Genomic DNA, 447,715 nt, shown 5'->3' with positions numbered 1-447,715 from the left:
CAGCGGCCGCCGGGCCGCGCGCTGTCCGGGTTCGACGCGGACACCGCCCACCTGACCGCCCCGCTCGCGGCCAACCAGGGGCTCTACAACGGCTTCCTCGCCGCCGGCCTGGTCTGGAGCCTGGTCATCGACTCCCTGGCCACGCAGGTCTTCTTCCTGATCTGCGTGATCGTCGCGGGGCTGTACGGCGCCGCCACCGCCAACCGTCGAATCCTCCTCGCCCAGGCCCTGCCCGGCGCGCTCGCCCTGGGCGCCGCGCTCCTCGCCGCGTGACCCCGCCGGACCCGCGCCCCGAACGGGGCCGCGCCGAGGACCCCCGGACCGCGCGGACCAAGGCGCGGCTGCGCGAGAGCCTGCTCGCCGAGTGCGCGGCCGGCCGCGAGCCGACCGAGGTGAGCGTCTCCGCGGTGGTGCGCCGGGCCGGCGTCGGTCGCGCCACCTTCTACCTGCACTACGAGGACCTGCCCGCGCTCGCGGTGGACGCCTGCGCCGAGGTGGCACACGCGGCGGTCGACGCCCTGCACGCCTGGCAGACCGGCCCGGGCTCGCTCGCCCCGCTCCGCCCGCCGGCCGCGCTGGCGGAGTACCTCGCCGAGGTCGCCGATCGCGCGGCCCTGTACCGGAGCCTGCTCCTGCCGGGCGGCGGCGGCCCGCTCGGCGAGCGCCTGCACCGGGAGCTACGGGCCCGCGCGCGGGCCGAGCGGTCGGCCGTCGGCGCCCCGCACGCGGACCTCGTCGCCTCGGCGGTGGCGGCGGCCTTCACCGGCGTCCTCGCGGACTGGCTGCACGGGCTGGTTCCGGACACCGGACCGCCCGTACTCGCCGACCGGGTCTGGGCCCTGCTGCTGGCCCTGCACCGGGCCCTGCCCCCGACCGGTTGATCCCGCCGGACACCGGCGGGGGCTCCCGCACGTGCGGGAGCCCCCGCCGGTGTCCGGCGGGGGCTCCTCGTCACGGGCTGGGCTCGCGAAGCGGTGTTACAGCGCCACCACTTGCTCGGCCTGGGGCCCCTTGGGGCCCTGCGTGACGTCGTACTCGACCTTCGCGCCCTCGGCCAGCTCCTTGAAGCCGGTCGTCTGGATCGCGGAGAAGTGCACGAACACGTCGGGGCCGCCGTCGTCCTGTTGGATGAAACCGAACCCCTTCTCCGAGTTGAACCACTTCACGGTGCCAGTTGCCATGGGTACTGATCCTTCTCAACGTTCCACGCGGGCCGCACGTGCAGCCGTCTCGATAGTGCCCACCCGCCGCTCGCGGCACACGCCGAACGCGGCCAACCGTGGCACTTCGAACACATGACCGCATCGCGCGGGGCTCACATCGCGCCGTCCCCGACGGGCAGCTGCGCTGCCGGTCGGGGGACGCGCGCGACGGCGGCCCGGCGGGGACCCCCGACCCGACAGCCCAGGCAGTGCGCGTGCCCGGCGCGGGCCGTGGTGTCCCGGGTGCGCCAATCCCACTCGGCGCGCGACCTGGGGCCGCTCGGCTTGCCCCAGCCGGCGAGGTGGAGCAGCCAGGTGACGATCCCCGCCACCGGGATCAGGCCGAGGCCGAGCCGGATGCCGGGCGTCCAGGCCGCGCAAAGGGCCACGCCCGCTCCCGCGCAGCCCAGCAGGGCCAAGGTCGTTCCGGTCCAGCCGGCCACGGTGTGGCCGAGGTCGACATCGCCGTGCGCGCTCATGATTCTCCCTGGGGGTACGGGCGCCAGTACGCTCGGAGCAGGATCTTTTATCTCACGAGCTAAGTAACTTAGATACTAAGGAGTATGTGGGTGCACGGCAAGTCCCGCCCCCCGGCGACGGCCGGCGAGGCCATCGCGCGCATGGACCAGTACGTGGCCCTCGGCCTCATAGGCCAGCAGGAAGTGGCCCAGTTGCTCGGCCTGAACGTCACCGACCTCACCTGCCTGGGCCACGTACTGGGCGCCGGGGACGCCCCGCTCTCCGCCGGTGACCTCGCCGAACTGACCCACCTGACGACCGGCGCCGTCACCGGGGTGATCAACCGGTTGGAACGCGCCGGGTACGCGCACCGCCGGCCGGACCCCACCGACCGGCGCCGGGTACGGGTGGTGGCCGACCCGGCGGCGGCAGTGCGGGTCGTCGCGGTGTACGAGCCGTTCTACGCCCGGCTCGGGGCGTTGTTCGCCGACTACTCCCCTGCCGAGGTCGCCGTCATCGCCGACTGGTTCGGGCGGGCCACGGCCGAGATGCAGGCCCACCTGACCCGCGTACGGGCCGGGGAGATCGGCCCCCCGCCCGCGGAGTGACCGGCTGGTAAAATGGCCGGGAAACTTGAGGCGCGGGGTGTTTCCACCCGATGCGGACGCGTACGACGAGCCGGGACCCGTACCGAAGGGGTACGGACCCCGGCTCGTCGCCGTTCCCCGTCCCGTTCGACCGCCGCGCTCGCTCACCTCACGGAAGGTTCTGCATGAAGAACCCGTCAGCTCACGGGCGTTTCGGCATCAAGGCCGGAGCGAAGGCCGGCTCCAAGCCCGGAGCCAAGGGCGGCGGCAAGACTCCCCGCACCCTCGGCCCCCAGGGCGAGTTCACCATGCCCCGGACCGTCACCCCGGCGCTGCCCCCGGTGACCTCGTTCGAGGAGCTCGACCTGCCCGCCGAGCTGCTGAGCACCCTGGCCGAGCAGCAGGTGCGCGAGCCGTTCCCGATCCAGGCCGCGACCCTGCCGAACTCCCTCACGGGCCGCGACATCCTCGGCCGCGGCCGTACCGGCTCGGGTAAGACCCTGGCCTTCGGCCTGTCCCTGCTGGCCCGCACCGCGGGGCAGCAGGCCGACCCGAAGCGGCCGCTGGCCCTGATCCTCGTACCGACGCGCGAGCTGGCGCAGCAGGTCACCGAGGCACTGTCCCCCTACGCGCAGGCCCTGAAGCTGCGCATGGCCACCGTCGTCGGCGGGCTGTCGATCGGCCGCCAGACCGGCGCGCTGCGCACCGGCGCGGAGGTCGTCGTGGCCACCCCCGGGCGGCTGAGCGACCTGGTCGGGCGGCGGGACGTGCACCTGGAACGCGTGAAGATCACGGTGCTGGACGAGGCGGACCAGATGTGCGACCTGGGCTTCATGCCGCAGGTCACCGAAATCCTGGACCAGTGCCACCACGCCGGGCAGCGGATGCTGTTCTCGGCCACCTTGGACCGCAACGTCGACCAGTTGGTGCGGCGGTACCTGAAGGACCCCGTCTCGCACTCCGTGGACCCGCAGTCGGCGTCCGTCGGCACGATGGACCACCACGTGCTGCACATCCACGCCGCCGACAAGATCTCGGCGGCGACCGAGATCGCGGCGCGCGAGGGCCGGGTGCTGATGTTCCTCGACACCAAGCACGGCGTCGACCAGTTCGTGAAGCACCTGCGGGCCATGGGCGTCCGGGCGGAGGGGCTGCACAGCGGCAAGTCCCAGCCGCAGCGCACCCGCACCCTCGGGCAGTTCAAGGACAGCTTGATCACCGTCCTGGTCGCGACGAACGTCGCCGCCCGGGGCATCCACATCGACGACCTGGACCTGGTGGTCAACGTGGACCCGCCGGCCGACAGCAAGGACTACCTGCACCGGGGCGGCCGGACCGCCCGCGCGGGCGAGTCCGGCAAGGTCGTCACCCTGGTCACGCCCAACCAGCGGCGGGACATCGTCCGGCTGATGGCCGACGCCAAGATTCGGCCGACGATCACCCAGGTGCGCTCCGGTGAGGCCGCGCTGAGCCGGATCACCGGCGCGAAGGCGCCGTCCGGGGTTCCGCTCTCGGGGGCCGCGCCGACCGACGCGAAGGGTCGGCCGAGCGGCTCCGACCTGGGGTTCCGCGGGATCGGCACCCGCCCGGGCCGCCCCGGCAAGGGCAAGGAGTCCCGCAGGACCATCGAGGCGCGACAGGCCGCCGAGGCCCGCCGCGCGGCCCGGGTCCGCAAGGGACTGTGACGCGCGGGCGCCGGACCCGCGGGGCGGGACCGGCGTCGTACCGCGCCGCCGTCAGGCCCGGCGGCGCCGTCGGGCGACGATGGCGCGGGTGACGATCGGCGGCAGCAGGTCCTTGACCAGCTTGCGCCGGCGGGCGCCCGGTCGCGGCGCGGGCCGGGCGACCGGCGGCGCGGCGACGACGACGGGTTCCACCGGCTCGGGCTCCTTCAACGGCTTCGGCTCGGGGGGCGCCGTCGCGGTGTCGCCGCCGATCCGCACCAGCGGCTCGCCGTGCACGATGTCGACGCCGTGCCACAGGTCGGTGCGGCCCTCCAGCCAGGACAGCATGGCCTTCCGGTGGGGCTCGGGGTCGCCCCAGGTCGCGTACAGCTTCAGGGCCGACACGGCTATCACCCGCAGCTCGCCGGTGGCGACCGCGGCCCAGACGGCGGCGGCGACGCCCGGGCAGTGCTCGGAACGGTAGTCGTCGAAGACGACCACGGCACCCTCGCCGGCGACCAGCCGCGAGGAGTCGATGTCCTGGACGACGTGCTCGTGCAGGTGCGAGGCGTCGATGTGGACGAAGCGGCAACTCCCGGGCCGTACGCGGTCGGAGACCACGGAGGTCGGCGCCTGGATGACCGTGGGCAGCGCCTCGTGGAAGGCCAGGTAGTTCGTCTCGAACCCGCGCCGGGTGAGCGTCGGGTAGGAGTCACGCGTCTCGGCGAGGTTGAAGTCGTCGGGCGCGGGGGAATCGAAGAGGTCGCAGACGGTGAACTCCTCACCGTCGCGCAGGTATCCGCCCAGGAAGATGGCGCTCTTACCCATGAAGGCGCCCAGTTCGAGGATGTCGCCCGGGGTTTCGGCGTCCTCGTTCTGACGGGTGAGGAACCAGTCGAACAGGACCTGGTCATGGGCCGAGAACCAGCCCTTGACCTCTCCGAACGTTCGGGGGACGGGCGGTGCAGGCTCGCCGTCGGGGGTGGTGACGGGGGCCTGTGAAACGTGCGACACGGAGAGTCATCCTCCAGTGGAGTGGCATCGGTTCAACGCTGATACCTGGCCAGGTATGGAGGACCATAAGCCCTCGTACTGGCGTCTGACGAGACTTCGCGGCAGGCACTGCCTCCACTTCGCCGGCGGCGCCGCGCCGCGCACACTGTTCGCAGGCCTCAGAAGCCGCCCCCGCAGCCGCCGCAACCCGCGCAGCCGGCTCCGAGGGACGGGGGGGTCCGCGACGTTGTCCGCGGCTACCTCACGCGGGGGTCGGTCGGCAGGGCCAGGCGGCGCAGGCGCTGAGCGGCGACGTTGCGTGCGCGACCGGTCCGTGCGGAGGTCGCGAGGACGGCCAGCGCCTCGTACGGGGCCGGTGAGAGGGCGGCGGCGTGCTGGCACCAGTCGGAGGCGGCGACCAGGTCGTCGGCCGACCACGGGCCACCGGCCTCCATCGCCTTCAGCAGGGTCCACTCCCGCAGTCGGCGGGCCGGGAAGGGCCGGCCGGCGACGGCGGGTCGCAGGGCGCCCGCCCAGTCGGCGAACGTGGCGTCGGCGGGGAGCCGCACGGCCCGCCGGTCCAGGTGGGTGACGACGGCGCTGTCGGCCATGACGGGGTCGGGGTCGCTCAGCACGGCGGCCACCGCGTCGGGCTCGGCCCGGGTGCCCGAGGCGGCGGCGAGGCGGTCGAGGTGCCCGGCGTAGCCCGAGCGGCCGGGCGCGGGCCGCGGCGGGACGGGCGGCGCGGCGCCGGCCCGGAGCGGTCGCCCGGCCTGGTCCGCCGGGTCGCCGCCCTGCTCCCGGATCGTCTCGTGCTCGCGTGTCCCCATACGGCCATTCCACACGACCGGGGTGAACGGATCGCGCGCAGGGTCCCCGGGGGCCGCCCGGCACCCCGGCGGTTCACCCGCCGCGGGCCTCGTGGCCGCCGGAGCCCTGTTCCTCGTCGTGACCGGTCTCCGGCAGCGGGGCGCCCGTCTCCAGCAGGGTCTTGAGGCTGGACGCGAGCAGCGGCCAGGCCCGACCGCACATGCCGATCAGGGTGCCGCCCGGCAGGAACCCCTCGTGGTGGACCGTGAGACGGGCGAGGGTGTCGCCGACCGGTTCGATCTCGTACGTCACCCGGGTGCGCGGCTGCTCCGCCAGTTCGGCGCGCAGTTCCTCCTCGATGCCCACGGTGGCGGCCCACTGCGGGGTGAAGGTGTGCCAGGTGTAGGAGAGCCGGCGGTCCGGTACGCAGTCCAGGACCACCTGTTCGGGGTCACTGGTGCGCGCCCCGCGCTCGACCCAGGTCATGGGTGAGCCCACCGCCCAGTCCGTCTCGAAGCTCAGGCCCCAGTAGCGGCGGGTGAGGGCGGGCTCGGTGAGGGCCTGCCAGACCCGGGCGGGGTCGGCCTGGATGTACAGGGTGTAGTTGATGTCACTGTCGGTCATGGGCCCATGCTGCGGGACCGGTCGCCCGCGCCGGCGGATTGGTCGGGTCACGGCGGCGCCGTCACCAGCGGACGCCGCGCTCGGGGAGTTCCGTCGGCGGGGTGCGGGGCGGGGCGGGCAGGGCGAGCCGGGCGCGGGCCGCGTGGACGGCCGCGAGTTCGTGGTGGCCCGCGGGGCCCCAGTCGTTGAGCTCCCGTACCTGTTCCGGGGTGGCCAGCAGGCGCGCGTACGCCGCGTCGGCTGTCGGGCTCACCGCGGTGAGCCGGGCCGCGGTGCGGGTGAGGGCGCCCCGGTCGGTGTGGCGGTAGCCCAGGGTGAGGGGAGCGACGGCGGGTTCGGCGGTGGGTGACGGCAGGTGTACGGCGCCGGTGGCGCGGGCGACGAGGAGCAGGACGCGGCCGTCGGGGGCGAAGAGCCACCCGGAGCGTTCCCGCACCGGCAGGTGCGCCGGGACGGGGGCGGGGATCCAGGCCCCGTGCTGCGGGGTGCGGCGGGTGCGCAGGACGCCGAGCCGGTCGAGGGCGGTGGGGGTCGTGGGGCGTCCCGCCTCCAGGAGGGCCGGTCCGCCGCCGCCGATCCGGGCGCGCAGGGCGGACAGGGCGCGGCGGGCGTCGACCGGCTCCATCAGGGCGGTCAGGTCGGCGGGCTCGGCGAAGTCGATGCCGGTGACCTCCTGGGCGGGGAGCCGGACGGACCGGATCCGCTCCGGGGTCCAGGTACCGCCGTCGTAGACGTGGAGGATCTCGCCGGGGAAGCCCATCTCGGGCGGGAAGCCGGGGGTGTCCGCCGGGATCCAGTCCACGGCGAGGCCGTGCGGGTAGTGGCCGTCGACTCCGAGTTCCTCGCGCACCTCGCGGGCGGCCGCGGCGGCGGGTGACTCCCCCGCGTCCACGGCGCCGCCCGGCAGCAGCCGGTCGGGGCGGTAGTCGACGCTCTGGACGAGGACCCGGCCGTCGGGGTCGGTGACGAGGACGACCGCCGCGGTCCAGAGCGTGGCGCGCGAGGCGCCGTACTCCTGCGGGGTCATCCGGGTGCCCGCCCGTCCGGGATCGTCGGTCAGCTGCGGCATCGGAACTCCGTTCACCGTGGGTGGGCCCGCCGGGTTGTGCAACAGCGGGTGCGGCCTGCGGGTTACGGCGCACACCGGGCGGACCACCCGGATCGGCTTTACCCTCGCTATACCTCCTTATGACCTGGTTATGTCGATCTTGATACCGTCCGCGGTGCGGGCTGGCGGTGTGAAAACCGCCGGTCCGACCACGTACCCGGACCGAAGGAGACAGCACCGCCATGCGACGCGCACCCCGTACGGAGACCGGCGCGGCCACCGGAAAGCGGTGGACCGCGCCGATGGTCGTCGGGGTCGCGGGAGGCGCCGCGGTGCTCGCCTTCGGCGGGTTGTACGCGGCCGGGCTGCTCCTCGCCGGGGAAGAGGTCGCGCCGGGCACGAAGGTGCGTGGCGTCGACATCGGCGGGATGTCCCGCGCCGAGGCCCGTCAAGCCCTGGCCCGGAACCTCGGGCCGTCGGCGACGGCCCCGCTGGGGTTGCGGGTCGGCGAGCGCACCGAGCAGGCGGCGCCGGCGAGCCTCGGCCTGTCGCTGGACACCGCCGGGACCGTCGACCGCGCCGCGCGCGCCGGCTCCGACCCGTTCACGGTGATCGGTCGGCTCTTCGCCTCCGGTGACCCGGACGTGCGGCCGGTGGTCCGCTTCGACGAGAGGGCGGCCCGCGCCGCGCTCGACGGCATCGGCGAGAAGACCGGCCAGGGGGCTCGCGAGGGCGCGGTGACCTTCGAGAAGGGCAAGGCGAAGGCCACGGCACCGGCCGCCGGGATCGCCCTCGACGTGGACCGCTCGCTCGACGCGCTGCGGGCCGCGTATCCGCGCGCCGCGGGCTCGGCGGCCGACGTGGAGCTGCCCGTGCGGCGCACGGAGCCGCGCGTCGGGCAGCAGGAGACGGACCGGGCCCTGAAGGAGTTCGGCGAGCCCGCCATGTCGGCGCCGGTCACCCTCACCGTGGCCGGCAAGCGCGTACCCGTCGCCCCGGCGGCGCTGGGCAAGCACCTGTCGATGAAGGACGACGGCACGGGCCGGCTGGCGCCGGTCCTGGACGAGAAGGCCCTGCTGGCCGATCCCGCCGTCGGCGGTCCGCTGCGCCAGGCCTCCCCCGGGCCGGTCGAGGCGAAGCTGCGGGTCGACGCCGCCGGGCAGGTCACCGTCGCCGAGGACGGCCGGCCGGGCCGGCAGGTCACCGCCGGGACCCTGGGCAAGGCCGTGCTGCCGCTGCTGACGCGCAGCGGGGCGGCGGCCCGTACGGGCGAGATCGCCACCGAGGAGGTCCAGCCCCGGCTGACCCGGGAGAGCGTGGCGCGGCTCGGGCTCAAGGAGCAGGTGTCCTCGTTCACGGTGCCGTTCGAGCGGGCCGCGTACCGGACGACGAACATAGGCAGGGCCGCCGAGCTGATCAACGGCTCGGTGGTCATGCCCGACGAGACGTGGAGCTTCAACCAGCGGGTCGGCGAACGCACGAAGGAGAACGGCTTCGTCGACGGCATCATGATCAACAATGGCGTGTACGAGAAGGCCGCGGGCGGCGGCGTCTCCGCCGTCGCGACGACCGTCTTCAACGCGATGTTCTTCGCGGGCGTCAAACCCGTGGAGCACGGGGCGCACTCCTTCTACATCGAGCGCTACCCGGAGGGCCGTGAGGCCACGGTGGCCTGGGGCAGCCTGGACCTGAGGTTCGCCAACGACTCGGGCAAGGCCCTGTACATCCAGGCCGAAGCCACCGACTCCTCCGTCACCATCACCTTCTTCGGGACGAAGAAGTACGACGAGGTGAAGGCGGAGAAGGGGCCGCGCACGAACGTCAAGCCGCCGGCGACCCGCACCGGTACGGGCCCCAAGTGCGAGCCCCAGTCCCCGCTGGAGGGCTTCGACGTGGCCGTGGACCGGATATTCGTGAAGGGCGGGCAAGAGGTCAAGCGCGAGACGCTGAAGACCCGTTACACACCCCGTGACACCGTCACGTGCGGTACCTGAGTCCTTCGGGTCGGGGGGCGCTCGCGCCGCTTGAGCCGAGGGTGCGTCGTCCGTTCTGGATCTCACCCATCAGTGTGACGGGAAAGGTCCCGGCGTGTGCCGGTGCGGCAGGCTGGGCGGATGCAGCCGCGCCGAGTCCCGCCCCTGTCCCCGATCGCACCCCTGCCCCTGTTGCGGGCCCGGCCCCGGTCCCTGATGCCGCTGCTCCTCGGGGTGGTGCTGCCGGCCGCGTTGATGCTGGCGACGGGATGCGTGACCGTACGGCCGCCCGCTCCGAGCGGGGTGCCGGGGACTGCCGCGTCCAGCCCGGCGGTGCGGCAACCAGCTCCCGTCGGTTGGCCGTTGGGGCCGCTGCCCGAGGTCGGGGCGACGCCGACGCCGGCTCCCGACGGGGCGGCGGGGACGGCGGCCCCCGCCGGGCGCGCCGTCCCCGCCGCCGCACCGGAGCGGCCCGCACCGCGCCGAGCCGTGGACCGTCCGCCGCGCCGGGCCGCCCCCGAACGGCCGGTCCGACCCCCGAAGGCCGTACGCCGGGCGCCCGCTCCCGCCCCGAAGGCGCGTCAGCGCCAACTGCCGCCCCGCCAGGGGCCGGTCCCGCAGCGCACGTTCGCCATGGCTCCGCTGTGCGCGGCGGCCCGCGGCCGGGTGGACCCGAGCATCGTCGCCCTGTGCCGCTAGTGCTGTGGCCGGAAAGGTTTGCCGGTGGACCTTTCCGGTCACAGCACTAGACCACCCGGGCCGGCCGGCGGGTGGGCCACGCGGTGCGGACTCCGCGCCGGTCGAGGCCTCCGCTTCCCCCGCCCGCGGCGCGGAACGCGCTGATCACCGTCGGCGGTGGATGGGCTGCTGCTGGAGTACCTCCGGCCGGCCCGACGGGCGGTGGCCGGACCGGACTTCGCCGGTCAGGTGCGCCACGACCCCGCGCGGCGCCGGGCATCCCTGGCCGCGGCCCCGCCCCGTGGCGCGGTGGTCCGGAGCCGCCGGTCCGCTGCTCGCGGCGGCCGCCGCGGAGCTGCCGGAGGGGGCGTACGCGGCGGATCTGCGGGCGACTCCGATCCCGAGCGAGGTGCGCTTCCCCCCGGGCGCCGGAGCGGGGGTACGGGGCCCGTCCCGACCCGGCTGCTGTTCCCGGCGGGCGGCCGACTGGCGGTGGCCGTCCCGGTGGTCCTCCCGGTCGCTGTCCCGGTCGCCGTCCCGGTCGCCGCCCCGGGTGCGAGTCGCGAGGGAGTCGACCCCCGTAGGCACCCCGGGGGCGGTTATTCGGGTGGATTCACCCGATCCGGATACCTAGAGTGACCGCAGGACGTCGTCGAGCAGGAGCCCAACATGCGCACCCACTACCCCCGTACGGCGCACCTGCCCTGGTCCCCCGGTGCGACCTCGGACGACGTACGGGCCCGCGGGACCGCCGCGCTCGCCGGGCGCGAGGTGGTGGTCACCGAGAAGCTCGACGGGGAGAACACCACCCTGTACCCGGACGGCCTGCACGCCCGCTCCCTCGACTCGGCGCACCACCCCTCGCGGGCCTGGGTCAAGGGCCTCCAGAGCCGCGTCGGCGCCGGGATCCCGGCCGGTTGGCGGGTGTGCGGGGAGAACGTGTACGCCCGTCACTCGCTGGCCTACGAGGACCTCGACAGCTGGTTCTACGGGTTCTCGGTGTGGGACGGCGACCGCTGCCTGGACTGGGACCGGACCGTACGCTTCCTGCGCCGGCTCGGCGTCCCCACCCCGCGCGTCCTGTGGCGCGGCGTCCACGACGAACGCGCCCTGCGCAGGCTCCGCGTCGACACCACCCGCCAGGAGGGCTGGGTCGTCCGTACCGTCGCGGGTTTCGAACGCGAGGACTTCGGACGGTACGTGGCCAAGTGGGTGCGCGGCGGCCACGTGCGCACCGACACCCACTGGATGTACGCGCCCGTGGTGCCGAACGGACTCGGCCCGGCGGCTCCGCTGTGGGCGGCCGCTTCGGGGTCCGAGCCGGACGTACCGGGCCTGCTGGCCGCCCTGGGCGAAGGACCGGAGCCCGCGCCCGGGGCCCGGGAGGCCGCCGCCGAGGTGGCGACGCGGCTCGACGGGGCCGGACGGACCGGGGAGACCCGGCTGACGGGGGTGTTGGCCGCCGTACTGCACCGGGAACCGCGCGGGGCCCTCGCTGCGCGGCTGGCCGCGGGGCCGCTCGGCATGGCCGGGGCGCGCCGGGTCGCGGACCTGGTGGGGCTGTACCCGGCGGTGCGGCAGCCGTTCCCGGACGAGCGACGGCGGGCCGGGTTGGTGCGCATGGCGACGGCCGCCGACCTCGGGGTGTTGCACGCGCTGGCGCTCTCGGTGCCCGGCGGTGCGGACGGGGCGGCGGGGCGGGACTGCGCGCAGTGGTCCGCGCTGCACGCCGAGGAGGCCGGGTTGCTCGGCGCGGACCCCTTGGGCGACCTCCGGACCGGTCTGCGCCGAGCCCTGGGGGGCCTTGACGGGGACGCGGCGGACCGCTGCTGGGCCGAAGCCCGGGAGGCCTTCGGGCGGGGCGGGATCTCCACCGCGGCGGAGGCGGTGGCGGCGACCTGGCGCTGGCGGGACGCGGCGTCCGGGCCGCGGTTGGTGCAGCTGTGCGGGCCGTCGGGCAGTGGCAAGAGCACCTTCGCCCGGGGCCTGCCGGGGGTGTCCGCGTACGTCGGCCTGGACGATCTGCGCGCCGAGCGGGGTGCGCGCGCCGACCAGCGGGCCAACGCCGAGGTGCTGCGCGAGGGTCTGGACCGGTTGGACCGGGCCTTGGCCGCCGGCGGGACGGTGGTGTGGGACGCCACTTCGCTGACCGAGCAACAGCGCGGCCTGGCGGGCGCCGTCGCGCGGCGGCGGGACGCGCTGGTCACGCACGCGGTGGTGCTCGTCGGGGAGGCCGAGTTGCGGCGCCGCAACGGCGTACGGGCGCATCCCGTACCGGATGCCGTTCTGGTCGGGCAGGTGCGCCGGTACAGCCCGCCCTATCCGGGTCAGGCGCACCGGACCTGGTACGTCGGCGCGGGCGGCACCGTCGAGGACACGGCGGGCGGATTGGGCGGCCCGGGGGACGGACCGTACGGGAGCGGGGTCACGGCCTCGGGAAGCGGCGGCGCCGGCACGGTCCCGGCGGGCAACGACACGGGAGAGTACGTCTGATGCGGACCAGTGAGCAGCTCTACCACCAGGTCCGCTGGGACCCGCGGTTCGATCCGGCGCGGTTCACGCTCGGGCTGCACCAGCGCGGGGCCGCGCCGAAGCGGGTGCCGTTGCCGTCGTTCGTGCCGGGGGGTGACATCCCCTGGCACCGGGTCCTGTTCGTCGAGGCGGACGGCGAGCTGGTGTGGGACCGGGCCGGCGGCGTGGACCTGATCGACACGAGTCCGGCCGGGCGGGTGCGCGAACGGCGCCTGCTGGAGGCCCCCTTCTTCGGCGCCCGGACCCCGCACGCCTGGGACCCGGCGGACGGGGGTGCCTGGCGGCCGGTGCGGTCGAGCCCCGTCGATGCCGCCCCGCGGCGGGTCCGGCTGCTGACCTGGAACACCCTGTGGGACCGCTACGACGCCCCCCTCATCTCCACCGCGCTGCGCAGGCCGCTGCTGCTGGCCGACCTGGCGGCGGCCGACGCCGATGTGATAGCCCTCCAGGAGGTCGAACCCGCCCTGCTGAAACTGGTGTTGGCCGCGCCCTGGGTCCGGGACGGGTACGTCCTGGGCACCGATCCGTACGGCGGCGACGTGTCCGGGTGCGGGCTGCTCCTGCTGAGTCGGCTTCCGGTGCGCGAGGCCGGGCTGCACATGCTGCGGCGGCACAAGGGGGTCGCCGCCGTCACGGTCGACACCGCGGCCGGGCCGCTCGTCGTCGCCGCGACCCACCTGACCAGTGACCACACCGAGAACGGCGCCGGCCGGCGCGCGGAGGAACTGGCCCGGATCGCCGAGGGAACGGCCGGCCTCGACGCGGACCTGGCGCTGCTCGGAGACTTCAACGACGGCCGGTCCGGGGCGGGTCCGGCGACGACGCTGGGCCTGCGGGACGCGTGGAGCGAGGTGCACGGCGCGGACGACGACACCCCGACCTTCGATCCGGTGGGCAACCCCTTGGCCGCGGTGGGTTCCCTGACGGGCCGGCCGGGTCGGCTGGACCGGATCCTGTTGCGGTCGTCGGCCGCGCGGGTACCGGCGGCGGCCCTGCGCGGTGACGCGCCGGCGGCGGAGGGACTGTTCATCTCGGACCACTACGGGGTGGAGGCCACCCTGGAGTACCCCGCCGCGGGCGCGGGCGAGCGGCTCGACGTGACGGCGACGGCCCGGACCGCGGTGGCCTGGTTGCCGCCGGAGGATCCCGCGGTGGCGGAGCTGCGGCGGCGGCACGATCCGGCGTACGGGAGGTGGCCCGCGCACGTGAACCTGCTCTTCGGCTTCGTGCCGGAGTCCTCCTTCGACGCGGCGCTGCCGCTGCTGTCGCAGGTGGCGGCCGCGACGGAGCCGTTCACCGCCCGGCTGGAGGGCGTGCACTCCTTCGGGTACCGGGAGGACGCCACCCTGTGGCTGGACCCGGCGGCGGCCGGCGGGGCCCCGTGGCAGGAGCTGCGGCGGGCGCTGGTGGAACGCTTCCCGGGATGCGCGGGACGGGCCCGGGGCTCCGACTGGACCCCCCACCTGACGCTGGGCCGCAGCCGTGATCCGCGGCGGGCGGAGCGGGAGTTCGAGGCGCGCCTGACCGGCGGACGCGGTGCGACGGTCGGGCGGCTCGCGGTGCTGTCGCGGCGCGGCGACGGGCCGATGGTGGTACGGGCGACCGTGGAACTCGGCACGGGCGAGGTCTGCCCGCTGCCCGAGCCGTCGCCCCTGGCCGCGTACCGGACGGACCTGCGGACCGGGGCGCGGCCGGAGCGGGCCGGGGCACGGTCGGGGCGGGCGGGCTCGCCGCCGGATCGGGACACGCCGTCGCCGGACCGGGACAGGCCCTCGCCGGATCGGGACACGGCGTCGTGGCCGGATGGGGACATGCCGTCGCCGGATCGGGCCGCGCCGTCGCCGGACCGGGCCGCGCCGTTGCCCGAGCCGGCCACGTCGCGGGAGCCGGCCGCGCCGCGGTTGCCGAAGCGGCCGCCCCGGGGAGAACGGCCGTGGTCCGTGGCGGCGATCGTGGTACGGGTGACCGCGGCGCTCGGCGAGGGGGCGGTGGTGCGGGTCGCCGGGTCGCGGCGGATGGCGTGCGCGCCGCCGTGGGCGGACCTGGACCTGGTGGCGACGGTGCCGGGCGCCCCCGGCACCGCCGGGCTGCGGGAGCGGGTCGCGGCCGCGTTGCCGGAGGCCGAGCGGTTGCGGGAGGTCACCGGTGCGCGGGTGCCGGGGCTGCGGTTGCGCCTCGGGCAGCGGGACGTGGACCTGGTGGTGGTCGCCACCGGCGGGACGGACCCCGACACGGCCGTCGCGCGGCGGGCGGAGCTCGGCGGGGCGGCCGCGGTGGCGCTCAGCGCGCTGAGCGACGCGGACGCCGTACGGGAGTCCGTGGGCACGCGGCGGGCCGCGTTCTCCGGACTGGCGCTGGAGGTGAAGTCCTGGGCACGGGTCCGCGGCCTGGACTCGGCGCCCTTCGGCGGGCTGCCGGGGCTGGCCTGGGCGGTGCTGGCCGCCAGGACCGTACGTACGGCCCGCGACCTGGAACCGGCGGCGCTGCTGCGGGAGTTCTTCGCGACGTGGGCCGCCTGGGACTGGAACGAGCCGGTGGCGCTGCGGCCCTCCGGGGCGTCCGGTCCGCTGCCCGCGCGGGCGGGGCCCGGACGCGCCTACGCCGTAGCGCCAGGCGGTGCTGCCGCCGGGGGCGAAAGCGGCCCCGTGCCGGATCCCGACGGCCGGTGCGGTGAGGGGCCCGCGCCGGTCACCGTGCTGACCCCGTCGGAACCGGTGCGCAGCTGCACCGCCCAGGTGGGGGCCGGGATGCGGGACCTGCTCGTGCGGGAGCTGTACCGGGCGTGGGAGGTCCTCGACGCGGACCCGGGCGGCTTCGAGCGGCTGCTGTCCGGCCCGCCGCTGCACCGTCGACACGCGGCGTGGGCCGTGGTGACCGTACGGGGCGACGGGCCGCGGGAGTTCGAGGAGAACCTGGGCCGGGCCCGGGGCCGGGTGCGCGCCCTGCTCGGCGCGTTGGAGGGGGCCGGGGTGGCCGACGTACACGCGTGGCCGCGCCCCTTCGAGCGGGCCGCGACGCGGGCCCGCTACGCGGTGGGGCTGGGGCTGGGGGTCGGGGCGGGCGACGCGGGCCGCCGGGAAGCGCTGACGGTCGCGTGGGCGGCCGGCCTGCCCGGTGTCGAGGTCGCCCTGGTCGCCGGCGGCGAGGTGCCGGATCTCACCTGACGGGCTCGGCGGATGGCGACGAGTAGCGAACGCATGACGCCGTCCGCCTCCTCCGTACGAACACTTCCCGAAACCGGACCGGGTCCGGACCGGGTCCGGACCGGGCCGGACCGACGCCGGCACGAACCGGGGACGAACCCGGGACGAACGCGGCCGAAGCCTGCCCGAAGCCCCGTCCCGCCGTCGCGGGCGCGGCGGAACGGAGCGGTCAGGAGCCTCAGTAGAGCCTTGCCGGGATTTTTCGTCAACACTTTTCACAAGGATTGAAGAAACCCCAAGTTCACAGGCCTGCAGGCCAATTGACATGCCGATGGGTCTTCGGTTCATGAACGCTGAACCCCTTGACGGCCTCCCTGTCGGGCAGTTCACTCACGCTTCGATCCCCCCGGATCCACGACGTCAGGAGTGCCCCCATGCCACGCCTCTCCGATCATCCGCCCCGACTGACGGTCGCGGCCCTCGCCGCCGCCCTGGTCGCGGCCCTCCTCGTGCTGCTCCCCGGCACCGCCGCCACCGCGGCGCCCACGCTCCTCTCCCAGGGCAAGCCCGCCACCGCCTCCTCGGTCGAGAACGCCGGCACCCCGGCCGGCGCGGCCGTGGACGGCGACAACGGCACCCGCTGGTCCAGTCAGTTCGCCGACCCGCAGTGGATACAGGTCGACCTCGGCGCACCCGCCCAAATCGGCCAGGTGGTGCTGCGCTGGGAGACCGCCGCCGCCAAGGCCTACCGGGTCGAGCTGTCCAACGACGGCAGCACCTGGTCCACCGCGTACTCGACCTCCGCCGGCGTCGGCGGAACGGTCACCCACGACATCACCGGAACGGCCCGGTACGTGCGCGTGCACGGCACGGAGCGCACCACCGGGTACGGCTACTCCCTCTGGGAGTTCCAGGTCTACGGCACCGACGGCACCGGACCGGTCATACCCGGCGGCGGCGACCTCGGCCCCAACGTGATCGTCTTCGACCCGTCGACGCCGAACATCCAGGGCAGGCTGGACCAGGTCTTCGCCCAGCAGGAGTCCGCCCAGTTCGGCTCCGGCCGCTACCAGTTCCTCTTCAAGCCGGGTACCTACAACGGGCTCAACGCGCAGATCGGCTTCTACACCTCCATCTCGGGCCTCGGCCTGAGCCCCGACGACACCACCATCAACGGGGACGTCACCGTCGACGCGGGTTGGTTCGGCGGCAACGCCACCCAGAACTTCTGGCGTTCGGCCGAGAACCTCGCGCTCAACCCGGTGAACGGCACCAACCGCTGGGCCGTGTCGCAGGCCGCGCCCTTCCGCCGCATGCACGTGAAGGGCGGCCTCAACCTGGCCCCGAACGGCTACGGTTGGGCCTCCGGCGGCTACATCGCCGACTCGAAGATCGACGGGCAGGTCGGCAACTACTCGCAGCAGCAGTGGTACACCCGCGACAGCTCCATCGGCGGCTGGTCCAACGCGGTGTGGAACCAGGTGTTCTCGGGGACCCAGGGGGCGCCGGCGCAGTCGTACCCGAACCCGCCGTACACCACCCTCGACACCACCCCGGTCTCCCGGGAGAAGCCGTTCCTGTACCTGGACGGCAACGAGTACAAGGTCTTCGTCCCCGCCAAGCGGACCAACGCCCGCGGCACCTCGTGGGGCAACGGGGCGCCGCAGGGCACCTCGGTCCCGCTGAACCGGTTCTACGTGGTCAAGCCGGGCGCGAGCGCGGCGACGATCAACCAGGCGCTGGCCCAGGGCCTGCACCTGCTGTTCACACCCGGCGTCTACCACGTCGACCGGACCATCCAGGTGAACCGTCCGGACACCGTGGTCCTCGGTCTCGGCCTGGCCACGATCATCCCGGACAACGGGGTGACCGCGATGAGGGTCGCCGACGTGGACGGGGTGCGGCTCGCCGGCTTCCTCATCGACGCGGGTCCGGTCAACTCCCCGACGTTGCTGGAGGTCGGCCCGGCCGGCTCCGCCGCCGACCACGCCGCGAACCCGACGACCGTGCAGGACGTCTTCATCCGGGTCGGCGGGGCCGGCGCGGGCAAGGCCACCTTGGGCATGGCGGTCAACAGCCACGACACCATCGTCGACCACACCTGGATCTGGCGGGCCGACCACGGGGACGGGGTGGGCTGGGAGACCAACCGCTCCGACTACGGCTTCCGCGTCAACGGTGACGACGTCCTGGCCACGGGGCTGTTCGTCGAGCACTTCAACAAGTACGACGTGGAGTGGAACGGCGAACGCGGCCGCACGATCTTCTTCCAGAACGAGAAGGCGTACGACGCACCCAACCAGGCCGCCGTCCAGAACGGCGCCACCAAGGGCTACGCCGGCTACAAGGTGGCCGACTCGGTGAACACCCACGAGGGGTGGGGCCTGGGCAGCTACTGCTACTACAACGTGGACCCGACTATCCGTCAGGACCACGGTTTCCAGGCACCGGTGAAGCCGGGCGTGCGCTTCCACGACCTTCTGGTGGTCTCGCTCGGCGGCAACGGCCAGTACGAGCACGTCATCAACGGCGTCGGCGCCCCCACCTCCGGCACCTCGACCGTCCCGTCCACGGTGGTGTCGTTCCCCTGATCCACCCGCACCACCCCTGACCCCCATCCCCTCCCCCCGCCCCCCGGAAGGCGCGGGGCGGCCCGGCGGCCGCCCCGCGTTTTCCGGGCCATTCGACAGGCCGCGGCGACGGACTCCGAGGGCGACCCGCTCGCGTACGAGGTGCCGTGGGGCGGCACGCACGTGGACGGTGGCGGCGGGCTGGTCTCCGTACCGTCCACCCACCTCGGCGGCGGCACGCCGAAGGCCACGGCTCCGGCGCGGACCGGGGTGTGGAAGCCGTACGTCAGGGTGACGGACGGGCGGGGCAACGTGGGCGTCGAGCAGCGGTCGGTTCGGGTGGTGCCGCCGCCGGCGGCGGGCCCGGACGGGGCCCGCGGCCGGCCGACGACCGCCTCGACCCATCAGAACGACGGGTGGGGCGGCTGCCCTGCACCCCGCAGTTGGCCACGGACCGCCGTACGGACACCCGGTGGGCCGGCACCCGGGCCGATCCGCAGTGGCTCCAGGTGGACCTGGGCTCGGTGCGGCGGCTGCGTCACGCGCGGTTGGTGTGGGGGTCCGCGTACGGGAAGCGCTGGGTGCGGCTGGAGCTGACCGAACGCGGCTCGGGCTACGGGTACTCGCTGTTCCACTTCGGCGTCCACGCCTGACCGCCGCCCCGCCCACCCTGCGCGTCGCCCGATCCCTGCCGGGCGGCGCGCGGTCGTGCGTCGGGACGGTGCGTGGGGCGGTTGGTGGGGCGGCAGCCGCGGGTGGGCGACGGGGCTCAGACTTCGATGACGATCTTCCCGGCGGTGTGGCCGTCCTGGCTGAGGGCGAAGGCGGCCGCGAGTTCGGAGAGCGGGAAGGTCTGGGCGACGGTGACCGTGAGGCGGCCCTCGTCGGCGAGCCGGCCGAGGGCGGCGAGGTCGGAGCCGACTGGGCGCACCCACATCCACTGGCCGCCGGCGCCGACGACCGTCTGGTCGGCGATGGAGGCGTGCCGGCCGTCGTCGGCGAGGACGACGCGGGTGACGTCGAGGACGCCGCCGACGAAGTCCGCGACGACGTCGACCCCGTCGGGGGCGAGGCCGCGGACCCGGTCGGCGAGGCCGTCCCCGTACGCGACGGGCTCGCAGCCCAGCTCGCGCAGTCGGTCGTGGTTGCGGGGGGAGGCGGTGCCGATGACGCGGGCGCCGAGCGCGCGGGCGATCTGCACGCCGAGGGAGCCGACGCCGCCGGCGGCTCCGTGGATGAGGACGGTGTCGCCCTCGCGAGTGCCGAGGCGGGTCAGCAGTTGGAAGGCGGTGAGCCCGGCCAGCGGCAGGCCCGCGGCCTGCTGCCAGGTCAGGGAGGTGGGCTTCGACGCGAGGGCGCGTACGGGCACGGTGACGAACTCGGCGAAGGTACCGCCGTGCACCCAGTCCTTGCGGGCGTAGGCCATGACCTCGTCGCCCGCCGCGAACTCGGGGGTGTCGATGCCGACGCGCTCGACGGTGCCGGCGACGTCCCAGCCGGGGACGACGGGGTGGACGACGTCCATCAGGGCGTCGAGGCCGCCTGACATGATCTTCCAGTCGACCGGGTTGACCGACGCGCAGCGGACCCGGACGAGGACCTCGCCGGGGCCGACCTTGGGGACCGGCAGCCGGGTCTCGGTGAGCACCTCCGTGCCGCCGTACGTCTCGTACGTCATCGCCCGCATGGTGTCCTGGCCGTGGTCGGACATGCGCCTCGCCTCTCCGCTTACCGGTGTGGGGGTCCCTTCCGCATCCCACCACGAAAGGCCGTACCCGCCCCGGCAGGCGGGGCGGGCGCGGCGCGGCGCGGCGCGGCGCGGCGCGGAAGCACGGGGGTCACAGGGCCCGGTGGGCCGCTCCGCGCAGCGGCGGCCGCTGGACTTCACGGTGCGCCGCTGGGTCGGGCAGTCGACGTGGACCAGGCCGAAGCGCTCGTCGTAGCCGTAGGCCCATTCGAAGTTGGGCGGGTCGCGGCCGGTGCGGAGGCGGGGGCGGGGGCGGGCTGGATCGCTGCTGCCGGCGGGTGGGCTCCAGGCATCGGATTTCCTCCGGCCGCGCGAAGTGACCAGCGGGTACACGGCGGTGCCCAGCAGCAGGAAGAGCAGCAGGAGGACGGACATGGCCGAGCCGGTGCCGAAGTTCCAGGTGAGGAAGCTGGACTGGTGGTTGTGGAGGGAGATCAGGTCGGCGGCCTCGGGGGCGGACTTTGCGTGACGGATCGGCCTGCTTCGGCAGGGTCGTGGGGGGCCGGTGAGCGGGGCTCGGGTGTCGTCCGCCCGGCACCCCGCCGGCACCTGTTGCGTCCAGGCTTTTATTTAAGTCGTGAGTTAAGCCTCGGGGAGCGGTCGCGTCAAGGGGTCGCGCAGAGGTATGTTGCGAACCATGTCACGGCGGAAGGGGCCAGATGACCACGGGGCGTAGCGGACGTACGGTGCGGGACCTGCGGCGCGGCAACCGCAGCGCCGTGTTGCAGCGGTTGTACTTCGGCGGGCCGATGAGCCGGCAGGAACTGGGGCCCGCGACCGGGCTGAGTTCCGGATCGGTCAGCAACGTCGTCGGTGAACTCGTCGCGGACGGGCTGCTGGAGGAGGCCGGGATCGTCGATTCCGACGGCGGCCGGCCGCGCACCCTGTTGCGGGTGGCCCCCGGCAGCGCGCACATGATCGGGGTGGACGTCGGCGAAACCCGGGTCCGGGTCGAGCTGTTCGACCTCACCCTCACCGAACTCGCGCGCACGGAGCTGCCGTTGCTGCCGCGCGGATGTTACGACGTCGGCCCGATCGTGGACCACGTAAGGACCGGCATCGCCACCGTCCTCGCCGAGGCCGGGGTGGGCACCGAGCGACTGCTGGGCGTCGGCGTCGGCGTCCCCGGGATCGTCGACCGCGAGGCACCCGGTGGGACGGTGGTCCACGGCCAGACCATCGGCTGGGACGCGGTGCCCTTGGAGGCGCTGCTCCGCGCGACGAAGGCCGTGCCGGAGGAGGTCCCGTACCTCATCGACAACGGTGCGCGGACGCTCGGCCAGGCGGAGATGTGGTTCGGGGCGGGTCGGGGCGCGCGGGAGGCCGTCGTGGTCCTCTTCGGGTCGGGCGTCGGCGCGAGCCTGATCACGGACGGCTCGGGCACAGCCCTGGAGTGGGGCCACCTGACGGTGTCGGTGGGCGGCCGACGCTGCCGCTGCGGGGCGCGGGGCTGCCTGGAGGCGTACGCCGGGGCGGAATCGGTCCTGGCCCGCTGGACGGAACGCGGCGGCGGGGTGGTCGGGGTCGGTGGGATCGGCGGGGGCGGTGGGGCAGCTCGGGACGGCGGTGCCGACGGGACCACGGTGACCGGGACCGGCCGCTTCGGCGAGGTGGACGAGGCCGACGAGGCCGACGAGGAAGAGGCGCTGTCGGCGCTGCTCGACGCTGCGGTCGCGGGGGACGCGCTCGCCCTGGCCGTGTTGGAGGAGACGGCGGAGTACCTCGGCGCCGGCCTGTCGGACGTGATCAACCTGTTCCGGCCGGAGCGGATCCTGATCGGTGGCTGGGCCGGCCTGCTGCTGGGCCCGCACATCCTGCCGGCGGTCCGGGAACACGCCACGCGCTACTCGCTGCGGCACCCCGCCGCACGGGTCTCGATCGACCTGGGTTCCCTGGGCCCGGACGCGGTCACGGTGGGCGCGGCGACGCTCCCGCTGTCGGCGTTCTTCGCGGCGGGCGGCCGCCGCGCCCTTCCGGAACCCCCGGCCGAACAGCCGGGCTGGCAGACCGCCCTGGAAGTCCGCGGCGGAACGCACCGGGCCCGGGGTTGACACGTCGCGGCCGGGCGCGCACGCGACGAAGCGGCGCGACGGGCACCCCGGGACCCGGCACCGGCGGAACGGCCCCGCCCGCGCGGCCGGCGCATCCGTACGAGGTCGGCCGCGGTGCGGGCCGTCGGGGATGCGGCGAGGGGCGCAGGGGTGGGGGCGCTCGGGTCAGGTGGAGGCGCGGATCACCAGGGTCGGGGTGAAGAGGACTCCGGTCGGTTCCGGGGGCCGTCACCCGTGACGCGGTCGAGGAGCAGACGAACCATTTCCGCCGCCATGTCCTCCACCGGCTGGCGCACCGTCGTCAGCCGCGGCCGGCCCGCCGCGGCCGCGCTCGAATCGTCGAAGCCGACCAGGGCCACGTCCTGCGGGACCCGCCGCCCGTGCTCGCGCAGCACCAGGCAGGCGCCCCGGGCCATCAGGTCGCTCGCCGCGAACACCCCGTCCAGGTCGGGCCGTCCGGCCAGCAGGCGGCGCATCGCCCGCTCGCCCCCGCCGTCCGCGCCGCCCTCCCCCAGGTACGACACGACCTGCGCGCGGTCCCGCGCCGAGTCGGCGAACATCAGTACCGGGTACACCCCGCCCGGCCGCAGGGCGCGTACCACTCCGGTGACCACCCGTCCGAAGAACGGATCCTGGAAGAACCCGGGCGCCGCGTCCTCGGCCGCGCCGTCCGGGTCCGCCTCCATGTCCAGTTGCGCGTCCGCGTCCGTCGCGGCGTCCGTGCCCGACTCGGAGACCACCGGGGCGACCGCGCCCGAGCGTCGCGTGACGAGTGAGCGGGTCGCCCGGTTCGGGACGTACCCCGTTTCGGTGACGGCCCGTCGGACCGCCTCCCGGATGCCCGGGTCGACGTTGCGGACGCCGTTGACCACGCGGGACACCGTCGCCCGGGAGACGCCCGCCGCGCGGGCCACGTCCTCCAGCGTGGGGGCCGTCCCGGTTCCCGCTCCCCTGCGACCCCCCTGTGTCCATGGCCGCACTGTAGCCGTCCGGGGTCAGGCGTCGAGCCCCGCCCGCAGCGGGAGGTCGCCGGCGCTGCGCCCGGCCAGGAGGCCGCGTGCACCCCGACCACTGCCAGGCTGCCGAGCGCGGCGGCGTCGAGCGGCCACCCGCCGGCCCGGTTCTCCAGCAGCACGAAGCTCGCGGCGGCACTCTCCCGCAACAGGCGGCGGCGCCGCTCGGGGTCGCCGCAGGTGGCAGGGCGCTCTCCCAGATGATCCCGACCACCCGGTTCCGCTGCCAACGGGCAGGAGGGCAAGAGGTGTTCGACGAACACCACCCGCCCGAGCCGCGAACCCGCCGAGAACCGGCCGAACGCCGACCGGGGCGCCGACCGGGGCGCCGAGCGCCGACCACCGCTCATCGATCACCGATCACCGGTGATTCCAAGCCTGTCGCTTTTGGGTGCTTTCGACCGACCCCGACCCACGAGTTCACATAGCTGACCACCTTCTGCGAGAAGCGGTATCGCATCGAACCCAAACCACCCGTCAGGGTGATAACCAGTTGATTCCGGAACCATCGGGTATGTCCAGTTAAGTGCTGCCGGAGCACCCTTCCGCGCTGGAACGATGCGGACCACCGGATCGCCGGACCACCACACCGCCGAGCCACCACACCGCCGGACCACCCCGGCGCCGGCCCGGCACGACGAGAGGACGTTTTCGTGAGCCATCCGCAGGAGGACGGCGCGCTCAGCGCGGTTACCGCAGCACACGTGCACCGCGTCGTCCAGGACGGCGTCTACGCCTCCCCCACCGCGCTCAACCCGGCCGCCGCCAACCTGGCCGAGGCGCTGGTCGCCACGCTCAACGGCTCCGCCCGGACAGCCCTGTTGCCTCCCGACCTCCAGCAACTGACCGAACGGGTGCGGCAAAGGGCGACCATCGGTTTCCCCCGGATCACGTCCGCCCTGGACGGAGTGCGGCTCTCCGCCCACACCATCAAGCTCCACACCACGGAGCCCCGGCCCGTGGTGATCGTGCCCGCGGGCTGGACCCCCTTGGGCTGGGCCCTGTTCGAGTACGCACATCTCCAACTGGCGCTCCGCGGCTACCACGTGCTGGCCTACACCCCGCGCGGCATCGGCACGACGGTGGCCCTTCCGGGCGGCGGCTACGTCGACGGTCCGTTCACCTCCGAAGGCACGATCGACGTCGCCGGCCCGGCGGACTGGGCGGACGGGTCCAGCGTCATCGACTACGCCGAGCGGTACTTCGAACCGAGCACGATCGCGTTCCTCGGCGAGTCGTACGGCTCCGGCATCAGTCAGCTCGTCGCGGCGCACGACCCGGCCGGACGCGTCGGGGCGGTCGTCGCGCTCAGCACCTGGGGCAACCTCGCGAGCAGCCTCTACCAGAACGACACCCGGCACCTGGCAGCGGTGAAGGCCCTGGTCGGCTTCACCGGCGGCCCGGTGGAGCGCAAGTTCGACGCGGCGACGCAGCAGATCCTCGCGGACTTCGACAACGGGCACCACCTCGACGAAGTGGCCGCATGGGGCACGGAGCGGGCCCCGGCGACGTACGTCGGGGCGACCAACGCGCGCGGCGTCCCCACGTTCTTCTCCAACACCTGGCACGAGACGCTCTTCCCCGCCAACCAGGTCATCGAGCACTTCGACCGCCTGACCGTGCCCAAGCGGCTGAACCTGTGGATCGGCGACCACGCCGCCCCCGAGGGCGCCGGTCTGACCGCCCCGTTCAGCGGCCCGAACGTACCCGTCGAGGAGGCGTTCGCCTGGCTCGACCACCACCTGCTGGGAGCGGACAACGGGGTACCCGACTGGTCCGCGGTCAGCACCCAGATCATGTTCACGTACGGCACCCGGGCCGACCCGGAGACCGGCAAGGACGTGATCACCGAGCCCGCCGTCCGCGAGACGAAGCCTTCCTGGGCGGATGTCACCCTCTCGACCGAACGCTGGTACCTGACCGCCGCCGCCCCGGGCGGTCGCGACGGCGGACTCGGCCCGGAGCCGGAGAGCGGCTGGCAGCGGGAGTTCGCCGCGGGACAGCTCACCGAGGCCGTGGCGGTCGACGCCCCCATCACCACCGGTCAGGCCGAGTGGAAGGGCAACCCGAAGACGTACCCCACCGGCAAGTTCGACCGTCGCCACCTCGCCGCCTGGACCAGCGCGCCCCTCGAATCCGCCCGTCGGATCCGCGGCGTTCCCGAACTCTCCCTGACCGTCCGCAGCTCGGCCGGTTCCGCGACCTTGGTCGCCCTCCTCTTCGACCTCGCCCCCGACGACACCGCCCGCATCATCACGCACGAACCACTCAGCCTGCTGGACCTGACGGCCGACCAGGAGCGGGACGTCTCCTGGCGGCTCCAGGCCGCGGGCTACGACGTGGCGGCGGACCACCGACTCATGCTCGTCATCACCGGCAAGGACCCCCTCTACTCCGACGCCGGCGTCGACGGCAGCACCACCACGATCACCTCCGGCGGGGGCGACCCCGCCCACCTGGTCCTGCCCCTGGGCTGACACCGGGGGCCCGGGGCCGGGGCACCGCGACCGGTCACCTTGCCGCAGCGCCGACCCGGTCGGCGTTGCGGCGTCGCCGGCATTTCGGCGTTTCAGCCCGTGCGCAGCCAGTCCTCGTAGCGGGTCGGGGCCGGGCGGGCGTGGGGACCGGCGGTGAGCACGTCGCCCTCGACGACGGCGAACGTGCCTGCCTGCGCGTCGGTGACGACCGTACGGTCGTCCTGTCGGGCCGCGAGGGTGAGGCGGCCGAGTTCGTCGAGGGCGAAGACGTCGGGGCCGGCGACGTCGAGGACACCGTTCAGCGGCGGGGCCGTGGTGACCTCGGCGAGGGCCGTGACCACGTCGGCCGTCGCGACGGGCTGCACGGGGGTGGCGGGCAACCGTACGTACGCCGCCCGCCTACCCCGCGTCCGCCTCCTTCCCCGTCCCCGCCCCCGCCCCCGTCGCCGGCGCCGTTTCCGCGCGCCGGAGCAGCAGCAGGGCGATGTCGTCGGTGCGCGGGGCCGTGTGTTGGGCGTGGGCGACGAGCGCTTCGGCCAGCGCGCCGACCGAGTGATCCTGGGTGAGATGGGCCGCGGCTTCGCGGACGCAGACGTCGAGGTCGCGTCCCGGGGTTTCGACCAGGCCGTCCGTGTAGAGCGCCAGGAGCGTGCCGGGCGGGAACGGGATCTCGGTGCTGTCGTAGACCGCGTCGGGATCGATGCCGAGGAGGAGGCCCGGGCGCAGGTCCAGGGTCCGGGCGGGCCCGGTGGGGTGTTGGAGGAGCGGCGGCGGGTGGCCGGCGGTGGCGAGGCAGGCCGTGTGGCGGGCGAGGTCGATCTGGACGTACAGGCAGCTCGTGAACAGTCCGGGGTCGAGGTCGGTGAGGAGCCGGTTGGTGCGGGCGAGGACCTCCCCGGGGGGCGCCCCGGCGGTCGCGTGGACGGCGGTGCGGACCTGTCCCATCAGCGCGGCGGCGTTCACGTTGTGCCCCTGGACGTCCCCGATGGTGGCGGCCACGGTGGTGCCGTCGATGCGGATCAGGTCGTAGAAGTCCCCGCCGACGTCGAGGCCGTGGGCGGCGGGCAGGTAGCGGGCGGCCACGTCCAACCCGGGGACGCGGGGCAGGGTGTGCGGCAGCAGGTTGGTCTGCAGGCTGCGGGCGAGCCGGCGCGTGGAGTCGTAGAGCCGCGCCCGGTCCAGGGCTTGGGCGATCAGGCCGGCGAGCGCGGTGAGGACGGCGCGTTCCCCCGGGACGAAGGGGTGCGGGTGCTGGTAGGCGAGGACGAGCGAGCCCACGGGGCGGCCCGAGGCGATCAGCGGGAGGAAGGCCCAGGCGGACATGCCGTCCTCGATGGGCGCGGCCGGGTACGCGGCCAGCAGTTCGTCGGGGGTGGCGTAGAAGAGGGCGCTGCCGGTGTGCAGGACGCGGGTGGTCGCCCTACCGGAGGCCATGGGTTCGCCGTCGAAGCGAGCCATCAGTTCGGCGGTGTAGCCGCGGTGGCCGACGATGCGCAGCCGCTGCTCGTCGACGACGAGCAGCGCCATGGCCTCGGCTCCGAGGGCGGGAACGAGCTGGTCGGCGGCTTGGTCGACGACGTCCTGGGCGTGCGCCGCCTCGGTGAGGGTGGCGGCCAGGTGCATCAATTGGTAGAGGGCCGTGGCGCGGCTCGGCAGGTGCGGTCCCCCGTCGGCGGCGGCGTCCGGGGCGTGCGCCCCCTCGGCGTCGGCGGCGGTGATGCGGACGCTGATGCCCGAGCCGTCCGGGTACAGCTCGAAGCGCAGGGTCCGGCCGGGTGGGCGTACGGCGAGGAAGGTACGGGGCATGCGGCTGATGACGGCGGCCCGGTAGTGGTCCTCGATCACCGGGGTGTCCATCCAGGGCAGCGCCTCCCAGGGCAGGGCTCCGATGAGGTCGGCAGCCGGAGCGCCGAGCAGGGCGGCGGCCTCGGTGGTGAGGAAGGTGATCTTCCCGTTGAGGTCGAGGGCGCAGCTGCCGCCGGGGAGGCGGCGTACGAAGGCCAGTCCGGCCGCCGCCTCCACGGGCCCGGGGGTGGGCGGGGGCGGCGGCTTCATGATCACGGGCTGGGCGGCGGCGGTGATCGGACGCCCGGCTTCGGCGGCCTCCCGCAGTACCCGCGCGATGCTCCGGCAACCGGCGTCGATGGCGTCCCGCTCGGCGGGGGCGAGGAGGGGCGGGTGCGAACCGGGCCACAGCAGCACCAGGCCGGCCGGGGCGGGCGCCTCCACGGTCGGTGGCGGCTCGGGCGGGCCCGGCTCCGGCGGGCCCGGCTCGGGTGCGGCCTGTCCCGGCGTCTGGGCGACCGGGAGCGGCCCGGACCGGATCGGCGCCGTCGGGATCGGCGCCGTCGGGATCGGGGCCGCCGCGAGGGTGAAGGCGTACGGCAGGACGAGGGCGAGGCGGGGGTAGCGGCGGGCCGTTTCCTCGCGTCCGCCGAGCCATACGAGGCGCCCGTCGCGGGCCGCGTCGGCGACGGGGATCCGGTCGTCGAGCCATACCCGTGACCAGGGGGCCGCGAAGTCGCGGGCGACTCCGCAGGTCAGGGCGAGGTGGAGGACCCGTCCGGTGGGTTCGGCCAGGTAGAGCATGCCGGTGGACGCGCGCGTGGCGCGGACCACGGCGTCCAGGGCCGTCTCCAGTGGTCGCCCGGCCGCCGGATCGTCGCGGCCGGCAGGCTTTTCCGGCACCCTTCCATGGTCTCCCACGATCTCCGGGTCGGTGTGCCGGAAGCGCTCGGGCCGCTCCCCACGCGGGCGGGACCGGGCCCCTGGGCCCGGACCGGCAGCCCTTCGGCCGGTTTCCCCGGCTCAGGCCTTCAGGGCGCGTCCCGCGACCGTCAGGGCGAGGCGGCGGGGCGCGAGCCCGGAGGCCAGGGCGGACAGCCGGTTGCCGAGGCCCGCGACCACGCTCGGCGGGGTCGTGCCGCGCTCCAGGGCGCGGCGGGCGGTGGTGACGACCTGCTCGGCCGTGGCGACCTTGCCCACCATGGCGTCCCGGCTGCCGACGACGTCGAAGAACTCGGTGCTCGTCGGCCCCGGGGACACGGCGAGGACGCGCAGGGGGGACCGGCGGGTCTCGTACGCGACGGCTTCGGTGAAGCTGAGCACGAACGCCTTCGTCGCTCCGTAGACCGCCATCGCCGGGGTCGGCTGGTAGGCCGCGACGCTGGCGAGGGTGATCAGGGCGCCCCGGCCGTCGGCGACCAGATCGGGCAGGAAGGCGCGGGTCAGGCCGGCCACCGCGGCGACGTTCAGTTGGATCATGCGGTCGACCTGCGCCGGGTCCTGTTCCAGGAGGGCGCCGTGACTGCCGAAGCCGGCGTTGTTTATCAGCGTGTGGACCCGGATGCCGCGGCCTTCGAGCTCCGCGTGCAGGGCAGCGCCCGCGCCGGGCAGGGCCAGGTCCGCGGCGATGGGCGTGGCCCGGATGCCGTAACGCTTCTCCAGGTCCCGCGCGAGTTCTTCCAGCCGGTCCAGGCGCCGGGCGACCAGTACCAGGTCCGCGCCGCGCTCCGCCCATTGGCGCGCGAACTCGACACCGAGTCCCGCGCTCGCCCCGGTGACGAGGGCCACCGTTCCCCTGTAGGTCATCGACATGTCGGTTTCTCCGGTTCCGGTGCGTGGAAGAGGTGCGCCATAATCAATGTAGGCATCGCCACCATTGTAGTCAATGACAACATTGGCTCATCGGGGCGCACACCCCACCGGGAGAGGAGACCGTCTTGGCCGTCGACGGGTCGTACCACCACGGCAACCTCAGGGCCGCCCTGCTGGAGCGGGCGGAGGTCGTCCTCACCGAGTCCGGAGCGGAGGGCCTCAGCCTGCGCGGTCTGGCCCGCGACCTCGGCGTGAGCCATGCGGCGCCCTCCCGGCACTTCCGCGACCGCCAGGCCCTCATGGACGCGCTCGCCGTCAGCGGTTTCACCACCCTCAACGCGCGGATGAACTCGGCCGCCGACTCCGGCACACCCCGCCCGATCGGTGCGCGCATGGCCGAACTGGGCCGCGCCTACGTGGACTTCGCCGTCGGGCACACGGCGCTGCTGGACCTGATGTTCACCGTCAAGCACGCCGACGGCTCCAGTGCGGAACTCCGGGAGCTGGGCCGGGAGAGCCTGCTGATCGTCGCCCGGCTCCTGGAGGAGGGGCAGCGGACGGGAGCGGTCCGTACCGGAGATCCCGTCCGGCTCGCCCAGGTCGCGTTCTCGACCGTGCACGGGCTGGCGACGCTCGCCGTCGCCGCCCTCCTGGACGACACCCCGCTGTCCGAGGCGACGGACCTGGCCCTGGACGTCCTCCTGACGGGCTTGCGGCCGCCCGCCTGAGCGGGAGCGCGCACGCGTTACCCCCCGGACGGATCGTCGCAGAGGTGATGAATCCGGCACTGCGGGGAAGTCGGTACGGGAGTGCGGCACCGAAAACCGCACACCGGCAGGCCCCACCGCGCGCGCGATCGCGCACCACCGCAGGCAAGGCAAGGCAGGTACAGGCGTGCTCATCGACCTCTCCGGCAGGACCGCACTGGTCACCGGATCGACGCAGGGAATCGGCGCGGCCATCGCGTCCGGACTGGCCGGCGCGGGCGCCCGGGTGGCGGTCAACGGCCGCAGCCGGAAGTCCGTGGACGAGGCGGTGGCACGCCTTGCCGAGCGGGGCGGGGAGTTCGTCGCCGCCCCGGGTGACATCTCGACGGAGGAGGGGGCCCGGGCCGTCTTCGAAGCGGCGCCGGACGTCGACATCCTCGTCAACAACCTCGGGATCTTCGGCGCGCGGCCCGCGCTGGAGATCCCTGACGAGGAGTGGCGGCGCTACTTCGACGTGAACGTCCTGACGGCCGTCCGCATGACCCGCCACTACCTGCCGGGCATGATCGAACGGGGTTGGGGGCGCGTCCAGAACATCGCCAGCGACTCGGCCGTGGTCATCCCGGCCGAGATGATCCACTACGGGATGTCCAAGACGGCCCTGCTCGCCGTGGCGCGCGGATTCGCCAAGGAGGCCGCCGGCACGGGGGTGACCGTCAACTCCGTCATCGCGGGCCCGACGCACACCGGCGGCGTCGAGGACTTCGTGTACGAGCTGGTCGACCGGGACCTCCCCTGGGAGGAGGCCCAGCGCGCGTTCATGCGCCTGCACCGGCCGCAGTCGCTGATCCAGCGCCTGATCGAGCCGGAGGAGATCGCCCACATGGTGGTCTACCTCGCCTCCCCGTACGCGTCGGCCACCACGGGCGGCGCACTGCGGGTCGACGGTGGGTACGTGGACTCGATCCTGCCGTAGCGGCGGCCCGGCACGGGAACCCGTACGGGCGGGGCACCTCGGGACGGGCGGGCTCGCCCGCCCCGAGGACCCCCCGAACCCCGGCCGGCTACCGGTCCTGGGAGAGGCGTACGAGCTCCGCGAAGGAGCCGTCCCGGCGTACGAGTTCCTCATAGGTGCCCTGCTCCGCGATCCGACCGGCGTCCAGGACGACGATCCGGTCGGCGAGCCGACAGTTCTCCATGCGGTGGGTGACGATCACGGTGATCCGGTCGTCCTTCATGTCGCGCAGGCCCGAGAAGACCATGTGCTCACCGCGCGGGTCCATCGCCGAGGTCGGCTCGTCCATGACCAGCAGACCGGGCCTGCGGTGGAACGCCCGGCCGCAGGCGAGGCGTTGCCACTGCCCGCCGGAGGGTTCGTGGCCGCCCCACAGCGAGCGGGCCAGCAGGGTGTCGAGGCCGTCGGGGAACTCCTCGACGTGGGCGCGCATGCCGACGGCGTCCAGGGCGTCCCAGACGGCTTCCTCGCCGCGCGGGTCGGGGCGGCCGAGCGTGATGTTCTCCCGGGCGGAGAAGGGCCAGTGCCCGTACGACTGGGTGACGAGACCGACGTGCTGCCAGGCGGTGCGCTGGTCGGCCTCCGAGGTCGGGACGCCGTCCCAGGCGACCCGACCGGACGTCGGCGCCGTCAGCGAGGTCAGCAGCCGGATCAGGGTGGACTTCCCGGCGCCGTTCTCCCCGATGACGGCGACGACCTCACCGCGCGACAGGGTGAGGCTGACCGGGCCGAGTGCGGGCCTGTCCTTGCCCGGATAGGTGTAGGTGGCCTCTTCGAGCCGGATCTCCTCCGGGGCGTTCGCCATGACCCGCGGTCCGCGCGGGCCGGACTTCTCGGCGGCCTCCTTCACGAAGGAGGTGTAGTCGCCCAGGTAGAGGGCGTGCTGGAACATGGCCGCCCCGTAGACGACGAGTTGGGAGAGCGCCGCGGTGGAGGTGCGCATGGCGACGATCGCCGTGCCGGCCGCCGCGATCGCCATGTACCCGCCGACGACGAGCCCGGCGAGGGCCCCGTACGTGGCGACGACGAACACCCCGGACGCGGCGGCGGCGACCAGGTACACCGTGAGGTAGCGGGGCGCGGAGGCGACCATCCTGGAGTCGATGCGTTCGCAGACGGCCGCGTACCAGTGGTGGGCGTACGGCCGCATGCCGTTGCCGCGCAGCTCGTCGGCGAGCTTCGGGGTGGTCAGGTGCCAGCGCATCATGTGCTTGATGTTGCGGGAGGCGATGGTCTGGTTGTGGAGGCGGTAGTCGAGCCGGGCGGCGTGCACCGAGCCGAGACCGCGGGGCACCACGGACAGCAGGAGCAGCGGCAACAGCACGGGATGGACGACGGCGAGGACGGACGCGACGGCGACCATGTCGATCAGGCCCCCGGTGAAGCCGAGCGCGTCCTGGAGCAGCATGGCGGAGCGGGCGGATCCGGTCTCGGCGGCCTCGGAGCGCTCGGTGAAGTCGGGGGCGTCGTAGGCGGCGAGTTCGACGTCCATGTGGGCGTCGACCATGGCGAGGTCGGCGAGGGTGGCCATGCCGGGGTTGAGGCGGCGGGCGGCGCTGCCGGCGGTGATGGAGGCCAGGGCGCCGAGCGCGGTCATCGCGGCCGCGACGACCAGCGGCCAGGCGGCGGCCGAGATCCGTTCCTGGACGCCGGCGCCGGTCAGGAGCGGGACCATCGCCCGGGAGATCGCGGCGAGGGCCGCCGCCGTACAGATCCCGCCGAGGATCTGGGCGGCGACGAGGACGTGGAACGCGGTGCGGTTGACGGCGAGCGCGAGCCGCGCGGTCTGTCGCAGGGCGGACGGCACGCGGCGGGCCATCTGCCCGAGCGACAGCGCCTCCATGGTGCCGCTGTGCCGGCCCCAGGTGTACGTGAACTCCGGCGGGGCGGGGGCGACGGGCGCGGCGGTCTCGGGCGCCGGGGGTGCGGGGGCGGGCGCCGGGGGTGCGGGGGCGGGTGGTACCGGCTGGGGTGGTACGGCGGAATTCGCTTGCGCGGCCTGCTGCTCGGACATGCCCGATCTCCTTCAACTGGCGTGCGATGGAGCCCGGTTCGGGCGGCCGCGGGCATGCGGGGAAAGCCCGGGTCCACGGTGGCGTGGAAGGGCGGCTGCGCGGTCGCGGGAACTGGAGGAGTGAGTACAGCGCAGGCCGGCGGCCGGAGCAGCGGGATCTGGCCGACCTCGCCGCGACGACCCCCTTGGCGCCGCCGCTGATCACGTCCGGACCCCGCCGTGCTGCCGGGCCGCCCGACTCGGGAGGTTGGCCGGAACCGACCGCTACGGGGGTCCGCCTTCCGGAAACCACTTGCGACGCGGCGCCGGGGCGCCGGCCGTCGGCGGATCGGATGCGACCGACCACCCCCCGGCGGGGTTTCGCGTTGGCTACCGTGTCGGCCCATGACGGTTCTGATCCTGGGCGGCAGTGGTTTTCTGGGCACCGAACTCGTCCGCCAGGCCGTCGGGGCCGGGCACGAGACGGCCGCGACCTTCACGTCGCGTCCCCGCACGGCCGCGGGGGTCGCCTGGCACCCTCTCGACCTGCGCGACCCGTCGCGGGTCGCCTCGGTCATCGCGGACATCGCTCCGTCCGTCGCGATCAACGCGTCGAGCGGTCAAGCCGATTGGGCGGTCACCGCCGACGGCGCGGTGCGCGTGGCACTCGCCGCCGCCGACGCGGGGTGTCGTCTGCTGCACGTCTCCAGCGACGCCGTGTTCTCCGGCGCGCGCGTCCACTACGACGAAACCTGCCGGCCCTCTCCCCTCACCCCGTACGGGGCGGCGAAGGCCGCAGCCGAGACGGCGGTCCGGGTGCTGTCCCCGGAGGCCGCGGTCGTCCGTACCTCGCTGATCATCGGGCACGGCCGTTCGGAGCACGAACGGACCGTCCGCGCCCTGGTGGCCGGCGCCCGCGACGGGGTCCTGTTCACCGACGACGTCCGTTGTCCGGTGCACGTCGAAGACCTGGCCGGGGCCCTGTGGGAGATCGCCCTGTCCGACCTGACGGGCACGTTCCACGTCGCCGGGCCGGACGCGCTGAGTCGCCACGACCTCGGCGTGCTCATTGCCCGGCGTGACGGGCTCGACGTGGCCCGGGTGCCCGCTGGTCGACGGGCGGACACGTCACTGCCGGGGGCCCTCGACGTCCGCCTCGACAGCCGCGCGACCCAGGCCCTGCTGCGCACCCGCATCCGTGGCGCCCGCGACTTCCTCCACGCGGACCCGGGCGAGAGGAGCCCGGCGCCCTCGGGAACGACCTGACGCACCCGCCGCGTCGCGGCGGCGGGTGACCGCGCCGCCGCGGCTCACTCGAACTCCGTGCCGCCCTTACGGGTCAGGTAGGCGGGGCTGATCGCCTTCGCCATGGCTCGGCCGCCGACCACCGGGCTGTAGCGCTCCGGGACCGGGCGGACGACGACTCCCTCGCGCAGGTGCAGGTCGCGGCCCGAGACCGTCTCCCGGCCGGAGGCAAACGCGAGCACGGTCTCCGGGGCGTAGGGGCCTTCGAAGAGCCGTGGGACCAGCGGTAGTTCACCCTCCTCCAGTACCCGGGCCGGATCCAGCCAGCGCACCTGCCCGTCGATCTCCGCCGACACGTCGTACACGGCGTAGCCGGGCGGCGCGTCCGCGGCGTTGCCCCGGGCCCCGTACGGCAGGTCCTGTACGCCGGTGCCGTAGACCTCCGCGAAGACGCCGACCCGGCTCGCACCCAACCGTTCGGCCAGCCGGGCCGCGACCTCCGGCACGCCGTGGCCGCGTACGGCACGCCAGTACAGGTTGCGCTCGTCCTCCCTCAGCGCGAGCCCCTTCGAGCCGAAGCCCTTGGAGGACACGATGACCCGCTCCCCCTCGACGACGTACGTCAACAGGCAGGCCGTGCCGTGGAGTTTCTCGGTCAGGACCACGGTCTCGCCCGGCTCGAAGAGCTGCGGGTAGCGCTGGAGGTTCTCGATGTCCACCCACGGGAGCAGGTCGGGGGCCGCGTCCACGTCGCCGTCCATCGTCGTGGGGACGGGCGGCGACCATTTGACGATGCCCAGCAGCTCGGCGAAGTCGGTGCCCTCCTTCGCGGCCGCCGGGAGGTCCACGCCGGCCAGCACCCGGGGCCGGCACACCAGCCCCTGCGAGAGTTCGCCGCGCAACCGCACCGCCTTGACCCGGTCGGCGGAGCTCCCGGCGAGCCGCCCGGTCAAGCCCAGCTCTTCTATCAACTCGGCCGGGAGCACCGCCTGTTCGGGTATGTAGAGCGCGAAGTCACCTGTGCGGTAGGCGCCCTTGGCGACGACGGCACGGTAGAGGCCCACTTGGGCCAGTTCCAGCGCATCGGCGTTCGGATGGTCGTGGACGGTCAGCTCTTCGACGGTGACGCGCAGCGTGGACATGGGACGACTCCTCGGTTCCGGGTCGGATCGGGTCGGGGCGGGGCGAGGCGGGTCGGGATGGTGCGCGCGGGCGGCCCGGTGCAAGCGCGTCGGGATCGTGCTCCGCCCGCCCCGCCGCACCACTCTCCACGCCGCCATTCCCGCTGGTCCAGCGGATATCCGGGTGTTAGCCTGCGCCGCGCGCCCGGGCTCGTGGCTCCGCACGGTTCACTCAGGAGGTTCGCATGACACGTCGTCCCGTCACGGTCGTCACCGGAGGCAGCCGCGGCATCGGTGCGGCGACCTGCCTACGGCTCGCGGGCGAGGGCCACGATCTGGTGCTCGGGTACGCCCGCGACGAGGCCGCGGCGCAGGCCACGGCCGAGCGCGTACGAGCGGTGGGGGCGCGGTGCGTGACGGTGCGCGGGGACGTCTCCGAGGAGTGCGCCGTGGAGCGGCTCTTCGACATCGCGGGTGCCGAACTGGGTTCGGTCACCGGCCTGGTGAACAACGCCGGGGTGACCGGGCCGTTGGGTCGTCTCGTGGACGCCCGGACGCAGGACCTGCGGCGCGTGGTGGAGGTCAACCTCCTCGGGTACCTGCTCTGCTGCCGCCGGGCCGCCCGGGACATGGCGGAGAGCGGCGGCGGGGCCATCGTGAACGTGTCCTCGGCGGCGGCGACCTTGGGCGGCCCCGGCGACTACGTCCACTACGCGGCGACCAAGGCCGCCGTCGACACCCTCACCATCGGCCTGTCCAAGGAACTGGGCCCGGACGGGATCCGGGTCAACGCGGTGTCGCCGGGCATCATCGAGACCGACATGCACGCGGCCATGGGCGACCCCGACCGTCCCGCCCGGGCCGCCGCCGGGATCCCGTTGGGCCGGGCCGGGCGGCCCGACGAGATCGCCGGGGCCGTCGCCTGGCTGCTGTCCGCGGACGCCTCGTACACGACGGGCGCCGTCCTGCGGGTGGCCGGCGGCAGATGACCGGCGGGCTATGACCGGCCGCCCGGGGCCCCGGTGCGGGGCCCCCGGTTCGGGGTGATCGGGCCGCCCTATGCTGCGGGAATGATCAAGCCCATTGAACTCGTGATATTCGACTGCGACGGCGTTCTGGTGGACAGCGAACGCATCGCCGTACGCGTCCAGGTCGCTCTCGGAGCGGAGCTCGGCTGGCCGCTGACCGAGGACGAGGTCATCGACCGGTTCATCGGCCGTTCCGGTGTGTCCATCCGCGAGCAGGTCGCCGCACGGCTCGGTGAGGAGACCTCCGTCCTGTGGTGGGACCGGTTCGAACAGCTCCACCGGGAGGCCGTGGACACGGCGTTGTCCCCCGTCGAGGGGTTGCCCGAGGCGCTCGACGCGATCACCCTGCCGATGTGCGTCGCCTCCAGCGGCTCCCACGAGAAGATGCGCCACACGTTGGGCCGCACCGGCCTCCACGACCGGTTCGCGGGGCGCATCCACAGCGCCTCGGAGGTGTCCCGCGGCAAGCCGGCCCCGGACCTGTTCCTCTACGCGGCGCAGCGGATGGGCGTCGACCCCGCCGCGTGCGTGGTCGTCGAGGACAGCCGGCCAGGCGTCCTGGCGGCCCGCGCCGCGGGCATGCGCTCCTTCGGCTACGCCGGCGGGCTGACCCCGCCCGAGCAGCTCGAAGGCCCCGACACCATTGTCTTCGACGACATGCGCGACCTGCCGGGCCTCCTCGCCGGGCGGTGACCACCGCGTGGCCGGGCGACCGCCGGTCACCGCGCCGGTCGGGCGCCCGTCGGGGGCGGCGGCGCTCGGCGCGTGAGCGGGGGGCGATGCACCGGGAGCGGTGGAACGAGCGGGACCCTGGGGGCGTCCCGCAGCCCCACCCCATCGCCGGCGCCCTGTCGACGCCGCACCACCACGCCCCGTGCGGCACCGGAGCGCCCGCACCGACCGCGTAGGACCGGCGGCCGGCGGCGGTCAGCCGAAGGCCGCGCGGGTCGCCGGGCCGTAGACGCCGTACGGGTCGCCCTTGATGCTGCGGTCCCGCTGCAACTGGGCCACGCCGCGTTCGGTCCGGGCGTCGTAGACGCCGGTCGTCGAGACGTACGTGAACCCCTGCCCGTGGAGCCGTTCCTGAAGGTTCCGCACCTCGGCCCCGCAGTCGCCCGGGCGCAGGGTGCCCTGGGTCGCGGGCGTCGGCTTCACGGCGGGGAGGGGCGCCGTCGGGGGCGCCGTGGGGGCGGGGGTGGGCGGCGGCGCGGGGGGCGTCGGCGTCGGGGATCCGGCCGGGGTGGTGGCGGGTGCGGGGGCGGGGGTTCCGGACGCGGAGCCGGAGGGGGCGGTCCCGGCGGGGGTGTGCGGCGCGGGGGTGTCGTCGGTACCCGGGCTGCGGGCCGGCAGTACGGGTACGGACAGCTCCGGCGGCGGGACGGCCCGCGCGGGCTCCGGTTCGGGGGAACGGAGCAGCACGACCAGGGTGCCCGCGGCGGCCAGCGCGAGCAGCGCCAGCACCATCAGCGGTCGCCGGCTCCCGCGCCGCCCCTCGACGGGGGACGCCTGCGCCACCGGAGCGCCCGCCGGGGCCGGCGCCCGTACCGGAGCCGCCGACGGGCCGAGCGGCCAGGCGGGGGTCGTGAAGGGGGCCGGGTGCGCGGGCGGGGTGACGTACGGGCGGACGAGGAGACGGTCGTCGGGAACGATCCCGCTCTCCTCGGTGTGGTGCGACACGCTGGTCTCCGGACTAGGGGGCGTCTTGCCGACGTGCCGACGGGGGCCGGCCGCGGGCGTGGCCCGGGCGGCTGCCCCGGCGGCGGGGGAAAGGGGAACGAAGGAGAAGGAGGACGGGGGTCGGCGCGGCGGTGCGGTACCGACCCCCGTCCGGCCGGTCAGGCCCTGCGCCGCCGGGCGACCAGGACCATGGCCGCACCGGCGGCCAGTACCGCGGCTCCGCCGATGGCGAGGGGCACCGCCTTGCCCGCGCCGGTCAGCGCGAGACCACCGTCGGCGCCGCCCGGGCCGGCGGCTCCGGTCGCCGGGACCGCGGAGGGGCCCCGGTCCCGGGTGCCGGTCGGGGCCGCGGGAGCGTGGCCCGTCGGCGCGTCGGAGGCGGCGACCGTGGCGCGGGGCGCGGGGACGGGCGCGGCGGTGGGCGTGGATGTGGGCGTGGGTGTGGGTGTGGGCGTGCCGGTCGGCGGGCGCGGCTGGCCGGACTCCACCCGGCCGCGGTTTCCGCCGCCGTCGGGGGCGGGGCCGGGGGCGGTGGGCAGGCAGCCCGTGAAGGGGTGGTGGCGCGTCTCGGCGGAACCGTTGCCGCTGAGCGAGCGGGCGATGAGGCCGCCTTCGAGCGGGCCGCCCTTGCCCAGGTCGACGGCGGCAAGGGGGGCGAGGACGGTACCCGGCCAGGGGTTGGCACCGCGCTTGACGATCTTCGTGGCAGCGGGGAAGTTCCACAGCAACCTCGACCGGACCGGATCCGTCCCGCGGTCGGCCCCGGCGTCGGTGTCGGCTTCCGCTTCCCCCGCCGCGTCCGCGCTCTCGTCCAGGAAGAGGAAGCCGCCGGTGCCCGTCGCGCCCTGGTCGTACGTCGCCCCGGTGACGTTGACCACCGTGACCGCACCCACCGGGACGTCGAGGTGGACCTTCCGGGTCTTCTCCAACTCGGCGGTTGGGAGCGAGAAGACGTTGTACCGCGCGTCCGTTCCGGTCAGCCACAGGTGTCCGCCGTGCGGGCTCGGACCGACCGCGTCGGAGCGCACCGCGGCCAGCGCTGCCGAGGTCTTCCGCAGGGCGGTGAACTCGGCGGGCGAGGGGCCTCGGGCCGGACCGATGGCGTGGCCCTCGATCAACTCGGCGTGGAATCGGGCCGCTCCGAGCACATCGGGGCACGGGGCGCCCGCCCGGACCGCCCGACCGGTCCCGTCCGAGGGGGTGGCCGCCCGCGCACCGGTCGGAGCGAGGACGAGGGAGCCGCCGAGGAGGGTGGAGGTGAGTGTGGCACGGACGGATATCGACATCTGGAGTATCTCCGGGTCAGCCCTTACGGCGGTTCTTGATCGGACTCTTTCCCTCCGGGACCACTCCGGTCAAGCCGGATGCCCGATCCACCCGTTTCATCCGTTGTGTGGGGGACGGGCCCGACTCCGCCACCTGCCGTCAGCGCCCCGATTCGGCCCCCCGGACGCGCAGTTGCCCGCGGCCGACGGGGTTCCTCGACGGTCGGCCGGCGAGGCCTTGCCGGGCCGCTCGCGCACCGTATCGGCCGCTGCCCCGAGCCGGTGGTCGGGGACCTCGGCCACGGGGGCCGCCGGGTAGCGGCAGGCCGCCGCCACGGTGAGGGCCGCGAGCAACATGAGGGCCGCCCCTGTCAGCGGGGCGGCGGCGACGGAGACGCCGTCCACCGCGAGGCCGCCGGCGAGCGCGCCCGCCGCGATGGCGAAGTTGAACATGGCCACCATCAGGGAGGAGGCCGCCTCGGACGCTTGTGGCGCGGCCTTGGTCATCCAGCCCTGGAGGCTCACGGAGACCCCGCCGTACACGAGGCCCCAGACGAGCAACAGGCCCGTTCCGACGGCGGCTCCGGGCAGCAGGGCGATCAGCGTGAGGACGACGGTCAGGGTGGCGCTGACGACGAGCAGGGTACGACGTGGATCGCGCGGACCGACCAGGAAGTTCCCGGCGACCCCCGCGACCCCGTAACCGAGGAGCAGGGTACTGACGGAGCCCGACGCGACGCCGGAGATGTCCCGCAGCACCGGGGTGACGAAGGTGTAGGCGGCGAACTGCCCGGTGACCAGGAGGAAGGTGACGACGACCCCGGCGCGGACGCCGCGGTTGCGGCGGAGCAGGGCGGGCAGTTCGGCCAGGGCGACGGGCCGGGTCGGCGGCAGCGCGGGCAGCAGGAGGAGCAGGGCGGTGAGGGTGACGACGCCGAGTGCCCCGACGGACGCGAAGGCCGTGCGCCAGCCGCCGAGTTCGCCGAGCAGGGTCCCGGCGGGCACCCCGAGCACCGAGGCGGTGGGGACGCCGCCGAAGATCACGGCCATGGCCCGGCCGACGTGACGGGCGGGAACCAGCCGGACGGCGAGTCCGCCCGCCACGGCCCAGAATCCGCCGACGCTGACGCCGACGAGCACCCGGGCGGCCAGCACCGCGGCGAAGTTCGGCGCGACGGCGGCGACCAGGTTGGCGACGGCCATCAGGGCGATGAGCAGGCACAGTACGTGCCGTCGGTCGACGCGGGCGGCGCCGACGGTGACGAGCGGGGCGCAGAAGCCGGCGACGAGTCCGGGGACGGTGACCATCAGTCCGGCGGTCCCGTCGGACACCCCGAGCGCGTCCCCGACGGGGGTGAGGAGGCCGACGGGCAGCAACTCGGAAGTGATCAGTCCGAAGATCCCTAGGGAAACGGCCGCCACGGCCGCCCACCCCTTCGCTCCCCCGACCCCGCCGGCACCCACGCCGGCGCCGCGATCAGGGCCGGAGCCCGCATCCGGACCAGTGCGGCAGCCGGGGCCACGGTCGCTGTCACGGTCGGCGTCGGCGTCACGGTCGGCGTCGGCGTCCAGGCGGGAACCGGAGTCGGCCTCACCAGCAAGGAGGCCCGCATCCGGGCCGGGGCGGACGCCTGAATCGGGGTCCACGCCGGGGCCAGGATCGGCGTCAGGGCCGGAACCGGAATCGGACCCGGAATCAGGGCTGTTGGGCGCGGCGGCAGCGAAGGGCATGGGCGGGGCTCCGTACGGGTGGGCGGTCCGGCGGGGTGAACGCGGTACGGCGGCACCGGGCTCGGGGGGTCGCGCCTCCCCCGTCGCCCGCGCTGCCCTGCCGTACCGCTCGCGTTCGGGGCCATTCTGCGATGACCGCCACCGATTCGGGCAACACGGTGCGGAATCGATTCAGCAACGCCTCTCCGCCGGAGCCCCGTCACCCCGTCCTGCACCCCGCGTCACCCGGACGCGTGAGGTTCGGCTTCGGCGGCCCGCCGACTACGGCATGGTGGTCGGATGCAGTTACGCCGGGCCGCCCTGCCCCTCTCCCTACTGGCCCTCCTCGCGAGCGCCGGCTGCGTCTCCGTCGGCCCGGAGTCCGGCGCCGCCGACCCCGTACGCGGCTCCACGCCGCCGCTCGGTCGGCAGGACGCCGCCGAGGGGAGGCTCTCCGACGGCGGGCCCCCGGAGCGGCCCCTGCCCCTGAGCGTGCTGCCCGACCCGGAGTCCGAGACCCCGCCACCCGGTACCGGGCCGGGCGACCGGCAGCAGCGGGACGCGTCGGACGACGGGCCCGACCACACCCGCGACGCCCCGGCGGCCGCCCCGCGCGCCCGCAAGGCGGACCCGCCCGCCCGCCGGCACGCGAAGCCGCCCGCGCCCCGGCGGGTGCGGCCCGCGAAACCCACCCCGCCGCGCGTTCCCCGCCCGGCGGCGCCGCGGCTGCCCCGGGGCGAGGAACTGTGCGCGGCCGCGGAGGGCACCGTCCCGCCGTCGGTCGTGGACCTGTGCGTCCGCCAGTACGGCCACTGACCGACCGCACCCCGCCCGGCCCACGCGTCCGCCATCACGCCCGCCCCGCAGACTTGACCCTCACACCGTGTCAGGCCGTGCAGTGGGAGACGTCATGTTCACCATCGGAGACTTCGCCAAACACGGCCGGGTATCGGTCCGCATGCTGCGTCATTACGACGCCCTCGGACTGCTGCGCCCGGCACGTGTCGACCCGTCCAGCGGCTACCGCTACTACGAGGCGGGCCAGCTGGCGCGCCTCAACCGCGTCATCGCGCTGAAGGACCTCGGCTTCACCCTGGAACAGGTGGCGGCGGTCCTCGACGAGAAGGTGACCCCGGAGCAGTTGCGCGGCATGTTGCGGCTGCGCCGGGCGGAGCTGGAGAGCGCCGTGGCCGAGGCGACCGCCCGGCTGAACCGGGTCGGGACGAGGCTCCGGACCATCGAGAGCGAGGGAACCATGCCCACCGACGAAATCGTCGTCAAGAGCCTGCCGCCCGTCCGGCTGGCCGAGCTGACCGGGGTGTCGGCGAGCTACGCCCCCCAGGACATCGGGCCGGTCATCGGCCCCCTGTACGGGGAACTGTGCCGCCGCTTCGAAGGCGCCGGCATCACCCCGACGGGCCCGGGCCTGGCCCGCTACGAGGACGCCCCGGACGCCGAGCCCGGCTCGGTCCTGGTGCGCGCCGGGCTGCCCGTGGCGGCGGGCGTCCGCCGTGAGGACCTCGGGGACGGGGTGCTGATCGTGGAGCTGCCCGGGGTCGAGCGGGCGGCGACGGTCGTGCACCGGGGCGCGATGGACGGCGTACTGCCGACCGCACAGGCCCTGGCGCGGTGGATCGACGCGCACGGCCACCGCTCGGCCGGGTACGCCCGCGAGCTGACCCTGGCCTGCCCGGACGACCCGGAGCAGTGGGTCACCGAGCTGCAGGAACCGCTGGCCTCCTGACGGGACGGCGGCGGTCGCGGACGGAGGCGCAGCGCCGGGCCGTCCCTTCGCGGGCGGTCCGCAGCCGGCGCAGCGCCCCGTGCCCGCGCCGCCGCCACTCGGTGACCGGCAGCCCCGCGCGCTGCCCGCCTCCGCTGATCAGCGCGTTGACGGGGGCGTGCGGATCGGCGGCGACCCCCTTGGCGACGAGCACGCCCACCACGAGTGGTACCAGTGCCACGGCGAGCGCCGAGCCGGCGGTGGTCACGTGCCGCATGCGGGGACGCCAAACGGCGATCGCGGCGTCCGAAGGGGGTGCTGAGGTCATGCCGTCATTCCATCAACGGCGGCGCTGCGGGGAATCGGGGCGGATACTCAGGCCGTTGCGCGTGAGGTACTCATTCGGATGCCGGCGGAAAGACGCGGCGGGAAAGGGGGGTTCGATGGCGGGTCCGCACGGGGCGGGCTTCGAACCGGCGAACGGTGACGGTCCGCCGACGGATCCACGGGCGCGGGCGGGCGAGCTGCGCACCGCGTACGAGGGGTTGTTGCAGATCCGCCGCCTGCTGGGCGACGGCCCGCACTCCCCCGCCCCCTGGGAGGTGCGGGCCGTGCCGCGTGCGGTGGCCCTGGTGCTGGAGGCGGCGGGTTTCCCGCCGTCGGCGGTGGACGCCGAGGGTCGGCGCAGCCGCACGGGCTACCGGGTCGCCGACGGCACGGACGCCGCCGGCGCCGGCGGCCGGGCCTCCGCCCCGATGACGGTGACGGTGACCTGGACCGGTCCCCCGGGTTCGGGCGCCGCCGAGGAGGAACGGGAGCGGCTGACGGCCTGCGCGGCGGAGCTGGAGCGGCACGGCTGGGAGTGCCTGCTCTACCGGGGGCCGCGCGGCCGGCGCTTCCTGGAGGTCGAGCCACCCCGCTGACCGGCGGCCCGCGGTCTCCAGGACCACCGCGGGCCGTGCGGCGCAGCCTGGTCACCCTTCGTGACCTTGGCCTGCGGCGAGAACGCGAAGGGGCGGGAACGCGAGGGGGCGGGGACGGGCGCGGACCGGATGGGTCCGCGCCCCTCCCCTCACCGCGGGGCGGCTACGGCGCGCCGAAGGTCAGCGTCAGCTGCGGCGTCCCTTCGTTCGCCGCCGCCTCCGAGGACCACAGCCACAGCGCGTCACTGCCGGCGGCGGTCAGCGCCAGGTCGTAGCCGCCGCCGAGCGCGCCCGCGACGGTGGCCGTGTCCAGCCCGGTGGTGTGCACGGCCGAACCGTCCGGGATCCCGGCGAAGGAGCCGAGCGCGGGGGAGCCGAGCGCCGGACGGTTGGTGTACGTGGTCCCGCCCTCCGTCCACGCCCCCGTGATCGGGACGATCGCGACGGCGTCCGCGGTGCCCGCGCCGGCCATGGTGCTGGTCTTCACGCTGAGCGTGGCCGCCTTGAGCACCGTGCCCGCGGGTGCGGCCGGAAGGTCGAAGCGCAGGTAGCTCGCGTACGCCGAGGACCCGCGCACCGCGAGGGAGCCCGAGGCGCCGTAGTTCGTGCCCGGGGCGCCCGCGTTGGCGTACGTGTCCTCGGCGGCGGTCACCCGGACCGTCGAGTCCGCCGGGGCGGATGCGAGGGCGTGGTGGTTCTGCACCTGCGCCGCGCTCAGGACCGTCGGGTACACGGCGGTCTCGTCCAGCCGGCCCGCCCAGTGGTCGCTGGTGGGACGGTCCGGCCAGCCGCCGAGCGAGTCCCCTCCGACGCGCCAGAAGCCCGAGAAGTTCTCGTGCGTCGTGACGTTGAGGGTGCCGCGCTGGACGCCGTCGACGTACAGGGTCATGCCGCCCGGCCCCTGGGTGGCGACGACGTGGTGCCACTGGTCGTCGTTGTAGGCGCCGGGGGTGGTGATGGTGCGGGTGGCACCCGTGTACACGCCGAAGACCAGCCGGCCGTCATTGGTCATGTAGACGTGCTTGTCGTACTGGCCGCTGCCGTTGGTCTGTTGGTTGCCGAAGCCCACGACCTTGCCGCCGCGGGTGGTGTTCGTCCTGAACCAGGTCTCCACGCTGTACGTGCTGCCCACCGACTGCCGCTGCTCACCGTGCACCTGGGCGTTCGTGCCGTTGAAGCCGATCGCCGTGCTCGCGCCGGTCACCGCGGCCGGCGTCTGGCGCAGGGCCGGCCCGTTCAGGTGCACGCCGGCCTGGTTGCCGCCGTCCGAGGAGTCCGCCACGTAGGGCGCGGCCGATTCGTCGTAGCGCCAGTACAGCTGGGCGCCGTCCGCGCGGACCCGGCTCGGGTACGCCTCCGCCGACGTCGGGACCGTCACCGCCGCCGTCGCCGACAGGGCGCTGGTGTTGCCCGCCGCGTCGGTGGCGGTGACCCGGTAGGTGTACGACTGGCCGGCCTGGGCGGTGGTGTCCGTCCAGGAGGCCTGGGGCCGCCGGAAGAACAGCGAATCGGCGTTCACCGTCGCGATCGGCGACGCGGAACCGTTGCGGTGTATCCGGTAGGTCAGGGCGCTGTCGTCCAGGTCGAGGCTGGTGCGCCAGCGCACCTGGACCCCGCCCGGCCCGAAGGCCGAGGCGCTCGCGACGGGCACCGTCGGAGCGCCGGTGTCGCCGGTTGAGGAGAAGCGCGTCAGGCTCTGCTGCGCCGCCCCGTTGACGGTGGTGAACTCACCGCCGACCCACAGGTACTGCGCGCCGCCCTTGGAGCCGACCGTCAGCACGCGCGGGCCGATGCCCTCGCCGATGCCGTCGTTGGTGTCCGGCGCCCAGCCCAGTTTGCCGACGGAGGTGGTGGGCTGCGCCAGCAGGTGGTGGCGTTGGCCGTCGGGGAACTCCCCGACGGTGGCGCAGTCGTGGGCGTGCGAGGCGCTGTAGAGCACGCCCTGGTACGGCAGCACGGCCTGGGTGGCGCCCAGGCAGGTGTCGCGCCAGCGCTGGCCGAAGCCCGCGAGGTCCAGGGCGATGCGGCCGTCGAAGACGCCGCCGCCGGTGCCCTCGTTGGCGGTGTAGAAGCCGGTCCCGTCGGTGGCGATGTCCTTGACGACCGAGTTGGTCTCGATGAAGCCCGCGTAGGACCTGGTGAGGGCGCCGCTGTCGGCGTCGACGACGGCCAGCGCGTGGGTGTTCGTCCCGTTGACGGTGAAGAAGTCACCGCCCAGCAGGACGTTCTGGCCGTCCGGGGTGACCTCGACGGCCCGACCCGGCTCGTCGGCGTCGGCCGTGAAGGGGCGCAGGGCGCCGTCGGCGGCGGCGACGGCCGCGAAGCGCTGCCGGGACTGGCCGGCGACGGTGAGGAAGTCGCCGCCCGCGTAGACCGTGTCGGCGGTGACGGCGATGGCCCGTACGGTGGCCGCGAACGCGGGGCGGAAGGACTGCTTCACCGTGCAGGTGGCCACGTCGATCGCGGCCATGCTGGAGACCGGCGTGCCGTTGACGGCGCCGAAGTAGCCGCCCGCGTAGAGGGTCTTCCGGTCCGGCGAGACGGTGAGCGCGCGGACGGTGGCGGTGCCCGAGCCGACCGTGAACGACAGGTTGCAGGCCGTCGGGGCGCCGGTCGCGGCGTCCAGGGCGGCGAAGTTCACCACCGGTTTCTCGCTGCCCCCGGCGCCGGCGGGCGGGCGTACGGCGGAGAAGGTGCCGCCGACGAACACCGTGCCGCCGGCCTCCGCGAGGGCCCAGACCACACCGTTGGGCTGCCAGGTGGGCAGCGCGTCGGCGGTGAAGGCCACGGGCGGGGTGACGGCCGCGGCCGGCGGGGCGAGCCCGAGACCGACGAACGCCCCGGCACCGGCCAGGGACAGGGCGAGAGCGGCCGCGGGTCCTCTGGATCTGCGCATGAACCCCCCAGTTCGTTGTGCGTGGCACTGCCCGTGCGCCGCGCGGGGTGCCCGGCGGACGGCCGTACGCCCGCGTGACCGCGTACGGGTGGGCGGACGTACGTACGGGCGCACCCTAGGGCGAATCCGCGAGCCGGTCACCAGGATTGACCCATCACGCGCAGAACCGGTCGAAAATCCTCAGCCGCGACCCGCCCCGGACGCCTTCCCGGCCCGGACGGGGTCACCCCACGGAGAACGACCGGCCCGGCGGCGGACCCCGCCGATCCCCGGGCGGGCGCGCCCTGTGGTGCTCGCCGGCGGGCTGTGGGACGCGTCAACCGCGCGAATCGCGGGCCACCCCTTCGCACACGGTCACCCGCCGAAAACAGCCCCGCGCCGCGCGCCGCCCCTCTACGGTGCCTCAAGGCGGGGGACGGGCCATGGCACCGAAGGGCGGGGCGGATGGACGAAGAAGAAGACATGCGGCTGGCGAGGATGACTCCGGAGATCTCCCGGCGCACCCTCACGATGCTGCGCGGCCTCGCCGGGCTGGAGCCGCCGGAGCAGGTGCCGGAGGACGCCATGATCGTCGCGGACGGCATCCTCGCCGATCACGGCACCGACGGCCTGCGGGTGCTGGCGATGACCCTGGCCGCCTGGGCGACGGCACAGATCGAGAACGTCGCCGAGCTGAGCCGGCGCAGCCACGAGGCGGTGCTCGACGCCATGGAGCTGGCCTGCCTGGAGGCCGCCGCCGAGGAGTAGCCGAGGGTGACGGCCCGCCGCCCGCGGTGGCCGCGGCCCCGCCCGGGCGGCGGCCGGCGCGGGCCCGCGCACACCCGCCGCGCCGCGTCGGCGCCATCCTGGCCCGCTTCGGCGACACTGGGATGAGCAGCAGGCTCTGGGGGGTCGTGATCGGAGGCCGTCGTGAGCACACCTTCCCCTATCCGAATCGCCGCCGTCCTGTCCACCGAGTACCGGGGACGGTTGATGTCCCACGCCCGGGAGGTCAATTTCCGCGAGGGTGCGCGGATCTTCGACGAGGGCGGCCGGGCCGATTCCTTCTGGATCGTGCGCTCGGGCACGGTGACCCTCGAGATACCGATGCCGGGTCAACGCGCCGCTTCCGTGGAAAGCCTGGGACCCGGCGAACTCGTCGGCTGGTCCTGGCTGTTCCCGCCGTACGTGTGGCAGTTGAGCGCGGAGGCGATGACCCCGGTACGGGCGTACGAGTTCGACGGACCGACCGTACGCCTGCTCATGGACGCCGATCCCGCCTTCGGCTCCGCGGTCGGGCACTGGGTCGGACGCGTCCTCGCCGTCCGTCTCCAACAGACCCGCACCCGGCTCCTGGACCTCTACGCACCGCGCACCGGTGCGACCCGATGAGCCTCCGAAACCCGTAGAAGAAAGGTTTCAGGGTGGGTGTTCGGGCCGATTCGGCGAACCGCTCCCCCACAGGTCACGCGCACCCGCACCGCTGCGGAGTGCACACACACACTTACGATCAGTGACGAGAAATGGGGGTACGCACGGGCGTTCCGGTCGCGGATGGGCAAGACTCCCGTCCGTTATCCGAAACGCCGACCCGAGGAGTGTTCGAAATGCGGTCCACCACCAGGAGTCTGGGGCTGGCCTCCGGCGCCATGGCGCTCACCGCCGTCACCGCGCTCGCCGGAACGGGCGCCGCGGGCGCCGCGCCCGCCGGCACGCAGAGCCTGTTCGCCCCGTCCGCGCTCGTGGTCAGCCTGACGGCCGGCGAGGACGTGGACAGCGGTACGGTGCTGCGCGCGGCGACGCTGACGTGCTCGCCGAGGCCCGGCGGCACGCACCCCGACCCGGCTGCCGCATGTGCCGAACTGCTGGCGAACGGACCCGTGTTGGACGCGCTCGCCGAGCCCCGGCCGGACGTGGCGTGCACCCGGGAGTGGAACCCGATGACGGTCACCGCGGTCGGGGTGTGGCAGGGCCGCAAGCTGAACTACACCTACACCTTCGGCAACCCGTGCAACCTGCGCGCCAGCAACGGCGTGCTGTTCGGGATCTGAGCCCGGCCGGGGATGCGGACCGGGGCCGACGGGGCCTGCTCCGGCCCGACCCCGGCCCTCAGCCCAGTTCGAGGCTGGTGATCCCGTACAGGTGGGCCAGGTCCAGCTCCGGTACCGGGCCCGTGTACATGCGGGCGGTCTCGAACACCGGGGTCAGGGCCAGTCCGGCCGCCAGGGCGGTCGCCGCCGGGTTCACGTCGGGTACGTCCAGGACGACCTCCCCGTCCGGGGCGTACCCGGCCAGCCGCCGCACCAGGGCGGCGGCGACCTCCGGGGTCTGCGCGTAGAGCGGTCCGATCCGCGGGGCGCCGGAGCCGCACGGACGGATCACGCCGAGGCCCTCGATCCGCCCGTCGCGGACGGCGGCGCGGGCGGTGTGGCCGGGTAGTCCCGTCCATAGCGCGAGGAAGGCGTCGCGGGGCTCGGGGAAGAACCGGCGGTCGTAGTCGGCGAGCCGGGCGAAGGGCAGGGTCGCCGCGTCGATGATCTCGATGTCACCGCCACCGCCCGCGACCCGCTCGTCACCGCCGCCCGGCACCCCCTGGTGGCGCAGGTTGGTCCATGCCGAACGGAAGCCGGACGTCCGGTAGTTGTCCTGCTGTTCGACGACGCCGTCCAGGCCGACCAGCCGCCCGGCGAGCCGGGCCGTCGCTGCCCGCCACAGCTGGATCCCGTAGCCCTGCCCGCGCAGGTCGGGGCGGGCGATGTAGAAGCCGATGAAGCCGAAGCCGGTGCCGTAGCGGACGGCCGAGACGCAGGCGGCCGGCTCTCCGTCGAGCCGCCCCACGAGGAAGCCCTCCGGGTCCGCCGCCGCGAAGGCGAACCGGTCGTGGTCCCCCGGGTTCCAGCCCTCGGCGTCGGCCCAGGAGCGCATCAGTTCCATGTCGGCGGCGCCGGCGCCGGCGATCTCGAATCCCGTCATGCCCGGTGTTGTACCAGAGCGGCCCGACCCCGAAGCGGGAACCGGCCGGCCCCCGGCCGCACCCGGCGGGACCGGGCCGCGCCAAATGGGGTCGCGACGACGGGCGGGCGCTGCGTAGGGTCGCGGCATGGGAAAGCCGCTCGTCGCAGTGTTCAGTGGGGCCGGAATGTCCACGGATTCCGGGATTCCGGACTACCGGGGGCCGCAGGGGCTGTGGCGGCGCGACCCCGACGCCGAGAAGCTGGTGACGTACTCGTCCTACATGGCCGATCCGGAGATCCGCCGCCGGTCCTGGCTGATGCGCGCCGAGGTGTGGGCCGCCGCCCCGCGGCCCAACGCGGCGCACCTGGCCGTGGCCGAACTGGAGCGCGGCGGCACTCCGGTCCGGGTGATCACGCAGAACGTCGACGGGTTGCACCAGCTGGCCGGGATGCCCGCCCGCAAGGTGTTCGAGCTGCACGGGACGGCCCGGTCGGTGGTGTGCACCGGCTGCGCCGCCCGGTCGGAGGCGTCCGAGGTGCTGGCCCGGGTGGCCGCCGGGGAGCCCGACCCGGCCTGTCCGGCATGCGGCGGGATCCTGAAGACGGCCACCGTCATGTTCGGGCAGCGGCTCGACCCGGAGGTGCTCGGTCGGGCGGTGGCCGTGGCCAAGGGCAGCCAGGTCTTCATCGCCGTCGGCACCAGCCTCCAGGTCCAGCCCGCCGCCTCGCTGACCGGGATGGCCGCCGAGGCCGGGGCCCGGCTGATCATCGTGAACGCGGAGGAGACCCCGTACGACGCGCTGGCGGACGAGGTCGTCCGCGAGCCGATCGGCACCGCGCTGCCGGCACTGCTGGCCCGGATCGGCGCCGAGAGCGCCTGAGCCCGCCGGCCCCGGCCTGGGGCGCCGCCGGCCGCGGACGGCGGCGCGCGCCGTCAGCCGGCGTCGGCGGCCCGGCGCATCTCGGCGACGTCGAGCTTCTTCATCCCGTACATGGCCTCCATGGCCCGCGCGGCCCGCTTGGGGTCCGGGTCGGAGACCAGGTCCAGGGCCTCGGTCGGCGTGACCTGCCAGGACAGGCCGAACTTGTCCTTGAGCCAGCCGCAGGGCCCCTCCTCGCCGCCGTCCTTGGTCAGCTCCGCCCAGTAGTGGTCCGTCTCGTCCTGGTCGGCGCAGTGGATCTGGAAGGAGACGGCCTCGCTGAAGGTGAACTGCGGGCCGCCGTTGAGCCCGATGAACTTCTGTCCGTTGATCTCGAACTCGACGACCATCACCTCACCGGCCGTGCCGGGACCCGCGTCGGTGTAGCGGCCGATCCGGCCGAGCTTGCCGTCCTCGAAGACGGACAGGTAGAAGTCGGCGGCCTCCTCGGCCCTGCCGTCGAACCACAGGCACGTGGTGAAACCCTTGGTGACCATGACTGTCTCCCGTCGCGGTGGGCGGGACCTCGCGTCCCACACCAAGAGACCGGCCCCGCGCCCGAAACTCATCGGTGGGCGCGGGGCCGGTCTCTTGGTTCACTCCTGTGGGTTACTTCCCGAGGGCGGGTCGTCCCCTGACGGCTACTTCCCGAGCATGCGGTCGACGACCTGCTCGGCCGCCCGCCCCTTGTCCAGGTCGCAGAACTCCTCGCGGAAGGCCTTCCGCGCCGGGGCGTACTCGGCGCCCACCGCGTCGGCGTTCCGAACGGCCGCGATCAGGCTCGCGGAATCCCGGAGCAGCGGACCCGGCGCCTTCTTCTCCAGGTCGAAGGTGAAGCCGCGCAGGGTGTCGCGGTAGTGCTCCAGGTCGTAGGCGAACAGCAGGATCGGGCGGTCCGTGAGCGCGAAGTCGCAGATCGCGGAGGAGTAGTCCGAGATCAGCACGTCGGCGACGAGCAGCAGGTCCGTGGTGTCCGGCCAGTTGGCCACATCGACGACGAAGCCGTCACGGACGCCGTCGCGGACCTGTTCCGTCACCCGGTAGTGGCCCCGGACGAGCAGGACGTGGTCCTCGCCGAGCTCGCGCCGGGCCTCGTCGAGGTCGATCCGCAGGTCGAGCTTGTAGCCACCGCTCCAAGCCTCCTGGTTCTCGCGCCAGGTGGGGAGGTAGAGGACGACCTTCTTGCCCTCGGGCAGGCCCAGTCGGCTCCGGACGGCGGCCGCCCGCTCCGCGTCGGGCCGCACGAGGGCGTCGGTACGGGGGCTGCCGACCTCGATGATCTCGCCGTCGTAGCCGAGGGCGCGCTTGAGGACGGTGGTGCCGTAGGAGCTCGGGGAGGCGAGCAGCGTCCACTGGTCGCTGTCGTGCCGCAGGCCGTCCAGCACGTCCGGGCTGGTGTAGTAGTCGTGGACGAAGTCGTAGCCGATCTTCTTCAGCGGGGTTCCGTGCCAGGTCTGGACGACGGTCTGGCCGGGACGACGCCGGAAGTGCTTCGGGACGCTGTCGTTGACGACGTAGTAGCGGGCGCGGGCCAGGACGTCCCAGGCCTCCAGGCTCTCGTGCTGGACGGCGCGCGCCGTCGACGGGACCTCGACGCGACCGTCACGGACCAGCCAGACGTGCTCCAACTTCTCGCCGCGGCGCACCAGTTCCTCGTGGATGGCGCGGGGCGCGTCGCCGGCGCCGTGGCCCTGGAAGACGTCGTAGACGACCATGTCCTTGACCGGCAGGTTCCGCTGCGCCGGGTAGGTCACGTCGCGGGCGATGCGCTGCGCGTAGCGGGAGCGGTCGTGCGGGCTGAGCAGCTGGTCCACGACGAGCGCCATGCGGTCGTGGAAGCGCGCCTCGACGCGCATCCGGCGGCCCTCGACGGTGATCGGGTGCGGTCCGGAGCCCAGCGCGGGCGCTACCAGCTGGACGGGGGCGCCGCGCTCGACGCCGAGGAGCCCGGCGGTGGCGCCGCCCTCGCTCACCGGACGCAACGTCGGCCACCAGCGGCCGTGCGGGATGGTGGTGCGGCCCGCGTACGGGACGGGCAGGACGGGTTCGAAGGAGGCTTCGAAGCGGTCGCCGTCGCGGGTGACGGGGTAGCTGAACTCCACGCCGTTGTGGTTGTGCAGGACCAGCTCGTACGGCTCGTCGGCGGCGGACGCGGGCAGCCGGTAGGTGCCGCCCAGCGTCAGGATGCCGTCCTTGGCGGTGACGGAGTCGACGAGCGGCGGCGAGACCTGGACGGAGAGGATGAGGTGTCCGCTCACCGCGCGCTTGGCGAACACGGCGCGTCCGGCGGTGTCCCCGGGCAGCGTGGCGACCAGGGCGGTGAAGCCGCCGCGCTCGTCGTGCGCCAGGGGGTGGCTGGTTCCGTCGGCGCGGACCACGGTCAGGGTCCAGGGCTCCGGGGTCCATTCGCCGGGCAGCCGGTCGGGGGCCGGTACGGCGCTCAGCCGGTCCAGCGGGATGGCCGCGGTGAACGGGATCCGGCCGCCGGGACGGGCCGTGCCGCCCTCGGGGCTGGTCAGCGGGACGGTGAGGACGGTGCCGCTGATGGCGTGCTCGGCGTGCAGCGTGGCACCGGCGCCGACCTCGGCGGCCAGTTCGCCGGCCACTTCCAGGGTCGCGTCGTCGAGGAGGCGTACGTCCAGGGCGCGGGCCCGGACCACCTCGACCTGGACGGTCAGCGAGCGGGAGATGATCGGCAGGATGCGCACGTCGGGGGTGACCCAGTGCGCGGGCGGGGTGTGACCGCTGTCGTGGTCGCCACCCTTGAGGCGCGCCCGGTGGAGGCCTCCGGCGCCGGTGACGGCGATGGAGGTGGACCATATGCCGTCACGCCAGGTGCCGCCCGACTGGAAGACCGTGGGGTCGACGACGGCGGTGAAGCCGGCCCAGTCGGCGTGGCGCAGGGCCAGGTGCGGGGCGTTGACGGAGGCCATCGGGGAGGCGACCGTGCGGGTGCTGACGACGTTGCGGCGGCGCTTGCCGCTCTCGCGGAAGACCAGCACCTTGCGGGTGCCCAGGCGGCTCTCGGCGCCCAGGTGGCCGGGCAGCGCGTAGCCGCGCAGCAGGAGCTTGCCGTCGGCCCAGGAGGCGTGCTCCAGCCGGCTGACGACGCGGCGCTCGCGCGGGCCGAGCGTGAGCAGCTTCGGCGGGACGGGTGCCTTGAGGAAGGGGTAGTCGGCCTGCGGGCGGGCCAGTCCCTTGACGGGCACGCTGTGGCCGTAGTCCCGCTGGTGGTGGAGGAGACCGATGAACTCCTCGACGCGACCCTCGCGGGCCAGGTACGCCTTGAGCCGGTCGGCGACGGTGAGGTCGCGCCAGGGGCCGGTGCCGATTTCCCGGACGAGGCCGCCGACCTCCTTGACGAAGGCCGCGCGGAAGTCGGGGCCGCCCTCGTCGACGTACTTGTAGATGAGGGGGAGTTCCTCGGCCAGTACGTTGTGGTCGTAGTCGCGCAGGTAACGGGCGTACTTCTCGCCGGACTTGCCGAGGAGCGCCTCGCGGACCAGACGGACGGAGGTCACGCGGTCGATGACGGACACCGGGTCGGTGGAGCGCTGGGTGATGGAGCGCTCGCCGGTCTCGCGGACCCGCCAGTGGTAGACCACGTCGCTCAGGACGTCGACGCTGGTGGCGAAGTAGTGGGCGGGGATGCTGACGGGAGCGTCCTCGTAGAGGATGCCCTCCGGGTACTGGAAGCCGTGCTCGTCCCAGAAGGTGCGCCGGTAGACCTTGTTCCACGCGGTGCGGTCGGTGACCAGCGCCGGGAACTTGGAGATGTGGGTCTTCAACCTGTTCTTCGAGAACGCGGCGCGGTGGCCCCAGGACTGCTGCTTGCCGACGGAGCGGAAACGCTCGACGTTGCCCGCAGCGAAGTCCGACCCGGTCTCGTCGAGGGTGTCGATCATCCGCTGGTAGGCGTCCGGGGGCATGGTGTCGTCACTGTCGACGAAGGCCAGGTACTCGGTGCCGTCCGACGCGTGCCGGGCTCCCACGTTGCGGGCGGCGCCCAGCCCCGCGTTCTTCTGGAGGACCAATCGGAAGCGCGCGTCGCGAGCCGCGAAGGCCTCGGCGATCGCCGCACTGGAGTCCGTGGATCCGTCGTCGACGAGGACGACCTCGAAGTCGTCGAACGTCTGAGCGGCGATGGATTCGAGGCACTCGTCGAGATAGAGCTCGACGTTGTAGACGGGGACGACGATGCTCAGGCGCGGGGGCATGGGTGGCGGGTTCTCCAGCGTTTTTTGCTCTGTTGATGAGTTGTTGATCAGCCGATTACAGCATCTTACTCTGTAACGGGATGATAAATTCAGCCCATTCCGGACATAACCCGGTCTCCGCCGGGGCGGACGGCAAAGAATTCAACCGCCCGCCTCCGCAACGTCGCGGCCCTCCCGGGCCGCCGTCACACTTCCAGTTCGAGTTCGATCTTCTTGAGTTGGTGCCGGGCCATGGCGAGGTTGGCCCGCAGGCGGTCCAGGGCGAGGTAGAGGAAGAAGCCCTCCGAGTTCCGTCCCTTCATCAGTCGGATGAGGTGGTACTGGCCGCCGAGCGTGATCAGGATGTCCTCGATCTCGTCCTTCAGGCCGAGCATCTCCATGGTGCGCACCTTGGCCCGCACCACGTCCGTGTTGCCGGCGGCCGCGACGGCGAGGTCGAGGTCCTTGCCGCCGCCGACGGTGCCGAGGGCCATGCCGCTGCCGTAGTCGACGAGGGCCGCGCCGAGCGCGCCGTCGATGGTGGTGAGGGCTTCCTTGAGTGCGGTCTCCACGTTGGCCATGACTGTTCCTCTTTCTTCTGTGACGTCGGCCGGTGCCGGTCGCTCGTGTGCTTTTGCTTACTGCTGGGGGGAAGGCGGGGGCCGGACTGCGCCGGTCACGGCCCGGGGGCGCCGGAGGACGGCGCCGCGGGGCCCCGGCGGCCGAGGCTGTGTTCTATGAGTGCGGTGATGTGCAGGCTGGACCGGCGGGCCTCCAGATGGAGGCGGCCGACGTTGACGCGGGTCTCGGCGATCAGGGTGAGGACGGCGGCCTCGCCGGCGGCGTACGTGGCCACGTACCCGTGCTCACCGCGGACGAGGAGTTCCCGGAACGCGCCCTGACCGGTGCTGTCGCTGAGCCGCTGGGCGACACCGAGCGCGGCCGCGGTCAGGGCGGCGACGGATTCGGTCTCGGTGGCGGCGCTGTCCTGGGCCAGGACCAGACCGTCGGAGCTGGCGGCGAGGGCTCCGGTGAGTTGGGGGAGGCGCGCCCGCAGGCGACGGAGTTCGGCGAGTATCTCGGCCTCGGCCTCGGCCGTCACCATCGACGGGATCATGTCGCCCTTCCTCCCTTCGGGCTGCCTTCGGTCGGGGCGGTCGGTGCGCAGGACCGGCCGCAGCGGGAGCCTCACAGGCTTGCCTCCAGTGCGTCGCGTAGCCGGCGGAGCAGTGCCACGTCCGGGGATTGGGCCTGGGTCATCCAGTCGGGCAGGGTCGGGGCCGGTTCCGGGACCGGCGCCGCGTGGGGGGTCTCGACGAGCCCCGCGGCGGCGAGTCTTCGTACGTCGAGCAGGGTGTGGAAGGCGGGCCGGCCCAGTACCCAGGCCAGGTCCGCAGGGGTCCGTATGCCGTCCGCCCGCTGGAGGAGGAGGCGCTGGCGGGCGGTGACCGTCTGTCCGGGGGCCGCGGCCCGGGGCACGACCGGTGCGGTGTCCAGCAGCGGGTAGGGCCAGACGGCGTCGAGCAGTTCCCGGCGGCGGCGGGTCTCGCGCTCGACGGCGGCGGCCGCCACCGAGCGGACCGAGCCGATCCAGTGGGTGGCGCCCCGGCGGAACCGGGAGGGGCCGCTGCCCGGGGAGAGCGCGAAGAACGCGGCGTCGAAGATGGCGGCGAGGTGGCATATCTCCAGTTCGCCGCCCGCCATGCCCCCGCTGTCCACCAGGAAGCGGGCGACCTGGCGGCGGGCGCCGGCCGCCGTGATGGCCTCGTTCCAGCGTTCGGGCGCGAGGCCGCCGCCCGTGGTGAGGAGTACGTCCAGCCCGGGGGTGGAGGGACTCTCGGCGTGCACGATCCTGCCGTCCTCCAGGAAGAGGGTCCCCCGGTCGCGCAGGAGGGCGCCGGTGGCACGTTCGGCCGCGAGCCGGGTGAGCAGGGGGGATACCGCGGTGGTCATCTGAGCACCAGTCCTTCGGCCAGTGCGCGGAGCCTGAGCCGTGCCAGGGCGAGATTGCCGTCGGCCCTGTCGAGCCACAGGTGGAGGAATACGCTGCTGTCGAAGCTGGTCTCGACGAAGCGCAGGACGTGATATCCGGTACGGGTGGTGACGATGAGGTCTTCCACGGGCGGGCCGGAGCCCGGTCCGCCGCTGTCTCCCGGCATACCGTCGGCGGGGGCGAACGACTCGTACTCGGCCGCCGCCCGGGCCAGTTCGGCGGTCTCGGCGGCGGTGGTCTCGTGATCGCCGACCGGCGAGTCCCCGGCGGTGCCGAGGGCCAGTCCGCTGCTCCAGTCGACCAGCGCGGCCCCACGCGCACCAGGCAGGGCCATGGCTTCGAGCAGGCATTCGTCGATCCCGGGCACGCGGGCTCCCCTCCCGGCCGGACGTGCTGAGTGCACGGTCGTGCGGCGCGACAGGAGGGAACTTACTCAAGTTCCACAGTGCGAAAGGGCGTTCTGGCATTTTCCGCTGGAACATGCGCGGTCCCGGGTGACAGCTTGGCTGGAACCTGTTCGTTTCTGATCAAGCGTGTATGCAGTGGTCGCTGGATTCGATCGTGAAGGGCAACTCGCCGCGACCGGTCCGCTACCGGGTGCGCGTCACGCCCGCCGGGGACGGCGCGCCGGCGACCAGGTGACGGAGGCCCGGGGCCGTCGGTCAGTCGGCCGGGCGCTCCGGGAGCAGCCGGTCCACCATCAGCCCGAGGAGCCGGTCCGTCCCGGCCTCGTCCAGCATCGCCGGAGCGGTCAGGTCGTCCACGATCAGGCCCAGCATCGCCAGGTAGAGCAGGACCACGCCCTCACGGTCCCCGGGCAGACCGGCGTCCAGGTGCCAGGTGACGTTCGCCGCCAGCTCCAGTTTCTGGAAGCCGACGAGCTCCGCCTGGAGTTCGGGGCGGCGGGTGCCCTCCAGCCGCAGTTCCAGCATCGCGACGTGCACGCTGCGCTCGCGCCGCATCCGCTCCAGCAGCAGCCGCATGAGCATCTTGGTGTCGAGCGGTCCGGCCAGGTCGGCCGGGTCTGGGACCAGCCGCTCGCGGGTGCGGTGCAGGATCTGTACGAGCAACTGACCGCGGTTGGCGAAGTAGTTGGAGGCGGTGCCGGTCGGGACACCGGCCTCCGCGTCCACCGCGCGCAGCGTCAGACCGCGCGAGCCGTCGCGGGCCAGCACTTCGATCGCGGCGTCGAGCAGCGCGGCGCGGCGTTGCGGGTTCTGGCGCATGGGGTCCCCGGAGTGTGGGCGGCGGTCTTCCGTGAGCACTGCACCTGCAGTGCTCAGCACACGCTAGCCGACCTGCCGGCTCCGGCCCCTCCCCAGCGCCCCCTCCCCCGTGTCACGCTGCGGTTCATGGAGCGGATCATCGAGGAGATACGTGAGGACCTGGACCGCCGGATCGCCGTCGCGGCCGACCGGCTCGCCGACCGGACCGTGACCGAGGACCCCGCCTACGCCGCCCTGCTCGGCCGCGGCGAACTGCGCGAGCGCATCCACCACACCCTCCGTCAGGCCGTCGACGGTCTGGTCCGCGGCGCGCGGGGGTTGCCACCGGACCTCTCCGACGCCCGGACCACCGGCGCCCTGCGCGCCGAGCAAGGAATTCCGCTCGCCTCGTTGCACCGGGTCTACCGCGGCTGCGGCCGGGTGTTGTGGCAGAGCCTGACCGAGGCGGTGGCCGCGCACGACCGGGCCGCGCTGCCCCGGCTGCTGCCCGGGGCGCCGGCCCTGTGGGAGGTGGTCGACCGGATGACGGACGCCGCTTCGGAGGGGTACCACCGGGCCGAGGGGGCGCGGGGCGAGCGCGAACGGGAGCGCCGCGCGGCCCTGCTGGACGCACTGCTCGACGGTACGGGGACGGCGGCGGAGGCCGCCGCCCACCTCGGGCTGCCGGCGCGGGGCCGGTTCGCCGTGATCGTGCTCGGCGAGGGCGCGGCCGAGCCGGGCGGACCGGGCAGACCCGGCAGACCCGGCGGGCCCGGCGGCCCCGACGGGCCCGGCGGGCTGCCCGCCGCCCCGCGCGTCCTGTGGCGGCTGCGCGCCGACGGGGAGACGGGCCTGGCGGAGCTGGGTCACCATCCGCTGGAGTCGCTGCGCGAACTCCTCGGCCCGCTCGCGGTGCGCGCCGGGGTGAGCCCGGTGGTGACCGACCTCCACGAGGTGGCCGGGGCCCGCCGGCTGGCCGGGCTCGCCCTGCGCACGGCGCCCCGCTCCGGCGGGCCGGGTACCGCCCTGCTCGACGAGCGGCTGCCGGGGGCGCTGGTCGCTGCCGACGCGGAACTCGCGGCCCGGCTGCGCCGGGTGGTGCTGGGGCCGGTGCTGGCCCTGCCCCCGGAGGACTGCCGGATCCTGCTGACCACCCTGGGCACCTGGCTGTCCTGCCAGGGCTCGACGACGTACGCCGCGCAGCGGCTCTACTGCCACCGCAACACGGTCTCCAACCGGCTGCGCCGCCTGGAGCAGCTCACCGGACGCGCCCTGTCGGATCCGGCGCACGTGGTGGAGCTGGCCCTGGCGCACGCCGCGGTGACCCAGCGGCCTACCGCCCCGGTCCCGCCGGCTCCCGGGGTGAGCCCGGATCCCGGGGTGAGCCCGGATCCCGGGGATCCCGCGGGGACCGCGGCGGCCGCGGTCCCTCCGGCCCGACATGCCGGGCCGACTCCAGCAGGTACGGCACGTCGATCACCGCGACCCCCGGGGTGAACAGCAGCCGCGCCTTGAGCCGCAGCGCGTTCTGGTTGTGCAGGGGTTGCTCCCACCAGTGCCCGACCACGTACTCCGGGATGACCACCGACAGCATGTCCGTCCCCTCGGCCGCCGCCTCCGCCTCCAGGTACACCAGCACCGGCCCGACGACGTCGCGGTACGGGGAGTGCAGCACCTTCAGCGGCATGCCCGGGTCGTGTTCCGCCCAGGCCCGGCGCAGCCGCTCGGCGTCCTCCTCGTCGGCGGCGACGGAGAGTGCGGTCAGGGTGTCGGGCCGCAGGCCCTGCGCGTAGCCGAGGGCCTTGAGGGTGGGGGCGTGGACGTTCGCGACGAGGACGACCACGTGGTGGCGGGCCATCCGGCGGGGTGTGACGCCGGGGGCGACGGCGACCTGTCGGGCGACCTGGTCGTAGTGGCGGCGCACCCCCTTCATGCCCAGGAACAGCGCGGGCATGGCGATGACGACGAGCCAGGCGCCGTGGGTGAACTTGGTGAGCAGGACGATGACCAGGACCACGGCGGTCATCACCGCGCCGACCGCGTTGATGGCGAGCCTGCGGTGGATGTGGATCCGCTCCTCCTTCGGGGTCGCCGGCGAGGCGAGTTCCCTGCGCCAGTGCCGGACCATGCCGGACTGGGAGAGGGTGAAGGAGACGAAGACGCCGATGATGTACAGCTGGATGAGGCGGGTCAGCTCGGCGTCGAAGGCGACGATGAGGGCGATGGCGGCGAGGGCGAGCAGTACGACGCCGTTGGAGTAGACGAGGCGGTCGCCGCGGTTGAAGAGCTGGCGGGGTGCGTAGCGGTCCCGGGCGAGGATCGAGGCGAGCATCGGGAAGCCGTTGAAGGCCGTGTTCGCGGCGAGGATCAGCACGCCCGCGGTGGCGGCCTGGAGCAGGTAGAAGAGGAAGTGCCAGCTGCCGAAGGTGGCCCGGCCGATCTGGGCGAGGGCGGTGGACATCGGGGTGCCGGGGGGCAGGCCCAGTTCCGTGGGGTCGGCCGCGACGTGCACCTTGTAGGACATCGCGAGGACGGTGATGCCGACGAACATCGTCACAGAGAGCACGCCCATCACGGCGAGGGTGTTCGCCGCGTTCTTCGCCTTGGGCTTCTGGAAGGCGGGTACGCCGTTGCTGATCGCCTCGACCCCGGTGAGGGCGGTGCAGCCGGAGGCGAAGGCGCGCATCGCGAGGAAGACCAGGGCGAGGCCGGTGTAGGTGCCGGTGGCAGTGATCGGCAGGTCGGCCGACTCGGCCCGGATGGTGTCCCCGGTCGCGACGCGGACGGCGGCGAAGGCGAACATGACGTAGATGACGAGGACGAAGCCGTAGGTGGGGATGGCGAAGACGCGCCCCGACTCCCGTACGCCGCGCAGGTTCATCAGGGTCAGCAGGACCACGAAGGCCACGGACAGGCCGACTTCGTGGTCGTTGAGGGCGGGCACCGCCGAGGTGATGGCGGCGACCCCGGAGACGACGGAGACGGCGACGGTCATCACGTAGTCGACGAGGAGGGCGCTGGCGGCGGTCAGCGCCGCGGTCGGCCCCAGGTTCTCGGAACTGACGACGTACGCGCCGCCGCCGCCCGGGTAGGCGTGGCATGTCTGCCGGTAGGAGGCGATGACGACCACGAGGAGGAAGACGATGGCGGCGGCCGCGTACCACGTGAGGTGGAGGAGCGCGACTCCGCCGAGGGCGAGGATCAGCAGGATCTCCTCGGTGGCGTAGGCCACGGAGGAGAGCGGGTCACTGCAGAAGATCGGCAGGGCGAGCCGTTTCGGCAGGAGGGTCTCGCCCAGGCGTGCGGTGTCGAGGGGCTCACCGACCAGCACGCGTTTCGCATTGATACGCCTCATTCCGGCATGATCAGCCATTTTGACCCGTTTTTCGGGGAAGCTGCCCGATCGTCCGTTCCGGTGGCGATCTTGAAGGGCCGCTGCGATGGTGATCACGTCGACCGCCGCGGGCAACGGACGCGAGCGGTCGCCCGAACGGAAGGAGGACGGCCGTGGACGGATCCGTCTATCTCGCCTACGACTACCCGGTGCTGGGCGCGTTCTGGACCGTGATGTGGATCTTCCTCTGGGTGATGTGGATCGTCCTGCTCTTCCGCATCGTCGTGGACCTCTTCCGCGACCACGAGATGAGCGGCTGGGTGAAGGCGGCCTGGCTGCTGTTCCTGATCATCATCCCGTTCCTCGGCGTCCTGGTGTACGTGATCGCCCGGGGCCGGAACATGGGCAGGCGCGAGATCAAGCACGCGCAGGAACAGCAGGAGGCCTTCAACGCCTACATCCGGGACGCGGCCGGCACCACCGGCAAGAACACCACGGACGAACTGGCGAGGCTGTCCGAACTCAAGGCCAAGGGTGACCTGAGCGAGGCCGAGTTCCAACAGGCCAAACAGAGGCTACTGGCCTGACGCCGGCCCCACGGAGCCGTCGTGAGGGGGCCGGCCCCGACGGGCCGGCCCCGCGGTCGTTCCTCACATCCTGGCGGCGGCCCTCACATCCTCGCGGCGGCGCTGCGGATGGCCTCACGGATGCGGAAGTACGTACCGCAGCGGCAGATGTTGGCGATGGCGTCGATGTCCTCGTCCGTCGGCTCCGCCGTCCGCCGCAGCAGGGCGACGGCCGCCATGATCTGGCCGGGCTGACAGAACCCGCACTGGGCGACGTCCTGTTCGAGCCAGGCCTCCTGCACGGGGTGCAGTACGTCCCCCTCGGCCAACCCCTCGATGGTGGTCACCGTCCGGCCCGCGCAGGCGGAGACCGGCACCACGCAGGGGCGCACGTCCACCCCGTCGAGGTGGCTCGTGCAGGCCTTGCAGACGTCCACCCCGCAGCCGTACTTGGGCCCTTGGACGCCGAGCAGGTCGCGGAGCACCCACAGCAGGGGCAGGTTGTCGGGCGCGTCGACGGTGACGTTGCGCCCGTTGACGATGAAGGTGTGCGAGGGCACGGCGTACTCCAGCGGTCAGCGCGGGTAGGGGGTGAAGTCGACGTCGAAGTCGAGCGGGAAGCTGCGCGGCTTCGAACCGGTGGCGCGGGCCCAGGCGTTGGCGATGGCACCGACCGCGGCCGGCACCCCGAGCTCACCGGCGCCGCCCGGCTCCGCGCCGGTCGCCCGGAACACGAAGACCCGGACGTCCCGCGGGGTGTCGCGCTGCCGCGCCCAGTGGAACTGGCTGTAACTGCCTTCCAACGGCAGCCCCTTGTCCAGGTGCAGCCCGGCCCGCAGGGTGGTGGAGATGGCGTCGGTGAGACCGCCGATCATCTGGGCCTCCAGCCCGCGCGGGTTGACGGGCAGGCCGACGTCGACGGCGATGACCGCCTTGGTGACGCGGACCCGCTCCCGGTCCCGGGCGTCGATCTCCACCAGGCACGCCGTACGGGACTTGTACTCCTCGTGGAAGGCGATGCCCTGCGCGCAGCCGGCCGGCAGGGCGCGGCCCCACTCCCCCTCGGCGGCCACCTTGTCGAGGACGGCACGCTGGGCGTCGGTCTTCAGGAAGGTCCGGCGGAAGCGGTACGGGTCCTTGCCGGTGGCCGCCGCGAGTTCGTCGACGACGATCTCCTCGGCGCCCCTGGTGTTGGCCGAGTAGACGGAGCGCCAGGAGGCGGTGGGGATGCCGGTCGGCACCTCGGTGAGGGCCTGGGTGGTGAGCCCGAAGTGGTAGGGGCTCTTGACCGTGGTGTGGAACAGGGTCTGGGCGAGGGTGGCGTTGCCGAGGCCCGTCGGCAGGCTCGCCGCCGTCGCGGTGATGATCTCGCCGAGGCCGTGCCGGAAGTCGGTCTCGGCGGCGGCGACCCGGTGCTCGAAGCTCAGCACCTCGCCCAGCAGGTGGGTGGCCCGGATCCGGTGGTGGGTGGCGGGCCGCATCCGGCCGTGCCGGGTGTCGTCCACCCTGGTCCACATCAGCTTCACCGGTCGGCGGCAGGCCTTGGAGATCCGGGCGGCCTCCAGCGCCGCGTCGAAGAACAGCCGGCGGCCGAAGGACCCGCCCGCCTGGACCACGTGCACCGTCACCTTGTCCAGCGGCAGCCCGAGGTCCGCGGCGATGGACTGGCGCGCGACGATGGGCGACTTGAGTCCCGACCAGATCTCCGCCCGGTCGTCCCGCACGTCGGCGATCGCGGAGTTGGTCTCCATCGGGGCGTGGCTGACGAAGGCGAAGTCGAACGTGGCGTCCACGTACGGGGTGAGCAGGGGCGGCACCAGCAGCGGTGGGACGGCGGCGCGCAGCTTCGTCCGGATCTGCGGGTCCGAGAGGTGGTCGGCCGGTCCGGGTCCCCAGGTGACCTGGAGGACGGACTTGGCGTCGATGGCCTGGCCGAAGGTCTCGGCGATGACGGCGACACCGGTGGGGACGGTCACCACGTCCAGCACCCCCGGCATGGCCAGGACGGCCGCGCGGTTGCCGACGGCGCGCACGCCGCCACCGAGGGTGGGCGGGCGGCGCACCACGCAGGGCTTGGCGCCGGGCACGTCGAGGTCGAGAGTGTAGCGCTGGGCCCCGGTGACCATGGCGCGGGCGTCGACGCGGCTGGTCGGGGTACCGACCAGGGTGTGTTCAGCGGCGGGTTTCGGGGCGGCCCCGAGGACGATCAGCGCGGGTGAGGCGGCCGCGACGGTGAGGCTGCCGTAGCTCGCGGTGCGGCCGTCGGGCGCGCGGACGGCTCCGTGCGCGGTGCTCAGTCGGGAGGCGGGCAGGCCCCAGCCGGCGGCGGCCGCCGCGACGAGGCGGGCCCGGGCGGTGGCCGCGGCCTGCCGCACCGGCCCGTAGAGGGAGCGGACGGAGTTGGAGGAGCCGGTCAGCTGGTTGAAGAGCAGCTCGGGGCGCGCGTCGTCGAGTTCGACGCGGACGCGGGCGAGCGGGGTGTCGAGTTCCTCCGCGACGAGCATGGCGACGGCGGTGGTGAGCCCTTGCCCGACCTCCTCGCGCGGCAGGCGGAAACGGACGGTGCCGTCCGGGTCCACGGCCAGGGCGAGGAGGGCCGACGTGGGAGCGCCGGCCAGGATGAACAGGTCTCCGAGGTCCACCAGGTCGGCGAGGGCGGGCAGGCTCGGGATCACGGCGTGGGCGGATTGCGGCGCGAGGACGTCGGCGCCCGCCCGGGTGACCAGGGCCAGCGTGGGCGCGGCGACGAGGTGGGTGAGGAAGGAGCGTCGGGTCCGACCGGCGGAGTCCGGCGCGCGGGCGCCCTCGTCCGCACGGTTCTGCGCTGTCATGTCGTGCTGTCCCCCGCCCTGCCCCGGGTCCGCCGGTGCGGACCGCCCCCGGCTCGTTACCGACGCGTAGCGTAGCGATCACCGAGGGGGGTGGGAAGCGCCGCGACCGGCGAGCCCCGTCATCCCCGGGCAGGGGGGTCCTTCGTTCGGGGGGTGACCCGGAGGTGCGTCCGACACTTCGGGCGGGGCGCGCCCGTCCGCATGCGGCTCGCACAACTCGACCGCACGATCGAACCCTCCCGTCCCGAAGGCCGCTTTCCGGCCGGTCCGCCGACGCCCCGACCGGTTTCGTTCGCACACGGCACGGGGTCCCGGATCGCCGCTGGCATATGCCCGTCGCAAGACCGCTACGGATGTTGCCAAACGCCTTACAGCCCAACTCGCCCTGTGCAACAGTCGTAACCGGTCCTTCTTTCAGACCTGGCCGCGCCGCGCCTGTATCGGAGTTCTCATGCCGTCCCACCTGTACGCGGACCTTCCCGCGCAGCCGCCCGAGCCGGGATCGGTGGACGCGCTGATCTCGCAGACGCGCCGACTGCGGGGCGAAGTGGACGCGGTGCGTCGTGACACCGTCGTGGACGACGACGACGCCCAGGGGCGGTGGCAGCGCGCGCTGTGCGACCTCGCGGTACACCACCTCGACGACCTCCGTCAGCACCTCGGCCAGCTCAAGGAGGGCCTCCCGCCGGCGCCCGAGCCCGTAGCAGCGCCGCAGGCGGCCCCCGAGACCACCGCCGAGGACCGTCCGACGCGCGTCGGCAGCGCCGAATGGAACCTGCTGACCGACGAGGTGACCTGGTCCGAGGAGCTCTTCCAGATCTTCGGCCGGTCCCCCGAGGCGGGCGCGCTCACCCTCGACGAACTGGGCTCCACCCTGTTCTCCGAGGACCAACCGACGTTGACCGCGATGGTCACCGACTGTCTGGTGGACGGCAAACCGATAGACGGCGAATTCCGCATCGTCCGGGCCGACGGCCGGGTACGGACGCTGCACATGAGGGGCGAGCCGGTACTCGACTCCGACGGCTGCACCGCCTCCATGTGGGCCGTGCTGCGGGACGTGAGTGAACTGCGCCGGAGCCAGCGGGCGGTACGCGAGTCGCACGACTCGCTCCAACGCCGGCGGGAGATCGCGCAGACCGAGCACCGGTTGGCGGTCGAGCTGCAGGAAGCCGTGCTCCCCCCGTGGCGCGGCTCCCTGCGGTTCCCGCACGACAACGCGGGCACGCTGGACGTCGCCGCCCACTACCTGCCCTCCGCGACCAGCGCGCTGATCGGCGGCGACTGGTACGACGCCCTGGAACTCCCCGACGGACGCTCCCTCCTGACGGTCGGTGACCTGACGGGCCACGGGGTCAGCGCGACCTCCGGCATGGCGATGATGCTCGGCGCCCTGCGCGGCATGGCCATGGCCGGCATCGAGCCGGGACCCCTGATGGGCTGGCTCAACCAACTGCTGGAGACCTCCGTCCAACCCGCGCTCGGCTCGGCCGTCTGCTGCCGCTACGACCCGGTCCGGCGCGTCCTGTCCTGGGCGCAGGCCGGCCACCCCGCCCCCCTGTTGTTCCGCCGGGGCCAGGGCCGCCCGTTGCTCCCGCCGGAGGGCGTCCTGCTGGGCGCGACATCCGGCGCGGTCTACGGGCAGGCCGAGGAACGTCTGGAAGCGGGCGACGTACTCGTCCTGCACACCGACGGACTGACCCCGCGCAGCATCGGGTTCAGCCGGGCCGACGGGACCGAGCGGCTGCTGGCCCTCGCGCCCCGGTTCTCCGCCGCCCGGTCCGCGCGCGACTGCGTGCGGATGGTGACGGAGGAGTTCGGCGAGAACGAGCGCGAGGACGACGCCTGCATCCTGGTCGCCCGGATCGGCGACTGACCGACACGGTCGGTCCGGATCGGCGACCGGCCGACTGCGCCGGTCGTGTGATCGGGCGTGTGAGGAGCCCGCCGCGCCACGGGTACGTGGGGCATCAGGGGCCGCGCCGAACGGCGCGGCCCTTCTCGTCCCCGGGGTCCGACACCGGCGTCCCCCTCAGACTCCGGTGCCGCGCGGGGCGCGCGGCGCCGGGCTGTCGGGGAGGGCCAGCTCGATCTCCTCGCGCAGGTCCTCGATCCGCGCGTACCCGGCGTACTGGCCGGTGAGCCGGTACATCTCGCGCAGCCGGTCCCAGGTCCGGTGCGAGGAGGTCTCGTTCATCGAGACCAGGGCGAGGCGGGCGTAGCGGTCGGCCTGCTCCGGATCGTCGGCGATGAAGCAGGCCGACGCCAGGGAGATGTAGTCGAAGGTCTGCGAGCGCTGGTAGCCGTCTCCGCGCAACCGCAACGCCGCCTTGGCGTGGCGCGCGGCGACCGGAGCCGCCGTGGCGTCGTGGTCGGCCAGCGTCCGGTAGGCCAGGGCCTGCATGCCGTGCAGGTCCGCCTCGTCGAAGTGCTGCATCCAGGAGGGCGGCGGAACGTCGCCCTTGTCGGAGACGAAGAGGTCCTCGGCCTCGCCCAACGTGCGGCGCATGGCCTGGCCCTTGCCCATGGCGGCCTGCGCCCAGGCCTCGATGGTGTGCAGCATGGCCCGGGTGCGCGGCAGGGTCTGCTCGCCGGAGCCGGACTTCGCCAACTTCATCAGGTCCAGGGCCTCGTGGGGCTTGCCCAGGTGCACCATCTGACGGGCGGCCCGGGACAGGGCCTCGCCGGCGCGCGGCCGGTCGCCGCCCTCGCGCGCCGCGTGCGCGGCGATGACGAAGTACTTCTGGGCGGTGGGCTCCAGGCCGACGTCGTGCGACATCCAACCCGCGAGCACCGCCAGGTTCGCCGCCACCCCCCACAGCCTGCGCTGGAGGTGGTCCGGGTGGTGGTAGGCGAGCATGCCGCCCACCTCGTTGAGCTGCCCCACCACGGCCTTGCGCTGGAGTCCGCCGCCCCTGGAGGCGTCCCAGGCCCGGAAGACCTCGACCGACCGTTCCAGGGCCTCGATCTCCTGGGAGCCGATCGGCGCGGCCTCGTAGCGGTCGTAGCCCGCCGGATCGGCGTGGTGGGCCTCACCGCCGAAGCTCCGCGCTTCCTTCGCGGCGGCGGGGTCGGTGTGCAGCCAGTCGTACATGGCGTTGCTGAGGGCTGAGCCGGCGGTGAGCGCGGCTCCCGCGCCCATCAGACCGCGACGGTTGAGCATGAGGTCCATTCCCGTGAATTCGGTGAGGACCGCGGCTGTGCGTTCGGGCGCCCAGGGCACTCCGTCGGGGTTCTCCTTCGCCCCGTCCGGCTGCCGTTTCGTGGCGCGCCGTTGCCGTACGAACCCGAGGTCCTCGATGGTCACGACACGACCGAGCCGCTCGGTGAACAGGGCTGCCAGTACCGTGGGAACCGGTTCGCGCGGGGTCTCCCCCATGTCGATCCAGCGCCGCACCCGCGAGGTGTCGGTCGCCAACTGGTGGTGGCCCATGGAGGCCGCCTGCCTGTTGACCATCCTCGCGAGTTCGCCCTTCGACCAGCCGGCCAGGCCGAACAGGTCGTTCAGACGGGTGTTTGGTCCCTTGCTCACGTCAAGCCCCCAGGTTCTCGGCTGAGTTGACAGTAGCCCCCCGTCAGATGCCCAGCGACTATTCGCCAGGCTTCGCCAGGGCACGCCCGATGGTTCGCCATGGGCCACCCGGTGTCAGGTAGGAATGCGCCTCCCCGACCCGGTCACCGGCGGAACTCCCCAGGGTGAAGCCGGGATCGGCGGGGTGGCGTACGCAACTCGTCGGCGCACGAAGGGAACCGTAAACGCCATGTACGCAGCCACGTCCTCCGTGTCCGCCCCGGTCCGGCCGCACCGCACGCTCCAGGCGGGCGGCGGCCCCTACCTCGATCCCGCTCGTCCCACGGCCCCGGCGCAGGGCGCCCTGCGGGCCCGGCGGATGCCGGGGGCCGGGTCACAGCCGCTCAGCGGACGGATCGACCTGTCGGGGCCGCAGGGCGCGCAGTTGCGCACCGCGCTCGCGTCGGTGCAGCGGATCTGTCCGGAGTTCACTCCCGTCCAGGTGCTGCGGCGCAGCGGACGGTCGGTCCTGCTGGTCGGGACGACCGGACGGATGACCGCGGTGGCGAAGGTATTACTGGATCACTCGCCCGAGTGGCGCGAGCGGTACCGGCACGAAATAGCGACGTACCGGACGTTCGTCCGGCACCGCCCGCCGGTCCGGGTGCCCCGGCTGATCGCCGCGGATCCCGAGAACTGCGTCCTGGTGGTCGAGCGGATGGCGGGCCGGGTGGCGGCGCTCCAGCGGCACCCCGTGGAGGCCCCGCCGCGGGCCGATGTACGGGCCGCGTTGGGCGCGGTGTGCCGGGTGAACCAGTGGCGGCCGCCGACGGAGCTGTTCGGGCAGCCGGTGGACTACGCGCGGCGCATCGCGCGGGACCACCAGTTGGGTCTGCTGACCGACCGGGACTTCGGGGACCTGCAGAAGCTGCTGCACGGGCTCCGGCCGGCGAGCACCCCCTGGCAGTTCAACCACGGTGACGCCCTGCTCTCGAACCTGTTGCTGTCCCCGGCCGGGCCGGTGCTGCTCGACTGGGAGCACGCGGGCTGGTACCTGCCGGGCTACGACCTGGCCACCCTGTGGACCGTACTGGGCGACGCCCCCGCGGCGCGCAGCCAGATCAGTCGGCTGGCCCAGTCGGCCGGCCCGGCGTCCCGGGACGCCTTCCTGGTCAACCTGATGCTGGTGCTGACCCGGGAGATCCGGATGTCGGAGACGGCGGTGCAGCGCTCGATGGTGGCGACGGCCCCGAGCCGGCCGCTGCCGGTGGGGGCCCTGTCCTCGGGCGAGGAGCAGCGCCTGTTGCTGCGCCGACTGCACGACGACGCCGGCATGGCCCGCAGGGCCGTCCGCGCGGCGGTCGGCACGCGCTGACCCGGCGCCCCGGATCCAGCCGCGATCCCGTGTCCCGCACCCCGTGTGCGGGCACGGGATCGCGTGCGTGCGCGCGGGCCCGGTCGGCGACCTCGCCTCAGTCGGTGACCTTGGCGAGGAACGCGGCGAGGTTCGCCTCGGTCCGGGCGATCTTCTCCTCCCGCGTGAGCGACTCCTGGAGCCGGCCGCCGACGCCCGCGTCCTTGCGGCCCCGCAGGTAGAGCGAGCAGGCGAGGTCGTCGCACATGTAGACGCCCACCGAGTTGCCCTGCTGGCCGGCCTTGCCCGCCTTGGGCGCCACGAGCAGGGACACGCCGCCGGTGTGGGTGGTCAGGCAGAGCGTGCACATGCTGCGCCGCGCCTGCCCCGCGCCGCCGCCCGTCGAGGCGCGCAGCTGGACACCGACGGGCCGGTCGTCGAGCAGCGTGACGAGGTAGGCGCGGTCGGGGGCCTGGGGGTCGCGCCATCCCAGGAAGTCGAGGTCCTCCCAAGGCCGCTCGGCCAGGTCACGGGGGATCGACAGGCGCTTCGCCTCACCCTTGGTGCAGTTCACGAAGGCGGTGCGGATCTCTTGCTCGGTCAGCGGCTTCATGACCGACACGCTAAGTTGCCTAAACGAATTAGGCAAACACATAATGTCGATAGGCGCTGTCGGCGAGCGGTGGCGCGGAAGCGGAGGTCGGACATGGCGGCGCGGGCGGAACGGGTGGGACTGACCACGGAACGCCTGGTCCGGGCGGGAGCCGAGCTGGCCGACGAGATCGGCTTCGAGCAGGCGACCCCCGCGGAACTCGCCCGCCGCTTCGGGGTCAGGACCGCGAGCCTGTACTCGCACGTGCGCAACGCCCACGACCTGAGGACCCGGATCGCCGGGCTCGCCCTGGAGGAGCTCGCCGACCGGGCCGCGGACGCCGTGGCCGGCCGGGCCGGCAAGGACGCCCTGACCGCCTTCGCCCACGCCTACCGCGACTACGCCCTCGCCCACCCCGGCCGCTTCGTGGCTGCCCGTTGCCCGCTCGACCCGGACTCCGCCGCGGCCGGCGCCGCCGTCCGGCACGCGCGACTGATCCGCTCGGTGCTGCGCGGGTACGGTCTGGCCGAGCCGTACGAGACGCACGCGGTGCGCCTGCTGGGCAGCGTGTTCAGCGGCTTCGTGACCTTGGAAGGCGCCGGCGGCTTCGACCACAGCGCGCCGGAATCCCGGGAGAGCTGGACGGAGATCCTCGACGCGCTCGACGTACTGCTGCGCCACTGGCCCACCACCCCCCTGACCGAAGTGAGCGGGACATGAACGGACGAGCCGGCTGGACCACCACCCCCGTCACCGCTGAACTGCTGCGCGGCGCAATCGACTTGGAACACACCGAACGCGGCGTGCTCCCGCACCGGCTGCCCCCGCGGGCCCGGCTGCAGATCCCGGTCGGCGGGCCCGCCCTCGCGGAGGCGCAGCCGTCCGGTGTGCGGATCGTCTTCCGCACCCGGGCCACGACCGTCGAACTGGACGTGGTCGCCACCAAACGCGTCCACCCGGGCATCGCACCCGCTCCCGACGGCGTGTACGAGCTGCTCGTGAACGGCCGGCTCGCGGGCACGGCCCGCGCACCCCACGGCGACGTCCTCACCATCGACATGGCCGCCGGGACCGCGGTGACCCGACCCGGCCTGATGGCGACCCTGCGGTTCGACGGGTTGAGCGGCGCCGACAAGGACGTGGAGATCTGGCTGCCGTACGACGAGAGCACCCGCCTCGTCGCCCTGCGCACCGACGCCCCCGTCCGGACCCCGCCCCCGACCGGCCGCAGGGTGTGGCTGCACCACGGAAGCTCGATCGCACCCCTCGACCCCGCTGCTCGTCGTGTCGCCGCTCCATTGCGCCCTCCACGAGCGCACTCCGGGTCCCAGCGCCATGAACGTCGAGGGGGCGACCGAGGGGCGCCTTCGGTTCACGGCCGCGGGTGATCCCGCCGAGGTCGCCGCCGGAAAGTTGACGCTGCGGGTCGTCCGGGAGGAACTCGCCCGGATCGTCCGGCAACGGGCCTCCGAGGACCCGCACCTGCACCACCTCGACGGGCTCGCCCTCTACGGCGAGGCCGACGAGGCCGCGCTGCCGATGCCCGACGACCTCCATCCCGACGCCGCCACGCACCGCCTCATCGGGGAGCGCTTCGCCCGCGCCGTCTTCGGCGCCGGCGGGCCGTTCACCGCCGACTCCCGCTGAGCGGGGCCGCGTTCACTCGTACCACTCCCCCGATTTCCGACGGTCGGGGGCGCCGGCGGCGGCGCATCCCTTGACATCACATGATCCCCCTAACACCTTTTCTGACTCAGCATCAGAAATGCTGGAGCCGCCCTCCTCCCCTCCCGCTGGAGCCCGCCCATGACCGAAAGCCCCGCCCCTTCCCTGCCCTCCCGCACCGCCTCGCCCTCCCTGCCGTCCCCGCCCTCCCTGCCCTCCCGCCGGACCGTCCTCGCCGGGACGGGCGCGGGGGTGCTCGCCGCCACCGTCCTGCCGGGGACCGCGCGGGCCGACGGGGCGCCGCTCGGCGAGTACGACGTCGTCGTGGTCGGGTCGGGGGCCGCCGGGATGACGGCCGCCCTGACCGCCGCGAAGCGGGGCCTGAGCGTCCTGGTCGTCGAGAAGGCGCCGACCTTCGGCGGTTCGGCGGCCCGCTCCGGCGCCGGGATATGGCTGCCGAACAACTCGGTGATCCTGGGCGCCGGGGTGCCGGACACCCCGCAGAAGGCGGCGACGTACCTCGCGGCGGTGGTGGGCCCCGACGTGCCGGCCGACCGGCAGCAGGCGTTCCTCGCGAACGGGCCCCGGATGCTGGACTTCGTCATGGCCAACAGTCCGCTGCGGTTCCGCTTCATGGACGGCTACAGCGACTACTACCCCAACCTGCCGGGCGGTTTGCCGAACGGCCGCTCCATCGAGCCCGACCAGATCGACGGGAACGTCCTGGGCTCCGAGCTGGCGCACCTGAACCCGGCGTACATGCCGGTGCCCGCCGGGATGGTCGTGTTCAGCCAGGACTACAAGTGGCTCAACCTCGCGGCGGTCAGCGCGAGGGGGCTCGCGGTGTCCGCCGAGTGCCTGGCGCGCGGCACGGCGGCGGCCCTGCGCGGGGAGAAGCCGCTCACGATGGGGCAGGCGCTTGCCGCCGGGCTGCGCGCCGGGCTGCAGCGGGCGGGGGTTCCGGTGTGGCTGAACAGCCCGCTGGTGGACCTCGTCCAGGAGGGCGACGCGGTCACGGGCGTGGTGGTGGAGAAGGCGGGCGCACGGGGCGTGGTGCGCGCCCGCAAGGGGGTGGTGATCGGCTCCGGCGGCTTCGAACACAACGCGCAGATGCGGGAGCAGTACCAGCAGCAGCCGATCGGCTCCCAGTGGTCCGTCGGCGCCAAGGAGAACACCGGCGACGGCATCCGCGCGGGCCAACGGGCCGGGGCCGGGCTGGCGTTGATGGAGGACGCCTGGTGGGGACCGTCGATCCCGCTGCCCGGGGAACCGTACTTCTGTCTGGCGGAGCGGACGCTGCCCGGCGGCTTGATCGTCAACCGGGCGGGGGCCCGGTTCGTGAACGAGGCGGCCCCGTACAGCGACGTGGTGCACGTCATGTACGACAAGGACCGCGGCGCGGCCGGTTCGCACATCCCCGCCTGGCTGATCGTGGACCAGCACTACCGCAACAAGTACCTGTTCAAGGACATCCTGCCGACCCTGCCCTTCCCGGACTCCTGGTACGAGGCGGGAGCGGCGAAGAAGGCGTGGACCTGGGACGCCCTCGCCGGCCAGATCGGGGTGCCGGCCGGCGCGCTGCGGGCGACGCTGAACCGGTTCAACGCCCAGGCGTGGAACGGCACCGACGCCGACCACCACCGGGGTGACACGGCGTACGACCACTACTACACGGACCCGAACGTGCACCCGAACTCGTGCCTGGCGCCGGTCTGGGTGCCGCCGTTCTACGCGTTCAGGATCGTGCCCGGTGACCTGGGGACGAAGGGCGGCATCGTGACGGACGCACGGGCCCGGGCGCTGCGCCCGGACGGCTCGGTGATCCGCGGTCTGTGGGCGGCGGGCAACGCGAGCGCGGCGGTCATGGGCCACAGCTACGCGGGCGCCGGATCGACGATCGGGCCCGCGATGACGTTCGGCTGGGTGGCGGCGAACGACATCGCGGACGCCTGACGCGGACCGGGCCGCCGCGACCCTCGCACCGTGCGGTTCCGGCGGGCTCAGCCCTGCTGGAACAGCTCGGCGGGGAGCGGCTTGAGCAGCGCGTACAGGTCGTCGGTGATCGGCCGGTCCCAGCTGGCGATGGTCACGAGGACGTTGTCGCTGCGGTCGAACTGCACGCAGGAGATCCGACTCTCGGAGAGCTTGACCTTGCGGACGATGAGGAGGTTGTCGCCCTGCATGACGGGGCAGTCCTCCGAGCCGGTGACCTCCACCTCCTCCTCGTTCTCGAGGGCGTCGAGGAGCTGGGCCACCTCGAAGGGGACCTCGCCCTCGGCGAGGTCCCGGGCCGGGGACCCCTCGGGGAGGTTGCCGATGATCATCGCGGGGCCGCGGCCGCCGAACAGGTCGTAGCGCAGGAAGACGCCCTGGCAGCTGCCGTCGGGGGCGGGGAGCAGCCCGGCCCCGAGGTTGCCCGGCCAGTCCCCCGGGTCCATGGCCAGGACGTCGAAGTCCGGGCCGGCGGGTGTGGCGGCGCGGTGGCGGCGGAGGAAGGACATGCCGCCATGGTACGTGGCCGCGCGCGTTTTCCGGCGCGGGGGCCCCGGGGCCCGGCCGGGCCCCGGGGGTCGCGGATCTGCGGGTACGGACCTTCGGAGGAATCCGCTCCTTACCGGAGACGGGCGCTCGCGCCGCCGGGCCCGGCGGCGGCCCGGACCTGCGGGGACCGGTGTGCACGGGTGGGGCGGGAATGGCGTTCCCGGGGCCGGTCGGGCGCCCTCCTCGGGTGCCGGCCGCGCGACGGAGGGTGCGGTCCGGGTGGGCGGCCCCCGTCAGCGCCGGGGTGGCTCACCCCGCGCCGCGGGCGAAGGAGGCGAGCGCGTCCGCGAGGCCGGCCGGGTCGGTGCCCAGCTTGCGGCAGACGGCGGAGAGTTCGGGGCCGGCCTGGGAGGGGACGCCCTCGATCACGGCTTCGGCGGCGCTCAGTTCCTCCGGGGTCGGCTCGTCCTCCCAGGAGGAACCGCAGGGCAGCTCCCCACCGAGGGTGAGCAGCCGGCTCGCGAGGGTGGCGGTGAGGGCGTCCGCGCCGCATTCGCGGCTGGTGAGGAGCGCGCGGGTGAGGACGGCCCGGTCCTGGAGTTCGGTGCCGAGCGCGGCCAACGCGAGGGCCAGTTCGTAGCCGGCCGGGGAGGCCGCCAGCAGGGTGACCGCCTCCCGCAGCAGCGGCAACCGGTCCTGCGGGGCGGCGACCTCGGCCGAGACCCGCAGGGCCTGCCCGATGCCGGAGGGGGCCCCGAAGGCGCGGGCCCGGCGCAGGGCCTCGGCGGCCAGCGCCCGGGCCCCGGCCGGGTCCTCGGGTGCGACCGCCCGGGCCAGGTGCAGCTGCCAGGGGCACCAGGACGGGTTCTGGATGCCGCGCGGGGTGAGCCGTCGGTCCACGGCTTCGAGTTCGGCGGCGGCGGCCTTGCGGTCGCCGCGGGCGAGCAGCAGTTCGGCGTACACGGTCTGGGAGTCGGGGAAGACCACGGCGGCCGGGAAGGGTTCCCCGTAGTCGTGGTCGTGGGCCAGTTCCCAGGCTTCGTCGGTCCGGCCGCGGGCGATGAGGGTGGTGACGAGGATGGCGATGGCGTACCAGTGCACGGGCGTACGACGGCCCACGCGTTCGGCGAGCCGCAGGCCGGTGCGGGCCAGTTCCTCGGCCTCTTCGAGCCGGCCGCGGCGGTAGCGGACGTAGCCGCGCAGGCTGTGCGCGAAGGAGAGGTGGGCGCCGTACCAGCCCTGGCGTTCGAACTCGGCGGTGCCCGCTTCGAAGAGTTCCTCGGTGCGGCCGGGCCGGTCGGCGTACATGTGGACCATGGCGGTCAGGACGGGGACCTCGAAGCCGCGGTCCTCGTAGGCCCAGCTGAAGTGCTCCTCCAGCACGCGGTCCGCGTGGTGCAGGACCACCTCGACGGGTTCGCCGCGCAGGCAGGCGTCCCAGGCGCGCAGCCCGATGATGTAGCGCTCGGTGAGGTCGCGGCCGGTGAGGTGCTCGGCGAGTTTGGTGAGCCGGCGGGAGCGGGCCGGGGAGTCGGGTTCGGCGGCGTTGAAGGCGTCCCACATGAACTGTTCGGACTGCAGGCGCAGTCGGGCGCGGGCGTCCTGGGTGTGCGGGATCTCCCGGGCGAGGAGTTCGGAGGCCTCGGACAGCAGGTCGCTGTGGGAGAGGACCTGGGCGAGGCGGATGACGATGCCCTGCCGCAGGGCGGGGTCGTCGAAGGGCTCGGCGAGGGCCGCCCGCAGGTGGTTGACGGTGTTCGCGGGTTCGGTCAGCAGGGAGGCGCAGCCCAGTTCGTAGAGCACGGCGGCGCGTTCGTCGAAGTCCGGGGGTTCCTGGAGGGCGCGGGCGAGTTGGCGACGGGCGGCCTCGGGGGCGCCGGCCCGGAGGTTGTCGGCGGCGGCCTCGCGCAGGGTGCGCACCACCCAGGGGTCGTTCTCCGGCTGGGTTTCCAGCAGGTGGCGGGCGGCGGCGGAGGAGCCGAGCCCGGCGTCGACGACGGCGGAGGCGGTCTTGCCGTGGAGGGCGACGCGCAGGGCGTCGGGTATGCCGCGGTAGATGGCGGTGGCGATGAGGGGGTGGACGAACTCCAGTCCGACGTGCTCGCCTTCGGGGGCCGCGGACAGGATGCGGGCGTCGCGCAGTCGTTGGGTGGCGTCGGCGGCCTCTTCGGCGCCGAGGCCCGCGACGCGGGCGGCGATGCGTTGCGGGATGGCGGTGCCGAGGACGGAGCAGGCCCAGGCGAAGCGCACGGTGGAGGGCCCGAGGTTGTGCAGGCGGGCGACGAGGCCGCTGCCGCGCTGTGCGGCGACGAGGTCGCGCAGCAGCGGGGCGCTGGCCTCGACCGGGGCGAGGCCCTTGTCGCGGACCTTGGCCGTGAGTTCGACGGCTTCGAAGGGGTTGCCGGTGGTGACGGTCCAGGCCTCCTGGCAGAAGGCGTCGTCGGCGTGCTCCCCGACGGCCTCGCGGACGAGGGTGGTGACGGCGGCGGCGCTGAGCGGGGCCAGGGTCAGGGGGCGCTGTCCGGCCCGGCCGGGGAGGGTCCGGAAGGACTCGGCGTGCGCGGGCAGTTCGTCGGGGCGGTAGGCGACGACGAGGAGCAGCGAAAGGTGCTCGGCGCGCGGGGCGAAGGCGGCGAGCCAGCTCAGGGATTCGGCGTCGGCCCAGTGGGCGTCGTCGAGGACGAGGACGACGGGGGCGCGCTGGACGGTGAGGTGGGTCAGGACCCAGTCGAGTCCGTCGCGCAGGCCCTGGGGGTCGGGCGGGGCGCCCTCGGGGGCGCACAGGCCGAGGGCGGGGCCGACGATGGCGTACCAGCTGCCGAGGGCGTCGCGCAGGGCGGCTTCGGAGCGGCCGGCCAACTGGGGCTGGATGAGCTGGCGGGCGACGTGGAAGGGCTGGCTCTGCTCCTGTTCCCCGCCGCGGGCGGCGAGCAGGGTGCAGTCACGGGCGAGCGCGCGGCGGCGCACTTCGGCGAGCAGGGTCGTCTTGCCGAGGCCGGCCGGGCCGGAGAGGGCGAGCAGGGCGCCGCCCGCGTCCGGTCCGGAGTCGGTGAGCCGGTCGAGGGCCTCGTCGACGGCGACAAGTTCCGCTTCGCGTTCGAAGATGGTGCGCCGCGTCCGGGTCCGGCGGTCCGTCATGGCTGGTACCCCCCAGGCCTGTTCGGAGGATCAGCGTACGCCCGCGCGTGCGCCGGGGGAGGGCCTGAGCTCGGGAAAGATCGGAATGTTTTCCGGATTTCACCATCGCGCCGAACGCGTGGCGAGTTCCTCCAGTACGGCGACCGCTTCGGCGGCCCGGTCGGCGGCCACGAACAGGTGGTCGTGGTGGTGGCCGGCGATCACGTTGCAGCTGAGTCCGTGGGCGGCCAGTTCGGCGGCGAAGGCTCCGGTCAGGCCGACGGCGTCCAGGGCGGAATGGATCCGCAGGGTGATCCAGCCGGCCGTCCAGTCGTAGGCGAGTCCGGCCGCGTCGGCGTCCTCCTGGCGCAGGACCAGGGTGAGGCCCTCGGGCTCCAGGACGGTGGCGACGGGAGTGAGGCCCTCGGGTGCGCGCGTGGAGGTGGGCAGGGTGCAGAAGACGTACCGCCCGTCGTTCAGTTCGGGTCGCATGCCGCTCAACAGTCTGCGCAGGTCGCTCTCTCCGCTCATCCGACCACCCTACCTATCATCCCGATATGACCGAATCCGTCGCCCCGGTGGCGAACGAGCCGGGGGAACGGCACGCCGATGTTCGGCATGGCGGTGACGGCGGCCTCGGTGCACGGGGTGCGCGAGGACAAGGCGTGGGCCTTCGCGCTCGCCTACATCCAGAAGCACGCGGCCGGCTGATGTGGACGCTGGTGCCGGCCGTGGGGTGGCCGCTCCTGGTGGAACGGCTGCGCCCGTCGCCGCCCCCGGCCCGGGTGTCCTCGTAGAGGAAGACCGCGCCGCGCCGGGCTCGGGCGGGCCCCGGGAGCGGCGGATTCCGCTCGCGGGGCCACGGCCGTGCTCCGGATCAGGTCGGGCCGAAGCGGCCGACGCCCGCCTGGACGACGAACTTGCGCCACTCGTCCGGCGCGAAGATCACCGAGCGGGCTTCGGGGCGCTCCCTGTCGCGCATCGCGATGAACCCCTCGACGAAGGCGATCTGTACGTCGCCCACCCCTCGGCCGCCCGGCCGCCAGTCCGCGCCGCTGAGATCGAGATCGGGCCTGCCCCAGCCTGCGAGGGGTCGCGAAGTCATGCTCTCGGCCACGTGCGTGCTCCTCCCGGTACGTCGTCCGGCCGCCCAGGGTAGCGACCGCCGCGGGTGCCGCACAGGCCGCCCGCGGAACCCGGTGACCGGGCCGCGGTCCGCCGTCGCGCGGCCACCGGGAGGCGACCCGCCGGCCATCACCGACCGCCGACAGGCCCGCTCCGCCGGTGCGGTCAGGAGTTCGGGGGCTCGGACCCCACCAGCCACATCGCGAAGAACTGCGCGCCGCCGCCGTACGCGTGGCCCATCGCCCGGCGGGCGTCGGGCACTTGGTGCTCCCCGGCCCGGCCGCGGACCTGGAGCGCCGCCTCCGCGAAGCGGATCATGCCGGAGGCGCCGATCGGATTGGTGGACAGGACCCCGCCCGACGGGTTCACGGGGAGGTCCCCGTCGAGTTCGGTGACCCCGGCCTCGGTGAGCTTCCAGCCCTCGCCCTCCTGCGCGAAGCCGAGGTTCTCCAGCCACATCGGCTCGTACCAGGAGAACGGGACGTACATCTCCACCGCGTCGATCTCCCGCCGCGGGTCGGTGATCCCGGCCTGCCGGTAGACGTCGGCCGCGCAGTCCTTGCCGGCCTGCGGGGAGACGAAGTCCTTGCCCGCGAACAGGGTCGGCTCGCTGCGCATGGCGCCGCCGTGCAGCCAGGCCGGCGGGTGCGGCGAACGGGCCGCGCCCGCCCGGTCGGTGAGGATCATCGCGCAGGCTCCGTCGGAGGACGGGCAGGTCTCCGAGTAGCGGATCGGGTCCCACAGCATCGGCGAGGCCCGGACCTTCTCCAGGGTGATGTCGTGCTCGTGCAGGTGGGCGTACGGGTTCTTCAGCGCGTTGCGCCGGTCCTTGTAGGCGACGAGCGAGCCGACCGCGTCGGGCGCGCCGGTGCGCCGCATGTACGCGCGCACGTGGGGGGCGAAGAACCCGCCCGCGCCGGCCAGCAGCGGTTGCTGGAAGGGGACGGGCAGGGACAGGCCCCACATGGCGTTGGACTCGGACTGCTTCTCGAAGGCGAGGGTGAGGACGGTCCGGTGGACGCGGGCGGCGACCAGGTTGGAGGCGACGAGGGCGGTCGAGCCGCCGACGGAGCCCGCCGTGTGCACGCGGAGCATCGGTTTGCCGACCGCGCCGAGGGCGTCCGCGAGGTACAGCTCGGGCATCATCACCCCCTCGAAGAAGTCGGGGGCCTTGCCGATGACGACCGCGTCGATGTCGGACCAGGTCAGTTCGGCGTCCGCGAGGGCGCGGGTCGCGGCCTCGCGGACCAGTCCGGCGATGGAGACGTCGTGGCGGGCGGCCACGTGCTTGGTCTGGCCGATGCCGACGACGGCCACCGGCTCCTTGCCCGTCGTGCGCGTCGTACTCAACGGGGGTCTCCTTCCAGGACCGCGACCAGGTTCTGCTGGAGGCAGGGTCCGGAGGTGGCGTGGGCGACGGCCCGGTCGGACGCGCCGCGGTGGATCCGGGCGGCGGCCTCGCCGATCCGGATCAGGCCGGCGGCCATGACCGGGTTGGCGGCGAGCGGGCCGCCCGAGGGGTTGACGTCGACGGAGTCGCCGAGCCCGAGGGCCTTGCGGAGCACGACTTCCTGGGAGGAGAACGGCGCGTGGAGTTCCGCCGTGTCGACGGGAGCCTCGAAGACCCCGGCGCGTTCGGCGGCGAGCCGGGTGGACGGGGAGTCGGTGAGGTCGCGCAGGCCGAGTCCGTGGGCCTCGATGCGGTGGTCGATGCCGGTGATCCAGGCGGGGCGTTCGCAGAGCCGCCGGGCCACGTCGCCCGCCGCCAGGATCACGGCGGCGGCGCCGTCGCCGATGGGCGGGCAGTCGCCGGTGCGCAGCGGCGCCACCTGGTAGTCGCCCGGCGGGACCTCGCCGGTGAGCTGGGCGTGCGGGTTGGCCGCGGCGGCGGTCCGGCTGCGGGCGGCGATGGCGGCCAGGGCGGCCTCGTCGGTCTCGCCCGCGTCGATCAGCGCCCGGGCCTGGAGGGCGGCCAGGGCCACGGAGTCGGGCCAGAGCGGGGCGAGGTAGTAGGGGTCGAGCTGGCGGGTGAGGACGTCGCGCAGCGGGCCCGGGGAGGACTTCCCGTACGAGTACACGAGCGCGGTGTCCGCCTCGCCGGTCTGGATCTTGACCCAGGCCTCGTAGAGGGCCCAGGCGCCGTCCATCTCGACGTGCGACTCGGAGATCGGGGGCCAGGCGCCGACCCCGTCGAGGGTCATGGTGAAGGAGAAGGCCCGGCCGGCGAGGTAGTCACTGGAGCCGGAGCAGGTGAAGCCGATCTCGCCGGCCTTGAGGCCGGTGGCGGCGAGCACCTGGTGGAGGACCGGCATGACCATCTCGACTTCGCTGAGCTCGTCGGTGCGGCGGCGGTGGTCGCTCTGCGCGAAGGCGACGACGGCCACCTCGCGGGCGTACCGCTGCGCCCGCCGGGGCCCCTGCGTGCTGGGCGTGCTCGGCTTGCTCGGCGTGCTCGGTGTGCTCGGTGTGCTCGGCTGGGCGGGCATCAGATGAGCTCCTTGTACGCGTCGTAGTCCGCGTCCGGCTCACCCGTGGGGCGGTAGTGGTCGGGGTGACCGCCGTCTTCCCTCCACACCGGTTCGACGCGCAGGCCCATGCGGACCCGGTCGTACGGGATGCCGCCGATCCGGCCGTGGAGGGCGAGGTCGGCGCCGTCGAGGGCGATGTGGGCGTAGACGTAGGGGACTTCGATGTCGAGATTCTTGGCTTTGATGTTGACGATGCAGTACGTGGTGACCGTGCCGGCCGGGCCGACCTCGACCCGGTCGGTGGTCGCGACCCCGCAGGTGGGGCAGGCGCCGCGCGGCGGGACGTACACCTTGCGGCAGGAGGGGCAGCGCTCGCCGACGGTCCTGCGCTCGGAGAGGGCGGCGATGTAGGCGGTCTGGGCGCGGCCGGGGCTGTACGTGTAGTCCAGGCGGGCCTCGGCGACGATGCCGGTGACGGCGTCGTCGAAGAGCCCGTCGTGGGGGGTGGCGCGGCGGCCTTCGGTGGGGGCGCCGTCCGGAAGCTCGGCCGGGCCCTCGGCGGGTTCGAAGCAGGCGATGTCGGTGATGGCGCCGGTCCGCCGCTCCGCCCAACGGACGCGGACGCGCATGCCGGTGGTGACGGCGTCGGGACCGGGGGCGTCGAGGGCGTGCAGGATCGCCGTGTCGGCGCCGTCGAGCCGGACGAGGACCCAGGCGAACGGGGTGGCCAGGGGCTGCTGCGGGCGGGGTTCGCCGTTCCAGGCCCAGGTGGTGACGGTGCCGGTGGCGCCGACCTCGACCAGTTCGCGGATCTCCTCGGCGGTGACGGGGTCGTACTCGGTCGGCGGCACCATCACCCTGCCGTCCGAGGTCCGCACCCCGAGGACGACGCCCTCGCGCAGCCCGGTGAGGAAGGCGCTCTGGACGGGGCCGAGGGACCGGGTGAAGGGGAACTCTACGACGAGGGGCGCGCGCAGCACCTCGGGTGGGGACGCGGCGGCTGTCATGGGGGTCTCCGATTCTCCGGAACGGGTCGGGCGGGGAGGGAAGGGCGCGGGGGAAGCGCGGGTCGGACGGTCAGGCGCGGCGGTACACCGGCGGGCGCTTCTCGGCGAAGGCCCGGGCCCCTTCCTTCGCGTCGGCCGTGTCGAAGACCGGCCAGCCCCGGACGAGTTCGGCCGCGAGGCCCTCCGTCTCCGTCAGTTCGGCGCTCTCGTAGACGGATGCCTTGACGGCCTCGACGGCGAGGGGCCCGCACGCGTTGATCCGTTCGGCGATCTCCAGGGCCGCCTCCAGGGCGGTCCCGTCGGGCACGACCCGTCCGATCAGCCCGATCCGAGCGGCTTCCTCCGCCGGGTAGGGGCGGCCGGTCAGCAACATCTCCAGGGCGTGGGTGCGCGGGATCTGCCGGGGCAGCCGCACCGTCGAGCCGCCGATCGGGAACAGGCCGCGCTTGACCTCGAAGAGTCCGAAGGTGGCCCCGGCGCCGGCGACCCTGATGTCGGTGCCCTGGAGGATCTCGGTGCCGCCGGCGACGCAGTACCCCTCGACGGCCGCGATCACCGGTTTGCGCGGCCGGTGGTGGCGGAGCATCGCCTTCCAGTGCAGGTCCGGATCGGCTTTGAGCCGGTCGCGGTACTGGTCGCCGTCCATGCCCTTGCCGGCCAGGGCCTTGAGGTCCATGCCGGCGCAGAAGTCCCCGCCCGCCCCGGTCAGCACCACCGAGCGGATCGTGTCGTCCGCGTCCGCCTCCAACCAGCCGTCGTACAGCCCCACCAGCAGCGGCAGCGAGAGCGCGTTCTTCGCTTCCGGTCTGTTCATGGTGAGCACCAGTGTGGCGCCGTGGCGTTCCACTGTGAGGTGTTCCGTCCCACCCATTGCCGTCCTCCCGTCTCAAGACCTAGAACAGGTTGCAGTAGGGGCGGGTGCAGTTCAATAGTTTTCTGACACTCAGTCAGTTTTCTTGGGCGACTCCCTTCCCACTTCCGTGCGGCGGCGCTGTAATGACCGCCGAAGCGGACCGGCACGGGCCCGGGAACGGGCCCGGCACCAGATGTCACCAGGGTCAGGAGGAACGGTGGAGTACAACCTTGCCGACCTGTTCGAGTCGGTCGTGGACGTGGTCCCGGACCGCGAGGCCCTCGTGTACGTGGACCACCCGGGGACCGGCGCGGAGCGTCGGCTCACCTACGCCGAACTGGACGCGGCGGCCAACCGCGTCGCCCACCACCTGCTGGACAGCGGGCTGGAGGCCGGCGAGCACCTGGGCCTGCACATGTACAACGGCGTCGAGTACCTGCAGACCGTCCTGGCCTGCCTCAAGGCCCGCCTGGTGCCGGTGAACGTCAACTACCGGTACGTGGAGGAGGAACTGGTCTACCTCTACAACGACGCGGACCTCGCCGCCCTCGTCTTCGAGGGCGAGTTCACGGAGCGGGTCGCCGCCGCCCTGCCGCAGACGCCGAAGCTGCGCCACCTGGTCCGGGTCGGGGAGGCGCCCGCGGGGGCCCCGCGGCCGACGATCGAGCCCGTCGCGTACCGGGACGCGGAGGCGGCCGGCTCCCCTGACCGCGGATTCCCGGCGCGCAGCGCCGACGACCTGTTCATCATCTACACCGGCGGTACGACCGGGATGCCCAAGGGCGTCATGTGGCGGGCCGAGGACCTGTTCTTCGCCGGGCTGTTCGGTGGCGAGCCGACCGGGGAACCCGTGAAGCGGCCGGAGGAATTGGCCGAGCGGGTCGCCTCGCGCGGCGCCGGCCTCACCTTCTTCCCTGCCCCTCCGTTGATGCACGGCACCTCGACGTTGACCTCGTTCATCGCCTTCAACTACGGGCAGCGGGTGGTCATCCACCGCAAGTACGTCCCGGAGGAGGTGCTGCGCACCATCGAGAAGGAGAAGGTGTCGAGCGTGTCGCTGGTGGGCGACGCGATGTTGCGGCCGCTCATCGACGCCCTCAACGGGCCCTTGGCGGGGACTGACCTGTCCTCGCTGTTCAGCGTCTCCTCGTCCGGGGCGATCATGTCGGAGACGGTGCGCGCCGAGTTCCAGCGCCTGGTGCCGAACGCGATGCTGCTGAACAACTTCGGGTCGTCGGAGTCCGGTTCCAACGGCAAGGCGACGAACGACTCCGGACCCGAGCGGGGCTTCCGGCTGGAGGTCAACGACCGTACGCGGGTGGTGGATCCGGTGACGTACGAGCGGGTGGCCGTGGGGGTTCCGGGCCGGCTCGCGCAGCGCGGACACGTCCCGCTCGGCTACTACAACGACCCGGCGAAGACCGCCGAGACCTTCTTCCGCAAGGGGGACGAGCGGTGGGTGCTGCTCGGCGACATGGCGACGGTCGACGAGGCGGGCATCGTCACGGTCCTGGGCCGTGGTTCGCAGTGCATCAACACGGGCGGCGAAAAGGTGTACCCGGAGGAGGTCGAGCAGGCGCTGAAGTCGCATCCGGACGTGTACGACGCGCTCGTCGCGGGCGTCCCGGACCCGACCTGGGGCAGTCACGTCGCCGCGGTGGTGCAGGTACGGGCCGGGGCGGCGGAGCCGACACTGGACGCGATCCAGAGCCACTGCCGGACCCGGCTGGCGGGGTACAAGATCCCGCGCCAGTTGGTCATCGCCGACGCGATCCAGCGTTCGCCGAGCGGCAAGGCGGACTACCGCTGGGCGAAGACGGTGGCGACGGAGGCGGACGCGGCGGGCTGAGCGGCCCGCCGGCGCGCCGAACCGACGGCGGCTCCACGCACGACACGGGCCCGGGGGCGATCCCGCCCTGCGGGCCCCCCGGTGTGCGCGAAGTGGCGCGTGGGCGGGCGGCGGGTGACCGGCCCCGGCGCCCACCCGACCGGCGTCCGTGGCCGCGGCGCGCGCATCGGACGTCGGCGATCGGAAACCGCGGGCGGAGTTCAGACCTGCGCGCGGAGTTCGGCCGCGACGCCGCGGGCCCAGCCGGCGAGTTCGGGGCGGCCCGCGCCCCGGCCCAGCGTCTCGACCTGGGCGTCGGCGAACCGCTGCGGACCGGAGTCCTCCAGCAGGTGCGCCACCTCGGCCAGCAATCCGGCGAGCCGGCGCGCTTCGGACGCGCTGAGCCGCACCGATACCGCGGGGTCGATGACGGACATGCCCGTCGCCTCCCTTCGCGCCTCCTCCGGCGGGGGCACCTCCTTCGACCGTACGCCGACGCCCGAACGGGCGCCGCCCAGGGGCCGGTCGGGTGCCGGTCTGGAGCAGGTCTGGAGCAAGTCGTAACGATCACTCGTTCGAGTCATTGATTTACCCCGCCGGGTCCGGCACTCTACCGAATGAACGTTCGGTTGGTTCTCGGTGAGGTGACGACATGACGGCGTACGCGGATCTCCACGACGAAGGCGAGCGGCTGGGCGCCGACGAGCTGGCGGCGCTCCAGCTGAAGCGGTTGCGCGCGACCCTGCACCGCGCGTACGAGCGGGTGCCCTTCTACCGGAAGGCCTTCGAGACGGCGGGGCTGCATCCCGACGACTGCCGCTCCCTCGCCGACCTGGCCCTCTTCCCGATGACCACGAAGGCCGACCTGCGCGGGCAGTACCCGTTCGGGATGTTCGCCGTACCCCGCTCCGAGGTCCGCCGCATCCACGCCTCCAGCGGCACCACCGGCCGCCCCACCGTGGTCGGCTACACCGACGGGGACCTGTCCACCTGGGCCGATGTCGTCGCCCGCTCGCTGCGCGCGGCGGGCGCCCGACCCGGCCACCTGGTCCACGTCGCCTACGGGTACGGCCTCTTCACCGGCGGCCTCGGCGCCCACTACGGCGCGGAGCGCCTCGGCTGCACGGTCGTCCCCGCCTCCGGCGGCATGACGGACCGCCAGGTCAGGCTCATCCAGGACTTCCACCCGGAGGTGATCATGGTGACCCCCTCGTACATGCTCACGCTGCTGGACGAGATGGAGCGCCAGGGCATCGACCCGCGCTCGACCTCCCTGCGGACGGGCGTCTTCGGCGCCGAACCGTGGACGGAGGAGATGCGCCGTGAGATCGAGGAACGGCTCGGCATCGACGCGGTGGACATCTACGGCCTCTCGGAGGTGATGGGGCCGGGGGTGGCGCAGGAGTTCGCCTCCCACAAGGACGGCCTGCACATCTGGGAGGACCACTTCTACCCGGAGGTCGTGGACCCCCTGACCGGGGCGGTGCTGCCCGACGGCGAAACCGGCGAGCTGGTGTTCACTTCCCTCACCAAGGAGGCCATGCCGATCATCCGCTACCGCACCCGGGACCTGACGCGGCTACTGCCCGGGACGGCCCGACCGGCCTTCCGACGCATGGAGAAGGTGACGGGCCGCAGCGACGACATGATCATCCTTCGCGGGGTGAACCTCTACCCGACCCAGATCGAGGAGATCCTGCTGCGCTCCCCCGCCCTCGCCCCGCACTTCCAGCTGCGGCTGACCCGTGAGGGCCGGATGGACGCCCTGACCGTACGGGTGGAGGCACGCCGCGAAGCCGGTGCCGGGCAGCGTGAGGCGGCGGCAGCGGAGGTGGTCCGGGCGGTGAAGGAGTCCGTCGGGGTGTCCGTCGCCGTGGAGGTGGTGGATCCGGAGACCCTGGAGCGCTCGGTCGGCAAGATCAAGCGGTTGAAGGACCTCCGCGAGGTCGGTGATCAGGGAGGGGAGGCCGCCGCGCCGCGCTGACGCGCATCCGAAACCACCCCTTCGGGCCCATTTCGGTGCCGCTGCCGGGAGCGGGCGGGCCGACCCGGGTAGTGCATGAGGCGTGACCTCGATCCTGCGGCGGCTCTACGACCGGCTCCAGGGCTCCCCCGCCGGGCTGGCCTGGAGCCGCGGCCGGGAGATCGAGCTGATGCACCGCGCCATGGGCTTCGCGGCGCTCGGGTTCCTGACCCTGGTGCCGCTGCTGGTGGTCGTGTCGGCTGCGGCGCCCGGCAGCGGCTCGGGCTTCGGCCGCTGGCTGGGGCAGGCCCTCGGGGTGACCGCGTCCTCCCGCGCCCGCGTGGAGGCGCTGTTCGGGGCCGCCGACCTGGCCCTGGAGCGGACCACCGCCTTCGGTCTGGCCGCCCTCGCGGTGTTCGGCCTGACGTTCGGCTCCGCCGTGCAGACCGGGTACGAGAAGGTCTGGGACGTGCCGACCGCCCGCTGGCACACCATGTGGCGGCACGTCGTCTGGCTCGCCCTGCTCGTCTGCTACCTCGCGCTGCTCGTCGGCATCCCGGCCCCCTCCGACGACGCCGTCGGCGCGGCGCTCGGAACCGTCGGCGACGTGGTCGGCACCTGCCTGTTCTTCTGGACCTCGGGGCGGCTCCTGCTGGGCGGTCGGGTCCGCTGGCGGGCGCTGTTGCCGGGCGCGGTGGCCACCAGCCTCGGCCTGCTCGGCCTGCGGGTCTTCTCGCAGCTGGTGTTCTCCCCGCTGATCGCCTCCAACGCCGTCACGTACGGGCCGTTCGGGACGCTGCTCGTCGTCCAGTCCTGGCTGGTCGGCGTCGGCTTCGTCGTCTACGGCGGAGCCCTCGTGGGCCGCCTCGTCCACGAACACCTCACCCGGCGCCGGCTGTTCCACAGCGGGGTCCTGACCACCGATAACGCGCCGCCGCCGGATCCCGGAGAACCCGCTCACTGACCGTCCCGACGCGAGGGGAGTTCAGTCGGTCGGCGGCGTGGGGCGGTCGCGGAGTTCACGCTTGAGGATCTTGCCACTGGCGTTGCGCGGCAGGGTCTCGGCGAACACCACCCGCTTCGGGGCCTTGAAGTGGGCCAGCCGCTCGCGGGCGTGGGCCATCAGCTCGGCCTCGGCCACCTCCCCGCGCGGCACCATACGTAGCGGCCGGGAGGCCGTTGGTGGCCCGAAGGAATCCGCTCGCTTCCGCATTCGAGAAAGTCACGCCAACTGCGCCTGCCCTTGCGTCACCCCGCCAAACGACGCGAGCATAGCGCTGCCGAGTCAGTGACCCGCGCGCTCCGAGAGAGCCGAATGCCCGAACTGCAGGGCGTCCGAGAGAGTGAGAGCGGTCAGGGCGCCGGTCACCGTGCGGGTGGCTTCGGGCCAGATGGCGCGGGCCCCGGTAAAGGTGGTGACGATCCACACGCTCAGGCAGAACGGGCAACTGATCAGCTCGCCCACCGTCCTGCGACCGGGATCCTCGCGCGGGGTCTCATTCAGCTCCGCCGGAGCACCGGCGCCGTCCACCTGCGTGAACGGGGCACGAACGGGCCGAGTCACCGTGGCCTTGCCGATCAGCCGACTCAGCCGGAACGTGGCAGTGGCAAGGAGAGCGAGGTCCCAGGGTCCGGGTGAGGGGGGCCGGGGCCGGCCGCTCCGGCGCTGCAGCACCGTCCAGCCGGCCGCATACCCGGCGAACCCGGCCATCGCACACAGATGTCCGCCGTGAGATCGCAACCCCTGGAGCATGCCCATGTACCTACCTCGTTCCGCCCGCTCGGCGACCGTCGCGGCGCCGTCGCCGTGATCGCAGCCAGTGGGCTGTCAAGGCAGCGCCTACCCGGCTCCCGCCAGGGAACGCCCCCCGCCCGCACTCTTGAGTTCCAGCGCGGGAGGCACTCCTCGAGGAGCCCGAGCCCACGGGAAGCTTCGAGGGGAGCGAGCGGGGATCGAGGAGGTTTCGCCCGTCGGCCATATCCCGGTAAGCGGGAGGCAGGGTCGGCTGCGCACTGGATCCACTGCGCAGCCGGCTGACGGGGGGGGTGTCCTGAAGCGTCCGGGTCGGTGTCCTTGTCCATCCCCTTGTCCATCCCCTTGTCCATCCCCTTGTCCATCCCCTTGCGGATGGCGTCGCGTGTCCGGTCCACCACGGCGGCCGTCGGGCCGAGCGGCACGTTGGCTGCAACGCTCTCCACGCCCGGATGAGGACGAGTCGGAGCCACCTTCTCCGGCGCTCGAACCGCCTTGGCCATGGTCATGAGGTGGGCCGGGAGAACTGTTGCGGCGTAGCAGGGCGAATTCGCACCGTTCCTCGGCGCGGGCGTGCAACAGGACGGCGTCACGCAGGGAAAGCAGCACTGGCACGAACCTCGGATCTCCGGTGTCCATCCCTTCCAGGTTCGCCGGCATCTCCTTGACGGCGTTCTCCTCGGCGAGGCGTTCCTGCACGACGTCGTCGCCACCTTCGAACGTTCCGCGGGCGGGGGGTGCACGACGCACGAGGAGAGCCAGCACGTCCTCGCCGGCCGCGGCGTCCCAGACCTGCTTCTCGTCATCCTGTCGTCTTTCACGACATCCTCCTGGGGATAGGGGTGCGCTTCCGCGTCACGTTGGATGACGGCCGGTCTCGGCCCGCTGTGCGGAAGGTCCGGTTCACGCGCGTTGCGCGGGGTCGGGGTGGGGGCTCTCGGTTTCTACGCGGTAGTCCCGCCCGAACATCTCCTGGTGCTGCTGCATGACCCGGTCGCTGGGCGCTGCTTCCCCGCCGTGGATCGTTGCCTGCATCTCCTCGAAGTGCTCGTGCGTCTCCCGGACATAGCCGGCGCCCAGGGTGGTCAGGTCGATCTGGTGGCGAGCAGTTCCCGCAGGTAGGCCTCCTTGGGTTCGAACGCGAGGACGTTCGGTAGCTCGGGGGCGAGGTTCTCCCGCGGCTCGCGCCCGTCATGGCGACATATCAGGTCGCCATGCGATCCGCAGGTTCTCCAGCGCCATGTTTAGGTGCAGCTCCCATACGCGGGCCCCGACTGTCCTCACAACGCAGAGAGCCCTGCGGCGCGGTGTGAAATGCGGACCGGAAGTGACCATGAGACGGATAAGCGGACACGCTGGTCCGGATCGGCGCCGCGCCGCCGACAGCGGCAAAGCGGTGCCTGCGGCCTGGCCCACAAGGCCTGGAAATACAGCATCGCTGAAGAATCAGCTGGATCAACTCCCGCCGTCCGCCCGGTGATGCCGACGACTCGGTACCTGCTGGAGCATTGCCGCGCACGGCCTCCCCCCGGGGCGGTTCAGAAGCGGCAGAGGAGGATCAGGACGGCCGTCCACAGAGCCAGAACTCCTACCGCCAGGCCGGTCGCGCGCCGGCACAGCCGGCCGTACCGGTATGCGTACTCGCCTCGGAGTTCCGCCGCCCGAGCCACGGTCGCGGCCAGTATCTCCCGGCGCAGGCGCAAGTGGTGCTGGGCGAATCGTTCGCTGATCTCGGCCTGTTCTCCGGGTCCGAGCCAGGTCAGGGCGCGGACGAATGCCTGACTTTCCGTATGAGCCTCCTGAAGGGCCGCCTGGCTCATCAGGTACCCCTCGATCCGGGCGAGCCCGGCCGCTGTTTCCTCGGAACGTTCACTCATCAGCCGTGGCCCCGGTCTGCTACTTGGGCGGGGTCGGGCCTGACCCGGGAAGGGATCCGCGGGGACCGGAAGCCCCGTCCTGGTCGACGACGTCGCGTTTGTGGTCGCCGACGTAGTCGAGGGCCGCGATGTCCGGGTGGTGGAGGTCGAAAGCCGGCGATTCGGAGCGCACCCGGGGCAGGGTGACGAAGTTGTGCCGAGGTGGGGGGCAGGAGGTGGCCCATTCCAGGGAGCGGCCGTAGCCCCAGGGGTCGTCGACCTCGACGCGGGGTGCGAACTTCGCGGTCTTCCACACGTTGTAGAAGAACGGGAGGGTGGAGGCGCCGAGGAGAAACGCGCCGATGGAGGAGAAGGTGTTCAGCGCGGTGAATCCGTCGGCCGCGAGGTAGTCGGCGTAGCGGCGCGGCATGCCCTCGGCGCCGAGCCAGTGCTGGACGAGGAAGGTCATGTGAAAGCCGATGAACAATGTCCAGAAGTGAATTTTCCCGAGGCGTTCGTCGAGCATCGTCCCAGTCATCTTCGGCCACCAGAAATAGAATCCGGCGAACATCGCGAAAACAACCGTCCCGAAAACCACGTAATGGAAGTGCGCTACCACGAAGTACGAGTCCGTGACGTGGAAGTCCATCGGGGGCGAGGCCAGAATGATGCCGGTCAGGCCACCGAAAAGGAAGGTGACAAGAAACCCGATCGCCCACAGCATGGGAGTCTCAAACGAAATCGAGCCCTTCCACATGGTGCCGATCCAGTTGAAGAACTTGACCCCGGTCGGTACCGCGATCAGGAACGTCATAAAGGAGAAGAACGGCAGAAGGACAGCTCCGGTGGCGAACATGTGGTGCGCCCACACCGTCAGCGAGAGGCCGGCGATCGCGATGGTGGCACCGACCAGGCCGAGATATCCGAAGACCGGTTTGCGTGAGAACACGGGAAAAATCTCGGTGACGATCCCGAAGAACGGTAGCGCGATGATGTAAACCTCGGGATGCCCGAAGAACCAGAACAAGTGCTGCCAGAGAAGGGCTCCGCCGTTCTCCGGGTCGAAGACCTGCGCGTTGAAACGCCGATCCGCCTCCAGCACCAGCAGAGCGGCGGCCAGGACGGGAAACGCGAAAAGCACCAGGACCGAGGTCAGCAGAATGTTCCAGGTGAAGATCGGCATCCGGAACATCGTCATGCCCGGCATCCGCATGCAGATGATCGTCGTGACGAAGTTGACCGAACCGAGGATCGTGCCGAACCCGGAGAGCGCCAGGCCCATGATCCACATGTCACCGCCCACGTAGGGGGTGCGCTCGCCGCCGCTGAGCGGAGTGTAGGCGGTCCAGCCGAAGTCGGCCGCTCCCTGCGTGGTGAACAGGCTGGCCACCACGATCAGCCCGCCGAAGAGGAACAGCCAGAAGGCGAGCATGTTCAACCGCGGGAACGCCACGTCCGGCGCGCCGATCTGCAGGGGCATGATCGCGTTGGCGAAGCCGGCGAAGGTCGGCGTCGCGAAGAACAGCAGCATGATCGTGCCGTGCAGGGTGAAGACCTGGTTGTACTGCTCGTTGGAGATGATCTGGAGGCCCGGCCGGGCCAACTCGGCCCTCAGCAGCAGTGCCATCACTCCGCCGATGACGAAGAAGCCGAACGACGCGATCAGGTACAGGTGCCCGATCTTCTTGTGATCCGTGGTCGTCAGCCAGGAGATCACCACGGATCCCCCTGAGCGGCCCCGTACCGGGATCGGCGTGACGGGCTCGGTCGAGGTCGCCATGGGCGATTCCTTTGCGTCGGACACGGTGATCACAGATGGACGTGCGGCTACCCGTCATAGCGAGTCTTACGCACGGTTCACACATCTACTACGGAACGTGACGGCAGGCCATATTCGCAGTCGTACGGCAACCCGATTGGCCCCCAGTCGGTCCAGGGTTCTGCCCGAGCTGTCCGTTCCTCGTCGGGGCACCGCACGGCATGCGGCCACGCCACGGGGTGCCTCGCACTCACCGGTCGGTCCGGGCATTCCAAACGGGGTGCTCAGCGAGCGACGGGGTAGGCGACGGTCAGGAGGATGTCATGGCCGTCTACCACTCACACCACACCGCAGTCCCACCGCCTCAGGCACACGCATTCCGCCGGGGCATTCACGACCAAGTTCTCGGGATCGTCATGTTCGCCGCCTCCGCGGCCCTGTGGATATTTCCGATGGCGACGCACGACGGAGCGAAGGACGCGCAGGTCAACGAAGCGGTGGTCGGGACCTTTCTGATGTTCGTCGTAGGCCTGCGGCTCTACCGCGGCAGCAGTTGGCGCTCCGATGCGATCGTTGGTCTGGCCGGCGTGTGGATGATCGTGTCGCCGTTCGTCCTGGGACTGCAGGACGCCGCAGTCGACAGCGGCAGCACGGTCCTCGACATCGCCGTCGGCTCCGTGCTCGTGACCGCCTCGCTGATCTCGTTGCTGATTCTGCGCGCCGACCGCCGCGCGGAGGCCGTCGAGTCGGCCCCCCGCCCCTGAGCGTTTTCACGGGTGCTGTCACGCCCGGCACTGCCCACTGCGGCCGGCGCGATCGGCCAAGAACACCCGCCATCGATATCACCCAGGTCCCGGTCTACCCGGCCTGACCTCGTCGCGAGATCAGCGCCGATACGGGTCCGTCCACGGTTGTGTCTACGGGGATCCGGTCCGGTAGGTGCGCCGGGGCGGGACCGACGATGACATGCCCGGGTTCGGCGGGCAGGCCGCGAGCGCGGGGTCACAGCCACGGCAACCGAGGCTCAGGTCGTGGCCGTGCGCCCGCTATGTGGAACACGGGCCGGTGAGGCAGTTCGCGTCCTGAGCGCGTTGTGCGCGTTGCTCGATGAGACGACGGAACCCGGCTACGCCGTAACGCTCGCCGGTGGAGGAGCCGGGGCCGGGAATGCCGGCGACTTGGGCCATGAGCTGCTGGGGCTGGGCCTGCCAGCCGATGGCCAGGACGCGCAGGCCGAGGCATTCCGCACGCCGGTGCAGGTCCAGGAGGTGGAGCAGGCCGCAGGCATCCATGGCCACCACGCCGTGAAGGTCGAGCACGAGGTCCCGTGCGTCGACGGAGACGTCGTCCAGCGCCTTCTGCAGCACCGCCCCCGCGTACTCGTCGAGTTTTCCCTCGGCACCGATCAGGACCGAGCTGCCACCGTGCCGAACGTCCGTGGTGATCATGCGATCTCCTTCCCCCGGAGGCGTCAAGGCCAGCGGGGCCCCCATCCTGGCCCGCCGCGCCCCCGCGCCGGCGTCAGGCGCGCTGAACCGTGGCCGTGGACCGTGCGTCCCGCTCGCCTTCATCTTGGGACGAGCGTTCCGAGCGCGGGTTCCGGCCACCTGCAGGCCGTCGGCCCGGAACGGGGGGGGCGCTGCCGGTGGCGCGGACCCTGCTGACGTACGGCCGGTCGGCGAACGCGAACTCGGCGTCTTCGCCGACCACGACCGCCTGTTCTCCCAGGAGCGCCGGGTGACCTCGCGGTTCTGCGAGCGGTTCTGCGAGCGGGACATCCTGAGCTCGCCGAAGCGCAGGGTGGTGTGGCCGGCGAGTGGCGCTGACCGCCGGCGCGGTCCGTCCGGTGGGGCCGGGACTCCCGGCCCCACCGGGGCGCGTACGAGGCGGTCGGCTACGGGCTGACGGCCAGGAACAGGTAGGCGGCCAGCAGGACGAGGTGCACGCCGCCCTGGAGCAGCGTGGCGCGGCCCGGCACGATCGTGAGGGCGCTGACGACCACGGTGAGGGCGAGCAGCACCATGTGGATGGGGCCGAGGCCGAGCATCAGCGGTCCGGAGAGCCAGATCGAGGCGAGGGCGATGGCCGGAATGGTCAGGCCGATGCTGGCGATGGCCGAGCCGTAGGCGAGGTTGAGGCTGGTCTGGACCCGGTCACGGCGGGCGGCGCGGACGGCCGCCAGGGTCTCGGGCAGCAGTACGAGCAGGGCGATGATCACACCGACGACGGCGTTGGGCAGTCCCGCGTCGGCGACGCCCTTCTCGATGGTCGGGGAGACGGCCTTGGCGTCGCCGACGACGGCGATGAGCGCGACGAGCAGCAGGCCGAGGCTGATCAGGGCGGCCTTGGAGCTGGGCGGTTCGGCGTGCTCGTCCTCCTCGCCCGCGGCGGCCGCGGCGGCGGCGCGGGCGGCCTCCTTGCGGATGCGGTGGGTGTCGACGGGCAGGAAGTAGTCCCGGTGACGGACCGTCTGGACGGCGATGAACAGTCCGTACAGGGCGAGCGAGGCGACGGCCGCGAAGGTCAGCTGGGCGGTGGAGAACTCGGGGCCGGGCTTGCTGGTGGTGAAGGTCGGCAGGACGAGGCTGAGCGTGGCGAGGGTCGCGACGGTCGCCAGGGCGGCCCCGGAGCCCTCGGCGTGGAACACGGCGACCCGGTTGCGCAGGGCGCCGACGAGCAGGGACAGGCCGACGATGCCGTTGCAGGTGATCATGACGGCGGCGAAGACGGTGTCCCGGGCGAGGGAGGAGGTCTTGGGGCCGCCGTCGGCCATCAGGGTGACGATGAGCGCCACTTCGATGACGGTGACGGCCACGGCGAGGACGAGGGAGCCGAAGGGTTCGCCGACGCGGTGGGCAACGACCTCGGCGTGGTGGACGGCGGCAAGGACCGCGCCCGCCAGGCAGAGGGAGACGAGGAGCACCGCGAGTCCGGGCAGGTCACGTCCCCAGCTGAAGACGAGCGCGACCAGCGCCACCACGGGGACCACGACGGTCCAGTCGGTCAGGGGGGATCTGTGGGTTGCCGTACTCATATGTGCCAAGTTGCCAGAACTGTTCCCCCGGTGCGGTGTGCGGCGCGGATCACGGGCCCCCACGTGGCCCTTCTCACGAAATGTTTGGTCGTGGCGGGCGACGAGGGCGCCCGGGGCTTTCGCGCGGGCACCGGTCCGGTCCATGATCCGGGGATGGAGAGCGTACGCAGGAGAGCGGGACTGTTCACCGGCGCCGAGGACGATCCCAGGTTCACCGCCCCCGCGACCGGGGCGGAACGGCTGGTGCTGGCCGGTGTCCTGGCCGCGCAGCGGGCGACGCTGGAGTTGAAGTGCGCCGGGGTGGCGGAGCTGTCCCGGCGTTCCGTGGAGCCGTCGACGCTGTCGCTGCTCGGGCTGGTGCGTCACCTCGCCGATGTGGAGCGCCGCTGGTTCCGCCAGGTGCTGGCCGGTCGGGACGCGCCGCCCCGCTTCTCCTCGCCGGCGGATCCGGACGGGGACTTCGAGGGCGCGCGGGAGGAACCCGGGGCGGCGGAAGAGGCGTGGGCGGCCTGGCGCGAGGAGGTGGCCTTCGCCGACCGGTTCACCGAGGAGGCCCCCGACCTGGACGTCGAGGGGTACGACGGCTGGCGGGGGACGGTGTCGCTGCGCTGGGTGCTGATCCACCTGGTGGAGGAGTACGCCCGGCACAACGGCCACGCCGATCTGCTGCGGGAGCGGATCGACGGGGCCGTCGGCGTCTGAGCCCTCCCGGACGCGACCGGAGCGCCGGCGCACCCGTCCGGCCCGTCACAGCGCCCGGTCGCGGCCCTCCCAGTAGGGGTCGCGCAGTCGGCGCTTGTAGAGCTTGCCGTTGGGGTCGCGGGGCATCGTCTCGATGAAGTCGACCGACTTGGGGCGCTTGTAGCCGGCCAGCTGCCGTTCGCAGTGGTGCAGGATCTCGGCGGCCAGCGCGTCGCCCACCTCGAACCCCTCGGCGGGCTCGATGACGGCCTTGACCTCCTCGCCCCAGGCGTCGTGCGGGATGCCGAAGGCGGCGGCGTCGGCGACGGCCGGGTGGGTGAGGAGGGCGGACTCGATCTCGGCGGGGTAGATGTTCACGCCGCCCGAGATGATCATGTCGATCTTGCGGTCGCGGAGGAACAGGTAGCCCTCCGCGTCGAGCACGCCGAGGTCGCCGACGGTGAAGAAGTCCCCGATGCGGTTCTTCTTCGTCTTGCCCTCGTCCTTGTGGTAGCTGAAGCCACCGGTGTTCATCTTGATGTAGACGGTGCCCAGTTCGCCGGGCGGCAGCCGGTTGCCGTCATCGTCGAAGACGGCGAGTTCGCTGATCGGCCAGGCCTTGCCGACGGTTCCCGGCCGCTTGAGCCATTCCTCGGCCGTCGCGAAGGCGCCGCCGCCCTCGCTCGCCGCGTAGTACTCCTCCACGCAGTGGCCCCACCAGTCGATCATCGCCCGCTTCACGTGGTCGGGACAGGGCGCGGCGCCGTGGATGGCGTGCCGCATCGAGGAGACGTCGTAGGCGTCCTTGGTCTCCTGCGGGAGGGCCAGCAGGCGGTGGAACTGGGTGGGGACCATGTGGGTGTGCGTGCAGGCGTGCGCGTCGATCAGGCGCAGCATCTCCCGCGGCGTCCACTTGTCCATCAGCACGAGCGGGTGCCCGATGTGCAGGGACGCGCCCGCGAACTGGAGCACGGCGGTGTGGTAGAGCGGCGAGCAGACGAGGTGGACGTCGTCGCCGAAGGGGCGGATCCCGAAGATGCCGAGGAACCCGCCGAGGTACGTCTCCTCCGGGAGCTTGCCGGGCAGCGGCCGGCGGATGCCGCGGGGGCGGCCGGTGGTGCCGGAGGTGTAGTTCATCACCCACCCGAGGGTGCGGGCGTCGGGCGCCGAGGCGGGTTGTCCGTCGAGGAGTTCGGCGTACGGGCGGAAGCCGGGGACGGAGCCGACGCCGTAACGGCGCTCGGCGGGCAGTCCGGCCTCGTCGGCGGCCGCGCAGGCCGCGTCGGCGAACCGCTCGTGGGCGACGAGGACCTTCGCGCCGGAGTCGGACACGATCCAGGCGATCTCGGGGCCGACGAGGTGGTGGTTGACCGGGACGAGGTAGAAGCCGGCCTGGGAGGCGGCGAGGTACGCGGTGAGGAACTCGACGCCGTTGGGCAGGACGACGGCGAAGACGTCGCCCCGTTCCAGCCCGGCGGCGCGCAGGCCGTGGACGAGGCGGTTGACGTCGGCGTGCAGCCGGCCGGCGCTCCACTCCTCGCCGTCGGGGGCGACGAGGACGACGCGGTCGGGATCGGCGGCCGCCTGGGCCCAGAAGCCGTTCGGGGGCTGGCCCTGCTGCTGGTCGGTCATGCTGCTGCTCGCTCCTCTGCTCGCTCCGGTGGGTGCTGTCCTGCCCTGCCCTGTCCCGTTCCGTCGTGTCCTGTCCGGGCGCCGAGGGAAGGGGGTGCCCGGCCGTCGGCGCCGAACGGTCAGGGGTGGCCGGCGATCCGGTTCATGCGGGTGATGGCGCGTTCGAAGCCGGCGGTGAGTTCGTCGAAGACGACCTGCACGCCGCGTTCGCTGTTCATCCGGCCGACGATCTGGCCCACCGGGGTGCCGAGCAGCGGCCGGACCTCGTGCTTCTGGATCCGGGAGACGGCTTCGGCGACCAGCAGGCCCTGGAGCGGCATGGGGAGCGCCCCGGGGCCGTCCGGGTCGTCCCAGGCGTCGGTCCACTCGGTGCGCAGTTGGCGGGCCGGTTTGCCGGTGAGGGCGCGGGAGCGGACGGTGTCGCCGGAGCCGGCGGCGAGGAGCTTCTCGGTAAGGGCGCGGGAGTGCAGGTCGGCCTCGGTGGTGGTGAGCCAGAGGGAGCCCAGCCAGGCGCCCTGGGCGCCGAGGGCGAGTCCGGCGGCGATCTGTTCGCCGCTGCCGATGCCACCGGCGGCGAGGACCGGGAGCGGGGCGACGGCCTCGACGATCTCGGGCACCAGGACCATGGTGGCGATGTCGCCGGTGTGGCCACCGGCCTCGTAGCCCTGGGCGACGACGATGTCGATGCCCGCCTCGGCGTGCCGGCGGGCGTGCTTGGCGCTGCCGGCGAGGGCCGCGACGAGGACGTCGTGGTCGTGGGCGCGCGCGATGACGTCGGCGGGCGGGGAACCGAGGGCGTTCGCCAGGAGTTTGATGGGGTAGTCGAAGGCGACGTCGAGCTGGTTGCGGGCGACCTGCTCCATCCAGCCGGTGATCCGCCAGCCGGAGGCCTCGCCCTCGGCCAGTTCGGGTACGTGGTGCTTGGCGAGGGTGTCGCGGACGAACTCCCGGTGTGCCGCCGGGATCATCGCCTCGATGTCGGCCTCGGAGATGCCGTCGACGGCCTTCTTGGCGGGCATGACCACGTCGAGGCCGTAGGGCTTGCCGTCGGTGTGCGCCTGCATCCAGTCGAGGTCCCGCTTCAGCTCGTCGGGGGCGGTGTAACGGACCGCGCCGAGCACGCCGAGGCCGCCCGCGCGGGTGATGGCCGCGGCGACCGCGGGGAAGGGCGTGAAGCCGAAGATGGCGTGCTCGATTCCCAGTTTCTTGCTCAGCTCCGTCTCCATGGGCGTGAGGATGCCGCAGGGCGGCGAGCGAGGGAAGGGGTTTTCTGATGCAGCGTCAGATTCTTTGCGGGCCGGTCGGTGCGGAGGGTGCGGGGTGGGCGGGCAGATACCCAGTAGCGTGCGCGGGCAGGAACAGGAGGGCCGGACATGGGCGGTACGGCGACGGGTGACGGGGTGGCTCGTGGCACGGTTCCACGGGGCACGGTTCCACGGGGCACGGATCGCGACGACGGTGCGCGGCAGGTACCGACGCCCGCGGGCCCGTCAAGTGGAGTCGGGGCGCGACCTCTTGGGAGGCGGGCGGCGTACGCGGTGGGGCCGGCCGCAGGCCCTGACGGTGGTGGCGCCGGCGGCTTGAGTCGGCGGCGGCTCGGGGCGCGACTGCTGGCGCTCGGCGGGGTCCTCGTCCTGCACGCCGCACTGCCCGGCGCGGGGGCCGGGGCCGCGGGGAACCCGTCCGAGCGGCGGGCCCTGCAAGGGCTGCGGCTGCGGTACGGGTCCGCCCGGCAGGCCGGGTTGCTGGAGAAGCACCTGGAGGGCGTCGCCGACGAGGCCCGGCGTTTCCTCGGCCCCTCCCCCGAACACCCCTACTACGCCGGGGCGGTGGTCCTCGCCGGGCGGGGTCGGACGATCGCGCTGCACCGGGCGATGGGCGACGCTGTCCGGTACGCGGACTACGACGGGCGGACCGACCGGCCCCGCGAGTTCCCGGCCGCCGAACGGATCGCGATGGCCGAGGACACCGTCTTCGACCTGGCCTCCCTGAGCAAGCTGTTCACCTCCATCCTGGCCGTGCAGCAGATGGAGCGCGGCCGCCTGGACCTGGAGGCGACCGTGGACCGCTACCTGCCGGAGTTCACCGGCGGCGGCAAGGAGGCCGTCACCGTCCGGCAGCTCCTGACGCACACCTCGGGGCTGCGCTCGTGGGCGCCGTTCTACCAGGAGCCCACCCATGCGGGGCAGTTGAGGCTGCTGTGGTCGGTGCGTCCCCAGGAGACGCCGGGGACGGTGTACCGGTACTCGGACCTCAACCTCATCGCGCTCCAACTGCTCCTGGAACGCATCACCGCTCGCACTTTGGACGTCCTGCTCCACGACGAGATCACCGCTCCGCTCGGGATGCACCGCACGCGCTACAACCCCCCGCTGTCCTGGCGCCGGGTCACCGCCGCGACCGAGGTGCAGCGCCCGCCCTGGTCGGGACTGGACCGGGGCCTGGTGTGGGGCGAGGTGCACGACGAGAACGCCCACGCCCTCGGCGGCGTCGCCGGCCACGCCGGCGTGTTCGGCACCGCCTGGGACCTGGCCGTCCTCGCCCGCGCCCTGCTCGACGGCGGGGTCTACGCGGGCAAGCGGATCCTGCGCCCCGCCTCCGTGGAACTGCTCTTCACCGACTACAACACCGCCTTCCCCGGCGACGACCACGGCTTGGGCTTCGAGCTGTACCAGCACTGGTACATGGGCGCGATGGCCACCCCGCACTCCGCCGGGCACACCGGCTTCACCGGCACCTCCCTCGTGCTCGACCCGACCACCGACTCCTTCCTGATCCTGCTCGGCAACTCCGTGCACCCCGTGCGGACCTGGCGGGCCGGCAGCGCGCCCCGGGTCGCCGTCGGCAACCGCTTCGCCCGGGCCGTGCCGGTCCGTACGAAGCACGGCGGTCCCGCCTGGTACTCGGGCATGGAGACCGGCGGCGCCGGCACCCTCACGCTGCCGCCGCTGACCCCGACCACCGGCAACGCCCGGCTGCGCTGCGCCGTGTGGTGGGACACCGTTCCGGGCGCGGGCGCGTTCCACTTGGAGGTGTCCGCCGACGGGGCGACCTGGGAGCCGCTGCCCTTCACCACCGTACGGACCACGGGCGGCGCCCCCGAGCAGTGGCCGTCGGGCTCCGCCGGCGGCTGGTCGGGCCGCATGTGGCACCGATTGGAAGCGCCCCTGCCCGGCCGCCCGGGCCAGGAGGTCCGGCTCCGGTTCCGCCACGGGGCGACCGGACGCTACGTCGGGCGGGGGGTGTACGTGGACGTCCTGCGCGTGGCCGAGCCGGCCCGTCTGCTGTTCGCCGAGGACCGCCCCGCCGACGCGGCCCGCCTCGAAGCCGCCGGCTGGACCCGATCGGCGGACTAGGCCGTCCCTTCCGGATCGCGTGCTCGCCGGCTCGGAGCGCGACGTGACCGGTGGCCGGGCCGGTCGGACTCGGCTGCCGGAGAACCGTCGTGGTTGCCGACAGTCGGCAGCCACGCCCCCTCCAGGGTTGCGACATCAGGGCATGAACGCCGGGACGTGGACGTCATACCGTTCGTGGGGTACGGAGGTCGACGCGGTCCACGCCCAAGACGGGGCGTGCCACCTCGGCTCCAACCGAGGCGGGGGCGATGAACGTGAACGACGCGGCCGACACGACGGATGCGGCGGACGCAGCCGCATCCGGCACGACCGGAATCCGCGTGCCCTCCCGTAGGACCCGCATCCTGGTGATGGCCTTCGCGCTGCTCCTGGGCGCGCTGTCATGGTGGGTGCTGCTGCCGCAGGCCCAGCACCTCCGCTCGCTCCGTGACGGTGTGCGGGCCGAAGCGACACTGAGTACGAGCGGTTCGTGCGTGCTGGGCTACTGCGAAGTCGAGTTCGAGGTCGACGGGCGGACGGTCGTGGCGGACCTCCCGGCAGGCAGCGGTGGCGGCAAGTCCGCTGCCGGCACCCCGCTGACCGTCCGGTACCGGGCGGACGATCCACAGGTGGTCGCAGCTGAAAACGACGTCGATGGCGGCTTCCCAGTCGTGTCGGCGGCGATGACGGGTGGTTCCGCCGTACTCTTCCTGACGCTCTCGGCCCTGTCCACGATCTCGCAGGCACGGCGGCGCCGGCGCTCCGCGTCCGGCAAGGCTTCTGGCGCCGAGCAGTGACGCGCCGGTGCCCGGGCCGCTTCGGGGACGTCGCCGGGGCGACCGCTCCGGGGGACGAGCCGGGACGTCAGGCGGGAGCTGCGTCGAGGAGGTCCAGGTAGGGGCTGAGGCGGCTCGCCGCGTCGAGCATGGCGCGGCCCCGGGCGGTGAGGCGGCGTTGCCAGTCGGCGAGTGCGTCGGACAGCGCTTCGGTGCTTCCCGCGCCCCTGACCTGCTGGACCACGGTGGCGATGTGGTCCAGCGGGTAGCCCCCGCGCCGCAGCAGGTGGGCGAGTTCGGCGTCGCGGACGTCGTCGGCCCGGTAGGCGCGGTACCCGGTGGCGGGGTCCCGCGCCGGGGTGAGGATGCCGAGGCCCTCCCAGGTGCGCAGGGTGGCCGGGGTGACGCCGAGCCGGTGCGCGAGTTCGCCGATGGTGCGGGGGCCGGGGCCCGTCGCCGGGTCGCCCGGCACGCCGTCGGGGTCCGCGGCCAGGTGGTCCACCGCCCGTTTCACCGCGTCGAGCGTGTCCCGGTCGCGGAGCAGCCCGCCGTGGCCGCGGTCGATGAGGCTCAGCGCCTCGTCGGGGCCGGCGGGGCCGCCGCGGTGGAGCGCGTTCATGATCCGGCCCGCGTCCTGGTGCCCGTACGCGGGGACGAGCGCGAGGTAGGCGCGGAGCGCGGCCGCGTGGCGCGCGGTGTAGATCCGGTAGCCGCCGGGTGTGCGCGCGGCGGGCGGGAGGAACCCGTCGCGCTCGTAGTTGCGGACGGCCTGGGTCGAGATGCCGTGCTCGCGCGCGAGGTCGACCGGTCGCATGCGGGTGAGCCCCTGTTTGAAGGTTTCGGAACCGGATGCGCCCCGGTTCCCGGGAGGTCAGGTGAAAGTCTCCATCGGGCTTTCAAGGATACGCTTGTGGCACATGACTCAGGACATCCGAGATTTCGTGGCCCCGTCGTGTGAGCTCCTGGCCCTGGGCGAACCCACCCACCGGGCGACGTCCTTCGCGCGGGCCCGCAACACCCTCTTCGCCCGGCTGGTGGGCCTCGGCTTCCGGTCGATCGCCCTGGAGACCGACCGGGTGACCGCGTTCGCCGTCGACGACTTCGTCCGGGACGGCGTCGGAACCCTCGACGCGGTGATGGACGAGGGCTTCACGCACGGCTTCGGCGCATTGGAGGCGAACAGACGACTGGTCGCCTGGATGCGCGCGTACAACGAGGACCGGCCCGCGCCGGAGCGACTGGCCTTCCACGGCTTCGACATCCCGACGGAGATGACCGGCGCACCGAGCCCCCGCCCCCATCTCGCCCGCGCACGAGCGTACTTGGGCCTCGGCCACGGACAGCGGAACCTCGATCCGCACGCCCCCGATCCGCACGCCCCCGATCCGAGCGGCCTCGCTCCGGACGCCCTCGACCTGGACCACCTCGCCGGCCCCGACGAACGGTGGAGCGCTCCCGAGACGGCCCCGGAGGCGGCCGCACCCGTCGGGGCGGGCGCGGAGGCACGGGAGTTGCGGGCGTTCGCCGACGACCTGCTCCTCGCGCTGCACGCCCGCGCACCGGAACTGATCGCGAGCACCTCGCGCGCCGCCTGGTTCCGGGCCGAGGCACACCTCACCACCGGGATCGGCCTGCTGCGCTATCACAGGACGTCGGCGCTGCCCGGCGGCGGCAACGCCCGGTTCACCCGCCAACTGGCCGCCCGGGACGCCCTCATGGCGCAGAACCTGCTGGCCATCCGCACCATCGAGGCGGGGCGGGGTCAGACCCTGGTCTTCTCACACAACCTCCACCTCCAGCGGAACCCGAGCCGCTGGCACCTGCCCACCGGGGACCTGGTCTGGTCGGGGGCCGGCGCCATCGTGGGTTCCCTGCTGAGCGAGCGGTACGCCTACGTCGCCGGCAGCCTCGGCCTCAGCGAGGAACTCGGCCTGCCCGAGCCGCAATCGGACACCTACGAAGGCCTCCTGCAATCCCGCGTCGACAGCTGGGGCCTGGCTCCGACCTCCGCTCTCGGCGCCGCGCACACCCGCACCGACACCCTCCCGGAGCAGGGCTACTCCCCGCTCGACCGGGCGACCGTCGACGCGTCGGACGCCGTCCTGCACATCGGCGCCGACACGCCCCGGCTCGCCTTCCCCTTCCCGTAACGGGGGCCGCCCGCCCGGGGTTCGGAGCCCTCAGTCGCTGATCAGGCAGAAGGGGTGCCCGGCCGGGTCGGCGTAGACGCGCCAACCCTCCTTGTCACGGCTCGCGTCGAGGAGGGTCGCGCCGAGGGCGAGCACCTGCTCCTCGGCACGGTCGAGGTCGGCGACGGCGAGGTCCAGGTGGACCTGTTGGGGGCGGGAAGGGTCGGGCCAGGCGGGCGGCTGGTGGTCCAGGGCCTGCTGGAACGCGAGGACGGCCCCGGTCGGGGTGTGGAGGGTGGCCCACCGCTCGTCCACGGTCCACCGCCGGTCGGGCTGGTTGACGGCGCCGCCCAGCAACGCCGCGTAGAACTCGGCGAGTCGCAGCGGATCGGGACAGTCGAGCACCACGCACTGCAGTTCAGCGATCATGCCGGGATCCTAGTGCTGTGGCCGGAAAGGTTTGCCGGGTCGCGGTGTTCGGTGCGGTGCGTCGCAAGGCGGAGGACCGCGGCTCGTACTGGACGTACTTCCGTGGTCCGACAACGCGGCGAGGTGCCGCGCCGGGCGCCGCGACCCGGTGGACCTCTCCGGTCACAGCACTGGACGGCCGGCCGGTGGCCCGGCCCGCTCACGGTGCCAGGACCGCGTCGAGCATCCGCCGTACGGTGGAGGTCAGTTCGGCCTGGTCCGGTGCGGGGCGGGAGCGGGCCAGGGAGCCCGCGAGGCGGTCGTAGAGCAGGCCGTCCGTCCAGGCCGCCAGCAGTTCGGCTGACTCCTGCGGCCGGGCCGCGCCCAGGGCCGTGAGGACACCGGCCGCGCGGGACCGCGCGTGCAGGCCGGCCCGGTGGAGCTCGGGCTCCAGTCCGGGGTTCCGGGCGGCTTCCAGACTGAGTTCGAAGCGCGCCAGTTGGCGTGCGCGGCCCTCGGTGAGCCACCGGTGCAGCAGGGCGCCGAGGGCCCGTGCGGCGGCGTCCCGGTCGAGCGGGCCGGTCGGAGCGCCCCCGCCACGCCCCTCGCGACCTTCGCGGCGACCTTCGCGGCCTCCGACGTCGCTGCGGCCTTCGATGTCGCCGCGGGCTCCGAGGTCTCCACGGCCTTCAAGGCCTTCGAGGCCTTCGAAATCTTCGAGGTCCAGCTCGGCGAGCCGCCCGTAGCAGGCGCCGATGAGCGCCGTTCGCGTACGGAAGTAGTACGAGGTGCTGCCCGCCGGGAGCCGCGCGGCCCCGTCGACGGCGCGGTGCGTGAGGCTTCTCAGCCCTCCGGCGGCGACCAGGGCGATCGCGGTGTCCGCGATGAGGGTCCTGCGGTCGGAGGCGGGCGGCCGGGTGGCGGGGGTCGGCATGGTCTCACTCTACAGGTGTAGAGTGAGACCATGCCCTCTACGGATGTAGAGGGCCGAAGCGCTTCGCCGCGTGGTCATCGAGCAACCGGAGGCCGTCCATGCCCGAACACCAACGCCGGGCCGTCATCGCGGGTGGCGGAATCGGCGGGCTCACCGCCGCCCTGGCCCTGCACCGCAAGGGCTGGCACGTCACCGTCTGCGAACGGGCCGACGGGCCGTCCGCGGTCGGCGCGGGCATCGTCCTCGCCCCCAACGCCCTGCGCGCCTTCGACGCCGTCGGCTTCGACGCCGGCCGGGCCGGCGGCGGGGCCGCGCCGGCCGCGATGGGGCTGCGCCGGCCGTCGGGCGTCCGGCTCAGCCGCGCCGACACCGCGACCATGACCGTCCGCTACGGCAGTCCGCCGCTCGCGGTGCACCGCGGCGACCTCGTCGCCGCCCTGACCGCGGCCCTCCCCGCCGACGCCCTGCGGTACGGCGCCGCCGTCACCGACGTCGCCGCCGCGGACGGGAACCGGCCGGTGGTCCGTACTTCCCGCGGGGAGTTCCCCGCCGACGTGGTGATCGCCGCCGACGGCATCCACAGCCCGCTGCGCCGACGGTACTTCCCCGCCCATCCCGGCCTGCGCTACAGCGGGGAGACCGCGTGGCGCACCGTGCTCCCTGCCGGCGGCGCCGTCACCGAGGCCACCGAGACCTGGGGGCGCGGCCGACGCTTCGGGGCGGTCCCCCTCGCCGACGGTCGGACCTACCTCTACGCCACCGCCGTCGTGCCGGCCGGGTACCGGCCCGAGGACGTGCGTACCGAACTGCTGCGCCACCACGGCACGTGGCACCACCCGATCCCCGCCCTGCTGGAGCGCGTCGATCCCGCGGCCGTGCTCCAGCACGACCTGTACGACCTGGCCGGCCCGCTCCCCCGGCTGCACGACGGCCGCATCGCCTGGATCGGCGACGCCGCGCACGCCATGACCCCCAACCTGGGTCAGGGCGGCTGCCAGGCCGTCGAGGACGCCGTCGTCCTGGCCCACCTGCTGGACGCGCTGCCCCCTCCGGCGGCGCTCGCCGCGTACTCCCGGGCCCGTCTCGCCCGCACCGACGCCATCCGCGTCCGCGCCCGTCGCGCCGGCCGGATCGCGGCCCTCACCCACCCCGTGGCCGTCGCCGCCCGCGACCTCGCCCTCCGGGCGGTACCCGCCCGCGCGGCACTGCGGGCCCTGGACGACCTCTTCGACGGATTCACCCTCCCGGGCGGCCCTGCGGAGCACCCGGCACAACCGGCGTGCCCCGGGGCGCCGGCCGTCGTTGTCGAGCGCGTTGACCGTCGCGCACGAAGGCAGGCGAACCCATGACCACGGACATCGACTGGGACCACCCGAGCGACCCCCGGGAAGGTACCTGGCAGTCGGACCACGTGAAGCTGTACGTGGGCTCGGGCGGAGCGGAGGGCCAGTACTGGAACGGCACCCGGACCCTCCTGCTGACCACCCTCGGCCGGGTCTCCGGCAAGCCCGTCCGCACCCCGCTCATCTACGGTGAGGACGGCGGCCGTTACCTGGTGGTCGCCTCGAAGGGCGGTGACGACGCGCACCCGCTGTGGTACCGGAACCTCACCGAGCACCCCGAGGTTCGCGTGCAGGTCGGCCCGAAGGTCGTGCAGGGCACGTCCCGCACCGCGACCCCGGAGGAGCGCGCCGTGTTCTGGCCGATCATGGTCGGGCACTGGCCCGCGTACGAGGAGTACCAGGCCAGGACGGACCGCGAAATCCCCATCGTGGTCATCGAACCGTCCGCCTGACCCGCGCACGGCACCCGTCGCCCGGCACCCGGCCGCCGCCCGCCCGCACGACCGCGCGTGTCAGCGGCCCAGGGCCGCCATCGCCGCATTGTGGCCCGGGATGCCGCTGACGCCGCCGCCGCGGGCGGCGCCCGCCCCGCACAGCAGGACGTTGGGGTGGGCGGTCTCCACACCCCAACGGCCCGACGCCCCGACGCCGGCGTCAACGTCCGCGTACGGCCAGGACAGGTCGCGGTGGAAGATGTGCCCGCCGGGCAGGCGCAGTTCCCGCTCCAGGTCGATCGGGGTCTTGGCCTCGATGCAGGGCCGGCCGTCGGCGTCGAAGGCCAGGCAGTCGGTGATCGGCTCGGCCAGGTGCGCGTCCAACTGGGCCAGGGTCGCGGTCAGCAGGACCTCACGCGTCTGCCGGTTGTCCTTCTCGAACAGCCGGGCCGGGGTGTGCAGTCCGAAGAGGGTGAGCGTCTGGTAGCCCTGCTCCACGAGGTCCGGGCCGAGGATCGACGGGTCGGTCAGCGAGTGGCAGTAGATCTCCGAGGGCGGTACGGAGGGCAGTTCGCCCGCCGCCGCCTCCGCGTGGGCCCGCCGCAGTTGCTCGTACCCCTCGGCGATGTGGAAGGTGCCGCCGAAGGCCTCGCGGGGGTCGACGGCGGTGTCCCGGAGCCGGGGCAGCCGGCTCAGCAGCATGTTGACCTTGAGCTGGGCGCCCTCGGGGGCCGGCCCGGCGCCGGGGTCCTCGCCGAGCAGGTCGGCGAGGGCCCGGGGCGAGGCGTTCACCAGGACGGTACGGGCGGCGACGCTGCCCTCCCCCGCCTCCGTGCGGAAGGTGACCTCGGCGGGGGCGGAGCCGTCCGGGTGGACGCGCAGCACCTCGTGCCCGGTGACGATCTCCGCGCCGGCGGTCCGCGCGGCGTCGGCCAGCGCGTCGGTGAGCGCGCCCATGCCGCCGACGGGCACGTCCCAGTCTCCGGTGCCGCCGCCGATGACGTGGTAGAGGAAGCAGCGGTTCTGGGCGAGGGAGGGGTCGTGGGCGTCGGCGAAGGTGCCGATGAGGCCGTCGGTCAGGACCACCCCGCGCACCAGGTCGTCCTCGAAGTGGCGCTCCACGGCCCGGCCCAGCGGCTCCTCGAAGAGCATCCGCCAGGCTTCGTCGTCGCCGATCCGGGTCCGTAGTTCCGCGCGGGTCGGGAGGGGTTCGGTGAGGGTCGGGAACACCTTGCGGGCGACCTCGGCGGTGGTCCCGTAGAAGGCGCGCCAGCGCTCGTACTCCTGGCCCGAGCCGGTGAGCCGGGCGAAGGACTCCCGGGTGCGTGTCTCCCCGCCGCCGACGAGGAGGCCCCCCGGACGACCGGCGCGCTCGACGGGCGTGTACGAGGACACGGTGCGCCGGCGGACCGCGAACCGCAGGCCGAGATCGCGGACGATCTTCGCGGGGAGCAGGGAGACGAGGTACGAGTACCGTGACAGCCGGGCGTCGAGTCCGACGAAGGGGCGGGTGGAGACGGCGGCCCCGCCGGGGTGTCCCAGTCTTTCCAGGACCAGCACCGAACGGCCGGCCCGGGCCAGGTAGGCGGCGGCGACCAGGCCGTTGTGGCCCCCTCCGACGATGACCGCGTCGTACACGTCGTGCGCGAAACCGGTGGAGCCCGTGGTGGCTGTCATGGCTCTTGGTAACACACCTGGCCCAGTCGCTCCAGACAGTGTGCCTCGTCGGCGTGGGCGAGGGCGGTGTCGGGATGTTCGTCGCCGAGGGAGCGTTCGCGGATGCCCGAGAGGTCCCGGTAGATGGGCAGCGCCTCGTCCCAGCGGCCCAACCGGCCGAGGCCCACGGCGAGTTCCCGACGGCTGATCAGGGTGTCGGCGTGTTCCGCGCCCAGGGCGGAGGCCCGGGCCGCGCCCACCTCGCGGGCCTCGGCGACGGCCTCCTCCCAGCGTTCGAGGCGGCCCAGGTTGACGCCGAGGACGTGGCGGGCGCGCAGGGTCTCCGGGTCGGCGGCGCCGTAGGCCCGCGTGCGGTCGGCGACCAGGGCCCGGAACACGTCGAGGGCTTCGGCGGGACGGCCGGTGCGGCCCAGCGCGATGCCGGTCTCGTAGCGGGCGGCCAGGGCGTCGGGGTGGTCGCGGCCGAGGACGCGTTCGCGGGCGGCGGCCACCTGCCGGAAGCCGGTCAGCGCCTCCTCCCAGCGGCCGAGGCGGCCGAGGGCGTAGGCGGCTTCGTAGCGGGTCAGCAGGGTGTCCGGGTGCTCGGCGCCGAGTACGGTCGCCCGGTCGGCGGCCACCTCGACGGCGGCGGCGTGTGCGTCGGCGTGCCGACCGAGGGCGCCCAGGGCGCAGGCGAGGTTGTGCCGGCAGCGCAGGGTGTCGGGGTGGCGGGGGCCCATGCCGCGGGTGCGGGCGGCGAGGACGGCGCCGTAGATCTCGTACGCCTCCCGGTGGCGTTGCAGCCGCGACAGCTCGTACGCCTCCTCCTGATGGGCGGCGAGGGTGTCGGGGTGGTCCGGACCCAGCACCTCGGCCCGGCCGCGGGCCACGGCCGCGTAGACGGCGAGGGCCTCCTCGTTGCGGCCGGCCCGGCTGAGGGCGAACGCGCGGGTGTGCCCGGCGGCCAGCGCGTCGGGGTGCCCGGGGTCGCCGGCGGCGGGCAGCGGCGCGCGCGGCAGCCCGTACACGTTGGTCAGCCGGGGGTCCTCGGCGGGCGCGGGCCGCGTGATGCGCTGCTCGCCGGAGATGTGCGCGGTCCGACCGGCGGGGCGGGCGGCCGTCCAGGATCCGGTGAGGACGGCCCATGCGCCGCTGGCCGGCCGGGCTTCGATGCCGGCCTTGCGGCCGGCCGTCATGCCCTCGGCCCACGCGGGCAGCGGGGCCCGGACGGCCGCCGGGCCGACGGTCCCGTACCGCGCCTCGACCAGCCGGCGGTGCAGGTGCCGGGCATCGCCGGGGCGGTCCTCGGGGCGCTTGGCGAGGAGTTCCAGGACGAGTCCCTCGAAGTGGGCGGGCAGCTCGGGGCGGTGTTCGCGCAGCGGTACCGGCGTGTTGTCGCGGTGGCCGACGAGCACGGACCAGGAATCGCCGAGGTCGAAGGGCGGGGCGCCGGTGGCGATCTCGTAGAGGACGCAGCCGAGGGAGTACAGGTCGCTGCGGTGGTCGACCTCGCCGCCGGCGATCTGTTCGGGCGACATGTAGTGCGGGGTGCCCATGGCCATGCCGCCGCCGGTGAGCTTCGCGGTGAAGCCGATGTCGTGGGCGAGCCGGGCGATGCCGAAGTCGCAGATCTTCACCGTTCCGTCGGTGAGCCGCATGATGTTGGCGGGCTTGAGGTCGCGGTGGACGACGCCCTGGTCGTGGGTGTAGCCGAGGGCGGCGGCCATCTGCTCGGCGACGTCGAGGACCACGTCGACGGGGAGCGGGCGCGCCTCGTTGTCCTCCATCAGCTGGCTGAGGTTGCGGCCCTCCAGCAGTTCCATGACCAGGTAGAGGGGTCCGCCGGCCGCGCTGTCGTCGCCGAAGTCGTGGACCACGGTGACGCCGCGGTGCTGGAGGGAGGCGGCGACCCGGGCTTCGCGGCGGAAGCGCTCGCGCAGGACCTGGGTGAAGTGGGCGTCCTGGTCGTGCCCGACCGGCTTGAGGCACTTGACGGCGACCTGCCGGCCCAGCGATTCGTCACGGGCGCGCCACACCTCGCCCATGCCACCGCGCCCGATCAGATCGAGCGACCGGTACCGGCCCTGGATCAGTCTGGACTCCGCCATGTCTTGAAGTCGCCCCCGTCGTCGTCCCACGCCCTCCCCGGCCGGTCCAGTATGGCCGCTGATGTACGCAGTGTGTACGCGGAAGGGCGGCTCCCGGGGCCCAGTCGTCGCATCGCCTTCAAGATGTGACCTGGCGGCAGCCGCCAGCGCAGACCTGCGGGAATGCTGCGCAGCATGCGACCCGTGCGACGCAGGCGTCGGGTGGTGCTGCGCGGGGGCGGCGCGGGTCTGCCGTAGAGCGCGTGCGCCCAGGGCGGTAGCGAACCGTAGGCGATCGCGGCGAGGGGGCCCCACAGCAGGTTTCGGCCAGGCACCAGAAGGGGATGGACGGGCGGCGCGCGCAGGAAGTCGTCGACGGCGCGGGCATCGGCGCCGGCGGCGAGTTGGGGGCGGATCGTCTCGAAGTACGCGGCCAGCTCCGCCCTGTCGGCGGGTACGTCGGCCGGGTCGAGGCCGACGAGGCGGGCGTTCACCCGGTTCTCGTCCACGTACCGGTCGGCCTGGGCGGGGGTCAGCGGGACGCCGGAGCGGAGCAGGACGTGGAGGAAGCTGTCGATCTGGGCGCAGTGCACCCAGAGCAGCAGGGCGGGGTCGTCCACGGGGAGGCGTTCGCCGCCGGCGGGATCGGTGAAGGAGAGCTTGCGGTGGATGGCGCGGACCCTGTCTCCCGCCGCTTCGGCGGCCTCGGTGGTGCCGTAGGTGAGGGTGCCGACGAAGTCGGCGGTGCGCAGCAGCCTCCCCCAGGCGTCCGCGCGGCCGCCCGGACTGTCGAAGGCGGCGCTGTTGGCCATCACGCCGCGTACGGCGCGGGGGTGCAGGGCCTGGAGGTAGAGCGCCCGGACCCCGGCGATCCACATGACCGGGTCGCCGTGGCACTGCCAGGTGACGGACTCCGGACCGTAGAGGCCGGGGTCGGCGTCCCCGTACGGATCTGCGTCCATGGCCCGCCTCCCGCTGCGCCCACCCGGCCCGTTCCGGGGCTGGGAGCCTACCCGGCGGGGGCCGGGCTCAGGCGTGGGGCGCGGCGGATGCGGGCGGGCGGGGTGGGCGGGCCCCGCGGTGATCGCCTCGGGCATCACGGCGCCACACCGGGGGCGCCGCGGCCCGCCCCGGTACGCCGTCGCGCGGTCGCGGCCGGGGCAGGTCGGATCAGGTCAGGTCAGGTCAGCGGCGGACTCGGGGCATGCCCAGGCCGATCCAGGAGATGATCTCGCGCTGGATCTCGTTGTTGCCGCCGCCGAAGGTGAAGATCACGGCGCTGCGGTAGCCGCGTTCGAGTTCGCCGTGCAGGACCGCTCCGGCGGAGCCGTCCTTGAGGGAGCCGGCCGCGCCGACCACCTCCATCAGCCAGGCGTACGCGTCCCTGCGCGCCTCGGAGCCGTAGACCTTGACGGCGGAGGCGTCCTGCGGGGTGAGGGCGCCGGACTGCACGGCGTTCACCATCTGCCAGTTGAGCAGCTTCATGGCGTCGAGACGGGCGTGGGTGCGGGCCAACCGGCCCCGCACCCAGGACAGGTCGATGACCCGTCGGCCGTCGGCGAGTTTGGTATCCGCCGCCCAGCGCTGTACGTCGTGCAGGGCGCGGATGGCCATGGTGCCGTGGGCCGCGAGGGTGACCCGTTCGTGGTTGAGCTGGTTGGTGATCAGCCGCCAGCCCTTGTTCTCCTGGCCCACGCGGCGGCTCGCGGGGACCCGGATGTCCTCGTAGTAGCTGGCGGTGGTGTCGTGCGAGGCGAGGGTGTTGATCAGGGTGCAGGAGTATCCGGGGTCGGCGGTCGGTACGAGGAGCATGGTGATGCCCTTGTGCGCGGGGGCGTCCGGGTCGGTGCGGACGGCGAGCCAGACCCAGTCCGCGGTGTCGCCGTTGGTGGTCCAGATCTTCTGTCCGTTGACGACGTAGGTGCCGCTCTCCTCGTCCCCCTCGCGCACGGCCTTGCACTTGAGCGCGGCGAGGTCGGTGCCGGCGTCCGGCTCGCTGTACCCGATGGCGAAGTCGATCTCGCCGGACAGGATCCGGGGCAGGAAGTACGCCTTCTGCTCCTCGCTGCCGAACTGCATGATCGTGGGGCCGACGGTGTTGAGGGCCATCAGCGGTAGCGGGACGACCGCCTGCGCGGCCTCGTCGAAGAAGATGAACTGGTCCATGGGCGACATGCCGCGCCCGCCGTACTCCTCGGGCCAGCCGACGCCGAGCCAGCCGTCCGCTCCGAGCCGGCGGATGGTTTCCCGGTAGAAGCGCTTCTGGGCGGCCGGGTCCTCGTAGCGGGCGTAGACGTCCTGCGGCACGAGCTCGGCGAAGTAGGCGCGCAGCTCGGTGCGCAACTGCTGCTGCTCAGGCGTGTATTCGAGGTGCACGGCCCCTCCGGGAGTCTCGCGGTCCAACCGGTCGCTGTGATGGCGGCGGTCAGACTAGAACCCGTTACAAGAATTCGGAAGGGGGAGGCGGAGGTGGCGTCCGGGCCCCCGACCCCCGCCTCTCCGGTGACCAGTGCCGCGGCGTCGAGGCGGCCGTCGGCGAGGCGGGCCGGGGTGGCGCCGAACTCCAGGGGCGGGTACCCCGGAGGAAGCCGCCCGGATGTGCCGCTCCGGCGCGCCACTCAGGTGTGGCGCTCAGGTGTGCCGCTCAGGTGTGGCGCTCAGGTGTGCAGGAGGACGACGTCGAACCAGACGAGGTCGCGGCCCGCGTCGAGGCGGTAGGTGCCCGACGGTGCGACCGAGGGCCCGGGTCGGTTCGCGGCCGCGTCGAACCCCGGGCTGCCCTGCCACCGCGCGCCGGCCGGGACGTGGGCCCGCAAACGGGCGGGCGGGTCCGGGAGTTCGGCCGGCCCGAAGGCGTGGCCGGAGCCTTCGACGATCCGCGCGGCGGCTCCGGGCCGCATCCGGGCGATGCCGACGAGCCGGATCCGGGAGTCCGGGCCGGGAAGGAAGCGGTCGGCGGAGGAGGCGTCGATGTCGTAGCCGAGCCAGTGCGGGTCGGCGAGCGGTCCGAGGGCCGGCTCGAAGCGGCTGTTCAGGGGTGCGGGGTCGGTCCGCACGCGCTGCCGGTCGGGCTCCGACCCCGACTCCGACCCCGGGTGCGGGTCCTGCTGCGGGCCGGGCCACAGGGCGGCCGCGCCGGCGGCGGTGAACAGCAGCGCGGCCCCACCGGTGAGGGCGAGGAACCGGCGGCGGTCGCCCCGGCCGGGGGCGCGGCCCCGTTGGTCGTCCATGGTCCCCGCCCCCGCTCCCCCGCCGCCGGCCGCAGGTCCGGGGCGGCCGGGCCCGCCCGGTGCCCCGTCCCGTCAGTTCAGGGCGCTGATCATAGCCTCGGCCGTGTCCGCCATGGCGGTGCGGGCGGCCGTGAGGTAGGGCCGGGGGTCGGCCGGGGTCAGGTGGGCGCGGATCGCCCCGGTCATGGCGACGTTCAGGGCGGTGCCGATGTTGACCTTGCGGATGCCGCCGGCCACCGCGGCGGCGAGTTCGGTGTCCGGCAGGCCGGAGGAGCCGTGCAGGACCAGGGGTACGTCGACCGTCTTGGCGAGTCGGGCGAGGAGTGCGTGGTCCAGGGCGGCGGTGCGGCTGGTCATGGCGTGGCTGCTGCCGATGGCGACGGCCAGGGCGTCCACGCCGGAGTCGGCGACGAACCTGCGCGCCTCGTCCGGGTCGGTACGGGCGCCGGGCGCGTGCGGGTCCAGCGGGGCGGCGCCGTCCTTCCCGCCGACCTCGCCCAGTTCGGCCTCGATCCACAACCCGTTGACGTGGGCCCAGTCGGCGGCGGAGCGGGTGGCCTCCAGGTTCTCGGCGTACGGCAGGTGCGCGGCGTCGTACATCACCGACCCGAACCCGGCGTCCACGGCGCGGCGCAGCAGGTCGGGGCTCTTGACGTGGTCGAGGTGCAGGCCGACGGGCACCCGGGCGGCCTCGGCGCAGGCCGCGGCGGCGCGTGCGATGGGCAGCAGGGCGCCGCCCCGGAACTTCACGGCGTTCTCGCTGAGTTGGAGGATGACGGGGAGCCCGGCGCGTTCGGCGCCCTCGACCACGGCTTCTGCGTGCTCCAGGGTGATGATGTTGAAGGCGGCCACGGCGCGGCCGCCGGCGGCGGCCTCCGCGACGAGGGTCCCGGTGGTGGTGAGGGTCATCGGACGGCTCCCTCGGCGTGGGTGAGGACGACCGAGCGGGTCAGGTTGCGGGGCGCGTCGGGGTCCAGGCCGCGGTGCGCGGCGACGGCGACGGCCAGCCGGTGGACGCGGACCAGTTCGGCGAGCGGGTCGAGTGTGCCGGCCACCCAGGCGGCGCCGGTACCGAGGACCTGCTCGGCGATGCCGTCGGGGGCGTCGCCCAGTGACCAGGTGACGGAGCCGGGGCCGGTGACGCTGACGGGGCCGTGCCGGTACTCCATGGCCGGGTAGGCCTCGGCCCAGGACAGGGCGGCCTCGCGCATCTTGAGGGCGGCCTCGTGGGCCAGTCCGACGCTCCAGCCGCGGCCGAGGAAGGTGAACTGGCCCCGGGTTTCGGCGCCCGCCGGCAGCGGGGCGCCGAGCGCGGTACGGGCGTCGGCGACGGCGGCCGGGGTGTGCGCGCCGACGTGGGCCCGGAGCAGGGTGAGGGCGGTGGTGGCGAACCGGGTCTGGACGACGGAGCGTTCGTCGGCGAAGTCGAGGACGACCAGTTCGTCCGCGAGGGCGATCACCGGGGTGTCGGGGTCCCCGATGACGGCGGTGGTGGGCACCCCGGCCTCCTTCAGCCCGGCGAGGAGGTCCAGTACCTCGGTGGTGGTCCCGGAGCGGGTCAGTGCCACCACCCGGTCGTAGCGCCGGTGGCGGGGGAACTCGGAGGCGGGGAAGGCGTCGGTCTCACCCTGTCCGGCGTCCTCGCGCAGTGCGGCGGCCGCCTGCGCCATGTAGTACGAGGTTCCGCACCCGACGATAGCGGTGCGTTCTCCGGGCTTCGGCAGTACGGCCCGCCGGGACGGGGCCAGTTCGGCGGCCCGTTCCCAGCAATCGGGCTGCGTGGCCAACTCGTTCGCGACGTGACTCATGCGGGCTCCCTGCGCCGTGGGTGCGTGTTCCTGCAAGGTAGCGGGCCCTTTCGCGCAACTTCAAGCATCTTCGGGGTGGCGGCCTGGGTTAATCTCGACGACGGGGCCGAAGCGGCGGCCAGGGGAGAACTCGGGAGGGCGCCATGACCCGCAAGGAACGCTGGCAGAGACTGCTGGACCTGCTGGTGGAGCGGGGCGGGCTGGAGGTGGAGCCGGCCGCCGAGCTGCTCGGCGTGTCCGCCGCGACGATCCGGCGCGACCTGGACCAGCTCGCGGAGCAGCAGCTCCTGGTCCGCACGCGCGGCGGGGCGGTGCCGCACGGGGTGTCGTACGAACTGCCCCTGCGCTACCGGACGTCCCGCCGGGCCGCCGAGAAGCAGCGGATCAGCGAGGCGGTCGCCGCGCTGATCGCGCCGGGCGAGGTGATCGGCCTGACCGGCGGCACCACGACCACGGAGGTCGCCCGCGCGCTGGCGGCCCGCCCGGACCTGGCCACGGGCTCCCCCGCGCTCACCGTGGTCACCAACGCGCTGAACATCGCGAGCGAGCTGGTCATCCGGCCCCAGTTCAAGATCGTGCTGTCGGGCGGGGTGGCCCGGCCCCAGTCGTACGAACTCACGGGCCCGCTGGCCCAGGAGACGCTCGGCCGGCTCACCGTGGACACGGCGGTCCTCGGGGTCGACGCCTTCGACCCGGCGGACGGGGCGGCCACCCGGCACGAGGACGAGGCGGCGGTGAACAGCCTGCTGTGCGAGCGGGCGCGCCGGGTGGTGGTCGCGGCGGACTCCTCGAAGCTCGGCGTCCGCGCGTTCGCCCGCATCTGCCCGACCGCCGCCGTGGACGTCCTGGTCACCGACACCGGCCTCCCGCCCGAGGTCGCGGCGGAGTTCGAGGCGGCGGGAGTGCAAGTGGTCCGCGTCTGACACCGGGACGCGGGGCAGGCCCCGCCCGGGCGCCGAGCACGCCCCAGCACGCCCGGGCGCCCACCGAACGCGCCCCCGCCGGACGCCGGGCACGCCCGCGCGGACGCCGACCGCATCCCACCGGACGCCGAACACGCCGCCGGGGAGGGCGAGTCCGCCCGCGCCGACGCCGCCCCCTCCCCCGGGAGCGCGGCGGGGCAGCCGTCGCCCGCTGCGGAACGCGCGGACCTGCTGCGCTCCCGGGTCGACCTCTGGGGCGAACCGGAGAAACTCGCGCGCCGCACGGACGACCTCGCCGCGGCCCTGGAGGACGCAGGCGTGGTCGTCGCGGGGAGGTGGCGGGGGGGGTTGCGGCCCCACGGGGGACACCGCGCACTGCCGCGGCACGCCGCGACCCTGCTGGCGGTGGCCGACCGGCCGGCCCGGGACGGCCGGGTCGGCGCCGGCCTGCCGGCCGCCGCCCTCGTGGCCGGGACGGGCACCGTGCTGAGCCGGCCCGAGGAGTGTGGGGTACTGCTGCGCGCGCTGCGCAGGCATCCGCGACCCGACGTACGGCACGAGGCGTTCCGCGTCCTGACGGAGGCGGAGTGAGGACGGCAGCCGGCTGAGGCCGCGACCGGCGGCGCCGGCCGATCCGCGCGGGCGGCCGGGCGACGGCTCCGCCCCCCTCCGGCCCGCCCCCGCCTCAGTGCGCCGGCAGCCGCTCCGCCTCGCGGACCAGGGCCGCGAGGACCGGGGCGATCAGCGGATGGGACGCGGCGCCGCGTCGGGTGGCGGCGAAGACGCGGCGGGTCGCGGCGGGCCCGGCGACGGGCAGGACCCGGGCCTCCTTGAGGTCCATGCCGCGCAGCGCCGAACGCGGGACGAGGGCCACGCCGGCCCCGGCGCCGACCAGGGCGGTGACGGCGCGGAAGTCGTCGGAGGAGTGCGCGAACCGGGGCTGGAAGCCCGCCAGTTCGCAGGCCAGCAGGGTCACGTCGTAGCAGGGGTTGCCCGGGTGCTGCCCCACCCAGTCGGCGTCGGAGAGGTCCGCCAGCGCCACGGTGGGCAGGTCGGCGAGCGGGTGCCCGGCGGGCAGGACCGCGTCGAAGGGTTCGGCGTACAGCGGGACGAGCGACAGCCGGGCGTCGTCGGCGCCGGGTCCGCCCCGGTACTCGACGGCCAGGGCGACGTCCGCCTCCCCGTCGAGCAGCATCGGCAGGCTCTGGTCGCCCTCCGCGTCCCGGACGCGGAGCCGGATGCCCGGGTGTTCCCGGCCCAGCCGGGCGAGGGCGGGTGCCAGCACCTCGGCGATGCCCGTCGCGAACGCGGCGACGGTGACCTCGCCCGCCGCGCCGCCCGCGTACGCGGCGAGTTCGGCCTCGGCGCGCTCCAGCTGGGCCAGCACCTCGTGGGCGTGGCCCAACAGGATCTCCCCGGCGGCGGTGAGCCGCACGCCCCGGCCGCTGCGGGTGAGCAGGGTGTGGCCGGTCTCCTGTTCCAGCGCGGCGAGCTGCTGGGAGACGGCGGACGGGGTGAGGTACAGGGCTGCGGCCGCGGCGGTCACCGTACGGTGGTCCGCCACGGCCCGCAGGATGCGCAGCCGGCGGGGGTCGATCACGCCCCCATGATGTCAGCCCCGAGCAGCGGCGAGAGCCGCGCGGGCGTCCACGAACGCGGCCACCGCGCGCTCCACGTCGGCCGTCGAGTGGGCCGCCGAGAGCTGCACGCGGATGCGGGCCGCGCCCAGCGGGACGACCGGGTACGAGAAGCCGATCACGTACACGCCGCGCTCCAGGAGCAGCTCCGACATCCTCGCCGCCTCGGCCGCGTCGCCGATCATGACGGGGGCGATGGCGTGGTCGCCGGGCAGGATCTCGAAGCCCGCCTCCGTCATCTTCGAGCGGAACAGCGCGGTGTTGGCCGCGAGGTGCTCGCGCAGGTCACCGGCCGACTCCAGCAGGTCGAGGACCTTGAGGGAGGCCGCCGCGATGACCGGGGCGAGGGAGTTGGAGAAGAGGTACGGGCGCGAGCGCTGGCGCAGCAGCGCGACGATCTCGGCGCGGGCGGCCACGTAGCCGCCGGAGGCGCCGCCGAGGGCCTTGCCGAGGGTGCCGGTGATGATGTCGACGCGGTCCATGACCCCGTGGAGTTCGGGGGTGCCGCGGCCGCCGGGGCCGACGAAGCCGACGGCGTGCGAGTCGTCGACCATGACCATGGCGTCGTAGCGCTCGGCGAGGTCGCAGATCTCGGCGAGGGGGGCGACGTAGCCGTCCATGGAGAAGACGCCGTCGGTGACGACGAGCTTGCGGCGGGCGCCGCCCTCGGTGGCTTCCTTCAGGCGGGCTTCGAGCTCGCCGAGGTCGCGGTTGGCGTAGCGGAAGCGGCGGGCCTTGGACAGGCGGATGCCGTCGATGATGGAGGCGTGGTTGAGGGCGTCGGAGATGACCGCGTCCTCGGCGCCGAGGAGGGTCTCGAAGACGCCGCCGTTGGCGTCGAAGCAGGAGGAGTAGAGGATCGTGTCCTCCTGGCCGAGGAAGGAGGACAGCCGCGCCTCCAGCTCCTTGTGCACCTCCTGCGTGCCGCAGATGAAGCGGACCGAGGCCATGCCGTAGCCCCAGCGGTCCAGCGCGTCCTTCGCGGCCGCGACGACCTCGGGGTGGTCCGCGAGGCCGAGGTAGTTGTTGGCGCAGAAGTTGAGGACCTCGCCCGGGGCGCCGCCCGCGGTCACCGCGACGGCGGCGTTCTGCGGGGTGCCGATGACGCGCTCGGGCTTGTGCAGGCCCGCGGCGCGGATCTCGTCGAGGGTGGTGCGCAGGTCGTCGCGGACGGACTCGAACATGTGCGGTGCTCCTTGTGCGGCGAAGGGGGGCCGGGCCCCGCGGAGGGGGGAGGGTGTGCGGGGCCCGGCCGGAGGGAGATGGTCGGGGGGACCGGTCCGGCGTTACGCCGTCCAGTCCAGGATGATCTTGCCGCTGCGGGCGGTGGCGGCCTCGTCGAAGGCGGCCTCGAAGTCGCGGTGCGAGTAGCGGCCGGTGATGACCGGGGACAGGTCGAGCCCGCCCTCCAGCAGCACGGTCATCGCGTACCAGGTCTCGAACATCTCGCGGCCGTAGATCCCCTTGATGGTGATCATCGAGGTGACGACCTTCGCCCAGTCGACGGCGAACTCCTGCGCCGGCAGGCCCAGCATGGCGATGCGGCCGCCGTGCGTCATGTTGTCGATCATGTCGCGCATGGCCTCGGCGCGGCCCGACATCTCCAGGCCGATGTCGAAGCCCTCGCGCAGGCCGAGCTGCGCCTGCGCGTCGGCGATGGAGGAGTCGGCGACGTTCACCGCGAGGGTGGCGCCCGCCTTGCGGGCGATCTCCAGCCGCTCCGGGCTGACGTCGGTGATGACCACGTTGCGCGCGCCGGCGTGCCGGGCCACGGCCGCCGCCATGATGCCGATCGGGCCCGCGCCGGTGATCAGGACGTCCTCGCCGACCAGCGGGAAGGACAGCGCGGTGTGCACGGCGTTGCCGAACGGGTCGAAGATCGCCGCCACGTCCAGGTCCACGGACGTCCGGTGGACCCACACGTTCTGCGCGGGCAGGACGACGTACTCCGCGAAGGCGCCGTCGCGCCCGACGCCCAGGCCGACCGTGCTGCGGCACAGGTGGCGGCGGCCGGCCAGACAGTTGCGGCACCGTCCGCACACCAGGTGGCCCTCGCCGCTGACCAGGGCGCCCAGCTCGATGTCGCGGACGTCCGCGCCGAGCGCCGCGACTTCGCCGACGAACTCGTGGCCGAGGACCAGGGGCGTCTTGACCGCGCCCTGCGCCCAGCCGTCCCACGAGCGGATGTGCAGGTCCGTCCCGCAGATGCCGGTCCGCAGCACCTTGATCAGCACGTCGCCGGGGCCGTACTCGGGCTCGGGAACGTCCATGAGCCACAGCCCGGGCTCGGCCTTGTGCTTGACGAGTGCCTTCATGGGGTGGCTCCAGGCATGCGGGAGGGGGCGCCGGGGCCGGTGGGGCCCGGGTGGCGTCGTTGACGTGCACCAATGTGCCGATTCGGACGGTGATCAGTCCATCGAGACTTTCTTAAGCGGGTCGACAGCGCAGCTTCACGCCTATGCTCCTCGGGTGACGGGGCAGGGGCCCGGGACCGGGGTCCGGGGCAGGGGAAAAGGGGAGGTGAGGGGCGTGCCGAGTCTGCGCAGCAGGGCGCTTTCGGCCGCGCTGATCGCGACGGGGCGGCGAAGACGGTTCGCCAGTGCGGAAGCGGTGCGGGCCCGGGTGGCGGAATCCGCCCGCCGGCCGTCTTCGCACCTGCCGCCGCGGTCGCTGGGCCGGGTCGCCGAGGTCTCGCGGACCTTCGTCGGAGCCTGGCCCGTGTACGACGTCTCCCCGCGCGGGGAGGAGCCCGTGACGCAGGTGTTGTTCGTGCACGGCGGCGCGTACATCAACGAGTTGGTCCGGCCCCACTGGTCGATGATCCGCACCCTGGTCACCCGGGCGGGGGCCCGGGTCGTCGTACCGGCGTACATCCTTGCCCCGCGCGGCACCGCCGACCGGACGGTCCCGGTGGCCGCCGACCTGCTGAGCGGTCTGATCGAGGGCGGTGGCGCCGGCGGGACGGTGCTGATCGGGGACTCCGCGGGCGCCGGACTGGCGTTGGCCGCCGCGCAGCGGCTGCGGGAGCGCACCGGCGCGCAGCCGTCCCGGATCGTGCTGATCTCCCCCTGGCTGGACCTGACCATGAGCCACCCGGGCCAGGCCGCGATCGAGCCGGGCGACCCGATGCTGGCCCGGCCGGGCCTGGTGGAGGCGGGCCGGCTGTACGCGGGCGTCCTCGCCCCCGACGATCCCCGGGTCAGCCCGCTGCACGGCTCCTTCGCGGGACTCGCGCCGATGACGGTGTTCACCGGCACCCGGGACGTGCTGACGACCGACAGCCGGGAGCTGCTGCGCCGCGCCCGGGGGGCCGGGGTGGAGGTCGAGTGGCACGAGGAGGCGGGCCTGCCGCACGGCTACCCCCTCATGCCCATCCCGGAGGGCCGGACGGCCCGGGACCGGATCGTGGAACTGGTACGGGCCTCGGCCACGGACGGCTCTCCTTGACCCGGTGCCGCCGGGACGCGGCCGGCGGACGGTCGTCGCGTCAGGCCGTGCAGGTCATCAGGGAGCTGACCGGCCAGGCGCGGTAGGCCGTCCAGTAGGCCTCGTCGCGGGAGGAGTCGGCGGGCGGGGTGCGGCTGGGCTGCCAGCCCACCGTGGTGAAGCCCGCGTCGACGGCGGCTTCGGCGAAATCGGCGTGCGCCCATTCCCGGTACTCGAAGTGCAGCGGCGGTTCGGTGAGGAACTGCGCCTTCAGCAGCGCCGGCGCCTTCCCGTCCGGCACCCGGTCCAGGATGCGCATCCCGTACGGGGACCAATCGACGCGCGGGAAGGCGCCGGGGTTGCGGACGAGGGAGAGCAGCCGACCGCCGGGTCGCAGGTTGGCCCGGATCCCGCGGAACATGGCGTGCAGGGCGGTCCGGTCGGGGGCGTGGCTGAACAGGTAGACGGCGGTCGCGAGGTCGAACGGGCCCAGGTGCGGCATGGCGGCGGCGTCGGCGACGACGTACTCCACCGGGCCCGGGGCGCCCGCGCCGTGCCGCTCCCGGGCCAGCCGGACGCGGTCGGGGCAGTTGTCGACTCCCACGGTCCGCCGGGCCCCGCCGCTCGCCAGCAGTCCGGCGGAGCCGCCGTGGCCGCAGCCGACGTCGAGGGTGTCGAGGTCACGGACCCCGCCGAGGGCGTCAAGGGCGGTGCGGAGCGTGAAGGCGTCGGCCGCGGAGAAGGCCGTGCCGGGTGCGGGGTGCGCGAGGGTGTCGTACGGCTGGTGCATGCGGGCATGCCTCCCCGCCGCCGGCCCGGGTGACGGCCGGGGTACCGGGTGCGTCCCTCGGACGGGGGAGGCGTTCGGGTCAGTCGGTACGGCGTACGGGGCGGGGTGCGCGCGGCCGGGGCTGTACCCGGTGTCCGGTCGGCCGGTGTCCGGGCGGGGCGGCGTGGGGTCGCCCGTCGGGGTGCGGGTCGCGGCGGCGGGGGCGCATGCTGACTGTGTGACGGCGAGACCGGACAGCGGCGGCCCACCCCCCGGCGCCACGGCCGGGGTGCTGGCGCGTGCCACCGTCGGGGCCGTGGCGGACCTGGGCGGGTTCGCGGGCGGGGTGTACCTGCGTACGGACAGTGAGGGCCTGCTGCGGATGGCCGTGCTCGCCGGACTGCCCGGACAGCTGTTCCGGCCCTGGTGGCGGATGCAGGTGAACCGGCCGTACCCGGTCGCCGAGTCCTACCGCTCCGGCCAGTCGGTGCACCTGCACGACGGCGAGGCGTCCATGCGGCGCTTCCCCCAGCTGATGGCCGGCCTGCCGTTCACCTTCGCCTCCCTGTACGAGCCCGTCACCGCGGGGCCGGAGCGGTTCGGGGTGCTGATGGTGCTGCGCCCGGCGACCCCGGGGGTACCGGTCGGGACCGAGGACCGGGAGCGGCTGCGCAGGGCCGCGGACCGGCTGGCCAGGGACCTGGCCGCGCTGGCCGCCGACGGCGAGCGGGTGTCCTGGAACGCCGACCCGATCTGCCTGCCGTCGCCGCCGGCGCCGGGTGACGCCCGGGAAGCCGTGGACCGGCTCCCGCAGGCGGTGCTGTCCGTGGACCGGCAGGGCAGGATCGGCTTCGCCAACACCGCCGCCCGGCAGTTGCTCGGGCCGGGCGAGACACCGCTGCGGGGGCGCGTCCTGTGGGAGGCACTGCCGTGGCTCGGCCACCCCGGGTACGAGGACCACTTCCGGGGCGTGTTCCTGTCCGCCGACCCGGTCCACTTCGCCGCCCGGCGCGGCACCGACCCCGAGCAGGAGTGGCTGTCGGTGAGCCTGCTCCCCGGTCCGGGCGGGCTGACGGTGACGATCGGCTCCGCCGAGAAACCCGCCTACGCGCCCGCATCGGTGGCCAACCCCGGCTCCGGGTTGGGTTCGCCGGCCGACAGCGCCTCGGCCCTGTACCGCCCGGTGGCCCTCGCCATCGCCCTGACCGAGGCGGTCACCGCGCGCCAGGTGTCGGCCGTCGTCACCGACGAGCTGCTGCCCGCCTTCGGGGGCCGCCAGCTGGCCATCTACCTCCTCGACGAACGGCACCTGTACCTCGCTTGGGAGACCGGGTTCCCCGCCGGCTTCCTCGACCGCTTCGACGGGGTCTCCCTCGGCGTCCGGCTCCCCGGGGTGGAGACCCTCACCTCCGGCCGGCCGCTGTTCTTCGAGTCGATGCAACACCTGGCCGCCGCCTACCCGGGCATCCCTATGGACGCGGACGTGGGGGCCCGCGCGTTCCTCCCGCTGATCGCCTCCGGCCGACCGGTGGGCTCCTGCATCCTCGGCTTCGACGCCCCGCGCGGCTTCAGCCCGGAGGAGCGTACGGTCCTCACCGCGCTGGCCGGACTGATCGCCCAGGCCCTGGCGCGGGCGCGGCGCTACGACAACGAGGCGGCGCTGGCACGCGGGCTCCAGGCCGCCCTGCTGCCGCACCGGCTGCCGGTGCTGGCGAACGTCGCGACCGTGGGCCGCTACCTGCCCGGCACCGACGGCATGGACGTGGGCGGCGACTGGTACGACGTCATCGCCACCAGGGCGGGGCCGCTGGCCCTGGTCATCGGGGACGTCCAGGGCCACGGGGTGTCCGCCGCCGCGACCATGGGCCAGCTGCGCAGCGCGGTACGGGCCTTCGCGCTCAGCGGCAACGCGCCGGAGGAGGTCATGCGGGGCACGAACCAGCTGCTGATCGATCTGGACCCCGGCCAGTTCGCCAGCTGCTGCTACGTCCTGCTCGACCCGGAATCCGGCCGCGCCCTGGCCGTCCGCGCCGGCCACCCCCAGCCCCTGCTGCGCCACGCCGACGGCCGCACCGAGGTGCTGGACCTGCCGGGCGGGGTCGTCCTCGGCATCGACGCGGGCGGGGAGTACCCCGTGACCGAACTGCGCCTGGAGCCGGGCGCGGTGCTCGCGCTGTACACGGACGGGTTGGTGGAAACGCCGGGTACGGACATCGACGCGGGCGTGGAGCGGTTGCGGGCCGCCCTGGCGGCCGCCCGGCCGTCCCCGCTGACGGAGATGGCCGACCGGCTGGTCGGCGAGGCGGGCGACACCGCGGACCGGCCCGACGACATCGCCCTCCTCCTCGCGTCCCGTACGCGGGCTCCGTAGGGCGGCGGTTACGGTCGCTGTACCGAGGTCGTCGGCCCGGCCGCCGGGGCCCTCAGCGTGTCGGGCGGGCTCGGGACGGTCCGGGGGGCGTCGGCGCGGGCCGTGGGCTGCGCGGCGCCGCACAGGGCCCGGTCGAACAGGGCGGTGCGGGCCGCGTCCACGGGGTGCGGCACGGAGTTGCCGTCGGGGTCGGTGCGCTGGTAGCCCGTCAGGTTGAAGCCGGCCGCGAACTGCCGTTCGCCGTCGGCGGTGGACATCGCCGTGGTCTCGGCTCCGAAGACGCCTCCGTCGTGTCCCCAGACCGGGCCGCAGGGGGTGTCCACGGAGTAGATGCCGAGTCCGTAGCGCAGCAGGACCGTGCCGTTCTCGTCGCGGTAGGGCACGGTCGTGCGCATCTCGCGCAGTTGCGCCTCAGGCAGCAACCCGCCCTGGAGCAGGGTCCGGTAGAAGGTGTTGAGGTCCTGCGGGGTCGAGATGAGCGCGCCCGCCGTGCCCGCCATGGTCATGTTGTACTCGCTGAAGTCGCGCGGCGGGGTGAGGGCGCCGCCGAAGCTCTCGTACATGCGGGAGTGCGGACCCCTGATCCGCGGGTCGGTCCCGGGGAACCAGGTGTCGCGCAGGCCGGCGCGGCGGATGACGTCGCGGGTGATGACGCGTTCCGGGTCCTGGCCGGTGACCTTGCGGAGCACTTCGCCGAGCAGGATGTAGTTGGTGTTCGAGTACGACCAGGAGGTTCCCGGTTCGAACAGCGGCGGGAGGTTCACCCCGTACCCGGTCAGGGTGGCCGGGGAGACGGTGCGGTGACGGAACTCCTCCAGGCTGCTCGGCGATCCCTCCTTCACCGACGGGAAGGCCTCCGCGATGTAGTCCGCGATGCCGCTGGTGTGGTTGAGCAGCATCCGTACGGTGATCTTCCGGCCGCGCTCGCCGGGCACGAGTTCGGGTACGTAGTCGCCGACGGGCGCGTCGAGCCGGACGCGGCCGGCCGCGCTCTGTTGGAGTACGGCGACGGCGGTGAAGGTCTTGGTGACGCTGCCGACCCGGTGCCGCAGGTCGGGGGCCGTGCGGCGGCCCGTGTCGATGTCGGCGAGGCCGGTGGCGCCGTTCCAGCGGGCCCGGCCGTCGCGCACCGACGCGTACGCGCCGAACATGCCGGCCGCGTGCACCGCGTCGAGGCGCTGGGCGAGCGCCCGGCGGTCGAGGCCGGTGGGCCGGGAGGCGGCGGCGGGGTCGTCGGTCCCCGCGGCGGGAGCCGCGGAGGCCGTCCCGGCCGCCCCGGCCAGGAGGGTCAGCACGATGGCGCCGGCGGCCGCGCCGACGCCTAAGCGGCCGCGCGGGCCGTGGTGTGAGTGCACAGGATCTCCCCGAGTACGGGCGGCCCGTAGCGGGGCCGCCGTTCGACCTTGTGCCTCGATTCTTCCGGGCCGGCGGGGTCCGCCCATCGTCCCGGTGGACGATCCGGGGGCCCGTCGCATGGGCCCTCGGTACCAGGGCCGGCTCCCCCTTCCGGGGCACTTGACGTCGGGTGGATCCGCCCGAAGGCGACGCCGCCGGACGTCAGCGGGGCGGGATCACTGGGCCACGTCCCGCCCGGCCAGGGTCAGGGCGCTGTTCACCAGGCCGACGTGGCTGAACGCCTGCGGGAAGTTGCCGAGTTGGCGTCCGGCGACGGGGTCGTACTCCTCGGCCAGCAGGCCGACGTCATTGCACACGCCCAGCAGCCGTTCGAACAGTTCGCGCGCCTCCTCGCCGCGGCCCGTCATGTGCAGGGCGTCCACCAGCCAGAACGAGCAGGCCAGGAAGGCCCCTTCGTCCCCGGGCAGCCCGTCCACGGACGGACCCTCGGTGCTGTAGCGGCGGACCAGGCCGTTGCGGCCCAGCTCCTCGCGGACCGCGTCGACGGTGCCGATCACGCGCGGGTCGTCGGGCGGCAGGAACCCGACACGGGGAATAAGCAGGGTCGCCGCGTCGAGCTCGCGGGAGCCGTAGTACTGGGTGAAGGTGCCCCGTTCGGCGTCGAAGCCGTGCTCGCAGACGTCGGCGTGGACCTCGTCCCTTATGGCCCGCCAGCGCTCCACGTCACCCGGGATCCCGGGGTCCCCTTCCATGGTGCGGACGGCCCGGTCGGCGGCTACCCAGGCCATCACCTTGGAGTGCACGAAGTGCCGGCGGGGTCCGCGCACCTCCCACAGGCCCTCGTCGGGCCGGCGCCAGTTCTTCTCCAGGAAGTCGAGGAGGGCGAGCTGGATCCGCCAGGCGTGCCGCTCCGCGGGGAGTCCGGAGGACCGGGCGAGGTGGAGGGAGTCGATGACCTCCCCGTACACGTCGAGCTGGAGTTGGTCCACGGCGGCGTTGCCGACGCGCACCGGCGCGGAGGAGGCGTAGCCGCGCAGCCACGGCAGGTCGGTCTCCGGGATCCGTCGCTCGCCGCCGATCCCGTACATGATCTGGAGCTCGGACGGATCACCCGCCGCCGCCCGCAGCAGCCAGGACCGCCAGGCGCGGGCCTCGTCGAGGAACCCGGTGGCGAGGAGCGCGCCGAGGGTGAGGGTGGAGTCGCGGAGCCAGCAGTAACGGTAATCCCAGTTGCGGACCCCGCCGAGCTCCTCCGGCAGGGAGGTCGTGGCGGCGGCGACGATGCCGCCCGTCGGCGCGTACGTCAGTCCCTTGAGGGTGATCAGGGAGCGGGTGACGGCCTCCTTGTAGGGGCCCTCGTAGTGGCATTGGGCAGCCCACTGCCGCCAGTCGGCGAGGCTCTGTTCCAGCGCCGTGTACGGGTCCACGGGCTCGGGGCGCGGCTCGTGCGAGGGATGCCAGGTCAGCACGAAGGCGACCTTCTCCCCCGCGCCGACGGTGAACTCCGAGCGGGTGCTGTTCTCCTCGCCCCAGGTCCGGACGGGGGGTTCGCTGCGGAACCAGGCCGAGTCGGGTCCGGCGACGGCGACCCGGTCACCCTCGCTGCGCCGCACCCAGGGGACGACGTGTCCGTAGTCGAACCGCAGGCGCAGCGTGCTGTGGAGGGTGACCCGGCCGGACACGCCTTCGACGATCCGCATCACGTCGGGTGCGGTGTCGCGCTGCGGCATGAAGTCGATGACCTTGACCGTGCCGTCCGGGGTCTCCCAGTAGGACTCCAGGATGAGGGAACCGTCGACGTAGGCGCGGCGCGTGCACGGTTCTCCGTCGGCGACGCCGCTCGGGGCGAGCCGCCAGTGGCCGTTCTCCTGGTCACCGAGGAGGGCGGCGAAGCAGGCGGCCGAGTCGAAGCGGGGCAGGCACAGCCAGTCGATGGACCCGTCCCGGCCGACCAGTGCGCTGGTCATGAGGTCGCCGATGAGTGCGTAGTCTTCGATCGCCTGTGTGGGGTGCGTCATTCATCCGCTGTTCCCCCAATATCCCGGGGTCAATCAGTCCGCGCGATCAGTTGCGGATCAAGAGCGTCACGGCCGCGAGGACGACGCCCAGGGCGAGGGCCAACGCCCCCTGCTTCAGGCCGTGGGAGCGCAGGGCGGCCACGGGCAGGAAGCGGTCGACGGCGAGGCGGCCGGGTCCGGTGAGGGTGAGGGCGGCGGCCGCCGCGGTCAGCAGCAGTTCGTACTCCATGCCCTCGGGCGCGAAGAAGGATCCGGTGCCGTGAACGGCGATGGCGTTGATCATCGTGCCGGTGACGGCCGCGCCGGCCAGCGGGGTGAGCAGACCGGCGGCGAGGCCGAGGCCGCCGAGGGTCTCGGTGAGGCCGGCGACGACGGCCATGGCGTCGCCCGCCGGGTAGCCGACGGAGGTGAAGAACTGGCCGGTGCCGTCGATCCCGCCGCCGCCGAACCAGCCGAAGAGCTTCTGGGTGCCGTGGGCGGCGACGGTCAGGCCGAGGACGACGCGCAGCAGCAGGAGGCCCGCGTCGTAGGGCGCGGTGGCGGTCGCCGGGAGTGCGGCGGCCCGCCGCTCGGCCGATGCGGTGGCCGGGGCCTTCGTCGAAGTGGCGGAGGCGCTGGTCATGGGGGTTCCTTCCGGTCGGGCCGGCTCGGCAGGAGTAGTTCAAATTCGAACCGGCAGTCCCGACCCTAGCCACTGATTCAAATTGGAACAACCCGTGTAGGCTGGGGCCGTGGACGGGACGAGATGGCTGGACGAGCGGGAGATGCGGGCCTGGAACGGCTTCCTGGCCGCGTCCGCCCTGGTGAATCGACGTCTCGACCAGCAGCTCAAGGACGACTCGGGGCTCTCGCACCCGCAGTACGAGATCCTCGTGCGGCTCGCCGCGGCGCCCGACCGCGAACTGCGCATGACCGAACTCGCCAACGGGCTGATCAACTCGAAAAGCGGGCTGACCTACCAGGTGACTCAGATGGAGAAGGCCGGACTGGTCCGTCGCCGCAGCTGCCCCTCCGACGTCCGCGGGGTCTTCGCCGTCCTCACGGACGCGGGCCTTACCCGGCTGGAGGAAGCGGCCCCCGGGCACGTGAGCACGGTCCGCGAGATCCTCGTCGACGTCCTCACCCCCGAGCAGCTCGACGCGCTCTCGGCCGGACTGGGGGAAGTCGGCCGCCGATTGCGGGAGCAGGGCGCCTGAGCGGGTAAGGGGATCCCATGGACGGAAAAGTCTGGCTGGTCATCGCGGCGGTCCTCGCCGCCGCCCTCGCGATCGTGGCCGCGGTACTGCTGGTACGGGTGTTCGCGGCCCGGAAGCTGCTGCTGGACGCCGGGATCCCGCTGCGCGACAAGGCCCTGTTCTGGGTCGCCGTCGTCTACACCATCTCGCCGGTGGACCTGATCCCCGACCCGGTCTACCTCGACGACGTGGGCGTGCTCCTGCTCGCCCTGCGCTCCCTGCACGCGGCGGCCCGGGCCGCCGGACGACCCGCCGACCGGATCGCCTGACGGCCCGGGACCGCACCCTCGCCCGGCTCGGAGCCGGACGGAGGACGCTGCGCGGCCCATTCCCCGGGACCGCGCAGCGTCCGTTCAGGTGCGCCCCTCGGGGCGCGTACGCGCAGGCCGTACTACTTCGGCATCAGAACGGTGTCGACGATGTAGACGGTCGCGTTGGCCGTGGGCACGTTGCCGCAGACGACGGACGAGGTGCCGTTGACCTTGTAGGCCTCACCGGAACCGGCCGTGGTGATCTTGCCGGTCTCCAGGGTGTCGAAGGAGCCGTTCTCCAGCTGGCGCGGAGCCAGCTTCTGGCCCACGACGTGGTAGGTGAGGATCTTGGTCAGCATGGCCTTGTCCGCGAGGACCTTGTCGAGGTCGGCCTTCGGGATCTTGGCGAACGCGTCGTTGGTCGGGGCGAAGACGGTGATGTCCTTCGCGTTGTTGAGGGTGTCGACGAGGCCGGCCTGCTTGACGGCCGCGACCAGCGTGGACAGCGCCGGGTTGTTCGAGGCGGCGGTGGCGACCGGGTCCTTCGCCATGCCGTCGAAGCTGCCCGCGCCGTCCTTCGGGACGCCGGCACAGGCCGGGCCGAAGGGACCGTCCGCCGCGGCGGACGCCTCGGGGGTGGCCGCCTGGGAGGCGGTGGTGTCCGCCGCCGGGCCGGAAGCGGAGTCCTTGCCGGACTCCGAGCAGGCGGCGAGGGCGAAGGGAAGGACGACGGCCGCGGTGACGGCGACGGCGGTACGACGGAACTGACGGGTGTTCATCACGGTTCTCCTATGGACTTTCTCGATCGGAAAGGAATGGTCTGGAAGGGAAGGAAGGGAAGGAAGGGAAGGAATCGGGAGAGGGAGCGGGACAGGTGGTTCGGAGGGCCGGTCGGTCCCGGCGTTCAGGCGACGCTCACCACGACCGAGTGCCATCCGCTGGCGCCGTCGGGTATGGTCCGGGCCCGTTCCTCGGTCTGGACCGCGCCCGTGCCGTCCGTGGCGCGGACGGTGACCGTGTGGCCGCCGGGCGTCGCCTGCCAGGGGTGGGACCACTGGCGCCAGGTGTCGGTACCGGCCGCCGCGGCGAGATCGGCGTACTGCCAGGGGCCGTCGTCGATCCGGACTTCCACGTGCCGGATGCCGCGGTGTTGCGCCCACGCGACGCCGGCGATGGTGACGGTGCCGGGGGCGGGCCGGGCGAAGGGCTTGGGGGTGTCGATGCGGGTCTGGGTCTTGATCGGCGCCTTGCGGGCCCACTTGCGCTTGACCCAGTAGGGGTCGTAGGCGTCGAACGTGGTCAGTTCGAGGTCCGTGATCCACTTGCAGGCGGACACGTACCCGTACAGACCCGGGACGAGCATCCGGACGGGGAACCCGTGGGTGAAGGGCAGCGGTTCGCCGTTCATGCCGACGGCGAGCATCGCGTCCCGACCGTCCATGACGTCCTCGACGGGTGAGCCGAGGGTCATGCCGTCGACGGAGCGGGCGACGAGTTGGTCGGCGGGCCCCTTGCCCGAGGGGGGCCGGACCCCGCATTCGCGGAGCAACTCGCCGAGGGGGACGCCGAGCCAGCGGGCGCTTCCCGCGTACGGGCCCCCGACCTCATTGGACACGCAGGTCAAGGTGATGTCCCGTTCGATCAGGTCACGGGCCAGCAGGTCGGCGTAGGTGTAGGTACGAGGACGTGTCACGCCCTTTCCGTGGACGCGCAGGCGCCACGTGTCGGCGTCGACCTTCGGGACCACCAGCGCGGTGTCGACGCGGTAGAAGTCGGCGTTGGGGGTGGTGAAGGGGGTGATGCCCGGGACGCGCAGGGATACCGCGCGGGGCAGTGGGGTGGCCGGCGAGGCGGGGGCGGGCAGCCGGACAGCGGCCCGGGACGCCTCGGCGCCCCGGCCCCGCGAGGAGTTCAGCTGTCGACCGAGGGCGCCCGCCGCCGTCGAGGCCAGCGCAGCGGCCCCGGCGGCGACGAGGAAGCCGCGGCGGCTCCAGCCGTCCGCCCCGACGCTCTCCTCCCGTACGGCGATCAGCCGCCCGACCAGGAAGTACAGCAACCCGGCGCCGACCAGCGCGCCCACCACCGAGGGCAGGGCGTCGGACGGGCCGGCGGAGTCCGGTCGGTTCAGGGCGGCAGCACCACCGACGAGCCCGAACAGCAGGACCCCGGCCGCCCCGGTGCGCCGGTGGCGCAGGGCCAGCAAACCGAGTCCGACCGCGAGCAGGCCCAGGGTGGCCAGGATTCCGAGCTGGAGGACCAGTTTGTCCGCGGTCCCGAACTGGCGGATCGCCCAGTCCTTGACCGCGGCCGGGGTCCGGTCGATGGCCGCGCCGCCCACCGCCGTCACCGGACCGGCCTCGGGGCGCACGGCGGCCGAGACCAGCTCGGCGACCGCCAGGGCCGCGTAGCCGGACAGCAGACCGCTCAGCGCCGCCGAAGCGGTGCGGGCGAGGGTGTCGCGGTTGATGCTCACACCCGGTCTTCGGTGCCGGCCGGTCGGCGGATTGGCCATTCAGCCGCCCGAGTGACATCCGACCCACCGTTGACGCGTGAAACACCTGCTCAGCGGGGTTGATCGACCCCTGAACGGATGGTCGCCCGGGGCGAGGAGCTCGAAGCCGGACGGGCCGGTGGGACGGAATCCGAGCCCGCCGTACGCGCCGGAACTCCCACCGGGGCCTGGTAGGAGGACCCCGGTGGGAGGTTCGGGTGCGCCCCGCGGCCGGACGGGCTCAGGGGGCGGCGGGCTCCGCCGGGGCGGAGCCGGGACCGTGGCCGCCGGCGTCGTGGCCCTGGGGGGCGGGGGCTACGGGGGTGGGGGCCTCGGGGGCGGGGGCCTTGGCGGTGGGGGCTTCGGCGGCGGGCGTCTGCGCCTCGGCGCCCGCGGCGTGGCCCTCGGCTCCGTGGCCTCCGGCGGCTTGCTCCCCCGGCCGGGCTTCCGTCGGCCCGGCGGGCGCGGCGTGCGAGGTGCCGTTCGTGACGGTGCCGCCGAGGCGTTCGCGCAGGGGAGCCAGGGCCTCGGCGGTGGCGGCGGTGACGACCCAGCGGTTGCCGACGAGGTAGGTGCCGCCGTACATCGCGGATTCGGCGAGCCACGCGCGCTGGCCCTGGTCGGCGGTGAAGGTGGTCATGCGGTAGGAATCCGGCCCGGCCCCGCAGGCCGCCTCCTTGAGCTCCTCCGCGTCGACGGTGACCTCGGCCGTGCAGCCGAGGACGGCGGCGATCTCCTGGAGGGTGGCGGTGCGGGCGGTGGACACCGGGCCGAGGTCCGCGGGTGCGTCCTGGCGGGTGGCCGCGGCGCCCCGGTCCGTCTTCTCCTGTTGTCCGGCGCAGCCGCCGCACAACAGGGAGGCGAGCAGGACGACGGCACACGGCAGGAGGTGGCGGGCGGTGATGCGGGGTGAGTCGGACACGTCTGCCTCACTGGGGTCCGGCGCGGACTGGTGGACACCTCCGGCGGGGCCTACTGGACCGGCGCGACCTTCTTGCCGGCGTCGTTGACCGCGAACCAGAGGTTCTGCTTGCCGTGGCCGTTCGTCTGCCCGGGAGCGGTGTCACCGGTGAACGTGTAGACCGGCCAGCAGTCGATCGTCAATTGCATGCTGCCGTCAGGTCGTTTCACCGATCCGATCCATTCCTGGGGAATTCCCGACACCTTCGTCTTGTCCACGACCGGTGCGGGCTTCCAGGTGTCGAGGCAGGCCCCGAGGCAGCCGAGCTTCATCGGCCACGCGCTGTCCTTGTCGAACCGGTAGAGGGTGTTTCCCTTTCCGTCGACGAGGATCCTGCCGAGCTTTTCGTTGGACGCGACGGCGAGTTCGGCGGCCGCCGCGGGCTTCGCCTCTTCCGCGCCGCCGGCCTCCGGCTTCGCCGCCTCGCCCGTCGTCCCGCCCTCGGCGTTGCCGGCCGCGTCGTCCGCCCCTTCGCCCGCGGCGCCGCCCTTCGCGTCGCCCTTCGCGTCGCCCTTCGCGTCGATGGCCTTCTTCCCGTCCGGCGCCAGCGCGTGCCACGTGCCGCCGACGCCCTCGCCCTTCGCCTCGCCCGGCTTGGTGTCCTTGGCGTAGCGGTAGACGGGCCAGCCCGCGAGGGTCAGCTGGCGACTGCCGTCGGTACGGGTGACCTCGCCGAGGAGGCCGGCCTCGATGCCCTCGGCGGCGGTGGCGTCGTCCGCCGGGACCGGCGGCCACACCGTGGCGCAGTCCCCGTCGCAGGAGGACTTGGGCGGCTTGGGCGTGTCCTTGTCGAAGCGGTAGAGGGTGGCGCCGGCGCTGTCGGTGACCACGCTGCCCACCGAGGCGATGGCCCGGACCGCGAGCTTCCCGGCGGCGCCCGCCTTCTCCGCGGCGGAGCCCCCGGCCGCCGATCCGGACCCGGAGCCCGAGCCGGCCGCGGCGTCCGATCCGTATCCGCCCGATCCGTATCCGGAGTCTTTCCCGATGGCTTTTCCGTCTCCGACCGGCTGTACGGAATTCACGTTTCCGGTGGCGTTCGTGCCACCCCCGCAGCCTGCCGCGAACATCAGTACCGCGGCCACCGATCCGACAGCTATCGCACGACGCTTGCTGATCACGATCACTCCTTCGGTTTCCTGCCCGGCGCTTTTGCGTCCTCGGTCATTCATAGGGCCTGCGGTGTCCGTCGAATTCGAATGGCCGCGAATTTGTCAGATCGCGCTAACGCCTGAACTCCGTAACGCGGAGCACGTTCACAGCGGGCTCATTCCTGAATGCGCAGGGCGAGGGCCGGGCAGCGGCGCACGGCGCGCAGGGCCTTCGGGCGCAGCCTTCCGGGGACCGGCATGACGGCTTGTGACGGGTAGCCGTCGGCGTCGAGCCGTACGACCTCGGGCAGCAGGTCGACGCACAGGCCGTGCCCCTTGCAGAGCGTCCAGTCCACGACGAGGCGTTCGGGGTTCTCGTCGGCGGGCAGCGGCAAGGCTCCCAGGACGCGGCGCCCGCAGCCGCTGCCGAGGGCGTGGTCGCGCAACTCCTCGGGGAAGGTGGCGAGCGCGGACGCAACGAAGGAGGAGGTGCCGTCGGGGTGGCTGCACGCGCCGCGACCGCGTACGGCACGCATGCGGGCCTCCACGGCTTCCAGGGCGCCCCGGCCGCCGCCACCCACGAGGGTGTCCACCGCGTCGGCGAGTGTGGGCAGCCCGCGGACGCAGGGTCCGCACTGGCCCGCGGATTCGTCCGCCATCCAGCGGGTGACCCGGGCGATCTCGCCCGCCGGGCAGGTGTCCTCGGGCAGCGGGAGGACCGCGCCGGCCCCCAGTACGGCGTCGTACGCGGCGAGGGACTGGCGGGACAGCGCCACCGAACGGGCGGCCGCCGGGGGCAGCCAGCGGCCGTGGTAGCCGCCGACGAGGACTCCTTGGCCGGGATCCGACCCGCACAGTTCCAGTACGTAGGCCAGGGAGGTTCCGGTCGGCACCTCGACGGCGGTCGCGCCGCCGACGGTGAGCATGATGGTGCCCGGTTCGGCGGGTGTGCCGACTTCGCGGTAGACGTCGGCGCCGAGCCGGGCGGCGACGGCGAGTTGGGCGTAGGTCTCGGTGTTGGAGAGCAGGGTGGGCAGGCCGCCGAGGCCCCGGTCGCTGGTGCGCACCTTGCGCCCGGACGGGAGCGCGGGGCCGCCTTCGATGCCGTTGATGAGGGAGGTCCCCTCGCCCGTCACGAAGCGTTCGGGGAGGCGGGCGACGCGGACCCGGCTGCCGACCGGGCCGCGTTCGGCGACGGCGGCGCGCAGCGACTGCTCGACGTCGTCCCGGGTGACGCCGACGACGACGTCCTCCGCGCCCAGGGCGGCGGCGGCCAGCAGCGCCCCGTCGAGCACCAGGTGCGGGACGTGCAGCAGCAGGGCGGTGTCCTTGAGGCAACTGGGCTCCCCCTCACTGCCGTTGACGACGACGGCGGTACGTCCCTCGCGGCCGGCGGCGGTCCGGGTGACGGCCCGGAGCTTGCGGGCGAAGGGGAATCCCGCTCCGCCGCGGCCCCGCAGGTCGATGCGCTCCGCCAGGTCCGTGAGCTCGTCGGGACGGTAGGGGGGAAGCGGGCCGTGGACGCTCAGGTGGGCCTCGCGGTCCAGGCGGGTGGCGGTGTCGAGTCCGGCGAGCAGGCGGGGCTGTCCGACGCAGCCGAGGGCCGGCCGGGTGACGCCGGTCATGCGCGTCCCCGTCCGCCGTCGAACGGGGTACCGGGGCGGTCGTTCGCGGTGGTGGTGGGGCCGCCCGGGATGAACATCATGGCGTAGGGGGCCGCTTCGGGCCCGGCCGGCGGAGCCGCCCGGGCGGCCACCACGGGGCCGACGGCCCCCGTCGGTATCAGCAGGGTGTCGGCGAGCGGGTCCGCACCCTGGGAGAGGATGCCGGGCAGCGGGATGACCGGGGGCACGGCGAACTGCTCCCGCCCGACGGGCTGTCCGGCGAACGAGGGGGGCATGCCCGGAGCGCCGGCGGGCGGCGGCACGGACCCGGCGGACGCGAACCCCGGCTGGGGGAAGCCGAACGGCCCGAAGTCGCCTTGGCCCTGGCCCTGCTGACCGAAGCCGGGTTGCCCGAGACCGGGTTGACCCGCGTCGGAAGGCCCGAAGTCGGGTTGCGCGGAGGCGGACTGGCCGAACGCGGACTGGCCGAACACGCTCTGCCCGAAGGCGTTCTGGGCGAAGGCGCCTTGACCGAACGCGTTCGGCACGAAGGTGTTCGGCACGAAGGCCGGCGGGACGGATCCGGCCGGCGCGAAGGCGGGTTCGACGGGTGGGGGTGATTGCGGGAAGGCCGTTTGCGCGAACAGCGGTTGGGGGACCTCGGGTTGGCTGAACGGGACCTGTGGAGGGGTGCCCGTCCCGGTGGCGGCCTCGGCGTACGCGGGTCGGATCGAGGGCATCTGGGCGGTGGCCGCTTCGGCGAACGCGGCGAGCACGGCTTCCTGTTCGGCGGCGGGCGACCCGGAGCGGCGGTCCGACTGCCGCGCGAGGCGGGCCGTGAGGCGTTCCCCGGACTGCTCCGCCGGCTGGCGCACGAAGGGCTTCGGGTTGCGTGGCGGCGCCTGCCCCGGTGCCGGGGCGGCGGTGGGCTGCGCGGCGGGGCGCGCGGGGGTCGCGCGCAGCCGTGCCCGCATCCGCAGGAAGAGCACGGCCGCGACGCCGGCCAGGCACAGCCCGTAGGCGACGGTCACCCAGGCACTGGCGGGGCGTCCCGCCTTCAACCCGTGCAACAGCGAGGCCCCCCAGGCCGGGTACGCGCCCATGTGCAGGGCCCGCCACCACATGGACCGGCCCTTGGTGGCGAAGGCGCTGCGCACCGCACCGGAGACCGCGACGGAAACGAAGAGGTAGCCGGCGAGGGTGCCGAACCCGATGAGGACGGGCTGTTCCGGGTCCGTGAACGGGACGAACGCGGCGGTGGCTTCGGTCTGCGACTCCGCGATCTTGACCCACACGTGCAGGGCGAGGAAGCCGAGGCCCGAGACGGCGAGACCGCGGTGGGCCCCCTGGGCGAGGATCCGGTGACCGGAGGTCAGCAACGTACGGTCCGTGGCCGCGAGGCCCCACAGCACGGCGGAGGTGAGCGATACGAGGGAGAGGACGCCGGCGCCGTAGTCGAGGAAGTCGAACAGGCGCGTCAGCGCGCCCGCCCTGGCCGCGACGGCCAGTACGAGCAGGGCGGCGAGGGCCGCGGCGCAGACGGCCGCGGGGTGCGGACCTCCGGCAGCGGACAACAGGGGCGGGCGCCGGAAGGCCCTTCGGCCACCGGCCTCCGCGGGGGCCGCACCGGCATGCCGTCTGGTGCGTCGGGCCCGGTGAGAACGTGGCATACGGGTCTGGGACAGGGGCATCGGGTTCTCCCATACGCCCGGGCCCGAGCACTCCACCTCGCACTCGGCGCCCGGGGGTAGTCGTCGGAACTGCTCCGCGGCGGGCGGGAGATGGATGCCTCGCCGGCCGGGAGCGGGGGCCGGAGTGCAGAAGCATCGTGGAGGTTCGCAATCCCTCCACAGTATTTATCTAATCGTGACAACTTCTCGCGGCCACGGCATCATCAGCTCGAACACCCCCGGAAGATTCCCTTCCAACGGTGCGGTGCCGACCGGGCTCACGTCTTGTCGGCCGCCACACCTACCCGTCGGCAAAATCGAGGCAAAGCCGCGGGACTGCAAGTGGATGGCAGTCTCCTGGAGGGAGTAGAGGTGCTGGACTCCCCTTTCGGCACTGGCGCCGAGGGGGAGGGAGGCAGCTTCCACGAAGCTGGTCACCCTCCACGGGACAGGCCGTACCCCGGCATGAACGAGGTAACAAATGTGCGAACTTCTGAACCGCATCTGGTCCCGCCCTCGCGGCGAATGGACCCGCGTCCTACGAAGGGAACTACCCGCGCTGGCCGCCGGGATAGTGGAGGAACTCCGGGAAGGCATCCCCGGATTCGCCGAGCTGGTCGACGAGGTCGGCGAGGAGGTGGTCAGACGGCAGGTGGAAGCGGGCCTGCTCACCACCCTCGGCTACCGCGAGTCCACGGTGCCCGCTCACGACCGACCGGCGGAAGGGGGCGGAGCGCAGAACGCGTGCCCCGGCCCGGAGTCCGACCTCGCGGCGGCCACGGACTGCGGACCACCCGTGCCCGTGCGCACCCGCTCCGGCGGCGGGCCCGGCGAGGCCCCCGGACCGGACTCCGACCCGGACGAGGCGGGGACGCCGCACGGGCGCGGCCGGTCCGCCCCGCTGACCGTCGTCCCCACGAGCGGGCCCGGTCCCGCCATCGAACGGGCCCGGCGCGAGCTCTTCGCCGCTCTCACGGGTGACATGTCCATGTCTGACCTGGCTTTGGCCGAACTGGCCACGGCCGCCAACTGGCCCCTCCCCCCGGCCGTCCGGGCCATCGCCATGACCACCATCGGCGAGGTGCAGCAGTTGGCCGCCGCGTTGGACGACGGGCTCCCCGGGCTGGCCGGCGCCCAGCCCTGCCTGCTCGTCCCCAGCCCCGACCCCGAGGCGCGCACCGCCCTGGAGGCCGTGCTGCGCGGCCGGGTCGCCGCCGTCGGGCACCCCGTCGCCGTACGGGACACCGCGTCCTCACTGCGCTGGGCCCTGCGGCTCCTCACCCTCACCCCCGCCCGGGCCGGCCTGGAGGCACGCGCGGTGTTCGTCGACGACCACCTCTCGACCCTGCTGCTCCTGCAGGACGAACCACTGGCGCACGCCCTGGCCGCCCGCTGGCTGCGACCGCTGGCCAGCCTGACCCCCCGCCAGAGCGAGCGCCTCGAAGTGACCCTCCTCGCCTGGTTGGAGGGCGGCGGGGCCCCGGAGGCGGCCAAGGCCCTGAGCGTGCACCCCCAGACGGTCCGCTACCGCATGCGTCAGCTGGAGAAGCTGTTCGGGCCCGGACTGCGCGACCCCCGTACCCGCTTCGAACTGGAACTGGCCCTGCGCAGCCGCCGCCTCATGGCCCAGGTCCGCCGCCAGCACTCCCGGGTCGGCCGCCGGGCACGCGCCGTCGCCACCGATTTCGGACCGCTCGGCGTGGGCCGCATGGCCCGCGTGAACGGCCTGTAACCTCCCCCACACCGCTCCCCCCTCCCCTCCCCCCACAGACTTCCCGGCGCCCGGCCCCTCCCCCGAGGGACCGGGCGCCGACGCGTTCCCGCTCCGCGGGGGAACCCGAGGTGGGACGTACGGGGCCGGTGGGGCGCGTGCGCCCGGCAGGAACGGGACGGAGGACGTACGGGGTCGCCAGGGGCGCAGCGGCACGGCCGGGGCCGTGGCAGCGGTACGGAGACTCCGCTCGACCGGCGCCCGCCGGTCCGGCGCACCGGATCCCCGGGAGAGCGCGGCGGCCCGGACGGCCGACGGCACCGGAGCGGCCCGGACGGGACGCAGCCCGGCAGCCCACCCGGCGGAGCCACGACCCCGGCCCCGCGGCCCGGGCGCGCCCACGCCCCCTCCCCCGCGCGGACGCGCAAACGCGCGGTGCCGGTCCGAAGTCGGCTTCGGACCGGCACCGCTCTCGGGGTGACGCGGGGGAGGGGAGGCGTGCACCCCGAGGTTCTCAGCGGCAGGTGCGCCCGCCGTTGATGCAGCGCACCGCGCCCGCCATCAGACCGTCGGACATGACGTTGATGAAGTCACCGTGGTCGGTCACCGGCTTGTGCAGTTGCTCGGGGAAGCTGTCCACGGCGAACTTCGCGCCGGGCTGCACCCCGTACACGATCCGCTGCACGAGTTGCGGGATGGCCTTGAAGCCGTTCGGGCAGGAGCCGTTCTTGTCCGCGAACGCCACGTGCGTACGGTGGTTGGCGCTGTCGGTGTTGCGTCCGTCCCAGCAGCTCTGGAAGTTGAAGGTGCGCACGACGTCGCTGCCCTTGGGGCAGATCGGGTACTTGTCCTTCAACTGCCGGTTCTCGAAACCGGTGCAGCTCCACGAAGCGTTGGCGTTGGCCGTCCCGTTGGTGAACGCCTTGGCGTCCCCGGTGATGATCCGCAGGAACCGCGGCATGGCGGTGACCTTGCTCGCGGGGCTGCCCTTGAAGTCGATCGTCACCTGCTTCGGCTGGAGGATCGTGCCGACGTTCCCGTCCTGACCGCCGCCCGGCGCGGCGGCGTCCCGTTCCTTCTGTCCGTTGCGCAGCCGCAGCACCGGCCAGTAGTAGGTGGACTGGTCGCCGTTCGTGCAGGTCGTTCCGGACGCGGCGAGGCTGTTGTTGGTGGAGAACGCGTCCGTGGTCCTGTTGCCGACGTAGTCGTGCATGTGGTGCGCGCCGTTGCTGACGCCCGGCGCGACGATGACGTTGTCCGGGTTGAAGTGGCCGTTCTCGTTGCGCCCGCACTGCACGGAGAAGGTGCCGGTGGACGCGCCCCCGCGGGCGGCGGGCTTGCGCACGTTGGGTCGTACGGTGCCGATGGCGACGAAGTCGCTGCGCGCGGGCCCGCCGCCGCCCTTGTTCGCGGCCGGCGCGGCGCCGGCGGCCTGGGCGTTCTTCACGTCCGCGGCGTCGGCGGCCGGGGCCTCCTGCATCGAGCAGGCGCTCAGCCCGTCCAAGCCCTGGGGGCGGGAGCCCGACCTCGCCATCGCGTCGGAGAGGCGGCCGATGGTGCCGCCGCGCTGGTTCTTCAGTTCGCCGAGCAGGGCGTTGCCCTTGGCCCGGCCGGAGGAGAGCTTGGCGTAGGCGTCGGCGACCTGGGTGTCGAGCTGGGCGAGGTTCTCGTCGACCTCCTTGCGCGCCTGCTCGGGGACGTCGCGGAGCTTGTCGCCGACGTCGGGGCAGTCGATGGTGGCGGTCACCGCCGCCTTGTCGTCCTGCCCGGCGGAAGCGCCCTGGGCGAGGAGACCGACCCCGCCGCCGCCCATGACGAGGGCGGCCACCACGGCGAGGGCCTTGTGGGCGGGTCGGAGACGGCGTTTGTGGCCCTTTTGACTCATGCGATCACTTCACTTCGTCGATCGGGGAACGGTGGAGGGAGCCGGTGAGGCGTCCGCGAGGCCGTCGAAATCGACCAGCCCGGTGTCCTCCAGGACCGAGATGTGGTCCAGAACGGTGGCGTTGGCATCGGTGGCCAGGGCGCGGACCATGGAATTGCGGGTCTGGGACCTGATCTGCGCCACGAGGGCGAAGACCTTGCCGTGGGCCCGGCGCAACAGTTGCGCGAACAGTCGTTCGTACTGGGCGCCCTGGGCCTGGTCGAGCTGGTCGAGCCAGTCCTGCTGCTGCGGGCTGGGGCGGTCCGGCAGTTCGACGCCGAGGGCCTGCCCCACCTCCAGTACCCGGCGGTCCAGCTCGGTGTGGCCCTCGACGAGGTGCTCACCGGCGGTCTTCACCGTGGGGCGGGTGGGGCGTTGCTGGGCCTGCCGGCCGGCGGGGAGTTCCCACAGGCCGGCGAGCCGGACCTTGCGGACGAAGTCCCGGTCCGCGGGGGTCAGCGGCCCGAAGGCCGTGCTCAGGGTTCCGGCGCCGTCATCGTCCGCCGCGGCCGTGGCGGCGGAGGCGGACGTGCCGCCGAACTTGTCCACGGGGATCAGCAGGGCGATCAGGGTGAAGGCGAGGGCACCGATGACGATGGCCGTCCCGATCACGTGCCTCGAAGCGAGCGACATGCTGCCGACGGACGACCGACGCAGTGACGGCACAGTACCTCCTTGCTCTGGGGGCCAGGAGGGCTGCGGGCCGCACCGGCGGCCGTGTCGGGCCGGCCGGACGCATCCGCACTCCCGGGTGCCAAGGGACGCTAGTGCCGCTCGTGGTGACGGAACATCAAGGCAATCACCATCGGATAGACATCCGGGCAACCCCTCGAAAGGCTGGTACCGTGCCCCGGCCGCACCCGGGTCACCGCCGGCTCCGCCCGTGCGCGCCCTCCCCCGCCCTGCCCGCTCCCCCGCCCGTACCCGCGTCCCCGAGCCCGGCGCTGCGTCGCGGTCGCCGGACGGGGCCCCGGTCGTAGGGTGGAGGGGACGGGCCCAGGCGGGTACGAGGCGAGGCGAGGAGACCCGGTGCGAGACGCAGACTTCTTCCGGCGCTGGATGGACGCCACCGCCGACGCGGTGGAACGCGAGGCGGACCGACTGACCGAACTCGACTCCCCCATCGGGGACGCCGACCACGGGAGCAACCTGCTGCGCGGGTTCGTGGCCGTACGGGGCGCCCTGGCCGGCGCCGATCCGGCGGCCCCGCCCGGCGCGCTCCTCCAGCTCGCCGGACGGACCCTGATCTCCACGGTCGGCGGCGCGTCCGGGCCGCTGTACGGGACGCTGCTGCGCCGCACCGGCAAGGAGCTCGGCGAGGCCGCCGAGGTCTCCGACGAGGAGCTGCATGAGGCCCTGTCGGCGGGGGTGGCCGCGGTGGCCGGGCTGGGCGGCGCGGCGCCGGGCGACAAGACGATGCTGGACGCGCTGCTGCCGGGGGTGGCGGCGCTGGGCACCTCGTACCGGGCCGCCGCGGATGCCGCGGAGAACGGCGCCCGGGCGACGGTGCCGTTGATCGCCCGCAAGGGCCGGGCCAGCTACCTGGGCGAGCGCAGCGTCGGGCACCAGGATCCGGGGGCCACCTCGTCCGCCCTGCTGCTGGACGCGCTGGCCGACGCCGCGGAGGGCGCCGCGTGAGCGCCGGGCCGCTGGTCGGCATCGTGCTGGTGTCGCACAGCGCCGCCGTCGCGCAGTCCGTGGCGGAGCTGGCGCGGGGGCTGGCCGGGGGCGGGACGGTGGCACCGATCGCCCCGGCGGGCGGTACGCCCGACGGCGGGCTGGGCACGAGCGCGGACCTGGTCCTGGCGGCCGCGTCGGCGGTCGACGGGGGCGCGGGGGTGGCGCTGCTGGTGGACCTCGGCAGTTCGGTGCTGACGGTGAAGTCGCTGCTGGAGGAGGACGAGCTGCCGGCCGGGTGCCGGCTGGTGGACGCGCCCTTCGTGGAGGGCGCGGTGGCGGCGGTCGTCGCCGCCTCGGCCGGGGCGGACCTGGAGGCGGTCGTGGCCGCCGCCGGGGAGGCGTACGCGTACCGCAAGGCCTGACCGGCCGGAGGCCGGAGGAGCCGAGGCCCGGCCTGACCGGCCGGAGGCCCGGCCGGTCGTGGCGGATCGCGGCGGACCGGGGTCGGCCGGGGGGCGGCCTCGGCGGACCGTGCCGGACCGGCCCCGCCCGGGGGCGGTCGGCGGGTGCGGTGGGCGCGTCAGCGGCCGCGCAGGTTCACGATCTCGCGGCGGTCGCGCTTCGTCGGTCGGCCGGTCCCCCGGTCTCGGATGCCGACCACGGCGGCCTCGACGGGGGTGGGCGGCGGGGGGCTGTTGTCGATGAAGCACTCGGCGGCGACGGGGGCGCCGACCCGCTTCGCCACGGGTCGCCGGACGACCACGATGCGTTCGCGGCCCGCGTGGAAGAGCCGTACCTCGTCGCCCGCGCGCACCGTCTGCGCGGGCTTCGCCCGCTCTCCGTTGACCTTCACGTGGCCCGCCCGGCAGGCGGTCGCCGCGACGGAACGGGTCTTCGTCAGCCGGACCGACCAGATCCAGGCGTCCACGCGGGCGCTGCCCGCGTCGGCCGGCCCCGCCGGGACCGGGACCGCGACCGCTGCCGTTGTGGACGGCTCCTGCGTCTTTTCCTCAGCCATGCCCCGACTTTACCGAGCGCGCCGGCCGGCAACGGAATGGATTTTGGCGGATGACACAACAGGCATGGCATCTGCGATGGGGATCATCCCAAATGAATTGCAAATGCGCGAGCAATGCCCCTACCTTGTCGCTCATGCAGTCCTACACGATCGGACAGGCGGCGCGCCTGCTGGGCGTCAGCCCGGACACGGCACGTCGTTGGGCCGACGCCGGCCGGGTGGCGACCCATCGCGACGAGGGCGGCCGTCGCCTGATCAACGGCCGGGATCTGGCGGCCTTCTCCGTGGAGATGGGCCAGGGCGCGCACGTCGAGGACGAAGAGCCCTACACCTCGGTGCGCAATTCCTTTTCCGGCATCGTCACGGCGGTCAAGCTCGGTGACGTGTCCGCCCAGGTCGAGATCCAGGCGGGTCCCCACCGGCTGGTCTCCCTGTTGACCCGCGAGGCCGTCGAGGAACTGGGGCTGGAGGTCGGCATGCGGGCCACCGCCCGCGTGAAGTCCACCAGCGTGCACGTGGACCGCGCCTGATCCGGCACGGCCCGTTCCGCGTTCCGCTCCAGTCTCCGCTCTGCCCGTTCTTGTCCTCCGCCCGTGTTCTCCGTTCTTCCTCCCGCTCTCCCCAGACCTCCCCACCCGCTCCGCCCGTCACCGGCGCGGGTCACCACCACGCGGTCCCGGCATCCGGCCGACCGCCGACCCGCCCGAGGAGCACCCACCATGTCCGCGATACTGAACCGTCGCACCGCGGCCGCCGCGCTCACCGCCGCCCTTCTCGTACCGCTGTCCGCCTGTGGCGGCAGCGACGACGAGAAGACCGACACCGGCGCGTCCGCCTCCGCCTCCACTTCGGCTTCCGCCCCGGCCGGGGCCGCGAACCTGACCGTCCTCGCCGCGTCCTCGCTCACCGACGCCTTCAAGACCGCGGGCGCCGCCTACGAGAAGGCCCACCCCGGCACGAAGGTCACGTTCTCCTTCGCCGGCTCGCAGGAACTGGCCGCCCAGGTCAAGCAGGGCGCCCCGGCCGACGCGCTGGTCACCGCCGACACCAAGACCATGGACGGCCTCAAGGCCGAGACGAACGACGCCTCGGTGATCGCGAAGAACCGTCTCGTCATCGCGACGGGCAAAGGCAACCCGTTCAAGATCGACGACCTGAAGGACCTGGCCGACACCAAGCTCAAGGTCGTCCTCGCGGCGCCCGAGGTCCCCGTCGGCCGCTACAGCAAGCAGATCCTGGACGCCCGGAAGGTCGAGGTGAAGCCGGTCTCCCAGGAGCCCAACGTCCGCGCCGTGCTGAGCAAGGTCGAGCTCGGTGAGGCCGACGCCGGTCTCGTCTACAAGACCGACTCCGCGAAGTCCGGCGACAAGGTCGTCACGGTCGACATCCCGGACGACCAGAACGCCGTCGCCTCCTACCCGGCCGCGACCCTCAAGCAGTCGAAGAACGCCGAGGCCGCTGCCGCGTTCGTGACCTGGCTGAACAGCCCCGAGGCGCAGAAGATCCTCCAGGACGCCGGTTTCCAGCAGCCGTAACCACCGACGCCGTACGGCGCCGAGGGGGCTGCCCGGTCCGGGGGGACGGGCAGCCCCCTCGGCGTCGCACGGCCGCGGGCGCGTCCGCGCCGCGACCACCGTTCCCGTGGCCGGCGGACCCGCCGCCCGGGGCCGCCGTCCCCGGGGTGCGTGTCCGCGTGGCCCGTACTTCGTACGCTCGTCCCCGGCACCTTCCGGTACCGGTCCCAGCAGCTCCAGCCAGGAACCCCATGAGCAGACTCCGCACCCGCAACCGGCCGCCCGTGACGCTGGCGCTTCCCGCGCTGCTCGCCATCGGGTTCCTGTTGCTGCCCCTGATCGGCATCCTCACCCGGACCCAGTGGGGCGAACTCGGTACCCACCTCACCAGCCCCGGCGTCGTCGAGGCCCTCAAGCTGTCGCTGGTGGTGTCCCTCTGGGCGCTCGGGCTGTCGCTGGTCCTCGGCGTGCCCCTCGCCTGGCTGCTGGCCCGCGTCGAGTTCAAGGGCAAGGCCCTCGTCCGCTCGCTGGTCCTGCTGCCGATGGTGCTGCCGCCGACCGTCGGCGGTGTCGCCCTGCTGCTCGGCTTCGGGCGGCGCGGACTGCTCGGGCCGTGGCTGGAGGAGACCTTCGACATCACGCTGCCCTTCCACACCTCGGGCGCCGTCGTCGCGGCCACCTTCGTCGCGATGCCCTTCCTCGTCATCAGCCTGGAGGGCGCCCTCGGTGGCCTGAAGCAGAGCTACGAGGAGACCGCCGCCTCCCTCGGCGCCTCGCCGGTCCGGGTGTTCTTCACCGTGACGCTGCCGATGGTGGCGCCCGGGCTGATCGCCGGCGCGGCCCTCACCTGGGCCCGCGCGCTCGGCGAGTTCGGAGCCACCATCACCTTCGCGGGCAACCTGCCGGGCACCACGCAGACCCTGCCCCTCCAGGTCTACCTGCTGCTCCAGGACCAGCCCGAGGCCGCCACCTCGGTGTCGCTGCTGCTGCTCGCCATCGCCATGGGTGTCCTGATCGCCCTGCGCGGCCGCTGGACCGGCGCCCCCGTCGCCCGCAGCGCGGCGGACGTGCCGCCCGTGGCGGAGGAACCCGCCGCGCCGAACCCCGACGTGCCGGGGACCGCTGCCGGATCCGACGGGGCGAAGGCCGCCGGCGGGGCCGAGGATCCGACCGGGGGACGCTGGCCGCTGCACGCCGAGGTCACCGGCTTCAACGAACTCACCCTGGACGCCGCGCCGGGCACCACCATCGCGGTCGTCGGCGAGAACGGCGCGGGCAAGACCACCCTGCTGCGCGCCCTGCTCGGCCTGACGCCCCGCGCCCACGCCACGCTCAACCTCGGCGGCACGGACGTCACCGCACTGCCCCCGCACCGCCGGCAGGTGGCGTGGGTCCCCCAGGACGGCGCCCTGTTCCCGCACCTGACCGCCCTCGCGAACACGGCGTACGGACTCCGCGCGCGCGGCACCGACCGGGCCGCGGCCCGCCGCGAGGCGCAGGCCTGGCTGGACCGGCTCGGCGTCGGTCACCTCGCCCGGCGCAAGCCCGCCCAGCTGTCGGGCGGGCAGGCACAACGCGTCGCCCTGGCCCGGGCGTTGGCCGCCCGCCCCCGACTGCTGCTGCTCGACGAGCCGCTCGCCGCCCTCGACCAGACGACCCGGGCCCGCGTGCGCCACACCCTGCGCACCCACCTGGCCGGCTTCGGCGGGGTCTGCCTCATCGTCACCCACGACCCGGTCGAGGCGGTGTCGCTGGCCGACCGGGTCCTCGTACTCGCCGACGGCCGGACCCTCCAGGACGCGGCGCCCGCCGAGGTCACCCGGCATCCCCGCTCCCCCTGGGTGGCGCGGATGCTCGGCCGCAACGCCTGGCCCGGGACCGCGTCCGCCGACGGCCTCGCCCTCGCGGGCGGCGGCCGGTTGGTGGTCGCGGATGGCCTGCCCGAGGGGGCGCAGGCCCTCGCGATCATCGCCCCCGAGGCGGTGTCGGTGCACCGCGACCGCCCGAGCGGCAGCCCGCGCAACGTGTGGCCCGGCACGGTCCGGGAGATCACCGCGGTGGGCAGTCGGCTGCGCGTGCTGATCGCCTCGGGCGAGGCACCCGACCTGGTCGCGGAGATCACCCCGGAGGCGGCCGCCGAACTCGGCGTGATCGACGGAGCGTCCGTCTGGACGAGCGTGAAGGCGACCGAGGTCACCCTCGTCCGGCTGTAGGCCTCAGCACCCGGGGGGGCAGCGGCGTTTCACAGGCCTGCGCGGGACAGGAGTTCCTCCACCTCCGCGAGGGAGGGCCGCGGAGCGTCCGGGACGGGCGGCGTGCGCGGCGGACAACCGTGCAGCCCGAAGGACGCCGCGTAGCGGGCCAAGTCCTCTTCGGTCGCCGCTGCCGGGTCCGCCAGGAAGCGGTCGGCGCCTGCGCGCAGATCTGCCTCGATGGACCGTCGTACCGTCGGCGTGGTCTCCCGTCGCCGGGCGATCACGGCGCGGACGTTCGGTTCCGGGTCGGCGGCGAGGAGGTCGATCAGGGAACGGGGCAGCTCCGGGTGCAACCGGGCCAACTCGGCGCGTACCCCCACGTCCGGGTCCCGGGCCAGACAGGCCGTGAGGTCCGGGTCGAGTTCCAGGTGGCGGAGGACGTCCCGCCGCGTCCGCGGGTCCGCGAGCAGGTCGGGGACGAGAGCGGCGGGCGGCACGTACGACCGGCAGGCCACGGAGCGTACGACGGGCTCCGGATCGCTCAGCAAGGCGACGCGGATTTCCTCAGGGGCATCGCGCTGCCACGTGGCGAGCTCCGAACGGACCTGGGGATCGGGGTCCTCGACGAGCCGTACGAGGACGGGCCCGGGCAGGGAACCGTTCATGGCGAGGAAGCGCCTGACGAACGCGGACGGGTCGGCGACCAGACCCGCGAGCAATCCCGGCGGGTCGTCCGGAGCGGACGCGGCGAGCGCGGCACGCACCACTTCCTGCGGGTCGGCGGCGAGCCGGCGGCGGACCGCGGCCGGCAGGCTCGCGTTGAAGGCGAGCGGCCGCGCCGATCCCAGCGCGATGATCTCCCCCGCCAGTTCCTCCGTCAGGTCCCGCCGGACGCGGGCCGCCTCCCGCCGGGCCTGCGGATGCCGCAGGAGCCGCCGGAGCAGCGGTGGTGGCAGCTCCGACGCCCCCGCCAAGGCCACCAGTCGCCGGTCCACGTCCTCCGGGTCCAGCTTCACGTCAACGTCCACCCGAGCATGCTAGGTCGCCGTGGTACGAGGGACCAGGGAGGCAACAGGGTTTCCCGCGCCGCGGGTTCCGGACACGATCTACGGGCGTTCCTGACGTACCGACAGCCACTCGTGGCCGGGCGGCGGGAAGGCGTCGACGCCGAACAGGGTTCGGGCCGTGCCGGTCGTGGCGACGGTCGGGACGCCCTCGCTGCGGCCGACGGCGAAACGGGGCGCTCCGGGGGTGATGAGCACCGCGTTCTTACCGGTGCCGCGCCGGAACTCCGCGAGGCGCCCGGCCAGCAGGGCCGCTTCCTTGCGGTCGACGGTGTGGGGGGCGTACGGCGCCACGACGACCAGCGCCCCCGTCCAGGTCTCCCGGGCGGCGGCCGTGAGCGCCGCGGTCAGGGCGCGCGTCCGGGCGAGGCCGCCGCCGTCGAGGGTCCGGCGGGTGGTGTCGAGCGGCAGGAACCGTACGCCGCGGTGGACGAACGGCCGCTGCTCGGCGCCGGTCAGCACGAGGTCCGCCGTCCCGGCCGGTACGGCGGTCCCCGGGGCGGCGGCAGAGGCGACGGCGAACCGCCAGGACCGGGCCCGCACCTCGGCGGCGGAGGCCAGGGCGGGGTCCGGACGGACCGGGCCGGGCACGGCGGGCCCGGTGGGCGGGGTCGGGGCGGTCAGGGAGTCCAGGACCAGCCGGCCGGGGCGGGGCCCGTCGGCCGAGAGCCGGGTGAGGGCCAGGGGTCGCTCGGCGTCGGCGGGCAGCGGCAGGGTCAGCTCGCGCCAGCCGTTCCAGTCCACGGCGGGCCCGCGCAGGGTCACCAGGGCCCCTTCCGCGTCGACCAGTTCGAGGGCGGGCCGGGATCCCGAGGCGTCCCCGTGGACCCACAACGCCACCGACCGGGCGAGTTCCGGCACGGGCACCGACCGCGGCGGCGCCGCGCCGGCCGCCCGGCCGGGGCCGGGCTCCAGGGCGAGCCCCCGACCCGAGCGCCCCGCGGCCGGCGCCGCCCCGGTACCGCGCCACGCGGCAGCGTCCTCCAACCCGGCGAGCGGCCGACCCACGACCCCGACACCGAGCGGCACGTCGACGGTGACGGCACGGACGGGGGCGGAGCCCGAGCCGAAATCGGAACCGGAACCGGAGGGGGAACCAGAGGCCAGGGTCACGAACGAAGTCGAGGGGGAGGCGGGACCGAAGGACGGCGCGGAACCTGATCCCGGGCCAAAGGCGGTAGGGGAAGCGAGGGCGGGCGCCACCCCGGAGCCGAACGCCGAGCCGGGGCCGGAACCGAGCGTCGGCTCAAGGACGGAGCCGAGAGCAGTGCCCGAGCCGACGGCCAAGGCCGAGGTCGGGTAGGAGGCGGGGCGGCCGGGGGCCGGGGCGGAAATCGAGCCCGAGCCAAAAGCGGAAGCGGATGCGGAGGCAGAGGCAGAGGCAGAGGCGGAGGCGGAGGCAAGGGCGGGGCCCGCTCCGGCGCCGAGGGCCGAGGAGGGGGCGAAGGTTGAGTCAGAGCCGAAAGTGGTCGCGGGGGCAGGGGCGGGGTGCGGGACCGGCGGGCGGATGGTGGCGCGGACGTGGCCCGTGGCGTGGGGGGTGAGGGCCTTGACGGTCCAGCCGCCGAGTCCGTTCTCGGTGACGTGCCAGTGGTTGCGGTCGTAGTGCAGGGCGACATCGCGGGGTTCGACGGGGGCCGCCGCGCCTTGGTCGTCGTAGCCCGTGAGGGTGAACGTGGCGCTCTCGTCGCGGGTCAGGAGGCCGATCCGGTCCGGGGTGGACCGGAGCCGGGCCGGCGGGCCGAGGACGTCGAGGCGGAGCGTGCCGAGGGCGGTGCCGTGTCGGGCTTCGACCGCGACGGGACCCGGCCGGCCGGCGCGGAGCACGGCGTCCGGGCCGATCCGGCCGCCGGTGGTGGTCCAGCGCGGGGTTCCGGCGGCGGGGCCGTACGCGGTGTCGTGGCCGGTGGCGGTGAGGGTGCGGGTCAGGCCGGGGAACAGCCGGACGGCGCCGCCGCGCGCTTCGACCCGGTAGCCGGCGAGCCGTCCGGATCCGGCCGGAGCGGTGAGGACGATCCCGTTGGGGACGGGCCGGGGCCGGCCGTCGGACGGGGAGTTCTCCGTGGTGAGCACCGACTCGCCCCGGCCCGCCGCGAGGAGGGTCGAAGAACCTCCACCGTCGAGGTTGAGGGCCTCGTGGGCACCGAGACGGTGCAGGAGCCGGCCGAGGCCGGTGAGGGTGAGGCCACCGCTGTCGCGCTGCCGGCCGTCCACCGTGACGAGCCGCAGCCGGCGGCCGTCCTGCGAGAACGCGGCGGCGGTGCGCGGGGCGGCGGTGTCGTTCGGCCGGCCGGTGTGGTCCAGCGGCTTCCCGTCGACGACCAGGGCCTCGCGGCCCCCGACGGCGACGACGGGATCCGGCCCGGACGCGGGTACGGGCCGCGCCCTGACGCTCACCCGGTCGCCCGGGCGCAGGGCGGCGAGGGCGGCCGTCTGCCGCTCACCGCTCGCGAACAGCAGGGTGGTGCCGGGTGCGGGGCGCTGCGGCCGGGCGGAGCGCAGCGGGCTCCGGGCGGGCGCCGCGACGACGCCGTCGCGGAGTTCGACCAGCGCGCCGGGTCCGGGGGCCGGGGCGGGCAGGGTCGTACCCGACCAGTCGGCGGTGTAGGCGGCGAAGCCCTCCGCCGGGGGCCGGGCGGCGTTGAACCCCGCCAGGGGCCGGGCCGGACCGCCGGGCAGGGTGACGTCGCCGGCCGCCACGAGGCGCAGCACCCGGCCCGTGCCGTCCGCGCCGAACCCGACGGCGGCGCCGCCTCCGGGTCCGGGCGAGGCGGAATGCAGCAGCCGGCCCCCGCGAACGCCCGGGCCGAGGGGGGCTCCGGTGGCCCCGATGTCGAAGAAGTCCCCGTTGACGGCGGCGACGACGCGCCGTCCGGGCCCCGCGTCATGCCGGGCGGCGGCCTCGGCCAGGGTGAGCGGGCCGGCGCCGCCCAGGTACTCGGCCCGCACCCCGCTCCCCGCCCCGAGGTCCGCCACCAACTCGTCGATCCGCAGCCACCGGTCCCCCTCCAGCCGGTCGTACGACTCCAACCGCACCCCCGGCGCCACGGCCCGCCCGACCCGAGCGGTCTCCACCCCGTCGCCGGGGACCGGGGGCTCCACGGGGCGCGCGGGGGCCGCCAAGTGGGCGGGAGCCGCCGGGAACGCGACAGCCGCGGAGTACGGGGGCCGTCCCGGGACGGCCCGGAACGCGGAACCACCGGTCAGCGCCGCAAACGCCGAGGGCGCCCGCGACGCGGCAACCGCCGGGTACCCGAGGAACCCCGGGACGGGCCGGTACGCATGAACACCGGGCAACCCCGGAACCTCCGGGTACCCGAAGAGCCCCGGGGCGGCACGGTAAGCACCGGGCGCCGCCGAGAACGCCGGCGGCAGCGGGAGCACCGGTCCCATGGGAATCGGCGGCTGTCCCGGGAGCTGTGGGTGCAGGAACAGCCCGTGGGCCGCCGCGTGCGGGAGCCGGTCGGGATCCGTCGTGGCAAGCGGAGCCGCGAGACGCGCCGGATCCGACGCCCGTGCTTCGGAGCCCGCCGCGTGGGCGGGAGCCGCGAGGGCCATGGCGAGCAGGGCGGGCAGCAGAGGGCGGAGGCTCGGCATCCAGGCAGCATCGATCACTTCGTAGGACGATCGGGTCGTCCGGCCGCCCCGTGGTGGCGTGTTCAGCCATTTGCCGTCGAACCGGCGCGGCCACCCGAAGCCAGGACACACTCACTCCACGCAGCCCACCCCCGGCACGCCTGACCGCCCCACCGAACCGGCCAACCGGCCAACCGGCCAACCGGAGCCAGGACACCCCCAGCACGACCAACGCCGCACGCCGCACGCCGCAGCGAACCGGCCCTGAGCGGAACGGGGTTCAGTCCCCCCACGCCACCCGCGATGTCCCCGTCGGCCCGAGCGAGGGCTCCGGTTCGGGTCGCGCGAGCCCCGGACCCGCCACCCCCGCATGCGGGCCCCGCCCCGAACCCGGCACGGGCCCCGCCTCCGGCTCCGTCCGCGCCGGTGTCGGGGACGGCGCCGGGCCCGGTGGCGGGACGTCGAACTCGCACCACACGCTCTTGCCGCTGCCGCGCGGCTCCACGCCCCAGTCGTCCGCGAGCCGGTCCACCAGCATCAGGCCGCGGCCCGACACCGCCCAGTCACCCGCCTCCCGGCGCCTCGGCAGGGCGCTGCTCGTGTCCTCCACCTCGATGCGGATGCGGCCCCCCACGGTCAGCCACATGCCGACGTGCCCGCCGCCGTCGGTGTGGACCAGGGCGTTGGTCATCAGCTCGTCCGCCGCCAGCTCGATCTCGTCGGCCCGCTCCCGGGCCCCCCACGCGGCGACCGCGGCCCGGATCAGGTGGCGGGCCATCGCCGGCCCGTCGGGATCGCCTGGCGCGAGCCGCTGGTGCAGCGGGCCGCCACCGCGCGGGGCGGCGGCGCCCCGCCGACGCAGCAGGAGCAGGGCCATGTCGTCCCCGCCGCCCGCGTCCCCGACGAGGTCGCACAGCACGTCGGCGAGTTCCTCGACGTCGGCGGGGCCCGCGCCGGCGGTGTCCATGAGCTGCCGCATGCCGGCCTCGGGATCGCGGCCGGGCCGCTCGACCAGGCCGTCCGTGCAGAGCAACAGGGTGTCCCCGGGGTGCAGTTCGAGGGAGGTCACCGGGTAGCCGGACCCCGTGCCGTGCCGCTCGCGCGGGGGCAGGCCCAGCGGGAGGCCGCCCGCGACCTGGACGCGGTGGCAGCTGCCGTCGCCGCGCCGTACGACGGGGTCGAGGTGGCCGGCCCGGACCATGCGCATCATGCCGGTGTTGAGGTCGACCTCGGCGTAGGTGCAGGTGGCGAAGCGGTCGGTGGCCAGTTCGCGCAGGAACGCGGAGGCGCGGGCCATCGCCGTACCGGGGGTGTGGCCTTCCAGCACGTACGCGCGGAGCACGATCCTCAGCTGGCCCATGACGGCGGCCGCGTCCGTGTCGTGGCCCTCGACGTCGCCGATCATCACGCCGACGCGGCCCGCGCCGAGCGGGATGACGTCGTACCAGTCCCCGCCGATGTCCCGGCCCATCCGGGCGGCCCGGTAGCGCACGGCGATCCGCGCGCCCGGCACCTCCGGGATGCGGCGCGGCAGCATGGCCCGCTGGAGTCCCTCGGCGAGGTCGTGCTCCTGTTCGAACAGCATCGCCCGCTGGAGGCTCTGCCCGATGCCGCCGGCGAGGGCGACGAGGAGGTTGCGTTCCTCGGCGGTGAAGTCACCGTCCCGGGTGTACAGCAGCCCGAGCGCGCCGACCGGGCGTCCTTGGGCGATCAGCGGCAGGTAGACGCCGCTGCGCACGGAGAGCGGTTCGGTGTACGGCCACAGTTGCGGGTAGCTCCGCTGGAACTCCTCGCGGGAGGAGATGTAGACGGGCTGCAGGGTGCGTACGGCCTCGCTCATGGGGAGCTGGGCGTCGATGCGCGTGTACTCGATCTCCGGTACGTACGTGCCCAACTGGCCTTCCGCGACCAAGTGGATCCGGCCGCCGTCGACGACCCCGAGCATGACGCTGACGGCGCCGAGGTGGCCGAGGGCCTCGCGGTCCTTGAGGACGTCGGTCACGTCGTTGACGGTGCGCGCGTGGGCGAGGATCGCGGTGGTCCGTTCGACGACGCCGGTCATCCGGCGCCGGCCCTCGTCCCGCTCGCCTGCGGCGCCCGGCTCACCGGGGTCGCGCGCGGCGTCGCGGAGGATGCCGATGATCCGGTACGGGCGGTCGTCGGGGTCCCGAAGGATGTGGCCCTGGAGGTGGATCCAAGCGGTGTCGCCGTCCGCGCGGAGGGTGCGGAAGTAGACCCCGTAGTGGCTGCGGCCGTCCTGGAGGGCCTGCACGACGCGGCTGTCGTAGCGCTCTTCCTCGCCCGGGGCGACGCGGCCGCGCAGCCCGGCCGGAGTTCCGTCGAACTCCTCCGGACACAGGTCGAGCACCTCCAGCGCGGTGGCGTCCAGGTGCATGCGCCCGTTGTCGAGATCCCAGTCGAAGGTACCCATGCGGTTGAGCGCGAGGCTCAGATCAGGCCGCGCGGGCCAATCGACCTCGGGGTTTCGTCCCCGTTGGTCCATGCGACAAGGGTCTCACTGTTACCCCGCCCCCGGCATGCGCAGCAGGAGCCGGCCCACCCCCCTGCACGAGCCTTACGAGGTGCGCGAGCCGCCGACCTGCCCGAACCCGGCACCCCGCACGCGCCCTCCCACCCGGGCGCCGCCGAGCGGGTCAGTCCCGGGAGGGCGGGAGGGTCGCGGTACCGCTGCCGGTCGGGGTGCCGCTACCGGGGGCGGTGGCGGTGCCGCTGCCGGGGGCGGTGGCGGTGCCGCTGCGGGTCGCGGTGCCGGTGACCGTCGGGGTGCCCGCCCGCTCCTGCTGCGGACGGTCCGGCGACTGCGACTGCGGCGTTCCCGTCGGGGTGCCGGAGTCGTCGGTGAGCCCGGGTGCCCGGGACCGCGTCGACGGCCCGTCGGGGGTGTCCGGGGAGGATCCGTCGGGCGAATCCGCCGGGGAGCCCTCGGGCGAGGCCGGGGACTCCTCCGAGGGCGTGTCCCCGGGGCTGTCGGAGGGCGTGTCCCCCGGACGGTCCGAGGGCGAGCCGTCGGGGCCGTCCGAATCGGTGACGGGCGGGGACGTCACGGGCGGGGACGTGACCGGCGGGGAACTGTCCGACGCGGGCGGCGTGACCGGCGGACTCACCGGCGGAGTCGTGTACTTCGGGGTGGGGATGACCGGCGGTGGGACGGGCCTGTCGGGTCGCGGGTCGGCGCCCCGTTCGCGCTCGAACCAGCGGCGCTCCTCGTGGTCGTAGATGACGATCTTGTTGACGACGGTCACCGACGGGGCGATGACCACCACGTCCTGCGGCTGGTACGACTTCCACGGCTGTCCCTGCCGCTTCGCGTCGGCCGACAGCGCGACGGCCGCCCCGAGCGGGTTCCCGCACGCGCAACGCACCCGGGGCACGCCCCGGTCGTTCACGAGGACAGCCGTCCCGGACTGGAGCACCGCCTGGTACGGGGTGGCCCGGCCGTCGCGGAAGCCGTGGTTGGTGACGCGGGTGTCCAGGGCGAGCCGTACGGGGGTCAGCGAGCGCAGGTAGGCCGGTACGGCGGCCGGCCGCAGGCCGAGCGCGGAGGCGAAGGCGGCGTTCTTGGCGGGCTCCGCCGACAGCACCGCGACCTGCTTCTCGACGTCGCAGCTGGCCACGTTCTCGGTGCCGCCGTACAGGCCCGGGGTGGACCCGGTGACGCTGCGGATGCCGACGGGAGCGCCAGTACTCCGTGTGGGTGACGTGGACGGCTCCGGCGGTCGACTCGGGGGCGGCACACCGCCCCCCGCAGCGGCCGTCGACTCGGTGAACGGGTCGGGTCCGGTGGCGGCGGCCGGCTGGAGGAAGACCTCGGCGCCCGCCCGGTCGGGGGTGGGCGTGCCCCCGCCGCCCGGCCGGGTCAGCACGACGACCAGGGCCGCGACGGCGGCCAGCGCGACGGCCGCCGCGACGGCCCCGCGCCGGGACCGCCACCAGGGCTTCCCGGAAGGACCGCCGCCGGCCGGCGGGCCCTGCGGGGGCGGCGCCCCCTGCCCGCCGCCCGAAAGCGGCCCGGACGGAGGTCCCGACGGGGAGCCCGGACCGCCCGGGGAAGCAGCCCCCGACGTCGGCGACGCCCCGGACGGCTGCTGGTTCGGCTGCTGGTTCGGCTGCGGCGGACGTTCGCCGGAGGGTTGCGTGGTCACAGGCTCTCTTCCCAAGCGAACAGGCCGCCGACGAGCGGGAGGTATCCGGACTTTTCGCACTTCTGTCCACCATTGTCTGCGTCGTTCGGGTGGTGGCCGCAAGCCGGGGGTGCCTACCGTTGCAGGGTGATCCGTACCTCTCCGAGGGTCTGGCGGGACGCCCTCGTCGCCGTCGTGGTGGGCTTCGTGGTGATGGCGACGGTGGCCGCGGCCGGCCTCGCCTGCGCCGGCGCGGGCGGCCTGCCGGACGGGGCGTTCCCCCGGGTGGTGGCCGCGGTGGTGGTGATGGCGGCCGGTGGCGCGGTGGAGGTGTCCGGCGGGGCCGGGTTCCTGGCCGAGGCGGACGCGAGCCTGTCCGTGCTGCCGCTGTCGGTCGCCCTCGCGGGCGCGCTCACGACGGGCGCCGTGTTCCTGCGCCCCCTGCACAACCGGGCGGTCGCCGGCCCGACCGAACTCCTCCTCCGCGCGGCCCGTCTGACGGTCCTGTGGCTGCTCGCGCTGCTCGGCCTCGCCCTCCTCGCCCGCAAGGACTTCGGCCTGACCACGGGCGACTCCGCACCGGGCGAAATCGGTGAGGTCGGCGACCTCGGTGAGATCGGCGACCTCCTCGACTCCGCGCCCACGGTGGGGTTCCGCGCCGACCTGCCCGCGACCCTCTGCTTCGGACTCCTCTGGATCCTGGGCCTGCTGCTGGTCTCCCTGCTCGTCTCACGCCGCGCACCGCTGCCGGCCGGGCTGGTCCGTTTCCACGCGGCCGTGCGCCCGGCCGCGTTCGCCACGACCCTGTTGCTCCTCGCGTACGTGGTCCTCGGCCTCGGCGTCGGCGTGGTGGTCGCCCTCACCCAGGGGCACGCCGACCGGACCCTGGCCGTGCTCCTGCTGGGCCTCCCGAACCTCGTCTGGCCCGCGCTGACCCTAGGCTTCGGCGGGGCTTGGCGGGGTCGGGCCGAGGGACCCTTCGGGCTGCCGATGCCGCGCCTCCTGGACGAGGCACTGCGCGGGCCGGAGCTGTCCACGGTGGACGTGGCCTCCCTCGCCGAGCGGGACGCCCGGGCCTGGTGGCTGGTGCCGGTGGCGGCCGTGCTGCTGCTCGGCGCGGGCGTGCTGGCCGCCGTCCGCTCCCCCGTCCACGTACGTCCCCGGCAGCACGCCCTCCACCTGGCCATGGCGCTGGCCCTGGGCACCCTGACCGTGTGCCTGCTGGCCCGCGTCCAGGCGCAGTTCGGGCTCTCACTGCTGGGCATCGGCGCGGGCGACGCCCTGGGCGGCACGGTCGCGTTCACGCCGGTGCTGCTGCGCACCGTCGGCCTGGCCCTCCTCTGGGGTGCGGTGGCCGGGTTCCTCGGCGCCCTGTCGGCCCGCCCGCTGCGACGCCGGGCCCCGGCCGGGGCGCCCGACGCCTCATGAGGGTCGGGCGGGCCGATCCCCGGACTTGCCGAACACCGGCAGCGCCCAGGACGGCGGCGCGGCGGGGGCGTCCCGAGCGGCATCCCCGGCGACGTCTCCGCCGGGCTCCGGCCGCCGCCCGCTCCCCGCTCCTCCGGCTCCGGCGGCGCGCAGGGCCGTGATGAACTCCAGACAGCCGTCCCAACGGTCCTCGGGCGCCTTCGCGAGCGCCTTCGCCAGCACGGCGTCGACCTCCGGGGACAGCTCCGGGCGCTCCGCCGACGGGGGCGGTGGCGGGTCGTACTGATGGGCCCACAGCAGGGCGAGGTCGTCGTCGCGCCGGAAGGGCGGCCCGCCCGTCAGCATCTCGTGGACCACGCAGCCCAGGCCGTAGACGTCGCAGCGGCCGTCCACCGGCTTGCCGGAGATCTGCTCCGGGGCCACGTAGTCGAGGGTTCCGACGAACTGTCCGACGGTCGTGAACCCCGTGAGCGACAGCGACTTCTTCGTCAGTCCGAAGTCCGTGAGGTAGACGTGCTCGGGGTGATCGCCGTCCGTGCCCTCCGCGACGAGGATGTTGCCGGGTTTCACGTCCCGGTGGACCAGGTCGTGGGCGTGCGCCGCGTCCAACGCCGACGCGACCTGGCCCGCGATCCGCACCACCGTCGGCACGGGCAGCGGGCCCGTCCGGTCGAGCAGGGCGCGCAGGTCCTGTCCGGCGACGTACCGCATCGCGATGTACAGGAGCCCCTCCGCCTCGCCGGCCTCGTAGACCGGCACGATGTGCGGATGGTCGATGGCCGCCGCGGCCTTCGACTCGTGGGCGAAGCGCCGCCGGAAGGTGTCGTTGCGGGCCAACTCGGGTGCCAGCACCTTCAGCGCGACCGTCCGGTCCAGGCGCAGGTCCCGCGCCCGGTGGACGACGGCCATGCCGCCCCGGCCGATCTCGTCCTCGACGAGGTACCCGGCGATCCGCCGACCCGGCAGCCCGGGGGGCCCGCCGCGCGCGGCGTCGGCGGCGCCCGTCACGGCCCCGCCCCGTCAGGCGTCCCGGTGACCCGGGTCGGCGGGTGCGGCACGTCGCGTACGTCGGCTCCCGCGCCGGGGTCCGGTCCGGGCGGCGGGGGCTCCGGAGCGGGCGGGGTGCCCGGTTCCGCGTCGACCGCGTACGTCGTCGGGCGGCTCCCGTCCGCGTACAGCCACCGCCCCGCCGCCTCGTCGTAGACCCACAGCCGGTCCCCGTCGAGGACGACGCCGGCCCGCAGCCCGAGCGTGGCGCGGCGGACGCCGTCGGCGTCGAGGCGACCCGCCGCGAGGTCGGCGGCGGCCCGGCGGACACGCTCCAGCGCCTCGGCGGTACGGGCGAGCAGCGGCGCGGGGTCCTCGGCCCGTTCGAGGGGCCGGCCCGCCGTCGGGGGCGGCCGCGGCACCGCCACCAGGAGCCGTCCGTCGACCCAGGCGGACCAACCGTTGGAGCACAGCACCTGCCCCCACTCCCCGTGCCGGGACAGCAGTTGCACGGGGAGGAAGGCGTCGAGGGCGGCGGTCGGCCGGCTGGGGTCGGGGGCCTCCCAGGCGGGCAGTCCGTCGCCCGGGACGACGTGCGTGGGCCGGAATCCGGCGCCGGGGGTGTCCGGTGCGCTGTTCACCGGCGCCTACTTCCGCATGATCGCGGGCTCGTGCCGGCGCAGCAGCCGGGAGACCAGGACCCCGAACAGTACGGACAGGGCCAACAGCATGCCGACGTCGAGCAGCCAGACGCCGGCGGAGTGGGCGAACAGGGGGTCGTCGGTGAGCGGGCCGGGCACGATCCGGGCGAGGTCGAGGGTGGCGGCCATCGCGCCGAGCGCCCAGCGGGAGGGGACGAGCCAGGCGAGCTGTTCGATGACGGGGACCCCGTCGAGTTGCAGGAGCGCCCCGCAGAAGACCACCTGCACGATGGCGAGGAGGACCAGCAGGGGCATGGTGACCTCCTCCTTCTTCACGAGGGCGGAGACGAGCAGTCCGAGCATCATCGCGGTGAACGACAGCAGGGCGACGGCCACGGTGATTTCCAGGAGGGGCGGCAGGAACACCCCACGGCCGCCGGGTGCGCCGAGTTCCACGCCGAAGAGGCCGACGAGGGTGAGGACGACGGCCTGCGCGACGGTGATGGCACCGAGCACCACGACCTTGGACATCAGGTAGGCCGATCTGGAGAGGCCGACGGCGCGTTCGCGCTGGTAGATGACCCGTTCCTTGACGAGTTCCCGGACCGCGTTGGCGGCGCCCGTCAGGACGCCGCCGACGCACAGGATGAGCAGGGCGTTGATCGCCGAATCCCTGGTCAGGGTGGAGCCGGCGAGGGCGCGGGCCATGGCGCCCATCACGAACGGCAGCGCGATCATGATGGCGAGGAAGGTGCGGTCGGCGCCGAGGGCGGCGGCGTAGCGCCGGATGAGCGTGGAGAGCTGGGACCCCCAACTCTGCGCGGTGGGCGGCGGTGCGACGGAGGCGGCGGGCCGGGTTCCGTCGGGCAGCAGGGGGCGGACGGTGCCGGCGACGTACCTGCGGTGCTCGGGGGAGGCCGCGTACTGGCCGGCCCAGTCGCGATCGCGGTCGTTCTCGAACGCTTCGAAGGCCTCGGGCCACTGGGTGAAGCCGAAGAAGTCCAGGGTCCGCCCGGGCGGCCCGTAGTAGGCGGTGCGCCCGCCCGGCGCGAGGACCAGGAGCCGGTCGCAGACGTCGAGGCTGAGCACGCTGTGGGTGACGACGATGACGGTGCGGCCGTCGTCGGCGAGGTCGCGCAGCATGTGCATCACGGAGCGGTCCATGCCGGGGTCGAGGCCGGAGGTGGGTTCGTCGAGGAAGAGCAGGGAGGGCTTCGTCAGCAGTTCGAGGGCGACGGAGACGCGTTTGCGCTGGCCGCCGGAGAGGCTGTGGATGGGCTGGTCGGCGCGCTGTCGGAGACCGAGTTCGCCGATCACCTCGTCCACCCGGGCCCGCCGTTCGGCCTTGGCGGTGTCCTGGGGGAAGCGGAGTTCGGCGGCGTAGGTGAGGGCCCGCCGGACGGTGAGTTGGGCGTGCAGGATGTCGTCCTGGGGGACGAGGCCGATGCGGCTGCGCAGTTCGGCGTAGTCGCGGTAGAGGTCGCGGCCGTCGTAGAGGACGCTGCCGTGGTCGGCGGGGCGCAGGCCGGTGAGGGCGCCGAGCAGGGTGGACTTGCCGGCGCCGCTGGGGCCGATGACGGCGAGCAGGCACTTCGCGCCGACGGGGAAGGAGACGTGGTCGAGGAGGGTCTTACGGCCGTGGTCGACGGTGACGGCGAGGTCCTGGACGTCGAGGGAGACCTCGCCGGTGTCGACGTACTCCTGGAGCCGGTCGCCGACGAGGCAGAACGCGGAGTGCCCGATGCCGACGATGTCGCCTTCGGTGACGGGCGCCCGTTCGACGGGGGCCCCGTTGAGGTAGGTGCCGTTGTGGCTGCCGAGGTCGACGATCTCGTAGCCGCCGTCGACGAGGGCGCGCAGTTCGGCGTGTCGGCGGGAGACGACGAGGTCGTCGAGGACGAGGTCGTTGGCGGGGTCCCGGCCGATGGTCACCGCGGTCCGCGCGGGTACCGGCCGGACGCTGGTGGGCCGGCGGAAGGTGCCGGTCAGGGCGGGGGCGAAGACGCCCGAGGGCTGGGCGGGGGCGGGCTCGGGGGGCGTGCGCCCGGTGAGGACCGCGCGCGGGCCGTCCTGGGGGCTGCCGAAGCGCAGTTCGCTGCCGGGGCCGATGTGCCGGGCGTGGACGCGGTGGCCGTCGGCCCAGGTGCCGTTGGTGCTGCCCTCGTCCTCGACGGTCCAGTGGTCGCCGTCGGGGCGCAGAACCGCGTGGTGCCAGGAGACGCGGGCGTCGTCGAGGCAGATCTCGCAGAGGGGGTCGCGGCCGACGTGGTAGGTCCGCTCCGGGCTCATCTCGGTGGAGCCGCGGGCGGTTTCCAGAACGAGTTCGGGTGGGGTCGGCACACCGGGGCGCTGGACCATGGACAGATTTTCCCATGATCCTGCGCTGCTGGCATAAGGGCAGGTCAGGGGCGCGTTAAAGGGAATGACAACGGTCCCCGTTGCAGCCTTTGCCGATCTCGTCGCGGTGCGCTTCACTTCACGCGTCGGAACCGAACAAACTCGGAACCGAACGAATGGCGAACCGAACAAACGGCGAACGAAGACGGGGGAAGCGATGAGCGCGCACGAGCACGCGCACGAGCACGGGCACCCGGGGCGCGGCGGCCGGGAGGGCCGCGGCCCCGCCGGGCGTGAGCACGCCGAGCACGGTCAGGGCGCCCACGCGCACGGCCCGGGCGGGCACTCCCACGGGGTCGACCCGGACGCCGACCGGCGTTGGTTGGGCATCGCCCTGGCGCTGATCTGCGGGTTCATGGCGATCGAGGTGGTCATCGGCGTCATGGCGCATTCGCTGGCGCTGATCTCCGATGCCGCGCACATGCTGACGGACGCCGTCTCGCTCGTGCTGGCGCTGATCGCGATGCGGCTCGCGGCCCGTCCGGCCCGCGGCGGATTCACGTTCGGCCTCAAGCGTGCCGAGATACTTTCGGCGCAGGCCAACGGGTTGACGCTGCTGCTGCTGGCGGTCTGGTTGGCGTACGAGGCGGTACGGCGTCTGTTCGATCCGCCGCCGGTCGAGGGCGGGCTGGTGCTGGTGACGGCGCTGGCGGGCATCCTCGTCAACGTCGCGGCGGCCTGGTGCATCTCCCGGGCCAACCGGTCCTCGCTGGCCGTGGAGGGCGCCTACCAGCACATCCTGAACGACCTGTTCGCGTTCATCGGGACGGCCGTGGCCGGTCTGATCGTGCTGACCACAGGTTTCCGGCAGGCCGACTCCATCGCCTCGCTCGTGGTGGTCGTCCTGATGGTCAAGGCGGGCTACGGGCTGGTCCGCGAGTCCGGGCGGATCTTCCTGGAGGCGGCGCCGGCCCATCTGGACCCGGACGCGGTGGGTGACCGGCTCGCCGGGCAGCCGCCGGTGACGGAGGTCCACGACCTGCACATCTGGACGATCACCTCGGGACAGGCGGCGCTGTCCGCGCACGTGCTGGTGGAGCCGGCGGGTGACTGCCACGCGGTGCGCCGGGACCTGGAGGCGCTGCTGGACAAGGAGTACGGGATCACCCACACCACCCTCCAGGTGGACCACGTCCAGGAAGCACTGCTCTCGGTCGGCCGGGCGGGCGAGGATCCGGCGGGCGACGGGCACTGCGCCGACGCCCACGGCCCGGTGCACCGGCAGGGCCCGCACCCGCACTGACGCTCACCCCGCCCCGATCACTGAGCGCGGCCGGGGCGGGGCATGGATGGGTCCATGACGGAACCGAAACGCCACAAGCGCAGTGCCGGACTGCTCCTCTTCCGGCGGACCACCGGCGGCGCCGAGCGCGCCGCGACGGATCCCGGGGACGGGATCGAGGTGTTGTTGGGCCACATGGGCGGTCCGCTGTGGTCGGGGCGCGACGCCGGGGGCTGGGCCATCCCGAAGGGCGAGTACGGGCCGCAGGAGACGCCGCGGGACGCGGCCCGCCGGGAGTTCACCGAGGAGATCGGGCTGCCGCCGCCGGAGGGCGAGTACCTGCCACTGGGTGACGTACGACTGACGAGCGGCAAGCTGGTGACCATCTGGGCGGTGGAGGCGGACCTCGACCCCGCGCTGATGGTGCCCGGGACCTTCACGATGGAGTGGCCGCCGCACTCGGGTCGCGAGGAGGAGTTCCCCGAACTGGACCGGGTGGCCTGGTTCACTCCCCCGGTGGCCGAAAAGAAGCTGATGGCCTCTCAAATCCCGTTCCTGGAGCGACTGTTGATGCTCCTGAAGGGTTGACCCTACCTTTACTTGCCAACAAACCCCACCTGCATGGACATTGCACATATGACGAACGTCGTGCTGGTGGGAACCCTGGACACCAAGGGTGTCGAGTACGGCTGGCTGCGCGAGAGGCTGTCGCGCGCCGGCGTCGAGGTGATCCTGGTCGACACCGGGATCATGGGAGAACCGAAAGTGCCCGCGGACGTGCCGCGCGAAGCGGTCGCCCGGGCAGCGGGTACGGAACTGTCGCGACTGCGCGCGGCCGCCGACCGGGGTGCGGCCGTGACCACGATGGCCGAGGGGGCCGAGGCGACCTTGTTGCGCCTGCACGCCGAGGGTCGGCTGCACGGGGTCCTCGCGATCGGGGGCAGCGGCGGCACCTCCATCGCGAGCCGCGCGATGCGGGCCCTGCCGTTGGGCGTGCCGAAGGTGATGGTCTCGTCGATGGCGTCCGGGGACGTGTCCCCGTACGTCGGATCCTCGGACCTCACGATGATGTACAGCATCGTGGACATCGCGGGGATCAACAGCGTGTCCGCCCCGGTACTGGCCAACGCGGTGGAGGCCGTCGCGGGGATGGCGAAGGGGTACGCCCGCGGCAGCCGTGACCCGGCCCGGCGGGGCCGGCTCGGGTCGGGTCCCCGGCCGCTCGTCGCGGCCAGCATGGCGGGCGTGACCACCATCGGGGTGGACGCGGCCCGGGAGCGGCTGACGGAGCTGGGCTACGAGGTGCTCGTCTTCCACGTCAGCGGCTCCGGCGGCCGCACCCTGGAGACCCTGGCCGGTCAGGGCGTGTTCGCGGGCGTGCTGGACCTCACCCTCAGCGAACTCGCCGACGACCTGTGCGGCGGCATCCTGACCGCCGGACCCGACCGGCTCACCGCGGCCGGGCGGGCGGGGGTTCCGCAGGTGGTGAGCCTGGGGGCGTTGGACATGGTGAAGTTCGGGCCGCTGGAGAGCCTGCCGGAACGGGCCCGCTACCGCCGCGTCCGCGTCCACAACCCCTCGATCACGGTGATCCGCACGAACGAGTCCGAGTGCGCGGAGCTCGGCCGTCGGGTCGCCGCCAAACTACGGGGCTCGACGGGGCCGACGGAGATCTGCGTCCCACTGCGCGGACTGTCGACGCTCGGCGCGCCGGGCGGGCCCTACCATGACCCCGGCGCGGACCGGGCCCTGTTCTCGGCGCTGCGCGAGGGATTGCGGGGCAGCGCCGCCCGGATCCACGATTACGACACCCACATCAACGACCCGTCCTTCGGCCGGGCCGCCGCCGACCGGTTGCACGCCATGATCGGCGCGCTCGCGGCCGCGGCCTGAGCGGACAGCACTTCGAGACGCCCCTCCCGGTGGGGAACCAGCCGTGGCGGAAACGTGTCCCTGGTGGTGGCCGGTCGGGTACGACGGGCGGGGATGCGGCGATGCCACGGACGGGGGGCGAACGATGAGCGGTGAGTGGACGGTACCGGGATACAGCGAGGTACGGGAGCTCGGGGCGGGCGGCAGCGGGCGGGTGGTGCTCGCCGTCCACGACGCGACGGGCACCGCGGTCGCCGTGAAGTACCTGAGCGACAGGCTGCGCGAGGACCCCGCCTTCGTCCGGGAGTTCCGGGCGGAGGCGCGGCTCCTGGGCGGCCTCGGCTCGCCGTACGTCGTGGGGCTGTACGAGTACGTCGAGGCGCCGGGCGGCGCCGCGATCGTGATGGAACTGGTCGACGGGATCTCCCTGCGCGCGGTCCTCAAGCAGTCCGGACGCGCCGAGCCGGAGGCCGCGCTGGTGGTGCTGAAGGGCTCCCTGCTGGGGCTGGCGGCCGCGCACCGGGCCGGTGTCGTCCACCGCGACTACAAGCCGGAGAACGTGCTGGTCTCGGCGGACGGCTCCTCCAAGCTCGTGGACTTCGGGATCGCCGCGGGGCGCGGCACGACGCCCGGCGTCGCGGGCACGCCCGCGTACATGGCCCCCGAGCAGTGGCAGGGTCGACCGGCATCGCCGACGGCGGACGTGTACGCGGCGACGGCGACATTCTTCGAGTGCCTGACCGGGCGCAAGCCGTACGACGGGGAGAACTTCGCGGAACTCGCCGTCCAGCACATCGAGGCGCCGGTGCCGGAGACCGAGGCCCCGGAGCCGGTGCGCCCGCTGATCCGGCGGGGTCTGGCCAAACTGCCGGAACAGCGTCCGGAGAACGCGGAGGCCTTCGTCGCCGAGTTGGAGGACGTCGCGCTGGCCGCCTACGGGCCGCAGTGGGAGGAGCGCGGGCAGCGCAAGCTGGCCGCGCTGGCCGCCCTGTTGCCGTTGCTGTTCCCGTCGGCGGGGGCCGCGGCGGCGGGCACCACCGCGGTGGCGGGCACCACGTTCGCCGGCCGGTCGGGGTGGGCTCCGGGGCGAGCCGGCTGGCTGGCGACGGGGTTGGCCCTGGTGCTGGGCGCGCTGCTGGTGCTCACCACCGACGCGATCGGCGGCACCCCGCCGAACACCTCCGCGCTCAGCGACTTCGCCACCACGAGCCCGGCCCCGCCGGGCGGCGCCCCGCCGCTTCCGGCCCCGTCGGCGACGGTGTCGGCCGGCCCGAGCCCGTCGATGTCCCCGAGTACCTCCCCGTCGGCCTCGGCCTCGCCGTCGCCGTCGCCTTCCGCGACCCCGTCGCCCTCGTACTCGGCGCCGCATCCGCCGAGTCCGAGCGTTTCGGTGACCCCGAAGCCGACGGTGACCTCGTCGCCGACGCCGACGCCGACCCCCACCCCGACGCTGCGGGTGACCAAGGTCGACGTGTCGCTGGCGCCGGGCATCTACCGCGGCGACGCCACGGTGTCGGTCGCGGCGCAGGGCACCGGCCCGGTCACCGTGGTGGTGGAGTGGTTCCTCGGCACCGCGCCGGGCGCCCTCAGCACGGCCGACGGCAGCGAGACGTTCGTCGTGCAGGCCGGATCCCTCGCCCCGGTGGTCCGCTCCCACGCCTTCAGCCGCGGCAGCGGCTGCTACGGCGGGGTGCGGGTGACCACCAAGCCCGCCGCCGGGAACTCCTCGGCGTCCGATTCACAGTTGCTGCGCCGCTGCCAGCAGCCGGAGCCGCCGCGATGAGTGAGCCCCGCGCACCGCACGCCGATGACGAGGAGTACAGCGCCACCGTCCTCGGCAGTCACTGGTTCACCGGTCCCCCGGCGCCCGCCGACGCGGCCCCCGACCGGGTCGAGGGCTCCGTACTGCGGTTCGGACCCGGGGTGACGGCCGCCATACCGGCCCCGTTCCCGCTGGTCGCGGCGCCGGTCGCGCGGCCCGCGCGCGGGGGCGGCGGCCTGCGCCGGTACACGCTCGCCCTCGTGGTCCTGGCGCTCGTCCTCGGCTACCTGGGTTGGCAGCGATTCGGGCCGTCCATCGAGGTGCGGGACGTGAGGGTCAGCACCGACCCACAGGGCCCCGGCTGCGACGCCGCAGCCGACGTGGTGGCCTTCGTCTCGACGAACGGCCGGCCCGGCACCCTCGTCTACCGCTGGGTCCGCAGCGACGGGACCAGCTCCCAGGAGCTCACGGAGCGGGTGCCCAGCGGTCGCGATCAGGCCGCGCTGCACTTGCTGTGGACGTTCCACGGCACGGGGAGCCACCCGGCGAAGGCCGAACTCCAGCTGATCGAGCCCGTACGGCGCACCACGTCGGTGGAGTTCACCTACCGCTGCCGCCCGTGACGGCGGGCCCGACGGGCGACCGTCCGGGCAGTCCGTTCCCGAAGCCGGCCGGCCGGAAGGGACGGCCCCGGGTCCGTGGCCCGGGGCCGTCCTTCCGGCCGGCCGGACGTGGCCGTCCGGCCGAAGCGGCGCCACTCCCCGCGCTGGTTGACTCGGAGGTGTGGACGAGGGCGTGCAGGACGCCCTCGGGCACCCTGCGTGCCACGTTCCAGCCGGCGACACACCCCCAACCGGAACGTGGCCGTCCCGCGCGGATGCCGAGTCCGTGCGGGGAGGCCCGCAGCCGCTTTGGGGAGTGGCTGCGGGCCGCTTCGTTTCCGTCCCCCCGCCGCAACCGGGCGGACGGGGTTCAGAACCGGGCGTGGGCGGTGATGTCCGCCTCGAACTCGCCCGTCATCGCCGGCGTCACCGTCGGCCGGCACTGGGCGATCGCCGCCAGGTGGTCCGCCGTGGTCGCGCCGAGCTGCGCGGCCGCCGCGCCCCGCGCGCCCACCGCTTCCAGGTCCCGCTCGAAGGACACCTGCGCCGCGATCCGCGCCGCGTGCTCGATGTCGGCGGGGGTGAACAGTTCGGTCGCCGCCACCAGCGCCGCCACGTCGACGTCGGCGCGTCCGGCCGTGTACCGGGACCAGATCGCGGCGCGCGCCCCGGCGTCCGGGGTGCCGATCGGGATCAGGTAGTCGAAGCGGCCGGGCCGCAGGAACGCCGGGTCGAGCGAGCGGACCGAGTTCGTCGCGCAGACCAGCAGCCGTTCGTCGCCCTCCCGGAAGCCGGGTATCAGCTTGAGGAGTTCGTTCGTGACGCCGTGGATCCCGCCCGGCTGGGCGGGCTCGGTGCGCACCGGCGCGATCTCCTCCACCTCGTCGATGAAGACGAGCACCCGTTCCAGCTCGCCGATCCGGGCGAAGGCGTCGCGCAGCGCCGCCGCCAGATTGCCCTCGTCCGCCAGACGGGAGGGCAGCAGTTCCACGAACGGCCAGCCGAGCCGGGAGGCGATGGCCCGCGCGAAGGTGGTCTTGCCGGTTCCGGGCGGTCCGAAGAGGGTGATGGCGCGCGGCGGGCGCACGCCGTGGGAGGCGGCCCGTTCGGGTTCGGCGAGCGGCAGCACCACGCGCCGCTCGATGAGGTCCTTCTCCTTCTCCATGCCGGCGACCTTGTCCCACAGGTCGCTCGGCAGGAACCGGCCGCCGAGGTCGTCGAGGAGGCCGGCGGCCGGTCCGTGCAGCGGCTCGGTCTTCTCGAAGTAGGCGACGGCGGGCTGCCGGGTGTAGCCGGCGTTCAGGAGGCCTTCGCCGAGCATGTCCTCCTCGGGCAGGACGTACGCGATCCGGCCGACGCGGGCGGCGATGAGCCGGCGTTCGAGCTCGACGAGCAGGGCGCTGGCCAGTCCCCGGCCGCGCCAGCCGGCGGCGATCGCGAGGCGCATCACCCAGGCCCGCTCCCCCGTCACGCAGGCGAGGGCCGCGCCGATCGGGACGCCCTGGTGGACGGCGACCACGCAGGGCTGCCGGTCGGTGAGGGCGCTGATGCACTCGGCCAGGGAGAAGACGGACTCCTGGCCGAGTTCGGCCGTGGTGTCGATCAGGTGGACCACCGCTGCGAGATCGCTCTCGCGGTAGTCGTGGATGAGCCAGTTCACCGGGTACCGCCCCTCGTTCGTGCTCCTGCGGCGAGGCTAGGGGCCAGGGGGCCGGGCGATCACGCTCCGTCGTGCACAACACCGCCTCCGGAAACCCTCCGTGTCGTCCATAGACTGGTGTCTTCCACCGACGACCCGTACCGAGGATCCGCGCGCCTTCATGACATCCCACATACCCGGCGCCGCGCCGGCCCGCCACCGTCCGTTCCTCGTCCGGGTGGTGCCGGTCCTGTGGACCCTGGCGCTCGGTCTGTGGGGGCTGTCCCGGCAGGACAGCGTGTGGCGGGACGAGGCGGCGACCTGGCAGGTCGCCGGGCGGTCGGTGGGCGAGATCTGGGCGATGCTCGGCAACGTGGACGCGGTGCACGGCCTGTACTACCTGTTCATGCACGGCCTCTTCGAGGTGTTCGGCGCCGGTACGACGACGCTGCGGCTGCCGTCCGTCCTCGCGGTCGCGGCGGCCGCCGCCTGCGTTGCCCTGATCGGGAACCGGCTGTCCGGGCCCGCGGTCGGGCTGGGCGCCGGACTGGCCCTCGGACTGCTGCCCGCCGTGCAGTTCTACCTCCAGGAGGGCCGGCCCTACGCGCTGGTCGCCGCCGGGGCCGCGCTGTCGGCGCTGCTCCTCGTCGCCCTCCTCCGGGAGGCCCCCGGGCGGCGGACGTGGCCGCGCTGGACGGCGTACGGGCTGCTCGTGCTGGTCTGCGCCCTGCTGAACTGGCTGTCGCTCCTGGCGCTGCCCGCACACGCGGTGACCCTGTGGTGGGTGCGGGCCGGGCGCGGGGTGTGGCTGCGCTGGGCGGCCGCCGGGGCGGGCGCGGTGACGGGGGCCCTGCCGCTGATCCTGTTCAGCCGGGGCCAGTCCGACCAGGTGTCCTGGATACCGCCGCTGACCTGGCACATGATGATCGGGCCGGGCATCCTGCTGGCCGTCGGGGCGTTCGGGGCCTGGGCGGACCGACCGGCCCGGGGCCGGCTCACGGTGGCCGCCGTGGGGCTGCCGCTGCTGGTGGTGCCGCAGCTCGCCCTGATCGGACTGTCCCTCGTGCAGCCCCTGTTCCTGGACCGCTACGTCCTGTTCAGCATGCTCGGGCTGGCCCTGCTGATCGGCGCCGCGCTGGGCGCGGGCGTCCGGGCCCTGACGCCCCGCCTCCCCGGGGCCCGGGCGCTGTTCGTCCCGGCGGTGGCGGGGGTGGCGGTGCTCGCGCTGCTGCCCGTGGAACTCGGCAAGCGGGCCCCGGCCAGCCGGGTCGACGACGTGCTGGCCGTGGCCGGGGAGGTGGCCCGGCTGGGACGTCCCGGGGACGCGGTGCTCTTCGTACCGGCGGCCCGGCGCGACACCGCCCTCGTCTCCCCCGGCCCGTTCCGGGACCTCGCGGACGTGGCCCTGGCCGAGAGCCCGACGGCCTCCGCCACCCTGAAGGGCGAGGAGGCCGACCCGTCCCGGATCCGCGCGGCCCTGCTGGAGCGGCGCCGCGTCCTGCTGGTCACGGACGCGGACGCGGTGGCCCGCCCGCCGAGCGCGGAGCGCGACAAGGCCAAGGCGGCGGCCTTGCGCGAGCACTTCACGGTGGTCGAGGACCAACAGCTCCGCGGCCGCCGCGTCACCGTCTGGGAACGCCGCGGCTGACCCGGCGTTGTCCCGCGCGGGTTCAGCGGGTGCTCGCAGGGGGCGGGCGCTGGTTCAGCGGGCGCTCGCCAGGGGGCGGGCGTGGGTGCCGAGCCAGGTCAGGGAGGCGGTCGCCAACTCGGGCCAACCGGGGTCGACGACCAGGGAGTGACCCCGGTCCTCGAAGCACTGGTACTCGGTGACGGCCGGGGAGTGCCGGTACTGCTTGTACGTGGACCGGGTCAGCACGTCGGGGATCATGTGGTCGAGCCGGCCGGACATCAGGAGCAGCGGGCCGCGCGAGGCGTTGTCGGTGTTCACCCGGGCCGGGGAGTGCGGGGTGAAGTTGCCGAGGGCGAGCTGGAACAGCGGCCGGGCGGGGCTCGGAATGGTCCAGGCGTCGAAGAGCGCCTCCGCGTCCGCCTCGGAGACGGCGTTCGCGAAGGCGTAACGGAACTGCTCCCGGCTGAGCGAGACCGAACGGTGGATGTTGCCGGGGTCCCGCAGGACGGCGAACGCGGACTTCGCCTGGGCCGGGGCCGGCGTCTTCACCCCCTTGATCTGGCCCGGGGCGATCGCCACGGCCGCCGAGGCCAGCCCCTCGCCGAGCAGGTGCTGCGCGACGAACCCGCCGACGCAATGCCCGACGAGCACCGGCGGGGCGGAGAGCGTACGGATCACCCGGGTGTACGCCTCGGCTATGTCCGCCAGACCCACGCCGCCCTGCGGCTCGGGCAACCGGCGGGCCCCGGTGACGGTATCGGGCACCCCGGGCCACTCCGGTATCAAGGGCTCATATCCGGCGTCGTGGAAGCGGTCGGCCCAGCCGTGCCAGCTCGTCGAGTGCAGCCACATGCCGTGGATGAAGATCACCGGTGTGCGCCGTGTGGTCATGACGGGACCTCCCGAAGGCCTGGGCCCCCCTGAACAGCACCTCTGCCAGTCTCGCCCCGCGGGCCGGGTCCCGCCTGTGCGACCGCCTGCCGGGCCGGCCCTCGACCGGTTCCGCCTCCGCCCGGGCCCTCCTCCCGGATTCACAGCTGATTCATATGGAATTTCTGGCTCCGCACACGGTTTCGACGGGGAGGCTCGGAACATGATCCAAGGCATGTTCCCCCGACAGGCCGGCCGCCCCCGCACCCGGCGAGCGTCCCGGCTCCTGCTCGCCCTGAGCGCGATGGCCGCCCTGCTGGGCGTGGACGTCCCCGACCCGCCGGCCGCGCCGCCCCCGGGCTTCACCGTCGCGGCCCGCGCCGGGGCGGTGGCGGACCGGGTGGGCGCGCTGTTCGCGGGCGGGCTGGACGGCGGCCACTTCTGCACAGCGGCCGTGGTGCGCAGCGAGGGCCACGACCTGATCGCGACGGCGGCGCACTGCCTGGACGACCCCGACACGGCGGTCTTCGTCCCGGGCTACCGGGACGGTGGGGCCCCGTACGGGGTGTGGCGGCTGACCGGCGTGTACGTCGCCCCGGGCTGGCAGGACGGGAAGGACGCGGACGCCGACATCGCCTTCGCGACGCTCGCCCCGCTGGACGGCGCCCGCGTCGAGGACGTCGTCGGTGGCTTCGCCGTGGCCGGGCAGCAGCCGGACGACGTCCCCGTCACGATCCTCGGCTACCCCAGCACCCGGGAGACCCCACTGAGCTGCACCAATTCCACCGAGCTGTTCTCCCCGACGCAGCGCCGCGTCGACTGCCCGGACCTCAGCGGCGGCACCAGCGGCAGTCCCTGGCTCGTGGACGGGGAACTGGCCGGCGTGCTCGGCGGGTACGAGGGCGGCGGCACGGTCCCGGAGGTCTCGTACAGCGCGGTGATGGGCGAGCGGGCACTGGCGCTGTACCGGGAGGCGTCCGCGCCGGGAGCCTTCGCGACGGCCCCGCGGTCCGCCGGCTGAGCGTCACCGGGGGTGCGCGTCATCGGTGGCCGCGGTGGGCGCCGGTCGATATGGGCGTGGGCCGGTGTGGGCGTCGGTCGATGTGGGCGCCGTCGGTGTGGGGGTCAGTCGCCGTCGGTCGCGGCCGGCGCGAACCAGGTCGGTTCGTCGAGGAGGGCGCGCCGGACGCGTTCCAGGGCGAACCGCTCCAGCGGCGGCAGCTCCGCCGCTTCGAACCAGGCGACCTCCAGCAGCTCCCCGTCGTGGGCGCGGGCCTCGCCGCCGGTGAAGCGGCAGCGGAAGGTGATGTCCTGGAACTGACAGACGTCCCCGTTGGGATACACGACGGGCGCCAGCATCTCAACGAGGACGACCCGCTCGGGGACGCACCGCACGGCCGTCTCCTCGTACACCTCACGGACGGCCGTCGTCGCGGGCTGCTCCCCCGGTTCGGCGATCCCGCCGATGACCGACCATCGCCCGGTGTCGGCACGGCGGCCGAGCAGGACGCGGTCCGCGTCGTCGACGATCACGGCCGTGACTCCGGGCAGCAGGAGGAGTTGCTGTCCGGCGCCGGCCCGGATCGCCCGGATGAACTCGGGTGTGGTCATCCGACGACCCTACGGGGCCCGGCGGGCGGCGTCGTCACGCGGCCCGCCCGGCGCGGATCCGACGGACCAGGACGCCGGCGAGCCCACCGGCGGCGATCAGCAGCAGCACGTACTCGGGCAGCGGACCGAAACGGGTGGCGGGGGTCTCGGTGGAGCGCAGCGGGATCTCGGTGACCAGCGCGTCCGCGGTGAACAGCTCGGTCCGCTCGCTGATCGACCCGTCGGGCCGGATGACGGCGCTGACCCCGCTGGTGACGGGGACGAGTACCGTCCGGCTGTGCTCGACCGCGCGGATCTGGTCCATGGCGAGCTGCTGGTAGGTCATCTGGCTCCGGCCGAAGGTGGCGTTGTTGCTGGGCACGGCGATGACCTGGGCGCCGGCCCGGACGGTGGAGCGGACGGCGTCGTCGAAGGCGGCCTCGTAGCAGGTGACCATGCCGACCCCGCTGCCGTTCATGTCGAACACCCCGGGGTCCTTGCCCGGGCCGAAGTCGCGGCGGACGCGGTCCACGTCGGCGCTGAAGAGCCGGACGAAGGACCGCATGGGGATGCGCTCGCCGAACGGCTGGATCTTGCGCTTGTCGTAGGTGTCCACGGGGCCCTTGACCGGGTCCCACAGGATCATCGTGTTGCGCAGCGGGCCCGTTTCGGGGGCCAGTACGGAGCCGATCGCGACGGGCACGCCGATGGCCTTCACGGCCCGGTCGATGACCGCGTAGGCGTCGGGCTGGGTGAAGGGGTCGATGTCGGAGGAGTTCTCCGGCCACAGCACGAAGTCGGGCTTGGGGGCCCGGCCCGCCTTGACCTCCTCGGCGAGCTGGATCGTACGCTTCGCGTGGTTGTCCAGGACCTGGCGGCGCTGGGCGTTGAAGTCGAAGCCGAGGCGCGGGACGTTGCCCTGGATGACGGCGGCCACCGCCTTGCCGTCCTCGGCCGCGTCGGAGACCAGGGGACGGGCGGCGAGGGCCGCCCCGACGGGCGCGGCGACGGCGAGCGCGGCGAGCGCGGCGGTGGCCTGCCGGGGGTGCTCGCGGGTGGTGCGCAGGACCTCGTAGAGGCCGAAGCCGCACAGCGCGACGCCGAAGGAGAGCAGCGGGGTACCGCCGAGGGCCGCGAGCGGGACGAGGATCCCGTCGGCCTGACCGAAGGCGAGCTTGCCCCAGGGGAATCCGCCGAAGGGGGCGCGGGCGCGCAGCGCCTCGTCCGCGACCCAGACGGCGGCGGCCCACAACGGCCACCCGGGCAACCTGCTCACGAGGGCGATGCCGAGGCCGGCGAGTCCGATGAAGAGGGCTTCGAGGGTGACCAGGGCGATCCACGGCACCGGGCCGACGCCCTCGCTGGTCCAGACGAGGAGCGGCAGCAGGTAGCCCAGTCCGAAGAGGAACCCGAGTCCGAAGCCGGCCCGGGCGCGGCGGCCGCGCAGGCACCCGGCCAACAGGGCGAGGGCCAGGGGCGCCAGCCACCACAGCGGGCGGGGCGGGAAGCTGAGGTAGAGCAGCACCCCGGCGAGGACGGCGAGTACGGGCCGCACCAGCCGGGCGGCCCACCGCGACAGTGCGCCGGATCCGGGCGCGTCGGCGCCGGCGGTCCTCGCTTCGGCTGTTCCGGGGGTGGTGGGGGGCGACGGGGAGGGGTCGTTCCCGGCGTCGCGGGTGACACTGCTGCTCATCTGGCGGAGTGTACGTCCCCGCACGCCAAAGGCGGGCAAGGCCCGGGGGCGGGGGCCCCTGACGGGCGGCGGGCCGCGGGGCCCGGGCGGGGGTGAGGGGCTCAGCCGGCCAGGGCGCGCAGGTGGGCGCGGATGACGCGGACGGCGTTCTCGGCGTCGTCGACGGTGACCGTGAACAGCTTGCCGTCCCCGAGCCGCAGTTCCACGCCCTCGCCGCGGCGGACGATGACGCCGGTGCCCTGCTCCGGACGCCAGCGGTATCCCCAGCCGCCCCACTGCTGCGGGGTGATGCGGGGCACGAACTCGGCGGAGGTGACCTCGGAGAGCGGGATCTTCCGGCGCGGCAGGCCCAGGTGGCCGCAGCGGACCTCCAGGACCTGGGAGTCGACGGTGACGGCGACGTGCACGAAGGCCAGGGTGCCGAAGAGGATCAGCAGGCCAGCGGCGAGGCAGCCGACCACGGACATCAGCAGCGGGGCGATACCGGAGGTCCAGGAGCCGTCGACGGCGAGCTCGATGCCGAGCGCCAGGCACGCGGCTCCGGCGGCGGCGAGGACCCACTGCACGCGGTTCGAGGCTCGGCCCGTCCAGAGCGGCCCCGGTGGATGACCGGTCATGGGTGCCAGCGTACTCACGTTCCGCATGGACGCCACCGCCTCTCGCCCGGTCGGCCGACGGGGCCGGTGGCTCGTCCGCGCCCGCCCGGCGCGTGGAGCGTCTGCCCTCCCGCCCGTTCGGGAAACCCGACCCGGCCGGCCGCACAACCGGGCACCTGGATACCTCATGTGTGGTACCGCATCCGTGGTACCACGTGCGTGGTTATCCTGACGGGGTGAATCAGGACCGGCGGGACCGGCTGCGCGACGCCGCCGTGGACGTACTGGGCGGGGCGGGTGGGCGCGGGCTGACGCACCGGGCCGTCGACGCCGCCGCCGACGTGCCGGCGGGGACGACCAAGAACTACTTCCCGACCCGCGAAGCCCTGCTGCGGGCCGTCGCGGAGCGTTGCCTGGAGCAGTACCGGGCCGTGGCCGCGGCGCTCGGCCCGACAACGGTCGCCGGAGCGGCCGACACCACGACGGCGTCGGGCGCCGGGGTGGAAGCCGTGGCGGGATCGGGCGCCGGAGCCGCACCCGGGCCGTCCGGGCGGGCGGAGTTGGCGGCGTTTCTGGCGGGACGGCTGCGGGACCTCGCCGGGCCCGGCCGGTCGCGGATGCTCGCCTACCTGGAACTGCGGGCCGAGGCGGCCCGGCGGCCGTGGCCGGCCGCGCTGATCGACCCGATCGGCGCCGGCGACTTCACCGCGCACCGGCGGCTGTGGGAGGCGGCCGGGCTGCCCGAGGGGTCCGACGGGGCGCGCGCCCTGACCCTCGCGCTGCACGGCGCGATCCCGCACCTGCTGGCCGGCGCCCCCGCCACCCTGGCGGCGGCCGGCCTCGACGACCTGGACGCCTTCACGCTCCGCCTGCTGAACACCGTGTGCCCCGAGGAGACCCCGTGACCACCCGACTCGACCGCGCCGTGGGCGCCGTACTCGGCTCGGCGGCGGGCGACGCCCTCGGCGCGCCCTACGAGTTCGGCCCGGCGGGCCAATTGACCGCGCGGGGGCTGGAGATGCGGGGCGGTGGCGGCTGGGATCCCGGCGAGGCGACCGACGACACGCAGATGGCGGTGCTGGTCGGGGAGTCCTTGCTGGAGCACGGCGGGCTCGACCTGCCCGACGTCTTCGCCCGCTTCCAACGGTGGGCCGCCGGCCACCCCAAGGACATCGGCCTCCAGACCGAGGACGTCCTGACCAACGGCGAGGCCTGGGACCTGGCCGCCGCCCTGCACTTCCAGATCAACGCGCGGGCCGCGGGCAACGGTTCCCTGATGCGCGCCTCCACCTCGGCCGTGTGGTTCGCCGCTGCCGGACGCGAGGCCACCATGGACGCCGCCCGCCGGATCGCGGCCCTCACCCACGGCGACCGGGCCGCCTGGGAGGGCACGGCCGTACTGCACGAGCTGGTACGCGTGGCCCTGGACGGGGACGACCCGCTGGCCGCCCTGCCCGACGCCCTCGACGCGGTGCACCCCGATCACCGCGAGCGCTACGCCCGGGTGCTCGACCCGGCCTGGCACCCGGGCCTCGCCACCGAGTTCAACGGAGCGGTGTGGCCCTGCCTCGGCTCGGCTGTGTGGGCCCTGCGGACCACCACCGACTTCGCGTCGGCCGTACGGGCCGCGGTGGACCTGGGCGGCGACACCGACACCGTCGCCGCCGTCACCGGGATCCTGGCCGGCGCGGTCCACGGCCGGGACGCCGTCCCTGCCGAGTGGACGGAGCCGCTGCACGTGCCGCTACCCGGCCACGGAGACCGGGTGCTGGACGCGCGGGCCCTGTGCGCCCTGGCCGAACGCCTCGCGGCGCCGACCGGCTGAGCGCCGACCGGGGCCGCCGGGACGGTCGGGGTGATCGGGACGGTCGGTCATGGGGCTGACGGGACGCTCCCGGTCAGCCGCACCCGCATCCGCCGCAACCTCCGTCGCCCCCGCAGCCGGACCCGCCCGAGCTGCCTCCGCAGCCGCCCGCGGTCTCGTTGGTGCGCCCGTCGCGGCGCTCCCGGTCCTTCTCCGCCCGCGACCGGGCCTGCTCCCGGCGGCGTTCCTCCGCACGGGCCCTGATCCGCGCCGTGCTCTCCCGGTACGAAACGCCCGCCGGGACCCACGCGTCGAGCCCGTGCCGGCGGCGTGGCAACAGCACGGCCGCCGTGAGGCAGGAGCTGATCGCGTAGCCGCGGTCGCCGTGGACCGCGTACTCCAGGACGACCTCGGCGCCCTCGCGCGGCACCCCGTACAGCACCGCCTCGAAGGGTTCGCCGCGGGCGTCGACGTCGTGCGTCGCGCGCCCAGCCCCCGCCGTCGGCCCGCCGGCCAACATCCGTACCTCGGGCCGGGTGTCGACACCGCGCGCCCGGAAGGCTATCAGGGGGCGCCCCGCCATCTCGTCGGCGTCCGGGTACAGCCAGTGATGCCCGGACCGGGAGCTCCGGACGCCGACGACCACGGCCGGCACGAAGGCGTCGCGCAACCGCCGCGCCGCCCGGCCGGCGCTCGCGCCGCGACCGAGCAGGGTGGCGCCGAGCACCAGGAACGGCGCGGCGAACCACTGCTGGCCCACGGCGTCGTACCCGAGCGCCGCACCGTGCGCGCCGACGTCCCGTACCAGGCCGTCGAGCAGGATCCCGCCGCCCACGAAGCAGAGCAGCGCGCCGAACAGAACCGCCGGGAGGCCGCGGCGACGGTGCCCGTCGGGCAGCGGTCCCGGTACGGGGAACCGGGCCGTCCCGGCGGCCGCGAGGGCCCGTTCCCCCTGCCGGCGGCGGGCCCGCAGCCGCAGCAGCGCCCCGGCCAGCGTCCACAGCGCGGCGAGGCAGACGAGGCCGAGGCCGAACCGGGTCCGTACGGCGCCGGTCCCCCGGCCGGCGAGGGCGGCGGCGGACTCCAGGGCGATCAGCGTGGCCGAGACGGCGGCCGCGCCCGGCAGGTACCGGAACCACAGGGGCAGGGCCGCGAGGAGGAGGGTCGACGGGTAGGCCCGCCACGCCGTGCCGACCGCACCGTCCGGTGCCCCGGTCCAGAGCACCGGCAGGAAGGACACGATGACGAGGGCGCCGAGCGCCAGGCTCCCGCCGCCCGGGGTGAAGAAGAGCGGCACGCGCTCCTTGAGCCAGCTCTCGGCACCCGGAACACCCCACGTACGTACGCCGGTTGCGGGTATCACCCCGCTCGGCACGTGCTTGGCGTAGGCAGTCACGGCTTCAGTATGCGAGCGCTCCCGGCGCCGCGGAACGGGCGGTGAGGAAACGATCGGTGACGGGAACGAGGCCTGGCGGGGCGTCCCGCGCCGGACGGTTCCACCGGGCCCCGCCGGACGCGCGGGGCCGCCCCGCCGGGCTCAGACGGACGCGTTCCGCGCCGGCTCGGCGAGCAGTCGGCCCTCGGCGTAGCCGAACGCGGCGCGCGGAAGGGCGCCGGGCCGGCCGCTGAGCATGACGGTCAGCCCGCCGGTGCGCGCGAGCCCGGGCCGGGGTTCGACACCGACGCGGCGCAGGGCCTGCAGGGCGACGGCCTCGGCGGACCCGTGGAAGGCGAACGGGGTGCCGCCGGTGCGCGCGTCGACGGCGGCCCGGATCAGCTCCTCGACGAGTTCGTAGTGGGTGCAGCCGAGGACGACGTCCGTGACGTCGGTCGGGGTCAGCGCGGCGGCCGCGGCGACGGCCCGTACGACGGCGGCCTCGTCGGCCGCTTCGACGGCGTCGGCAAGCCCCGGGCAGGGCACCTCGGTCACCTCCGCGCCGGCGGCGAAGTCACGGATCAGGCCCCGCTGGTAGGGGCTCCCGGTGGTCGCGGGGGTCGCCCAGATCGCGACGCGCCCCCCGGCCGCCGCGGCGGGCTTGATCGCCGGGACGGTGCCGATGACGGGGATGGCGGGCTCCAGTTCGCCCCGCAGGGTGTCCAGACTGTGCACGGAAGCGGTGTTGCAGGCCACGATCAGCGCGTCCGGACGGTGCGCGGCGGCGGCCCGGGCGACGGCGCGGGCCCGCTCGGTGAGGTCGGCGGGGGTGCGCGGCCCCCACGGCATTCCGTCGGGGTCGCAGGACAGCACCAGATCGGCGTCCGGTCGCAGCCGACGCGTTGCCGCGGCCGCCGCCAGGAGGCCGATTCCCGAGTCCATGAGAGCGATCTTCACCTGGCCACCTTAGTCGACCCCCCGTCCCGGACCCCTCCCGACCGCCCCCGCCGGGCCCGTCGAGCGGCCCCCTCGCAACCCGCGTCCGCGCGGCCCGGACGCGGGACATCGGGATCGCGTTTCGGCAGACTGCGGGGCATGGGCCTCCTCCTGATCGCCGCCTACGCCTCACTCGCCGCCTGGCTCTGGCTCACCCTGGCCCAGGGCATGTTCTGGCGCACCGACGTCCGGCTCCCGCCGCGCACCGCCCCCGCCCGCTGGCCGTCCGTGGCGATCGTCGTTCCCGCCCGGGACGAGGCCGAGGTCCTCCCCCGGAGCCTGCCGTCGCTGCTGGCGCAGGACTATCCCGGCGCGGCCGAGGTCGTACTGGTCGACGACGGCAGCACGGACGGCACCGCGGCCCTGGCCCGGAAGCTGGCCGCCGAGCATCCGGGGCTCCCGCTGACGGTGGTGTCGCCCGGCGAGCCCGCACCGGGGTGGACCGGCAAGCTGTGGGCGCTGCGGCACGGCATCGACCACGCCCGGACCTGCCGCGCCGCCGAACCCGAATACCTGCTGCTGACCGACGCCGACATCGCGCACGCGCCCGACAGCCTGCGCGAACTGGTCTGCGCCGCGACCAGCGCCCGGCTCGACCTGGTGTCCCAGATGGCCCGACTGCGCGTGGCGAGCGGATGGGAACGGCTCGTCGTGCCGGCCTTCGTGTACTTCTTCGCGCAGCTGTACCCCTTCCGCCGGATCAACCGGCCCGGCGGCCGGACCGCCGCCGCGGCCGGCGGCTGCGTACTGCTGCGCACCGAGGTGGCGGTGCGCGCCGGGGTGCCGGACTCCATCCGGCAGGCGGTGATCGACGACGTCTCGCTGGCCCGCGCGGTCCGCGCGTCGGGCGGCCGGATCTGGCTCGGGCTGGCGGAGCGGGCGGAGAGCGTGCGCCCGTACCCGGCGCTCGGGGACCTGTGGCGGATGGTCTCGCGCAGCGCGTACGCCCAACTTCGCCACCGGCCCCTGCTGCTGGCCGGCACGGTGGCGGGGCTCGTGCTCGTCTACCTGGTCCCGCCGATCGCGTGCGTCGCGGGGCTCGCGGGCGGTCGGCCGGCCGTCGCCCGGGCGGGCGGGCTCGCCTGGCTGCTGATGGCCGGGACCTACATGCCGATGCTGCGCCACTACCGGCAGCCGGCCGTCCTCGCGCCGTCACTGCCGTTCACCGCGCTGCTGTACCTCCTGATGACCGTCGACTCGGCCGTCCAGCACTACCGGGGTCGCGGGGCCGCCTGGAAGGGCCGGACCTATGCCCGCCCCGGCGACGCCTGAACACGTCCGGTGAACCCGTCCGGCGAGCCCGTCCGGCACTCGGTGAAGGGGCGTCATCCGAGGTCATCGCGTTGTGACGCTGCGTCAGCACCACATAGGTGCAAGGGTCAACCAGTGAGTACGAGTACGAACAAGGCGGGGCGGAAGTGGTGAAACGGGGCACGTGAACGAGAAGTGAAAGCTGTGGCCCTGACCTGCGAATATGCAGGTCAGAGCGGGGTTGACGGCACCTCGCTATGGACCCCGTGAAGTCGTGGGCTTAACTTAGGTCCCATGACCTCCCCCCGCTCCACTTATGGCGGCGGTTACTACTCCGCGCCCTCCTTCACGGACACCCCCATCTACGACTCCCTCGTCGCCGAGCGCGGCACTCCGCAGATCGCCCCGATCCGCGTTCCGGCCGCCTACGAGTCGCCCAGTGCCGGTTACTCGAGCGGTGGTTACCTGCCGGCCCTCGCCTCCTCCATGCCCGCGCTGCCGCCGGCCATGCCCCAGCAGCAGCACTCGCAGGGCTACGGGTACCCGTACCAGCAGCAGGCGGCGCCCGTACAGCAGATGCCCGTGCCGCTCCAGCACGCGCCCGCGCCGTACATCCCGCAGCAGCAGCCGGTCGCGGCCTTCGCGGGCTACGTCCCGCAGCACCAGCCGCAGCAGCCCCGTCCGATGGCCGCGGCCACCGGGTACGAGGCCATGCGCCCGGCCGCACCCCGCCCGGTGCAGGGCCCCGCGCAGGTCCCCTCGTACGAGGACCCGTACGGCCGCCCCTACCAGGGGCGCGGCTACTGACGGGCGGCCGTCCGTAGGGCGTCGCGCGCACGGTAATCGCGGTGCCCGGCCGGGGGGAGGCCGGCAAAATGCCCCCATGCCGAACTTGTACGTCCAGTCGCTCCACGTCCACCCCGTCAAATCCGCGGCGGGGACCTCTCCCGACGAGGTGGCCGTGGAGCCGTGGGGCCTGGTCGGGGACCGGCGCTGGGCCGTGATCGACGCCGAGGGCACGGTCATCAGCCAGCGCCAGGAGGCGCGCATGGCCCTGGCCTCCTCGCGCCCGCTGGCGGGAGGGCGGGTGGCGCTGTCGGCCCCGGGCATGCCGGAGCTGGTCGTGGAAGTCCCCGATCCGGGCCCGCGGGAGCCGGCCCTGCACTTCGGGACCAAGATCGACACCGTGGTCGCGGCACGGTCCGCGGCCGACTGGTTCACCGCTTTCCTCGGCCGTGACGCGCGGCTCGTGCACATGGACGATCCGGAGGTCCGCCGGCCCGTCGACCCGCACTACGCGCTGCCCGGCGAAACGGTGAGCCTCGCCGACGCCTACCCGCTGCTGGCCGTCACCACGGCTTCCCTCGACGCCCTCAACGAGCTGATCGCCGGGGGCGACCATCCGCAGGAGGGCCCGCTGCCGATGGACCGGTTCCGGCCGAACCTGGTGGTCGCGGGCGCCGACGCCTGGGCCGAGGACGAGTGGCGGCGCGTCGCGGTGGGCGGGGCGGTCTTCCGCGGGGTGCGCGAGTGCGGCCGCTGCGTCGTGACGACCACCGACCAGCGGACGGCGGAGCGCGGCCGGGAGCCGCTGAAGACCCTGGCCCGGCACCGACGGATCGGGAAGTCCCTGGCCTTCGGACGGCACATGGTGCCGGTGGTCCTCGGCACGGTGCGCGTGGGCGACGAGGTACGGGTCCTGGAGTGAGGCGCGGCCCGCGGGGTCCTCACCCCGATGGGGTCCGGGGCCGGATGCCGCCGTGGGCCCGGCCAAGGCCGTCGGCCGCGGCGAACCGCCCCGGCCGGGCGATGGAATGACACCTTCGAGGGGCTCGGGCCCTTCTCCGGAACCAACGGGCCACGCGGCGCCGTTGGTGATTTCGGGACGTGTGACAGCCCTCCGGAATCGACCACCGGATCGGTGCCACGGGTCTCGCGCGTCCCGGAATGCGCGTCCGCGGGACGTGCGCCAGGCTGGGACGCGCAAGCAGTCGAAAGCCGGCGAAAACGGGGGGAGCCGAACCGTGCGGACAGCAATGGGTGTGTGGCGCTGGCGGCGCAATCCGCTGCGCCGGCGGACCGACCTCTTCGAGGCGTGGGTGGCCTTCGCCGCGCTGGTGTGCGTCCTGTTGGTGGCTCCGGCCGTGGGCACGGTCGCGGGGCTCCGGGTGGACGGGACGCTCCAGCGGGCCGCCCAGGCGCAGCGCCACGAGCGCTACCTGGTCCCGGCCGTGGTGGTCCGGCCGGCGGCGCAGCCGCCCCCGGGTGCTTCGACGGATCCGTCGGCGCGGCGCCAGTCACCGGAGCGCAGTCGGATCGTGGCCGCGTGGACCGCTCCCGACGGCAGCAGCCACGAGGGGACGGTCCCGGCCGCCGAGGAACCGCCGGTCCCCGGCGAACGGTTCCGGATATGGACCGACATCCGGGGGCGGTTGGTGGGGCAGCCGCTCGATCCGTCCGCCGCCTCCTTCCACGCCGGTCTGGCCGGGCTCGCGGCCGCGCTCGCGGCGGGCGCCCTGGTGGAGACGGTCCGGCGCCTGGTCGTACGTCGGCTCATGCATCGGCGGTACCTCCGTCTGGACCGCGCGTGGGCGGCGGCCGGGCCGGACTGGGGCCGGGCGGGGGCGGGCAACTGACCTGGCAACTCGCCGGCCCCGCGCGCGCTACGGTGGGGCAAAGCCGGCTCGGATCGCTTCAGCCGCTTCGAACGACTTGATTCACTTCGGCCGCTCCGGCGGCGCGAATACGAGGGTGGGGGCACGACAGCACCATGGCTCAGGGCACGGTCCAGGTGACGCACGGCGGAGCTTCGCGGTGGCGGCGCCGCTCGGGTGAGTATCCGACGCTGAGCGCCGCCCTCGCCGTCGCGGGCGACGGCGACGTGCTGTCGATCGCTCCCGGCACCTACCGGGAGAACCTGGTCCTGCACCATGCCGTCACGCTGCGCGGGCCCGAGGGGAGCGCGATCGGCTCGGTGCGGATCGCCCCGCTCGACGGGGTCGCGCTGACGGTGCGCGCCTCGGCCGTGATCCAGGACCTGTACGTGGAGGGGGCGGACCGGGCGGCGCCCGCGGTCCTCGTCGAGGACGGCTCCCCCGAGTTGACCGACCTGCGCGTGAGCACCCGCTCGGCCGCCGGCATCGAGGTGCGCGGCGGCGCCCGCCCGCTGGTGCGCAGGTGCACTGTGGAGAACCCGGCCGGCGTCGGCATCTCCGTGCTGGACGGCGGCGGCGGGGTGTTCGAGGAGTGCGAGGTCGTCGCCGCCGGGCAGGCCGGGGTTTCGGTGCGCGGCGGCGGGCACCCCCGCCTGGAGCGGTGCCGGATCCACCACGCCACGGGCGCGGGCATCGGCGTCACGGGTGAGGGTTCGGGCCTGGAGGCGTTGGGCTGCGAGGTGTACGAGATCAAGGGCGCCGGGGTGCGGATCGCGGCCCGGGCCGCGGCCCGGCTCACCGACTGCTCCGTGCACCGCACCTCGGCCGACGGGGTCACCCTGGACACCGATGCCGTCCTCACCCTGACCGGCTGCGACATCCACGACATCCCGGAGAACGCCGTCGACCTGCGGTCCCGTTCGGTGCTGACGCTCAGCCGCACCACGGTCCGCCGGTTCGGGCGCAACGGCCTGTCGGTGTGGGACCCGGGTACCCGGGTCGATGCCGAGTCCTGCGAGATCCACGACAGCACGGGCGACTACCCGGCGGTGTGGGTCAGCGACGGCGCCTCCGCCTCGCTGGATTCCTGCCGGGTCCACGACGTGCCGGACGCGCTGTTCGTCCTCGACCGGGGTTCGCGCGTCGACGTCGTCGACAGTGATCTCTCGCAGGTGCGCAACACGGCGGTCTCGGTGAGCGACGGCGCCACCGCGCAGGTCGACGACTGCCGGATCCGCGAGGCGGGCACCGGGGCGTGGTTCCGCGACCACGGCAGCGGCGGCACCCTCGCCAACTGCACGATCGACGGGGTGCAGACGGGCGTGATCGTCACGAAGGGCGCCGACCCGTCGCTGGAGCGGTGCACGGTCGCCAACGCGACCGAGGCGGGCTTCTACGTTTCGGCGGGCGGCCGGGGCACGTTCCGGTCGTGCCGGGTGACGGGCAGTTCCGGTTTCGGATTCCACGTCATCGACGGGTGCCGCACGACGCTCACGACCTGCCACACCGAGCGCTGCGAGCGCGGGGGCTACGAGTTCGCGGAGGACGGCCCGCAGGCCGAGGGGTGCACCAGTGACGAGTCCGGGCCGCGACTGGCCGCCCGGTCCGGGGCCGGCAGCGCGCCCTCGGGGGCGCAGGCGGGAATCCGTACGGTGACGGCGGCGCAGGACACGACGACACCGGTGGCCGTGGTGCCCGCGGCGCGGGGGGGGGGGGGGGGCGGCGGCGGCGGGGGGGGGGGGGGGCACCGCGGGGGGGGGGGGGGGCGCCGCCCCCCCCCCCCGGGGGGGCCGCGCCGCGCGAGTCGGGCGAGGTGCTGGGGCAGCTCGACGCGTTGGTCGGGCTGGACAGCGTCAAGCGGGAGGTCCGCGCCCTCACCGACATGATCGAGGTCGGGCGCAGACGGCAGCAGGCGGGTCTGAAGGCGGCCTCGGTCCGTCGACACCTGGTCTTCACGGGCTCCCCGGGCACCGGCAAGACCACCGTCGCCCGGCTGTACGGGGAGATCCTCGCCTCCCTGGGCGTGCTGGAGCGGGGCCACCTCGTGGAGGTGTCGCGGGTGGACCTGGTCGGCGAGCACATCGGATCGACGGCGATCCGCACCCAGGAGGCCTTCGACCGGGCGCGCGGCGGGGTGCTGTTCATCGACGAGGCGTACGCACTGGCCCCGGAGGATTCGGGGCGGGACTTCGGCCGTGAGGCGATCGACACCCTCGTGAAGCTGATGGAGGACCACCGGGACGCGGTGGTGGTGATCGTCGCCGGATACACCGCCGAGATGGACCGGTTCCTGACCGTCAACCCCGGTGTCGCCTCCCGGTTCTCCCGCACCATCACCTTCGGCGACTACGGGCCCGAGGAGCTGCTGCGGATCGTCGAACAGCAGGCGGAGGAGCACGAGTACCGGCTCGGCGAGGGCACCACGAAGGCGTTGCTCACCTACTTCACGGAGTTGCCCAAGGGGCCGGCCTTCGGCAACGGCCGGACCGCGCGCCAGACCTTCGAGTCGATGGTGGAGCGGCACGCGGGGCGGGTCGCGCAGCTGGCCGAGCCCAGCACCGACGACCTCACCCTGCTGTTCCCGGAGGACCTCCCGACCCTGGCCGCGCCCTGCTGAACCGCGCGCCGTGCGGGCGGACTTCCGGGGGGGGTGCGGTCGGACGCCCCGGTTTCGCCGTACCGGTGCACCGGTACGGACATCCGGCGGGCCGCCGGTTAGGGTGACGCGCGGCAGGCACCGTCCGGAGCGTGCCGACCGGACTTCGTCGCGTCGCGCTGTAGGGGGTGTAAACGCCATGGCCCGTCGACTCCGCCCCGTGGGGCTGGACTTCACCGAGACCGCCCCGGTACGCCTGGTCTTCGTCGCACGGGCCGCCGCCCCGCCCGAGGCCGTGTACCGGGCGCTGGCGCAGGAGGTGACCGGCTGGCCGCAGTGGTTCGGGGCGGTCACGCTGGCCCGGCCGACGCGCGACGGCGCGGGTCGGGAGATCGGGCTGGTCGGCGGGATCCGCTTCCAGGAGACGGTGATGGCGGCGGACCCGGACCGGCGCTACGCCTACCGGGTCGACGAGACCAACGCACCGGTCGTCAGCGCCCTGCTGGAGGAATGGCACCTCACCGCCGTCGACCCCGGTCCCGCCAACGCCACCGGCGCCGGTGCCGGTGCCGGTGCCGGTGCCGGTGCCGGTGCCGGTGCCGGTGCCGGTGCGGCCGGCGGGACGCTGGTCCGCTGGACCTTCGCCGCCGACGGCCCGGCGCCCTTCCGCCTGGCCCTGTCCGCCGCCCGCCCCGGCCTCGGCCACTCCTTCCGCAGGGCGGTCCGCGCCCTGGACGCCCGCCTCACGTCCGCATCCCGCTGACGGCCTCGCGGCCACCGGGTTCGGGCGGCCGGTCGACGGCTTCGCGGGGCCACCGGGGTCAGGCGGCCGGTTCCCGCCATTCCCCGGTGTCCAGCAGGGTGTCGATGGTCTTCGCGTACGGGCTGATGTCCATGCCCTGCATCGCCAGCCAGTCGTCCGAGTAGTACTTGTCGAGGTAGCGGTCGCCCGGGTCGCACAGCAGGGTCACGACGCTGCCGGTGCGGCCCTCGGCCACCATCTCCGAGATGATCTTCAGCGCGCTCCAGAGGCCGGTACCCGTCGAGCCGCCCGCCTTGCGCCCTATGGCCTGTTCCAGGGCCCGGCACGCGGCGACGCTCGCGGCGTCCGGAACGCGCATCATGCGGTCGATGGCGCCGGGTACGAAGCTCGGCTCCATGCGCGGCCGGCCGATGCCCTCGATGCGCGAGCCGCAGTCGCTGGTGGCGTGCGGGTCGTTGGTGGTCCAGCCGTCGAAGAAGCAGGAGTTCTCCGGGTCGGGGACGCAGATGCGGGTGTCGTGCTGCATGTAGTGCACGTAGCGCGCGATGGTCGCGGAGGTACCGCCGGTGCCGGCCGTCGCCACGATCCAGGTCGGCTCCGGGTAGCGCTCCAGGCGCAGTTGTTGGTACATCGACTCGGCGATGTTGTTGTTGCCGCGCCAGTCCGTCGCGCGCTCGGCGTAGGTGAACTGGTCCATGTAGTGGCCGCCGGTGCGGGCCGCGAGTTCGGCCGATTCCTCGTACATCTTCATCGAGTCGTCGACGAAGTGGCATTCCCCGCCGTGGAATTCGATGAGCCGACACTTCTCCGGGCTGGTCGTGCGCGGCATGACGGCGATGAACGGGACGCCGATCAGCTTCGCGAAGTACGCCTCGGAGACGGCCGTCGAGCCGCTGGAGGCCTCGATGACCGGGCGGCCGGGGCGGATCCAGCCGTTGCACAGGGCGTAGAGGAAGAGCGAGCGGGCGAGGCGGTGCTTCAAGGAGCCCGTCGGGTGCGTGGACTCGTCCTTGAGGTAGAGATCGATGCCCCAGGCCTCGGGGAGCGGGAAGAGCAGCAGGTGCGTGTCCGCGGAGCGGTTCGCGTCGGCCTGGACCTTGCGGACGGCCTCCTTGAGCCAGGCCCGGTAGTCCGCGTCGCTGCGGTCGACGTCGACGGTCGTCCGCACGGGCGTCGCCCCGGTGGTACCGGTGGTACTCATGCGCCTTGCTCCTTTGTCCGTTCCGTGGCCCCCGCTTTCGAAATGTACCCCCCTCACCTGCACAAATGGTTACTTTGGGTTTCCATGCCGATCGCTTTCGGTCGCATTCAGTTGCAGAGCGCGGCACGGTAGGTGACGCTGGTGGTGTTTCACCGAGGCACCGATGGACCGCCACACCGAGGTACCGAGGGCGCAGCACCCGTAACTCACTTGTCGGGGAGTCGCAGCCGTGATCAGTCATTCCCGCAGGCACTGCGTCGTCGAACTGCAGGCCCTGCCCGCCCGGATCGGTCAGGTCCGCCGCATCGTTTCCGCTCAACTGCGCCATTGGCAGCTCGATCCGCTCATAGACCGGGCCGCGCTCGGTGTGACGGAGCTGCTCAGCAACGTCCACCGGCACGCGCAGCCCGACCATACGTGCTCCGTCGAGATCGAGTTCCGGCTCGGCCGGCTCACCGTCGCCGTCTACGACAGCGATCCGCGGCTGCCCGTGCTGCGGGCGGCCGGATCGTCGGAGACCTGCGGTCGGGGGCTCGCGCTCGTCGCGGCCGTCAGCGAGGCCTGGGGGGCGCGGCAGCGGCCGGACGGCCCCGGCAAGATGGTCTGGTTCTCGCTGCGGGCCGCCCCCGAGCCGGTGGGTCGGCGGGCGACGGTCGTCATCGGCACCGAGAGCGTACGAGAACTCACCCGGCCGGTGTTCGTCGCCGTCGACGCGCAGGCCCTCACGAGCGGCCTGTCGGCAGCGGTCCCGGCCGGTACCGGGCCCGGCTGACCCCCGCGGCCGCGCCCACCGGATCCGTACCGCCCCGAACGGCGGCGCCCCGTCGGCGGGGGTCGCGGGGGCGGGCGTCGCGGAGGCGGAGGTCGCGGGGGCGGGCTGCGGGCCGGCCGGGATCAGGCCGCGGCGCCCAGAGTGCCGAGCGGGTCGTCCAGCACCGGTTGCCAGGCCAGCTCCGCCGCCCCGACCAGGCTGTTGTGGTCGAGGGTGCACGGCAGGATCGGCACGCCACCGCTGCGCCCCCACAGGCTGCGGTCCGCGACCACCGCGCGCAGCCGCTCCGGGTCGGCGTGAAGCAGCTCCCGGTGCAGGCCGCCCAGGATGATCCGGTCCGGGTTCAGGATGTTGACCAGGCCCGCGAGTCCCAGCCCGAGCCGGTCGATCAGTTCCTCGGAGGCCGCCCGGACCATCGGGTCGGCGTACTCGCCGCGGAGCAGGTCGCGGGCCTGCTGGAGCAGGGACACCTCAGGGCCCGGCGTGCGGCCGGCCGTGGTGAGGAAGGCCAGCGGGTCGGCCTCCACGTCCAGACAGCCCCGGCTGCCGCAGTGGCAGGCCCGCCCCTCCGGGTTCACCGTCAGGTGGCCGACCTCCAGGGCCAGGCCGGCGCTGCCGCTGTGCAGTCGGCCGTCGAGGACCAGCGCCCCGCCCACGCCCCGGTGCCCGGTGGCGACGCACAGCAGGTGCTGGGCGCTGCGGCCCGCGCCGTGTCGGTGCTCGGCGAGCGCGGCGAGGTTGACGTCGTTGCCGGTCAGGGCCGGTCCGTCGATCCCGGCCGCCTTCACGCACCGGGCGAAGATGGCCCGTACGGGAGAACCCGCCGGCCAGGCCAGGTGCAGCGGGTTGAGCGCGGTGCCGTCGGGTTCGGCGACCGCCGAGGGCACCGCGAGGCCCGCGCCGATGCAGCGGCGCCCGGATGCGGCGAGCAGTGCGGCGCCCGCCTCGACGACCGCGCCGAGGACCTGCGCCGGGTCGGCGGAGACGGTGACCTTGCCGGGGGCGGTGGCCACGATCCGACCGCCGAGTCCCACCAGCGCGGCCCGGAACCCGTCCGGGTGGACCTGCGCGGCCAGCGCCACGGGGCCGTTCTCGTCGACCGCGAGCCGGTGCGAGGGCCGGCCCTGCCCGCCGCCGGCGCCGCCGGGGCGCGAGTCGACCCGGATCAGGCCGAGGGCTTCGAGTTCGGCGGCGACCGCGCCGGCGGTGGCCCGCGTGACCCCGAGTTCGGCCGTCAGGACGGCCCGGGTCGGGGCGCGACCGGTGTGGACGAGTTCCAAGGCCGGGCCCAGGGCGCCGCGGCCCCGCTCCAGCTTGGTCCTCGTGGACGCCGTGGCGGCCGTGGCGGCCGTGGTGGTCGTGGAGGTTTCGGACGCCGTGGACACCGTGGTCCCGTCCCCCACCCGCGGCGGGGCCCCGTTGCCGTTCATGACATGGATCCTCGCATGATCGGGAGGTACCGGACGCCCGTCTACGGTCCCAGGCCGCCGACCCGCAGTGTGATGTTCAGCCGCCCGTCGAGCCCGAGGTCCGGCGGCGCGGTGCCGGGCAGGACCTTCGGCACCCCGTGGTAGGCCCGTCGGCTCGGGCCGCCGAAGACGAACAGGTCCCCGCTGCGCAGCGGAACGTCCCGGAACGGACGTCCGCGCGAGGCGGTGGTGCCGAAGCGGAAGAGGCAGGAATCACCCAGGCTGAGGGAGACGACCGGGGCGGGCGACCGTTCCTCGGCGTCGCGGTGCATGCCCATCCGGGAGTCACCGGCGTAGAAGTTGATCAGGGCGATGTCGTACTCCTCCGCCTGCTCGGGGGGCGTTCCGTACGCGTCGGACACCGCGCGCCGTCCGAGTGCGGCCAGCCATCGGGGCATCGGCTTCACCGGCGCCCCGTCCCCGTCGACGGCGGTGGGCGCGTAGCCGTACGGGTACCAGTGCAGCCCCAGGCACACCTGTCGGGCGCTCATCGTCCCGCCGCCGGGGGTGTGCACGGTCCGTAGGCCCGCGGGCGGCCGGGCCCACTCCCGGCAGGCGGCGAGCAGTTCCCGCTGGCCCCGCGGGTCGAGCCAGTCCGGCAGGTGGACGGCGCCCGGGGCGATCTCGGCGCGCTCGCGCGGGAAGAGTTCTGCGTCCATGTACCCCATGGTGCGGCCTGCCGGCAGACTCCGGGGCATGAAGATCAGCGAGTACGTGGACACGCTGGCCCTGGAGGGCGAGCTCCTCGCCGGGGCGGCCGAGCAAGCGGGTACGGACGCACCGGTGCCCACCTGTCCGCCGTGGCGGGTGACCGATCTGCTGCGGCACGTGGGGGCGGTGCACCGCTGGGCGACCGGGTACGTGGCCGACGCACAGGTGGAGCCGCGACCCTTCCCGGAGGCACCCGAACTGTCCGGGCCCGAGCTCCTCGACTGGTTCCGCGCGGGGCACGGGACGTTGGTGGACGCCCTGACCCGGGCTCCGGACGACGTCCTGTGCTGGACGTTCCTGCCGACGGCACCGCCGTCACCGCTGGCGTTCTGGGCGCGCCGGCAGGCGCACGAGACGACCGTGCACCGCTTCGACGCGCAGGCCGCGCAGGGAATCGCCTGCTCCCCGGTGACGCCGGAGTTCGCGGAGGACGGCGTCGACGAACTGCTGACCGGCTTCCATGCCCGACCGCGCAGCCGGGTGCGTACGGAGGAGCCGCGGGTGCTGCGGGTCCGGGCGATCGACACCGGCGCGGCGTGGACGGTCCACCTGTCGCGGGAGCCGGCCCGCACGGTGCGCGGCGACACCGCGGACCGGGTGGACTGCGAGGTGAGCGGCGAGGCGGCGTGGTTGTACGCGGCCCTGTGGAACCGGCACCCGCTGACGGGCCCCGGGGTGACGGGTGACGTGTCGCTGGCCCGGCTGTGGAGCGACACGGCGGGCATCTGAGCCTCCGGTTCGGGCGGCCGGGTGCGGGCGCGCGCTCGTACCCGGGTCCGAGCGCGTGCCCGCCCGCAGGTTCGGCGGAGACACTCTTGAGGAGCTCTTGTCACCCGCGGTGCCCGCTGTGAGACTGCGCGTATGGGGCAACGGACACAGGCGGAACGGGACGCGGTCACCGTCGAGATCGGCTACGCCTTCGTCAGCGCGTGCTTCGTCGCCGCCCTGGTCTTCGGGCTGGTCTACGGCGCGGCACCGGTTTTGGACCTGTCCCCCGCCGCGCACCGGACGGCGGCGGTGACGGCCGGCGCGCTGGCCTCGGTGGCGTTCCTGGCGCGCGTCACCCACGTGCTGTGGCGCTTCGGCCACCGCCGGCGGCAGGACGTACGGGATCCGTCCGAAACCTGAGCCCCGGCCCGGCCGGGGCCGCTCAGCCCACGCCGGCCGCGTATGCGGTCTGGCTGCGGTAGCGCCAAGCGGGTCCGGTGTTCCAGGGGTTGGGCATGACGGTGTCCGTCGCGTAGGCGTAGCCGGCGCCCCGTTCGAAGGCCGTGCGCAGGGTGTCCCGCATGGTCGCCTCGTCCGGGACGTCGTGGACGAGGTGCCAGAACGCGGTGCCGCTCGGGTCGTACTCGGATCCGCCCCGGTAGCCGGTGCGGGCGTTGAACACGTTGCCGCCGGGCCAGCCGTCGGCCGTGTACTCCGCGTAGGTGTCCTCGTAGGTCACGTACGTGTCGGCGGTGCGGTGGCCGGGCTCCAGGTAGCAGTCGGCGATGGCCGTGCCCGGATTGTTGACGACCAGGTCCGGGGCGTTCGGGTCGACGGCGTGCATCGCCTCCTGGACGTAGCGGCGCAGTTCGGCGTAGTAGTCGCGGGTGGCGTTGCCCGGGCCGCAGTCGCGGCTGACGACGTCGAAGAAGATCCCGTCGACGTGGAGCCGGCCGTCGCCACCGTCGGCCGGTCTGAGGTAGTTGTCGACGGAGGCCTTCGCGGCGGCGATGTCCCGGCTGCCGTGGTCGGTGTGGACGTACCCGAGGACCCTCGTGCGCTCGCCGGTGGCGGTGACCCCCGTGCGCAGGGCGTCGGCGCGGGCCCGCCAGGGCGCGTCGAAGGGGGAATCGCCGTTGCCGGGGTTGAGGACGACGACGGAGGCGGCCGGCCCGGTCGTGGTGAGGTCGGTCAGCATACGGTCGTCGGACCAGACGTAGGCGGGGACGGCGATGTCCAGGCCCCGCACCCCGGGCGGTCGGGGCGTGGGGGTGACCGTCGGGGCGGGCGGCGGGATCGGGCTCGCCGGCGGGGAGGACGCCGGACCCGAGGGCGGCGCGGTTCCCGCCGGGCGCCGGGCGTGGGATCCGTCGGCCGCGGCCTTCACGACGGCTGCCGCCACGGCGAGCAGGACCGCCAACAGGACGGCGTACAGGGCCTGCGCGGCTCGGGCGGGGGCCATCACTGTTTCCTCCGGCTACAGGGGTACGACCCGAGGAACACTAGGCGTGCGGCAAGTCGATGAAAGCCGAACCACCCACTTTGATGTGAGGAACAGAAAAGCTATCTGTCACTCCATCATGTGAATTACCATCAGATTTCGGCCAGGGCGGTCCGGTTCACGGCCCGACAGTCCGGTGCGCGGCCCGGGTGGCTCGGTTCACGGCGCGACAGTCCGGTTCGCGGCCCGGGTGGTTCGGTCCCACGGTGCGGCAGTCCAGTTCGCGGCCCGGGTGGCTCGGCTCACGGCGCGGCAGTCCGGTTCGGGCCCGGGTGGTTCGGTCCCACGGTGCGGCAGTCCGGTTCGCGGCCCGGGTGGCTCGGTTCACGGCGCGGGCGGTCCGGGCTACAGCGCGTGGTTCGGTCCCACGGCGCGGGCGGTCCGGGCTACAGCGCGCGGCCCCCTTCGCGCCGCGGGGAATCCCCTTCGGGCCGCGGGCGTCCGCCTCACGCCGCCGGCAGTCCGACGCCGTGGGCGAGTTGCCCGGTGGCATGCGCGAAGAAGGCGGCCCGTTCCTCGACGACGCGCTCGTACTGACCGAACAGCTCGAAGGAGACCAGTCCGACGAGCTGCGCCCAGGCGGCGACCAGGGCGGCCGTCACCTCGGGCGGCAGGCCCTCGGCGAAGTCCGAGGTCATCCGGCCGGCTTCGTGGCGCAGGCCGGCGGGCAGCGGCGGCAGGGCGAGCCCCTGGCCCGCGTACGCGGAACGGAGGATCCCGATGAGGGAGTTGGCGACGCGGGAGGCGGGGCCGATGGTGTCCTGCGGGGCGCTGTAGCCGGGGACCGGGGAGCCGTACACGAGGGCGTACTCGTGCGGGTGCGCGAGCGCCCAGGCGCGGACCGCCTCGCAGACGGCGATCCAGCGGGCGCGGGGCGGGGCTCCGGCGGCGAGGGCGGTCCGGTCGGCGTCCTCGGCGGCGGCGCCCAGGCTGTCGTAGGCGTCGATGATCAGCGCGGTGAGGAGGTCGTCGCGGCTGGGGAAGTAGCGGTAGAGCGCGGAGGAGACCATGCCGAGTTCGCGGGCGACGGCGCGCAGCGAGAGTTTGGCGGCGCCCTCGGCCGCGAGACTGCGGCGCGCCTCGTCCTTGATGGCGGCGGTGACCTCGACGCGGGCCCGTTCCCGGGCTCCTCGAACGGTACTCATGCGGTTCAGTGTGCCATGCGACCGGAGCAGTGCCCACAAAACAGAGCACCGCACCTTTTCAAGAGCAGTGCTCTTGCTTTGGTGCACCGCTCCGGCGCAGACTGGTGGCGAGCGAGAGCACCGCTCTCCAACTCCGCCGGAGGCCATCGTGAACGCGCCCGCCCCCTACTACGCCCAAGGCGGCCCGTTCGCCATCCGCGTCAACGCCCTCTTCGGAAAGCTCGCCCGACTCGGCATCAGCCTCGCCGGCACGGCCGAACTCTCGGTCCGCGGCCGCACCTCGGGCAAGATGCAGCGCATCCCGGTCAACCCGCACCGCTACGAGGGCTCCCAGTACCTGGTCTCCGCCCGGGGCCACTCCCAGTGGGTCCGCAACATGCGCGTCGCGGGCGGCGGGGAACTCCGCGTCGGCCGCAAGGTGCGCCCGTTCACGGTCACGGAGCTCACGGACCCCGCGGAGAAGGCGGCGGTACTGCGCGCGTACCTGGAGAAGTGGGGCTGGGAGGTCAACCGGTTCTTCCAGGGCGTCACCGCCAAGTCCTCGGACGCCACCCTCCAGGCCGCCGCCGCCGACCACCCGGTCTTCCGCATCACCGTCACGAGGTGACGAACCGCCCGCCCCGCCCGGGCGGGACGGGGCGGGGCATCGGCGGCCGGTGCGTCAGGTGCGGTTGCTTCGGGCCTGGCGGGCGTCCACGAGGTGCAGGGCCCTGCGGGCCAAGGGGTACGTACGCACCATGTCGGCCAGCGTCATCGAACCACGGGTGATGCGGGCGAAGGCGAGCCACGCGGGCCGCAGCCCCGTGATCGCCGCGTGGAGGAAACCCGGTCGGGTCTCGAACACGTTCAGCATGCGCTTGCCGACGCCCATCTCGACACCAAGGCCGGCCTTGATCGCGAAGGCGTAGTTCAGCGCCTGGCGCCGCGCGTCCACCGCGTCCTGGGCCTCGGAGATCTTGACGGCCCACTCCCCCGCGAGCCGGCCCGAGCGCAGGGCGAACGAGATGCCCTCCCGGGTCCACGGCTCCAGCAGTCCGGCGGCGTCTCCCGCGACGAGCACCCGGCCCCGCGACAGCGGGGAGTCGGGCTTGCGGCAGCGCGTCAGGTGCCCCGAGGAAATGGTCGGCTCGAAGCCCGCCAGGCCCAGCCGGGCGATGAAGTCGTCCAGGTAGCGCTTGGTGGCGGCGCCCTCGCCCTTCGCCGAGATCACGCCCACGGTGAGGGTGTCGCCCTTGGGGAAGACCCAGCCGTAACTGCCGGGCAGCGGGCCCCAGTCGATGAGCACCCGCCCCTTCCAGTCCTCGGCCACCGTCTCCGGAACCGGGATCTCCGCCTCCAGGCCGAGGTCGACCTGGTCCATCTCCACCCCGACGTGCGCGCCGATCCGGCTCGCGCTGCCGTCGGCGCCGACCACGGCGCGGGCCAGCACGGTCTCGCCGTCGGCCAGCACCACGGCGACGGTGCGCCGGTCGGGAACCGCCGCGCCGTGTTGCTCGACCCGGGTCACGGCCGTACCCGTACGGAGGGTCGCGCCGGCCTTCTCGGCCTCCGCGACCAGGGCGGCGTCGAACTCGGGCCGGTTGATGAGTCCGAAGAGCATCCTCTTCGAGCGGCGGGTCCGCGTCAGCTTCCCGTTCATCGAGAAGGTGACCGCGTGGATCCGGTCCTTGAACGGCAGTACGAAGCCCGGCGGCAGGGCGTCGCGCGAGGGGCCGATGATGCCGCCGCCGCAGGTCTTGTACCGGGGGAGTTCGGCCTTCTCCAGCAGGAGGACGCTGCGACCGGCGGTCGCCGCGGCGTACGCCGCCGAGGCCCCGGCGGGGCCGGCGCCGACCACGATGACGTCCCAGACCTCGCCCGTCCCGGCCGCCGCGGCAGCGGGCTCCCGCACCGCCACCGCCTCGGACGCGCCGTCGGACGCGGTGTCGGACGCGGTGTCGGACGCGGTGTCCGCGTCGACTCCCGCCTCGACGCCCGGCTCCACGCCCTCCTCCGCCCGCTCGGCGCCCCGACCCGCGTCGGCGGCCTTCGCCGCCGCGCCCGCCGCGTTCGCCCCGCCCGTCACGCCCTCCGCCCGCCCGCCGGTCGGCTCGTCCGCCGACCCGCCTGTCGGCTCGTGCGTCGTTCCTTCGCCCGCCCCCTGAGCGGCGGCCTGCCCTGCGCTTGCGCCGTGTACGTCGTCGTCGCTGCTCACGATGTGCTGCTGCTCCTGATCACGCTGTTGCTCGGATGCCGTGGAAATCCTACGGCGCGAGTCCGCCCGGCCCTTTGTGCGAGGATCGGAACTGTCTTTCGCCTTGCGTTCGCCGTACCCCGGCACTTGTCCAACGTCGCACCCACGAGGAGCGTGCCCATGTCCCAGAATCCGATCGCCGAGACCATCGCCTCGCTGATGCCCCGCGCCAAGACGGAGCTCACGGAGTTGGTGGCCTTCCAGTCGGTGGCGGACTGGGCGCAGTTCCCCCGGAGCGAGAGCGAGGCCGCCGCGAACTGGGTGGCCGACGCCCTGCGCGTCGAGGGCTTCCAGGACGTGGCCCTCCTCGACACCCCCGACGGCACCCAGTCGGTGTACGGGTACCTGCCCGGCCCCGAGGGCGCCCCGACCGTCCTGCTCTACGCGCACTACGACGTGCAGCCGCCGCTGGACGAGGCGGCCTGGGTCTCCCCCGCCTTCGAGCTCACCGAGCGCGACGGCCGCTGGTACGGGCGCGGCGCCGCGGACTGCAAGGGCGGGTTCATCATGCACCTGCTCGCGCTGCGGGCGCTGAAGGCGAACGGCGGGGTGCCGGTCGGCGTCAAGGTCATCGTCGAGGGTTCCGAGGAGCAGGGCACCGGCGGCCTCCAGCAGTACGCCGAGGCGAACCCGGAGCTGCTGGCCGCCGACACGATCGTGATCGGTGACGCGGGCAACTTCCGTACGGGCCTGCCGACGGTGACCGCCACCCTGCGCGGGATGACCCTCCTCAAGGTCAGGATCGACACCCTGGGCGGCAACCTGCACTCCGGGATGTTCGGCGGCGTCGCCCCCGACGCCCTGGCCGCACTCATCCAGACGCTGGCCTCGCTGCGCGCGGCGGACGGTTCGACGACCGTGGACGGGCTCGCCTCCGACGCGGTGTGGGAGGGCCTGCAGTACCCGGAGGCCGACTTCCGTTCCGACGCGAAGGTGCTGGACGGGGTCGAGCTGATCGGCGAGGGCACGATCGCGGACCGCCTGTGGGCCCGCCCGGCCGTCACCGTGCTCGGCATCGACTGCCCGCCGGTGATCGGCGCGACCCCCTCGGTGCACGCGAGCGCGGGCGCCCTGATCAGCCTGCGCGTGCCGCCGGGTGTGGACACCACCGAGGCCATCAAGCTGCTGGAGGCGCACCTGGTGGCGCACACGCCGTGGAGCGCCCGCCTGGAGATCGAGGTCGTCGGCCAGGGGCAGCCCTTCCAGGCCGACCCGAGCAGCCCGGCGTACGCGTCGATGGCGGCGGCCATGCGGGTGGCGTACCCCGGCCAGGAGATGCAGATCAGCGGCATGGGCGGGTCCATCCCGCTGTGCAACACGCTGACCTCCCTGTACCCGCGGGCGGAGATGCTCCTGATCGGCCTGAGCGAGCCGGAGGCGCAGATCCACGCCGTGAACGAGAGCGTCTCGCCGGAGGAGTTGGAACGCCTCTCGGTGGCGGAGGCACTGTTCCTGGTGAACTACGCCGAGTCGAAGCGCGGCTGAGCACCGGGGCGCGGGCGGGGCGTCGGGGCCGTGAGGCCGCCCGCCGACCCCGACTCCAGTACGCCCGGAGCGCAGTGCGCTGCGGGCGTACTGCGCTGCGGGCGTACTGCGCTGCGGGCGAAATTCGCGTGCCGGACGCGGCGTCCGGTCCTTACGTTCGACGCATGGATCTCGTAGAAGTGCTCCCGGCCCGGCTCCACATGCTCCGCTTCCCGATCGGCCAGGCCTACCTCTGGCAGGACGGTGAAGCCCTCACCCTGATCGACGCCGGTCACGTCGATTCGGCCTCCGCGATCGAGGGGGCGATACGGGCCCTGGGCCTGCGGCCCGAGGGTCTGGAGCGGATCGTGCTGACCCACTGTCACCGGGACCACGTCGGCGCGGCCGGTGAACTCGCCGCCCGCTGGGGGGCTGAGGTACTGGCGCACCGGCTGGACGCCCCCGTGGTCCGCGGCGAGCGGCCGGTCCCGGAACCGGTCCTGCTGGACTGGGAGTTGCCGCTGTACGCGCACGGACTGACCGTTCCCGAGGCCCCGCCGACCCCGGTGGACCGGGAGTTGGAGGACGGCGAGGTCCTGCCCTTCGGCGGCGGGGCGGTCGTCGTCCACTCCCCCGGCCACACGCCGGGCAGCATCGGCGTCCACCTCCCCGAGTACGGGGTGCTGTTCACGGGTGATTGCGTCGCGGCGGTGGGGCAGGTGATGCTCGGCGTCTTCAACGTCGACCGGGAGCAGGCCGTCTCCTCGTTCCGGCGGTTGGCCGCGCTGGACCCGGCCGTGGCCTGCTTCGGTCACGGCGACCCCTGGCTGACGGACACGGCGGCGACGCTGCGGAGCGCCGCCGAAGCCGTGCCCGTCGCGGGCTGAAAGCCAGCGGGACACCTCTCACGGCGTCGGGCGGCCCGCCTCCAGGTACAGGGGGCGGGCGCCTTCGCGGGCCCGCAGCGCCCACCGCAGCCGCTCGTAGCGCTGCGGCGGCAGCAGCCCGGCGGCCTCCGCCTCGGTGACGAAGCGCCAGGCCCGCAGTTCGGGGCCGGGCAGACGCAACGCCTTGATCTGCGGCGGGGTCAGCGCTCCGCCGTCGAACAGCAGCCGCATTCCCCCGTACGCCGGCCGCTGCGGCGGTTCCCAGTCGACGACCAGCAGGGGCGGGGCTTCGTGGAGTTCCAGGCCGAGTTCCTCGGCGACCTCCCGGACGCCCGCGCGGCCGGGCGCCTCGCCGGCTTCGACGACTCCGCCGGGAAACTCCCAGCCCGGCTTGTACGTCGGGTCGACCAGGAGGACCCGGTCCTGGTCGTCGAAGAGCAGGACCCCGGCCGCCACGGTCTCGCGCGTCGGCTCCGGCGTCTGCACGATGTCGCAGAGACCGGCCCTGTCCGTCCGCACGGCCTCGGCGATCCGCTCGGCCGTCTCCCGTACGGTCAGCCGCCCGTTGTCGATGACGTGGGCGTCGGCCGTCAGCCAGCCCAGCGCTTCCTGGTAGGCGGGGATGTGGTCGTACGCCCACTGCCGGACCCGGACGTCCACCACCTCGGGGTCGCCCGGTTCCCGACGGGTCGCGATGCGCTCGCGCAGGATCGTTTCCTCTGGGGCGAGCAGGATGTGCCGTACGGGAATGCGCCGGGCCGCCAGGGCCCCGAAGATCTCGTCGCGGTAGTCCTGCCGGAGCAGGGTCATCGGCACCACCAGCACGCCCCCGAGCTCCGCGAGCATCGCGGCGGCCGTGTCGACGACCAGCCGCCGCCAACTGGGTAGGTCCTGGTAATCGGTCACCTCCGCGAGGCGTTCGCGCGGCAGCAGCAGCCGCAGCGCGTCACCGATGAGCTCCGGGTCGAACAGGGCGCTGTCCGGCAGCAGTCCGGCCAGTTCGCGGCCCGTGCTGGTCTTCCCGGCACTGAACGTGCCGTTGATCCAGACAATCACGTCTACCCCTCTCCCGATGGCTCGCCTCCGTAGCCCCCAGTGGCTTGCCCGCCCCACCCTGCCATGGAAACCCGCTCGTCGCCGGAGTGCTTATCCTCAAGGTCAGAGCCCTGTCAGACCGCCCCGCAACCGGAGGTTCCCCCACCGTGCCCCACACCCGTCAACCGTCCGACCTCCGCTACGGCAACCGGCCGACCATGAAGGACGTGGCGGCCCGGGCGGGCGTGGGCCTGAAGACGGTCTCACGGGTCGTCAACGGTGAGCCCGGGGTGACGCCCGACACCGAGAGGCGGGTCCAGGAGGCCATCGAGGCGCTGGGCTTTCGCCGCAACGACAGTGCGCGCGTGCTCCGCAAGGGCCGTACGGCGACCGTGGGTCTGGTTCTCGAAGACCTCGCGGACCCGTTCTACGGCCCCCTCAACCGGGCAGTCGAAGAGGTGGCCCGCACGCACGGCGCGCTGCTCATCAACGGTTCCAGTGCCGAGGACCCGGACCGGGAACGGGAGTTGGCGCTCGCGTTGTGCGCCCGCCGGGTCGACGGCCTGATCGTGATCCCGGCCGGGGACGACCACCGGTACCTGGAGCCGGAGATCCGGGCGGGCGTCGCGACCGTGTTCGTGGACCGGCCGGCCGGCCGGATCGACGCCGACGTCGTGCTGTCGGACAGCTTCGGCGGCGCCCGCGACGGCGTGGCCCACCTGATCGCGGGCGGGCACCGCCGGATCGGCTTCATCGGCGACCACCCCCGCATCCACACGGCCACGGAGCGGTTGCGCGGCTACCACGAGGCCATGGACCGGGCCGGTCTGCCGGTGCCGGCGTCCTGGGTCTCCCTGGGTTCCACCTCCCCGGAGCGGGTGTCGGCGGCGGCCGGGGCGATGCTGAGCGGCCCCGACGCGGTGACCGCCCTGTTCGCCGGGAACAACCGGGTGACCGTCACCCTGGTACGGGTCCTCGCGGCGCGGCCCGGCAAGGTGGCGCTGGTCGGCTTCGACGACTTCGAGCTGGCCGACCTGCTGGATCCCGGCGTCACGGTCGTCGCCCAGGACGCCGCCGCTCTGGGCCGGGTGGCGACGGACCGGCTGTTCCAGCGGCTTGCGGGCGCGGGCCTGGCGCCGGCCCGCATCGAGCTGCCGACCCGCCTGATCCCCCGCGGCTCGGGCGAGCTGCCCCCCGCGACCGGCTGACGCCCGGCACGCGCGGGTACGGCCCGCTCGGGGATCCCCGAGCGGGCCGTACGTCGTCGCGGGTGCGGATCAGGCGGTCGCCGTGAGCGTCGCCGATCGGCGCGGGATGGCGAAGGCGTCCAGTTCGGCGCGGGTCAGGCCGGTCAGGGCCGTGACCTCCTCGGCGCCGACGGCGCCGCAGTCGAGACCGCGGACGAGGTAGCCGGCCAGGGCCTTGGCGGTGGCGGGCTCGTCCATGACGTCGCCCTCGATCTTGGCGACGTACGCCTTCAGGCGGGCCGCGGCGGTCTCCAGGCCCTCCCGGTAGAAGGTGAACACGGCCGCGTAGCGGGTCGGCAGGTGCGCCGGGTGCATGTCCCAGCCCTGGTAGTAGGCGCGGGCCAGGGCGCGGCGGGTGAGGCCGTAGTGCAGCTTCCAGGCCTCGTGGACGTGCTCGGTGGTGCCGATGGGCAGGACGTTCGTCGAGCCGTCCGAGACGCGTACGCCGGTACCGGCGGCCGCGACCTGCATGATCGCCTTGGCGTGGTCGGCGGCCGGGTGGTCGCTGGACTGGTACGCGGCGGAGACGCCGACGCAGGCGCTGTAGTCGAAGGTGCCGTAGTGCAGGCCGGTGGCGCGGCCCTTGGCGGCCTCGATCATCCGGGCGACGGTGGCGGTGCCGTCGGAGGCGACGATCGACTGGCTGGTCTCGATCTGGATCTCGAAGCCGATCCGGCCCGGGCGCAGGCCGCGGGTGATCTCGAAGGCCTCCAGCAGCTTGACGAAGGCGCTGACCTGCTCGGCGTAGGTGACCTTGGGCAGGGTCAGGACGAGGCCCTCGGGCAGGCCGCCGTGCGCGAGCAGCCCGGACAGGAAGATGTCCGTGGTGCGGATGCCGCGGTCGCGGACGTTGGACTCCATGCACTTCATGCGGACGCCCATGTACGGGGCGTTCGTGCCGTTGGCGAAGGCTTCGGAGACGAGGCGGGCGGCGCGGGCCGCGGCCTGGTCCTCCTCCTCGTCGGAGCGGACGCCGAAGCCGTCCTCGAAGTCGACGCGGAGGTCCTCGATGGGCTCGCTCGCCAGCTTGGCGCGGACGCGGTCGTAGACCGGTACGGCCAGCTCGTCGGAGATGCCGAGCACCTTGGCGAAGGTCGCGGCGTCCGGGGCGTGCTCGTCGAGGGCGGCGAGGGCCTGGTCGCCCCAGGAGCGGATGGTGTCGGCGGCGAAGACGTCACCGGGTACGTAGACGGTGTGGATGGGCTGACGGGTGCCGGGGTCGCCCGGGTAGTGCCGCGCGAGTTCCGCGTCCACCGGCGCGAGGGAAGCGCTGATGCCCTCGCTGACCGCGCCTGCGAGGCTCGTCGCCACCTTCTCCTGCTGACCCATCGTGCACTCTCCTCTTTTCCGCTTCACGGAATCTTAGATCCGCATAGCAGAATTTAATCACGGGGTTCCGCTCCGTCAATGGTCCCTCCGCCCGGAGCGGGAAACGACTCGGGGCCGTGCGGTGACAAACACCACACGGCCCCGGAGGCGACTTGCCCCGCAGGTCAGCCCTTACGGGCCTGGATCTGCTCGGTCAGCTGGGGGACGACCGCGAAGAGGTCGCCGACGACGCCGTAGTCGACGAGGTCGAAGATCGGGGCCTCGGCGTCCTTGTTGATGGCGACGATGGTCTTCGAGGTTTGCATGCCCGCGCGGTGCTGGATCGCGCCGGAGATTCCGGAGGCGATGTACAGCTGCGGCGAGACCGACTTGCCGGTCTGGCCGACCTGGTTGGTGTGCGGGTACCAGCCCGCGTCCACGGCGGCGCGCGAGGCACCGACGGCCGCACCGAGGGAGTCCGCGAGGGCCTCGATGATGCCGAAGTTCTCGGCGCCGTTGACGCCGCGACCGCCGGAGACGACGATCGCGGCCTCGGTCAGCTCGGGGCGACCGGTGGACTCGCGCGGGGTGCGCGAGGTGATCTTGGTGCCGGTGGCCAGGGCGCCGAAGGTGACGGCGAGCGCCTCGACGGCGCCGGCGGCCGGGGCGGCCTCGACCGGGGCCGAGTTCGGCTTCACGGTGATGACCGGGGTGCCCTTGGACACGCGGGACTTGGTGGTGAACGACGCGGCGAAGGCGGCCTGCGTCGCGACCGGACCCTCGTCACCGGCCTCAAGGTCGACGGCGTCGGTGATGATGCCGGAGCCGATGCGCACGGCGAGGCGCGCGGCGATCTCCTTGCCCTCGGCGGAGGACGGGATGAGCACGGCGGCCAGGGAGCCCGCGGCGGACACCGACTCGTAGGCGGCCTGCAGCGCGTCCACCTTCGGCACCACGAGGTACTCGGTGAACTCGGGGGCGTCGGCGGTGAGGACCTTGACGGCGCCGTGCTCGGCGAGCACCGCGGCGGTGTCGGCGGCGCCGGCACCCAGCGCGACGGCGACGGGCTCGCCGATGCGGCGGGCCAGCGTCAGCAGCTCGAGGGTGGGCTTGCGGACGGCACCGTCCGCGTGGTCGACGAAGACGAGAACTTCAGCCATGGGACTGCTCTCCTGCGATTGCGAAGTGTCTGGGGGCTAAGAGGGGATGGCCGGAGTTCTTAGATGAACTTCTGGCCGGCCAGGAACTCGGCCAGCTGCTTGCCGCCCTCGCCCTCGTCCTTGACGACCGTGCCGGCGGTGCGGGCGGGACGCTGGGTCGCGGAGTCGACCGCGGTCCAGGCGCCTTCCAGACCGACCTCTTCGGCCTCCAGGTCCAGGTCCGACAGGTCCCAGGACTCCACCGGCTTCTTCTTGGCGGCCATGATGCCCTTGAAGGACGGGTAGCGGGCCTCGCCCGACTGGTCCGTCACCGAGACGAGCGCGGGGAGGGAGGCCTCCAGCTGCTCGCTCGCGGAGTCACCGTCGCGACGGCCGGTCACGACACCGTCCGCGACCTTGACCTCGGAGAGCAGGGTGACCTGCGGGATGCCCAGGCGCTCGGCCAGGATGGCCGGCAGGACGCCCATGACGCCGTCGGTCGAGGCCATGCCCGTGATGACCAGGTCGTAGCCGGCCTTCTCGACGGCCTTGGCCAGCACGAGCGAGGTGCCCATGATGTCGGAGCCGTGCAGGTCGTCGTCCTCGACGTGGATCGCCTTGTCGGCGCCCATCGACAGCGCCTTGCGCAGCGCGTCCTTGGCGTCCTCGGGACCCACGGTCAGAACGGTGATCTCCGCGTCGTCCGCCTCGTCGGCGATCTGCAGCGCCTGCTCGACGGCGTACTCGTCGAGCTCCGACAGCAGGCCGTCGACGTCGTCACGGTTGACGGTCAGGTCCTCGGTGAACTGCCGGTCGCCGGTGGCGTCGGGCACGTACTTCACACAGACAACGATCCTCAGGCTCACGCCGGCTCTCCTACCGCATCGTCATTTTTGGTACCGCCTTGTGCAGGCAGCATAGGCGCCATGTCGGGCGGATCCCGGTCGGGGCGGCCCGCGCTCCGATGGGGATGTTACTCGCCAGTACACCCCGGGTCCCGGCCAGGTGCAAGGCCACCGAACTGTGACCTTGACAACGCCGCCCCGACCCGCCCCAACAGGGACGATTCAGTCCCGCAACGCGTTGAAGCTTCCTTGGTGGTAGAGCAGCGGACGGCCCTCCCCGGCCGGATCCCCGGCCACCGCTTCCGCGATGATCACACGGTGGGCGCCCGCGGGCACCCTCGCCACCACCCGGCACACCAGCCAGGCCAGCACCCCGTCCAGCAACGGGACCCCGTGCGGGCCCTCGACCCAGCCGGTGCCCCGGCCGAAGCGGTCGGCGCCGCTCGTCGCGAAGAGGCCGGCCAACTCCCGCTGGTGCTCGCCGAGTATGTGCACACCGAGGTGGTCGGAGTCCCTCACGGCGGGCCAGCTGGAGGAGCCGGTGCCGATCGTGAAGGAGAGCAGCGGCGGATCGGCGGACACCGAGTTGAGGGAGGTGGCGGTGAATCCGGCGGGCCGGCCGTCGAGGTCCGCGGTGATCACCGCGACACCTGCGGCGTGGCGGCGGAAGACGGAACGCAGCAGTTCGGGCGAGCCGGGCAGGCCGGAGCGGTCGGGGCCGAGGGGCGCGGACGAGGACACGGGAGCCGTCGGGGCGGTCGGGGCCGTCATCGGAATACTTCCTTCTGCCGCGGGAATCGCGGGCGCAGTCGGGGATCGGGGGGCCGGAGTCGTCAGTGATCCCAACAGCGCGCGCTCGCGTGGCGGACGAGGTCCACGTGGACCCGCCCGTAAAGCAGGAGTTCATACCGCATGTCGTCAGCCTGACGATCTCACGTGTACACAGTCAAGCCGGATCGGTCAGATGTCAGGCGCGTCACGCTCCGTACGGGCGCACGCACCGGCGCACCCGTCAGACCGCCGCACCGAGGGCGGCGATCACGTCGGCCTTGCGGGGCATCCCCTCGGCGCGGCGGACCACGCGCCCGGATGCGTCCAGCACGAGCACGGTCGGGGTCTTCACGATGCCGAGGGCGCGGACCAGGTCCAGGTTCCGCTCGGCGTCGATCTCGATGTGGGCGACCCCCGGAACCAGGGCGGCGACCTCGGCGAGGATCCGCCGGGTGGCCCGGCAGGGCTGGCAGAACGCGGTGGAGAACTGGACCAGGCTGGCCCGCTCCCCCGGTTGCCGGCCCAGTTCGGCCACGCCCAGGGGTCCTCCCGGCCCCCGACCGGCGGGCGGCCGTCCGTCGCCGTCCCGGTCGTCCACTCCGTGCCCGTGCACGCGTACTCCTGTCCACCCTGTCCGTATGTTCGTACCGCCCGGCCGGAGCCGGGCGAATCCCTTGTCCCAGCACCCGGCCCGCATGCGGCATTCCCCGCGTGACGAGAATCTCTCCGGGCGGGGCCGTCTGGGCTGGCCAGCGGGCCGCGTTTCGGGCACGATCCCCCCAAGGTCGCGTACCTACGCTTCCGTAACTTCCGGCCGGGAGCACCTCCCCAGGCAGAAAGCGGGGTCTCCCCACCATGGCTGAGCTCGTCTATCCCCCAGTGATCGGCGCCGCGCACACCCTCTTCCGTGCGCTGGACATCCGCATCGACATGAAGGGCACCGAGAACATCCCGCGCCAGGGCGGGGCGGTCCTGGTGTCGAACCACATCGGCTACCTCGACTTCATCTTCGCGGGCCTCACGGCGCGGCCGCAGAAGCGCCTGGTGCGGTTCATGGCCAAGGAGTCGGTGTTCCGGCACAAGGTGTCCGGTCCGCTGATGCGCGCCATGAAGCACATCCCGGTGGACCGCGCCCAGGGTGAGTCCGCGTACCAGCACGCCCTGGACTCCCTGCGGGCCGGCGAGATCATCGGGGTGTTCCCGGAGGCGACGATCTCCCAGTCGTTCACGCTCAAGAGCTTCAAGTCGGGTGCGGCGCGGATGGCCCAGGAGGCCGGCGTCCCGCTGATCCCGGTGGCGCTGTGGGGCACGCAGCGGCTGTGGACCAAGGGCCGCCCGAAGAACCTCAAGCGCAGCCACATCCCGGTGACGATGCGGATCGGCGAGCCCATCGAGGCCCCGGCCGACCAGTACGCCGGGGCGATCACGCGCCGGGTGCGCGAGCGGGTGCAGGAGCTGCTGGACGCCGCGCAGCGCGCCTACCCGGCCAAGCCGGCCGGTACCGAGGACTCCTGGTGGCTGCCGGCCCACCTGGGCGGCACCGCCCCGACGGCGGCGCAGGTGAAGGAAGCCGGCTGAGCCTGTCCCCGCTCGGGAGGTCGGACCCGCCCCGAGGTTCTCGGGCGTGGCCCTCCCCGGCCGCGTGCCGCCCTTGATCGCCGATGAGCGGGCAGATATTTGACCTCAAGGTCAACAACCCTGCTACGGTCATGCCATGGGCAGGCCGAAGCAGTTCGATCCGGACGTGGCGGTGGAGCGCGCGATGGACGTGTTCTGGCGCAAGGGGTACGCGGCGACGACGCCGCAGGATCTCGTGGACGAGATCGGCATCGGCAAGGGCAGTCTCTACCACGCCTTCGGAAGCAAGCAGGCCCTGTTCGAGCGGGCCCTGACCCGCTACCGGGACGCGCAGGCCGCGTGGCTGACGGAGCTCCTCGACCACCCGGGTCCGGCGAAGGACCGCCTGCGGGGCGCGCTGGAGGCGTTGGTCGCGCTCGATCTGGGCGGCCCCGACCGGCGCGGCTGCATGGCGGTCAACACCGCTGCCGAGTCGACCCCCTCGGACCCCTGGACGACCGACACGGTGCGCGGGATGTTCGCCCGCACCGAGGGCGCCTTCCGGGCGACCGTCGAGGAGGGTCAGCGCGCGGGCGAGATCGACGCCGGTCGCGACGCCGCCGCGGTGGCCTCCTGGCTGCTCGCGACGGTGATCGGCATGCGCGTGCTGGCGAAGACCGCGCAGGACGCCTCGCAGCTGACCCGGGTCGTGGACGCGGCGGTGGCCGCCCTGTAGGACGCTCGGCAAGGGGCTGCCCCCGGGAGCCCCGTTTTTTATGACCTTGTTCTGTACCTGTAGTTCAAGAATCCTGAAGGAGTCCGTCGTGGAACTCGCTCTCGCGGGGAAGACCGCCGTCGTCACCGGGGCCGGCCGGGGCGTCGGCCTCGCCATTACTCGGCGACTGGTCGCCGAAGGGGTCCGGGTGGTCGGCGCGGCCCGTACCATCACCGCCGAGCTGAAGGAGACCGGCACCCATCCCGTCTCGGTCGACCTGAGCACGCCGGACGGCGCGCGGGAGTTGGGAGCGCGGGCCCTCACGGAGCTCGGCGGCGTGGACATCCTGATCAACAACCTGGGTGGCGGTGACCGCTTCAACCTCGACGGGTTCCTCGCGACCGACGACGCCCTGTGGGCGCACAGCTTCGAGGTCAACCTGTTCGGCACGGTCCGGGTCACCCGGGAGCTGCTGCCGAGCCTCCTTGAGCGGCGCGGGTCGATCGTGAACATCTCGTCGATGTGCGCGCGCCTGCCCGCCACCGGACCGATCGAGTACGGCGCGGCGAAGGCCGGCCTCAACGCGTTCACGAAGTCGCTGTCCGAGGAGTTCGGCCCCCGGGGCGTCCGCGTGAACACCGTCTCCCCCGGTCCGACGCGCACCGCCATCTGGGAGGGCGCGGACGGCTTCGGCGCCCTCCTCGCCGAGTCGAACGGGGTCGAGCACGGCGCGTTCCTGAGGGGGGTGCCCGCCGCGATGGGCATGACCACCGGCCGCATGGTCGAGCCCGACGAGGTCGCGTCCGTCGTCGTCTTCCTCGCCTCGGACCGCGCGGGCAGCGTGACGGGCGCCGACTACGTCGTCGAGGGCGGCGGCATCAAGACGGTGTGAGGCGCGCACGGCGGGGTGCGCCGGGCTCCCTCAGCCCGCGCTCTCCGCCCGCCTGCGGCGCCGGTGCGCCGCGACCCGGGCGCGGGTGGAGCAGGTGGTGGAGCAGTAGCGGCGGACGCTGCCGGGGCCGGCGCCGAGGAAGAGCCGCCCGCAGCCCGTGGCGGCGCAGGCGCCCCAGACGACGCGGCCGTGTTCGGTGAGCAGTTGGGCGAGGGCGAGGGCTCCGGAGGCCAGGAACCAGTCGCCCCAGTGGGCCCCGGCGCCCCGATCGACGTGGAGGTGCCACGGGTGGCCGTCGTGCCGGGTCAGCCGGGGCCGGGTGCCGCACTCGTCCAGCAGGGCGTTGATCGCCTCCGCGGCACGGTCCTCGTCGGTCTCGGCTAGGACGGCGGCCATCCGGTGCGCGGCGGCCCGCAGTTCGGCCGCGTCCGCCGCGCCGAAGGCCTCCGGAGTGAGGTCGGCCGGGTGCTCCCCGTGCCGGGCGAGCAGGGCGGCGAGGTCGTCGCGCGACAGGGCGGGGGCCGCGCGGACCGCTTCGGCGCAGTCGATCAGCCGTCGGGCCGCCGAGAAGCCCTCGCCCGCCGGACCGCCCCCGTTCCGTGCGCCCGCCATCGCCGGATCCTTTCGCCGTACACCCACGTGACGTAACGTCTTGCTGCGGCAACACGTTACACGCGGCGCGGTTCGGTACGGGAGGGGGTCCGGGATCATGGGCGGGTTCGGCAGGTACCTGGGGGCGGCGCTGGCTGCGCGGTTCGCCTCGGAGGGCATGGGCATGGCGGTGGTGCTGCTGGCCCTGGAACGTACGGGGAGCGCGGCGCACGGGGCGTTCGTCCTGACCGCCTGGTTGGCCCCGCACGTACTGGCGGCTCCCCTCGCGGGCGCCGCCGCCGCGCGGACCCGGCGGCCTCGGCTGTTCCACGCGGGCGCGCTGGCCGGGTTCACCGTCGCGACGGCCGCGCTCGCCGCGCTGCTGGGGCGGGCCCCCTGGCCGGCGGTGCTGGCCGTCGCGGTGCTCGGGGGAACCTGCGGGCCGATGGTGACGGGCGGGCTCTCCAGCCTGGTCGCGGGGCTGGTGGCGGAGGGGCCGGGGCGCGATCGGGCGTACGCCTGGGACGCGTCCACGTACAACGCGGCGGCGGTCACGGCCCCCGCCGCCGTCGGCACGATCACGGCGCTGGCCTCGGCCGGGCCCGCGATGGCCCTGTTGACCACCTCCGGCGCCCTCGCGGTGGTGCTGGCCGCGACCCTGCCGTACGAGGACTCCGGCGCGGCCCGGCCGCAGGCCGGCCCCCGGGCCGGGCTCGGCGCGGGCCTCTCCGCACTGTGGCGGGTCCGGGAGCTGCGCGCCGTCACCTCGGCGACGACCCTGGCCTTCGTCGGCATCGGCGCGCTGACCACGGGCTCGGTGCTGCTGGCCACCGAACTCGGCAGCCCGGGCGCGGGCGGGGTCCTGATGACGGCCTTCGCGGTGGGGGCGCTGACCGGTTCGCTGACGCTGGGCCGGATCACCTCCGTGGCGCCGGGCCGGTTGGCCCGCTGGGCGATGGCGGGGACCGGGGCGGCCCTGACGGCGGCCGCGTTCAGCCCGTCGGTGGCGGTGACGGCCGCCCTGTTCGCGGTGGCCGGGGTGTGCGACGGACCGCTGCTGACGGCGACGCTGCGGATCCGTGCGCGGTACGCCCCGGACGGGGTGCGGGCGCAGGTGTTCACCCTGGGTGCGGGGTTGAAGCTGACGGCGGCCTCGGCGGGCGCCGCCCTCGTGGGGCTCGCGGCCGCCGCGCCGGCCTGGACGCTGCTACTGGGGATCGCGGCGCTCCAGCTCGTGGCCGCCGCCCTCCACCTGCTGGTGGCGGCTCGGGGACCCGTACCGGAATGCGCTACAGGGCAGTGGGCAGGTTCCGCCACAGCTGCGTCCGGTCGGCGGACTCCCGGAGCGCCTTGAGGGCGGCGGGGTGGGGGGCGGCGTACAGCTCGGGGTGGTCGATCTCGCCGAGTTCGGGGCGCACGGGGAAGGCGAGCCGCTCCCGCTCCAGGTCGAAGCGGGCGTCGACGCCGGGCTTGTTGCCGCGGGCGTCGAGCCGGGACCACCGGGCGCTGCCGGGCAGCCGCAGGGCGATCAGGCCGTGGACCACGTGCGCGGAGCCGTCGTCGGTGAGGAGGCGCTGGTAGCACAGGGCGGCCGGGATGCCCCGGGCGCGCAGGAGCGCGGCGAGGGCGTGGGACTTGGCCAGGCAGATGCCGTTGCGCGTGCGCAAGGTGTCGGAGGCCCGCCAGGTGACGCGCTGGTCACCGGTGTCGGCGGAATGCCCGACGGTGTCGCGGACGAACCCGAAGGCCACTTCGGCATAGGTCCGGTCGTCACCGGTGGCCGTCCAGAGGGCGTCGGCGGTCTCCCGGACGAAGGGGTGGTCGTGGTCTACGGCCTCGTCGGCCGCCAGGTAGGCGTCGAGGTCGGAGTGCTCCTGGATCATTTCCATGATCCAGGAGCATACCTATGCGCTTTTTCGCATGCCTATCGATTTATCGGCCGGGGCCGGTTCAGCGCGCGAGCTCTTCCTTCAGCGCCTGGAGGAAGCCGTCCACGTCCTCTTCCTGGGTGTCGAAACCGCACATCCAGCGGACGTCGCCGGCGGCCTCGTCCCAGAAGTAGAAGCGGTAGCGCTCCTGGAGCCGCCGGGTGACCTCGTGCGGAAGCCGGGCGAACACCGCGTTCGCCTGCACCGGGTAGAGGATCTCCACCCCGTCGGTCTCCCGCACACCGGCCGCGAGCCGCTGCGCCATGGCGTTGCCGTGGCGGGCGTTGCGCAGCCACAGGTCCTTGGCCAGCAGCGCCTCCAGCTGAACGGAGACGAAGCGCATCTTCGACGCCAGCTGCATCGACATCTTGCGGATGTGCTTCATCTTGCGGACGGCGTCCGGGTTCAGCACGACCACGGCCTCGCCGAACATCATGCCGTTCTTGGTGCCGCCGTACGACAGCACGTCCACGCCGACCGTGTTCGTGAAGGTGCGCATCGGGACGTCGAGCGAGGCCGCGGCGTTGGCTATCCGGGCGCCGTCGAGGTGCACCTTCATGCCCAGGCCGTGGGCGTGGTCGCAGATCGCCTTGATCTCGTCCGGCGTGTAGACCGTGCCGAGCTCGGTGTTCTGGGTGATCGAGACGACCTGGGGCATGGCCCGGTGCTCGTCGTCGAAGCCCCAGGCCTCCTGGTCGATCAGCTCGGGGGTGAGCTTGCCGTCGGGCGTGGGGACGGCCAGCAGCTTGAGGCCGGCCATGCGCTCCGGGGCGCCGCCCTCGTCCACGTTGATGTGGGCGGACTTGGCGCAGATCACGGCGCCCCACCGGTCGGTCATGGCCTGGAGGGCGACGACGTTGGCGCCCGTGCCGTTGAAGACCGGGAAGGTCTCCGCGTACGGCCCGAAGTGGCTGCGGAAGATCTTCTGCAGGTTCTCGGTGTACTCGTCCTCGCCGTACGAGACCTGGTGGCCGCCGTTGGCGAGGGCGAGGGCCGCGAGGACCTCCGGGTGCACCCCGGCGTAGTTGTCGCTCGCGAACCCGCGCACCGCGGGGTCGTGGTGGCGCCGCGCATCGGTCTTCACGGCATCGGTCCTCACGGTTGCGGAGTGAGCCACAGACGCTGTCCGTTCACCTCGGAGGCGGGCCGTTCCCACACGCCGGCGATGGCCTCGGCCAGCTCCGCGACGTCGGTGAAGCCCGCGAACTTCGCATTGGGGCGCTCCGCGCGCATCGCGTCGTGCACCAGTGCCTTGATGACCAGGATCGCAGCCGCGGCCTGCGGGCCGTCCTCGCCCCCCGCCTTGCGGAAGGAGTCCGCCATGGCGAGGGTCCAGGCCTCGGCGGCCGCCTTGCCGGCGTTGTAGGCGGCGTTGTTGGCGACCGGCTTGTGCGCGCCGGACTGGCTGATCAGCACGTAGCGCCCGAGGGCGCTGCGCAGCAGGCCGTCGTGGAAGGCGAGCGAGGTGTGCTGGACGGTGCGGATGAGGAGCTTCTCCAGGAAGTCCCAGTCGGCGAGGTCCACATCGGTGAACGTCTTGCTGCCGCGCCAGCCGCCGACCAGGTGGACGACGCCGTCGAGGCGGCCGAACTCCTTCTCGGTGTGCTCGGCCCACGCCTTGGTGGCGGCCAGGTCCAGCAGGTCGACGGTGTCACCGGTGATGGTGGCGCCGCCGTGGGCGTAGCGGGCCGCGTCGACGGCCTCGGCGAGGCGCGCCGGGTCGGCGTCGGAGGCGACGACCACGGCGCCGGCCTCGGCCAGGCGCATCAGCGTGGCGCGTCCGGCGGGGCCGCCGGCTCCCGCCACCGCGATCACCGCTCCGTGGAGCGTGCCGTTGCCGTTCACGGAGCCGTTCATCTGTGCAGCCTCCTGCGGGGCGGTGCTCATGCGGCGGCCCGGTCGGCCGTCTCGGCGTTCAGGGCGGTGATGCCCTTGGTCGAGGCGATCACGCCCTTGAGCTTCTTGGCGAGGGCCTCGTAGAACATGCTGAGCGGAAACTCGTCCGGCAGCACGTCGTCCACGAGCTTGCGCGGCGGCTGCGTCGTGTCCAGGGCGTCGGGGCCCTTGGCCCACTTGGATCCCGGGTGCGGGGCCAGGTAGGTGGAGACGAGCTCGTACGCCTTGAACCAGTGGACGAGCTTCGGGCGGTCGATGCCGGCCCGGTAGAGGTCCTCGATCTCGGCGCACAGCTGGTTGGTGACCTGCGGGGCGCGCATCCAGTCGATCTTCAGCTTGTTGTCCGTCCAGCGCACGACGTCGTGCTTGTGGAGGTACGCGAAGAGCAGCTGGCCGCCGAGACCGTCGTAGTTGCGGTTGCGGTCGCCGGACACCGGGAAGCGGAACATCCGGTCGAAGAGGACGGCGTACTGCACGTCACGGCCGTGCTCGTTGCCCTCGGACTCCAGCTTCACGGCCTCCTTGAAGGCGGTGAGGTCGCAGCGCAGCTCTTCCAGGCCGTACATCCAGAACGGCTGGCGCTGCTTGATCATGAAAGGGTCGAACGGCAGATCGCCATGGCTGTGGGTGCGGTCGTGGACCATGTCCCACAGCACGAAGGCCTTCTCGCAGCGCTCCTGGTCCTCGACCATCGCGGCGATGTCCTCGGGCAGCTCGATGCCGAGGATGTCCACGGCGGCGGCGGTCACCTTGCGGTAGCGCGCGGCCTCGCGGTCACAGAAGATGCCGCCCCAGGTGAAGCGCTCGGGGGCCTCGCGGACGGCGATGGTCTCCGGGAAGAGGACGGCGGAGTTGGTGTCGTAACCCGGGGTGAAGTCCTCGAAGGTGATGCCGAGGAAGAGCGGGTTGTCGTAGCGCGTGCGCTCCAGCTCGGCGAGCCACTCGGGCCACACCATCTTGAGCGCGACGGCCTCCAGGTTGCGGTCCGGGTTGCCGTTCTGCGTGTACATCGGGAAGACGACGAGGTGCTGGAGCCCGTCGGCGCGCTCGGCGGCCGGCTGGAAGGCCAGCAGGGAGTCGAGGAAGTCCGGCACGCGGAAGTCGTCGGCGGCCCACTTGCGCAGGTCGGCCACGAGGGCCTCGTGGTACGCGGTGGCGTGCGGGAGCAGCGGCGACAGCGTCTCGACGGCGGTGATCACGCGCTCGACGGCGGCCAGGACGGTGGCGCGGGCGTGCGCGCCCTCCGCCTCGAAGTCGATGGAGCCGTCCGCGCTCTGCCACGGGCGGATCTCCTCCACGGCGGCCTTGAGCTCGGGCCACGCCGGGTGGTCGACCACCCGCGCGCCAGCGGTTATCACGGCACCGCCGGCACCCGGCACAAGAGTTTCCGTCATGTCACTTCCTCCACAGGAGAACCTCACGTCGGCACAGGGTAGGCATGGGAGGCTCTCTCGCTCAAGAGGAATCTCAGGAAATTATCCTGCGTCACCCCCTTCCCTACCGGAAGTCTTCCCGTCCCTGGCCATGGAGGCCACCACTCCGCATCCCCCGAGCCCGATTCGGTCAGCGGTGCGTGCACCTCCGCTCGCGCTCCGCGACCGGAGTAGTGCGGAATGACCCTTTCGCCCCACTGTCAGATGGTTTCCCGGCAGGCTTCCTGCGGCACGGTGCCCATCCGGATGAGACACATCACCTCATCGGCCCCGGCCACCACCGCCTCGTCCGGGACGCCGGCGCCGCCGGGTCGAGTCGACCGCCGGACGGCTGGTCGAGCATGGCCGCCCGTTCGGCGACCCGGACCGGGTGGTTGAAGTTGAACGGCATGCACACGACACCGTGCCCGATGCGTATGGTGTGCGTCCGGGCCGCGACCCACGTCAAGAAGATCTTCGGCGCGCCAATTGCGCGTACCACTTCAAGGAGTGGTGCTCGACGGCCCGGATCCGGTCGAACCCCATGCGTTCGGCCAGTACTGCCTGCTCGACGCAGTCGCGGATGACCTGGTGCTCCCGCTCCACGGTCGGGTCGGCCAGTTGAGCTTCGAAGATCACGGAGAATTTCACGATGCCTCCAGGGTTGCGTCCCGTGCCCGGTCTCACTTCGATTCGGAAGATGACTAGTAGTCAGGAACCGAAGAAGAAAGACCTTCCGCCCACCGCCTGGGCCGTGCTCGGCCTCCTGTCGTTCCCCGGCGAGCGCACCGGGTACGAACTGAAGAAGTGGGCCGACTCCTCCCTCCGCTTCTTCTACTGGTCGCCCGCGATCAGCCAGATCTACGCGGAACTGCGGCGGCTGGAGGAACTGGGGTACGCGGTCTCCGTCCGCTCGGGGCCCGAGGAGGCGCGCGCCAAGCGCCGGTACGCGATCACCGACACGGGCCGCGAGGCGCTCACCGGATGGGCCGGCGACGCCGCGCAGGCCGGCCCCCCGGTCCTCAAGCACGGACTGCTGCTGCGGATCTGGCTGGGACACCTGGCCGAGCCCGAGCGGCTGCGCGCCATGGTGACCGAGCACATGGACCGGACCCGGGCCGAGCTGGCCGCCGTACGGGAGGCCATGGAGCACGCGGCGGAGGTGCGGGAGTGGGCCTTCCCCACGCTGGTGCTGCGCTGGAGCGAACGGCAGCACCTGGCCGAGCTGGAGCTGGCCGCGGCCCTGCTCGCCGACCTCGCGCGGGCGGCGCCGCAGGAAGCACCGGCGGCGCGGGAAGCGCAGGATCCGCAGGACACTCCCTAGGCACCCCGGGGCGACGGCGAGGCGCGTGGCCCCCGTACGGCGTCCGTCAAGCCGGTGGGGACGCGCCCACGCCCGGGTGACGCGGTGGCCGCCCGGCCGTCCGCCCCGGCGCGCACGACCCCGGCGGGAAGCGGCCGGACGGCCGATCCGGGCCCCCGCACGCCCGGTCCCTTCGCGGGCGCGGCGCACTAGCATGCGCCTCACCGCGCGCGGCCGGTCGGGACACCGCGACCGCGCGGGGAGCCGCCGTCGACGGAAGCGAGAGAACCTTGACTTTCCTCACCATCGGTCACCGCGGGGTCATGGGTGTCGAACCGGAGAACACCCTTCGGTCGTTCGTCCGCGCGGAACGCTGCGGGATGGACGTCATCGCGCTGGACCTGCGCCTCAGCAAGGACGGCGCCCTCGTCGTCCTGCACGACGCCGAAGTGGACCGCACCACCGACGGCTCGGGCGCCGCCGCCGACCTGACCCTGGCCGAGCTGCGCGCCCTGGACGCCGGTCGGGGCGAGCGCCCGCCCCTGCCCGAGGAGGTGCTGGACGCCGTCGCCGTCCCGCTACGGGTGTCGGTGCCCGACCAGCGGACCGGGGCCGCGCTCGCGGAACTCCTCGTGCGCCGGGACCTGACCGCGCGGGTGGAGGTGGCCTCGCGCGACGGCGCCGTGCTCACCACCGTGGCCCATCTCGCGCCGGGCGTGCGGACGGTGCTGCACGCGGAGCGGCACGGGGCGGACATCGTCGAGCGGGCCAGGGCCGCGGGGGCGCGCACGCTCGACCTCGACCTCCGCCGCATCACCCTGGAGACGGTCGACGCGGCGCACGCGGCCGGACTGCGGGTGACGGGCTGGACGGTCGACACGCTGGACCAACTCCGTTTGGCCCGGGCCCTCCAGCTCGACGGCGCCGTCACCGGCCTCCCGGAGATCCGCAGCACGGGCCGTTTCACCGCCTGAGCGAACGGCCTTGACGACGGGGCGAGTTGTCCCGTGAGCGTACCGCCTCGGGGCGCAGCGGCCCCGGGGCGGCTTGCCTCAGAGCGACTTGACGAGCAGCTCGAAGGCCAGGTCGTCGCGGCGCGGCTCGCCGAAGCGCGCGTCGCCGTAGGGGAAGGGGCTCAGCTCGCCGGTGCGCGCGTACCCGCGGCGCACGTAGTAGGCGATGAGATCCTCCCGCACGTTGATCACCGCCATCCGCATCTCCTTGGCCCCCCACGTCTCGCGGGCGCGGCGCTCCGCCTCGGCCAGGATCTCCTTGCCGAGGCCGGCGCCCTGGAGACCCGGGCGGACCGCGAACATGCCGAAGTAGACGTAGTCACCGCGGTGTTCGAGCTGGCAGCAGGCGACGATCGCGCCCGCGCGCTCGACGACGAGCAACACGCCGTCCTCGTTCGTGATGACCGAGCGGACCCCGTCCGGGTCGGTGCGCTGTCCGTCCAGGTAGTCGGCCTCGGTGGTCCAGCCCGCCCGGCTGGCGTCCCCGCGGTAGGCGGATTCGACGAGTACCACCAATTCCGGTACGTCCGTCTCCACGGCGGCACGGAAGCTGAGGGCGGCGGGCTGGGCGGTGGACATCGGCGCTCCGTTCGATGCGGTGGCATATGACATGCCTGGTGCGGCAGGGAGAGCGTAACGCGGGGCGGCGTGAGCGCGGTGGCGGGCGGGCATTCCTTCCCGTGACGCCGACGAACCGGGAGGTTCCGCCGTGCACGGTCCCGCCATGCTGTTCTCCTCCGCCTCCGCCGTGCCCGCCTGGCTGCTCGTGCTGCTGTGCGCGGTGAGCGGTGCGTACTGTCTGGCGCGGGCGCGCAGAGCGGGCCGCCCCGAGCGGGGGGCGGCGGCGGGCGAGGCCGTGATGGGCTTCGGGATGGCGGCGATGGCCGTGCCCTCGGGGACCGGCCCGTGGGGGCCGGGGATCCTCCTGGCGGTGTTCTGCGGGGCGGCGGTGCACGCGCTGTGGCTGCTGCGCGGCGGAGCCCACCACGCGCACCACCTGGTCGGCTCGCTGGCGATGGCGTACATGGCGCTGTCGATGACCGCCGGGCACGGGCACGGTCGGGCCGGGCTGCCGGTGGTGACGGGCGCGCTGCTCCTCTACTACGCGGGCTACGTGCTGCTCGGCGGGGCCCGGCTGCTGACGACGGCCGGCGGGGGCGCCGTAGGGGGGCTGGGGCTGCGGGCCGCCGGGCCGGTGGGCGGCGGCCCCGGGGACCTGATCCGCGCGTGCCGACTCGCCATGGGGACGGGGATGTTGGCGATGCTGCTGACGATGTGAGGGCCGCGCCGCGGTGGGGCCGGGGGCGGCGGGGTCCGGCCGGGTCGCGGGACGTGTCCTGCGTCACCAATACCCCAGGACCGTACCGGTGGGCCGGGGTGCGCTCATAGGCTGGCGACCATGATGGTCCCCGCCGTTCTCCTCCTGCTCGGCGCACTGACCGCGGTGCTCGCCCCCCGTCTCCTGGCCCGGGCCCAGTGGCCCGATCGCGAACCCGTCGTCGCCCTGTGGGCGTGGCAGTGCGTGGTGGGCGCGACGCTCCTGTGCCTGGCGCTGTCCATGCTGCTGAGCGCGGCCGCCGCCTGGCAGGCGGTCCGGGGCGGGCTCTTCGCGGCGGCCCCGCACGGCGTGGTCGACGCGTACGCGCTGGGGGCGGCGGGCGGCCCGTGGGCCACCGGTACCGCGCTGGCGCTGGCCGGCGGCGGTCTGTGGACCGGCGCGATGCTGACGCGGGAGGTGCTGCGGGCGCGGGCCCGGCGGCGCACCCGGGACGCCGAACTGCTGGTCCGCGCGCCGCTGCTGCCCGGCGAGGAGCCCCAGGCCGGACGGCTCGTCGTACTGGAGGGGCCGCGGCCGGAAGCCTGGTGGCAGCCGGGGGCGGTCCCGCAACTGGTGGTGACCACGGCGGCGCTCGGCCGGCTCAAGGGCAGCCAGCTGGACGCGGTACTCGCGCACGAGCAGGGGCACGCGGCCGCCCGGCACGACTGGCTGCTGCACTGCTCGCGGGCGCTGTCGCGGGGATTCCCGCAGGTGCCGGTGTTCGCCGCGTTCGAGGCGGAGATGCACCGGCTGGTCGAGCTGGCCGCCGACGACGTGGCCTCCCGCCGCTACGGGCGCCTGACGATCGCGCTGGCCCTGGTCGGGCTGAACGAGGACCGCGGGGTCTTCGGCCCCTCCCCCACCGCGCAGGCCCACGTGCCGCAGCGGGTGCGGCGGCTGCTGTCGGCCTCGCCTCGGCTCTCCCCGAGCCGCCGGCTGCGGCTGACGGCGCTGGCCACCCTGGTGCCGGCGGTGCCGCTGCTGGTCGCCTTCGTACCGGGACTCAGCGCGCTGCGATGACGGACGCGTTCCGCTTGCTGCGAGGATCGGGGCATGCGGAACAACCAGCTGATGACAGCGGGGTCGGCCTGCGCGGCCGCCGCGGCCGCACTGACCGTCCTGGTGGTGGTCCGGTGGCAGCCGCTCATCGGCTTCGACGAACGGGTCGCGGGGACGCTGCACCCGTACGCCGTCTCCCACCCCGCGGTCACCCACCTGATGCGGGTGCTGAGCGACTGGGTCTGGGACCCCTGGACGATGCGCGCGCTGGCCGCGGCGGCCTGCGGCCTGCTCTGGTGGCGCGGGGACCGCGTCCGCGCCGCCTGGGTGGCGGCGGCGACGCTGACGGCGTCGGCAGTGCAGCAGGGGTTGAAGGCCGCCGTCGGTCGGGAGCGCCCGCAGTGGCCGGATCCCGTCGACTCCGCGCACTACGCGGCCTATCCGTCGGGGCACGCGATGACGGCCACGGTGGTGTGCGGACTGCTGCTGTGGTTGATGCCGCCGACGGTGCCGCGGCGCCTGGCGTACGGCGCGTGGACGGTGGCCGCGGTGTCGGTGCTCGGGGTCGGCTTCACCCGGCTCCACCTCGGCGTCCATTGGTTCTCGGACGTTCTCGCGGGCTGGCTCCTGGGGGCCGGCCTGGTGTCCTTGGTGGCGCTCGCGGCGTGCCGGTGTGCCTGCCCGGGGCGATCCCCCGCGTCGCCCCGAACAGACGACACCGTGCGCTGAGTATATTGGCCCGGAGCCAGTCAACGCAGGAGTAAGCATGTCCCCGCGCAGCGCATCGGTCAATGAAGAATTGCGCAGACGTTCCCGGGAGCGGCTGCTGGAGGCCACGGTCGAGCTGGTGTCCGAACGCGGCTTCGAGGCCACGACCCTGGGCGACATCGCCGACCGGGCGGGCGCGGCCCGCGGCCTGGTGTCGTACTACTTCCCCGGCAAGCGCCAGCTCCTGCAGTCCGCCGTGCACCGGCTGATGCACCTGACCCTGGAAGCGGCGCTGGAACGGGAGCCGCGGAGCGCGGACGGCCGCGAGCGGCTGGCCCGGGCGATCGACGCGGTCCTCGGGCTGGCCCGGGACCGGCCGCGGCTGATGCGCACGCACATGGCGGGCATCCTCGCGAACGAGGGCTTCATCCAGTGCCCGGAGCAGCAGCGCCTGGCGGAGCTGCTCCGGGACACCGTCGTCCGGTACGGCTCGGCCGACCCGGACACCGACTATCCGCTGCTGCGCGCCCTGCTGATGGGCGCGGTGGTGGCGGTCCTGCTGCCGGGCGCCCCGATGCCCGGACCCCGGCTGCGCGCCGAGCTCTTCCAGCGGTACGGGCTGGACTGGGCGCTCGGTGTCCCGCCGGACGGCGGACCGCCCGGCGGGAGCTTCGCGTGACGGGGCCCCGCCCGGGGCCCGCGCGCCGGCGTCAGCGGTAGTCGGGCTGGGTCTGCACGTTGAGCCGGTCCATCCGCACCCACTTGGCGCTGTCGGTGCGCCAGTCGTCGAGCCGCAGCACGTCGAGGCCCTTGACGATGTCGTTCGAGTAGATGTGCCCGTTGTAGTAGTACGCCGACCAGGAGCCGCCGAGGCCGAGCGCGTCGGTGGTCAGCGGGCCGCGTTCGAAGTAGCCGATCTCCTTGGGACGGGTGGAGTCGGTGAAGTCCCAGACGGAGACGCCGCCCTGGTACCAGGCCTGGACCATGATGTCGCGGCCGCCGCCGACCGGGACGAGCGAGCCGTTGTGGGCGACGCAGTTCTCGGTGTCGGCCTGGTGGCGCGGGATCTTGAAGTAGCTCTTGAAGACGAGACTGCGCTGGTCGCCGCGGCCGGTGATGTCGTAGATGCCGTCGGCGCCGCGGTTCGGGCCGGTCGCCTCGTTGCAGGTGGCGCCGCCCCCGCCGCCGAGCTCGTCGGTGAACACCACCTTGTTCGCGCGCTCGTTGAAGGTGGCCGAGTGCCAGAACGCGAAGTTCACGTTGTCCTGGACCCGATCGATGACCCTCGGCTGTTCGGGCCTGGTGATGTCGAAGAGGATGCCGTCGCCCATGCAGGCGCCGGCGGCCAGGTTCTTGGAGGGCAGCACCGTGATGTCGTGGCAGCCGGTGGTCTTGGAGACACCGGGATTGGCGGGTGCGCCCGGGTTGCCGCCGTCCGGGAAGAGGACGGGGAAGCCGACGACGGCGGCCTTGGTCGGGGCCTTCTTGGGCACCTTCACCACGGAGATGCCGTCGTGCGGCGGCTTGCAGTCCGGGAAGGCCTCGTTCGGGGAGTACGAGGCGACGTAGAGGTAGAGGTCACGGCCGCCCGGCACCAGCGTGTGGGTGTGGGAGCCGCAGGCCGTCTCGACGGACTTGATGTACTTCGGGTTCTTCTTGTCCTTGATGTCGAAGATCTTGATGCCCTCCCAGGAGGACTTCTCCGTCGCCGGCTGCGAGACGCTGTTGCAGGAGTCGTCGCTGCGCGAGGAGTCCGTGGACAGGAAGAGCAGGTCGCCGGAGACCGAGATGTCGTTCTGGCCGCCCGGGCACAGGACCTGGCTGACCACCTTCGGGGACTTGGGATTGCCGATGTCGTAGACGGTGAAGCCGTCGTAGTTGCCCGCGTAGGCGTACCGACCCTCGAAGGCCAGGTCGGTGTTGATGCCGTTGGGGTTGGCACTGGGGATGTTGGCCAGCGGCTTGATGTTGCGGCTGTGGACGATCTCGTCCCGGCCGGGTATCTCGCCCGGGGCGAGTTCGCGGTCCGGGACGGAGGCGGCGCTCCCTCCGGAGCCGACGCCCGGCCGTAAGTCGCCGGGGTCGGGGGTGGCGGCCGCCGGTCCGGCGGTGGCCAGGAGCGTGGTGAGGAGTCCGGCGGCGGCCAAGGCCACCCCCAGGCTCCGGTGGCGCGCTCTGACGGTGTGCAGCGAGGTCACTGTGCCTCCTGTGGGGGCCCGAACGTCCCGTTTCCTCGGGGGAACGGAACCTGGACCCCGGCAGTATCGTCGTTTCCATGGACATGGCAAATGCATCGGTCGGCCGATTCCTGGGGACGGCGCTGGCCGCCGCGCTCCTCCTCCTTCTCACCGGTTGCGAGGACGACGGCGCCGCGGACGCGGCCGAGGGCGGGGCGACGGTGGTGGTCGCGCCCGGCAGACCGGGCGAGAAGGCCCGCACCCTCACCCCCGAACAGGCGGCGAGGGAACGACCCGACGACAGTCCCAACGCGGCGGACCACGCCTACGTGCGGAACATGACCGAACACCACCGCCAGGCCCTCGCGATGAGCGCGCTGGCCCCGGACCGGGCCGCCGCCGACGGGGTGAAGCGGGTCGCCGAGCGGATCGCCGCCGCGCAGGCCCCCGAGATCGGCGCCATGGACAAGTGGCTCACCCGCCATCCGGCGCCCGCGCCCGCCCCCGGCGGCCACGACCACGCGGCCATGCCCGGGATGGCGACGCCCCAGCAGTTGGAGGAGTTGCGCGGCGCCGAGGGCGCCGACTTCGACCGGCTCTTCCTGAAGCTGATGACCGCCCACCACGAGGGCGCGCTGAAGATGGCGGGCGAGGCCCTCGCGCAGGGCAACAACGTGGCCGTCGAGGAAATGGCGACCGAGGTGGTGGCCACCCAGAGCGCCGAGATCCACCGGATGCGCGCGATGGGCTGACGGGTCCGGGCGTCGGTGCCATGCTGGGAGCACCTGCGGGAGGAGCTCCGCCGTGCTTCGTGTCGCCGTCGTCGGTTCGGGCCCGAGCGGGGTCTACGCCGCCCAGGCACTGGTCCAACAGCGTGAGGTGCCCGGCGTGCGGGTCGACGTGTTGGACCGGCTGCCGGCCCCGTACGGCCTCGTGCGGTACGGGGTGGCCCCCGACCACGAGAAGATCAAATCGCTGACCGGAAGCCTGCGCACCGTCCTCGAAGAGGACCGGGTCCGCTTCCTCGGGAACGTGGAGGTCGGCTCCGGCCCGCTCTCCACGGCCCGGCTGCTGGAGCTCTACCACGCCGTCGTCTACTGCGTCGGCGCCGCCCGCGACCGGCTCCTGGGCATCCCCGGCGAGGAGCTGCCCGGCGTGCGCTCCGCGACGGCCTTCGTGTCCTGGTACAGCGGCCATCCGGACGCCGGGGCCTTCGACCTGAGCGGGGTCCGCTCGGCCGTGGTCGTGGGTGCCGGGAACGTCGCGGTGGACGTGGCCCGGATCCTGGCCCGGGGCGCGGCGGACCTGACGCCGACCGACATGCCCCAGCCGGCGCTCGGCGCGCTCGCCGGCAGCGGCGTCCGCGAGGTGTCCATGGTGGCCCGGCGCGGACCCTCGCAGGGCCGGTTCACCACCAAGGAACTCCGCGAACTGGGCACGCTGGCGGGCGTCGGGGTCCGGGTGGACGCCGCGGAGGCTGCTCTGGACCCGGCGTACGCGGACCCCGACGCGGCGGCGGCCCTGCCCGCGGTCGCCCGGCGCAACGTCGAGGTGCTGCGCGGTTGGTCCGGGCCGGGTGCGGGCGCCGGGCAGCCGCGCCTGCTGACCCTGCGCTTCCACCTGCGGCCCGTGGAGGTACTGGGCGGCCCGGACGGCCGGGTACGGGCACTGCGCTGCGAGCGGACCGCCCCCGACGGCCGGGGCGGCGTCACGGGCACCGGCGCGTACGAGGACCTCCCCGCCGAACTGGTGCTGCGTTCGGTGGGGTACCTGGGGGTGCCGCTGCCCGGGCTGCCGTTCGACGCCGCGCGGGGCACCGTGCCGCACGCGGCGGGTCGGGTGCTGCGCGCGGGGCGGGCCTCGGTCGGCGAGTACGTGGCGGGCTGGATCAAGCGCGGGCCGACCGGGGTGATCGGCACGAACCGGCCGTGCGCCAAGGAGACGGTGTCCTCACTCCTCCAGGACGCGGGGGCACTCGCCCGCCGCGCACTGCCCCGCGATCCGCTGGACGCGTTGCGCGCGGCGGGGCTGCGGCCGGTCGAGTGGCCGGGCTGGCTGGCCATCGAGACGGCCGAGGCGGAACTCGGCCGCTCCCTGGGACGCCGCTCGGTGAAGATCCCCGACTGGGCCGGCCTCCGGGGCGCGGCGGGCCTCACGTAGGGTCGCCGAAACCTTTACCGATCAGGGGAGTTGGCGATGGGGCGCGTCCTACGGCGGAGTACGTACGCGGCACTGACGGCGCTGGCGGGAGCCGCGCTGCTGGTGGGCTGCACGGAGGAGCCCCGAGGACAGGCCATGCCCGGCCCGACGTCCACGACGACGGCCGTTCCCCAGGAGGCGGCGGCCTTGGCCGAGCGCTACCGGGCGGCCGGCGGTGACCCGGACGTGTACGGGATCCAGATCGAGGACGGTTCGCAGGGCGTGCCCCGGGTGGTCGTGCGGACGCGCAACAGCGACAACGGCGACACCCTCTTCGACCTGCAGTCGGCCTCCGTCACCCGCCACCTGACGACGAAGGAGGGAGCCACCTTCGAGAACGGCTACTTCATGGACGTCTTCGGCCCCGACGGCGAGATCATGCACCGCATGGACGCCCGGCCCTAGGTCGTCCGGAGGGACGTTGCGGCCCTAGGTCGTCCGGAGGGACGTTGCGGCCCTAGGTCGTCCGGAGGGACGTTGCGGCCCTAGGTCGTCCGGAGGCCCGCCCCGGCCAAGCGGGAGGCCTCGGCGGCGGCCGCCGCGAGGACGCTGTCCAACAGCCCCGGGAAGAGGGTCTGGAGTTCGGCGCGGCGCAGGCCGTTCATCTTGGCGGTGCCGCGGTAGGTCTGGCGCACGACCCCGCTCTCGCGCAGGACGCGGAAGTGGTGGGTGGTCGTCGACTTGGTGACGGGCAGGTCGAAGTACGAGCAGGCCAGTTCGGCGTCCGAGGACGCGAGGTCCCGGACGATGGACAGGCGCAGCGGGTCGGAGAGCGCGTGCAGGACCCCGTCGAGCCGGATCGCGGCCGGCTCGGGGTGGGCGAGGACACGGGCCGCGTCACGTTCCGTCATGTCCTGCTCCGCTCGTTCGGTCGGTGGGGTGGGCCGGGGGCACCGGACCCTCCGCGGGCCCATCGTACGAGAACCTTCGGAGGACGGGTCGGGGTGCGGCGCGGGGCGCGGGGCCGCCGCGCCGCACCGGCTCACCAGGCGCGGTGGTACGGATCCGGCGTGGGGATCTCCGCGCCGAGCTCGGCGGCGGCCCGACGGGCCCAGTACGGGTCACGGAGCAGTTCCCGGCCGAGCAGCACGGCGTCCGCCTCTCCGTTGGCCAGGATCTTCTCGGCGTGCTCGGGTTCGGTGATCAGGCCGACCGCGGCGACCGGCAGGCTCGTCTCCGCCTTGACCCGGGCGGCGAACGGCACCTGGTAGCCGGGGCCGAGCGGGATCGTCACGCCGGGGGCGAGGCCGCCGGTGGACACGTCGAGCAGGTCGACTCCGCGTTCCTGGAGGAGTCCGGCCAGTCGGACGGTGTCGTCGGCGGTCCAGCCGTCGCGCTCCAGCCAGTCGGTGGCGGAGATGCGGAAGAACAGCGGGAGTTCCTCGGGCCATTCGGCGCGGACGGCCTCGACGACTTCGAGGGCGAAGCGGGTGCGGTTCTCGAAGGAGCCGCCGTAGGAGTCGGTGCGGCGGTTGCTGTGCGGGGAGAGGAACTCCCCGATGAGGTAGCCGTGGGCGCCGTGGATCTCGACGACCTCGTAGCCCGCGGCGAGGGCGCGGCGGGTGGCGGCCACGAACTCGCCGGTGATCGCCCGGATCTCGTCGGGGGTGAGTTCGTGCGGCACCGGGTGGCCCTCGGCGAAGGGGACCGCGCTGGGTGCGTCGGGCTGCCAGCCGTGCCCCTCGGGGCCCAGGGGTCGGCCGCCCTTCCAGGGGCGTTCGGTGGAGGCCTTTCGCCCGGCGTGCGCGATCTGGATGCCGGGGACCGTCCCGCGGGCCTTGAGGAAGGTGGTGATCCGGCGCAGCGCCTCGACCTGGGTGTCGTTCCAGATGCCGAGGTCCCAGGGGCTGATCCGACCCTCGGGGGAGACGGCCGTGGCCTCCTGGATGATCAGGCCGGTTCCGCCGGTGGCGCGGGCCGCGTAGTGCGTGAAGTGCCAGTCGTCGGCGACGCCCGCGTCCGGGCCCGTGGGCTCGGCGCTGTACTGGCACATCGCCGCCATCCAGACCCGGTTCGGGACGGTCACCGAACGGATCTTGTAGGGCTGGAACAGGGCGGTGAAGGCGGCGGGTGCAGCACTCATGGGGCTCTCCAGATGTCACCGGACGCGCACCGGGGATCGGCGCTAAGTACGAGAACCACCGTACTACGAAATCTCTCGTAGTACGAGATCCCCCGTACAACTGGGTCCGGCCGGCGCGCGTGCCGCGCGGCCACTGTCGGTGGGCGGGTGCAGACTGGCTTGAATGCTGCCGTGAAGGACAAGGACGTCCGGAGGTGTCGGCCATGACCGACGTGCTACTGCTCGCGGGTACCCGCAAGGGGCTCTTCATCGGACGGCGCGTGGGCGCCGGGGCCTGGGAGTTCGACGGGCCCCATTTCAACGCCCAGGCCGTGTCCGCCGTCGCCATCGACCGCCGGGGTCCCACCCCTCGGCTGCTGGTCGGCGGCGACAGCTCCCACTGGGGTCCGTCCGTCTTCAGTTCCGACGACCTCGGGGCGACCTGGCGCGAACCCGCCGCCCCCGCCGTGAAGTTCCCGCAGGACACGGGCGCCTCCCTGGAGCGCGTGTGGCAACTGCACCCGGCCGGTCCGGAGGCCCCGGACGTGGTCTACGCGGGGACCGAACCGGCCGCCCTGTTCCGTTCCGCCGACCGCGGCGAGTCCTTCGAGCTGGTGCGGCCCCTGTGGGAGCACCCCAGCCGTTCGGCCTGGGAGCCGGGGGGCGGCGGCGAGGGGCTGCACACCGTGATCACCGACCCCGCTGATCCCCAGGCGGTGACCGTCGCCGTGTCCACCGCCGGGGTGTTCCGCACCCTCGACGGCGGGGCGAGCTGGTTCCCGTCCAACCACGGGGTCTCCGCGGTGTTCCTGCCCGACCCCGATCCCGAGTTCGGCCAGTGCGTCCACAAGATCGCCCAGGACGCCGGGAACACGGACCGGTTGTACCTCCAGAACCACTGGGGCGTGTACCGCAGCGACGACGCGGGCACGCGGTGGACCGACATCGGCGCCGGGCTGCCCTCCGACTTCGGCTTCGCCGTGGCCGCCCACCCGCACCACCCGGACACCGCCTACGTCTTCCCGTTGAACGCCGACTCCGACCGGGTCCCGGCCGAGCACCGCTGCCGGGTCTTCCGCACCCGGGACGCGGGCGCCACCTGGGAGCCGCTCTCCAAGGGCCTGCCGACCGGCGACCACTACGGCACGGTGCTGCGCGACGCGCTGTGCACGGACGACGCCGACCCGGCGGGCATCTACTTCGGCAACCGCAACGGCGAGCTGTACGCCGGCCACGACGACGGCGACAGCTGGCAGTTGCTCGCCCAACACCTGCCGGACGTGCTGTGCGTGCGGGCCGCCGCGCTCGGTTGAGGCGGAGTCGCGTTGAGCCACTAGAGTGATCGACCGTGGCAGCGAGACCCTTGAACGAGATCGTCGAGCCGGGCTGGGCCCGGGCTCTGGAGCCGGTGGCGGCACAGGTCGCCGCGATGGGCGACTTCCTGCGCGCCGAGATCGCGGCGGGCAGAACCTACCTGCCCTCCGGGGCGAACGTGCTGCGCGCGTTCCAGCAGCCCTTCGACGAGGTGCGGGTGCTCATCGTCGGCCAGGACCCGTACCCCACCCCGGGGCACGCGATGGGTCTGTCCTTCTCGGTGGCGCCCGACGTCCAGCCGGTTCCGCCCAGCCTGGACAACATCTTCCGGGAACTGCACACGGACCTCGGCGTGCCCCGCCCGGCCAACGGCGACCTCACGCCGTGGACCCGGCAGGGCGTGCTGCTCCTGAACCGCGCCCTCACCACGGCCCCGCGCAAGACCGGCGGACACCGCGGCAAGGGCTGGGAGGCAGTCACCGAGCAGGCGATCCGGGCCCTCGCCGCGCGCGGCAAGCCCCTGGTGTCGGTGCTGTGGGGGCGCGACGCCCGCAACCTGCGGCCACTGCTGGGCGAACTGCCGGCCGTGGAATCCGTCCACCCCTCCCCCATGTCCGCGACCAACGGGTTCTTCGGCTCGCGGCCCTTCAGCAGGACCAATGACCTGCTGGTTCGTCAGGGGGCACAGCCCGTCGACTGGCGCTTGCCCTCAGTCAGTTGAACCTTATATGACATTCAACGGATAAATACGGACAGATGCCGCCCGCCCGGCCCCTGCCCGAACACCCCGTTCCGATAAACCAGTAGCATGCGGCGCCATGAGCTCCCCCACTGGGCCCGCAAATGGCCTGCCCGTACGAATGCCGCGACCCCGCCAGACCGGACGGCACCGCCGGCCCGAGCCCGCGGTGGCGCCCGAGGGCGCGCCCGCGCTGGTGCTCGCCGTGCCCGGTGCCCCCTCGGCCGCCTCGCGGGGCCTCGCGGAAGAGATCATCAGCATCGGCCGCTCCGAGCTGCCCGGTCTGGACGCCCGGATCGGCTACCTGGAGGGCATCGACGGCGAGGACGCCGCCCGTGTGGAGTTCCCCTCGCTGTCCGGTGTGCTGACCGCCGTCGCGAACGAGCGTGCCGCGCGCGCCGAGTTCGCCCGCGCCGCAGGTCACGACGTGCCCGCGCCGACCGGCCCGGACGCCGTGGTCGTGCCCCTGCTGGCCGGTCCCGACGGCGGTCTGTTGCGCCGGGTGCGCCAGGCGCTGATGGACTCCTCGGCCGCCGCCGAGCTGGCCGACGTACTCGGTCCGCACCCGCTGCTCGCCGAAGCCCTGCACGTGCGCCTCTCGGAGGCCGGCCTCGCCCGCGCAGACCGGGCGCGGCTGTTCACCGTGGCCACCGCCGCGGACGGCATCATCCTGGCCACCACCGGCGGCGAGGAGGCCGTCCAGGCCGCCGGGATCACCGGAATGCTGCTGGCCGCCCGACTCGCGGTGCCCGTCATGGCCGCGGCCCTGGACCAGGAGGGTTCGGTGGGGGCCGTCGCTGCCGAGCTGCGCGGCTCCGGATCGGCGCAGCTCGCGCTGGCCCCGTACCTGATCGGTCCCGAGGCCGCCGAGGGCCTGCTCGACTCGGCCTGCAAGGAGGCCGACTGCGCGACCGCCGAGGTGCTCGGCGCCTACCCGGCGCTCGGCAAGCTCGCCGTCGCCCAGTACAGCGCCGCGCTCGGGATCAGCCTGGGCGCCGTTTCCCAGTAGGCGCCGCACACACGAAGGGCCCGTCTCCGGGAAGGCTCCGGGGCGGGCCCTCGCGCGTGCCCCGGAGTCTTTCCGGAGCGGCCCCGGCGTCAGTCGAAGGCCACGCAGGTGGCGGCCGGGACCGGGAGGGAGCCGGCCCGGCGGGGCCGGCCGGTCAGCGGGTCCACGTCGAACCAGGTGACGTCCCCGGACCGCTCGTTGGCCGCGTACAGGCGACGTCCCGAGGGGTCCGCGGCCAGGTCGCGCGGCCAGTGGCCGCCGCATCCGACGGTGCCCGTGAGCTGCGGCTTCTCGGGGCCGTCGGCCAGCGAGAACGTGACGATGACGTCGGCGCCCCGCACCGCCGCCCACAGGAAACGTCCGTCCGGGGAGGCGACGACCGCCGACGGGTAGGGCCGCACGGCCCCTGAGGCGCCCCTGGAGGCCACCGGAACCTCGGAGACCGGTTCCAGCCGCCCGGACGCGGGGTTCCATCGGCAGACGGTCAGCTGTGGCTCCAGCTCGTGCAGGACGTAGATCACCGGCTCGGTCGGGTGCGGGACGAGGTGCCGCGGCCCGCTCCCGGCGCGCAGCACGGTCTCGGAGTGCACGCGGAGCGCACCGGTGGCCGCGTCGAGCGCGCAGATGCGCACCGAGTCGGTGCCGAGGTCCACGCTGAGCACCCAGCGCCCGGACGGGTCGGGCAGGACCTGGTGCGCGTGCGCCTCCCGCCGGCTCCCGTCGGGCCCCGTGGTGCGGTGGGTGAGGACCGAGGCCGGTCCGGAGAGGCTGCCGTCGGCGGCCACCGACAGGCTGCTGACGCTTCCCGAGGCGTAGTTGGCGGTGAGCAACCGACCCCCGGCGAGGCCGAGGTGGGTGGGGCCGGAGCCGCCCACGCGGACCGCGGGCCCCGCCGGGACGAGTCCCTCGACGGTGGGCCGGAAGGCGCCCGCCGCGCCCTGCTCGGTCTCGCTCACCGCGTAGACGACGCCGGTGGACCGCGAGACCGTCAGGTACGAGGGGTCCGGGAGGGTCCGGGTGACCGAGAGCGGGGTCAGCGCTCCGGTCGACGGATCCACGGCCGCGACGGTGATGCCGCGGCCGCCCCCCGAGGTGAACGAGCCGATGTAGGCCCGGTGCCCGTCGCCGTGGTCCGTACTGTCCGCGCCGTTCACTGGTGCCCCTCTCCGCCGCTCCGGATCCGTTCCGAGCCGACGGTAACAGAAGGTCTAGACCAAGTCCCGTCCCCTGGCCCGGTCCTGGGCGCCGCGATGGTGGACGTAGGCCGTGGTGCTGGGTCGATCCTCGAACGTGCGGTGGAAGACGGGGGTGGCGGAGCCGGAGATCGGCGGGACGATCCAGGACCAGTCGGCGCCCACGGCCCGCCCTTTGCGCTCCTCCCGTTCCAGGTGGGAGAGGAACCGGCGGGATTCGGTGTGGTGGTCGGCGATGGTGACCCCGGCGCGGTCGAAGGAGTCCAGTACCGCGCGGTTGAGTTCCACCAGCGCCCGGTCCTTCCAGAGCGAGCGGTCGGTGGAGGTGTCCAGACCGAGTCGGCGGGCGACGGCCGGGAGCAGGTTGTACCGGTCGGTGTCGGCGAGGTTGCGGGCGCCGATCTCGGTGCCCATGTACCAGCCGTTGAAGGGGGCCGCCGGGTAGTGGATGCCGCCGATCTCCAGGCACATGTTGGAGATGGCCGGTACGGCGTGCCAGCGCAGGGCCCAGTCGGACCAGTCGTCGCGCCCGTCGGGGTGGCGGATCGGCACCTCCAGCACGGCGTCGGCGGGGGTGTCGTACCAGCGGGGCTTGTCGTCGACGCCCTGGACCACCAGGGGCAGCAGGTCGAACGGGGTGCCCGGGCCGCCGGGCCAGCCGAGCCCCAACAGGACTTCGGTGAGGGGGGCGTTGCGGGCGTCGCCGACCGTGACGGACGGGTGGTCGCCGTATCCGGCGTACCGCACCAGTTGCTCGCTCCAGATCACCGGGCCGGGCCGGTCAGGGGCGTCCGGGGCGAAGACCGTGATGGTGGGCCGGACCCGGCCGCGGTTGGTCGCCTCCCGCAGGTGCTCGAAGCACTCGTCCGCTATGTCCTTGGACTCCGTCAACCCCCGCCGGTCGCGCACCCGCAGGGAGTTCCAGTAGAGCCTGCCTATGCAGCGGTTGCTGTTGCGCCAGGCCACCCGCGCCCCGTGGACCAGCTCCTGCGGGGTGTGCCGGTAGGTCCCGGTCTCCGCCAGCTCGGCCCGTACCGCCGCGAGCCGGACGCGCGGGTCACCGGCCTCCGGATCCTCCCGGTGGAAGAGCCGGATGAACTCCTCGGCTTCCTCCCACACCTGAGCGGTGCTCGACCCCTGCCGCAGTATTTCCATTCCGGCTGGTTACCCCCTGTACGACCGAATGCATCCCGTACGTGCCGGACGAGCGCGCGAACACCACTCACCGTTTGTACAGGCCGCAGGTCAGCCAAGTGCCCCGGGGACGCCCGGAACACTCCTCCGAGTGAGCTTCGAGCATGTGCCTGCGGAGGCGGGCCGTACGGGCGTATCATCCCGCCCGAATCCGGGAGTTGTGGACCACGGCGCGCACGCGGACGCCGCGCGCACGACGGCGCCTCAGGCCGCCGGTACGTCGTCGGCGGGCGTCCCGGAGGCCCTCCGGTGCAGGGCCCGCGTGAGGGCGCCGCCGACCACGATCAGGCCCACGCCCAGCCACCACAGGTCCCCGTCGAAGATCAGCACGGCGATGCCCGCCGGTACGAGGACCCCCGCGACCGGCACGAACAGGGCGGCCGGGGACAGTGGGCCGCGCTCGCGGCCCCGGGCGCGGGCGCGCACCACGTTCGGGTACCAGAGGGTGAAGCGGACCGCCGCGACGATGGCGGCGATCTGGATGATCCAGCCCGTCCAGAGATTGTTCGGGTTGCGCAGCACCAGGTCGCCGTAGGCGCCGGCGAGGGCGGACACCAGGAAGGCGAGGCCCCACACCCCGGTGATCACGTAGTTGGCGCGCAGGAACTCCGGGGCGTTCCAGTGCGCCGGGTCGACCTGTTCGCGGGCGTACTGGAGGGTGAAGGGCATCCGCACCGCCATCGAGCCGAAGGCGACGACGACGAGGGCGATGTTGGACACCTCGCCGGCGTACGTCTCCAGCCAGCGGCGGGTGCCGTCGCTCGCCATCAGGCCGATCAGCGCGAGGGCCCCGAAGAAGACCACGTCGGCGAGTTCGAGGAGCTTCCAGGAACTGCCCCGGCGCACGACGCGGCCGCCGATCACCAGCGCGAGGGCGACGCACAGGGAGATCGTCACGGCGATCTCGAACCGGCCGGGGCCCACCAGGAGCGAGAAGACGATCCAGGGGGACATCCCGATCAGCGGGTTGTCCAGGAGTCCGCCGGCCGCGGCCCGGCCCGGTTCGCTCGTTCCCGTGTCCACCGGCCGTCCTCCATCCGTATCGCGGCCCCCTACCAGCCTGAACCCGGCCCCGCGGGCGCGCGAGACGGCGGGGTCCCCGGGCATCGCCGTCGTGATCTTGTCGTGCGAGACTTCGGCGGTACTCGGGGAGGAAGTGGCGGATGCGGGTGGGACCGGCGGCGATCGCCGTGATGGTGACCGTGGTGACGGCGACGGCGACGACGGTGAGCGGGTGCGTGAACCCCCTGGCGGACCTCGGCCCGATCGAGGAACGCTACTCGGGCCCGCCGATCTCGGCGGAGACGGCCGTCGCCGACCTGACGGCCGCCCTGGCCGAGGCGGGGATCCAGGTGCGACGGATGCCGCAGGAGTACATCGCGATCGGGTGTCACGAGTACCTGAGCGCCGAGCACGAATCGGCCACCGCCGACGCCGCCGTGCGGGACGCGTTCGCGAAGGCGGGCCCCCGGGGCTGGCGGACCGTCCCGCCCACCATCACCGGCGGGCAGAGCCTGCGCAAGGCGAACTGGACCGCGCACACCGGGTGGGTCGCCCCGGTGGAGGGCGAGCCCACGACGTCGGTCGCCGTCAGCCTCCAGTGCGACGGGGGCACCTCGAAGAAGCCGCCGGGTACGGAGCCGTCCGGCCCGGCGTCCCCCTCCCCCCGCCCCTGAGGCGGGCGGCGCCGGTCACAGCACTAGTGCTGTGACCGGCAAGGTTTGCCGGGTCGCGGTGTTCGGTGCGGTGCATCGCAAGGCGGAGGACCGCGGCTCGTACCGGACGTACTTCCGCGGTCCGACAACGCGGCGAGGTGCCGTGCCGGGCGCCGCGACCCGGTGGACCTTTCCGGTCACAGCACTAGGCGGTGACGAGCGGGGCCCGCGGGTCGGTGCGCAGCGGAGTGGCCAGGGCCGTCAGGGCCTGCTCCAGTCCGTGCAGGTGGGCCAGGGCCGGTTCGGCGGCGGCGGGCCGGGCCGGCTCGGTCGGGGTCGCGGGGCCCGTGGCGCCCTGCGGGGCGGTGAGCGCCTCGACGGCCGCCTCGACCCGCCAGCAGGCGGTGGCCAGCCGGGCGTCGTGCGAGGCCTGCGGGTCGGCGGCCACCACGACCAGGCCGCGCACCTCGCGGGCGCAGTCGTCGAGGAGGGCGAGGACCTGTCGGGCGCGGGCCTTGCGGGCGCGCAGCGGGCTCAGCGGGTGCACGAGGGGCGCGAGGGCCATCCGCACACGGGCGAGCAGCAGTTCCAGTTCGGCGGCGTGCGGGGCGGGGTCGGCGGCCGGGTCCCCGGCGAGGCGGTCCAGGGCGGCGGCGGTGGCGGCCCGTACGCAGTGCAGGGCGCGCTGGATCCAGGCGTCGTTGGCGCCGTGGGTGGTCACCGGGAGGATCAGGACGACGGCCAGGGCCGCGCCGAGGGCGCCGACGGCGGTCTCCTCGAAGCGCAGCAGGAGCAGCCCGGGGTGCAGTACGCCGAGCAGGCCGTAGAGGAGTCCGGCCATGACGGTGACGAAGAACATCATCCAGGAGTACGAGGGCGCCGCCGTGTAGAAGATGCCGAAGACGCAGACGGCGACGAGGGCCGCGGTCGGCGCGGGCGCCCCGTGCAGCGGTACGGCGATGAGCAGCCCGGCGGCGATGCCGAGCACGGTGCCGAGGACGCGGCGGAAGCCGCGGACGAGGGTCTCGCCGCGCGAGGCGGTGTTGACGAAGATCCACCAGGCGGTGCCGACGGCCCAGTACCAGCGGTCCTCGGACAGCACCTGGCCGATGGCGAGGGCGAAGGCACACGCGGCGGTGGCCTGGAAGGCCTGTCGGGTGGTCGGGCGGGCCAGGCCGGTGCCCGGCAGTCCGGGCGGGGCGGCGGCGGGCGGGGTGCGGCGCTCGATGGGCCACAGCAGGAACCGTACGGCGCCCGCGGCGAGCAGCGCCAGCGTGACGGCGGCGAAGAGTTCGGGCAGTTGCGCGGGAACGGCGTGCAGGAACTGGGTGACGAAGAACATCATGAAGCCGAAGATGCCGAGGGCGTGGCCGCGCGGCCCCCAGCGGCGGGCGTACACCCCGGCGAAGACGACGACCAGGAAGGCGGCGTCGCGAGCGGTCGGTACGCCGTGCAGGGTGGTGGCCAGCGCCAGCACCGGAAAGCCGGCCACCGGCAGCAGGGCGGTGGTCACGCGCTGGGCCCGCACGTTCGCGTCGAGGACGGTGAACAGGGCGAGCAGGGCCGCGAGTCCGCCCGTGATGGAGGCGGTCAGGGAGAGGCCGGCGAGTTCGGCCACGGTGACGGCGAGTGCGACGCCGACGACCGCCCGGGTCGAGTTCCTGAGTCTGGTACGCCCCGGATCCGGAGCCACGAACATCCTCTTCACGGCGGTGTGCCGCCCCCCTCGCGATGAAGCACGCCGACCCGCCTGCCGCCCGGGGGTGGTGGGCGGCGTGCAGGCACGGCGAAGGCGCCACGGTCCGGACCGGCCTCGTTGCCGTCCGGCGCTGCGTGGCGCCGTAAGTACATGGATACGCCACAGATAACCATCCGGAGGGGCAATGGCTCAAGTGGGGCCGTGATCGATGGGCCATTGGCCCCCTCCGGAGCGGTGGTTCTCGGCCGGGGGCGGGCCATCGGACCCCCGCCGGACCGTTCCTCCCAGCGGTGGCCGGTGGGCGGCCCTCCGCAGATCATGGAGGGATGAACCCTCACGGGACGGACGTACTGGTCGTCGGCGCGGGACCGGTGGGACTGACCGCCGCGGCGGAACTGCGCCGGCGGGGGGTGGCCTGCCGGATCGTGGACCGGCTGCCGACGCGCCTGCCGTACGCGAAGGCCGTGGGCATCCAGCCCCGCACCCTGGAGGTCTGGGACCGGATGGGGCTGGTGCGCGACGTGCTCGACGCGGCCGTCCCGATGCGGGGGCAGCTGATCTGGGTCGACGGCGAGGAGCAGGAGCGGATCGACCTGTTCCTGCCGCCCGAGGTGCCCTACGGCTTCGCGGCGCTCCCGCAGTACGAGACCGAGCGGATCCTGGAGGAACACCTGGCCCGCTTCGGGACCGGGATCGAACGGAGCACCGAGCTGGTGTCCTTCACCCAGGACGCCGAGGGGGTGACGACCCGGCTGACCGGCCCGGACGGCGAGGAGGAGCTGCGCGTCCGGTACCTGGTGGGCTGCGACGGGGCGCACAGCACCGTCCGCAAGGGGTTGGGGTTGGCCTTCGAGGGCGGGGCCTTCCCCGAGGAGTACATGCTGGCCGACGTCGAGGTCGGCTGGGACCTGCCGTACGGGTACGGGGTGCGGTCGATGCACCGGGACGCCGCGGGCCGGGTGGACGACGTACTCGTGTGCATCCCGCTGCCCGGACCGGGCCGCTACCGCATGTCCATGGTCGTACCGCCCGAGCTCGCCGCCGGGGCCGTGCGGCAGGGCGGCGACGCGGGTGGGGACGGGGTGGTGCACGGGCTGGGGGGCGGGCGCGCTCCCGAACTCCACCACATCCAGGCGGTCCTGGACCGGCTGTCGCCGCGGCCGGTGACCGCCACGCACATGCGCTGGTCCTCGGTGTTCCGGATCAGCCACCGCATCGTGGACCGCTACGGCGACGGACGGGTCTTCGTCGCCGGGGACGCCGCCCACATCCATCCGCCGACCGGGGCGCAGGGCATGAACACCGGCATCCAGGACGCCTGGAACCTGGCGTGGAAACTCGCCCCGACCGTCGCGGGCCGGGCCCGGCCCGGGCTGACGGACACCTACGACGCCGAGCGCCGACCGGTGGGCGAGGAGGTGGTCGGGCGCACCGTCCGGCACGCCGCCGAGGGCGTCCAGGCCGACCCGGAGGCCCCCTCGACGCTGATGATGCGGGAGGCCCAGCTCCTCGTCGGCTACCGCGGCGGCCCGCTCGCGGCGGAGCCCCCCGCGGACGGCGACGGGCTCGCGGCCGGCGACCGGGCGCCCGACTGCGGCGGGCTGCTCGGCGAGATCGCCACCCAACCCCTGCGGTTGTTCGACCTGCTGCGGGAGCGCGAGCACGTGCTCCTGCTGTTCGCCGACGACGCGCGGGCTCCCTACGTCCCCGAGCTCGCCGAGTTGATCGGCGGTCTGCCCGAGGGACGGCTTGCGGCGTACGCGGTCCTCTCCGAGGGCGGGACCGCGCCCGCCGGGGCCGCCGCCCTGCCGGTGTACCGGGACGGGCGGGGCGAGTTCGGCCGGCTCTACGGGGTCGGGAAGCCGACGGCGTTCGTGGTGCGCCCCGACGGCTACCTCGGGGCACGGATCCAGCCTCCGACGGCCGGGGCGGTGGCCGCCTACCTGGCCGCGATCTACCGGGACTGACCGGAGCACGGACGGACCACGACCCCGGCCGGAGCGGCCGTACCCGGTACCGCCGACGGCCCGGCCGGGACCGTGCTGCACAATCGGGGCCTCACACGACGATCACGGGGGCGGCAGCGGCATGCGCGGAGCGGGGAACGGCGGAAGAGGCGGCATGCGAGGGGTACGGGCGGTGGCGGCGGGCGCCGCGCTGCTGGCGGCCACGGCCGGTTGCGGGGGCGGCTCCGCGGCGGCGCGGAGCGACGGCAGGGCCTCCGCGAGCCCCTCCCCCACCGCCACGTCGGCGACGGCGAGCGCGACTCCGGCGCCGGTCGGTCCGCCCGGGCCGGACGCCGCCGCGCTGAAGGCCCTCGTCCTGACGGCGGGCGCGAAGGCGGGACGGTACGAGGCCGACGAACCGTTCCTCGATGAACCGTTCAGCGAGATCTACGAGGCCGATCCGGCGGTGTGCCTGCCGCTGACCACGCTCGCCACGGCGGGCCACACGGCCCAGGCGTACGCGACCGTGGGCGTGCCCGGCAAGCCCCTGGACGTCGACACGGCGGTCCTGTTGCGGTCCTACCGCGACGCGAACGCCGCCGGGGCGGCCCTGAAGTCGCTCGCCGAGGCCGGGAAGCGGTGCGCGGGCGGCTATACGGAGGAACGCGCGGTGATCGACGCGAAGGTGCTGCGGGTGGAGCCGGTCGCGGCGCCCGCGATCGGCGACGAGGCGCTGGCCTACCGGATCGTGACGCGGGACGTGAAGGACGAGGGCGCCTCCCTCCACCAGTACCTGACCGTGGTGCGCTCCGGCCCGGTGACGCTGTCCTTCTCCTCGGACATCGTCGACACGACGGACTTCGGCGGGGTGCCGCAGGAGATCGTCACAGCACAGTGGGAGAAGTTCTCCCGGGGGAACGCCCCGAGCTAGGCCGGTCGCGGGGGTCGTGGGGGTTTCGGCGTACGACGACGGCCAGGGCGGCGGCGCCCAGCACCGACAGCAGGGCGGCCGCGCGCAGGACGGATTCGATGGCGGGGCCGTCGGAGGCGGCGCGGGCCGCGGAGCCGCTGAGGGCCTCCAGCACCGTCGAGGCCACGGCGACGGCGACGGCCCCGAGCAGCACCAGCGAGGTCAGGACGAGCCCGGACGCGGCGGCGAGCCGACCGGCGTCGACGTAGGACTGGGTGGCCACGTTCGTCAGGGCCCAGCCGAGGCCCACGCCGATCCCGACGACGGCGAAGACGGCGGTGTAGGCGACGAGCGAGGTGACCTGGGTCAGTACGAACAGGCTGACTCCGCTGAGCAGCATGCCGCGGGCCATCAGGGTCTCGGGGCGCACGCGCAGGGCGAGATGTCCCGACCAGTAGCCGGCGGCGCCGACCCCCACGGACAGGGCCAGGAAGATCAGCCCGGAGTCGAGCGGTGAGAGTCCGCGCGCTTGTTGCAGGTAGAGCGCCGAGAAGACGGCGACCAGGCAGTACACGATGTTGGACAGGGATCCGGCGAGGGTCACGGTGACGAAGGGCCCGTTGCGCAGGAGGGCCAGGTCCAGCAGGGGTTCGCGGGACCGCCGCTCGATGACGGCGAACACCGCCAGCAGGACGGCTCCGGAGATGAGGAAGGCCAGGGTCGGCGGGGCGGCCCAGCCCCAGTTCCCGCCCTGGTCGACCCCGATCATGACCGCGCTGAGGCCACCGGCCAGGGTGAGCACGCCCGGGACGTCCAGCCCGTGGCCGGCGTCCTCGTCGCGGGTCTCGGGGACGTGCCGCAGCAGGAGCAGGGCGGCGGCCGCGGCGAACGGCACGTTCAGCAGGAACACGGCGCGCCAGCTGAGGTGTTCGGCGAAGACACCGCCGACGAACGGGCCGAGGGCGGTGCCGACGGCGCTGAAGGCGAGCACCGTGCCGACGGCGCGGCCCTGCCGGTCGTCGCGGAAGTAGGCGGTGACCACGGCGACGGACACGGGCAGGACGAGCGCGGCGGTGCAGCCCTGGACGGCGCGCGCGGCGGTGAGCCAGGCGGTGTTCTGGGCGGCGGCGCACACGACGGAGACGACGGCGAAGCCCGTCAGGCCCGTGACCAGGACGCGGCGGCGGCCCAGCAGGTCCGCAGCCCGCCCGCCGGTGATCATCAGGGCCCCGAGGGTGAGCATGTAGCCGCTGACCAGCCACTGGAGGTCGGTGGACGGGGTGTGGAAGTCCCGGCCGATGGCGGGGAGCATGAGGTTCAGGGCGAACCAGTCCATCTGCACCAACAGCATGGAGATGGACGCCGCGGCGATCACCGCGCGGTCCCGGGGCGAGAAGAGGCCGCGTCGCGCGGCGGCGGCCGACCGGCCGGCCATCAGGGCAGGGCCTCCGTCGGCACGCACAGCACCGGGATCGGCGAGAGGTGCAGGAGTTTGTGCGGGGTGGAGCCGAGGAGGGCGCCGCGCATGGGGCTGTCGCCCCAGCTCCCGACGATGATGACCCGAGCCCGGTGGCGTTCGGCCGCGGCGAGCAGGGCCTGGGCCGGTCTGTCGTCGACGATCTCCACGGTCGAGGGGACGCCCGCCTCGTCGGCGGCCGTGACGGCCCGGGCCAACGCGTTGCGGCCGGCCTGGCGGACGGCTTCCCGGTGGGCGCGGTACTCCTCGCCGGTGGCGCCGGGGGCGTTGGCCCCGTAGACCAGGACCAGGGGTTCGCCGAAGGCGGTGGCGACTTCCAGGGCCACGTGCAGGGCCCGTTCCGCACCGGGCGACTCGTCGTATCCGAGGACCACGGACATCGGGGATCCCTCCTGCTTTCCGTGCGGGCGGCCGGGGCGGTGACGGACGGGGCGGTGACGGACGGGGTTGCCGCCTGCGGGATCTTGGCGTGCTGGGCTTTGGCGTACTGGGTTCTGGCGTTCTGGGGCGGCGGGCTATTTCGGGGCGTCCGGTTTACCCGCGTGGACGAGGGCCGGGTCGGCGACGCCGCGCCGTTCCAGCCAGAACGTGCCGTCCCGAAGCCGCCAGAAGCACATGACGAGCACGCCGACGACGGCGATGGCGATCCCGATGACCAGCGGCGGCCCGAGGCCGAACCAGGACACCCCGCCGGCGGAGTTCTCCGGGTTGGACATGTCGCCGATGGATTTCACCAGCAGCCAGGCCAGCAGTGCGGCGCCGACGATCGGGCCGAGGCCGATGAGCAGGAAGTTGTGCAGGTTCTCCAGCAGGTGCCGGCGGTAGTAGATGGCGCAGGCCAGACCGGTGAGGGCGTAGTAGAAGGCGATGAGCAGGGAGAGCGCGGTCAACGAGTCCAGGAGCGCGTTCTCGCTGATCCGGTTGACGACGACGTACCAGCCGATGGCGATGCCGGCGACCCACCAGGTGCTCACGTCCGGGGTGCGGAAGCGGTGGTGGATGTGGGCGAGCCGGTGCGGCAGCGCGTGTCGGCGGGCCATGGACAGCGCGGTGCGGGAGGCGGGAATGATCGTGGTCTGGGTGGAGGCGAGCGCGGAGGTGCAGACGGCGAGGAGCACCAGCCAGTCCCAGCCGCCGAGCACCTCGTGGGCGAGGACGGCGAAGACGGCCTCCTCCTCGCCGGCGTTCTCGGCGAGGAACCGGGTGCCCGCGTAGCCGACGACGGCGAAGCCGACGGACAGGTAGGTGACCAGCAGCACCACGGTCGACCAGATGCCGGCCTTGCCGGGGGCGGTCGCGGAGTCCTCCACCTCCTCCGTGAGGTTGACGGCGGACTCCCAGCCCCAGTAGATGAAGACGCCGAGCAGCAGGCCGCCGGTCAGGGCTGCGCCGCCCGCGCCGAAGGGGTTGAGCCAGGCGAGGGAGGGTCGGGTGCCGTCGAGGGTGCTGGTGCCGGCGTAGACGCGGTAGAGCGCGACGACCGCGAAGACCAGGAGGAAGAAGACCTGGGCGAGGATCAGCACGTTCTGCAGCTTGGCGGACATCTCCGTGCCGATCACGCAGATGGCGGTCATGGCCAGGATCACCAGCACGGCGAGGGACTGGCGGATGAACTCGTTGGCCGCCCAGTTGTCGAGGCCGGCGGCGAGCAGGCCGAAGTGGACGGCCACGTCGGCGAGCGAGCCGATGACGAGGACACCGGTCATGGCGATGGCCCAACCGCCCAGCCAGCCAGCCCAGGGGCCCATGGCACGGGTCACCCAGGAGAAGGTGGTCCCGCAGTCCTGGTCGACCTTGTTGAGGTAGTAGAAGGCGGCGGCGATCAGCAGCATCGGGACGAAGGACGCCAGCATCACGCCCGGCGCGTAGATCCCGGCCAGCGCCACGATCGGGCCGATGACGGCGGCCAGCGAGTAGGCGGGCGAGGTGGAGTTCAGGCCGATGACGAGTGCGTCGAGGAACCCGATCGCGTTGGCCTTGAGCCTCTCGTCGGGACCCGTGTCCTGGATCGCCCCGCCCGGTCCACCGCCGTCTCCATCACCCATACACGCATGGTCGGGCACGCGGCCCCGGCGCGCGAGGCGGACCGGGGCCGGGGGCGGGCGCGCGAGCCGGCGGACTACTCGGTTCCGGGGGTCTTGCGGGTGCTGACGTTCATCCGGTTCCAGACGTTCACGGTGCAGATCAGGGCGATCAGCTGGGCGAGCTGTTCCTCGCCGAAGTGGCGGGCGGCCTCGTCCCAGACGGCGTCGGAGACGCCCGCCGGCAGGAGGGTGATCTCCTCGGTCAGGGCGAGCGCGGCCCGCTCGGCGACGGTGAACAGGCTCGACTCGTGCCAGGCGCCGAGCGCGTGGATCCGCGCCTCGGACTCGCCGCCCTTGCGGGCGTCGACGGTGTGGTAGTCGATGCAGTAGGCGCAGCGGTTGATCTGCGAGGCGCGGATCTGGACGAGTTCCAGCAGGACCGGGTCCAGCCCGCGGCGGGCGGCCGTGTCGAGTGCCAGAACGGCCTTGAACACCTTGGGGGCGACGGCGGTGAAGTTCATGCGCTCAGGAACCTGAAAAGTGGTCATGTGAAGAACCTAGAAGGGGAATCGACCCCCGGTAGGGTTCACTTCCATGCGGAGATCTTGGGTCAATTACCCGGAGGGCCCGGCCGAGGCGCCCGCCGCGACCGGACCGGGCACCGGCAGCGACCTGCACCTCGAACTGACCGGCGCGGGCAGCGTGCGGGTGCGGCTCATGAACGCCCTGCGCGAAGCCATCCGCTCGGGTCGGCTCGCACCCGACACCGGACTGCCGCCGTACCGGGCCCTCGCCGCCGATCTCGGCATCGCCCGCAACACCGTCGCCGGCGCCTACGCCGAACTCGTCGAGGAGGGCTGGCTGGCCGCGCGCCAGGGTTCCGGCACCCGGGTGGCCCGGCGGGCCCACCCGCTGCGGCCGGCCGGGCCGGGCGGGCCGGCCCGGCCGTCGCGCCGGCGCACCGTCCACGACCTGCTGCCCACCTCCCCCGACGCGTCCACGTTCCCCCGTACGGCCTGGCTCGGCGCCACCCGGCGGGCGTTGGCCGTCGCACCGCACGACGCGTTCGGGGTCGGCGACCCGCGCGGCCGGCCCGAACTGCGCCGCACGCTCGCGGAGTACCTCGCCCGGGTGCGGGGCGTACGGACCTCACCCGAGCGGATCGTCGTCTGCTCGGGGTTCGCGCACGGGCTGGAGCTGCTGGGTCGGGTGCTGGGCGGGCCCGTCGCCGTCGAGTCGTACGGGTTGCCGTTCCACCGGGACGTACTGGCGGGGGCGGGGCTGACGACGCTCCCGCTCACCGTGGACGGTGGCGGCGCCCGCGTCGGCGAACTTCCCCGGACGGCCGCGCGGGCCGTCCTGCTCACCCCCGCTCACCAGTTCCCGACCGGGGGCCCGTTGCACCCGGGCCGGCGGGCGGAGGTGGTGGACTGGGCCCGGGCGGTCGGCGGGCTCGTCATCGAGGACGACTACGACGGGGAGTTCCGCTACGACCGTCGGCCCGTCGGGGCCGTGCAGGGCCTGGACCCCGAGCGGGTCGCCTACGTCGGCTCGGCCGGCAAGAGCCTGTCCCCGGCGCTGCGGCTGGGCTGGATGGTGCTGCCCGGACACCTCGTGGACGAGGTGCTGGCCGTCAAGGGGCCCCGCGAGATGTGGTCGGGGGTGACGGACCAGCTCGTCCTGGCCGAGTTCATCGCCTCGGGCGCCTACGACCGCCACCTGCGCCGGATGCGGCAGGTCTACCGGCGCCGCCGCGACCTGCTCGCGGCCCGGATCGCGGCCGAGGCCCCGCACGTGCGGGTCGGTGGGATCGCCGCCGGGCTGCACGCCGTCCTGGAACTGCCGCCGGACACCGAGGAGGCGACCCTGCGCGCGGCCCGCCGGCAGGGTCTGGCGCTGGAGGGGTTGCGTTCGTACCGGCATCCCGACAGCGCCATGCCGCCGCGCGACGGGCTGGTGCTGGGCTACGGGACCCCGACCGAGCAGGCCTTCCCCGCGGCCCTGGACGCGCTGCTGTTGGCGCTGCCGGAACCGACGGCGACGCGGGCACCCTGACCGGCGGCCGGGGTCGGGGCGTCAGGGCGTCAGGCCCGGGTGTTCCAGCCCGCCACGACCGGCAGGCCGTGTTCCGTGGACAGGGTGCTGACCGTGCCCGTGCGCAGCAGGAAGAGCCGGCCGTCCGTCGGGGGCAGCCCGAGGTAGCGGGCGGTCAGCACGCGCAGGAAGTGCCCGTGGGCGACCAGCACGACGTTGCCCCGGTCCTCGCGCAGCACCTTGGCGGCCCGGGCCAGCACCCGGTCCGCGCGGGCGCCGACCTGGGCGGCGTTCTCCCCCGGGTGGTGGGCGTCGCCCGCCGGGACGCCGTCGGTCCACAGCGACCAGTGGGGCCGGGTCCGTTGGATCTCGACGGTGGTGATGCCCTCGTAGCCGCCGTAGTCCCACTCGTGGAGGTCCGGCTCGGGAACGCCGTCGCTCAGTCCGGCGAGTTGGGCGGTGGCCACGGCCCGGCTCAGCGGGCTGGTCAGGACCAGGGCAGGGGTCCGGCCGAGGAAGAACGGGGCCAGGGAGATGGCCTCCTCGACCCCGCGCGCCGTCAGCGGTACGTCCGTCAGCCCCGTGTGCCGTCCGTCGGCGCTCCAGGCCGTCTCCCCGTGCCTCACCAGCAGCAGATCACTCATGTGCCGGACCTTACGGCCGCGGGTCGGTGCCGGTCGCGCCGGGGTCGGCGTGTCACCCCCGGCAGTCGTGAACACGGGTGTGCGACCGGCCGGCCCCGCTCGGCCTCCCGTCATCGTGCGCCCGGCGGGCCGGCGCGGTGGCCCGATGTTCGCGGGCGGCTCGCGCTGGCGCCGCGCCGGGACGGCCGACGCGGGATTCGATGCGAAAACGATGCAAGTTGGCCGCGGGGGCCGATGTGGCGAGGCTCGGGCCATGGACGACCACGACCCGAAGGACCTCGGCCGGCGGAACGGCTCCGGGAGCGACGCGCCGACGGGGACCCTCGCGACCCGGCCCCCGACCGGAGCGACGGGCACGCCGGACGGGCGCGCCGACCGGGTCACGGACGCCGACGCCGCCATCGCCGTAGCCGCCGGTTTCGCCGCGGGCGACGAACGTTCCATGGAGGAGGTCTACCGGCGCTGGCGGCCCCTGGTGAACTCCCTCGCGCGGCGTTCGCTCGGCGACGAGCGCGAGGCGGAGGACGTCACCCAGCAGGTCTTCCTCGCCGCCTGGCGCGGCCGGGGCGGCTACCGCCCCGGGCCCGGCGGGCTCGGGGCCTGGCTCACCGGCATCACCCGTCACAAGATCGCCGACGCGCTGGAGGCCCGGACCCGGCGGGCCCGGGCCGTGGCCGCCGCCGCGGGCGCCGCCCACGAGCCGGCCCCGTACCCCGGCGCCCCCGGGCGGCCGGAGCCCGAGCAGGTGCTGGACCGGGTGCTGATCCTGAGCGAGCTGGCCCGGCTGCCCTCGGCGCAGCGACGCGTGCTGTGCCTGGCCTTCTATGCCGACCTGAGCCAGACCCAGATCGCCGCCCGTACGGGGCTTCCGCTGGGCACCGTCAAGAGCCACATGCGGCGGGCGCTGCACCTGTTGCGCCGGTCGCTGGATCCGGGCCCGCTGCCAGCGCCGAGATGACCTCCAGGCCCGACCGCAGGCCGAACAGCCGCTCGCCGCGCGGAGTCGGCGTACCGGCCCAGCCGGGTCCCGCCAGGAGCAGCGTCGAGCGGCCGCGCGCGCCGCGCAGCCCCCATTCGATGCCGGCCACCGAGCGGGCCAGGCTCCGGTCGGCGGTGGCGCGGGACTGCGCCCAGAGCACGGCCGCGCGGGGGCCCGTGCGCCGCACCGCGTCGTGCAGCGCTTCGGCGGGCAGGGCCGCGCCGAACATCCGTACCGGAACGCCCCGTTCGCCGAGGGCGGCGGCGAGCGCCTCGATGGGCAGGCTGTGCAGTTCGTCGGGGGTGCACGCGAGCAGCACCGGCGCGGCCCCCGGTCGGCCGGGGGCGGGCCGGATCCGGTGCAGCGCGGCGGTGACGTGCCAGGACAGCAGGTGCTCGACCTCGATGTAACGCTCCCCCGCCGAGGCCCACTTGCGGCCGACGGCGTGCAGGGTCGGGGCGATGATGTCCTCCCAGGCGGTGACGAGGCCGTGCTCGGCCAGGGCGGCGTCGAGCTGTTCGGCCACGGCCGGCGCGTCGAGCCGTACGGCGGCCCGCCCGAGCCCCCGACCCTCCGGCCGCACCTCCCCGAGGGGGAGGGCGCCGCGCCCGCCCGGCGTGGCGGCCCTGGCCGGGGTCCCGCCGGAGGCGTCGGGGGCTTCGCCGAGCGCGGCCCGGGCCGCCTCGGACGGGGGCACGCCCCGCGCGGTGAGGCGGCACATCAGGTCGAGGCGGGCGATGTCCTCGGCGGTCCAGCGGCGGTGGCGGCCGTCCTCCCGCCGGGCGGGACCGATGGCGTACCGGCGCTCCCACGAGCGGAGCGTGGTCGGGGAGACCCCGAGGCGGCGGGCGACGGCGCCGGTGCTGAGGGCCGCGGCGGGGAGGTCCTGCGGGGGCTCGGGGGGCGGCGACAGGGGGTCCACCGGCTCACGGTACGACGCGGGGCCGGCGCGGGGCGTCGTGCTCATTCCCCGCCCCGTCCGCGCCGGAAGCGGTCGAGGCCGTCGGCGAGCTCCACCACCGGGTCCGGGTAGTCGTACCGGGCGCGTTCGACGCCGGTCAGCCGCCACGGCTCGTGGACGCGGGGTGCGGCGAGGCCGGCGAGTTCGGGCACCCAGCGGTGGACGTAGCGGCCTTCGGGGTCGTAACGCAGGCCTTGGCGGACGGGGTTGAGGACCCGGTTGGGTCGGGTGTCGGTGCCCGTGCCGGCCACCCACTGCCAGTTGAGCTGGTTGTTGGCGAGGTCCCCGTCGACGAGCAGCTCCAGGAAGTGTCGGGCTCCGGTGCGCCAGTCCACGTACAGGGTCTTGGCGAGGAAGCTGGCGGCCAGCAGCCGGCCGCGGTTGTGCATCCATCCCTCGTGGGCCAGTTGGCGCATGGCCGCGTCGACGACGGGATAGCCGGTGCGGCCCTCCCTCCAGGCCTGGACCTCTTCCTCGGCGGCGGCTCCGGTGCGCCAGCGGTCGTGCCGGGGCCGGTAGTCCCGGGCGGCGGCGGTGGGGCGGGCGGCGAGGACCTGGTAGTGGAAGTCGCGCCAGCACAGCTGCCGTACGAAGGCCTCGGCGCTGGCTCCACCGGCGCCGCGGGAGCGGTGGACGGCCTCGACGGCCGACAGGGTGCCGAAGTGCAGGTGCGGGGAGAGGCGGGAGGTGGCGTCGCCCGCGAGGTCGTCGTGGACGTCCTCGTACCGGGTGATGCCGGCGCGCAGCCAGTGCGCGAGCAGCCTGCGGGCCTCGCGTTCGCCGCCGCGGGCCAGGCCCGGGGAGGTGCCGGCGACGTCGGCGCGGGCCGGGAGGGGTTCGGAGCCGATGTCCGGCGGGACGGGCACGGCGCGGGGGGCGGCGGCGGGGGCCCGCGGCGGGAGGTCCGACCAGCGGCGCAGGTACGGGGTGAAGACGGCGAAGTGGTCGGAGCCGGCCGGGAGGACGGCGCCGGGCGCGACGGCGGTGATCACGGTGTCGTGGACGTAGAGCCGCCGGCCCTGGGCTTCGAGGGCGGTGCGCAGCCGTTCCTCGCGGGCGTGGGCGTAGGCGCTCACCCCGGCCGCCATGTGCACCTCGTCGACGTCGGCCTCCTGGACGAGGGCGCAGACTTCGGCCACGACGTCCCCGGAGCGGATCACCAGCCGGCCCCCGCGTTCGCGCAGTCCCGCGTCGAGGTCGGCGAGGCAGTCGGCGAGGAAGGCCTGCCGGTTGGGGGCGGGGAAGCCGGAGGCCTCGATGGCCCGGTCGCGGACGAAGAGGGGGACGACGCGGTCGCAGGAGGAGAGGGCGGCCCGCAGCGGCGGATGGTCGTGCAGGCGCAGGTCGGAGGTGTAGAGGACCGCAGCGATGTTCATGGGTCTCGGCTCCGCGTCGGGCTGGGGGGGGCAGGTCGGTCGTGCGGTGCTTCGGCGGCCGGGGGTTTCCCGGATGCACGGCCCGGTGGCGCGGTGCCGGTTTCGCGGGTCGGTCCCCGGCCGTGCGGGTCGGGCGCCGTCCTCTCGGGTCAGTCCTGGTCGAGGCGTTCGGCGGCGCGGGCGATGTTGCGGGCCATGCCGCCGAAGACGATCGCGTGGAAGGGGGAGACGCTCCACCAGTACATGTGTCCGAGGAGGCCGTGCGGGTGGAACAGGGCCCGTTGCCGGTAGAGCGTGCGTCGGCCGGGTCCGGTCGCCGCGTCGGTCCGCCGGTCGGTCTCCTCGTCGGGGGCCGGGTCCGCGTACATCTCCAGCCAGGCCAGGCCCGGCAGCCGCATCTCCGCGCGCAGCCGCAGCAGGCGGCCCGGTTCGATCTCCTCGACCCGCCAGAAGTCGAGGGAGTCGCCGACCCGCAGCCGGGCCGCGTCGCGCCGGCCGCGCCGGATGCCGACGCCGCCGACGAGCCGGTCCAGCCAGCCCCGTACGGCCCAGGCCGGCGGGAAGGAGTACCAGCCGTTGTCCCCGCCGATGCCCTCCACCACCTTCCACAGGGCGGTGGGCGAGGCCTCGACGGCGATCTCGCGCCGGTCGCTGTAGAGACTGCCGCCCGCCCAGTCGGGGTCGGTGGGCAGCGGGTCGCTGGGGGCGCCGGGCAGGGACGCCGAGGACCAGCGGGTGGTGACGTCGGCCTCCCGGACCTTCTTCAGGGCCAGGTCGAGGGCTTCGTCGAAGCCGATGGGGGTGCCGGGCGGGTCGGGGACCCACTCGGCGATGTCGTGCTCGTCGCAGACCACCTCGTGGCGCAGTGATTCGGCCAGCGGCCGGGCCAGCGCCCTCGGTACCGGGGTGACCAGGCCGATCCAGTGGCTGGAGAGCCGCGGGGTGAGCATCGGGACGCGCAGGATGAGCCGTTTGGGGAGTTCGGCGACGGTGGCGTAGCGGCGCATCATCTCCTCGTACGTCACCACGTCGGGACCGCCGATGTCGAAGGCGCGACTGACCTCGGGCGGCATCGAGGCGCTCCCGACGAGGTAGCGCAGGACGTCGCGCACCGCGATGGGCTGCACGCGGGTGCCGACCCAGCTGGGGGTGACCATGACGGGCAGCCGTTCGGTGAGGTAGCGCAGCATCTCGAAGGAGGCCGAGCCGGAGCCGATGATCACGGCGGCGCGCAGGACGGTGGTGGGCACCCCGGAGGCGAGGAGGATATCGCCGACCTCGGCGCGGGAGCGCAGGTGCGGGGAGAGGTCGCGGGCCGGGATGCCTGTGGGGGTGAGCCCGCCGAGGTAGACGATGCGGCGGACCCCGGCGGCGCGGGCCTGTTCGGCGAAGATCCGGGCGGCTTCCCGGTCGCGGCCCTCGAAGTCGCGGCCGGTGCCGAGGGCGTGGACGAGGTAGTAGGCGACGTCGATGCCCTGGAGCGCCGAGGCGACCGACGCGGCGTCGGTGACGTCTCCGCGCACGATGTCGGCGCGCCCGGCCCAGGGGTGGTCCCGCAGCCGTTCCGGGGAGCGGGCCAGGCAGCGGACGCGGTGTCCGGAGTCGAGGAGTTCGGGCACCAGGCGTCCGCCGATGTAGCCGGTGGCTCCGGTGACCAGGCAGTGCCGTCCGGTCATGGTCGTCTTCCCTCCGTCGTGGCCGGTTCATCGTCGCCGGTCCGGGGCCGCCGCGCCCGTCGTGCCGCGGCGCACGGCCGCCCGGCGCCCGCGCCTTCCGTACGGGATTCGGGCGCGTACGGCCCGCCGGATGCGCGGCGCGGGACTCGGCACGGGTCGACCGGTCGGGTGCGCGTCGGGGCCGGCTCCGCGAGGTCCCGGCGCCGGGAACATCCGGGACGTTTCGCCCGGGACACATCCGGGGCCCCCTGTGGCTCCGAAGTACCGGTCGAGGGCGAAGGAGGGAGCGGGATGACCGAACGAGGACGACCGCGCACGGCCGTGATCGGCGGGGGCGTGTCGGGGCTGACGGCGGCGTACGTACTGGCCAGGAGCCACGAGGTGACGCTCTACGAGGCCGACGACCGGCTGGGCGGGCACGCCCACACCCACGAGGTGAAGGGGCACGACGGGCTGATCCGGTCCGTGGACTCGGGTTTCATCGTGCACAACGACCGGACGTACCCGCACCTGCTGCGGCTCTTCCGCGAGCTGGGCGTGGCCACCCGGCCGACGACGATGAGCCTGTCGGTGCACTGCGAGGGCTGCGGGCTGGAGTACGCGGGCGCCCGCGGCCCGCGCGGGCTGTTCGCCCGGCCGGGGGGTGCGCTGCGGCCCGCCCACCTGCGGATGCTGGCGCAGGTGCCGGTGTTCCACCGGCAGGCCCGGCGGCTGCTGACCGCGCCCGAGGGGCCACGCGAGCCCACCCTGGGCGAGTTCCTGGAGCGGGGGGGCTTCGGCCCGTACTTCACCGGCCACTTCGCGATTCCGCTCGTCGCCTCCGTGTGGTCCTGTCCCCCGGGCACCGCGCTGCGCTACCCGGCCCGCTACCTGTTCCGCTTCCTCGCCCACCACGGGCTGTTGTCGGTCGGCGGCTCGCCGAGCTGGCGCACGGTCGAGGGTGGCTCGGCGCGGTACGTGGAGCGGGTGCGGGAGGAGCTGGGCGCGGGCGCCGTCCGGGTGTCGAGCGCGGTGCGGGAGCTGGCCCGGACCCCGGACGGGGTGCTGGTCGTCACCGCCGACGGGACGCGGACCCCGTACGACTCGGTGGTCATCGCCGTCCACGCCGACCAGGCGCTGCGGATGCTGGCCGATCCGACGGACGCCGAACGCGCGGTGCTCGGCGCCTTCGGCTACTCCCGCAACCGGACCGTCCTGCACACCGACGCCTCGGTGCTGCCGCGCGCGGCGAGCGCCCGGGGCTGCTGGAACTACCGGCTGTCGGCGTGCCGGCCGGACGAGACGGTACCGGTGCAGGTGAGCTACGACATGAACCGGCTCCAGGGCTTGGACGCGCCGGAGCCGTACGTGGTCACGCTGGGGGCCGACGAGCGGGTGCGGCCCGATCTGGTACTGGCAGAGATGGTCTACGAGCACCCGGTCTACACCCGGGAGTCGGTCGCGGCGCAGCGCCTGCTGCCCGGACTGTCGGGGCCGGTCACGGCCTTCGCCGGGGCGTACCACGGGTGGGGGTTCCACGAGGACGGTTGCCGTTCGGGCGTCGAGGCGGCGGCCGCGCTGGGTGTGGGCTGGTGAGGGCCGCACTGTACGAGGCGGACATCCGGCACGTGCGGGCCGGCGGCCCGGCGTACGGGATGCGGCACCGCACCTACCTGTGGCTGGTGGACCTGGCGGAGCCGCCCCGGCTGCCGTGGCCGGTGCGCGTGCTGGCCGGATTCGACGCCCGCGACCACTTCGGCGGCTCGGATCCCAGCATCCGCGCGGGGCTGGACCGCTTCCTGGCCGCGCGCGGGATCGCGCTGCCGCCGGGGACGCGGGTGTCGATGCTGGCGCACGCCCGGGTGTTCGGCTTCGTCTTCAACCCGCTGTCGGTGTACTGGTGCCGCGCCCCGGACGGCGCGCTCCTGCACGTGGTCGCGGAGGTGCACAACACGTACGGCGACCGGCACTGCTACCTGCTGGGTCCGGAGGCGGCGCGGGAGACGGGCCCGGTCCCCAAGGAGTTCCACGTCTCCCCCTTCCTCGGGATGGACGGCGACTACCGGATGCGGTTGCCCGAGCCGGGCGCGGAACTCGCGCTGAGCGTGCGGCTGGCGGGCGGCGGGGACGGGGCGGGCCTGACGGCGACCGTGCGCGGCAGCCGCCGGCCCGCGGGTGTGCGGGGCGTGCTGGGCCCCGTGCTGCGTCACCCCTGGTCGACGGCGGCCGTCGCGGTGGGCATCCGCTTCCACGGGATCCGCCTGCTGCTGCGCGGGGCGGCCGTACGGCCCGGGCCCCCGCACGTCCCGCAGGCGGGGATGTCGCTGGGCGGGGCGGGAGGAGCGCGATGAACTGGGGCGCTTTCGGGGTCAATCTGGCCGTATCGGCGGGCGCGGCGCTCGCCGTGATGCTCGTCGCGTTCGCGGTGGGCGTGCGCAAGAGGATGCACCGGGGGGCCGACGTGGCGTGGGGCGCGGCCTTCGCGGCCGTCGCGCTCGTCACGTACGGGATGTCGGGCGGTGGCGTCGGCCGCGGTTTGCTGCTGACGGTGCTCACCGTGGTCTGGGGCCTGCGGCTGGCGGCGCACATCGCGTGGCGGGGCCGGGGGCACGGCGAGGACCCCCGGTACGAGCGGATGTTGGCCCGGGCCCCGGGAAATCGGAGCCTGTACGCGCTGCGCAAGGTCTACCTGCTCCAGGGGGCGCTGGTCTGGCTGATCTCGCTGCCGGTGCAGGCCGGCCCGTACGCGCTCGGCGCCGCGGACGGGCGCGTGCTCGCCCTCGCCGTCGTGGGGACGGCGCTGTGGGCGACCGGTGTCGCCTTCGAGGCGGTCGGCGACCATCAGCTGGCCCGTTTCAGGGCCGATCCGGCCAACCGGGGCAGGATCATGGACCGCGGTCTGTGGGCGTGGACCCGGCATCCGAACTACTTCGGCGACTTCTGCGTGTGGTGGGGCATCTTCCTGGTGGCCGCCGGGTCGACGCAGGCGGCGGCCGTGTCCGTCGTCGCGCCGTTGATGATGTCGTACCTGCTGATCGGCGGCAGCGGGAAACGCCTGCTGGAGCGGCACATGGAGGGACGGCCGGGATACGCCGAGTACGTGGCCCGGACCAGCGGTTTCCTGCCCATGCCGCCGGCGCGGACCGGCGGCCGATAATCCGGAGGAACCGGGCCATTGGTACAGTCGCGGCATGGCCGTGGACGAGCTCGACACCCGGATCCTGCGCCTGCTGATCGAGCAGCCGCGCACCAGCGTCCGGGAGTACGCCCGGATCCTCGGGGTGGCCCGGGGAACGCTCCAGGCCCGGCTGGAGCGGCTGGAGCGGACCGGGGTGATCACCGGCACCGGTCCGGCGCTCTCCCCGGCCGCGCTCGGACATCCCGTACTGGCCTTCGTGCACATCGAGGTGACCCAGGGGCACCTGGACGAGGTCGGCGAGGCCCTGGCCGCCGTGCCGGAGATCATCGAGGCCTTCTCCATCACGGGCGGCGGCGACCTGTTGACCCGCGTCGCGGCCCGGGACAACGCACACCTGGAGGACGTGATCCAGCGGCTGATCCGACTCCCGGGCGTGGTCCGCACCCGGACGGAGGTGGCGCTGCGCGAACGGGTGCCGCACCGCATGCTGCCGCTGGTCGAAGCCGTGGGCAGAGCGGCACGCAAACCCTGACAGGATGGCGTGGACAGGCACACGACCGGCAGGACGGGCACAGCGGATGATTTCCGTCATATTCGATCTCGACGGCACCCTCGTGGACAGCGAGCCGAACTACTACGAATCCGGGCGGCTCACCCTGGAGCGGCACGGCGTCCCCGATTTCACGTGGGAGCAGCACTCCCGCTTCATCGGGATCGGCACCCTGGAAACGCTGGAGATCCTCAAGGAGCGCTACGCCCTGCCGGCGCCCGTCGACCAGCTCCTCGCGGAGCAGAACGCCGCCTACCTGGAGCTGGCCCGCACCCGGACCGAGGTGTTCCCCGAGATGCGCCGGTTCGTGGAGCGGCTGCACGCGCGGGGCGTGGCGATGGCCGTCGCCTCGGGCTCCTCCCGCGAGGCCATCGACGCCGTCCTCGTCGGCACCGGGCTGGACGCGCTACTGACGGTGGTGGTCTCCGCGGAGGAGGTCGCGCACGGCAAGCCCGCCCCCGACGTGTTCCTGGAGGCGGCCCGTCGGCTCGGGGTCGAGCCCGCCGACTGCGTGGTGATCGAGGACGCGGCGCCGGGCGCCGCGGCGGCCCGGGCGGCCGGCATGGCCTGCGTGGCCGTCCCGTACGTGGCGGACACGGCCGCCGACCCGGCCTTCGCGGCGTCGTCCCTGCTCTTCGCGGGCGGGCAGGCCGAGTTCGACGCGGACGCGGCCCTCACCTGGTTGACCGCGCACGCGGCCGGCAGCGACGCGGCGTGAGGGCCCGTACCGCCCGAAGCGGGCGGCCGGCGTGAGGACGGTCCGGGCGGGGTGCCGGCTCGCCCCGCGGGCCCGGCCGGCGGTGGGGAACTGCCCCGGCAACTGCCCCTCCGGACCGAGATCCGCTCCTAGTCTCGGGCCTCGGCGGCGGGACAGCGCGCCGCCCCGGACCAGGAAAGGGCTCGATGGAGATGAAGAAGAACAAACTGGCGGCCGGCGGCGCCGCGGTCGTGATGGCCGCGGGGATCGCGATCACGGCGGTCGGCGCGGCGAACGCGGCCGGCGGCACCTCGTCCAGCAGCGCGCGGATCACGTCCGTGGAGCAGCTGCACGAGAACCTCGCGCAGGCGGTGGCGCACGAGCAGGCCCTCGGGCTCCAGGGCACCATCGGCGGCCCCGTCGGCCGTGAGGCGCTCGCGTCCTACGACGCGGTCGAAGGCTGACGCGGCGGTGAGCACCGTGGGTAGCGAGCAGACCTCGGCCACCGCGCCGACCTGGTGTCCGAGCGGCGAGGCCGGGGCTCCCGAGTCCGTCGTCCTCGGCGTCCGTTCGGCGGCCGACGGCCGGGTGGTGTACCTCGCCGATCCGGTCCCGGCGCCGGAAGTCCTCTCGACCCTCCCGGACGGGATCGAGCCGACCCGGGTCCTGCGCTTCGCCTCGCACTGCGTGTCCGCCTGCGTCAACCGACGGGGCGACGACTGTGCGCTGGTGGAGCGCGTCCTGGCCCTGCCCGCGGCCGACGCGGACCCCCGTACGGTCCCACGGTGCCACCTTCGAAACCGGTGCCAGTGGTGGCAGCAGACGGGCGTGGACGCGTGCCACCGCTGCCCGGCCGTCACCACGGCCACCTTCCGGGAGGACGAGCTCGCCACGCTGGTGGCGGACCCGTCGACCACCCCGGAGCAACTGGCGGCCTGGATCAGGGATTCCGCCTGACCCCGCACCGCCACCGACGGCCGGTCCCTCCCGACGGCCCGTCGGACGTTCACCCTCGCCGCGGGCGGGGCGGGCCGGGTGCCCCGCCCCGCCCGCGGTCCGTTCCGGCCGCGGGCCCGTACCGGCGGGAAGATCCGGCGTCCACCCGGAGTTGGTAGAACCGTGAACGAAACGGCGGGGTACGCGCAGGCACCGGCAGAGGTGGACGTCGTGGTCGTCGGCGCCGGTCAGGCGGGCCTGTCGGGCGCCTACCACCTGGCCCGGGCCGGCATCGGGCACGTGGTGCTGGACCACGCGCCGCGACCCGGTGGGGCCTGGCAGTTCCGCTGGCCGTCGCTGACCTACGGCACGGTGCACGGGATGCACTCCCTGCCCGGCATGGAACTGACCGGCGCCGATCCGCTGCGGCCCTCCTCCGAGGTGATCGGCGCCTACTTCGCCGCCTACGAGGAGCGCTTCGACCTGCGCGTACGCCGCCCCGTGGACGTCTCGGCGGTGCGCGAGGGCGCGTCGGGGCGGCTCCTGGTGGAGTCCTCGGCGGGTACGTGGTCGGCGCGGGCGCTGATCAACGCCACCGGCACCTGGGACCGGCCGTTCTGGCCGCGCCACCCCGGCCAGGAACTGTTCCGGGGGCGGCAGTTGCACACCGCGAACTACCCGGGACCGCAGGAGTTCGCCGGGGCCCGGGTGGTGGTCGTCGGCGGGGGCACCTCCGCGGTGCAGCACCTGCTGGAGATGTCCGCCGCGGGGGCGGAGACCACCTGGGTGACGCGGCGGCCGCCCGTCTTCCGGGACGGGGCGTTCGGCGAGGCCGAGGGCCGGGAGGCGGTGGCGCGCGTCGCGGACCGGGTCCGCCGGGGGCTGCCGCCGCAGAGCGTGGTCGGCGTGACCGGGCTGGCGCTGACCGATGCCGTACGGGCCGGGCTGGCCTCCGGGGTGCTGGAGCGGCTGCCGGTGTTCGACCGGATCACCGACTCCGGCGTCGCCTGGGCCGACGGCCGGCGCGTGGACGCCGACGTGATCCTGTGGGCCACCGGCTTCCGGGCGGCCGTCGACCACCTGGCGCCGCTGCGGCTGCGCGAGCCGGGCGGCGGCATCCGGTTGGAGGGCACGCGGGCGGCCCGCGACGAACGGATCCACCTGGTCGGCTACGGCCCCTCCGCCTCCACGATCGGGGCCAACCGCGCCGGTGGCGCCGCCGTCCGCGAGATCCGCCGGCTGCTGACCCGCACCCCGGCGCCGGCCGCGACCGGCGGGTAGCGGACCGGGATCGGCGGTCGGGCTCAGCTGCCGCGGGTCGGCGGGGCCGAGGCGCCGCGGGCGGTCGGGGTCGGCGTCGTGCTGGGCCGGGCCGCCGGGGGGCCCGCCGCGGCCCGCAGCCGGTTGAAGTCCGCGACGTGCTTCCTGTGCTCCTCGTAGGTCACCGAGAAGCGGGTGTCCCCCGGCTTCACCGTGACGAAGAACAGCCAGTCCCCCGGGGTGGGCGCGACCGCCGCCGCCATGGCCCGCAGGCCGGGGCTGTCGATCGGGGTGGGGGGCAGGCCCTGGCGTTCGTAGGTGTTGAAGGGGTGGTCGATGCGGGTGTCGCTGAGCTTGGTGTCCACGGTGGTGCGGTTCAGCGCGTAGTTGATGGTGGAGTCCATCTGGAGCGGCATCGACTTCGCGAGCCGGTTGTGCACCACGCGCGCGACCTTCCCCATGTCGGCGGGGGTGTCGGCCTCCGCCTCGATGATGCTGGCGAGGGTGGCCGTCTGGTAGGCGGTCATGCCGTGCGCCTTGCCGCCGTCGGCGACGGCCTTCGTCGCGAGCTTCTGGTTGGCCGTCCGCACCATGTACGCGAGGAGCTCGCCCGGGGCGGTCTTCGAGGTCACCGGGTACGTCGCCGGGAACAGGTAGCCCTCGGGGTTGCCCTTGGCCTCCGGGGGCAGCCCCAGCCCGGCCGTGGCGACGGCCGCCTTCGTGGAGCCGGCGGGGAGTCCCAGTCCGCGGTCGACCGCGGTGTAGACCTGCGGGGCCCGCCATCCTTCGGGGATGACCAACTGACGCGGCTTCTCGGGCGCCTGACCCCGGGGGAACAGCGGGAGCATGACCGCGACCCCCAGCGCGATCAGCGTGCCGAGGAAGAAGGCGAGACGGCCCCGGCGAGTGAGCCGGGGGCGGCGCTGTGGCTGCCGGTACTCAAGACGCATGCGGGCACGCTAACCGCCCGAGTGCGCCATTCCCGGCATTCCACCCCAGCACCGGTCAGATGATCACACGTTCACCGGAGTCGGCGCCTGCTCCTCGGCGGGACCCCGACCGGCCCGACCCGCTTCCGCGATCGCGACCAGGGCGGGGGCGGGGGTGAGGGCCGCGTCCCGGTCCCGCCGGACCAGCGCGGCGTAGCGGCCGTCGGCCCCGATCAGTTCCTCGTGCGTACCGCGTTCGGCGATGCGGCCGTCGTCCAGGACCACGATCTGGTCGGCGTCCCTGACGGTGGAGAGGCGGTGCGCGATGGTGATGGTGGTGCGGCCGCGGGAGAGGTGCTCGATGGCCTGCTGCACGGCGTGCTCCGTACGGGTGTCGAGGGCGCTGGTGGCCTCGTCGAGGATGAGCACCGGCGGATCGCGCAGGATGGTCCGGGCGATGGCCAGGCGCTGCTTCTCGCCTCCGGAGAACCGGTAGCCGCGTTCGCCGACGAGCGTCTCGTACCCGTCGGGCAGGGACTCGATGTGATCGTGGATCTGGGCGGCGCGGGCCGCCTCGACGATCTCCTCGTCGGTGGCGTCCGGCTTGGCGAAGCGCAGGTTGTCGGCGACGGAGGCGTGGAAGAGGTAGGTCTCCTGGGAGACCACGCCGATGGAGCGGGCCAGCGAGTCGAAGTCGAGGTCGCGCACGTCCACCCCGTCGAGGGCGATCCGGCCGCCGGTGACGTCGTACAGCCGCGGCACCAGGTAGCTCAGGGTGCTCTTGCCGGAGCCGGTCGGGCCGACGACGGCGAGGGAGCCGCCCGCGGGGATCGTGATGTCGATCGCCGTGAGCGTCGGGCCGCTCTCGGCCTCGTACGCGAAGTGCACGTCCTCCAGGCGGACCTCGCCCCTCGCCCGCTCCAGCCGGACCGGGTCCGCCTTCTCGGTGATGTCCACCGGCAGGTCGAGGTACTCGAAGATGCGGGCGAACAGGGCGAGGGAGGTCTGGATCTGCACGCCGGTCGACAGCAGGCTCACAGCGGGCCGGAACAGGCCCTGCTGGAGTGTGACGAAGGCGACGAGGGTGCCGACGGAGAGCGAGGGGGCGCCCGTCTGCAGGGCGATGCCGGCCGCCCAGTAGATGAGGGCGGGCATGGCGGCCATGACGATGCCGATCGTGGACATCCGCCACCGCCCGGCCATGCTGGAGCGCACTTCGAGCCCGACCAGCTTCTCGGACTCCTCGGAGAAGGCAGCGGTGAGGGACTCCGAGCGGCCCATGGTGCGGCCGAGCAGGATCCCGCTCACGGAGAGGGACTCGGTGACCGTGGCCGCCATCGCGGCCATCTGCTTCTGCCGCTGCGTCGTGATCCGCTTGCGTTCGTGACCGACCCGGCGGCTGATCCACACGAAGACCGGCAACAGGAGCAGGGACACGACGGTGAGCCGCCAGTCGAGCGCGAGCATCGCGACGACGGAGGCGATCACCGCGGTCAGGTTCGACACCAGGGAGGTCGCCGTGGAGGTCACCGTCGCCTGCATGCCGCCGATGTCGTTGGCGATGCGGGACTGCACCTCACCGGTGCGGGTGCGGGTGAAGAAGGCCAGCGGCATCCGCTGGAGCTGGGCGTAGACGGCGGTGCGCAGGTCGTGCATCACGCGCTGGCCGACGGTCGTGGAGATGTACGTCTGGAGCACACCGAACACGCTGGTGACGACCGCGGTCAGGATCATGCCGAGGGCGAGCAGGCTCAGCAGACCGGTGCGGCCCTCGGGTATCGCGACGTCGAGTATCTCCTTGAGCAGGAACGGCGAGGCGACGCCGACCAGCGAGGAGGCGGCCACCAGGGAGCCCACGACGGCGAGCCGGCCGCGGTAGGGCCGGAACAGGCCGACGATCCGGCGCAGCTCGCGGGGCCGCTCGGCGGGACCGGGGCGGGTGGGGTCGAGGGCTTCGTTCGATGGTGTCCACTTCGGTTCTTCGGGGCGCATGGGCCTCCTTCTGACGAGACTCCGATGAGCTTAGCTCATTGTTACCTATGCTCACAATGAATCCGGTCCTGGTACTGTTCCCAGTATGAGCACCGGTTCCGAGAGCGACACCACGGGCGGCGTCCTCGCCGAGCAGCTGCTGCGTCTGACGCGGCGGCTCCACCGCATACAGAAACACCACATGGAACCACTCGGGATCACCCCGGCCCAGGGCCGGCTGCTGCGCCTCGTCGCCCACCACGGCGGCGAGCGACCGCCCCGGATGGCCGATCTGGCCGCACGTCTGGAGGTCGTGCCGCGGGCCGTCACCACCCTGGTGGACGCCTTGGAGGCGGCCGACTGCGTGCGCCGGGCGCCCGACCCGGCGAACCGCCGCGTCATCCGGATCGAGCTCACCGAAACCGGCCGCGCCACGCTGCGCCGTCTGCGCAACGCGCGAACCGACGCGGCGGAGGAGATCCTGGCTCCATTGACCGCCGAACAGCGCGAGGTGCTCGGCGGGCTGCTGAACGCGCTGGCGGACGTCCCGGCGGAGCGCCCCTGCTGATCCGGGCTCCGGCGCCGGGCCGGTGGTCCGCGGGCGCCGCCGAGACGGACGAGGGGTCGCGAGATGCCGCTGTGGGAACCGAAGCCCGGCGCACTGCGCCCGCACGGCGCGGGCGCCCCCGCCCCCGACCGGGTGCCGGACCGACTGGCCGCCGGCACCCCGTACGCCCTGCGCACGGAGCTGACCGGGCTGCTGGGCCCGGAAAAGGTGCTGTGGAAGGTCTCCGACCTGGTCCGCTACGCCACCGACGCCTCGCCGTACCGGTTCGTGCCGCAGGTCGTGGTGGTCGCCGAGGACATCGACGACATCTCCGCCGTCCTGTCGTACGCCCACGGCAAGCAGCGCGACGTGGTCTTCCGGGCGGCCGGGACCTCCCTCAACGGGCAGGCCCAGGGCGAGGACATAGTGGTCGACGTACGCCGCCACTGGACGGGCGTGGAGGTCCTCGACGGCGGGCGCCGCGCCCGCATCGGACCGGGCACCACCGTCCTGCGGGCCAACGCCGCGCTCGCCCGGCACGGCCGGATCCTGGGGCCCGACCCCGCCAGCGCCATCGCCTGCACGGTCGGCGGCGTCGTCGCGAACAACGCCTCGGGCATGACGGCGGGGACCACCCGCAACTCGTACCGCACCCTCTCCTCCCTCACCGTGGTCCTGCCGAGCGGCACCGTCGTGGACACCGCCGACCCGCTCGCGGAGGAGGAACTGGCCCGCGCCGAACCGGCCCTGTGCCACGGCCTGATGGCGATCAAGGCGGAGATCGAGGCCGATCCGGCGCTCGTGGCCCGGATCCGCGCCAAGTACGAGATCAAGAACACCACCGGGTACCGGCTGGACGCCTACCTGGACGGCGCCACGCCCGTCGAGATCCTGCGCGGCCTGATGGTCGGCTCCGAGGGCACGCTCGGCTTCATCTCCGAGGTCGTCTTCGACACCGTCCCGCTCGACCGCGAGCTGACGAGCGCCCTGCTCTTCTTCCCCTCGCTGCCCGCCGCGGCGGCCGCCGTCCCGCTGTTCACCGCGGCCGGCGCCCTCGCCGTCGAGCTGATGGACGGCAACACGCTGCGCGCGTCCGTCAGCGTCGCCGGGGTGCCCGCCGACTGGGCGCGGCTGCCCAAGGAAACGGCTGCCCTGCTCGTGGAGTTCCGGGCTCCGGACGCGGCGGGGCGCGCCGTCCTGGAACGGCGCGCGGCCGCGGTGCTGCCGGCGCTGGAACTCGTGGCGCCCGTCCCCTCGGTGACGAACGCCTTCACCAGCGACCCGAGGACGATCTCCGGCTACTGGAAGGCCCGCAAGGCCTTCGTCACCGCGGTCGGGGGCGCCCGGCCCCCGGGCACCACCTTGATCACCGAGGACTTCGCCGTGCCGCCGTCCCGGCTCGCCGAGGCCTGCGAAGCGCTCCTGGCCCTACAGGAGGAGCACGGGTTCGACGCGGCCGTCGCCGGTCATGCGGCGCACGGCAACCTGCACTTCCTGCTCGCCTTCGACGCCGCGGAACCCGCCGACGTCCACCGGTACGCGGCCTTCATGGAGGCGTTCTGCCGGCTCACCGTGGAGCGGTTCGACGGCTCCCTGAAGGCCGAGCACTCCACCGGCCGCAACATGGCCCCCTTCCTGGAGCTGGAGTGGGGTCCCGAGGCCACCGCGTTGATGTGGCGCACCAAGCGGATCGTCGACCCGGACGGTGTCCTCGCCCCGCGCGTGCTGCTCGACCGGGACCCCCGGGCCCACCTGCGCGGCCTGAAGACGATCCCGCGGGTGGAGGCGGTCGCCGACCCCTGCATCGAGTGCGGGTTCTGCGAACCGACCTGCCCCAGCGAGGACCTGACGACCACGCCGCGCCAGCGGATCGCGCTGCGGCGCGAGATGGTGCGCCAGGAACCCGGGTCCGCCGTGCTCGACGGGCTCCTCGGGTCCTACGGCTACGACGCCGTCGACACCTGCGCCGGCGACTCCACCTGCCGGATCGCCTGCCCCGTCGGCATCGACACCGGGGCGCTGATGAAGGACTTCCGCCACCGCCGGCACAGCCCGCGCGAGGAGCGGGTCGCGGCGCTGGCGGCCCGGCGGTTCCGTACGGTGGAGGCCGCCGCCCGCCTTGCCGTGGCCGCCGCCGGCGCACTCCCGGACGCGGTCTCGGACCGGGTGCTCGGCGCCGTGACGGCGACCGCCCGCAAGGTTGTACGTCCGGACCTGGTGCCCGCCTGGCTGCCGCAGATCCCGGGGCCCGCCGCCCGCCGGCTGCCCGCGACCGACCGGCTCACCGCGACCGCCGTGTACTACCCGGCCTGCGTCAACCGGATCTTCGGCGGCCCGGACGGGCGGCCCGGCCCGGCCCTGCCCGAGGCCGTGGTGGCCGTGTCGGAGCGGGCCGGGAGGCCCGTGTGGATCCCGGACGACGTCACGGGCACCTGCTGCGCGACGATCTGGCACTCCAAGGGCTACGAGGCCGGCAACCGGGTGATGGCCAACCGGATCGTCGAGGCCGCCTGGGGCTGGACGGCCGGGGGCCTGCTGCCGCTGGTGGTCGACGCGTCCTCCTGCACGCTGGGCATCGCCCACGAGGTGGTGCCGTACCTGACGGATGACAACCGCGAACTCCACGCCGCCCTACGGGTCGTCGACTCGGTCGTCTGGGCGGCGGAGGAGCTGCTGCCGCGCCTGGAGGTCCGCCGGACCGTGGGCTCGGCCGTCCTGCACCCCACCTGCTCGATGCGGCACCTCGACGACGAGGCGCAGCTGCGCGCGGTCGCCGAAGCCTGCGCCGAGGAGGTGGTGGTGCCGGACGACGCGGGCTGCTGCGCGTTCGCGGGCGATCGCGGCATGCTCCATCCGGAGCTGACCGCCTCCGCCACGGCCTCGGAGGCCCGGGAGGTGACGGCGCGTTCCTTCGACGCGCACCTGTCGGCGAACCGGATGTGCGAGGTGGGCATGGACCGGGCCACCGGACGGAGCTACCACTCGGTCCTGCTCGAACTGGAACGGGCCACCCGCCCCTGAGCCGAACAGGGGCCGACACGCGCCCCGCGGGTGCGCCGGAGTGCGCGCTCCGGAGCGGGAGGGCTCCTCCCGGAGCCCCGTCCGGGCCGGAAAATCGATTGCCCGGGCCTGGTCCGAAAGGCGAACCTTGCGTGGCTTGAACCACTCGACCAGTCATGGGGCGTCATGCAGATCAGCGATCTTCCGTATCCGGACCCCGGGGTACCCGACGCCCGTTCCGGCCCCCGCTTCCTGCTGTGGCTGGGCAGGGGGCAACTCGGCGGACAGGCCAAGAGCCTCACCTGGGGCCTCCTGCACCACTGCGGCATCGCCGGCCTGCCGTTCGCGGTGGGTTTCGGCGTCGAGGCGGTCGTCAAGGGCGACGGCCGGCGGCTGCTGCTCGTCGGCGCCCTGATCGTGCTGCTCGGCATCGCCATCTCGGTGGGCGACGCGATGCTGCACCGCACGGCCGTCACCAACTGGATCACCGCCGCCGCCCGGGTGCAGCAACTGCTCGCCCGCCGGACGGCCGAGCTCGGCGCGGCGCTGACCCGACGGGTGGCGGCCGGTGAGGTGGTCGCCGTCTCCACCGGTGACGTGGAGAAGATCGGCTGGTTCGTGGAGGCCGTCTCCCGGTTCCTGGCGGCCGCCCTCGCCCTCGTGATCGTCTGCGTGGGTCTCGTCGTCTACGCGCCGGCGCTCGGCGTGGTCGTGGCCGTGGGCATGCCCGTGCTGGCGCTCGCCTCACTGCCGCTGCTCCCCCGGGCCACCCGGCGCGCCGACTTCCAGCGCGAGAAGGCCGGCCGGGCCACCGAGCTCGCCTCCGACACCGTCGCGGGCCTGCGGGTGCTGCGGGGCATCGGCGGCGAGGAACTCTTCCTCGGCCGCTACCGCGAGGCCTCCCAGCAGGTCCGGTCCGCGGCCGTGCGCAGCGCCCGGATGTGGGCGCTGATCTCGGCCATCCAGGTGTTCCTGCCGGGTCTGTTGCTGATCACGGTGGTCTGGTACGGCTCCTCACTCGTGCTCGCCGGTCGGCTGGACATCGGCGAACTCGTCGCCGTGTTCAGCGCGGTGTCCCTGATGCTGTACCCGCTCAGGAACGTGGAGGAGATCGCCATGGCCTACTCCTTCTCGCGCCCCTCCGCCCAGCGGGCGGCCCGGGTGCTGTCGCTGACGCGTACGGACGCCGAGGTGGAAGGCGCGGCGGAGCCGGGCACGGGAAGCGGCATCGGCATCGGCATCGGCCGGGATCCCGTTGTTCCGGACGCGCCCGCGCCGGGCGGGGACCTGTACGACCCCGAAACCGGACTGTTGGTTCCGGCGGGCCGGCTCACGGCCGTCGTGTGCGGGGACCCGGACGTGGCGGGCCGGCTCGCCGAGCGCCTCGGCGGGCAACCCGTACCGGCCGGCGGCGGTACGGCCGAGGAGCCGTCGGTGCTGCTCGGCGGGGTCGCGCTGGACGACCTCGCGCTGGACACGGCGCGCACGCTGGTCCTCGTACAGGACAAGGATCCGGTGCTGCTGTCCGGGACGCTGCGCGAACTGTTCGACGTGCCGGCCTCGGGCGGCGTGGAGCCCGCGGCGGCGCTGGCGGCGGCCCAGTGCGCCGACGTCCTGGAGGCCCTGTTGCAGTCGGCGCCCGACGGGGTCACCGACCCGATGGACGCGCGGATCACCGAACGCGGGCGGTCCCTCTCGGGCGGGCAGCGCCAACGCCTCGCGCTGGCCAGGTCACTGGTCACCGACCCGGAGGTGCTGGTGCTGGACGAGCCGACCTCGGCCGTCGACTCGCACACCGAGGCGCGGATCGCCGACGGGATCAGGGCCCTGCGCACGGGCCGGACCACGGTGGTGCTGGCGTCCTCGCCGCTGCTCCTGGACCGGGCCGACCGGGTGGTGCTCGTCCATGAGGGCCGGGCCCTGCCCGCGGGCACGCACCGCGAACTGCTGCGGGACGAACCGCGCTACCGGGCCGTCGTCACCCGCGAACCGGACCGACCCGACCGGTCCGGAGCCGGGATGGACCGGTCCGACCCGTCCGGAGCCGGGATGGACCGGCTGGAAGAGGAACTCACAGAGATCGAGGAATCCGCATGATCGGCGTAGCGCCTCCGGAGTACGATCCGGCGGCCCCCGAGACGGCCGCGACGCTGCCCGTGGGTTCGTCGGCGACCGTGCGGGGCTATGTGCGCGGCCTGTTCCTCCGCCACCGGGGGGCATTGCTGATCCTGGTGACCGTCAACGCCGTCGCGGTAATCGCCTCCATGGTCGGCCCGTACCTGCTGGGCCGGGTCGTGGACGAACTCGCGGCGGGGGCGCGCGACCTCCGACTGGAGCGCGTGGGGCTGCTGTTCGCGCTGGCCCTGGTCGTCCAGACCGGCTTCGTCCGGCTGGTGCGGCTGCGCGGGGCGATGCTCGGCGAGGAGATGCTGGCCGACCTGCGCGAGGACTTCCTGGTGCGCTCGGTCGGCCTGCCGCCGGGCGTCCTGGAACGGGCCGGCACCGGTGACCTGCTGTCCCGCATCACCACCGACATCGACCGGTTGGCCAACGCGATGCGCGAGGCCGTGCCGCAGCTCGCCATCGGCGTGGTGTGGGCCGGACTGCTCTTCGCGGCACTCGCCGTGACCGCGCCGCCGCTGGCCCTGGCAGCGCTGGTGGCGTTGCCGGTGCTGGTGATCGGCTGCCGCTGGTACTTCAAGCGGGCGCCGTCGGCGTACCGCTCGGAGGCGGCCGGGTACGCGGCGGTCGCGGCGGTCCTCACCGAGACCGTCGACGCCGGGCGCACCGTCGAGGCACACCGTCTGGGCCGGCGCCGGATCGCTCTGTCGGAGCAGCGGATCAAGGAGTGGACGGCCTGGGAGCGGTACACCCTGTACCTGCGGACGGTGCTCTTCCCCGTCATCAACGTCACCTACGTGACGATCCTCGGCTCGGTGCTGATGATCGGCGGCTACTGCGTCCTCCAGGGCTGGATGACGGTCGGGCAGCTGACCACCGGCGCCCTGTTGGCGCAGATGATGGTCGACCCGATCGGCCTGATCCTGCGCTGGTACGACGAACTGCAGATCGCCCAGGTGTCGCTGGCCCGGCTGGTGGGCGTCCACGAGATCGAGCCGGCGGCCGGTGACGGCGCGCTCTCCCCGCAGGGCCGCGAAGTCCGGGCCGACGAGGTCCACTTCGGCTACCGGGAGGGTGTGGACGTCCTGCACCGGGTGTCCATGGCCGTGCCTCCGGGCACCCGCATGGCGCTGGTCGGGCCCTCGGGCGCGGGCAAGTCGACGCTGGGCCGGCTGCTGGCGGGCATCTACGCGCCCCGGACCGGCGAGGTGACCCTGGGCGGCGCCCGGCTGTCGGGCATGCCGGCGGAACGGGTGCGCGAGCACGTGGCCCTGGTCAACCAGGAGCACCACGTGTTCGTGGGCTCGCTGCGGGACAACCTGCGTCTGGCCCGGTCGGGCGCGGACGACTCCGAACTGTGGGCGGCGCTGGGCGCGGTGGACGCGGACGGATGGGCCCGGTCCCTGGAGTCCGGGCTGGACACCGAGGTCGGCTCGGGCGGCAGCGCGCTGACCCCGGCGCAGGCGCAGCAGGTCGCGCTGGCCCGGCTGGTGCTGGCCGACCCGCACACGTTGGTGCTGGACGAGGCGACCTCGCTGCTGGACCCGCGTGCGGCCCGGCACCTGGAGCGGTCGCTGGCCCGGGTGCTGGACGGCCGTACGGTCATCGCGATCGCCCACCGCCTGCACACCGCGCACGACGCGGACGTGATCGCGGTGGTCGAGGCGGGCCGCATCAGCGAACTGGGCTCGCACGACGAGCTGGTGGCGGCCGACGGGGCGTACGCGGCCCTGTGGCGCTCCTGGCACGGCTGACCGGGGCCGACCGGTTGGGGCGGCGGCGTCACCGGCCCGTGGGGGGCCGCGGTGGTCCCAGGTGGTCGGCGACTCCGTCCGTTCGGCTGGTCATGTCCGGCGGCGGGGCCGGCACCTCCGTACGCCCGGGCGGTAGCTCGTGCGCCGGGGCCGTCCCTGCCGGATCCTGTCCGGCCCGCGTCGTTCAGTACCGCGCCGCCCGCCCCGGATCCACGGGACCGAACGACACGGGCCGACCGGCACGACCCGGCAAGGACGAGCGAGCCGGCCGTCGTCGCCTGCGGGCGGCCGGTAGGGCCGCCGCCACTGGTTCGTACGCCTGCCGACCCGCGCAGGTCCACACGACGGGCCGGGCCACGTTCCCGGCGTCCCACGCGACCCCGCCGACCCGGTCGTCGTCGCCGACGGCGTACGCGGCGGTGTGGCCCGTGGCGCTCAGCCCGCGGAGGGCCGCATCGGGCCGCTGCCGGTCCAGTACTGGGCCCGGACGACCGTGTCCACGGGCGGGTCGTAGGTGGTGGCGAGACCGACCGAGACCCCGTGCGGGGGCTGATGTCCCCCCGCCCGGGAGCAGTCCGACCGCCCGGGCGCCCGCCCGGTGGGCGAAGGCCCTGCGGCCGGCGGGGGTGGTGAACGTGCCGACCATGAGGCCGTGCCGGTTGACGGCTTCGACGCTGCCCCGCCGGCCCGGCCGGCAGCGGTATGGCGTGCACGGCGGCGCCGAGCCAGTAGGCGGCCTTCTCCCGGGAGACCCCGACGGACAGATCGGCCGCTCCGACGCCGTTCACCTGGTCGGTGTACACCCGGGGATTGCCCCGTCCGGCCCCGGCAGCGACTCCAGTACGCGCAGCGCCGGCCTGCACAGCGTCCCCGACGCGGCGGCCGTGCCGGTCGCCCCCGCATCCCGCGTGGGCGGGTGGGGCGAGGGCGAGCGCCGCGAGGACCATCACCGCCGCGCCCGCGGCGAGCGTTCTGCCGCCGCCGGCCATGAGTCCCCCCGGACGTCGCGCGAGCCGGCGGCTCCCACGGCTCGTGGGAGCAGATGATGTCCGCCCGGAACACGCCTGACCAGACGGCCTCACGGTGGCCGGCCCTCGGCCGGTGGGTGCCGCGGCGCCGCAGCGCCTCGGCGCCCTAGAAGAGGTTCAGGGCGGCCGCGCCGCCCACCCCGCCGAGCACCATGAACACGGGCATCAGGACCTTCAGCTCGACCCAGCTGCCGGCGCGGAAGCGCATCATCTTGGGCGGGCCGATCGGGTACCAACGCTTCCCGGCGATCGGCAGCGGCCACAGGATGGGGCAGCCCGACACGGTCAGGGCGTCGCCGACGTCGTGGACCAGGGCGCCGAGCAGGATGGGAAGGCCCAACCACAGGTACTCCTGGCCCGGCTCGGTGAACAGCCAGCCCGCGCCGTTGCCCGGCTGGTCGAGGACCCCGGCCAGGATCCACGCACTGGTCGCGCCGAGCAGCCAGACCAGGACGTCGCTCGACATCCGGGCCGCCCGCCACAGCAACCCCTCGACGGCCAGCACGAGGTGGACGAAGAGCAGGACGAGGACACCCCAGCGGTCGGTGGTGACCGCGAGGGCGGAGGATCCCCCGCCGATGAGGACGGCCCAGAGCCAGGTGTGGGTCAGGGTGCGGTGACCGCCGGTGCGGCGGGCGTCGCGCGGGGAGCGGGTCGCCTTGTAGACGGCGTACGAGATCTTGTCGACGATCTCGCACAGGACCCGGGAGAGGGGGCCGAAGGCGCGGGAGATCGTCGCCGACTTGTGGTCGAGGTCGGGGGCGAGGGCGGCTCCCGCGCAGATGAGCGCGCCGACGACGAGGACCGGCCACGGCATCGGCTGCCCGTAGGCGGCCGCGGCGGCGCCCACTCCCAACCAGGCCGCTGCTCCCGACAGTGAGTGCGCCGGACCCATCATGCTCGTTCCCCGCCCAGGTAACTCGGTGTGGGCGCCCTGTGGAAAGTGTCGATCGGGCCGCCCGGACGGCTCAGCGTACCGGCGGTGATCTTCCTCTGGTCCGCCGGTTCCCGGATCCGGGGGGAAGCCAGGCAAGATGGGGGGTGTGACCCTCATTGATCAGATCCCGCCGAACGCCGACCCCGATGCCCTCTTCGAGGCTTTCTCCTCGTGGGCGGAGGACCAGGGCATCACCCTGTACCCGGCGCAGGAGGAGGCACTGATCGAGGTCGTCTCCGGGGCGAACGTGGTCCTCTCCACGCCGACCGGCTCCGGCAAGAGCCTGGTCGCGGCGGGCGCCCACTTCACCGCGCTGGCCCAGGACAAGGTCACCTTCTACACCGCTCCGATCAAGGCGCTGGTCTCGGAGAAGTTCTTCGACCTGTGCAAGATGTTCGGCACCGAGAACGTCGGCATGCTGACCGGTGACGCCTCCGTGAACGCCGACGCCCCGGTGATCTGCTGCACGGCCGAGGTGCTCGCCTCCATCGCCCTGCGCGACGGCAAGTACGCCGACATCGGCCAGGTCGTCATGGACGAGTTCCACTTCTATGCCGAGGCGGACCGCGGCTGGGCCTGGCAGATCCCGCTGCTGGAGCTCCCGCAGGCCCAGTTCATCCTGATGTCGGCGACCCTCGGCGACATGAAGCGGTTCGAGGAGGACCTGACCCGGCGCACCGGCCGGCCCACCTCGGTGGTCCGCTCGGCGACCCGGCCCGTGCCGCTGTCGTACGAGTACGTGACCACGCCGATCACCGACACCATCACCGAGCTGTTGGAGACCCGACAGTCCCCGGTGTACATCGTGCACTTCACCCAGGCCCAGGCGGTCGAGCGGGCGCAGTCGCTGATGAGCATCAACATGTGCACCCGCGAGGAGAAGGACAAGATCGCGGAGCTGATCGGCAACTTCCGCTTCACCACGAAGTTCGGCCAGAACCTCTCCCGCTACGTCCGCCACGGCATCGGCGTCCATCACGCCGGCATGCTGCCCAAGTACCGGCGTCTCGTCGAGAAGCTGGCGCAGGCCGGTCTGCTGAAGGTCATCTGCGGCACCGACACCCTGGGCGTCGGCGTGAACGTACCGATCCGCACGGTGCTGTTCACCGCCCTCACCAAGTACGACGGCAACCGGGTCCGCACGCTGCGCGCCCGCGAGTTCCACCAGATCGCCGGCCGGGCCGGCCGGGCGGGCTTCGACACGGCCGGGTTCGTGGTCGCGCAGGCGCCCGAGCACGTCATCGAGAACGAGAAGGCCCTGGCGAAGGCCGGCGACGACCCGAAGAAGCGCCGCAAGGTGGTCCGCAAGAAGGCCCCCGAGGGCTTCGTGGCCTGGTCGGACACCACCTTCGAGAAGCTGATCGGCGCCGATCCGGAACCGCTGACCTCGCGCTTCAAGGTCACCAACATCATGCTGCTGTCGGTCATCGCCCGACCGGGCGACGCCTTCAAGGCGATGCGCCACCTGCTGGAGGACAACCACGAGCCGCGCAAGGCGCAGCTGCGGCACATCCGCCGGGCGATCGCGATCTACCGTTCGCTGCTGGACGGCGGGGTCGTCGAGAAGCTCGACACCCCGGACGCCGAGGGCCGCACCATCCGGCTCACCGTCGACCTCCAGCAGGACTTCGCGCTGAACCAGCCGCTGTCGACCTTCGCGCTGGCCTCCTTCGACCTGCTGGACCCCGAGTCCCCGTCCTACGCCCTGGACATGGTCTCCGTCGTCGAGTCGACCCTGGACGACCCGCGCCAGATCCTGGCCGCGCAGCAGAACAAGGAACGCGGCACGGCGATCGGCGCCATGAAGGCCGACGGGATCGAGTACGAGGAGCGGATGGAGCGGCTCCAGGAGGTCACCTACCCCAAGCCGCTCGAAGAGCTGCTGCTCCACGCCTACGACGTGTACAGCAAGAGCCACCCGTGGGTCCGGGACCACCCCGTCTCCCCGAAGTCGATCGTCCGCGACATGTACGAGCGGGCGATGACCTTCACCGAGTTCACCTCCCACTACGAGCTGGCCCGCACCGAGGGCATCGTGCTGCGCTACCTGGCCGGCGCGTACAAGGCGCTGGACCACACCATCCCGGACGACCTGAAGTCCGAGGACCTCCAGGACCTCATCGCCTGGCTGGGCGAGCTGGTCCGGCAGGTCGACTCCAGCCTGCTGGACGAGTGGGAGCAGTTGGCGAACCCGGAGGTGGAGACGGCGGAGCAGGCCCAGGAGAAGGCCGACCAGGTCAAGCCGGTCACGGCGAACTCCCGCGCGTTCCGCGTGCTGGTCCGCAACGCCATGTTCCGCCGGGTCGAGCTGGCGGCCCTGGACCACGTCAACGTGTTGGGCGAGCTGGACGCCGAGTCCGGTTGGGACGCCGATGCCTGGGGCGAGGCCATGGACGGCTACTGGGACGAGTACGACGACCTCGGTACGGGTCCCGACGCCCGCGGCCCCAAGCTCCTGCAGATCGAGGAGGATCCGGCGCACGGGCTGTGGCGCGTCCGCCAGACCTTCGCCGACCCGAACGGTGACCATGGCTGGGGCATCAGTGCCGAGGTCGACCTCGCGGCGTCCGACGAGGAGGGTCGGGCCGTGCTCCGGGTCACCTCGGTCGGCGAGCTCGGCCAACTCTGACCCGCCCCCGTAGGCGGCCGTCCCGCCCGACGGACCGCTCACACCCGACGGCCCCCCAGCCGCCGACAAGCCCTCCGTACCCGACGCGGCCCCGGCATCCGAGGGACCCGCCGTTCCCGCCGGACCCGACAGTGGAGAACCTCTGATGACGAACCCCGCCGAGAGACTCGTCGACCTGCTCGACCTGGAGCAGATCGAGGTCAACATCTTCCGGGGCGCCAGCCCGCAGGAATCCCTCCAACGCGTCTTCGGCGGGCAGGTGGCCGGCCAGGCCCTGGTCGCGGCGGGCCGCACCACCGAGAGCGACCGTCCGGTCCACTCCCTCCACGCGTACTTCCTGCGTCCGGGCATCCCCGGCGTGCCGATCGTGTACCAGGTGGAGCGGGTGCGCGACGGGCGTTCCTTCACCACGCGCCGGGTCACCGCGGTCCAACAGGGCAAGACCATCTTCAATCTGACCGCTTCCTTCCATCACCCCGAAGAGGGCGGCATCGAGCACCAACTGCCCCCTCGCCTCGACTTCCCGCACCCGGACGACCTCCCGAAGGTCGCGGACGAGATCCGCGAGCACCTGGGCGCGCTGCCGGAGGCGCTGGAGCGGATGGCCCGCCGCCAGCCCTTCGACATCCGTTACGTGGACCGGCTGCGCTGGACCCCGGAGGACCTCAAGGACGCCGACCCGCGCAGCGCGGTGTGGATGCGGGCGGTCGGCCCGCTGGGCGACGACCCGCTCGTGCACACCTGCGCCCTCACCTACGCCAGTGACATGACCCTCCTCGACGCCGTGCGCATCCCGGTCGAACCCCTGTGGGGCATGCGCGGTTTCGACATGGCCTCCCTGGACCACGCCATGTGGTTCCACCGGCCCTTCCGGGCGGACGAGTGGTTCCTGTACGACCAGGAGTCGCCCATCGCCCACGGCGGTCGCGGGCTGGCCCGGGGCCGGATCTACGACGTCGAGGGCAGGCTGCTGGTCTCCGTGGTCCAGGAGGGCCTGTTCCGCCCGTACGCGTCCGACGCGGCCAAGCCGGCCGTGTCGCCCCAGTAACCGCCGGCGAGCCACCCGTCACGTCAGTGGTCACCGCCGCCGCGGCGGGCGTCCGCCGCGGTGGCCGCCGTCCGCCCTCCTCACCGGAAGAACCGAGCACACCCATGCCCACCCCGGCCCTCCCCTGTCCTTGCGGGCTGCCCACCGCCTATCCGGCGTGCTGCGGTCGCTTCCTCGCGGGCGGCCAGGCGCCCACCGCCGAGCTGTTGATGCGTTCGCGCTTCAGCGCCTTCGCGCTCGGCGACACCGCCTACCTGATGCGCTCCTGGCACTCCTCGACCCGCCCGCGCCGGCTCGACCTGGATCCCGAACAGCGGTGGGAGCGCCTGGAGATCCTCGCCACCGCGCGGGGCGGCATGTTCGAGACGGAGGGCTCCGTGGAGTTCCGCGCGCACTACCGCGAAGGCGGTCATACGGGCTCCCTGCACGAGCACAGCGCCTTCTCCCGCGAGGACGGCGCCTGGGTCTACGTCGGCCCCCTGTCGCCCGTCACGTTCGACTGACCTCGGGCACTGACCAGAGCGAGGTCCAGGCCGACGCGGTACCGCTCGATCTCGTCGGGTGGCTGCGCCCGCAGGAGCCGCCGTGCCACCGCCGCGGCCGCCGGCACCTGCGGGTGGCCGTAGGGCGGGGGCGGGGCGAGCGCGGCCAGCACGATCCGCTCGGCCGGATCAGGTACCGCGCTCCGGACCTGCTCCTCGGGGAGGACGGAGGCCAGCACGGCCGCCCGCTCCCACGGATCGGAGGTCCGTCTCAGCAGCAGGCCCACGTGCCGGTCGCGCCATCGGACGGGCCGCAGGTCCGCCCGGGCGCCGATCAGCTCCCGGTCCGCCTCGGACGCGGCCCCGCGCAGCACCCCCGGCCGCTCGGCGGCGAACTCCCTCAGTTCCGCGCCCAGATAGAGCCATACGACGACGCGGTAGCGGTTGACCCGGTACCCGACCGGGGTGAGGTGTCCGCAGCGCGCGAGACGGGTGAAGCGGCTCGGCCCGATCCCCAGCAACCTCGCTCCGGCATCGGCCCCTGCCACCGTCTCGACCCGGGCGCGCAACGCGTCCGGGAAGCCCTCGGCCGCCTTGACCCGGTCCAGTTCCGCCCGGGTGAAGCGGGCCGCGCCGCCCACCGCCCGCGGGCCGGCCCGTACCAGCCCCAGTTGCACGGCGCGCGCGAACTCCGCCCGTCCCAATCCCAGTTCCCCCGCCGCCCGGACCCCACCGAGCAAGGCGTCCGGCCTCGGTTCCCCCCGAGGGTCCGCCTCCACGAACACGACCCGCGCGGCCGTCGCGGCCGCCGCCGGTCGCACGCACGCCTCGGTGGCCGATACCGCGTCCGCGTTCGTGTTCGCTACCGCTTCCGCCTGCGCTGGTGCTGGTGCTGGTGCTTGCACTGGCGTCAGGGTGTCCATCGCGGTCGTCGTCACGGCATTCGCCGCAGCACTCATCACCACGGTGTTCAACACTGTCTTCATCACGGCCCTCCCCCACGAGTGGCGATCACTCTGTGTGAAGACCGTAACCCAACGCGACGAAAGCCCGCCGGCCCTGTGGATAACCCGGACCGACCCCCGACCCCCGACCCCCGACCCCCGACCCCCGCCCCTCAGCCTCCGGTGATCCGTCGCTCCGCGACGCCCAAGTGCTCACCCACCCGGTTGACCAGCAGCGTCATCTCGTACGCGACCTGGACGATGTCCGCCTCAGCGGCACTGAGCGCGCACAGGCAACTGCCCGAGCCCGCCGCCACGACGAAGAGGAACCCCTCGTCGTACTCCACCATCGTCTGACGCACCTCACCCGCCCGGAAGTGCCGTCCGGAGCCCTTCGCGAGGCTCTGCAGGCCGGCCGCCACGGCCGCCAGGTGCTCCGCGTCCTCCCTCGCCAGTCCCGCCGTGGCCGCCGTCACCAGGCCGTCGTTCGACAACACCACCGCGTGCCGGACCTGCTGAACCCTGCGCGTCAAATCATCCAGCAACCAGTCCAGTTGCTTGTCCAGTGCCATTTCCAGCCCCTCCCCGTCAACGCGGCCGACATGGCCGCGCCCCACCCCGCGTAGTCGTTCCGCCAGCCTTCCCCACCAGGGGCTTTCCGGCAAGGAGGATGGGCCCATGGCACAGAAGATGACTCAAGAGGAATGGCGGGCGTTCGTCTCCCACGGCACCCGCACCGGAAAGCTGGCGACCGTCCGCGAGGACGGAAGCCCGCACATCGCTCCCATCTGGTTCGTACTCGACGGCGATTCCTTCCTGTTCAACACCGGTAAGGACACCGTCAAGGGGCGGAATCTGGCCCGTGACGGTCGCCTCTCCCTCTGTGTGGACGACGACCGACCGCCCTTCGCCTACGCGGTCCTCCAGGGCCGCGCCACGATCGCCGACTACGCCGACGCCCCGCAGGAGACCCTCCACTGGGCCACCCGGATCGCCGCGCGGTACATGGGCGAGGAACGCGCCGAGGCCTTCGGCCGGCGCAACGCCGTGCCCGGTGAACTCCTCGTCCGTGTCTCCATCGACAAGGTGATCGCGACGGCCGGTGTCGCGGACTGACCCTCCAGCAGGGCCGGTCCGTCGCGCCGGTCCGCGGGGCCGACCTAAGGCCCCACCGAGTCGAGCAGCCGGGCGGTGTGCATCCGCCCGGCGTACTCGACCAGCCTGATCAGCACTTCCTTGCCCGAGTCCTTGTCCCGGGCGTCGCACAGCACCACCGGCGTGCCCTGATCCAGGTCCAGTGCCCGCGCCACCTCGTTCGCCCCGAAACGCCGGGCGTTCGAGAAGCAGTTGACGGCAACGACGAACGGGATCCGCCGGTGCTCGAAGTAGTCGACCGCCGGGAAGCAGTCCTCCAACCGGCGGGTGTCGGCCAGTACGACCGCCCCCAACGCCCCTTGCGACAACTCGTCCCACAGGAACCAGAAGCGGTCCTGGCCCGGCGTGCCGAACAGGTACAGCGACAGCCCCGACCTGATGGTGATCCGGCCGAAGTCCATCGCCACGGTCGTCGTGGTCTTCTGGTCCACCCCGCCGGTGTCGTCGACCAGTTCGCCCGCCTCGCTCAGCAGTTCCTCGGTCCGCAGCGGCCGGATCTCGCTGACGGCGCCCACGAGGGTGGTCTTGCCCACCCCGAAGCCGCCGGCCACCAGGATCTTCAGCGCGAGCGCGGCCAGGTCCCCGTCCGTCCCCGAACCCACGGCCCGCGCGGGCCCGTCGTCGTGCAGTCCCATCACAGCGCTCGCAATCCCTCGATGACTTCACGCAGAATCCGCTCGTCCGGCAGTTGCGCGGGCGGCACCGGCCGGCTCACCTTGACGTGCCCCGCCTCCAACAGGTCCCCCAGCAGCACCCGCACGACGCCCACCGGAAGATCCGCGTCCGCGGCGAGTTCCGCCACCGACTGGGTCTCGGAGCGGCACGACCCGAGCAGGGCCCGGTGTTCCGGACCGAGCAACGCCTCGTCCGCGTCCCCGGAGGCGTCCGGGTCCACCACGACCAGCGCGATCAGGTCGAAGCGGACCCCGTGCGGGCCGGGCTTGGTGCGCCCGCCCGTCATGGCGTAGGGGCGTACGAGGGGCCCCGCCTCGGCGTCGTACCAGCGACCGTCCACGTGCCGGGCCGTCGCCGTCACCCTGCGGACGGCGGTTGCGCCGCGAACCGGGCCGGTGTGTAGAGGTGTTCGCCGACCCGCTTGACCAGCCGGGCCATCTCGTAGGCGACCAGACCGATGTCGGCGCCCGCCGCGCTGAGGACGGCCAGGCAGGAACCGTCACCGGCCGCCGCGACGAAGAGGAAGCCCTCGTCCATCTCCACCATCGTCTGCCGTACGCCCCCGGCGTGGAAGTGCCGTCCCGCGCCCTTGGCGAGGCTGTGGAACCCGGAGGCGACGGCCGCCAAATGCTCGGCGTCCTCCCGGCCGAGCGCACTGGACGAGCCCACCGCCAGCCCGTCGTTGGACAGGACCACCGCGTGCCGCACCTCTCGGACCCGCGTCACCAGGTCGTCGAGCAGCCAGTCCAGTTCGCCGGACCGGCGGACGCCGTCGAGGTCGATCCCGTGGTGTTCGCTCATCACACTTCTCCTTCGCTGCGTGCGTGGGGGGAGTTCTCCCGGGTGCCGCGCGCCCAGCCGTCCCGGTAGGCGGCCATCCGGTTCCGGGCCTCTTCGGGGCTGCGCCCGGGCGGCTCCTCGGTCCGCACCGAACCCGGCACCTTCGGTTCGGGGGCCTCGCGCAACTGCGGAACCAGGCTGGCCTGACGGACCCGGCGGGGCAGCTCGGTCACCGAAGCAACGGGCACTGGCGGGGACGGGGACGGGGACGGGGACCCGAATGCCGACGCGGACCCCGAACCGGAACCGGACGCCCGGACCCCGGAGGCGGCGGACCCCGGTACGGGAGCGGCGTCCGGACCCGGCGCCGATCCGGAAGGCGCGGCTGCCGGTGCCGGGTCGGTACGGGTGGCCGCGCCCCCGGGGCCGCGCGGCCGCAGCGAGGCCACCGGGGCGGGCCGTTGCCGCAGGGCCCCGGAACCGGAGGCCGGGGCGGTGGCCCGTTCCCGGGTCGGGGCGGGCAGGCCGCGCACGGGTTCCCGTACGACGCTCACGGCCGGTGTCCGTGACGGCACCCGGGCGGCTCCCGCCGGCGACTCGGCCGGTTCACGGGGTGCTTCCGCGCCGGCGGGCGGTGCGGCGATCGCGCCTTGGAGCAGGGAATTGGGCAGCAGGACCACCGCGGTGGTGCCCCCGTAGGGGGAGGTGCGCAGGTGGACCTGGATCGCGTGGCGGGTGGAGAGGCGACTGACCACGAAGAGCCCGAGGCGGTCGCTGTCGAACAGGTCGAGGTCCTCGGAGTGCTCGATCCGTCGGTTCGCCGCCGCCAGCACCTCGCGGCCCATGCCGAGGCCGCGGTCCTCGACCTCCAGGACGTATCCGGTGCCGACGGGCTCGCCGCTGACCCGGACCTTGGTGTGCGGGGGCGAGAACTGCGTCGCGTTCTCGATCAGTTCGGCGAGCAGGTGGGTGAGGTCGGCGACCGCGCCGCCGGAGACGGCGGCCTCGGCGAGCCCGCGCACCTCGACGCGCTGGTAGTCCTCGATCTCGGAGACGGCCGCGCGAACCACGTTCGTCAGCGGGACCGGCATCCGCCACGCGCGCCCGGGGGCGGCGCCCGAGAGGATGATCAGGCTCTCGGCGTGCCGACGCATCCGCGTGGTGAGGTGATCGAGGCGGAAGAGGTCGCCGAGTTCGCCCGGATCGTCCGCTCGGCGCTCCATCGAGTCGAGGAGGGTGAGCTGCTTGTGGACGAGGACCTGGCTGCGGCGGGCGAGGTTGACGAACACCCCGCTGACCCCGCCGGCGAGTTCGGCGCGTTCGACCGCGGCGCTCAGGGCGGCCCGGTGGACGGTGGACAGCGCCTCCCCGACCTGGGTGATCTCGTCGTCGGCGGACCGTCCGGGCGGGGTCTCGGCGTCCACGTCGATGGTCTGACCGGCACGCAACCGGTCCATGGCGTCCGGCAGTTCGCGGTGTGCGATGTACAGGGCGGTGTTGCGCAGCGAGACCAGTTCCACGACGAGGGCCCGGCCGATGCGGACGGAGATGACGAGGGAGGCGGCGACGGCGGCCAGGCCGAGCAGCACGGCGGCGCCGGCGGGGCTCAACGCCCCTTCGGTGAACGGATCCGCCCGGTCCGCGGCTTCGGCGTGGGCGGCTTCGCGGATCTCCTTCATGGAGCTGCTGATCCCCGTGTACGCCGCCTCCCATCCGGCGGGGACGCCCGCCGCCTCGCGCACCGCCGCGTTGGCGCTGCCGTTGGCGTTGCCGTTGCCGGTCGCCGCCGGGGCGGCCGGCGCCAGTACCCGGTCCTCGGCCCCGGTGAGGTCGGCGTACGCGCCGCTCCTGGCGGCGGCTTCCCAGGCCTGCCTCCCGGCGGCGGGCAGGTCCCCGGCTGCGGCCTCGGTCAGCGCGCGCCGGGACTCGACGGTGCCGGCCAGCCGGCGAAGCGTTTCGGCGCTCCGCGGGCCGGGCAGGGCGAGCAGGGCGTCCTCGCGGGCCAGTAGCTCCGCGGCCCGGGCGAACTCCAGCAGGACGCGGGCGTCGGAGCCGAGTTCGGGGTTCCGCCCGCCGGAGAGGGTCCCTTCGACGGCGAGGGCGGAATCGGTCAGGCGCGTGTACGTCGCGTAGGCCGCCTCCGGGGTCGCGCGGCGGTCGGTGATGTCCTTGCGGACGGATCCGAGGCCCTCGGCGGCGGTGACGAAGTCCCCGAGCCGGGTGACGACGTCTGCGCCGTAGTCCCCGGAGTCGGCGACGGTGTGGCGGTCGCCGAGGCGCAGGCTCCGTACGGCGTCGTCGGTGCGCCGGACCTGCTGGGCCAGGGCGGCTCCCCGGTCGGCGGCGGGGTCGGCGAGGAAGCGGACGGCCGCCCGGCGTTCGGCCTGGAGCTCGGCGAGGGCGGCGGCGACGGGGGTGCGTATCTCGGCGTCGACCTGGCGGAGCCTGCTGATCGCGGCGACGTCCTGGGCGGTGCTCACCGTGGCGAAGGCCCAGAGGGCGAGCAGCGAGACCACCGGGACCATCAGCAGGGAGACGATCTTCGCCCGGACGGTGGCGGGCCGCAGCCGGATCCGGGGCCGCGTCCCGCCTCCGGTCGGGCCCGCGCCGGGGCCGGCGGCCCGCTCCTCCTCGGACTCCTCGGCCGGTGGCCCCGCGTGCGCCCGGCGGCCGCGCGCGGGGGGCGCGGGCGACCGCTCGGACGCTGCTTCCGGTCTGCTGCGGGGTGTGCGCATGGGCTCCTCGATCCGGGCGGTGCGTACGAAGGTCGTGGGGGGCTGGGCGGGGGGCGGCGTGGTTCAGCGGGCGGGGAGCGCGGCCTCACCGAGGGTGCGGGCGGAGGCCGAGGCGGCGCGTTCGTCGGCGGTCGGGGAGAGCGCGACGAAGGCGGCGGTGATGAAGAGGTAGGAGCCGAGGCCAACCGCGAGGGGGAAGATGAACTGCATGGCCGTGGCGCCGTGGAGCGCCACGGCCGAGGGGGTGACGCGGACGGCGACGGCGGCCATCCCGGTGTAGTGCATGCTGCTGACGGCGGCGCCCATGACCAGCGAGGCCCCGGCCACGGCGACCGGCGATTTGATGTTGAGGGCCGCCCAGAGCGCGGCGGTGGCGGCGATCACGGCGATGGCGACGGAGAGCCCGACGGTGACCGGCCGGTAGGTGACCTGTCCGTGCAGGCGCAGCGCCGCCATTCCGAGGTAGTGCATGCTCGCGACGCCGAGCCCGGTGGTCAGGCCGCCGAGGACGAGGGCCCGGCCCCGGTTCCTGCCGTAGCCGACGGCGAAGACGCCGGCGCCGACGACGAGTACGGCGACGAGGAGGCTGAGGATGGTCAGCGGGACGTGGTAGCGGATCTCGGTGCCGGTGACGTGGAAGCCGAGCATCGCGACGAAGTGCATCGTCCAGATGCCGGTGCCAATGGCCGAGGCGGCGGTGAGCAGCCAGTTGCGGCGGGAGGCGCCCGTCGCGGCGAGCGCACGGACGGTGCAGCGCAGCCCGAGAGCGGCGCCGATCGATGCCATCACGTACGACAGTGCGGGTGTCAGCCAGCCATAGGCGGCGTGGTCCAGGTGTCCCATGGCCACGGGACGCTAGTCCGGGTGAGGGCACGAACACGGGGAGCATTTCGAAAGCCGCTGGAACTGCTGGAATATGACAGAGCTACGTTCATCTGCGATCACACCACGTGCCACCTTGCGCACGCAGCGAAGGCATGGCATTGCGCCATCTTGCGCACGCAGCGCCGGCACGGCATTGCGCCATCCTGCGCACGCAGCGCCGGCACGGCATGCGCCACGGACATCGGAGAGGCCCGAGGGCGCCGGCCGGGACCTCGTGAGCACACCGCCGTGCGGGATCATGGGCTCATGAGCCGAGACCACACGCACGTGCAGGAGTTCTTCGGGCCGCGCGCCGGCGCCTGGGACCGGAAGTTCCCCGAGGACGGACCCGCCTTCGCGGAGGCCATCGCCGAGTGCGGGCTGCGCCCCGGGGACCGGGTGCTCGACGCGGGCTGCGGGACCGGCCGGGCTCTGCCCCCGTTGCGCGGGGCCGTCGGAGCCGCCGGGACGGTGGTCGGCGTCGATCTCACCGAGGAGATGCTGGCCGCCGCGCGGGAGGCCGGGCGCGGGGCCGACGGCACGCTCCTGCGGGCCGACGTGGCCCGATTGCCGCTGCGCGACGGCGCCTTGGACGCGGTGTTCGCGGCCGGCCTGATCGCCCACCTGCCCGATCCGGAGGCCAACCTGCGCGAGCTGGCCCGCGTGGTCCGCCCCGGCGGCCGGCTCGCGCTCTTCCATCCGATCGGCCGCGCCGCGCTCGCCGCACGCCACGGCCGGGAGCTCACCCCCGACGACCTGCGGGCCGAGCACAACCTCGGCGCGTTGCTGTCCCGCTCGGGCTGGGAGATGGCCCGCTACGCCGACGAGGACCACCGTTTCCTGGTCCTGGCCGATCGCCGCGGCTGAACCCCGGGGGCCCGCTCGGGCCGGAGGGTCTCCCCCGGCCGGTCGGATCGCCGCGCCGATATCCCGTTCCGTGGCGGGTGTCCGACCGTACGTACAGGTGGGGGCTGGGAAATCGGCCTCCTCCTGCTCTCGACGTGTGTGTTACCCGCTGGTTAAGGTGCGCCGACGAGAGAGCGATCGGGAGGCCACGTGTCCGACGAGGAGGACGGGGGCTCGCTGTACGTGCTGACCGCCGTGCTGCTGACCCCCACGCAGTTCCCTGCCGTCCTGGGCGACGACTTTCCGCAGGCCTGCGCCCTGCTGGGCGTCCGCCCGGACCCGGACGGGTACGGGCTGGTGCTCGGGCAGGACGAGGAGGGGGCGCGCTGGACGGTCGTCGTGGACGACGTCTCGCTCGTGGCCGCCGCCATCGCCTCCTGGGACTGCGGCATGGAGTACGACCTGTCGCCCGACGAGCGGACCATCGTGGTCTCGCTGGCGGGCTGGCCGCTGGAACTGACGGTGTCCGCGCCGGGCGTCGCGGAACCGCACGATCCGGACCAGGGTGCGGACGGCACCGGTCGGGTGCCGTTGACCCCGCCTTCGGCGGACGTCTGGGGGCCGGTGCAGCGGCGGATGGGCGCCGACCAGATCGCCCGTGAGTGGGCGGACTGGCGCGAGCGCGTGGCGACGGACGGCGGCGCGGCGGCCGCCGCGCACCCCGGGCTGGCGCGGGCCCTGCGGGAGGCGACGGAGTACACCCGTGTGGCGCCGCCCGCGGGCCGGGTGCGCTCGTCCTTCGCGGGCGAGGGCGCGCGGACCGTACGGGCGGACGGCCCCGGCTGGTCGCTGGTGGCGCGGACCGACGACTCGGCGTTCGTCCTGCTCGATGACGAGCCGGGCGAGGTGCTGGCCGTCCCCCGCGAGGGGGATTTCGACCTGCGGGAGCTGCTGGCGGCCCTGGACCGGATGGCCGTGCGACCCGCCTGAGCAGGAGGGGGGAACCATGACGGAACGGCCGGGAACGGCAGGAGAACGGGTGGAGCAGGGCGCATTGGTTCCGGTCGGCGGGGTCGTCGAGTTCGTCGGGTTCGATCCGTGCACCAAAACCCGCCAACCGCGGTGGGCCACGGCCCGCGAGAAGGACTCCTACCGACCCTGCCCGACCCGGCGCGGGGCCGGGGCGGGCGCCGAGCGGGTCAGACCCGTTCGAGCGGGACGTGCGGGAGCGCCGGCAGGGTGACCGTGATCGCGTCGCCGGGGTGGATCGTGCCGCCCCGGTGGACCACGCCCATGATTCCCGCCTTGCGGACCAGCCGACCCGCCTCGTCCCGGCCGACGACCTGCTTGAGCAGTCCCCTGCGGAAGTTGTCGATCTGCAGGCACGGGTTGCGCAGACCCGTCACCTCCACGACCGCTTCCGCGCCGAGTCCCAGCAGCGTTCCGGTCGGGAGCGCGAGCAGGTCGATGCCCTCCGTGGTCACGTTCTCCCCGAGCTCGCCCGGCGCGACGTCGAATCCCCGGTCGGCGACCTCGTCGAGCAGCTCGCGGTGGATCAGGTGCACCTGTCGGAGGTTCGGCTGCGTCGGGTCCTGCGCCACCCGCGAGCGGTGCTTGACCGTGACGCCGGCGTGCACGTCCTCCTCCACGCCGAGACCGGCGAGCAGGGTGATGCTCTCCCGGTTCGGCTTGGTGAACGAGTACACGCCGTTGCTGCTGACCGCCGAAACCCGTGCCGTGTTCATGAAGTGCGTCCCCCTTGCCCTTGCCGCTCTCAGCGGCCGAGCTGCTTCCTGGATGTGCCCCGCAGTCGACGACGCTGGGAGGGGTCCAACAGGAGGTACGCGACGGCCGGTACCGCGACCAGGGCCACGAGACCCCAGACACCGAACACCCAGAACAACACGATCGCTGCCGCGACTGCGGCCACCGCGACCTTTCCGCTCCTCGACATCTGCGGACACCTCCTCCTGCGTCGGCTACTGCCCTCTCAACGCTCCGCCCCGACCGTGCGTTCCCCCGCGCAGTACCGTGGTTCCGGCATGACCCGGGTCGCCGCGTCGCGGCCGTCCCCGGGGCCCGCGCATGAGGTACTCTCGGCCGCCCCGTACCCAGTAGTCAAGTTTGAGGAATGCGTGCTCTCCGAGATCTCCGGCCTCATCCGCTGCTCCGCCGTCTTCCTGCCCGCCGACCCGCCGCGCGACGGCCGCGTCGCCTTCTGGCCGGCCGACCCCGAGAGCGCCCCGCCCACCGCGGACGAGGCCCCCGGTACGGGATCCCCCGCGCGAGCCGTGACCGCTGCCGGGGCCCTCCTTGCGGGCCCCGGGCCCCTGGGCGGTGTCGTCGAGGAACTCACCGTGATCACCCCGGCACTGCGGCCGACCACCGTCCCGGCCCTCGTGCTGCCCGTCGGCGCCGCCCTGCCGCTGCTCACCCGGGTCCGGACCGCCCCCGGGGCGAGCGCCCCGGCGGCGTTCTGGGGGGCGGCGACGTTGCTCGCCCTCGGGTTCGCCGCCCGCGGGCTGTTGCTGCCCGGGCTGAGCCCCGCCGGTCACGACGCCTGGCGGACCGGCCCGCTGGAGCCCGCCGACCTCGAAGCGGTGCGCGAGCTGGCGGCCGCCATGCCGCCCGAGGCCCACTGCGTCCCCCTGGAGGCTGAGGGGCCGCCCCTGCTGCCCGCCCCCGAACCGCTGCTGCGGGCCTTTCTCGACGCGGTCGCCGACACCCTGCCCCGTTCCCCCGCCGCGGCCGCCGCCGCGGGCGGCCCCGCCTTCGCGGCGCCCTCCGGGCCCGTCCGACCGCTGCACGCCCTGCGCGCGTGGGCCGACGAGGTCGCCGCGGGTCACGACGCGGGCGTACGGATCTCCCTGCGCGTCGAGTTCCGCGCCCCGGACGGCAACGGCCCGCAGGCCGGCGGCGCGAGCGCGGACGCCCCGGGCGCCGGCGCCGACGGCCATCGCGGCGCCGCCGCCACCCGCGCCCCCGACGCCCCGCCCGCCCTGCGCGCCGTGCTCCGGCTGCACAGCCTCGCCGACGCCGGCCTCGCCGCCGACGCCGTCGACGTCTGGGCCGCCTCGGGGGGTGCGGCCGGCCCCGCCCCGGCCGCCTTCCCGCCCCGTGCCCGGCTCGACGCCCTGCGCGCACTGCGCCGCGCGGCCCGGCTGTGGCCGGCGCTGACCCCGCTGCTCGGGGCCGAGGTACCGGACGCGGTCGACCTCGCCGACGAGGACGTCGCCGAGTTGCTCGGCGGCGCCGCCGAGGCGCTCGCGGCCGACGGAGTCCAGGTGCGGTGGCCTCCCGGCCTCGCCCGTACCCTCACCTCGCGCGCCGTCATCGACTCCCCCGCCGTCCACACCGTCCACGCCGCCGGCTCCGCGCCCGCGGGTCCGCTCTCCGCCGGCGCCCCGCTCTCCTTCGACTGGCGGTACTCCCTCGATGGCCGGACCCCGGACCTGACCCCGGCCGAACTCGACCGACTGGCCGAGGCGAACCGCCCCCTGGTCCGGCTGCGCGACCAGTGGGTCCTCGTCGACCCGGCCGCGGTGCGCCGCGCCCGCGCCCGCGTCGAACGGCCCGTCACGGTCTCCGCCGCCGACGCGCTGGCCGCCGTACTCACCGGATCGACGGAGATCGACGGCCAACGCGTCGAGGTGACGGCCGCCGGAGCCCTCGCCGACCTGCGGTCGCGCCTCACCGCCGATCCCGCGCGGGCCGCCCTCCCCCCTGCGCCGAAGGGGCTCAAGGCGACCTTGCGGGACTACCAACTGCGCGGGCTGGCCTGGCTGGACCTGATGACCTCGCTCGGTCTCGGCGCCTGCCTCGCCGACGACATGGGCCTCGGCAAAACGGTCACCCTCATCGCCCTGCACCTGCACCGGGACCACCCCGAGCCCACCCTCGTCGTCTGCCCGGCCTCCCTCCTCGGCAACTGGCAGCGCGAGATCGAGCGGTTCGCGCCGGGCACGCCCGTACGCCGCTTCCACGGTGGCGGCCGCACCCTCGACGGCGTCGACGGCGGCTTCGTCCTCACCACGTACGCCACCATGCGCCTGGACGCGGCCGAACTCGCCGCCCGGCCCTGGGGCATGGTCGTCGCCGACGAGGCCCAGCACGTCAAGAACCCCCGCTCCTCGACCGCCAAGGCGCTGCGCACCATCCCCGCCCCGGCCCGCGTCGCCCTCACCGGCACCCCGGTGGAGAACGACCTGTCCGAGCTGTGGGCCCTGCTCGACTGGACCACCCCCGGCCTCCTCGGCCGGCTCGGCACCTTCCGCACCCGCTGGGCCGAGCCCGTCGAGAGCGGCCGCGACCCGGGGGCCGCGGCCCGGTTGGCCGCGCTGGTGCGGCCGTTCCTCCTGCGGCGCAAGAAGTCCGACCCCGGCATCGCGCCCGAGCTGCCGCCGAAGACCGAGACCGACCACCCGGTGTCCCTCACCCGCGAACAGGCCGGACTGTACGAGGCGGTCGTGCGCGAGACCCTCGCCGCGATCGCCGCCGCCGACGGGATGGAACGCCGCGGACTGGTCGTCAAGCTGCTGACCTCCCTCAAGCAGATCTGCAACCACCCCGCGCAGTACCTGAAGGAGCCCGCTCCCGGCCCGGCCGGCCCGCAGGACGGCGCCCGCTCCGGGAAGCTGGAACTGCTCGACGAACTCCTCGACACGATCCTCGCCGAGGGCGCTTCGGTGCTGGTGTTCACCCAGTACGTGGCCATGGCCCGGATCCTGGAGCGGCACCTGGCGTCGCGCGGCGTCTCCCACCAGTGCCTGCACGGCGGGACGCCCGTCCCGCGCCGCGAGGAACTCGTCGACCGGTTCCAGTCCGGTGAGGTACCCGTCTTCCTGCTGTCGCTGAAGGCGGCCGGTACCGGCCTGAACCTGGCCCGCGCCGGGCACGTCGTGCACTTCGACCGCTGGTGGAACCCGGCCGTCGAGGAACAGGCCACCGACCGCGCCTACCGCATCGGCCAGACCCAACCCGTCCAGGTGCACCGGATCATCGCCGAGGGCACCGTCGAGGACCGCATCGCCGAACTCCTCGAAGCCAAACGAGCCCTCGCCGACGCCGTCCTCGGCTCCGGCGAATCCGCCCTGACCGAACTGACCGACGCCGAACTGGCCGAACTGGTGGCCCTGCGCCCGGCTCCGGGGAGCGACCGATGAGCAGCGCGCACGACCCGTACGAGAAAACCTTCCCGGCCCTGCCGCCGCACAACGGCCGGACCTTCGCCACCACTTGGTGGGGCCACGCCTGGCTGCGGTCCCTGGAGGACGGCGCGCTCGACGGGGAGCAGGTCCGCCAGGGCCGCCGGTACGCGCGCACCGGCGCGGTCGGCGCCGTGTCGGTGCGTCCGGGCGGACTGACGGCGGTGGTGCGCGACCCGGACGGGACGGCGCACCGGACGGACGTACTGGTCCAGGAGTTCACCGGAGCGGAATGGGACCGGCTGCTGGAGCTGGCGGTGTCGGAGTCGGGTCACATCGCCGCCCTGTTGGACCGCGAGGTGCCGCCGGAGCTGGCCGAGGACGCGGCGGCGGCCGGGGTGGACCTGCTGCCCGGCATCGGTGAAGTCGACCCGCGCTGCGACTGCGGCGAATGGGACCACTGCCCGCACACGGCGGCGCTCTGCTACCGGATGGCGCGGCTGCTGGACCAGGACCCGTTCCTGTTGCTGCTGTTGCGCGGGCGCCCGGAACGGGACCTGCTGATCCAGCTGGAGGACCGCAGCGCCGCCGGAACGGAACCGGAACCGGAGGCCCCGCCCGGTATCGCCGCCGTCCCGGCGGCAGAGGTGTTCGCGGCCCGGGCACTGCCGCGCCCGCTGCCCGCGCCGCCGCGGCTGCCATCGGCTCCGGGGCAGCCGCCGACGCTGGACACCGAGGCGCAGCCGGAGGGGCTGGACGTGGACGCCGTGGAGTTCCTCGCGCAGGCGGCCGCGTCCGAGGCGTACCGGCTGCTGGCGCGGGCGCTGGCCGCGGACGGCGTCGAGCAGGCGCCGCCGGTGCCGCCGACGGCCGCGGAGGACGCCGTACGACTCACCGCCGAGGCCCGCCACTTCCGGCTCCGTTACCGCTTGGCGGCGGCTTCCGGCCGCGACGGGCCGGCCATGGACCTGGCCGTACGGGCCTGGGGCTTCGGCGGGGCGCCGGGCCTCGCGGCGTTGGAGGACGACTGGTCGCCGGATCGGGCGGCCCTGGCCCGGGCCCGCTCCGCCCTGGCGGCGGCCTGGCCGTACGAGGACGCTCCGGAGCTGCGCCGGGTGCGCGCCCGCTGGACGGCACCGGGCGCCCGACACCAGCTGCGCCTGGGTCGGGACGGCCGCTGGTGGCCGCTGCGCCGCGAAGGGGTCCGCTGGAGCCTCGCCGGCCCGGCCGCCCCGGATCCGGCGTCGGCGCTGGCCCGCCTGGAAGCGGAGTCCGACGCGTCCGACGGCCCGGCCTGAGCGCGGCGGTCTCCGGAGGGGGCCGCGGGAGGGTTTACCTGCCCGCTCCTAGCCTCCTCCCCGAGCGCTGCGCGTGCGGCGGCCGTGTGAAAAAATCATCCTCCCCGGCCGCTGGATGTGGTGTGCGCCGGGGCTCGGCATTCTCGGTGGCGCGTCCATCCGCTGCCGTGCGGAAGCTTTCGACGGACAGCGGTGAGGGTGCCATGAGCGAACTGACGAAGCCCGAGGTCGACGTACCGGAGGGGGACGCTCCTACCGAGCTGACCATCCGGGACCTGGTCGTCGGGGACGGGGCCGAAGTGAAGTCGGGCATGGCGGTCAAGGTCCACTACGTCGGGGTGACCTTCGCGTCCGGGAAGGAGTTCGACGCCTCCTGGGACCGGGGGGAGCCGTACAAGTTCACCCTGGGCAGCGGCAAGGTCATCAAGGGCTGGGACCGGGGGGTGCGGGGGATGAGGGTCGGCGGTCGGCGCGAGATCATCGTTCCGCCGCGTCTCGGTTACGGCAACCAGTCGCCCTCGTCCTTGATTCCGGCGGGCTCGACCCTGGTCTTCGTGGTGGACCTGCTCGACTCGTACTCCCGCACGGCCGGGTGGAGCACCACCACCCGGTGATCGGCGACGGCATAGCCGGCCGGCTGCGGGACCCCTCGGCCGGCCGTGTGCCGAGCCCCGGCCCCTGTCCGTCGGGGCCCGTCGGGGCGCTGTCGAGTACGGCGCGCTCCGGTCCGGCAGGCGGCCGCGGTGTCAGTGCGCTGACGTATCCTTCCGGCCACCGCACACCGACTCGAAGGACCGATAGCATTGACCGGCCTGTCTGCCTTCCCGCTGCCCTTCCACACCTCCCGATCCATAGCGTTCGCCCCACCCCGGACGCTGCGGGAAGTGGAGATGATGCGGTGCAGCTCACACATTCGGGCGAAGGCGGGGTGGTTCGACAAGATGAACGATGCCGACATCGTCGCCAGATGGACGCGCGAAGCACTCGACCAGGGCCTCACCGAAGCGCAGGTCCGCTACGTACTGGCCGAACTCGCGCACTACGCCGCACTGCGGGACGCGCGCACCGGCATCGAGGTGTCCGCCGTCGACGGGGTGTGGCAGTCGGACGGCCTGATCGACGAGGAACTTCACAGCCGGCTGCGTGAGGCGGTGCGGGTTCTGGAGCAGGTCCCGGAAGCGGAGAAGGACTGGCATCCCGGATCCGACCACCAGGTACTGGACCTGGTCCATCCCTCACTGTTCTGCCTGGTGCGAGAGGTGAGCGGCGCGCCCGAGCAGGCTTGGCAGAACCCGACGAACCGCTATGCGAAGTACGAGTTCTCGGAGAGGTTCCAGTGGCTGCCCACGGAGGTCGACGTCAGTGACGACGGCGACGTCTCCTTCCGTTCGTACGTCAACAACGTCCACCCCGTGAAGCATCACGAACTGGCGGCCGTGCTACCGGACTTGTTGGCGCGGATGCGCCCGCTCCTGGAAAATGTGCTCACCGATCTGCGTCACCCGCGGCCCCTGCGGATCGAGGCCGATCCCTACGGGTGGTACGACTCGGAGCCGGTCCGTCCGGACAAGGCCTCCTACAGCGACGACGAGGCCTTCGCGGAAGCCCTCGGTACGTGGGAACAGGCCCAGGACGACTGGTGGGAGAACCGCCTCCCCGTTGTCCCGGACGCCCCGGTCTTCACCCCGCCCGAGCTGCCCGACGCATCCGCCCGGGTCGACCTGCGCGGCCGACGTCTGCAGGTCATCGTCAAGCTCGCCACCCTTCACCTCACCCCGGAGAAGCCCGAGTATCCGGGCGGGTCCTGGCACGTCGAGGGGATGCTGAACGAGCGGATCGTCTCGACCGGCATCTACTACTGGGACAGCGAGAACATCACCGAAAGCCGGCTGAGTTTCCGGGCGGCGCTCGACGACCCGGACTACGAGCAGAACGACGACAACGGTCTGCGCGAGGTCTACGGCCTGGAGGACGAGGACGCGCTGAACCAGCTGTTGGGATCGGCGGAGACTCCCGCCGGCCGCGTCCTGGCGTTCCCGAACGTCCTGCAGCACCGCGTCAGCCCGTTCCGTCTGACGGACGCCACCCGCCCGGGACACCGGAAGATCCTCGCGTTCTTCCTGGTCGACCCGTCGGAAAGGATCACCTCGACCGGTGATGTGCCACCGCAACAGCCCTGGTCCGACACCTCGACCATGACGCTCGAACAGGCACAGGACTACCGCGATGAACTGATGCGGGAACGCAAGTTCTTCGTCGCCGAACACAACGAACAGCTCTACGAGCGGGAATTCTCGCTCTGCGAGCACTGACCCCGAGCGGCCCCACCCCCTCCAGTCACCTGGCCGGAGGCGCCTGAACTGGGGTTATGCCCGTCAGGCGGCTTCGGCTCGGCTCGCTCGACCCGCTCGACGCGAAGAGCCGGGATGCGCCTTCGCACCGCCCGCCCCATAGTGGAGATCGGCTGGCCGGCCAGGACCGGACTCACCGCAGGGTGGAGGGATCGCCGCCATGGACGAACGGTGCATCGGCTTCGTCGAGTGGTACGACAGGTCCACCGGCACGGGTTGGATCGTCCCCGTGGGACGCGAGGCACCCGTGCGCGTGTACCGCGACGACATCGAGGGTGACTGCCGCAGCCTGTCGGTGGACCAGCAGGTGTCCTTCAGCATCGAGCTCGGCGAGGGACGGTTCGTGGCACGTCGCGTACGCCCTTGAGTCGAGGCGCGCCGTGCGACGCATGACTCCGCATGACTCTGTGGGGCGCGGCGCGGCGCCTCGCCCCCGTCACCCGTCACCCGTCACCCGTCACCCGTCACGAACCACGCGGGTGACGCGGGCCTGCAATGCGTCGGCGCCCGTGTTCAGGTGCAGTTGGAGCAGGCGGTGCGGGAAGAAGAACCCACTGTCCGTACGGAAGAGCAGCACCCGTCCCTCCGCACCCTGCAGGAACCGTCGGTAGCGGTACGGGGTGCGGCCCCGCCGGGCGAGGGTCGCGCGGATCGTCCAGTGCCGCAGGACGGCCAAGCCACCGAAGCGAAATCCCCGCACCACCGCGAACAGGACGCCCAGCAGGGCGGCGACGAATCCGGCCCGTCGCAGGTCGTGGTCCGGCGTGGCCAGGCCGATCAACGTCATCAGAGCCATGACGGCCACGGCCAGACCCGCGAAGCCGTGGCCGACGGAGAAGCGGACCGTGCGGCGCATCCCCTCGTTCGGGCGGGGTCTGCGGTCCTGGAGCGAGGGCTCGAACTGGTTGCCGACGATGTGGACGAGGCCGAGCAGAGCGGCCGCGGCCGGGCCGATCCACCAGGGGTCGGGGCACAGCAGGTGGACGACGTAGCCGAGCAGCGCCTCGATCGTGACCCACACGATCAAGCTGAACGCGCCGCGCACGAGGTGGAACTTGGTCTTCGAGTAGGGGCTCCGTTCACGAAGCCGCCAGGTCCAGCGCATCTGCTCCACCGGCTGGAAGACGTCCGTGAAGGAGCCTTCCATCTGGGTGGCCGCGACCCAGGAGTACGCGAGCGCCACCACCAGCGGTCCCGGAGCCGTCAGATCGACGTGCGCCACGTTGACCATGACGACCACCATGAAGAACATCAGTGGGCCGGTGGCGGCGACGGGCCCGAGTACGGCTCCCCGGTGGGGAGGGCGCTTCCTGCCTCCGTCGCGGCCAGGCCTCTCGTCGGCCGCGGCGGCGCTGCTCCGCCGCTCGGCTTCCTCGGTCCTGAGGAAGCGGGTCTCCGAGTGGTAGGACGTCACCGCGCACGTGGTGGCCATGACGCCGGCCAGGATCGCGGCGCCGGTGACGCTCGCCTCCAGCACGCCGGCGTGCACCGCCGCGGCCACCCACAGGACGGGCAGTCCCAGCGCGCACAGCGACATGACCAGGTTCGGAACGATCCTCGGAAGCAGCTGCTCGGCGCGGGGCAACCAGCCGAGGTCGAGCCGGTCCAGGTAGAGCACGTGCTCCTGCCGCTCGGTGAGGGTGCGTGCGAGCCAGGTGAGCCAGGTCAGCGTCCGCTCCGGGGACTCGTCCGGGCCGGGGCGTTCGCGCAGCAGGCACTCGCGCAGGTACGCGTCGAAGATCCGGCCGCGGCGCTCGACCGGGCCGCCCGGGCGGCGTAGGTCGTCGGCAGATCGGTTGCGGTACGTGACGCGGATGAAGGCGAGCATCATCGGGGACCGGAGCAGCTCCCAGAGGTCGGGGTCCTCCTCCAGGGCGACGTGGACGTCCGCGAGGGCGTGCCGGTCGGCGGTGAGGAACTCCTGCACGTCCTGCCGGCTCGGCGGCTGGATCTCCACGTAGCGCAGGGCCCTCAGGTCGAAGGCGAGGCGGCGCAGATCGGCCTCGTCCGTACGACAGCCCACGGCCATGCCGGGGCAGACCCGGCGCAGGCGCCGCAGCTCCGCGACGCACGCGGAACGGTCCGCCTCCGGGACCTCGTCCAGACCGTCCAGCACGGGAAGCAGCCGGTGCTCGCTGAGCCAGGTCCGCACCAGGACCCCGGAAATCCCCGTGTACTGCCGTCCCATCGCGGTGACCAGCCATTCCTCGAAGGGTTCGCCGCGGTACGTGTCCAGCCGCAGGTAGACGGGGACGTGGAGGGGCTCCGCGTCTGCGGGCCCGTCCAGCGCCTCGACGGCAAGTCGGTGGGCGAGCCGGGCCAGTTGCGTGGTCTTCCCCATGCCGGGACGGCCGAGCAGCACCAGGTCGTCCGTGTCCTCGAAGAGCGTGCGGATGTTCGTGACCGGGGTCGGAGCCGCCACCGGCTCGGCCCGACGGGCCCTCCTCCCCCTGCGGCCGCGGGCGTGCCCGGCGTCCCGGCCCGCGGTGAGGATCGTGAATCTCGGCTGGAGGTACAGGTGGTCCTCGGCGCGTCCCCACTCGACGGCGGTACGGTCCCGGACCTGCTTGACCAGTCGGTGGCGCAGGCGCATCGCGGCGCTGTCCCGCCGGACCCGGCGGGGCCAGGTGAACGCGAGGACGACCCAGGCGAGGAGGGCCCGCACGAACCGGCGCACCGGGTAACGGCGCAGGCCCGCGTCGACGTCCCGCAGGCGTGCGGGCCCCGCCGCGTCGATCTCCGGGAGCGGCGTCTGCCGTACGGGGTCCCCCTCCGCGCCCCCGCCCTGGTGCCGGCGCGGGCCCGCGGGCTCGTCCGTGGGCGCGGCGTCGACGCCGGGCAGCGGAGGAACCGGCTCCGGCGGCTCCCCGGTGGCGACCGCCTCCTGCTCGTCCGCGGCCCGGTGCCAACGGGGTTCCCACGCGGCCGGGTCCCCGCGCAGCGCCGTGACCATGGAGAGGAACGGGACCAGCTGCGGTCGGCGCTTGCCCGAGAAGGCCTCCGAGACGTACGACCGGCTGAGGTGGGCCGCGTCGGCGAGCGCCGTCACGGTGGGCCGGTCGGCCGGGTCGAGCCCCTCGTACAGCTCGTCGTGGACCCGGCCCATGAGCGTCGCCCACGGCCGCAACTCCGGTGGAGCCGCTGCCGGATCCGGACGCTGGGGGCCGCGGGGCCGAAACCCGGCAGACGATGTCATCCGTTCTCCTCGTTCGCGGGCCGTTCCCTCGTTCGCGGGCCGTTCACCGGCGTTCACTCGTTCACGGCTGTGCAACGTCCCTGGTCGGACGGGGTGCGGCGGGCGTAGAACCGTACTCGTCGGTGCTGCCGGCCCCGTACGCCGCAGTCGGCGCCGGGGCCCGGCCGGCCGGTCCCGCAGCATTCATCTTGGCCATCGGGACGCCGCGCGTACGGCCAACCGCCGGGTTCGAAGCATTTGTTGGCGGATCAGCCGAACCCGCGCGTTCGTGGGCCATCATCCGCGCCCTGTCGCAGGAGGAGTTCTCCATGACGTCCGCCTCAAGCCTTCTCGTCCCCTTCGGCGCCCTGTTGACGACGACCCTGGGCGTACTGGCCCGCGCCCCCTGGTGGGTGGTCGCCGGCCTGGCGTTCGTCGGCCTGCTGGTCCTGCGGGCCGAGGCGCTGGTGAACGCGCGCAACGAGGCCCGCCGCGGTCACCACGAGCACCGCCTCCTGGGCCAGGTACCCCGCGGTCAGGCCCTCGCGTACTTGCGGGAGGTCAGGCTCGATCGTGCCGCGGCGGATCCGCGGCCGGCGTCGGATACCGGGACGGACGCGGACGGGGGCGGGGATCCGGACGGCAGGTGACGGTCCGGTCCCGGTCCGGTCCGGTCCGGTCCCGTCCGCCGGGGCGGAAATGCGTTGCCGATCGTGCGGCCGGTGCGAAGAATGCTGACGCATGGGACATGTTGAGGCGGCACACCTGCAGTACTACCTGCCGGACGGACGGGTGTTGCTCGGCGACGTGTCCTTCCGCGTCGGGGAGGGCGCCGTGGTCGCCCTGGTCGGCGCCAACGGCGCCGGCAAGACGACGCTGCTGCGGTTGATCTCCGGTGAACTCCAGCCGCACGGTGGCACGGTCGTCGTCAGCGGTGGGCTCGGCGTGATGCAGCAGTTCGTCGGATCCGTACGGGACGAGCGGACCGTGCGCGACCTGCTCGTCTCCGTCGCGCAGCCGCGGATCAGGGCCGCGGCGGCCGGTGTGGACGCGGCCGAGCACCTGATCATGACGGTCGACGACGAGAACGCCCAGATGCGGTACGCGCAGGCGCTCAGCGACTGGGCGGAGGCGCGCGGCTACGAGGCGGAGACCGTCTGGGACATGTGCACCACGGCGGCGCTCGGCGTGCCGTACGAGAAGGCACAGTTCCGGCAGGTGCGGACCCTGTCCGGCGGGGAGCAGAAGCGGCTGGTCCTGGAGGCGCTGCTGCGCGGCCCCGACGAGGTCCTGTTGCTCGACGAGCCGGACAACTACCTCGACGTGCCGGGCAAGCGCTGGCTGGAGGAGAAGCTCAAGGAGACCCGCAAGACCGTCCTGTTCGTCTCGCACGACCGGGAGTTGCTGGCCCGCGTCGCGCAGAAGATCGTCGCGGTGGAGCCGGGCCCCGCGGGCTCGGACGTGTGGGTGCACGGTGGCGGCTTCGTCACCTTCCACGAGGGGCGCCGCGAACGCTTCGCCCGCTTCGAGGAGTTGAGGCGCCGCTGGGACGAGAAGCACGCACAGCTGAAGAAGCTCGTGGCGGACATGCAGCAGTACGCGGCGCGCAGCGACGTCATGGCCTCCCGCTATCACGCGGCCCAGACCCGGCTGCGGAAGTTCGAGGAGGCCGGCCCGCCGCCCGAGCCACCGCGCGAGCAGGAGATCACGATGCGCCTGCGCGGCGGACGTACCGGTGTACGGGCGGTGACCTGCGAGGAGGTCGAGCTGACCGGGTTGATGAAGCCGTTCTCGTTGGAAGTCTTCTACGGCGAAAGGGTCGCCGTCCTCGGATCGAACGGTTCCGGCAAGTCCCACTTCCTGCGGCTGCTCGCCGGGGACCCGTCGGTGGCGCACTCCGGACGGTGGAAGCTGGGCGCGAGGGTCGTGCCGGGCCACTTCGCGCAGACCCACGCCCACCCCGAGCTGCTCGGACGCACCCTCGTCGACATCCTGTGGACGGAGCACGCCAGGGACCGGGGCGGCGCCATGTCCGTACTGCGCCGGTACGAGCTGGAACGTCAGGGCGACCAGCCCTTCGAGCGGCTGTCCGGCGGCCAACAGGCGCGCTTCCAGATCCTGCTCCTGGAGTTGGCCGGGACGACGGCCCTCCTGTTGGACGAGCCGACCGACAACCTCGACCTGGAGGACGACGGCCCTCCTGTTGGACGAGCCGACCGACAACCTCGACCTGGAGTCGGCGGAGGCGCTCCAGGACGGCCTGGACGCCTACGAGGGCACGGTCCTCGCCGTCACGCACGACCGCTGGTTCGCGCGGAGCTTCGACCGCTACCTGGTCTTCGGCTCGGACGGCGTGGTCCGGGAGACCGCGGAACCGGTGTGGGACGAACGCCGCGTGGCCCGAACCCGCTGAGCCGGGCCCGGGCCGGTGCGACCTATCGGGGTGCACGGCATCACCGGGGCGGCTGACCCGGTGATGCCGACGCCCCACCGGGCGGCCCGTTTCGGGGATGGGCCGCCCGTCAGCCGTGTCAGTGGCCCTTGGAGCTCAGCCAGCTGACGATCGGCGATACGGCCTCGTGGGCGACCTCGGAAACCTCGGCAACGAGATGGCTGCCCTTCGAGACCCCCTTCGCGGCGATGCCGATCGCTCCGGACGCACCGATCGTGAGGGCACCGAGGGCGGCGATTCCGGCCTGCTTCTTGAACTCGTTGCTCGTCCAGCCGTAGCCGATCCCGTAGAAGACCGCGCTGGCCGCGTCGAGCATGGCGCCGCCGATGCCGATACCGAGACCCGCGGCCATGATCAGCGCACCGGCCGGAGGGAAGAGGATCCCCACACCGATTCCGACGATTCCGACGCCCACCCCCACGAAGCCGGCGATCATGCCGGCCTTGTGCAGGTAGTCGGCCCACCACTTCGCGTCCCCTACGGTGGAGCCGCCGCCCTTGACGGTGTCGTAGGCGGTGGAGTCGCACTGGTTGGCACCGGCCACCTTGGCGGCCTGGGCTTCCTCGGCCGCCTTCTGGACCTCCGGTCCTGAGGAGCGTCGCGGTGGCCACCGCGTCGTCCTCCTCCAGCGCCTTCTGGAAGCCGGCGCTGAGGAACTCGTACAGGGAGTCGGCCGTCCCGGCGTCCAGCGCCGCGTTCGCCGCCTTCTTCACCGCGGGGCCGGGGTTCTCGTTCAGTACGCGGGCGACCGCGACGCGATTGTCCGTCGCGGTCGCCTGTACGGCGCCCGTGCCCAGGAACTTGGCGGCCGCGACGGCTTTGCCGACCGCTTTGGTGGCGGTGTTCGCCGCCTTGGTGGCCTCACCGATGAGATCCTCACCGCGCGGCCCGGCACCACGGTCGTGGTGTGGATCTGACGGCCAACGAAGCCCTTCTGGACGGCCTCGCCGTCCTTACGCACTTGGGCAGGGCGGGTACCGAGTTCGGTGGGACCGGCCCGCTGCGTCGGGCGGACCGGAACGGGCGCGACGGTAATGCCATATTCCGCCCCGTGCGGCCACGCAACCGTACCCAACCGCAAAGCGGGGAAACGTCACAGGTCGACACAGAGAAATGGACGAGCCGGTCAAACGTGCTCGCAAATAACCGAGTTTAAGACGTATGCGGCCTGTTCCGATCGGCCCGGAAATGGGGGACGCATACCCGTGGGAGCGGGGCGGCGCGTTCTCGCCTGCGGAGACCTCCGAGACCGCATCCCCGCCGTCGCACGGCGGGGCGCCCGTGGCCCTTTCAATGGCGGTCGGCGCACGCTCCATGGCCGGGTCGCACCTCGGGGCGCCGTGGCGCATGACACGCATTGCCTCGATGTCAGCGCGTGTTCGCTCAGCAAACCCTCAGATCCGGATAACGATCGCGTGACCGCTCCCGGGTCTTTCGGCCTGATCGCAGCCCTATGGGCGTTATGCCCGTGATGTACACCACGGTTTTCGGCCGAGCACCGTGGTACATCTTCACGACCGTCTGCCGGACCACCCACGTCCGCGCAGAGGCGCTGGAGCCGGCCGACCGCCGGTAGCAACTCCATCACCATCCGGGGGATCGGAATCCGATCCGCGGCCGAGGACGGCGCGGTTCGGCATGGAGCGGAAAGGCGCACCACAGCATGACCTCGACGCAGGTTGAACAGCACCGCGGAGACGACGACGCGACCGCGGGCAGTACGCCCGAGGAGGGCTACGAGCGCGGGCTCGGCAGTCGCCAGGTCCAGATGATCGCCATCGGTGGCGCCATCGGCGTCGGTCTCTTCCTCGGAGCCGGCGCGAACATCGCGAAGGCCGGCCCCAGCCTCATCCTCATGTACGCCCTCGCCGGTGTGATCGTCTTCTTCATCATGAGGGCGCTCGGCGAACTACTCCTGTACCGGCCCGTCTCGGGCTCGTTCGCGGAGTACGCCCGTGAGTTCCTCAGCCCGTTCTTCGGGTTCGTGACCGGCTGGACGTACTGGCTCATGTGGGTGGTCACCGGCATGGCCGAGCTGACGGCCGCGGCGATATACGTGCACTACTGGTTCCCGGACGTCCCGCAATGGGTGACGGCCCTGGTCTTCCTGGTGGTCCTGTACATCGCCAACCTGATCTCGGTGAAGATCTTCGGCGAGATCGAGTTCTGGTTCTCGATGGTCAAGGTCACCGCCCTGATCGGCATGATCGTGATCGGCATCGGCGTCGTGACCTTCGGGTTCAGCGCGGCCGGTGACACCGCCGCCGTGTCCAACCTCTGGGCGTTCGACGGCATCTTCCCCAAGGGCGTCGGCTCCAGCCTGATGACCCTGCAGGGCGTCATGTTCGCCTACCTGGCCGTCGAGCTCGTCGGCGTCACCGCGGGCGAGTCCGAGAACCCGGAGAAGACCCTCCCCAAGGCGATCAACACCCTGCCGTGGCGCATCATCGTCTTCTACGTCGGCGCGCTCAGCGTGATCCTGATGGTCGTCAAGTGGACCGAGTTCGAGCCGGGGGTCAGCCCCTTCGTGGCGGCCTTCGCGAAGATCGGCATTCCCGCCGGTGCGGCGATCGTCAACTTCGTGGTCCTGACCGCGGCCCTGTCGTCCTGCAACTCCGGCATGTACTCCACCGGCCGCATGCTGCGCGACCTCGCCGCCAACTCCGAGGCCCCCAAGCTGCTCGGCCGGTTGAGCTCCACCAAGACCCCGGCCGTCGCGATCACCCTCTCCGCCGCCCTGATGGGCATCGGCGTGGTGCTGAACTACGTGGTCCCGGAGAAGGCGTTCGGGTACGTGATGTCGGTCGCGACCGCGGCCGGCATCTGGACCTGGATGATGATCCTGATCAGCCACATCCGCTACCGCCGCGAGGTGGTCGCCGGCCGGCTGCCCGCCTCCTCCTTCCCCGCGCCGGGCGGCACCCTGTGCAGCTGGATCGCCGTGGCCTTCCTGCTGATGGTCACCGTGCTGATCGCCATCGACCCGGACAGCCGCGTGTCCCTGTACGTGGGCGCCGGCTGGGCGGTCTGCCTGTCGATCGGCTGGGCGGTGCTCAAGTCCCGCAACCCGCAGGTCGCGGCGCGGGCCAACGTCCCGGCCCAGCGTGAGGCGGAGCGCACCCGCTCCTGACCCCGCGCACGGCGACGGGTGCGTACCGGCCTCCCCGGCTGGTACGCACCCGTTTCGCCTCCCCGGGGCGTGCCCGGCGCCTACTCCCAGTCGTCCCAGGGCGGGTCGATCTCCTCGGGGTCGAAGGGCGGCTCGTCGGGGTACGGAGCCGGGGGCTCCTCCGCCGCGAGCAACGCGGCGGGAGCCGCGGCGCCCGCCACCCCAGCGGCGGCCGGGGCCTGAGCCGGGGCCTTGCCGCCGGCCACCGGGGCCGCACCGCCACCACCTTCACCGCCACCACTACCACCACCGGCGGCGACCTCCGCCAAGGTGTCGAGGACGCCCTGGGCGTACTTGGTCAGCTTGGCCTCGCCGACGCCGCCGATGGTGCCGAGTTCCTCCACCGTGCCGGGGAGCCGCGTCGCGATCTCCCGCAGCGTCGCGTCGTGGAAGACGACGTACGCCGGTACGCCCTGCTCGCGGGCCGTCTCGGCCCGCCAGGCGCGCAGGGCGAGGAAGACCGGCTCGGCTTCGGCCGGCAGGTCGACCGGCACCCGGGCGCCCTTGCCCGAGCGCGAGCCGGACTGCTTGCGGGCCGCTGGGGCGGGCGCCTTCTCCTTGCGCATCGAGACGCTGCGGCGGCCGCCGAGGACCTCGCCGCTCTCGTCGGTCAGCACGAGCGTGCCGTAGTCGCCCTCCACCGCGAGCAACCGCTGCGCCAGCAGTTGACGAACGACGCCCCGCCACTCCGCGGTGCCCAGGTCGGAGCCGACGCCGAAGACGGACAGCCCGTCGTGGTCGAACTGGATGACCTTGGCCGTCTTCTTGCCCTGCAGGATGTCGATGATCTGGCCGGCGCCGAACTTCTGGCGGCGTTCCTTCGCCAGCCGCCACACCGTGGACAGCAGTTTCTGCGCGGCCACCGTCCCGTCCCAGGACTCGGCCGGAGTCAGGCACGTGTCGCAGTTGCCGCACGCCTCGCCCGACTGCCCGAAGTAGGCGAGCAGCCGCGTCCGACGGCAGTCGACGGTCTCGCACAGCGCGAGCATCGCGTCGAGGTGCATGCCCAGCGACCGGCGGTGCGCCTCGTCGCCCTCGGAGCCTTCGATGAGCTTGCGCTGCTGGACCACGTCCTGGAGCCCGTACGCCAGCCACGCCGTCGCCGGCTCGCCGTCACGACCCGCGCGGCCCGTCTCCTGGTAGTAACCCTCGACCGACTTCGGCAGGTCGAGGTGGGCGACGAAGCGTACGTCCGGCTTGTCGATGCCCATGCCGAAGGCGATGGTGGCGACCACCACGACGCCCTCGTCCCGCAGGAAGCGCGCCTGGTTCTCCGCACGCGTGCGGGAGTCCATGCCCGCGTGGTACGCCACGGCGTCGATGCCCTGCTCCACCAGGAAGGCGGCGGTCTTCTCGACCGAGGCCCGGGAGAGGCAGTAGACGACCCCGGCGTCCCCCTCGTGCTCGGTCCGGATCAGTTCCAGCAGTTGCTTGTGCGGGTTGTCCTTGCCGACGATCCGGTACTGGATGTTCGGCCGGTCGAAGCTGGCGACGAAGTGCCGCGCTTCCTCCAGCCCGAGCCGCGCCACGATCTCGGCGTGGGTGGCCTCGGTGGCCGTCGCGGTCAGCGCGATCCGCGGCACCTTGGGCCAGCGGGCGTGCAGCATGGACAGCGCGAGGTAGTCGGGCCGGAAGTCGTGGCCCCACTGGGCCACGCAGTGGGCCTCGTCGATCGCGAAGAGCGACACCTTGCCCTGGTCGAGGAGCCGCTGCGTGCCCTCGGAGCGCAGCCGTTCCGGAGCCAGGTAGAGCAGGTCGAGTTCGTCGGCGAGGAAGGCCCGCTCGACGGCCTGCCGCTCGTACGCATCCTGCGTGGAGTTCAGGAAGCCGGCCCGGACCCCGAGGGCGGTGAGCGCGTTCACCTGGTCCTGCATCAGCGCGATGAGCGGCGAGATCACGACGCCCGTACCGTCTCTGACCAGCGCGGGGATCTGGTAGCACAGCGACTTGCCGCCGCCGGTCGGCATCAGCACGAGGGCGTCGCCGCCGCTGACGACCTGCTCGATGATCTCCTGCTGTTCGCCGCGGAAGGAGCTGTATCCGAAGACGCGGTGCAGTACCTGCAGGGCGTCCGAGGTCTCGGGGGAAGGGTCCGAAGGGGCCATCCGAGAAGCCTATCGGCACCCGCCGACACCCCGGTCCACGTCCCCAGGGGCCTGTGGAAAACCCCGCTCCGCCGGATCGGGGTCCGACGGATGTGAAACCCGGCCTTCATACGTCCGGGTGAGGTCGGCGCCCTTCGGCGGCAACGGGCGGCGGGAGTCCCTACGCTGGGCCGCGGGTGGTGGGCAGCCGTCCGACCAGCACGTCTCACGCTCCGGGAGTCCGCGTGACGCAGCAGCACACGACGTCACTGCGCCGGTGGTTCCGGTACCGGTTCGACAATCTGGTCGCGGGGGGCACGGCCCGGCTCACCGGCTGGTTCGCCGTGGCCTGTCTCGCCGTCGTGGTCCCGGCCAGCGCGGTCCTCGTCTGGTCCGACCGCACTCCCCCGGACGCCCTGTCCGACCGGCTCACGGCGGTGTGGGTCAGCGTCGGGCAGACGCTGAAGATCGGCGGCGCCGTCGGCTCCCCGGTGTACGTGCTGGCGTCCGTCACGCTCGCGCTGGTCGCGCTGCTCTTCGTGTCGACCCTGGTCAGCCTGATCACCACGGGCATCAACGAGCGACTGCTGGCGCTGCGCCGGGGCCACTCCACCGTGCTGGAACACGGGCACACCGTCCTGCTGGGCTGGTCGGACCAGGTGTTCCCGGTGATCGAGGAGCTGGTGACGGCCAACGCCAACCAGCGCCGCTCCGCCGTCGCCCTCCTCGCCCCGAAGGACAAGGTGGAGATGGAGGACGAGATCATCACCCGGGTCCCGCAGCGCGGCCGGACCCGGATCATCTGCCGCAACGGCAGCACCACGGACCCCACGGAGTTGTGCCGCGTGAGTCCGGGGACGGCGAAGGCCGTGCTGGTGCTGCCCGCCGGTGGGGAGGAGGGCGACTCGCACGTGGTGAAGACGCTCCTCGCGCTGGGGGCCGCCGTCCCCGATCCGGGCGGCGCGGTGGTCGTCGCCGCGGTGCGCGACACCCGCAACCACCTGACGGCCGGACTGGCGGCGGGCCCCGGCGCGCACGTGCTGTGCGTCGACGACATCGTCGCCCGGCTCCTCGTCCAGACCGCGCGCCAGCCCGGGTTGTCCCTCGTCTACCAGGAGCTCCTCGACTTCGCGGGCGACGAGTTCTACACCGTCCCCGCCGGGAACTTCGTCGGGCGCCCCTTCGGCGAGGTCCTGCTGGGGTTCGCGACGTCCTCCGTGGTCGGTCTGCTGCGCGCGGACGGACGGGTGCTGCTCAATCCGCAGTGCGGGAGGCCGGTCAAACCGGGCGACCTGATCATCGTCGTCACGGGGGACGACGACACGGCGGTGGAGTCGGACGTGTCCGCGTGCGTCGACGAGGAGGCCGTCGTCCTGGCGCGGCGCGCCCCGCAGGCCACCGAGCGGCTGCTCCTGCTCGGCTGGAACCGCCGCGCGGCCCTCGTCGTGGACCAGCTCGACCAGTACGTGACCGCCGGGACGACCTTGGACGTCGTGGCCCTCGGCGAGGACCCCACGGCGGTCGGCGCGCTCGGTGTGACGGCGCTCCGTCGGCGCCTCGACGTCACCTTCCACAGCGGGGACATCACCGATCCGTTGGTGCTGGCCAAGTTGGACGTCACCGCGTACGACAGCGTGATCGTCGTCGGCGAGATGGGGGTGGCGGGCCCCGGCGGGTCCTCGCACGCGGCGGAGGGGCCGGCCGGCGCCGATGCCCGTACGGACGACCGGACGCTGGTCACGCTGCTGCACCTGCGGGCCATCGCCGAGGCCTCGGGCCGGGAGCTCGCGCTGACCACCGAGATGTCCGACGACGGGAACCGGCTGTTGGCACCGGCGCGGGACGGCGCCGACTTCATCGTGAGCGGCCGGCTGATCAGCCTGTTGATGACGCAGATCTCGGAGAACCGTCATCTCGCGGGGGTCTTCGAGGAGTTGTTCGAGGCCGAGGGGAACGAGCTGTACCTGAAGCCGGTGGCGGACTACGTCCGGACCGGCCGCGAGGTCGCCTTCGCCACCGTCGTCGAGGCGGCCCGGCGTCGGGGCGAGTGCGCGATCGGCTACCGGCTGCGGGCGCGGGCGGCGACCGCCCCCGACCACGGGGTGCGGATCAACCCCGACAAGCGGGAGTCGGTCCGGTTCGCGGAGGGGGACTGGGTCATCGTGCTCGCCGAGAGCTGACGGACCGGGCCCCGCGGGGACGGGCCGGCCTGCCCCGTGCGGGGGCGGGCCGGCTCCGGGCGGTGGGGTCCGGGCGCCCGGTCAGGGGGTCGAGTGGACCTCCAGGGCGGTCCGTACGGCCGATTCGAGGGCGCCCTCGATCCACGCGGGCTTGACGGAGGTGTGGCAGCCGGCGAAGTGGAGGCTGCCCTCCGCGCTGCGGACGTGCGGGAAGAGCTCGGTGTGCTGGCCGGGCAGCAGGACGGACGCCTCGCCGTACGCGTACGGGTCGCGCATCCAGGACTGGGTGCGGCCGACGCCGGTGTAGAACACCTCGATCCGCTGCCCGAAGACCTCCTGGACGCCGGCGAGTGCGCGCGGGTAGCGCTCCGCGTCGTCCAGGGAGTCCCACTTCAGGGCGTCGTCCGACCAGCTGTAGGAGGCGAGGATCACTCCGCCGGGGCTGCCCTCGACGGGGTAGGACGGCTGGAACATGAACCGGTTCGGGTGGTCCGTGGCCGAGCCGCCGCCGATCACGCCGGCCGCCTCGGGCTGGTCGCGGCCGGTGGAGCGGCAGGCGGCGTAGTGGGCGCGCTGGGCGTCGGAGATGTGGCCCTTGGGCACCGAGGGGTGGGCTCCGAGCAGGGCGCCGTCCTCGGGCGTCCGGGCGATCTGGTAGTTCCGGTACAAACCCGGCCTGATGGCCTCCAGTTCGCGCTTCCAGTCCGCTTCGTCGAACTCCCACCAGCGGCGGCTGAATTCGAGGAGCACCTTGGTGGCGGCGTCGTAGTGCAGTTCGGTGACCGCGCGCCGCTTGCCGTACGAGAGGGCGGGGGCGACGGCGATGTGCCGCAGCCCGGAGAAGGGAACGGTGATGATCGCGGTGTCGCCGGTGAAGGTCTCGCGCCGTACCGGACCGTCGCGGCCCTCGGACACGGTGTCGATGCTCACCTCGCGCTCGCCGTGCCGGATCCGGGTGGCGCGGCGGTCGAGCCGGACGAGGTCCTTGACCCGGCCGTACAGCGCGTCGACCAACGTGGCGCTCCCGCCGGGCAGTTCGAAGAAGGCGGTGTCGGGGCTGATGAGGGAGGCGCCGATGAAGCTGTGCACGAAGGCGAGGTGCAGCCGGGAGGTGAGGTTCTCGACGGTGCCGATGAGGTCGATGGTCCGCTCGTCGAGCTTCGCCTCCTCGGTCAGGTAGCGGTACATCGACATGTGGCCGTAGCGCTGGAAGACGCGGGCCCAGCCCTCGACGAGGGCCTTGTCCTGCTTGCCCTCGATCTCCTTGCGCACGGGCGCGAACGCGGCCCGGACGATCTGGGCGGCGGGCTGCGACTCGTGGGCGGCGGGCACCCCGAAGGAGCGGTTGAGCGTCTGCGGGGCGCGCGCGTAGTCCGCCCGGCGGACGCGGATGCCGTTGACGTGGATCCAGGTGCGGTGGGCGGGGCGGCCCGATCCGTCGACGTCGACGAGGTGGAAGCGGCGGCGCTTCAGCCCGAGGCTGTCGATGAGTCCGGTGACCAGCGGGTGGCTGTCGGGGATGCGCATCGCGCCGGCTTCGGCGTACTGCTTCGGATCGGCGAACGGGGCGGGCGCGCTCTCGTGCCCGCCGGTGCGGAAGGTCTTGATCCGGCCGCCCACCCGGTTCCCGTTGGCCTCGATGACGGTGACCTGGTGGCCGGCCTGGCGCAGCAGGTGCGCGGCGGTCAGTCCGGCGGGACCCGCGCCGACGACCAGGACCTTCTTGCGGTTGCGGGAGCGGGGCAAGCCGTTCTTCAACAGGATGTCCGCGTACCGGGGCACCAGCGGCTGGTCGTCCTCGTCGCGTACGAGGACGGCCCGGGCGATGGTCAGGCAGGTCTCCCAGTCGGGGCCCGCGGACCCGGCAGGGGCCTGCGGGGTCTCGGCGGAGGCGGCGGCGACGGTGAACGCGCCCGCCCCCGCGACGGCGGCGGCGCCTGCGATGAGGGTGCGTCGGGAGGGCCGGTTGGCGGGCTCCGACGGCGCCCCATCGGGGAGTTCGGGGCGCTCGGGGGTGGGAAGCGGTTCCTTGATCATGACGCAACTCTTGCGGCCCGTCGGTGCCCAGGTTCACCGAAATCCCCCGGTGGGGGCAACAACCACCCGGACGTGATCCCCGGGCCGCGGTGCTGACGAACGGAGTTTCGCACGGCGGCCGGCACCTGTGCGAGGGTGATCGTTCGAAAGGAGATCATCATGCGCAGACCGAGCGTGCCGGAGGACCTCGATCCCGCCGGACGACTGTGGGCGAGGGCCGTGACGTTCGCCGTGCTGGCCGCCGCACGGGGCGATCACGAGGAGTACTGGCTGGACGAGGACGGGGTCTCGGGCGAGAACGGCAGCGGTTCGTTCTGGTGGCGCCTGCGGATGTGCGGCCCCGACCGGGCGGTGTTCTGCGGCCAGGACGCGGACGGCAGCTACACCCATGTCGGCCCGGAACCGCTGGACTTCCTCGCCGGCGGGCCCGACTGGCTGCCGTGGGAGCGGCTGCGCGACGACGCCGCGGGGAACCTGTTCGGTTTCGTCTACTGGTGGGAGGACGGCGCCTGGCACCGCGTCGACTACCGCGCGGACGAAATGGGCGACGGGCTGGACGGGGCCGCCCCCTGGGCGGACTCGGTGGAGGAGTTCCTCGACGAGGCCGAGTGCGTGCTCGGCGACGCCACCCGGGGCGGTCCGGCGGTCCGGGAGGCGGTGTCCGTGTTCGCGGCGCACGCCGAGCGGCGCACGGTGGACGGGGACGTCGTCGGCGCGCTCCTGAAGGCGGCGGGCACCGGGCCGGAGGGCGGGGCGCTGGACGCGGACGCGGCCCTGGAGTTGGCCCGGCGGGCCGGCGTCACCGTCTGAGGCGCGGAACGCGACCGGCGTACGACGCGAGGAGGCGCCCGCCCCGGGCTCGTGGCCGGGGCGGGCGCCTTCTCACTTCAGCGGAGCCGCGCTCGTCGGTGACCTGCGGGTCAGACCTGCGGGACCGGGTAGGTCGGGTACTCGACGCCCGAGACGTGCTGGACGACGCGGATGACCTGGCACGAGTAGCCGAACTCGTTGTCGTACCAGAGGTAGAGGATCGCGTTGTCCCCGTCGACCTTGGTCGCACCGGCGTCGACGATCGAGGCGTGGCGCGAGCCGACGAAGTCCATGGAGACGGCGTCGGGCGCGGTGGTGAAGTCGATCTGGCGCTTCAGCGGCGAGTGCAGCGAGACGTCGCGGAGGTAGTCGAGGACTTCCTCGCGGGTGGTCTCGCGGCCCAGGCGCAGGCTGAGGATGGCGATCGAGACGTCCGGGACGGGGACGCGGATCGAGCTGCCGGTGATGGGCGCCTTGAGGTCGGGCAGCGCCTTCGCGACGGCGGAGGCGGCGCCGGTCTCGGTGATGACCATGTTCAGCGGCGCGGACCGGCCACGACGGTCGGCCTTGTGGTAGTTGTCCAGCAGGTTCTGGTCGTTCGTGAACGAGTGGACGGTCTCCACGTGACCGCGCAGGACGCCGTACTCGTCGTCCATGGCCTTCAGCGGCGGCACGATCGCGTTCGTGGTGCAGGAGGCGCAGGACAGGATCTGCTCGTCCGGCTTGATCGTGTCGTGGTTGACGCCGTGCACGATGTTCGGGACGTCGCCCTTGCCCGGGGCGGTCAGGACGACCTTGTCGATGCCCGGACGCAGGTGCTTCGACAGACCGTCGCGGTCGCGCCACTTGCCCGTGTTGTCGATGAGGATGGCGTCCTTGACGCCGTACGCCGTGTAGTCGACCTCGGAGGGGTCGTTGGCGTAGATCACCTTGATCGCGTTGCCGTTGGCGAAGATCGTGCTGGTCGCCTCGTCCACGGTGATCGTGCCCTGGAACTGCCCGTGGATGGAGTCGCGGCGCAGCAGCGAGGCGCGCTTGACGATGTCCTGGTCGCCGCCCTGACGGACGACGATGGCGCGCAGGCGCAGCCCGTTGCCCGAACCGGCCTTCTCGATGAGGAGGCGGGCGACGAGGCGGCCGATGCGGCCGAAGCCGTAGAGGACGACGTCGCGACCCTCGCGGCGCTCGATCTTGTTGGCGCCCGTGGCGCCGGCGACCGCTTCGGCGGTGAACGCCTCGACCGAGAGGCCGCGGCCGTCGGTCTTGTACGTCGCGGCCAGCATGCCGAGGTCGATCTGGGACGGGCCCAGATCGAGGGCGACGAGGGCCTTGAGGAACGGCAGGGTCTCGGTGACCGAGAGCTCCTCGCCGGCGATCTGCCGGGCGAACCGGTGGGTCTTCAGGATGCTGACCACCGACTTGTTCACCAAGGAGCGGCTGTGGAGCAGGATCGTTACGTCCTGTTCCCGGTGCAGCTTCCCGATGATCGGGATCATCGATTCCGCGATCTCCTCGCGGTTTTTCCAGTTGGTGAACGAGTCGTCTTTGACAGTCACAGGTTTATCTTTCGAGCTAGGCGGCGCTCATATGCTAACCCCTTGTTCGTTTGATCACTCAAGGGGGTACCCCGGCCCCCGCCCGCCTGGATCGACGCTGGAGCGGACCTCCGGCGGATCTCCGGCGGAGGCTCTCGTGCCGCTCTACGGGGCCTGCGGGCCGGCGGGGTCTTCGGCTCCCGCCGGCACCTCCAGGATCCGTCCGTCGACGCCCGCGCGGTACAGCCGGCCCGCCGCGAAGCCGCTGTCGCCGCGCCCGTAGGTGAGCTGGGTGGAGAGGTGCAGTCCCGAGGCGACGGCGCACGGGCGGTCGTCCTCGACCCGCCAGACCTGCCCGGACGCGTGGGTGGAGATCAGCGGGCGGCCGGCGCCGTCCAGGGTGAGGCCGTCGGGCAGCGCCAAGGCGTCCAGGAGGCCGGTGGAGATCCAGCGCCGGGGGCGGTCAGGATCGGCGACGGGGATGCGGTAGAGGCCCGGCGCGAGCGTGGTCTGCACGACGAGCACCTCGGAGCCATCCGCGGAGACGGCGATCCCGTTGGGCTGCGCAACCCGCGCCCAGGCCGGGTCCACGCGCCCGTCCGGGGTGACCCGGCCGATGTTCCGGCCGCCCAGCGTCGTGGTGTAGACGGTGCCGTCGGGGGCGAGGGCGACCCCGTCGATGCCGCCGAGGCCCGAGGCGTACGTACTGACGGCGCCGGAATCCGGATCCACCAGCAGGAGCTGGGAGCGGGGGAAGAGGTCACCGGTGAGGGAGTGCGCGAGGTCGTTGCCGGTGCCGACGAGGAGCTTGCCGTCGGCCCGGACCACGATCCCGCCGTTGGCGCCGATGTTCCCGGTGAGGGCGACCGGGGCGCTGCCCGGGGCGCCGATGCGGTGGACGCGCCCCGTGAAGTACGCGGTGGCGAACATCCGACCCCGCGCGTCGACGGCGATCGACTCGACCCAGTCGGGCAGTTGCGCCACCTGGACGGGCGGGGCCGCCCGGCCGGCCGGGGCGCACGCGGGAGCCGCGTGTGCCGGGCCCGGCGCGAGCACGCCGACGGCCGCGGCCAGGACGACCGCCGGTACGAGTGCGCCCGCCGGGCGGCGGCGCGAACGACGCGGCCACCGGAAGGCGGTGCGCACCGTACGGGTCGACCTCATCGGGATCCCCTCCGTCGTCGGCGGGCCGGTCCGCCGGGCGCAGTATCGGCGCCGCGCCCGCCCGGCACCACCCCGCCCCGGCCCCGGCGGCCGAAATCACCCGCCCCCGGAAGGAGCCGGCCTAGAAGGCGGAGCCGATCTCGTCGGCGGCCCGGCGGGGTCCGGGCACCCGTACCGGGCCCCGGCCGCCCGCCCGGGTGATGATCGAGTCGAGGATCTCCCCCACCCGTACCGCGGTGTTCGACAGCAGCGCCGAGGTGATGCCGTGGGTGTGTTCGGTACCGCCCTGGAGGTAGATGCCGCAGCGCAGCGCCGGGTCGGTCGTCACCCGGTAGTCCCGCTCCACCCGGACGCGGCCCCGGTCGTCACGCAGGCAGTAGGCCTCGGCCTCGCCGAGGAGTCCGAGGCCGTCGGCGGACCGGTATCCGGTCGCGTAGACCAGTACGTCGGCGTCCAGTGGCGTCCGGGCCCCGGTGACCAGAGATTCGACGGTGGTGCGGACCTTCTCGGGGGTCTCCACGACGTCGGCGATCCGGGACACCTTGAGGAAGCGCAGCCGCTCGGTGCCGAGGACCTTCTCCTGGTACTCCTGGCGGTAGAGCTCGTCGATCAGGTCGACGTCGACGACGGAGTAGTTGGTGTTCCCGTGGTACTCGATCAGTTTGCGCTTGATCGCCTCGGGGGCGGTGAAGTACTCGTCCACCGCCGCCGGGTCGAAGATCCGGTTGGCGAAGCCGCTGTCGTCGGCGGGGCTGTACCCGTAGCGGGAGAAGACGGCGCAGACCTCGGCGCGCGGGAACGCGCGGTGCAGGAAGGCCACGTTCTCCGCGGCGCTCTGGCCGGCGCCGACCACGATGAAGCGGGTCGGGTCGGTGTCCGCCAACCCCTCCACCCGGGTCAGCAGGTCCGAGTTGTGCCAGACCCGTTCCGTCCGTACGACGCCTTCCGGTAGGTGGGGCCGCAGGCCGGTGCCGATGACGAGGTTGCGGGCGCGGTGCACCAGCCGTTCGGTTCCGGAGCGGGCGGTGACGTCCACGTACTCGATCACGCCGTCCCGCACCACGGGCCGCACGTCGACGACCTCGCACCCGTACGAGACCATGTCGTCGACCTTGGCCGCGGCCCACTCGAAGTAGTCGTGGAACTCGACGCGCAGCGGGAACAGGTTCTTGTGGTTGACGAAGTCGATCAGCCGTCCCTTGCTCTTGAGGTAGCAGAGGAAGCTGTATTCGCTGGTCGGGTTGCGCAGGGTCACCAGGTCCTTGAGGAAGGACACCTGCATGGTGGCGTCGTCGATCAACATGCCCCGGTGCCAGCCGAACCGCGGCTGCCGCTCGAAGAAGTGGGCTGTGACCGCCTCCTGCCGTCCGACGCCTGCGTTGTGCTCGCTGAGCGCTATGGCCATGGCCACGTTGGACGGCCCGAAGCCGATTCCGATGAGGTCGTGGATCACTGGCGCGTCGTCGGGATGAGCCTCTGACATGTCACTCCCAATCGTGCGGGGCAGTCGCTTGCCGGGCGTTGGGGAACCGTGGGCAAGGCGCGCCGAAGGAGCGGCGGCCGAGCATACTTAGGGAAGGCTAACCTGATCTTCAAGTCATTGTCGATGGACAAACCGGATCGACCGCGCGCCTCGGCGGGTCGAACTCCCGTCGCAGAAAGCCCTGTTGCGAGACTTGGACACGACTCGCTCCACCGACCCGGACTCCCACCCCAGCCCGAATCCGACGGTCCATCAGGTCATCCGTCCCGGACCCTTGACTCCGGTTGCACCAGGGCCGATTCTCGTCCCACTGCTTGTGCGGGGCATGACAATTCATGCCGGGATCCGACCGCCCCTCCGCCGACCGAAGACATGAGTGATGACCTTGACCCGACAGCCACACCACAGGCGCAGCCCCCTCACGGTCCTGTCGTTGCTCCTCGCCGTCATGGCCATGGTGCTCGGGCCCGTGCCCAGTTCCTCGGCCGACGCCGGCTGGTGGAACCCGACGGCCCGGCCCGCTCCCGACTCCGACATCAACGTCACCGGCGAACCCTTCAAGGGGACCGACGCCCAGGGCAAGGTGCGCGGATTCGTCGACGCGCACGACCACCTGATGTCCAACGAGGGCTTCGGCGGCCGGCTCATCTGCGGCAAGCCGTTCTCCGACCTCGGCGTCGCCGACGCGCTCAAGGACTGCCCGGAGCACTACCCGGACGGTTCGCTCGCGATCTTCGACTACATCACCAACGGCGGGGACGGCAAGCACGACCCCAACGGCTGGCCCACCTTCAAGGACTGGCCCGCCCACGACTCCCTCACCCACCAGCAGAACTACTACGCCTGGGTCGAGCGGGCCTGGCGCGGCGGCCAGCGGGTGCTGGTCAACGACCTCGTCACCAACGGCGTGATCTGCTCGGTCTACTTCTTCAAGGACCGCGGCTGCGACGAGATGACCGCCATCCGGCTGGAGGCGCAGAAGACCTACGACATGCAGGCCTTCGTCGACAAGATGTACGGCGGCCCGGGCAAGGGCTGGTTCCGGATCGTCACCGATTCCGCGCAGGCCCGTGAGGTCGTCCAGCAGGGCAAGCTCGCCGTGGTGCTGGGCGTGGAGACCTCCGAGCCGTTCGGCTGCAAGCAGGTCCTGGACGTCGCCCAGTGCAGCAAGGAGGACATCGACCGCGGCCTGGACGAACTGCACCGCCTCGGCATCCGCAGCATGTTCCTCTGCCACAAGTTCGACAACGCGCTGTGCGGGGTCCGCTTCGACCAGGGCGCCCTCGGTACGGCGATCAACGTGGGCCAGTTCCTGTCCACCGGCACCTTCTGGCAGACCGAGAAGTGCGCCGGCCCGCAGCACGACAACCCCATTGGGCTGGCGGCGGCTCCGGCCGCGCAGAAGGAACTCCCGGCGGGCGTCGCCGTCCCCTCGTACGCGGCCGACGCGCAGTGCAACACGCGCGGACTGACGGACCTCGGTGAGTACGCGCTGCGCGGCATGATGAAACGCAAGATGATGCTGGAGATCGACCACATGAGCGTCAAGGCCGCCGGACGGGCCTTCGACGTCCTGGAGTCCGAGTCGTACTCCGGGGTGATCTCCTCGCACAGCTGGATGGACCTCGACTGGACCGAGCGCCTCTACAAGCTCGGCGGGTTCGTGGCCCAGTACATGAACGGCTCCGAGGCGTTCAGCTCCGAGGCCGACCGGACGAAGGCGCTGCGCGACAAGTACGACGTCGGCTACGGGTACGGCACCGACATGAACGGCGTCGGCGGCTGGCCGGGCCCGCGGGGCGCGGACGCGCCCAATCCCGTGCGCTATCCCTTCCGCAGCACCGACGGCGGGTCCGTCATCGAGAAGCAGACCACCGGGCAGCGGACCTGGGACCTGAACACGGACGGCGCCGCGCACTACGGCCTGGTGCCCGACTGGATCGAGGACGTCCGCCTCGTCGGCGGCCAGGACGTGGTGGACGACCTGTTCAAGGGCGCCGAGTCCTACCTGACCACCTGGGGCAACTCCGAGAAGCACAAGGGCGGGGTCAACCTCGCGGCCGGGGCGTCCGCCGGGGCCTCGTCCGCGGAATGGTGGAACCCGTTCGTGAACTTCTCGGCGGGCCAGGCCGTGGACGGCAACCCGGGCACCCGATGGGCCAGCGAGTGGAACGACGACCAGTGGCTGCGCGTCGACCTCGGTTCCACCAGCCGGGTCGGGCGCGTGACCCTCGACTGGGAGCGCGCGTACGGCAGGGCGTACCGCATCGAGGTCTCCACGGACGGGGTGAACTGGCAGCAGGTCTGGTCGACGACCGCCGGTGACGGCGGCCTGGACACGGCCCGGTTCTCCGGTGTGACGGCGCGCCACGTGCGCGTCCAAGGACTCCAACGAGCCACCCAGTGGGGCTATTCACTGCGCGAGTTCGGCGTCTACAGCAGTTGAGGGCGGAAGCACCGACCAGGAAGCGGGCCGGCCGGATCACATCCGGCCGGCCCGTGCGTCTCCTGCGAACGAGCGGAAGGAACCACCATGGCCCGGATGCCGTCGGCCGACCGGCGCCGCCAACTGACCGAAGCGGCGATCCGCGCGATGACCCGGGACGGCGTGGCCCGGACCACGACCCGGTCCATCGCGGCGGAGGCCGGCGTGTCACTGAGCGTCTTCCACTACTGCTTCGACTCCAAGCAGGCGCTGCTGGAGTCGGTGATCGAGGCGATCACCGCGCACTACGTGGGCGTGGTGAAGGAGGCGATCCGGCCCCGGTCCACCCTGCGCGAGACCGTCCGGGCGGGTTTCCAGGCCTACTGGGACCACGTCTCGGCGCAGCCCGGTGAGCACATGCTCACCTACGAACTCACCCAGTACGCCCTGCGCCAGCCCGGGTTCGAGCACCTGGCGCGCCGGCAGTACGAGTTGTACCGCGCCACGTACGAGGAACTCATCGGCGGGTTGGCCGAGGGCATGGACCTCGAACTGTTGGTGCCGGCGCCGGCGTTGGCCCGCTATCTGGCCGCCATGACCGACGGGTTGACCCTCAACGCGCTCGTCCTCGGCGACGAGACGGCCACCAAGGAGATACTCGACGTGGTCACCGATCACGTCACGGGGCTCATGGTCCCCCGGTCGCCGGGCGGCCCCTGAGGCACCGGCGGCGGTCAGTCGTCCTTGGTGTGGTGGAAGCGCGCCCACATCGGCAGGACGAACCAGCACAGCAGGTACCAGGCGATGACCCCGCTGACGAGCCAGGGCACGAAGGCGTCGTGGGTGGCCACCCGCAGGATCAGGAAGAGCGCGCCCACCAGGGTCGCGAAGAGCAGCACGAGGCCGACGGCGGTGAGGCGGGAGGCCCAGGCGACCGCCTGGGGTTTCATGTGGCGGCCCGTGACGATGCGGTGGAAGACGACCGGCGCTATCAGCGCTCCGGTCGCGAGGGACCCGAGGACGACGGTGACGATGTACAGCGTCTTGTCGGTCTGCTGCAGTCCCTGGAAGTGCGGTGTGAACACCACGGTCAGCAGGAATCCGAACAGGATCTGCACGCCGGTCTGGGCGACCCGTATCTCCTGTACGAGTTCCTCCCATTGCCGGTCCGCGCGCTCCGCCGGGCTCTCACTACGGCCGTCATCAGGGGCGGCTCTTCTCATTGCTCCTCCATCGCTCCGCGTCAGGGGCCGCCTACCCGCAGGGGGCGGGCCCATGCGGCGCCTTCTCGTCGCCGCACGGGTCGGGGTCGTCCGCGGCCGGGACGTGGAGGTCCATGACGCAGATGTCGTCCCGGTGCCCCGGGCGCAGCGCGGCCAGGCTGCGCGCCAGGCTCGCTCCGTGGCCCTCCTCCACGAGTCGGCGGGCGGTGGCGGCGAGCCGGGCCAGGCCGAGGTCGATGTCCTCCCCCGGCTCCTCCACGAGCCCGTCGGTGTAGAGCAGGAGGTGGTCGTCGGGCCGCAGGTCGAGGGCGGTCTGTTCGTAGACGGAGCCGAAGTCGGCGCCGAGGAGGGCGCCCGTGGGTTGGGGCAGGAAGCCGGCGTCGCCGTCGCGGATCAGCAAGGGGGGCAGGTGTCCGGCCCGCACCCAGGTCAGCCGGCGGTCCCAGGGCCGGTAGCGCCCCATGATCATGGTGGCGGTGGCCCCGTGCGTATCGGTGGCCGTGTGCAGCAGGAGGCTGTTGAGCCGACTCAGGGCATCGGGCAGTTCCGAGCCGGTGACGATCATGCCCTTGGCGGTGAACCGCAGTTGGGCCATCGTTCCGACGGCGTCCAGGCCGTGGCCGGCGACGTCCCCGAGGACGAAGAGGGCGCTGTCGTCGGGAAGTCCGATGGCGCTGTACCAGTCGCCGCCGACGTTCACCCCGCTGTCGGAGGGCAGGTAGGCGACGTCGACGCACAGTCCGGCCAGCTCCAGGGACTGTTCCTGCAGGGGTAGCAGCGCGTGCTGGAGCCGGGCGGCGAGGATCCGTTCGGCCTGGAGCATGCCGCGCTGGACCAGGACGGCGCGCTCGCTCTCGCGCAGGGCGAGTTCGGCGTCGCGCTGCGCCGAGAGGTCCTGGAAGAAGCCGTGCACCTCGACGGGGGTACCGGCCGCGTCGGTGCCGGCCTCGGCGACGATCCGCAAGTGGCGGATCCCCTCGGCGGTGGTGACGCGGAAGTGCTCGTCGACGGCCCGACCCTCGCCGAGGAGTCGGCGCACGGCGCCGCCCAGGCGCGGCAGGTCGTCCGGCACCAGGTGCAGGTGGAGTTCCTCCAGTGGCATGGGGCCCTCGGCGGGGTCGCGGCCGAAGATGACGTAGACCTGTTCGGACCAGTTGATGGTGTTCGTGACCAGGTCCCAGTCCGCCCAGCCGAGGTTCCCCAACCGCTGCATGTCGGCCGGCCTCCGGGCCTCCCGGTCGCTGGTGTCGAGGCGGATCCAGGACACGACCAGGCGGCCTCCCAGCCGGGTCGCCCGCACCGCGTACGAGGATTCGCGCGGGACTCCGGAGGTCACCTCGTGGTAGGTGAAGGAGGGACCGTCGTAGTCGGTTCCGGTGGTCAACGTGTCCAGGTACCCCTCCCACAGGTCGGTGCCCGCGACGGTGGGGTACGTCTCCAGGACGCTGCGGCCCACGAGCTCCTTGCCCCGCCGGCCGGCCACGTCCACCGAGGCGGGGGCGGCCGCGTCGATCCGGAAGTCCTCCACCTCCCCGGCCTCGGACCGCAGCGGGGTGAGGAGGATCACCGCGCCGGAGAGCGCGTCGAGGATCCGCTGGACGGCGGCCACGTCCGCCTCTCCCGCCGGGTCGGGGACATCGGGTCGGCGCAGGTCGCGCAGCGGGCCCGCGCACATCCGGGCGGCGCGCCGCAGCAGGAGCCGGGTGTCGGTGGTGAACGGGGCCCGGCGGGTCCGGAAGAAGCCGACGGCGGCGGTCGCGGGGCCCTCCGCGAACACCGGGACCCAGGCACGGGAGGGCCAGCGCTCGGGCGGGTCCCCGATCAGGTGGTAGCGCTGGGCATCGTGCGCGGGGTCTTCCAGCCAGACCGGTTCGCGTCCCGCGAGGGCGACCATGGCGGCGACCCCGCTCAGCGGCGGAACGTGCCGCCACTGCTCGGCGAGGGCCTCGCTGATGCCGGCGGCGCCGGCCAGTTCCAGGCCCCCGGCCGGCGCCGCGGTGTAGATCATCACGGCGTCGACGTCCTCGGCCCCGCCGAGTACGGCCACCAGCAGCCCCGCGACCTCGTCGGCCCCGTGCACCCCGGCCAGGCCGTCGGCGAGCCGGGCCAGCAGGGGACGTCGTACCCCGGCGGTGCGGCCCGGCCGGGAGAGGTGGCGCCCCGGGTCGAACGACGACGGGTCCGGCGCCGCGCCCGGCGTGCCCTCAGCGGGGCCGGCGTGCGCTTCGGCGGAGGCGCCGGGGCGGGTGCGCAGGCCTCCGAGGGTGATCCAGCACTCCTCCATCAGGGTCCGCCCGCGCCGGTCCGCGCGCCGCAGCAGCATCGCGTACGCCGTGTCGGCGCTCACACCGGACCGCGCCATGAGCACGCCCTTGGCCCGTTCCAGGACGGCCGCCGTGGAGGCGACCGCCTCCGCGGCCTCGGCCTCGGCCCGCAGCCTCGCCACGATCCTGGCCAGCGCCAGGACCTCGGGTGCGGCGCCGTCGTCGGGAGAAGCGGGATCGCCCTTCATCCTTCGAGCATGGCACGCGAAGGCCGGTGGGGGCGGTTCAGCACGGCAGCGGAACGTCCACCGGCGCCACGGCGAGGCGGTCGACGACGGCGGTCAGGCTGCCGGTGGCGGCGAGGACGGCCCGCTGCCGGCTCGCGCCGGTACCCCGACGGCGCAGCCCCTCCCACAGGGTCCGGGCCAGGTCCAGGTCCCCGGCCGCCGCCAGCCCGGGGGCCGCGCGGTCCAGGAGCCGTTCGACGAGCAGCTCCGCGGGCAGCTGTCCGCGGCCGCACGGGTCGGCGCCGGGGCCGTCGAGGCCACCCTGCGCCGCGAGGGCGTGCGCACCCCACAGCCGGTGCGGCGGAACCGTCGGGGGCGGCACCCCGGCGTCCACGTCCTCCAGCAGGACGGCCGCCAGGCCCCGTACGAGGGCGACGGTGAGGATCACGGTGTCCAGGTCGGCGTTGACGTCGGAGACCCGGATCTCCAGCGTCGGCACGTGCTCCGAGGGGCGGGCGTACCAGTAGAGCATCCGGCGGTCGAGCAGCACTCCGGCGGCGACGAGCCCGTCGACGTGGGCCAGGTAGCGCGCCTCGTCGACCACGGGCGGCGGTCCCACCGTCGGCCAGCAGGAGAAGGCGACCGAGCGCCAGCTGTCGTGCCCGGTGTCGCGGCCCGCCATGAGGGGCGAGTTCCCGGTCAGGGACTGGAGCACGGGCAGCCAGGGCCGCATGTGGCTCGCCAGGGCGAGGGCCCGCGGCCGGTCCAGGGTGCCGACGTGGATGTGGCAGCCGCAGACGGCGGTGAACCCGTCGATCAGGTGCGCGGAGCGGCGGGCCATGCGCCGGTAGCGCTCCTCGTCCGTCACCGTCAGGGGCTCCAGCGGCGCGATCACGGGCACTCCGGAGGCCACCGGCAGGCAGCCCGCGGCGCGGGCGGCGCGCGTGGTGCTCTCCCGCAGCAGCGACAGCTGCCGGCGCAGGTCCGCGCAGTCGGTGGTGGGCCGCGTGCAGATTTCCACCTGGGCGTCGTAGAACTCGCTCTGGACCAGCTCGCCCAGCTCACGGGCCGCCGCGCGGATCACCTGCGGCCCCCGGTTCACCGGGGCCCTGGTGCCCCGGTCCACGAGGAGGTACTCCTCCTCGACTCCCACGGTCGGAACGTCCACGGGATCTCCTTGTCGAATGCGCAGAACGCGCCGAAGGACCGGACTCGGGCGGCGCCTACCCTCCCGGCGCCCCCGCACTCCCCCCTCCAAGGGTCACGCCCCGTCGGTCTCCGCGGCCCGCCAGACGGTGGTGATGTTGCAGAATTCGCGGATGCCGTGCCCGGACAGTTCGCGCCCGTACCCGGAGCGTTTGACGCCGCCGAAGGGCAGCGCGGGATGCGAGGCGGTCATGCCGTTGACGAAGACGCCGCCGGCCTCCAGGTCGCGGACGAACCGCTCCACGTCGGCGTCGTCGCGGGTCCAGACGTTGGAGCTGAGCCCGAAGGGCGTGTGGTTGGCCCGCTCGACGGCTTCGTCGAGGTCGGCCACCCGGTAGAGGGTGGCGACGGGCCCGAAGGTCTCCTCCAGGTCGATCCGCATCTCCCCGGTGATGCCGGCCAGGACCGTCGGCTCGTAGAACCAGCCGTCCTCGTGGCCCGGCGGGCGGCGCCCGCCGCACAGGACGGTGGCGCCTCGGCGCACGGCGTCGTCGACGAGTTCCTCCACGTCCCGGCGGCCGCTCTCGGTGGCCAGCGGGCCGACGTCGGTGGTGTCGAGCATCGGGTCGCCCACGACCAAGGCCTTCATGCCCTCGGTGAACAGCTCGGCGAACTCGTCGTGGACGTCGGTGTGGACGATGAACCGCTTCGCGGCGATGCAGGACTGCCCGTTGTTCTGGACGCGTGCGGTGACGGCCGTACGGGCGGCGCGGGCGACATCGGCCGAGGGCATCACGACGTACGGGTCGCTGCCGCCGAGCTCCAGGACGGTCTTCTTGACCTCGTCCCCGGCCGCGGCGGCGACGGCGCGACCGGCGGGTTCGCTGCCCGTCAGGGTGGCCGCCGCGACCCGCGGATCGCGCAGGACGGCCTCCACGGCTCCCGAGCCGATCAGCAGGGTCTGGAAGCAGCCCCGCGGGAAGCCCGCCCGGTGGAAGAGGTCGCCCAGCCAGAGGGCGGTCCGGGGGACGTTCGAGGCGTGTTTGAGCAGGCCCACGTTGCCCGCCATCAGGGCGGGCGCGGCGAACCGTACGACCTGCCACAGCGGGAAGTTCCAGGGCATGACGGCCAGGACCACGCCGACGGGGCGGTACACGACCCGGACGGACGAGGCTCCCGCGTCGCGCACGTCGGCGTCGGTGGGGTGCTCGTCGGCGAGGAGGCCCTCGGCGTGCGCGGCGTACCAGCGCATCGCCTTGACGCACTTCGCGGCCTCGGCCCGGGCCGCCGCCAGCGGCTTGCCCATCTCGGTCGTCATGGTGCGGGCGACGGCTTCCGCCTCCTCCTCCAGGAGGTCGGCCGCCCGGGACAGCAGCGCGGACCGTTCGGCGAAGCCGGTGCGCCGGTACGTGGCCGCCGTACGCGCCGCCTCGGCCAGGCAGGCCTCGATGCCGTCGGCGTCGAGCGGGTCGAAGGTCCGCAGCGTTCGGCCGTTCGTCGGATTCACGGTGGCGATGCTCATGGTCCGCCCTTCCTCGGAGGGAACCGCCCCATAGACCCTGCCCGCCGGGCCGGCGCCGCGCAACGCGGGGGCCGGTACCCGGGTGTTCCTACGGGCGCCGCGCCGCCACGGATTGCGGGCCGTGCGGAGCCGACGCATGGTGGGCAAGCAACGTCCCCCCAGGAAGGAACGACCCCGTCATGGGCAAGGCAAAGGCGAAGGCCAAGCAGGTCAAGGGCACGATGAAGGAAACCGCGGGCAGCGCGATGGACGACCGCCGCATGGAAGCGGAAGGCGGTGCCGAGCGGATGAGCGGCAAGGCCGAGGAGACGGTCTCGAAGGCGACGGACGCGATGAAGAAGTCCAAGGGCCGCCACTGACGGAGCGACCCCCGGTGACCGGCGCCCCCGTGCGGGGGCGCCGGTCACCGGCACGAGGTCCCGGTGTTCCGGTGGTCGGCGTTGCGGTGCGGCGCCGGCTACGGACGGCCGCGCGGCTTGCCGCGCTTGGCCGCCTTCGGCGCCGCGGAGCCGCCGCGCGGGTTCTTGCCCGTCTGCTTGCCGCCCGACTTCCCGACGGTCTTCCCGCCGGCCCGTCCCGCGGCGCCCTTGCCCTTTCCGGCGCTCGCGTCGGGGCGCTTGCGCTGCTGCTTGGGCTGCGGCGGCGTCGGCGGGCGGCCACGCGTGCTGTTCACCGTCCGGCCGCGGACGATGCCGATGAACTCCTCGACCAGGTCGGTGGTCTTCTCCTCCGGCCAGGACAGCGCGATCCGGGACTCCGGGGCGCCCGTCACGGGCCGGTAGGTGAGGTCCTTGCGGTGGTGCAGACGGGCCAGGGACTGGGGGACGACGAGGACGCCGATGCCCGCCGCGACCAGTTCGATGGCGTCGGCCGTGGTCTCGGGGCGTTCGAAGGCCGGCTTGCCCGGCAGGGTCTCCCAGCCCAGGACGTCGTCGAGGGGGTGCAGCACGATCTCGTCGGCGAGGTCCCCGGTCGACACCTCTTCCGCCGAGGCCACCAGGTGGTCCTTGGGGATCACGACCACGGTCGCCTCGGTGTACAGCGGGATCGCGCTGAGATCGCTCCGGTCGACGGGCAGCCGGACGAAGCCGGCGTCGGCGCCGTTGCCGCGCAGCAGGTCGAACGCTTCGGCGGCCGGTACTCCGACGAGGGTCAGGGGGACGTCGGGCAGCCGCTCGTTCCAGATCCGCACCCACTTGGTGGGCGTCACTCCCGGGACATAGGCGAGCCGGAACGAAGGGGAAGTTTCCGAGCCTGTCACCCCGCCAGGTTACCGGTCGTGGTCGGAGGTGGCGCACACGCTCGATACCCTTGACCCCATGACGTCGCACCAGAGCACCCAGACGATGAAGCCCGCCACCGCGGCGAAGAAGCTGGGTGTGTACCTCGAAGCCACCCCCGCCGAGTTCCAGGAGGGTGTGGTTTCGCGCACCGAGCTGAACGCCCTCCAGACCGATCCGCCCGCGTGGCTGGTCGAGCTGCGGCAGAACGGTCCGCACCCCCGCCCGGTGGTCGCGGCGAAGCTCGGCGTCTCCATCGCCGGTCTCGCGCGCGGTGGGGTCACCGAAGCCCTGACCACGGAGCAGATCGAGGCGCTGAAGCAGGAGAGCCCCGAGTGGCTCCAGAAGGAGCGCGGCACCCAGGCGGAGGTCCGCAAGGAGACCGTCCGCATCAAGGAGAAGCAGGCCGAGAAGGCGGAGAAGGCGCAGCGCGCCCAGCAGCAGTAGTGGGGGCGGCGGCCACCACGCCGCCCCTCCCCCGGTCCCGGCCGACCGCGGTCGCCGGGGACCGGACCGGTCGGTGATCGGGCCGCGCCCACCGCGCGGTTTCCGGGATCACCTGCCGGTCAGCGCCCGGGTGAGGGCGTGCCGGGGCGCGCCGAGCAGGCGGTGCGCCGGGCCCTCCTCCACGACGCGGCCCGCCTCCAGCACCGCGACGCGGTCCGCGAGGGCGGCGGCGGCCGCCAGGTCATGGGTGATCAGGAGCAGGCCGAGGCCGCCCCGGTCCCGCAGCCCGGCGAGCACGTCGAGGACGGCCTCCCGCGTGACGGGGTCGAGGCCCGAGGTGATCTCGTCGCAGACCAGTACGTCCGGCCGGGCCGTGAGGGCCCGGGCGAGGGCCGCCCGCTGGAGTTCGCCGCCCGAGAGGCCGCCGGGGCGCCGGCCCGCCTGCTCCTCGGTCAGTCCCAGCTCCGCCAGGGTGCGCAGCGCCTCCTCCCGTGCCCGATCCGGGGTCGCCCCGCGCAGGCGTACGGCGGTGCGGGCGACCTGGTCCCGCACGGGCCGGTATTCGTCGAAGGCGGCCTTCGGGTCCTGGAAGACGTACTGGACGGCCGCCAGTTCCGCCCGGCTCCGGGACCGCACGCCGCGCGGCAGGGGGGCGCCGCGCCACAGGATCCGGCCGTCGTGGTCGGTGTGCAGCCCGGCCAGGCAGCGGCCCAGGGTGGTCTTGCCGCTGCCGGAGCGGCCGATGAGGGCCAGGCACTCCCCCGCCGCCACCTCCAGTCCGATGCCGTCGAGCGCCGGCGCGGCGCCCCGTCCGGTGCCGTAGGCGGCCGTCAGGTGCCGCGCCTCCAGGCGTACGGGTCCCCGGGCGCGGGCGGCCCGGGCGGCGGGCGGTGGCTGCGGGGAGGGGGGTCCGAGCACCGAGCCGGCCGGGCCCCGGGCCACGACGCGGCCCCCGCCGAGGACGACGACCTCGTCGGCGAGCTCCCGCACCACGTCCAGATCGTGGCTGAGCAGGACCACCGCGACGCCCCGGGCGGCGACGATCACGCGGGCGCCCCGCAGCAGTGCCTGGGCCAGGACCACCCGTTGCTGCTGGCCCCCGGACAGTTGGTGGGGGAAGCGGCGCAGGACGGTTCCCGGGTCCGGGATCCGGGCCGACAGCAGGGCCTCCTCGACCCGCGCGCGGACCTCCCGGCGGCCGCCCCCGCCGAGGGCCGCGACGTCGCGCAGCAGCGCTCCGGCGCGGCGGGCGGGATTGAGGGCGGCCGCGGGGTGTTGGGGCACGTAGCCGACCGCGTCGGCGGTGACGACGCGGCCCAGGACGCGGGCGCCGGGCGGGTACTCGCCCAGCAGGGCCAGGCCCGTCGTGGTCTTGCCGCTGCCGGACGGGCCGACGAGGGCGGTGACGCGGCCCGCGCGGGCGCTGACGTCGACGCCGTCGACGACGGCGCGGCCCCCGATCTCCACGCGCAGGTTCCGTACTTCGGCGACGACGGTCATCGCGGTGTCCCCTTCCGGTCGCCCCGCGCGGGCGCGAGGGGGTGCTGCTGCGCGGCGTCGAACAGCAGGTTGGTGCCCATGGACAGGGCCGCGACGAGCAGCGCGGGCAGCACCACGGGCCACGGCACCAGGAGCAGGCCGGGCCGGTTGCGGTCGACCATGACGGCCCAGTCGGCGGTGTCGGGTTGCACTCCGACGCCGAGGAAGGCGGCCGTGGCCACCAGGTACAGCGAGCCGGTGAGCCGGATCCCGACATCGGCGGCGAGGGTGCGGCGCATGGCGCGGGCCACGTACCCGACGGCCGTGCGCCACCAGGTCTCGCCCTGGGCCCGTAGGGCCTCGACGGCGGGCCGGGCCGCGATCGCGACGGCCGTCGCGTGCACGACGCGGGCCGCGTCGGGTACGGCGGCCAGCCCGACCAGGACGGTCATGCCGACCGGCCCGGGCGTGAGGGTGGCCGCGACGAGCAGCACCAGCAGCAGGGAAGGAACGGCGATCACCACGTCCAGGGGCCGCATCAGCGTCTCTTGGAGCCAGGTGCGGCGGGTGAGGGCCGCGCACAGCCCGAGCGGGATGGCGACGAGGTGGGCGAGCGCGGTGGCCGCCAGGGCGACGAGGACGACGGAGCGGCCGCCGAGGAGGACCTGCCGCCACGCGTCGCGCCCCGCGAAGTCGGTGCCGATCCAGTGGTCCGGACCGGCGGCGAAGGACACCGTACGGGCGCCGGCGGGTCCCGCGAACAGCGGTCCGAGCAGGGCGAGCAGCAGCGGTACGGCGATCAGGGCGAGGGCGGGGCCGTACCGCGCCACCCGGGACGGGTGTGACGCGGGGAGCGGCCGGGGCGGGTTCACGCGGCGGCCTCCGACCGGGGGGCGAGGCGGCGGGCCACGAGGTCGGCCGCGAGGTTGACCAGTACGGTGACGACCCCGAAGACCACGGCGAGGCCCTGGACGACGGGTACGTCCCGGGCGGCGACGGCCTCGATGAGGACGGTGCCCAGGCCCGGCACGACGAACAGGGCCTCCACGACGATGACCCCGCTGAGCAACCAGTCGCAGGTCCGGGCCAGTTGCTGGCCGGCCGGGGCGAGGGCGCCGGGCAGGGCGTGGGTCCAGCGGATGCGGGCCTCGCCGACGCCGAGGCGCCTGGCCTGGGCGGCGTACGGGGAGGCCATCGCGTCGATCATCCCGGCGCGGACCAGCCGGCTGATGGAGCACACCGGCCGGGACAGCAGTACGAGCACGGGCAGGACCAGGACGGCGGGTTCGGTGCGCGGATCCGTACCGAGGGCGGTGGGCGGCAGCCAGCCGAGCTCGACGGCGAACAGGGCGGCCAGCAGGATCCCGAGGGCGAACTCCGGGACGGCGTGCACGGCGAGGGTGCCGGCGCTGACGGTACGGTCCAGCGGGCCGCCCTCGCGGCGTGCGCAGAGCACGCCCAGCCCGCCGGCGACGGGGAGCAGCAGTGCGAGGGTGAGGGCGGCGAGGAGCAGGGTGGGGCCGGCCCCGGCGGCGAGGTGGTCCGTGACGGGGCGGCCCGTGACGAGTGAGGTGCCGAGGTCGCCGTGGAGCAGGCCGGTGATCCAGTCCAGGAGGCGTTCGCCGGCCGGCTGGTCCAGGCCCAGGGTGGTGCGGATGCGGTCGATGCGCAGGGAGTCGGGTTGGTCGCCGGCCAGGACCACGGCCGCGTCGCCGGGCAGGGCTTCGGTGAGGGCGAAGACGAACAGGACGACGGCCGCCGTCTGCCCGAGGCCCAGGAGCAGTCGGCGGCCGGCCCAGGACCGGTGGCGGGTCGCGCTCACGCCAGCCAGGTCCGGTCGAAGCGGGCCCAGTCGAGGGTGTTGGCGGGGGCGTCCTTCGCGATTCCGCGGACCTTGGTCGAGGTGGCCACGATCCAGTCGGCGAAGCCCCAGATCAGGAAGCCGCCCTCGTCGTGGAGGCGGCGTTGGATGCGTTCGTGGAGGGCGGTGCGGCGCTGTTCGTCGCGGGTGGACTGGGTCTGCTGGTAGAGGTCGTCGAAGTCCTTGTGCCGCCATTGGGTGGCGTTGGTGGTGGATCCGGTGAGGAGTCGTTGGGAGAGGTGGGATTCGATGGGCATGGCGCCGGACCGGTAGGAGGCGAAGGTTCCGGTGGACAGGATGTCCTTCCAGTAGGTGTCCTTGTTGCCGATCTTGATCTCCACGGTGACGCCGGCCCGGGCGGCCTGGTCCTTGAAGATGCCGGCGGCTTCGACGAAGCCGGGGGCGGCGGGGGCGGTGTCGAGGGTGACGCGCAGTCCTTCGGCTCCGGCCTCCTTGAGGAGGGCGCGGGCCCGGTCGAGGTCCTGGGTGCGTTGGGGCAGGGCGGAGGCGTAGTAGCGGCAGCCCTTGCCGAACAGGTCGTTGCCGACCGTGCCGGCGCCGCCGAGCGCCCCGTCGACGAGTTCCCGGCGGTCGGCGATGAGGAAGAACGCCTGGCGGACCCGTTTGTCGTCGAAGGGGGGTCGGTCGGTCTTCATGACGAAGCCCTGCATGGCGCTGCCGGGGAGCCGGACGACGTCGATCCGGCCCCTGCCCTCGTGGCTGCGGGCGGTGGCGGGGACGAGTTCGTGGGCGTACTCGACCTGTCCGCCCAGGAGCGCGTTCACCCGGGCCGATTCCTCCGCGGCGATGACGAACTCCAGTTCGTCGAGGTGGGGGGCGCCGTCCCAGTAGGTGTCGTTGCGGCGGACCAGGAGGGATGCGCCGGGCCGGAAGGAGACGAAGGAAAAGGGTCCGGATCCGACGGGGCGGTCGAAGGAGGTCGCGCCCTCGGGGACCACGTACGCGCCGAACGCGGCGAGCACGTTGGGGAATTCGGCATAGGGGCGCTTGAGGCGGAACTCGACGGTGGTCGGGTCGACTGCCCGGCCGGCGGCGAGGTCGATGGGTTCCAGGGAGGCCTTGGCCCGGAAGGTGCCCCGGGGGTCGGCGATGCGGCGGTAGCTGTACAGGACGTCCGCGGCGGTCACGGGCCGGCCGTCGTGGAACCGGGCCCGGCGCAGGGTGATCCGCCAGGTGTCGAGGGCCTCGTTGGACTCCCAGCCTTCGGCGAGGCGGGGGACGGCGGACAGGTCGGCTCCGAAGTCGGCGAGTTTGTCGAACAGGGCCTTGGCGCGGGCCGCGTCGACGAACAGGTTGGCCGCGTGCGGGTCGAGGGTCTCGGCGGCGCCGCCCCCGGCGAAGGCGGCGCGCAGCCGGCCGCCGCGCCGGGGCGGGCCGGCGGGGCCGTCGGTGGCCGGGGCGCCGGCGCATCCGGTGGCCAGGACGAGGGCGCCGGCGCCGCCCGCGATCAGGAACCCGCGCCGGGCGAGGACGTTGGGCTGGTCGTTCATGGGGTGGTGTCTCCGTTGTCGTGGTGGGGCGCGGGGCGGGCGTTCGGGAGGTGGGCGCCGCTCATCGGGGCTCGTTCGCCGGTCGGGCGGTGCGCGGGTGGGTGGCCGGTTCGGCGGGGAGGACGCCGGCGCGGTGCAGTCGGGTCATGCCCGCGGCCGAGGCGAGGCCCAGGGCGAGGCAGCAGGCGTAGGGCAGCCAGGTCGCGCCGGTGTGTCCGCCGGCGTCCATGGCCCAGCCGATGCCGGCGCTGCCGAGGGCGGCGGCGAGGCCGGACACCGCGTAGAAGAGGCCGTACGCGGTACCGGTGAGGCCGGGACGGGCGAAGGCCGGTATCAGCTCCATCACGAAGGGCTGGGCCGTCATCAGGCCGAGGTGCAGCAGCAGGACGCCGGCCAGGACGGGCAGCAGGGCCAGGGGCCGTCCGGTGACGTCGGCGACGAGCATCGGCGGGAGGAATCCGGCGGCCATCAGGGCGAGTCCGACGGCGATCCAGCGGGCCCGGCCGCCGAGGGCCGTCAGGCGGCGGGTGAGGCGAAGTTGGAGGAGCAGGTGGGCGAGCGTCCCGGTGAGGAAGAGCAGGCCGATCGAGCCGTTCCAGCCGGAGGCGCGGGCGGCGGCGTGCGGCAGGAGCAGGTAGAGCTGGTTCTCCAGGCCGTACATGCCGACCATGGCGAGCGAGAAGGCCAGGAACCTGCGGTTGCCGGCCACCTCGCGCCAGTCGGCGAGGACGGGTCCTTCGGGGGCGGCGACGGCGCGGGCGGGCAGGACCAGGATCTGGGCGAGGGTGAGGACGGCGAAGACGCCCGCGGCGGTGAGCGCGGCGGCCCGGAAGTCGACGAGCATCAGCAGGCTGCCGAGCAGCGGTCCGAGCAGGGCTCCGGTGGTGGCGAACACGTTGAACAGGGCGAAGGCCTCGGCCTTTCGCCCGTCGGCCTCCTGGGCGACGTAGGTGCGCACGGCGGGGTTGAAGAGGGCCCCCGCGAGCCCGCTGAGTACGGACGCGGCGACCAGCAGCGGCAGGGAGTCGCCGAGGGCGAAGAGGGCGAAGCCGACGGTGCGCAGGGCGCAACCGGCGATGATCACGCCGCGGGCGCCGAGCCGGTCGGCGGCCGAGCCGCCGATGAGGAAGAGGCCCTGTTGGCTGAGGTTGCGCAGGCCGAGGACGATGCCGATGACGGCGGCGGACAGTCCGAGGTCGTCGGACAGGTGGGTGGCGAGGTAGGGGATGAGCAGGTAGAACCCGGTGGTGACGCCCAGTTGGTTGAGGAGCAGCAGGCGCACGGCGGGCGGGAAGCTTCGTACGGTGGCCAGGGTGTTCACCGGGGCGCCGCCCCGGGGGTCGGGTGGATGCCGAGGCCGGGGCGGCCGGAGGGTCGTACGGTGCCGTCGGCGCCGCCGATCCCGGTCCACGGGTCGGCGGCGAGCAGCAGGTGGCCGTCGAGGTCGACCCAGCGGGCCCGGTCGGCGAGGTGCACGGCGGGTGCGATGCCGAGGGTGCTGGCGGTGAGGCAGCCGAGCATGAGGTCGGTGCCGGTGCCGCGCAGGGCGGCATGGATGCGCAGGGCGGCGCGGACGCCGCCGCACTTGGCGAGTTTGACGTTGACGCCGTGGACGCGGCCGGCGAGGGCGGCGGCGTCCTCGTAGGAGACGGCGTCCTCGTCGGCGATCACCGGTACGGGCGACTCCCGGGCGATCCGGGCCAGTTGGTCGGGGGCGCCGGCGGCGATGGGCTGCTCGACGGCGCCGACGCCCAACGCGTGGAAGCGCGGGAGCAGGTCGAGGCTGCGGCGGGCGCTCCAGGCGCCGTTGGGGTCGAGCAGCAGGCTCGCGCCGGGAGCGGCGGCGCGTACGGCCGCCACCCGGGCGAGGTCCTCGCCCGGGTCGGGGGATCCGGCCTTGACCTTGAGGGCGGTGAAGCCGCTGCGGGCCAGCCGGGCGGCCTGGGCGGCGGCCCGCTCGGGCGCGACGATGCCGATGGTGCGCGTGGTGGCGGCGACGGGGGGTTCGGGGGCGCCGAGCAGGGCGTGGACGGGGCGTTCCGCGCGGATGCCGATCAGGTCGAGGAGGGCCGCTTCGAGGGCGGCGGCCACCCCGGCGGGCAGCGACCGCCAGGGCACGGCGGCGGGGTCCTCCCATCCGGTCTCGGGGTCGGGGAGCCGTTCCACGGCCGGTCGGACGGCGGCGAGTCGGCGCAGGATCCGGGGCGTGGGCAGGCCGAGGTGGTCGCTGCTGACGGCCTCGCCGCAGCCGCGCAGGCCCTCGTGCTCGACGGTGACCCGGACGGCGTCGCGACGGGCCATGACGGAACGGGAGATGCGCAGCGGTTCGGCCAGTTCGAGCGAAGTGGTCCGCCAGCTGAGCTTCACGCGGCGCCTCCGCCGAGCAGGGCGGGCCGGGCTGCGGCCGGGTCGACGACGGTGCGGCAGCGCGCCCAGCCGGTGGCCTCGGCTGCCTGCGGGTGGCCGATCTCCAGCGGCCGGACGGCGAGTTCGGCCCGGTCCAGGCCGTGGGCGCGGCAGAACTCGTCGTCGTAGACGGTGCCGAGATAGCGGTGCGGACCGTCGGGGAAGACGGTCGCGACGACCGCGCCGGCCTCGACCCGGGCGGCCCAGGCGGAGACCAGGGCGACGGCCCCGGTGCTCCAGCCGCCGCTGACGAAGCTGGTGCGGGCGAGCCTGCGGCAGGCGTCGACGGCCTCGGCGGGCCCCACCCAGTGCACCTCGTCGAAGGCGTGGTGGGCGACGTTGCGGGGGTGGATGCTGCTGCCGAGGCCGCGCATCAGGCGGGGTCGCGCGGGTTGGCCGAAGATGGCGGAGCCCACGGAGTCGACGCCGATGACCTTCAGGCGCGGCCAGCGGCGGCGCAGGGGTCCGATCAGTCCGGCGCTGTGGCCGCCGGTGCCGACGCTGCACACGAGGACGTCCAAGTGGTCCAGTTGGGCGGCGAGTTCGGCGGCCATCGGCAGGTATCCGGCCGCGTTGTCGGGGTTGTTGTACTGGTCGGGCCAGTACGCGTCGGGCGTGCGGGCCAGCACCTCGTGCAGCCGGACGATCCGCGCCGCCTGCCAACCGCCCTCGCGGGCGGGCCGGTCGACGATGTCCAGCCGGGCCCCGTGACTGCGCAGCAACTGGCGCATGGAGGACTCCAGTTCGGCGTCGCCGACCAGGATCACGGGGTGCCCGAGGGCCTGCCCGGCGAAGGCGAGGCCGATCCCGAGGGTGCCGGAGGTGGATTCGACGACGGGCGCACCGGGACGCAGCTCGCCGCGCCGGCGCGCACCGCGCAGCATCGACAGGGCCGCCCGGGCCTTCATCCCGCCCGCCCCGAGGCATTCGAGCTTCGCCCAGAACCCGGGCTGCGGAAACGGCAGTTCGGTGCGGATGCGGGCGAGGGGGGTGTCGCCGGCGAGGGTCAACAGGTCGGGGTTGCCGGCGCCGACGGGCAGCCGGCGGGGCAGGAAGGCCGTGCTCATCGCGGTCCTCCGTAGCGGTGGATGACTCCGGGTCCGCCGTCGAGCCAGAAGAAGGGGTAGGGCTCGGCGGAGACGGCGCTGACGCCGGCGCCGAGGAACCGGGGCAGGACGGCGCTGCCGGTCTGGGCGAACATGACGAGGGGCTTCGCGGTGGCGGCGGCGTGGTCGAGCAGCGGCTGGAAGGTGCCGTTGCCGAGGGTCATGCCCGAGGCGAGGACGGCGTCGCACTCCTCCAGCAGGGCGAGGGCGTCCGTGTGGAGGGGTTCGCCCCATTCGGTGGCGCCGCCCTTGAGGTCGCAGGGCAGGTAGTCGATGCCGCGTCGGCGCAGTTGCTCCAGGAGGGAGTTGACGACGCCGACGACGAGGACCCGGCGGGGCCCGTGCCGCGGCAGCAGGTCGACGACCGCGCGGGCCCTGGCCCGCGAACGGTCCAGCGAGCCGCCGGCGGGCAACGGGTACGAACGGGCGCCGTGCGCGGGGGTGTGGGGGCGCACGTGGGCCAGGTAGGCGTCCAGCGCCGCGATCCGCACCGGGCGCAGGGGGTGGTCGAGCAGGTCGGCCACGCTCGCGCCGACCACCTCGTCGAGGGCGGTGGCGGGCAGGGTGCCCGGCTCCACGGCGCAGGAGCCGACGGCCGCGGCGAGGCGCAGGCTGAGCACCTCGTTGCGGTACCCGCCCGCACGGCCTTCGTGGCGCACCGCCTGGGCCGTGGTGAAGGCGAGCGCGATGCGCTCCCCCCGCGGGTCCGGCCCGTATCCGCCGTCCCGCACCCGCGCGACGAGCTCCGCCACGCTCCGTACGACACCGTCGTCGCGCTCCTCCTCGGAGCGCGCGGGCCGGGGCAGGAGGGGGCGGGGGCGTGAGGTCGGCCCGTCCGGGGCGTGCTCCCGTACTCCTGCCCGGCCGGGTGGGGTCCGTTGCGCGTGCGGCGCGGTCCCGGGACCGGGCGGGTCGTGCGGCGGCGGGCCCGGGTGGACCGGGTGGCTCGGGGTCGTCATGCGGGCACCGCCGGGGACTCCTCGTAGCGGGGCCGAAGGCGCGTGAGCAGCCGTTCGGCGGCGACGCGGGCGCCGTGGCCGGCGTCGGCCGTCATGACGTGGCCGAGGTACTCGTTGTTGCTGGTCGCGGCCCGTACGGAGCGGCCGGGTTCGGCGAGGCTGAGCTCCAGCACCTCGGGCAGGTCGCGGACCCCTTCGGCGCCCTCGACGGCGGCGAGGGTGCCGGTGGCGGCGGGCAGCAGGAAGGCGATGGCGGCGCTGTGCACCCCGGTGGCCCGGGGCGTGAGGTCGGGGGCCGCGCCGAGGGCGACGTCGACGCAGGCGGCCGCGAGGTCGACGCCCGTGACGTGGCGGACCAGTTCGGTGATCCGGTTCCCGGCGGGGCGGGGGTTGACCTCGACGACCCGGGGTCCCAGCGGTGTCAGCTTGATCTCGGTGTGGCACACGACGTGGTCCAGTCCGAGGGCCTCGACGGCGGCCCGCGCGGTGTCCGCGGCGGCGCGCGCCTCGGCGGCCGGGAGGTCGGCCGGGAACATGTGGCCGGTCTCCACGAAGGCGGGGGATCCGCCGATGCTCTTGTCGGTGACGCCGACGACGTGCGTGACGCCGCCGTGGGAGACGGTCTCGACGCTGACCTCGGGCCCGGTGAGGAGCTCCTCCAGCAGGACGACGGGGGTGCGGTCCTGTCCGCGCGCGTTGACGGGGAACGCGGCGAGGTCCCGGCAGGCGCGTTCCAGTTCCCGTTCGTCGCGCACCTCCCGCACGAGCATCCCGGCGCACAGGTCCACGGGTTTGACGACCAGCGGGTAGCCGATGTCCCGGGCCGCGTCCGGGATCCGCGCGGGGTCCTCGCAGGCCGCGAAGCGCGGGCCCGGAACTCCGGCGTCCGCCAGGGTCCGGCGGGTCAGGTCCTTGCGGCAGGCCGCTTCGACGGCCGGGACGGCCGGCCCGGGCAGCCCGAGGCGTCGCGCGACGCGGGCCACCGCGGGCAGGTAGTAGTCGCAGGAGGAAACCACCCCGTCGAAGGCCAGCACGGCATGGAGCCGTTCCAGCCGGGCCGGCAGGGCGTCGGCGTCGTTCGTGTCCGTCGTGACGATGTTGCGCGCGGCGAGCAGCGGGTGCGCCCCGCCGCCGCCGGCGGCCCGCAGGTAGTGGTGGAGGTCGCGGGTGACGAAGGTGAACTCGTGCCCTCCCTCACGGATCGCCCTCGGCAGGAGTCCGCTCATCGACCCCACCCAGCTCTCTACAACCAGCAGATGTGCCACGCCACTTCCTCTCGGACCACGCCGGAATCCCGGAGCGCGGCAGTGCGCCGAGCCGGGTCGACCAGACGTTATCCGAAATCGTTTTCATTTCCAATAGCGGGCTCTCCGTACCGGCCCGACCCGTCCCACCGGGTCGGGCGCCACGGGCGCACGGGCCCCGCGGACCACCCCGACCGCTCCGCGGAGCGACCCCGGATCGCCGGGCGGGCGGGTGGTGTCTGAAACCCGTTCGTCCGTGCGGCGTTAGACGGCTCGGACCGGCGTGCGCGCCAGCGCACCGAACCGGTCCGGCCCGATGCCGATGGAAGTACGAGGAGCGAAATGACGGACCCGATGCCGGCCGGACGCGGTCGCAGGAGACTGGCCGCCCGATGCCGGCGGATCACCGAGGACCCCTCGTTCGGGATGGCCGTCTTCGTCGTGATCCTGCTGAACGCGGCCCTGATGGGGGCCGAGACGTACAGCGGGCTCGCCCGGACGCACCGGCAGGCGTTGGGCATCGCCGAGGAGTGCTGCCTCGCCCTGTTCACCCTGGAGATGCTGCTGCGCATCGGCTCGTTCACCGACCGGCCGAAAGCATTCTTCCGGGACCCGTGGAACATCTTCGACCTGGTGATCGTCGCCTCGGCGTTCGTACCGCTGCTGCGCGAGAACACCACCGTGCTGCGGCTGCTGCGGCTGGCCCGCGTCCTGCGCACCGCCCGGTTCCTGCCCCACCTGCGCATCCTGCTGGTCGCGGTGGGCCGCAGCCTGCCGGGTACCGCCAGCTTCCTGTTCGTCGGCGCGCTGGTGCTGTACGTGTACGCGATGGTCGGCTGGGTCTGCTTCGCGGAGTCGGACCCGCAGCACTACGGCTCGATCGGGCGGGCCTCGCTCACCCTCTTCCTCCTCACCACGCTGGACGGCCTCACCGACGCCGTCCGGGCCGGGTTGCAGATCTCCCGGTTCAGCATCGTCTACTACGCCTCCTACGCGCTGCTCGCCTCGTTCGTGCTGGTCAACGTCCTGATCGGGGTGGTGCTCAACTCGCTCGACGAAGCCCGGGAGATGGAGGCCGAGGACAAGCGGGCCCGCGACCGCGCCGAGGGCACGGGCGATCTCGCCGAGGAGGTCCGGGAGCGGATCGTGGCGGCCCGGACGGCCCTGGACGACCTGGAGGCGAGCCTCGCGGACGTCCCCTCCACCCCCGCTCCCGGAACCCGGGGCGAGGAACGGAAGCGGGAACTGGAGTCGGCCGTGTAGAGCGGCCGGGACGCCGCGGGTGGGGCCTCCGGTGGCCCGGGCGCGGGCGGCCACGGGCCCCCGAGCGGGTCCGGAGACGGCCCGGACCCTGTCGGGGATGTGACGGAAGTCCGACGTGCGGCCGGCTGCCCTGGCGTCCGGGGCGCCCTTGGTGGTCGAATCGACGGGTGAGCACGCACAAGGACACCGAAGCCGGAACCGGCGGCCCGCCGGAGGACACCGGCGCCGGCCCCCCGCAGGACCCCGACGGTCACGGCGCCCCGGTCGGCCGCCGACTCGTCCTGGGGATGGCCGGGCTCGGCGCCGTGGGACTGGCCGCCTCGCCCTGGCTGCGTCGGGCGGCCGAGGCCGGACTCGGCGCCGTCGCGGGCAAGGACCCGACGGGCCTGACCGGGATGCTGCCCAACGGGGGCGGCTTCCGCTACTACTCGGTGGCCTCCTCCGTCCCCGAACGCGGCCCGGCCGACTACCGCCTCACCATCGGCGGCCTGGTCGAGCGGCCGGTCTCGTACCGCCTCGACGAGCTGCTCGCGATGCCGCAGACCCGGGTGGTCCGCGACGTCCAGTGCGTCACCGGCTGGCGGGTGCCCGCCACCCCCTTCGAGGGCGTGCCCGTGGGGCGTCTCCTGGACGCCGCCGGAGTGCTGCCCGAGGGGCGGGCCATCCGCTTCGACTGCTTCGACGGGACCTACACCGAGAGCCTCACCCTCCCCCAGGCCCGGCGCGAGGACGTCATGGTGGCGCTGAGGATGCAGGACCGACCGCTGAGCCACCGCCACGGCGGGCCGGTCCGCCTGTACGTGGCGCCGATGTACTTCTACAAGTCCGCGAAGTGGCTCTCGGGCATCACCGTGACCCGTGACGTGGAACCCGGCTACTGGGAGGAGCTCGGCTACGACGTCGACGCCTGGGTCGGCAAGTCGAACGGACGCGACGATGCACCCACCGTCTGACCTGCCGCCCCGCGTGCGCCGCTTCGGCCGCGCCGAGCGCTGGGTCCACCGGCTCACGGCCGCCCTGATGGGCGTGTGCGTGGTCTCCGCCGGCTGCCTGTACCTGCCGCCGCTCGCGGAGCTCGTCGGGCGCCGGCATCCGGTCGTCACCGTCCACGAGTGGTCGGGGCTGCTCCTGCCGCTGCCCCTGCTGGGGGGCCTGGCCTCCCGGGCCTTCCGCACCGACCTGCGCTTCCTGAACCGGTTCGGGCCGCACGACCGGGTCTGGCTGCGCTCCGCACTGCGCCGCCGGGGGCCGAGGCCGGCGGGCAAGTTCAACGCCGGGCAGAAGCTGTACGCGGCCTGGTTGGCCGGAGCGGTCCTGGTGATGCTGGGCACCGGACTGCTGATGTGGTTCACGGGGCTCGCGCCCCTGGCCGTCCGCACCGGGGCCACCTTCGTCCACGACTGGCTGGCCCTTGCCGTGGGCATCGTGCTCGCCGGGCACATCGGCAAGGCCCTCGGCGACCCGGAGGCCCGGCGCGGCCTGCGCACCGGCTACGTCGCCCGCTGGTGGGCCGAGCACGAGCACCCGCTGTGGCGCCCCGGGGACGGGCCCCGCTGAACCCCCGCCGGTTCGACGGGGGTTCAGCGGGGGTTCGGCGGTCGGTCAGCCGCCGTCGCGGACGGCGACGATGCCGTTGAACACGCCGACGTACGCGGTGCCGTCGGGGCCGAGGGTGATCGGCGCCCAGTTGTTGTCGTACAGCGGTCCGGTGCCGGTCAGTTGGCGCCACCGGCGCTCACCGGTGCGGAAGTCCACCGCGGTGAGGTACCAGGCGTCGATCCCCCAGAAGTTGGGCTCCTTCTCGTAGAAGTAGAGGAGCCCGTTGGCGGTGGAGAGCTTGGGGACCACGGAGGGAGCGCGGATCGCGCTCTCCCAGACCGTGTCGCAGCCGCTGCCGTCGGCCCGTACGTCGATGCGACTGACGCCGCCGACCACGGACTTGCCCAGCAACAGCGAGGTGGGGTTCTCGTAGCCGTAGTTGTTCTCGACGACGATGCTGTTGCCCCAGGTGATGAGGGAGTTGTCGGTCGTCGAGGCGCCCGGGCCGAACACAGGCACCTTGCAGACGAGGCGCCGGTCGGCGGGCACGTCGGTGCCGCGCCGGTAGACGAGGACGTTCATCCGGTCGTCGGCATTGTCGGTGATGGCGACGTAGCCGTTGCCGAAGAGGTCCGGGGTGGTGCCCGAACCCTGGTTCACGGAGCCGGGCTTGGTCCCGGTGCCGCGGTCGTACGTCTGGCGCCACCGCACCTCGGGGGCGCCGTCGGCGGTGGCGCGGAAGCTGTACAGGGCGTGGTCGGTGACGATGGAGACCCCGTCCTCGGCGACCGAGAAGGAGTTCTGGATCTCCTCGCCGGGCAACCGCAGCGAGCGGATCCGCGAGGTCGCCGGGTCCACGGTGCCGACGCGGCCCTGGCGGGTGACCCACCAGATGCGGCCGTTCCAGTCGGGCATCACGGAGGTGATGGGGTCGCAGGTGCCGCTGGGTCGCAGGTTGGTCCAGGTGACGCAGTCGTGCGGGACGTGGCCGGTGAGGTCCCAGTCGTCGTCGACGGTGAACTTCCAGCTCCCGTCGGGGTTCTGGGAGTGCGAGAGGCGCAGGACGTGCTGGCGGGAGTCGGCCAGCACGGCCCGGTCCTGGTTGTCCAGGTAGAAGTAGGCGCCGCCCGAGGTGTCCTTGAAGATCTTCGCGAAGTCGAGTGAGGTGATCGCCTCGACGGTCGAAGAACGTTGCGGGAGCTGGTACTCCGCGAGCGTGGCGAGCGTACGGGGCTCCAGGAGCTTGACCTTGAAGCCGGAGAAGGTGCCGCAGACGGTGACCAGGCGGCCGCCCGTGTCGAAGGTGGCGGTGGCGCACTCGCCGCCGAGGGCGGCGATCTTCTCGCTGGTGACCTGCGGGTTGCGGCCGAGGGGGCCGGACCACGGGGACGTGGCGCTGCCGGCGGCGTCGGAGTGCATGCCGCTGCGGCCGTTGGGCGCGAGGTACGGGTGTTGCGGCGGGGCCTCCCCGGGCAGCGGGGCGGCGGTGGCGGGGCCGCCCTCGTACTGGCTGACCAGGCGGTGGCCGGGCGCCTTGGGGATCTCCTCGGCCTGGGCCGGCCCGATCCCGTACATCACCGTCAGGACGGCGAGGGCGGGGACCACGGCGCAGTTCAGCGCTCTTCGGAACATCCGGGCATCCTCCTTCGTCTTCAGTTTTGTTGACATTGCGTCTGACATCGCGCCGCCGCCAGACGCTAGATCGCACTGCCCGAGGAGTCCATGGAAGAGCCGGATGATTCACGAAGGCGCAACAGTCGATCAAGGAGCCGTGACGTCGCTCCAGTGCGTCGTACGGTCGCACCAGCGGCCGAGGAGGACCGGATCGTGGCCCACCGCGAGGAGTCCGGCGCCCGTTTCGGCGCGGTACTCCTCGACGACCGCGACCAGCGCGGCGGTGGTGGAGGCGTCCAGCATCGCGGTCATCTCGTCGCACACCAACCAGCGCGGTCGCAGGATCAACGCCCTGGCCACGCAGGCGCGTTGCAACTGACCGTCACTGACCTCGTGGGGGCGCCGGTCGAGCAGGTCGGCACCTAGGGCGACCCGGTCGGCGAGTTCGGCGACCCGGTCCCCCGCCTCCTCGCGCCGACCCGTGGCGCGCAGCGGTTCGGCGACGAGGTCGCGCAGCCGAAGCCGGGGATCGGCGGACAGCCTGGGCTGCTGGAAGACGACGCCGACCTCGGTGCGCAGGGAGCGCGGGGCCCGGTGACGGAAGCCCGTCACGGTGCGGCCGTCGAGGGCGACGCTCCCGCGGTCGGGCCGGTGCAGCAGGGCGGCGACCCGGGCCAGGGTGGACTTGCCGCAGCCGCTCGGCCCCAGCAGGCCGAGGGCCTCCCCGGGGCGCAGGGTCAGGTTCGCGTCCCGCACGACGGGGCTGCGCCGGTCGTATCCGGCGGTGATCCCGGTGAGCTCAAGCATGGTGGCAGGCCACCCCTTCGGTTAGCGGGGGTCGGTCGGTGCGGCAGCGGGCGTCGGCCAGGGCGCAGCGGGCGGCGAAGGCGCAGCCGGGCGGCAGGTCACCGAGTTCGGGCGGGGCGCCGGGGATGGGGGTGAAGGCCCGCTCGGGCAGGGCGTCGAGCAGTCCGCGGGCGTAGGGGTGGCGGGGCCCGGGCGCTCCGAAGAAGGCTTCGGCGGGGGCCGTCTCCACGATCCGTCCCGCGTACATGACGGCGACGGTGTCGGCGATCCGCTGGGCGGCGGCGAGGTCGTGGGTGATCATCAGCAGCGCGCGGTCGGCGTCCCGGGTGTGGGCCCGCAGTTCGTCGACGGTGCGGTGGACGAGGTCCCGGTCGAGGCCGGTGGTCGGCTCGTCGGCGAGGAGCAGGGGGGCGTCGCCGACGAGGGCGAGGGCGGTGGCGGCGCGCTGGGCGAGGCCGCCGGAGAGTTCGTGCGGGTGGCGGTCGAGGTGGCTCGCGGGGAACTGGGCGCGCGCGGCGGCCTCCTCGGCCGCGGCGCGCAGTCGGGCCCCGCGCGGGCCCTTCGCGCGCCGGTCGCGCGCTCCCTCGCCGGTGAGTTCCCGGACGGTCTCCTCCAGGTGGGACCGGATGGTGCGGACGGGGGTGAGGTGGGCGGCCGGGCTCTGCGGGACCAGCCCGATCCGGCGGCCCCGTACGGTGCGGGCGAGGGTCGCCTCGTCGGCGGCGAGCAGGTCGAGGCCGTCGGCGAGCCGGGCGGAGCCGGCGGTCTCGGCGTTGCCGGGGAGCAGGCCGAGGAGCGCGGAGGCGAGGACGGACTTGCCGCAGCCGCTCTCGCCGACGAGGGCGAGGCATTCGCCGGGGCCGAGCCGGAAGGTGGCGCCGGTGACGGCCTCGACGTATCGGTCGCCGCGCATCCGGAAGCGGACCGAGAGCCGGTCCACGTCGAGGACGGTTCCGGCGGGGGGTCCTTCGACGGGGACGGCCGCGGCGGGCACGGGCGTGGTCACAGGGTCAGCTCCGAGCGGCGTCGGGGGTTCAGCCGGTCGCGCCAGGCGCCCGCGAGGCCCGCGATGGCGAGCGTCGGGACGATCAGCAGCAGGCCGGGGAAGAGCGTGGGCCACCAGTCCCCGGCGAGCAGCGAGCCGCGCGCCGTCTGGACCAGGTTGCCGAGGCTGGCCTGGTGGGACGGCAGGCCGAGGCCGAGGAAGGAGAGGGCGGACTCGTGCCACATGGCGTGCGGGACCATCAGGACCGCGGCGAGCCCGGCCTGCGGGAGCACGCCGGGCACCAGGTGCCGTACGGCGACCCGCAGGCGCGAGGCCCCGCCGGAGACGGCGGCGTCCACGTAGGGACGGCCGCGCAGCGAGAGGACCTCGGCGCGCACGATCCGGGCGGTGGACAGCCAGTGGGTCAGGGCCACCGAGACCACGACGGGCCACACCCCGGGCCGGAACATGGCCACGATGAAGATGCCGAGCAGCAGGTGCGGGATGGACGAGAGGGTGTCCACGGCCCGCATGACGAGGCGGTCGGTCCAGCCGCCCAGCGCCCCGGCCGCCGCTCCGACGGCGGTGCCGATGACGGTGGCGACCAGGGCCGCCACCAGGCCGACGAACAGGGAGACCCGCAGTCCGTAGACGCAGCGCAGGAGCAGGTCCCGGCCGACGTCGTCGGTGCCGAAGGGGTGTTCCCAGGACGGCGGCAGCAGCTTCGCCGTGAGGTCGACGGCCTGCTGGTCCAACTGCGCCAGCGGGGGCACGAGCAGGACGGCGAGGACGATGACGGCGACGACGGCGGCGCAGACGCGCACGCGCAGCGTCCGGGTGGAGCGACGGGCCGCGCCGCGGGACGTCCAGGTGATCGCCGGGTCAGCCATCGAAGCCCACTCTCGGGTCGGCCAGTCCGTAGAGCAGGTCGGACAGCAGGTTCCCGACGAGGACGGCGGCCGTGGCCAGCACGGTCAGCGCTGCCAGCAGCGGAAAGTCGACGGACGTGGCGGCCTGGACGGTGGCGGCGGCGATGCCGGGCCAGCTGAACACGGTCTCCACCAGGAGGGCTCCGGTGATCAGTTCGGGGACGCGCGAGCCGATCAGGGTGAGCATCGGGAGCATGCCGGAGCGCAGCCCGTGGCCCAGCAGGATCCGGCGTTCGGCGATGCCCCGGGCCCGGGCGCCGCGGACGGGGTCCTCCTCCAGCGCGTCGGCCACGCCCTGGCGGACGTAGAGGAAGAACCAGGGCAGCTGGGAGATGCCGAGCACCAGCGCGGGCAGCACCAGGTGGGAGGCGACCTGCCCGAAGGTGATCGTGTCGTCGGCCGCGTCCGTGAGGCCCCCGGAGGGCAGGACGCCCAGGCGTACGGCGAAGAACCAGATGGCCAGCAGCCCCAGCCAGAACGCGGGGGCCGCCTCCAGCGTGTACGCGAGGGCGGACACGGCGCGGTCGAGGAGGCTCCCTTGGCGGCGTGCGGCGAGCACGCCGAGCCCGGTGCCGAGCAGCACGGCCACGGCGAAGGCGCAGCCGGCGAGCAGCGCGGACCAGCCCACCCGCTCGACGATCACGTCCATGACGGGGCGACGCATGACGGAGGAGGTGCCGAGGTCCCCGGTGAGGGCGGAGGTGAGCCACTCCCACCAGCGGACCGGCATCGGCCGGTCGACGCCGAGGTTGATCCGCAGTTGGTCGAGTTCGGCCTGCGAGGCGGTGAGGCCGGCGGTGCCGGCGTACGCCTTGACCGGGTCGAAGGGGGACATCGCGGCGACGGCGAAGACCCCGAAGGTGACGACGAGCAGGACCGGGCCGGCGAACAGCAGCCGCCGCCCGGTCATGCGCGCCATCGGCCCCCAGGGGAGGCGGTGGGAGCGGCTGGTCACGTGGGTCGGCTCACTTCTGCTTCGGCTTCCAGGTCTCCACGTTCCACCAGGGGCCGGTGCCGAGACCGTGGTCGTGCGGCTCGACCTGGGTGGTGGGTCCGTCCCACTTGTCGTTCATCACGTACAGGTGGTCGATGTGGGTGAGGAACACGTAGCCCGGGTTCTTCACGAGTTCGCGCTGCACGGTGTCGTAGGCGTTCTTGCGGACGGCCGGTTCGCCGCTGCGGCGACCGTCGACGAGCGCCTGGTCGACGGTCGGGTTCTCGTACCGGGCCATGTTGTTGAAGCCGTCGCCGCCGAGGGAGGAGGTCAGCAGCAGGTACTGGTCGAAGTCCGGGTCGGCCGGGGAGCCGCCGCCGGCGAGGACGGCGTCGGTCTTCATGCGGGGCTCGATGACCTCCCAGGTCCCGGCCTCGGTCCTGACCTCGATGCCGGCCTTCTTGGCGTCGGAGGCGAAGGCGAGGGCGTGGTCCTGGCGGAGCTTGTCGCCGGAGGGGTACCAGAGCGGGAAGGCGGCGCGGACGCCGTCCTTGACGCGGATGCCGTCCTCGCCCGCCTTCCAGCCGGCGTCGTCGAGGATCTTCTTCGCCCTGTCCGGGTCGTACGGGCGCTCGGTGCCGGCGGTGAACCAGGGGCTGCCGACCGGGACCGGCCCGTAGGCGGCCTTGCCGGCGCCCTCCAGGAGCTTGTCGACCATGGTCTTCCGGTCGACGGCGATGTCCAGCGCCTGCCGGACCGCCACGTCACCGGTGACCTTGTGGTGCGTCGGGAGGGTCACGTTGCGGTAGTCGAAGGACTTGGCCGCGTACGTGGTGCGTGCCGGGTCCTTCTCGAAGCCGCGGGCGAGGTTGGGGGGCAGCACGGCCGCGTCGAGCTCGCCGGAGCGCAGCCGGGTGGCGCGGACGTCGTCGTCCTTGATGACGGCCATGGTGAACTTCTTCACCGCGGGCTCGCCGCCCCAGTAGGAGGGGTTGGCCTTGAAGGTGATCTTCTCGCCCCTGGACCAGCCGGCGAGCAGGTACGGGCCGGTGCCGACGGGCTTGGTGCCGAAGTCGCCGCTGTTGACGTCCTGCTTGCCCGCGACGTGCTCGGGGACGACGGGCAGGACGGTCCGCTCGGCGAACGCCGCGTAGGGGTACTTCAGGGTGAAGACGACCCGGTCCTCGCCCTGCGCGGTGACGCTCTCGACGGCGTCCAGCTCGGTCCTCGACGGGTTGTTCGTGGCCGGGTCGAGGATGGTCCGGTAGGTGAAGACCACGTCCTTGGCGCCGAAGGGCGCCCCGTCGCTGAACTTCACGCCCTGGCGCAGCTTGTACGTGTACGTGCGGCCGTCGGCGGAGACCTCGGGCAGCGCCTCGGCCAGCGCGGGCGTCAGCTTCATGTCGACGTCGTGGGCGAGCAGCCCGTCGAAGACCTTGGAGTTGCCGTCCTTGCCGTAGCCCAGGAGCGGGCTGAGGGTGTCCGGTTCGGTCGCGATGCCGACCACCGCGGAGTCGGCCGCCGAGGCGGACGCCGCGCCACCCGTCGGGTTCGAACAGGCCGCCACGCCCGTGATGAGTACGGCGGTCAGCGTCACCGCGGCCGCTCCCCGTGCTGTCCGGGCCGTCATGCGCACATCCTTGTTCGCGATTATCCGTTATTGCAAAGAAATGGCAATAGTGCCAGATGAGGGCCGGGGGGACCGAATCGACCGGCGCACGCCACACGGCCCCGATCCGCTCGTTCCGGGCAAATCCCGTGCCCCACAAGCGGATTCCGGCCACCCGGGGGTTGCCCGGAACCCGCCCCGCGTGCCATATATGTCTAGACCTTTACGGCGACCACGAGGACGCCCGACCGCGGAGGCCGGCCTTGCGACGCACCGCTCCTTCGCGCCCCCGTCCGGCGGCGCTCGCCCGCTGTCTGGCCCTCGCGGCGCTGACGGCGTTGACGGCCTGCGCGAACGGCGACACCGAGCCCCCGCGCGCGCCCGCCGGGCTCACCGCCCAGGCCGGCAGCGCCACCTCCGTGCACGTGATGTGGGCGGCGGCGGCGCCCGCCGACGGCGTGACCGGGTACCAGGTGTTCCAGGCCGGGCAGCTGGTCCGTGACCTCCCCGCCGAGAAGACCATGGTCGACATCACCGACCTCGCCCCGCGGACGCCCTACGACTTCACCGTCCGGGCGCGCGACGCCGCCGGCAACCGCTCCCCCCTCAGCGCCCCCGCCCGCGCCACCACCCCGGCCGCCCGGGCCGAGGACCGGCAACCGCCCGCCGCCCCGCCCACCGGCACCGGCAGCGCCCTGGGCCCCCGTACGGTCCGCCTCGCGTGGGCGGCGGCCGCCGACGACACCGGCGTCACCGCCTACGACATCCACCAGGGCGGCGTGCGGATCCACACGGTCGGCCCCGGCGAGACCTCCACCACCCTCGAAGGGCTCCAGCCCGGCACCACCTACTCCTTCACCGTCCGCGCCCGGGACGGCGCCGACAACTCCTCCCCCGACGGACCCCCCGTCTCCGTGACCACCCCCGCCGACCCGGCCCAGGGCCCCGGCACCGCCCCCGCCGCGTTCACCGCGACGGCCTCGCCCGGCGCCGTCGACCTGTCCTGGACCGCCCCCGACACCGGGCGGGCGACCACCGAGTACCAGCTCTACGTCAACGGACAGCCCGTCACCGTCATCCAGTTCGGCGCGGGCGCGAAGCCCGGCGGCCCAGCCACGCACCGCCTCACGGCCACCGAGCCGCCCGGTACCGCCTGGACCCTGAAACTCCGGGCCCGACTGCCCGACGGCAACTGGGGCGCCTTCTCCGCGGAGCGGCGCGTCGTCCTCGCGGGCTGACGCGAGCGAGTCGTTCCGGCCGGCCGAACGAACCGAACGGCACTGCCACGAAAGAAGATCGCGCACAATACAACCGTGTTCGGTGAGTACTCGGTCAACGACAATCAGGCAGACTCCGCAGGCGGGGGCCCTGCGCCGGACTCTGGCGCCGTGCCGGGAAATCTGCCGCCGGAAACGGCGAGCTTCGTCGGCCGGGACGGTGAACTCGCCGCACTCGGAGCACTGCTCGGCGATCGCAGGCTGGTCACCCTGACCGGGGTGGGCGGCGTCGGCAAGTCCCGCCTCGCCCTGCGGGCCGCCGCCGACCGGGGCCAGGCCCGCCCCGACGGGGTCTGGTGGGTGGAGCTCTCCCCCCTGCGCGACCCGCAACTGCTCACCACCACCGTCGCCCACGCCGTCGGCCTGGCCGACCACTGCGCCCACTCCCTCGACGAGGAACTGTGCGCGTGGATGGCCGACAAGGAACTCCTGCTCGTCCTCGACACCTGCGAACACCTGGTTCCCGCCGTCCGCCACCTGGTGGCCGAACTCCTCCAATCGGCGCCCGGGTTGACGGTCCTGACCACCTCACGGGAGCGACTGGACTCCCCCGGCGAGACCGTCGTCGACGTACGACCGCTGTCCTGCGAGGGACCCGACAGCGACGCCCTCGCCCTCTTCCGGGCCCGCGCCACGGCCGCCGGCGCGCGAGTCGCCGAGATCTTCGAGGACCCCGACCGGACCGAGATCGCCACCGAGGTGTGCCGCCGGCTGGACGGGATCCCGCTCGCTCTGGAGCTCGCCGGGGCCCGGATGCGGCGGTGGTCGCTGGAACAGGTGGCGCAGCGGTTGGGGGCGCGCTTCGACCTGCTCACCGACACCCGCGCCGCGCTGCTGCCCCGGCACCGGACCATGCGCACCGCCATCGGCTGGAGCCACGAGCTGTGCGAGCCCGTGGAACGGCTGCTGTGGGCCCGACTGTCGGTGTTCACCGGGGACTTCGACGTGGCGGCCGCCCGGGCCGTGTGCGCAGGCGGCCCGTTGGCCGCGGCCCGGGTGGAGCGCGTCCTGGACGGCCTGGTCGCGAAGTCCGTCGTACGGCGCTCCCCCGAGCGCGGCGCGGGGGCCCGCTACCGGATGCTGGACACCATCCGCGAGTTCGGCCACGACTGGCTGGCCGAGCTGGGCGAGGTACGGACCGTCACGGACCGGCACGCCCACTGGTACGCGGCCCTCTCCCAGGCCGCCGAACGGGGCTGGATGGGCCCCGGCCAGGTGGACTGGTACCGCAGGGTGACCGCCGAGCACGCACAACTGCGCACGGCCCTGGACCACCTGCTCGGCGCGGATCCCGGCGCCGCACTGGAGATGTCCGGGGCCCTGTGGTTCTTCTGGTTCGCGTGCGGACACGTCCACGAGGGCCGGGACTTCCTGGAACGCGCCCTGGACGGCGGACCGCCGGGCGGTCCCGGTCACGTCCAGGCCCTGTGGGCGCTCGGGCTGACGGCCCTGCTCCAGGGCGACATGGCCCTCGCCCAGGACCTCGGCGCGCGCTGCACCCGGGAGGCGCACGCGCTCGCCGACCCGGAGCGGGAACTGCGCGCCGCCTACCTGCGGGCGGTGTCGGTCCTGATGCCGGGCGACCCGCAGGCGGCGCTCGTCCTGGCCGGCCCCCGGGCGCGGGCGGGCCGCGGCGGACGCGCCGGGGGGACGGGTTGGCTGCTCTGCCGGCTGGCCACCGGCTACGCCCTGTGCGACCTCGGGCGCTTCGAGGAGGCCGCCGACGAGGCGCGCGAACTGCGGGAGGCGTGCGCGGAGCTCGGCGAACGATGGCTCCGGGCCTACGCGGATTACATCCTGGCCGTGTCGGCGCTGGGACTCGGCCACCACGGCGAGGCCGCCCGCTGGGTACGGTCCATGCTGTCGGGCAAGCGGCTGCTGGGCGACCGCTTCGGCATCGCGCTGGGCCTGGACGTCCTCGCGGCGGCGGTGGCGGCCCTGGGCGACGGAGAACTGGCCGCACGGCTGCTCGGCACCGGGCACGCCTGGTGGCGCACGGTGGGCAGGCCGCAGATGGGCGGGTCGCCCTCGCTCACGGCCCTGCGGGACCGGGGCGAGCGGCAGGCCCGCGCGGCGATCGGGGACGCGGCGTACGAGAGCGCGTTCCTCGGCGGCACGGCGGCGCCCACCGGCTGACCGGCAGCCGGTGAGCGGCGTGGATCGGGGGCTCCCGTCAGTACGGGAGGGGTCTGCCCGACGGGGTACGCAGATCCAGGTCTCGGGGGGCGGGTTTGGGGACGGGCTTGCGGATCAGCTGCTGGCGCATGCTGCCTCCTCGCTCAGACCAGGGCCGGTCGACGGGGTTCCACCGTCCGGCCTTCGGGGAGCAGTTCACCGGTGTCATCGAAAAGCACCACGCCGTTGCACAGCAGGTTCCAGCCCTGTTCGGGGTGGGAGGCCACGGTACGGGCAGCGTCGTGATCGGCGCTGTCGGCGGTCGGGCAGGGTGGCTGGTGGGAGCACATTGGCGCACCTCCTCGCAGAGTGGGGCGGGAGGGCCGGTGGTCACCCGGTCGAATCCGCGATCCACGGTGGCGGTGAGTATTGCTGATCGCCACCCCCGGACGGAACCCATATTCGTGGTCCAGTTCAGGGTGTGTATGCCCGCTTACCATGCGCTCATGCCAGCTATCCGGATCATTCACCGCACACCGCTCCCGCCGGCCGAGGCCTGGCGGCGGCTCACGGACTGGGAACGGCACGGCGCACAGGTTCCGCTCACCCGGACGACCATCGAAACGGCGCCTCCGACGCACGTCGGAACGCGGTTCACGGCGCGCACGGGGGTGGGCGGGATCACCTTCGACGACCCGATGGAAGTGGTCCGCTGGCAGCCCCCCGCGCCGCCCGCCGCCGGACTGGTCCGGCTGGAGAAGCGCGGGCGGGCGGTGACCGGCTGGGCGGAGATCGAAGTCCGCCCGCTCCCCTCGGGGGGTACGGAGGCGCACTGGCGCGAGGACCTGCGCGTACGGGGCCTGCCGCGCCTGTTCGACCCGCTGACGGCCGCGGCGGGCCGCGTGCTGTTCACCCGCGCGCTGACCCGTCTCCTGTCCCCCGACGGCCGTTGAGGCCGCTAGCGGATCGGCATCCCGGAGAGCGTCCGAGCGATCACCAGCCGCTGGATCTCGCTGGTGCCCTCGAAGATCGTGTAGATCGCGCTGTCCCGGTGCATCCGCTCCACCGGGTACTCGCGGGTGAAGCCGTTGCCGCCGAGGATCTGGACGGCCTGCGCGGTGACCTTCTTGCACATCTCGCTCGCGAACAGCTTGGACATCGAGCCCTCCGCCGAGGTGAACGGCTTGCCCGCGACCGCCATCCAGGACGCCCGCCACACCAGCAGCCGGGCCGCGTCGATCTGCGTGCGCATGTCGGCGAGCTGGAAGGCGACGCCCTGGTTGTCGATGATCGGACGGCCGAACTGGGTCCGGGTCCTCGCGTAGTCGAGGGCCACCTCGTACGCGGCGCGGGCCGTGCCGACGGCCATGGCGCCGACCGCGGGCCGGGAGGCCTCGAAGGTGGCCATCGCGGCGTTCTTCACCCTCTCGCCGCCCGCCGCCGCCCGCTCGCGGGCCCGCGCGAGCCGCTCGTCCAGCTTGTCCTTGCCGCCGAGCAGGCAGGAGCCCGGGATCCGGCAGTCCTCCAGGACCACTTCCGCGGTGTGCGAGGCGCGGATGCCGTGCTTCTTGAACTTCTGCCCCTGCGAGAGTCCCCGGGTGTCGGGCGGGACGATGAAGGAGGCGTGTCCCTTGGTGCCGAGTGCGGGGTCGACGACGGCCACCACGATGTGCACGTTGGCGATGCCGCCGTTGGTCGCCCAGGTCTTGGTGCCGTTCAGCACCCATTCGTCGGTGGCCCGGTCGTACACGGCGCGGGTGCGCATGGCGCCGACGTCGGAACCGGCGTCCGGCTCGGAGGAGCAGAAGGCGGCGACCTTGACGTCGTCGGGAGTGCCGTACATCTGGGGTATCCAGGTGCCGATCTGCTCCTCGGTGCCGTTGGCGACGACGCCGATGGCCGCGAGGCCGGTGCCGACGATCGACAGGGCGATGCCCGCGTCACCCCAGAAGAGCTCCTCCATCGCCATCGGGATGCCGAGGCCGGTGGGGTCGAAGAACTGTTGGGCGTAGAAGTCCAGGGAGTAGATGCCGACCTTGGCCGCCTCCTGGATGACGGGCCACGGAGTCTCTTCGCGCTCGTCCCATTCGGCGGCCGCGGGGCGGATCACGTCGGCGGCGAAGCCGTGGATCCAATCGCGCACCTGCTTCTGGTCGTCGTTGAGCTCCATGGTGAACTCCGCCATGTCCCCTCCAGCTGTCTCACGTGGCCACCAGCGAAGTTACTGCCGGTAACCAGAACAATGACCACAGTCTGTTACCGGCCGGTAAGCACTGTCAAGCGCCGCCGATTCGATCGCGACGGTGTGCGGGGTGTTACGTTGCGTGGGCGTCACGCACATCGCAAGGGCGGGGAGAGAAACACGTCATGCAGACCACTCAGCAGGCCGGCGAACCGGGAGCGGCGGACCGCCGGCGGCGGGAGCTGCTGGAAGCGGCCGACCGCGTCGTGCTCCGGGACGGCCCCAAGGCGTCCATGAACGCCATCGCGGCCGAGGCCGGCATCACGAAGCCGATCCTCTACCGACACTTCGGCGACAAGGCCGGCCTCTACCAGGCCCTCGCCGTCCGGCACACCGACGCCCTGCTGGAGTCGCTGCGGGCCGCGCTCGACGCCCCCGCCGAACGGCGCCGGCGGGTCGAGGCCACGCTCGACACCTACCTCTCCGCCATCGAGGCCCGCCCCCAGGTCTACCGCTTCCTGATGCACCCGGCCGAGGACTCGCAGAGCCCCGAGCGCGGCTTCGACGTCGGTCTGCACTCGGCCCCGCTGCTGCGCCGACTCGGCGAGGAACTGGCCCAGGTCGTCGGCGAACGGGTCGACCTCGGCCCGGGCGGCGAACGCCTGGCCCGGATCTGGGGGCACGGCATCGTCGGCATGATGCACGCGGCGGGGGACTGGTGGCTCGGCGAGCGCCCCTGCGACCGGGCGGAACTGGTCACGGGCCTCACCGACCTGCTGTGGGGCCGCCTCGCCACCGCGGGCAACCGCGCGGACGGCCCCGGGTTCTGAAGACCCGTCAGGACGTGGAGTCGGCCCCGCCGTACGCCGCCCGCGCGCCCCACGGGGTCTTGCGGATCGCCCGCCGCAGCCGCCTGGCCCGCAGCCCGGTGACCCGGTCCGCGTAGACCGTGCCGTCGAGGTGGTCGCACTCGTGCTGGAGGCAGCGGGCGAAGAACCCGGTGCCCTCGATGCGCACGGGCGACCCGTCGGAGGTGACGCCCTCGACGACCGCGCGGTCGTGGCGCACGGTTCCCGCCTCCAGCCCGGGCAGCGACAGGCAGCCCTCGGGACCGCGGTACTCGTCCCCGTCGGCGGCCACCAACCGCGGGTTGACGACGTGCCCGACGTGGCGGACGTCCTCGTCGTCCGGACAGTCGTAGACGAAGACGCGCTGCCCGACACCGACCTGGTTCGCGGCCAGGCCGACACCTTGGGCCGCGTACATCGTCGCGAACATGTCCTCGATGAGCCGGTCGAGTTCCGGGCCGAAGTCGGTGACCTCCGCGCAAGCGGAATGGAGCACCGGATCGCCCAGCAGGCTCATGGCGCGGACGAGTCCGGTGGTACCTGGAAGGGGGCGCTGTCGCATGGCGGTAAGGGTACGACGGGCGAATATATGAGGAGATCCGCGGCGGCCCGGGGGCGCCGCGGTCAAGGCCGCGGCAGGTACTGGATAGGCTGGGGCCGACCGACGCTAGGAGGACAAGGGACGATGGCAGGCAACACGGAGCCGCTTTCGCCGCGGGCCAAGCTGGCCGTGACGGCGGGCAAGGCCGCGGCGGCGGTGTCGCGGGCCGCGGGACGCGGAAGCGGATCGGTAATCGGTGGCAAGGTCGCACTCAGGCTGGACCCCGATCTTCTCGGCGCGCTGGCGCAGCACCTCGACGTCGTCCTCGTGTCCGCGACGAACGGCAAGACCACGACGACCCGGCTGATCGCCGAGGCCCTGCGGGCCGCCGGTCCGGTCGTCTCCAACGCGCTGGGCGCCAACATGCCGGCGGGCATCACCTCGGCCCTGGCCGGCGGCTCGGACGCCAAGTACGGCGTCATCGAGGTCGACGAGAAGTACCTGGCCGGAGTGGCCCGGGACGTCACCCCCAAGGTGATCGCCCTGCTCAACCTCTCCCGCGACCAGCTCGACCGCGCGGCGGAGACCCGCATGCTCGCCGAGAAGTGGCGCGAGGGCCTGGAGGGCTCGAAGGCGGTCATCGTCGCGAACTGCGACGACCCGCTGATCGTGTGGTCGGCCTCCTCCTCGCAGAACGTGGTGTGGGTCGCCGCGGGCCAGGAGTGGAAGGACGACGCCTGGTCGTGCCCCTCCTGCGGCGGCGTGATGCAGCGTCCCGGCGACGACTGGTTCTGCGCCGAGTGCGGCTTCCGCCGGCCGACCCCGAGCTGGGTGCTCTCCGGCGACCACGTGCTGGACCCGCACGGTTCGGCCTGGCCCATCCACCTCCAGCTGCCGGGCCGCGCCAACAAGGCCAACGCCGCCCAGTCCGCCGCCGTGGCCGCCGTGTTCGGCGTGCCGCCGCAGGTCGCGCTGGAGCGCATGTACCAGGTGCAGGCGGTGGCAGGCCGCTACGACGTCGTCAGCTTCATGGGGCGCGAGCTGCGGCTGCTGCTCGCGAAGAACCCGGCGGGCTGGCTGGAGACGTTCTCGCTGATCGACCCGCCGCCGACCCCGGTGATCCTGTCGGTGAACGCGCGCGGCGCCGACGGCACCGACACCTCCTGGCTGTGGGACGTCGACTACCCTCGCCTGGCCGGTCACCCGATCTTCGTGATCGGCGACCGCAAGCTGGACCTGGCGGTCCGCCTGGAAGTCGCGGGCCTGGACTTCCGGGTGTGCGAGACCCTCGACGAGGCCGTGCAGCTGGCGCCGCCCGGACAGATCGAGCTGATCGCGAACTACACCGCCTTCCAGGACGTGCGCCGCCGCGTCGGCAACTAGCCCCCGTCAGAAACGCAGAGGACAAGAGCATGAGCGACAACAGCCTGCGTCTGGTGTGGGTCTACCCCGACCTGCTCAGCACGTACGGAGACCAGGGCAACGCCCTCGTCGTGGAGCGCCGGGCGCGCCAGCGCGGCCTGGACGTGCAGCGCGTGGACGTGCGCAGCGACCAGCCCATCCCCACGTCGGGCGACATCTACCTGATCGGCGGCGGTGAGGACCGGCCGCAGCGACTGGCCGCGGAGCGCCTGCTGCGCGACGGCGGCCTGGAGCGGGCCGTCTCGAACGGGGCGATCGTCTTCTCGGTGTGCGCCGGGTACCAGATCCTCGGCCAGGAGTTCGTCAACGACGTCGGTCAGCGCCAGGAGGGCCTCGGCCTGCTGGACGTGGTGACCGTGCGCGGCGAGGGCGAGCGGTGCGTCGGTGACGTGCTCGGGGACATCGACCCGCGCCTGGGCCTGCCGCAGCTGACGGGCTTCGAGAACCACCAGGGCGTCACCCACCTCGGCCCGACGGCCCGCCCGTTCGCCCGGGTGAGCATGGGCCGCGGCAACGGCACCGGCGACGGCACCGAGGGCGCGTACAACGACACCGTCTTCGGTACGTACATGCACGGCCCCGTGCTGGCCCGCAACCCGCTCATCGCGGACCTGCTGCTGAAGCTGGCCCTCGACGTGAACGCGCTGCCGGCCATGGACGACCGTTGGTACGAGGCGCTGCGCGCCGAGCGCATCGCGGCGGCCACGCAGCCCGCGTAACGCGCGGCCGCGCCGTACCGCGCGCCGGGCCCGGATCCCCCCGCGGGGACCCGGGTCCGGCGTGCGTTCGTTCGTACGATTGATCGGACCAGCATGTGGAGGATGGTTCAGTCCAGCGCGGATCCGCTTGTAGGGTGACGGGTAGTTCCAACCGGACGACGTGGTCCGGTCGTCGGCCCACGTTGCAAAGGTTCCTCCTGCCATGCGCATTGGTGTGCTCACTTCCGGAGGCGACTGCCCCGGCCTCAATGCCGTCATCCGTTCCGTCGTGCACCGCGCCGTCGTCGACCACGGCGACGAGGTGATCGGCTTCCACGACGGCTGGCGCGGCCTGCTGGAGTGCGACTACAGCAAGCTCGACCTGGACGCCGTCAGCGGCATCCTGGCCCGCGGCGGCACCATCCTCGGCTCCTCCCGCGTCCAGCCCGCGCACCTGCGCGACGGTGTGGAGCGGGCCCGCGGGCACGTCCAGGACCTCGGCCTCGACGCCATCATCCCGATCGGCGGCGAGGGCACCCTGAAGGCCGCCCACCTGCTGTCGCAGGGCGGGCTGCCGATCGTCGGCGTGCCGAAGACGATCGACAACGACATCGCCTCGACCGATGTCACCTTCGGTTTCGACACGGCCGTGGGCGTCGCGACCGAGGCCCTGGACCGGCTGAAGACCACCGCCGAATCGCACCAGCGCGTGATGGTCGTCGAGGTCATGGGGCGCCACACCGGCTGGATCGCGCTGCACTCGGGCATGGCGGCCGGCGCGCACGCCATCGTGGTGCCGGAGCGGCCCTTCGACATCGACGAGCTGACGGCCATCGTCGGCGAGCGGTTCGAGGCGGGCAAGCGGTTCGCGATCGTCGTCGTCGCCGAGGGCGCCAAGCCGGCCGAGGGCTCGATGGCCCTGGAGCAGGGCGGTACGGACATCTACGGTCACGAGCGGTTCGCCGGCATCGGCAACCGGCTCGCCGTCGAACTGGAGGAGCGCCTCGGCAAGGAGGCCCGTCCGGTGATCCTGGGTCACGTCCAGCGCGGCGGCACGCCGACGGCGTACGACCGGGTGCTCGCGACCCGTTTCGGCTGGCACGCCGTCGAGGCGGCGCACCGCGGCGAGTTCGGCATGATGACCGCGCTGCGCGGTACCGAGATCCGGATGGTTCCGCTCGCCGGGGCCGTGGAGACCCTCAAGACGGTGCCCGCCGAGCGGTACGACGAGGCCCAGACCGTTCTGTGATGTTTCCCCCCTTCTGAGGGCGCCCCCGGACGCGTTCGCCTCCGGGGGCCCCATTACTGTGGTGGAGCACCACGGTCAAGGGAGTGAACAGATGGATCACAGCGGGCACGGCACGGACATGAACATGGACCTGCCGCCGTTCACTCTCGGGCGCGGGTTGGAGTTCTCCTTCGACGCCTTCTTCCTGTTCGCCTCCCTGGCCGGCCTCGCCCTCTACGCGTGGGGCGTGCTGCGGCTGCGCCGGCGCGGCGACGCCTGGCCGGTCGGTCGGACGGTCGCCTTCACCCTCGGTGTACTGACCGTGATCCTGATGATGTGCACCAAGCTGAACGACTACGGCATGGTCATGTTCAGCGTGCACATGGTCCAGCACATGGTGATCAGCATGATCACGCCGATCCTGCTGCTGCTCGGCGCCCCGGTCACGCTGGCGCTGCGCGCGCTGCCGCCCGCCGGGCGCGGTCGCAAGGGACCGCGCGAGCTGCTCCTGAAGCTGCTGCACAGCCGGTACATGCGGATCGTCACCCACCCGGCGTTCACCATCCCGATGTTCATCGCCAGCCTCTACGGGCTGTACTTCACCCCGCTCTTCGACTTCCTGATGGAGAGCCGTACCGGACACATCGCGATGATGGTCCACTTCCTCGCGGTCGGCCTGATCTTCTTCTGGCCGATCATGGGCGTGGACCCGGGCCCGCACCGCCCCGGCTACGTGATGCGGATGCTGGAACTGTTCGCGGGCATGCCCTTCCACGCCTTCTTCGGCATCGCCCTGATGATGGCCAGTGAGCCCATGATCAAGACGTACGCGAGCCCGCCGGCCTCCCTCGGCATCGACCCCCTGCTCGACCAGCAGTGGGGCGGCGGCATCGCCTGGGCCTTCAGCGAGATCCCCTCCGTACTGGTCCTGATCGCGCTGGTCTACCAGTGGTACCACTCGGAGCAGCGGGCCGCGAAGCGCTCCGACCGGGCCGCGGACCGCGACGGCGACCAGGAGCTCGCGGCGTACAACTCGTATCTCGCCTCGCTCCAAGGGCGCGGCCAGTAGCGCGGGAGCGCCCTCCCGCGCCACCATGGGGCATGACAGGATCCGTTAAGGCGATGGCCGTCACGACCTTCGCCGCCCTGGTGGCCGTTTCCGCCTATTCCGTGGTCCTCGGCAGCAACGGCTGGCTGTGGTTCGGCTGGGTGGTGCTGGGGCTCCTGACCCTCGGACTGGCCGCTTCGCGCCACGTCTGACCGATCCGCCCGGCGGGGCCCGCCCGGTGCGGGTCCGTGCCCCGCCGTACTGCGGGCTGCCCCCACCCCTCCTGCTCCGTGCCTGACTGTCCGTAGGATGGACGTGACCTTGAGGCATCGACGGGAGCTGCCCGGTGTTCTACCACTTGCTCAAGCACGTCCTGCTCGGCCCGCTGCTGCGGCTGCTGTTCCGGCCGCGGATCGAAGGACTGGAGAACATCCCCCCGGAGGGCGCCGCGATCATCGCGGGCAACCACCTCTCCTTCTCGGACCATTTCCTCATGCCCGCGATCCTCAAGCGGAGGATCACTTTCCTGGCGAAGGCCGAGTACTTCACCGGGCCGGGGATCAAGGGCCGGCTGACCGCCGCCTTCTTCCGCAGTGCCGGGCAGATCCCGGTGGACCGCTCCGGCAAGGACGCCGGCAAGGCGGCGCTGCGCGAGGGGCTGGGGGTCCTGGCCAAGGACGAGCTGCTCGGCATCTATCCCGAGGGCACGCGCTCGCACGACGGACGCCTCTACAAGGGCAAGGTCGGGGTGGCGGCGATGGCGCTCGGAGCCGGTGTGCCGGTGGTGCCCTGCGCCATGCTGGGCACCTTCGAGATCCAGCCTCCCGGCCAGAAGATCCCGAAGGTCCGGCGCGTCACGATCCGCTTCGGCGCCCCGCTGGACTTCTCCCGGTACGCCGGGATGGAGGGCGAGCGGGCGGTGCTGCGCGCCGTCACCGACGAGATCATGTACGCGATCCTCGGGCTCTCCGGTCAGGAGTACGTCGACCGGTACGCGGGCGAGGTGAAGGCCGAGGAGGAGGAGAAGCGGAAGAAGGCCCGGCGCCCGGGGCGCTGAGCCTTCTCCCTCACCTCGCGTCAGTGCTTCCGGGGTCTCAACGGACGGCCGGGAGCTCCTCGCGCGCCGGCAGGTCCGAGCCGGCCGGCCGGTCGGCCGACTTCGCGGTGGCCTGGGCGGGCGGCACCGGGGTGGCGTGCGGGGCGCACGTCACGTCCTTGGCGTCGACCTTCCCGGTCAGCAGGTAGGTGTCGACCCGCGTGTTGACGCAGGGGTTCACCAGGCTGGTGACGCCGTGCGAACCGGCGTTCTTCTCGGTGATCAGGCGCGAGCCCGCCAGCCGCTTGTGCAGCGAGACCGCGCCCTTGTACGGGGTGGCCGCGTCGCGCTCGGACTGGACGATCAGCACCGGCGGCAGACCGCGCTCGACACCGACCTCGATCGGGGTGCTCTGCTTGGACTTCCAGGTCGCGCAGGGCAGGTTCATCCACGCGTTGGACCAGGTCAGGAACGGGTACTTCTGGTGCAGCTTGGTGTTGTCCCGGTCCCACTTGGCCCAGCTGGTGGGCCACTTGGCGTCGGCGCACTCGACGGCGGTGTAGACCGCGTTGCCGTTCTCCGAGGCCGCGTTGCCCACCGTGTCGGACATGTCCGGGGCGATCGCGTCGACCAGCGCCTGCGTGTCGCCCGCGAGGTACGCGCTCCAGGTCTGGGCGACGGGCACCCAGGAGGAGTCGTAGTAGGGGGCGCCCTGGAAGAAGCCGATCAGCTCGGCCGGGCCGACGACCCCGCCGATGGGGTTGGCCTTGGCGGTGGCGCGCAGCTCCTGGTACTTCGCCTCCACCTTGGCGCGGGTGTCCCCGATGTGGAAGACGCTGTCGTTCTTGGCGACCCAGTCCTGCCAGTCGTTCCAGCGCATCTGGAAGGCGACGTCCTGGCCCAGGTTGGCCTCGTACCAGATGTTGTCCTGGTCGGGGTCGACCACGCTGTCGACGATCATGCGGCGCACGTGGGTCGGGAACAGGGTGGCGTAGACCCCGCCCAGGTAGGTGCCGTAGGAGACGCCGAGGAAGTTCAGCTTCTGCTCACCGAGGGCGGCCCGGATGACGTCCAGGTCGCGCGCGGTGTTGGGGGTGGTCATGTGCGGCAGCATCTCGCCGCTGCGCTCCTTGCAGCCGTCCGCGTACTCGGCGGCGAGCTTGCGCTGGGCGCGCTTGTCGGCCTCGTTGGACGGGACCGGGTCGGCCTTGGGGGCCTTGACGAACTCCTGCGGGTCGACGCAGGAGATCGGCGCGGAGTGACCCACGCCGCGGGGGTCGAAGCCGACGAAGTCGTAGGCCTTCGAGGTGTTCACCCACAGCGGGCTCTTGGTGGTGACCCGGCGCGGGAAGCGCATGCCGGAACCGCCGGGGCCGCCCGGGTTGTAGACGAGGGCGCCTTGGCGCTCCTCCTTGGTCCCGGTGCTGACGGCGCGGTCGACCGCGAGGTCGATGGTCTTGCCGAAGGGCTTGGTGTAGTCGAGCGGGACCTTGACCCAGCCGCACTGGATCGGCTTCTCGAAGCCCCAGTCGGCCGGACAGTCCTTCCAGTCGATGCCGGTCCGCGCGGCGCGCGCGGCGGCGATCCGTACCCCGACCGCCTCGGCGGATCCGTTGTCACGGCCGGCCGGAGCCGCCGTGGCGGGCGTCGCGAGCAACAGGCCTGCGGCCAGTGCGCCGGTGACGAGTGTGGCGGCGCTCCCCAGCGCCGCGGTACGTATCACGTGGTTGGTCCCCTTGCGTAGGTGCCGCCGTGGGCGGCGGGTCGGTCTGCCTCGATCTTGGGGTGCAAGGGGATCCTGCTGCCTGCCGCGTACCCGGCGACAGTGCCCGGGCCGGTTCTTTGCCAACCCGATAACCGGAGAGGGCAGTACCGCTGACCGGTGCCGGGTAGCGTCGTGGGCCGAATCGAGGCTCCGTCACCACCCGTACGAGCGCAGGGCGGCGTCCAGGAGTTCGCGCAGTCGCAGCGCGTCGGGGGCCAGGGCCGTCACCAGTACGGCCGGGCCGGCGAGCGGGGTGGCCGCCGCGAACTCCCCCAGGACCGCGGCGGGCGGCGGCGCCGCGGCGAACGCCGGGTCCACCACGAGGAGCTGACCGAGCGCGCGGTGTCCGGCGAGTCCCGCCGGACCGTCCCAGCCGCCGGGGGCGCCGGGGCCGCAGGTGGTGTCCTGGTCGAGCAGGGGCCGGCCGTCCCGGGTGACGGTGAGCCGGCTGCGCAGCAGACCGGGGTCCTCGGCGCTGCGACCCAGTACCTGTTCCTCCCGCAGCACCAGCCGGGCGGCCGGCGCCAGTTCGACCCGGGTGCGCACGCGCAGGTCGCTGCCGCGCACGGAGACCAGCTGCTCCGGGAGCCAGCGCACGGCCGCGTCCCCGGCGAGGGTCAGCCGTACGTCGTACCGCGCGGGTTCGCCGCCGCGGCCGGGCAGGGCCAGGGTGGCCGCCGCCGAGCGCAGGGCGAGGCGCGCGCCGGGTCCCGCCGCCGCCTCGACCGTGAGGTGGTCGCCGCCGAGGGGGGCGCTCATCGCGCCGACCAGCATCACCTCCGCTTCGCCGCCGCCGCCCCCGACGCGGCGCAGGGCGAGCGGCCCCTCCCCGGCCAGCAGGGGCAGGGCGGTGCCGCCGCGTCCGTCGGCGACGGCCTCGATGCGGGCGGTGGCCCACAGACCGGTGGCGGGCGGGGCGGCGGGGGGCGCCGGGCCGAGGGTGACGGAGGCCGCGGGCGTCACCGTACGGTCCAGGCGGCGATCCGCTCGCGGACCCAGGCGGCCACCGGGGCCACGCCCTCCGGGCCGCGCAGGGACTGGAAGGTGACGGGCAGGTCGCCGCGCTGCTCGGCGGCGTCGCGGGCCATCCGGCCGAGGTCGGAGCCGACGTGCGGGGCGAGGTCGGTCTTGTTGACGACCAGCAGATCGGCGGTGGTGACGCCGGGGCCGCCCTTGCGGGGGATGTCGTCGCCGCCGGCCACGTCGATGACGAAGATCTGGGCGTCGACCAGGCCCCGGGAGAAGGTGGCGGTGAGGTTGTCCCCACCGGATTCGACGAGGATCAGGTCGAGGGGGCCGCTGTGCAGGAAGGCCTCCTCCAGTTCCTCGACGGCCTCCAGGTTGGCGGAGATGTCGTCGCGGATCGCGGTGTGCGGGCAGGCCCCGGTCTCGACGGCGGCGATCCGCTCGGGCGGCAGGACGGCCTCGCGGAGCAGGAACTCGGCGTCCTCCCGCGTGTAGATGTCGTTGGTGACCACGGCCATGGACAGTTCGGTGCGCAGGCTGCGGCAGAGGGCGGCTACGGTCGCGGTCTTCCCGGAGCCGACGGGCCCGCCGAGGCCGATCCGCAGGGCCCGCCGGCTGCCGTCGGCGCGCACCGGGGCGGCGCTGTGGGTGTGCCGGTGGCTGTGGGTGAGTTCGTGGTCGAGGTGCACGGGGTGACTCCTTCGAAGTGGTCAGGAAGCGAAGAGGCGTACGGGCCAAGCGGCATGGGCCTCGGCGGCGATGTCCAGCAGGACCGAGGAGGCCGCGGGCAGTGCCCCCGTTCCCCCGGTGCGGGCCGTCAGGGCGGCTTCGGCCGCCCGCGCGGCGACGTCGTCCAGCTCGCCGGCCAGCCCGGCCAGCACCCCGCTCGCCTCGAAGGGGTCCAGGCCCAGCAGCCGTACCGTGGCGGTGGCGGGCCCGCTGACGCTCTCGTACGCCGCCACGTGCGCGGCCTCCAGCGGTCCGAGCCCGGCGGCCCGGGCGGTGACGCCCAGCACCACCGGCTGGTGCGCCCCACGCGGGAAGGCCGCGGCCAGCGCCTCCAGTTCGGGGTGCGGCCAGGTGGCGCGGGCGGCCCGCAGCAGTTGCCGTCCCAGGCGCCGCGCGGCGGTGCGCAGCGCGGGCGAGGGGGTCCGCGCGTCGGCGGCCTCGTCGAGTGCGGCGGCGTCGAGGCCGAGGGCCGCTGCGGCGGCGAGGCCGGCCGAGGTGAGACCGGCGGTGTGCAGCCGGCCCCGGCAGAACGCGGCCAGGGTGGCGGCGTCGTGGATGCGCCCGGCCTTGCAGGCCGCCTCCGCCCCGCCGGAGTGCGCGTGCCCTCCGGCGGGGAAGCGGCCGTCCGCGAGGACGAGCAGTGCGGCGAGGCTCATCCGTTGGGCTCCCGCGTCGTGGTGTGTCGTCCCATCAGAAGAGGAAGTAACGCTGGGCCATGGGCAGTTCCCGGGCGGGCGCGGGTTCCACGACCTCGCCGTCGATGGAGACGGTGAAGGTGTCGGCGTCGACCTCCACCCTCGGCATGGCGTCGTTGTTGCGCATGTCGGCCTTGCCGACCTTGCGGGTGTTCTCGATCGCCGCGAACTCCTTCCCGAGGCCCAGCCGTTCGGGCAGCCCGTCGTCGAGGGCGACCTGGGAGGTGAAGTTGAGGGAGTTCAGCGCGGGCGCCCTGCCGTGGCCGCCGAACATGGGCCGGGGCAGGACGGGCTGGGGCGTGGGGATCGAGGCGTTGGCGTCGCCCATCTGGGCGTGGGCGATCTGGCCGCCCTTGATGACGACGTCGGGCTTGACGCCGAAGAAGGCCGGGTCCCACAGCACGAGGTCGGCGAGCTTGCCGGGTTCGACGGAGCCGACGTCGCGGGCGAGGCCTTGGGCGACGGCCGGGTTGATCGTGTACTTGGCGACGTAGCGGCGGGCCCGGTGGTTGTCTGCGGGGCCGTCGCCGGGCAGGAACCCGCGACGCTTCTTCATCACGTGGGCGGTCTGCCAGGTGCGCATGACCACTTCGCCGACCCGGCCCATGGCCTGGGAGTCGGAGGAGATGATGGAAATGGCTCCGAGGTCGTGCAGGACGTCCTCGGCGGCGATGGTCGAAGGTCTGATCCGCGATTCGGCGAAGGCGAGGTCCTCGGGAACGGCCGGGTTGAGGTGGTGGCAGACCATCAGCATGTCGAGGTGTTCCTCGACGGTGTTGACGGTGTGCGGCCGGGTCGGATTGGTGGAGCTGGGCAGGATGTTCGGCTCGGAGACGACGGTGATGATGTCGGGAGCGTGCCCGCCTCCCGCGCCCTCGGTGTGGTACGAGTGGATGGACCGGCCGGCGATGGCGGCGAGGGTGTCGGCGACGAATCCGGCCTCGTTGAGGGTGTCGGTGTGGATCGCGACCTGGGCGCCGGTGTCCTCGCAGACGTTCAGGCAGGCGTCGATGACGGCGGGGGTGGCCCCCCAGTCCTCGTGGATCTTGAACCCGAGTGCTCCGCCGCGCAGTTGGGAGTACATGCCCTCGCGGGACATGGTGTTGCCCTTGCCGAGCAGGCCGATGTTGACGGGATGGGCCTCCAGCGCGGCGAACATCCGGGCGAGGTGCCAGGGGCCGGGCGTCACCGTGGTGGCCTTGGAGCCCTCGGCGGGGCCGGTGCCGCCGCCGACGAGAGTGGTGATCCCGGAGGCGAGGGCCTCGTCGATGACGGTCGGGGAGATGAAGTGCACGTGCGCGTCGATGGCGCCGGCGGTGACGATCTTCCCGTTGCCCGCGATGATCTCGGTCTCGGGGCCGATCACCAGGGCGGGGTCCACCCCGTCCATGGTGTCGGGGTTGCCGGCCTTGCCGAGGGCGCGGATGCGGCCGTCCCGGATGCCGATGTCGGCCTTGACGATGCCCCAGTGGTCGAGGACGACCACGCCCGTGATCACCGTGTCGGGGGCTCCCTCGGCGCGGGTGGTGCGGGCCTGGCCCATGGACTCGCGGATGACCTTGCCGCCGCCGAAGACGGCTTCGTCGCCGGAGCGGGCGGGACCGCCGCTGAGGTCCTGTTCGATCTCCACGAAGAGGTCGGTGTCGGCGAGCCGGATCCGGTCGCCCGCCGTCGGCCCGAAGAGGCGCGCGTACACCTGGCGCGAGAGCTCAGCCATCGAGCGGCCCTCCGGTCTCGCCGCGCAGTCCGGGGACCTGCCGGAGGCCGCCGATCGGTACGAGTTCCACGGCGACCGGGATGCCCGGCTCGAAGCGGACGGCGGTGCCGGCGGCGATGTTGAGGCGCAGTCCGTGCGCGGCCCCACGGTCGAAGTCGAGGCCGGGGTTGGCCTCGGCGAAGTGGTAGTGCGAGCCGACCTGGACGGGTCGGTCGGCGGCGTTGAGTACGGTGATGCGGGTGACGGGCCGACCTTCGTTGAGGCGCACCGGACCGTCCCCGTAGGCGATTTCCCCCGGGATCATGCGGTACTCCCCCTCAGACGATCGGATCGTGGACGGTGACGAGCTTGGTGCCGTCCGGGAAGGTCGCCTCGACCTGGACGTCGTGGATCATCTCGGGGATGCCCTCCATGACCTCGTCGCGCCGCAGGACGGTCCGGCCGGACGTCATGAGCTCGGCCACGGTCCGTCCGTCGCGGGCCCCTTCGAGGAGGTGCGAGGTGATGAGCGCGATCGCCTCGGGGTGGTTCAGCCGGAGGCCGCGCGCCCTCCGCTTCTCGGCCACGTCGGCAGCGACGTGGATGAGGAGTCTCTCTTGTTCATGTGGTGTCAGTCGCACACGTATCACCAAGCTTCCAGGACATGATCAACATCGCGCCGGGGATGACCGTAGCCGCCTTCAACGCTTCGTTGACCTGCACATATCCGCGCCAAGCAGGACTTGCCCAACGCGGGGGGAGGCTTTCCTCGCCCATCACCGTCGCTTTGCCGCACCATGGGTGATCTTTGACGGAACGCCACGGGTTCGACGGTAGGGCGCGCACTTTTCCACCGCGTTAACGCACGTTTCGGTGAGGCACCCGATTCGACGCGGGAGGCTCCCCGGGCCGGCTTCCGTATACGGGCCGGCGGCGCGGGACACGGGGAGGGTCAGCCCTCGACCCGGTCCGGCGCGTCGGACGCGGCGCGGGCGGCCGCGCCCCCGCACGGGCGGGGCGCGGCGCCACCGGTCAGCACCCGCGGGCGACCCCGACGGCCGACGCGTCCACGGGGCGCCAGGGCAGGGCGATCCACACGGTCTTGCCACCGTCCTCGGTCGGGCTGACCGAAAGCCGGCCCCCCGCCTCGGCGGCCAGCCAGCGGATGATGACCATGCCGCGGCCGTTGTCCTGCTGGACGGCGGCCGGGAGCCGCTTGGGCCAGCGGGGGTGACTGTCCGTCACGCCGACGCGCAGCCATTCCTCGCGTTCCAGGCGGACGTCGACGGTGAAGGTGGGCGACTGGCCGAAGGTGTGCTGCACGGCGTTGGTGGCGAGTTCCGAGACGATCAACCGGATGCTGTCCGCGGTGGCGGCGTCCTCGGGCAGACCCCACGCGCTCAGCACCTCCGCCACGTAGCGGCGGGCGGCGGCGACCGAGACCGGCTCGCTCGGCAGAGTGATGGATGCTTCCTGGTGATCTGCCATGGCGACGTCCCTTTCCCACCGGGGCGGAGCCGCCCCGGATCTACGCTGAGCGCCAGAGTGCCACCCATCGTGCCGCCGAATCCCCCGATCCCCCAAGATATGCATATATCTGTCGCTCGATGCGGTGAACTCTGCTACGGAAGAGCCTATTTGGACGTCAGACTGGTGCGAGCTGTGCCGGTGGAAGGAGAACGGCTATGCAGCACGGTCCCGCGGTGCGTCGGCGCAAGCTCGGCGAGGAACTGCGTTCCCTTCGCGACCGATCCGGGCTCACCAGTGGTGAGGTCGCCCGGATCGTGGGATGGCACCAGTCGAAAATCAGCCGCATCGAAACCGGTCGCAGTGGCGTGAAGGCGGAGGACATCCGGCTGCTCCTGGACGCCTACGGGGAGGTCGTGAGCGTGCAGCAACGGGCGCTCCTGGAGGCTTTGGGCGCCTCGGCGGCCGGGCCCGCGGCGGGTGCGGACACCGGGCGGGGTCGCCAGTGGTGGCACGACTACCGGGGGCTGCTGCCGCAGGAGTACCGGGACTTCATCAGCCTGGAGGCCGGGGCCCGCGCCGCCCGGACGGTGGAACTCTCCGTGGTCCCGGGCCTGTTGCAGACCCCGGACTACGCGCGGGCCGTGACCCGGGCCGCGCTCGGGGGTCTGCCGGAGCCGAAGGTGGACGCGCTGGTCGACGTACGGCTGGCCCGGCAGGCGGTGCTGCGGGCGGATCCGCCGCTGGAGCTGAGCGCGGTGCTGGACGAGGCGGTGCTGCGCCGGCAGATCGGCGGGCCGGGGGTGATGAAGGAACAGCTGGGGCACCTGGTGGAGGTGGCGCAGCTGCCCCAAGTGCGTCTGCAGGTACTGCCGTTCAGCGTGGGGGGACATCTCGGCCTCACCGGACCGTTCGTAATTTTCTCATTTCCGAGCATCGCTGATCTGGATGTGGTGGTACTCGACCATTTGACGAGTAGCCTCTATCTGGAGCGGAAGGAAGACCTGGACGCGTACAGCGCCGCGTTCCGCACCATCCAGGCGCACGCCCTCCCGCCCCGTGACTCGTCGGATCTCATCAGCTCATTCGCTGACGACGCGTAAGGAGGCACCCCCGTGTCCGCAACCCCCTTATCCACCAGCGGACTTCTGAACAGCGCGCGGTGGCGGCGGAGCAGCCGCAGCACCGGAATGAACAACTGCGTGGAAGCGGCCGCCCTCACCGGTGGTCTGCTCGCCGTCCGCGACTCCAAGCGGGCGGACGGTCCGGCCGTGCTCTTCACCGGGCCGGCCTGGGACGGCTTCCTCGCGGCCGTACGGGCGGACGGGCTCGGCTGAACGACCCGGCCCGGTGGCCCGGGTCCGGCTCAGCCCCGTAGTGCCCGCGGGTCCGTGGCCCCCGCCGGAGCGGTCCGCAGGATCGTCTCCACGGCCCGACCGATCTCGTCCCCCGTGAGATCGGCGCGCGCCGTCAGCCGCAGCCGGGAAATGCCGTCCGGCACCGACGGCGGGCGGAAGCACCCCACGGACAGACCTGCCTCGCGGCAGTCGGCGGCCCAGCGCAGTGCCGCCGAAGCCGACGGGGCCCGTACCGACACCACGGCCGCGTCCGGCCGGGCCGCGGTCAGGCCGGACGCGGTGAGCCGCTCGAACAACAGGGCGGCCACCTCCCGGGCCCGGTCCGCGCGCTGCGGCTCACGTCGGAGCAGTCGCAGGCTCGCCAGCGCCGCGCCCGTGGCGGCCGGGGCCAGCCCGGTGTCGAAGATGAACGTCCTCGCGGTGTTGACCAGGTGCCGGATCACCTTGGCCGGCCCCAGCACCGCGCCTCCCTGACTGCCCAGGGACTTCGAGAGGGTCACCGTCGCGACCACGTCCGGCGCCCCGGCGAGTCCCGCCGCGTGCAGCGCGCCCCGGCCGCCCTCGCCCAGCACCCCGAGCCCGTGCGCGTCGTCCACGACCAGCGCCGCGCCCTCCGCCCGGCAGGCCGCCGCGTACCCGGGGAGCGGGGCGGCGTCCCCGTCGACGGAGAAGACGGAGTCGCTGACCAGCAACGCGCGCCCGTCGTGCGCGGCGAGGGTCTTGCGCGCCGCCTCCGGTTCCCCGTGCGGGGTGACCGCGATCTCGGCGCGCGAGAGCCGGCAGCCGTCGACGATCGAGGCGTGGTTGCCTGCGTCGGAGACGACGAGGGTGCCCCGGTCGCTCAGCGCCGTCACGGCGGCCAGGTTCGCGGCGTATCCGGACGAAAGGACCAGAGCGGCCTCGAAGCCGCAGAACGCCGCCAGTTCCCGCTCGAACTCCGCATGAAGCTCGGTCGTGCCCGTCACCAGTCGGGACCCCGTCGCTCCCGCGCCCCAGCGCTCCGCCGCCTCGCACGCGCCCCGGACCGTCTCGGGGTGTCGCGACAGCCCCAGGTAGTCGTTGCTCGCCAGGTCGAGCAGCGGCGAGGAGGCCGGCCGCGGACGCAGGGTCCGCACCAGCCCGGCCCGCTCGCGGGCCCGTTCGGCTTCGTCGATCCAGGTGAAGACGTCCGAGGGCTCGGGGGCGTGTTCAGGCATCGGCGGGTCCTCGATTTTTGTCGGCAGTCCACAGATCAGAAAGACCCTAGCCGCCGGACCCCGCGCGCCAGGTGTGGCGATACACACACTCCGTTCCGGCCATGTTGTTCATTCTCTCCTTGGCCGGGAGTGGTCGCGTGGTTCAGGATCAGCCTCATGGACCTGCTGAACACCTTGGTGGAAAAGGGACTGCGGCGCGAGCTGCCGACCCGCGATGAGGCACTCGCCGTGCTGGCGACCTCTGACGACGACCTGCTCGACGTGGTGGCCGCGGCCGGCAAGGTGCGCCGCCAGTGGTTCGGCCGTCGGGTCAAGCTGAACTACTTGGTCAACCTGAAGTCCGGGCTCTGTCCCGAGGACTGCTCTTACTGCTCCCAGCGGCTGGGGTCGAAGGCCGAGATCCTCAAGTACACCTGGCTCAAGCCCGAGGAGGCCTCCGAGGCCGCGGCGGCCGGTGTCGCCGGCGGCGCCAAGCGGGTCTGCCTGGTGGCCAGCGGCCGCGGTCCGACCGACCGGGACGTCGACCGCGTCGGCAGGACGATCGCCGCCATCAAGGAGCAGAACGAGGGCGTCGAGGTCTGCGCCTGCCTGGGTCTGCTCTCCGACGGTCAGGCCGAGCGGCTGCGCGACGCGGGCGCCGACGCCTACAACCACAACCTCAACACGTCCGAGGCCACCTACGGCCAGATCACCAAGACGCACACGTACGCGGACCGCGTCGACACCGTCCAGAAGGCCCACGCGGCGGGCCTGTCGGCCTGCTCGGGGCTGATCGCGGGCATGGGCGAGAGCGACGAGGACCTCGTCGACGTCGTCTACTCGCTGCGCGAGCTCGACCCCGACTCGGTACCGGTCAACTTCCTGATCCCGTTCGAGGGCACCCCGCTGGCGAAGGAGTGGAACCTCACCCCGCAGCGCGCCCTGCGGATCCTGGCGATGGTGCGCTTCGTCTGCCCCGACGTCGAGGTCCGTCTCGCGGGCGGCCGCGAGGTCCACCTGCGGAGCATGCAGCCGCTGGCCCTGCACCTGGTCAACTCGATCTTCCTCGGCGACTACCTGACCAGTGAGGGCCAGGCCGGCCAGGCCGACCTCGACATGATCGCGGACGCGGGCTTCGAGGTGGAGGGCGCCGGTACGACGACCCTCCCGAAGCACCGCTCCGATGTCGCGGGCGCGCGCGCCGCGGCCGCCCCGGGCAGCCCCTGCGGCTCCGGTGGCGGTTCCGTCTGCGGCTCCGGATCCGCTGCGGCGTCCGACGCCGATTCCGGCGCGGCCGGGGCCGGGTGCGGTTCCGCCTGCGGTGGTTGCTCGGGGCACGCCGAGCCCGTCGCGGCCGAGGCCGCGGTGGCCGCCGCCGCCTCCGGCGACGCCGCCGAGGCCGCGCCCGCCCAGGCGGCGGCCGGCGAGGTGCGCCCGGAGCTGGTGGCCGTCCGTCGGCGCGGGACGGGAACGGACCTCGCCCCCAATGCCTGACGAGAACCACCCGCACCACCAGCACCACCGGCCCGACCCGCTGCCGGCCGCCGAGCTGCTGGCGCTGGACCGGCAGCACGTCTGGCACCCGTACGGTCCGATGCCGGGGCGGCAGGAGCCCCTCGTCGTCGCCTCGGCCTCGGGCGTCCGGCTCCGGCTGGGCGCCCCGGCCGAGGGGCGGGACGAGCTCGTCGACGGCATGTCCTCCTGGTGGTCCGCCATCCACGGCTACAACCACCCGGTGCTGAACGAGGCCGCGACGGCCCAGCTCGGCAAGATGTCGCACGTGATGTTCGGCGGGCTCACCCACGAGCCCGCCGTCCGGCTCGCGGCCAAGCTCGTCGAGATCACCCCGGTGGGCCTGGAGCATGTCTTCCTCGCCGATTCCGGTTCGGTCTCCGTCGAAGTCGCCGTCAAGATGTGCCTGCAGTACTGGCGTTCGCTGGGGCGCACCGGCAAGACCCGGCTGCTCACCTGGCGCGGCGGCTACCACGGCGACACCTGGCAGCCGATGGCCGTCTGCGATCCCGAGGGCGGGATGCACGAGCTGTGGCAGGGCCACCTGCCCCGGCAGGTCTTCGCGGACGCCCCGACCGGGGGCTTCGACACACCGGTGGATCCGGCGTACGTCGCCCACCTGCGGTCCCTGATCGCCGCGCACGCGGACGAGCTGGCCGCCGTCATCGTGGAGCCGGTCGTGCAGGGTGCGGGCGGCATGCGCTTCCACCACCCGGACCACCTGCGGGTGCTGCGCGAACTCTGCGACGAGTACGACGTCCTGCTGATCCTGGACGAGATCGCCACCGGCTTCGGCCGCACGGGCGCCCTGTTCGCCGCCGACCACGCGGGGATCACCCCGGACGTCATGTGCCTGGGCAAGTCGCTGACCGGCGGCTACCTCACGCTCGCGGCGACGCTGTGCACCTCCCGCGTGGCCGACGGCATCTCCCGGGGCGAGGTCCCGGTGCTCGCGCACGGGCCGACCTTCATGGGCAACCCGCTCGCCACCGCGGTCGCGCTGGCCTCGATCGAGCTGCTGCTCGGCCAGGACTGGACGACCGAGGTCAAGCGCGTCGAAACCGGCCTGCGCGCGGGCCTGGCCCCGGCGGCCGACCTGCCCGGGGTCCGGGACGTACGGGTACTGGGCGCGATCGGCGTGGTCCAGCTGACGCACCAGGTCGACGTGGCCGCCGCGACCCGGACCGCGGTCCGGGAAGGCGTCTGGCTGCGCCCGTTCCGCGACCTGATCTACACGATGCCGCCGTTCGTCACCGACGACGCCGACGTGGCCCGCATCGGCCGCGCGGTCGTCGCGGCGGCCCGGGAAGGCTGAGGCCCACCATGTCCATCCTCATCGTGTCCGGCACGGGCACCGAGATCGGCAAGACGGTGGTCACCTCCGCCGTCGCCGCGGCCGCTGTGGCGGCCGGCCTCTCGGTGGCGGTGCTCAAGCCGGCGCAGACCGGCGTCGGTCCCGACGAGCCCGGGGACGCCGCCGAGGCGGTACGCCTGGCCGGCCCCTCGGTGACGGCGCTCGAACTGGCCCGCTACCCCGAGCCGTTGGCCCCGGACACCGCCGCCCGGCGCTCCGGCCTGCCGGCCCTGTCCCCCGCCGCGATCGCCGAGGCGGCGCAGCGGCTCGCCGCCCGGCACGACCTCGTGCTGGTGGAGGGCGCGGGCGGGCTGCTCGTGCGCTTCGACCCCGAAGGCCACACCCTGGCCGACGCGGCCCGGCTGCTGTCGGCCCCGGTCCTCGTGGTGGCGCCCGCCGGACTCGGCACGCTCAACGCCACCACCCTGACCGTCGAAGCCCTGCGCTCCCGGGCGCTGACCCCGCTCGGTGTGGTCGTCGGCAGTTGGCCCGCCGACCCCGACCTGGCCTCCCGCTGCAACCTCGCCGACCTCCCCTCGTCCGCCGGGATCCCGCTGCTCGGCGCGGTTCCCGAGTCGTCCGGCGCGCTGTCCCCGGCCCGCTTCCGCGAAGCCGCGCCGACTTGGCTGGCGCCGCCCCTGCACGGCACGTGGCAGGCAGCCTCCTTCATGTCCCACTGGGCACCGCCCGTACCGGGACCGTCCGGGGGCTGACGTTGGGGTCGTTCCGGGCTTGCCGCCCGGTGGGCGGTCCAGCGACGTCCACGGCCTGCGCGTGCGTGCCCGGGGCCGGGGGCCGTCGTCACGGGAGGCCCGCCCGGCGGCCGTCGTCACGGGAAGCCGGCCCCGCTGCCGGGGGTGCCGGGCCCGATCGGCCTGCCCGTGGTGCGGGACGTCCCGCCCGGGCCGTCCACCGGCCGGCCACGCCCGGCCCACCCGATGGGCCCGGGACGGCGCGCCTGCCCGGCCGGTGGACGGGGTGGCGCGCCTGCCCGGCCGGTGGACGGGGCGCCGGACCTGCCGACCTTCGCGCGATGCCCGGGACCCGGCCCTACCGACCGGCCTGCCGGGCCGGGAGCCGATTCCCGGTCGGGATCGGTCGCCCGCCGTCGCCTCGGGAGGACAGGGTTCCGTGCGGCCGGAGCGCGTCGCCGACCGGCGGCGGCGTGTCCCGGCCGCTTTGGTCGCGGAGCGGTTTCGCGGTGGGCCGACGCGGGGAACAGCCCCGCAGCGCACGCGCGCCCGTGTCAGCCGTCCCGTCGTACCGCTACGCGCCCGGAGGCCGCCATGCCCGCACCTCCCCCCGATCCGGTCCACCACCCGCACTTCGCCCGGTTCTACGCCCGCGCCAGCACCGCCGCCGAGACCCGCGCCGGCATGGCCGCCCTGCGCCGCGAGCTGCTGCACGGCGTGTCCGGTCGCGTCATCGAGATCGGCGCCGGCAACGGGCTGAACTTCGCCCATTACCCCCGCGCCGTCTCCGAGGTCGTCGCCGTCGAACCGGAACGCACCCTGCGCCATCTCGCGGCCGCGGCCGCGCTGCGCGCGGAGGTGCCCGTGGACCTCGTACCGGGGGTGGCGGAGGCCCTGCCCGTCAAGAGCGAGGCCTTCGACGCCGCCGTCGCCTCACTGGTCCTGTGCACCGTGCGCAACCTGCCGCGCGCCCTCTCCGAACTCCACCGGGTGCTGCGCCCCGAGGCCGAGCTGCGGTTCCTGGAGCACGGGCTCGCGCCCGGCCCCGGAATGGCCGCCGTCCAGCGGGGGCTGGACCGGACCGTCTGGCCCCGCCTGTTCGGCGGCTGTCACACCGCTCGCGACCCGCTCGCGGCGATCGAGGCCGCCGGGTTCCGGATCGTGTCGCAGCGCGCCTTCCGGTTGCCCGAGCGCGGGCCTGCCCTCCCCACCTCGTACTGCGTGATCGGCTCCGCCCGCCGCGTTCCCTGATCCGGACCGGGCGGCCCCGTCACCCGTCCGGCCGACCGGCGTCAGGCCGTCAGCGGCTTGACCCAGCGCGACCAGCTGTCCTGCGGGTGGTAGCCGGCCGCGTCCCACGCGCCGTGCGCGTCCTGGTTCCCGCCGAGCACCATCGCGTCGGCCCGTCGGCCGCCCAGGGCCACGAACCGCTCCTCGGCGGCCGTCAGCAGGGCCGTACCGATGCCCTGCCGGCGGTGGGCCGGATGGACGGCGAACCGGTACAGGTGGCAGCGCCAGCCATCGAACCCCGCGATCAGCGTGCCGACGAGTTCCCCGCCCCGTCGGGCCAACAGCAGGGCGTGGGGGTCCCGGGCGTACAGCCGCTCGACGCCGGCGAGGTCGTCGCTGATGCTCGTCCCCTCGGCGGCGTCCTTCCAGAACTCCAACACGGCGGTCAGGTCGGCCGGCGAGGCGGTGGCGATGCGCAGATCGTTCATGCGCTCATCCCACCATCCGCGCATGCGGGCCGGAAGGGCGGTCATTCTCCTGGGGTGTGTCCTTGCTGCCCGGGCGGCGGGCCCGTCGCCCGGGCGCGTCCGATCGCCCACGACCGAAGGGGTGTGAGCGTCCGTCCATGGGCGAGCCTCGCGGTACCCGGCCTGCGCGCGCGTCCTCACGACGCCGCGCGCCGCTCCTCCGTCTGACTGATCATGGGACGGAGGTGATCACCCGATGACCGAAGTGCTCCTGCTCGTCCTGGCGCTGCTGCTGTGCGCCGCCTGCGGCGTCTTCGTCGCGGCCGAGTTCTCGCTGACCACCGTCGAGCGCAGCGAACTCGAACGCGCCGTGGAGCGCGGCGAGCGGGGCGCGGACAGCGCCCTGACCGCCGTCCGCAGCCTGACGTTCCAGCTGTCCGGCGCCCAGCTCGGCATCACCGTGACCGGCCTGGTCATCGGCATGCTGTCCAAGCCGTCGATCGCCGCGCTGCTCCAGGGTCCGTTCGAGGCCATGGGCCTGTCGGCCTCGGCCGCGTCCTCGACCGCCCTGGCCCTCGGCACCGCGCTGTCGACGGTCGTCCTGATGGTCGTCGGCGAACTCGTGCCGAAGAACTGGGCGATCTCCTCGCCGCTGGCGATCGCCAAACGGGTGGCGACCGCGCAACGGGTGTTCAGCCGGGCCTTCCGGCCGCTGATCAGCCACCTGAACACCACCGCGAACCACTTGGTCCGGCGGTTCGGCATGGAGCCGGCCGAGGAGCTGGCGTCCGCCCGCAGCCCGCAGGAGCTCGTCGCGCTCGCCCGGCACTCCGCGAAGGCGGGCGCGCTGGAGGAGGACACGGCCGAGCTGTTCGTGCGGACCCTGAACCTGGCCGACCTGACCGCCGAGAACGTGATGACCCCGCGCGTGCAGGTCACCGCCCTGGACGTGCAGACCACCGCGGAGGACGTCGCGAACGCGACCATGGCGACCGGCCTGTCCCGCTTCCCGGTCTACCGGGGCAGCCTGGACACCGTCGTCGGCATCGTCCACATCAAGGACGTGCTGGCGCTGCCCGCCGAGGAACGGCACCGCCGTCCCGTGTCGCAGCTGCTGCGCGAACCGCTCCTCGTCCCCGAGTCGCTGACCGTGGACCGGCTGCTGGACCGGCTGTCCGGCCGGCGGACGATGGCCGTCGTCATCGACGAGTACGGGGGGACGGCCGGGGTGGCCACGCTGGAGGACATCGTCGAGGAGGTCGTCGGCGAGGTGCGCGACGAGCACGATCCGCACGAGACCTCGGACCTGGCCCCCGCCGGTACGGACGCGGCCGGCCGGCCCCTCTACTCCGCCGACGGCGCCGCCCGCACCGACCAGCTCCGTCAGATCGGCCTGCACGTGCCGGACGGGCCGTACGAGACCCTGGCCGGGCTGATCGCCACCGAGCTGGGGCGGATCCCGGCCGTAGGCGACCGGCTGGAGCTGGACGGTTGGCAGCTCGACGTGGTGGACGCCGGCGGCAGGCGGGCCGCGCGCGTCCTGCTGCACGTGCCGGTCACAGCCGTCGACGGCGGGGGAACGGAGGAGTCCCGATGACCGTGATCCAGTTGCTGATCGGCCTGGCGACCCTCGTCGTCAACGCCTTCTTCGTCGGCGCGGAGTTCGCGTTGATCTCCGTCCGGCGCAGCCAGATCGAACCGTACGCCGAGGAGGGCGACCGGCGGGCGCGTGCGGTCCTGTGGGGCCTGGAACACGTCTCGGCCATGATGGCGGCGGCCCAACTGGGCATCACGCTGTGCACCCTGGTGCTGGGCATCGTGGCCGAGCCGGCCATCGCGCACCTGCTGACCCCGGTGTTCGACTTCGTCGGGGTGCCGTCCGGGCTGACCCACGCGATCTCCTTCGTGGTCGCGCTGGCCCTGGCGACGTACCTGCACATGCTGTTCGGCGAGATGGTGCCGAAGAACGTCGCGCTGTCCGAGCCCGTGCGCACCGCGCTGCTGCTGGGGCCGCCGCTGGTGACCGTGACGCGGGCGCTGCGGCCGGTGATCTTCTCGATCAACGCCTTCGCCAACCTCCTGCTGCGGCTGCTGCGGGTCGAGGTGAAGGACGAGGTCGGGGCCACCTTCTCGGACGACGAGCTGGCCCGGATGGTCAAGGACTCCAGTGAAGCCGGGCTGATCGACGACCGGGCGAGCGAACGGCTCCACGACGCCCTGGAACTGGGCCGTCGGCCGGTGACCGATGTGGTGCTGCCCGCGGACCAGGTGGTTCCGGCCCGGTTGGGCATCACCGCGGTCGGACTGGAGCAGCTGTCCGCCGCGTCCGGGTACTCCCGCTTTCCGGTGGTCGATCCACAACACCGGATCCTGGGCTACCTGCACGTCAAGGACGCCCTGGACGTGACCGAGCGGGACGCCCCCTTCCCCTCGTCCGCGCTGCGCCCGATCGCGCAGGTCCGGGCGGAGACCCCGCTGGACGACGTGCTGACCGCCATGCGCCGCAGCCGTACGCACCTGGCCGCGGTGCTGGGGGCGGACGGCGTGATGACGGGGTTGGTGACGATGGAGGACGTCCTGCGCGAGCTGTTCGGCAGGCCGGCCTCCGCCTGAGGCGGGCGGGGAGCGGGCGGGCCCCGGGGCTGCGGACGCCGGGTACCGCGCGGTAGCATCGCTCCCGCCATGGAGATGAATGCGTCCTACACCAGTTTCGTCGCGGTCGGCGACTCCTTCACCGAGGGCATGTCGGACCTGCTCCCGGACGGCTCCTACCGGGGCTGGGCCGATCTGCTCGCCGCCCGTCTCGCACGGCGCGAGCCCGGTTTCCGGTACGCGAACCTCGCCGTGCGCGGGAAGCTGATCGGGCAGATCGCGGGCGAGCAGGCCCCGGTGGCCGCGACGATGGGCGCCGACGTGGTGACCCTCGTCGGCGGACTGAACGACACCCTTCGGCCCAAGGTGGACATGGGCCGGGTACGCGGCCACCTGGAGGAGGCCGTCGAGCTGCTCGCCCCCTCGTGCGGGCAGCTGGTGCTGATGCGCTCGCCGGGCCGCAACGGGCCCGTCATGACCCGCTTCCGCCCGCGCATGGAAGAGCTGTACGTCATCCTCGACGAGCTCGCCGAGCGGCACGGCGCCCTGCTGGTGGACCTCTACGGGGCTCCCGTCCTCGCGGAGCCCCGCATGTGGGACGTCGACCGGCTGCACCTGACGGCCGAGGGCCACCGCCGAGTGGCGGAGGCCGTCTGGCAGGCCCTGGGGCTGCCCGAGGAGGAGGACTGGCGCGCGCCCCTGCCCGCCGCCGTCGCGATGGGCTGGCCCGCCCGCCGTACCGAGGACCTGCGGTTCGCCCGGCAACACCTCCTGCCCTGGATCGGCCGCCGCCTGACGGGCCGGTCCTCGGGCGACGGCCTGCCGCCGAAGCGCGCCGAGCTGCTGCCCTTCGGGACCTCGCCGGTCTCGTAGCAAAGCACCATCGCGGACGGTGTCCCGACCTGCGTGAACGCACAGCCGCGGCCCAAGTAGAATTCCTCCACGTGACAGCCAAGCCCCGCATCCCCAATGTCCTGGCCGGCCGCTACGCCTCCGCGGAGCTCGCCGTCCTGTGGTCCCCCGAGTACAAGGTGACGCTGGAGCGGCGGCTGTGGCTCGCCGTGCTGCGCGCCCAGAAGGACCTCGGCATCGAGGTCCCGGACGCCGCCCTCGCCGACTACGAGCGCGTCCTGGAGACCGTCGACCTCGCCTCCATCGCCGAACGCGAGAAGGTCACCCGGCACGACGTGAAGGCTCGGATCGAGGAGTTCAACGCCCTCGCCGGACACGAGCACGTCCACAAGGGCATGACCTCCCGCGACCTCACCGAGAACGTCGAGCAGCTCCAGATCCGGCTCTCGCTGGAGCTGGCCCGGGACCGCACCGTCGCCGTCCTCGCCCGCCTCGGCAAGCTGGCCGGGGAGCACGCCGAACTGGTCATGGCGGGCCGCTCCCACAACGTGGCCGCCCAGGCGACCACCCTGGGCAAGCGCTTCGCGACCGGCGCCGACGAGCTGCTGGTCGCCTACGCCCGCCTTGAGGACCTGCTGGAGCGCTACCCGCTGCGCGGGATCAAGGGCCCGGTCGGCACCTCCCAGGACATGCTCGACCTGCTGGGCGGCGACACCGCCAAGCTCGCCGACCTGGAGCGGCGCATCGCAGGCCACCTGGGCTTCGCGCAGGCGTTCACCTCGGTCGGCCAGGTCTACCCGCGCTCGCTCGACTACGACGTGGTCACCGCCTTGGTGCAGCTGGCCGCCGCCCCCTCCTCGATCGCGAAGACGGTCCGCCTGATGGCCGGCCACGAGCTGGTCACCGAGGGCTTCAAGCCCGGCCAGGTCGGCTCCTCCGCGATGCCGCACAAGATGAACACCCGCTCCTGCGAGCGTGTGAACGGCCTCATGGTCATCCTGCGCGGCTACGCGTCGATGACCGGCGAGCTGGCCGGCGACCAGTGGAACGAGGGCGACGTGTCCTGCTCCGTGGTCCGCCGCGTGGCGCTGCCCGACGCGTTCTTCGCCTTCGACGGCCTGCTGGAGACCTTCCTGACGGTCCTCGACGAGTTCGGCGCGTTCCCGGCCGTCGTGGCCCGCGAACTGGACCGCTACCTGCCGTTCCTCGCCACCACCAAGGTGCTGATGGGCGCCGTCCGGGCCGGGGTGGGCCGCGAGGCCGCGCACGAGGTCATCAAGGAGCACGCGGTGGCTTCCGCCCTCGCCATGCGCGAGCGGGGCGCCGAGCGCAACGAGCTCCTGGAGAAGCTGGCCGCCGACGAGCGGATGCCCCTGGACCGCGCCCAGCTGGACGCCCTCATGGCCGACAAGCTGTCGTTCACCGGCGCCGCGGGTGACCAGGTGGCGACCGTGGTCTCCCGCATCGAGGCGATCGCGAAGCAGCACCCGGAGGCCGCCGGGTACGCGCCGGGGTCGATCCTCTGACCCCCGACGAGCTCGATGCCGCCCGCGACCGCGTCCTCCCGGACGTGGTCGCGGGCGGTCTGCGTGTGCTGTTCTGCGGGATCAATCCGGGGCTCCTCTCCGCCGCGACGGGCCACCACTTCGCCCGCCCCGGCAATCGCTTCTGGCCGGTACTTCTTCTCTGCACTCCACCCAAACGAGTGATGTGCTGGTCGTCTTAGATCAACATTGGTGAGCGAAAGATACTCCCCGGGAATGGCGCAGCCTCCTGTCTGTTGCGGTGCGACCGAGGGGCGCTCAACGGGCGGCGGGCTTAGGATTTTAGTAGGCGCGCGCTCCATGGCAGCCCTGGATTTTCCGGCCATCCTGCCCCCGAAGGAGAATCGCCATGAGCTTGCGCAAACGAGTATCAAACGCGCCAGTCTGGTGGACCGTCAGCGTATGCACTATTGCCGGGGCCGCAGGTCACGCCATGCTTTGGATTTCCTACGCAAATAACTGGACAAGGGCCGTGCCTTGGGAGCCAGTGGCGGGGATGTCACTGGTGATAGTTGCAGTTGTCTCGTACGGCGGATTCTACGTAGCTTCGCGCCGCGCCAGAATCGCGATTGCTTCGAGCTTCCTGCTGACCTTCCTAGTGATGCTGACATTTGTTCTCACGATTAGGGCATTGGCCGACGCAAGTCAGGGCTACGGAAACGAGACTTTCGACGATTTTCGGTGGATCGTCCAGACCGTCGTGTTGGCCTACTTCGGGAGCGAGGCGATCGTCTCCACCACGAAGGTGATAGCAGCCAAGAAAACCGCAACGAAAACAGCGGAAATTCAAAGTTCCGACGCGGACTTGGTCCTGCCCGAGCGACCCGACTCGTCCGAGGGTGCTGGAAACGTGCAGGAGTGACATCCTTCAAGCCCCTTCATTATTTGCTGACGTACCAGCTTGAGCCTCAACGTTCGGCGCGCCGCTAAACCCAGCTGGCAACGCTGTCGCTGGCGAATCGCTGGGGAATCTGACATATGAACTTCTGAACCAGATCACCTATTGACGATCTAGATATGCAGTCCCATCGACTGGACGACTGCGTATAGGCAACTCGCCAAAAGACTCTCCTACGTTTAGGGAGCGCTGCGGGGCTTCGGGATACCCAGATCGACCGTGGGCCGTTGGACCCGCCGTCGGGTCTCGTCTCGCTTCCCCCGCAGGAAGGTGAGTGTAAGGTTGATCCCTTCGATCTCTCCGACCCAGCCCTCTTCAGTAGCTCGCCGTAGGCGTTCGAGCAGGTCGGCTTCGAGTTCTTCGAGGCGGGACAACATCTTCGGATTGACGTGCAGCATCGGGCAGCGAATGCACGCGTGTTCATGTTGGCAGGGGGTGCCGTAGGGGCGTCCGCAGGAGCCGAGTTCGACCTTGCGTCGGTCGAAGTGTTCCTCGAACTCGTCCCATTCCTGATCCGTTGCGTCGCAGTACTCGCCCTCGGGCCGGACTTGCCGTCGTCGGTGGAGATGCTCCTGGTAGTGGCGGACGACATCCTCATCGAAGACTGCGACGTAACCGCGGGTGGTCTGGATGTTGAGGTGGCCCAACAGCGCCGCTCCGATGTGGATCGGCAGGCCACTATTGACTAGCTCCGTCGCGAAGATTCGGCGGAAGTCATGCGGAGTGAACTTCAGTCCGCGGAAACCGGGGTGGACCTCTGACAGTGCCTGGCCGCGCCGACTGATCACCTCCTGGACGGCGTGCGTGCTGAACACCGCGGGCGTTGTACCGTTCTGCCGTTGGAAGAGAAACGGCATGGGGGCACCCCACTCTTTGTCGTGTGAGTCGTACCTGCTGACGAGGGGAATCGGGCGACCGGTCCGGGTGTGCCGGCGAATGATCGATGCGATGACATGGAAAAGTTCGGCGGACATCGGGATGACGCGCTCGCGGTCGGTTTTCGACGGGGCGATCACCAGCAACGCGATGACCTCACCATTTTCCCGCTGGTATTGCCGAACGTTCAGATGGGTGAGCTCGACGAGCTCTTCCACCCGTACTCCGGAGTGCCGCAGGGTCTCCACCATCGCCCACTCCCAGAAAGCTGCTTCCTCCTCGGTCCCAACGTGGATGATCTGGCCGGTGGCCTCCTCGATGACGCGTGTCGGCACCGCATCACCATGGCGGAGGAGTTTACGGTCGGACTCCGTGGTGACGCGCCGGTACTCGATTCCGTCATGAGTGAAGAGTTCTCCGTCCGCTGCTTTGTTGGCCCGTTCCAGGAGCAAGCGGGCGCGGTCGTAGCGCGTCTCCACGTGCTCGACCAGCACGGGCAGCAGCGGCTGTCGTTGCCGGGTGCGGTTGGCTGAGCGTTCGTTGATCCGTCGGCGGCGGGTGCCGAGGCCGTGGAGTTCGCTGGGCGGGACAGGACAGGGGGCGACCCACTGTGCCCAGCGTTCGGGTTCTTCGGCGGCCCAGGTGTGCAAGTCGAAGTAGAGGCTGCGAACCGCGATGACGATGCTGTCCTGGCCGGCACGGGGCTTGCCGTCCTCTTTGACGGTGATCATCTGTCGCCAGGCCGCGTAGTGGTCGGGACAAATCCGCAGGTCGGCTTGGTCGGGATTGACCCGCTCGATCTTCTCCCAGAAGTGATGGGCGACCAGCAGCACGAGTTGCTTCAGCGTGGAGTAGTCCGTGTCGACCCTGCGTCGTGTGAAGTATGCGATCAGCAGTCCCCGCACCGACTGGTTGCGGATGGGGTACTGATCGACCATTTCCTCGACAGTGCGCTGGCCGCGCATCAGGGCGGCTCTCAGCGTGGCCGGCGTCGACGGCGGGAAGTGCCCCATCCTGTGCAGGATGTTCCACATCCCCTGACCGACCAGCCGGTTGGCCACCTTGTTCCCCGGTTGAAGAGCACCGCGTACCCTGCGGTTCTCCTGGGTGAAGTGCAGGACGGCGGGGGCCGTCACATCGCCGAGGGCCACCCCCTGAACCGCGAGCAGAGTGCACAACTCGGACAGGGCCTCCCGACGGTGGATATGTCGGAGCGGGTGAGCCTGGACCTGGGCGGCGTACTTGTCCAGGAGTGGGTCCTCCTGGGCAGCGATGAACATGGGCGCGAAGTTGTGCAGGACGTTGCGCCGGAAGGTAAGCAGGGAGGGCTGAATGACGCGCAGGCAGTAGAGCGCCCGAACACCAGGAGGGATGGCCATACCAGTGGTGCGTCGGGTGCCCAGAGTGTTCGCGCCGACCAGCCCTTGTCCGATCGGACTGGCATCCCATCGTTCCTGCCACGTCTGGCCGGGGAAGTCGAGTAGGTATTCCAGCACGCAGCGGGTCGCTTGGGCACGCTGGTCACGGGTCGACTTCCCCGCGTCCTCCCACACTGTGGCGGCGAGCCTGCCGATGTGGGCGATGGAGGCGACGGACAGTTCGCCATGCGGGCGGGGCGGAACCGCGGCAACGGCCGCTTCAGGCTTGATCGGTCCTCCGACGAAGCGGCTGGCGAACGCAAGACCCTCGGCAACCGGGCCGTGCCGCCGGCTAGCGCCCGTCGTGGGGCTGAGCTGCGACTTAGGCACCGAACACCGCCGCAATGTCGGCAACGTCGTAGCCGGTGGGGTAGCTCCGCTCAACACGCGGGGTGTTGTAGTGCTCGGTGAGCTTGTCGAAGAGCTCCTCGACGCGCACCGCCAGATAGCGACTGGTCGTCTGGATGTTGGCGTGCCGCAGGATGGCCTGCACCTCAGGCAGCGTGAGCTTGCCGCCGTTGGCCATGCGGCTTGCAGCGGTGTGCCGCAGGTCGTGAAGCGTCCAGTTGGTGCCCAACTCCTTGTTGGCGCGCTGGAGGATGCGCCTCATCGCCCAGTAGGACAAGGGCCGATCTGCCCCTCGGCGAGCCCGCCACAACGGCTCGTCTGCGGGCGGGGTGCCGATCTCGTCGAGATAGCGGGCCAGGCGCACGAATGCCTGCGGCGAAGCCGGGATGGGCTGGCGCTCCCGCGAGCCTTTCGAGGTCACATAGACGCGCTGGCCAGCCCAATCAAGGTCACCGATGCCGACGCCGAGCAGTTCCTCGGCACGGGCGCCGCTGGAGACGTAGAACTCCAGGAGGGCGCGGTCGCGTTCGCATCCCATGCGCTCGAACAATTCGTCCCAAAGATGATCAGGGATCGACCGCGGCGGCCGGTCTGCCACCCTCTGCCGCAGCCGGGCCCTGCCGAGCACCGGCCTGGGCTCCAACGGGCTGCGATGCGCGAGAGCGCGGCGCCGCTGCGGGGAGATCGGGACGGGGTTGGTGACTGGCCCGTTGCCCTGGTGAGCGTGGAACTCGTAGAACCCGCTCACCACCGATAGAGCGTGGTTGATCGTCCGTGGCGCGTAGCCGGCGCGTAGGACCGGCTTGCCTGTGCGCAGATTCACCGAGCCCGGAACAGGGCCATCGGCTGACTTCCGCTGACGCTGGGGGTTCGACGCCGTCCGCAGCCATCCGGCCAGGACCGCCGTTTCGGCCTCGGTCGCCCTCTCCCAACCGACTCCGAGCAGCCACAGCAGTCGGAACCAGCGCAGCAGACCGTATCCGTAGCTGCGGATCGTCAGCGGACTGCTGTCGCTCAAGGCCAGGTCTCGCAGGTACTCGGTGGCCGGTTTGATCTCGTCGTCGTACCCATTGACGACGATGTACGGAGGGTGCACCCTCCTCGTTGGGATCACCGCCCCAACGCGGGGAATATCCGCCCGCCCCTCCATCAGTTCGTGACGCAGGTCCACTCGTACTCTCCTCGTCGATCTCGGGTACCAGCACCGAGACCAACGAGGAGAGGTAGTGCAGATAACTGTGCACCTGTCGGGGTTCACGCCCCGCCGGTTGGCTCCGGAGGAACAGCGGGAGCTGCTCTCCTACCGTCTCGGTCTCACCAACGTCGTGGCCCGGGCCACCGCCCGCGCCGACGAGCTCAGCGCCGAGGAGTACGTCGAGGGCGGTCGGATCCTGACGGCCAAGGTGGAGGCCCTGCGCCCCCAGTGGCTGGCCGTGGTCGGCGTCACCGCCTACCGCACCGCCTTCGGCGATCGGAAGGCTGCCATCGGCCCTCAGGAACGCACCATCGGCGCCACCCGGATCTGGGCCCTGCCCAATCCCAGTGGCCTCAACGCCCACTGGACGGCCGATTCCATGGCCCAGGAGTACGGCCGCCTGCGCGCTGCCGCCGAACCCCCACCCGCGTCCTGACCCCGGATCGGCCCCGCGCCCGTTGCCCCAGCTCCGGAATCCGACCGGCCCACCACCGATCCCGACCGTCCGCCGACCGGACCCCGGGTTCACCGGGCCCCGGCGCGCTGCGGACCCCACCCCGCCCGGCCGGTCACCCGTGCGGCGGGGCCGGGATCGGTGGGCGCTACGGCGGGTCGACCACCGTGACTGCCGCCATCAACAGGTAGGGGTCGTGTTCGCCCCACTGGGCCACACCCGCCACCAACCAACTCTCCGCGGCCCGCCACAGGTGCAGGTGGTCGGTGGTGTGGCTCAGCTCCTGCCACGGCTGCGGTATCTCCTCTCCCGCGAGGGCGCGGAGGGTGAGGGAGTATGGCGAGAAGACCTGCGGTTCTCCCCAACGGTCGGTCAACGCTTGGGTGAGCGCCCCGTACTCGGCCCCGATCTGATCGAGTGCCTCGGCACGGTACGAACCGTCGTCCTCCCAGAAGTCCCGGGTCCCGCCGAGCCGGACGAGGTGGTATCCCGGGCCACTGGTGTGCCGGCCGAGCCGGACCGGCACGTCCACGAAGGCCTGCGCCCGCAGCCGGTCGATCAGGTCGAGTTGCTCTCCCGTGGTCATATCATCAGTATTCCGGGGCCCACTGACATCTGGCCCTTCGTCACGCGTCGCGGCGTCGCACCGCGAACCACCCGACGGTCAGGGCCGCCACAGCCCATATCGCAGTCACCCCGAGCCCCGTCCAAGGGCCGAGGGTTCCCGGCGCTTCCGTCCTCATCACCAGCTGGCCTGCCCGATCGGGCAAGAACTCCACGCCCCCGCCGACCACCTGACCGACGACGAAGGGCAGGATCAGCAAGAAGGGTACGAGCAGGCTCATCACCAGAGTGCCGCTGCGCACCAGGGCCGTCAGACCGGCCGCAAGGAGGGCGATCAGCATCAGGTAGACCCCGCTCCCGAACACGGCCCGGAGCGCCCCGGGGTCATCCAGGGAGAGAGCGTGGTCACCCCTCCAGGCCTGCCAGGCGAGGAAGGTGACGAGGCCGGTGACCTGCCCTACGGCGAGGACGAGTCCGGCGACGACGGTGACCTTGGACAGGTAGAGCGCGGTCCGGTTCGGCACGGCGGTGAGGGAGACCCGCAACGCGCCGTTGCGGAACTCACCGGCGAACGCCGTGGCACCGAAGGCGACGGCCGCTATCTGCCCGAAGTTGATGCCGAAGAAGGCTCCGAGCAGACGATCGTCCCCCAGGGCATCCGCCTCGGACGTACCGATCGAGGCGGCGGTGAGGACCGTGATGCCGGCTGTCGTGGCGAAGACCGCCAGCAGCGACCCGAGGACCGCTCGGGCCGAACGTATCCTGATCCATTCCGAGCGCAGCACCGGCACGGTCGGCAGGGCGGATCCGAGCCCCGCCGGTGTGGGCCGAGTGGTCGTGGTCATCATGGCTGTGACTCCTGTCATGACGTCAGGCGGCGTGGGCGGCGAAGGGAGTGCGGTCGGCGGTCAGATCGAGGTAGGCCTGTTCCAGTGAGGCCCGTTCGTCGGTGAGCTCCAGCAAGGGGATGCCCTCGCGGGCGGCGAGAATTCCGAGCCGCTCGGCGGCCATGCCGTCCACGAACCAACGCCCCTCCTCGGCGGGGGTCATCGCGAATCGGGCGTGGTCGAGCGCGGCCCGCAACCGGTCCGGCTCCGTGGTCCGCAGCCGCACCCGAGGTGTGCTGCGGGCGTCGATGAAGTCCTTCAGGGAGCTGTCGGCGAGGAGCCTGCCCTGTCCGAGTACGACCAGGTGGTCCACGAACGAGGCGGACTCGGACATGAGGTGACTGGAGACGAGGACGGTACGGCCGTCCGCTGCGAGGCGGCGCATCAGCTCGCGGATCCAGATGATGCCTTCGGCATCAAGGCCGTTGGTCGGCTCGTCCAGCAGCAGTACCCCCGGATCTCCCAGGAGCGCGGCCGCTATGCCGAGGCGCTGCCTCATCCCCAGTGAGAAGGTGGCCACCCGATTCCTGGCCACCGCCGCCAGGCCCACTTGTTCCAGGACCGCGTCCACCCGCGGAACGGGAATGCTGTTGCTCGCCGCGAGGGCGAGCAGGTGGTCACGGGCCCGGCGTCCGCCGTGTGCGGCCTGGGGGTCGAGCAGGGCGCCGACCTCGCGCAGCGGATCGCGCAGGTCGGTGAACTTGCGGCCACCGATGGTGGCGACGCCGGTGGTCGGTCGGGTCAAACCCAGCAGGAGGCGCATCGTCGTGGACTTTCCGGCGCCGTTGGGCCCCAGGAAGCCGGTGACGCGACCCGGCAGGACGTCGAAGGTGAGGTGGTCCACGACCCTGTGGGTGCCGTAGTCCTTGGTCAGTTCGCTGATCTCGATGCGGTTCATGGCTCAAGATTCGCCCGCGCAGCGCCCTGCTTCCTCCCCCACGCGGGGGTGCCGTCTCCCCCACGCGGGGGAGACGCTCCAGGCAGGCGCGCTGCCAGGATGAAGGCATGTACAAACTGCTCCGTGCGCCGTTTCAGCCGGTGACGTACTCGCGTTGGCTGCACTTGTGCGTTCCCCTGCTGCTGCTGGCCATCTGGATGTTCATCAACCCCAGCCAACCCTGGATGCCCCTGTTGATCGTCATACCGTTCGGCTTCGTGCCGTGGGTGCGGCTGGCCGAGGGGCTCCAGGCCCAGTTCCTGCTGACCCCACAGAACCGGGACTCCCTGACAGGTGGCATGGGTGGCGTCAGCGGCTTGCGGGGCGCCGGCGAGGCCGACGGCATCAGCACCACCGCCTCGGTGCGTTGGAGCGACCGGTGGCGGACGTTGCTGTGGCTGGAGGTTCGGCTGGTGGTGGCCGGAGCGGCCATGTTCGCGACGGTCTGGCTGCCGTTGATGTCCGTGGAGTTCGTCGCGACCGCTGTAGGGCATCCCCTGAACCCGGACCTGACGCTCTCCTTCGCTCCCCCGCGCTGGGTCGCGGCCGTTCTCGCACCCGTACCGCTGGTCGTGCTCATCGTCGTCGTGGTGCTGCTCGGCGAGATGATCACGAGGATCGCCCGGCGGTTGCTGGGGCCCTCGGCGGCCGAGCGGCTGACCGCGCTGGAGGCCCGCACGGAGCAGTTGTTGGAGCGGACCAGGATCGCGCGGGAACTGCACGACTCCATCGGGCACGCGCTGACCGTGGCCGTCGTACAGGCAGGGGCGGCGCGATCGGCCAAGGACCCGGAGTTCACCGACAGGGCGCTGAACGCCATCGAGGAAACGGGCCGGGCGGCGCTGGAGGATCTGGAGCGGGTTCTGCTGGTCCTGCGCGAGTCCGCGCAACCCCCTTCACAACGCCCCACGCTGGCGGAGGCCGACCGGCTCCTGGAGTCGGCCCGGGCTGCGGGGGCGCAGGTCGACGCACAACTGACGGGTGCGCTGGAGAAGTTGCCGGGACCGGTCACCCGGGAGGGGTACCGGATCCTGCAGGAGGCCCTCACCAACGTGCTGCGGCATTGCGGTCCGGTGCCCGTGCGGGTGCGTGTGGAGGTGTCACCGGGCCGGCTGGACCTGGAGGTGACGAACCCGCTGCCCGAACGGCCGGTACTGTCGAGCCGATCCGGGAGCGGACTCCGCGGGATGCGGGAGCGGGCGGCGCTGCTCGGGGGCGAAGCCGAGACCGGTCCGCGCGACGGCGGTTGGAGGGTGCACGCCCGGCTCCCGCTGGAGCGAATACGCTGACCGGATGCCGGTTACCGTACTGCTCGTCGACGACGAACCTCTGGTGCGCGCGGGTCTGCGCGCCGTACTGGACTCCCAGCCCGACATCGAGGTGGTGGGGGAAGCCGCCGACGGGGCCGCCGTCATCCCGCTCGTGCGCCAGTTGCGTCCCGACGTGGTGGCGATGGACGTACGGATGCCGCTGCTCGACGGCATCGAGGCGACACGGGCGGTCCTGCGGTCGGTGGACTCGCCGCCGAAGATCCTGGTCGTCACGACCTTCGAGAACGACGAGTACGTCTACCAGGCGCTGCGCGCCGGAGCGGACGGGTTCCTGTTGAAGCGGGCCCGCCCCGCGGAGATCGTGCACGCGGTCAGGCTGGTGGCCGAGGGGGACACGCTCCTGTTCCCCGCGGCCGTCCGGGCCCTTGCCGCCGAGTACGGCAACCGCGAGGCACGTACCGCCCTGAAGCGGGCGGCTCTGACCGAGCGCGAGGAGGCGGTCCTGCGGCTGATGGCGCGCGGACTGACGAACGTGGAGATCGCCGGCGAACTGATCGTCGGCACCGAGACGGTGAAGTCCCACGTGAGCGCCATTCTGGGCAAGTTGGGGGCTCGTGACCGGACCCAGGCGGTGATCACCGCGTACGAGTCCGGATTCGTCGCACCGGCCTGAGAGGAGGGGCCGATTCCGAACTTGGGGGGCTGCTTCTCGCCGCCGCGCCGGACAGGCAGTACCATCCGGCTGATAGGGCCGCTAGCTGGGAGGACACACGTTGGGGCAGCTGACCGGCGGGGATCCTTCTCTGCTCCGGCGAATCAATTCGGCCGTCGTGCTCCGGGCGCTGCGCGCGGCCGAATCGCCGACCCTCACGGATCTCACCCGGGTGACCGGGTTGTCCCGTCCGACGGTCGAGGGCGTCGTGGAGGGACTGATCGGGACCGGGCTCGTCGTCGAGGCCGACGCGGAGGAAGGCACGCGCCGACAGGGCCGGCCCGCGCGACGGTTCCGCTTCCGGGCCGAGGCCGGGCATCTACTGGGCATCGAGATCGGTTCGCACCGCGTCGCGGTCCTGCTGTCCGGGCTTGACGGTCGGGTGATCGGCGCCGGAACCAAGGACGTCGCCGAGAACGCGTCGGCCGATGAACGCTTGGAGCGGGTCAGGGCGGCCGTGGCCGACCTGCTGCGCCGGGCCGGGATCCCCCGCGACTCGCTGCGGGCGGTCGGCGTCGGCAGTCCCGGGATCGTGGAGGCGGACGGGACGGTCCGCCTCGGCACGGCATTGCCCGGCTGGACGGGGCTGCCGCTCGGGGAACGGCTGCGGCGTTCGTTCCGGTGCCCGGTGCAGGTGGAGAACGACGCCAACGCGGCGGCGGTCGCCGAGCACTGGAAGGGGGCCGCGCGGGACACCGACGACATGGTGTTCGTGATGGCCGGACTCAGCCCGGGCGCGGGCTCGCTGATCGGCGGCCGACTGCACCGGGGGTTCGGCGGCGCGGCCGGCGAGATCGGCGCCCTGCACCTGCTGGGGCGCGAGGCCACACCCGAGCGACTGCTGTCGACGACCGGCGAGCCGTTGCACCCCCTGGACGAGCCAGCGGTCGCCGAGGTGTTCGCGATGGCCAAACGGGGCGACGAGCGGGCGGTGGCCGCCGTGGAGCGGTTCCTCCAGCGGCTGGTGCACGATGTGGCCGCGCTCGTGCTGGCGATGGATCCGGAGCTGGTGGTCCTCGGCGGCTGGGCCGCCGGTCTGGACGGGGTTCTCGAACCGCTGCGCCGGGAGCTGGAGCGCTACTGCCTGCGTTCGCCACGGGTGGTGCTCTCCATGCTCGGAGAAGCCGCCGTGGCCACCGGGGCGTTGCGGCTCGCCCTGGATCACGTGGAGGAAGAGCTCTTCGCGGTGGAAAAAACGGTCACCGCCCGCCGCTGAAGCCCTGGGCCGCGGCCGCGGCCAGAGGCGAGAACCGGAGGCCGTACCCGAAGCCGGGCCGCAGGCCGGGCCCGAGGCTGGGGCCAGAGGCCGGGGCGGAGGCCGAGGCCAGAGGCCGGGGCCAGAGGCCGGGGCCGAGGCCAGAGGCCGGGCCCGGGGCCCGAGGCCGGGGCAAGGCCCGAGGCCGGGCCGCGACAGGCCCGAGGTGGGGCCGTGACCCGGGCAAGGCGGGAACCAGGGCCGGAGCCGTGCCCGGGGCTGCGGCCGTAACGGGAGCCAGGCCTGAGGCGGAGCCGGGACCGGCCCCGAAAGCCGGGTCGGGGCCGGCCGAGGACGGTACAGCGGTACTGGAGACGCCGCCGGGATGTCGGAGGGGCGAGGCTGTACGGGCGCGCTTCTTGCGCGGGTTCGAGGAATCCGGGCGGTCACCGTCACGTCGGGCCGTGGCCGGCGGACCGCGGCTGGTCCGGCTCTCGCAACGGTGTCGCCCCGGGCGGGCGGGCCATGAAGACGTCGATCGGGTCCTGCGTCTCCACGACGAAACCGTGGCGCTCGTAGAGCCGACGGGCCGCGCTGCCCTGCAGGACGTTCAAGCCCACCGTCATGCCATGGGCGTCCGTCCGCTCCAGCACCGTGCGCAGGACGGCGGATCCGAGGCCCCGGCCCTGACAGTGCGGCGCGAGGTAGAAGTGCTCAAGCCACTGCCTACCCTCGGAGGGACGGACCGTGACGCACCCGACGAGTTCCCCGTCGATCGAGATGATCGACGTGTGCTGCGGCGAGAAGGAGTCCCGCAGCCGTTGCCGCACCCGGTGCTCGTCGTAGCGACCGAGGCGTACCAAGTCCGACCGCATGACCGTGGCCCGCAACCCCGCGATCACCTCGACGTCCGTTGCCGTCGCGGCACGCGATATCCAGCCCGCACCAGGCGCCGACCCCGTCCGAGCAGGCACCGTCACGTCCGATCGCCCCCCGCTTCCCGTCACTTCGTCACCCCGGCCCGAGTATCTCAGCCCGCGCGTCGGCGCGGCCGCCCGCTCCCGCTGCGACGGCGACGGCGACGGCGACGGCGACGGCGACGGCGACGGCGATGACGACCGGGCGTTACCTTCGGGGTCTGCGTCAGTCGTCGGTGTCATCGCCCCTGACCGGGTCCGAGGTCGCCCCGGTCGAGCGTGAGCTCGGGATTGGGATTGGGGGTTCGACGAGTACTGGCCCGCGGCGTCGGTGCGGATGCCGTTCCCGCACCCACCCCGACTCCTACGCCCGCGAAGACGAGTTGGCCGCGCGCGAACCGCTCCCGGAGGACTTCGCGGACGTGCGGGCGCACATCGCCGCCCACGACGCGTGGGACCAGGAATACGAGGTCGTCCAGTACCTTCCAGTACGCCAAGACGGCCGGGACCCTGCGGCTCCAGGAGAACGGTTGCGGCTTCAGTACGCTGCCGGCGGTGTCCGGTCCCCTCGCGGGCACGGTGTGGTGGGACGGCCGCGCCTCCCGTGACCTGATCCTCCCGCTGTCCCTCGACCACCCGGGCGGCGGCGCCCGGCCGGTCACCTTCGGTGAGTGGCTCCGCCACGACTCGTGGCGCCTGCTGCCACCGGACTGGGGCCGGCCCGACGCGGAGTGAGAGGACGCCCCTCGTGCCGTCGCCGCGGGGATGCCGGCCGTCCGGCTCCGCGGGACCGTGCGGTGCGGCGGGGGTGGGGGCGGGAGGGGCCCGACGGTCGTGGGACCCGCTCCGAGCGCCGCTCGGCGGCCCAGCCCCGGTGCGCGTACCGCCGCACCCCGCTCCCGGGGTGCGGCGTCGGGTCAGGACGCGGCGCGGGTTTCGGTGATCTCGACCCCGGAGTCGCCGAAGGTGAGGCGGCAGGTGTCGGCTCGGTACGTGGCCACCGAGACGGCGGCGGTCCCGGCGGCGGTGAAGTACCGGGTGGTGACGAGGAGCACGGGGGCGCCGGGAAGGCGGTCCAGTTCCTTGGCGTCGTCGGCGCGGGCCGAACCCAGCTCCACCGAGCGGTCCTGTCCGTCGAGCGCGAGGCGCTGGAGTTCCCGCAGGACGGCGCGCGCCCGGGCGGGCCCGGCGGGGGCGTCGATGGCGGAGAGCCCCGGTACGGTGGCCGCGGGCACGTACAGCAGCTCGGCGGCGACGGCCTGGCCCTGCGTGACGCGGGTCCGCCGGACGGTGTGCACGGGCTGGTCGGCGGGCGTGCCGAGGACCTTCAGGACCGCGGCGACGGGAATGCCGTCGGTGGCGTCGACGGGCTCCCAGCCGTCAGCGCTCTCGCCGGGCCAGCTGTGCCGGGTGCTGCCGACGGCGACGCCCACGCGCGGCGGGGCGACCGTGGTGCCGACGCCGCGACGGCGCTGGAGGCGTCCTTCGAGTTCGAGCTGCTCCAGCGCCTGGCGCAGGGTGGCCCGGGCGACTCCGAAGCGGGCGGCGAGTTCGCGCTCGTTCGGCAGCACCTCGCCCACGGCGAAGTCCTGGTCGAGCGCCTCGCTGAGGACGTTCTTCAGGTGCCAGTACTTCGGCTCCGGCACTGATTCGAGCTGCGTGGTCCCCACCCTGACTCCTCCTGCATTCGCCGCTTCGCCGTGTACCAGCGGCGGTTGTGCGCCGCAGTTCCGCGCCTTTGTTTATTAAAGGTTCCTGCACTATCCCTGCGACGATAGGACGGCGCCACCCCTTGGTCAAGACCAATCCTCGCCGCTTTGTCGGGCAGATCGGGCATATGTAGCAAGCCGTTCACAGGATGTTCTCGCTCCCACTCCTCTTGACGGAAGGCTTGTGGCCGCGTGCTACCGAGCCGTAGTGATGGGGGACGTCGTTACTGACGACCTGTCTCACACGCGTCCACCCGACGAGGAGCAGCATGACCGCCACGGTCTCGTTCACGATCGATTCGCCGCTGGGCACCCGGCCCGCCACCGTCTCCTACGAACGCAAGGGCGCGGGCGAGCCGCTCCTCCTGCTGCACGGCATCGGCCACCACCTCCAGGCCTGGCACCCGGTGGCCGACGTACTGGCCGCCGAGTACGACGTCATCGCCGTCGACCTGCCGGGCTTCGGCGCGTCGCCGGCGTTGCCCGCAGGTGTTCCGTACGACCTGGACACCGTCGTTCCCGCGCTCGGGGCGCTGTGTGCCGCACTGGGCGTGGAGCGCCCGCACGTGGCGGGGAACTCGCTCGGTGGACTGCTGGGGCTGGACCTGGGGCGCCGCGGCCTGGCCCGCTCGGTCACCGCCCTGTCCCCCGCCGGATTCTGGTCGGAGCCCGAACGGCGGTACGCGTTCACCGCGCTCCGCGCGATGCGGGCCGGCGCGGCCGCGCTGCCGCTGCCCGCGCTGGAGCGGCTCTCCCGCAGCGGCGCCGGTCGGGCCGCGCTGACGGGCACGATCTACGCCCGCCCGGCGCGGCGCGCTCCGGAGGCCGTGGTCGCCGAGACGCTGGCGCTGCGCGGGGCCACCGGGTTCGAGCAGACGCTGGCGGCGGGTGGCTCCGTACGGTTCCCGCACGACGTGCCGGGGCTGCCGGTGACGATCGCCTGGGGCACCCGGGACCGGCTGTTGCTGCGCCGCCAGGGCGTGCGCGCCAAGCAGACGCTGCCCGGAGCGCGGCTGGTGCGGCTCCCGGGCTGCGGCCACGTGCCGATGAACGACGATCCGGCGCTCGTGGCCCGGGTCATCCTCGACACCGCCCGCACGGCGGACCGGGCCACGACACCGCTCGCGGCCTGACGGGCGCCACCGGGCGCCGGGCGCCCGCCCGACGGACGCCGCCGGCCGCCTGGTGACGGTCGCCGGAGGCGGGCCGCCGGGCGGGCGGGGCGGCTGACCCGAGCGCCCGGGGCACGGCGGCCCGGCGCGGCGGGACGACCGCGCGGCGGGCGATCGGCCGTAACGATCCACGCGACGAACGGCCGGGCGGCGGGCTCCGCGGCGCAGCCACGGACCGCCGCGACCGCCCGGACCCGACGCCCCCGGTGGGGCACCGCCACACGCCGCCCCGCGCCTCCCGTACGTACGCCCCCGCGCCCCCACCCCGCCCCCGCTGACGGCTGTTCATCCGCGGTTCGCGTGGGCGACGCGGGCGGGCCGGGGGGCGGCGGCACACTGGTCCGGCCCGTCCCCGCCGGCCCCTGGAGACGCACCGATGGCACCGATGCCGCACACCCGACGGTCCCTGCTCGGCGGTTCCCTCGCCCTGCCCCTGGGCCTCGCCCTGTCCGCCGCCTTCGCCGCGCCCGCCCTGGCCTCCCCCGCGGGCGCCCCGGCCTTCACCCGTTCCGGCCGCCCGGTCGCCCGGTGGGGGACGCAGTCCGGTGAGGTCACCGCGCACTCGGCCACCGTCTGGACGCGCTCCGACCGCCCGGCGCGGATGTACGTGGAAACCTCGCCGAGCGAGTCGTTCCGCTACGGGGTGCGCCGGCACGGCGGCCCCTTCCTCGGCCCGGCCACCGACTTCACCGGCACGACCACCCTGCGCGACCTGCCGCCGGGCCGGCAGATCCACTACCGGATCACCCTCACCGATCCCGACGACCCGCGCCGTACGAGCGAGCCGGTGCGCGGCACGTTCCGTACCACGCCCGTCTCCCGCCGCCACGACGTGCGCTTCGTGTGGTCCGGGGACCTGGCCGGGCAGGGCTGGGGCATCAACCCCGACATCGGCGGCTACCGCGTCTTCGAGGAAATGCGGCTGCGCGATCCCGACTTCTTCCTGTTCAGCGGCGACGCGATCTACGCCGACGGTCCGATCCAGGCCGCCGTACCGCTGCCCGACGGCCGGATCTGGCGGAACGTGACGACCGAGGAGAAGTCGAAGGTCGCCGAGACGCTCGACGAGTTCCGCGGGAACTTCCGCTACAACCTGCTCGATCAACACCTGCGGGCGTTCTACGGGCAGGTCCCCGTGCTCGCCCAGTGGGACGACCACGAGGTGCGCAACAACTGGTACCCGGGCCAGCTGATCGACGACCCGCGCTACACCGTCCGCGAGGCCGACGTCCTCGCCGCCCGCGCCCGCCGGGCCTTCGGGGAGTACTTCCCCGTCACCGACCTGCGCGGCGGCCGGGACGAGGGCCGGATGTACCGGGTCATGCGGCACGGCCCGCTGCTCGACGTGTTCGTCCTGGACATGCGGACCTACCGCAACCGCAACTCCCCGAACCGTCAGGCCGAGGACCCGGTCGGCATCCTCGGCCCGGAACAACTGGCCTGGCTGAAGCGGGAGCTGTCGCGTTCGCGCGCCACCTGGAAGGTGATCGCCTCCGACATGCCGCTCGGCATCGTCGTCCCCGACGGCGCCACGGACTTCGAGGCCGTCGCGCAGGGTGACCCCGGTGCCCCGCTCGGACGGGAGCTGCAGATCGCCGAGCTGCTGCGCCACGTCAAGCACCGGCACATCACGGGCACCGTCTGGCTCACCGCCGACGTCCACTACACGGCCGCGAACCACTACGCCCCCGAGCGCGCCGCATTCGGCGACTTCGAGCCGTTCTGGGAGTTCGTGTCCGGGCCGGTCGGCGCGGGTGGGTTCCCCGCCGGGCGGCTCGACGCGACCTTCGGGCCGCGGACGGCCTACGTCCGGTCGGCGCCGGTGGCCAACATGTCCCCGGCCGAGAACCCCCCGTACTACGGGGAGGTCGAAATCGACGGCGACAGCGGGGAGCTCACCGTCCGGCTGCGCCGCCAGGGTGGTGGCGTACTGTTCACGAAGGTGTTGCGGCCCGGCCTCGTGGGGCAGGCGTGAGGCATTCGGGGCCGCGCGCCCCGGCCCGGGCGCGGGTATCGGAAACCGGGCAGAAAACCGGCGGAAACCGGCCGGATCGACACTTAACCAGCCGGTCACAGATCGTTCGCGGTCACGCAACACCCCTGCGCCACAGTGGTGTGCATGACTGACCGTAACCTCGCCTCCGCGCCCCGTCCGCACCGTCACCACTGGCGCCGTGACCTCGTCGAACTCGCCGCCCTGTTCTGCGCCGTGGCCGTGGCGGACGGCATCGCCAATCTCGTCGTGCACGGTCCCCGGGGCCCGATCCTGCTGGTCGCCTCGGCCGTGGCGCTCCTGGTCACCGCGGCCTTCCACACCTGGTGGGCCCGGCGCCACAGTCATGCTCCGCCGCCGGCCGGGGCGCCCTCCGATCCGCCGCCCGTCCCGTCCGCGACGACCGGCGCGGGCGGCGGGGGCACGAACGGTACGGGTACGGCCGCCGCGCTGTGGCGGATGCGGACGACCGTACGGGACGAACCCGGCAGCCTGGCCTCGCTCTGCACCGCCCTCGCCCGTAACGGCGTGGACATCCTGACCCTGCAGACCCACCCCCTCCCCGAGGGCGGCACGGTCGACGAGTTCCTGCTCCGCGCTCCGCAGCAGTTGCCCTCCGCCGAACTCACCCGGGCCGTCGCCCGGGCCGGTGGCCACAGCACCTGGATCGAGCGCGCCGACGCCCACGACCTGGTCGACACGCCCACCCGGGTCCTCGGCCTGGCCACCCGCACCGCGCTGGACGCGGCGGAACTGCCCCTCGCGCTGCGTCAGTTGCTCGGCCGCTGCACCATCCACTCGATCCCGGCGACCACCCTGTCCGGCCGTCCCAACGCGGGCGCCGACGCCCCGGTGGAAGGCGTCCTGGAGGCCACCGTGATGCGGCTGCGCGATCCCTCCGGCGGAGCCATCACCGTGGAGCGGCCGTACCTGCCGTTCACCCCGACGGAGTTCGCCCGGGCCCGCGCCCTCGTCGAGCTCGACGCCCGGCTCGGCCCGCGCGTTCCCAGCGGTCGGCACGTCCTGACGCTGCCCGAGGGCAACGAGATCACCGTGCGCCGTGCCGACGGCTCCGACCTGCCGGCGGCCCGCGCCATGCACGACCGCTGCTCCGAGCGCACCCTCGGCCTGCGCTACCACGGCCCCGTCGCCGACGCCGACCGCTACCTCGGCCACCTGCTGAGCCCGCGCTTCGGTCGTACGGTCGCCGCGACGACCGCCTCCGGCAGGCTCGTGGCCCTCGGCCACCTGCTGTGGGACGGCGACGAGACCGAGGTGGCCCTGCTCATCGAGGACGAGTGGCAGCGTCGCGGCATCGGCTCGGAGTTGCTGAGGCGGCTCCTCGCGATGGCCGTCGAGGCCGGCTGCGACAGCGTGTACGCCGTCACCCAGGCCTCCAACACCGGCATGGTCGCGGCGATGCGCGGCCTCGGCCTGCCCCTCGACTACCAGATCGAGGAGGGCACCCTGGTGATCACCGCCCGGCTGGACGCGACCCCCGCCGGTTCGCGCCCCGCGTACGGAACCCCGCACGCCCCGGCCGCGTACGAACCGGGCCACCGGCACTGACACCCGAGCCGCCGGACGCCCGGTCCTCGGCCGCCCGCGGGCCCGGCATCGCAGCGGGGTCTCGGGCGCCGCTGGAGGCCGGACGGGGCGCGGGCGGAGCGCGGCGCGGGAGCGCTCCCGCCCACCGGGAACTCCGGGGCCCGGCTTTCGCCGGCCGCCGGGTCCGCCACCTCGCGCGAAGTTCCGTACGGGCGGTGTCCGTCGGCTCACGGGGAGCCGGGGGCCGGTCCTCAGGTGGTGCCCGCGTCAGGTCCCCGGGGCCGTCACGGTGATGACGCGGGGCGGTTCCGCGTACGAAGATGGCAGCATGTCAGAGACCCTCCACAGTGACAGCGCAGCACGTCTGCCCCGTCAGGTCGCCGACGCGTACGTCGACGACCTCATCGCCATCGACCCGATCACGGGCACCTACCTCGGCGTCGCGGCCAGCTCCGGCAAGCTGCCGGACTTCTCCCCGGCGGGCCGCGCCGCCGCCGCCGAGCTGTCGCGCACCACCCTGACCGCGCTCGACGCCGCCGAGCGGTCGCCCGGCGCCGACACCGAGGCCGAACGGCGCTGCGCCCGGCTGCTGCGCGAGCGGCTCAACGCCGAACTCGCCGTCCACGAGGCCGACGAGGACCTGCGCGTCGTCAGCAACATCCACTCCCCCGCCCACTCGGTCCGCGAGGTCTTCACCCTGACCCCGGCCGACACCGAGGAGGAGTGGGCCGCGATCGCCGAGCGGCTGCGCGCCGTACCGGCCGCCCTCGCCGGGTACCGCGAGAGCCTCGCGCTCGGTCTGGAACGCGGGCTGTACGGCAGCCCGCGCCCCGCCGCCACCTTCGTCGAGCAGCTCGGCATCTGGGCCGGCGAGGGCGAGGACGGCGCCCGGGACTTCTTCGGCGCCTTCGCCTCCGCCGGCCCCGAGGCCCTGCGCGCGGAGCTGGACGCGGCGGCCGTCGGTGCGACGGCGGCGGTGGCCGAACTGCGGGACTGGATGCGGGACGTGTACGCCCCGGCCGTCGCCGACGCTCCGGATCCGGTGGGCCGCGAGCGCTACGCCCGCTGGGCACGCTACTTCAACGGCACCGATCTGGACCTGGACGAGGCGTACGCCTACGGCTGGGCCGAGTACCACCGGCTGCTCGCCGAGATGAAGACCGAGGCGGCGAAGATCCTGCCGGGCGCCGGCCCCTGGGACGTGCTGCGGCACCTGGAGGAGCACGGCACCCACATCGAGGGCGTCGACGAGGTCCGGGCCTGGCTCCAAGGCCTGATGGACGAAGCCATCGAGAACCTGGACGGCACCCACTTCGAGCTCGCCGAGCGGGTCAAGCGGGTGGAGTCCATGATCGCCCCGTCGGGCGGTGCGGCGGCGCCGTACTACACGAACCCCTCCGAGGACTTCTCCCGTCCCGGGCGCACCTGGCTGCCGACCATGGGACAGACCCGGTTCCCGGTGTACGACCTGGTGTCCACCTGGTACCACGAGGGCGTTCCCGGTCACCACCTCCAGCTCGCGCAGTGGCAGCACGTGGCGGACCGGCTCTCCCGCTACCAGGCGACCGTGGGCATGGTCAGCGCGAACGTCGAGGGCTGGGCGCTGTACGCGGAACGCCTGATGGACGAGCTGGGCTACCTCAAGGACGCCGAGCAGCGGCTGGGTTACCTGGACTGCCAGATGATGCGGGCCGCCCGGGTGATCGTGGACATCGGCATGCACCTGGGCCTGGAGATCCCGGCGGACTCGCCGTTCCACCCGGGCGAGCACTGGACCGTCGACCTGGCGCAGGAGTTCTTCGGACTGCACAGCGGGCGGCCGGCGGACTTCATCGCGAGCGAGCTCACCCGCTACCTGTCGATGCCGGGTCAGGCGATCGGCTACAAGCTGGGCGAGCGCGCCTGGCTGCTGGGCCGGGACAACGCCCGTGCCGCGCACGGCGAGTCCTTCGACCTGAAGGCCTGGCACATGGCGGCGCTGTCCCAGGGCTCGCTGGGCCTGGACGACCTGGTGGACGAGCTCTCCAAGCTCTGAGCCGCCCCGCCCGCGCGGGCGTCGCCCCCGCCGGGCCGACGGGCCGCACGTTCCCCGCAAGGGGGTGTGCGGCCCGTCGCAGTGGCGGCGGCGGTTCAGCAGCCGCAGTCGTCGGAGTCGGTGGGTGCGGTCAGCGGGTCGGCCCCGGCGCGCCGTTCGGAGCCCTGCCAGGTCTCGACCTCGAATCCCTCGCGGATCCAGTACTCGATGCCGCCGAGCATCTCCTTGACCTGGAAGCCGAGTTCGGCCAGGGCGAGGGCGGAGCGGGCGCCGCCGTTGCAGCCGGGTCCCCAGCAGTAGGTGACGACGGGCAGGTTCCGGTCGAGGAGCAGGTCCGCCTGTTCCGGGACGAGGGCCGTGGGGAGGTGGACGGCCCCGGGGACGTGGGCCTGGTCCCAGGACGGGGTGGAGCGGGAGTCGACGAGTTGGAAGCCGAGCTCGGCGCCCCGTTCCCGATGGGCCTCGAAGGCGGCGGCGACGTCCGACACGTCCGCGTGGAAGGCCAGGCTCGCGGCGAAGTACGCGGCGGCGGCGGCCGGGGTGGCCGGCGGGACCCGCAGGACGGGGTTCGCGCCGGTGGTGGCGGGTACCGGGGTGTTCGAGGTCGTCGTCATGGACACGAATCTACGAACCGCAGGCTGCTTAGGGAAGGCACTTTCCCCGGCCTTCGGCTTGTTCGTCCGGGGATTCCCCTGCTACACCTGACGGATGACCGACTATTCCCCCGACGCCACGGACTGGCGCATCCTGAGCGTCCTCCAGGAGGACGGCCGCGCCAGTTTCACCGACCTCGCCCGCGCCGTGTCCATGTCCGCGAGCGCCGTCACGGAACGGGTCCGCCGGCTGGAGGAGACGGGGATCATCACCGGCTACACGGCCGTGGTCGACCACGAGAAGCTGGGCAAGGCCATCCTGGCGCTGGTGCGGTTGCGCTACCCGCACGGCAACTACAAGCCCTTCCACGACTTCCTCGAAGCCACCCCGGAGATCCTGGAGGCCCATCACGTCACGGGGGACGACTGCTTCGTCCTCAAGGTCACCGCCCGTTCGATGGGGCACCTGGAGGAGGTCACGGGCCGGATCTCGGGCCTGGGCCCGGTGACCACCAGCGTCGTGTACTCGTCCCCGCTGTCCCGGCGGCCGATCAGCCCGTGACGGCCGCCACGGCCCGCCGCGCCGTGTGACGGCCGCCGCCGGGCGACCGCCGCCGGCCCGGGACGACCGATCAGGCCCTGCCGGCCGCCGCCGTGCGGTGGCGGACCACCGAACCGCCGCGCTGTTTGACGATCTCCAACTGGGCCTGGACCCGGGTGCGCAGGTCGCCGACGTGGCTCACGATGCCGACGCTGCGGTCCCGCTCGCGCAGGGAGTCCAGGACGTCGAGGACCTCGTCCAGGGCTTGGTCGTCGAGGCTGCCGAAGCCCTCGTCGATGAACAGGGTGTCCAGCCGCATCCCGCCGGCCTCGTCGGTGACCACGTCCGCCAGGCCCAGGGCCAGGGCGAGGGAGGCGAAGAAGGTCTCGCCGCCGGACAGCGTGGCCGTGTCCCGCTCGCTGCCGGTCCAGGCGTCGAGGACGTGCAGGCCGAGCCCCGAGCGGCCGCGACCGCCCGTCCTGGCGTCGGAGTGGACCAGGGTGTAGCGGCCGCCGGACATCCGCAACAGCCGTACGGTCGCGGCGGCGGCGACCTGCTCCAGCCGCGCGGCCAGCACGTACGCCTCCAGCCGCATCTTGCGTTCGTTGTCGGCGGAGGTGCCCGCGGTGAGCCCGGCCAGCCGGGCCACCCGCTCGTACGCGGCGCGCAGCGGGCCCAGCGCGCGCAGCTCGTGCTCCGCCTGCCGGGAGAGCCGGTCGAGTTCGCCGCAGCGGACCCGGGCCGCGTCGACGGCCGAGCCGGCGGCGCGCAGCCGGGCGGCGGCGCGTTCCGCGCGGGCCTCGGCGGCGTAGGGGTCGGCCGCGGGCCGGGCCGCCGCGCGGGCGGTGTCCTGCTCGGCGTGCCGCTCGGCCAGCATGGCCTCCTCCGCCTGCCAGGCGTCGGTGCGGTGCTGGAGGGCGGTGCGCTCGTACTCGGGGAGCACCGCGTCGGCGGCGGCCTCGATGGTGTCGAAGCCGGCCTTGAAGGCGGCGTCGGCGAGCTGCCCGTCGGCCTCCTTCAGCCGGGCGGCGGTGACCTCGGCCCGGCGCAGCGCGCCGGCGGCGGTGGTGACCATCCGGATCCGGTCCTCCAGGACACGGGCGCGGGCGGCGACGCTGGGGGCGTCGCCCCGTACGAGGACCAGCTCCGCCTCCAGGGAGGCCTGTTCCCGGTCGAGGGCCTCGCGCCGCTCGGCGCGGGCGGCGGCCCGACGTTCGGCGTCGAGCCGGTAGGCGCTGCGGGCGGCGTGCTCGCGCTCCGCGCGGCCCAGCCGTTCGCGGGCGGTGTGCAGGGCGGCCGCGTCGGCGTGGGCGGCGGCGTGCCGGGAGCTCAGGTCCGCGGTGAGGGCGCGCAGTTCGGCCGTGGTGGATTCCCCGGCGGCGGACGCGGCCTCGGACTCGGCCTCGCGGACGGCCGCGAGCCTGCGTTCGACGCCGGCCCGGCGCTCCTCGGCGTGTTCGAAGCGGGCGTGCGCGGAGTCCTCGGCGTCCCGGTCCACGTGCCCGGGGGCGGGTCGGGCCGGGTCGGGGTGCTGCTCCGATCCGCAGACCGTGCAGGGTTCCCCGGCGGTGAGGGCTTCGGCGAGTTCGGCGGCGATGCCGCGCAGCCGGGCCTCCTTGAGTTCCAGCCAGCGTTCCCGGGCGGCGGCCGACGCCTCGCGGGCCAGCAGCAGTTCGGCCGCGGCGGCCTCGGCGTCGGCGGCCAGGGCGTCCCGCCGGCCGGCGGCGGTGAGCTGCATGCGGACGGGCTCCAGCCGACCGGCGAGCTGTTCGGCGAGGGTTGCCGCCTGCTGGGCGGCGTCCACCCGGTCCTGCAGCGCGGCCCGGGTGTCGTCCCAGCGGCCGAGCCAGTCGAGGGACTCCTGGTGCTGCTCGTCGGCGTCCCGGGACTCGCGCTCCAGGGTGGCGCGCTCGCGGCCGATCTCGGCGCTGCGCTGTTCCGCGCGGCGGGCGGCGCCGACCGCGCCGAGTTCCTCGCGCAGCCCCTGCTCGACGGAGGCGAGCTGTTCGACGCCCGCTTCGGCGAGGGTCGGCGGGAGGACGGAGCGGGCCACGGTCTCGGCGTGCGCGGCGGTGAGGTGGGCGGCGGCCGCGGCCCCGCGCAGTTCCAGGGCGGGGGCGACGAGGGCGCCGCGGCGGGCCCGGTCCAGGAGGCTCCGTACGCGTTCGCGTTCCGGCGCGTCCTGCGCGAGCCGCTCCGCGCGCCGGGTGGTCTCGGCGTGCCGGTGCTGGAGCCGGTCGAGTTCGCGGGCGTCCTCGGCGGCCCGTCGGGCGGCGGCGTGCCGGCTCTCGACGGCGGCCAGCGCGTACTCGGCGACGGTGAGGCGTTCCCGGGCCGAGCAGCGGGCGACGGCTGCCCACGCGCGGACGGCCTCGGCGAGGCCCGGGTCGCCGGGCTGGTGCCGGGGCAGCGGCCAGGCACGCAGGTCGGCGCAGTCACCGGCCGCCTGGGCGAGCCGCTGGGCGGCGGCGAGGACCTTCTCGTCACCGGCGCGCACCTTGGCCTCGGCGGCCCGGCGGCGTTCGGCGAGCAGCGCTTCGACGGCGGCGAAGCGGCGGGTGTCGAAGAGCCGGCCGAGGAGCCGGCCGCGGGCCTCGGCGCCGGCGCGCAGGAACTGGGCGAACTCGCCCTGCGGGAGGAGGACGACCTGGCAGAACTGCTCGCGGCTCATGCCGAGGAGCTGTTCGACCTCCTCGCCGATCTCCTGGTGGGAGCGGCTGAGGGCCGTCCACGTGCCGCCGGTGTGCTCGCGCAGCCAACTCTGCGGCTTGTCCTTGGTGGTGCCGGCGCCGCGCTTCTTGGGGCGGTCCTGTTCGGGGCGCCGGGTGATCTCCAACCGGCGGTCGCCCGCCGTGAGTTCGAGGGTGATCTCGGTCGGTACGTCGGGGGCGGCGTGGTCGCTGCGCAGGCTGGTGCCGGGTGCCTGCCGGGAGCCGGGCACCGAGCCGTAGAGGGCGTAGCAGACGGCGTCCAGGACGGAGGTCTTGCCGGCGCCGGTGGGGCCGTGGAGCAGGAAGATCCCGGCGCCGGACAGGGCGTCGAAGTCGATCTCCTGCGGTTCGGCGAAGGGCCCGAAGGCGGTGATCCGGAGCCGGTGCAGCCTCATCGGACGGTCTCCTGACGGCTGTCCTGGGCGCGTACGTCGTCGAAGGCGCCCCGGAGCACGTCCCGTTCGGCATCGTCGGGGGTGCCGCCGCCGCGTACATGCGCGACGAAGTCCTCGGCGATCTCCTGGTCGCTGCGCCCCTTGAGCCGCTGGGCGTAGGAGGCCGTTCCGTCCTCCTCGCGGCCCTCGGGTTCGAAGGCGAGGCTGAGGGTGTGCGGGAAGCGGGCGGTGAGGCGGGCCATGGGGTCGGCGGGCCGGACCGGGTCGGTGAGGGTGACCTCGATCCAGTGGTCCTCGCGGGGGGCGAGGGAGGGGTCGTCGAGGATCTCCTCCAGGGGCCCGCGCAGCCGTGACAGTTCCCTCGGGACGGGCGTGTCGATCCGTTCGGCGGTGCCGATCGCGCCGTCGGCGTCGAGGTCGATCAGCCACATCGTCTTGCGGTGGTCCGCTTCGGAGAAGGAGTACGCGAGCGGGGAACCGGAGTAGCGGACCCGTTCGTTGATCGTCTGGCAGCCGTGGAGGTGGCCGAGGGCGGCGTAGTCGACCCCGTCGAAGACGGAGGCGGGCACGGCCTCGACCCCGCCGACGGTGATGTCGCGTTCGCTGTCGCTGGCCTGCCCGCCGGTGACGAAGGCGTGGGCGAGGACGATGGAGCGGGTCCCGGGCGCCCGGCCGGCCAGGTCGGCCCGGATCCGGTGCATGGCCGCGCGCAGTACGGCTTCGTGGCCGACCTTCTCCGCACCGAACTCCTCCTTGACGAGGGCCGGTTCCAGGTACGGCAGCCCGTACAGGGCCACCTCGCCGTGTACGTCGGCCAGCACCACGGGGTCGGCGCAGCCCGCCGGGTCGGTCCGCAGGTGGATCCCGGCCCGGCCGATCAACCCGGCGCCGACGCCGAGGCGGCGGGCGGAGTCGTGGTTGCCGGAGATCATCACGGTCGGCACGCCGAGGTCGGCGAGCCGGTGCAGGGCCCGGTCGAACAGCTCGACGGCGGGCAGCGGGGGCACGGCCCGGTCGTAGACGTCGCCGGCGACGAGGACGGCGTCGACCTCGTGCGCGCGGACGGCCGCGACGAGGTGGTCGACGAAGGCGGCCTGGGCCCCGAGCATGTTCACCCGGTGGAAGGACCTGCCGAGGTGCCAGTCCGAGGTGTGCAGGAACTTCACTCGCTCGCTCCGACCCGCACGCTTGATCTCCTTCGTGGCCCTGCTCCGACCCTCCAGGCTAACCCGTTCCCCGGCCGCCCCACCGCGCCCTTCCGCTCCTCGGACCTCAAGGGTGACGGGCCGGCCGCCCGGCCCCGCCGAGGGCGGCGGCGGGCTCAGCCCTCGCCGTACGCCTCGCCGCCGAGCTCGAAGCCGGCGGTCCCGGCGGTGACGTCGGCGAGCCAGGCGCGGAAGGCGCCGACGTCCGCCTCGGGGATCCCGATGTCGATGGCGACGGCCTCGCCGTAGCGGACGTCCAGGACGGCCCGACCGGTGGAGCGCAGGTCGTTCTGGGTCCGGCCGGCGCGCTGGTGGTCGACGGTGACGGTGGCGAGCCGGTAGCGGTGGCGGGTGACGGTGCCGAGCACGTCGAGGGCCTCGCCGACGACTCCCCCGTAGGCCCGGATGAGTCCGCCGGCGCCGAGCTTCACGCCGCCGTAGTAGCGGGTGACGACGGCGACGGCGTAGCGGATGTCGCGCCGGGTCAGCATCTGCAGCATGGGCACCCCGGCGGTGCCACCGGGCTCACCGTCGTCGCTCGCCTTCTGCACCGAGGCGTCCGCGCCGATCACGTAGGCGAAGCAGTTGTGCGAGGCGGTGGGGTGCTCCTTGCGGATCCGCGCGACGAACTCCTGCGCCTCCCGCTCCGTCGCCGCGGGCGCGAGCGAGCACAGGAACCGCGAGCGGTTGATCTCCGACTCGTGCACGCCCTCGCGGGCCACCGTCACGTACTGGTCTGCCTTCACCGCTCCACCCTACGGGGAATCGGACAGGTGTCCTTTTCGTTGATCCGGCAGAGCGATCCGGCTCAGCGGCAGACCAGAACAGCAGGAGGCGGTACGCGTGTACGGCGACCCGGCGACCATCCGCAAGATCCTCACCGAACTCGGCGACACCTGGGCGGTGGTGGGGCTGTCCAACAACGCGGACCGGGCCGCCTACGGGGTGGCCCGCGTGCTCCAGCGGTATGGCAAGCGCGTGGTTCCCGTGCACCCGAAGGCGGAGACGGTGCACGGCGAGCAGGGGTACGCCTCGCTGGACGCGATCCCGTTCGAGGTGGACGTGGTGGACGTCTTCGTGAACAGCGCCCTGGCGGGCGCGGTGGCCGACGAGGCGGTGGCGGCCGGCGCGGACGCGGTCTGGTTCCAACTGGACGTGGTCGACGAGGCCGCCTTCAGCCGGACCCGCGAGGCCGGCCTGGAGATGGTCATGGACCGCTGCCCCGCGATCGAGATCCCCGCCCTGTAGGCGGGTATCGCCGCGGCGGACCGGGAGCCTCAGGCCCCGCCCGCCTCGGCCTCCGCCAGCTGTGCCAGCCCGCGCAGCTGCTCCGGTGTCATCCCGTCGGGGATCGGCACCGGGGCCGGCGTCCGCAGCGGCGGCTGCCAGCCCGTCGCGGGTTCCCAGCGGCGTACGATCCGTGCCGGCGCGCCCGCCACGACCGCGTGGTCGGGCACCTCGCCCCGGACCACGGATCCGGCGGCCACCACCACGTTGCGGCCCAGCCGGGCCCCGGGGAGGATCACCGCGCCGGTGCCGAGCCAGCAGCCGGGGCCGATCTCCACCGGCGCGTTGCGCGGCCACTGCCGGCCGACGGGCTCGTTCGGGTCGTCGTAGCTGTGGTTGGTGGAGGTGATGTAGACGCCCGGGCCGCAGAAGGTGTCGTCGCCGATGGTGATCCGGGTGTCGGCGATGACGTGGCTGCCCCGGCCCAGGACGACCCCGTTGCCGAGGACCAGGACCGGCTCGGCGCCGAGGTCGAGGTCGGGCATCATCCCGGCGGTCAGGGTGACCTGCTCGGCGATGATGCAGTGCGCTCCGAGCCGGATCCACCGCTCGCCGAAGACGGTGCCCTGCGGGAACGCGAGCCGCGTGCCGTCGCCGATGGCGTCGAAGCGCAGTCGTCCCGGGGTCTGCGCGGTGATGGCGCCCGCCTGCTGCATCCAGCGCCATCCCGCGTGCGCCACCCGGCCCGCGACGCGGCGGCGCAGGGCCGTCAGGGATGAGAACGTGTTCTGGTTCTTCGGCACCCGGCCACGGTAGTGGTCCGCGCGCCGGGCGTCGGGACGCCGGAGCTGTGATCTTCACCCCATCACCGGAGCGGCCGGGTGCGTGCCCTACGGTGCCGGTAGCGCGGCATCCGGAAGCAGAGGAAGAGTTCATGACGTATCAGGCGGGCCAGGCACTCATCGCGGGCGTCGGCGGGAAACAGCCGACCGTCGACCCGACGGCCTTCACCGCGCCGACCTCGGTGGTCGTCGGTGACGTCACCCTCGGCGCCGGCGCGAGCGTCTGGTACTCGGCGGTGCTGCGCGCCGACTGCGGCCCGATCACGCTCGGAGCGGACAGCAACGTGCAGGACAACTGCACCGTGCACGTCGACCCCGGCTTCCCGGTGTCCATCGGCGAGCGCGTCTCCATCGGCCACAACGCCGTCGTCCACGGCTGCACCGTGGAGGACGACTGCCTCATCGGCATGGGTGCGACCGTGCTGAACGGCGCCGTGATCGGCGCCGGTTCGCTGGTGGCCGCGCAGGCCCTCGTCCCGCAGGGCATGGTGGTCCCGCCCGGCTCCCTGGTCGCGGGCGTGCCCGCGAAGGTGCGGCGCGAGCTGACCGACGAGGAGCGCGAGGGCATCAAGGTCAACGCCGCGATGTACACGGCCCTCGCCGAGCAGCACCGCGCGTCGGTCCCGCGGGCCTGACGCACGCCACGGCCCGGTGCCGCGCCGGCGGGGCCCCGGGCCCCGCCGGCGCGGCACCGCGGGGTCAGTTCGCGACGCCCGCCGTCACGGGAGCCCGGTCCGTGTCCGGCGCCGCGTCCTCGCGGAGCCGGGCCGCGGCCTTCTTCATGCGGCTGCGGATGACGAGCGTCACGACGAGCCCGCCCGCCACGGCCAGGGCGAGCGCCAACCAGGAGAACCGCTTCAGCCACGGCTCGGCGACGACGCCGACCGAGTAGATGACGGCGGTGGTGCCGCCGGCCCAGAGGATCCCGCCGAGGACGTTCGCGACGAGGAAGCGCCAGTACGGCATCCGCAGCACGCCGGCCAGCGGCCCGGCGAAGATCCGCAGCAGGGCCACGAACCGTCCGAAGAAGACGGCCCACATGCCCCACTTGTCGAAGGAGCGCTCCGCGAGGGCCACGTGTTCGGGTCCGAAGTGCTTGGGGAAGCGCCGACCCAGCTTCTCCAGCAGCGGTTTGCCCCCGCGCCGGCCGATCGCGTAGCCGATCGAGTCGCCGATGATCGCGCCCGCGATCGCGCACAGGCCCAGGACCACCGGGTCGATCTCCCCGTGCTGGGAGGCCAGCAGGGCCGAGCTGACCAGGATGATCTCTCCGGGCAGGGGGATGCCCAGGCTCTCCAACCCGATGACCAGACCCACCAGGAGATAGACGCTGATCGGTGGAATCGTCTCCAGCCATTCCTGGATGTGCACCGGTGGGTCCTCCCGAGTTCTCGCCGCCGGGCTCCCGTGGCCCGCCGGACGGGGCAGCCTATCGGCTCCCCACGACCGCCTTCGCCCGCAAGGGCAGTTCGCGGGACGACCGCCCGACGAAGACCTCCCGCAGGCCGGCACCGACCACCCAGGCCCGCTGCTCGGGGTCCCAGGACGACAGCGTCCGCGCGTCGATGTCCACGGTGACCGGCCGGGACTCCCCCGGCGCCAGGGTGAGCCGCCGGTAGCCGGCCAGCACGCGTACCGGCTGGTCCGACGCGGGCCGCTCGGCCGGCCCCAGGTAGACCTGCGCGACCTCGGTGCCCTTGCGGCGGCCCGTGTTGCGTACGGTGAACTCGGCGCGCAGGCCGCCGCGTTCGGGCCGTACGGACAGCCTCTCGTAGGCCCAGGTCGTGTACGAGAGCCCGTGCCCGAAGGGGAACAAGGGGGTCGCGCCGCGGGCGTCGTACCAGCGGTGGCCCACGTGCACGCCCTCGGTGTACTCCTGCCGGCCGGCCACCCCCGGGTAGCGCAGGAGGTCCCCGGCGACCGGGGTCGTCCGCTCGTCCGTCGGGAAGGTCTGGGTCAACCGCCCCCCGGGGTCCACGTCCCCGAAGAGGACGTCGGCCGTCGCGCCCGCGCCCTCCTGGCCCGGGTAGTACATCTGGAGCACCGCACCCGTACGAGCGAGCCAGGGCATGGTCGTGCACGAGGAGGTGTTGAGCACCACCGTCGTCCGGGGGTTGGCCGCGGCCACCGCCTCGATCAGCGCCTCCTGCCCGCCGGGCAGCCCCAGCGAGGTCCGGTCGTGCCCGTCGGTGGCGTCCTCGTACGCGAACAGCACCACGCTGTGCGCCGCCCGGGCGGTCCGTACGGCCTCGGCGACGTCGGCGGCGCGCGTCGCCCGGGTGGTGTGCCGCAGCCGGAAGCGCTGACCGCCGGCGCCCCCCTCGGCGGTGACGGCGAGCCGGTGAGTACCGGCCTTCAGGGCGAGCGTGCGGCGGCGGACGGACATCCCGTCGGGGGCCCGGCCGAGGAGGGCCCCGGCGAACGGCTCGGCGGCGCCCTGCCGGACGGCGAACAGGTCCTCCCCGTCGAGCCGGACGGACGGCCGCTTCCCGGTGTGGTGGACGAGCAGGGTCCACTCGTCGTCGGCGGCCAGCGTGAACTCCGCCCGGTGGCTCCAGGTCCGGCCGGCCTCCACCCGCCGGTCGTCGAGCGCGGCGTTCGGGGTCAGCAGCCCGGCCGGCAGCGGCCGGCCGTACGGGTCCTCGCCGAGGGCGTGGCGGACGGTGGCCCCCCTGCCCGCACGCCGGGTGAGCGCGGTGAGCGGCGAGAGGGGCCGGTCCGGGACCACCGGGGCGCCGCCGCCGGCGACGAGCGGGATCCGGCCGGTGGGGCCGATCACCGCGAGGGAGCGGGCCGCGGCGCCGGTCAGGGGCAGGGTGCCGCGCTCGTTGCGCAGCAGGACCGCCCCGGCGCCGGCCACCTTGCGGGCCGTCCGGGCTCCCGCCGGCGCGTTGCGGGCGGGGCGGGCCGGCGGCTGGTCCGTGAGCAGGCCGAAGCGGTCCAGGGTGGTCAGGATGCGGCGTACGGCCAGGTCGACGGCCTCCTGGGGGACGGAGCCGCCCTGCACGGCCTCGCGCAGGGGGTCGCCGAAGTGGGCGCCGCCGGGCATCTCCATGTCGAGGCCGGCGGTGATCGAGGCGACGGCGCTGTGCAGGGCGTCCGGATCGGACAGCACCCATCCGTCGAACCCCCAGCGGCCGCGCAGCACTTCGTCGAGCAGCGGCCCGTTCTCGCAGGCGGGGATGCCGTTGATCTTGTGCCGGGCGCCCGTGACGGCGCCCGCCCCGGCGGCCACGGCCGCTTCGAAGCCGCGCAGCCCCGTTTCGTGGAGGGTCCGTTCCCCGATGCTCACGTCGAGGGTGTCGCGGCCGGTTTCCTGGTCGTCGAGGACGAAGTGCGTGACGGCGGCGATCAACCCCTCGTCCTGGATGCCGCGCACGACCTGGCCGACGATGTCGGCGGTCAGCCGCGGGTCCTCGGCGAAGGCTTCGAAGTTGCGGCCGGCCCAGGGCGTGCGGATCAGGTTGGCCATCGGCCCGAGCAGGACGTCCCGGCCGAGCGCGCGGCCCTCGCGGCCGAGGACCCGTCCGTACTCGCGGGCCAGCGCGGGATCGAAGGTGCCGGCGAGCATCACGGGGGCGGGCAGCGCGGTGGCGGGCTCGCCGACGGCGATGCCGGCGGGCCCGGCGGCGAACCGCAGCGCGGGAATGCCCAGACGCGGTACGCCTGGCAGGTAGCCGGCGTGGACCGACGCGTGCGGATCCGGGTCCGGGCCGCCGTGCAGCAGAGCGGTCTTCTCGTCGAGGGTGAGCTGGTCGAGCAGGGCGTCGACGCGGGCCCCGACGGCCGGCTTCCCGGCGGCGGCAGCGGCCGGCGGGGCCTTGCGGGGCAGGGCTCCGGGCGGCACGCCGGCGACGCAGCCCGCCGTCGCCAGGGAGGAGCCGACGGCGCCCACCGCGCCGAGCACTCGGATCGCGGAACGTCTGGACACGGCCTCGCTCATGGGCGCTCCCTGCGGCGGCGCCTGGGCGCCGGCCTCGGCATCGGTCGGCGGGAGCGGCCCGCGCCGGACCGCTCCCGCCGCCCACTGTGCGCGCCGGGGCCGCGGGGCCCCGCCGGACGCGCCCTGCGGCGCCCCGGGTTCAGCCCTGCGGCGGCCCGGCCGGGCCCGCCGTGGGCCCGTGGCATCGGCAGACCGGTGCCGTCGGCGGGGGCGGTCGGCCCGTCCCCGCCGTGTTCACCCCGTCAGCCGGCCGCGATCGGCCGCAGGGTCCACAGGATGGTCATCTCGCCCGTCACGGCCTCGTCCTCGCGCCGGATGGCGACGGTGACGGGGAATTCGGGGCGGCCGCCCGCGTCGAGTTCGGCGACGACCTCGGCGGCGGGGCGGCCGAGGGTGGCGGTGGCCGTCACGACACCCTTCGCGAGCTTCTTGTAACCGATCTCGGCCTTGACGGCGAGGGGCACCGCGCGCGAGAGCTGGTCGCCGAAGGCGGCCAGCACGATGGCGCCGCTGGCGGACTCGGCGAGGGTGAACATCGCGCCGGCGTGCGGGCCGCCGACGTGGTTGTGGAAGTCGGGCTGGTCCGGCAGGCGGACGACCGCGCGCTCGGGGGTGGTCTCCAGGAATTCGAGGTTCAGGGTGCGGGCCATCGGCACCGTCCGGGCCAGCAAGTCGCCCACGTTCATCTGTTCTGCGCTCATGGCACGCGATGTTACCCACGAGTAGAAGGCCTTGGCCAGACCTCCTCCGGGGGCGGCCGTGGTCCCCGGAGGCCGGGCCCACTATCGTTACCGGCCATGTGGCCAGGACAGCAGCAGCCGCCCGGGGGCGAGCAGAACCCCCAGGACGCGCAACAGAACCCGTACCAGCAGCAGCCGGGACAGCCGAACCCGTACCAGCAGCAAGGGCAGCCGGGGTTCGGCGAGCAGCAGCCCGGCTACGGATACCCGCAGGCGGGGTACCAGACGCCGCCCCCGGTGCAGCCGTGGGGCCAACCCCCGACCCAACAGCAACCGACGACCCCCGGGCCGGGCGGCGGCAGCCCCTTCGCCACCCGGACGGTGGCCATCGTCGCGGTCTCGGCGGTCATCGTGACCGCCGCCGCCACCGGAGCGTTCGTCCTGACCCGGGACGACGACAAGAAGATCCAGGCCAACGACAAGCCGGCCGCCTCCCCCTCCGCGCCCGCGAGTTCCCCGGCGGCGCCGCCCGCCCCGAGCGGGAACCCGCGCTCCGGCGGGGACCTCAAGCCGCTGATCGCCGGCTGGAAGGTGGTCATCAACCCGAAGTACGGCACCGCCTTCGACGTCCCGCCGGAGTGGAACGTGCTCGGCTCGGGCACGTCCATCGGGTTCGAGGACGCGACCAAGACCGACGGCGGCCCCTTCGTCATGATGTCCGCGCCGGCCTACCTCAAGGAGGACTGGTGCAAGGTCGACTCCGACAAGAACGGCAGTGAGGAGACGACCTCCCTCGCCGGCACCGGCACCAAGGGCGGCCAGGGCGCGAAGGACACCGCCTCCGCCTCCCGCAGCGAGGCCGGCACCTGGGTCTACGGCGGCTACGCGCAGAAGCAGCCCAAGGAGATCGTCAAGTTCACCGACCCGAAGGAGTACACCTCCACCTCCGGGCTCAAGGGTCACGTCACCACCGCGACCGTGACCGGCGTGCCCAAGGAGAACAAGTGCGACTCCGACGGCAAGAGCATCGCGTTCAGCTTCAAGACCGCCAACGGTGACTTCTCCACCTGGGTCCTCTACGGCGCCGCGGGCGTCCCCGGCGAGGTCGACCAGGCGACGTACGAGAAGATCCTCAGCACGGTCCGGCTGACCGAGGCCGCGCCGCCGAACTGATCCCCGCCCACCCCGGCCCCGCTCGTCCCCGCCGGTCCCCCACCCGGCCCCACCGCGTTCCCACCTCCGGGCCGGACATCCGCTTTCCGATAAATTCGGTTGGATTCCCGGCCCGGAGCGGAGAGAGTCCACGGGTGAGTCGACCCCCGGATCTCCCCTCCCCCACCCGCGCGCGCCGCCGGCCCGCGTGGGCCGGCCGCAACTACACCCTGCTGACGGGTGCCGCGGTCATCACCAACCTCGGCAGTCACGGGGCGCTCATCGCGGCCGCCTTCGCCGTGCTGGAGTCAGGGGGTTCCGGCGGGGACGTCGGCCTCGTCGCGGCCGCCCGTACGCTGCCACTCGTCCTCTTCCTGCTCATCGGCGGCGCGCTCGCCGACCGGCTGCCGCGCCACCGCGTGATGGTCGCCGCCAACGCCCTCAACTGCGTCTCGCAGGGCGCCTTCGCGCTGCTCGTGCTCGCCGGGGACCCCCAGCTGTGGCAGATGATGCTGCTCACCGCGCTGTGCGGCACCGGAACGGCGTTCTTCAACCCGGCCGCCGAGGGCATGCTGCTCTCCAGCGTCTCGGGCGAGCACGCCAACCGCGCCTTCGCGCTCTTCCGGATGGCCATGAACGGCGCCGGCATCGGCGGCGCGGCCCTCGGCGGGGCGATGATCGCCGCGATGGGCCCCGGCTGGGTGCTGGCCGTGGACGCCCTGGCCTTCGCCCTCGCGGGCGCGCTCCGGGCGTTCCTGGACGTCGGCCACGTCGCGGAACGGGCCCCCGGCGGCGGCCTGCTGGCCGACCTGCGCGAGGGCTGGGTGGAGGTGCGGACCCGCCCCTGGTTGTGGAGCATCGTGCTCCAGTTCTCCGTGGTCGTCGCCGTCGTCGGCGCCGCGGAGGCGGTGTACGGGCCCCTCGTCGCCCGCGACCAGCTGGGCGGGCCGGCGCCGTGGGGCCTGGCCCTGGCCTGCTTCGGCGTGGGCACCATCGGCGGCGCCGTCCTGATGATGGTGTGGAAACCCCGCAGGCTGCTGCTGGTCGGCACGCTGTGCGTGTTCCCGCTGGCGCTGCCGTCGGCGGGGCTGGCGGTGCCGTTGCCCGTGTGGGCCCTGTGCGCGGTGATGTTCGTCAGCGGCGCCGCCATCGAGGTGTTCGGCGTCAACTGGATGACCACGATGCACCAGGAGATCCCGGAGGAGAAGTTCTCCCGGGTCTCCGCCTACGACTGGTTCGGCTCGGTGTCGATGCTGCCGCTCGCCACCGCCCTGGCCGGCCCCGCCGAGTCGGCGTTCGGCCGCGCCCCGTCGCTGTGGGGTTGCGCCGTGCTGGTGGTGGTCGGCACGGCCGCGGTGCTCTTCGTCCCGGACGTGCGGAACATGACCCGCAAGCCCCCCGCGGTGAAGGCCCCGGTGCTGCCCACCCCGACGGACAGCCCGAGCCCCGCCGCCGTGTGATGCGGGCCCGGTACCGGGCTCACCCCAGGCTGAAGGCGCCCTGTGGCGGCTCCGGCGAGGCCACCGCCTCCGCGTCCGGCACCGGCCGCGCGCCGCGCATCAGGCGGGCCAGGCCAGGGCCGGACTCCACCCGGGCCGGGAACGCGTCGCCGGCGCACCGCCGGGCCAGGGCGGCCACCGGCAGCGGGGAGTCGGAAGCCAGCAGCACCGCGTTGCCGAAGCGGCGCCCGCGCAGCACCGCCGGTTCGGCGATCAGCGCCAGCTCCCCGAAGGCGGCCGCGAAGTTGGCCAGTTGCGCCGCGAGGAACGCGAACGGCGCCCCGTCCGCCAGGTTGGCCGCGTACAGGCCGCCGGGCCTCAGCACCCGGGCCGCCTCCCTCGCGTACTCCACCGAGGTCAGCCGGGCCGGCACCCGCGAGCCGCCGAACACGTCCGCGACCAGGACGTCCGCGCTCGCCGCCGGAGCGGCCGCCAGCCAGGCCCGGGCGTCGGCGGCGTGCACCGTCACCCGCGCCCCGTCGGCGAGCGGCAGGTGCTCGGCGACCAGCTCCACCAACGCCGCGTCGAACTCCACGACCGTCTGCCGGGACCCGGGGCGGACCGCGGCGGCCCAGCGCGGCAGGGTCAGCGCGCCGCCGCCCAGGTACAGCAGGTCCAGGGCGGCGCCCGGCTCGGCCGCGCAGTCCAGCACGTGCGCGAGCCGACGTACGTACTCGAACTCCAGGTGCTCGGGGTCGTCGAGGTCCACGTAGGACTGCGGCGCCCCGTCCACGGTCAGCAGCCAGGCCCGGTCCCGGTCCACGTCCGGCATCAGCTTGGCGGTGCCCTGGTCCACGTCCCGGATCACCGGGATCTGTTCGTCGCTCACCCCACCATTGTCCGGCGCGGGTCAGCCGCCCCAGACCTCCTTCGCGCCGGCCGTGTGCTCGGCGGCCTGGGCCAGTCCCGCGCGGGCTGCGGGATCCCGGCGCGCCGGGTCCAGGACGTTGCGTCCGAAGGCCCTGCGGGCCTGCGCGGAGGGGGTGATCAGCAGCACCCGCGCGCCCGCCGCGCGCAGCCGCTCGGCCTGGGCGGCGGGCGAGGGGATCTTCCCGGCGCCGAGCGCCATCGGCGCGATGATCACCACCCGTCGGTAGCCGGCGGCGATGTCCGCGTTGGTCGCGGAGCGGACCCCGCCGTCGATGAACCGGCGGCCCGCGACCGTCACCGGCGGCCACACCCCGGGCACGGCGCAGCTCGCCGAGACCGCGTCTACGAGGCCGGCGTCGCCCGCCCGCTCGAAGGCGGTCAGCTCGCCGCTCAGCGCGTCCACGGCGGTGACGACGAGGCGTCGCTCGGGCCATTCGTGCGAGACGAGGCGGGCCTTGAGCACCTCGCGGCGCACGGCCTCCGGGCCGGTGTCGGCGGCGAGGGCCATGGCGCCGATCCGCCTGCGGTACTGGGCGGCGTCGCGGGAGCGGGCCATCGCGACGGCGTAGCGGGCGAGCAGCCCCGCGCCGAACCGGGCCACGGCCTCGCCGCCGGCGTCGCCGAGCTGGCGCTCGTACAGCTGCCGCGGGGTGAGCAGCCCGGAGGTGAGCTGGGCGCCCACCACCGAGCCGGCGGAGGTGCCGACGACGAGGTCGGCGGTGGTCAGGTCGACGCCCTCGCGGGCGAGCCCGTACAGGATGCCGGTCTCCCAGCCGATGCCGGTGAGTCCTCCGCCGCCCAGTACCAGCGCCGTGTCGCCGTTCATGGCCCGTCCCCGTTCCGCCCGTGGTGCCCCGCCCGTGTGGTGACGGCAGTCTGACGCAGCGGGGCCGCCGTCACCACCTGCGGGGTGCTATCCGACCTCGGTCACCGTCCCGGCGCCGACGGTGCGGCCGCCCTCGCGGATCGCGAAGCCGAGCCCCGCCTCCAGCGGGACGTCCCGGCCGAGCTGCACCGTCATGGTGACGGTCTGCCCGGGCCGGGCCCCGGCGGCGCCGAGGTCGACGTCCCCGACCACGTCCGCGGTGCGGAAGTAGAACTGCGGCCGGTAGCCGGAGGCGATCGGGGTCGTGCGACCGCCCTCCCGCGCGGAGAGGACGTGGACCAGGGCGGTGAACCGTCGGGCCGGCCGCACGCTGTCCGGCGCGGCGACGACGTCCCCGCGCCGGACCTGGTCGCGGTGCACCCCGCGCAGCAGCAGGGCGACGTTGTCCCCGGCCTCGGCGGACTCCATCGGCTTGCCGAAGGTCTCCAGGCCGGTGACGACGACCGGGTCGCCGGCGCCGTCCCCGCCGAGCAGGCTGACGCGGTCGCCGAGTCGCACCGTGCCCCGCTCGACGGACCCGGTGACGACGGTCCCGCGACCGGTGATGGTCAGGACGTTCTCGACCGGCAGCAGGAACGGCGCGTCCGTGTAGCGCACCGGTGTGGGCACGTAGGTGTCCACCGCGTCCAGCAACGCCTCGACGGCCCCCGTCCACTGCGGGTCGCCGCGCAGCGCGCCGAGTCCGGAGACCCGTACGACGGGCGCGGTGTCCCCGGCGTACCCGTGCGCGGTGAGCAGCTCGCGGACCTCCATCTCGACGAGGTCGGTGAGCTCCGGGTCCCCGGCGTCGGCCTTGTTGAGGGCCACCACGATGTGGTCGACGCCCACTTGCCGGGCCAGCAGGACGTGCTCGGCGGTCTGCGGCATGACCCCGTCGAGCGCGGAGACGACGAGGATCGCCCCGTCGAGCTGCGCGGCGCCCGTGACCATGTTCTTGATGTAGTCGGCGTGGCCCGGCATGTCGACGTGGGCGTAGTGACGGGTGTCGGTCTCGTACTCGACGTGCGTGAGGTTGATGGTGATGCCGCGACGGGCCTCCTCGGGGGCCCGGTCGATGCGGTCGAAGGGCACGTAGGCGGCGCCGCCCCGGTCGGCGAGGACCTTGGTGATCGCGGCGGTCAGGGTGGTCTTGCCGTGGTCGACGTGGCCCATGGTGCCGATGTTGAGGTGCGGCTTGGTGCGCGTGAAGGCCGTCTTGGCCATGATGTTCTTCCCGTGGCTCGCAGCTGGACGGGACCCCCGGGCGATCCGACCCTCCCCCTGTGGGGTCCGCCGGACGATCCGGGAAGGGTCAGGTTCGGGCGCCGTCGAACGCGGCGGCCACGGCGGGTGCTCCGGGTGCGGCGGCAGCCTTCGGCGCGTCCGCGACTGCGGACGGCGCTGCGGGGAAGGCGTACCGGAACATGTCGCCGATCCTGCCCGAGCGGTCGGGCGGGGTCGAATGGATTTCGTCGCCGTCAGGCGCCGTTGAGGGACTTGAGGGCCTCGCGCACCGACAGCGGGGCGAGGCGGGGGCGTTCGGCGGTGACGAAGGCGCGCACCGCGTCGCGGTCGGTCTTGGCGTACTCGCGCAGGGCCCAGCCGACGGCCTTGCGGATGAAGAAGTCGGGGTGCGCGGCCAGCCGGCGGCAGTGGGCGAAGAGCCGGTCGGCGTCGGTGGCGGACTTGCGGGTGAGCTGGTGGAGCAGTCCGGCGCGGGCGAGCCAGAGGTCCTCGCCGTCGACCCAGTCGTCCATGACCGCGCCCAGCCGCGGGTCGGCCGCGACGAGCGGTCCGACGGTGTGCGCGGCGAGCAGGTCGACGGTGTCCCACCAGGAAGTGGTGACGATCAGGTACCGCACCACCGGCAGGAAGCCGGAGGAACAGCGCGCCACGTGTCGACGCAGGTAGTCGACCGCGAAGTAGTGGTACTCACGCTCCGCCAGTGACCAGCAGCGCAGCGCGAGGGCGGCGCAGTCCGCCTCGGAGGGCCGCGGGGTGTCCTTCGTCACTGTGCGGGAGAGCGCGCGGCGCTCGGGGGTGCGGATGCCGAGGAAGGGGGCGACGCCCTTCATGTACGCGGTCATGGGTCCGGCCTGCGCCGGATCGGCGGCCGCGGCGTAGACGGCCGTCAGTCGTTCCATGAGGACGTCGGCGAGGGCGCTGGGCCCGGTCCCCGGGGGTGGTTGGGTGTTCGGCCGCATGAGGCCCAGATTACGGCGGTGCTTCGTACAGGTCGGTTAGTCTCCCGGAATGTCCCTCCTCCTCGCGCCGTGGACCCGGCTGTCGCTGCTCGTCGTGCTGCTGCTGGCGGCCGGCGCGTGCGTGGTGCTGTACGAGCCGCAGCGACTGCTGTCGCAGGGGTGGCCGCCGGAGCTGCCGTTGGGTGCGGCGGTCCTGGTGTTCGCGGGAGCGTACGGGCTGTGCACGGCGGCGTTCGTGCCGCGTCCGTTGCTGAACCTGGCGGCGGGGGCGGTCTTCGGGGCCCAGTTCGGGCTGGTCGCGGCCGTCGGGGGGACGGTGGTGGGGGCCGGCATCGCCTTCGGTCTGGGCCGGGCGATGGGGCAGGAGGCGTTGCGTCCGTACCTTCGCGGCCGGTGGCTGAAGGCGGCCGACGCGCAGTTGAGCCGGCACGGGTTCCGCTCGATGCTCGCGGTGCGGATCTTCCCCGGGGTGCCGTTCGCGGCGGCCAACTACCTGGCGGCGGTGTCGCGGTGCGGCTGGCTGCCGTTCCTGGGCGCGACGGCGCTCGGCACGATCCCGAACACCGCCGCCTACGTGATCGCGGGGTCCAGTGCCTCCTCGCCGGGATCGCCCGCGTTCCTGGTCTCGTTCGGGTTCATCGCGGTGTCCGGGGTGATCGCCGCGGTCGTGGCGTGGCGCAAGCGGCACCGCCTGGCGCCGGTCGTCGCGTACGAGCCGGTGCCCCAACACCCCCCTGTGGTCACGGCCGCTTCCCACGGGCCCTAGCATCGGACCCGAACTGCCCGACGATCACAAGGACGAGCGCACCCCGACATGAGCTGGTTCGAATCCCTAATCCTCGGTCTGGTCCAGGGGCTTACGGAGTTCCTCCCGATCTCCTCCAGTGCCCACCTGCGCCTGACCGCGGCGTTCGCCGGCTGGCACGACCCCGGTGCGGCCTTCACGGCCATCACCCAGATCGGCACCGAGGCCGCCGTCCTGATCTATTTCCGCAAGGACATCGCGCGGATCGTCTCGACCTGGTTCCGTTCCCTGTACACGAAGGCGCTGCGTTCCGAGCAGGACGCCAAGATGGGCTGGTTGGTGATCGTCGGCTCGTTGCCGATCGGCGTCCTCGGCCTGCTCTTCAAGGACCAGATCACCGGTCCGGCCCGTGACCTGCGGCTGACGGCCACCACCTTGATCCTGATGGGTCTGGTCCTCGGCTTCGCCGACTGGCAGGCCTCGCGCGACGAGGAGGGCGGCCGGCACCGGGTGGTCGTCCAGCGCAAGACGCTGAAGGAACTGGGCGTCAAGGACGGTCTGGTCTTCGGTCTCTGCCAGGCGATGGCGTTGATCCCCGGCGTCTCCCGCTCCGGTGCGACGATCTCCGGCGGTCTGCTGCTGGGCTTCACCCGCGAGGCCGCCGCCCGCTACTCCTTCCTCCTCGCGATCCCGGCCGTGCTGGCCTCGGGCGCGTTCGAGATCAAGGACGTGATGGAGAACCCGACGCACATCTCCTGGGGTCCGACGGTCTTCGCGACGGTGATCGCCTTCTTCGTCGGGTACGCCGTCATCGCGTGGTTCATGAAGTTCATCTCCACCAAGAGCTTCATGCCGTTCGTGATCTACCGGATCGTGCTGGGCATCGTGTTGTTCGTGCTGATCGGCACGGACGTGCTCAGTCCGCACGCCGGCGAGTCGGGCTCCTAGGGGGCCGTACGCTCACCACTTCGCGTGAATCGGAGGCCGCCCGGGAACGTTCCCGGGCGGCCTCCGCGTCGTTGTCCCCGTAGAGAGCCGTGCCGGGAGGGACCCGGCGGGTGGAGGGGGTGTCCCATGGGACGCGTGGTATTGGAGCGTTTTCCGGCGGGAAGTCCGAGGGGAAGTTGGCCGGCCGAGGAGTACGCGGCGCAGCGCAAGCGCGAGGGCCTCGCGGCGGAGGTGGTGATGGACCTCGACAGCGACGCGTTCCTGGTCGTGGTCCGCCGGCGGGAGGTCCTTTCCGGTCACTGATCGTCCGGGGATGACCCGGTCGGCGCACGCCCCTTGGCGTCGGGGGCCGACAGCCCCAGACTGACCCGATGACGCAGCGTGTGGACCTCGGGACGGTAATGGACCGGCTGGCCATCGACGAGGTGGTGTCGGGGTACGCGGTGGCCGTCGACGACGGCGACTGGGAGGCCTACCGGGCCCTGTTCGCGCCCGGGGGCCGGGCCGACTACAGCGCGGCGGGCGGGGTGGCGGGCCCGGCGGCGGAGGTCGCCGACTGGCTCGCCGAGACGATGAAGCTGTTCCCGGTGCGCCAGCACCTCATCGTGAACCGGCTGGTGCGGTTGGAGGACGAGGGCGGGGCGCCGTGCAACGCGGCGCGGGTGCGGGCGGACTTCCTCAATCCGATGCGGCTGGCCGGCGCGGACTTCGACGGCACCGTCACCGCCCCCAACTTCGTCGCCGCGGGCCGCTACACCTTCACGCTCGCCCGTACCGCGGAGGGCTGGCGGCTGACCGGGGTCACCGTGCACGAGAAGTGGCGCCACCTGTCGGCCTGAGCCGCGCCCCGCCCGATGCCGTCCCACACTGGAAGCCGGAGGCGCCTGATGCTCACGAAGCGGACCCGGTGGGGGCGCGCGGCGGCCGCGGCGGCCGCCGGGGCGTTGCCCTGTCTCGCGTTCCCGGCCCCGGCGCTGTGGTGGTTCGCGTACGTCGCCCTGGTGCCCTGGATGCTGCTGCTGCGTTCGGCTCCCACGGGGCGGCGGGCCGCCCTGGAGGGTTGGTTGGGGGGCGCGGGGTTCATCGTGGCCGTGCACCACTGGCTGCTGCCGAGCCTGCACGTGTTCCTGATCCCGTTGGCGGCGCTGCTGGGCGTGCTCTGGATCCCCTGGGCCCTGCTGGTGCGGGAGCTGCTCGGCGGGAGGCCCGCGCGGGCTCGGGCGGCGGCCGCGCTGGTCGTCGTACCGGCGGGCTGGCTGCTGTCGGAGCTGGTCCGGTCCTGGCAGGGGTTGGGCGGGCCGTGGGGGCTGCTGGGGGCCAGCCAGTGGCAGGTACCGCCGGCGCTGTTGCTGGCCTCGGTGGGCGGGGTGTGGCTGGTGAGCCTGCTGGTGGTGGCGGTGAACTGCGCGCTGGTGCTGTTCGTGGCGGTGCCCGGGGCGCGGGCCCCCGCCGTCGCCGCGGTGGCGGGCTGCGCGGTGCTGACGGGGGCCGTGTGGCTGTGGCTGCCGCGCCCGGCGGTGACGGGCGCGGTGCGGGTGGCGGTCGTCCAGCCCGGTCCGGTGGGCGGGGCGGACGGCGCGGAGCGGCGGTTCGACGTGGAGGAGCGGCTGACGCGGGGCCTCGTGGGCGCCCGCCCGGACCTGGTGGTGTGGGGGGAGAGCAGTGTCGGCGCGGATCTGGCGGCCCGGCCCGACCTGTCGCGTCGGCTGGCGGAGCTGTCCGCGCGGGTCGGGGCGCCGCTGCTGGTCAACGTGGACGCCCGCCGGTCGGACCGGCCGGGGATCTACAAGAGCTCGCTGCTGATCGGGCCCGAGGGGCCGACCGGCGAGCGCTACGACAAGATGCGGCTGGTCCCCTTCGGGGAGTACGTACCGGCCCGCACGGTGCTGGGCTGGGCCACCTCGGTCGGCAAGGCGGCGGGTGAGGACCGGATGCGCGGCGCCGCCCCGGTGGTCATGGACCTGCCCGGGGGGCTGCGCCTCGGGCCGCTGGTGTGCTTCGAGTCGGCCTTCCCCGACATGAGCCGCCACCTGGCCCGGGAGGGGGCGGCGCTGATCGTGGCGCAGTCCGCGACGTCGACGTTCCAGGAGAGCTGGGCGCCGGAGCAGCACGCCTCGCTGGCGGCCCTGCGGGCGGCCGAGACGGGCCGCCCGGTGGTGCACGCCACCCTGAGCGGGGTCAGCGTGGTGCACGGCCCGTCGGGCGGCCGGATCGGCCCGGCCCTGCCCGCGTCCGCGGCCGGGGCGGCGGCGGTGTACGAGGTGCCGCTCGCCGGGGGCACGACCCTGTACGCCCGCTTCGGGAACTGGCCCGCCGGGGCCGCCCTGGCCGTACTGGTGGCGTACGGCGTGGCGCGGACGGCCCGGGCGGTCAGGTCCGGGAGGCCTGCTCCAGAGCCGTCAGGACCACCCGCTCGCACAACTCGTGGGTGAGCAGGGCGTCCCGGGCGCTCAACGTCCTACCGGCCTCCACGGCCTCCAGGAAGGTGTCCACGACCTGCTCGATCCCGCGCTGGCGGGCCACCGGCACCCAGTCGCCGCGCCGCCTGATGGTCGGCTGGCCCTTGTGGTCGATGATCTCGGCGAGGTTGACCACCTGTCGCTTGGAGTCCTGGCCGGACACCTCCAGGACCTCCTCGGTGGAGCCGGAGAGCCGGTTCATGATGCCGAGGGCGGTGAAGCCCCCGCCCGACATCTGAAGGACGACCTGGTGCATCAGCCCGTCGCGCACCACGGCCCGGACGTCGATGTGGTCGGCCGTGCCGGGTAGCAGGAAGCGCAGCGTGTCGACGACGTGGATGAAGTCGTCGAGCACCAGCGTGCGCGGGTCCTCGGGGAGCCCGACCCGGTTCTTCTGCAGGACGATCAGCTCGCGCGGGTGGTCGGCGCACTGCGCGTAGCCGGGCGCGTAACGGCGGTTGAAGCCGACGAAGAGGCTCACCCCGCGTTCCTCGGCCCGCTCCACCAGGCGGCGTGACGCGTCGTACTCGTAGGCCAGCGGCTTGTCGACGTACGTCGGGACGCCCGCCTCCAGCAGCCGTTCGACGATCTCCGGGTGGGCGGCCGTCGGGGCGTGCACGAAGGCGGCGTCGAGGCCCTGCGCGAGCAGGGAGTCCAGCGTGGTGTGCCGCCGCGCGACGGGGACGTGGTGGAGTTCGCCGATCCGCTCCAGCGCCGCGGGGGTGCGGGTCTGCAGGTGCAGCTCGACCCCGGGGCGGGTGGTGAGGACCGGCAGGTACGCCTTCTGGGCGATGTCTCCGAGTCCGATGACGCCGAGCTTCACCGGCAGCCTCCAGGTGTTCGCCGTGTGGGAAGCCCGAGCTTAATCGCCTGCGGCGGACCGGGCAGGTGCGGGCCCGCCCGGTCCGCCGCCGCGCGAGGTGCGGGTCGGTCCGGCCGGCCGTCACCCGTGCGGGCGCATTATCCGTCCTGGGTTTTCGCAACGGGGTCCTCGCACAGCAGAGTTGCGCGGGTGCATCCAACCCGAACCTCCACGAAGCTGCTGCTGGGAGTGGCCTGCGCCGTCTCGGCCGTCTCCGGTTGTGTGAATGTGGCCCCGGGGCCGACGGACCCCAGCTCGACGCCCCCGACCGGCCCGGCGCCGCGGCACGGGCCGCGCGGCGGACCGGAGGCCCTGCCGGTGGTCGTCCAGGCGCCCGCCCTGGAGGCGCTGCGCGCCGTGCCGGGGCCGAGCGCCTCGAACCCGTCGGCTCCGGCCGCCCCGCAGCGGGCGACGACGACGCACAGCGGGTCCGCGGCGGCCCCGGCCGGGCAGCACCCGCACGCGGCGCCGCCGGTCCCCGACATTCCGGAGCCGCCGGAGCCCGTACGGCACGCCGAGGAGCGGCCGGAGGGCCGCCCGCACCCCGTACGGCCGGACGCGCGGGTTCCGCGCGACCTGGTGCGGGAGCTGCCGGTCCGGCCGGCCGACGTGTGCGCGCTGGGCCGCCGGCACGGCCGCTGGCACCCGGACAGCCCCGAGGCCCGCATCTGCTCGGGCGTCGAGGGCGGCTGAACCCGGCGACCGGGCGTCGTACGGGGCCCCGGCGGGCGGCGCTGGTGCTGTGGCCGGAAAGGTTTGCCGGGTCGCGGTGTTCGGTGCGGTGCGTCGCACGGCGGAGGGCCGCGGTTCGTACTGGACGTACTTCCGTGGTCCGACAACGCGGCGAGGTGCCGTGCCGGGCGCCGCGACCCGGTGGACCTTTCCGGTCACAGCACTAGGGGGACTGCTCGGGGAACGGCCGCTGAGGGGTGCCCGGCTCGCCGGCCAGCCGGCGCTCCAGCCGGGCGATGGCGGCCCGTACCCCGTTGCCGTACCCGTCGTCGGACAGGGCCCCGGTGGCCGCGCGGGCCCGTGCGAGGTGCACCCGGGCCGCCTCGGGGCGGCGGAGCTTGACGTAGTCCGCCGCCAGGCTCAGGTGCAGCGAGGGGTAGAAGACGCGGACCGCCCGCTGCGGTCCCGGGCGCCCCGGACCGTCCCCCGCCCGCCGGGCGGGAACCGCGCCGCCGGGCCGGTCGACGACCCCGTCGGCTCCGGGACCCCCGGTGGCCGGTCCGTCGGCGGGCGGTCCGTCCGTGGCCGGTCCGGCCGCGGTGAGTCCGTCGGCGGCGGTCAGGGCGCGCAGGTCCCAGGCCAGTTCGTCGGCGGGGTCGTCCTGCGCGTCGGCCATGTAGTGCGCCAGGGTGCACCGGTGGAGGGAGTCGCCGTCCTCGCCGATCTCGGACCAGATCGCGCCGAGCCGGTTGCGGGCCTCCTCGCGGTCGCCGGCGTGCAGCAGGATGACCGCCTGGCCGATCCTGGTCATGACGGCGTCCTCCGACGCCTCCTGCTGCTCCGTCAACGCGGCCTCCGGCTTGCTCGGCAGACCTGGTTCGGTCTGGTCCCACGAAGCTAACCGGAGGCGGCGCCCGTGGCTTCGAGGCGCGGGGTGGCGTCAGCCCAGGTCGGGAATGCTCCAGTCGATCGGCTCATGCCCCTGGGCGGCGACGGCCTCGTTGATCTGGGTGAAGGGCCGGGAGCCGAAGAACTTCTTGGCCGACAGCGGCGAGGGGTGGGCGCCCTTGACGATGACGTGCCGCTCCGCGTCGATGAGCGGGATCTTCTTCTGGGCGTAGGCGCCCCAGAGGACGAAGACGACCGGGTCGGGGCGCTCGGACACCGCGCGGATCACGGCGTCGGTGAACTTCTCCCAGCCCTTGCCCTTGTGCGAGTTGGGCTCGGCCTCGCGGACGGTGAGCACGGCGTTGAGGAGCAGGACGCCCTGTTCGGCCCACGGCATCAGGTACCCGTTGTCGGGGACGGGGAGGCCGAGCTCCTCCTTCATCTCCTTGTAGATGTTGCGCAGCGAGGGCGGGGTCCGCACGCCGGGCTGCACGGAGAAGCACAGGCCGTGACCCTGGCCGGCGCCGTGGTAGGGGTCCTGGCCGAGGACCAGGACCTTCACCTTGTCGAACGGCGTGGCCTCCAGGGCCGCGAAGACCTGCTCGCGGGGCGGGTAGACCGGCCCGTTCGCCCTTTCCTTCTCGACGAACTCGGTGAGTTCCTTGAAGTAGGGCTGGTCCAGTTCCCCGCCGAGAGCGGGGAGCCAGGACTCGGGCAGCATCTGGGTCACGTCGACAACCTCCGGTACAAGTTCGTGCAACTGCTCAAGAACCTACCGGGGGCCACTGACATCGACGCGGCCCGGATGCCCTTCGCTCGGCGCTACCAGCTGGTCTTGCGGTACAGCTCCCACATCTGCATGGCGGTCTGCGGGTCGAGGGCCCGCTCGGCGCCGGCGATGTCCTCGCGGGCTCCGACGTACAGCTTGCCCTGCCACAGGGGCAGCAGGCGGACGTCCTGGGCGAAGATCTGCTGCGCCCGCTCGAACTCCTTGACGCCGGCCGAGCGGTCGCCCTCGCGGCGTGACTTGGGCAGGACCTCGTTGATCACGTCGGCCGGCTCGTACGGGGTGCCGACCGCGTTCTCCTTGCCGACGAACGGCGCGATGAAGTTGTCCGGGTCCGGGAAGTCGGGGAACCAGCCTCGGCCGAAGACCGGGTACTCGCGGTTCTTGTAGCCCTCCTGGAACTCCTTCCAGGGCTTGCCGCGCAGGGTGACCCGGAAGAGGTTGGTCTCGTCCAGCTGGCGCTTGATCTCGGTGAACTCGTCCGCGGTCGAGGCGCCGTAGCGGTCCGTGGTGTACCAGAACGTCAGGTCGACCGGCTGGGTGATGCCGCCGTCCTTGAGGATCTTCTTGGCCTTGGCGACGTCCGGCTGGCCGTACAGGTCGTAGAACGGCGTCTTGTGGCCGACGACGCCCTTGGGGACCATCGAGTACAGCGGTTCGGCCGTGCCCTGGTAGACCTTGGAGACGATCGCGCCGCGGTCGAGGATCTGGGCGATGGCCTGGCGCACCGGCAGCTTGTTGACCTGCGGGTCCTGGGGGTTGAAGACCAGGTAGCGGATCTCGGCGCCGACGTTCTCGACGACCTGGACGCCCATGTTGTGGGACTCGGGGGTCTGCAGGTCCTTGATCTCCGCGGCGGACAGGCCTCGGTAGGTCGCGTCGATCTCCTTGCCCTTGAGGGCGGCGACCATCTTCTTGGAGTCGGAGAAGTAGCGGATCGTCACGCCGTCGTTCCGGCGGTCGGCGAAGCCCGTGTAGGTCTCGTTGCGGCCGAGGACCGCCTCGCCGACCTCCTTGTACGAGTTGAGGACGTACGGGCCGGAGCCGGTGACCTTGCCGTCGTCGCGCACCTTGTCGGCGGGGTACTCCCCCGGAGCGACGAGCGAGGCGGCCGGCGAGCCGAGGACGTACGGGAACGTCGCGTCGGAGGCGTTCAGGTGGAAGACGACGGTGAGGGCGTCCGGGGTCTCGATCTTGTCCAGGCTGTTGAACAGCCCGCTCGGACCGAACTTGTGGTTGATCTTCTTGATCCGGTCGAGGGAGTGCTTGACGGCCTTGGCGTCGAGCGTCTCGCCGTTGGAGAACTTCAGGCCCTTGCGCAGGGTGCAGCGGTAGGACTGGTTCGCCGAGTCGGTGAACTCGCAGTTCTGGGCGGCGTCCGGCTGGGGCCTGGTGCTGCCCGTGGGGAACGCCAAAAGGGTCTGGTAGATGTTCCGGTACAGCTCCCAGGAACCGTCCCAGGCAGCGGCCGGGTCGAGGTGGCTCGGCGCACTCGTGGTGCCGACGACTATCCGCTTCGCGCCGTCACCACCCTCGTCCGAGAACAGACCGCAGCCGGCGAGCAGGGATATGGACGCAAGGGCCGCAGTGATCCGCAGGCATCTGGTCCGGTTGAACACGTGCACGCTCCTCGATCAGCCAGGGATGCGGCAGACCCTACCGCAGTGCATCACAAATCCAAGGGGTAGGTTTCGTGAGGCACTTGACCGATTACATGCACATTCGGTACGCATTTGCCTCCCCCAAGGAGGCAAATGCGTCCGGATACCGGTCAGGCGACTCCGGCATTGAGGAAGATTCCTCCGTCAACGACCAGAGTTTGTCCTGTGATCCATTCCGCTTGTGCAGATGTCAGGAATGCGGCGGCTCCTCCGATGTCCTCCGGCACCCCGAGCCGGCCGAGCGGATAGGCGGCCGCCGCCTCCTGTTCGCGGCCCTCGTAGAGCGCCTGCGCGAACTTCGTCTTCACCACGGCGGGGGCGATCGCGTTGACCCTGACCTGCGGGGCCATCTCGTGCGCGAGCTGGAGGGTGAGGTTGACCATGGCGGCCTTGCTCATCCCGTAGGCCCCGATGAACGGCGAGGGGGAGAGGCCCGCGATGGAGGCGATGTTCACGATCGCGCCGCCGTTGTCCTTCTGCCAGGCGTGCCAGGTGCGCTGGGCGAAGCCCAGGGCGGAGATCACGTTGGTTTCGAACACCTTGCGCGCGACCCCGAGGTCCAGGTCGGCGATCGGCCCGAAGACCGGGTTGGTGCCGGCGTTGTTGATCAGGAAGTCGACGCGGCCGAAGGCCTCCATGGCGCGCTCCACGGCGACGGCCTGGTGGGCCTCGTCGTGCGCCTTGCCCGCCACGCCGATCACCCGGTCCGCGCCGAGGCGCTCGACGGCCTCCTTGAGCGCGTCCTCGTTGCGTCCCGTGATGCAGACCCGGTCGCCGCGGGCGACCAGCGCCTCGGCGATCCCGTAGCCGATGCCCCGGCTCGCGCCGGTGACGAGCGCAGCCTTGCCGCTGTCGATGCCGTTGTAGGTCATGACGTACGCCCTGTCTCTCGTGATCCGGTCAGTTGAGCGGGCCGCCGGCCACGTACAGGACCTGGCCGGAGACGAAGCCGGCGGACTCGCCGGTGAAGAAGGCGATGGCGTTGGCGATGTCGTCCGGGCGGCCGACGCGCTGCACCGGGATCTGGGAGGCGGCGGCGGTCTGGAACTCCTCGAAGCCCATGCCGATCCGGGCGGCCGTCTGGGCCGTCATCTCGGTCACGACGAAGCCGGGGGCGACGGCGTTGGCGGTCACGCCGAACTTGCCGAGCTCGAAGGCCAGGGTCTTGGTGAAGCCCTGGAGGCCCGCTTTGGCGGCGGCGTAGTTGGCCTGGCCCCGGTTGCCGAGGGCGGAACTGCTGGAGAGGTTCACGATGCGGCCGAACTTGGCCTCCACCATGTACTTCTGACAGGCCCGCGCCATCAGGAACGCACCGCGCAGGTGCACGTTCATGACGGTGTCCCAGTCGGTGTCGCTCATCTTGAAGAGGAGGTTGTCGCGGAGCACGCCCGCGTTGTTGACCAGGACGGTCGGCGCGCCGAGCGTGCTCGCCACGCGTTCGACGGCCGCCTCCACCTGGGCGCTGTCGGACACGTCGCAGCCGATCGCGACGGCCGTGCCGCCGGCCGCCGTGATCGCCTCCACGGTGTCCTTGCAGGCCGCCTCGTCCAGGTCGAGTACGGCGACCGCGCGACCCTCGGAGGCCAGGCGCACGGCGGTGGCCGCGCCGATGCCCCGGGCCGCCCCGGTCACGATCGCCACGCGCTGCTCGGTGGTGGACATGCTGGATCTCCTCGCCGTCGAGAAACGGCCGCCCGGAGGTGAGCAACCGCTTAGTAGCTTCAGCTGAGGAGACGCTAGGAGCCCTGGCACCCGGTGTCAACGGGTGCCCTCGTGGCGGGCGGGTCGGTCAGCGGACCAGCAGGTCCAACAGACGCTCCACCTCTGCCTCCGGGTCGGCGGTCAGGCCGGTGTGCACCGGCCCCGGCTGGACGACCGTGCTGCGCGGGGCGATCAGCCAGCGGAACCGCCGGCCCGCGTCGCCGTCCGCCGCCTGCCCGGCCCGTTCCCCGCCCGCGCAGATCCCCTCGACCCCGTACAGGGCGGCCCGGACGCCGGCCACGTCGGCCTCCGGGTCCAGGACGAGGAGCTTCGCCTCGTCGAGGTGGATGCGCGCGGCGACGTAGGAACGCGCCCGGCAGTAGACGATGACGCCGGCGTTGAAACACTCGCCGCGCTCCATCCTGGGCACCACGCGCACCAGTGCGTACTCGAACACGTCCCGCTCGGTCACTCGTCGTCGCTCGTCTTCCTGTTGATCCTGTGGGGCCATTCGGGGAGGTGGTCGGTGAGCCAGCCGGGCGGACCCGTCGGCGCCTTCACCTGCGCCTCCAGCGAAATCCTCTCGTGGATCGTGGCCGCGCGCGGCAGCAGCGCCTCCACGTAGGCCCGTCGGACCGCTTCGGCGGAGTCGAAGCCCGGCTCGTCGAGGAGCCACTCGTCGGGGACGTCGGCGGCGACCTCGGTGAGCAGTTCCTCGGTCACCCGCGGGGCGAGTTCGGCGGCGGCCGCGGCGATGTCGGGGCCCACGGAGGCCAGGACGTGGTCGGAGGCGTTGTAGGGCTTGGCCGCCGCCGCCAGGGCGGTCGGCCAGTTGTGCTGCCAGATCATGGTGGCGCCGTGGTCGATGAGCCACAGGTCCCCGTGCCAGACCAGCAGGTTGGGATTGCGCCAGGACCGGTCCACGTTGTTGATCAGGGCGTCGAACCAGACGACGCGGCCCGCCTCGACGGGGTCCGCCCGGTAGGCGAGCGGGTCGAAGCCGATCGAGCCGGGCAGGTAGTCCATGCCGAGGTTCAGCCCACCGCTGGCCTTGAGCAGCTCCTGGACCTCCTGGTCCGGCTCGCCGAGCCCGATGACCGGGTCCAACTGCATCTGCACCAGGCGCGGGACGCGCAGGCCCAGCCGCTGGGCGAGGCGCCCGCAGATCACCTCGGCGACCAGCGTCTTGCGCCCTTGGCCGGCGCCGGTGAACTTCATGACGTAGGTCCCGAGGTCGTCGGCCTCGACGATTCCCGGGAGCGAGCCGCCCTCACGCAGGGGCGTCACATAGCGGGTCGCGATCACTTCTGTGAGCATTTTCCCAGGCTAGCGGGCGGACGCAGTTCACGATCCGAGGTTTTTCCGAATCTCTGACCAGCCCGGACGGACCGGCGATCAGCGCTGGGGAGAAGCTGGGGAGTTCGGTCCAGAGGCCTCGCTCCCCCGGCCGCCGTCGACGGCTCGGCGACCCTTGCCGCAAGCCTGGCGGCGTGAAGTGAGCATGGTGGTCCAGCGTGACTGCCTCATGACAGGGAAGCCATCCCCGTGCGCGGCGCCCCCACTCCCAGGGCTTGGCTCCCTCCAGCTGCGGCGGGAAATCCCACCGACCCGAGCCAGGACGGGCTTCCACATGGAGGTGTCGTACGGGTCTCGGCGGCCCTCGCCTGCGGTGACGCCGCTGTGATCACGGCGTCCGAGCTGTCCTGGACAGGTCCGTTCAGCGGTCTCGCCCCCGGACAGTTCGCCAAGGTCGCCGCTGGGCTGCATCGCCGGAGGTCTTCGCCCCCTTCGACAGCGAGCACGTCACGGCCGCGTCCATGGCCCGGGTCCGCCGAGCCGTCCCCACCACCGTCGCGGCGGAGGCTCGCCACCCCTACGCCACCAGCCGGCCGACCAACGACCTGAACGTCCTCTCACGAGGGGCCGGAACCCCGGACCACGCACCGACTGGGGTATGCCACCCGCAACACCCGCCTCGTCGACGACTTCAGCGCCGCTCTACGGCCCGCGCTCGACTGCGCCTCGTGGCCCGCACCATCCCGCGGCCACCTCACCCCCCGGGCCGGCAGTCCGCCGGGGCGGTGCCCTGTCGCAGGAGGGGCTGCGGAAGGCACCGGACGCGGTCCGCACGATCACCGGAACCGGGCCCGTACGCCACGGAACCGCCGGCGGGCCGCTTCCGGCCGCCGGGGAAAGCAAGGAAGGCGGCAGCCGGCGGCAACCGGAGCAAGGGCTCGTGGAGGGTACGCAAAGGTGATCCCAGGGGCCTTGACGGAGTAGTTGTTAGCGTTAACACTCTTGTAACGCCAGGCCAGAGCAGTGGGGCCGGGCAGTGCACCCCAGCGGCCGGAGCCAGCCCCCGCCGCCGACCGGGGAACCGAACGGGCCTCGCCGGGCCGGGCCCCCTCGTCACGCCGAGTCACGGCGCATCACTGGAGGAAACGTGCGAAGAATCCCGACAGGCCTCGTCGTGGTGGCGCTCGGCCTGACATTGGCGGCCTGCGGCCAGAGCGCCAACGGCGTCGGAGGCGAGGCGGACGCGGGCGACTCCAGGGGGGGCCTGGTCGGGATCGCCATGCCGACCAAGTCCTCCGAGCGCTGGATCAATGACGGCGCGAACATGGTCAAGCAGTTCCAGGCCAAGGGCTACAAGACGGATCTCCAGTTCGGCGACAACGTCGTCGAGAACCAGGTCGCCCAGGTCGAGAACATGATCACCAAGGGCGCCAAGCTGCTGGTGATCGCTCCGATCGACGGCTCCTCGCTCAGCGACGTGCTCCAGAAGGCCGCCGCCGCGAAGATCCGGGTCATCTCCTACGACCGCCTGATCCGCGGCACCGGGGACGTCGACTACTACGCCACCTTCGACAACCACAAGGTCGGCGTCCTGCAGGCCACGTACATCGCCGACCGGCTCGGTCTCCAGAGCGGCAAGGGCCCCTTCAACATCGAGCTGTTCGCCGGATCACCGGACGACAACAACGCCGGGTTCTTCTACCAGGGCGCAATGAGCGTCCTGAAGCCCCACATCGACGCCAAGCGGCTCGTGGTCAAGAGCGGCCAGACCGAATTCGCCCAGGCGGCCACCCTGCGCTGGGACGGCGGCGTTGCGCAGTCCCGGATGGACAACCTGCTCAGCAAGGCCTACACGTCGGCCACCGTCGACGCGGTGCTCTCGCCCTACGACGGCATCTCGATCGGCGTCGTGTCGTCCCTCAAGGGGGTCGGCTACGGCGGCGCGGGCAAGCCGCTGCCCATCGTCACCGGCCAGGACGCCGAGCTCGCCTCCGTGAAGTCCATCATCGCCGGCGAACAGACCCAGACCGTGTACAAGGACACGCGCGAACTCGCCAAGGCGGCCGTGCAGATGGGCGACGCACTGCTCACCGGCCACCAACCCGAGGTCAACGACACCAAGCAGTACGACAACGGCGTGAAGGTCGTGCCCTCCTACCTGTTGCAGCCGGTCAGCGTCGACAAGGAGAACTACCAGAAGCTGCTCGTCGACTCAGGGCAGTACTCCGCCGACCAGCTGAAGTAGCCGCCCCCGGCCCCACCCACCGGGGCCCAAGAACCGGTGATGCGGCGCCACCCCGACCGGTCCGCCGCATCATCCCAGTCGAACGGACCCACCACCATGGCCGGACCCGTCCTCGAGATGCGTTCGATCAGCAAGTCCTTCCCCGGCGTCAAGGCACTGTCCGAAGTCAACCTGACCGTCGCAGCCGGCGAGGTCCACGCCATCTGCGGCGAGAACGGGGCGGGAAAGTCCACCCTGATGAAGGTGCTCAGCGGCGTGCACCCGCACGGTTCCTACGAAGGCGAGATCCGGTTCCAGAGCGAATCGTGCGCCTTCGCCGACATCCGGGCCAGCGAGCGCCTCGGCATCGTGATCATCCATCAGGAACTCGCCCTGGTGCCCTACTTGTCCATCGCCGAGAACATCTTCCTCGGCAACGAGCACGCCTCGCGCGGGTTCATCAGCCGGCATCGGACGCTCACTCACGCCCAGGCTCTGCTCGAACGCGTCGGCCTGCCGGACAATCCGCAGACCCGCGTCGCGGACATCGGCGTGGGCAAACAGCAACTCGTCGAGATCGCCAAGGCTCTCGCCAAGGAGGTCAAGCTGCTGATCCTGGACGAGCCGACGGCCTCGCTCAACGACGAGGACAGCCGCAAACTGCTCGACCTCATCCTCGAACTCAAGGCCCAGGGCATCGCCTGCATCGTCATCTCGCACAAATTGAACGAGATCGCCCGCGTCGCCGACGCCGTCACCATCCTGCGCGACGGCCGGACCATCGAGACCATCTCGGTCGCCACCGAGGGGATCTCCGAGGAACGCATCATCCGCGGGATGGTCGGCCGCGATCTTGAGCACCGCTACCCCGAACGCACCCCGGAGATCGGCGAGGTCGCGCTGGCCATCGAGGGCTGGACCGTCCTGCACCCGATCGACGTGCACCGCAAGGTGGTCGACGAAGCGTCGATCACGGTCCGGCGCGGCGAGATCGTCGGCATGGCGGGCCTGATGGGCGCAGGCCGGACCGAGCTCGCGATGAGCGTCTTCGGCCGCTCCTACGGGCGCCACACCAGCGGCCGGGTCCTGCTCGACGGCAAGGAGATCCGTACGCGCACGGTCCCCGAGGCGATGGCCCACGGCCTCGCCTACGTCACCGAGGACCGCAAGCGCCTCGGCCTCAACCTTGACGAGGACATCCGCCGCAACATCTCACTGAGCGCGCTCGGCAAGGTCTCCCGCCGGGGCTGGGTGAACGAGCACGAGGAGACCCGCGTCGCCGAGAGGTACCGCGGCACGATGAACATCAAGGCGCCCTCGGTGTTCGCGGAGACCGGCAAGCTCAGCGGCGGCAACCAGCAGAAGGTCGTCCTCAGCAAGTGGATCTTCTCCGATCCCGAAGTGCTCATCCTCGACGAGCCCACCCGGGGAATCGACATCGGTGCGAAGGCCGAGATCTACGCGGTGATCGCCGACCTCGCGGCCCAGGGCAAGGCAGTCCTGGTGATCTCCTCCGAACTGCCGGAGCTGCTCGGCCTGTGCGACCGCATCTACACCATGGCCGAGGGACGCATCACCGGTGAGACGACCCGAGCGGACGCGACCCAGGAATCCCTCATGCGCCTCATGACCGTGGGCGCCGCAAACCAGAACGAGCAGGTGTGACGCATGACCCAGATCCAGAGCCCCGCCGTCGACACCGGGGGCGACGCCCCCGGCGGGGACAAGCGCCCCGGTGCGCCGGAAGGTCCGCGCGCCCTCCTCGTGCGCCTCCTGCGCGGCAACATCAGGCAGTACGGCATGCTGGTCGCCCTGGCGCTGATCATCGTGCTGTTCCAGATCTGGACCGACGGAACACTGCTCAAACCGCTCAACGTCACCAACCTGATCCAGCAGAACGGCTACATCCTCATCCTGGCCATCGGAATGATGATCGTCATCATCGCCGGCCACATCGACCTGTCGGTGGGATCCCTGGCGGCCTTCGTGGGCGCCGCGGCCGCGGTGATGATGGTGCACCACGACATTCCCTGGCCCGTGGCAGCCGCCGCCGCGCTCCTGATAGGCGCCGCGGCCGGCGCCTGGCAGGGCTTCTGGATCGCCTACGTGGGCATCCCCTCGTTCATCGTGACGCTCGCCGGGATGCTGCTCTTCCGGGGCGGGACGCAGATCCTGCTCCAGGGCCAGTCGGTGGCCCCCTTCCCGCAGGGCTTCCGTCAGATCAGCAGCGGCTTCCTGCCGGAGGCAGGCCCGCACACGAATTACCACAACCTCACGCTGTTGCTCGGCTTCGGCGTGCTTGCGCTGGCCGTCGTACAGGAGGTCCGGGGCCGCCGCCAGGCGGCCTCCTACGGGCTGCGGCTGCTGCCGATGGGCCTCTTCCTCGTCAAGCTGGCGGCGATCGCCACCGCGGTGACGGTCTTCACCCTGCTGCTCGCCAGCTACCACGGCTTCCCGATCGTGCTGCTCATCCTCGGCGTGCTCCTGGTCGCCTTCGGCTACGTCATGCGCAACTCGGTCCTGGGCCGGCACACCTACGCCATCGGCGGCAACGAGCCCGCGGCCAGGCTGTCCGGCGTCAAGAGCAAACGGATCGTCTTCCTCGCCTTCGTCAACATGGGCGTCCTGGCCGCACTGGCCGGGCTGGTCTTCGCTGCCCGCCTCAACGCCGGTACGCCCCAGGCGGGCATCAACTTCGAACTGGAGGCGATCGCGGCGGCCTTCATCGGCGGCGCCTCGGCGTCAGGCGGTGTCGGCACCGTGCTCGGCGCGATCATCGGCGGTCTCGTGCTGGGCGTGCTGAACAACGGCATGTCACTGGTCGGTATCGGCACCGACTACCAGCAGGTCATCAAGGGTCTCGTGCTGTTGGCGGCGGTCGGTTTCGACGTGTGGAACAAGCGCAAGGCCGGCTCCTGAGGGTCGCCGCGAGATGCCGGTTCGCCTGGCCCACCAGCCGGGGCGAACCGGCACGCCTCCTCGTGTCAGGGCACGGGAGCTCACACCTCCTCGGAGCAACGGAGAGGGGGTCTTGGGACGGAAAAGCGGGGTGACGCACCAGTGGGAGCGCTCCCACCATGCTCTCCGGCCGAGCGAGGGGTCAAGATGCGCGAGCCATCGCAAGAAAATCAGGGCGCGCCGTGACGAAGCCGCGCACGGCTCTGTTCGCCGGCGGGGCCGCGCGCTATGGTCCAGCCTTACCAGTGGGAGCGATTCCGACAGTTGACGCTGCGTCACGCAGGCGTCTGAGCTGCAAGGAGTCGCTCATGCGACACCCCCCGCACATGCCCGCATTACTCCTGGGCGCGGCCCTCGCCACGGTGAGCGCCTCGCCCCTCCCCCATCTCCCGGCGGCCGCGGCCGCGCCGGTCTGCGCCGTCCAGTACGCCGTCACCCACACCTGGGACCAGGGCTTCCAGGGAGCGGTCACCCTCACCAACAAGGGTGCTCCGCTGTCCGGTTGGACGCTCACTTTCGACTTTCCGGGCGTTCAGAGAGTCAGCCAGGGCTGGAACGCGAAGTGGTCCCAGACCTCGCGTACCGCGACGGCGGCCAACGAGACGTGGAACGGCGGACTCGGCTCCGGATCGAGCGTCACCCTCGGCTTCCTGGCCTCCTGGTCGGGAACCAACCCGGCCCCCACGGTCTTCTCGCTCAACGGAAACACCTGCGCCACCGCGCCCGGCGGCCCGACCGAGCCGCCCACGCCGACACCCACACCCACACCCACACCCACACCCACACCCACACCGGTGGAGGATCCGCCCGTCCTGCACGTGAGGGGCAACAAGCTGGTCGACGCCTCCGGCGCCACCCGCCGCCTGACCGGAGTCAACCGCTCGGGCAGCGAGTTCATGTGCGTCCAGGGTCACGGGATCTTCGACGGCCCCGTGGACGACCACGCCGTCACCGCCATCACCGACTGGAACGCCAACACGGTCCGCGTCCCCCTCAACGAGGAGTGCTGGCTCGGCCTGGACAACATCAAGCCCGAGTACGCCGGGGCCCGCTACCGCGAAGCGGTGACCGCCCTGGTGCGGCGCATCGAGGACCACGGCATGACCCCGGTCGTCGAACTGCACTGGTCCTGGGGCCGGTACACCGGCAATTCCGCGGGCTGCGCGGACATCCACGCCAGCTGCCAGAAACCCATGCCGGACGCCCGCTACGCCCCGGCCTTCTGGACCTCTGTCGCGAACACCTTCAAGAGCGATCCCGCCGTCGTCCTCGACCTGTTCAACGAGCCCTATCCCGACCGCGCCGCCTCCACCCCTGGCCAGGCCTGGGCCTGCTGGCGGGACGGCGGCACCTGTCCCGGCATCGGCTACGAGGTGGCGGGCATGCAGGACCTCGTCGACGCGGTACGGGCCACCGGCGCGCAGAACCTGATCCTGGCGGCCGGCATCGCGTACGCCAACGACCTCAGCCAGTGGTGGGCGCACCGGCCGCACGACCCAGCCGCCAACCTCGCCGCCGCCTGGCACGTCTACAACTTCAACGCCTGCGCCGACGAGGCCTGCTGGGACTCCGTACTCGGCCCGCTCGCGGCCGAGCTGCCGGTCGTGGCGGGCGAGATCGGTGAGAACACCTGCTCGCACGCCTTTGTCGACCGGGTGATGCGGTGGTTCGACGGCCGGGGGCTGTCCTATCTCGGCTGGACCTGGAACACCTGGGACTGCTCCTCCGGTCCCGCACTGATCAGCTCCTACGAGGGCACACCCACGGCCTTCGGCATCGGGCTGCGCGACCGTCTGCGCGCCCTCCCCACACGCGAAGGAAAGGACACACCATGACCTCCACGACTTCGTTCCGCCGCCGTACCGCCTTACTCGCGGCCGTGGCCCTCGTCGCCGCGGCCACGGGTACCGCGACGGCCGTGTCCGCCGGCGGCCCGGGAACGGCCGCCGCCGGCTGCAAGGTCGACTACACCGTCCAGAACCATTGGGATTCCGGCTTCACCGCCGCGGTCACCGTCACGAACACCGGCGCGGCCGTCCAGAGCTGGCAGCTGGAGTGGGCCTTCGCCGGAAACCAGCAGGTCACCCAGGGATGGAACGCCGGGCTTACGCAGAGTGGCGCCGACGTCACCGCCAAGAACGCCGCCTACAACGGGGCGCTCGGCACCGGCGCCTCCGCCTCGTTCGGATTCAACGCCTCGTACAGCGGGGCCAACGCCCTCCCGGCCGCCTTCAAGCTGAACGGCGTCACCTGCGGCACCGGCCCCGGCCCCACGGACCCGCCCGGCCCGACCGACCCGCCCGGGCCCACCGACCCGCCCGGGACCCGCGTCGACAACCCGTACCGGGGTGCGTCGGTCTACGTGAATCCCGAGTGGTCGGCGAGGGCCGCGGCCGAGCCCGGCGGCAGCCGGATCTCCGGTCAGCCGACCGGCGTGTGGCTGGACCGGATCGCCGCCATCGCCGGCACCCCGAGCAGCATGGGGCTGCGCGCGCACCTCGACGAGGCCCTGCGGCAGAAGGGGACGGGCGAGCTGGTCGTCCAGCTCGTCGTCTACAACCTCCCCGGACGCGACTGCGCGGCCCTCGCCTCCAACGGTGAGCTGAAGGCCCACGAGATCGACGCGTACAAGGCGCGCTACATCGACCCGATCGCCGCGATCCTGGGCGACCCCAAGTACGCGGCTCTGCGGATCGTCACCACGGTCGAGATCGACTCCCTGCCCAATCTGGTCACCAACACCGGCGGCCGGCCCACCGCCACCCCGCAGTGCGACACCATGAAGGCCAACGGCAACTACGTGAAGGGCGTCGGCTACGCCCTCAGGAAGCTCGGATCCGTCCCCAACGTCTACAACTACGTCGACGCGGGGCACCACGGGTGGATCGGCTGGGACGACAACTTCGGCCCGTCCGCCGACCTGTTCAAGCAGGCCGCCACGGCCGAGGGCAGCACCGTCGCCTCCGTGCACGGATTCATCACCAACACCGCCAACTACAGCGCCCTGAAGGAGGAGCACTTCGCCGTCGGCGACACAGTCGCCGGCAAGTCCGTCCGCGAGTCGAAGTGGGTGGACTGGAACCGGTACGTGGACGAGCTCTCCTTCGCCCAGGCATTCCGCGCCAAACTCGTCTCCGTTGGCTTCGACCCGACGATCGGCATGCTCATCGACACCTCACGCAACGGCTGGGGCGGCGCCGCCAGGCCCACCGGCCCCGGCTCCCGGGCCGGCGTGGACACGTACGTCGACGGAGGCCGCTTCGACCGGCGCGTCCACATCGGAAACTGGTGCAACCAGTCCGGGGCGGGGATCGGCGAGCGTCCGACGGCGCACCCGGCTGCGGGGATCGACGCGTACGTATGGATGAAGCCGCCCGGCGAGTCCGACGGTTCGAGCAGCCAGATCCCCAACGACGAGGGCAAGGGATTCGACCGGATGTGCGACCCGTCGTATGAGGGCAATCCGCGCAACGGGTTCAACCCGTCGGGAGCCCTGCCGGGCGCGCCGCTTTCCGGCCGCTGGTTCTCCGCCCAGTTCCAGGAACTGATGCGCAACGCCCACCCGCCGCTGCGATAGCCGGCGCCACCGGTAGGTGACGCGCGGCCGTCGGCGACCGCCTCTCGGGCGTCGTCGGCGGTCGCGCCCGTGCGCGGTCCGCCACCGGCGCGCGAACACCGCGCGCGGGGTGTTCAATGAGATCAGGAGCGCCATCGATCCTGCCGGAATGAGACACGAGTGAGCGTCAACGGCCCGAGGGAATCCGTCACGACAGCGGACTTCCCCACGGCTGTTCTGGTTCTCGACACCGCCGGCAAGGTCCTGACGGGCACGCGCGCCGCGGCGACGCTGCTCGGCGCTCCTGAGGCCTTCGGGGGCCCCCGCGCCGAGCCGCTCGCCGCGGAACTGCTCTTCGAGGACACCGGCCTGTGGGCCCGTCTCGTCGCCGGAGCCGTCGGAGGTGCCCGGCGCGGTGCCCGTGCCCGACTGCGCCGGCCGGACGGCGAGCAGCTGGAGGCCGATGTCGACCTCATCACCCTCATGGAGGGGTCGCCGGCCCGATTCCTGCTGCGCCTGCGTCCCGCCGATCCGGCCCACGCCGTACCGCTCGCCGTCGCCGACGACATCCGTCGGGCACCGCCCCCGCCGCCGGCGGACCAGCGTTCCGCCGAGCGACAGGCGCTGCTCCACGCGGCCGCCGCGGAGATCGGCAGTTCCCTCGACCTGGTGCGCGACGCCGAACAGCTGACGGAGGTGCTCGTCCCGGCGTTCGCCGACCTCGCGGCCGTCGACCTGACCGAATCCGTGCTGCTCGGCGAAGACCCGGGAGACCTGGTCACCGGAGCGCCGATGCGGCGCGTCGCCGCGCGGGCCGCCGACGGCCGGTGGCCGCCGGAGAACACTGCCGTGGGCGAGACCGTCCGGCTCGGGAGCGTCGAGAGCGTCCACCTTCGCGGGGGCTCGGCGGTCTACCTCCCCGACCTGACCGAGCTCCGCGCGGTGCTGGCGGGTGAGGCGGATCGGGTACGGCTGATTCTTCCGCCCCGGGCCACCTCCCTCATGCTGGTCCCGCTGCGGGCACGCGGCGCGGTCCTCGGCGCGCTGGTCCTGTGGCGCACCGCGGAGGGGCGAACCTTCGATCAGGAGGACGCGGTCCTCGCCGAGGAGATCGGCTCCCGGGCCTCGCTCAGCATGGACAACGCCCGCCGGTACACCCGTGAGCGCCGTACCGCGGAAGCCCTGCAGCGCAGTCTCCTGCCCAGGCCGGTCATGGACGTCACCGGCGCCGAGACCTCAGGCGTATACGTTCCCGCCGCCACGACGGCGGCCATCGGCGGCAGCTGGTTCGACGTCATCCAGCTCCCCTCGACACGGCTCGCGTTCGTCATGGGAACGGTGGCCGGGCACGGTCTCGGCGCCATGGCCGCGATGGGGCGCCTGCGGTCGGCCGTACAGACCCTCGCCGACCTCGACCTCACTCCGGACGAACTGCTGGCGCACCTCGACGACCTCGTGGTGCGTTTCGCGGAGGAGGACGCCCACCAAGAGCCGGGCGGGGACGCGCCGAGCACGCTGACGGGAGCCACCTGCCTCTACGCCACCTACGACCCGGTGTCCCTCACCTGCGTGGTGGCCGGCGCCGGCCACCCGCCGCCCGTGCTGGCCGCCAGGGGACGGGAGGGGAGCGGCACGGTGACGTACCGCCCGGGTCCGGTTCTCGGCACCGGCGGGCAGCCGTTCGAAGCGGTGGAACTCCGTCTGGGGCCCGGTGATGTACTGGCCTTTTACGGCGGAGAGCTCGCCAAGGGCACCGGCCGGTCGGAGCGGCAGCTGGAGACGGTCCGGGCGGGTGCGCGGGACGGCGCGGACAGCGGGCGGCCGGTCACCGAGATCGGGCACGGCATCCTGGGCGCCCTGTTGAGCGAGCCGCCGGACGACGACCTCGCCCTGCTCGTGGTGCGGGTCAGGGAGGTGTCCGCCGACGCCACCGCCGCGTGGGAACTGCCCGCCGACCCGTCCCTCGTCCGGGAAGCCCGCGTGCTCGTCACGGACCGGCTGACCGCCTGGGGCCTGGAGGACCTCGTCTTCACCACGGAGCTGATCGTCAGCGAGCTGGTCACCAACTCCATCCGGTACGCGGGCGGCCCGGTCGGCCTACGGCTGATCAAGGACCGTGTGCTGATCTGCGAGGTCTCCGACCCGAGCCAGACACAGCCGCACCTGCGCCGGGCCCAGCTCACCGACGAAGGCGGGCGCGGCCTGTTCCTCGTGGCGCAGCTCACCCACCGGTGGGGCAGCCGGTACACGGCGGCCGGCAAGACCATCTGGACGGAGCAGCTCTTGGGCGGCTGACGTCCCGCGCCCGCCGCCGGGCCGACGGTGGACGCGGGCACGGCGCGGCTATTCCAGACGGAAGGTGGCGTCGGCCTTGGCCGTCGTGGTGGCCGCCGGCTCCGAGTACAGCAGGAAGTCGCGGTGCCGTAGGAAGCGTCCGGGCGCGCCGTACGACTCGTAGGAGACCCCTGCCGCGTCGGCGAGTCCGGTGCGCCGGTGGAAGGTGGCGCTGCTCTTGAAGGCGGCGCTGCCGTCGTTCCTCTCCAGCCTCACCTCGCCGTTCCTCTCGCGGAGGTAGGAGCCGGGGAAGTTCGCCGACTCCATGGAGACGGTGCCGCTGCCGGCGAGCCCGGGCACGGTGCGGAACTGGGAGTCGGCCAGGTTCCTGACGTCCACATCCAGCCTGGCCCGGAAATCCCGGTGGCGGACGTGGCGGTCCGGGTAGTTGAGGGAGGCGAGGCGGTGCGGAGCGCCGCCGTCGGACACCGGGATGCCGAAGTTGGGTGTGCCGTCGGCGTTCCAGTACAGCTTCTGGATCCGGGTGCGGCGGTTGGGGTCGTCGAGGGGATCGCCGGAGATGTCCTTGTAGCCGCGGTCGTGGTAGACGAGCACGTCGCCGCCGCCGTCCTCCGCCTTGGTGAAGTAGTTGTGTCCCGGCCCGTACTGGCCGGTGGCGGTGTTGCTGGTGAAGACCGGGGTCGGGCTCTTGGTCCACGCCGCCGGGTCCAGAAGGTTGCCGGACGCCGCCGCGGAGAGCAGGCCGAGGCAGTAGTTGCTGTCCGTCGCGGAGGCGGAGTAGCTGAGGAATACCCGGTCGCCTCGCTCGATGAGGGCGGGGGCTTCGTTCACCTTGAAGCCGGCCGCCTCCCAGGAGTAGGTGGGCACCGTCAGACGGGTCGGCGTGCCGGAGATCGTCCAGGGGTTCGCCAACTTGGCGAGGTACACGTTGGAGTTGGTGGCGATGGCGGGGTCCTTCTGCGCCCAGCTGAGGTAGCGGGTGCCGCGCACCACGAAGGTGGTGGCGTCCAGGGCAAAGCTGTCCATGGGCGTGACGATCTGCCCCTTCTCGGTCCAGCCGCCGGTCAGCGGGTTGGCCGCGGAGCTCTCCAGCACGTACATCCGGATCTTCCAGATGTCGTCGCTCCGGCCGGCGGCGAAGTAGACGTACCACCTGCCGTTGATGAAGTGGATCTCGGGGGCCCAGATGTGGGCGCCCATCTCACCGGTGGCGTGCTTCGTCCAGATGACGGTCTCCGGCGCGGTCGACAGCCCCTGGAGGGTGGTGGCGCGGCGCAGGACGATGCGGTCGTACTCGGGGACGGTCGCCGTGAAGTAGTAGTAGCCATCGGTGTGCTTGTGGATCTGGGGGTCCGCGCGCCGCTCGGCCAGCGGGTTGGTGTAGGCGGCCTGGGCCTGCGGGCCCGCCAGGGCGTGGGCGGGAAGCGGCAGTACGGCACAGGCGCAGGCCAGCAGGGCCGCCACGGCCGCGAGGGCACGGGCGTACAGGAGTGTTCCGGTCATCTCTTCTCCTCTTCCGTACGGAGTGGCCCGGTCAGCCGGTCCGGAGCTGCCATTCCTGGCAGGGGTTGGCGAGCCAGGTCCACTGGCGGACACCGGTGCCGTCGCGGGTTCCGCAGTCGGCCACGTCGGCGACCTTCCCGCTGTGCGCGTTCTCCAGCCGGAGCAGTCCGGCCTCTCCGGCGATGAGCCGGAACCGCTGGCAGGCGTTGTCCAGCCAGGCCCACTGGCGCAGTTCCGCTCCGTCCGCGGAGGAGCAGTCAGCCACGTCGAGCACCTTGCCGCCGGCCACGTTGACCAGTCGGCTCGTGTCGTCCCCCTGGTCCTCGAACCGCCACTTCTGGGCAGTGCTGCCGTTGCACGACCACAGCCTCACGTCCGCTCCGTCGGCGGAGGAACCGAGCGCGAGATCCAGGCACTTGCCGCTGTGGGGGTTCACCAGGGTGTACGCGGTGGGGGTGGCCGCCGTCTCGCCCCCCGGGGCGGGCAGCGGTCTCCCGGCGGCGACCGGTGCGCCGAAGTCCGGGGTGCCGTCCGGGAGCCAAGTGAACTTCTGGGCCCGTGTGGTGCGCCTGTTGTCGCAGCCGCCGGCGGCGGTGTCGTTGGCGTGGTAGACGATCCAGCTCTCCTTGCCGTCCGGGGAGGTGAAGAACCCGTTGTGGCCCGGCCCGTACACTCCCGCCGCGTCGTCGCGCCGGAACACCGGGGCGGGTGCCTTGGTCCATGACGCGGCGCTGAGGGGGTCGGCGCCGGTGAGCTCCAGTCGGCCCAGCTTGTAGTCCGGGGTGTTGCAGCTGGAGGCGGAGTAGGTGAGGAACGTCCGCCCGCCGTGGTACAGCGGCTCGGGTCCCTCGTTGACCGATCCGCCTTGGCTCTCCCAGCTCAGGGCGGGACTGGAGATGACCCTGAACGGACCGCTGAGCGTGTAGGGGTTGCTCAGCGGGGCGATCACCAGGCTCTGCCGACTGCCGTTGATGAAGCCGCTGCCGAGCAGGTACAGCTTCCCGCCGACCCGCAGCAGGCTCGCGTCGATCAGCCATCCGCCGGGCACCAGGTTGGCGCCGGTCAGGATGTTCTTGTAGGTGTAGGGGCCCATCGGGTCGCTGCCGGCGCTCTGCAGGACGTGGGTGCGCTGCGAGTCGCAGCAGGCGGCCCCCGCCTGCCCGGCGGAGTACAGGTACCAGCGCCCCTCGACGAAATGCATCTCCGGAGCCCATATGTTGGTGCTGCGGGCGGGGGTCCGGTCGGACCACACCCGTACGCTCGGCGCGGTGGAAAGGCCTTCCAGAGTTGGTGACCTGCGCATGGTGATCTCGCCGGTGAAGGTCGATGCGACCAGGTGGTAGTTGCCCGCGTGGTACTGCAGCCAGGGGTCGGCGCCCTTCTGGACCTTCACCGGGTTGGTGTAGGTACGGCCGGCTGCGGCCTCGGCGGGACCGCCGGTGACCGCCGCGGCCGGGAGCAACGCGAGCAGGACGACCGCGAGGGCGGTCCAGAGCGGCGGACGGGTGCGTCGTGGTGCGGTACGGCGTGGAGCGGTGCGGCGCGAGCGGAAGCGGCTCATGTGCGTCCCTTCTCAACAGCGGGAGCGAAGATGGCGGCGCGTCAGAAACCCTGCGCCAGGCGGTGGTACGCCTGGTTCCAGCGGATCTCCTGGGTGAACCGGCGGATGCCGGTGTCCCCGTCGATGACCAGCAGCTCCGTGCCGAGCATGTCGGCGAGATCACCCAGCTCCTCGGTGCCCGCGGCACTCGACAGCACGGTGTGGTGCGGGGCTCCGGCGATCAACCAGGCTTCGGTCGAGGTCCGCAGGTCCGGACGGGGCCGCCACACGGCCCGGGCCACCGGCAGGTTCGGCAACGGCTCGGCGGGCTCCACCACGTCGATCTCGTTGGCGACCAGGCGGAAGCGGTCGCCCATGTCGGCGAGCCCGACCACCACCGCCGGACCGGTGTGCGCGTCGAAGACCAGACGGACGGGATCCTCCCGGCCGCCGATCCCCAGCGGGTGGATCTCACAAGAGGGAACCGCGGCCGCGATCGTCGGGCAGACCTCCAGCATGTGCGCGCCGAGGATCAGTTCCCTGCCCGGTTCCAGGTGGTAGGTGTAGTCCTCCATGAAGGACACCCCGCCCGACAGCCCCTCGGACATCACCTTGAGCGTGCGCAGCAGGGCCGAGGTCTTCCAGTCGCCCTCGCCGCCGAAGCCGTACCCGTCGGCCATCAATCGCTGCACGGCCAGTCCCGGCAGCTGGCGCAGGCCCCCGAGGTCCTCGAAGTTGGTGGTGAAGGCACGGAAGCCGCCGGTGGTGAGGAAGGCCCGCAGGCCGAGCTCGATGCGCGCGGCGTAGCGCAGCGACGCGTGCCGGTCCCCGCCGGACCGCAGCTCGGGCGCCACCCGGTAGGTGTCCTCGTACTCCTTGACGAGCTCGGTGACATCGGCCTCCGCGGCAGCGTCGACGGCCTCGACGAGGTCGTTGACCCCGTACGTGTTGACGGAGACGCCGAAGCGCAGCTGCGCCTCCACCTTGTCGCCCTCGGTAACGGCGACGTCCCGCATGTTGTCGCCGAAGCGGGCCAGCCTGAGGCCGCGCAACTCGGCCCGCCCGGCGGCCGCCCGGGCCCACGCGGCGATGCGGACGGCCACGGACGGGTCGCTGACGTGACCCGCGACCGTCTTGCGGGTGACGCCTACGCGGGACTGGATATGGCCGAATTCGCGGTCCCCGTGCGCCGCTTGGTTGAGGTTCATGAAGTCCATGTCCATGGACGACCACGGCAGGGCCATGTTGGCCTGGGTGTGGAGGTGGAGCAGAGGTTTGCGCAGGGCGTCGAGGCCGGCGATCCACATCTTGGCCGGGGAGAACGTGTGCATCCAGGCGATCAGCCCGATGCAGGCGTCGTCGGAGTTCGCCTCCAGGCAGATGCGGCGGATCGTCTCGGCGCCGGTGAGGACGGGCTTCCAGACGATCCGGACGGGGACGTCGGGGGCGTCCTGGAGGGCCTCGGTGATCTGCTGGGACTGTCGGGCCACCTGTTGCAGGGTCTCGTCCCCGTAGAGGGACTGGCTGCCGGTCAGGAACCACACTTCGCGTTCTTCGAGTGATGTCACGGAAAAGCCCCTCACCGGTCGGCCTGCTGGCCGTACACGTTCTGGTAGCGGTGGTTGAGCGCGTCGATGTCGCTCTGCGCGAGGGGCAGCGGCTCCCCGAGCTGGCGTGAGATGTGGACCGTGCGGGCGACGTCCTCGCACATCACGGCCGCCTTGACCGCTGCCTTGGCGTCCTTCCCGACGGTGAAGACGCCGTGGCTCTCCATCAGGACGGCGGGCGAACGGTGTCCGCGCAGCGTCTCGACGATGCCCCGCCCGATGGAGTCGTCCCCGATCAGCGCGAAGGGTCCGACCGGGATCTCGGCGCCGAACTCGTCGGCCATGGCGGTCAGTACGCAGGGGACGGCCTCGCCGCGGGCGGCCCAGGCGCAGGCGTAGGTGGAGTGGGTGTGCACCACCCCCGCGACCTGTGGCATGTGCCGGTAGACGTAGGCGTGTGCGGCGGTGTCGGAGGAGGGGGCGTGGTCGCCTTCGACCACTTTCCCGTCCAGGTCGCAGACGACCATGCGCTCGGGGGCCAGCTCCTCGTAGGAGACACCGCTGGGTTTGATCACCATCAGGTCCTCGCCCGGGACGCGGGCGGACACGTTCCCGGCCGTCCAGACGACGAGGCCGTAGCGGACCAGTTCCTGGTGCAGGTCGCTGACCTCGCGGCGCAGCTGCTCGATCGGTGACGTCATGAGCGTTTCAGAGCCTCTCGGTCGGGGTGGTCGGGGCAGTCAGGGCGGCGTTGCGCAGGGCACGCAGCCGGTGCAGCGCCCTGTCGGGGCCGGTGCCGAAGTGGTCGTGCAGCGCGCGGTACTCCGCGTACAGGGCGTCATAGGCGTCGGCCCGGGCGACGTCCGGCAGGTAGGCGGCGCGCTGGACGCGGCCCATGGCCGCCGCGGCGGTGCGTACGTCCGGATGGGCGCCGGCGGCGACGGCCGCGTGGATGGCGGCGCCGAGGGCGGGGCCCTGGGCGGAGGCGGCGAGGGACACCGGCCGGCGCAGCACGTCCGCGTAGATCTGCATCAGCAGGGCGTTCTTCTTCAGGCCGCCGGTGACGATGAACTCGTCGACCGGTACTCCGCCTTGTTCCAGCGCTTCGACGATGGTGCGGGTACCGAAGGCGGTGGACTCCAGCAGGGCCCGGTATATCTCCTCGGGCCGCGTCGCCAGGGTGAGCCCGACAATGACGCCGGACAGGTGGTGGTCCACCAGGGTGGACCGGTTGCCGTTCATCCAGTCGAGCGCTACCAGGCCGTGCCCGCCGACCGGCTGGTCGGCGCACTTGCGGGTCAGAAGCTGGTGCAGGTCCTCGCCGCGGGCCTCGGCCTCGGCCTGGTAGCCGGCCGGGACGCCCTGGGAGAGCCACCAGGCGAAGATGTCGCCGACCGCGCTCTGTCCCGCCTCGTAGCCGTACGCGCCGTCGACGATCCCGCCGTCGACAACGCCGCAGATGCCGGGGACGTCGGCGAGCGCGGCACCGTTCACCACGTGACAGGTGGAGGTGCCCATGACCGCGAGCAGCCGGCCGTTCTCCACGGCCTGGGCCGCGGCGGCCGCGACGTGGGCGTCGACGTTGCCGACGGCGACCGCGATGCCCTCGGGAAGGCCCGTCCAGGCGGCGGCCTCCGCGGTGAGCGAGCCGGCCCGGGAACCCAGCGGGGCGAGTGGATGCTCCAGGCGGGTGCGGGCGAAGTCCCCGAAGTCCGGGTGGAGGGCGGCGAGGTAGTCCTCGCTGGGATACCTGCCGTCCTGGTGGATGCCCTTGTAGCCGGCGGTGCACGTGTTGCGGGTCTCGGTGCCGGTCAGCTGCCAGACGATCCAGTCGGCCGCCTCGATCCAGCGCTCGGTGGCCGCGTACGTCGCCGGGTCCTCCTCCAGCACCTGCAGCGCCTTCGCGAACTGCCATTCGGCGGAGATCCTGCCGCCGTAACGGGCGATCCACTTCTCGGCCCGCAGGTGGGCGAGGCGGTTGATCCGGTCGGCCTGGCCCTGAGCGGCGTGGTGTTTCCAGAGCTTGGGCCAGGCGTGCGGGCGGTGGCCCAGCCCGGTCTCGGAGAGCGGCCGCCCGTCACGGCGTACCGGCAGGACCGTGCAGGCGGTGAAGTCGGTCGCGATGCCGATGACGCGCCCGGGGTCCACTCCCGCGGAGGTGACGGCGTCCGGGACGGCGGTGCGCAGCACCTCGCGCCAGTCGTCGGGATGCTGGAGTGCCCAGTCGGGCGGCAACGCCGCCCCGGTGGTGGGCAGTTCGCGGTCGATGACTCCGTGGCGGTACGCGTGGACGGCGGAGCCCAGCTCTTCACCGTCGCGCACGCGGACCACCACGGCGCGGCCGGACAGCGAACCGAAGTCGACACCGACGACGTAGCGCCCGGTGTCCGGGGCGGCTGGGGGACGGGACGGTGTCACGTTCACATCCTTCGTACGTAGCCCAGCGCCCCGGGCGACAGGGGACGGCGGCGCGCGTGGCCACCCAAGGCTCTGATTGTTAGCGTTAACAATCAGCTGTACAAGAGCCCTCGCATGCAGCGTTACCTAATCTTGACCTCGCGTCCCAGTGTGTATTCGTAGCACTTGGGGCTCACCTGACCAGCGCGAATGCCGGGTTCAGCGAACCTGACGGGGCGCGCGACCCGTGCTGCGGCGCAGCACGATCTCCGTGGGTACCAGCACGTGCGGGCCCGGGGACTCCGGCGGCCTGGCGTGCTCACCGCCGACCGCGCCGGTCGTGCGGTCGCCACGGGTCAACTCCTCGACCAGCAGCTCCAGCGCGCGTCTGCCCAGTTCGCCGAAATCCTGGCGGACCGTCGTCAGCGGCGGAGCGAAGTAGGCGGCTTCGGAGATGTCGTCGAAACCGACCACGCTGATGTCCCCGGGAATCGCCCGGCCCGCTTCGTGCAGCGCGCGCAGCAGTCCGAGCGCCAGCTGGTCGTTCGCGCAGAACACCGCGGTGACGGTGGGGTCCCCGGCGATCCGGAGGCCCGCCTCGTAGCCGGCGCGGGCGCTCCAGTCGCCGGAGTGGGCCTCGGGCACCGGGGCCCCGGCCTCCTGGAGGGCCTTGCGCCAACCGGCCTGCCGGGTCGTGGTCTCCAGCCAGCCCGGCGGGCCGGCGATGTGGTGGACCGTGGCGTGCCCGAGGTCGAGCAGGTGCCGGGTTACGGCGCGGGCGCCCGCCTCGTTGTCGACCGAGACCGTGGGCACGCGCGTACCGCTGCCCGATCCGACCGCGACCACGGGCACCGCCGTGGACAGCCGGGAGACCGCGCTCACCGCCGGGGTCTGCGGCGCGATCACCATGATGCCTTCGACTCCCTGATCCCGGAGCCGCTCCACGGCCTCCTGCACCGCGCGCGTGTCCAGGGACCGGATGCTCGCCACGCTGACGAAGTAGCCCGCGCTGCGTGCGGCCTGCTCGATGCTGTCCAGCATGGAGGCCGGTCCGTACAGGGCGCTGCCGAAACTGACCACGCCCAGCGTCTGGGACCGACGGGTGACCAGAGCCCGGGCCGCCACGTTGGGGCGGTAGTCCAGCTCGCGGATGGCCGCGAGCACCCGCTCTCGCGTGCCGGGGCGGACGTGGGGGGCGCCGTTGAGCACCCGCGACACCGTCTGGTGCGACACCCCGGCGACGCGCGCGACATCAGCCATCACAGGCTGGCGTGGCTCGGACTGTTCCGTACTTCCCGTTCCCACTGAGAGCCCTCTCGTCGGCGGAGCCCACGGCGATTGGGGCCGGGCTCCGGTGCGCAGACCGCATGCACGGTGGTGCCTGCACAGGGCCCCACGGGGGCGAGTGTAATTGTTCACGATCACAGGGGTCACTCCGCGATGCGGATGCGACGGGACCGACCCGGGCCGCCCGGGCTCCGGCCACTGCCCCGTCTCCCTGGCCGCCTCGATCAGGCACAACCACACGACGGGCGGACCGGTCATCCGCTCACCGACCGCCTATGGCCATGGACCGTGGCGTCGATCATCCGCGCACCGGACCGACTCGGCGGAGGCTCGCATTCTCCGATGCTCATGCCCCGCGGATGAGGCCTTCCAGGGTCGCGCTCCCCCGCAGACAGCCCGCGGGATCGCCGGTGCAGGAGTCTCCCGATTCGCTCGCGGACGACAGGGTGGGGCGGGAACCGATAGGTGAAGTAACGGGAAGGTAACGCGCGCAAGGGGATTGAGGTGCGGTGGTGTTAGCGCTAACAATGCTGCCCACCGTCCCCTGACGGACGAGGGCTTCATCAGTGCACGCCGCCGGTCAGCACCGGGGGCCCCTCCTCCTCCTCGCGCAGGGCTCAACTCCCTGTCCCGACCGCCGTGCGGCCATGGCAGCGGAACCATGCCCACTCCCGAAAGGACACACCACATGGCTCGCAGAGCTGCTTACGTCGTCGGTATCGCCCTTCTGGCGTCCCTCTCCCTGTCCGCCTGCTCCACCGAAAACCCGGCGGCCGGGTCCGGCAGCCGCGGCAGTGGCGAAAAGTCGGGCCACAAGCTGGTGCTGGGCTTCGCCCAGGTCGGTGCCGAGAGCGGCTGGCGCACCGCCAACACCAAGTCCGTCCAGGACGCCGCGAAGGCGGCGGGGATCACTCTGAAGTTCTCCGACGCGCAGCAGAAGCAGGAGAACCAGATCAAGGCGATCCGCACCTTCATCCAGCAGAAGGTCGACGTCATCGCCTTCTCTCCGGTGGTGGAGTCCGGCTGGGACACCGTGCTGAAGGAGGCCAAGGACGCCGGGATCCCGGTCATCCTCACCGACCGCGCCGTGGACACACAGGACACCTCCCTCTACAAGACCTTCCTCGGCTCGGACTTCGTCAAGGAGGGCAGGTCGGCCGGCGAGTGGCTGGTGGCGGAGTACGAGGGCAAGGGCGAACCGGTCAACATCGTCGAGCTCCAAGGGACCACGGGCTCGGCCCCGGCCAACGACCGCAAGGCCGGCTTCGCCGAAGCCGTCAAGGGTGAGACGAAGTTCAAGGTCGTCGCCTCCCAGACCGGCGACTTCACCCGAGCGAAGGGGAAGGAGGTCATGCAGGCCTTCCTGAAGTCCCAGGAGGACATCGACGTCCTGTACGCCCACAACGACGACATGGCGCTCGGCGCGATCCAGGCGATCGAGGAGGCCGGCAAGAAGCCCGGGACAGACATCAGGATCATCTCGGTGGACGGCATCAAGGACGCCTTCGTCGCGATGACCAAAGGCAAGATCAACGTCGTGGTGGAGTGCAATCCGCTCCTCGGCGACCAGCTGATGGAACTCACCAAGAAGGTCGCCGCGGGAGAGAGCGTGCCGGCGCGCGTGGAAACCGAAGAGGGAGTCTTCCCCCAGGACAAGGCCGAGGCCGCCCTGCCGGCCCGCCAGTACTGACCGACGCCGTAACCGGTGCCGGAGGGAGCGGCGCTCTGGTGCCTCCTTCGGCCCTACCTCACGAGAGGAGGGGAGATGTCAGCCCCACCCAGCCTCCGCACAAGGACCGCCGGTCACCCACGGCCGGTGCTGGAAGCCCACGGCATCCGCAAGCGGTTCCCCGGAGTACTCGCTCTGGACGACGTCGCCCTGAAGCTCCATCCGGGAGAAGTCCACGCCCTGATGGGCGAGAACGGTGCGGGGAAGTCCACCCTGATCAAGGTGCTCACCGGCGTGCACCCCGCCGATGGCGGCAGCATCGTCGTCGATGGTCGGCAGAGGCACTTCGACGATCCGCTACAGGCCCAGCACGCGGGCATCAGCACCGTCTACCAGGAGGTCAACCTCTGCCCCAACCTCTCCGTCGCGGAAAACATCCTCATCGGCCGCGAGCCGCGCAGGTTCGGACTCGTCTACTGGTCCGCGCTGAGACGGCGAGCCGCTGAACTCCTGGCGGAACTGGACCTCGACGTCGACGTCACCAGTCTGCTGAGCACGCACTCGCCGGCTGTCCGGCAGCTGGTGGCAATCGTCCGTGCCGTGGACGTCTCGGCCAAGGTACTCGTCCTGGACGAACCCACGTCCAGCCTCGACCGCGAGGAGGTCGCCCAGCTGTTCGCGCTCGTACGACGCCTGCGTGACCGAGGCGTCGCCATCTTGTTCGTCACGCACTTCCTGGACCAGGTCTTCGACATCTGCGACCGTGTCACCATCCTGCGCAACGGGCGTCTGGAGGGTGAGTACCCCATCGGGGACCTCACCCATGTCTCGCTGGTGCAGCGCATGGTCGGTGGTGAACTGGCCACTCTGGACAAGCTCTCCGACAGAGCGCACGCGGACGCAGCGGAACGCGCCACGGGCAAGCCCCTCCTACAGGCCCGGCAACTGACGCGCACGGGACATGTAGAGCCCTACGACTTGGACATCCACCCCGGAGAGGTCATCGGGCTGGCCGGACTCCTCGGCTCGGGCCGTACGGAGGCCGCCCGGCTGCTGTTCGGTGCGGACAGCCCCGACGCCGGCGAGCTGATCATGGACGGCGAGCCCGTCTCCCTGCGCACGCCGCGGAACGCCGTCGCCCGCCGTATCGCGTTCTGCTCCGAGAACCGGAAGTCCGAAGGGCTGATAGGGGAGTTGACCGTCCGGGAGAACATCGTTCTCGCGCTTCAGGCAGCCCGCGGGTGGACGAGGCCGCTGTCACGGGCCAAGCAGGACGAACTCACGCACCACTGGATCGACGCCCTGGACATCCGCCCGGCCGCCCCTGAGGCACAGGTCAGGCATCTCAGCGGTGGCAACCAGCAGAAGGTCCTCCTGGCGCGCTGGCTGCTCACCGAACCCCGACTCCTGATCCTGGACGAGCCCACCCGGGGCATCGACATCGGGGCCAAGGCCGAAATCCAGAAACTGGTGGCACGCCTCGCCGCGGACGGCACCTCGGTGCTGTTCATCTCCGCCGAGCTCGAGGAGGTTCTGCGCCTCAGCCACCGCATCGCGGTACTGCGCGACCACCGGATGGTCGCCATCCTCACCAACGACGACAGCGTCACCCCTGAACGAATCCTGGCCACCATCGCCACCGGAGCTGACTCATGACCGCCCAGCCCGCCAAGGCCACAGCGGCCGGCGGCCTCGGGAGGCGACTGGCCGGCCATCGCCTGCTGTGGCCCTCGGTCGTCCTGCTGGCGCTGCTGCTCGGCAACCTCGCCTTCACGAACGACTTCTTCGCCGTGCGGGTCCGCAACGACCACCTCTACGGCAGTCTCGTCGACATCGTCCAGTTCGGCGCCCCGCTGATTCTGGTGTCCCTGGGCATGACACTCGTGGTCGCCACCCGCGGCATCGACCTCTCGGTCGGTTCCACCGTCGCCATCGCGGGCGCGCTGGCCTGCCGGCACATCGCCACCGCGGGGCAGCCCGGCGGTGTCACGACCATGCTCACGGCCCTGGCCATCGCCCTCGGCGTGGCGGTGGTCCTCGGGCTGGCCAACGGCCTGCTGGTGGCACACCTCGGCGTACAACCCATCGTGGCCACGCTGATCCTGATGGTCGCCGGCCGTGGCATGGCCCAGCTGATCACCGACGGCCAGATCATCACCGTGAGCAGCAGCCCGTACAAGCTGATCGGCGGCGGGTACTGGCTCATGTTCCCCTTCGCCGTGCTGCTGGCCGCCGTCCTGGTCGCCCTCACCGCGGCCGTCACTCGGCGCAGCGCACTGGGCCTGCTGATCGAGTCGGTCGGCGGCAACCCCACCGCCAGCCGCCTGGTCGGCATCCGCGCCGCAGGTCTGCTCACCCTCGTCTACGTCTTCAGCGCCCTGTGCGCCGCCGTCGCAGGACTGATGATCAGCTCCAACGTCTCCAGCGCCGACGGCAACAACGCGGGGCTCTGGATCGAACTGGACGCCATCCTCGCCGTTGTCGTGGGAGGCACGGCCCTGACCGGCGGCCGATTTTCCCTCGGCGGGACCGTGCTCGGCGCCCTGATCATCCAGACCCTGTCCACCACCGTGTACACCCTGGGTGTCCCGCCCGAGATCACGCTCGTCTTCAAGGCGGTCGTCGTCATCGTGGTCTGCCTCGTCCAGTCCCCCGTCTTCCGGGCCAAGGTGTCGCACCCCCGCAAGACGACACCCCCTCGACCACACACGGCGCCGGGCGACGTCCCGCGCAGGCAGGAGGCAGGCGCATGAGCTCCGGTATCGCGCAGGCCGCCGCCACGCTCGCCCGACCCTTCCGCGGGAACGTCCCACCGCGCGGCCGCACCCGTGTCCCCCTGATCGTCACGGCCGTCCTACTGGTGGCCATGTTCGCCGTCGGCTCGGTGCGCTACGAGGGGTTCTTCTCCGCCCAGGTCCTGCTGAACCTCCTGATCGACAACGGCTTCCTCCTCGTCGTGGCCGTCGGAGCCACTTTCGTCATCCTCACCGGGGGCATCGACCTCTCCGTCGGATCGGTAGTGGCTCTCTCCACCATGCTCACAGCGTGGCTGGTCGAGCAGTACGACTGGCCGCTGCTCACCGTCATCCCCCTGGTCCTGCTGGTAGGCACAGCCGGCGGCGCCCTGATGGGATGGATCATCCACACCTACGAGATCCAGCCCTTCATCGTGACCCTGGCCGGCATGTTCCTGGCCCGGGGCCTGTGCTACACCATCAGCACCGAATCCATCTCGATCACCGACCCCACCACGACTCAGATCGCACAGACACGCCTCTACGGGCCCGGAGGCGTCTTCGTCTCCGTATCAGTGATCATCGCCTTGGCCATCGTGGCCGCCGCGTTCGTCTGCCTCCATCACACCCGATTCGGCCGCAACGTCTACGCCTTGGGCGGGAGCGAACCCTCCGCCCGGCTGATGGGCCTGCCCGTGGGCACCACGAAGATCGGGGTCTACGCGATCAGCGGTCTGTGCTCCGCACTCGGTGGTGTGCTGCTCACCTTCTACATGCTCTCCGGGTACGCGCTCCACGCCATGGGGATGGAACTCGACGCCATAGCCGCCACCGTCATCGGCGGCACCCTGCTCACCGGCGGATCCGGCTTCGTCCTGGGCACCTCCCTCGGTGTGATGGTCCTCGGCATGATCCAGACGGTCATCAACTTCCAGGGCACCCTCAGCTCCTGGTGGACCCGGATCGTCATCGGAGGCCTGCTGCTCGTCTTCATCGTGCTCCAGCGACTGATGAGCGGGCGACGCCCTGCACAGGACTGACCCCGACTCGCGGGAGGCGCCCTCGGCCAGGCCCGCTGTGCGCCTCGCTCAACTCCACCTGCGGCTCTTCCTTCACAGCCCCGACGGTGACCAAGGGTTCCCCGGAGCCCTGAGCGTCTGTGCGACCTACACGCTGGATCGCCACAGCAAGCTGTCCCTGACCTACCGGGCGGTGAGCGACGCACCGACCGTCGTGAACCTCACCAACCACGCGTACTGGAACCTGGACGGAGAGGGCAGTGGCAACGTCCTGGCGCACCACCTCCAGGTCGACGCGCCGCTCCACACCCCTGTAGAGGACACCCATGTCCAATCAACGACCCACTCCCGAACGCCTCCTGATGTTCATCCCCGCACTTGTCGCCACCCTTCTGGCCACACTCATCATCCTGCCCGCTCCCCAAGCCGACGCAGCCCCGGCCTACGGCGGCTACGCCATGGCCTACTTCACGGAATCCAACCAAGGATCGGGTGACAGGTATGCCTTGCACCTGGCCGTGAGCTCCGACGGGCTGCAATGGACACCTCTGAATCAGAACGCACCCGTCGCCACCCCCACCGCCGGCACCAAGGGTCTGCGCGACCCCTTCATCCTGCGCAAGCAGGACGGAACCTTCACCGTCTTGGCCACCGACCTCAAGGGCACGAACTGGACTGAGAGCAATCAGTACATCCACGTCTGGGACTCGACCGACC

At 73.3% G+C, this 447,715-nt stretch carries 388 protein-coding genes and 10 pseudogenes (2 of these 398 cut by a window edge); 188 read left to right on the top strand and 210 right to left on the bottom strand.

The features are described 5' to 3' along the window. On the top strand, nt 1–273 hold the 3' portion of the coding sequence (locus tag ACZ4XJ_RS13140; protein WP_468496213.1) for a DUF1304 domain-containing protein. The gene continues 81 nt to the left of window position 1, outside the view; only the last 273 of its 354 coding nucleotides appear in the window; its start codon lies beyond the left edge, outside the window; it ends in the stop codon at nt 271–273. Beyond that, nucleotides 270–881 carry a TetR/AcrR family transcriptional regulator gene (locus ACZ4XJ_RS13135; RefSeq protein ID WP_468496212.1) on the top strand — a complete coding sequence of 204 codons (612 nt, stop codon included), beginning with the start codon at nt 270–272 and terminating at the stop codon, nt 879–881. The genes ACZ4XJ_RS13140 and ACZ4XJ_RS13135 overlap by 4 nt, the downstream gene beginning before the upstream one ends. A 96-nt stretch (nt 882–977) precedes the next feature. Here the strand turns inward: ACZ4XJ_RS13135 and ACZ4XJ_RS13130 are convergent, their stop codons facing one another. Then, nucleotides 978–1,181 (bottom strand): cold-shock protein, encoded by a 204-nt coding sequence (locus tag ACZ4XJ_RS13130; RefSeq protein ID WP_362879098.1) that lies wholly within the window; start codon nt 1,179–1,181, stop codon nt 978–980. A 134-nt stretch (nt 1,182–1,315) separates the two neighbouring features. Next, on the bottom strand, nt 1,316–1,681 hold the full coding sequence (locus ACZ4XJ_RS13125) for an HGxxPAAW family protein (protein ID WP_468496211.1): 366 nt from the start codon (nt 1,679–1,681) through the stop codon (nt 1,316–1,318). A gap of 90 nt (nt 1,682–1,771) precedes the next feature. On the opposite strand from ACZ4XJ_RS13125, the gene ACZ4XJ_RS13120 reads away from it, so the two are divergent. Both ACZ4XJ_RS13120 and ACZ4XJ_RS13115 read left to right on the top strand, forming a co-directional pair. After that, the gene (locus ACZ4XJ_RS13120) at nt 1,772–2,269 is read left to right on the top strand and encodes a helix-turn-helix domain-containing protein (RefSeq protein WP_362879094.1); all 498 of its coding nucleotides are present in this window, start codon (nt 1,772–1,774) and stop codon (nt 2,267–2,269) included. Between the two features lie 164 nt (nt 2,270–2,433). Next, nucleotides 2,434–3,933 (top strand): DEAD/DEAH box helicase, encoded by a 1,500-nt coding sequence (locus ACZ4XJ_RS13115; RefSeq protein ID WP_468496210.1) that lies wholly within the window; start codon nt 2,434–2,436, stop codon nt 3,931–3,933. Nucleotides 3,934–3,984: 51 nt separating this feature from the next. Here the strand turns inward: ACZ4XJ_RS13115 and ACZ4XJ_RS13110 are convergent, their stop codons facing one another. From ACZ4XJ_RS13110 to ACZ4XJ_RS13095, 4 genes are all read right to left on the bottom strand, one after another. Continuing rightward, on the bottom strand, nt 3,985–4,926 hold the full coding sequence (locus ACZ4XJ_RS13110) for a class I SAM-dependent methyltransferase (RefSeq protein ID WP_362879092.1): 942 nt from the start codon (nt 4,924–4,926) through the stop codon (nt 3,985–3,987). Nucleotides 4,927–5,162: 236 nt separating this feature from the next. Then, nucleotides 5,163–5,735, bottom strand: a complete 573-nt coding sequence (locus ACZ4XJ_RS13105) for a hypothetical protein (protein WP_468496209.1) — start codon at nt 5,733–5,735, stop codon at nt 5,163–5,165. A gap of 73 nt (nt 5,736–5,808) precedes the next feature. Then, nucleotides 5,809–6,339 (bottom strand): SRPBCC domain-containing protein, encoded by a 531-nt coding sequence (locus ACZ4XJ_RS13100; protein WP_468496208.1) that lies wholly within the window; start codon nt 6,337–6,339, stop codon nt 5,809–5,811. A 61-nt stretch (nt 6,340–6,400) separates the two neighbouring features. After that, nucleotides 6,401–7,408: an NUDIX domain-containing protein gene (locus tag ACZ4XJ_RS13095; protein ID WP_468496207.1), complete on the bottom strand. Its 1,008-nt coding sequence runs from the start codon at nt 7,406–7,408 to the stop codon at nt 6,401–6,403. A gap of 221 nt (nt 7,409–7,629) precedes the next feature. Between ACZ4XJ_RS13095 and ACZ4XJ_RS13090 the strand changes: the two genes are divergently transcribed. Together ACZ4XJ_RS13090 and ACZ4XJ_RS13085 are read left to right on the top strand one after the other, a co-directional pair. Then, nucleotides 7,630–9,381 (top strand): VanW family protein, encoded by a 1,752-nt coding sequence (locus ACZ4XJ_RS13090; protein ID WP_468496206.1) that lies wholly within the window; start codon nt 7,630–7,632, stop codon nt 9,379–9,381. 120 nt (nt 9,382–9,501) lie between these two features. Then, nucleotides 9,502–10,059, top strand: a complete 558-nt coding sequence (locus ACZ4XJ_RS13085) for a hypothetical protein (RefSeq protein ID WP_468496205.1) — start codon at nt 9,502–9,504, stop codon at nt 10,057–10,059. Nucleotides 10,060–10,203: 144 nt separating this feature from the next. On the opposite strand, the gene ACZ4XJ_RS13080 is transcribed toward ACZ4XJ_RS13085, so the two are convergent. Then, nucleotides 10,204–10,626: a hypothetical protein gene (locus tag ACZ4XJ_RS13080; protein ID WP_468496204.1), complete on the bottom strand. Its 423-nt coding sequence runs from the start codon at nt 10,624–10,626 to the stop codon at nt 10,204–10,206. Nucleotides 10,627–10,707: 81 nt separating this feature from the next. Between ACZ4XJ_RS13080 and ACZ4XJ_RS13075 the strand changes: the two genes are divergently transcribed. From ACZ4XJ_RS13075 to ACZ4XJ_RS13060, 4 genes are all read left to right on the top strand, one after another. Then, on the top strand, nt 10,708–12,531 hold the full coding sequence (locus ACZ4XJ_RS13075) for an RNA ligase family protein (protein ID WP_468496203.1): 1,824 nt from the start codon (nt 10,708–10,710) through the stop codon (nt 12,529–12,531). Continuing rightward, nucleotides 12,531–15,734, top strand: coding sequence for a poly(A) polymerase (locus tag ACZ4XJ_RS13070; RefSeq protein ID WP_468496202.1), 3,204 nt, complete (start codon nt 12,531–12,533; stop codon nt 15,732–15,734). The genes ACZ4XJ_RS13075 and ACZ4XJ_RS13070 overlap by 1 nt, the downstream gene beginning before the upstream one ends. Before the next feature lie 413 nt (nt 15,735–16,147). Beyond that, a complete protein-coding gene (locus ACZ4XJ_RS13065; protein WP_362879082.1) occupies nt 16,148–18,304 on the top strand; it encodes a discoidin domain-containing protein in 2,157 nt (718 codons plus the stop codon). A 395-nt stretch (nt 18,305–18,699) separates the two neighbouring features. Beyond that, on the top strand, nt 18,700–18,936 hold the full coding sequence (locus ACZ4XJ_RS13060; protein ID WP_468496201.1) for a discoidin domain-containing protein: 237 nt from the start codon (nt 18,700–18,702) through the stop codon (nt 18,934–18,936). Between the two features lie 116 nt (nt 18,937–19,052). On the opposite strand, the gene ACZ4XJ_RS13055 is transcribed toward ACZ4XJ_RS13060, so the two are convergent. Continuing rightward, nucleotides 19,053–19,970: an NADP-dependent oxidoreductase gene (locus ACZ4XJ_RS13055; protein WP_468496279.1), complete on the bottom strand. Its 918-nt coding sequence runs from the start codon at nt 19,968–19,970 to the stop codon at nt 19,053–19,055. Nucleotides 19,971–20,165: 195 nt separating this feature from the next. After that, nucleotides 20,166–20,405, bottom strand: a pseudogene (locus ACZ4XJ_RS13050) (family 1 glycosylhydrolase); the annotation flags it as partial. 284 nt (nt 20,406–20,689) lie between these two features. Here ACZ4XJ_RS13050 and ACZ4XJ_RS13045 point away from each other — a divergent pair. After that, nucleotides 20,690–22,081, top strand: coding sequence for an ROK family transcriptional regulator (locus ACZ4XJ_RS13045; protein WP_468496200.1), 1,392 nt, complete (start codon nt 20,690–20,692; stop codon nt 22,079–22,081). 165 nt (nt 22,082–22,246) lie between these two features. Here ACZ4XJ_RS13045 and ACZ4XJ_RS13040 read toward each other — a convergent pair. Beyond that, a pseudogene (locus ACZ4XJ_RS13040) lies at nt 22,247–23,061 on the bottom strand (LacI family DNA-binding transcriptional regulator). A 686-nt stretch (nt 23,062–23,747) separates the two neighbouring features. On the opposite strand from ACZ4XJ_RS13040, the gene ACZ4XJ_RS13035 reads away from it, so the two are divergent. Further along, nucleotides 23,748–25,571 (top strand): CocE/NonD family hydrolase C-terminal non-catalytic domain-containing protein, encoded by a 1,824-nt coding sequence (locus ACZ4XJ_RS13035; RefSeq protein WP_362879074.1) that lies wholly within the window; start codon nt 23,748–23,750, stop codon nt 25,569–25,571. 92 nt (nt 25,572–25,663) lie between these two features. Here the strand turns inward: ACZ4XJ_RS13035 and ACZ4XJ_RS13030 are convergent. From ACZ4XJ_RS13030 to ACZ4XJ_RS13020, 3 genes and pseudogenes are all read right to left on the bottom strand, one after another. Beyond that, nucleotides 25,664–25,957 (bottom strand): annotated as a pseudogene (locus ACZ4XJ_RS13030) (LysR family transcriptional regulator); the annotation flags it as partial. A 13-nt stretch (nt 25,958–25,970) separates the two neighbouring features. Then, entirely contained in the window at nt 25,971–28,259 is a 2,289-nt protein-coding gene (locus ACZ4XJ_RS13025) for a PP2C family protein-serine/threonine phosphatase (RefSeq protein WP_468496199.1), read from the bottom strand. A 120-nt stretch (nt 28,260–28,379) separates the two neighbouring features. Beyond that, a complete protein-coding gene (locus tag ACZ4XJ_RS13020; protein WP_362879072.1) occupies nt 28,380–29,168 on the bottom strand; it encodes an SDR family NAD(P)-dependent oxidoreductase in 789 nt (262 codons plus the stop codon). Between the two features lie 125 nt (nt 29,169–29,293). Here ACZ4XJ_RS13020 and ACZ4XJ_RS13015 point away from each other — a divergent pair, with 125 nt between their 5' ends. Together ACZ4XJ_RS13015 and ACZ4XJ_RS13010 are read left to right on the top strand one after the other, a co-directional pair. Beyond that, on the top strand, nt 29,294–29,896 hold the full coding sequence (locus tag ACZ4XJ_RS13015) for a TetR/AcrR family transcriptional regulator (protein WP_468496198.1): 603 nt from the start codon (nt 29,294–29,296) through the stop codon (nt 29,894–29,896). Nucleotides 29,897–30,062: 166 nt separating this feature from the next. Continuing rightward, on the top strand, nt 30,063–30,851 hold the full coding sequence (locus ACZ4XJ_RS13010; protein ID WP_468496197.1) for an SDR family NAD(P)-dependent oxidoreductase: 789 nt from the start codon (nt 30,063–30,065) through the stop codon (nt 30,849–30,851). A gap of 88 nt (nt 30,852–30,939) precedes the next feature. On the opposite strand, the gene ACZ4XJ_RS13005 is transcribed toward ACZ4XJ_RS13010, so the two are convergent. Beyond that, complete coding sequence (locus tag ACZ4XJ_RS13005) at nt 30,940–32,904, bottom strand: ATP-binding cassette domain-containing protein (protein ID WP_468496196.1); 1,965 nt, start codon at nt 32,902–32,904, stop codon at nt 30,940–30,942. A 384-nt stretch (nt 32,905–33,288) separates the two neighbouring features. On the opposite strand from ACZ4XJ_RS13005, the gene ACZ4XJ_RS13000 reads away from it, so the two are divergent. Next, entirely contained in the window at nt 33,289–34,149 is an 861-nt protein-coding gene (locus ACZ4XJ_RS13000; protein WP_468496195.1) for an SDR family oxidoreductase, read from the top strand. 44 nt (nt 34,150–34,193) lie between these two features. Here ACZ4XJ_RS13000 and ACZ4XJ_RS12995 read toward each other — a convergent pair whose 3' ends face one another. Next, a complete protein-coding gene (locus ACZ4XJ_RS12995; protein WP_468496194.1) occupies nt 34,194–35,270 on the bottom strand; it encodes an RNA ligase (ATP) in 1,077 nt (358 codons plus the stop codon). A gap of 224 nt (nt 35,271–35,494) precedes the next feature. Between ACZ4XJ_RS12995 and ACZ4XJ_RS12990 the strand changes: the two genes are divergently transcribed. Together ACZ4XJ_RS12990 and ACZ4XJ_RS12985 are read left to right on the top strand one after the other, a co-directional pair. Further along, the gene (locus ACZ4XJ_RS12990) at nt 35,495–36,238 is read left to right on the top strand and encodes an SDR family NAD(P)-dependent oxidoreductase (RefSeq protein ID WP_468496193.1); all 744 of its coding nucleotides are present in this window, start codon (nt 35,495–35,497) and stop codon (nt 36,236–36,238) included. A gap of 81 nt (nt 36,239–36,319) precedes the next feature. Continuing rightward, a complete protein-coding gene (locus tag ACZ4XJ_RS12985) occupies nt 36,320–36,970 on the top strand; it encodes an HAD family hydrolase (RefSeq protein ID WP_468496192.1) in 651 nt (216 codons plus the stop codon). Nucleotides 36,971–37,204: 234 nt separating this feature from the next. Here the strand turns inward: ACZ4XJ_RS12985 and ACZ4XJ_RS12980 are convergent, their stop codons facing one another. From ACZ4XJ_RS12980 to ACZ4XJ_RS12970, 3 genes are all read right to left on the bottom strand, one after another. Further along, the gene (locus ACZ4XJ_RS12980; RefSeq protein ID WP_468496191.1) at nt 37,205–37,954 is read right to left on the bottom strand and encodes a peptidoglycan-binding domain-containing protein; all 750 of its coding nucleotides are present in this window, start codon (nt 37,952–37,954) and stop codon (nt 37,205–37,207) included. 158 nt (nt 37,955–38,112) lie between these two features. Continuing rightward, nucleotides 38,113–39,240, bottom strand: a complete 1,128-nt coding sequence (locus tag ACZ4XJ_RS12975; protein WP_468496190.1) for a choice-of-anchor A family protein — start codon at nt 39,238–39,240, stop codon at nt 38,113–38,115. Between the two features lie 96 nt (nt 39,241–39,336). Next, nucleotides 39,337–40,641 (bottom strand): MFS transporter, encoded by a 1,305-nt coding sequence (locus tag ACZ4XJ_RS12970; protein WP_468496189.1) that lies wholly within the window; start codon nt 40,639–40,641, stop codon nt 39,337–39,339. A gap of 588 nt (nt 40,642–41,229) precedes the next feature. Here ACZ4XJ_RS12970 and ACZ4XJ_RS12965 point away from each other — a divergent pair. Further along, the gene (locus ACZ4XJ_RS12965) at nt 41,230–41,745 is read left to right on the top strand and encodes a hypothetical protein (RefSeq protein WP_468496188.1); all 516 of its coding nucleotides are present in this window, start codon (nt 41,230–41,232) and stop codon (nt 41,743–41,745) included. Between the two features lie 94 nt (nt 41,746–41,839). Further along, on the top strand, nt 41,840–42,673 hold the full coding sequence (locus ACZ4XJ_RS12960) for a MerR family transcriptional regulator (RefSeq protein WP_384002559.1): 834 nt from the start codon (nt 41,840–41,842) through the stop codon (nt 42,671–42,673). Here ACZ4XJ_RS12960 and ACZ4XJ_RS12955 read toward each other — a convergent pair. Beyond that, nucleotides 42,642–42,980 (bottom strand): hypothetical protein, encoded by a 339-nt coding sequence (locus ACZ4XJ_RS12955; RefSeq protein WP_468496187.1) that lies wholly within the window; start codon nt 42,978–42,980, stop codon nt 42,642–42,644. The genes ACZ4XJ_RS12960 and ACZ4XJ_RS12955 overlap by 32 nt on opposite strands. 115 nt (nt 42,981–43,095) lie before the next feature. Here ACZ4XJ_RS12955 and ACZ4XJ_RS12950 point away from each other — a divergent pair, with 115 nt between their 5' ends. Next, on the top strand, nt 43,096–43,575 hold the full coding sequence (locus tag ACZ4XJ_RS12950; protein WP_468496186.1) for a hypothetical protein: 480 nt from the start codon (nt 43,096–43,098) through the stop codon (nt 43,573–43,575). A gap of 163 nt (nt 43,576–43,738) precedes the next feature. On the opposite strand, the gene ACZ4XJ_RS12945 is transcribed toward ACZ4XJ_RS12950, so the two are convergent. Next, nucleotides 43,739–46,471: a LamG-like jellyroll fold domain-containing protein gene (locus tag ACZ4XJ_RS12945; RefSeq protein ID WP_468496185.1), complete on the bottom strand. Its 2,733-nt coding sequence runs from the start codon at nt 46,469–46,471 to the stop codon at nt 43,739–43,741. 444 nt (nt 46,472–46,915) lie between these two features. Here ACZ4XJ_RS12945 and ACZ4XJ_RS12940 point away from each other — a divergent pair, with 444 nt between their 5' ends. The 3 genes from ACZ4XJ_RS12940 (at nt 46,916) to ACZ4XJ_RS12930 (ending at nt 48,501) form a co-directional block, all read left to right on the top strand. Next, on the top strand, nt 46,916–47,218 hold the full coding sequence (locus tag ACZ4XJ_RS12940) for a hypothetical protein (RefSeq protein ID WP_281211262.1): 303 nt from the start codon (nt 46,916–46,918) through the stop codon (nt 47,216–47,218). 162 nt (nt 47,219–47,380) lie between these two features. Then, nucleotides 47,381–47,842 carry a Crp/Fnr family transcriptional regulator gene (locus ACZ4XJ_RS12935; protein ID WP_362879043.1) on the top strand — a complete coding sequence of 154 codons (462 nt, stop codon included), beginning with the start codon at nt 47,381–47,383 and terminating at the stop codon, nt 47,840–47,842. A 215-nt stretch (nt 47,843–48,057) separates the two neighbouring features. Then, nucleotides 48,058–48,501, top strand: coding sequence for a subtilase-type protease inhibitor (locus tag ACZ4XJ_RS12930; RefSeq protein ID WP_362879041.1), 444 nt, complete (start codon nt 48,058–48,060; stop codon nt 48,499–48,501). 58 nt (nt 48,502–48,559) lie between these two features. Here ACZ4XJ_RS12930 and ACZ4XJ_RS12925 read toward each other — a convergent pair whose 3' ends face one another. Beyond that, nucleotides 48,560–49,423 (bottom strand): GNAT family N-acetyltransferase, encoded by an 864-nt coding sequence (locus ACZ4XJ_RS12925; protein ID WP_468496184.1) that lies wholly within the window; start codon nt 49,421–49,423, stop codon nt 48,560–48,562. Between the two features lie 127 nt (nt 49,424–49,550). Between ACZ4XJ_RS12925 and ACZ4XJ_RS12920 the strand changes: the two genes are divergently transcribed. After that, nucleotides 49,551–50,285: an SIR2 family NAD-dependent protein deacylase gene (locus ACZ4XJ_RS12920; protein ID WP_362879038.1), complete on the top strand. Its 735-nt coding sequence runs from the start codon at nt 49,551–49,553 to the stop codon at nt 50,283–50,285. A 53-nt stretch (nt 50,286–50,338) separates the two neighbouring features. Here the strand turns inward: ACZ4XJ_RS12920 and ACZ4XJ_RS12915 are convergent, their stop codons facing one another. From ACZ4XJ_RS12915 to ACZ4XJ_RS12885, 7 genes are all read right to left on the bottom strand, one after another. Continuing rightward, complete coding sequence (locus tag ACZ4XJ_RS12915; RefSeq protein ID WP_362879036.1) at nt 50,339–50,821, bottom strand: VOC family protein; 483 nt, start codon at nt 50,819–50,821, stop codon at nt 50,339–50,341. Between the two features lie 144 nt (nt 50,822–50,965). Beyond that, nucleotides 50,966–54,541: a bifunctional glycosyltransferase/CDP-glycerol:glycerophosphate glycerophosphotransferase gene (locus ACZ4XJ_RS12910; RefSeq protein WP_468496183.1), complete on the bottom strand. Its 3,576-nt coding sequence runs from the start codon at nt 54,539–54,541 to the stop codon at nt 50,966–50,968. Nucleotides 54,542–54,726: 185 nt separating this feature from the next. After that, nucleotides 54,727–55,101 (bottom strand): hypothetical protein, encoded by a 375-nt coding sequence (locus tag ACZ4XJ_RS12905; protein WP_362879033.1) that lies wholly within the window; start codon nt 55,099–55,101, stop codon nt 54,727–54,729. A gap of 95 nt (nt 55,102–55,196) precedes the next feature. Then, nucleotides 55,197–55,637, bottom strand: coding sequence for a roadblock/LC7 domain-containing protein (locus ACZ4XJ_RS12900; protein WP_362879032.1), 441 nt, complete (start codon nt 55,635–55,637; stop codon nt 55,197–55,199). A gap of 71 nt (nt 55,638–55,708) precedes the next feature. After that, nucleotides 55,709–56,473 (bottom strand): transcriptional regulator, encoded by a 765-nt coding sequence (locus ACZ4XJ_RS12895; RefSeq protein WP_362879030.1) that lies wholly within the window; start codon nt 56,471–56,473, stop codon nt 55,709–55,711. Next, the gene (locus tag ACZ4XJ_RS12890) at nt 56,470–56,880 is read right to left on the bottom strand and encodes a hypothetical protein (RefSeq protein WP_362879029.1); all 411 of its coding nucleotides are present in this window, start codon (nt 56,878–56,880) and stop codon (nt 56,470–56,472) included. Before ACZ4XJ_RS12890 ends, ACZ4XJ_RS12895 begins: the two co-directional genes overlap by 4 nt. Before the next feature lie 295 nt (nt 56,881–57,175). After that, nucleotides 57,176–57,739 (bottom strand): TetR/AcrR family transcriptional regulator, encoded by a 564-nt coding sequence (locus tag ACZ4XJ_RS12885; protein WP_468496182.1) that lies wholly within the window; start codon nt 57,737–57,739, stop codon nt 57,176–57,178. A gap of 126 nt (nt 57,740–57,865) precedes the next feature. Between ACZ4XJ_RS12885 and ACZ4XJ_RS12880 the strand changes: the two are divergent. After that, a pseudogene (locus ACZ4XJ_RS12880) lies at nt 57,866–59,020 on the top strand (PucR family transcriptional regulator); the annotation flags it as partial. Between the two features lie 31 nt (nt 59,021–59,051). Here ACZ4XJ_RS12880 and ACZ4XJ_RS12875 read toward each other — a convergent pair. Continuing rightward, on the bottom strand, nt 59,052–61,073 hold the full coding sequence (locus ACZ4XJ_RS12875; RefSeq protein WP_468496181.1) for an APC family permease: 2,022 nt from the start codon (nt 61,071–61,073) through the stop codon (nt 59,052–59,054). Nucleotides 61,074–61,225: 152 nt separating this feature from the next. Here ACZ4XJ_RS12875 and ACZ4XJ_RS12870 point away from each other — a divergent pair, with 152 nt between their 5' ends. After that, nucleotides 61,226–61,639, top strand: coding sequence for an SHOCT domain-containing protein (locus ACZ4XJ_RS12870; RefSeq protein WP_468496180.1), 414 nt, complete (start codon nt 61,226–61,228; stop codon nt 61,637–61,639). A gap of 83 nt (nt 61,640–61,722) precedes the next feature. Here the strand turns inward: ACZ4XJ_RS12870 and ACZ4XJ_RS12865 are convergent, their stop codons facing one another. Further along, the gene (locus ACZ4XJ_RS12865; RefSeq protein WP_362879022.1) at nt 61,723–62,178 is read right to left on the bottom strand and encodes a (2Fe-2S)-binding protein; all 456 of its coding nucleotides are present in this window, start codon (nt 62,176–62,178) and stop codon (nt 61,723–61,725) included. A gap of 15 nt (nt 62,179–62,193) precedes the next feature. After that, on the bottom strand, nt 62,194–64,449 hold the full coding sequence (locus ACZ4XJ_RS12860; RefSeq protein ID WP_468496179.1) for a xanthine dehydrogenase family protein molybdopterin-binding subunit: 2,256 nt from the start codon (nt 64,447–64,449) through the stop codon (nt 62,194–62,196). A gap of 451 nt (nt 64,450–64,900) precedes the next feature. Between ACZ4XJ_RS12860 and ACZ4XJ_RS12855 the strand changes: the two genes are divergently transcribed. Continuing rightward, nucleotides 64,901–66,325 (top strand): PP2C family protein-serine/threonine phosphatase, encoded by a 1,425-nt coding sequence (locus tag ACZ4XJ_RS12855; protein WP_468496178.1) that lies wholly within the window; start codon nt 64,901–64,903, stop codon nt 66,323–66,325. Nucleotides 66,326–66,481: 156 nt separating this feature from the next. On the opposite strand, the gene ACZ4XJ_RS12850 is transcribed toward ACZ4XJ_RS12855, so the two are convergent. Continuing rightward, nucleotides 66,482–67,981: a DNA-binding protein NsdB gene (locus ACZ4XJ_RS12850; RefSeq protein WP_362879017.1), complete on the bottom strand. Its 1,500-nt coding sequence runs from the start codon at nt 67,979–67,981 to the stop codon at nt 66,482–66,484. A 229-nt stretch (nt 67,982–68,210) separates the two neighbouring features. Between ACZ4XJ_RS12850 and ACZ4XJ_RS12845 the strand changes: the two genes are divergently transcribed. After that, entirely contained in the window at nt 68,211–69,335 is a 1,125-nt protein-coding gene (locus tag ACZ4XJ_RS12845; protein ID WP_468496177.1) for an aminoglycoside phosphotransferase family protein, read from the top strand. A gap of 97 nt (nt 69,336–69,432) precedes the next feature. Here ACZ4XJ_RS12845 and ACZ4XJ_RS12840 read toward each other — a convergent pair whose 3' ends face one another. Then, nucleotides 69,433–69,927, bottom strand: a complete 495-nt coding sequence (locus ACZ4XJ_RS12840) for an FBP domain-containing protein (protein ID WP_468496176.1) — start codon at nt 69,925–69,927, stop codon at nt 69,433–69,435. 93 nt (nt 69,928–70,020) lie between these two features. Between ACZ4XJ_RS12840 and ACZ4XJ_RS12835 the strand changes: the two genes are divergently transcribed. The 3 genes and pseudogenes from ACZ4XJ_RS12835 (at nt 70,021) to kstD (ending at nt 73,524) form a co-directional block, all read left to right on the top strand. After that, nucleotides 70,021–70,626, top strand: coding sequence for a TetR/AcrR family transcriptional regulator (locus ACZ4XJ_RS12835; protein ID WP_362879012.1), 606 nt, complete (start codon nt 70,021–70,023; stop codon nt 70,624–70,626). Continuing rightward, a pseudogene (locus ACZ4XJ_RS12830) lies at nt 70,623–71,553 on the top strand (SGNH/GDSL hydrolase family protein). Before ACZ4XJ_RS12835 ends, ACZ4XJ_RS12830 begins: the two are co-directional and overlap by 4 nt. 159 nt (nt 71,554–71,712) lie before the next feature. After that, nucleotides 71,713–73,524: a 3-oxosteroid 1-dehydrogenase gene (gene kstD / locus ACZ4XJ_RS12825; protein WP_468496175.1), complete on the top strand. Its 1,812-nt coding sequence runs from the start codon at nt 71,713–71,715 to the stop codon at nt 73,522–73,524. Nucleotides 73,525–73,571: 47 nt separating this feature from the next. Here the strand turns inward: kstD and ACZ4XJ_RS12820 are convergent, their stop codons facing one another. The 8 genes from ACZ4XJ_RS12820 to ACZ4XJ_RS12785 all read right to left on the bottom strand — a co-directional run bounded on the left by ACZ4XJ_RS12820 (nt 73,572) and on the right by ACZ4XJ_RS12785 (nt 82,640). Beyond that, nucleotides 73,572–74,072 (bottom strand): hypothetical protein, encoded by a 501-nt coding sequence (locus ACZ4XJ_RS12820; protein ID WP_281209983.1) that lies wholly within the window; start codon nt 74,070–74,072, stop codon nt 73,572–73,574. 289 nt (nt 74,073–74,361) lie between these two features. Next, nucleotides 74,362–77,190 carry an ATP-binding protein gene (locus ACZ4XJ_RS12815; protein ID WP_468496174.1) on the bottom strand — a complete coding sequence of 943 codons (2,829 nt, stop codon included), beginning with the start codon at nt 77,188–77,190 and terminating at the stop codon, nt 74,362–74,364. 99 nt (nt 77,191–77,289) lie between these two features. Beyond that, entirely contained in the window at nt 77,290–77,700 is a 411-nt protein-coding gene (locus tag ACZ4XJ_RS12810) for an ACT domain-containing protein (RefSeq protein ID WP_468496173.1), read from the bottom strand. Nucleotides 77,701–78,046: 346 nt separating this feature from the next. Beyond that, on the bottom strand, nt 78,047–78,286 hold the full coding sequence (locus tag ACZ4XJ_RS12805; protein WP_362879003.1) for a DUF397 domain-containing protein: 240 nt from the start codon (nt 78,284–78,286) through the stop codon (nt 78,047–78,049). A 173-nt stretch (nt 78,287–78,459) separates the two neighbouring features. Further along, on the bottom strand, nt 78,460–79,644 hold the full coding sequence (locus ACZ4XJ_RS12800; protein WP_362879001.1) for a thiolase domain-containing protein: 1,185 nt from the start codon (nt 79,642–79,644) through the stop codon (nt 78,460–78,462). Continuing rightward, on the bottom strand, nt 79,641–80,780 hold the full coding sequence (locus tag ACZ4XJ_RS12795) for a thiolase domain-containing protein (RefSeq protein ID WP_468496172.1): 1,140 nt from the start codon (nt 80,778–80,780) through the stop codon (nt 79,641–79,643). The genes ACZ4XJ_RS12800 and ACZ4XJ_RS12795 overlap by 4 nt, the downstream gene beginning before the upstream one ends. Beyond that, nucleotides 80,780–81,769 (bottom strand): Zn-ribbon domain-containing OB-fold protein, encoded by a 990-nt coding sequence (locus ACZ4XJ_RS12790; RefSeq protein ID WP_468496171.1) that lies wholly within the window; start codon nt 81,767–81,769, stop codon nt 80,780–80,782. The genes ACZ4XJ_RS12795 and ACZ4XJ_RS12790 overlap by 1 nt, the downstream gene beginning before the upstream one ends. A 70-nt stretch (nt 81,770–81,839) precedes the next feature. Continuing rightward, complete coding sequence (locus tag ACZ4XJ_RS12785; RefSeq protein ID WP_362878997.1) at nt 81,840–82,640, bottom strand: crotonase/enoyl-CoA hydratase family protein; 801 nt, start codon at nt 82,638–82,640, stop codon at nt 81,840–81,842. Between the two features lie 199 nt (nt 82,641–82,839). On the opposite strand from ACZ4XJ_RS12785, the gene ACZ4XJ_RS12780 reads away from it, so the two are divergent. After that, entirely contained in the window at nt 82,840–84,471 is a 1,632-nt protein-coding gene (locus ACZ4XJ_RS12780; RefSeq protein ID WP_468496170.1) for an acyl-CoA synthetase, read from the top strand. 200 nt (nt 84,472–84,671) lie between these two features. Here ACZ4XJ_RS12780 and ACZ4XJ_RS12775 read toward each other — a convergent pair whose 3' ends face one another. After that, on the bottom strand, nt 84,672–84,887 hold the full coding sequence (locus ACZ4XJ_RS12775; protein ID WP_362878993.1) for a hypothetical protein: 216 nt from the start codon (nt 84,885–84,887) through the stop codon (nt 84,672–84,674). On the opposite strand from ACZ4XJ_RS12775, the gene ACZ4XJ_RS12770 reads away from it, so the two are divergent. The 3 genes from ACZ4XJ_RS12770 (at nt 84,877) to ACZ4XJ_RS12760 (ending at nt 87,377) form a co-directional block, all read left to right on the top strand. Further along, a complete protein-coding gene (locus tag ACZ4XJ_RS12770; RefSeq protein ID WP_362878991.1) occupies nt 84,877–85,014 on the top strand; it encodes a hypothetical protein in 138 nt (45 codons plus the stop codon). The two genes, ACZ4XJ_RS12775 and ACZ4XJ_RS12770, sit on opposite strands and share 11 nt — an antisense overlap. Nucleotides 85,015–85,102: 88 nt before the next feature. Beyond that, the gene (gene paaK / locus ACZ4XJ_RS12765) at nt 85,103–86,434 is read left to right on the top strand and encodes a phenylacetate--CoA ligase PaaK (RefSeq protein WP_362878989.1); all 1,332 of its coding nucleotides are present in this window, start codon (nt 85,103–85,105) and stop codon (nt 86,432–86,434) included. Nucleotides 86,435–86,516: 82 nt separating this feature from the next. Continuing rightward, the gene (locus tag ACZ4XJ_RS12760; protein WP_468496169.1) at nt 86,517–87,377 is read left to right on the top strand and encodes a YhjD/YihY/BrkB family envelope integrity protein; all 861 of its coding nucleotides are present in this window, start codon (nt 86,517–86,519) and stop codon (nt 87,375–87,377) included. Between the two features lie 21 nt (nt 87,378–87,398). Here the strand turns inward: ACZ4XJ_RS12760 and ACZ4XJ_RS12755 are convergent. Then, a pseudogene (locus ACZ4XJ_RS12755) lies at nt 87,399–87,572 on the bottom strand (AMP-binding enzyme); the annotation flags it as partial. Nucleotides 87,573–87,698: 126 nt separating this feature from the next. After that, nucleotides 87,699–88,172 carry a DUF1360 domain-containing protein gene (locus tag ACZ4XJ_RS12750; RefSeq protein WP_468496168.1) on the bottom strand — a complete coding sequence of 158 codons (474 nt, stop codon included), beginning with the start codon at nt 88,170–88,172 and terminating at the stop codon, nt 87,699–87,701. A gap of 567 nt (nt 88,173–88,739) precedes the next feature. Here ACZ4XJ_RS12750 and ACZ4XJ_RS12745 point away from each other — a divergent pair. After that, nucleotides 88,740–89,006, top strand: coding sequence for a hypothetical protein (locus ACZ4XJ_RS12745; protein WP_468496167.1), 267 nt, complete (start codon nt 88,740–88,742; stop codon nt 89,004–89,006). 63 nt (nt 89,007–89,069) lie between these two features. Here the strand turns inward: ACZ4XJ_RS12745 and ACZ4XJ_RS12740 are convergent, their stop codons facing one another. From ACZ4XJ_RS12740 to ctaD, 3 genes are all read right to left on the bottom strand, one after another. Beyond that, on the bottom strand, nt 89,070–89,201 hold the full coding sequence (locus tag ACZ4XJ_RS12740; protein ID WP_468496166.1) for a hypothetical protein: 132 nt from the start codon (nt 89,199–89,201) through the stop codon (nt 89,070–89,072). Nucleotides 89,202–89,704: 503 nt separating this feature from the next. After that, nucleotides 89,705–90,043, bottom strand: a complete 339-nt coding sequence (locus tag ACZ4XJ_RS12735) for a hypothetical protein (RefSeq protein WP_362878981.1) — start codon at nt 90,041–90,043, stop codon at nt 89,705–89,707. A gap of 19 nt (nt 90,044–90,062) precedes the next feature. Then, nucleotides 90,063–91,802 carry an aa3-type cytochrome oxidase subunit I gene (gene ctaD / locus ACZ4XJ_RS12730; RefSeq protein ID WP_468496165.1) on the bottom strand — a complete coding sequence of 580 codons (1,740 nt, stop codon included), beginning with the start codon at nt 91,800–91,802 and terminating at the stop codon, nt 90,063–90,065. Nucleotides 91,803–92,104: 302 nt separating this feature from the next. Between ctaD and ACZ4XJ_RS12725 the strand changes: the two genes are divergently transcribed. After that, on the top strand, nt 92,105–92,545 hold the full coding sequence (locus ACZ4XJ_RS12725) for an SPW repeat domain-containing protein (RefSeq protein WP_468496164.1): 441 nt from the start codon (nt 92,105–92,107) through the stop codon (nt 92,543–92,545). Between the two features lie 282 nt (nt 92,546–92,827). Here the strand turns inward: ACZ4XJ_RS12725 and ACZ4XJ_RS12720 are convergent, their stop codons facing one another. After that, complete coding sequence (locus ACZ4XJ_RS12720) at nt 92,828–93,229, bottom strand: STAS domain-containing protein (protein ID WP_362878975.1); 402 nt, start codon at nt 93,227–93,229, stop codon at nt 92,828–92,830. Nucleotides 93,230–93,675: 446 nt separating this feature from the next. After that, nucleotides 93,676–94,815: a calcium:cation antiporter gene (locus ACZ4XJ_RS12715; RefSeq protein ID WP_362878973.1), complete on the bottom strand. Its 1,140-nt coding sequence runs from the start codon at nt 94,813–94,815 to the stop codon at nt 93,676–93,678. Nucleotides 94,816–94,968: 153 nt separating this feature from the next. Between ACZ4XJ_RS12715 and ACZ4XJ_RS12710 the strand changes: the two genes are divergently transcribed. Beyond that, entirely contained in the window at nt 94,969–95,517 is a 549-nt protein-coding gene (locus ACZ4XJ_RS12710; RefSeq protein WP_468496163.1) for a DinB family protein, read from the top strand. 45 nt (nt 95,518–95,562) lie between these two features. Here ACZ4XJ_RS12710 and ACZ4XJ_RS12705 read toward each other — a convergent pair whose 3' ends face one another. Beyond that, complete coding sequence (locus ACZ4XJ_RS12705) at nt 95,563–97,128, bottom strand: acyl-CoA synthetase (protein WP_468496162.1); 1,566 nt, start codon at nt 97,126–97,128, stop codon at nt 95,563–95,565. A gap of 119 nt (nt 97,129–97,247) precedes the next feature. Next, complete coding sequence (locus ACZ4XJ_RS12700) at nt 97,248–98,354, bottom strand: nitronate monooxygenase (protein WP_468496161.1); 1,107 nt, start codon at nt 98,352–98,354, stop codon at nt 97,248–97,250. Between the two features lie 147 nt (nt 98,355–98,501). On the opposite strand from ACZ4XJ_RS12700, the gene ACZ4XJ_RS12695 reads away from it, so the two are divergent. Next, a complete protein-coding gene (locus ACZ4XJ_RS12695) occupies nt 98,502–100,484 on the top strand; it encodes a serine hydrolase domain-containing protein (protein WP_468496160.1) in 1,983 nt (660 codons plus the stop codon). A 254-nt stretch (nt 100,485–100,738) separates the two neighbouring features. Beyond that, nucleotides 100,739–101,260: a hypothetical protein gene (locus ACZ4XJ_RS12690; protein WP_468496159.1), complete on the top strand. Its 522-nt coding sequence runs from the start codon at nt 100,739–100,741 to the stop codon at nt 101,258–101,260. Nucleotides 101,261–101,327: 67 nt separating this feature from the next. Here ACZ4XJ_RS12690 and ACZ4XJ_RS12685 read toward each other — a convergent pair whose 3' ends face one another. Continuing rightward, a complete protein-coding gene (locus ACZ4XJ_RS12685) occupies nt 101,328–102,053 on the bottom strand; it encodes a TioE family transcriptional regulator (protein ID WP_468496158.1) in 726 nt (241 codons plus the stop codon). A gap of 103 nt (nt 102,054–102,156) precedes the next feature. Here ACZ4XJ_RS12685 and ACZ4XJ_RS12680 point away from each other — a divergent pair, with 103 nt between their 5' ends. Next, nucleotides 102,157–103,389 carry an erythromycin esterase family protein gene (locus ACZ4XJ_RS12680; protein WP_468496157.1) on the top strand — a complete coding sequence of 411 codons (1,233 nt, stop codon included), beginning with the start codon at nt 102,157–102,159 and terminating at the stop codon, nt 103,387–103,389. Nucleotides 103,390–103,419: 30 nt separating this feature from the next. On the opposite strand, the gene ACZ4XJ_RS12675 is transcribed toward ACZ4XJ_RS12680, so the two are convergent. Further along, complete coding sequence (locus ACZ4XJ_RS12675; protein WP_468496156.1) at nt 103,420–103,797, bottom strand: VOC family protein; 378 nt, start codon at nt 103,795–103,797, stop codon at nt 103,420–103,422. Between the two features lie 199 nt (nt 103,798–103,996). Beyond that, nucleotides 103,997–104,710, bottom strand: coding sequence for a TetR/AcrR family transcriptional regulator (locus tag ACZ4XJ_RS12670; protein WP_468496155.1), 714 nt, complete (start codon nt 104,708–104,710; stop codon nt 103,997–103,999). Between the two features lie 98 nt (nt 104,711–104,808). Here ACZ4XJ_RS12670 and ACZ4XJ_RS12665 point away from each other — a divergent pair, with 98 nt between their 5' ends. Together ACZ4XJ_RS12665 and ACZ4XJ_RS12660 are read left to right on the top strand one after the other, a co-directional pair. After that, nucleotides 104,809–106,059, top strand: coding sequence for an FAD-dependent monooxygenase (locus ACZ4XJ_RS12665; RefSeq protein ID WP_468496154.1), 1,251 nt, complete (start codon nt 104,809–104,811; stop codon nt 106,057–106,059). Next, a complete protein-coding gene (locus ACZ4XJ_RS12660; RefSeq protein WP_362883258.1) occupies nt 106,056–106,505 on the top strand; it encodes a nitroreductase family deazaflavin-dependent oxidoreductase in 450 nt (149 codons plus the stop codon). Before ACZ4XJ_RS12665 ends, ACZ4XJ_RS12660 begins: the two co-directional genes overlap by 4 nt. A gap of 60 nt (nt 106,506–106,565) precedes the next feature. Here the strand turns inward: ACZ4XJ_RS12660 and ACZ4XJ_RS12655 are convergent, their stop codons facing one another. The 7 genes from ACZ4XJ_RS12655 to ACZ4XJ_RS12625 form a co-directional block, all read right to left on the bottom strand. Beyond that, a complete protein-coding gene (locus tag ACZ4XJ_RS12655; protein WP_468496153.1) occupies nt 106,566–108,164 on the bottom strand; it encodes a phytoene desaturase family protein in 1,599 nt (532 codons plus the stop codon). Continuing rightward, complete coding sequence (locus ACZ4XJ_RS12650) at nt 108,161–110,251, bottom strand: serine/threonine-protein kinase (RefSeq protein ID WP_362883261.1); 2,091 nt, start codon at nt 110,249–110,251, stop codon at nt 108,161–108,163. The genes ACZ4XJ_RS12655 and ACZ4XJ_RS12650 overlap by 4 nt, the downstream gene beginning before the upstream one ends. Beyond that, the gene (locus tag ACZ4XJ_RS12645; protein ID WP_468496152.1) at nt 110,233–111,192 is read right to left on the bottom strand and encodes an oxygenase MpaB family protein; all 960 of its coding nucleotides are present in this window, start codon (nt 111,190–111,192) and stop codon (nt 110,233–110,235) included. The genes ACZ4XJ_RS12650 and ACZ4XJ_RS12645 overlap by 19 nt, the downstream gene beginning before the upstream one ends. A gap of 223 nt (nt 111,193–111,415) precedes the next feature. Continuing rightward, on the bottom strand, nt 111,416–112,606 hold the full coding sequence (locus ACZ4XJ_RS12640; protein ID WP_468496151.1) for an acyl-CoA dehydrogenase family protein: 1,191 nt from the start codon (nt 112,604–112,606) through the stop codon (nt 111,416–111,418). A gap of 281 nt (nt 112,607–112,887) precedes the next feature. Then, a complete protein-coding gene (locus ACZ4XJ_RS12635) occupies nt 112,888–113,460 on the bottom strand; it encodes a hypothetical protein (RefSeq protein ID WP_362883267.1) in 573 nt (190 codons plus the stop codon). A 72-nt stretch (nt 113,461–113,532) separates the two neighbouring features. Next, nucleotides 113,533–114,369 (bottom strand): class II fructose-bisphosphate aldolase, encoded by an 837-nt coding sequence (locus ACZ4XJ_RS12630; RefSeq protein WP_362883269.1) that lies wholly within the window; start codon nt 114,367–114,369, stop codon nt 113,533–113,535. Continuing rightward, complete coding sequence (locus tag ACZ4XJ_RS12625; RefSeq protein ID WP_468496150.1) at nt 114,366–115,268, bottom strand: SIS domain-containing protein; 903 nt, start codon at nt 115,266–115,268, stop codon at nt 114,366–114,368. The genes ACZ4XJ_RS12630 and ACZ4XJ_RS12625 overlap by 4 nt, the downstream gene beginning before the upstream one ends. Nucleotides 115,269–115,411: 143 nt before the next feature. Here ACZ4XJ_RS12625 and ACZ4XJ_RS12620 point away from each other — a divergent pair, with 143 nt between their 5' ends. Continuing rightward, nucleotides 115,412–116,191 carry a DeoR/GlpR family DNA-binding transcription regulator gene (locus ACZ4XJ_RS12620; protein WP_362883272.1) on the top strand — a complete coding sequence of 260 codons (780 nt, stop codon included), beginning with the start codon at nt 115,412–115,414 and terminating at the stop codon, nt 116,189–116,191. Between the two features lie 348 nt (nt 116,192–116,539). Beyond that, nucleotides 116,540–116,782, top strand: a complete 243-nt coding sequence (locus ACZ4XJ_RS12615) for a hypothetical protein (RefSeq protein ID WP_362883274.1) — start codon at nt 116,540–116,542, stop codon at nt 116,780–116,782. A 94-nt stretch (nt 116,783–116,876) separates the two neighbouring features. Here the strand turns inward: ACZ4XJ_RS12615 and ACZ4XJ_RS12610 are convergent, their stop codons facing one another. From ACZ4XJ_RS12610 to tdh, 3 genes are all read right to left on the bottom strand, one after another. Continuing rightward, nucleotides 116,877–117,791 (bottom strand): LysR family transcriptional regulator, encoded by a 915-nt coding sequence (locus tag ACZ4XJ_RS12610; RefSeq protein ID WP_468496149.1) that lies wholly within the window; start codon nt 117,789–117,791, stop codon nt 116,877–116,879. A gap of 12 nt (nt 117,792–117,803) precedes the next feature. Next, on the bottom strand, nt 117,804–119,012 hold the full coding sequence (locus tag ACZ4XJ_RS12605) for a glycine C-acetyltransferase (RefSeq protein ID WP_362883278.1): 1,209 nt from the start codon (nt 119,010–119,012) through the stop codon (nt 117,804–117,806). 102 nt (nt 119,013–119,114) lie between these two features. Then, on the bottom strand, nt 119,115–120,143 hold the full coding sequence (gene tdh / locus ACZ4XJ_RS12600) for an L-threonine 3-dehydrogenase (RefSeq protein ID WP_468496148.1): 1,029 nt from the start codon (nt 120,141–120,143) through the stop codon (nt 119,115–119,117). Nucleotides 120,144–120,357: 214 nt separating this feature from the next. Here tdh and ACZ4XJ_RS12595 point away from each other — a divergent pair, with 214 nt between their 5' ends. Further along, nucleotides 120,358–121,275 carry an alpha/beta hydrolase gene (locus tag ACZ4XJ_RS12595; RefSeq protein ID WP_362883281.1) on the top strand — a complete coding sequence of 306 codons (918 nt, stop codon included), beginning with the start codon at nt 120,358–120,360 and terminating at the stop codon, nt 121,273–121,275. A gap of 40 nt (nt 121,276–121,315) precedes the next feature. Here the strand turns inward: ACZ4XJ_RS12595 and ACZ4XJ_RS12590 are convergent, their stop codons facing one another. After that, nucleotides 121,316–122,044: a class I SAM-dependent methyltransferase gene (locus ACZ4XJ_RS12590; RefSeq protein ID WP_468496147.1), complete on the bottom strand. Its 729-nt coding sequence runs from the start codon at nt 122,042–122,044 to the stop codon at nt 121,316–121,318. A 217-nt stretch (nt 122,045–122,261) separates the two neighbouring features. Between ACZ4XJ_RS12590 and ACZ4XJ_RS12585 the strand changes: the two genes are divergently transcribed. Continuing rightward, nucleotides 122,262–124,394 carry a SpoIIE family protein phosphatase gene (locus tag ACZ4XJ_RS12585; protein WP_468496146.1) on the top strand — a complete coding sequence of 711 codons (2,133 nt, stop codon included), beginning with the start codon at nt 122,262–122,264 and terminating at the stop codon, nt 124,392–124,394. A gap of 8 nt (nt 124,395–124,402) precedes the next feature. Here the strand turns inward: ACZ4XJ_RS12585 and ACZ4XJ_RS12580 are convergent, their stop codons facing one another. The 3 genes from ACZ4XJ_RS12580 to ACZ4XJ_RS12570 all read right to left on the bottom strand — a co-directional run bounded on the left by ACZ4XJ_RS12580 (nt 124,403) and on the right by ACZ4XJ_RS12570 (nt 128,390). Continuing rightward, nucleotides 124,403–125,749: a serine hydrolase domain-containing protein gene (locus ACZ4XJ_RS12580; protein WP_468496145.1), complete on the bottom strand. Its 1,347-nt coding sequence runs from the start codon at nt 125,747–125,749 to the stop codon at nt 124,403–124,405. Between the two features lie 216 nt (nt 125,750–125,965). Next, nucleotides 125,966–127,768 (bottom strand): glycoside hydrolase family 15 protein, encoded by a 1,803-nt coding sequence (locus ACZ4XJ_RS12575; protein WP_362883288.1) that lies wholly within the window; start codon nt 127,766–127,768, stop codon nt 125,966–125,968. Nucleotides 127,769–127,814: 46 nt separating this feature from the next. Continuing rightward, the gene (locus ACZ4XJ_RS12570; protein WP_468496144.1) at nt 127,815–128,390 is read right to left on the bottom strand and encodes a DoxX family protein; all 576 of its coding nucleotides are present in this window, start codon (nt 128,388–128,390) and stop codon (nt 127,815–127,817) included. Nucleotides 128,391–128,499: 109 nt separating this feature from the next. Here ACZ4XJ_RS12570 and ACZ4XJ_RS12565 point away from each other — a divergent pair, with 109 nt between their 5' ends. Together ACZ4XJ_RS12565 and ACZ4XJ_RS12560 are read left to right on the top strand one after the other, a co-directional pair. Continuing rightward, nucleotides 128,500–128,964, top strand: coding sequence for a MarR family winged helix-turn-helix transcriptional regulator (locus ACZ4XJ_RS12565; protein WP_362883291.1), 465 nt, complete (start codon nt 128,500–128,502; stop codon nt 128,962–128,964). Between the two features lie 17 nt (nt 128,965–128,981). Further along, entirely contained in the window at nt 128,982–129,272 is a 291-nt protein-coding gene (locus ACZ4XJ_RS12560) for a YkvA family protein (RefSeq protein ID WP_362883293.1), read from the top strand. A 122-nt stretch (nt 129,273–129,394) separates the two neighbouring features. On the opposite strand, the gene ACZ4XJ_RS12555 is transcribed toward ACZ4XJ_RS12560, so the two are convergent. The 6 genes from ACZ4XJ_RS12555 to ACZ4XJ_RS12530 form a co-directional block, all read right to left on the bottom strand. Next, nucleotides 129,395–130,033, bottom strand: a complete 639-nt coding sequence (locus ACZ4XJ_RS12555) for a fasciclin domain-containing protein (protein WP_362883295.1) — start codon at nt 130,031–130,033, stop codon at nt 129,395–129,397. A 125-nt stretch (nt 130,034–130,158) separates the two neighbouring features. Next, the gene (locus ACZ4XJ_RS12550; protein WP_468496143.1) at nt 130,159–131,766 is read right to left on the bottom strand and encodes a molybdopterin-dependent oxidoreductase; all 1,608 of its coding nucleotides are present in this window, start codon (nt 131,764–131,766) and stop codon (nt 130,159–130,161) included. 220 nt (nt 131,767–131,986) lie between these two features. Further along, the gene (locus ACZ4XJ_RS12545; RefSeq protein ID WP_468496142.1) at nt 131,987–132,667 is read right to left on the bottom strand and encodes a hypothetical protein; all 681 of its coding nucleotides are present in this window, start codon (nt 132,665–132,667) and stop codon (nt 131,987–131,989) included. A gap of 50 nt (nt 132,668–132,717) precedes the next feature. Then, complete coding sequence (locus ACZ4XJ_RS12540) at nt 132,718–133,824, bottom strand: SCO0930 family lipoprotein (protein WP_468496141.1); 1,107 nt, start codon at nt 133,822–133,824, stop codon at nt 132,718–132,720. Between the two features lie 146 nt (nt 133,825–133,970). Continuing rightward, nucleotides 133,971–135,419 carry an NADH-ubiquinone oxidoreductase-F iron-sulfur binding region domain-containing protein gene (locus ACZ4XJ_RS12535; RefSeq protein ID WP_383989602.1) on the bottom strand — a complete coding sequence of 483 codons (1,449 nt, stop codon included), beginning with the start codon at nt 135,417–135,419 and terminating at the stop codon, nt 133,971–133,973. Continuing rightward, nucleotides 135,416–136,972, bottom strand: coding sequence for a hypothetical protein (locus ACZ4XJ_RS12530; RefSeq protein WP_468496140.1), 1,557 nt, complete (start codon nt 136,970–136,972; stop codon nt 135,416–135,418). The genes ACZ4XJ_RS12535 and ACZ4XJ_RS12530 overlap by 4 nt, the downstream gene beginning before the upstream one ends. A 577-nt stretch (nt 136,973–137,549) precedes the next feature. On the opposite strand from ACZ4XJ_RS12530, the gene ACZ4XJ_RS12525 reads away from it, so the two are divergent. Next, complete coding sequence (locus ACZ4XJ_RS12525) at nt 137,550–138,800, top strand: PucR family transcriptional regulator (protein WP_362883306.1); 1,251 nt, start codon at nt 137,550–137,552, stop codon at nt 138,798–138,800. Between the two features lie 493 nt (nt 138,801–139,293). Here the strand turns inward: ACZ4XJ_RS12525 and ACZ4XJ_RS12520 are convergent, their stop codons facing one another. Continuing rightward, nucleotides 139,294–140,664, bottom strand: coding sequence for a DUF1996 domain-containing protein (locus ACZ4XJ_RS12520; protein WP_362882802.1), 1,371 nt, complete (start codon nt 140,662–140,664; stop codon nt 139,294–139,296). A 9-nt stretch (nt 140,665–140,673) separates the two neighbouring features. Further along, complete coding sequence (locus tag ACZ4XJ_RS12515; protein ID WP_383989895.1) at nt 140,674–141,336, bottom strand: DUF4142 domain-containing protein; 663 nt, start codon at nt 141,334–141,336, stop codon at nt 140,674–140,676. A gap of 396 nt (nt 141,337–141,732) precedes the next feature. Here ACZ4XJ_RS12515 and dhaL point away from each other — a divergent pair, with 396 nt between their 5' ends. Together dhaL and ACZ4XJ_RS12505 are read left to right on the top strand one after the other, a co-directional pair. Then, on the top strand, nt 141,733–142,341 hold the full coding sequence (gene dhaL, locus ACZ4XJ_RS12510) for a dihydroxyacetone kinase subunit DhaL (RefSeq protein WP_362882806.1): 609 nt from the start codon (nt 141,733–141,735) through the stop codon (nt 142,339–142,341). Beyond that, a complete protein-coding gene (locus ACZ4XJ_RS12505; RefSeq protein ID WP_362882808.1) occupies nt 142,338–142,745 on the top strand; it encodes a PTS-dependent dihydroxyacetone kinase phosphotransferase subunit DhaM in 408 nt (135 codons plus the stop codon). The genes dhaL and ACZ4XJ_RS12505 overlap by 4 nt, the downstream gene beginning before the upstream one ends. A gap of 158 nt (nt 142,746–142,903) precedes the next feature. Here the strand turns inward: ACZ4XJ_RS12505 and ACZ4XJ_RS12500 are convergent, their stop codons facing one another. Beyond that, entirely contained in the window at nt 142,904–143,341 is a 438-nt protein-coding gene (locus ACZ4XJ_RS12500) for an RNA-binding S4 domain-containing protein (RefSeq protein WP_468496139.1), read from the bottom strand. Nucleotides 143,342–143,475: 134 nt separating this feature from the next. Between ACZ4XJ_RS12500 and ACZ4XJ_RS12495 the strand changes: the two genes are divergently transcribed. From ACZ4XJ_RS12495 to ACZ4XJ_RS12485, 3 genes are all read left to right on the top strand, one after another. Beyond that, nucleotides 143,476–143,871 carry a TOBE domain-containing protein gene (locus tag ACZ4XJ_RS12495; RefSeq protein WP_468496138.1) on the top strand — a complete coding sequence of 132 codons (396 nt, stop codon included), beginning with the start codon at nt 143,476–143,478 and terminating at the stop codon, nt 143,869–143,871. Nucleotides 143,872–144,060: 189 nt separating this feature from the next. After that, nucleotides 144,061–144,876 carry a molybdate ABC transporter substrate-binding protein gene (gene modA, locus ACZ4XJ_RS12490; protein WP_468496137.1) on the top strand — a complete coding sequence of 272 codons (816 nt, stop codon included), beginning with the start codon at nt 144,061–144,063 and terminating at the stop codon, nt 144,874–144,876. Nucleotides 144,877–145,106: 230 nt separating this feature from the next. Continuing rightward, nucleotides 145,107–147,068, top strand: a complete 1,962-nt coding sequence (locus ACZ4XJ_RS12485; protein ID WP_468496136.1) for an ABC transporter permease — start codon at nt 145,107–145,109, stop codon at nt 147,066–147,068. Between the two features lie 29 nt (nt 147,069–147,097). On the opposite strand, the gene ACZ4XJ_RS12480 is transcribed toward ACZ4XJ_RS12485, so the two are convergent. The 4 genes from ACZ4XJ_RS12480 to ACZ4XJ_RS12465 all read right to left on the bottom strand — a co-directional run bounded on the left by ACZ4XJ_RS12480 (nt 147,098) and on the right by ACZ4XJ_RS12465 (nt 155,853). Further along, nucleotides 147,098–148,078 (bottom strand): hypothetical protein, encoded by a 981-nt coding sequence (locus tag ACZ4XJ_RS12480; protein ID WP_362882817.1) that lies wholly within the window; start codon nt 148,076–148,078, stop codon nt 147,098–147,100. 78 nt (nt 148,079–148,156) lie between these two features. Further along, entirely contained in the window at nt 148,157–151,711 is a 3,555-nt protein-coding gene (locus ACZ4XJ_RS12475; protein WP_468496135.1) for a phosphodiester glycosidase family protein, read from the bottom strand. 259 nt (nt 151,712–151,970) lie between these two features. Beyond that, on the bottom strand, nt 151,971–154,193 hold the full coding sequence (locus ACZ4XJ_RS12470; RefSeq protein ID WP_468496134.1) for a SpoIIE family protein phosphatase: 2,223 nt from the start codon (nt 154,191–154,193) through the stop codon (nt 151,971–151,973). A gap of 151 nt (nt 154,194–154,344) precedes the next feature. Further along, complete coding sequence (locus ACZ4XJ_RS12465; protein ID WP_468496133.1) at nt 154,345–155,853, bottom strand: DUF6777 domain-containing protein; 1,509 nt, start codon at nt 155,851–155,853, stop codon at nt 154,345–154,347. 126 nt (nt 155,854–155,979) lie between these two features. Here ACZ4XJ_RS12465 and ACZ4XJ_RS12460 point away from each other — a divergent pair, with 126 nt between their 5' ends. Then, entirely contained in the window at nt 155,980–157,260 is a 1,281-nt protein-coding gene (locus ACZ4XJ_RS12460; RefSeq protein WP_468496132.1) for a streptophobe family protein, read from the top strand. Here ACZ4XJ_RS12460 and ACZ4XJ_RS12455 read toward each other — a convergent pair. The 3 genes from ACZ4XJ_RS12455 to ACZ4XJ_RS12445 are packed head-to-tail and all read right to left on the bottom strand — an operon-like array spanning nt 157,255 to nt 161,246. Next, nucleotides 157,255–158,268, bottom strand: coding sequence for a serine/threonine-protein kinase (locus tag ACZ4XJ_RS12455; protein WP_468496131.1), 1,014 nt, complete (start codon nt 158,266–158,268; stop codon nt 157,255–157,257). The genes ACZ4XJ_RS12460 and ACZ4XJ_RS12455 overlap by 6 nt on opposite strands. Further along, nucleotides 158,265–158,888 carry a hypothetical protein gene (locus ACZ4XJ_RS12450; RefSeq protein WP_468496130.1) on the bottom strand — a complete coding sequence of 208 codons (624 nt, stop codon included), beginning with the start codon at nt 158,886–158,888 and terminating at the stop codon, nt 158,265–158,267. The genes ACZ4XJ_RS12455 and ACZ4XJ_RS12450 overlap by 4 nt, the downstream gene beginning before the upstream one ends. 6 nt (nt 158,889–158,894) lie before the next feature. Then, entirely contained in the window at nt 158,895–161,246 is a 2,352-nt protein-coding gene (locus tag ACZ4XJ_RS12445) for an FHA domain-containing protein (RefSeq protein ID WP_468496129.1), read from the bottom strand. Between the two features lie 196 nt (nt 161,247–161,442). Here ACZ4XJ_RS12445 and ACZ4XJ_RS12440 point away from each other — a divergent pair, with 196 nt between their 5' ends. The 5 genes from ACZ4XJ_RS12440 (at nt 161,443) to ACZ4XJ_RS12420 (ending at nt 166,764) form a co-directional block, all read left to right on the top strand. After that, nucleotides 161,443–162,528, top strand: coding sequence for a cation diffusion facilitator family transporter (locus ACZ4XJ_RS12440; protein WP_468496128.1), 1,086 nt, complete (start codon nt 161,443–161,445; stop codon nt 162,526–162,528). Nucleotides 162,529–162,582: 54 nt separating this feature from the next. Then, entirely contained in the window at nt 162,583–163,095 is a 513-nt protein-coding gene (locus ACZ4XJ_RS12435) for an NUDIX hydrolase (protein WP_468496127.1), read from the top strand. 48 nt (nt 163,096–163,143) lie between these two features. Next, entirely contained in the window at nt 163,144–164,400 is a 1,257-nt protein-coding gene (locus ACZ4XJ_RS12430) for a Tm-1-like ATP-binding domain-containing protein (protein WP_468496126.1), read from the top strand. Between the two features lie 124 nt (nt 164,401–164,524). Next, nucleotides 164,525–166,162, top strand: coding sequence for a serine/threonine-protein kinase (locus ACZ4XJ_RS12425; RefSeq protein WP_468496125.1), 1,638 nt, complete (start codon nt 164,525–164,527; stop codon nt 166,160–166,162). Then, nucleotides 166,159–166,764, top strand: a complete 606-nt coding sequence (locus tag ACZ4XJ_RS12420; RefSeq protein WP_468496124.1) for a hypothetical protein — start codon at nt 166,159–166,161, stop codon at nt 166,762–166,764. The genes ACZ4XJ_RS12425 and ACZ4XJ_RS12420 overlap by 4 nt, the downstream gene beginning before the upstream one ends. A gap of 349 nt (nt 166,765–167,113) precedes the next feature. Here the strand turns inward: ACZ4XJ_RS12420 and ACZ4XJ_RS12415 are convergent, their stop codons facing one another. Further along, a complete protein-coding gene (locus ACZ4XJ_RS12415; RefSeq protein ID WP_383989254.1) occupies nt 167,114–168,403 on the bottom strand; it encodes an ATP-binding protein in 1,290 nt (429 codons plus the stop codon). Nucleotides 168,404–168,563: 160 nt separating this feature from the next. Between ACZ4XJ_RS12415 and ACZ4XJ_RS12410 the strand changes: the two genes are divergently transcribed. Next, entirely contained in the window at nt 168,564–170,030 is a 1,467-nt protein-coding gene (locus tag ACZ4XJ_RS12410; RefSeq protein WP_468496123.1) for a glycosyltransferase family 39 protein, read from the top strand. A 54-nt stretch (nt 170,031–170,084) separates the two neighbouring features. Here the strand turns inward: ACZ4XJ_RS12410 and ACZ4XJ_RS12405 are convergent, their stop codons facing one another. Further along, a complete protein-coding gene (locus ACZ4XJ_RS12405; RefSeq protein ID WP_362882844.1) occupies nt 170,085–170,903 on the bottom strand; it encodes an alpha/beta hydrolase in 819 nt (272 codons plus the stop codon). A gap of 202 nt (nt 170,904–171,105) precedes the next feature. Between ACZ4XJ_RS12405 and ACZ4XJ_RS12400 the strand changes: the two genes are divergently transcribed. Then, nucleotides 171,106–171,903 (top strand): trypsin-like serine peptidase, encoded by a 798-nt coding sequence (locus ACZ4XJ_RS12400; RefSeq protein WP_468496122.1) that lies wholly within the window; start codon nt 171,106–171,108, stop codon nt 171,901–171,903. Nucleotides 171,904–172,007: 104 nt separating this feature from the next. On the opposite strand, the gene ACZ4XJ_RS12395 is transcribed toward ACZ4XJ_RS12400, so the two are convergent. The 3 genes from ACZ4XJ_RS12395 to ACZ4XJ_RS12385 form a co-directional block, all read right to left on the bottom strand. Further along, the gene (locus tag ACZ4XJ_RS12395; protein ID WP_362882848.1) at nt 172,008–172,493 is read right to left on the bottom strand and encodes an NUDIX hydrolase; all 486 of its coding nucleotides are present in this window, start codon (nt 172,491–172,493) and stop codon (nt 172,008–172,010) included. A 34-nt stretch (nt 172,494–172,527) separates the two neighbouring features. Further along, nucleotides 172,528–174,165 (bottom strand): apolipoprotein N-acyltransferase, encoded by a 1,638-nt coding sequence (lnt, locus tag ACZ4XJ_RS12390; protein ID WP_468496121.1) that lies wholly within the window; start codon nt 174,163–174,165, stop codon nt 172,528–172,530. 101 nt (nt 174,166–174,266) lie between these two features. Then, a complete protein-coding gene (locus ACZ4XJ_RS12385; protein ID WP_362882852.1) occupies nt 174,267–174,782 on the bottom strand; it encodes a hypothetical protein in 516 nt (171 codons plus the stop codon). Nucleotides 174,783–174,997: 215 nt separating this feature from the next. Here ACZ4XJ_RS12385 and ACZ4XJ_RS12380 point away from each other — a divergent pair, with 215 nt between their 5' ends. After that, nucleotides 174,998–175,666, top strand: a complete 669-nt coding sequence (locus ACZ4XJ_RS12380) for a TetR/AcrR family transcriptional regulator (RefSeq protein ID WP_468496120.1) — start codon at nt 174,998–175,000, stop codon at nt 175,664–175,666. Continuing rightward, entirely contained in the window at nt 175,663–176,586 is a 924-nt protein-coding gene (locus tag ACZ4XJ_RS12375) for an ADP-ribosylglycohydrolase family protein (protein WP_362882855.1), read from the top strand. Before ACZ4XJ_RS12380 ends, ACZ4XJ_RS12375 begins: the two co-directional genes overlap by 4 nt. Nucleotides 176,587–176,659: 73 nt before the next feature. Here ACZ4XJ_RS12375 and ACZ4XJ_RS12370 read toward each other — a convergent pair whose 3' ends face one another. Together ACZ4XJ_RS12370 and ACZ4XJ_RS12365 are read right to left on the bottom strand one after the other, a co-directional pair. Then, complete coding sequence (locus ACZ4XJ_RS12370; RefSeq protein ID WP_468496119.1) at nt 176,660–177,961, bottom strand: hypothetical protein; 1,302 nt, start codon at nt 177,959–177,961, stop codon at nt 176,660–176,662. Between the two features lie 141 nt (nt 177,962–178,102). Then, entirely contained in the window at nt 178,103–178,897 is a 795-nt protein-coding gene (locus ACZ4XJ_RS12365) for a glutamate racemase (protein WP_468496118.1), read from the bottom strand. A gap of 138 nt (nt 178,898–179,035) precedes the next feature. Between ACZ4XJ_RS12365 and ACZ4XJ_RS12360 the strand changes: the two genes are divergently transcribed. From ACZ4XJ_RS12360 to ACZ4XJ_RS12335, 6 genes and pseudogenes are all read left to right on the top strand, one after another. Continuing rightward, nucleotides 179,036–180,208 carry a glycosyltransferase gene (locus tag ACZ4XJ_RS12360; RefSeq protein WP_468496117.1) on the top strand — a complete coding sequence of 391 codons (1,173 nt, stop codon included), beginning with the start codon at nt 179,036–179,038 and terminating at the stop codon, nt 180,206–180,208. A 273-nt stretch (nt 180,209–180,481) separates the two neighbouring features. After that, nucleotides 180,482–180,994 (top strand): DUF6643 family protein, encoded by a 513-nt coding sequence (locus ACZ4XJ_RS12355; protein WP_362882862.1) that lies wholly within the window; start codon nt 180,482–180,484, stop codon nt 180,992–180,994. A gap of 76 nt (nt 180,995–181,070) precedes the next feature. Further along, a complete protein-coding gene (locus ACZ4XJ_RS12350) occupies nt 181,071–181,895 on the top strand; it encodes an MOSC domain-containing protein (RefSeq protein WP_468496116.1) in 825 nt (274 codons plus the stop codon). Nucleotides 181,896–182,211: 316 nt separating this feature from the next. Then, nucleotides 182,212–182,823 (top strand): Rv1733c family protein, encoded by a 612-nt coding sequence (locus ACZ4XJ_RS12345; protein ID WP_362882866.1) that lies wholly within the window; start codon nt 182,212–182,214, stop codon nt 182,821–182,823. A gap of 134 nt (nt 182,824–182,957) precedes the next feature. Beyond that, nucleotides 182,958–185,458 (top strand): annotated as a pseudogene (locus tag ACZ4XJ_RS12340) (right-handed parallel beta-helix repeat-containing protein). A 178-nt stretch (nt 185,459–185,636) separates the two neighbouring features. After that, complete coding sequence (locus ACZ4XJ_RS12335; RefSeq protein WP_468496115.1) at nt 185,637–186,200, top strand: SRPBCC family protein; 564 nt, start codon at nt 185,637–185,639, stop codon at nt 186,198–186,200. Between the two features lie 58 nt (nt 186,201–186,258). Here ACZ4XJ_RS12335 and ACZ4XJ_RS12330 read toward each other — a convergent pair whose 3' ends face one another. After that, nucleotides 186,259–187,401 (bottom strand): PLP-dependent cysteine synthase family protein, encoded by a 1,143-nt coding sequence (locus ACZ4XJ_RS12330; protein ID WP_362876595.1) that lies wholly within the window; start codon nt 187,399–187,401, stop codon nt 186,259–186,261. 229 nt (nt 187,402–187,630) lie between these two features. Here ACZ4XJ_RS12330 and ACZ4XJ_RS12325 point away from each other — a divergent pair, with 229 nt between their 5' ends. Next, a complete protein-coding gene (locus tag ACZ4XJ_RS12325; RefSeq protein WP_362876594.1) occupies nt 187,631–188,173 on the top strand; it encodes an ATP-binding protein in 543 nt (180 codons plus the stop codon). A gap of 122 nt (nt 188,174–188,295) precedes the next feature. On the opposite strand, the gene ACZ4XJ_RS12320 is transcribed toward ACZ4XJ_RS12325, so the two are convergent. Together ACZ4XJ_RS12320 and ACZ4XJ_RS12315 are read right to left on the bottom strand one after the other, a co-directional pair. Continuing rightward, the gene (locus ACZ4XJ_RS12320; protein ID WP_468496114.1) at nt 188,296–189,603 is read right to left on the bottom strand and encodes an ROK family protein; all 1,308 of its coding nucleotides are present in this window, start codon (nt 189,601–189,603) and stop codon (nt 188,296–188,298) included. A gap of 41 nt (nt 189,604–189,644) precedes the next feature. Next, the gene (locus ACZ4XJ_RS12315) at nt 189,645–190,301 is read right to left on the bottom strand and encodes an alpha-ketoglutarate-dependent dioxygenase AlkB family protein (protein ID WP_362876592.1); all 657 of its coding nucleotides are present in this window, start codon (nt 190,299–190,301) and stop codon (nt 189,645–189,647) included. Nucleotides 190,302–190,338: 37 nt separating this feature from the next. Here ACZ4XJ_RS12315 and ACZ4XJ_RS12310 point away from each other — a divergent pair, with 37 nt between their 5' ends. Both ACZ4XJ_RS12310 and ACZ4XJ_RS12305 read left to right on the top strand, forming a co-directional pair. Further along, a complete protein-coding gene (locus ACZ4XJ_RS12310; protein WP_468496113.1) occupies nt 190,339–191,082 on the top strand; it encodes a maleylpyruvate isomerase family mycothiol-dependent enzyme in 744 nt (247 codons plus the stop codon). Between the two features lie 132 nt (nt 191,083–191,214). Further along, on the top strand, nt 191,215–191,481 hold the full coding sequence (locus ACZ4XJ_RS12305) for a DUF6332 family protein (protein WP_468496112.1): 267 nt from the start codon (nt 191,215–191,217) through the stop codon (nt 191,479–191,481). A gap of 22 nt (nt 191,482–191,503) precedes the next feature. Here the strand turns inward: ACZ4XJ_RS12305 and ACZ4XJ_RS12300 are convergent, their stop codons facing one another. Together ACZ4XJ_RS12300 and ACZ4XJ_RS12295 are read right to left on the bottom strand one after the other, a co-directional pair. Beyond that, nucleotides 191,504–192,523 carry a spherulation-specific family 4 protein gene (locus ACZ4XJ_RS12300; RefSeq protein ID WP_362876589.1) on the bottom strand — a complete coding sequence of 340 codons (1,020 nt, stop codon included), beginning with the start codon at nt 192,521–192,523 and terminating at the stop codon, nt 191,504–191,506. Nucleotides 192,524–193,008: 485 nt separating this feature from the next. Continuing rightward, a complete protein-coding gene (locus tag ACZ4XJ_RS12295) occupies nt 193,009–193,707 on the bottom strand; it encodes a TetR/AcrR family transcriptional regulator (protein WP_468496111.1) in 699 nt (232 codons plus the stop codon). Between the two features lie 148 nt (nt 193,708–193,855). Here ACZ4XJ_RS12295 and ACZ4XJ_RS12290 point away from each other — a divergent pair, with 148 nt between their 5' ends. Further along, nucleotides 193,856–194,314, top strand: a complete 459-nt coding sequence (locus tag ACZ4XJ_RS12290) for a nitroreductase/quinone reductase family protein (RefSeq protein ID WP_468496110.1) — start codon at nt 193,856–193,858, stop codon at nt 194,312–194,314. Nucleotides 194,315–194,368: 54 nt separating this feature from the next. On the opposite strand, the gene ACZ4XJ_RS12285 is transcribed toward ACZ4XJ_RS12290, so the two are convergent. Beyond that, nucleotides 194,369–195,598: a geranylgeranyl reductase family protein gene (locus ACZ4XJ_RS12285; protein ID WP_468496278.1), complete on the bottom strand. Its 1,230-nt coding sequence runs from the start codon at nt 195,596–195,598 to the stop codon at nt 194,369–194,371. A gap of 462 nt (nt 195,599–196,060) precedes the next feature. On the opposite strand from ACZ4XJ_RS12285, the gene ACZ4XJ_RS12280 reads away from it, so the two are divergent. Both ACZ4XJ_RS12280 and ACZ4XJ_RS12275 read left to right on the top strand, forming a co-directional pair. Continuing rightward, nucleotides 196,061–197,425, top strand: a complete 1,365-nt coding sequence (locus tag ACZ4XJ_RS12280) for a dipeptidase (protein ID WP_362876585.1) — start codon at nt 196,061–196,063, stop codon at nt 197,423–197,425. A gap of 164 nt (nt 197,426–197,589) precedes the next feature. Continuing rightward, complete coding sequence (locus ACZ4XJ_RS12275) at nt 197,590–198,291, top strand: MBL fold metallo-hydrolase (RefSeq protein WP_468496109.1); 702 nt, start codon at nt 197,590–197,592, stop codon at nt 198,289–198,291. Between the two features lie 18 nt (nt 198,292–198,309). Here the strand turns inward: ACZ4XJ_RS12275 and ACZ4XJ_RS12270 are convergent, their stop codons facing one another. Beyond that, nucleotides 198,310–199,347, bottom strand: a complete 1,038-nt coding sequence (locus ACZ4XJ_RS12270; RefSeq protein ID WP_468496108.1) for an NUDIX hydrolase — start codon at nt 199,345–199,347, stop codon at nt 198,310–198,312. A gap of 197 nt (nt 199,348–199,544) precedes the next feature. Between ACZ4XJ_RS12270 and ACZ4XJ_RS12265 the strand changes: the two genes are divergently transcribed. Further along, the gene (locus ACZ4XJ_RS12265) at nt 199,545–200,534 is read left to right on the top strand and encodes a LacI family DNA-binding transcriptional regulator (protein WP_362876608.1); all 990 of its coding nucleotides are present in this window, start codon (nt 199,545–199,547) and stop codon (nt 200,532–200,534) included. A 69-nt stretch (nt 200,535–200,603) separates the two neighbouring features. On the opposite strand, the gene ACZ4XJ_RS12260 is transcribed toward ACZ4XJ_RS12265, so the two are convergent. The 5 genes from ACZ4XJ_RS12260 to ACZ4XJ_RS12240 form a co-directional block, all read right to left on the bottom strand. Further along, a complete protein-coding gene (locus tag ACZ4XJ_RS12260) occupies nt 200,604–201,902 on the bottom strand; it encodes a DUF6986 family protein (RefSeq protein WP_362876582.1) in 1,299 nt (432 codons plus the stop codon). A 164-nt stretch (nt 201,903–202,066) separates the two neighbouring features. Next, the gene (locus ACZ4XJ_RS12255; RefSeq protein ID WP_362876581.1) at nt 202,067–203,041 is read right to left on the bottom strand and encodes an electron transfer flavoprotein subunit alpha/FixB family protein; all 975 of its coding nucleotides are present in this window, start codon (nt 203,039–203,041) and stop codon (nt 202,067–202,069) included. 59 nt (nt 203,042–203,100) lie between these two features. After that, the gene (locus ACZ4XJ_RS12250) at nt 203,101–203,886 is read right to left on the bottom strand and encodes an electron transfer flavoprotein subunit beta/FixA family protein (RefSeq protein ID WP_362876580.1); all 786 of its coding nucleotides are present in this window, start codon (nt 203,884–203,886) and stop codon (nt 203,101–203,103) included. A 201-nt stretch (nt 203,887–204,087) separates the two neighbouring features. Further along, nucleotides 204,088–204,636: a flavin reductase family protein gene (locus ACZ4XJ_RS12245; protein WP_468496107.1), complete on the bottom strand. Its 549-nt coding sequence runs from the start codon at nt 204,634–204,636 to the stop codon at nt 204,088–204,090. Nucleotides 204,637–204,877: 241 nt separating this feature from the next. After that, the gene (locus tag ACZ4XJ_RS12240) at nt 204,878–205,249 is read right to left on the bottom strand and encodes a thioredoxin family protein (RefSeq protein ID WP_468496106.1); all 372 of its coding nucleotides are present in this window, start codon (nt 205,247–205,249) and stop codon (nt 204,878–204,880) included. A 242-nt stretch (nt 205,250–205,491) separates the two neighbouring features. On the opposite strand from ACZ4XJ_RS12240, the gene ACZ4XJ_RS12235 reads away from it, so the two are divergent. From ACZ4XJ_RS12235 to ACZ4XJ_RS12225, 3 genes are all read left to right on the top strand, one after another. After that, nucleotides 205,492–206,214, top strand: coding sequence for a lysophospholipid acyltransferase family protein (locus ACZ4XJ_RS12235; RefSeq protein ID WP_468496105.1), 723 nt, complete (start codon nt 205,492–205,494; stop codon nt 206,212–206,214). Nucleotides 206,215–206,350: 136 nt separating this feature from the next. Next, a complete protein-coding gene (locus tag ACZ4XJ_RS12230; RefSeq protein ID WP_468496104.1) occupies nt 206,351–206,929 on the top strand; it encodes a TetR/AcrR family transcriptional regulator in 579 nt (192 codons plus the stop codon). Between the two features lie 88 nt (nt 206,930–207,017). Further along, nucleotides 207,018–207,800, top strand: coding sequence for an oxidoreductase (locus tag ACZ4XJ_RS12225; protein ID WP_362876577.1), 783 nt, complete (start codon nt 207,018–207,020; stop codon nt 207,798–207,800). Nucleotides 207,801–207,830: 30 nt separating this feature from the next. Here the strand turns inward: ACZ4XJ_RS12225 and ACZ4XJ_RS12220 are convergent, their stop codons facing one another. Beyond that, nucleotides 207,831–208,412 carry a CGNR zinc finger domain-containing protein gene (locus ACZ4XJ_RS12220; RefSeq protein ID WP_468496103.1) on the bottom strand — a complete coding sequence of 194 codons (582 nt, stop codon included), beginning with the start codon at nt 208,410–208,412 and terminating at the stop codon, nt 207,831–207,833. A gap of 97 nt (nt 208,413–208,509) precedes the next feature. On the opposite strand from ACZ4XJ_RS12220, the gene ACZ4XJ_RS12215 reads away from it, so the two are divergent. Continuing rightward, nucleotides 208,510–209,745 carry an MFS transporter gene (locus ACZ4XJ_RS12215; RefSeq protein ID WP_362876575.1) on the top strand — a complete coding sequence of 412 codons (1,236 nt, stop codon included), beginning with the start codon at nt 208,510–208,512 and terminating at the stop codon, nt 209,743–209,745. Here the strand turns inward: ACZ4XJ_RS12215 and ACZ4XJ_RS12210 are convergent. From ACZ4XJ_RS12210 to ACZ4XJ_RS12190, 5 genes and pseudogenes are all read right to left on the bottom strand, one after another. Continuing rightward, nucleotides 209,681–210,280: a transglutaminase-like domain-containing protein gene (locus ACZ4XJ_RS12210; protein WP_468496102.1), complete on the bottom strand. Its 600-nt coding sequence runs from the start codon at nt 210,278–210,280 to the stop codon at nt 209,681–209,683. The two genes, ACZ4XJ_RS12215 and ACZ4XJ_RS12210, sit on opposite strands and share 65 nt — an antisense overlap. Before the next feature lie 61 nt (nt 210,281–210,341). Then, nucleotides 210,342–211,403, bottom strand: coding sequence for a threonine aldolase family protein (locus ACZ4XJ_RS12205; RefSeq protein WP_468496101.1), 1,062 nt, complete (start codon nt 211,401–211,403; stop codon nt 210,342–210,344). An 11-nt stretch (nt 211,404–211,414) separates the two neighbouring features. Further along, nucleotides 211,415–212,176 carry an SDR family NAD(P)-dependent oxidoreductase gene (locus ACZ4XJ_RS12200; protein ID WP_362876572.1) on the bottom strand — a complete coding sequence of 254 codons (762 nt, stop codon included), beginning with the start codon at nt 212,174–212,176 and terminating at the stop codon, nt 211,415–211,417. Nucleotides 212,177–212,202: 26 nt separating this feature from the next. After that, nucleotides 212,203–213,609, bottom strand: a complete 1,407-nt coding sequence (locus ACZ4XJ_RS12195; RefSeq protein WP_362876571.1) for a DUF6421 family protein — start codon at nt 213,607–213,609, stop codon at nt 212,203–212,205. 319 nt (nt 213,610–213,928) lie between these two features. Next, nucleotides 213,929–214,278 (bottom strand): annotated as a pseudogene (locus ACZ4XJ_RS12190) (LLM class flavin-dependent oxidoreductase); the annotation flags it as partial. 49 nt (nt 214,279–214,327) lie between these two features. Between ACZ4XJ_RS12190 and ACZ4XJ_RS12185 the strand changes: the two are divergent. Together ACZ4XJ_RS12185 and ACZ4XJ_RS12180 are read left to right on the top strand one after the other, a co-directional pair. Beyond that, entirely contained in the window at nt 214,328–214,951 is a 624-nt protein-coding gene (locus tag ACZ4XJ_RS12185) for a PadR family transcriptional regulator (RefSeq protein ID WP_468496100.1), read from the top strand. A 269-nt stretch (nt 214,952–215,220) separates the two neighbouring features. After that, a complete protein-coding gene (locus ACZ4XJ_RS12180; RefSeq protein ID WP_362876569.1) occupies nt 215,221–215,904 on the top strand; it encodes a glycerophosphodiester phosphodiesterase in 684 nt (227 codons plus the stop codon). Between the two features lie 78 nt (nt 215,905–215,982). On the opposite strand, the gene ACZ4XJ_RS12175 is transcribed toward ACZ4XJ_RS12180, so the two are convergent. Continuing rightward, nucleotides 215,983–216,522, bottom strand: coding sequence for a GNAT family N-acetyltransferase (locus ACZ4XJ_RS12175; protein WP_362876568.1), 540 nt, complete (start codon nt 216,520–216,522; stop codon nt 215,983–215,985). Between the two features lie 145 nt (nt 216,523–216,667). Between ACZ4XJ_RS12175 and ACZ4XJ_RS12170 the strand changes: the two genes are divergently transcribed. The 4 genes from ACZ4XJ_RS12170 to ACZ4XJ_RS12155 all read left to right on the top strand — a co-directional run bounded on the left by ACZ4XJ_RS12170 (nt 216,668) and on the right by ACZ4XJ_RS12155 (nt 219,647). Then, the gene (locus ACZ4XJ_RS12170; RefSeq protein WP_468496099.1) at nt 216,668–217,222 is read left to right on the top strand and encodes a DUF5134 domain-containing protein; all 555 of its coding nucleotides are present in this window, start codon (nt 216,668–216,670) and stop codon (nt 217,220–217,222) included. Between the two features lie 120 nt (nt 217,223–217,342). Beyond that, nucleotides 217,343–218,281 carry a M56 family metallopeptidase gene (locus ACZ4XJ_RS12165; RefSeq protein WP_362876566.1) on the top strand — a complete coding sequence of 313 codons (939 nt, stop codon included), beginning with the start codon at nt 217,343–217,345 and terminating at the stop codon, nt 218,279–218,281. 33 nt (nt 218,282–218,314) lie between these two features. Next, nucleotides 218,315–218,989 carry a phosphatase PAP2 family protein gene (locus ACZ4XJ_RS12160; RefSeq protein WP_362876565.1) on the top strand — a complete coding sequence of 225 codons (675 nt, stop codon included), beginning with the start codon at nt 218,315–218,317 and terminating at the stop codon, nt 218,987–218,989. A 37-nt stretch (nt 218,990–219,026) separates the two neighbouring features. Further along, nucleotides 219,027–219,647: a TetR/AcrR family transcriptional regulator gene (locus ACZ4XJ_RS12155; protein ID WP_362876564.1), complete on the top strand. Its 621-nt coding sequence runs from the start codon at nt 219,027–219,029 to the stop codon at nt 219,645–219,647. Nucleotides 219,648–219,678: 31 nt separating this feature from the next. Here ACZ4XJ_RS12155 and ACZ4XJ_RS12150 read toward each other — a convergent pair whose 3' ends face one another. After that, the gene (locus ACZ4XJ_RS12150) at nt 219,679–221,166 is read right to left on the bottom strand and encodes an LVIVD repeat-containing protein (RefSeq protein ID WP_468496098.1); all 1,488 of its coding nucleotides are present in this window, start codon (nt 221,164–221,166) and stop codon (nt 219,679–219,681) included. A 77-nt stretch (nt 221,167–221,243) separates the two neighbouring features. On the opposite strand from ACZ4XJ_RS12150, the gene ACZ4XJ_RS12145 reads away from it, so the two are divergent. The 3 genes from ACZ4XJ_RS12145 to ACZ4XJ_RS12135 are packed head-to-tail and all read left to right on the top strand — an operon-like array spanning nt 221,244 to nt 223,749. Next, nucleotides 221,244–221,897: a DUF305 domain-containing protein gene (locus ACZ4XJ_RS12145; protein WP_468496097.1), complete on the top strand. Its 654-nt coding sequence runs from the start codon at nt 221,244–221,246 to the stop codon at nt 221,895–221,897. A gap of 52 nt (nt 221,898–221,949) precedes the next feature. After that, nucleotides 221,950–223,305 carry an FAD-dependent oxidoreductase gene (locus ACZ4XJ_RS12140; protein ID WP_362876561.1) on the top strand — a complete coding sequence of 452 codons (1,356 nt, stop codon included), beginning with the start codon at nt 221,950–221,952 and terminating at the stop codon, nt 223,303–223,305. 36 nt (nt 223,306–223,341) lie between these two features. Beyond that, nucleotides 223,342–223,749 carry a hypothetical protein gene (locus ACZ4XJ_RS12135; protein WP_468496096.1) on the top strand — a complete coding sequence of 136 codons (408 nt, stop codon included), beginning with the start codon at nt 223,342–223,344 and terminating at the stop codon, nt 223,747–223,749. An 80-nt stretch (nt 223,750–223,829) separates the two neighbouring features. Here the strand turns inward: ACZ4XJ_RS12135 and ACZ4XJ_RS12130 are convergent, their stop codons facing one another. Both ACZ4XJ_RS12130 and ACZ4XJ_RS12125 read right to left on the bottom strand, forming a co-directional pair. After that, complete coding sequence (locus tag ACZ4XJ_RS12130; RefSeq protein ID WP_362876559.1) at nt 223,830–224,195, bottom strand: ArsR/SmtB family transcription factor; 366 nt, start codon at nt 224,193–224,195, stop codon at nt 223,830–223,832. Between the two features lie 131 nt (nt 224,196–224,326). Next, complete coding sequence (locus tag ACZ4XJ_RS12125; RefSeq protein WP_362876558.1) at nt 224,327–225,427, bottom strand: NADH:flavin oxidoreductase/NADH oxidase; 1,101 nt, start codon at nt 225,425–225,427, stop codon at nt 224,327–224,329. A 203-nt stretch (nt 225,428–225,630) separates the two neighbouring features. On the opposite strand from ACZ4XJ_RS12125, the gene ACZ4XJ_RS12120 reads away from it, so the two are divergent. The 3 genes from ACZ4XJ_RS12120 (at nt 225,631) to ACZ4XJ_RS12110 (ending at nt 228,468) form a co-directional block, all read left to right on the top strand. Then, nucleotides 225,631–226,719 carry a WD40/YVTN/BNR-like repeat-containing protein gene (locus ACZ4XJ_RS12120; RefSeq protein ID WP_468496095.1) on the top strand — a complete coding sequence of 363 codons (1,089 nt, stop codon included), beginning with the start codon at nt 225,631–225,633 and terminating at the stop codon, nt 226,717–226,719. A 35-nt stretch (nt 226,720–226,754) separates the two neighbouring features. Next, a complete protein-coding gene (locus ACZ4XJ_RS12115; RefSeq protein ID WP_468496094.1) occupies nt 226,755–227,441 on the top strand; it encodes a uracil-DNA glycosylase in 687 nt (228 codons plus the stop codon). Nucleotides 227,442–227,538: 97 nt separating this feature from the next. After that, a complete protein-coding gene (locus ACZ4XJ_RS12110) occupies nt 227,539–228,468 on the top strand; it encodes a sirohydrochlorin chelatase (RefSeq protein WP_362876555.1) in 930 nt (309 codons plus the stop codon). Nucleotides 228,469–228,557: 89 nt separating this feature from the next. On the opposite strand, the gene ACZ4XJ_RS12105 is transcribed toward ACZ4XJ_RS12110, so the two are convergent. The 3 genes from ACZ4XJ_RS12105 to ACZ4XJ_RS12095 form a co-directional block, all read right to left on the bottom strand. After that, nucleotides 228,558–229,622, bottom strand: coding sequence for a lactonase family protein (locus ACZ4XJ_RS12105; protein ID WP_468496093.1), 1,065 nt, complete (start codon nt 229,620–229,622; stop codon nt 228,558–228,560). A gap of 54 nt (nt 229,623–229,676) precedes the next feature. After that, nucleotides 229,677–230,816 carry a nitric oxide synthase oxygenase gene (locus ACZ4XJ_RS12100; RefSeq protein ID WP_468496092.1) on the bottom strand — a complete coding sequence of 380 codons (1,140 nt, stop codon included), beginning with the start codon at nt 230,814–230,816 and terminating at the stop codon, nt 229,677–229,679. Between the two features lie 243 nt (nt 230,817–231,059). Next, entirely contained in the window at nt 231,060–231,878 is an 819-nt protein-coding gene (locus ACZ4XJ_RS12095; protein WP_468496091.1) for a hypothetical protein, read from the bottom strand. A gap of 140 nt (nt 231,879–232,018) precedes the next feature. On the opposite strand from ACZ4XJ_RS12095, the gene ACZ4XJ_RS12090 reads away from it, so the two are divergent. After that, nucleotides 232,019–232,531, top strand: a complete 513-nt coding sequence (locus ACZ4XJ_RS12090) for a hypothetical protein (protein ID WP_468496090.1) — start codon at nt 232,019–232,021, stop codon at nt 232,529–232,531. A gap of 184 nt (nt 232,532–232,715) precedes the next feature. Here the strand turns inward: ACZ4XJ_RS12090 and ACZ4XJ_RS12085 are convergent, their stop codons facing one another. Next, the gene (locus ACZ4XJ_RS12085; RefSeq protein ID WP_468496277.1) at nt 232,716–234,209 is read right to left on the bottom strand and encodes an FUSC family protein; all 1,494 of its coding nucleotides are present in this window, start codon (nt 234,207–234,209) and stop codon (nt 232,716–232,718) included. 326 nt (nt 234,210–234,535) lie between these two features. On the opposite strand from ACZ4XJ_RS12085, the gene ACZ4XJ_RS12080 reads away from it, so the two are divergent. Then, nucleotides 234,536–236,176 (top strand): FAD-dependent monooxygenase, encoded by a 1,641-nt coding sequence (locus ACZ4XJ_RS12080; protein WP_468496089.1) that lies wholly within the window; start codon nt 234,536–234,538, stop codon nt 236,174–236,176. Between the two features lie 154 nt (nt 236,177–236,330). Then, nucleotides 236,331–237,086: a hypothetical protein gene (locus ACZ4XJ_RS12075; RefSeq protein WP_468496088.1), complete on the top strand. Its 756-nt coding sequence runs from the start codon at nt 236,331–236,333 to the stop codon at nt 237,084–237,086. On the opposite strand, the gene ACZ4XJ_RS12070 is transcribed toward ACZ4XJ_RS12075, so the two are convergent. The 4 genes from ACZ4XJ_RS12070 to ACZ4XJ_RS12055 all read right to left on the bottom strand — a co-directional run bounded on the left by ACZ4XJ_RS12070 (nt 237,040) and on the right by ACZ4XJ_RS12055 (nt 241,114). Continuing rightward, entirely contained in the window at nt 237,040–238,500 is a 1,461-nt protein-coding gene (locus ACZ4XJ_RS12070) for an MFS transporter (RefSeq protein WP_468496087.1), read from the bottom strand. The genes ACZ4XJ_RS12075 and ACZ4XJ_RS12070 overlap by 47 nt on opposite strands. Beyond that, nucleotides 238,500–238,922 (bottom strand): universal stress protein, encoded by a 423-nt coding sequence (locus ACZ4XJ_RS12065; protein WP_468496086.1) that lies wholly within the window; start codon nt 238,920–238,922, stop codon nt 238,500–238,502. Before ACZ4XJ_RS12065 ends, ACZ4XJ_RS12070 begins: the two co-directional genes overlap by 1 nt. Nucleotides 238,923–239,057: 135 nt before the next feature. Beyond that, nucleotides 239,058–240,587: an APC family permease gene (locus ACZ4XJ_RS12060; RefSeq protein ID WP_362876546.1), complete on the bottom strand. Its 1,530-nt coding sequence runs from the start codon at nt 240,585–240,587 to the stop codon at nt 239,058–239,060. A 74-nt stretch (nt 240,588–240,661) separates the two neighbouring features. Further along, on the bottom strand, nt 240,662–241,114 hold the full coding sequence (locus ACZ4XJ_RS12055) for a carboxymuconolactone decarboxylase family protein (RefSeq protein WP_362876545.1): 453 nt from the start codon (nt 241,112–241,114) through the stop codon (nt 240,662–240,664). A 46-nt stretch (nt 241,115–241,160) separates the two neighbouring features. Here ACZ4XJ_RS12055 and pdxR point away from each other — a divergent pair, with 46 nt between their 5' ends. After that, nucleotides 241,161–242,621: a MocR-like pyridoxine biosynthesis transcription factor PdxR gene (gene pdxR, locus ACZ4XJ_RS12050; protein WP_468496085.1), complete on the top strand. Its 1,461-nt coding sequence runs from the start codon at nt 241,161–241,163 to the stop codon at nt 242,619–242,621. A 29-nt stretch (nt 242,622–242,650) separates the two neighbouring features. Here pdxR and ACZ4XJ_RS12045 read toward each other — a convergent pair whose 3' ends face one another. After that, nucleotides 242,651–243,244 carry a histidine phosphatase family protein gene (locus ACZ4XJ_RS12045; protein WP_362876543.1) on the bottom strand — a complete coding sequence of 198 codons (594 nt, stop codon included), beginning with the start codon at nt 243,242–243,244 and terminating at the stop codon, nt 242,651–242,653. 253 nt (nt 243,245–243,497) lie between these two features. Between ACZ4XJ_RS12045 and ACZ4XJ_RS12040 the strand changes: the two genes are divergently transcribed. After that, entirely contained in the window at nt 243,498–244,202 is a 705-nt protein-coding gene (locus tag ACZ4XJ_RS12040) for an RNA polymerase sigma factor (protein WP_468496084.1), read from the top strand. Here the strand turns inward: ACZ4XJ_RS12040 and ACZ4XJ_RS12035 are convergent. From ACZ4XJ_RS12035 to ACZ4XJ_RS12025, 3 genes are all read right to left on the bottom strand, one after another. Next, entirely contained in the window at nt 244,126–245,190 is a 1,065-nt protein-coding gene (locus ACZ4XJ_RS12035) for a MerR family transcriptional regulator (protein ID WP_362876541.1), read from the bottom strand. The two genes, ACZ4XJ_RS12040 and ACZ4XJ_RS12035, sit on opposite strands and share 77 nt — an antisense overlap. After that, a complete protein-coding gene (locus tag ACZ4XJ_RS12030) occupies nt 245,187–246,560 on the bottom strand; it encodes a cryptochrome/photolyase family protein (RefSeq protein ID WP_468496083.1) in 1,374 nt (457 codons plus the stop codon). The genes ACZ4XJ_RS12035 and ACZ4XJ_RS12030 overlap by 4 nt, the downstream gene beginning before the upstream one ends. Nucleotides 246,561–246,709: 149 nt before the next feature. Further along, nucleotides 246,710–248,236, bottom strand: a complete 1,527-nt coding sequence (locus tag ACZ4XJ_RS12025; protein ID WP_468496082.1) for an SDR family oxidoreductase — start codon at nt 248,234–248,236, stop codon at nt 246,710–246,712. Between the two features lie 291 nt (nt 248,237–248,527). Here ACZ4XJ_RS12025 and ACZ4XJ_RS12020 point away from each other — a divergent pair, with 291 nt between their 5' ends. The 8 genes from ACZ4XJ_RS12020 (at nt 248,528) to ACZ4XJ_RS11985 (ending at nt 254,818) form a co-directional block, all read left to right on the top strand. Further along, entirely contained in the window at nt 248,528–249,811 is a 1,284-nt protein-coding gene (locus ACZ4XJ_RS12020; protein WP_468496081.1) for an NAD(P)/FAD-dependent oxidoreductase, read from the top strand. Then, on the top strand, nt 249,808–250,566 hold the full coding sequence (locus tag ACZ4XJ_RS12015) for a DUF1365 domain-containing protein (RefSeq protein WP_468496080.1): 759 nt from the start codon (nt 249,808–249,810) through the stop codon (nt 250,564–250,566). Before ACZ4XJ_RS12020 ends, ACZ4XJ_RS12015 begins: the two co-directional genes overlap by 4 nt. Then, nucleotides 250,563–251,372, top strand: coding sequence for a DUF1295 domain-containing protein (locus ACZ4XJ_RS12010; RefSeq protein ID WP_468496079.1), 810 nt, complete (start codon nt 250,563–250,565; stop codon nt 251,370–251,372). Before ACZ4XJ_RS12015 ends, ACZ4XJ_RS12010 begins: the two co-directional genes overlap by 4 nt. 34 nt (nt 251,373–251,406) lie before the next feature. Continuing rightward, complete coding sequence (locus ACZ4XJ_RS12005) at nt 251,407–251,886, top strand: Lrp/AsnC family transcriptional regulator (RefSeq protein WP_362876536.1); 480 nt, start codon at nt 251,407–251,409, stop codon at nt 251,884–251,886. A 46-nt stretch (nt 251,887–251,932) separates the two neighbouring features. After that, nucleotides 251,933–252,622 carry an HAD family hydrolase gene (locus ACZ4XJ_RS12000; protein ID WP_468496078.1) on the top strand — a complete coding sequence of 230 codons (690 nt, stop codon included), beginning with the start codon at nt 251,933–251,935 and terminating at the stop codon, nt 252,620–252,622. A gap of 185 nt (nt 252,623–252,807) precedes the next feature. After that, nucleotides 252,808–253,065 carry a hypothetical protein gene (locus ACZ4XJ_RS11995; RefSeq protein WP_468496077.1) on the top strand — a complete coding sequence of 86 codons (258 nt, stop codon included), beginning with the start codon at nt 252,808–252,810 and terminating at the stop codon, nt 253,063–253,065. A 7-nt stretch (nt 253,066–253,072) separates the two neighbouring features. Further along, nucleotides 253,073–253,558 (top strand): hypothetical protein, encoded by a 486-nt coding sequence (locus tag ACZ4XJ_RS11990; protein ID WP_362876533.1) that lies wholly within the window; start codon nt 253,073–253,075, stop codon nt 253,556–253,558. Nucleotides 253,559–253,720: 162 nt separating this feature from the next. Further along, nucleotides 253,721–254,818: an NAD(P)-binding domain-containing protein gene (locus tag ACZ4XJ_RS11985; RefSeq protein WP_468496076.1), complete on the top strand. Its 1,098-nt coding sequence runs from the start codon at nt 253,721–253,723 to the stop codon at nt 254,816–254,818. Between the two features lie 23 nt (nt 254,819–254,841). Here the strand turns inward: ACZ4XJ_RS11985 and mltG are convergent, their stop codons facing one another. After that, a complete protein-coding gene (mltG, locus tag ACZ4XJ_RS11980; RefSeq protein WP_468496075.1) occupies nt 254,842–255,747 on the bottom strand; it encodes an endolytic transglycosylase MltG in 906 nt (301 codons plus the stop codon). A 63-nt stretch (nt 255,748–255,810) separates the two neighbouring features. Next, complete coding sequence (locus tag ACZ4XJ_RS11975; protein ID WP_468496074.1) at nt 255,811–257,718, bottom strand: ABC transporter ATP-binding protein; 1,908 nt, start codon at nt 257,716–257,718, stop codon at nt 255,811–255,813. Between the two features lie 85 nt (nt 257,719–257,803). Here ACZ4XJ_RS11975 and ACZ4XJ_RS11970 point away from each other — a divergent pair, with 85 nt between their 5' ends. The 4 genes from ACZ4XJ_RS11970 (at nt 257,804) to ACZ4XJ_RS11955 (ending at nt 265,119) form a co-directional block, all read left to right on the top strand. Next, nucleotides 257,804–258,265, top strand: coding sequence for a MarR family winged helix-turn-helix transcriptional regulator (locus tag ACZ4XJ_RS11970; protein WP_362876529.1), 462 nt, complete (start codon nt 257,804–257,806; stop codon nt 258,263–258,265). A 63-nt stretch (nt 258,266–258,328) separates the two neighbouring features. Continuing rightward, entirely contained in the window at nt 258,329–261,265 is a 2,937-nt protein-coding gene (locus ACZ4XJ_RS11965) for an FAD-binding and (Fe-S)-binding domain-containing protein (protein ID WP_468496073.1), read from the top strand. A gap of 165 nt (nt 261,266–261,430) precedes the next feature. Then, nucleotides 261,431–263,341 carry an ABC transporter transmembrane domain-containing protein gene (locus ACZ4XJ_RS11960; protein WP_468496072.1) on the top strand — a complete coding sequence of 637 codons (1,911 nt, stop codon included), beginning with the start codon at nt 261,431–261,433 and terminating at the stop codon, nt 263,339–263,341. Next, nucleotides 263,338–265,119, top strand: a complete 1,782-nt coding sequence (locus ACZ4XJ_RS11955; RefSeq protein ID WP_468496071.1) for an ABC transporter ATP-binding protein — start codon at nt 263,338–263,340, stop codon at nt 265,117–265,119. The genes ACZ4XJ_RS11960 and ACZ4XJ_RS11955 overlap by 4 nt, the downstream gene beginning before the upstream one ends. A 1,134-nt stretch (nt 265,120–266,253) precedes the next feature. Here the strand turns inward: ACZ4XJ_RS11955 and ACZ4XJ_RS11950 are convergent. Continuing rightward, a complete protein-coding gene (locus ACZ4XJ_RS11950) occupies nt 266,254–267,045 on the bottom strand; it encodes a metal-dependent hydrolase (protein ID WP_362876525.1) in 792 nt (263 codons plus the stop codon). Nucleotides 267,046–267,190: 145 nt separating this feature from the next. On the opposite strand from ACZ4XJ_RS11950, the gene ACZ4XJ_RS11945 reads away from it, so the two are divergent. From ACZ4XJ_RS11945 to ACZ4XJ_RS11935, 3 genes are all read left to right on the top strand, one after another. Beyond that, complete coding sequence (locus tag ACZ4XJ_RS11945; RefSeq protein WP_362876524.1) at nt 267,191–269,713, top strand: DEAD/DEAH box helicase; 2,523 nt, start codon at nt 267,191–267,193, stop codon at nt 269,711–269,713. Nucleotides 269,714–269,858: 145 nt separating this feature from the next. Then, nucleotides 269,859–270,761, top strand: coding sequence for an acyl-CoA thioesterase (locus tag ACZ4XJ_RS11940; RefSeq protein WP_362876523.1), 903 nt, complete (start codon nt 269,859–269,861; stop codon nt 270,759–270,761). Between the two features lie 104 nt (nt 270,762–270,865). Continuing rightward, complete coding sequence (locus ACZ4XJ_RS11935; RefSeq protein ID WP_362876522.1) at nt 270,866–271,264, top strand: YchJ family protein; 399 nt, start codon at nt 270,866–270,868, stop codon at nt 271,262–271,264. Here ACZ4XJ_RS11935 and ACZ4XJ_RS11930 read toward each other — a convergent pair. Next, the gene (locus ACZ4XJ_RS11930; RefSeq protein WP_468496070.1) at nt 271,228–271,947 is read right to left on the bottom strand and encodes a DUF6397 family protein; all 720 of its coding nucleotides are present in this window, start codon (nt 271,945–271,947) and stop codon (nt 271,228–271,230) included. The two genes, ACZ4XJ_RS11935 and ACZ4XJ_RS11930, sit on opposite strands and share 37 nt — an antisense overlap. A gap of 413 nt (nt 271,948–272,360) precedes the next feature. Continuing rightward, the gene (locus ACZ4XJ_RS11925; protein WP_281209658.1) at nt 272,361–272,759 is read right to left on the bottom strand and encodes a roadblock/LC7 domain-containing protein; all 399 of its coding nucleotides are present in this window, start codon (nt 272,757–272,759) and stop codon (nt 272,361–272,363) included. 106 nt (nt 272,760–272,865) lie between these two features. Here ACZ4XJ_RS11925 and ACZ4XJ_RS11920 point away from each other — a divergent pair, with 106 nt between their 5' ends. Then, on the top strand, nt 272,866–273,303 hold the full coding sequence (locus tag ACZ4XJ_RS11920) for a PPOX class F420-dependent oxidoreductase (protein ID WP_468496069.1): 438 nt from the start codon (nt 272,866–272,868) through the stop codon (nt 273,301–273,303). A gap of 44 nt (nt 273,304–273,347) precedes the next feature. On the opposite strand, the gene ACZ4XJ_RS11915 is transcribed toward ACZ4XJ_RS11920, so the two are convergent. The 5 genes from ACZ4XJ_RS11915 to ACZ4XJ_RS11895 form a co-directional block, all read right to left on the bottom strand. Then, nucleotides 273,348–273,977 (bottom strand): GTP-binding protein, encoded by a 630-nt coding sequence (locus tag ACZ4XJ_RS11915; RefSeq protein ID WP_468496068.1) that lies wholly within the window; start codon nt 273,975–273,977, stop codon nt 273,348–273,350. Continuing rightward, the gene (locus ACZ4XJ_RS11910; protein ID WP_362876519.1) at nt 273,977–274,378 is read right to left on the bottom strand and encodes a DUF742 domain-containing protein; all 402 of its coding nucleotides are present in this window, start codon (nt 274,376–274,378) and stop codon (nt 273,977–273,979) included. Before ACZ4XJ_RS11910 ends, ACZ4XJ_RS11915 begins: the two co-directional genes overlap by 1 nt. Beyond that, on the bottom strand, nt 274,375–274,818 hold the full coding sequence (locus ACZ4XJ_RS11905) for a roadblock/LC7 domain-containing protein (RefSeq protein ID WP_468496067.1): 444 nt from the start codon (nt 274,816–274,818) through the stop codon (nt 274,375–274,377). Before ACZ4XJ_RS11905 ends, ACZ4XJ_RS11910 begins: the two co-directional genes overlap by 4 nt. Next, nucleotides 274,818–277,532, bottom strand: coding sequence for a sensor histidine kinase (locus ACZ4XJ_RS11900; protein WP_468496066.1), 2,715 nt, complete (start codon nt 277,530–277,532; stop codon nt 274,818–274,820). The genes ACZ4XJ_RS11905 and ACZ4XJ_RS11900 overlap by 1 nt, the downstream gene beginning before the upstream one ends. A gap of 63 nt (nt 277,533–277,595) precedes the next feature. After that, nucleotides 277,596–278,375 carry an MHYT domain-containing protein gene (locus ACZ4XJ_RS11895; protein ID WP_468496065.1) on the bottom strand — a complete coding sequence of 260 codons (780 nt, stop codon included), beginning with the start codon at nt 278,373–278,375 and terminating at the stop codon, nt 277,596–277,598. Between the two features lie 288 nt (nt 278,376–278,663). Between ACZ4XJ_RS11895 and ACZ4XJ_RS11890 the strand changes: the two genes are divergently transcribed. After that, the gene (locus tag ACZ4XJ_RS11890) at nt 278,664–279,263 is read left to right on the top strand and encodes a class I SAM-dependent methyltransferase (protein WP_468496064.1); all 600 of its coding nucleotides are present in this window, start codon (nt 278,664–278,666) and stop codon (nt 279,261–279,263) included. A 189-nt stretch (nt 279,264–279,452) separates the two neighbouring features. Next, on the top strand, nt 279,453–280,232 hold the full coding sequence (locus tag ACZ4XJ_RS11885) for a hypothetical protein (protein WP_468496063.1): 780 nt from the start codon (nt 279,453–279,455) through the stop codon (nt 280,230–280,232). Nucleotides 280,233–280,441: 209 nt separating this feature from the next. Here the strand turns inward: ACZ4XJ_RS11885 and ACZ4XJ_RS11880 are convergent, their stop codons facing one another. Both ACZ4XJ_RS11880 and ACZ4XJ_RS11875 read right to left on the bottom strand, forming a co-directional pair. Beyond that, entirely contained in the window at nt 280,442–280,987 is a 546-nt protein-coding gene (locus ACZ4XJ_RS11880; RefSeq protein ID WP_468496062.1) for an MOSC domain-containing protein, read from the bottom strand. Between the two features lie 29 nt (nt 280,988–281,016). Next, nucleotides 281,017–281,196, bottom strand: a complete 180-nt coding sequence (locus ACZ4XJ_RS11875) for a hypothetical protein (RefSeq protein ID WP_383989495.1) — start codon at nt 281,194–281,196, stop codon at nt 281,017–281,019. A gap of 88 nt (nt 281,197–281,284) precedes the next feature. Between ACZ4XJ_RS11875 and ACZ4XJ_RS11870 the strand changes: the two genes are divergently transcribed. The 5 genes from ACZ4XJ_RS11870 to ACZ4XJ_RS11850 all read left to right on the top strand — a co-directional run bounded on the left by ACZ4XJ_RS11870 (nt 281,285) and on the right by ACZ4XJ_RS11850 (nt 288,402). Then, on the top strand, nt 281,285–284,404 hold the full coding sequence (locus tag ACZ4XJ_RS11870; protein ID WP_468496061.1) for a DEAD/DEAH box helicase: 3,120 nt from the start codon (nt 281,285–281,287) through the stop codon (nt 284,402–284,404). Further along, entirely contained in the window at nt 284,401–285,684 is a 1,284-nt protein-coding gene (locus ACZ4XJ_RS11865) for an SWIM zinc finger family protein (protein WP_468496060.1), read from the top strand. The genes ACZ4XJ_RS11870 and ACZ4XJ_RS11865 overlap by 4 nt, the downstream gene beginning before the upstream one ends. A 203-nt stretch (nt 285,685–285,887) precedes the next feature. Further along, a complete protein-coding gene (locus ACZ4XJ_RS11860) occupies nt 285,888–286,298 on the top strand; it encodes an FKBP-type peptidyl-prolyl cis-trans isomerase (protein ID WP_362876509.1) in 411 nt (136 codons plus the stop codon). A 189-nt stretch (nt 286,299–286,487) separates the two neighbouring features. Next, the gene (locus ACZ4XJ_RS11855) at nt 286,488–287,996 is read left to right on the top strand and encodes a DUF4246 domain-containing protein (protein ID WP_468496059.1); all 1,509 of its coding nucleotides are present in this window, start codon (nt 286,488–286,490) and stop codon (nt 287,994–287,996) included. Between the two features lie 199 nt (nt 287,997–288,195). Then, complete coding sequence (locus ACZ4XJ_RS11850; protein WP_362876507.1) at nt 288,196–288,402, top strand: cold shock domain-containing protein; 207 nt, start codon at nt 288,196–288,198, stop codon at nt 288,400–288,402. 90 nt (nt 288,403–288,492) lie between these two features. Here the strand turns inward: ACZ4XJ_RS11850 and ACZ4XJ_RS11845 are convergent, their stop codons facing one another. Beyond that, entirely contained in the window at nt 288,493–291,231 is a 2,739-nt protein-coding gene (locus tag ACZ4XJ_RS11845; RefSeq protein WP_468496058.1) for an NACHT domain-containing protein, read from the bottom strand. Nucleotides 291,232–291,539: 308 nt separating this feature from the next. On the opposite strand from ACZ4XJ_RS11845, the gene ACZ4XJ_RS11840 reads away from it, so the two are divergent. Both ACZ4XJ_RS11840 and ACZ4XJ_RS11835 read left to right on the top strand, forming a co-directional pair. After that, nucleotides 291,540–291,860, top strand: a complete 321-nt coding sequence (locus ACZ4XJ_RS11840) for a hypothetical protein (protein ID WP_362876504.1) — start codon at nt 291,540–291,542, stop codon at nt 291,858–291,860. A 91-nt stretch (nt 291,861–291,951) separates the two neighbouring features. After that, nucleotides 291,952–293,623, top strand: a pseudogene (locus ACZ4XJ_RS11835) (ABC-F family ATP-binding cassette domain-containing protein). Nucleotides 293,624–293,741: 118 nt separating this feature from the next. Here ACZ4XJ_RS11835 and ACZ4XJ_RS11830 read toward each other — a convergent pair. Continuing rightward, nucleotides 293,742–294,206 (bottom strand): hypothetical protein, encoded by a 465-nt coding sequence (locus tag ACZ4XJ_RS11830; RefSeq protein WP_468496057.1) that lies wholly within the window; start codon nt 294,204–294,206, stop codon nt 293,742–293,744. Between the two features lie 1,119 nt (nt 294,207–295,325). Here ACZ4XJ_RS11830 and ACZ4XJ_RS11825 point away from each other — a divergent pair. Then, on the top strand, nt 295,326–296,792 hold the full coding sequence (locus ACZ4XJ_RS11825; RefSeq protein WP_383989548.1) for an amino acid permease: 1,467 nt from the start codon (nt 295,326–295,328) through the stop codon (nt 296,790–296,792). Between the two features lie 80 nt (nt 296,793–296,872). On the opposite strand, the gene recQ is transcribed toward ACZ4XJ_RS11825, so the two are convergent. Further along, nucleotides 296,873–298,936 carry a DNA helicase RecQ gene (gene recQ, locus ACZ4XJ_RS11820; RefSeq protein WP_468496056.1) on the bottom strand — a complete coding sequence of 688 codons (2,064 nt, stop codon included), beginning with the start codon at nt 298,934–298,936 and terminating at the stop codon, nt 296,873–296,875. A 224-nt stretch (nt 298,937–299,160) separates the two neighbouring features. Between recQ and ACZ4XJ_RS11815 the strand changes: the two genes are divergently transcribed. Then, the gene (locus ACZ4XJ_RS11815) at nt 299,161–301,095 is read left to right on the top strand and encodes a CASTOR/POLLUX-related putative ion channel (protein WP_362876499.1); all 1,935 of its coding nucleotides are present in this window, start codon (nt 299,161–299,163) and stop codon (nt 301,093–301,095) included. Nucleotides 301,096–301,176: 81 nt separating this feature from the next. On the opposite strand, the gene ACZ4XJ_RS11810 is transcribed toward ACZ4XJ_RS11815, so the two are convergent. After that, nucleotides 301,177–303,132, bottom strand: coding sequence for a flavin monoamine oxidase family protein (locus ACZ4XJ_RS11810; protein ID WP_468496055.1), 1,956 nt, complete (start codon nt 303,130–303,132; stop codon nt 301,177–301,179). Nucleotides 303,133–303,291: 159 nt separating this feature from the next. Here ACZ4XJ_RS11810 and ACZ4XJ_RS11805 point away from each other — a divergent pair, with 159 nt between their 5' ends. After that, the gene (locus ACZ4XJ_RS11805; RefSeq protein ID WP_362876497.1) at nt 303,292–303,942 is read left to right on the top strand and encodes a hypothetical protein; all 651 of its coding nucleotides are present in this window, start codon (nt 303,292–303,294) and stop codon (nt 303,940–303,942) included. A gap of 110 nt (nt 303,943–304,052) precedes the next feature. Here the strand turns inward: ACZ4XJ_RS11805 and ACZ4XJ_RS11800 are convergent, their stop codons facing one another. The 3 genes from ACZ4XJ_RS11800 to ACZ4XJ_RS11790 all read right to left on the bottom strand — a co-directional run bounded on the left by ACZ4XJ_RS11800 (nt 304,053) and on the right by ACZ4XJ_RS11790 (nt 308,124). Continuing rightward, nucleotides 304,053–305,498, bottom strand: coding sequence for a glyceraldehyde-3-phosphate dehydrogenase (locus tag ACZ4XJ_RS11800; RefSeq protein WP_468496054.1), 1,446 nt, complete (start codon nt 305,496–305,498; stop codon nt 304,053–304,055). A 144-nt stretch (nt 305,499–305,642) separates the two neighbouring features. Then, nucleotides 305,643–306,641 (bottom strand): SMP-30/gluconolactonase/LRE family protein, encoded by a 999-nt coding sequence (locus tag ACZ4XJ_RS11795; protein WP_468496053.1) that lies wholly within the window; start codon nt 306,639–306,641, stop codon nt 305,643–305,645. Between the two features lie 121 nt (nt 306,642–306,762). Continuing rightward, nucleotides 306,763–308,124, bottom strand: a complete 1,362-nt coding sequence (locus tag ACZ4XJ_RS11790; RefSeq protein WP_468496052.1) for a lysine N(6)-hydroxylase/L-ornithine N(5)-oxygenase family protein — start codon at nt 308,122–308,124, stop codon at nt 306,763–306,765. Nucleotides 308,125–308,572: 448 nt separating this feature from the next. Between ACZ4XJ_RS11790 and ACZ4XJ_RS11785 the strand changes: the two genes are divergently transcribed. Next, nucleotides 308,573–310,570, top strand: a complete 1,998-nt coding sequence (locus ACZ4XJ_RS11785; RefSeq protein ID WP_468496276.1) for a galactose-binding domain-containing protein — start codon at nt 308,573–308,575, stop codon at nt 310,568–310,570. 87 nt (nt 310,571–310,657) lie between these two features. Further along, nucleotides 310,658–311,269, top strand: coding sequence for a TetR/AcrR family transcriptional regulator (locus ACZ4XJ_RS11780; protein WP_362876492.1), 612 nt, complete (start codon nt 310,658–310,660; stop codon nt 311,267–311,269). A gap of 14 nt (nt 311,270–311,283) precedes the next feature. On the opposite strand, the gene ACZ4XJ_RS11775 is transcribed toward ACZ4XJ_RS11780, so the two are convergent. From ACZ4XJ_RS11775 to ACZ4XJ_RS11760, 4 genes are all read right to left on the bottom strand, one after another. Next, on the bottom strand, nt 311,284–311,772 hold the full coding sequence (locus tag ACZ4XJ_RS11775; RefSeq protein ID WP_362876491.1) for a DUF6328 family protein: 489 nt from the start codon (nt 311,770–311,772) through the stop codon (nt 311,284–311,286). Nucleotides 311,773–311,803: 31 nt separating this feature from the next. Beyond that, entirely contained in the window at nt 311,804–314,284 is a 2,481-nt protein-coding gene (locus ACZ4XJ_RS11770; protein ID WP_468496051.1) for a SpoIIE family protein phosphatase, read from the bottom strand. A 37-nt stretch (nt 314,285–314,321) separates the two neighbouring features. Further along, nucleotides 314,322–315,431, bottom strand: a complete 1,110-nt coding sequence (locus ACZ4XJ_RS11765; RefSeq protein ID WP_468496050.1) for a carboxylate-amine ligase — start codon at nt 315,429–315,431, stop codon at nt 314,322–314,324. Nucleotides 315,432–315,524: 93 nt separating this feature from the next. Then, a complete protein-coding gene (locus ACZ4XJ_RS11760) occupies nt 315,525–316,931 on the bottom strand; it encodes an NADP-dependent succinic semialdehyde dehydrogenase (RefSeq protein ID WP_362876488.1) in 1,407 nt (468 codons plus the stop codon). A gap of 179 nt (nt 316,932–317,110) precedes the next feature. On the opposite strand from ACZ4XJ_RS11760, the gene ACZ4XJ_RS11755 reads away from it, so the two are divergent. Further along, nucleotides 317,111–317,290 (top strand): CsbD family protein, encoded by a 180-nt coding sequence (locus ACZ4XJ_RS11755; protein WP_362876487.1) that lies wholly within the window; start codon nt 317,111–317,113, stop codon nt 317,288–317,290. A gap of 98 nt (nt 317,291–317,388) precedes the next feature. Here ACZ4XJ_RS11755 and ACZ4XJ_RS11750 read toward each other — a convergent pair whose 3' ends face one another. Beyond that, a complete protein-coding gene (locus ACZ4XJ_RS11750; RefSeq protein WP_362876486.1) occupies nt 317,389–318,192 on the bottom strand; it encodes a LysR family substrate-binding domain-containing protein in 804 nt (267 codons plus the stop codon). A gap of 58 nt (nt 318,193–318,250) precedes the next feature. On the opposite strand from ACZ4XJ_RS11750, the gene ACZ4XJ_RS11745 reads away from it, so the two are divergent. Next, the gene (locus ACZ4XJ_RS11745) at nt 318,251–318,658 is read left to right on the top strand and encodes a DUF5997 family protein (RefSeq protein WP_362876485.1); all 408 of its coding nucleotides are present in this window, start codon (nt 318,251–318,253) and stop codon (nt 318,656–318,658) included. 108 nt (nt 318,659–318,766) lie between these two features. Here the strand turns inward: ACZ4XJ_RS11745 and ACZ4XJ_RS11740 are convergent, their stop codons facing one another. From ACZ4XJ_RS11740 to ACZ4XJ_RS11700, 9 genes are all read right to left on the bottom strand, one after another. Next, the gene (locus ACZ4XJ_RS11740) at nt 318,767–320,158 is read right to left on the bottom strand and encodes an ABC transporter ATP-binding protein (RefSeq protein ID WP_468496049.1); all 1,392 of its coding nucleotides are present in this window, start codon (nt 320,156–320,158) and stop codon (nt 318,767–318,769) included. Further along, entirely contained in the window at nt 320,155–320,967 is an 813-nt protein-coding gene (locus ACZ4XJ_RS11735; RefSeq protein ID WP_362876600.1) for an ABC transporter permease subunit, read from the bottom strand. Before ACZ4XJ_RS11735 ends, ACZ4XJ_RS11740 begins: the two co-directional genes overlap by 4 nt. A gap of 38 nt (nt 320,968–321,005) precedes the next feature. Then, nucleotides 321,006–321,959, bottom strand: coding sequence for an ABC transporter permease (locus tag ACZ4XJ_RS11730; RefSeq protein ID WP_468496048.1), 954 nt, complete (start codon nt 321,957–321,959; stop codon nt 321,006–321,008). After that, the gene (locus ACZ4XJ_RS11725) at nt 321,956–323,509 is read right to left on the bottom strand and encodes an ABC transporter substrate-binding protein (RefSeq protein ID WP_468496047.1); all 1,554 of its coding nucleotides are present in this window, start codon (nt 323,507–323,509) and stop codon (nt 321,956–321,958) included. The genes ACZ4XJ_RS11730 and ACZ4XJ_RS11725 overlap by 4 nt, the downstream gene beginning before the upstream one ends. A gap of 61 nt (nt 323,510–323,570) precedes the next feature. Beyond that, complete coding sequence (locus ACZ4XJ_RS11720; protein WP_468496046.1) at nt 323,571–324,830, bottom strand: MFS transporter; 1,260 nt, start codon at nt 324,828–324,830, stop codon at nt 323,571–323,573. Beyond that, the gene (locus ACZ4XJ_RS11715) at nt 324,827–325,876 is read right to left on the bottom strand and encodes an enolase C-terminal domain-like protein (RefSeq protein ID WP_468496045.1); all 1,050 of its coding nucleotides are present in this window, start codon (nt 325,874–325,876) and stop codon (nt 324,827–324,829) included. The genes ACZ4XJ_RS11720 and ACZ4XJ_RS11715 overlap by 4 nt, the downstream gene beginning before the upstream one ends. Next, nucleotides 325,873–326,982, bottom strand: coding sequence for a PLP-dependent cysteine synthase family protein (locus tag ACZ4XJ_RS11710; protein ID WP_468496044.1), 1,110 nt, complete (start codon nt 326,980–326,982; stop codon nt 325,873–325,875). Before ACZ4XJ_RS11710 ends, ACZ4XJ_RS11715 begins: the two co-directional genes overlap by 4 nt. Next, the gene (locus tag ACZ4XJ_RS11705; RefSeq protein ID WP_468496043.1) at nt 326,979–327,980 is read right to left on the bottom strand and encodes a Rossmann-like domain-containing protein; all 1,002 of its coding nucleotides are present in this window, start codon (nt 327,978–327,980) and stop codon (nt 326,979–326,981) included. The genes ACZ4XJ_RS11710 and ACZ4XJ_RS11705 overlap by 4 nt, the downstream gene beginning before the upstream one ends. Next, nucleotides 327,977–329,245, bottom strand: a complete 1,269-nt coding sequence (locus ACZ4XJ_RS11700) for an ATP-grasp domain-containing protein (protein WP_468496042.1) — start codon at nt 329,243–329,245, stop codon at nt 327,977–327,979. The genes ACZ4XJ_RS11705 and ACZ4XJ_RS11700 overlap by 4 nt, the downstream gene beginning before the upstream one ends. 321 nt (nt 329,246–329,566) lie before the next feature. Between ACZ4XJ_RS11700 and ACZ4XJ_RS11695 the strand changes: the two genes are divergently transcribed. The 3 genes from ACZ4XJ_RS11695 (at nt 329,567) to ACZ4XJ_RS11685 (ending at nt 332,044) form a co-directional block, all read left to right on the top strand. Further along, nucleotides 329,567–330,487 (top strand): ion transporter, encoded by a 921-nt coding sequence (locus ACZ4XJ_RS11695; protein ID WP_468496041.1) that lies wholly within the window; start codon nt 329,567–329,569, stop codon nt 330,485–330,487. Nucleotides 330,488–330,654: 167 nt separating this feature from the next. Further along, nucleotides 330,655–331,440 (top strand): molybdopterin-dependent oxidoreductase, encoded by a 786-nt coding sequence (locus tag ACZ4XJ_RS11690; RefSeq protein ID WP_468496040.1) that lies wholly within the window; start codon nt 330,655–330,657, stop codon nt 331,438–331,440. Further along, nucleotides 331,424–332,044 (top strand): cytochrome b/b6 domain-containing protein, encoded by a 621-nt coding sequence (locus tag ACZ4XJ_RS11685; RefSeq protein ID WP_468496039.1) that lies wholly within the window; start codon nt 331,424–331,426, stop codon nt 332,042–332,044. The genes ACZ4XJ_RS11690 and ACZ4XJ_RS11685 overlap by 17 nt, the downstream gene beginning before the upstream one ends. A 45-nt stretch (nt 332,045–332,089) precedes the next feature. Here ACZ4XJ_RS11685 and ACZ4XJ_RS11680 read toward each other — a convergent pair whose 3' ends face one another. The 6 genes from ACZ4XJ_RS11680 to ACZ4XJ_RS11655 all read right to left on the bottom strand — a co-directional run bounded on the left by ACZ4XJ_RS11680 (nt 332,090) and on the right by ACZ4XJ_RS11655 (nt 338,925). Then, nucleotides 332,090–333,658, bottom strand: a complete 1,569-nt coding sequence (locus tag ACZ4XJ_RS11680) for a hypothetical protein (RefSeq protein ID WP_468496038.1) — start codon at nt 333,656–333,658, stop codon at nt 332,090–332,092. A 129-nt stretch (nt 333,659–333,787) separates the two neighbouring features. After that, entirely contained in the window at nt 333,788–334,447 is a 660-nt protein-coding gene (locus ACZ4XJ_RS11675) for an ABC transporter ATP-binding protein (protein WP_468496037.1), read from the bottom strand. Continuing rightward, nucleotides 334,440–335,360, bottom strand: coding sequence for an ABC transporter ATP-binding protein (locus ACZ4XJ_RS11670; protein WP_362876598.1), 921 nt, complete (start codon nt 335,358–335,360; stop codon nt 334,440–334,442). Before ACZ4XJ_RS11670 ends, ACZ4XJ_RS11675 begins: the two co-directional genes overlap by 8 nt. 89 nt (nt 335,361–335,449) lie before the next feature. Beyond that, on the bottom strand, nt 335,450–336,322 hold the full coding sequence (locus ACZ4XJ_RS11665) for an ABC transporter permease (protein ID WP_468496036.1): 873 nt from the start codon (nt 336,320–336,322) through the stop codon (nt 335,450–335,452). Beyond that, complete coding sequence (locus ACZ4XJ_RS11660) at nt 336,315–337,280, bottom strand: ABC transporter permease (protein ID WP_362876471.1); 966 nt, start codon at nt 337,278–337,280, stop codon at nt 336,315–336,317. Before ACZ4XJ_RS11660 ends, ACZ4XJ_RS11665 begins: the two co-directional genes overlap by 8 nt. A 46-nt stretch (nt 337,281–337,326) precedes the next feature. Beyond that, entirely contained in the window at nt 337,327–338,925 is a 1,599-nt protein-coding gene (locus ACZ4XJ_RS11655; protein WP_468496035.1) for an ABC transporter substrate-binding protein, read from the bottom strand. A gap of 242 nt (nt 338,926–339,167) precedes the next feature. Here ACZ4XJ_RS11655 and ACZ4XJ_RS11650 point away from each other — a divergent pair, with 242 nt between their 5' ends. Both ACZ4XJ_RS11650 and ACZ4XJ_RS11645 read left to right on the top strand, forming a co-directional pair. Next, a complete protein-coding gene (locus ACZ4XJ_RS11650; RefSeq protein WP_468496034.1) occupies nt 339,168–340,142 on the top strand; it encodes a fibronectin type III domain-containing protein in 975 nt (324 codons plus the stop codon). A gap of 150 nt (nt 340,143–340,292) precedes the next feature. Continuing rightward, a complete protein-coding gene (locus ACZ4XJ_RS11645) occupies nt 340,293–342,317 on the top strand; it encodes an ATP-binding protein (protein ID WP_468496033.1) in 2,025 nt (674 codons plus the stop codon). 143 nt (nt 342,318–342,460) lie between these two features. Here the strand turns inward: ACZ4XJ_RS11645 and ACZ4XJ_RS11640 are convergent, their stop codons facing one another. After that, nucleotides 342,461–342,646, bottom strand: a complete 186-nt coding sequence (locus tag ACZ4XJ_RS11640) for a DUF5999 family protein (RefSeq protein ID WP_362876467.1) — start codon at nt 342,644–342,646, stop codon at nt 342,461–342,463. Between the two features lie 156 nt (nt 342,647–342,802). Here ACZ4XJ_RS11640 and ACZ4XJ_RS11635 point away from each other — a divergent pair, with 156 nt between their 5' ends. Further along, nucleotides 342,803–343,249, top strand: coding sequence for an SRPBCC family protein (locus ACZ4XJ_RS11635; protein WP_468496032.1), 447 nt, complete (start codon nt 342,803–342,805; stop codon nt 343,247–343,249). A 5-nt stretch (nt 343,250–343,254) separates the two neighbouring features. Here ACZ4XJ_RS11635 and ACZ4XJ_RS11630 read toward each other — a convergent pair whose 3' ends face one another. Further along, nucleotides 343,255–344,481, bottom strand: a complete 1,227-nt coding sequence (locus ACZ4XJ_RS11630) for an acyl-CoA dehydrogenase family protein (protein WP_468496031.1) — start codon at nt 344,479–344,481, stop codon at nt 343,255–343,257. 182 nt (nt 344,482–344,663) lie between these two features. On the opposite strand from ACZ4XJ_RS11630, the gene ACZ4XJ_RS11625 reads away from it, so the two are divergent. After that, nucleotides 344,664–345,308, top strand: coding sequence for a TetR/AcrR family transcriptional regulator (locus tag ACZ4XJ_RS11625; RefSeq protein WP_362876464.1), 645 nt, complete (start codon nt 344,664–344,666; stop codon nt 345,306–345,308). 7 nt (nt 345,309–345,315) lie between these two features. On the opposite strand, the gene def is transcribed toward ACZ4XJ_RS11625, so the two are convergent. After that, nucleotides 345,316–345,888 carry a peptide deformylase gene (gene def, locus ACZ4XJ_RS11620; protein WP_362876463.1) on the bottom strand — a complete coding sequence of 191 codons (573 nt, stop codon included), beginning with the start codon at nt 345,886–345,888 and terminating at the stop codon, nt 345,316–345,318. A 123-nt stretch (nt 345,889–346,011) separates the two neighbouring features. Between def and ACZ4XJ_RS11615 the strand changes: the two genes are divergently transcribed. The 6 genes from ACZ4XJ_RS11615 to ACZ4XJ_RS11590 all read left to right on the top strand — a co-directional run bounded on the left by ACZ4XJ_RS11615 (nt 346,012) and on the right by ACZ4XJ_RS11590 (nt 351,320). Continuing rightward, nucleotides 346,012–347,250, top strand: a complete 1,239-nt coding sequence (locus tag ACZ4XJ_RS11615; RefSeq protein ID WP_362876462.1) for a Mur ligase family protein — start codon at nt 346,012–346,014, stop codon at nt 347,248–347,250. Nucleotides 347,251–347,279: 29 nt separating this feature from the next. Beyond that, the gene (locus tag ACZ4XJ_RS11610) at nt 347,280–348,008 is read left to right on the top strand and encodes a type 1 glutamine amidotransferase (RefSeq protein ID WP_362876461.1); all 729 of its coding nucleotides are present in this window, start codon (nt 347,280–347,282) and stop codon (nt 348,006–348,008) included. Between the two features lie 202 nt (nt 348,009–348,210). Then, entirely contained in the window at nt 348,211–349,236 is a 1,026-nt protein-coding gene (locus ACZ4XJ_RS11605; protein ID WP_362876460.1) for a 6-phosphofructokinase, read from the top strand. A 91-nt stretch (nt 349,237–349,327) separates the two neighbouring features. Then, entirely contained in the window at nt 349,328–350,284 is a 957-nt protein-coding gene (locus ACZ4XJ_RS11600; protein WP_362876459.1) for a cytochrome c oxidase assembly protein, read from the top strand. Between the two features lie 32 nt (nt 350,285–350,316). Continuing rightward, a complete protein-coding gene (locus tag ACZ4XJ_RS11595) occupies nt 350,317–350,475 on the top strand; it encodes a hypothetical protein (RefSeq protein WP_362876458.1) in 159 nt (52 codons plus the stop codon). A gap of 134 nt (nt 350,476–350,609) precedes the next feature. Beyond that, nucleotides 350,610–351,320, top strand: a complete 711-nt coding sequence (locus ACZ4XJ_RS11590; protein ID WP_468496030.1) for a lysophospholipid acyltransferase family protein — start codon at nt 350,610–350,612, stop codon at nt 351,318–351,320. A 37-nt stretch (nt 351,321–351,357) separates the two neighbouring features. Here ACZ4XJ_RS11590 and ACZ4XJ_RS11585 read toward each other — a convergent pair whose 3' ends face one another. The 8 genes from ACZ4XJ_RS11585 to ACZ4XJ_RS11550 all read right to left on the bottom strand — a co-directional run bounded on the left by ACZ4XJ_RS11585 (nt 351,358) and on the right by ACZ4XJ_RS11550 (nt 358,638). Then, entirely contained in the window at nt 351,358–353,022 is a 1,665-nt protein-coding gene (locus tag ACZ4XJ_RS11585) for an alpha/beta hydrolase (protein WP_468496029.1), read from the bottom strand. 195 nt (nt 353,023–353,217) lie between these two features. Beyond that, nucleotides 353,218–354,027, bottom strand: coding sequence for an urease accessory protein UreD (locus ACZ4XJ_RS11580; RefSeq protein WP_468496028.1), 810 nt, complete (start codon nt 354,025–354,027; stop codon nt 353,218–353,220). Further along, nucleotides 354,024–354,719: an urease accessory protein UreG gene (gene ureG / locus ACZ4XJ_RS11575; protein WP_362876454.1), complete on the bottom strand. Its 696-nt coding sequence runs from the start codon at nt 354,717–354,719 to the stop codon at nt 354,024–354,026. The genes ACZ4XJ_RS11580 and ureG overlap by 4 nt, the downstream gene beginning before the upstream one ends. A 21-nt stretch (nt 354,720–354,740) precedes the next feature. Then, entirely contained in the window at nt 354,741–355,415 is a 675-nt protein-coding gene (locus tag ACZ4XJ_RS11570; protein ID WP_362876453.1) for an urease accessory protein UreF, read from the bottom strand. 34 nt (nt 355,416–355,449) lie between these two features. Beyond that, nucleotides 355,450–357,171, bottom strand: a complete 1,722-nt coding sequence (locus ACZ4XJ_RS11565; RefSeq protein ID WP_468496027.1) for an urease subunit alpha — start codon at nt 357,169–357,171, stop codon at nt 355,450–355,452. Next, a complete protein-coding gene (locus ACZ4XJ_RS11560) occupies nt 357,164–357,475 on the bottom strand; it encodes an urease subunit beta (protein WP_362876451.1) in 312 nt (103 codons plus the stop codon). The genes ACZ4XJ_RS11565 and ACZ4XJ_RS11560 overlap by 8 nt, the downstream gene beginning before the upstream one ends. Before the next feature lie 13 nt (nt 357,476–357,488). Continuing rightward, the gene (locus tag ACZ4XJ_RS11555) at nt 357,489–357,791 is read right to left on the bottom strand and encodes an urease subunit gamma (protein WP_362876450.1); all 303 of its coding nucleotides are present in this window, start codon (nt 357,789–357,791) and stop codon (nt 357,489–357,491) included. 391 nt (nt 357,792–358,182) lie between these two features. Further along, nucleotides 358,183–358,638, bottom strand: coding sequence for an ATP-binding protein (locus ACZ4XJ_RS11550; protein ID WP_383998940.1), 456 nt, complete (start codon nt 358,636–358,638; stop codon nt 358,183–358,185). 197 nt (nt 358,639–358,835) lie between these two features. Here ACZ4XJ_RS11550 and ACZ4XJ_RS11545 point away from each other — a divergent pair, with 197 nt between their 5' ends. Together ACZ4XJ_RS11545 and ACZ4XJ_RS11540 are read left to right on the top strand one after the other, a co-directional pair. Next, complete coding sequence (locus ACZ4XJ_RS11545) at nt 358,836–359,720, top strand: helix-turn-helix domain-containing protein (protein ID WP_362883421.1); 885 nt, start codon at nt 358,836–358,838, stop codon at nt 359,718–359,720. Nucleotides 359,721–359,732: 12 nt separating this feature from the next. After that, nucleotides 359,733–359,954: a DUF397 domain-containing protein gene (locus ACZ4XJ_RS11540; RefSeq protein WP_468496026.1), complete on the top strand. Its 222-nt coding sequence runs from the start codon at nt 359,733–359,735 to the stop codon at nt 359,952–359,954. A gap of 29 nt (nt 359,955–359,983) precedes the next feature. Here the strand turns inward: ACZ4XJ_RS11540 and ACZ4XJ_RS11535 are convergent, their stop codons facing one another. Beyond that, nucleotides 359,984–361,171 carry an 8-amino-7-oxononanoate synthase gene (locus ACZ4XJ_RS11535; protein WP_468496025.1) on the bottom strand — a complete coding sequence of 396 codons (1,188 nt, stop codon included), beginning with the start codon at nt 361,169–361,171 and terminating at the stop codon, nt 359,984–359,986. 156 nt (nt 361,172–361,327) lie between these two features. Between ACZ4XJ_RS11535 and bioB the strand changes: the two genes are divergently transcribed. The 4 genes from bioB to ACZ4XJ_RS11515 all read left to right on the top strand — a co-directional run bounded on the left by bioB (nt 361,328) and on the right by ACZ4XJ_RS11515 (nt 365,959). Further along, the gene (gene bioB, locus ACZ4XJ_RS11530) at nt 361,328–362,644 is read left to right on the top strand and encodes a biotin synthase BioB (protein ID WP_468496024.1); all 1,317 of its coding nucleotides are present in this window, start codon (nt 361,328–361,330) and stop codon (nt 362,642–362,644) included. Further along, complete coding sequence (locus tag ACZ4XJ_RS11525) at nt 362,637–363,977, top strand: adenosylmethionine--8-amino-7-oxononanoate transaminase (RefSeq protein WP_468496023.1); 1,341 nt, start codon at nt 362,637–362,639, stop codon at nt 363,975–363,977. Before bioB ends, ACZ4XJ_RS11525 begins: the two co-directional genes overlap by 8 nt. Nucleotides 363,978–363,985: 8 nt before the next feature. Further along, the gene (gene bioD, locus ACZ4XJ_RS11520) at nt 363,986–364,729 is read left to right on the top strand and encodes a dethiobiotin synthase (RefSeq protein WP_468496022.1); all 744 of its coding nucleotides are present in this window, start codon (nt 363,986–363,988) and stop codon (nt 364,727–364,729) included. Nucleotides 364,730–365,302: 573 nt separating this feature from the next. After that, nucleotides 365,303–365,959, top strand: a complete 657-nt coding sequence (locus tag ACZ4XJ_RS11515; RefSeq protein ID WP_362883433.1) for a class I SAM-dependent methyltransferase — start codon at nt 365,303–365,305, stop codon at nt 365,957–365,959. 41 nt (nt 365,960–366,000) lie between these two features. Here ACZ4XJ_RS11515 and ACZ4XJ_RS11510 read toward each other — a convergent pair whose 3' ends face one another. Next, on the bottom strand, nt 366,001–366,426 hold the full coding sequence (locus ACZ4XJ_RS11510; RefSeq protein WP_362883435.1) for a GNAT family N-acetyltransferase: 426 nt from the start codon (nt 366,424–366,426) through the stop codon (nt 366,001–366,003). 235 nt (nt 366,427–366,661) lie between these two features. On the opposite strand from ACZ4XJ_RS11510, the gene ACZ4XJ_RS11505 reads away from it, so the two are divergent. The 6 genes and pseudogenes from ACZ4XJ_RS11505 to ACZ4XJ_RS11480 all read left to right on the top strand — a co-directional run bounded on the left by ACZ4XJ_RS11505 (nt 366,662) and on the right by ACZ4XJ_RS11480 (nt 372,255). After that, the gene (locus ACZ4XJ_RS11505; protein WP_468496021.1) at nt 366,662–368,002 is read left to right on the top strand and encodes a hemolysin family protein; all 1,341 of its coding nucleotides are present in this window, start codon (nt 366,662–366,664) and stop codon (nt 368,000–368,002) included. Beyond that, nucleotides 367,999–369,018, top strand: coding sequence for a hemolysin family protein (locus ACZ4XJ_RS11500; protein WP_468496020.1), 1,020 nt, complete (start codon nt 367,999–368,001; stop codon nt 369,016–369,018). Before ACZ4XJ_RS11505 ends, ACZ4XJ_RS11500 begins: the two co-directional genes overlap by 4 nt. 69 nt (nt 369,019–369,087) lie before the next feature. Then, nucleotides 369,088–369,870: an SGNH/GDSL hydrolase family protein gene (locus ACZ4XJ_RS11495; RefSeq protein ID WP_468496019.1), complete on the top strand. Its 783-nt coding sequence runs from the start codon at nt 369,088–369,090 to the stop codon at nt 369,868–369,870. A gap of 71 nt (nt 369,871–369,941) precedes the next feature. Then, a complete protein-coding gene (purB, locus tag ACZ4XJ_RS11490) occupies nt 369,942–371,375 on the top strand; it encodes an adenylosuccinate lyase (RefSeq protein ID WP_362883442.1) in 1,434 nt (477 codons plus the stop codon). Continuing rightward, a pseudogene (locus ACZ4XJ_RS11485) lies at nt 371,372–371,530 on the top strand (uracil-DNA glycosylase family protein); the annotation flags it as partial. The gene purB and the pseudogene ACZ4XJ_RS11485, both read left to right, overlap by 4 nt. A 212-nt stretch (nt 371,531–371,742) precedes the next feature. Next, nucleotides 371,743–372,255: a hypothetical protein gene (locus ACZ4XJ_RS11480; protein WP_468496018.1), complete on the top strand. Its 513-nt coding sequence runs from the start codon at nt 371,743–371,745 to the stop codon at nt 372,253–372,255. 215 nt (nt 372,256–372,470) lie between these two features. Here ACZ4XJ_RS11480 and ACZ4XJ_RS11475 read toward each other — a convergent pair whose 3' ends face one another. Together ACZ4XJ_RS11475 and ACZ4XJ_RS11470 are read right to left on the bottom strand one after the other, a co-directional pair. Then, nucleotides 372,471–374,915: a tyrosine-type recombinase/integrase gene (locus ACZ4XJ_RS11475; protein ID WP_468496017.1), complete on the bottom strand. Its 2,445-nt coding sequence runs from the start codon at nt 374,913–374,915 to the stop codon at nt 372,471–372,473. Continuing rightward, nucleotides 374,908–376,104: a tyrosine-type recombinase/integrase gene (locus ACZ4XJ_RS11470; RefSeq protein WP_468496016.1), complete on the bottom strand. Its 1,197-nt coding sequence runs from the start codon at nt 376,102–376,104 to the stop codon at nt 374,908–374,910. Before ACZ4XJ_RS11470 ends, ACZ4XJ_RS11475 begins: the two co-directional genes overlap by 8 nt. Nucleotides 376,105–376,159: 55 nt before the next feature. Here ACZ4XJ_RS11470 and ACZ4XJ_RS11465 point away from each other — a divergent pair, with 55 nt between their 5' ends. Then, a complete protein-coding gene (locus tag ACZ4XJ_RS11465) occupies nt 376,160–376,564 on the top strand; it encodes a mismatch-specific DNA-glycosylase (RefSeq protein ID WP_468496015.1) in 405 nt (134 codons plus the stop codon). Nucleotides 376,565–376,730: 166 nt separating this feature from the next. Here the strand turns inward: ACZ4XJ_RS11465 and ACZ4XJ_RS11460 are convergent, their stop codons facing one another. The 3 genes from ACZ4XJ_RS11460 to ACZ4XJ_RS11450 are packed head-to-tail and all read right to left on the bottom strand — an operon-like array spanning nt 376,731 to nt 378,931. Continuing rightward, nucleotides 376,731–377,168: a hypothetical protein gene (locus ACZ4XJ_RS11460; RefSeq protein WP_362883444.1), complete on the bottom strand. Its 438-nt coding sequence runs from the start codon at nt 377,166–377,168 to the stop codon at nt 376,731–376,733. Between the two features lie 40 nt (nt 377,169–377,208). Further along, nucleotides 377,209–377,991 (bottom strand): ABC transporter permease, encoded by a 783-nt coding sequence (locus tag ACZ4XJ_RS11455; protein ID WP_468496275.1) that lies wholly within the window; start codon nt 377,989–377,991, stop codon nt 377,209–377,211. 25 nt (nt 377,992–378,016) lie between these two features. Beyond that, nucleotides 378,017–378,931, bottom strand: coding sequence for an ATP-binding cassette domain-containing protein (locus ACZ4XJ_RS11450; protein ID WP_362883446.1), 915 nt, complete (start codon nt 378,929–378,931; stop codon nt 378,017–378,019). Between the two features lie 107 nt (nt 378,932–379,038). Between ACZ4XJ_RS11450 and ACZ4XJ_RS11445 the strand changes: the two genes are divergently transcribed. The 3 genes from ACZ4XJ_RS11445 (at nt 379,039) to ACZ4XJ_RS11435 (ending at nt 382,169) form a co-directional block, all read left to right on the top strand. Beyond that, on the top strand, nt 379,039–380,259 hold the full coding sequence (locus ACZ4XJ_RS11445) for a sensor histidine kinase (RefSeq protein ID WP_468496014.1): 1,221 nt from the start codon (nt 379,039–379,041) through the stop codon (nt 380,257–380,259). Nucleotides 380,260–380,263: 4 nt separating this feature from the next. Beyond that, entirely contained in the window at nt 380,264–380,914 is a 651-nt protein-coding gene (locus ACZ4XJ_RS11440) for a response regulator transcription factor (protein WP_362883449.1), read from the top strand. 100 nt (nt 380,915–381,014) lie between these two features. Beyond that, nucleotides 381,015–382,169 carry an ROK family transcriptional regulator gene (locus ACZ4XJ_RS11435; RefSeq protein WP_362883450.1) on the top strand — a complete coding sequence of 385 codons (1,155 nt, stop codon included), beginning with the start codon at nt 381,015–381,017 and terminating at the stop codon, nt 382,167–382,169. 431 nt (nt 382,170–382,600) lie between these two features. Here the strand turns inward: ACZ4XJ_RS11435 and ACZ4XJ_RS11430 are convergent, their stop codons facing one another. Then, nucleotides 382,601–383,050, bottom strand: a complete 450-nt coding sequence (locus ACZ4XJ_RS11430; protein WP_468496013.1) for a GNAT family N-acetyltransferase — start codon at nt 383,048–383,050, stop codon at nt 382,601–382,603. A gap of 570 nt (nt 383,051–383,620) precedes the next feature. Here ACZ4XJ_RS11430 and ACZ4XJ_RS11425 point away from each other — a divergent pair. Further along, a complete protein-coding gene (locus tag ACZ4XJ_RS11425; RefSeq protein WP_362883451.1) occupies nt 383,621–383,800 on the top strand; it encodes a hypothetical protein in 180 nt (59 codons plus the stop codon). Between the two features lie 182 nt (nt 383,801–383,982). Here ACZ4XJ_RS11425 and ACZ4XJ_RS11420 read toward each other — a convergent pair whose 3' ends face one another. Continuing rightward, a complete protein-coding gene (locus ACZ4XJ_RS11420) occupies nt 383,983–384,735 on the bottom strand; it encodes a GntR family transcriptional regulator (protein WP_468496012.1) in 753 nt (250 codons plus the stop codon). Between the two features lie 308 nt (nt 384,736–385,043). On the opposite strand from ACZ4XJ_RS11420, the gene ACZ4XJ_RS11415 reads away from it, so the two are divergent. From ACZ4XJ_RS11415 to ACZ4XJ_RS11400, 4 genes are all read left to right on the top strand, one after another. Continuing rightward, on the top strand, nt 385,044–385,907 hold the full coding sequence (locus tag ACZ4XJ_RS11415; protein WP_362883453.1) for an alpha/beta fold hydrolase: 864 nt from the start codon (nt 385,044–385,046) through the stop codon (nt 385,905–385,907). A gap of 424 nt (nt 385,908–386,331) precedes the next feature. Further along, nucleotides 386,332–387,921, top strand: coding sequence for an alkaline phosphatase D family protein (locus tag ACZ4XJ_RS11410; RefSeq protein ID WP_468496274.1), 1,590 nt, complete (start codon nt 386,332–386,334; stop codon nt 387,919–387,921). A 144-nt stretch (nt 387,922–388,065) separates the two neighbouring features. Then, the gene (locus ACZ4XJ_RS11405; protein WP_362883454.1) at nt 388,066–389,508 is read left to right on the top strand and encodes a GNAT family N-acetyltransferase; all 1,443 of its coding nucleotides are present in this window, start codon (nt 388,066–388,068) and stop codon (nt 389,506–389,508) included. 307 nt (nt 389,509–389,815) lie between these two features. Then, nucleotides 389,816–391,522 carry a DUF885 domain-containing protein gene (locus tag ACZ4XJ_RS11400; protein WP_468496011.1) on the top strand — a complete coding sequence of 569 codons (1,707 nt, stop codon included), beginning with the start codon at nt 389,816–389,818 and terminating at the stop codon, nt 391,520–391,522. A 95-nt stretch (nt 391,523–391,617) separates the two neighbouring features. Here the strand turns inward: ACZ4XJ_RS11400 and ACZ4XJ_RS11395 are convergent, their stop codons facing one another. Beyond that, nucleotides 391,618–392,136 (bottom strand): rhodanese-like domain-containing protein, encoded by a 519-nt coding sequence (locus tag ACZ4XJ_RS11395; RefSeq protein WP_362883456.1) that lies wholly within the window; start codon nt 392,134–392,136, stop codon nt 391,618–391,620. Nucleotides 392,137–392,230: 94 nt separating this feature from the next. Between ACZ4XJ_RS11395 and ACZ4XJ_RS11390 the strand changes: the two genes are divergently transcribed. After that, on the top strand, nt 392,231–392,677 hold the full coding sequence (locus ACZ4XJ_RS11390; RefSeq protein WP_362883457.1) for an Lrp/AsnC family transcriptional regulator: 447 nt from the start codon (nt 392,231–392,233) through the stop codon (nt 392,675–392,677). A 70-nt stretch (nt 392,678–392,747) separates the two neighbouring features. Here the strand turns inward: ACZ4XJ_RS11390 and ACZ4XJ_RS11385 are convergent, their stop codons facing one another. The 3 genes from ACZ4XJ_RS11385 to ACZ4XJ_RS11375 all read right to left on the bottom strand — a co-directional run bounded on the left by ACZ4XJ_RS11385 (nt 392,748) and on the right by ACZ4XJ_RS11375 (nt 397,713). Beyond that, nucleotides 392,748–395,762 carry an AAA family ATPase gene (locus ACZ4XJ_RS11385; RefSeq protein ID WP_468496010.1) on the bottom strand — a complete coding sequence of 1,005 codons (3,015 nt, stop codon included), beginning with the start codon at nt 395,760–395,762 and terminating at the stop codon, nt 392,748–392,750. Further along, complete coding sequence (locus tag ACZ4XJ_RS11380; RefSeq protein WP_468496009.1) at nt 395,759–396,928, bottom strand: exonuclease SbcCD subunit D; 1,170 nt, start codon at nt 396,926–396,928, stop codon at nt 395,759–395,761. The genes ACZ4XJ_RS11385 and ACZ4XJ_RS11380 overlap by 4 nt, the downstream gene beginning before the upstream one ends. A gap of 155 nt (nt 396,929–397,083) precedes the next feature. Next, nucleotides 397,084–397,713 carry a YigZ family protein gene (locus ACZ4XJ_RS11375; protein WP_468496008.1) on the bottom strand — a complete coding sequence of 210 codons (630 nt, stop codon included), beginning with the start codon at nt 397,711–397,713 and terminating at the stop codon, nt 397,084–397,086. Between the two features lie 97 nt (nt 397,714–397,810). On the opposite strand from ACZ4XJ_RS11375, the gene ACZ4XJ_RS11370 reads away from it, so the two are divergent. Continuing rightward, entirely contained in the window at nt 397,811–398,215 is a 405-nt protein-coding gene (locus tag ACZ4XJ_RS11370; RefSeq protein WP_362883462.1) for a CoA-binding protein, read from the top strand. Between the two features lie 29 nt (nt 398,216–398,244). Here the strand turns inward: ACZ4XJ_RS11370 and ACZ4XJ_RS11365 are convergent, their stop codons facing one another. Continuing rightward, nucleotides 398,245–398,997 carry an acyltransferase gene (locus ACZ4XJ_RS11365; protein WP_362883464.1) on the bottom strand — a complete coding sequence of 251 codons (753 nt, stop codon included), beginning with the start codon at nt 398,995–398,997 and terminating at the stop codon, nt 398,245–398,247. A gap of 131 nt (nt 398,998–399,128) precedes the next feature. On the opposite strand from ACZ4XJ_RS11365, the gene ACZ4XJ_RS11360 reads away from it, so the two are divergent. Then, complete coding sequence (locus ACZ4XJ_RS11360) at nt 399,129–399,671, top strand: gamma carbonic anhydrase family protein (protein WP_468496007.1); 543 nt, start codon at nt 399,129–399,131, stop codon at nt 399,669–399,671. A 64-nt stretch (nt 399,672–399,735) separates the two neighbouring features. Here ACZ4XJ_RS11360 and ACZ4XJ_RS11355 read toward each other — a convergent pair whose 3' ends face one another. The 3 genes from ACZ4XJ_RS11355 to ACZ4XJ_RS11345 all read right to left on the bottom strand — a co-directional run bounded on the left by ACZ4XJ_RS11355 (nt 399,736) and on the right by ACZ4XJ_RS11345 (nt 403,680). Next, nucleotides 399,736–400,407 carry a DedA family protein gene (locus tag ACZ4XJ_RS11355; RefSeq protein ID WP_362884730.1) on the bottom strand — a complete coding sequence of 224 codons (672 nt, stop codon included), beginning with the start codon at nt 400,405–400,407 and terminating at the stop codon, nt 399,736–399,738. A 58-nt stretch (nt 400,408–400,465) separates the two neighbouring features. Then, nucleotides 400,466–402,979 (bottom strand): beta-glucosidase, encoded by a 2,514-nt coding sequence (locus tag ACZ4XJ_RS11350; RefSeq protein ID WP_468496006.1) that lies wholly within the window; start codon nt 402,977–402,979, stop codon nt 400,466–400,468. A gap of 242 nt (nt 402,980–403,221) precedes the next feature. Next, nucleotides 403,222–403,680: a DUF4442 domain-containing protein gene (locus ACZ4XJ_RS11345; protein WP_468496005.1), complete on the bottom strand. Its 459-nt coding sequence runs from the start codon at nt 403,678–403,680 to the stop codon at nt 403,222–403,224. Nucleotides 403,681–403,776: 96 nt separating this feature from the next. Between ACZ4XJ_RS11345 and ACZ4XJ_RS11340 the strand changes: the two genes are divergently transcribed. Continuing rightward, complete coding sequence (locus tag ACZ4XJ_RS11340; RefSeq protein ID WP_362884279.1) at nt 403,777–404,832, top strand: DUF8017 domain-containing protein; 1,056 nt, start codon at nt 403,777–403,779, stop codon at nt 404,830–404,832. A gap of 134 nt (nt 404,833–404,966) precedes the next feature. Continuing rightward, nucleotides 404,967–406,271, top strand: a complete 1,305-nt coding sequence (locus tag ACZ4XJ_RS11335; RefSeq protein ID WP_468496004.1) for an MFS transporter — start codon at nt 404,967–404,969, stop codon at nt 406,269–406,271. Between the two features lie 19 nt (nt 406,272–406,290). On the opposite strand, the gene ACZ4XJ_RS11330 is transcribed toward ACZ4XJ_RS11335, so the two are convergent. The 4 genes from ACZ4XJ_RS11330 to ACZ4XJ_RS11315 form a co-directional block, all read right to left on the bottom strand. Further along, nucleotides 406,291–407,082, bottom strand: coding sequence for a spermidine synthase (locus ACZ4XJ_RS11330; protein ID WP_468496273.1), 792 nt, complete (start codon nt 407,080–407,082; stop codon nt 406,291–406,293). Nucleotides 407,083–407,160: 78 nt separating this feature from the next. Beyond that, nucleotides 407,161–408,006, bottom strand: coding sequence for a patatin-like phospholipase family protein (locus tag ACZ4XJ_RS11325; RefSeq protein ID WP_362884275.1), 846 nt, complete (start codon nt 408,004–408,006; stop codon nt 407,161–407,163). 87 nt (nt 408,007–408,093) lie between these two features. Next, nucleotides 408,094–409,269: an elongation factor Tu gene (tuf, locus tag ACZ4XJ_RS11320; protein WP_468496003.1), complete on the bottom strand. Its 1,176-nt coding sequence runs from the start codon at nt 409,267–409,269 to the stop codon at nt 408,094–408,096. Nucleotides 409,270–409,523: 254 nt separating this feature from the next. Further along, the gene (locus tag ACZ4XJ_RS11315) at nt 409,524–410,249 is read right to left on the bottom strand and encodes a DNA alkylation repair protein (protein ID WP_468496002.1); all 726 of its coding nucleotides are present in this window, start codon (nt 410,247–410,249) and stop codon (nt 409,524–409,526) included. A gap of 49 nt (nt 410,250–410,298) precedes the next feature. On the opposite strand from ACZ4XJ_RS11315, the gene ACZ4XJ_RS11310 reads away from it, so the two are divergent. The 5 genes from ACZ4XJ_RS11310 to lnt (ACZ4XJ_RS11290) all read left to right on the top strand — a co-directional run bounded on the left by ACZ4XJ_RS11310 (nt 410,299) and on the right by lnt (ACZ4XJ_RS11290) (nt 414,374). Further along, on the top strand, nt 410,299–411,015 hold the full coding sequence (locus tag ACZ4XJ_RS11310; protein ID WP_362884269.1) for a TVP38/TMEM64 family protein: 717 nt from the start codon (nt 410,299–410,301) through the stop codon (nt 411,013–411,015). Between the two features lie 48 nt (nt 411,016–411,063). After that, the gene (locus ACZ4XJ_RS11305) at nt 411,064–411,942 is read left to right on the top strand and encodes an undecaprenyl-diphosphate phosphatase (RefSeq protein WP_383995710.1); all 879 of its coding nucleotides are present in this window, start codon (nt 411,064–411,066) and stop codon (nt 411,940–411,942) included. Nucleotides 411,943–412,068: 126 nt separating this feature from the next. Then, nucleotides 412,069–412,245 (top strand): hypothetical protein, encoded by a 177-nt coding sequence (locus ACZ4XJ_RS11300; RefSeq protein WP_383995713.1) that lies wholly within the window; start codon nt 412,069–412,071, stop codon nt 412,243–412,245. Between the two features lie 68 nt (nt 412,246–412,313). Next, nucleotides 412,314–412,781 (top strand): nuclear transport factor 2 family protein, encoded by a 468-nt coding sequence (locus ACZ4XJ_RS11295; RefSeq protein ID WP_362879537.1) that lies wholly within the window; start codon nt 412,314–412,316, stop codon nt 412,779–412,781. A gap of 48 nt (nt 412,782–412,829) precedes the next feature. Further along, a complete protein-coding gene (gene lnt, locus ACZ4XJ_RS11290; RefSeq protein WP_468496001.1) occupies nt 412,830–414,374 on the top strand; it encodes an apolipoprotein N-acyltransferase in 1,545 nt (514 codons plus the stop codon). Here the strand turns inward: lnt (ACZ4XJ_RS11290) and ACZ4XJ_RS11285 are convergent. Then, nucleotides 414,313–415,224, bottom strand: a complete 912-nt coding sequence (locus ACZ4XJ_RS11285; protein ID WP_468496000.1) for a Gfo/Idh/MocA family protein — start codon at nt 415,222–415,224, stop codon at nt 414,313–414,315. The two genes, lnt (ACZ4XJ_RS11290) and ACZ4XJ_RS11285, sit on opposite strands and share 62 nt — an antisense overlap. A 189-nt stretch (nt 415,225–415,413) precedes the next feature. Here ACZ4XJ_RS11285 and ACZ4XJ_RS11280 point away from each other — a divergent pair, with 189 nt between their 5' ends. Then, the gene (locus ACZ4XJ_RS11280; protein WP_468495999.1) at nt 415,414–415,956 is read left to right on the top strand and encodes a hypothetical protein; all 543 of its coding nucleotides are present in this window, start codon (nt 415,414–415,416) and stop codon (nt 415,954–415,956) included. Nucleotides 415,957–416,158: 202 nt separating this feature from the next. On the opposite strand, the gene ACZ4XJ_RS11275 is transcribed toward ACZ4XJ_RS11280, so the two are convergent. The 7 genes from ACZ4XJ_RS11275 to ACZ4XJ_RS11245 form a co-directional block, all read right to left on the bottom strand. Then, on the bottom strand, nt 416,159–416,782 hold the full coding sequence (locus tag ACZ4XJ_RS11275) for a hypothetical protein (protein WP_362879544.1): 624 nt from the start codon (nt 416,780–416,782) through the stop codon (nt 416,159–416,161). Nucleotides 416,783–416,875: 93 nt separating this feature from the next. Next, nucleotides 416,876–417,544, bottom strand: coding sequence for a uracil-DNA glycosylase (locus ACZ4XJ_RS11270; protein WP_362879661.1), 669 nt, complete (start codon nt 417,542–417,544; stop codon nt 416,876–416,878). Between the two features lie 101 nt (nt 417,545–417,645). Then, nucleotides 417,646–419,229 carry an ABC transporter substrate-binding protein gene (locus ACZ4XJ_RS11265; protein WP_362879546.1) on the bottom strand — a complete coding sequence of 528 codons (1,584 nt, stop codon included), beginning with the start codon at nt 419,227–419,229 and terminating at the stop codon, nt 417,646–417,648. A 152-nt stretch (nt 419,230–419,381) separates the two neighbouring features. Then, nucleotides 419,382–420,143, bottom strand: coding sequence for an SDR family oxidoreductase (locus ACZ4XJ_RS11260; RefSeq protein ID WP_362879548.1), 762 nt, complete (start codon nt 420,141–420,143; stop codon nt 419,382–419,384). Between the two features lie 28 nt (nt 420,144–420,171). Beyond that, complete coding sequence (gene fabG / locus ACZ4XJ_RS11255; RefSeq protein ID WP_468495998.1) at nt 420,172–420,933, bottom strand: 3-oxoacyl-ACP reductase FabG; 762 nt, start codon at nt 420,931–420,933, stop codon at nt 420,172–420,174. A 127-nt stretch (nt 420,934–421,060) separates the two neighbouring features. Next, a complete protein-coding gene (locus tag ACZ4XJ_RS11250) occupies nt 421,061–421,444 on the bottom strand; it encodes a DUF3037 domain-containing protein (RefSeq protein ID WP_362879552.1) in 384 nt (127 codons plus the stop codon). Next, nucleotides 421,441–422,289 (bottom strand): HipA family kinase, encoded by an 849-nt coding sequence (locus ACZ4XJ_RS11245; RefSeq protein WP_362879554.1) that lies wholly within the window; start codon nt 422,287–422,289, stop codon nt 421,441–421,443. Before ACZ4XJ_RS11245 ends, ACZ4XJ_RS11250 begins: the two co-directional genes overlap by 4 nt. Nucleotides 422,290–423,415: 1,126 nt before the next feature. Here ACZ4XJ_RS11245 and chvE point away from each other — a divergent pair. From chvE to ACZ4XJ_RS11215, 6 genes are all read left to right on the top strand, one after another. Beyond that, a complete protein-coding gene (gene chvE, locus ACZ4XJ_RS11240; protein ID WP_362879556.1) occupies nt 423,416–424,513 on the top strand; it encodes a multiple monosaccharide ABC transporter substrate-binding protein in 1,098 nt (365 codons plus the stop codon). 96 nt (nt 424,514–424,609) lie between these two features. After that, complete coding sequence (gene mmsA, locus ACZ4XJ_RS11235; RefSeq protein ID WP_468495997.1) at nt 424,610–426,157, top strand: multiple monosaccharide ABC transporter ATP-binding protein; 1,548 nt, start codon at nt 424,610–424,612, stop codon at nt 426,155–426,157. A 3-nt stretch (nt 426,158–426,160) separates the two neighbouring features. After that, nucleotides 426,161–427,411 carry a multiple monosaccharide ABC transporter permease gene (mmsB, locus tag ACZ4XJ_RS11230; RefSeq protein ID WP_362879559.1) on the top strand — a complete coding sequence of 417 codons (1,251 nt, stop codon included), beginning with the start codon at nt 426,161–426,163 and terminating at the stop codon, nt 427,409–427,411. Between the two features lie 347 nt (nt 427,412–427,758). Next, nucleotides 427,759–429,285 (top strand): cellulase family glycosylhydrolase, encoded by a 1,527-nt coding sequence (locus tag ACZ4XJ_RS11225; RefSeq protein WP_468495996.1) that lies wholly within the window; start codon nt 427,759–427,761, stop codon nt 429,283–429,285. Further along, a complete protein-coding gene (locus ACZ4XJ_RS11220) occupies nt 429,282–431,027 on the top strand; it encodes a glycoside hydrolase family 6 protein (RefSeq protein ID WP_468495995.1) in 1,746 nt (581 codons plus the stop codon). The genes ACZ4XJ_RS11225 and ACZ4XJ_RS11220 overlap by 4 nt, the downstream gene beginning before the upstream one ends. 159 nt (nt 431,028–431,186) lie before the next feature. After that, the gene (locus tag ACZ4XJ_RS11215) at nt 431,187–433,301 is read left to right on the top strand and encodes an ATP-binding SpoIIE family protein phosphatase (RefSeq protein ID WP_468495994.1); all 2,115 of its coding nucleotides are present in this window, start codon (nt 431,187–431,189) and stop codon (nt 433,299–433,301) included. Between the two features lie 48 nt (nt 433,302–433,349). On the opposite strand, the gene ACZ4XJ_RS11210 is transcribed toward ACZ4XJ_RS11215, so the two are convergent. The 6 genes from ACZ4XJ_RS11210 to ACZ4XJ_RS11185 all read right to left on the bottom strand — a co-directional run bounded on the left by ACZ4XJ_RS11210 (nt 433,350) and on the right by ACZ4XJ_RS11185 (nt 441,548). Further along, nucleotides 433,350–434,804 carry a family 43 glycosylhydrolase gene (locus ACZ4XJ_RS11210; protein WP_468495993.1) on the bottom strand — a complete coding sequence of 485 codons (1,455 nt, stop codon included), beginning with the start codon at nt 434,802–434,804 and terminating at the stop codon, nt 433,350–433,352. A gap of 31 nt (nt 434,805–434,835) precedes the next feature. Continuing rightward, complete coding sequence (locus ACZ4XJ_RS11205) at nt 434,836–436,365, bottom strand: family 43 glycosylhydrolase (protein ID WP_468495992.1); 1,530 nt, start codon at nt 436,363–436,365, stop codon at nt 434,836–434,838. A 41-nt stretch (nt 436,366–436,406) separates the two neighbouring features. Next, nucleotides 436,407–437,912, bottom strand: a complete 1,506-nt coding sequence (araA, locus tag ACZ4XJ_RS11200) for an L-arabinose isomerase (protein WP_468495991.1) — start codon at nt 437,910–437,912, stop codon at nt 436,407–436,409. An 11-nt stretch (nt 437,913–437,923) separates the two neighbouring features. Further along, entirely contained in the window at nt 437,924–438,592 is a 669-nt protein-coding gene (locus ACZ4XJ_RS11195) for an L-ribulose-5-phosphate 4-epimerase (RefSeq protein WP_362879573.1), read from the bottom strand. Nucleotides 438,593–438,599: 7 nt separating this feature from the next. Beyond that, nucleotides 438,600–440,315: a ribulokinase gene (locus ACZ4XJ_RS11190; RefSeq protein ID WP_468495990.1), complete on the bottom strand. Its 1,716-nt coding sequence runs from the start codon at nt 440,313–440,315 to the stop codon at nt 438,600–438,602. 192 nt (nt 440,316–440,507) lie between these two features. Next, nucleotides 440,508–441,548 (bottom strand): LacI family DNA-binding transcriptional regulator, encoded by a 1,041-nt coding sequence (locus ACZ4XJ_RS11185; protein WP_468495989.1) that lies wholly within the window; start codon nt 441,546–441,548, stop codon nt 440,508–440,510. A 715-nt stretch (nt 441,549–442,263) separates the two neighbouring features. On the opposite strand from ACZ4XJ_RS11185, the gene ACZ4XJ_RS11180 reads away from it, so the two are divergent. From ACZ4XJ_RS11180 to ACZ4XJ_RS11155, 6 genes are all read left to right on the top strand, one after another. Then, nucleotides 442,264–443,265: an ABC transporter substrate-binding protein gene (locus tag ACZ4XJ_RS11180; RefSeq protein ID WP_362879579.1), complete on the top strand. Its 1,002-nt coding sequence runs from the start codon at nt 442,264–442,266 to the stop codon at nt 443,263–443,265. Nucleotides 443,266–443,340: 75 nt separating this feature from the next. Beyond that, nucleotides 443,341–444,900 carry a sugar ABC transporter ATP-binding protein gene (locus ACZ4XJ_RS11175; RefSeq protein WP_468495988.1) on the top strand — a complete coding sequence of 520 codons (1,560 nt, stop codon included), beginning with the start codon at nt 443,341–443,343 and terminating at the stop codon, nt 444,898–444,900. Further along, nucleotides 444,897–445,997 carry an ABC transporter permease gene (locus ACZ4XJ_RS11170; RefSeq protein ID WP_468495987.1) on the top strand — a complete coding sequence of 367 codons (1,101 nt, stop codon included), beginning with the start codon at nt 444,897–444,899 and terminating at the stop codon, nt 445,995–445,997. Before ACZ4XJ_RS11175 ends, ACZ4XJ_RS11170 begins: the two co-directional genes overlap by 4 nt. Then, nucleotides 445,994–447,019, top strand: a complete 1,026-nt coding sequence (gene yjfF, locus ACZ4XJ_RS11165) for a galactofuranose ABC transporter, permease protein YjfF (protein WP_468495986.1) — start codon at nt 445,994–445,996, stop codon at nt 447,017–447,019. The genes ACZ4XJ_RS11170 and yjfF overlap by 4 nt, the downstream gene beginning before the upstream one ends. Nucleotides 447,020–447,056: 37 nt before the next feature. Beyond that, entirely contained in the window at nt 447,057–447,494 is a 438-nt protein-coding gene (locus tag ACZ4XJ_RS11160; protein ID WP_468495985.1) for an aldose epimerase family protein, read from the top strand. After that, nucleotides 447,391–447,715 carry the 5' end (the start) of an AbfB domain-containing protein gene (locus ACZ4XJ_RS11155; protein WP_468496272.1) on the top strand. 1,016 nt of this gene lie beyond the right edge of the window, so the window shows 325 of its 1,341 coding nt (coding positions 1–325); its start codon is at nt 447,391–447,393; the stop codon falls past the right edge of the window. Before ACZ4XJ_RS11160 ends, ACZ4XJ_RS11155 begins: the two co-directional genes overlap by 104 nt.

The sequence above is a fragment of the Streptomyces sp. NPDC029836 genome, from assembly GCF_055574495.1.
This window is presented reverse-complemented; position numbering and strand designations above follow the sequence as displayed.

Excerpts from the sequence above, each read along its gene's own strand:
- ACZ4XJ_RS11550 (WP_383998940.1), bottom strand. The coding sequence starts at position 358,638 with ATGGCAGATCACCAGGAAGCATCCATCACTCTGCCGAGCGAGCCGGTC.
- ACZ4XJ_RS12165 (WP_362876566.1), top strand. The coding sequence starts at position 217,343 with ATGATGGTCCCCGCCGTTCTCCTCCTGCTCGGCGCACTGACCGCGGTG.
- ACZ4XJ_RS12720 (WP_362878975.1), bottom strand. The coding sequence starts at position 93,229 with ATGATCACCACGGACGTTCGGCACGGTGGCAGCTCGGTCCTGATCGGT.
- paaK (WP_362878989.1), top strand. The coding sequence starts at position 85,103 with ATGACGGCGTACGCGGATCTCCACGACGAAGGCGAGCGGCTGGGCGCC.
- ACZ4XJ_RS12535 (WP_383989602.1), bottom strand. The coding sequence starts at position 135,419 with ATGACCGGCGTCACCCGGCCGGCCCTCGGCTGCGTCGGACAGCCCCGC.
- ACZ4XJ_RS11825 (WP_383989548.1), top strand. The coding sequence starts at position 295,326 with ATGACCTCGACGCAGGTTGAACAGCACCGCGGAGACGACGACGCGACC.
- def (WP_362876463.1), bottom strand. The coding sequence starts at position 345,888 with ATGCGACAGCGCCCCCTTCCAGGTACCACCGGACTCGTCCGCGCCATG.
- ACZ4XJ_RS12295 (WP_468496111.1), bottom strand. The coding sequence starts at position 193,707 with ATGAGTACCGTTCGAGGAGCCCGGGAACGGGCCCGCGTCGAGGTCACC.
- ACZ4XJ_RS12220 (WP_468496103.1), bottom strand. The coding sequence starts at position 208,412 with ATGGCGGGCGCACGGAACGGGGGCGGTCCGGCGGGCGAGGGCTTCTCG.
- ACZ4XJ_RS12420 (WP_468496124.1), top strand. The coding sequence starts at position 166,159 with ATGAGTGAGCCCCGCGCACCGCACGCCGATGACGAGGAGTACAGCGCC.
- ACZ4XJ_RS12795 (WP_468496172.1), bottom strand. The coding sequence starts at position 80,780 with ATGCCCGCCCAGCCGAGCACACCGAGCACACCGAGCACGCCGAGCAAG.
- ACZ4XJ_RS12040 (WP_468496084.1), top strand. The coding sequence starts at position 243,498 with ATGGACGACCACGACCCGAAGGACCTCGGCCGGCGGAACGGCTCCGGG.
- ACZ4XJ_RS12785 (WP_362878997.1), bottom strand. The coding sequence starts at position 82,640 with ATGGGTGGGACGGAACACCTCACAGTGGAACGCCACGGCGCCACACTG.
- ACZ4XJ_RS12035 (WP_362876541.1), bottom strand. The coding sequence starts at position 245,190 with ATGAGCACGACGCCCCGCGCCGGCCCCGCGTCGTACCGTGAGCCGGTG.
- ACZ4XJ_RS11180 (WP_362879579.1), top strand. The coding sequence starts at position 442,264 with ATGGCTCGCAGAGCTGCTTACGTCGTCGGTATCGCCCTTCTGGCGTCC.
- ACZ4XJ_RS11415 (WP_362883453.1), top strand. The coding sequence starts at position 385,044 with ATGACCGCCACGGTCTCGTTCACGATCGATTCGCCGCTGGGCACCCGG.
- ACZ4XJ_RS11940 (WP_362876523.1), top strand. The coding sequence starts at position 269,859 with ATGACGAACCCCGCCGAGAGACTCGTCGACCTGCTCGACCTGGAGCAG.
- ACZ4XJ_RS12925 (WP_468496184.1), bottom strand. The coding sequence starts at position 49,423 with ATGACGGGATTCGAGATCGCCGGCGCCGGCGCCGCCGACATGGAACTG.
- ACZ4XJ_RS12065 (WP_468496086.1), bottom strand. The coding sequence starts at position 238,922 with ATGTCCGTGGTCCTCGGATACGACGAGTCGCCCGGTGCGGAACGGGCC.
- ACZ4XJ_RS11655 (WP_468496035.1), bottom strand. The coding sequence starts at position 338,925 with ATGACGGCCCGGACAGCACGGGGAGCGGCCGCGGTGACGCTGACCGCC.
- ACZ4XJ_RS12975 (WP_468496190.1), bottom strand. The coding sequence starts at position 39,240 with ATGTCGATATCCGTCCGTGCCACACTCACCTCCACCCTCCTCGGCGGC.
- ACZ4XJ_RS12815 (WP_468496174.1), bottom strand. The coding sequence starts at position 77,190 with ATGACGGACCGCCGGACCCGGACGCGGCGCACCATCTTCGAACGCGAA.
- ACZ4XJ_RS11705 (WP_468496043.1), bottom strand. The coding sequence starts at position 327,980 with ATGACGACCCCGAGCCACCCGGTCCACCCGGGCCCGCCGCCGCACGAC.
- ACZ4XJ_RS12275 (WP_468496109.1), top strand. The coding sequence starts at position 197,590 with ATGGATCTCGTAGAAGTGCTCCCGGCCCGGCTCCACATGCTCCGCTTC.
- ACZ4XJ_RS11605 (WP_362876460.1), top strand. The coding sequence starts at position 348,211 with ATGCGCATTGGTGTGCTCACTTCCGGAGGCGACTGCCCCGGCCTCAAT.
- ACZ4XJ_RS11635 (WP_468496032.1), top strand. The coding sequence starts at position 342,803 with ATGCCAGCTATCCGGATCATTCACCGCACACCGCTCCCGCCGGCCGAG.
- ACZ4XJ_RS11400 (WP_468496011.1), top strand. The coding sequence starts at position 389,816 with ATGTCAGAGACCCTCCACAGTGACAGCGCAGCACGTCTGCCCCGTCAG.
- ACZ4XJ_RS12485 (WP_468496136.1), top strand. The coding sequence starts at position 145,107 with ATGAGCAGACTCCGCACCCGCAACCGGCCGCCCGTGACGCTGGCGCTT.
- kstD (WP_468496175.1), top strand. The coding sequence starts at position 71,713 with ATGACCGAAAGCCCCGCCCCTTCCCTGCCCTCCCGCACCGCCTCGCCC.
- ACZ4XJ_RS12135 (WP_468496096.1), top strand. The coding sequence starts at position 223,342 with ATGGGGCGCGTCCTACGGCGGAGTACGTACGCGGCACTGACGGCGCTG.
- ACZ4XJ_RS12215 (WP_362876575.1), top strand. The coding sequence starts at position 208,510 with ATGGGCGGGTTCGGCAGGTACCTGGGGGCGGCGCTGGCTGCGCGGTTC.
- ACZ4XJ_RS11920 (WP_468496069.1), top strand. The coding sequence starts at position 272,866 with ATGGCACAGAAGATGACTCAAGAGGAATGGCGGGCGTTCGTCTCCCAC.
- ACZ4XJ_RS11685 (WP_468496039.1), top strand. The coding sequence starts at position 331,424 with ATGCACCCACCGTCTGACCTGCCGCCCCGCGTGCGCCGCTTCGGCCGC.
- ACZ4XJ_RS12090 (WP_468496090.1), top strand. The coding sequence starts at position 232,019 with ATGCGGGTGGGACCGGCGGCGATCGCCGTGATGGTGACCGTGGTGACG.
- ACZ4XJ_RS12845 (WP_468496177.1), top strand. The coding sequence starts at position 68,211 with ATGTACGCAGCCACGTCCTCCGTGTCCGCCCCGGTCCGGCCGCACCGC.
- ACZ4XJ_RS11790 (WP_468496052.1), bottom strand. The coding sequence starts at position 308,124 with ATGTCAGAGGCTCATCCCGACGACGCGCCAGTGATCCACGACCTCATC.
- ACZ4XJ_RS11600 (WP_362876459.1), top strand. The coding sequence starts at position 349,328 with ATGGATCACAGCGGGCACGGCACGGACATGAACATGGACCTGCCGCCG.
- ACZ4XJ_RS11205 (WP_468495992.1), bottom strand. The coding sequence starts at position 436,365 with ATGAGCCGCTTCCGCTCGCGCCGCACCGCTCCACGCCGTACCGCACCA.
- ACZ4XJ_RS11295 (WP_362879537.1), top strand. The coding sequence starts at position 412,314 with ATGACGCAGCGTGTGGACCTCGGGACGGTAATGGACCGGCTGGCCATC.
- ACZ4XJ_RS12635 (WP_362883267.1), bottom strand. The coding sequence starts at position 113,460 with ATGGACGACCAACGGGGCCGCGCCCCCGGCCGGGGCGACCGCCGCCGG.
- ACZ4XJ_RS11455 (WP_468496275.1), bottom strand. The coding sequence starts at position 377,991 with ATGACCACGACCACTCGGCCCACACCGGCGGGGCTCGGATCCGCCCTG.
- ACZ4XJ_RS11615 (WP_362876462.1), top strand. The coding sequence starts at position 346,012 with ATGGCAGGCAACACGGAGCCGCTTTCGCCGCGGGCCAAGCTGGCCGTG.
- ACZ4XJ_RS12735 (WP_362878981.1), bottom strand. The coding sequence starts at position 90,043 with ATGAGTGAACGTTCCGAGGAAACAGCGGCCGGGCTCGCCCGGATCGAG.
- ACZ4XJ_RS12670 (WP_468496155.1), bottom strand. The coding sequence starts at position 104,710 with ATGCCGACCCCCGCCACCCGGCCGCCCGCCTCCGACCGCAGGACCCTC.
- ACZ4XJ_RS12835 (WP_362879012.1), top strand. The coding sequence starts at position 70,021 with ATGGCGGCGCGGGCGGAACGGGTGGGACTGACCACGGAACGCCTGGTC.
- ACZ4XJ_RS12620 (WP_362883272.1), top strand. The coding sequence starts at position 115,412 with ATGACCCGCAAGGAACGCTGGCAGAGACTGCTGGACCTGCTGGTGGAG.
- ACZ4XJ_RS12840 (WP_468496176.1), bottom strand. The coding sequence starts at position 69,927 with ATGAAGCCGCTGACCGAGCAAGAGATCCGCACCGCCTTCGTGAACTGC.
- ctaD (WP_468496165.1), bottom strand. The coding sequence starts at position 91,802 with ATGGCGACCTCGACCGAGCCCGTCACGCCGATCCCGGTACGGGGCCGC.
- ACZ4XJ_RS12710 (WP_468496163.1), top strand. The coding sequence starts at position 94,969 with ATGGAGAGCGTACGCAGGAGAGCGGGACTGTTCACCGGCGCCGAGGAC.
- ACZ4XJ_RS11865 (WP_468496060.1), top strand. The coding sequence starts at position 284,401 with ATGAGCAGCGCGCACGACCCGTACGAGAAAACCTTCCCGGCCCTGCCG.
- ACZ4XJ_RS12520 (WP_362882802.1), bottom strand. The coding sequence starts at position 140,664 with ATGAGTCAAAAGGGCCACAAACGCCGTCTCCGACCCGCCCACAAGGCC.
- ACZ4XJ_RS12430 (WP_468496126.1), top strand. The coding sequence starts at position 163,144 with ATGACGAACGTCGTGCTGGTGGGAACCCTGGACACCAAGGGTGTCGAG.
- ACZ4XJ_RS12665 (WP_468496154.1), top strand. The coding sequence starts at position 104,809 with ATGCCCGAACACCAACGCCGGGCCGTCATCGCGGGTGGCGGAATCGGC.
- ACZ4XJ_RS11495 (WP_468496019.1), top strand. The coding sequence starts at position 369,088 with ATGGAGATGAATGCGTCCTACACCAGTTTCGTCGCGGTCGGCGACTCC.
- ACZ4XJ_RS12555 (WP_362883295.1), bottom strand. The coding sequence starts at position 130,033 with ATGAACACCCGTCAGTTCCGTCGTACCGCCGTCGCCGTCACCGCGGCC.
- ACZ4XJ_RS12100 (WP_468496092.1), bottom strand. The coding sequence starts at position 230,816 with ATGGAAATACTGCGGCAGGGGTCGAGCACCGCTCAGGTGTGGGAGGAA.
- ACZ4XJ_RS12905 (WP_362879033.1), bottom strand. The coding sequence starts at position 55,101 with ATGGCCAACGTGGAGACCGCACTCAAGGAAGCCCTCACCACCATCGAC.
- ACZ4XJ_RS11710 (WP_468496044.1), bottom strand. The coding sequence starts at position 326,982 with ATGAGCACGGCCTTCCTGCCCCGCCGGCTGCCCGTCGGCGCCGGCAAC.
- ACZ4XJ_RS13075 (WP_468496203.1), top strand. The coding sequence starts at position 10,708 with ATGCGCACCCACTACCCCCGTACGGCGCACCTGCCCTGGTCCCCCGGT.
- ACZ4XJ_RS12495 (WP_468496138.1), top strand. The coding sequence starts at position 143,476 with ATGCAGTCCTACACGATCGGACAGGCGGCGCGCCTGCTGGGCGTCAGC.
- ACZ4XJ_RS12360 (WP_468496117.1), top strand. The coding sequence starts at position 179,036 with ATGGGCCTCCTCCTGATCGCCGCCTACGCCTCACTCGCCGCCTGGCTC.
- ACZ4XJ_RS12915 (WP_362879036.1), bottom strand. The coding sequence starts at position 50,821 with ATGGTCACCAAGGGTTTCACCACGTGCCTGTGGTTCGACGGCAGGGCC.
- ACZ4XJ_RS12995 (WP_468496194.1), bottom strand. The coding sequence starts at position 35,270 with ATGTCCACGCTGCGCGTCACCGTCGAAGAGCTGACCGTCCACGACCAT.
- ACZ4XJ_RS11960 (WP_468496072.1), top strand. The coding sequence starts at position 261,431 with ATGCAGATCAGCGATCTTCCGTATCCGGACCCCGGGGTACCCGACGCC.
- mltG (WP_468496075.1), bottom strand. The coding sequence starts at position 255,747 with ATGCGTCTTGAGTACCGGCAGCCACAGCGCCGCCCCCGGCTCACTCGC.
- ACZ4XJ_RS11760 (WP_362876488.1), bottom strand. The coding sequence starts at position 316,931 with ATGAGCATCGCCACCGTGAATCCGACGAACGGCCGAACGCTGCGGACC.
- ACZ4XJ_RS11345 (WP_468496005.1), bottom strand. The coding sequence starts at position 403,680 with ATGAGCGCAGAACAGATGAACGTGGGCGACTTGCTGGCCCGGACGGTG.
- ACZ4XJ_RS12330 (WP_362876595.1), bottom strand. The coding sequence starts at position 187,401 with ATGAGTACCACCGGTACCACCGGGGCGACGCCCGTGCGGACGACCGTC.
- ACZ4XJ_RS11745 (WP_362876485.1), top strand. The coding sequence starts at position 318,251 with ATGACGTCGCACCAGAGCACCCAGACGATGAAGCCCGCCACCGCGGCG.
- ACZ4XJ_RS12475 (WP_468496135.1), bottom strand. The coding sequence starts at position 151,711 with ATGCCGAGCCTCCGCCCTCTGCTGCCCGCCCTGCTCGCCATGGCCCTC.
- ACZ4XJ_RS12930 (WP_362879041.1), top strand. The coding sequence starts at position 48,058 with ATGCGGTCCACCACCAGGAGTCTGGGGCTGGCCTCCGGCGCCATGGCG.
- ACZ4XJ_RS11270 (WP_362879661.1), bottom strand. The coding sequence starts at position 417,544 with ATGCTGCCCGAGTCCTGGCTCCCCGCTCTCGGCGGGGAACTGGACCAG.
- ACZ4XJ_RS12305 (WP_468496112.1), top strand. The coding sequence starts at position 191,215 with ATGGGGCAACGGACACAGGCGGAACGGGACGCGGTCACCGTCGAGATC.
- ACZ4XJ_RS12950 (WP_468496186.1), top strand. The coding sequence starts at position 43,096 with ATGGCGGGTCCGCACGGGGCGGGCTTCGAACCGGCGAACGGTGACGGT.
- fabG (WP_468495998.1), bottom strand. The coding sequence starts at position 420,933 with ATGTCCACCACCGAGCAGCGCGTGGCGATCGTGACCGGGGCGGCCCGG.
- ACZ4XJ_RS11675 (WP_468496037.1), bottom strand. The coding sequence starts at position 334,447 with ATGCTTGAGCTCACCGGGATCACCGCCGGATACGACCGGCGCAGCCCC.
- ACZ4XJ_RS12280 (WP_362876585.1), top strand. The coding sequence starts at position 196,061 with ATGTCCCAGAATCCGATCGCCGAGACCATCGCCTCGCTGATGCCCCGC.
- ACZ4XJ_RS12700 (WP_468496161.1), bottom strand. The coding sequence starts at position 98,354 with ATGGAGACGGAGCTGAGCAAGAAACTGGGAATCGAGCACGCCATCTTC.
- ACZ4XJ_RS11595 (WP_362876458.1), top strand. The coding sequence starts at position 350,317 with ATGACAGGATCCGTTAAGGCGATGGCCGTCACGACCTTCGCCGCCCTG.
- ACZ4XJ_RS12570 (WP_468496144.1), bottom strand. The coding sequence starts at position 128,390 with ATGACCAGCGCCTCCGCCACTTCGACGAAGGCCCCGGCCACCGCATCG.
- ACZ4XJ_RS11995 (WP_468496077.1), top strand. The coding sequence starts at position 252,808 with ATGGAGATGAAGAAGAACAAACTGGCGGCCGGCGGCGCCGCGGTCGTG.
- ACZ4XJ_RS11875 (WP_383989495.1), bottom strand. The coding sequence starts at position 281,196 with ATGTCGAGGAGCGGAAAGGTCGCGGTGGCCGCAGTCGCGGCAGCGATC.
- ACZ4XJ_RS11360 (WP_468496007.1), top strand. The coding sequence starts at position 399,129 with ATGACGTATCAGGCGGGCCAGGCACTCATCGCGGGCGTCGGCGGGAAA.
- ACZ4XJ_RS13085 (WP_468496205.1), top strand. The coding sequence starts at position 9,502 with ATGCAGCCGCGCCGAGTCCCGCCCCTGTCCCCGATCGCACCCCTGCCC.
- ACZ4XJ_RS13045 (WP_468496200.1), top strand. The coding sequence starts at position 20,690 with ATGACCACGGGGCGTAGCGGACGTACGGTGCGGGACCTGCGGCGCGGC.
- ACZ4XJ_RS12660 (WP_362883258.1), top strand. The coding sequence starts at position 106,056 with ATGACCACGGACATCGACTGGGACCACCCGAGCGACCCCCGGGAAGGT.
- ACZ4XJ_RS11810 (WP_468496055.1), bottom strand. The coding sequence starts at position 303,132 with ATGATCAAGGAACCGCTTCCCACCCCCGAGCGCCCCGAACTCCCCGAT.
- ACZ4XJ_RS12575 (WP_362883288.1), bottom strand. The coding sequence starts at position 127,768 with ATGACGCACCCCACACAGGCGATCGAAGACTACGCACTCATCGGCGAC.
- ACZ4XJ_RS12310 (WP_468496113.1), top strand. The coding sequence starts at position 190,339 with ATGAAGATCAGCGAGTACGTGGACACGCTGGCCCTGGAGGGCGAGCTC.
- ACZ4XJ_RS11350 (WP_468496006.1), bottom strand. The coding sequence starts at position 402,979 with ATGAGCGAGGCCGTGTCCAGACGTTCCGCGATCCGAGTGCTCGGCGCG.
- ACZ4XJ_RS12175 (WP_362876568.1), bottom strand. The coding sequence starts at position 216,522 with ATGTCCACCGCCCAGCCCGCCGCCCTCAGCTTCCGTGCCGCCGTGGAG.
- ACZ4XJ_RS11445 (WP_468496014.1), top strand. The coding sequence starts at position 379,039 with ATGTACAAACTGCTCCGTGCGCCGTTTCAGCCGGTGACGTACTCGCGT.
- ACZ4XJ_RS11640 (WP_362876467.1), bottom strand. The coding sequence starts at position 342,646 with ATGTGCTCCCACCAGCCACCCTGCCCGACCGCCGACAGCGCCGATCAC.
- ACZ4XJ_RS11210 (WP_468495993.1), bottom strand. The coding sequence starts at position 434,804 with ATGACCGGAACACTCCTGTACGCCCGTGCCCTCGCGGCCGTGGCGGCC.
- ACZ4XJ_RS12910 (WP_468496183.1), bottom strand. The coding sequence starts at position 54,541 with ATGCCCCCGCGCCTGAGCATCGTCGTCCCCGTCTACAACGTCGAGCTC.
- ACZ4XJ_RS11900 (WP_468496066.1), bottom strand. The coding sequence starts at position 277,532 with ATGCGCACACCCCGCAGCAGACCGGAAGCAGCGTCCGAGCGGTCGCCC.
- ACZ4XJ_RS11440 (WP_362883449.1), top strand. The coding sequence starts at position 380,264 with ATGCCGGTTACCGTACTGCTCGTCGACGACGAACCTCTGGTGCGCGCG.
- ACZ4XJ_RS11860 (WP_362876509.1), top strand. The coding sequence starts at position 285,888 with ATGAGCGAACTGACGAAGCCCGAGGTCGACGTACCGGAGGGGGACGCT.
- ACZ4XJ_RS12005 (WP_362876536.1), top strand. The coding sequence starts at position 251,407 with ATGGCCGTGGACGAGCTCGACACCCGGATCCTGCGCCTGCTGATCGAG.
- ACZ4XJ_RS12965 (WP_468496188.1), top strand. The coding sequence starts at position 41,230 with ATGCAGTTACGCCGGGCCGCCCTGCCCCTCTCCCTACTGGCCCTCCTC.
- pdxR (WP_468496085.1), top strand. The coding sequence starts at position 241,161 with ATGCGGAGATCTTGGGTCAATTACCCGGAGGGCCCGGCCGAGGCGCCC.
- ACZ4XJ_RS12000 (WP_468496078.1), top strand. The coding sequence starts at position 251,933 with ATGATTTCCGTCATATTCGATCTCGACGGCACCCTCGTGGACAGCGAG.
- ACZ4XJ_RS12445 (WP_468496129.1), bottom strand. The coding sequence starts at position 161,246 with ATGGTCCAGCGCCCCGGTGTGCCGACCCCACCCGAACTCGTTCTGGAA.
- ACZ4XJ_RS11725 (WP_468496047.1), bottom strand. The coding sequence starts at position 323,509 with ATGAACGACCAGCCCAACGTCCTCGCCCGGCGCGGGTTCCTGATCGCG.
- ACZ4XJ_RS12590 (WP_468496147.1), bottom strand. The coding sequence starts at position 122,044 with ATGCACCAGCCGTACGACACCCTCGCGCACCCCGCACCCGGCACGGCC.
- ACZ4XJ_RS11570 (WP_362876453.1), bottom strand. The coding sequence starts at position 355,415 with ATGAGCCTCGCCGCACTGCTCGTCCTCGCGGACGGCCGCTTCCCCGCC.
- ACZ4XJ_RS11450 (WP_362883446.1), bottom strand. The coding sequence starts at position 378,931 with ATGAACCGCATCGAGATCAGCGAACTGACCAAGGACTACGGCACCCAC.
- ACZ4XJ_RS12335 (WP_468496115.1), top strand. The coding sequence starts at position 185,637 with ATGGCCCGTCGACTCCGCCCCGTGGGGCTGGACTTCACCGAGACCGCC.
- ACZ4XJ_RS12920 (WP_362879038.1), top strand. The coding sequence starts at position 49,551 with ATGGGAAAGCCGCTCGTCGCAGTGTTCAGTGGGGCCGGAATGTCCACG.
- ACZ4XJ_RS12820 (WP_281209983.1), bottom strand. The coding sequence starts at position 74,072 with ATGTCCTTCCTCCGCCGCCACCGCGCCGCCACACCCGCCGGCCCGGAC.
- ACZ4XJ_RS12725 (WP_468496164.1), top strand. The coding sequence starts at position 92,105 with ATGGCCGTCTACCACTCACACCACACCGCAGTCCCACCGCCTCAGGCA.
- ACZ4XJ_RS11480 (WP_468496018.1), top strand. The coding sequence starts at position 371,743 with ATGAGCTTGCGCAAACGAGTATCAAACGCGCCAGTCTGGTGGACCGTC.
- ACZ4XJ_RS12770 (WP_362878991.1), top strand. The coding sequence starts at position 84,877 with ATGACGGACATGCCCGTCGCCTCCCTTCGCGCCTCCTCCGGCGGGGGC.
- bioD (WP_468496022.1), top strand. The coding sequence starts at position 363,986 with ATGTCCATCCTCATCGTGTCCGGCACGGGCACCGAGATCGGCAAGACG.
- ACZ4XJ_RS12120 (WP_468496095.1), top strand. The coding sequence starts at position 225,631 with ATGACCGACGTGCTACTGCTCGCGGGTACCCGCAAGGGGCTCTTCATC.
- ACZ4XJ_RS13020 (WP_362879072.1), bottom strand. The coding sequence starts at position 29,168 with ATGTCGATGACCTACAGGGGAACGGTGGCCCTCGTCACCGGGGCGAGC.
- ACZ4XJ_RS12470 (WP_468496134.1), bottom strand. The coding sequence starts at position 154,193 with ATGGACCAACGGGGACGAAACCCCGAGGTCGATTGGCCCGCGCGGCCT.
- ACZ4XJ_RS12395 (WP_362882848.1), bottom strand. The coding sequence starts at position 172,493 with ATGACCACACCCGAGTTCATCCGGGCGATCCGGGCCGGCGCCGGACAG.
- ACZ4XJ_RS13070 (WP_468496202.1), top strand. The coding sequence starts at position 12,531 with ATGCGGACCAGTGAGCAGCTCTACCACCAGGTCCGCTGGGACCCGCGG.
- ACZ4XJ_RS11625 (WP_362876464.1), top strand. The coding sequence starts at position 344,664 with ATGCAGACCACTCAGCAGGCCGGCGAACCGGGAGCGGCGGACCGCCGG.
- ACZ4XJ_RS13000 (WP_468496195.1), top strand. The coding sequence starts at position 33,289 with ATGACGGTTCTGATCCTGGGCGGCAGTGGTTTTCTGGGCACCGAACTC.
- ACZ4XJ_RS11630 (WP_468496031.1), bottom strand. The coding sequence starts at position 344,481 with ATGGCGGAGTTCACCATGGAGCTCAACGACGACCAGAAGCAGGTGCGC.
- ACZ4XJ_RS12960 (WP_384002559.1), top strand. The coding sequence starts at position 41,840 with ATGTTCACCATCGGAGACTTCGCCAAACACGGCCGGGTATCGGTCCGC.
- ACZ4XJ_RS11870 (WP_468496061.1), top strand. The coding sequence starts at position 281,285 with ATGACCCGGGTCGCCGCGTCGCGGCCGTCCCCGGGGCCCGCGCATGAG.
- ACZ4XJ_RS12185 (WP_468496100.1), top strand. The coding sequence starts at position 214,328 with ATGACTAGTAGTCAGGAACCGAAGAAGAAAGACCTTCCGCCCACCGCC.
- ACZ4XJ_RS11890 (WP_468496064.1), top strand. The coding sequence starts at position 278,664 with ATGAGCCGAGACCACACGCACGTGCAGGAGTTCTTCGGGCCGCGCGCC.
- ACZ4XJ_RS11915 (WP_468496068.1), bottom strand. The coding sequence starts at position 273,977 with ATGGGACTGCACGACGACGGGCCCGCGCGGGCCGTGGGTTCGGGGACG.
- ACZ4XJ_RS13095 (WP_468496207.1), bottom strand. The coding sequence starts at position 7,408 with ATGCCGCAGCTGACCGACGATCCCGGACGGGCGGGCACCCGGATGACC.
- ACZ4XJ_RS11740 (WP_468496049.1), bottom strand. The coding sequence starts at position 320,158 with ATGACCGTCGTCGCCGAAGTACGGAACCTGCGCGTGGAGATCGGGGGC.
- lnt (WP_468496001.1), top strand. The coding sequence starts at position 412,830 with ATGCTCACGAAGCGGACCCGGTGGGGGCGCGCGGCGGCCGCGGCGGCC.
- ACZ4XJ_RS12060 (WP_362876546.1), bottom strand. The coding sequence starts at position 240,587 with ATGGGTGATGGAGACGGCGGTGGACCGGGCGGGGCGATCCAGGACACG.
- ACZ4XJ_RS11325 (WP_362884275.1), bottom strand. The coding sequence starts at position 408,006 with ATGAACGGCGACACGGCGCTGGTACTGGGCGGCGGAGGACTCACCGGC.
- ACZ4XJ_RS12685 (WP_468496158.1), bottom strand. The coding sequence starts at position 102,053 with ATGCGACCGGTCGACCTCGCGCGCGAGCACGGCATCTCGACCCAGGCC.
- ACZ4XJ_RS11260 (WP_362879548.1), bottom strand. The coding sequence starts at position 420,143 with ATGACCTACAACGGCATCGACAGCGGCAAGGCTGCGCTCGTCACCGGC.
- tuf (WP_468496003.1), bottom strand. The coding sequence starts at position 409,269 with ATGGCCAAGACGGCCTTCACGCGCACCAAGCCGCACCTCAACATCGGC.
- ACZ4XJ_RS12560 (WP_362883293.1), top strand. The coding sequence starts at position 128,982 with ATGGACGGAAAAGTCTGGCTGGTCATCGCGGCGGTCCTCGCCGCCGCC.
- ACZ4XJ_RS12440 (WP_468496128.1), top strand. The coding sequence starts at position 161,443 with ATGAGCGCGCACGAGCACGCGCACGAGCACGGGCACCCGGGGCGCGGC.
- ACZ4XJ_RS11660 (WP_362876471.1), bottom strand. The coding sequence starts at position 337,280 with ATGGCGCGCATGACCGGGCGGCGGCTGCTGTTCGCCGGCCCGGTCCTG.
- ACZ4XJ_RS12300 (WP_362876589.1), bottom strand. The coding sequence starts at position 192,523 with ATGGCCCCCGCCCGAGCCGCGCAGGCCCTGTACGCCGTCCTGTTGGCG.
- ACZ4XJ_RS12945 (WP_468496185.1), bottom strand. The coding sequence starts at position 46,471 with ATGCGCAGATCCAGAGGACCCGCGGCCGCTCTCGCCCTGTCCCTGGCC.
- ACZ4XJ_RS13125 (WP_468496211.1), bottom strand. The coding sequence starts at position 1,681 with ATGAGCGCGCACGGCGATGTCGACCTCGGCCACACCGTGGCCGGCTGG.
- ACZ4XJ_RS11560 (WP_362876451.1), bottom strand. The coding sequence starts at position 357,475 with ATGATCCCGGGGGAAATCGCCTACGGGGACGGTCCGGTGCGCCTCAAC.
- ACZ4XJ_RS12885 (WP_468496182.1), bottom strand. The coding sequence starts at position 57,739 with ATGCGCCAGAACCCGCAACGCCGCGCCGCGCTGCTCGACGCCGCGATC.
- ACZ4XJ_RS12350 (WP_468496116.1), top strand. The coding sequence starts at position 181,071 with ATGCCGAACTTGTACGTCCAGTCGCTCCACGTCCACCCCGTCAAATCC.
- ACZ4XJ_RS12675 (WP_468496156.1), bottom strand. The coding sequence starts at position 103,797 with ATGATCGCTGAACTGCAGTGCGTGGTGCTCGACTGTCCCGATCCGCTG.
- ACZ4XJ_RS12860 (WP_468496179.1), bottom strand. The coding sequence starts at position 64,449 with ATGACAGCGCAGAACCGTGCGGACGAGGGCGCCCGCGCGCCGGACTCC.
- ACZ4XJ_RS11955 (WP_468496071.1), top strand. The coding sequence starts at position 263,338 with ATGATCGGCGTAGCGCCTCCGGAGTACGATCCGGCGGCCCCCGAGACG.
- yjfF (WP_468495986.1), top strand. The coding sequence starts at position 445,994 with ATGAGCTCCGGTATCGCGCAGGCCGCCGCCACGCTCGCCCGACCCTTC.
- ACZ4XJ_RS11315 (WP_468496002.1), bottom strand. The coding sequence starts at position 410,249 with ATGCGGCCGAACACCCAACCACCCCCGGGGACCGGGCCCAGCGCCCTC.
- tdh (WP_468496148.1), bottom strand. The coding sequence starts at position 120,143 with ATGAAGGCACTCGTCAAGCACAAGGCCGAGCCCGGGCTGTGGCTCATG.
- ACZ4XJ_RS11185 (WP_468495989.1), bottom strand. The coding sequence starts at position 441,548 with ATGGCTGATGTCGCGCGCGTCGCCGGGGTGTCGCACCAGACGGTGTCG.
- ACZ4XJ_RS12695 (WP_468496160.1), top strand. The coding sequence starts at position 98,502 with ATGGGCGGTACGGCGACGGGTGACGGGGTGGCTCGTGGCACGGTTCCA.
- ACZ4XJ_RS11845 (WP_468496058.1), bottom strand. The coding sequence starts at position 291,231 with ATGACATCGTCTGCCGGGTTTCGGCCCCGCGGCCCCCAGCGTCCGGAT.
- ACZ4XJ_RS11975 (WP_468496074.1), bottom strand. The coding sequence starts at position 257,718 with ATGCGCCCCGAAGAACCGAAGTGGACACCATCGAACGAAGCCCTCGAC.
- ACZ4XJ_RS11460 (WP_362883444.1), bottom strand. The coding sequence starts at position 377,168 with ATGACCACGGGAGAGCAACTCGACCTGATCGACCGGCTGCGGGCGCAG.
- ACZ4XJ_RS11680 (WP_468496038.1), bottom strand. The coding sequence starts at position 333,658 with ATGTTCCGAAGAGCGCTGAACTGCGCCGTGGTCCCCGCCCTCGCCGTC.
- ACZ4XJ_RS11245 (WP_362879554.1), bottom strand. The coding sequence starts at position 422,289 with ATGCTCACAGAAGTGATCGCGACCCGCTATGTGACGCCCCTGCGTGAG.
- ACZ4XJ_RS12200 (WP_362876572.1), bottom strand. The coding sequence starts at position 212,176 with ATGAACGGCTCCGTGAACGGCAACGGCACGCTCCACGGAGCGGTGATC.
- ACZ4XJ_RS11775 (WP_362876491.1), bottom strand. The coding sequence starts at position 311,772 with ATGAGAAGAGCCGCCCCTGATGACGGCCGTAGTGAGAGCCCGGCGGAG.
- ACZ4XJ_RS11770 (WP_468496051.1), bottom strand. The coding sequence starts at position 314,284 with ATGAAGGGCGATCCCGCTTCTCCCGACGACGGCGCCGCACCCGAGGTC.
- ACZ4XJ_RS12515 (WP_383989895.1), bottom strand. The coding sequence starts at position 141,336 with ATGTCGCTCGCTTCGAGGCACGTGATCGGGACGGCCATCGTCATCGGT.
- ACZ4XJ_RS12775 (WP_362878993.1), bottom strand. The coding sequence starts at position 84,887 with ATGTCCGTCATCGACCCCGCGGTATCGGTGCGGCTCAGCGCGTCCGAA.
- ACZ4XJ_RS11175 (WP_468495988.1), top strand. The coding sequence starts at position 443,341 with ATGTCAGCCCCACCCAGCCTCCGCACAAGGACCGCCGGTCACCCACGG.
- ACZ4XJ_RS11505 (WP_468496021.1), top strand. The coding sequence starts at position 366,662 with ATGACCGAAGTGCTCCTGCTCGTCCTGGCGCTGCTGCTGTGCGCCGCC.
- ACZ4XJ_RS12230 (WP_468496104.1), top strand. The coding sequence starts at position 206,351 with ATGGGCAGGCCGAAGCAGTTCGATCCGGACGTGGCGGTGGAGCGCGCG.
- ACZ4XJ_RS11840 (WP_362876504.1), top strand. The coding sequence starts at position 291,540 with ATGACGTCCGCCTCAAGCCTTCTCGTCCCCTTCGGCGCCCTGTTGACG.
- ACZ4XJ_RS12170 (WP_468496099.1), top strand. The coding sequence starts at position 216,668 with ATGCTGTTCTCCTCCGCCTCCGCCGTGCCCGCCTGGCTGCTCGTGCTG.
- ACZ4XJ_RS11220 (WP_468495995.1), top strand. The coding sequence starts at position 429,282 with ATGACCTCCACGACTTCGTTCCGCCGCCGTACCGCCTTACTCGCGGCC.
- ACZ4XJ_RS12195 (WP_362876571.1), bottom strand. The coding sequence starts at position 213,609 with ATGACGGAAACTCTTGTGCCGGGTGCCGGCGGTGCCGTGATAACCGCT.
- ACZ4XJ_RS12020 (WP_468496081.1), top strand. The coding sequence starts at position 248,528 with ATGACCGAACGAGGACGACCGCGCACGGCCGTGATCGGCGGGGGCGTG.
- ACZ4XJ_RS12855 (WP_468496178.1), top strand. The coding sequence starts at position 64,901 with ATGCCGTCCCACCTGTACGCGGACCTTCCCGCGCAGCCGCCCGAGCCG.
- ACZ4XJ_RS11515 (WP_362883433.1), top strand. The coding sequence starts at position 365,303 with ATGCCCGCACCTCCCCCCGATCCGGTCCACCACCCGCACTTCGCCCGG.
- ACZ4XJ_RS12750 (WP_468496168.1), bottom strand. The coding sequence starts at position 88,172 with ATGGGCATGCTCCAGGGGTTGCGATCTCACGGCGGACATCTGTGTGCG.
- ACZ4XJ_RS12245 (WP_468496107.1), bottom strand. The coding sequence starts at position 204,636 with ATGACGGCCCCGACCGCCCCGACGGCTCCCGTGTCCTCGTCCGCGCCC.
- ACZ4XJ_RS12990 (WP_468496193.1), top strand. The coding sequence starts at position 35,495 with ATGACACGTCGTCCCGTCACGGTCGTCACCGGAGGCAGCCGCGGCATC.
- ACZ4XJ_RS12810 (WP_468496173.1), bottom strand. The coding sequence starts at position 77,700 with ATGAGCGGAGAGAGCGACCTGCGCAGACTGTTGAGCGGCATGCGACCC.
- ACZ4XJ_RS11665 (WP_468496036.1), bottom strand. The coding sequence starts at position 336,322 with ATGGCTGACCCGGCGATCACCTGGACGTCCCGCGGCGCGGCCCGTCGC.
- ACZ4XJ_RS12070 (WP_468496087.1), bottom strand. The coding sequence starts at position 238,500 with ATGGCCGGCCGGTCGGCCGCCGCCGCGCGACGCGGCCTCTTCTCGCCC.
- ACZ4XJ_RS12260 (WP_362876582.1), bottom strand. The coding sequence starts at position 201,902 with ATGGGTCAGCAGGAGAAGGTGGCGACGAGCCTCGCAGGCGCGGTCAGC.
- ACZ4XJ_RS11935 (WP_362876522.1), top strand. The coding sequence starts at position 270,866 with ATGCCCACCCCGGCCCTCCCCTGTCCTTGCGGGCTGCCCACCGCCTAT.
- ACZ4XJ_RS11755 (WP_362876487.1), top strand. The coding sequence starts at position 317,111 with ATGGGCAAGGCAAAGGCGAAGGCCAAGCAGGTCAAGGGCACGATGAAG.
- ACZ4XJ_RS12160 (WP_362876565.1), top strand. The coding sequence starts at position 218,315 with ATGCGGAACAACCAGCTGATGACAGCGGGGTCGGCCTGCGCGGCCGCC.
- recQ (WP_468496056.1), bottom strand. The coding sequence starts at position 298,936 with ATGGCCCCTTCGGACCCTTCCCCCGAGACCTCGGACGCCCTGCAGGTA.
- ACZ4XJ_RS11805 (WP_362876497.1), top strand. The coding sequence starts at position 303,292 with ATGCGCAGACCGAGCGTGCCGGAGGACCTCGATCCCGCCGGACGACTG.
- bioB (WP_468496024.1), top strand. The coding sequence starts at position 361,328 with ATGGACCTGCTGAACACCTTGGTGGAAAAGGGACTGCGGCGCGAGCTG.
- ACZ4XJ_RS12740 (WP_468496166.1), bottom strand. The coding sequence starts at position 89,201 with ATGCAGGCAACGATCCACGGCGGGGAAGCAGCGCCCAGCGACCGGGTC.
- ACZ4XJ_RS12085 (WP_468496277.1), bottom strand. The coding sequence starts at position 234,209 with ATGTTCGTGGCTCCGGATCCGGGGCGTACCAGACTCAGGAACTCGACC.
- ACZ4XJ_RS11895 (WP_468496065.1), bottom strand. The coding sequence starts at position 278,375 with ATGGGACACCTGGACCACGCCGCCTATGGCTGGCTGACACCCGCACTG.
- ACZ4XJ_RS11340 (WP_362884279.1), top strand. The coding sequence starts at position 403,777 with ATGTGGCCAGGACAGCAGCAGCCGCCCGGGGGCGAGCAGAACCCCCAG.
- ACZ4XJ_RS12080 (WP_468496089.1), top strand. The coding sequence starts at position 234,536 with ATGAACCCTCACGGGACGGACGTACTGGTCGTCGGCGCGGGACCGGTG.
- ACZ4XJ_RS11850 (WP_362876507.1), top strand. The coding sequence starts at position 288,196 with ATGGACGAACGGTGCATCGGCTTCGTCGAGTGGTACGACAGGTCCACC.
- ACZ4XJ_RS11330 (WP_468496273.1), bottom strand. The coding sequence starts at position 407,082 with ATGCCGGACGTGGACCGGGACCGGGCCTGGCTGCTGACCGTGGACGGG.
- ACZ4XJ_RS11310 (WP_362884269.1), top strand. The coding sequence starts at position 410,299 with ATGTCCCTCCTCCTCGCGCCGTGGACCCGGCTGTCGCTGCTCGTCGTG.
- modA (WP_468496137.1), top strand. The coding sequence starts at position 144,061 with ATGTCCGCGATACTGAACCGTCGCACCGCGGCCGCCGCGCTCACCGCC.
- ACZ4XJ_RS11695 (WP_468496041.1), top strand. The coding sequence starts at position 329,567 with ATGACGGACCCGATGCCGGCCGGACGCGGTCGCAGGAGACTGGCCGCC.
- ACZ4XJ_RS11965 (WP_468496073.1), top strand. The coding sequence starts at position 258,329 with ATGCCGCTGTGGGAACCGAAGCCCGGCGCACTGCGCCCGCACGGCGCG.
- ACZ4XJ_RS11925 (WP_281209658.1), bottom strand. The coding sequence starts at position 272,759 with ATGGCACTGGACAAGCAACTGGACTGGTTGCTGGATGATTTGACGCGC.
- mmsA (WP_468495997.1), top strand. The coding sequence starts at position 424,610 with ATGGCCGGACCCGTCCTCGAGATGCGTTCGATCAGCAAGTCCTTCCCC.
- ACZ4XJ_RS12650 (WP_362883261.1), bottom strand. The coding sequence starts at position 110,251 with ATGGCGGAGTCCAGACTGATCCAGGGCCGGTACCGGTCGCTCGATCTG.
- ACZ4XJ_RS11525 (WP_468496023.1), top strand. The coding sequence starts at position 362,637 with ATGCCTGACGAGAACCACCCGCACCACCAGCACCACCGGCCCGACCCG.
- ACZ4XJ_RS12110 (WP_362876555.1), top strand. The coding sequence starts at position 227,539 with ATGAGCTCCCCCACTGGGCCCGCAAATGGCCTGCCCGTACGAATGCCG.
- ACZ4XJ_RS13100 (WP_468496208.1), bottom strand. The coding sequence starts at position 6,339 with ATGACCGACAGTGACATCAACTACACCCTGTACATCCAGGCCGACCCC.
- ACZ4XJ_RS11950 (WP_362876525.1), bottom strand. The coding sequence starts at position 267,045 with ATGATGGGTCCGGCGCACTCACTGTCGGGAGCAGCGGCCTGGTTGGGA.
- ACZ4XJ_RS11170 (WP_468495987.1), top strand. The coding sequence starts at position 444,897 with ATGACCGCCCAGCCCGCCAAGGCCACAGCGGCCGGCGGCCTCGGGAGG.
- ACZ4XJ_RS12715 (WP_362878973.1), bottom strand. The coding sequence starts at position 94,815 with ATGAGTACGGCAACCCACAGATCCCCCCTGACCGACTGGACCGTCGTG.
- ACZ4XJ_RS12265 (WP_362876608.1), top strand. The coding sequence starts at position 199,545 with ATGAAGGACGTGGCGGCCCGGGCGGGCGTGGGCCTGAAGACGGTCTCA.
- ACZ4XJ_RS12875 (WP_468496181.1), bottom strand. The coding sequence starts at position 61,073 with ATGAGGCGTATCAATGCGAAACGCGTGCTGGTCGGTGAGCCCCTCGAC.
- ACZ4XJ_RS12315 (WP_362876592.1), bottom strand. The coding sequence starts at position 190,301 with ATGGACGCAGAACTCTTCCCGCGCGAGCGCGCCGAGATCGCCCCGGGC.
- ACZ4XJ_RS11780 (WP_362876492.1), top strand. The coding sequence starts at position 310,658 with ATGGCCCGGATGCCGTCGGCCGACCGGCGCCGCCAACTGACCGAAGCG.
- ACZ4XJ_RS12210 (WP_468496102.1), bottom strand. The coding sequence starts at position 210,280 with ATGGAAATGATCCAGGAGCACTCCGACCTCGACGCCTACCTGGCGGCC.
- ACZ4XJ_RS13115 (WP_468496210.1), top strand. The coding sequence starts at position 2,434 with ATGAAGAACCCGTCAGCTCACGGGCGTTTCGGCATCAAGGCCGGAGCG.
- ACZ4XJ_RS12405 (WP_362882844.1), bottom strand. The coding sequence starts at position 170,903 with ATGACCACACGGCGCACACCGGTGATCTTCATCCACGGCATGTGGCTG.
- ACZ4XJ_RS13105 (WP_468496209.1), bottom strand. The coding sequence starts at position 5,735 with ATGGGGACACGCGAGCACGAGACGATCCGGGAGCAGGGCGGCGACCCG.
- ACZ4XJ_RS12940 (WP_281211262.1), top strand. The coding sequence starts at position 46,916 with ATGGACGAAGAAGAAGACATGCGGCTGGCGAGGATGACTCCGGAGATC.
- ACZ4XJ_RS12500 (WP_468496139.1), bottom strand. The coding sequence starts at position 143,341 with ATGGCTGAGGAAAAGACGCAGGAGCCGTCCACAACGGCAGCGGTCGCG.
- ACZ4XJ_RS12130 (WP_362876559.1), bottom strand. The coding sequence starts at position 224,195 with ATGACGGAACGTGACGCGGCCCGTGTCCTCGCCCACCCCGAGCCGGCC.
- ACZ4XJ_RS12525 (WP_362883306.1), top strand. The coding sequence starts at position 137,550 with ATGTGCGAACTTCTGAACCGCATCTGGTCCCGCCCTCGCGGCGAATGG.
- ACZ4XJ_RS11385 (WP_468496010.1), bottom strand. The coding sequence starts at position 395,762 with ATGAGGCTGCACCGGCTCCGGATCACCGCCTTCGGGCCCTTCGCCGAA.
- ACZ4XJ_RS11670 (WP_362876598.1), bottom strand. The coding sequence starts at position 335,360 with ATGCGCGGCGACCGATACGTCGAGGCCGTCACCGGCGCCACCTTCCGG.
- ACZ4XJ_RS11305 (WP_383995710.1), top strand. The coding sequence starts at position 411,064 with ATGAGCTGGTTCGAATCCCTAATCCTCGGTCTGGTCCAGGGGCTTACG.
- ACZ4XJ_RS11410 (WP_468496274.1), top strand. The coding sequence starts at position 386,332 with ATGCCGCACACCCGACGGTCCCTGCTCGGCGGTTCCCTCGCCCTGCCC.
- ACZ4XJ_RS13005 (WP_468496196.1), bottom strand. The coding sequence starts at position 32,904 with ATGTCCGAGCAGCAGGCCGCGCAAGCGAATTCCGCCGTACCACCCCAG.
- ACZ4XJ_RS12400 (WP_468496122.1), top strand. The coding sequence starts at position 171,106 with ATGATCCAAGGCATGTTCCCCCGACAGGCCGGCCGCCCCCGCACCCGG.
- ACZ4XJ_RS12125 (WP_362876558.1), bottom strand. The coding sequence starts at position 225,427 with ATGAGTGCTGCACCCGCCGCCTTCACCGCCCTGTTCCAGCCCTACAAG.
- ACZ4XJ_RS12655 (WP_468496153.1), bottom strand. The coding sequence starts at position 108,164 with ATGACAGCCACCACGGGCTCCACCGGTTTCGCGCACGACGTGTACGAC.
- ACZ4XJ_RS12630 (WP_362883269.1), bottom strand. The coding sequence starts at position 114,369 with ATGACCCTCACCACCACCGGGACCCTCGTCGCGGAGGCCGCCGCCGGC.
- ACZ4XJ_RS12900 (WP_362879032.1), bottom strand. The coding sequence starts at position 55,637 with ATGATCCCGTCGATGGTGACGGCCGAGGCCGAGGCCGAGATACTCGCC.
- ACZ4XJ_RS12255 (WP_362876581.1), bottom strand. The coding sequence starts at position 203,041 with ATGGCTGAAGTTCTCGTCTTCGTCGACCACGCGGACGGTGCCGTCCGC.
- ACZ4XJ_RS12155 (WP_362876564.1), top strand. The coding sequence starts at position 219,027 with ATGTCCCCGCGCAGCGCATCGGTCAATGAAGAATTGCGCAGACGTTCC.
- ACZ4XJ_RS12435 (WP_468496127.1), top strand. The coding sequence starts at position 162,583 with ATGACGGAACCGAAACGCCACAAGCGCAGTGCCGGACTGCTCCTCTTC.
- ACZ4XJ_RS11390 (WP_362883457.1), top strand. The coding sequence starts at position 392,231 with ATGACCGACTATTCCCCCGACGCCACGGACTGGCGCATCCTGAGCGTC.
- ACZ4XJ_RS11300 (WP_383995713.1), top strand. The coding sequence starts at position 412,069 with ATGGGACGCGTGGTATTGGAGCGTTTTCCGGCGGGAAGTCCGAGGGGA.
- ACZ4XJ_RS11545 (WP_362883421.1), top strand. The coding sequence starts at position 358,836 with ATGCAGCACGGTCCCGCGGTGCGTCGGCGCAAGCTCGGCGAGGAACTG.
- ACZ4XJ_RS12985 (WP_468496192.1), top strand. The coding sequence starts at position 36,320 with ATGATCAAGCCCATTGAACTCGTGATATTCGACTGCGACGGCGTTCTG.
- ACZ4XJ_RS12550 (WP_468496143.1), bottom strand. The coding sequence starts at position 131,766 with ATGGCCAATCCGCCGACCGGCCGGCACCGAAGACCGGGTGTGAGCATC.
- ACZ4XJ_RS11970 (WP_362876529.1), top strand. The coding sequence starts at position 257,804 with ATGAGCACCGGTTCCGAGAGCGACACCACGGGCGGCGTCCTCGCCGAG.
- ACZ4XJ_RS11405 (WP_362883454.1), top strand. The coding sequence starts at position 388,066 with ATGACTGACCGTAACCTCGCCTCCGCGCCCCGTCCGCACCGTCACCAC.
- ACZ4XJ_RS11510 (WP_362883435.1), bottom strand. The coding sequence starts at position 366,426 with ATGAACGATCTGCGCATCGCCACCGCCTCGCCGGCCGACCTGACCGCC.
- ACZ4XJ_RS12055 (WP_362876545.1), bottom strand. The coding sequence starts at position 241,114 with ATGACCACTTTTCAGGTTCCTGAGCGCATGAACTTCACCGCCGTCGCC.
- ACZ4XJ_RS13055 (WP_468496279.1), bottom strand. The coding sequence starts at position 19,970 with ATGCGGGCGATGACGTACGAGACGTACGGCGGCACGGAGGTGCTCACC.
- ACZ4XJ_RS13090 (WP_468496206.1), top strand. The coding sequence starts at position 7,630 with ATGCGACGCGCACCCCGTACGGAGACCGGCGCGGCCACCGGAAAGCGG.
- ACZ4XJ_RS11880 (WP_468496062.1), bottom strand. The coding sequence starts at position 280,987 with ATGAACACGGCACGGGTTTCGGCGGTCAGCAGCAACGGCGTGTACTCG.
- ACZ4XJ_RS12955 (WP_468496187.1), bottom strand. The coding sequence starts at position 42,980 with ATGACCTCAGCACCCCCTTCGGACGCCGCGATCGCCGTTTGGCGTCCC.
- ACZ4XJ_RS12320 (WP_468496114.1), bottom strand. The coding sequence starts at position 189,603 with ATGAACGGCAACGGGGCCCCGCCGCGGGTGGGGGACGGGACCACGGTG.
- ACZ4XJ_RS12410 (WP_468496123.1), top strand. The coding sequence starts at position 168,564 with ATGACATCCCACATACCCGGCGCCGCGCCGGCCCGCCACCGTCCGTTC.
- ACZ4XJ_RS12045 (WP_362876543.1), bottom strand. The coding sequence starts at position 243,244 with ATGAGTGATCTGCTGCTGGTGAGGCACGGGGAGACGGCCTGGAGCGCC.
- ACZ4XJ_RS12625 (WP_468496150.1), bottom strand. The coding sequence starts at position 115,268 with ATGAGTCACGTCGCGAACGAGTTGGCCACGCAGCCCGATTGCTGGGAA.
- ACZ4XJ_RS11535 (WP_468496025.1), bottom strand. The coding sequence starts at position 361,171 with ATGCCTGAACACGCCCCCGAGCCCTCGGACGTCTTCACCTGGATCGAC.
- mmsB (WP_362879559.1), top strand. The coding sequence starts at position 426,161 with ATGACCCAGATCCAGAGCCCCGCCGTCGACACCGGGGGCGACGCCCCC.
- ACZ4XJ_RS12605 (WP_362883278.1), bottom strand. The coding sequence starts at position 119,012 with ATGTTCGAGTCCGTCCGCGACGACCTGCGCACCACCCTCGACGAGATC.
- ACZ4XJ_RS11565 (WP_468496027.1), bottom strand. The coding sequence starts at position 357,171 with ATGGCTGAGCTCTCGCGCCAGGTGTACGCGCGCCTCTTCGGGCCGACG.
- ACZ4XJ_RS12425 (WP_468496125.1), top strand. The coding sequence starts at position 164,525 with ATGAGCGGTGAGTGGACGGTACCGGGATACAGCGAGGTACGGGAGCTC.
- ACZ4XJ_RS12355 (WP_362882862.1), top strand. The coding sequence starts at position 180,482 with ATGACCTCCCCCCGCTCCACTTATGGCGGCGGTTACTACTCCGCGCCC.
- ACZ4XJ_RS13130 (WP_362879098.1), bottom strand. The coding sequence starts at position 1,181 with ATGGCAACTGGCACCGTGAAGTGGTTCAACTCGGAGAAGGGGTTCGGT.
- ACZ4XJ_RS11225 (WP_468495996.1), top strand. The coding sequence starts at position 427,759 with ATGCGACACCCCCCGCACATGCCCGCATTACTCCTGGGCGCGGCCCTC.
- ACZ4XJ_RS11195 (WP_362879573.1), bottom strand. The coding sequence starts at position 438,592 with ATGACGTCACCGATCGAGCAGCTGCGCCGCGAGGTCAGCGACCTGCAC.
- ACZ4XJ_RS12030 (WP_468496083.1), bottom strand. The coding sequence starts at position 246,560 with ATGAACATCGCTGCGGTCCTCTACACCTCCGACCTGCGCCTGCACGAC.
- ACZ4XJ_RS12235 (WP_468496105.1), top strand. The coding sequence starts at position 205,492 with ATGGCTGAGCTCGTCTATCCCCCAGTGATCGGCGCCGCGCACACCCTC.
- ACZ4XJ_RS12705 (WP_468496162.1), bottom strand. The coding sequence starts at position 97,128 with ATGACCGACCAGCAGCAGGGCCAGCCCCCGAACGGCTTCTGGGCCCAG.
- ACZ4XJ_RS11395 (WP_362883456.1), bottom strand. The coding sequence starts at position 392,136 with ATGACGACGACCTCGAACACCCCGGTACCCGCCACCACCGGCGCGAAC.
- ACZ4XJ_RS11500 (WP_468496020.1), top strand. The coding sequence starts at position 367,999 with ATGACCGTGATCCAGTTGCTGATCGGCCTGGCGACCCTCGTCGTCAAC.
- ACZ4XJ_RS12385 (WP_362882852.1), bottom strand. The coding sequence starts at position 174,782 with ATGACCGGTCATCCACCGGGGCCGCTCTGGACGGGCCGAGCCTCGAAC.
- ACZ4XJ_RS12895 (WP_362879030.1), bottom strand. The coding sequence starts at position 56,473 with ATGACCACCGCGGTATCCCCCCTGCTCACCCGGCTCGCGGCCGAACGT.
- ACZ4XJ_RS12645 (WP_468496152.1), bottom strand. The coding sequence starts at position 111,192 with ATGGACGCAGATCCGTACGGGGACGCCGACCCCGGCCTCTACGGTCCG.
- ACZ4XJ_RS12680 (WP_468496157.1), top strand. The coding sequence starts at position 102,157 with ATGACTCAGGACATCCGAGATTTCGTGGCCCCGTCGTGTGAGCTCCTG.
- ACZ4XJ_RS11785 (WP_468496276.1), top strand. The coding sequence starts at position 308,573 with ATGGCCATGGTGCTCGGGCCCGTGCCCAGTTCCTCGGCCGACGCCGGC.
- ACZ4XJ_RS11610 (WP_362876461.1), top strand. The coding sequence starts at position 347,280 with ATGAGCGACAACAGCCTGCGTCTGGTGTGGGTCTACCCCGACCTGCTC.
- ACZ4XJ_RS12075 (WP_468496088.1), top strand. The coding sequence starts at position 236,331 with ATGCGAGGGGTACGGGCGGTGGCGGCGGGCGCCGCGCTGCTGGCGGCC.
- lnt (WP_468496121.1), bottom strand. The coding sequence starts at position 174,165 with ATGAGCAGCAGTGTCACCCGCGACGCCGGGAACGACCCCTCCCCGTCG.
- ACZ4XJ_RS12010 (WP_468496079.1), top strand. The coding sequence starts at position 250,563 with ATGAACTGGGGCGCTTTCGGGGTCAATCTGGCCGTATCGGCGGGCGCG.
- ACZ4XJ_RS11905 (WP_468496067.1), bottom strand. The coding sequence starts at position 274,818 with ATGAGCGAACACCACGGGATCGACCTCGACGGCGTCCGCCGGTCCGGC.
- ACZ4XJ_RS12145 (WP_468496097.1), top strand. The coding sequence starts at position 221,244 with ATGGACATGGCAAATGCATCGGTCGGCCGATTCCTGGGGACGGCGCTG.
- ACZ4XJ_RS11795 (WP_468496053.1), bottom strand. The coding sequence starts at position 306,641 with ATGAGGTCGACCCGTACGGTGCGCACCGCCTTCCGGTGGCCGCGTCGT.
- ACZ4XJ_RS12790 (WP_468496171.1), bottom strand. The coding sequence starts at position 81,769 with ATGACAGCCGCCGCGTCCCCACCCGAGGTGCTGCGCGCGCCCCTCGTC.
- ACZ4XJ_RS12025 (WP_468496082.1), bottom strand. The coding sequence starts at position 248,236 with ATGACCGGACGGCACTGCCTGGTCACCGGAGCCACCGGCTACATCGGC.
- ACZ4XJ_RS13065 (WP_362879082.1), top strand. The coding sequence starts at position 16,148 with ATGCCACGCCTCTCCGATCATCCGCCCCGACTGACGGTCGCGGCCCTC.